Source organism: Exiguobacterium sp. SH0S2 (assembly GCF_004337185.1).
Classification (GTDB): domain Bacteria; phylum Bacillota; class Bacilli; order Exiguobacteriales; family Exiguobacteriaceae; genus Exiguobacterium; species Exiguobacterium aurantiacum_A.
Genome location: NZ_SJVB01000002.1, coordinates 57,672 through 519,044, shown reverse-complemented (window position 1 = coordinate 519,044; position 461,373 = coordinate 57,672). Strand labels below are relative to the sequence as shown.

The following is a 461,373-nucleotide window of genomic DNA, read 5'->3' as shown; positions in this document are numbered from 1 at the left end:
CGGTTCTTCATTCGACAAGTGTAAAGCAGCGATCGACGCTGGTTTCACGTCTGTTATGATCGACGGTTCACACCACCCGATCGAAGAAAACATCGAAATGACGAAACAAGTCGTTGAATACGCACACGCTAAAGGCGCTTCAGTTGAAGCGGAAGTTGGCACAGTCGGCGGCGAAGAAGACGGCGTCGTTGGCGGCGTACAATACGCTGACCTCGACGAGTGTGTCCGTGTTGTTAAAGAAGCGAAAGTTGACGCTCTTGCAGCGGCACTCGGTTCTGTACACGGAGAATACGCAGGCGAGCCAAACCTCGGCTTCAAAGAGATGGAAGAAATCGCAGCAGCGACGAAAACGCCACTCGTTCTTCACGGCGGTTCAGGAATCCCTGAGCACCAAATCAAAAAAGCAATCGAGCTCGGTCACAGCAAAATCAACGTCAACACAGAGTGCCAACAAGAATGGACTCGTGCGGTACGTGAGAAGCTTAACACTGACTCGAAAGTATATGACCCACGTAAAGTCATCGGACCTGGTATCGAAGCGATCTACAACGTCGTTTCTGGTAAAATGCGTGAGTTTGGTTCAAGCAACCAAGCGTAATCTTGTCACATCAGTCGGTTCTCCTCGTGAGAACTGGCTTTTTTGTTGAAAAAAATTATAGGAAGTCATGGGCCGTCGGGACGCTCGCCGGGATGATCTTGCTTGCCGCTTCGATGCTCGGCATCGCCGCGCTGACGTAAAGGGTATAGCAATTCCGTGTCGATTTCCTCATAATAAGAGAGTAAGCGATTACAATCCGATTCGAGGAGGACATGTACATGCGTTTTTTCATTGACACGGCAAATGTGGAAGACATCAAGAAAGCCCACCAAATGGGCGTCATCGGGGGCGTGACGACGAATCCGTCGCTCGTCGCGAAAGAAGGCGTCGATTTCCATACGCGGCTCCGTGAGATTTGTGAGGTCGTCGGGGACCTTTCAGTCAGTGCGGAAGTTATTGCACTCGACGCAGAGGGTATGGTCAAAGAAGGAAAGGAACTCGCGGCGATCGCGCCGAATATTACAGTTAAGGTGCCAATGACAGCAGCCGGTATGATCGCTGTCAATGAGCTTTCGAAGCTCGGCATTAAGACGAACGTGACGCTCATCTTTAACGCCAACCAAGCGCTCTTAGCAGCTCGGGCGGGTGCGTCATACGTCTCGCCGTTCATCGGACGCCTTGACGACATCGGTCACGATGGTCTCGACCTCGTCGAGACGATTGCGAATATCTTTGCCATCCATGGCATCGATACGGAAATCATCGCCGCGTCCGTTCGCCATCCGGTCCACGTGACGAAAGCAGCCCTGCTTGGTGCTAATATCGCCACGGTACCGTACAAAGTCATCGAACAGATGATGAATCATCCGCTCACTGACAAAGGGATTGAGCAGTTCTTAGCGGATTGGAATAACGCTCAATCCAAATAAGTTCGTCGTAGAAAGGTTTGATCATCGTGGAAATTCTCCATATCGTTGGACAGCAGAAACTTGAAGGAACAGTTGACATTAGTGGCGCCAAACAGAGTGCCTTGCCTTGTCTCGTCGCAGCACTTCTTACCGAAGAACCGGTGACAATCGAGAACGTCCCCGTCATCGAAGATGTTGAAGTGATGCTCAGCCTATTACAAGAACTCGGGGTGACAATCGAGCGGGACGGGGAGCGGATGACGCTTCATGCAAAAGATGCCGTCGCCATGCCGCTGCTCGGCTCAGAAACTCGGAAAGTCCGGGCCGCTGTCTACTTACTTGGTGTGTTCGCAGCTCGTTTTGGGAAAGGGGCCGTTGGATTACCAGGGGGATATGCGATTGGTCCACGACCGATCGATTTACATTTAAAAGCGCTAGAACGTCTCGGCATCAAAGTCGAGAACGAGTCGGGTCTCTATCACGTCAACGCCGACAAGTTGGCCGGCAATCGGATCTACCTCGACCTTCGCTCATTCGGGGCGACGGTGAGCGCGATGCTCGCCGCGGTCCTTGCCGAAGGGACGACCGTCATTGAAAATGCCGCGACTGATCCGGAAGTCGTCGACGTCGCGACGATGCTGACATCGATGGGTGCATACGTCATCGGTGCCGGGACCGATGAGATTCGAATTAAAGGGGTCGAACGCTTGCACGGCTGTACACATACGCTGATCCCAGACCGCCTTGAAGCCGGAACGTTTATGATTTACGGTGCGGTTGCAGGGGAAGTGACGGTTCGAAACGTTATTCCGACCCATTTAGAAGGGGTCATCCAAAAATTAGTTGATTACGGTGCTGAAGTCGAGGTCGGGGAAGAAGCGATCACGGTTCGGGCGAAAGCTTTTGAGCCGATTGATATTCGCGTCTTCCACTACTCGGGTTATCCGACCGATTTGCAACCGATCATGTCAGCCGCTTTGTTGAAAGCGAACGGGACGAGCGTCGTGACGGATAAGCTATACGTCCAACGTTTCCGTCATATCGCCGAAATGCGGCGGATGAACGCGCAAATCACGCTTGAAGATTCGTCGGCCGTCATTCGTGGCGGGACGACGCTTGCGAACGCTGAGATGGAGTCTGCCGATGCGCGGAGCGCCGCGGCACTCGTCTTGGCCGGTTTGCAGGCAACGGGAGAGTCGACGGTTCTCTATGCGGAACGTCTGAACGACTCGTACGTCGACTTCGTCGGCAAACTAAAACAACTCGGCGCCCTCGTCTGGGTCGATGAGATGTCCGAGTAACAAAGGGGAGAATTCGGGTGGAACGTAGTTTATCAATGGAATTGGTCCGGGTCACAGAAGCGGCAGCGCTGTCTTCGGCCCGCTGGATGGGGAAAGGCTTGAAAGAACAAGCGGACGACGCAGCCACAACAGCGATGCGCGAAGTGTTCGATACGATTCCGATGAAAGGGATCGTCGTCATCGGGGAAGGTGAGATGGACGAGGCACCGATGCTCTACATCGGCGAGAAAGTCGGGAACGGTTACGGCTCACGCCTCGACGTCGCCGTCGATCCGCTCGAAGGGACGAGCATCGTCGCGACGGGAACATGGGGCGCACTCGCGGTGCTCGCGGTCGCGGACGCAGGTGATCTCCTTCACGCGCCAGACATGTATATGGATAAGATTGCGGTCGGTCCAGAAGCGGCGGGACTGATCAGCCTCGACAACTCGATCGAAGAAAACATCGCGATCGTCGCCAAGGCGAAGGGCAAGAACGTCGAAGACGTCGTCGTCACGATTTTGCACCGTGACCGTCATGAAGAGATGATTCAACGAGTCCGGGCAACGGGAGCTCGTATCAAGTTGATTCCGGACGGCGATGTCGCGGCGGCCATCAACACGGCGTTCCCGAAAACCGGTGTCGATCTCTTGCTCGGCTCGGGCGGGGCGCCGGAAGGCGTCATCGCAGCCGTCGCCATGAAGTGCCTCGGTGGTGACTTCCAGGGACGGTTGTTGCCGGAAGACGCGGCCCAGGAAAAACGATGCCAAGATATGGGCATCGCTGACACGGGACGCATCCTGCTTCTTGACGATCTCGTCAAAGGCGAGGATTGTATCTTCGCGGCGACGGGTGTGACAGACGGTGAACTGCTCCGTGGTGTCCAATTCACGGGTCAGGGCGGTCAGACACACTCGGTCGTCATGCGCGCCAAATCGGGTACGGTCCGTTTCGTCGAAGGGATTCATTCATTGAAGAAAAAACCGAAAATGGTCATGAAACCTTAATTCTCTCGAGCTGCAGATTCTCTCTGCAGCTTTTTTGATGCGTTCTTTCATATTTAAAATATGAATAGAACGGGAATGAGTAAGGCAGGAGGTGGGGTCGATGATCGAAGTAGAGTCACTCGTCAAGACGTTCGGGGATGTTCCGGCCGTCGACGGAATATCGTTTTCAGTAAAACAAGGAGAAATCTTTGCGTTCCTTGGTCCGAACGGGGCCGGGAAATCGACGGCTATACAGATGTTGACGACACTCATTCGACCGACGAGCGGGTCGGCGCGCGTGAACGGGTTTGATGTCGTCAAGCGGGAGAAGGACGTCCGGTTATCCATCGGTGTCGCCCTCCAGGAGACGGGCATCGATAAAGTGTTGACCGGCCGGGAATTGCTCGTCCTTCAAGGACGGCTGTTCAAAATGACGAAACGTGAAGCAGAAGCACGGGCCGAGGAACTGCTGTCGGTCGTCTCACTCGCGGATGCGGCTGACCGAAAGAGTGGCACGTATTCCGGCGGGATGCGGCGTCGGCTTGATTTGGCGCTCACGCTCGTTCATCGTCCGATCGTACTGTTTTTAGATGAACCGACGACCGGGCTTGACCCGGCGAGTCGAATCGAGATTTGGAAAGAGGTACGGCGTCTCAATCAAGAGTTCGGGACGACCATCTTTTTGACGACCCAATATTTAGAGGAGGCGGACGAGCTGGCCGATCGCATCGCCATCATCCATCACGGTAAGATTGTCGTCGAAGGGACAGCAGAAGAATTGAAGCAGACCGTCGGAGGCGAGTCGATTTCTCTGGTGTTTCATACCGATTCAGAAGCACGAGCCGCCGCTGAACTGTTCGGACAAGCCGCGACCGGACCGAGCCTCGTCTTCGAACTTCGCGACTACACGTTGACCGACGTCGTCCGGAAACTCGATGAGCAGGCGTTACAGCCGGAGCGGCTCACGGTGAAACAGCCGTCACTTGACGACGTGTTCTTGAAAGTGACGGGCGAATCGTACGAAGGAGGTGTGCCGAGTGTGGACTGAAACGTGGTTGTTTACAAAGCGGAGTCTAATGACGACGATCCGCAACCCATTTTCATTTATCCCGAACTTGATGATTTCTGTCTTTTTCTTGCTCGTCTATACGAGCGGGCTGTCGAGTGTGGCCGCATTGCCGCAGTTCGGCGGCGGCGACTACTTGAATTTCATCTTGCCGGTATCGATCGTCTCAGGTGCTGTCGGCGGGGCTGGGGGTGCCGGCCAAGCGTTAGTGCGTGACATCGAGAGCGGCTATTTCGCCCGGTTGCTGCTCACACCTTCGACGCGGACTGCCATCGTGCTCGGACCGATGATTGCCGGGATGTTGCAACTGTTCGTTCAAACGTTGCTTATCTTTGCCGTCGCGTTCTTACTCGGATTGACGATTCCGGTCGGTGTGGTCGGCTTCTTGTTCACGGTTTTGCTCGCTCTCGGATTCGGACTCGCTTTTGCCGGATATTCGGTCGGGGTCGCCTTGAAGACACGGAACGCCCAAGCCGCACAGGCCGGGACACTTCTCTTCTTCCCGCTCATCTTCTTGTCGACGACGTTCGTCCCGAAAGAGTTGATCGAGGCGGAATGGCTCAAAGTGGCGGCGACGTTCAATCCGACGACGTATATCTTTGAAGGGATGCGAGCCGTGTTGACCCAACCGACGATTGACTGGGGCGCTTTGTCGGCCGGCCTTGCCGTGGCTGGAGGGATGAGTGTCATCATGGTCGTCTTCGCGGCGACAAACGCGCGGGGTGCCTTGAAACAAAAATGATGAACGACGAGTACGCTTTCGAAGTGATTGTTCAAAAACAGAAAAGGGGGGAGACGATGGATCAACTCAAAACGATGGTGCAAATCATCTTGACAGGGATCGGGGCTTACTTCTCGATCATTTTCATATTACGTGTATCAGGAAAACGGACGCTCTCGAAAATGAACGCATTCGATTTTATCGTGACCGTTGCGCTCGGTTCGATCTTAGCGACGACGCTCACGAGCCGACAGACACCGCTACTGAATGGGCTCGTCGCTTTTGCCACGCTCGTCGCGTTGCAATACGTCATGGCGAAGCTGGCCAATCGGTCAAAACGAGTGAACGAGCTGATCAAATCGACACCGACGATGCTATATTATCGGGGGAGTTACTTAGAAGCGGAGATGCGTAAAGAACGCGTGCTCGAGATCGAAGTGCTCCAAGCCATCCGCTCGAGTGGGACCGCTCACGATAAAGTCGAGGCGGTCGTCCTTGAGACAGACGGGACGTTCTCGGTGTTGACGAGCACGGAAGCCGTTTTGCAAAACGTGCGTAAATGAAAAACGACTCGGTTCTGTTGAACCGAGTCGTTTGAGGTTTTATTGAATTAGAGGTACGTTCCAGCACCGACGTAACGTGGTGCCCAGTAACCTGATGTGAAGCTCGCGTATTTAACGCCGCCTGTTTCTGAGTTGATCATTTGTGTCTTGCTGATTGCCATACCGACGTGTTGGATCGTGCCGCCGTTATGTGAGAAGAACACGAGGTCGCCTGCTTGAATCGCTGACTTCGACAATTTTTTCGAGCTTGAGTATTGTGAGCGTGAATCACGTGGGATCGACTTGTTGATCGCTTTCTTGTAAACATGTCCTGTGTAACCAGAGCAGTCAAATCCAGCTGTTGTCGTTCCGCCGTAACGGTATGGTGTGCCAAGGTATTTCTTCGACTCGGCGACAAGTTTCGTACGAGCGCTTGAAGAAGAAGTCGTTGTCACTTTAGTAGCCGTTGCTGTGTTTGCTTTCAAGTACGTGTAAGTCGATGACGCTGAGATGTAACGGTGAGTCCCTTTGTAGTTGATCTTGTAGAACGAGCCAACTTTACCGAGGTATGTATAGCGTTGACCTTTATTCATCTTCGTGACGACTGACGAGCTGAGTGATGCTGATGTCCGAACGTTCAAGCCGTTGACTTTCGAGTAAGCGAATGTTCCAGTAGCTGCTTCTGCTTGTTCACCTGTTGTGAATGCAAGACCCGAGAAAGCGATAGTGGCGGCGACGATGATAGATGCGAAACGCTTTAACATAGTATAATTCCCTCCGTTTTTTAAAATAAAACCCTGTGAGTGTATATGATCGATGTGTGTTTACGATAGTTGAGCAAAAGGCGAGTTTGTTACCCGGTTTCCTCTGCAAATAAACTATATCATGCGTAAGACCGATGGCATTTTTCAATCACAAGTCAAAAATAGTTTTCTTGTAACATATTTGAAACAATATGGAGGCATAGAGACCTTTTTGTTACATAAGGAAGAGTACCGGACGTTAACTTTTAAAAATCAAGGGAATAGACTGATATGTAGCCGTTTATATAAAGTGACGGCATGATTGAATTGTGATTAGATGAATAAGAACTTTACAATTACTTTTCAAATATAGAATCACAAGAAAGACAGGTGACGTTTATGACGCAAAGTACAGAACCAGCTAAAAACTATACGCTTCGTGAACTCGAGACGAAGACGTTGAAAGAATTGTATGAAATCGCAAAAGAAGTGAATGTGCCTCAATATCGGGAAGCACGGAAACGTGAACTCATGTTCCGAATCTTAAAATCGCAAGCCGAATCGAAGGACCTCTACTTCCTCGAAGGCGTCCTTGAGATCATCCCTCCGAACCCGCAGTCACAAAATGAAGGTGGCTTCGGTTTCCTCCGACCGATCAACTACTCCCAATCGTCCGAAGACATCTATATCGCCGCTTCACAGATCCGCCGCTTTAGTTTGCGGAACGGGGATCTCGTCACCGGGAAAGTCCGGAAACCGAAAGAAAATGAACGTTTCCAAGGGCTCTTGAGCGTCGAGGCGGTCAACGGGGAAACGACCGATTCGACCCGGAACCGCGACTATTTCCCTGCGCTCACGCCGATCTATCCGGAAAAGCAAATGGTGCTCGAGACGGAGCCGAACCATCTATCGGTCCGTGTCATGGATATGATCGCACCGGTCGGCTTCGGACAACGTGGTTTGATCGTCGCCCCACCGAAAGCCGGGAAGACGTCTCTATTGAAGGAAGTCGCTAATTCAATCACGACGAACCACCCGAACGTTGAACTGATCATCCTATTGATCGACGAACGTCCGGAAGAAGTGACGGACATCCAACGTTCGGTGCCGGGGGCAGACGTCGCCTATTCGACGTTTGACGAGACACCGGAAAATCACACTCGCATCTCGGAGCTCGTGCTAGAGCGGGCGATGCGCCTCGTCGAACATAAGAAAGACGTCGTCATCTTGCTCGACTCGATCACTCGGTTGACGCGTGCCTATAACCTGTCCGTCCCGCCGAGCGGGCGTACGCTCTCGGGCGGGATCGATCCGGCAGCGTTCCACAAACCGAAGAAATTCTTCGGGGCGGCCCGGAACATCGAGGACGGCGGCAGTTTGACGATTCTCGGGACGGCGCTCATCGATACCGGTTCGCGGATGGATGACGTCATCTATGAAGAGTTCAAAGGAACCGGCAACATGGAGCTCCATCTCGACCGGAAGCTCGCGGAACGCCGTATCTTCCCGGCCATCGATATCCGTCGTTCGGGTACGCGAAAAGAAGAACTCCTCCTCGGCAAGGACGAGCTCGACTCACTTTGGACGATTCGTCGCACGATGAACGAGTCGCCGGACTTCGTCGATCAGTTCTTGCGTCGTGTGCGTGAAACGCAAACAAATCTCGACTTTTTTGCGGCGCTCGAGGCCGATAAGAAAAAGAGTCGCCGCCCGGTGAAAAAAACGAAAACGGACTTGTAAATACGTGAACCGGGTGCTATTATATTCTAGTGAACTTTCTCTAGGTTGAAAGAATACTTAGGGCAGAAGGAGTTGAAAAGCAATGAAACAAGGAATCCACCCAGAATACCGTAAAGTCGTATTCATGGACTCAACGACTGAGTTTAAATTCATCAGTGGTTCGACTCGTTACTCTAACGAAACGATCACGATGGAAGATGGTAACGAATACCCACTCATCCGTGTCGATGTATCTTCTGATTCGCACCCGTTCTACACAGGTCGCCAGAAATTCGCATCTGCGGACGGTCGTATCGAGCGCTTCAACAAGAAGTACCAACGTTAATCGTCAAGTTGTATGCACACCGCCTAGGGATTGCCCTTGGCGGTTTTTTGTTGTCCAAGCGAGGGTAAAGAGACGGAAGACTGACATGAGGGGGCTTCCATGGAGTATATATTGATTAGCATCAGCTTGTTGGTTGGCGTCGGGATCGTCTCGCAATGGTTGGCGTGGCGCTACCAAATTCCGGCGATTATCATCATGACGGTTGCCGGCGTGTTGGCCGGTCCGATCTTTGGTTTGTTTGAACCGCGAGAGTTGCTCGGTAATTTGTACAGCCCGATCATCTCGTTTGCGGTCGCGATCATATTATTTGAAGGTAGTTTAGGGCTTCATTTCAGCGAGATCAACCAATTCCGGCGTTCGATCGTCCGCATCGTGACAGCGGGTGTGACGTTGTCGTTCGTTGGGGCTTCGCTGTTGATTCAATACGTCGGCGGTCTCCATTGGGTCGTCGCTTGGACGATGGGAGCGCTATTCGTCGTCACCGGCCCGACGGTCGTCATCCCGTTGCTCAGGCAAGCCCATCTGAAAGATCGGGTCGGTGCCATCTTAAAGTGGGAAGGGATCATTGTCGACCCGGTCGGTGCGTTGCTCGGCCTGTTCGTGATTCGAATCGGCTACATCGTCTATGAAGGCATGGACTTGTGGGTACAATTGCTCTTTGCGGGAGCTTGTCTCGTCGGTATCGGTCTCGGTTACGTGTTCGGTCACGTCTTGATGGGCTGGTTCGTAGGTGAGAAGATTCCGCGGTACTTACGCGCTTCGGTGACGCTTACGGCCGTCTTGATCTTATTCTCTTTGAGCGAGTTTATGATGCATGAAGTCGGTCTCCTTGCCGTGACGGCGATGGGGATGACGATGGCGAACACGAAACTTCGCGATGAACAGATCATCGAGGAACTGCAGTCGTTCAAGGAAGACATCTCGATTTTGCTGATCTCATCCGTATTCATCTTGCTGACGGCGTCGCTGTCGCGTGAAGAACTATTGAATATCTTCCAGTGGCCATTGCTGTTGACGATTGCCGGCATCTTGTTTCTCGTTCGACCACTGGCAATCTATGTATCGACGCTTGGTGTGGGGCTTCCGCTCAAGGAGCGTGGGTTCATCGGCTGGATCGCGCCACGCGGCATCGTCGCGATGACGGTCGCAGGTTTTTTCGCGGAGGAAGTGGCTGGTCTCGGGATTGAGGATGCGTCACAGATGCTACCGCTCACGATCGGACTCGTCTTTACCTCGGTGACGTTGCATGGGCTGACGATTCGACCGCTCGCGCGCAAATTGAACTTGATCGATTATAAAAAAGAAGAAGAAGCGGAAGAGTGAAGAGAAATCGGGACGGGATGATGCCGTTCCGATTTTTGTTAGAAGTCAACCCTTTTCCTATGACTGAAAGATGGTTATAATCGGAAAGCGATTAACGATGGAGAGGGCGAAGTAGAATGATGCATGTGACGAACCGTTACGGTTGGATAGAAGTGATTTGTGGCAGTATGTTTTCTGGGAAGTCGGAGGAATTGATCCGCCGTGTCCGTCGGGCGCACTACGGTAAGATCCCGGTCCAAGTGTTCAAGCCGGCCATCGATGACCGCTACCACGAAGAGAACGTCGTCTCCCATAGCGGCAACTCGGTCGTGGCCGTCCCGACTCGAACGAGTCAAGATGTATACGATGCGGTGCGCGAAGAGACGCAAGTCATCGCCATCGACGAGGTGCAGTTCTTTGACGAGGGGATCGTCGACGTCATCGAGCAGTTGGCGTCAGAAGACAAACGTGTCATCTGCGCCGGACTCGATATGGACTTCCGTGGCGAACCGTTCACGATGATGCCGGAGCTCTTGTCGCGTGCCGAGTTCGTCACGAAGCTGCAGGCGATCTGTCTGTCGTGCGGCGCCCCGGCGTCTCGGACGCAGCGCTTGATCAACGGAGAACCGGCTCGCTTTGAGGACCCGGTCATCTTAGTCGGTGCCGCTGAGTCGTACGAACCGCGTTGCCGCCATTGTCATGACGTCCCGAACAAACCACGCCCGATCCGTCATACAGTAGCGGATTGAGGATTTTGTCGGTTCGCTCTAAGTATTCAATTTGTCGACGAACCGAGCTAGCTCGGTTCGTTTTTTGGTATAATGAAGAGAACGATTTGGTGAACAGAAAGGACGGATCATGATGTTTGACCGTTTAAGCGTTTTAGAAGAACGATATATGCAATTGAATGAGATGCTCGCTGACCCGGAAGTGCTCAGCGACTCGAATAAACTGCGTCAATATTCAAAAGAACAGTCTCAACTCGAGGAGACGGTACAAGCGTATCGACGCTATAAAGAGACGAGTACGGCCTACAAAGAAGCAAAAGCGATGTTAGAAGACCGAACGCTCGAATCCGATATGCGCGAACTCGCGAAAGAAGAGATGGCGCTGCTCGAACCAGTTGTGAAAGCGCTCGAAGCGAAGCTGCGCGTCCTGCTCATCCCAAAAGACCCGAACGACGACAAGAACGTCATCGTCGAGATTCGCGGGGCGGCCGGTGGTGACGAGGCGGCACTGTTTGCGGTCGACTTGTATAAGATGTACACCCGATTCGCCGAGCGTCAAAACTGGAAAGCCGAGCTGATCGACGCCAACTATACGGAACTCGGCGGCTTTAAAGAAGTGACGTTTTTGATCAACGGTGCCGGTGCCTACTCGAAACTGAAATTCGAGAATGGGGCACACCGTGTGCAACGCGTCCCGTCGACGGAGTCGGGTGGACGGATACACACGTCGACAGCTACCGTCGCGGTCTTGCCGGAAGCCGAAGACGTCGAAGTGCACATCGACATGAAAGACGTCCGCGTCGACACGTTCACGTCGTCAGGGCCGGGTGGTCAATCGGTCAACACGACCCAGTCGGCCGTGCGGTTGACACACATCCCGTCAGGACTCGTCGTGTCATGCCAAGACGAGAAATCACAGCATAAAAATAAAGATCGGGCGATGAAAGTCTTGCGGGCCCGCCTGTACGACAAGATGCAGCGCGAACACCTCGAAGAACTGTCGGCGCAGCGGAAGTCGGCCGTCGGGACGGGCGACCGTTCGGAGCGGATCCGGACGTATAACTTCCCGCAAAGCCGCGTGACCGACCACCGTATCGGCCTCACGCTTCAAAAACTCGACCGGGTGCTCGCCGGGGAGCTTGAAGACATCATTGATGCGCTCGTCATGGAAGATCAGGCCGGCTTGATGGAGGGTATGGAGTGATGCGGATTGCCGCAAGGTTGAAACAAGCGGAACGCATGCTCGTTGACGCGGGTCGTGACCCGTCGACTGCCGAATGGTGGCTCATGCACGTGCTCGGCGTCGACCGGACGGGTCTGATCGTTCGGTTATCCGAAGAACTCTCGGACGACGAAACAACTGCGTTCGAGTCCGGGCTCGAGCGACTGCTTGCCGGTGAGCCGGTCCAACATTTGATTGGTCAGGCCCCGTTCTACGGTCGGTCATTCGCTGTGAACCGGGATGTACTTATCCCGCGACCGGAGACCGAAGAGTTGATCGAATGGGTCGTTGAGCACGTCGGACCGATTGAAGACGACGCGATCGTCGACGTCGGCACGGGCAGTGGCGCCATCGCCATCACGCTCAGTCTCGAGCTCGGTGTCCGCGTCCAAACGGTCGATATTTCCCGGGAAGCGATTGCGGTGGCAAAACGTAACGCGGAAGTGCTTCGTGCCGATGTGACGTTTCATGAAGGGGATTGCCTCGGTCCGGTCGCGGACGACTCGATTCGGGTGCTCGTCTCAAATCCGCCTTACATCGAAGCTGATGAACTGCTCGATGAGACGGTCGCAGGGTACGAACCGCATCTCGCATTATTCGGGGGGGCGGACGGTCTCGAGTTCTACCGGAAAATCATCGCGGACTCAACACGCGTGCTACGTGCCGATTGGCAATTGATTGCGTTTGAAATCGGGTATAATCAAGGACAAGTTGTGAAATCGTACCTGTCCGAACGTTATCCTGAAGCAGAAACGGGTATTTTAAAAGATATAAACGGTAAAGACCGAATTGTCTACGCCGTGAGGGAAGGGATTGCGCATGGAAACGAAATGGATCAAGCCAACAGAAGTTGAGGAAGGGGTTCGTCTCTTGAAGATGGGCGAGGTGATCGCGATTCCGACAGAGACGGTGTACGGCCTCGCCGGGGATGCGACGAACGATATCGCCATCCGTAAGATTTTCGAGGCGAAAGGAAGACCATCGGACAACCCGCTCATCGTCCACGTGGCTACGGTCGAACAGGCCGAACATTTCGCGCAAACCATCCCGCCGGTAGCCAAACGCTTGATGGAAGCGTTTTGGCCCGGTGCCTTGACGATCATCTTACCGTCGAACGGTCGAGCGTCGTCACTCGTGACGGCCGGGCTCGACTCGATCGGCCTCCGCATGCCGGACCATCCGGCCGCACTCGAACTCATCCGCACGTCCGGTCTCGGTCTCGCGGCGCCGAGTGCGAACCGTTCAGGACGACCGTCACCGACATCGGCACAGCACGTAGCCGATGATTTGACCGGTCGGATCGCGGGTATTATGGATGGGGGACCGACAGGCATCGGCGTCGAGTCGACTGTGATCGACTGTACGACGGAACCGGTGACGATTTTGCGTCCCGGTGGCGTGACGAAAGAAGCGATCGAGGCCGTCATCGGGCCAGTTGCGCTCGATGCGAATTTGAGCGATGAAGCGGCCGCGCCCAGATCACCAGGAATGAAGTACACCCACTATGCCCCGACTGCACCTTTGTATTTAGTCGATGGCGGACGCGATGATCTCGTCCGTGCCATCACGATGCGGCAGGCGGCGGGCAAACGGATCGGCGCGCTCGTATTTGATGAAGCAACGACCCCGGCTGACGTCACGCTTTCTCTCGGTGACACGATGGAGATAGCGGCCCAGCGACTTTACGAGGCGTTGCGCAAATTCGATGAGACAGATGTAGAAGAGATTTACGTGAATCGGATTGAACCGACGGGAGTCGCTCTTGCCGTATATAATCGCTTGTATAAAGCGGCAGGCGGGAAGATCATCCGTCTAGAGGAAGAGGCTTAAGGACATGAGGAGGATCACGCGATGTCAATGAAACGCGTATTATTCATATGTAGTGGGAACACATGCCGAAGCCCGATGGCGATGGCCCTGCTCCGCTCGAAAGTGACAGGCGACGAATTTGATATTCGTTCGGCTGGAGTTCGGACGATGCAAGGGTTTGATGCCTCAGAAAACGCTCTTCAAGTATTACGTGAACGAGGGATTGAACTCGAACACGTGACGCAGACGTTCGACGACGTACTCGGACGTTGGGCAGACATCATTTTGACGATGACGCGGGCACACCGCGAACAGATTCGGGATACGTATCCGGATTTGGCCGATCGTACGTTCACATTATATGAGTTCGTGACCGGGCTCGAACGTGACATTAACGACCCGTTCGGAGGCTCGATGAACGTCTATCGCCAAGTCCGAAACGAACTCGAACCACTCGTCAATCGACTTGTGCTAAAATTGACGAATGACGGGTCAAAGGTGACGAAACCACCGAGACGCCTACCAAAGAAGACGGGGGAATGAACACATGAAAATTGCAATCGGCGCCGACCACGGCGGATTCAACTTAAAAAAAGACATCATTGGATTACTAGAAGAGCTTGGCCACGAGTATAAAGATTTCGGGACACACTCGGCCGAGTCGATCGATTATCCAGACGTAGCCATCCCGGTCGCTGAGGCTGTCGCTGCCGGCGAGTTCGACCGCGGCATCTTGATTTGCGGCACAGGGATCGGTATCGGCATTGCGGCGAACAAAGTTAAAGGGATCCGCGCAGCACTCGTTCACGACTCGTTCAGCGCCAAGGCGACACGTCAACACAACGACTCGAACATCATGACGATGGGCGAGCGTGTCGTCGGACCGGGGCTCGCGATTGACTTGGTGGCGACGTGGCTCGATACAGATTTCGAGGGCGGACGTCACTCGAACCGTGTCGACAAAATGAGCGCTTACGAAACGAAGTGACCGTGATGAAAGCTGAACTTTCGAACCTGCTGTTGGAGCTGCACGAACGCTTTCCGCTCGATGAGGACAAGATCCTCATCATCGGCTGTTCGACGAGCGAAGTCATCGGCAAGACGATTGGGAAAGCCGGATCGATCGATGTGGCGTCGGAATTCATCGAAGCGTTTCTCGCGTTTCGTGACAAGACGGGCGTCCATCTGGCGTTTCAAGGGTGCGAGCACATTAACCGTGCCCTCACCGTCGAGCGTCGGACGCAGAAGCAGTTCGGTCTGACCGAAGTGACCGTCGTCCCGGTCCGCTCAGCGGGTGGGGCGATGGCGGAGAAAGCGTATGAGCGCCTCAACGCGCCGTGCGTCGTCGAATCGATTCAAGCGGACGCTGGGATCGACATCGGATCGACGTTGATCGGCATGCACTTGAAGCCGGTCGCGATCCCGGTCCGGTTATCGGCGAAACAGCTCGGCGAGGCGTACGTCACGTTCGCCGTCACAAGACCGAAACTAATCGGTGGCCCTCGGGCGCACTATCCAGCGAAATAACAAAGACAGCCGGTCATAGCGACCGGCTGTCTTTTGCGTTATACGTCTTCACTGAACAGATACGATACGACCATCGGGAAACGTTCGCGCCAGGCGAGTTCGTTGTGCACACCTTCTTCGATGACTTCGAAACGCAAGTGATCGACTTTGTCGCGTAGTAAGGCGTAGACGCGCTCGCTCGACTCGAGATACATCTCGTTCGTCGGCCCATCCTCTGACGGCTGTTCGACTTCTTTACGGCCGACGTCCATATATAGTCGCTCGATACCTTTCAAATCACTCGACTCGATCAACTGCTCGAGTTCGGTCTGGTTGAACCAGAACGCTGACGACAAGGAAGCGACGCGTTTGAAGATGTCCGGATAGACGGAGGCGGCATACACCGAGATGAGGCCGCCCATCGAACTGCCAATCATCCCGGTCTCGTCTGGTTTCGTCCGATACGCGTCGTCAATCATCGGCTTCAGCTCTTGGGCGATATATTCGATGTAGGCCGAGCCTTGGCCGCCTAGTGTCAATTCTCGACCATAGAGCGCTTCCCCGACGAACGGATTTTCCCAAGGGCCGTATTCGTCGAGGCGCATTTCACCCGGTGCGCTATCGATGGCGACGACGATCAAGTCGCGCTTTGAGGCGTCCAAATACTCTCCGACGCGCCAGCTCATATTGTAGCTCGCGTCCGCGTCGTCGAACGCGTTCTGTCCGTCGTGCATGTAGAGCACCGGGTAGCGCTTGTCCGTCAGCTCGTAGTCGTTAGGTGTATAAATCCGGACCGTCCGCTCGCGCTCGAACGGGGTAATCGTCACTTGTCTCGTCTCAATCATAATTATCCTCCTCTAATGTTCTTCTTCAATACCATACCCAACTTTGAGCCCGATTATGACGATACCCAAAAAAACGAGCATATGGTACGATGGGGTTGTTGATTTTTAGACATTCAGAGGGGGTTTCAACATGGTAAACACGACGAAGTTGAAAGTGCAGGATGCGGAATTGTTTGAAGCGATGCAACACGAGCTCGCCCGTCAACGGGAGAACATCGAACTAATCGCCTCGGAGAACTTTGTCTCAGAAGCGGTCATGGAAGCGCAAGGCGGGGTTCTCACGAACAAATACGCCGAAGGTTACCCAGGTCGCCGTTACTACGGTGGTTGTGAGTTCGTCGACGTGGCCGAAAACTTGGCACGCGACCGGGCGAAGGAACTGTTCGGTGCAGAACACGCCAACGTCCAGCCGCATTCGGGTGCGCAAGCGAACATGGCCGTCTACTTCACGGTGCTTGAAGCGGGCGACACGGTGCTCGGCATGAACTTGTCGCACGGTGGCCATTTGACGCACGGAAGTCCGGTCAACTTCTCGGGCGTCCAGTACAACTTCGTCGAGTACGGTGTGGACAAAGACACAGAACACATCGACTATGACGTCGTCGCAGCCCTCGCGAAAGAACATAAACCAAAACTGATCGTCGCCGGAGCGTCAGCATACCCGCGGACGATCGATTTCGCCAAGTTCCGTGAAATCGCCGACAGCGTCGACGCCTATCTCATGGTCGATATGGCCCACATCGCCGGACTCGTCGCGGCCGGACTCCATCCGAACCCAGTCGAGCACGCGCACTTCGTGACGACGACGACGCACAAGACGCTTCGCGGCCCGCGCGGCGGGATGATCCTTTGTAAAGAAGAGTTCGCCAAAGCAATCGATAAGTCAATTTTCCCTGGTATTCAAGGCGGCCCGCTCATGCACGTCATCGCCGCGAAAGCGGTGGCGTTCGGAGAGGCGCTCCAACCGGAGTTTAAAGACTATCAGGCGCAAGTCATCAAAAACGCACAAGTGCTCGCGCAAGGTTTAGAAGAAGAAGGGCTCCGCATCGTATCGGGCGGTACGGACAACCATCTCCTCCTCGTCGACCTCCGTGGCATCGATATTACCGGTAAAGCGGCCGAGCATGCGCTCGATGCAGCCGGTATCACGGTCAACAAGAACACGATCCCGTTCGACCCGGCATCACCGTTCGTCACGAGCGGGATCCGTCTCGGGACGGCAGCGATGACGACACGCGGTTTGAAAGAAGACGACATGCGTGAAGTCGCTCGTCTGATCGGTCGTGTCCTGACAAACCATGAAGATGAAGCAGTGCTCGCCGAGGCGCACGAAGACGTACGTGCCTTGACGGCGAAATTCTCGCTCTATCCTGAACGAGGCTGACGAATGGACGCACGGACACTAGCAGAACGGGAACTTGCAGAACTGCCGCTCATCGATATGACGGAATGGCTCATCCGAAAAGGAGAGCATGACCCGACGTTCCGTCTCGTCGCGAACGAGTTTGGCGTCGTGATGACGCTCCTTGACCACGGCTATTACGTCGAGGCGAGCGAACGGATTGTGCCGCTTCTCGGGATGAAAGTGCCGGCAGCGTTCCATCGGCTCGGACTCGCGCTCGAAATGAAAGCGAACGGAAAGAAGGCGGCCAAGCGCCGCTTTCGTTCGTTGTCGCCAGCCGTCATGCAGCATGCGGACCTCTCGCCATGGCGTGACGTCTTTAAATGGGACAAGAAGTGGCTCGGACTACCGGCTGTCGTCGCGTTGGCGCTTGTCGCCCTCGCATTTTGGCCTGAAGCGACTCCACCCGCCGTACCGGTGACTGAAGACGCGCCACGGGTCGAGACGGTGACCGAGGACGAGGCGCTCGCCAAACGGCTAGAAGAGCTCGAGCAAGAAGTCGCCCGTCTCGAGGAAGCGAACGAGGCGTTGCAGACGGAAGAAGCGCCGGTCGAAGAGGAAGCGTCGGCGACACAACAAGTCATTCCGCTTGCGGATGTCGAGACGCTCGTCCAAGACAAGCGCTATAAAGAGGCGGACGCCCTCCTCGAAGGCACGCCGAAAGCCGGGCAAGAACAGGCCGTCGGCTTCTATCGCCTCCTCGTCGACAACAAGCTCGGAGAAGCAGAAGTGTCGGACTATGCGGCGTACGTCGAAACGTACCCGGAATCGGGCTACAAGACAGACGTCCTGTGGATGAAGGGCATCGCTGAGAAGAAGGCCGGGGACGAAGCGTACCGGACGACGCTCGCCGAAGTCGCCGCGATGGAAGGCACATATTGGGCACCGATTGCGAAATCGGTACTAGAAGACGAATGAGGTTGCGGCCATGCCGCAACCTTTTTCTCATCAAATTCTAATCTGGTTCACCAACGTTTCTCAACCCGCTCCCGTACAGTAAAGAAAAAGAAGTAGGGGGAGAGGCACATGCAACGCAGTACAACAGGTAAAGTCGCCCGATTCATGAAAGGCGCAATCATCGGGGCGCTCGCACTCACATTGATGGCAGCCGGAGTGGCAGGATTTTTGATTTTCACCCTGACCGGAAATGCCTGGCTCGATCAAATCGTTCAATTCGGAACTGACGTGTCGTTCCAAGCGGAGGGAATCGAATCCTCGTTTGAACGCTTCAGCGACTCGATCGAGCTTCGCGTCGAACAAGCGATTCCAGAAGCGGTTCGTCCGTTTTTCGACTGATGAATCCGGGAACAGAATAAGGATGCGTCGGGCGGACTGCTCGGCGCTTTTTTTCAAGAAAGGATGAACTATATGCCGACAATCCTCGTCGTAGAAGACGATGCCAAAATTGCCAGACTGCTTGAACTTGAACTGATGCACGCCGGCTATCAAGTCGAGGTCACCCACGACGGACGCAGCGGGCTTGAACGAGCGCTCGCCGGGGGGATCGACTTGATGCTTTTAGACGTGATGCTTCCGCAAATGAGCGGGCTCGAGGTCGTCCGTCGGGTGAAGGAAGAACAACCGCTGCTCCCGGTCTTGATGGTGACGGCGCGGGGCGACCGGTACGATAAAGTGAGCGGGCTCGACCTTGGGGCGGATGATTACATCACAAAACCGTTCGAGATGGAGGAACTGCTTGCCCGGATCCGTGCATTTTTGCGGATGCGCCAGCACGTCCATGTCGATGCGACTGAACGTGTTTTGTCCTATGAGGGACTCACGGTCGACGTTAACCGGCATGAGGTGACGTGCGAGGGACAGAAAGTCGAGTTGACTCGTCGTGAATTCGATTTGATCGTCTATTTGCTCGAGCATCCGGAACGCGTGCTCACGCGCGACCAACTCGTCGAGCACGTCTGGGGTTTCGACTATTATGGGGACACGAACGTCGTCGACGTATACGTGCGTTACTTACGGAAGAAACTCGGAGGTTCTTGGATTCAGACGGTACGAGGCGTCGGCTATATGCTGAAGCGTGGTGAGTGAGTATGAAATTACGGACGAAAATCGCCCTCGGGATGGCCGGGTTCATGCTGTTTTTACTCATCACGTCGTTCGGGGTCGCCTGGATCGTCTCGCGCCAGCAAATCGTCGACGCCCGCTATGACGTGCTCCGTCAAGCGCTCAGTCTGCTCGAAGAGGATGAGCGGAACCGTCAGGCCGTGCTGTCGCTGCATGAGGACAGTGTCGTCCTCGAGCGACAGAGCAATGGCGATTGGGGCATCACCGGCGGGCAGGCGGCAGACGGTTTGAGTTTTCCCATCAATTTTGGGGAGCCGGCACTGATTGATGACTGGTTCGTCATCGCCACGTCGAACGGTCTCGGTTTCGCCTTTCAAGACGCGGCGGTAAGTGAGACGCTACAGACGCTCGCGACGATTTTCCTCGTCATTTTCTTGATTGCGGTGGCGATGACGTTCGTCGGAAGTTTATGGATTGTGCGCCAAGGACTCGATCCGCTCCGGCGGCTCGAGTCGACGATGGGCCGGATCACGGAATCAGGGACCCTCGAGACGATTGACGTCGGTCCGAATCAAGATGAGGTGTCGACGCTCGCGACAGGGTTCAATCAGATGATTGCCCGTGTCGAAGGGTCGATGGAGCAACAACGCCGTTTCGTCGCGGATGTTTCACATGAACTCAAAACCCCGCTCACCGTTATTGAAGGGTACGCCAAGTTGCTCAGACGTTGGGGTCAACATGACCCCGTCGTACGCGACGAGGCGATTGATCATATTTTGACCGAGTCGAGACAGATGCGGGAGGACTTGATTGAACCGATGCTTGAACTGAGTCGCTTCGCCGCTTTAGAGGACATCGAAGTCGAACAGATCGATTTGAGCGATCTCGCGCTCCAACTTGAAGAACGGTTCGAACGGTCGCACGGAAAACACGTCCCGATCGACGCGGCAGGGAGTTGGGCTGGACATCGTGACTCGTTGCAGCGATTGATTGTCATCTTCATCGATAACAGCTTGAAGTACGCGACCGACACGAGCGTAACGATGACATCAAATCGGATTGAGGTGCGTGACCATGGGACAACTCTGACCGAGGAGGCGCGTGCGCGGTTGTTCGACCGGTTCTATCGGCTTGATGAGGCGCGCGACCGGAGCGGCAGCGGTCTCGGGCTTGCCATCGCCAAAGAAGTCGCCGACTTGAACGGTTGGAAGGTTGGGAGTTACGCGAACGCGCCGGACGGGAGCATATTCTTCGTCACCAAATGAGGAAAGTTTCTCAGGCACTCATCATTTTCTAATGAAATCCTCGTGGTGCTCTAACGTCAACGTTCTATGATGAAGGTGTAGAGAAGGAACAGCACATGGAACGAGGAGGAAACATCATGAAATTACTTGGGTGGATTTTAGGGGTCGGCCTGGCCGTACTCGCTGTCGCAGGGATCGGATTGTATGTCGCGAACGACAAGACGGATACGGTCATCATCCCACGCGCCATCGATAGTGCCAATAGTGGAACCGACGACGCTGCGAAGGAAGCTGCCGCTACTTCCGAATCGAACGCATCTTCAAGTGACGTGCCCGTCCGTTCGGTCGACGATGACGACTATGAACTATACGGGACGCTCGTCAGCTTGTCAGATCAGGACGTGACGATCAGCTTTAGCGGAAAAGAATCGACGTACCCACTTGCGGCACGCCATGAGATCGATGACGACACCCCGAAAGCCGGTGACCGTGTCAAACTCGAGTTCAATCAAAACAATGAAGTGAAAGAAGTCGACCGGGAGAGCGACGACTTCGACATTTACGGTAGTTTCGTCAGCCTCTCGGATCGAGACGTCGTCATTGAGCGTGACGGGAAGCAAGTGACGTACCCACTCGCCGCTCGCTATGAAATCGATGATGAGATGCCAACAGCCGGTGATCGCGTCAAACTTGAATTGAACATGCAAGAGCAAGTCAAAGAGATCGAACGTGATGATGACCGTAGCAGCGCAGATGATCGCGATGACGCTAGCGATGATAGTGATGACGGTCGGGATGACAATCAAGATGATCAAGATGACGACCAAGATGATGACAATTGATGAACGAACGGGTGCCCGCTGGAGGCACCCGTTTTTGATTCGTAATATTTCTGCAAACATAATCGATTCGTATCTTATGATATGATGGAGAGGGAATTTATGCCAACATAACATAATACATATAACGACGATGTAGGGAGAGGGGAGACGAGTGATGAGACTGAGTTGGACTGCCCTGCTCGCCCTCTGTTGCCTCAGCGGTTGTGGTTCGAAAGAAGAGATTAACGCCCTCGCGTTACGCCCGCTCGAAGCGTACGTGACGAATCAGGATGAGCAGGAACACATTTTACCGGAAACAGAGAAGCGACTGCTCGCTTATTGTCGACAACAAACGACGGAACGGCTCCCGTCACGCCGGGGCGAGGTGGCTGAAGTGACGTTTCGCCATCCGCTGTATGCAGAGCTCGGCAGTCAGACGATTAAGTATTGGGTGAGCGGTGACGACCGTTATTTGTCTTGTGCGAACAGCCACGAACAAATTGAGCGGACGTTCCGGATTGACCCCGTCAACGAATTCGAGTCGCTCATCTCGAGTGAACTAGTCGAGACCGACGTCGGAGAGGCGGTCTCGTTTTATCCGGAACCCGATGTCGCAAAAATCGTCAACTTGTTCCGGGTGAATCAAGCGCATGAAACAATCGTCCCGGGATCGACATTCCGCTACCAGACGCCGGACAGCGGTTCGTTGTACGTGACGTATGAGGTGATGCGGAACGGCCGGACGCTCGACCGGACGATTGAACCGGGGCTGTTCGTATTCAAGAGCGGAAAGAATGACGGATACGCTTTCCTCACGAAGTTAGCGGATGGCAGGGTAGCGCTACAGATGGGTACGGAATCGTCGTGGGAACGCACCGTTCTTCCAAGCGCCTTCACCGGAAAGTATGTATATACCGATTCGACAACTGATGTGTTCACGCTCGATCATTCAAAACGCCAACTGTTGAAACGAGTCGTGCTTGCTGAACAGCCGATTGGAGACGTAAGCGACGCCACCTCGCTCACATTGTCTAAACAATATGATGCGGTCATCGAAGTTTGGGGCAGTGTCAGACGGCCGATGACCACGAAGCTGATGAGTTCGTCCGCTCGTTCGGTGAAGACGAAGCTCGCCACGTACGAGACGAAGGGGAAGACGTCATATCTAGATGGACCGAATACGCAAGAGCTGTTCGAACTCCTGACGCATGTGACAGGCGGAGACAAGTCAGAAGCAGCCGTCCAACACGGGATACTCTCCTTGTACGAACACTTACAAGAGCAACATTTCGAGGTTTGGGTCGAACCTGGGGATCAACGGGTCTACCTCATCGACCTGACGACGAAACAAACGTACGCAATCGACCTGATGCGGCTCGAGGAATTGTTGAATCGATCGATTCGATATAATAGCTGAACTAGATATATTACCCGCTTTATGACAAGACTATGTCATGAAGCGGTTTTTTTGTCGTTAAATTGACACTATATTTTGCTGGAAAACTATCCTATAATTTTTTTTGCGAAGGTTCAACATTACATACATGAATCCGATACAACTATAAAACACACAGCACTAACCTTCTCGTCATCAATTTATGAAGAAAAGGGGGAACGGAGAGACACATCTCAATTCAACCATCATTGTCCGTCACCAAGTTTTGTCAGTCATCAGGAGAGGAATAGGTATTGAAATTGAAAAAGATTATTATGTCTCTAACGGTAGTGTTGTTAATTGTTAGTCTGAACATGTCAAAAACGGGAGCGCAAACGATGAACCCACTCGACGGTGTGAAGAACTATCAAGTGTATTATGGTCATCCGACCGAAACGATCATCAAAGATATGCAAAACTATGATCTCGTCATCATCGAGCCGCTTCATTATACAAAAGCTCAAGTTGAACAGATCAAGTCACGCGGTACGAAAGTACTCGGTTATATTAGTGTCATGGAAGTCGCGACGTGGAACACCGGTCTCATGTCAAAACTTCAGTCAGGTGATTTCTTCACGCGTAACGGACAACGTGTCCACTACCCGGAATGGGATTCTTACTTGACGAACATCGCTTCACCGCACTTCCAAGGGCTCTTGCTCACGGAAATCCAAAACCAAGTCATCGCTAAAGGGATCGATGGCGTGTTCATGGATACGGTCGGCGATATCGACAACGAACATTTGAACAACCCGACCGTGCTCAAGCAGCAACGTGACGGTCTCGTCAACTTCTTGAAAGAAGCGCGTGCCCGTTACGGCAACATCGCTATGGTCCAAAACTGGGGCTTTGACACACTCGAAACGTCGACAGCACCTTACGTCGATGGCATCATGTGGGAGAGCTTCAACGCCGACACGATCAAAAGCGACGCCTGGTCACAAAACATGATCAAAAAACTTCAAGCAGTCGACACGAAACATTCGGTCAAAACGCTCACGATTTCGACGCGTCAAAGTGCGGAGAGCCACAAGCTTGCCGCTGACTCGAAGTTTATCCACTTCCACGAAGCAGACGCTTATGTGAACTGGAACGCAGGTCTTGTGACACGGACGAAAGATATGGCACCGACTCCGGCACCTGTCGTGGTAGCACCAACGACAGAGACGTCAACAGCAACAAAACCGGAAGCGACGAAGCCAGCGACGGAAACATCGACTGCACCAAAACCGGAAGCAACGAAGCCAGCGACGGAAACATCGACTGCACCAAAGCCGGAAGCGACGAAACCAGCGACGGAAACATCGACTGCACCAAAACCGGAAGCAACGAAGCCAGCGACGGAAACGTCAACAGCAACAAAGCCGGTAGCGACGAAACCGACGACGGAAACATCGACTGCGCCAAAACCGGTAGCAACAAAACCGGCGACAGAGACGTCGACTGCGTCAAAACCGACAACAGCGCCGACGAAGCCTACTGCATCGACGAGCACGACAACGAAGCCAGTCGAGCAAAAAGATTCGAAGCAAGCTGAGCCGAAGCAGAAAACAGAAAAAGAACTGAAAAAAGACAAAAAGAAAGCGAAGAAGCACGCGAAAAAACATGCTGCTAAGCATGCCAAGTTCGTGGAGCACGAAAAAGCCAAAGGCAACATGTGTGCAAAAGCCAAGCACAAGACAGCCGGCTTTTTAAACTTCTTCAAATTCTAATCTAGAAGGTAGATCAACCCCAAGGTGTCAAACTGGCCCTTGGGGTTTCGTCTGACCTCTTCAAAAACGGAAGTTGACCCTACCTTTCTACGAGAAGTTGGGGTACAATGCTCGAGAGAGATTTAGAGAGGAGTGAAGCAAAATGGGAAAAGTACACGTTTATGATCACCCATTGATTCAGCACAAGATGACGATTATGCGCAAAGTAGAGACGGGGACGAAGCAGTTCCGCGAACTCGTAGAAGAGGTTTCTTCACTCATGGCATATGAAATTACACGCGACCTTCCGCTTACTGATGTGGAGATTGAGACACCGGTCTCGGTATCGACACAAAAGATGATTGCCGGCAAGAAATTGGGAATCGTCCCAATTTTACGGGCAGGCCTCGGCATGGTGGATGGCTTCCTCAAAATGATGCCGAACGTCAAAGTCGGTCACATCGGTCTTTACCGTGACCCGGAGACGCTCGAGCCGCACGAATACTATCTCAAGTTGCCGACAGATATTACCGAGCGTGACTTCATCGTCGTCGACCCGATGCTTGCGACCGGCGGATCTGCAGCTGATGCGATCGCAGCCCTTAAAAAACACGGCGCGAAGTCGATCAAGCTTGCTTGTCTCTGCGCAGCGCCAGAAGGCGTCGAACGCGTTCAAGCCGAGCACCCAGACGTTGAAATCTATCTCGCCGCACTCGACGAGAAGTTGAACGAACATGGCTACATCGTGCCAGGACTCGGTGACGCAGGTGACCGTTTGTTCGGAACAAAATAAGCAAAACGAAAGGAGGCTCCAGTCGGATCCTCCTTTTTTGTGCACTCAATCTGTCAAAACCAATCCATAATAGTTGAGAAAACCGAAGCAACAACCGATAGTGAAGACAGAAGCGAATGTCATCTGTTGAAATGAGGAAGAGAACGACCATGAGGCCAAAACTGTCACTTTTGCAAGCCTATCTGTTGATTGCGTTATTAGCGCTGTTTTTGACGAGTCTATGGAGCTACAGCGCCTTCCAAAACATCGAACGGCAGAACGAGCGTATCGTCGAAGAGGCGATTCCGATCGCGAACGCGGCGTCTGAACTGTTCGCGCTCCTGCTCGATCAAGAGTTATCGGTCCGTGGCTATACATATAATCAAGATATGTTGTCGCTCCGACAATATAATGAGACGAAGTATGCTCTTGCTGAGACGATCCAAGTCATCCACGAGCTTGACCATCGTCATCCGATTATGCAGGAAATCATTCAAGGAGAGGCGCTTCCGCTCATCAATGAGATGGAGATGTTTTATGAGTCACAGCTTGCCCTCGTCGATGCGGGCAAAATTGTGGAAGCGAATGCGCGGCGCTATAGTGGGATTGATTACATCAATCAATTTCGAGACGTTGACGCCGACATCCGGGAGGACATCGACAAAATCATTCAAGAGGCGTCACAGCGAAGTGTCAGTGCCTCGAATTCGGCGACGTGGGTGATCGTCATCGTCGTCGCGATCGCCATCCTCTTGTTGCTCGCATTCGTGCACACGTTCCGGCTCGAGCGCAGCAAGCAGGCGCTGATCCATCGGTCGCTTCATGACGCTTTGACCGGCGTTTGGAATCGCCGTGCCTTCGATGAAAAGCTCGAGCGACTTTGGGATGAGACGGAAGAAACAAGTACGGATGTCGCGCTCCTCCTGCTCGACATCGATGCGTTCAAACTGTATAACGATACGTACGGTCATTTGGCGGGGGACGCCTGTCTCGAACGGGTCGCACACGCCGTTTATAAAGCGGTCGGGGAAGATGGCATGGTCGCCCGCTATGGCGGCGAGGAGTTCGCGGTGTTACTTCGGCCGCACCATGCCCGTCAGTCAAAAGAAGTCGCTGAACGGATTCGCCAAGCGGTTCTTAAGCTGAACATTTTGCATGAAGCGTATCAGCCGCTCCGCAAAGTGAGCGTCAGCATCGGTGTCGCAGAACACATCCCCGGACTAGACGTCGAGAAGTCTGATTTGATCGAAGCGGCTGACCGAGCGCTCTATCAGGCGAAGCAAAGCGGACGCAACCGCGTTTCGATGGGGAAAGCGATGTAGGTCGTTCGATTCGAGGCGCCGAAAACGACCAACGTGGTCAACAAACGGACAGACAAAATCCCGCCCTTTTCAAGGGGCGGGATTTCTGTCTTTATTCTTCGATCAAACCTTCAGAGACGAGGAAGTCGTGAGCCACTTTCTCGGGACGTTGTTTTTCGACGTCGGCGAGGTAGTTCAACTCTTGCATGATTTCGTCCGTGATTTTGCCGTTGAGCAAGTTCAACACGTCTGCGAGCTCAGGATGCTCGGTGAGCGTCTCTTCATTGACGATCGGGACGGCGTAGTAAGGCGGGAAGAACTGTTGATCGTCTTCGAGGACGACGAGTTCGAACCGCTTCAATAGGCCATCGGTTGAGAAACCATCGATTGCCTGGCTCTCGCCGTTCATGAGCGCCGTGTAACGAAGGCCGCCATCGACCGGTTTCACGTCTGCGAAGTTGAACGGATACACTTCTTTCAAGCCGAGATAGCCGTCTTCCCGGTTCGAGAATTCGATTGTCGGGCCGAAGACGAGCTCATCACTCACCGCGGCAAGGTCAGAGACGGTCTTCAAGTTATACTTGTCGGCGTCTTCTTGTTTGACGGCGATGGCGAACGTATTGTTAAATCCAATCGGATCGAGTGTCCGGATATCGAACCGCTCTTGCATTTGCGACCGGACTTGTTCGTAGACAGCGTCCGGGTCGTTATCGACTTCTTGCTTCAAGACGTCGACGAAGAGTGTGCCTGTGTACTCGACATAGGCATCGATTTCACCGGTCCGGAGTGCGCTGAACGCGACTTGCGTACCGCCGAGGTTAAGTTGACGCTTCACCTCGAGGTCGGTCTTGTCTTCGATCAAATCGGCAACCATGTTCCCGAGGATCGCTTGCTCCGTATAGTTTTTCGAACCGATGACGATCGTATCGTCTTCACGGGTAAAGGCGTAGATCGAACCGGCGAGGAGCAAGGCGAACGCTGTCGCGATCACGATGAGCGGTTTCGCCACTTTTCTAGCGGGACGGTGTTTTTTCTTCTTCATCCGTCCGTCAGCGAGGACGATCCCGTTCGGAGCGACTTTATACTCGATACGGCTGACGATGAAGTCGATCAAGAGTGCGAGTAGACCGGCCGGAATCGCACCTGCTAAAATCTGGTTGTTGTCGACTGTCTGGATACCGGCGAAGACGAGGTAACCGAGACCACCTGCTCCGACGAACGCTGAAATCGTCATGAGACCGACAGCTGTGACGGCTGATATGCGAATCCCGGCCATGATGATCGGCAAGGCGAGCGGCAATTGGATCTTGCTTAAAATTTGGCGATCGGTGAGGCCGATCCCTTTAGCGGATTCGAGCGTGTCACCTGGAATGCTCGACAGACCCGTGTACGTGTTCTTCACGATCGGAAGCAGTGAATACAGGACGACCATGATGATGGCCGGTGTCGAACCGATTCCGATGAACGGGATGAGGAAACCGAGCAAGGCAAGACTTGGCACAGCCTGAACGACGCTCGTCAGACCGAGGATCGGTTTGGCGAGGCGTGGCATCCGGAGAATCAAAATACCGAGCGGGACACCGATCAGTACTGCGAGCGAGACGGCGAAGACGGTCAGTTGCAAGTGTTCAAGCAAGAGCGTACCGATTTGGTCGGTGTTGCCCGCGACGTAATTGAAAAAAGATTGAATCGTATTCATATTGTTTCCTCCTCTTGCATGAATTGCTCACTGAGGACGGAAAGCAAACTGCTGCGTGTGATGAGTCCGTTAAGGATAGGTCCGGTCACGACCGGCAGATAGCCTTGGTCGCTCGTGTTCATGACGTCTAAAATATCGAGGAGCGAGTCCTCGCTCGAGACGAAAGCGTAGTTCACGTTCATGACTTCCTCGAGTCGTCTCGTCTTATCTTGGATCCCGTGGACGTCTTTCAATTTGATGAGTCCTTGAAGGACGCGATCGCGGTCCGTGATCAGGAGACTGTCGACTTTGCGTGAACGCATGATTTCAATCGCTTGCAACACCGTGCGTTTGCCGCTGATCGAGACAGGGTCCGTGATCATGATATCTTTCGCTTTAATGTATTCAGGGCTGTTCCAAATTCGATTTTTACCGATGAACGCTTCGACGTACTCGTCCTGCGGGTTACGGAGAATCTGTTCCGGTGTATCGAACTGAACGATTTCCCCGTCACGCATGATACAAATACGATCAGCCAGCTTGATCGCCTCATCCATATCGTGGGTGACGAATACAATCGTTTTCTTGACTTCCTCTTGCAGGTTGAACAGTTCTTCTTGGAGGTCGTTCCGTGTCACAGGATCAAGGGCGCTGAACGGCTCGTCCATCAAGATGACTTCCGGGTCGTTCATGAGGGCGCGGGCGAAGCCGATGCGCTGCTGTTGACCGCCGCTCAGTTCACTCGGATAGCGATCGATGAATTGATCCGGATCGAGGCCGACCATGCGGAGCAAGTGCTCGGTCCGGGCGTCCATATCCTGTTCGGCGTGTCCTTCGAGACCGGCGATCAATTGGATATTCTCGCGGATCGTCATATGAGGGAAGAGGCCGGTCTGTTGAATGACGTAACCCATTTGGCGTCTCAGTTCGATCGGGTCCATCTTGCGTGTGTCTTGACCGTTGACGATGATCGTCCCGGACGTCGGTTCGATCAAACGGTTGATCATTTTAAGCGACGTCGTCTTACCGCAGCCGGATGGGCCGATAAAGACGACGAGTTCGCCTTTGTTAATCGTCAAGTTCATTTCCTTCAGTACAGTCGTACTTTTGAAGGTCTTCTCTACATTTTTAAACTCAATCATTGACTCAACTCTTTTCAAAAATTATTTTCACATAACCTTATTTGCCCGTTGTCGAAGGATTGTAAACATTATTTTCGGAAAAAGTGTTTAACAGGTTGTAAAAGGGGGGATTATTACTTGCTGTTTAAACAGTGCGAAGAGCCGCTCATGGCAAGAGAGACGCGATTATCAGTTTTGAAGTCACAAAATAGACACAAATATAGATGACGCTTACATCTTAATTGCAGACTTCCGACAAAGGTTGGCATCGGTTCCGGCTTGATGGCGTTGGGTTTTCAGCCGATTCATGCTTAGAAATGATGATGTGAGATTCGTCACTACAAATTTGTCAGAATCGCTCGACACGGCAAAAAGATAATCGGTATACTGATACAGGATAATGAAAACGATTTCAATGCGAAATCAGCGTCCGTTTTAAAACCTTTTGTGAACGTGGGGAGGTTTACGTTGTATTTTCCAATACGCGGATGTATAACTGAACTATTCCTCATCTGATTCGGTTTGTGAAATATTATAAAGTCAACATTTTTATTTCACCGTTTCTTCACACTTCTTTAAAATTTAGTGATTTTAATTTAGTTTGTGAAGTGCGTAAAAGCCTTGATACGACTTGGTTTAAAGCGCTTTTATAATTGTGAAATCAATTGACTTCTTATGCTATTTCCATTACTCTGAACTTGTGTGACTTTTGATGGTCACGCGAGTGTGAATCGAAGAAGATGAAGTGCTGGCTGCCAGTTAGAAAGGGGGACTAGGATGACGAAAAAAGACAATCGTTACCTATCCTACGCCTCGCTCGCCTCACAAATCTCGACCGCGCTCGCCGGACCGATCGTCATCGGTTATCTCGTCGGCCAATATGGGGCGAGACGTGAATTTTGGGGCACGTTTGGTTGGAATGTGTCGGTGTTTCTCGGAATGTTTATCGGGATCACCGCGCTCGTACTCACCCTTCGAAGTTTAATGACAGGAGAGGACGAATGAAGCTAGAACAAACGGAACTACAACAAGTGCAAGCAGACAGAAAAGCACAACAAGAGTTGATGAAACGCTATACGAAGTGGTTTGTCGGATGGTTCGCCATTCTCCTCGTCGGAGCGCTCATCGTCCCTGTGTACAAACCGGTATTTCTCGGCTTGTTCCTGGGTGGGGTCGCCAGTCTGATCATTCTACATATGCAGAATCGCAGCGTCATTCGGATGTTTGACGTGATCGAACATGGGCGACGCCCGAAATCGCACGGGACTGTTTCAAGAATGGCAGTCGGTGCGTTAGCCGTGATAGTCGGTCTCTTCTATGAGGATCGAGTATCGCTGATTGCGGTGGTAACTGGTCTAATCGCCGGCCACATCATACAATTTGGCGAGTTCACACTTGCCCAGCTCAGCAGGAAAAGAGGTGAATACTAATGGGTCATGAGTTTCCCACATATTCTCTACAACTTGGAGACTATACGTTATATGGGAGCTGGACGAACGTCATTACGGTGCTAATCGCATCACTGCTCGTCTTTGCGTTCGCCGTTTGGGGAACACGACGCTTGGCCATGAAGCCGACAGGTAAGCAGAACTTGATGGAATTCTTCGCGGAATTCGTACGCGGGATCATCTCGAGTGCGATGGATTGGAAGACAGGAGGCCGCTTTATCGGGTTTGGGATGACGTTGATTTTGTTCATTCTGATTTCGAACTTGATGGGTCTGCCGTTCAACGTCATTTCCGGTCACTATCTATGGTTCAACTCACCGACGGCCGATCCTTACGTCACATTGGCGTTGTCGACACTCGTCGTTGCAATGTCACACTATTACGGCGTGAAGCTACACGGTTTCAAGCACTATTCGGCGGAATTCGTGAAGCCGGTCTGGTTCTTATTGCCGATCAAGCTTATCGAGGAGTTCGCGAACACCTTGACGCTCGGTCTGCGTCTTTACGGTAACATCTTTGCCGGTGAAATCATGATTACCATCATCTTGGGACTCGCAATTACCGCACAAGGGGCACTTAACCCGCTTGGTGCTGTGTTCGCAATCCTGCCGATGATTTTATGGCAAGGTTTCTCAATCTTTATCGGGGTTATCCAATCCTACATTTTCCTGACGCTTGCAATGGTGTACATCGGGCATAAAGCTTCAGCCGAGCATTGATTCGGATAAGCTGGCCTCGCCAAAGCGTTGAACAAAAAAACTATTTACTTACTTTTAGGAGGAACATACACAATGGAACAAATGAATCTTCTCGCAACAGCAATCGTTATCGGTCTCGGAGCACTCGCGGCTGGTATCGGTAACGGTCTCATCGTATACGGAACAGTACAAGGACAAGCACGTCAGCCAGAACTTAAAAACGAACTTCGTCAAACGATGTTCATCGGTATCGGTTTGGTTGAGGCCCTCCCGATCATCGGTGTGGCTGTCGGTTTCCTTCTCCTCAACTCTTGATTACGAGTTAACGAGAACAACAAACGAGGGAGCAAGCCTCCCTCACTTATTTAGTCAAGAGGAGGGTATGCATGGATACGATGATGATTGCAGCTGGTGCTGGTGGCGAAGGCCTCCGCATCCTGGATATGATCTTTACACTTTTCACATTCCTCGTACTCTTGGCCCTGTTGAAGAAATTTGCTTGGGGACCACTCCTTGGAATGATGAGACAGCGTGAAGAGTATGTAGCGAACGAAATCGAGCTTGCTGAAAAGAGCCGCAAAGACGCGGAGACATATGTCGTCGAACAACGTGACGCTTTAAGCGCCGCACGTACAGAATCAAAAGAGATGCTTGACTCAAGCCGTCGTCAAGCTGAAGCCGAACAAGCACGCTTGGTGGAGCAGGCGCGTTTGGAAGCCGAAAAAATCAAGATCGAGGCTGGAAAAGCGATCGAGCGTGAGCGCGAGCTCGCGAAACAGTCGCTTCAAACCGAAGTCGTCACACAGGCGCTCTCGGCAGCACGCCACGTCCTTCAGTCAGACCTTAAAGGCGACGAAGTGAAACAACGTGCCCTCGTCACAGACTTCCTGTCTAAAGCGAAAGGCGCTAACTGATGAACATATCGTTAGCAAAACGCTATGCCAAAGCGCTCTTCGACTTAGCGCGGGAGCAAGGCACGCTCGACCAAGTCGAAGCGGAAGTGCGTCTGCTCGATGAAGTGCTCCACGCGACGCCTGAACTGACGGATCTCTTAACGAATCCTGCAGTCAGCGACAGCGAGCTTGTACAGCTTTTAACACACAGCTTTGGTGATATGACAGATATCGTGCTTAACACACTTCTCGTCATGGTCGAGAACGACCGTGCGAGCGAAGTTCGCGGGCTGCCGCGTTATGTCTTAGATTACATCAACGACTTCCGCGGCATCGCTGAAGGGTTCGTCACAAGTGCTTACCCGTTGTCGGCAGCAGAGTTGAAAGAAGTCGAACTCGTCTTCGGTCAGAAGATGAACAAGACGCTTCAATTGAAGAACGTCGTCGATGAACAGGTTATCGGTGGACTTCGTGTCCAGATCGGTTACACGACGTATGATGACACAATCGAAACTAAACTAACACGCCTTGAGCGTGAATTGTTGAATGCGTAAGAAATAGGGGTGAATTCAATGACGATCAAAGCTGAAGAAATCAGCGCCCTGCTAAAAGAGCGAATCGCTTCGTACGGTTCTGAAATCGAAGTTAGTGAGACAGGTACAGTCATTCAAGTAGGTGACGGTATCGCTCGTGCATTCGGACTCGATAACGTTATGGCAGGAGAACTCGTAGAGTTCTCAAACGGCATAATGGGCTTGGCGCAAAACTTAGAAGAAGGCAACGTCGGGATTATCATCCTCGGCGACTACAAAGGTATCAAAGAAGGCGACTCGGTTAAACGTACGGGCCGCATCATGGAAGTACCAGTCGGTGATGCGCTCCTCGGACGCGTCGTCAACCCGCTCGGACAACCAATCGACGGTCTTGGACCGATCGTGACGGACACATACAACCCGATTGAACGTAAAGCTTACGGCGTTATGGCCCGTAAGTCAGTTCACGAACCGCTCCAAACTGGGATCAAGGCGATTGACGCCCTCGTACCAATCGGTCGCGGTCAGCGTGAGCTCATCATCGGTGACCGTCAAACTGGTAAGACATCGGTCGCAATCGATGCGATCATCAACCAAAAAGAAGAAAACATGGTTTGTATCTACGTCGCAATCGGTCAGAAAGAATCAACTGTCCGTGGCGTAGTTGAGACGCTCCGTAAAAATGGTGCCCTCGATTACACAATCATCGTTTCGGCTTCGGCTTCACAGCCTGCCCCGCTTCTTTACCTCGCGCCGTTTGCAGGGGTATCGATGGGTGAGTACTTCATGGACCGCGGACAACACGTCCTCGTCGTGTATGATGATCTCTCGAAACAAGCGGCAGCTTATCGTGAGCTCTCGCTTCTTCTCCGTCGTCCTCCAGGCCGCGAAGCCTACCCAGGTGACGTCTTCTACCTCCACTCACGCCTTCTTGAGCGTGCGGCGAAGTTGAACGACGAACTCGGTGGCGGCTCGCTGACAGCTCTTCCGTTCATCGAGACACAAGCGTCGGATATCTCGGCTTACATCCCGACGAACGTTATCTCGATCACAGACGGTCAAATCTTCCTTCAGTCAGACCTCTTCTTCTCAGGGGTACGTCCCGCGATCAACGCCGGTCTCTCGGTATCGCGTGTAGGTGGTGCGGCTCAAGTGAAAGCGATGAAGAAAGTTGCCGGTACGCTCCGTCTTGACCTCGCGTCATACCGTGAGCTCGAGGCGTTCGCCCAGTTCGGGTCAGACCTCGATAAAGCGACACAAGCGAAGTTGAACCGTGGACAACGGACGGTTGAAGTCTTGAAGCAAGAATTGAACGCACCGCTCTCGGTCGACAAGCAAGTGTTCATCATCTACGCTCTCACGAAAGGTCATCTCGATGACGTCCCAGTCGAAGACATCCGTCGTTTCGAAAAAGACATGAACGCATGGCTCGACCAAAACCGTGCGGACCTTTGCCGTGAAATCCGTCAAACAGGAAACCTTCCTGCTGACGAGGCGATGGTCGATGCAATTGCGGAATTCAAAAAGACATTCTCGCCATCGGTTTAATCCGGTGACGAGCGTCTATTAAGGTGGTGAATCGAAATGGCATCATTACGTGAGATCCAGATGCGGATCACCTCGACCCAAAGCACGAAGCAAATCACGAAAGCGATGAACATGGTGTCGGCCTCGAAGTTGAACCGCGCTCAAGGGAGCAACGCCAACTTCAAGCCGTACATGACCAAGTTGCAAGAAGTCATCTCGTCGATTGCCGGCGGTACTTCAGGCGCAACACACCCGATGCTTCAAGTCCGTCCCGTCAAACGGACCGGCTACATCGTCATCACGTCGGACCGCGGACTTGCTGGTGGATACAACGCCAGCGTCCTTCGCGACGTGTACCGCGAGTTGAAAGCCAAACACGATTCGACAGACGAGTACCGTCTGTACGTGATCGGGAAGGTCGGCGTTCAGTTCTTCAAGACACGTAACATTCCGGTGTACAGTGCGATGACAGGACTTAACGACCAGCCAACATTCGTTGAAGTCGCGGAGATCGTCAAACAGACGGTCGGCGCGTTCAGTGAAGGCGAGATCGATGAATTGAAGCTCTGCTTCAACTCGTTCATCTCTGTCATCAGCCAAGAAGTGAAGATGGATCGATTGCTTCCGCTTGGGAATATCGAACAGACCGCATCTAATGTGATGTATGAATACGAACCAGAAGAAGAAACGATCTTAGCAGCGCTCCTCCCGCGATACGCGGAAGGGCTCATCTATGGCGCGCTTCTCGATGCGAAAGTATCGGAGCACGCGGCTCGGATGACGGCGATGGCGAACGCGACAGACAATGCGGATGATCTCATCCGCGGACTCAAGCTCAAGTTCAACCGCGCGCGCCAAGCGGCGATCACACAAGAAATCACAGAGATTGTCGGAGGTGCGGCTGCGCTTGAATAAGCGCACGCCCTCTAGATTGTAGGAGGCTAACACGATGAACGAATACGGCATAAAAGGCCGCGTAGTCGCAGTCATGGGCCCAGTTATCGACGTTAAGTTCGAGAACCACTTACCGAACATCTATAACGCCCTCAAAGTCACGTACGTGGCAGAGACGGCGCAAGATGTCAGTGTCGACTTGACGCTCGAGGTGGCGATTCACCTTGGGGATGACACGGTCCGTACGATTGCGATGGACTCAACGGACGGCGTTCGCCGCGGCATGGAAGTACTTGACTTAGGTTCACCGATTTCAGTACCAGTCGGAGAAGAGACGCTCGGTCGTGTCTTCAACGTACTCGGTAACCCAATCGACGATAAAGAAGTTTCACCGACTGTACGTCGGGCACCGATTCACCGTCTCGCACCTACGTTTGATGAATTGTCGACAAATGTTGAGATCTTGGAAACAGGGATCAAAGTCGTCGACCTTCTCGCACCGTACATCAAAGGTGGTAAAATCGGCCTCTTCGGTGGTGCCGGTGTAGGTAAAACTGTTCTCATCCAGGAACTCATCAACAACATCGCGCAAGAGCACAGCGGGATTTCTGTATTCGCAGGAGTCGGCGAGCGTACGCGTGAAGGAAATGACTTGTTCCACGAGATGACGGAATCAGGCGTTATCAAGCAGACGGCGATGGTATTCGGTCAGATGAACGAGCCGCCGGGCGCGCGTCTACGCGTTGCCTTGACGGGTCTCACGATGGCAGAATACTTCCGCGATGATCAAGGACAAGACGTTCTTCTCTTCGTCGATAACATCTTCCGTTTCACACAGGCAGGTTCTGAAGTATCGGCCCTTCTCGGTCGGATGCCATCTGCCGTAGGTTACCAGCCGACACTCGCGACGGAAATGGGTATGCTTCAAGAGCGGATCACGTCGACAGCTAAAGGATCGGTCACATCGATCCAAGCGGTTTACGTACCAGCCGATGACTATACTGACCCGGCTCCAGCGACAACGTTCGCCCACCTTGATGCAACGACCAACCTTGAGCGTCGTCTCTCGGAGATGGGGATCTACCCAGCCGTTGACCCGCTCGCATCGACTTCACGTGCCCTCTCGCCTGACATCGTCGGACCTGAGCACTATGAAATCGCGCGTAACGTCCAGCAGACGCTTCAGCGTTACAAAGAGCTTCAAGATATCATCGCGATCCTCGGTATGGACGAGTTGTCTGAAGACGATAAGCTCACGGTTCACCGTGCCCGTCGGATTCAGTTCTTCTTGTCACAAAACTTCCACGTGGCTGAGCAGTTCACTGGCCAACAAGGTTCGTACGTACCAGTTAAAGAGACAGTCCGTGGCTTTAAAGAGATCCTCGATGGTAAACACGATGATCTCCCAGAAGACGCATTCCGTCTCGTTGGTCCAATCGAAGACGTCATCGAAAAAGCGAAGACGTTGGTCTAAGACCTACACGGAAGGGGGAAACTAGACGATGAATACTCTTCACGTCAACGTCGTCACCCCGGATGGTGCAGCTTACGAGGGCGAGGCACGAATGGTCGTCGCCAAATCGGTGACAGGTGAACTCGGTATCTTGCCGAAACACATCCCGATGGTGACGCCACTCGACGTCTCGGTCCTTAAACTGCGCCACGAAGATGGTGGACGCACGCTGATCGCACTCAGCGGCGGTTTCATGGAAGTTCGTCCCGATATGGTGACGATCTTAGCTGAAACGGCCGAAATGGCGGATAAGATCGACTACGACCGCGCCTCTGCGGCGAAATTCCGCGCCGAACGTCGCCTTCAAGATTCGAAGATTTCGGATACTGAATTCCGACGTGCGGAGTTAGCGCTCAAGAAAGCGGTCAACCGCTTGAGCATTCGCGATATTAAAGAATGATGAGCATCCTCTCTCACTTTTAGTGGGAGAGGATTTTTTGTTCCTCCATTTTGAATCAGACGTTTGAACCAGCTTCCTTCATTATATGTAGGTGGAAAGAACCATGTTTTTTTGTGTCCAAATAGTGGAATGCAGGAACGGGTCGTCCGATAGTATAGGTGGGAACTATCAAAAAGGAGATAGATGGATGAAAGTTTACGTTGCGCGTCAACCGATCTTTGACCAAAAACTACGTGTCTGCGGCTACGAACTGTTGTATCGCCGCAGCGAGAAAAATATGTTCGAACACGTCGACGATGCGCTTGCGACCGCCGACGTGATCCATAACGCCTACCTCGTCTTTAATTTTCGGGAATTGACCGAAGGGACGCGGGCGTTCATCAACTTTCCACAGAACTTGATCGAAGGGGAAGTGCCTTCATTATTGCCGCGGCAATCTCTCGTCATCGAAGTGCTTGAACACGTCGAACCGACCGAGAAAGTACTTGCCGCCCTGCGATCACTTCGGCGGAAAGGTTATACGATCGCCTTAGACGATTTCGTCTTCGAAGAGAAATACCGCCCGTTGATCGGGCTTGCGGATATTATTAAAATCGATTATCAGGCGACACCGGTCGATCAACAGAAACGCTTGATCGATGCGCTCGGACACCGGATCGAATTTCTTGCGGAAAAGATAGAGACGAAGCTTGAATATGATATCGCGAAAGAGCTTGGCTATAAAATGTTCCAAGGTTATTTCTTCAGTCGTCCGACAGTCATTCATGGGGCGGAAGTCCATCCGCTCCGTAATACGCTCGTCGAGGTGCTGAAAGAGCTTGATAAACCAGAACCGAACTTCCGCCGCATCGCCGGGCAAATTGAACGAAGTGTCGATCTGTCCTACAAGATGCTCCGGTCGGTGAACACGGTCTATCAAAAGGGCCGTACGACGATTCAATCGATCGAACAAGCCGTTGCCCGCATCGGACTTGACGAGATGCGGCGCTGGTCGTATTTGATGTTGCTTCGGGAGATGCAGACGTCTGAATCGAAAGAATTGATCAAGCAAAGCGTTATCCGTGGGAAGATGATGGAGTTGATTGCCGATGAGACAATTCCGGGGGTAGCTCCGTTTGATGCGTTCATCACCGGGATTTTCTCTTCACTCGACGTCATTTTGGACGAGACGATGCAAACGCTGATCGCCGAGCTCCCAGTCGAACCGGTTGTCAAAGAGGCACTTCTCGGTAAGCCGAACAAGTTGCATGAACTGCTCGAATCGGTGAAGGCATATGAGCAGTTAACTGTGCCAGTCGACGAGACGGCTCTAGATTGGTCTCGTTACTATATCGAAGCGATCCGCTGGGCGCTCGCACAGGACGAAAAAAAGGAATAATGTTTGAAAATTTGGTGGGACGTCAATTACTGTAGTAAAGGCTATGCGCCGATGACGTCCCTTTTATATGCGGTTTATTTAAAGAGAGTGAGCTGATAGGATGAGACGATTCGATTGATCATCATCATGCTAAGTCTTTTTTTCTCTGTCGCAACGTGCTATGATTAAAAATGGTACAAAATTTCGAAAAGAGGGGAATCGAGGATGTTAAACACCGTCTTATCGCTCGTCATCTATGTCGTAGCGATCTACGTCGCTTGGTGGGCACTCATGCCAGTTAAGTGGGAGAGCGTGCTCAACCAAGTGAGAAGTCCGCAAGCCGCTGTCTTGCGTGTCCTCGTGGCCGTCGTCTTCGGTTCTCTGATCGCCCAGTTCTTTTTGGAGTATATCCGATTGGCTCAGGCGCTCGTACCATTACAGTCGATTTTCCAAATCATTAACAAACTGTAATCCTGTTGTAACGACTCCTATATGTATATCATGTAGGATAAACTCGTCTGACATGACGACCAATCATCAGGACAGATTATGATTTTATTTTTATTTTTTTCTGATGAGGCGTCACGTTAAAAAAACATCATAGTAATCGACATAACCACATCCGGAAACGGATATCGACGCATAAAATAAAAAAACAACGAAGCTGGAGGACAAAGAGAGATATGAAGGATTTGATTGTAGTCCGTGGAGGACGTAAATTGTCAGGTATTGTGCGTGTTGAAGGAGCTAAAAACGCCGTACTGAAAACATTAGTTGCCACTCTTTTAGCAGGCGAAGGAAAATCGGTACTTCAAAACGTGCCACGTCTTGCTGATGTTTACACGATTAATAAAGTGCTTCGCCATCTCGGTGCAGAGGTCGCGTTCGATGAAGCAAACAACAAAGTCACTGTCGATGCCTCGGGCACAATCAAAGACGAGGCACCGCTTGAGTACGTTCGCAAAATGCGTGCCTCGATCCTTGTCATGGGTCCTCTCCTTGCTCGTCTTGGCCATGCGCGTGTCGCAATGCCAGGCGGATGTTCGATTGGATCACGTCCGATCGATCTCCATTTAAAAGGATTTGAAGCAATGGGCGCGAAGACAGTGATCGGCAACGGTTTCGTCGAAGCATCAGTTGAAGGTCGCTTGAAAGGTGCGAAGATCTATCTTGACTTCCCATCGGTCGGTGCGACAGAAAACATCATGATGGCGGCGGTTCTCGCTGAAGGAACGACTGTTATCGAGAACGTTGCGAAAGAACCGGAAATCGTCGACCTCGCGAACTTCTTGAACGGTATGGGCGCTCACGTCCGCGGTGCTGGAACGGAAACGATCCGCATCGAAGGCGTAGACAAGTTGCATGGTGCTGAGCATTCGATCATCCCGGACCGTATCGAAGCCGGCACGTTCCTCGTCGCTGCTGCGATCACAGCTAGCGATATTGAAGTCATCGGAGCTGAGCGCGAACATCTACGTCCACTTATCTCGAAGATGGAAGAGATGGGCGTCAAGTTCGAAGAGACGACGGAAGGTATGCGTGTCATTGGACCAGAAGTATTGAAACCAATCGACTTGAAGACGATGCCACACCCTGGCTTCCCGACAGATATGCAAGCGCAAATGATGGCCCTCGTTTTAAAAGCGGGTGGCACGTCAGTTATTACGGAGACTGTGTTTGAAAACCGCTTCATGCATGTCGAAGAATTCCGTCGCATGAACGCGGATATTAAGATTGAAGGTCGTTCAGCAATCATTAAAGGTGGCGTCCGCCTCCAAGGTGCCGAAGTCGTTTCGACAGACCTTCGTGCCGGGGCAGCGCTCGTCCTCGCAGGACTCATCGCCGACGAGGAGACTCGTGTCGGTGACTTATACCATATCGACCGCGGATACGTCGATTTCCACAAGAAACTTAAAGCACTCGGTGCCGACATCGAGCGAATTGAAGGAACTGTCGAAATCGCTGAAGAACTGGTCAACAACTAATTAATAGACTCATAGGAGCGAGGAGATTCTTCTCGCTCTTTTCAATGAAGTAACGAACGGAGGAACCTACACACCATGTTTTCAAAAGATATCGGGATTGATTTAGGAACAGCAAACGTCGTCATCCACGTGAAAGGCCGAGGCATCGTCCTCGACGAGCCTTCAGTCGTGGCCATCAAGCGTTCGACAGGGAAAGTACTCGCCGTTGGTTCGGAAGCGTATCAGATGGTCGGGCGTACGCCTGGCGACATCGTTGCCATCCGTCCACTCCGTGACGGGGTCATCGCCGACTTCGCGACGACAGAAGCGATGCTTCGCCACTTCGTCGAGAAGATTCAAGTCCGTGGCTTCTTCGGTGGCATCCGGATGCTGATCTGTACACCGGCCAACGTGACACCGGTCGAGGCGAAAGCCATTCGTGAGGCCGCTGAGAAAGCTGGCGCCAAAGAAGTCTTCCTCGCCGTGGAACCAAAAGCAGCGGCCGTCGGCTCGGGCATGGACATCTGGAAGCCAGCTGGACATATGATCGTCGATATCGGGGGCGGGACGACCGACGTCGCCATCCTCTCGATGGGCGACATCGTCTGCGGTGAAACGATCAAGATTGCCGGAGACCGGTTCGATACGGACATTCTCCGTGCCATCAAAGACAAGCACAAGCTCATCATCGGTGAGCGTACGGCCGAACAGATCAAAAAAGAGATCGCGACCGTATTCCCGGGTGGGCGCAACGAGACGATGGATATCCGAGGCCGAGACATGGTGCGTGGGCTTCCGCGTACAGTAACGATCACGTCAGAAGAACTCCGTGAAGCGATGGCTGAGTCGGCGAACGAGATCGTCGAAGCGACGAAGCGCGTCCTCGAGCAGACGCCGCCAGAACTCGCGGCCGACATCATCGACCGCGGCATCATCATGACAGGTGGTGGATCGCTCCTTCACGGCATCGACCAGCTCGTTGCTGAACGAGTCGGTTTGCCAGTCATGATCGCCGACGAGCCGACGCTTAGCGTCGCGCACGGTACAGGCATCATGCTTGAGAACTTAGATCGATTGAAATAAGAGGAAAACTCGGTACACGGCGTCTACGCTTCCTAGAGAAGACGGGACGCCTGGACCGAGTTTTTTTGTTCGTCCTTTTGTTGACTAGCCTTACACTAGTTTTTTGCTCCCCTAAACATCGGACGATAAAAAAACTTCTTCCCCGAGCGGGAAGAAGTTTTTTAGTGCCACTTGTAATCTTTGTCGACGAACAGGCGCGTGTTTGCTTCCGTCTGACCGGTATTCAACCAGTCGTGGTAGTCACACGAACAAACGTCGTCTAAGTGAAGCGAATAACCGTTGTTGATCGTTTGGACCGTGATGCTCAAGTCATGATCGGCGAGCGTCTTCTTTAAGCGATAGATGAGGTTGTAGACGTTATGGAGTGCCCGTTGCGGATCATCGATATCGGGATAGAGCGTCTCGGCGATGAGCCATTTATTGACGACCTTGTCACGATGATAGATCAAGTAGGCGAACAGCTCTTCGGTCTTTTGGGTCGGCCATTTGACGAGGTCGCCGTCTTGCGTCTTGACGGAGAAATTGTCGAAACATTGGATCGTACACGTCTGATGATGCTTGGACTGAAGCGATTCTGTATACCGTTTCGAGACGCGCGGGACGAGGTCGTGAATCATTTCTTCGGTAATCGGTTTGAGCAGATAGTGGGTCGCCTGTAACCCGAACGCCTCGACCGCATATTGGCTGTGTGCCGTTGTAAAAACGACTTGTGTCGTCTCAGGGAGGCGCTTAGCGAGGTCAAGTCCGTTCATCTTTGGCATTTCGACGTCAAGAAAGACGAGATCGACTTCTTGCGTCGTTAAAAATTCGAGTGCCTGGACGGGGTCGTGGAACGAGCCCATCCATTTCAAATTCGGCTCTGCTTGGATGAATCGTTCCATCATCCTCAAAATATGGGGCTCGTCTTCAATTAGGATTGTCCGCATGTGTTACTGTCATCCTCTCTCGTTTCGGAAGCCGAATGTGCACGTTCGTGCCGACCCCGTGTTCAGAATTCAATTTAAACGTGGCGTCAGGAAGGTAACCGATTCGGCTTTTGACGTTCGGGATACCGATACCGCTCACTTCGTGAAGCACTGCCTTCGGGTCAAAGCCGACCCCGTTATCCGAGATGCGAATATCAATCATATCGCCGGCGTCTTGGACGGATAACAGGAGCCGTTTGACGCCGTCTTGTTTCATCAACCCATGTTGGACCGCGTTCTCAACAAGCGGTTGGATCAAGAGTGGAGGGATGAGAGCGTCGAGAACGGTCTCGTCAATCTCTTTGATGATGGTGAAGGCGCCGTCGAACCGCGTCTGCTCGATCATCAAATAAGAATCGATCACCCCGAGTTCTTGGCGGAGTGAAATATCTGTCTCCGTGCGTCCGTTCTCGAAGATGAAGCGGACGTACGTGCTCAAATGGCTAAGAAGTCGTGCGGCTTCGTTCGGTGCGGTGTAGCAGAGTGCGATCACGTTCCCGAACGTATTGTACAAGAAATGCGGCTTGATTTGAGAGTTGAAGAATGAGATCTCGCTTTGTGTGGCGAACGTTTGCACTTCTCGCTTTTGCTTTTTGTCGGTCGATAAATGAACCGGCAGCAACATGAACATGAGTAAAAAGTAGATGAGCGACAGGACGTTCGAATACAACACTTGGTTCGGATGCGTGATGAACACGTAGATGAGTTGGCCGATATAGCCGATGACCAACGCGAGCGTAAAGATTAGAAATTCAAACGGATACCTATCGTCTTTTCGTTCGAATAGCCAATGGATATTGAGTCCTGTCCAAAACAAGGCGATTACGAGTACATAAACCCAGGCAACATAATCAAACGTCGCGTGTACACTGTACGGAATGATGAGTGCGATCAAGCTGAACGCGTAAAGTGGGTAAGATGCGATGGAGAGGAAACGGCTGAACGGGACTTGCTCGAGCCGGAGTGCGAATCCGATCAGCATGGTCAAGCTAAGGAGTCCTGTGATCATACTGAACTTATGGGCAACGACGTAGGTCATGGCCGGGATGAATTCGAATATGATCATTTGATCACGTGTCAACAGCGACAAGCCGATCAAGAAGAAGAAGGCGGCACCATATAGATAGAGTGACTCTTTCCGGTGGAACATAAAGACGATCGCATAGAATGAAAAAATTAAAAGTGAAATCAAAATAATAATAAAGTCGTAGGTGAAAAATTTATTTTGGAGGGCCATGATACTGCTCGTCGGACCGATGAGCAGACTGTCTTGGATGCCGGTTGTGCGTTCATCCGATCTGGTCACTTGCATCGTCAAGCGAAAATCGGGCGTGTGCGTATCGAGTAAGACGAGATAGGCATGCCGTGAATCGGGTGTCGACGAATAGACGGGAGATACCGCTTCACCATCGATTGCGAGACGGATATGCGGGTGGTTTCTCGGGACGCGTAACGCGTACTGGCCAGGCGGGAGAGAGACGTCCACTTCGTACGTCGCCACTTGATGTGGGGTCACGTACGGGACGTTGCGATACGTCTGACGGTCGACTTGGTCGAGCAGGCTCGATTGAAAACGCCAAGTCCCGTCAAGACGTACGATTGTGTCAGTCACTTCGGAAGCGCTCAAGTCGGCAGTTCCTTGGATGACGGTAGCTGTACTGTCAATCGATTGCCCGCGTGTGAACGTGAGCCCACCTGTCAATGCCAGGAGGAGAATCAACAGCGTCAGCCCGATATATTTAGGGGTCATCAGCATGTTCCCTTCGCTATTTGTGAGTTTCTTGTGAGAAGTCATTGCTATACTGTTACTAGGTCAGGAAAAAAACTACATTTTTTAGAATAATAGTGTCTAACATCTAATTATAATACACGAATCTAGCTTATGTGAATAGCGAACGTAAATAAATAAAATATAACTGATACGGAAAGAAGGCCATGTATGAAACACTGGATCGAACAACGGATTAGCCGGCAAGTCCTAACGGTGTTCTACGTTCTCATCGTTTTAATTTCCGTTCCCTCGCTCGGGACTTATTTTTATACGCAACAGGCGATCGATGAGACGATGGTTGAACTCGAGCGGATCAGTGAACAACGGGCGCGTGCGACCGACTTGTTCGAGACGTGGCAATCGATGCAGTATGAGATGCGCGGGCACGTCCTGCTCGGTGAGGCGTCACTGCTAGATGAAGTACGAGCGGCACAAGGCCGGATCGACGAACAGACGACGTGGTTCGAACAAAGCGCCGCGAGCGCAGAAGAAGTGACGTTCGCGACTGAAGCCCGTCTCCTTTTCACAATCTATACGTCCCGGGTCATGCCCGGACTCGAGCGTTACGTGATTGCCAAGGCGAACGGAGAAGTCGATGAGCCGTTCTTGCAGATGGCGACCATTGGCCAACTCATGCCGCAAAACGCGAGCTCGGACCAGACACGATTCAAATTGAAGCCGACTAACGCGGCCGATATGAGCGCGAGCATCGTCGACATGGAATCGATATTCACCGATTATCGGTCCGAACTTGACTTCCAAGAAACGGGACTGCGTGAGTCGTTATCTGAACAGCTCGCCAAAGCCCAATGGAGTTGGCTCATCATCTTACTCGGCGCCCTGTTTACGCTCTTTATCAGTCTGCAACCGTATATCGTCCGGTTGACGAACCAGCTCCAGGCACTCATCACGAACAGCGAACGGTTGGCGGTCGATCCGCACGCATTGCTCGTCCCGGTCGATCCGCTTCAAAATGAGGTGGGGCAGCTTTCAAGATCGTTCAATGCGATGTCGAGCTCGCTCATCCAACAGCATGATGAATTGGAGCGGGAACGAGAGAAGACGGCACGAATCGTTCATACGATGCGAGACGCGATCGTATTTGTTAAGACGGACACAGGGCAAAGGTATGCCAATGCGGCGTTGTTTGATCTGTACGAACAACCAATCCCATTTGATGATCGCCAAAGTCTCTATCCGATTGAAGAGTTTTACCGACCATTCATGGATCAAATCGACGATCAGGAAGGTCTCAACCGGTTCACAAATCGAGCGAAGCACGAAGGGATATTCGATGAGACGTTTACGTACTCTATGCAAGGGGGAACACGTATCATACGGATGTACGCCGAACCAATCGAACTGCAGGACGAACGTGTTGGTGTTATCTTTGTGTTGCGCGACGTCACGAAAGAGATTGAGGTCGATCGGTTGAAAACTGAATTGGTCGCGACCGTATCTCACGAACTGCGGACGCCTTTGACATCCATCCTCGGCTTCACGGAGCTCCTCGAGCACCGTCACGTCGATGAACTGAAACGCAAGCGTTACCTAGGGATGATCAGCAGCGAGACGAGACGGCTCGAACGGCTCGTCAGCGATCTGCTTGACGTTCAAAAGATGGAAGCGGGAAAAATCCAGCAAGCCTTTAAAGTCGAAAGTTTGTTCGATCTCCTATCGGACGTCCTTGAGGTTCATGCGGGGTCGACCGAGCTGCATGCGTTCCATTTCGAGTGTGACGAGGAAATACGCGTCTCAGGGGACCCAGCCCAACTACGCCAAGTGTTCTCGAACATCTTGAACAACGCCATCAAATATTCACCCGACGGCGGGAATATTGCCGTCAACGTATCGTGTGAAGGGGACGTCATCCGCGTCGCCATCGAAGACGAGGGCATCGGGGTGACGGCAGAAGACGCCGAGCGACTATTCGAAAAGTTTTATCGCGTACAGAATGAACAGAGCCGCAACATTGGAGGCACCGGCCTTGGGCTCGCCATCTGTAAAGAAATCATCGAATCACACGGCGGAACGATTTCAGTCCGTTCTAAACCAGAACAAGGGACGACGATCATCGTCGAATTGCCGATTGTTGAATGATTGCATAGACAAAGCCCACTTCAGTCAAACTGAAGTGGGCTTTGTCTCGTATTGACGACTAAGAAGTTTTTATGCATTTTTTCGAAAAAGGGTGAATGATTCCTTCCTTTGGTACGATATAAGAAGTAGAAACTTTAAGGATGAAGGGAAGACGAACATGTTACGTGGACTTTATACGGCGGCGGGTGCGATGAACGCGCTTCAGCGGCAACAAGAGATATTGAGCAACAACCTTGGAAACGTTCGGACTCCGGGCTTCAAGGCATCAAACGGTGTCGTCCGGTCGTTCCCTGAACTATTGCTCGCCGAGGTGAGCCATCCTGGTAACGACCGTTCGCGCGTCCAAGGCGAGGTCGGCACGCTCTCGACCGGCGTGTATTTGCAGGAAACGATGCCACGCTTCTCTGCTGGCAGCGTCACGGCGACGGATAGCCCGACCGACGTATATTTGAAAGTTCCGGCTGACTTTACAGGCGCTGCCATGTTCGCGGTCGAACAGAACGGGGAGGCGCTCTATACGACGAACGGCCGCTTCTCGGTCGACGATGAGCGGTTCCTCCGCTCGGCAGATGGTGGGTACATCTTGTCTGATACGGGTGAACGCATCCAGTTGCCGTCTAGTGACTTCGAATTGTCAGGCGACGGTCAAATCACGTCGCTCGGTCAGGACGTAGCGACGCTCGGGGCGGTTCAAATCGATGATTTAGCCACGCTCGAACAAGTCGGGAACGACTATCGCGTCAACGGGGGAGCAAATCCCGCTGCGAACGTCCAGTTCCAACAAGGCTATATCGAAGAAGCAAACGTTGACCTCGACCGGACGATGGCTGACCTCATGGTGACGTACCGTCAGTTCGAGGCAAACCAAAAAGTCGTCCAGGCGTATGACAAGAGTGCCGAGCGGGCCATCGAAATCGCTCGGATTCGATAAGGAGGAAACCCATGCAGTCCATTTATAACTCGGTCTCGTCACTAGCCCAGCTTCAACGTCAGCTCGATGTGACCGGCCACAACATCGCGAACGTCGACACGGTCGGCTTTAAACGCCAGCAAGGTCACTTCGCCTCGCTCCTTTCGCAAGCGTATGACAATCAGCCTCGGGCCGAACTTGAAGTCGGCCGCGATACACCGAACGGGATCCGCATCGGTGTCGGCGGTCATGTCGGTGACATCTCCCAACAGTTCAACATCGGCCAAATCAAGAAGACGGACCGAGGTCTTGATGTCTTCTTGCAGGCAAGCCGCCAGTTTTTCGTCGTCGAGACGGAAGACGGGATCGGTGTGACCCGGAGCGGCAACATGCAGCTCTCGGTCGGCAATGACGGGACGACACTTTCTGACGTGAACGGTAACGCACTTCTCGGTGCAGATGGCAATCGCATCGTCACACCGAACGAAGCGACGAATCATCGCGTCCGTCAAGACGGGGTCCTCGTCGCCAGCGTGAACGGCGTCGAAGAAGAGTTCGGGCGCCTCGACATCGTCGAGGTGCGCAACACGTCGGAACTTCGTCCGCTTGGGAACAACGTCTATTCGGCTGATCTTGACATCGAAGTCGACCGTCCAGTCGGGAATCTCTTATTAGAAGGAACGCTCGAATCATCGAACGTCGACTTGATGAAAGAGATGACCGATATGACGATCACACAGCGTGCCTACCAGATGAACTCCCGGGCGCTGTCGATGAGCGACCAGATGATGGGGCTCGTGACGTCACTTCGCCCATAACATTGACCGCTTCTCTTCGGAGGAGCGGTTTTTATTTTATAATGAGGTGAAGGAGGGAACGGTATGAGAATTGTTGTGGCGATGGATTCATTCAAAGGCTCGCTGACGAGTCAGGAAGCGAATCGGGCGGTGCGACGGGCGCTTGCGGAACATGACGTCGTAGAGATCCCCGTATCGGACGGGGGCGAAGGGTTTCTCGACGCCTGGCTGGCGACACATCCGGAAGCGAATGCGGTCGAACAGGAAGTGACTGCGCTCGACGGACGGGTCCGTCAGGCGCGCTACGGATGGCACGAAGCAACACGAGAAGCGGTCGTCGAAGTGGCGGAAGCGTCCGGATTGACGCTCGTCAATCGGTTCGACCCGTGGCGGTACAGTTCTTACGGGACGGGGATGCAACTCAGACAAGCGATCGAACGCGGAGCGGGGCGCATCACGATCGGTCTCGGCGGCAGTGCGACTGTTGATGGTGGCAAGGGCGTGCTCGAAGCGCTAGGCGTCCGTTTCCTCGATGAGTCCGGACGAGTGCTCGAACCGTTCCCGCACGGACTCGAGCGCGTGAAGCGCGTCGACTGGTCCGGTCTGATGCCGGAGGCGAAGCACGTCACGTGGCGAATCGCCTCGGACGTGACGAACCCGCTCCTCGGACATGCGGGCGCGGCGGCCGTGTTCGGTCCACAAAAAGGTCTGGCACCAAGTGACGTCGCCCGCTATGACGACTTGATGAGCGCTTACGCTGCTTGTTTCGATCGCGCCGATACGACGGTCGCCGGGGCGGGAGCAGCTGGTGGCATCGGTTTTGCGATGTACCAACTCGGGGCGACGTACGTGAATGGCATCGAGGAAGTGATGCGTTGGTCATCGTTTGACGCGCAGCTGCATGGGGCCGATTGGTTGATCACGGGGGAAGGTAAGTTCGATGAACAGACACTGCACGGGAAAGCGCCATACGGTCTGGCCCGCCTCGCACGAACACATCATGTACCGACAATCGTCTTCACCGGCCAGACCGACATGACGGCACTCCCGGAAGTCGGGATTGAAGCCATTTTCCCGATCATTTCCCGGGTCATGACGCTTGAGACGGCGATGATGGAAGCGGCACCGCTCTTGACGAACGCGGTCAGCCGGGTGTTTCGACTAATTGAAAAAACGTCTAAACCGTGACGGCTCAGACGAATGGCTCATAGCGGACGGTTTTTAAGTAGATCGCGAATCTCGGAGAGCAACTGTTCTTCGCGCGACAACTCTGGCTCTGGCGTCTCTTCGATCGCTTGCTCGCGCTTTAGGCGATTGATCCCTTTGACCATCATGAATAAGGCGAAGGCGATCAGGAAAAACTTGACGATCTCTTGCAAGAAGTTGCCGTATGTAACGCTTACGCCGAGCACGGTGACGGCGAGCGTCGAGAAATCGATGCCGCCAATGAGGATACCGAGGAACGGCATGAAAATATCGTTGACGAGCGACGTGACGATGGCCGTGAAGGCGGCCCCGAGGATGAAGGCGACAGCAAGATCGATCATATTGCCTTTGATCGCAAAGTCTTTGAATTCTTTCCACATGAAATGAATCCTCCTTTTACAATGAATACCCTCACGGTAGCATATTATTTAGGGCAAGCCGTATCTTTTTTCGCACGGACGCTCGACTGCTAGAGGACGGGGCGCTTGTTCGACATTTCTAGATACGTTACACTTATAAAGAACTTATGAAACGATTTTAATACCTGGTACTAATATGTTATAATCAGATCAGCTGAAAGGATGAATGGACGTGACGAACGAAGAACAGAAGGGCTCGGAAGAAAAAGAGCCTAAAGAGCGGACGGAGCGAAAGCGCTTGTCGAACAACCGCCGTTTCCCGATCTTGTTACGCATCATCGTTGTCTTGATCTTGGCCGCCGCGATGCTCGCGATCGGTGCCATTATCGGGTACAGCGTGATTGGCGGAGGCGAGTGGAGAGACGTGTTCAACATCGACACGTGGCGCCATATCACCGATTTCTGGCTAACATCATAAGGGTGGTGGAACCATGTACACGATTGAACAGATTAAAGAAGTGATCCCGCATCGGTACCCGTTCTTGCTCATCGACCGGATTCTCGAGGTCGAAGAAGGCGAACGGGCCGTCGGTTTAAAAAATGTGACGGCGAACGAAGAATTCTTCAACGGACATTTCCCAGACTATAACGTCATGCCGGGCGTTTTGATCGTCGAAGCACTGGCCCAAGTCGGTGCGTTCGCGATGCTCAAACAAGAGTCGAACCGAGGTAAGCTCGCGTTCTTCGCCGGCATCGACAACTGTCGCTTCAAACGTCAAGTCGTCCCGGGCGACCAGTTGCGCCTCGAGGTCGAGATCTTGAAGGTGCGTGGTCCGATCGGTAAAGGACGTGCCGTAGCGACGGTCGACGGAGAAGTGGCGTGTGTTGCAGAACTGACTTTCGCCCTGAAGTGAGGGGAAACGAGATGCGTGTATTAGTGATTGCCTTGATGCTTGGATTAGCGACAATCGTCGGATGCCAACAGATGCAGACGAAAGAAGCGACAGAAGAGAACGTCGTCTTCGAACAGACGGCGGGCGATTCGATGATCGACAAGCGGGCCGGACAGTCTGAGTCGATCGCCGTGTCGCTTGAGCGGACGAACAGCTCGACGATGCTGTTCACGATCCGAATGCTCGAAGATCGCCGGCTCGACCCGACGACGGTGATCAGCTACGAAGTCGATGGCACGCGCGTACCGATCCCGTTCGGTGAAATCGTCGCCGAGCGTGAAGGTGACGTGCGGACATACGTTTATCAAGCCGACATGAACCCAGAATTGTTCGTGCCGACGACACTCCCATTGTTCCACATCGGAGAAGAAGGTGAGGCGGAAGTCTCGATGCCGCTCGAAGCCGTTAATTCGACAAATAAATAAAAAAACGGATGATTTTGTCGAAAATCATCCGTTTTTTGTTTACTCTTTTTTAGTTTCCTCCGATATAACCAATAAGGAACTAGGAGGGGAATTTATGAAACAAAATAAACCACAGTCACTACAAAATCGGATTCTCGCGGCGATGCTCGCCTTTGTGACGCTACTCATCGTCATATTCGGGGTCACTCAATACGTGAGTACGAAACATACGGTGCTCAGTTCGATGCAGGCCGTCTTGCTAGAAGACGCCGCCCGAATCAGTGAGGCGATAGATGCGGACGCGTATGCGGCGTTTTTACAAAATCCGGAGAAGAATGAACAATTCGAGCAGTTTCGGGAACAACTCGATACGTACCGCACGCAAATCGGGGCGATGTACGTCTACACGCTTGCATTGGAGGGTGAGGAGCTACAAATTATTGTAGATGGAATGAGTGGGACAGACGCGTCCGAGATTGGGGAACCGGTGTCTGCAACTTCGCTCGAAGACGCACAGCCGGCGTTTGAAGGCGGGACCGGCACGACGCCGATTGTCGAAGACCCGGAGTTTGGGACCTATATGACGGTGCTCGTCCCAATCAAGCAAGGGGATGAAGTCATCGGTGTCATCGGCATCGACAAAAGCGCGGCCGATGTTGCGGCGGTCACGACTGACGTATTACGTGAAAGTCTGCCCCCGGTACTCATCGGACTCGTCATCTTGCTCGGTCTCGCCTCGGTCATCATCTGGCGTTACCTCGGTTGGAAATTACGTCCGCTTCGTGACCTCGAACGCGTCGCAACGCACATCGCCGGTGGCGACTTGGCGACGGCGTCGATTGAGATGGATAACATTCAATTGCGCGCCAACGATGAGATCAAGCGTCTCACCGCGTCGATGGACCAAATGACGAAGATGTTGAAAGGATTGATCTCAAACCTACAGACGTCAGCACAGACGGTCCGGGATGAGAGTGGCAACGTCGCGAGCATCTCAGAGGAAGTGAACGACGCATCGCGACAGATTGCGTTCACAATGGAAGAAATCGCTGGGGGGGTCGAGAATCAGAGTGTGCTCACGATGAAGCTGTACGGACATATGAACGAGTTTTCGGAACTTGTCGAACGAACGGCGACGGACGGGCACGGCGTGAGCACGCAAGCGGAAGTCGTCAGTCGGGCGACGACGGAAGGGTTGCAGCTCATGGAAGACGCAGTCGGGAAGATGACGAACATCCATGCGCAAGTAAATGAGTCGCAAGGCCAAGTGAAAGACTTTGAGCAACAGGCGGACGAAGTGACGGAGCTCGTCACGATCATCCGACAGATCTCGCAACAGACGAATTTGCTCGCCTTGAACGCGGCCATCGAGGCGGCCCGTGCCGGGGAGCACGGGAAAGGGTTCGCCGTCGTCGCTTCCGAGATTCGCGGTCTGTCGAACAGCGTCGCCCAATCGGTCAGTGAGATCTCAGAGATCGTCGGCAGCGTTAAACGGAACTCGATCGCGCTCGGCGAGACGTTCACTGACAGTATGCACGCCGCCGAAGACGGCAGACGGACGCTCGAGGCGACGAAGCAGGCGTTCAATGAGATCGAGGCGAGTGTCCGTGAGATGCAGCGGCTGACCGGGTCGATGCAAGGACAGCTCGGTCGCGTCAAGACAAACCAAGAAGACATCAAGCGCGGTCTTTCAGACATTGCCTCGATCTCAGAAGAGAGCACGGCCGGTAACGAAGAAGTGGCCGCCTCGACCGAACAGATGTCGGCGACGAGCGAGACGATGAACCGTCTTGTCAAAGACTTGTCGCTCACCGCGGAAGACATGCAACAGATGAGCCGTCAGTTCAAGCTATGAACAGCTTCAAGTCAGACATCCCTCCCGCACGTCCGCTATAATGGGCGCAAGGGAGGTTTTTTCATGCAACGTGTCTCAAGCGAACTTACACAATTCCGCGGCAGTCATTATGACTTTGGCCGCTTTCAAGGTGAATATATCAAGCGCAGCAAGCTGCTCGAGAACCGAACCGATCAGTGGAAGCTGCGCGTCCCCCGGTTTGAGATTGACGAGCGCGAGGCGAAACAAGCGTTCGACCGGTTCGCCCCGAGGATTTGGGAAGAACTGCTCGGCCTGCAGGATGAGCTCGAACTGACGCTCGGCGATACGCTCCTTCATTTCGGTCATTTCCGGGTCAATAACCCGATCAGCGGCTGCTCGATTTTGACAGGGGACAACTTCCTCGTCCGCAACTACGACTATCATCCGATGACGTATGACGGGCGCTACAACGTGTTCCAACCGGACGAGGGCTACGCCGTCATCGGACCCGTCTCGCGCGTCACCGGGCGGATGGACGGAATGAACGAGCGCGGACTCGCCATGGGCTATAACTTCATCAACCGCCGCCGTCCCGGGGACGGTTTCGTCTGCCAGATGATTGGACGGATGATCCTCGAGACGTGCGCGACGGTCGAAGAAGCGGTCGATTTGTTGAAAGAGATTCCGCACCGTGGCTCGTTCACGTATGTCGTCCATGACAAGTCGTCAAATACACGTGTCATCGAAGCGACCCCGCGCGACATCCGTGTCCGCGAATCGAACATTTGCACGAACCACTTCGAGCTGTTGCAGCACGAGAACCGTTACCATCTCGACGACTCGACGCGGCGGATGATGGAGATCAAGATGTATCAACATATCGTCCAAGACGCCGAGAGCGCGTTCCGGCTCATGAACGACTCGGATAAAGGTGTCTTTTCGGAGCTGTATAAAAGTTGGGCCGGGACGATCCATACGGCCGCCTATTTCCCGGAGACGCTCGAGACGTGGTTCGCCCTCGGCGGCGACCGCGACCCGGTCATCTTTGATTTTCAGACGTGGCTCGACGGGGAGGATTTCGACTTGCACGCCCTCGACGGTGAGATTGCGACCGATATCGAGTTCGCGAACACGGTCCAGCTTTGGCGCTGACTTCGGTCAGTGCTTTTTTGATGAAAACGGGGAATAGGAATACGAGGAGGGATTCAAATGAAACGAATCGGATTATTGGCCATCATGCTCGGGTTGGTTGTCGTCCTCGGCGGCTGCGTGCCGGGTGACGGCTCCTATACGACGGACCCGGCCGGCTTCTTTTGGGGTGTCTGGCACGGCTGGATCGCACCGGTGTCACTGATTTTAGGGTTGTTCAATGACACGTATCGCGTCTATGAAGTGAACAACACCGGTTGGTTTTATGATTTAGGATTCTATATCGCTATCATCAGCGGTTTCGGCGGGGTCGCTGTGACACGGAGGAGCCGGGGATAAGACAAACGGGTTGGCCATTTATGGTCAACCTTTTTGTCACGACATCGCCATAACAAAAACATAAAAAACCCGATGGAATATCTAAAAAAAGCATAAACCGTGCTACTCTTTTTTTATAGGTGGTGATAGGAAATGCTACACCGGATTCGGGTGATGCGAGAGACATTTCGAGGAAGACTTTTGTTTGATTTCATATTACTTATACTCGTTTCGGGCCTATTCTCACTTGTGATTTATTTGGCGGACACGGTCCAAAACGTGAAAGATGAATTTACTCAACAAGAAGTTGCGACGAAACAGATGCAATCGATTGTGTTCGATTATATTGAACAAAGCCGTCAAGTCATTCAAACGGCTGCGGTCAATATCCGTTTATCTCGTGCGACTGCTCGATCGGGAGAATGGGAGCAAGCGATGCTCGACAATATTAAACGACACAATCCACGCTTCGAAAATCTCTATATTGCTGATTCGGAAGGGGAGACGACCTCATTTTCGCCGATGAACAATGAGGACGGTGTCTCGAACATCGGATTGGATTTTAGCAGTCGCTTTTACTTTGAACGCATTCAATCGAGTAAAACGACTTACGTGTCACATGTGTTTCAAGGAAGAGGCGGAAGTCGAAAACCACTGATTGTGATTGCGACACCGATTTTCAATGAACGAGAGGACATGGAAGGTTATGTGCTAGGTGCACTCAATTTGGACGGGATTGGCGAAACGCTCATTGCTAACAATTTTAACGAACAGCAATACCCGGTCATCGTCGATGATCGTAATCAAGTCGTGTTTCATCCGGACGAATACCCATCGACTGAAGTGAAAACGATTTCAACGAACCCGAATGAGGCGGGTACATTACTGTGGGGAAATGTATGGCGTGTTTATGATGAAGAAAAGAAAGAATCACAGCTCGCTACTTATGCGGAAGTCCCGAAGTATGAGTGGACGGTTTGGATCGCGCGTCCGGTCGGCAGTATTTTAGCTGCAACAGTCAACACGTTACTACCAAATACGATTCTGTTTTTAATCGTCGCGGCAATCATGCTCGTGCTCGGATTGGTCCTATCCCGAAAACTGAATCAATCGCTCGCCGATTTTGTCAATCAGACCGAGTTGATGGTCGAGCGTGCCGAGGCACCGGATGTAGTCGCTCATTTAAAATCAATTCATGCCCCAAAAGAAATCATTGGATTGGCCAGACAGTTTGCTGTGATGGCGGATGATGTCCGGTCCGGACAAGAAAACTTGAGGCAGTTGAACGACGCGCTTGAAGAAAAAGTTAAGTTGCGGACGCATGAACTCGAACAAAACAATCTTGAGTTACAGGCACTCAATCAATTTATGACATCGTTTCGTCATGCGCCAGACACGATTGCGCTCGTGCAGAGTACGTTGCACGAGGTATCAGCAATCTTGCCTTATCCGTTATTTGTATCGTTACCGAACCAAGTCATATCAAAAGACGCGATTTTATCCCAAGAAAGCTTATATGAATTCATCGAAACGCAACAAGACGCCTATCGCTTCCAAGTCAATGCGCTCTACTATGGCGGGCAAGCCAGCGGGATGTTACTCGTTGGATTAACGATGAATCAGACGATTTCGAAACGGGAGGATATTTTTCTGCATACGCTAGCGGATGCTTTCTCCATGTTGTTGGACAATAAGCTCCTCGTGGATGAAACGACGAAACAAAATGCGTTGTGGCATGCGACGTTAAGCAGCATGTCAGAAGGTGTCATCGTATTGAATGAAGATGGTGAGATTGAATATGTGAATCGTTTTATGGAAGTCTATTTCGATCTCCACGCATCGAGCCGGGCTGAAGACTGGGAGAAGCTCATGGACGAGTACAGGATGGAGAGAGAACCCCTGCGATTATTAATGGACGAGCAGATTTTTCAAATTCAGCCGTTCTCTGTAGTCGATGCAGCTAACTCAATCGGACAAGGGTATATCGTCCGAAATGTGACGCGTGAAGTCGAGATTGACCAGTTAAAAGATAATCTGATCTCGCTCGCCTCACACGAGTTCAAAACACCGCTCACAAACATCCGTGGCAGTGTCGAGACACTGATGCGAAAAGACGTGACGTGGGAAGCGCCTTTCCGTCATGAATTGCTGCAAGGGATTCAAGAAGATTCTCAACGGATTCGTCAGCTGATTGATGATTGGCTCGACATCACGAAGCTTGAATCGGGCAACTTTCCGGTCGAGATTGAGGCGGTCCTCTTGAAGCCTTACGTGGAAAGAATCATTCATGAGCTACAAATTGATGCGCATACGACTTATGACTGGCAAGGTCCGCCCGTCGTCGAGGTCGATTTTCATCGATTCCGTCAAGTGCTCGTCAACTTGTTGACCAATTCGGTTCGTTATAGTGACGGCCCGCCAAACATTCACATCCAATCTTATGAATCAGATACGGATTGGACGCTCGTCATTGAAGATCAAGGGATTGGCATTCGCCATGATCATTTGGAACGGATTTTCGACCGGTTTTATCAAGTCGAAATGAAGTCGACACGGCGAAAAGGAGGAACCGGGCTCGGATTGGCGATATGCCAAGGCATCATTGAAGCCCATGGCGGAAAGATTTGGGCTGAGAGTGAACTCGGGCGGGGGACTCGATTCTTTCTTGAACTACCGAAAGGAGAAGATTGAAGCATGCAGACGATTGCGATTGTAGAGGATGAGAAGAAAATTGCACGATTCGTGGCGGCCAATTTATCGTCGCTCGGGTACTCGGTCTATGACTATCCAGACGGTTCCTCTTTTTTGGAGGATGTCGATCGCCGTCAAGTCGATTTAGTACTGCTCGATATTATGATGCCTAATATGGACGGATTTGAAGTGTTACGCCGTCTCCGGACAGTCTCGGACGTTCCGGTCATTTTGTTGACTGCTCGGAGTCAGGCAAAAGATAAGGTAGATGGACTAAATTTAGGAGCGGATGATTATTTAACAAAACCATTTGCGCTTGACGAGCTGTTCGCCCGGGTGAAAGCCGTATTGAGACGGACGAAGGTGAGTGAGGCGCTAGAGAATACGGTCGAGATAAAAGGCTTGGAAATCGATCGTCTGCGCAACCGAGTGTTTCATCAAGGGCAAGAAGTCAAATTGACCCAAAATGAGTTCTCGCTCCTGTCAGAACTCGTAAAGCATTTAGATCAAGTAGTCCAACATCGTGAGCTACTTCAAGCTGTTTGGGGACCGGAATATGGCGGGGAAGTCGAGTATTTGCGTGTCACGATTGGACGCATCCGAAAGAAATTTAAAGCAGCTGGGGCTCTAGAGGCTGCCGATCAACTAAAAACGTATCCCGGTATCGGATACGCGTTACTCTCTTAAGCGCCTTAGGGTGCTTTTTTTTATGGAATTGTTACAGCAATACCCGTTCTGTTTATGCGTTTCTTATGGGCTGACACGTAAAGTGGGGTTGTAAGCGATACCAAAATACAGAAAGGAAGTAACCCCATGAGTACATCCCCAGTGTCTCAACCTTCGTTTGAAGCGAAGAAGGAACGAATCCCGTATTGGTGGAAAGTCATCGCGGTATTTTTCTTAGGTTGGATGTTTATGTACGCCGACCGAACAATTTTAAACCCGGTCATGCCGAACCTGGCCCAAGAGTTCGGGTTGAACAACGCCCAGCTCGGATTGGTCAACAGTGTATTCTTCCTCACTTATGCCATCGCCCAAATTCCTTCGGGCTCACTTGGTGATAAGTTTGGACGCAAACGAATTTTAGTTCCTGGATTTATTTTGTTCGGACTATTCACCGGGATCACCGGACTGGCTTCGACATTTCTCTTATTCATGATCGCCCGAGCGATCACAGGACTCGGAGAAGGAACGTATTACGGTCCTCAATACGCGTTGTCGTCTGAGGCGATTCCGAAGCAGTTTCTAACGATCGGGACTGCCATCATCAACAGTGGTATGGCGCTCGGTATCTCACTCGGCTATATCTCATCGAGTTATTTGACACTCGAGCTCGGCATGAGTTGGCGAACGCCATTTTACTTCATGACGATCCCGACGATTTTAACAGGGATTTTGATTTGGTACGTCGTCAAAGAGAAGCGACCAGAACGTGTCGCGAACACGGTCGAAAAATCAGATTTCTCAATCATGAGCCTGTTCAAAAATCGTAACTTGCTCGCGACATTTGTCATGGTGTTCTGCTCACTTTATGGATTCTTCATGATTCTCACTTGGCTCCCGCAATACTTACAAGTAGAGCGTGGCTTCCAAGGCAGTGATGTCGGCTTCATCTCGTCACTCGTCCCATGGGCGTCTATTCCGGGGGCACTATTGATCGGTTATTTATCAGACAAGATGGGCAAGAAAAAACCACTCGTATTCGTTCTCGTCCCATTGTCCATCGCCTCCATCTTGGCGGTCGTCTTCGTTGAGAGCACGCCACTGCTCTTCGCGGCGCTCATCCTGTATGGATTGACTGGAAAGTTAGCGCTTGACCCGGTCCTGCTCTCATTCGTGGCGAACAACGCTCCGAAAAAAGTGTACGGAACCGTCTTCGGTGTCTATAACTTTGTCGGGATGACGTCGTCGATTCTGGCGCCTTATCTTACTGGATATTTAGTCGATCAATCGGGATCGATGCAAACCGGCTTTTACTTGGCAGCTGTCTTACTCGTCATCGGAATGATCGCCATGTTATTCGCAAAAGAAACCGTCAAACCGGCGGAAGCATAAGGAGAGAAACGTATGTTGACAACAATCATTCAAGCAAACACGTATCAAGACTCCGTCACGTTGATGGTGTTATCGAACCACGTCTCAAGTCTCGAAGGCATCAATAAAGTCTCGATCATGATGGGGACACCGGCCAACCTCGACATCTTTAAAAGTACAGGATTCTATACAGAAGAGTTAGAGGCGGCGACGCCACAAGACATGTGTATCGTCGTCGATGCGGAAACCGATCAGACCGAACCACTTTTGAAAGCAATCCATGACTTCCTGAACAACCAAACGAAACAAGCAGGTGCGGATAAGACAGAAGTCCGGTCGTGGAAAGCGGCGCTCGAAGAACTGCCGGGAGCGAACTTGGCGCTGTTGTCGATTCCTGGACAATACGTCGAATACGAGACACGAAAAGCACTGAACCAAGGCTTGAACGTTCATATCTTTAGTGACAATGTCCCTGTCGAAGTGGAACGTGAACTGAAACAGCTCGCCGATGACAAAGGACTGCTAGTCATGGGTCCTGACTGTGGTACCGCATCACTCGCAGGTATTCCGCTCGCCTTCACCAACGTGGTCCGGGAGGGACGTGTCGGAATCGTCGGAGCCTCAGGGACAGGAATTCAAGAAGTGGCAACGTTGATTGATCGTCTCGGTGGCGGGGTCTCCCATGCGATCGGAACGGGCGGACGTGACTTGTCGACCGAAATCGGCGGGATCTCGATGAAAGCTGGCATTCGGGCACTTGCGGAGGACGTGACAACGGACACGATCGTCGTCATCTCAAAACCACCTGCGAAAGAAGTGCGCGAAGAGATTGAGCAGTTGCTTCAACAAGTCAACAAACCGGTCGTAGCCTTCTTCGTCGGGGAGCACGGACTCGCGCCTGTCAACCACGTCGTCTATGCGGACACATCGGAAGAAGCGGCATTGCTTGCGCTTGGAAAGTCGACGCAGGAACGGCACCGGACCGATGTCACCTCGAATGGGGCGTCACGAATCATCGGCCTGTTCTCAGGCGGAACGTTGGCCGCGGAGACGGCTGACTTGATGGGCCTCTCGTTCGGCGTGGAGGCAGACCGTGAGCATCGGGACGGCTTCTCGTTTGACTATGACGGGAACGTCGTCATCGATTTAGGGGATGACGTCTACACGCAAGGGAAGCCGCACCCGATGATCGATCCGTCGACACGAATCGACTTCATCAATCGCTATTGTGACACAGATGATTCAATCGTGCTCCTGTTGGATAACGTCCTCGGATATGGTTCGCATGAGAACATGGCCGGTGCACTGCTCCCGACGTTAACTGAACTACAAGCAACTCGTCCGAACGTAGAGGTGATCGTCAACGTTTGTGGTACCGAACAGGATCCACAGCGTTACAGTGCCCAAAAGCAACTCTTTGAAGCAGCTGGTATCCTCGTCGCAGAGAGTAACGTGGCAGCTGTCGAATATGCACTTCGAATGATTGGGAAAGAAGTTCCACAGTTCAAACAGAAAACAGTTCCATCTGTAGAACCGAGCACACATAAAATTGAGTCGTCAGAAGCAATCCAGCAGTTGCTGCGCGCACCTAAAGTCGTCAACTTAGGACTTCGTTCGTTCGCAGACGCCGTAATTAGCGAAGGCGGTCACAGCGTTCAGTACAACTGGCAACCGACAGCCGGCGGAAAACCACATCTTCAGCGCTTGTTAGCGCTCATGTCTTGAGGAGGAAATAAAATGAGTATCGGAGCGATGATTCAAGAAGCAAATGACAAGGTGATTCAAACGATTATCGGAGGACAACCGTTTTTGACGGACGTCGTCCCAGCTCACACGGTCATTCCAGAATTGAAAGAAAAAGTACTTCTCCATGCTGGCCCACCGATCGCGTACGAAGACATGACGGGGCCGATGAAAGGAGCGGCCATAGGGGCGATCATCTTTGAGCAGTGGACCGACGATTATGAAGAGGCGGAAGCGATGCTCGAGCGCGGAGACGTGACGTTCATCCCGTGTCATCATGTGAAAGCGGTCGGACCGATGGGCGGGATCACGTCTGGACATATGCCGGTCCTCGTTGTCGAAAACCGAAACGGAAGTGCGAAAGCGTACTGCACGATGAACGAAGGAATCGGAAAAGTGATGCGGTTTGGTGCCAACGATGCAGAAGTCATCGCACGCCTCCACTGGATGAAAGACGTTCTGGGGCCGGTCCTCTCACAAACGTTGAAACAAGCAGGAGACGGGATCAACTTGAACGTCATCATCTCGAAAGCCATTACGATGGGGGATGAGTTCCACCAACGAAATATCGCGGCCTCGGTGTTGCTGCTAAAAGAATTGGCACCTTACCTTATGTTGGCGGACGTCGATGAAACGGAACGACGTGACGTCTTGCAGTTCTTGGCCGATACCGATCAGTTCTTTTTAAACGTCATGATGGCGACCGGAAAAGCAATCCTAGACGAGGCTCGACGGCACGAAGCGGGCACGATCGTGACGGCTATGACCCGAAACGGGAAAGATTTTGGAATTCGAATCAGCGGTATGGGGGACGAATGGTTCACGGCACCCGTCAACATGCCGGAAGGCTTGTTCTTCACAGGCTACAGCCAAGACGATGCGAACCCGGACATCGGTGACAGTGCGATTGCGGAAACGTATGGCGTCGGTGGGATGGCGATGGTCGCTGCGCCAGGTGTTACGCGGTTCCTCGGCCGGGCAGGATCGAGCGAAGCGCTCGCAATCAGTGAAGAGATGAACGAAATTTGCGATCGACATAACCCGAACTTGAGTATTCCATCATGGGATTTCCAAGGTGCCTGCGTCGGTATTGATATCCGGAAAGTCGTCGAGACCGGGATCACACCGATCATCAATACAGGAATCGCACACCGGGAGCCAGGTATCGGCCAAGTCGGTGCGGGAACGGTTCGTGCTCCACTGGCCTGCTTCGAGAAGGCGCTCGAAGCATACGCTGAAAAATTAGGACTGGTGCAACACGCATGAGACAAATCGGGGCGGCGTACAGTACGTATGCTGCCTCTCTCCTTCAAGAATTCCCCCAAGCGTTACAAGTCGAGGCCGTCTTTCGAAACGGTTATAACCTGCGAATGGGGGGACACTTGATTTACATCGGTACGACGAAGAACGGACATACGCCTTTTGGAATTCATGTGAAGACGGTCGATCGATTGGAGTGGAGAGTAGGAGATTGTCTATTGGCGGGCATCGGTGCGACGATTCACCACGTGCCGAGCGGGATAACGATCTATCCAGACCAGGTGTTGAAAATGAACATGGAACGTGTCGAGCCAAAGCGCTATGAACTGGCCTTAAACCTCAGGCAGATGGAGGCACGATTGCGCGAACTCGGTCACGACTGGAGTTACGCCTATGAAGAGAGACGAGAACCGCTGTATGAATATTTGACGAACATCGGTCAAGCAGAAGGGAAACGTCTGATCGGCTACGGCAAAGGACTGACGCCGAGCGGCGATGACGTCTTAATTGGCTATATGGCCGTATGTGAGGTATTGGGACGTCCGATGAAGTGGCAGAACGATTACGTGATGACAGCTAAATATCGAACGACACGAAGTTCTGTCGCTTTTTATGAGGCGGCACTGCGGGGAGAGTATACGAGCGAATTAAAAAGGCTGATTACAGTGCTGTTGACCGAATCGTTCTCAAATTGTGAGGTTGAATGGGAACGTCTCATCACGTTTGGGAGTTCATCAGGACAGGATACTGCGCTCGGAATATATTTGGCATTGAAACAAGAAATGGAGGAACTAGACAGATGAAAAAACGAATTGTCATTGCTCTCGGAGGGAATGCGATTTTAACGGACGATGGGACGGCAGAAGCACAACGACACGCCATCATGGAAACGGCGCGTCACATCGCCGACTTGGTCGAGGCAGGACATGAAGTCGTACTCAGTCATGGGAACGGCCCCCAAATCGGTGCGATTTTGATTCAGCAACAAATGGCGAATTCGGAGAAGACACCGGCGATGGATTTAGGGACGTGCGGAGCGATGTCGCAAGGCATGATCGGGTATTGGTTCCAACAGCTATTGAAGAACGAACTCGCCCGTCGAGGCATGGAGCGACAAGTCGTCGCGATGATCACGCAATCGGAAGTCGCCTTATCAGACCCTGCATTCGATCATCCGACAAAGCCGATTGGCCCGTTTTATACTGAGAAGGAAGCGGTCGAGATGCGTATGAAAGGCGATGTGATGGTCGAGGATGCGGGACGCGGATATCGAAAAGTCGTCGCCAGTCCGAAGCCGATCCGTATCGTTGAGGCACCGGTCATTCGAGACTTGCTAGATGCAGGCCATCTCGTCATCGCTGCAGGTGGGGGCGGCGTTCCTGTCGTCCGTGAGCAATACACGCTTCGAGGCGTGGAAGCTGTTATCGACAAGGACTTTGCCGCCGCGCAGCTGGCCCGGTCGATTGAAGCAACGCATTTGATGATCATCACGGGAGTATCTAACGTCTACATCCACTTCAATCAACCGAACCAAGAGAAATTGGAGACCGTCTCGACGTCTCGTCTTGAACAGTTGATTGAGGAGAATCATTTTATGGCCGGCAGTATGTTGCCTAAAGTAGAGGCGGCCCTCCAGTTTGTTGAAGCCGATTCGAATCGAGAAGCCGTAATCACAGACATCGCTTCGTTAAAAGGGGCGATTGCGGAAACAGAAGGGACGCGGATCCGGTACGACATCGCTTCTGCGGATGTTGTCTATTGACCGATTGTATCTATATACGAACAGCCCCTTTCTTTATAACGAATAAAGAAAGGGGCTGTTGTTGTGAGATGGGTTGCTCAATTAGGATTGCGTTTTGCGTCCACTCACCGCGACCGTATGATAATCGCGAGAATCAGGTCCGCGCTGATCAGAGACGTCTGTCATACCGAGCGTCTTGGCGGAAGGGAAGAACTGTTCCCGGACGAGCGTCGTGATCCCGTCCCAGGTCACGTCGCCTTTCCCGTCACAGTACGTGATGACGAACGACCCGCCTGGGGTTAAGACGCGTTCAATCTCGGCAAGCACCGCAGGCACGTTTTCCCAAAAGTAGAGTGTATGGATGCTGAAGACGTGATTGAAACTCCCTTCCGGAAACGGGAGTGTCCCGAGGTCGCCTTCGACGACCTCGGCTCGCCCTGCTCGTAAGGCCGCTCGATTTCGTTTTGAGGCCGAGCGGACGATGGTCGGGGAACGGTCGAGCCCGGTCACGTGCACCTCATCAAAGCTACGAAGCATTTGCGCGATCGCGTCACCGGCTCCACAACCGAGGTCGAGGATGCGGTCGCCCGGCTGAACCGCCAACTGTTCAATCGTCCAGTCGACTTCTACCCGGTGTTGGCGGACCATCTTCTCGCCGATATACGTCCCGACGATGCCGCGCGGGTTCTCGTATTGGCTGTCGATCCATGTTTGCAGACGCTTCGGGCGCATCGAACCATTCCTTTCTAAATGAAGCAGATGTAAATTTAGTGTAGCACAATCAAAAAATCAGAGAGGAGATGAATCCGTGCGCTCATTTTGGATCTTCGGCAATCAGTTATCACACGACCTTGAGATGCTCGACCACGTCAAAGCTGACGACGTCATCGTCATGATCGAGGCGACGTCACGGGCGATGTGGCGGAAGTATCATAAACAAAAACTCGTCCTCATCTTCTCGGCGATGCGACACTTCGCCGCTGAGTTACGCGATCGCGGCTTCACCGTCGACTACCACGAGGCCGACTCGTTCCAAGACGCGTGGAACGATCACTTCAGTAGATTCGACCCCGAGGCGATTCACTACACGGCCGTCACTGATGAGCCGATGGAGCGGAAGCTGAAGCAGTTCGGAGACCAGCACGAGCTCATCGAACATACGGACGTACCGCTCTTCTATTTAACGAAGCAAGAGGCCGTCGACACGCTCGGCAGCGAGCCGTGGCGGATGGACCGGTTTTACCGTCATATGCGCAAACGGTTTGACGTGTTGCTCGAAGACGGGAAAGCAAAAGGCGGCAAATGGTCGTTCGACGCGGACAATCGCCAGCCGCCAAGGTCCGGGCTCACGTTCCCACCGGCCATCCACTTCCGACCTGACGCCATCACGACAGACGTCATCCGAAAAGTCGAGACGACGTTTTCCGACCACCCCGGACAAATCGAACCGTTCGCTTGGCCGGTGACGCGGGACGAGGCAAGGCGAGCACTCAAGCGTTTCGTCGACGAGCGGCTCGAGACGTTCGGTCCGTATCAGGATGCGATGTTGACCGAAAACCCGGAGATGTCGCACAGTCTGTTGTCGGCGGCGATCAATGTCGGACTGCTGACCCCGCACGAAGTCATCGAGGCGTCATGCGCGACCGACGCGCCCCTTGCTTCAGTCGAAGGGTTCGTCCGCCAAATTCTCGGCTGGCGGGAATACATGCGCGCCGTCTATGTGGCGTTGATGCCCGACTATCGAGACGTGAACACGTTCAACCACGAGCGTGACTTACCTGGCTTGTTTTGGGACGCGGACACGGACCTGAACTGTATGCACGAGAGCTTGAAGCCGGTCGTCGAGCGAGCGCACAACCATCACATCCAGCGGCTGATGGTGCTCGGTAACTATGCGACGCTGTTCGAAATCTCGCCGCAACAGACGAGCGACTGGTTCAACGAGATGTATATCGACGCCTACGACTGGGTCGTGTTGCCGAACGTGCTCGGCATGGCGCTTCACGCGGACGGGGGACGTCTTGCGACGAAGCCGTACATCGCCTCGGGCAAATACATCGACCGGATGAGCGACTATTGCAAAGGCTGTAAGTATAACCCGAAACATACGACCGAGGCTGACGCCTGTCCGTTCAACGCCCTGTACTGGAACTTCATCGACAAGCACGAGGAACGCTTCTCGAACAACCAACGTATGAAGATGATGGTCCGCAACTGGCAAGGGCGTGACGACGACGTCAAAGCCGACATCTTGGCGAAGGCGCGACAAACATTGACCGATTCCCCGTGAATCGGTTTTTTTACGTTTCCTTAATGAAATTTTGCAGAGCGTTCACAGACACTTTACAATCGTTCGGTACGATATGACTTGTGAGACCCCTCAATCCAAAGTGAATAGCATTCGGTAGAACATTCGAGAGACCAACAGAAGCCCATACGTCCGTGACGTCATGTTTCTGTTGGTCCTTTTTTCTTAAGAGAGGATGATTCAAGTGAATCCAACAATTCGCACGATTGGACGAGAGAAGATGATCGCATCGATCAAGTCGCCAAAACAGCTCGAGAAGTTCCTGCAATCGGACGTCACGACGACGTTCCTCATGATGGGCACGCTCAGCACGCTCGACCGTTATGTAACCCATTTAAAGCGGGAAAACCGGACCGTGTTCCTGCACGCGGAACGAATCAACGGCATCAGCCTCGACCGTGACGGCATCGACTATTTGGCGAAACGGGTCGGCGCCGACGGCATCGTCACGACGAAAGCGTCCGTCATCCAACACGCCAAACGGGCTGGCCTGATGACAGTGCAACGTCTGTTCCTCGTCGATTCGGACGCCGTCACGTCCGGTATTAAACTGGCAAACGAGCAGCAACCGGACGCGCTCGAACTCATGCCCGGTCTCATCCCGAGCGTAATCGAACATGTCGCCGGTAGCGTCTCACTCCCAATCGTGACGGGTGGGATGATTCGTAAACCGATCGAAGTCCACCAAGCGTTGTCACATGGGGCGTTCGCCGTCTCGACAGGGGACGAGCGGCTATGGGCGTCACACGCGACGAAGGAGGGAATGGCATGAAGTCGATCCAACTGCAAGACCTCAAAAAATCATACGGGGACACCGAGGTCATCCGCGGCATCGACGTCACGATTGAGCCGGGCGAATTTTTCGCGCTCGTCGGACCGTCGGGTTGCGGCAAGAGCACGATGCTCCGGATGATTGCCGGTCTCGAGTCGATCACGAGCGGTACGCTCCGGATTGACGGCATCGCTGCGAACGAGCTGAAGCCAAGCGAGCGGCAACTGTCGATGGTATTCCAAAACTATGCGCTCTATCCGCATATGACGGTCGAGAAAAATATTACGTTCGGACTACATACGAAAGGGCTCACGAAGCTCGAGCAGCGCGAACGGTGCGATGCGGCGGCCGAGACACTCGGTCTGACCGACTATTTGAAGCGCAAGCCCCGCCAATTATCAGGTGGTCAGCGGCAACGGGTCGCACTGGCCCGGGCTATCGTCACCGAGGCGCCAATCTGCCTCATGGACGAGCCACTCTCAAACCTTGACGCCAAGCTCCGTGCCAAAATGCGCTCCGAGATCCGCCAGCTGCAACGCAAGCTGAACTTGACGATGATCTACGTGACGCACGACCAAGTCGAGGCGATGACGATGGCCGATCGGATGATGTTGTTGAACGACGGGGAAGTTCAACAAGTCGGCAAGCCGCTCGATCTGTACAACAAACCGGCCAATACGTTCGTCGCCTCGTTCATCGGCTCGCCTCCGATGAACTTGACCGAGGTGAAAAGGGCGGAGAAAGGCTGGATTGCCTCGGATGGACGTCTCTTCCATCCGAATACGGTGACGAAACACGATGTGGCAACGCTCGGTATTCGGCCGGAACAAGTCACACCGGCCGGGGAGACGGTGACGTTTTATGCCGAACTGAAGAACATCGAAGTGCTCGGTACCGAAACGATTCTTGCGTTCGATATGGGCGGGACCGAATGGCTCGCCAAATGGCCTGGACAGTGGCCGCTCTCGATCGGGGAGAAAATCGCTTGTTACGTCGATCCGAAACAAATGTCGCTGTTTGATACGGCCGGCGATCGCATCGAGCCACGGCAACCGAAACTGTTCGAGGCGCTGGAGGTGTTCCAATGACGGTCGCGTTGCCGAAACAGAGAGTCCGGGCACGCCTCTCGGACGCAGCGGCCGGGATCTTATATTTATCGCCCTCGATTGCGCTGTTTGGCATCTTCCTCGTCTATCCGTTGTTCCGGACGATCTACTTGAGCTTTTTTCGGACTGATACGCAGGGGACGCCGCTCAGCTTCGTCGGGGGTGAGCACTACGCGAAACTGTTCACGAGCGCCTCGTTTTGGCAAAGCATCCAAGCGACGGTCGGCTTCGTTCTGTTGACCGTTCCGCTCACAATCATCATCGCGCTAGGGTTAGCGCTGCTCGCTAATGAGAAACTACGCGGTATCGGTTTCTTCCGGACGGCGTTCTCGGCGACGATGGGGATGAGCGTCGCGGCATCATCGGTCATTTGGATGTTTATGTACAATCCGTCGATCGGCATCTTCAACCGTTTCTTAGAAGCGGTCGGGGCGAGTGGGGTACAGTGGCTACTTGACCCGCAGTATGCACTCCTGTCGGTATCGCTCGCGACCGTCTGGATGAACATCGGTTTCACATTTTTAATCATCCTCGGGGGACTGCAAAATATCGACCGGACGCTGTACGAGAGCGCGGACATCGCTGGGACGAGTTACGGGACGCAGCTTCGGTCAATCACGATTCCGATGCTGTCACCGACGCTCTTCTTCGTCGGTATCATTTCGCTCATCAACGCGTTCCAGACGTTCGGACAGATCGATCTACTGACGAAAGGCGGTCCGACGAATTCGACGAACGTCATCGTCTACGCCATCTACAAGGACGCGTTCATCAACTATAACGTCGGTGGGGCGAGCGCCCAGGCGGTGCTCTTGTTCGTCACGGTGCTGCTCTTGACGTGGCTCCAGTTCAAGCTCGTCGAAAGGAAGGTGCATTACCAATGACGCTTCGGAAAGTAGTCACGTATACGCTTCTCGTCTTGAGTACGCTCGTCATGCTGTTCCCGATCGCCTATGCGTTCTCGATCAGTTTGATGGACGGCGGCGAAGTATTGAACGGTCACTTGTTCCCACGTGAGGCGTCGTTCGCGAACTACGTCGCGGCGTTCGAGCGCCTGCCGCTGTTGACGTATTTGTGGAACAGTCTCGTCGTTGCGCTTTTCGTCATGGTCGGACAAGTCGCCTTGTCGAGTCTCGCTGCGTTCGCGTTCGTCTTCATCGAGTTCAAAGGGAAAGCGCTCATCTTCATGTTGTTTCTCGCGACGATGATGGTGCCGTGGGAAGCGACGATGGTGCCGAACTTCTTGACGATCCAGTCACTCGGGTGGTTGAACTCGGTATGGGGGCTGTCGGTCCCGTTCTTCGCGCTTGCGTTCGGGACGTTCCTGCTTCGGCAACAGTTCAAGACGATCCCGCACGAGATGTATGAGGCGTCACAAATCGCCGGGGTCAGCCGCTTCCGTTTCTTTTGGAATATCGTCTTACCGGTGTCGAAGACGCCGCTCGTCACGTTGTCGGTCTACAGTTTTTTGACGACATGGAACATGTACTTATGGCCGCTCCTCGTCACAAACACGGAGCAGGCTCGAACGGTTCAAATCGGGATTAAACAGATGCAGTCGAACGAGGTGGCATCGGACTGGGGTGTCGTCATGGCCGCGGTCATCTTGATCATCATCCCGACGCTGATGCTGTTATTCGCTGGACAAAAACAGTTGCAAGAAGGATTGACGCAAGGTGCGATCAAATAATAGGGGGAATGTACGATGAAGAAGAAAGCACTATTCGCAGGATTGACTAGTTCGCTATTATTACTCGGGGCATGCGGTAGCGAAGAGGCGGCGACGGAAGCATCGACGACAGAAGACGGGAAGACGGAAGTCGTGTTTTGGCACGCGATGAGCGGGGACCTAGAGACGGCGCTAAACAATCAGGTCGACGCCTTCAACGAGTCGCAGGAGGATTACGAAGTGAAACCGGTGTTCCAGGGGACGTATGAAGAGGCACTCACCAAATTTAACGCCGTCGCCGGTTCGACGGACGCGCCGGCCATCATGCAGACGTTCGAGGTCGGGACGAAGTATATGATCGACACGAACAAGATCACGCCGGTGCAAGAGTTCATCGACAAAGAAGACTTCGATACGAGCGTCTGGGAAGAGAACATCTTGAGCTATTACCAAGTCGACGGCAAGCAGTATTCGATGCCGTTCAACTCATCGACACCGGTGCTCATCTACAACAAGGACGCCTTCGAAAAAGCGGGACTCGATCCGGAGCAGGCACCACGAACGTATGACGAATTGAAGCAAGCGGCGAAGGCGCTCACGACCGATGACCAGACCGGTTTCACGATGCTCAACTACGGCTGGTTCTTCGAACAGCTCGTCGCCGCGCAAGGCGGTCTTTACGTCGACAACGACAACGGCCGCAGTGGGGCGCCGACAAAAGCGGTGTTCGACGGCGAAGAAGGTCAGAACGCCTTCAACTTGATCAAAGACATGTACGACGAGAAGACGTTCCTAAATGTCGGACAAAACTGGGACGACATGCGCGCCGCTTTCCAGTCTGGGAAAGTCGCGATGTATCTCGACTCATCGGCTGGAATTCGTACGGTCGCGGACAATGCGTCGTTTGAAGTCGGCGCCTCGTACTTGCCGGTACCAGACGAAGCAGACCGTGAAGGGGTCGTCATCGGTGGCGCCTCGCTCTGGATGGGGGACGGTATCGCCGATGAGACGAAGCAAGGCGCATGGGAGTTCATGAAGTATGCCGCCTCGAAAGAAGCACAGGCCAAGTGGCACGTCGAGACGGGGTACTTCGCCATCAACCCGGACGCTTACAACGAACCGATTGTCGAAGAGATGTGGGCCGAGTACCCACAGCTAAAAGTGACGGTCGATCAATTGAGCGAGACGAAGGCGTCCCCGGCGACACAAGGCGCGCTCATCTCGACGTTCCCACAGTCGCGTCAGAGCGTCGTCAATGCGATGGAGAGCTTATACCAAGGCGTGTCGGTCGAGGACGCGTTGAAGCGTGCGGCCGACGAGACGACTTCCACCTTGGGGCAGTGACGTGTTGATTTATGCCCATCGCGGCTATAGCGCCAAGTATCCGGAAAATACGTTGGCGGCGTTTCAAGCGGCGCTGCCTTACGCCGAAGGCATCGAGCTCGATGTCCAGCTCTCAAAAGACGGCCGCCTCGTCGTAATCCATGACGAGACGGTCGACCGGACGACAGACGGGAGCGGCTACGTGAAAGACATGACGCTCCGGCAGATCCGCTTGCTAAGCACTGAGAGCGGGGAACGAATCCCGACGCTCGAAGAAGTACTCTTATTGATTGAATCGTCCGATGTCACGCTCAATATCGAACTGAAGACGGACCGATTCGATTATGACGGGATTGAATATCTCACATGGCTCGCTGTCACCGAGTTCAAGCTCGAGCAACGTGTCGTCTTCTCGTCATTCAATCCGGATACGCTCATCCGGTTACGAGATATCGCCCGAGAAGCGAGGATCGCCGTTTTAACGGTGGACGGGCATCCAGGCTTGGTTGATTTCATCGAGCGGATTGGGGCCGAGGCCGTTCATGCCCAACCGGAGTTTATCGGGACGAGAGACTGGATGACGCTTCGAGAGCAGAATCGCTTGATTCGACTATATACGATCAACGACCCGAACGAGCTGCCGGACATGACTGGTGTCGATGCCATCATGACGGACGAGGTCGAGCGGTTTCAATCGAGGTCGCATCGCTGAAGTATATACCTCAGTCATTTTCTTATTGAAACTCTCTTAACAGATGTAAATTTAGTATCCTGTGTTCAAAGTGGTGAATTCATCTTCTCTCAAAGGTGAATCGCCTTTGGAGTTATGTCCGTAATAGGTGACGACATACTCATTGTCCGGATTGGTTTTGACGAAAAATTCATATTCGACTCTCTTTTCGTCTTCGAATTTCAAACGATACAAGTATCCAAATTGATTAATGCTGAACTCGACGTCATAAGCGTTCTTCTCGATCGAAAAATGGTCATGTAACGTTTCATTCAAAAAAGTTTCTCGCTGATATACCTCATGTAGAAGAAAAAGTACTCCTCCCAAAATCAGTAAAGCAAAAGCGATTTGAAACTTGGGTAATGTTTTTTTAGATGTCATCTACATCGGCCTTCCTTAATGAGATCGATCAACTGCTACCGCACGAGCCATGGATAAACATGACAAAGCTCGCTCAATGAGGCGGTCGGTGTCATGTTTTTTGTGGTGAATCGCTAAATGCAAAATACAGACCGACCCCGAGGGCAAGCCCGAGAAGATAGTTGTCGAGAGCAATCGCAAACGTGACGCCGACGCCGAGTGCAAGCGGAAAGGCATAGCTGCCCGTCGTCTGTTTGTTGGACATGGAGAACTCCTCCTTTGCCCAGTTTCTACGAGTGTCGCCTCAAAAAGTTTCACGCTTTCTTCTTCGTCCCTTGGAACGCGAAAAACATCGCGATGCCGATCCCGATACCGAGCCACCAGTTGTCGAACAACAGTCCGAAGATGAGAATAAAGGCGACGGCGACCGGTAGTGCTAAATATCCACGTTGTCGTTTCATTTGATTCATCCTTTCCCTACGTCTCTCTTTGACTGTTCCCGGAAGCTGAATGATTCATTCTAAAAGTAACCGTTTTCATAAAAATGGCTCAACAGCAACGTTTGTCTAAAAAATGAACATTGTTATTTTCATGTGAAATAGTGAGCAATTACATCTATCCATCCATAGGAAAGCCTGTTATATTTTAATTGTGATAAACTTCACAATAAGAAATCATACATGGGTCATATTATAGGAGGAAGAGAAGATGATTACATTTTTTATTGCACTAGGATTATTATTGGTCGGGTACCTCGTCTACGGCCGTTACGTCGAGAAGACGTTCGGCATCAAGGAGGAACGGACGACGCCCGCCTATGCGTCTCAGGATGGTGTCGACTATGTACCGATGGGAAAAAAACGTAACTCGATGATCCAACTGTTGAACATCGCCGGCGTCGGTCCGATCTTCGGTCCGATCATGGGAGCACTCTACGGTCCGGTCGCATTCCTTTGGATTGTCGTCGGGTCAATCTTTGCCGGGGCGGTACACGACTACTTGACCGGGATGATCTCGCTCCGGAACAACGGCGCACACTTGCCGCAGCTCGCCGAGAAGTTCCTCGGCCGCTCGCTCCGCCACGTCGTCAACGGGTTCGCGCTCTTGTTGCTACTGCTTGTCGGGACGGTGTTCGTTACGTCACCGGCCAACATGATCAACAACTTGTTCGACGGTAACGCGTCGACGCTCGCCTGGGTGCTCCTCGCCATCTTCGGCTACTACATTTTGGCGACGCTCTTACCTGTCGATAAGATCATCGGGCGCATCTACCCGTTCTTCGGGGCGCTCTTGTTGATCAGCGCCGTCGGCATCGCCGTCAGCCTGTTCGCCCAAGGCTATCAGGTCCCTGAGATGACGTTCACGAACATGCACCCGGACGGCTTGCCGATCTGGCCGCTCTTGTTCTTCACAATCTCGTGCGGCGCGCTTTCAGGATTCCACGCGACGCAGTCGCCGATCATCTCGCGGACGACGATGAAAGAAAGCAATGGTCGCAGCATCTTCTACGGCATGATGATCGTCGAGGCCGTCATCGCCATGATCTGGGCAGCGGCCGCGATGGCGATCTTCGAACCGGGTCAACTGCTCGCGATGATCAACGCCGGCACACCGGCGCTCGTCGTCCAAGAAGTGGCAACGCTCATGCTCGGCAGCATCGGCGGCACGCTCGCCATCCTCGGTGTCATCGTCTTGCCGATCACGTCAGGTGACACGGCGTTCCGTAGCGCCCGGATGATCATCGCCGACTACATGAAGATCGCGCAGAAGAAGTTCGCATCACGCCTTTGGATCGCACTCCCGTTGTTCGTCATCTCGTTCATCTTGACGAAAGTCGACTTCCGTCTCCTCTGGCAATATTTCAACTGGGCCAACCAGACGACGGCGGTTATCGCCTTGTTCGTCGGGGCGACGTACTTGTACATCAAAGGACGCAACTACTGGATCGCGCTCGTCCCGGGGACGTTCATGCTGTATGCGGTCTGGTTCTATATCTTGACGGCGCCGATCGGCTTCAAGATGGATGGGGTCATTCCGTACGTCATCGCGACGGTCGGGACGGTGACATTGTTCTTCTTGTTCTTCAAGCACGCCAAAGCGATGCGCGCCCAAAATCTCGAGTGCGACGCACCGGTTCGAAAAGCCGCATAACAAACAGGGGCCTGGCATACATTGCCGGGCCCCTTTGTTGATCAGTCATATAAGTAAATTGAGAACGTCGTCCCTTCTCCGTACACGGAGTCGGCGTGGATGCCCCAACCGTGCGCCTCGGCGATCCGTTTGCAGATGCGCAGGCCGAGCCCGGTCCCTTTGATCGGACGGTGGGAGTCGGAGTCGACCCGGTAGTACTCGTCAAAGATGTAAGGGATGGACTCAGGAGGGATACCGATGCCTGGGTCACGGACGGACAAGACGAGCGTCGTATCGTCCATCGAGCCCGTGATCCGGATCGTCCCGCCTTTCGGTGAATACTTGATGGCGTTGCCGATCAAGTTGTGAAGCAGCTGCAACAACTTCTCCTGGTCGGCCTCGATCGTCGCGTCGCAAGTGGACAAGACGACCTGGTGATTCGGGGATGTCGTCTCATAGTGGGCGACAATGCCTTCAAGAACCGGTTTGAGTGCGAACGTCGACAGCGTCAGCAATTCCGCGGAGTAGTTGACGCGTTGATAGTCGAGGAAGTTATCGACGAGCCGTTCGAGCCGCTCCGCTTCTCGCTTCACGAGCGTCAGCATGCCGTGCGTCTTCTCGTTATCGGTATGTTGGTACATGAGCAGTTCGGTGTAGCCGCTGATGGCGGTGAGCGGTGAGCGGAACTCATGCGACAGCTCGGCCAAAAATGAGTCTTTCTGCTCCTCGAACCGGCGCGCTTCGGTCTCGTCGCGCCAGAGGATGAACACGCCGCGCGGGGTGTGGGTGAAGTTCAAGATGAGTTGCAGCGTCCGGTCGCCAAGTTGGAAGTAGTGGGGTTCCATACTCGGACAGCAGCCGAAGCGATTGTCGAGCAATTCTTCCCAAAAAGACGTCACGGCGACCGGGTCGGCCCCGTTCCGTTCGAACACGTCATGGAGGAAGCGGCTCAAGGTCTCGAAATCGGTGAAGCGTCGCGTCGTCAGCGACGGACAAAAAGCACGGAGCGGTTGGTTCGTATACAGGTGGTTGCGGGTAAAATCGATATAACAGACGGCATCCTGCACTTCCTCGATGAGTGAAGCGATGGGAGAGTGCGGCAAGCGTCGTGTTGAATAGTTCGGGATGGCTCGTTTTGGACGTGTTCGGCCGTGCCTTGCGGATGAACGATAAAATCGGTTTCGGTCCATGCGTCGGCCTCCTCTCTACGATGTCGATTGATTTGTCTCTATTATACGACATTGTGCAGTATTTCCCTATATAGTCCATGGACCTACCTAAAAATGAGAGGAAATTGGGACGGTCGGCACAAATTGTTCAAACACAAACAGACGGGGCTATACGACAATGAGAAGAGGAGGGGATATGATGAAGCAAGCGATTTTAGTGACCGGTGCGACCGGGAACGTCGGACAATACGTTGTGAAGTATTTAGAGAATCGAGGGGAAGCTGTCGTCGCGGCCGGGAGCAGGGTGGACGAGCTGCAGCGGCGCTTCCCGACGGCGGCACGACACGTCGAACTCGATTTTGAAAACCCGGACACGTACGAAGCGGCGCTAGACGGGGTCGATCGCGTCTTTTTGATGCGTCCGCCACAGATCGGGGACGCGGACGTGTTCGTTCCGTTCATTGAGGCGATGGCCGAACGTTCGATTCGACTCGTCGCCTTTCTTTCACTCATGGGCGTCGAGACGAATCCGTTCCCGCCACACTATAAGATCGAGAAGTACATCGAGCAGTCAGGTGTTCCATCCGTTCATATTCGGCCGGGTTTCTTCATGCAGAACGTGACCGGCGTCCACGCCGAGGAGATCCGTCAAGACGACGAGATCTTCATCCCGGCCGGTAACAGTCAAGTCAGCTTCATCGACGCCGAGGATATCGGCAAGGCGATCGCGCACGTCTTGGCTGACCCGGAGTCACATCGCAATACGGCCTATACGCTCACCGGACCCGAGGCGCTCGATTATGTCGACATCGCCAACCAATTGACGATTCTGACCGGGCGGCGCATCACGTACGCCAAGCCGAGCATGCTGCGCTATCGCTCACACTATATTCAGGAACGTGGCCTGGATCCAGCGTATGTGAATGTGACGATGGCGCTCTACCTCATGACACGGCTCGGGACGGCGAAGGCGGTGACGGACGACTTTGAACGGTTGACCGGGGAGAAGCCGCGTTCGTTTGCTGCGTTCGCACGTGATCACGTAGATACGTTCCGGCGCTAAAAAATACACCTTCATCCTTTAGCGGATGAAGGTGTATTTTTTAGAATAACGTATACGGGTTGACGCTGTTGGCGGCTGTCGAGCCGCTATAGACGTACTTGTTTTTATGGATCTCGAAGTGGAGGTGGCTCCCGAACGAGTTGCCGGTATTCCCGATCGTCCCGATGTTCGCGCCTTTCGAAATCGATTGGCCTTTGACGACGTTCAACCGATCCATGTGGGCATAGACGCTCGTGTACGCTTGGCCGTTGATCGTATGCGAGATCATGACGTGGTTCCCGTAGGCGCCATAGTTACGGGCGACGATGACTTGACCGGAAGCGGCCGCTTGGATCGGTGTCCCTTTGGCAGCCGCGATGTCGATGCCGTTATGGAACGTGTAACCGTACTTTCCGCTCGCCGGGCCATACCCTTGCGACAACGTGCCTTTCGCCGGCATGATGAATTTAGCCGCCGTGGCCGCCTTCAATGCCGTACCGCTATATTTTTTGACATATGTACTCGCTACATATTTCGTGCTGCCGTTGTAATTGATTTTCGTCCATGAGCCGGTCGCCCCTAGATACGTGAACGATTGACCGAGCTTGGCGCTGCCGACTTTTTTGTAGGCGGTCGATGGACCCGTCCGCACGTTCAAGCTGTTCGTTGTGATTTTGACTTTATAAGAAGTGGCTGCCTCTACCGGTGTTGACGTTTGAAGCGTCAAACCGGAAACGAGAAGTGCGCCGAGAGTAATTGTCATTAATTGTTTTTTCATTTTTTGGTAAATCCTTTCGGTCAGTTAACAGGGCGACGGAACGATGTTTTTCTTAACCTTCTTTAGGAATTTTACCATCAAAAAATATAATTAAATATGTCATTTATATTTCAAAAAAATATATTGAAATTTATTCTTAAAGTTCGCAATTCTTTCACAAGCATCAAGTAACATAGTCGCCTTGTCTGACTATGTGCAAACAAAACGGCCACATCCTTTTTAAAAGGGTGTGGCCGTTTGCGCATATACATATTCTTCTTGCTTCATTGAGCGGACAGTTCGTCCTCTGTGACCCACTTATGATTGGTCACTTTCTCGCCAGACTCTAAAGTGAAGTCAATCATATAGACGGTCGTCTCTTCGACGGAATCGATAGTAGCAGTCGTACCGTCCATGCCTTCCATATGTTCGGCCTCGACGTCGACCTCATCACCGATCTTGTATGGGGAAGCTGTCGCATCTTCAATTTCTTCATGGATGATCCACTTATGATCATCGACGCGTTCGCCCCCTTGCATTGGGTCATAGGAGATACTGTAGACGAACGTGTCGTAAGCACCGACGATGGTGGCCTCGGCACCTTCCATTCCCGGCATATGTGCTTCTGTGATGATGGCTGTGTCACCGACAGCATGCTCAGGGTCCTCGGCCGCTGTTAAATCACCTGGCACGTCACCAGAGCCTGACATGTCCATTCCCGAGTGGTCGGTTCCGTCCATCGTCTCTTCCATCTGTTCACCCATGTCAGTCTCGTTCGACGTTGCTTCCTCATCGCCGCCGCATGCTGCGAGCAACCCGCTGAGCGAGAGTGCGATCGTCATCATTGCTAGTTTTTTATGCAAATTCATGATTTTCCCTCCGTACATGTTATTTGTTGACGCGCAATTGCCCCATCATTCCGTTCTCTTCATGCTCGAGAATATGACAGTGATACATGAACGTCCCTGTTTCTTTAAACGTCATCTCGATTTTTACTTTTTCACCTGGGGCGACGGCGACCGTGTCTTTCCAGCCTCGTTCATTGTCAGGGGGCGGGTTACCGTCCCGTTCGAGAATCCGGAACTGGACGCCGTGGACGTGGAACGGATGGGTCATTCCGCCCATCATGTCTTTTCGGTTGTAAATCTCCCACACCTCGGTCGTCCCTTGCTGCACGTCGATGTCGATCCGGCCCGGGTCAAACTGTTTGCCGTCAATCGTCACCATGTTGCCCATGCCGAACAATGTGAGGCGTCGATCGGCAACGCTTGAGTCGTTAGAGACAGACGCTCCTTCAAAGGCATCGATCCATTCGCCGTCTTGATCGATTCGGTCACGCACCGTGAACGTCGTGAACGGGATTCCATCCGCTTGAAGGGCGATGTCGTCCCCAAGTGACAGGTCTGAAAAATCGATTAAAATCTCGGCTCGTTCGCTAGGTGTGAGCGTCAACGTTTTGAGTGATACTGGTTTGTCGAGCAACCCGCCGTCGGTCGCGATTTGTGTGAACGGTTCTCCGTTCGATAGTGAGAAGTCGAGATTCCGTGCGTTGGAGCCGTTGACGAGACGGACGCGTAACGTGTTCGTCGTCACGTCGAACGTCGTATTAATCGACCCGTTCGCGAGGAGCGTATCGCCGACCGTGCCATCGATGTTCATCTGGCGGTCGTAGTCGAGGCGGCCGTCGTCTGTGAAGAGACGGTCCTGTACGATGAGCGGGATGTCATCGACGCCGTACTCGTTCGGGATGTCGGTTTCGGCACTTTCATCTGTCACGTACAAGAGTCCGGCCAACCCTCGATACACTTGCTCGGCCGTATCTCCCATCGGATGGGGATGAAACCAGAGCGTACCTGGTTCTTGGTCGATGTCGAGACGAACTTGGTGTTGTTCGCCCGGATTGATCAATTGGTGGGGCCCACCGTCTTCTTTTCCTGGAATGACGAGACCGTGCCAATGGAACGAGGTCGAATCATTCAATTGATTGATCGTGTTGATATACACGGTCTTTCCTTTTGGCAATTCGATCATCGGGCCGAGCAAATCCCCGTTATAGCCGAGCGTCTCGGTTTGAGCGCCCGCGCTCAAAAACTGACTGTCACCTATTTGCGCCCGAACGGTGTAATAGAGCTCGTCTTCCGTGACGCGATCTGGTCGCAGCCGTTCGGGGATCGGGAGCGGTTTGGTCGGCTCGCTCGAGGAGACGAGATTGATGGAGTTGCCACGTCCCATCCCGCCGTTGCCGTGCATCATGCCAACATCGTCCCGGTCTCCCATGAAGAATCCGTTTCCCATCATCCAGCGTCCGGGAGCGAACGTGAACAACAAGAGGAGCAGTCCAGTGACGATACTTAAGATACCCATCCCGATAACCCATTTCATTACGCGGTTCATAAGGCATCATCCTTTCCATTTAAAGCGAGTGCCCATTTAGTTATACCAACGAATTATGAAATATTTGTTAAATGATAAAAGTTGTTTCTGCATACCCAATGGGGGTATGTAGTGTATATAGGAGGTGGTCGATGTGGAACATGCACATCATGGACACGTGGAAGCACACGACTCGCATGCAACTGGACATGAAGGGATGATTGAAGCGTATAAGCGTCGATTTTTTGTCTCTCTAGGTTTGACGGTCCCAATCCTACTTCTCTCAGATATGATTCAACAGTGGGCCGGTTTTGAACTCGCGTTTCCTTATGACAAGGAGATGCTTTTCGTGTTGGCGACCATCGTCTATATCTACGGGGGATGGCCGTTCTTGAAAGGCAGCGTGGACGAATTGCGTCAAAAGAACCCGGGGATGATGATGCTCATCGGGCTGGCGATCAGTGTCGCTTACTTCTATAGTGTGGCCATCGTGTTCGGATATGGACACGGGCATGACTTCTTTTGGGAACTGGCGACGTTGATCGTCATCATGCTGCTCGGCCATTGGATTGAAATGCGCTCGATCATGGGAGCATCTAACGCGTTGCAACAACTCGTTCGCCTGCTACCGAGCGTCGCACATCGGCGGAACGGGGACGCGATTGAAGACGTCCCGGTGTCTGCCTTGAGCGTCGGGGATGTGATTCTCGTCAAACCAGGTGAGCAGATCCCGGTCGATGGTGAGTTGCTCACAGGACGGACGACGATTGACGAATCGATGCTGACCGGCGAGTCGATGCCTGTCGAGAAAGAGATGGGAGACACCGTGATCGCCGGGTCGATCAACCAAGAAGGCAGTATGACAATTTCGACGACGAGCACGGGAGAGAGCACGTACTTGTCAAAAGTCATCGAATTGGTCAAGGAGGCCCAACAATCCAAATCGAAAACGCAAAATCTCGCCAACCGGGCTGCCAAACTCTTGTTCTATGTCGCGGTCGGCGCGGGTGTGTTGACGTTCATCATTTGGCTTTTGCTCGGTTACCCGGTCAGTATGGCCGTCGAACGGATGGTCACGGTCATGGTCATCTCTTGTCCGCATGCGCTCGGACTTGCGTTGCCGCTCGTCGTGGCCGTCTCGACATCTCTTTCGGCCAAACGTGGGCTGTTGATCCGCAATCGGACACAGTTTGAAGAAGCGCGTCATCTCGATGCTGTCATTTTTGATAAGACGGGCACGTTGACACAAGGTGATTTTGGCGTGACGGATATCGAAGCGACATCTTCGTATACGGAAGACGAGGTGTTGCGTTTGGCGGCTGCGGTCGAGACGGCGTCGCAACATCCTCTGGCCCAAGGGATTCTTCGAGAAGCGGACTACCGGGGCTTAGCGTTACCCGACGTCGTCGATTTTGCCTCGATCACCGGTATCGGATTGGAGGGACGTGTCGACGGGGCAAAAGTCCAAGTCGTTAGTCCACGTTATATTCGTGAACAGGGTCTCTCGATCGACGAAGCGTCGTTCGAGGAACTGTCCGCCGCTGGAAAGACCGTCGTCTTCACGCTTCGAAACGGCGAGCTGGTCGGGATGATCGCCCTCGCCGATATGGTTCGGGACGAGGCGAAAGAGACGGTCCGCGCGTTGAAAGAGCGTGGCGTCCGTTCAATCATGTTGACCGGTGATAATCGGAAAGTGGCCAACTGGGTCGCGTCCCAACTGCAAATCGAGGAAGTCTACGCCGAGGTGTTGCCCGATGACAAATCACGACAGGTCCAGTCGGTGCAAGCGGACGGCAGCAAAGTGGCGATGGTCGGCGACGGCATCAATGACGCACCGGCCTTGGCGCAAGCAGATGTCGGCATCGCCATCGGAAGCGGGACCGACGTCGCTGTCGAGACGGCCGACATCGTCCTTGTCCGCAGCAACCCGAAAGACGTGTTGTCGATTCTTGATTTATCCCGCAACACGTACAACAAGATGATCCAAAACCTGTGGTGGGCCGCCGGGTACAACGTGATCGCCATCCCGCTCGCGGCCGGTGTCTTGGCCCCGATCGGGATCCTCTTATCACCGGCAGTCGGGGCGGTCTTGATGAGCCTCAGTACCGTCATCGTCGCGCTCAACGCCCGGACGCTCAAGCTTTAACAATTTTTTCATCTTTGGTCCCTATACTAAGAGGGATGCTAAAGATGGAGGGATTCAGAATGAAACGTAAACGACTCATGCCCATGTTATTGACGACGATGCTCCTTGCCTCGTGCGGGACAGGAACGCCGGTAAATGAAGCAACGCCGCCTGTCGCCGAGAAAACGGAGCAGGAGACCGAACAAAAGGTGGACCGGTGGAAACCGGCCGCGTCGGGGCTGGCGGTATCGCATATCCACGGTGCCGGATTTTGGCAAGACGGGCGCCCCGTCATCGCGACGCATGCGGGATTGATGGAATATCGACAGGATGGATGGTACGAGCTGACGTCGAATCGACATGACTATATGGGCTTCGAGCTCGTTGCCGACGGTTTTTACGCGAGCGGGCACCCGGAAGAAGATTCACCGTATGACAATCCGCTCGGCGTCGTCCGTGGGACCGACAAAGGCGAGACGCTCGAGATCCGTTCGTTGGAAGGTGAGGCCGATTTTCACTATATGAGCGTAGGCTATGCATCAGAAAGCATTTACGTGTATCTAGAACAAGCGACGACCGAGCTGACTCCAGGATTTTATCGCTCGTCCGATGGTGGAGTGTCATTTGAACCGATGGAGATGACTGGGATCGACGGTGCGGGCATCGCCGGCATCACGGCGGACGCGACCGAACCGAAGCGTGTCTTCGTGCATGGGCCGGACGGTGTGCTCATGTCAACTGACGGGGGCGACACGTTCGCGTCGTTCATCGATGGGACCGATGTCGTGACGATGGCATCGACAGACGAAAAGGTGGCTTATATCAAAAAAGGAGACGCCTCGTTTGAATTGATCGTCTATGATATGAACCAAGAAACGGAGACGTCTCTTGAGTTGCCTGCGTTTGCAGATGGGGATGTGCCGATCGAACTGGTCTTCGAACAAGGTCGCTTCTTACTTGCGACGTCTAGTAATAGTGTGTACGTATTTGAAAACGAGAAATGGATCGAGCTGTTGACAGCCGGAAAAGTGAACTGAAAAATAGCCATTGCCTCCCCGGGCAATGGCTATTTTAGTGGCGTGGCAACGTGACGAAAAACACGGTCCCGGCACTGTCCGATTCGACGGTCAACGTGCCGTCGTGAAGTCTGATGATTTGATGGGCGATGGCGAGTCCGAGCCCGCTCCCGCCTGTACGCCGGGAGCGCGATTTCTCAACGCGATAGAGGCGGTCAAAGATGTGCGGCAAGTCTTGATCGGGAATGCCTTTGCCGTCATCGTGAATCGTGAAGCAGAGTGATTCGGCAGTGAGCGTCATATCGAAAAAGACGTGCCGGGCCTCGCTATGCTCGATCGCGTTGTGGCCGATGGCGCGGAACACCTGTAAAATCCGGTTGCGGTCCAGGTGTAAGCCGACGCCTTCCATCGCACAGGCGGTGCGGCTCTCAAAGGTGATCGGCGTCACGCGAAACATCGTGCTGAGCACTCGGCGTAAATCTTCGCATAGCGCGCCGGCAGCGACTTCTTCCCGATGCAACGTGAACGTGTTCTCATCTAACTGGGCGAGTTGGAACGCATTCTCGACGAGTTCGGTGAGCGCCTGGCTCTCTTCGAGGATCGTTTGGATCGACTGTTCTTTTAGCGATGCCGGGGTTTGCGGTTTTGACGCGATCTCGGCATAGCCTTGCAAATAGGTGAGCGGCGTCTTGATCTCATGGGCGAGGTCCGACAAAAATTGATTGCGCTCTTTGCGGAGACGGGATAGTTCGAGCGACATCGCTTCGATGGAACGGGCCAACTCACCGATCTCGTCTTCTCGAGACGTCGGAAGCGTCAATTCATCCGGATTGGTCAAGACGTTTTCGGTCGCCCGCCGCAACAGCTGGATCGGGTTCGAGATCAACCGGCTAAGTAAGAGGAACGTCAAGATCGTGATGACGACGGCGACCCCGGTGATATAGAGGAAGCGAATTTGGAGCCGGTGACTGATGCCGTGGATGATCTCGGTCGGGAGAAACATGTACACGTAGCCGTCGCGCGTTTGCTCCATCGACTCAACCGGTGCCCGGACGGCGAGGTACGGCTCGTTCTCCCAATCGTCTTCGAGAACGGTCGTCGCATCCGCATTGCCTTCGTTTGCCTCGGTTCGTACGAGCGTCGCCAAAGCGGACGGGAACCGATTGGACGTCTGTAAAATCGAGTGATCGGGTGCCGTGATCGCGACTTTCGTGTCGGTCTCACTCTCCATCGTGGCCACGTGACCGATCGTCTCGTCGTCGAAACTCATCGCCAAGACGTTTGCATGGCTTTCGGCCCTCGATTCGAGTCGGTCAATCTCTTCGACGACGCGTTCCCCGAGCAGCGTGTGGTAAAGCAGTAAGAACAACACACCTTCGATCAACAGCGTCGTCAACAAAAAGATCAAGCTGATCCGGAACGGGAGACTGTTACGACGAAACTTCATGTCCCTGGACGCTCCTCGGTCCAACGGTAACCGCGTCCCCATACGGTCTTCAAATAGTCGTCGATCGGGAATCCGGCCTCCCCGAGCTTGTCGCGAATCATCCGGATATGGGCGTCGACCGTTCGCGGGTCGGACTCGGATGAATAAGGCCAGACCAGGTCGTACAAGTCCATCCGATTGTACAGTCGGTTCGGATGTTGCAAAAACAGTTTTAAAATGGCCGTCGCTTTCGGCGTCAATACGATCTCTTGCTCTTGATAGAGGATGCGACCGCTCGCTTCCTCATAGCGCAATTGACCGTAGCTGACGTTCGTCATCCGGCTGCGCCGCAATACGGCACGGATGCGAGCCAGTAAGACGTTTCCTTCGAACGGTTTCGTCACATAATCGTCCGCACCCGCGTCCAAACCGCGAATCGTCGTCTCGCTGTCCGATCGAGCCGTCAATAAGACGACGGGCAGTTCAGCGTCGAGCGCTTTGATTTGGCGACACAACGTAATGCCGTCGGTGCCGGGCATCATGATGTCTAACATGACGAGGTCCGGACGCTCCGAAATGAGCTCCATCGCTTCTTGTCCGTCCGCCGCCTCGATGCACGTGTAGCCGTCACCTTCAAGGAATAGACGAAGGAGGCGTCTCATCTTCACCTCGTCATCGACAATCAAGATTTTCATCGTTCATCCTCCTTCTCCATGCGCATATCTCGTTGTGTAACGGTTTCGGGATACGTGTCGCGTTTTCCTTTATCAATCGCTGTCATGAAAAAACTGACGGACGAGAGTGGGCTCGTCAAACGAGACGAACGTACCTTTGACGCGTTCGACGCGGTCGTGTCCTTTTCCGAAAATCACACCGCAATCGTAGTCGTTCATCCGTTCACAAAAGAAGCGGATCGCGTCTTCGCGATTATCGAAACTTGCTAGCTGATCGTGTCGTCTGCCGGCCAAGTCGTCAAGAATCTGTTGCGGGTCTTCATGACGCGGGTCATGGACCGTCAAGAGAAAGTCGGCCCCGGAAGCGGCGACGATGTCGGTCATAATCTCGCGTTTCGTCCGGTCCCGTTCACCGGCAGCACTGAGCAGGACGAGCACTCGTTCGTGACGGCTCGTCAATGCGGCGATGACTTTTGCGATCGCGTCCGGGGTATGGCCGTAATCGATATAGACGGGAGTCGTGATACCCGTCACGCGCTCGAGCCGGCCGCTCGGCAAGCGCAGAGACGTCAGATGGGGAAGCACCGCGTTGAGCGGTACACCAGTTTGCCGGACGATGCTGAGCGCACATAGGGCGTTGTCGAGGTTGTAGTCTTCTTGAAACGGAAGTGCCGACGAACTCGTCTGCCCGTCCGTCGTAAGGACGAAACGGTCACCCTCGGCGTGGCCGTACAGATCGGCGACAAGCGCATGTCGACTGAATGTGACATGCCTCACGGGTGCCGGTGCGACCGACTGCATGAGCACATGATTCGGGTCGTCACGATTGACGATGGCGCTCCCATCGTCCGTGATTTGGGCGAAGAGCTGGGCTTTCGTATACGCATACGTCTCCATCGTCCCGTGATAGTCCAAGTGATCGTGTGACAAATTGAGGAATGAGGCCGTATTGAACGACAAGCCCGCAATCCGTGTCTCAGCGATGGCTTGGGACGACACTTCAATGAGACAGTCCGTCACGCCCGAAGCGACCATTTGCGCGAGATAACGATTGATCGTCAAGGCGTCAGGAGTCGTATTCGACGTCTCGACCGTTCGTCCGGAATACGTGACGCCGAGCGTCCCGATCAAACCGGCCGACATGCCGAGGTGGTCGAACAATTGATGGGCGAGAGATGTCGTGGTCGTCTTACCGTTCGTCCCGGTGACGCCGTGGAGACGTAGTTTTGTGGATGGGTGATCATAAAACGTGCCGGCAAGTTCGGCCAAAGCGGCTTTCGTGTCCCGACAGTAGATGACGGGGACGTGGGCGTCGATCGGACGTTCGGCGATCACCGCGACTGCCCCGTTATGAATCGCCTCGTTCACGAAATCATGGCCATCATGACGATATCCCGAGATACAGACAAATATAAAATTTTGTTTAATTTCTTTTGAAGAGAACGAAATCCCTTCGATCACGGTCTCGTCAGGACGGTCTAAATATGTCCACGACATGATCTGTTTCAAGCCAGTCAACAAGTCTTGCAATGTTTTTGCCACGTCTTTGTTTCTCCTTTGTCGCGAAAGTCCATTTTGACAGTATAGCCCCTGTTTGTGAAAAAGAAGTGAAATGGAAGAAGTGTGGGCTCAGAGGGATGAATAACGGTGTTTCAATAAAAAAAGAACAGGAAAAGAAATACGTAGAAGCAAATTATAGAAAGGCGGGAGAGAACGATGAAAGCTTACATGAAATTTGGATTAATGATTTTAGTGTCGACGTTCCTTATGTACTGGCTCATGTTTTTGAACGTGTACCAACTCGACCACATCTTCTTCAGTCAGACGCGGCTCTATATGGCACTCATCATGGGATCGGTCATGGCGTTCGTCATGTTGCTCTTTATGTGGGGGATGTACAAAAACAAGAAACTGAATGCCATCATCTTAGGGGCAAGTGCGCTCGTGTTCGCGCTGTCGCTTTGGCTCGTCCGCAGCCAGACGACGGTCGATGACGTCAGTTGGATGAGAGCGATGATCCCGCACCACTCGATCGCCATCTTGACGAGCGAGCGGGCGGAGATTGAAGACCCGCGCGTGAAACAGTTGTCGGAAGACATCATCGAGGCACAAGAGCGCGAAATCGCCGAGATGAAGCGGTTGATCGAAGAGTTGGAGCGGGAAGAGGAAGAAGCAAAAGCAAAAGAAGAGGAATCGACAATGCAAGCGGCCGAATAACGCGGCCGCTTTTTTCGTGTATACGAAAGACGCGGACATGACAAAAGCCGAGGCGAGCGCCCCGGCTTAGCGTGATTGCGGTATATAGTTAGTACGATGTTTTGTTTGCTAGACTTATGATGGACCCAGATTTTAGACGAGATACACCTGTAGGCTGGATCAGGCTAGCAATCCTTCCTTTATATTACGTTCTCCGACGGAGTCGGTTTTGTTTTGTAAAAACTGTAGACGACACTGATCAAGATGACGAGCACGATCGCGCCGAGCGACATCCAGATCGGCATCTTGTAGACGTCACCGAAAATCATCTTCGTCCCGATGAAGACGAGCATGAAGCTGAGCCCGTGCTTCAAGTAGTAGAAGCGATCGATCAAGTTGGCGAGGACGAAGTAGAGACTACGAAGTCCAAGGATCGCCATGATGTTCGCGTAGAAGATGATATACGGGTCACGCGAGTAGGCGAAGCTTGCTGCGACCGAGTCGACGGCGAAGACGATGTCCGACAGCTCGATAAAAATCAAAGCGATGAAGAGCGGTGTGAAGAATAACTTGCCGTTGATCCGCTTCGTGAATTTCCCGGACGACATGTCTTGCGTGAGCGGCAAGTGGTTTTTCAACCAGTTGATCGTCTTGTTGTCCTCGAGCGACTCATCCTTGCCGATATTTTTGAACATCATCCAGCCCGTATAGACGAGGAAAGCGCCGAACACGTAATAGACCCAACCGAAGTTCTCGAGAAGCGACACACCGGCGACGATGAAGATGGCCCGGAAGAGAATCGCACCGAGGATGCCCCAGAACAACACTTTATGCTGATACTTGAGCGGGATCGCGAAATAGGCGAAGACGAGCGAGAAGACGAACACGTTATCGATGGCGAGTGCCTTTTCGATGAAGTAGACGCTCGCATATTCGGTCGCGACCGTGCTGCCTTGCGAGTAGAACAACCAACCGCCGAAAGCGATGGCAATCCCGATCCAGACGAATGTCCATGTCCATGCCTCACGGAGCGAGACTTCGTGTGCCTTGCGGTGGAACACCCCGAGGTCAAGCGCGAGCATGAAGATGATGAGAGCCAAAAAGGCGATGAGTAGGGTCAACAATTTTTCCTCCTTATAGGTTCAAGTGAACTTGATATCCTTATAATAAGTTCGTATGAACTTAAAGTAAAGAGAATTCGTATTTCGTAATAAAACAAAGAGAGGAGAAATCGGACCTATTGGAACTATGGAAAGGGCTGGAAAATGACAGAATCGCATTAAAAGGGCTTCTTAGCTGTTTTGCTAGGAAGCCCTTCGTCTTATTTTTTGCGCTTTTGAAATTGGTTGAAGGCGCCTTTGACTTTGTCCGTCAAAGAGTTAGAGTGTCCATCGCCGCTTCGTTGACCGGTAGTTTTATCATCGTTCATCTTTCCGGTGACTTCTTTCGCCTTGGCCGCAACTTGATCGATGATACGGTCATACTTACCGTTTTTTTTATGTTCAGACATGTGTCTAATTCCTCCTCGTTTGAAATCTATATAGATAATATAACCGAATTTGCACAATCTAAACTTTTGAGGTCATTAGAACTTGTTTTTATGGCTTCTAATCGTCATTGGCCACCACCTCCGGAACAATCATGTAAGCAGAATGGTTACACTCTCAGCTTAACAGGGAACAACCAAGTGACAAATACAGCAGGTGTAACTGACTCGACTACAAATTGAGAAGGAGGAAATGAATCATGAAATACTTAGTCACAGGTGCGACCGGAAAACTCGGTTCAAAAATCGTCGAGGTGTTGCTCGAGTCCATTCCGGCAAGCGAACTTGCGGTCAGTGTCCGTAACCCGGAGAAAGCGGAAGCGCTGAAAGCGAAAGGCGTCGATGTACGTCACGGGGACTTTGACAAACGAGAGACGCTCGATACGGCGTTCCGCGGCGTTGAAAGATTGCTGATTATCTCAGCGGACGGGGATAACGACACCCGTATCCGTCAACATGCGAACGCGGTCGAAGCAGCGAAGCGGGCCGGGGTCAAGTTCATCGCCTATACGAGCCTCGCCGATGCGACAGAGAGTCAAAATCTCATGGCACCGCCGCACGTCGAGACGGAAGGGGCGATCGAACGAACCGGGATCCCACACGCATTCCTGCGCAACAACTGGTACTTAGAGAACGAGCTCGGTGGCATTCAAGGCGTGCTCGCCGGTGCCCCTTGGGTGACAGCGGCCCGTGACGGGAAAGTCGGTTGGGCGCTGCAACAAGACTACGCCGAAGCGATTGCGAACGTCCTCATGGCAGATGATTTCGAACAAGATATCTTCGAACTATCGGGTCCGCTCCACACGCAAGCTGAACTCGTCGAAGCGCTCAGTGACGTACTCGGCCGTGAGGTCAAACTCCAAGAAGTTAGTGCTGAGGCGTACGCCGACGTCATGCGCGGTGCCGGTGTGCCGGAAGGTGCGATTCCGATTGTTGTCGGCATTCAAGATAGTATCCGCAACGGGTCACTCGAAGTCGAATCAAATGACTTTGAATTGGTGCTCGGTCGTCCGGTGACGCCGCTCAAAGAGGCGCTTCAAAAGCTCGTCACCGCGTTAGCATAACAACTACAGGACGGGATGCTTCGTCTTTCTGACCAGATTACAAATGACAACGTCACGTTCTCGATTTCGAAAACGTGACGTTTTTTGATGAATGCTAGTGATGGATCCTCACATATTTGTCCCTACGTCCGACATAGCATGTATACTAACAATTAATGGATAATCGAAAGCGTACATATGCAAGAACTGGTAAATATCATCTCGTTCATAGGGGGAGTGATTGTATGAAAAACATGATGTTTTTAATGGGAGTTGTCCTCGGATTGCTCTTACTTTTCGGATTAAGATATGAATTCAATGTGATTGGGGATATGGGCTTCAAAGTCACGGCCATCCTCATGTTTGTGACGATGCTCGTCATTCGATCGACTGCAAAAATCTCTTTCTTCAGCCGTTAACTAAAAAACAGACCGCGAATCCAAAATTCGCGGTCTGTTTTTTAGTTGGTCCGGGACTCAAGTTGACCGGTCGCGTCCTCTAACGTGCTCTAGTTCGAAGTGAGCCCGAGCCACCGTTTCACCGGCTCCCGGAAGTAATATGTGATGCCGATCAAACTCACGAAGACGAGGGCGGCGACGAAGACCGTCGTCACGCTCCCTGAAGCGAGGCTTGCCCCTAAAAAGCTATAGGCGAGTGTACCGGGGATCATCCCGAGCACGGTCGCGAGAATAAATGACCTGAAGCGAACCTTGGCAATCCCGCCCGCGTAGCTGAGAAGATCGAAGCTGACGAGCGGGATGAGCCGGAGTACGAACACGTATAAAAACCCGCGCTGCTCCATCTGCGTGAACAGCTTTTCCGACCACGGATAGTTCTCGACCTTGAGCACGGAGCGTCCGAACAAGCGCGCCATGACGTAGCCGGTCACGGCGGCAGCCGTCGCTCCGAACAGAATATACAGGACGCCCGGCCAGACACCGAACGCGAGGCCGGCTCCGAGCGATAAGATCGACGTCGGCAAGAACACGATCGGTCCGATCGCGTAGATGAGGAAGAAGATGACCGGTCCCCACCAACCGAACGACAAGACGACGTCGCGGATGTCGGACGGGCGGAGTTCGTAATGAAAATGCGTGATATAGAAGATACTCCCGAACACGGCGAGCAGGAGACTGATTTTGAGCGGGCGCGGCACGGGAATCATTCCTTTCGAATCGATTTTCTTTTGTTCATCGTATCGCATTTTTTATTGAAATGAAGGTGAGACAGCTTACAAACATGCGCTCAATGTGCTGATGAATCGTATAATCTGTCGAAAAATAGAAACTTAGGTCAACGCATGTGCGATCACACTTCACGTGAACCTTCTTTCCTACGATAAAGCAGATAGGAGGGATGGTCATGAAGAATTTGAAAATGTCTAAAAAGTTTGCGGTGCTCATCACCGCGTTCATCGCGACGCTTGTCATCATCGCGGCGCTCAGCCACGTCTTGATGGGACGGATGGCCGACGCGGGGGAAGAAATTTATGAGGAGCGGTTGTTGCCGATTCGGGCACTCGGTCAAGTTCGGACCGATAACCGAGCCCTGGAAAGCTATTTACTCGAGTTGATGTTAGCAACCGAAGAAAGTCGTAACGCGGAACTCCAAGAAAATATTACGGAGCGACGAGATAGCATGGTCGAGAATTTAAAGTTGTTTAATGAAAACTTCGCTTCGACAGATGTTGACATGCAACAACAGGTCACAGATTTGAATACGTTGATTACGACGTATTTGGAACGGATTGATATCGTCTTGCAACCGGCAATCAGAAACGAGAATACGGCAGCCTATCGTCAATATGTCAGCGAGCTACGCCCAATCCGCCTCGCGCTCGTCGAAACGGCGACGGTCGTCATGGACGGGATTAACGAAGAAGCCGAGACGGCAAGTGCGGCGATGCAAGAAAATCGTGCTCAGTCGGTGCTCTTGTTTTGGGTGCTCGTCGCCATCGGCGCACTCGTCTCGATCGGACTTGGCGTCTATATCACGCGTCTCATCGTGCGGCCGGTCCGTGAATTGAATGGACTTATGAGCCGTGCCGGAGCCGGTGACTTGACCGTCGACAGCACGTATACGTCTCGTGACGAGATCGGTTCGCTCGCGATGTCGTTCAATGAGATGAAAGAAAGCTTGCGTGACTTGATCGGTAGCGTCACGGTGACGGCTGGACGTGTCGCGACATCTTCGGACGACTTGAAATCGAACGTCGAGGAGACGACGAAAGCGACGGAAATGGTCGCCGTCACGATGGAAGAGATCGCATCAGGGTCGCTCCGCCAATTAACGCGGGTGAAAGAATCGAACGGCACACTGACGGAACTGACGAACGGGATCCACCACGTCTCGGGCAGCGCCCAGCAGATGACAGAGCTCTCGGAAGGCGCACTTCGAAAAGTCGGAGCCGGTAATGAACTAATTGAGACGCTCGAGACACAGCTCGAGGAGATGAATGAGAAAGTCAAATCACTCCAACACGTCATCGGTCAACTCGACGTCCGTTCCCAAGAGATCGGGACGATCACCGGAACGATTTCAGGCATCGCCGAGCAGACGAACTTGCTGGCGTTAAATGCGGCCATCGAAGCGGCCCGGGCCGGCGATCATGGACGCGGGTTCGCCGTCGTCGCCTCTGAAGTGAAGAAACTCGCCGAAGAGTCGGCCGTCGCGACGAAGTTGATCGCGTCGCTGATCACGGACACGCAGACGGAGACGAAACAAGCCGTCAAGACGATGCACGTTGTCGAAGACGATATGGCGCACAGCGTGACGAACGTCCAACAGGCAGGGACGGCGTTCGATGAGATTAAGCTCGCGATTGAAGAGGTGAGCCAGAAAGTCGAGGAAGTGTCTGGTGCTGTCGAAGAGATGGCGGCAGGTGCGACCGAAGTGTTGACATCGGTGCATGAGATTCAAGGTATCACCGAGACGACGGCGACCGAGACCGAGAACACATCGGCGGCGACGGAAGAACAGATGGCGTCAATGGAAGAAATCACGGCCTCGGCGCAAGAACTGTCGAACATGGCAGACGAGATGCGCCAAATGACGAAAAAATTCAATGTATGACGAACGAAAGACAGGTCGACATAAAAATCGACCTGTCTTTTTTAGCGTCCTGTGTAGGTGGCGACCCACTCGTCCGGTGTCATCTTCGCGACGAGCTCACCGATCAAGTCGTACGGGATATGCTTCACGTGTTTGAAGCGGATGCAGCTCTTGCCCATATCGAGCTTCGTCGGCACTCGTTCAGCGTACGCCTGCTCGAACCAACGCAACACGTCTTCGTCGGCGTAGACGCCCATATGATACAAGGCGACGTGATTCTTCTGGGCGATGACGCTCAAAAACGGCAACGGGATGCCCGGCGTCACGTGATAACCAGGCGGGTACATCGACAACGGCACGACGTAATGGACACCTTTCCCGTCGGTCGTCTTCTCGAACCCGTCCGGTAAGTTCGCATCAATCACGTCAATCAAGCGGATAAAGCTGTCGAGCCGTTTGTCATCGACGAGTGTCGTATAGTCCATTACTGTTCGCCCCCTCGCAAAATCTTCGCCATCGCCTTGCCCTTAGCCAGTTCATCGACGAGTTTGTCCAAGTAACGGATCTCGCGCATGAGCGGCTCCTCGACGTTCTCGACGCGGACGCCGCAGACGACGCCTTTGATGAGAGCGCGATCCTCGTTCATGTCAGGGGCCGATGCGAAAAACGTGTTGAAGTCGACTTCGGCTTCGAGTTGCCGCTCGAGCCCGGCTTCGTCATAGCCGGTCAGCCAGCGGATGATCGTATCGACTTCGTCTTTCGTCCGGCCTTTCCGTTCGGCTTTCGCGACGTAACTCGGATAGACGCTCGCGAAGCTCGTCGTGTAGATGCGGTGTGCCATAATATCTCCTCATTTCGTGGATGGTACCTTCATTTTCGCACACAACGGCAAAAGACGATCAATCCGTTTGTGGATTCCTCGCCTTGGTCGGTCACGGCATGATGTTGCCTTCGGCCGGGATCGGATGTTGTTTCAACATGTTCGCGAAATGATAGAGGTTATACGCCAAAACCCGTCCGTTCTTTTTCGTGAAGGCGTTGTTGCGGCCGGCGTCGAGGTAAGAGTCGCCTGGACCGGCTTCGCCGACCCAGTATGCGTCGACGTTCGGCGGGATAGTGAAGCCGATATGGGACAAACCGTACAGGATTGAGGCACAGGCGTGCTTCGCCCCGTCCTCGTTGCCCGTCACGACGACACCGCCGACTTTGTTGTAGTAAATGGCTTGACCGTGTTCATTTTTCAGCCCGCTCCCGCCGTATAGCCGTTCGATCACTTGAGTGGCGACGCTGCTCTTCTCCCCGAGCCAAAGCGGCGTCCCGATGATGAGGATGTCGGCGGCTTTCACTTTGGCGAAGAGTTGCGGCCACTCGTCGCCAGCCCCTTCGTCCTCGGTCACCCCGAAAGCGACGTCGTAGTCGATGACGCGGACGATCTCTGACTCGACGCCGAGTTTGTCAAAGTGGGGGATGATGTCCTTCATCAGACCTTCCGTATGTGATACCGTGTCTCCGCCTTTCAACGAACAGTTCAAAAATAGTGCCTTCATCACGATTCCTCCTTCTCAAAAGCAAGACGTTAGGAAGTTCTCCATTCCAAAATTTCGGTCAAATCATCGTAGACCGCGTCTGGACGCACATCCATCGTTTCGAAGGGCTTGCCGTCACGGTTGATCCACGCCGTCCGGAAGCCGAAGTTCTTGGCGCCGATGATGTCCCAGCCGTTCGAAGACATGAACAGCACCTCGTCCCGCTTCAAGTCGGTCGTCTTGAACCAGCTCATATAGGCGGCAGGTGACGGCTTGAACTGTTTGACGCCGTCGATGCTGACGAGTTCGTCGAACAGTTCGGTGAACGACGCGTTCGCGATCAATTGTTCAAGCATGTCAGCGGTCCCGTTCGACAAGACGACGGTCTGGGTGTCCCGCAGCTGCTTCAACACGTCCTCGACTTCCTCGTATGGCGAGAGCTCCGCATACGTGGCGATGAGCGCATCCTCGACGTCGCTAGAAGCGGTCACATCCGCCGCCGCTAAGGCGTAACGCAAGGCGTCACGCGTGACGACCGAGAAGTCTTCGTAGCGGCCCGAAATCTGACGGATGAAGAAATATTCAAGTTGCTTCGTGCGCCACGTCTGACTGATCTGGTCACCTTTCCCCGGGAACTGTTCGTCACACGCCGCCTTGACGGAATGGACATCGAACAGCGTCCCGTACACATCGAATACGAATGCTTGAATTGTCGGTTCCATCAAATTCCTCCTATAGTGTCAGTCGTCCTTTTTCCTATACCCGACAGACAGATTAGAAACACGTCCGATAAGTTGAAGTCTGCGGCTTCGTCGAGTAAGTTTGTGTTAGTTCTTAATGTGATGAGCCGCTTTGTTTATAAGCTAGCTAACAATGGAGGAGGAATTCGATGTACGTTCCAAAACTATATGCCGTCAACGACGCTGAAGAAGTCCACGCTTTCTTGAAAGCCCATCCGTTCGGCACCGTCGTCACACATGACGGGCAGAAGCCGCACGCGACACACGTGCCGCTCCGATTTCACGCAGAAGATGGCCACGTTTGGTTCACGACCCACGTCGCCAAAAACAACCCACAATGGCAGACAATCGAAGACCAGACCGTGCTCATTATCGTCCAAGGAGCGAACGCCTATATCTCGGCGTCCTTGTATGGCCACGAGGACGTGTCGACGTGGAACTATCAATCTGTGCATCTATATGGGAAATCGACCATCTTGAACGCGGAACAACTCGAGGAAGATCTGGCAGGGCTACTCCGTGACCATGAAGGGGAGAGAGAGAACGCCGTCGTCTGGGAGGAGTTATCGGAGCCGGTGCAACGACAAAAACATGGGGTCGTCGGTTTCCGTATCGATATCGATGAAATTCAGGCGGCCTTCAAGCTGAGCCAGAACCGGAACGATGAGGATTATACGCGCATTGTCTTTGAGCTCGAGCAGGCCGGGTGTCCGATGGCGGATGTGATGCGAGAATACAAAAAGTAAACATGGCTCCGTCTGCACAATCAAGATGCAGATGGAGTCATGTTTTGCTTCAAGGGACTAGATATCGATGTGTTGACTCGTGATGGTGCGGTCTAACTGGTGAAGGTACAATTTCGTCGTCAAAAACACGATGAATGAAAAGCCGAACAACAAATAGAGTGGTGACCGGTACGCGAGCATGCCGAGTGCCGTGAATAACAGAAGCGCGAGCACGATGATATATCCGTATCGCATGATACTGAATAGCGCCAATTTCAAAGCGTCCATCGTCTTCATCTCGTAATGCGTCAAAATCGGAAACAGGAACAAAGAAAGAGCGATGAAGACAAAGCCGATCACGAACAGACCTGTAAAGAGCATCGTTTGCCACGCATCGATTTGGCGAATGAGTAAAAAGTCGATCAACAAGATGAGCAGAAATAAGGTCCAGACGGCACCGAGCTTGTAATGGCGGCGCACTCCTTCGTTAAAAAAGCGAAAGTAGGCGCGGAACACGCTGTAATCTTGGTTGACCGCCCATTGCCGTGTGACGGCATTCAAGGCGTATAAGGCTGGGAACAGTGTGATGAGAGGCAAAATGCTCAGTAAGAAGACCACGTTCAGTTGGACCAGGCTGGTGACAAATTCGAGCACTTGGAATAATTTGTTGTGTTCATGCTTTAAGTTCATGATGACCTCCAAGAAGTTAGGGGTGAATCAGCCTAATTTAGATTCGAGACGATTATAGGGTGCGGTCGAGTTTCGGACAATCAATTCAGGTTCATACGTATGTGACGGTGGTGTCTCTGTTTTCTCGACAGCCGCAATGATCCACTCGGCTGCGGCACGGCCCAGCTCTTGTTTAGGATGGACGATAGAAGTCAATTTCACTTCCGTCGCGACTGCGAGTACGGAATCATCATATCCGACGAGTGAGACATCTTGCGGGACAGAGAGACGCAGACTTCTTAGTTGGTCCAGTACGTTGAGGGCGAGTTGGTCGTTGTAACAGACGATTGCACTAGGTCTCTCGTCCGCGTTTTGAAATACTTGATGAATCACGTCATAAAAAGAAGGCACAAGTTCTTCTGTCGTATACGTTATAATTAATTCTGGCTCTAAGGGAAGGTTGTATTCCCGGAACGCTCGAATGAAGCCACGCATTCGGTGGACTCCCTGGAGGTCGTCCGTTTTGAAAAGTCCCATGATGCGCTCGTGACCGAGTTTGATCAGGTGTTCAGCAGCCAAGAATCCGCCTTTTTCGTCATCCATGATCAAGTATGGAGGCGTTAGTTGCGAATAGTATTGGTTAATCATCAAATAAGGAGTATGCTGTTGTTCGAGTTCTAAATAATATTTGATATTCGGATTGTAGCTACTGCTCTTTGTCGGCTCGACAATCAGCCCGTCGATTTGACGATCTAACATCATTTCGAGACATTGCTTTTCTTTCTCGACATTGTTATCCGTACAAGACAGTGTCAACGTATATCCTTTCGAAGCCAAATGTGATTCAATCCCCCGGATAATAGACGGGAAGATATAATCGGACATATAGGTTGTGATGACCCCGATGTTTTTACCATTGCCCGAACGTTCGATCGTTTGGGGAGTAGAGGTCGGAAGGACAAGGGAGCAGTATGTGCCCGAGCCTTGTTCACGGTAAAGATAGCCTTCGTTCACTAATTCTCCAACAGCTTGTCGAATCGTGTGACGGCTCACTCCAAAGGATTGGACCAATTCATTTTCAGAAGGAATTTTTTCACCTGGTCGTACCGTTCCATCTTTTATCCATTCAAGAATATGATCTTTGACCATATTGTACTTTGTGCGTTGTGCCATCTGGCGTCCCTGCTTTCTTTCATGTACGTCAGGAAACTCATACGTACAAGATATAATCTTACTTACATACTAACAAACAAATGTACCATTTACTATGAATAAGCAAAAAAAGCATCTGAATTTTCTATGAATATGTACGTACGAAATACAAAAATACATAAAAATCGAATTGACATGTCCGAACGTGTGTAATAGACTCAAATTGTACAGAAAACGCTTTCATTACTAACTATATCGGTTTGTTGGTGAGTAAATGTATAGTGTTGTGTGGGCTTCATTATACAGTTTGCTTTTTTATTTAACTCAACATGTACGTACATCTTTATCATGCTTTGCACATGAATATAAAGTGATGGAGGAATTCACAATGAATCGTAAATCGAAAAAAATGTTTGCGTTAACGATGTCAGCACTGATGACAACTTCTTTGGCGCTCGCCGGCTGTTCGGGAGATGAGGCAGGCGCTGATGGAAAAGTTGAACTGACATTTATGTTCCGTGGAAATCCAGAAGAGTTAAAAGCCTATCAAGCGACGGTGAAACGTTTTGAAGAAGCCAACAAAGACGTGAAGGTGACGATGGTCCAGACGGCCCCTGATCAGTACGATACAAAACTCAAGTCGGCTATCGCGGGTCGGAAGATTCCGGACGTCTTCTTCTATAATCCTGCCCAAGTGAAAGCATACGTAAACTCGGGTGTGCTACTCGATATCACAGAGGCGGTTGAAAATTCAGAAGACGTCAAGTTGGACGATATTTGGGAGAAGGGTGTCGACAAGTATCGCTTCGATGGTGAGACGCTTGGAGAAGGCGCAATTTACGGACTGCCGAAAGATTTAGGACCGTTCGCACTCGGCTACAACAAGACGATGTTCGAAGACGCGGGCATTGCGCTTCCGGATAAAGACAAACCGTACACATGGGATGAGTTCGTGGACGTTGCCAAACAGTTGACGAAAGATACGAACGGTGACGGAAAAATGGATCAATACGGCACTGGCTTCAACGTGAACTGGGCCCTTCAGCCGTTCGTTTGGAGCAATGGAGCGGACTGGATCAACGAGGACGGCACGAAAGTGACGATCGATGATCCGAAATTCATCGAAGCGTTACAGTTCTTCGTCGACCAGCAGTTGAAACATGGTATCACACCGTCAATCGGGGAAACACAGACGCTCGACACGTACCAACGTTGGTTGAAAGGACAACTTGCCTTCTTCCCGGTCGGTCCTTGGGACATGGCGGCATTTAAAGAACAGCTGAAATTTGAGTATGATTTACTTCCGTGGCCAGCTGGTTCGACGGGTAAAGCATCAGGATGGGTCGGTTCGCTCGGGATCGGTGTCGGTTCAACGACGAAACATAAAGAAGAAGCAGCGGAACTGGCCATGTACTTGTCTGCCGACCAAGAAGGGCAACAGGCGCTCGTAGATGCGCAAGTCCAATTGCCGAACAGTATGGAAATTGCAGACAACTGGGCGGCTGACACGTCGATCAAACCAGAAAACAAACAAGAGTTCCTTGATTTGATCAATGACTATGGCCGCGGCTTCCCAGCTGAGAAAACATACACGGCAGAATGGTATGACGAGTTCTTCAAAAACATCCAGCCTGTCCTCGACGGCAAAACGTCGGTTGAAGACTATGTGAAGACGGCGCAGCCGAAGATGCAGAAATTGCTCGATGCGGCGATCGAACAAGAGAAACAGGCGAACTGATCAGAGAGTCGAAACGGGGTGGCGATGTTCGCCACCCGCGTCTCTGACGTTGAAAGGATGGAAGAACAATGAAGACAAAATCGATTTCTAAGTTATATCGAACAGAGCAGCGATACGCCTATCTGTTCGTTGCGGCACCGGTCATTGGGTTTTTCCTCTTCGCGTTCGTCCCGTTGATGTACTCTGTTTACGGCGCCTTCACGAATTGGAACGGTCTCGGTCAAATGAAATTTATCGGGTTTGAGAACTTTGTTAACTTGTTCCAAGATGAATATTTTTATAAATCGATGTACAACACGCTCTTTATGATGATTGGGATCCCGATTGGAATCGCCCTCGCGCTCATGCTCGCTCTTGCGTTGAATCGAGGGATTTTTGGGACGGATACCTTCCGCGTGATTTACTACATTCCCGTCATTTCGTCGATTGCCGCCGTATCGATTTTATGGCAATGGGCGTACAACGGAGACTACGGATTGGTGAACCAATTTTTGGCTTTGATCGGCATCGATGGGCCGAACTGGCTCCAAAATACCGATACCGTCAAGCCAGCGCTTATCCTCATGGCAATTTGGAAAGGGCTCGGCTATACGATGCTCCTTTATTTGGCGGCGCTCCAAAGTGTTCCGAAATCATTCTATGAAGCGGCAAAACTGGATGGAGCCAACGCTTGGCAAAGCTTTTGGCACATCACGCTTCCGATGGTCAAACCGGTCACGTTCTTCATCATCGTGACGAACATCATCGGTGGAGCGCAAATTTTCACGGAAATCAACGTCATGACACCAACCGGGGGTCCGGAGTACTCGTCTGCCTCTGCGGTCTTCTATATTTGGCAAAAATCGTTCGGGAACTTCCAACTCGGTTACGCTTCGGCGATGGCGCTCGTTCTTGGGCTCTTCATTTTCATCGTCACGTTGCTCCAATTCCGGATGAATGAAAAATCATCGTTCGATCTTGATTGAGCGATTCGCGTATAGGAAAGGAGAATAACTATGCAATTAGCTCTCTCACGGAAAAAAGAGAACGTGGAAACGATGTCGGTGAAGAAGAAGGATCGGATCACGGATTTCTTCATTTTTATCTTCCTATCCATCGGAGCGGTCGTCATGATCGCACCGCTGCTCTGGATGGTGTCGACGTCACTAAAATCAAAAGAAGATGTATTCGCGCTCCCGCCGGTATGGATCCCGACTGATATTTCGTTTAGTAAATACACGGAAATTTGGAGTATGGGTCCGCTGTTGTCAGGGATATCAAACAGCTTGATTGTCGCATTATCCGTCACGATTGTCGGGACGTTCACGTCAAGCTTGGCGGCGTTCGCCTTCGCGAAGTTGAACTTCAGAGGCAAGAATAAAATCTTCCTTCTCTTGTTCGCTTCTGTCATGATCCCATACCCGGTGCTCATGATTCCCCAGTTCATGATGTTCTCGAGCATCGGCTGGGTGGATACGCTGTTACCGTTAATTGTGCCTGGGTTATTCGGGAACATCTTTATGATTTTCTTCTTGCGCCAATTTTTGAACAGCATCCCGAACTCGATTATCGAAGCAGCGAAGATTGATGGGTGCTCGTACTTCCAAATCTTCTACAAGATTATTTTCCCATTGATCAAGCCGGCCGTGGCCGCGCAGTTGATTCTTTGGTTCATGGCAATTTGGAACGACTATCTTGGGCCGATTCTCTATTTGAACTCGCCGGAGAAACAGACGCTTCAACTTGTCATCGCGAACTTTAACGCATCTTATGCAATTCAAAGTGATTATCCGTTAATCATGGCCGCGTCTGTCGTGGCGTTACTCCCGATGTTGCTCGTCTTCATGATCTTCCAAAAACAGATCATCGAGTCGATTGCGATCTCTGGTGTGAAGGGCTGAGGTGTGACAGGACAGAAGCACCCGTCTTTTAAAAAGGCGGGTGCCTTTTTGATGGAGAAAGGGGATTTAACATGAGAAAAATGATGGTATGGCTAACGCTACTCGCCGTAGCAATCGGAGGAATCTTTTTCTGGCGGACGACGAGTGCGTCGATCAATGATTTAGCACTCCCGAAAGCACCGTTTGAAAAGAAAGTGGACGATGTGACGCCGGAGGTGCTCAACAAAGAGCGTGAGTGGGCGACGAACTTCACGCATGACGGGGCGATTCTGAAAGACGGAGACACCTATTACGTCTTTTCGACGGATTACATGGTAGGAAGTCCTCCGACGCCCGGCATTCAAATCCGTAAATCGACCGACCTGGTTCATTGGGAATTCGTCGGTCGTGTGTTTGATCAAGTGTCTGAGGAGGCGTTCGCTTGGGCCGGCGGGAACACATTTTGGGCCCCGGCGATCACGAAAATCGGAGATCGGTTCCACTTATACTATTCTGTCTCAGGGGTCGGGAGTCGAACGTCGTATATCGGGCTAGCGACTGCGACAACGATTGAAGGACCTTGGGAAGATGAGGGCGCCGTCATCGCATCGAAAGAAGGTGACGGGGGTGTCGCCAATACAATCGATCCTCACGTGACGCAAGATGCGGAAGGCAAATGGTGGATGACGTATGGTTCGTACTTTGGAGGAATCTTTTTGACGGAGATTGACCCAGACACAGGAAAACGAGTGGATGAGTCGTCAGAAGGCACACTGCTCGCCAAGAGGAAAGACATGTCGATGGGTATCGAAGGGCCGGAAATTTTATATAACGGCGAGACGGGCTATTACTATTTGATGGTGTCGTATGGATGGTTGGAGGATACGTACAACGTCCGGATCGGTCGCTCGAAATCGATTGCGGGACCGTACGTCGATTCGGTTGGCCGGGACTTACGAGACGAATCGGATGAGTCGTTTGATACGGGCATGAAAATCGTTGGGCCGTATCGTTTCGAAGGAGATGACGGATACGTCGGGACCGGTCACTCCGCATTCTTACAAGATGGGACCGATACGTTCGTGCTGCATCAGGCGCGGCCGAGTGAAGATATCTACTGGTCACAGCTGCACGTCCGGAAAGTGTATTGGACGAAAGACGGTTGGCCGGTCGTCTCGCCCGAACGCTATGCGGGGGAGAGCGATATCGAGGTCGACGAAACGCACCTGGTCGGGGATTGGGACGTCATCACGTTCCCACGGTTTGACGACGGACAGCAAGACTCGAGTGTATTGACGTTGAAACGAGGCGGAACGCTCGAAGACGGGGACGGGTCGTGGGAATTGAATGATTCGGTCCTCGAGGTCCAAGTCGGACAGGAGACGTATGAGGCGCAAGTCGGAGCGGCTTGGGACTGGGAGACTTGGGAACCGACAATCATCTTCACTGGCCTGAGCGAGGATGGCACCGCCGTATGGGGCAAAAAACGATAAGAGGAGAAGAGGGACCATGCAAAAATTGAACAGTCCAAACCGAGAAGAACGCTATGTGTTGGAACGATTGACGAATGAAACGATGTGGGGCACGCACAACGCCCACGACCCGGCCTCAATCAAAGTCGGGGACTGGTATTACGTGTTCTCGACGGACGCTGCCCATGGGCATCAGATAAACGGCGGGATTCAAGTGCGTCGCTCGCGGGACTTGATCCACTGGGAATATGTCGGCTTGGCGCTTGAAGAGCTTCCGCACGAGGCTGTGGAATGGACCGGGGCGCCGGGACTTTGGGCGCCGGAAGTCGTATTCATGGGTGGCCGCTACGTCATGTATTATGCAGCTTCACAGTTCGGGCAGACGCGTTCTTATATCGGTGTCGCCAGCGCGGAAACGATTGATGGGCCGTGGCGGGATCACGGGCTCGTGGTGAAAAGTGAGGCCAGGACGTCGGGGCCGAACGCGATTGACCCGAATATCACGTTCGATGCGCATGGGGATCCGTGGCTCGTCTACGGTAGTTTTTTCGGCGGGCTGTACGTGTTCCCGGTCGACCCGGAGACGGGGAAGAAACGTCCGGGGAGTGAAGAGACATTGATCGCGAAACGGCATCAACGTGTCGAAGGGGCGGTCGAGGGACCGTATATCGTCTACCGGGAGGAGGATCGCCATTACTACTTGTTCGTCTCGTACGACTCCTTGTTCAAGGACTATCACATCCGTGTGGCCCGATCGACTTCGATCACCGGACCGTACGTCGATTTTGATGGGAACGTCATGACCGACCTCGAGATCGACCCGCAACAAGTTGGCATGAAGATTTTAGGCGGTTATCGGTTCGGGGATAATGAGGGCTGGGTCGGGCCTGGGCATAACTCCGTCTTACAAGACGGGGACGATGATTATCTCGTCCATCACGTCAGAGGTGAGCAAGATCCGCATTGGCACGAGCTGCATATCCGGAAAATCATCTGGACGGAGTCGGGCTGGCCGCTCGTATCTCCGGAACGATATGCCGGGGAAGCGGAACGTCCTGTCGAGATGCAAGAACTCTTCGGAGAGTGGGAGTGGATTTACATGGACCGAACGTACCATGGCGTCCTACATTCGAGTAAGATTGAACTCCTGGCTGACGGGACGTTCGTGACGGAGCATGGCGAACGAGGACGGTTTGAAAAACTGGCGGATGCGAGCATCAAGCTCTACGGTCCCGAAGGAATCACTTGGTATGTGTTACCGGGCTGGGATTGGGAGAATTGGCGAGAGACGCTCGTATTTGCCGGATTGTCTGACCAAGGTCATGTCTTTATCGGCAAAAAGTTATAAATATCCGTACAACTTCTGTCGATTCATTTTAAGTGGCTTGTCACAAATTGCTCAGAAAAATTACAAAAATGTTCGAATGAAATGTTGAAAACAGTTGATTAATTTAAAATAGTTGATACAATCAAGGTGTAAGTTATACGTACAACTTGATTGTATCTTTTTGTTTTCTGTATGAATCAAGCACGTTATTTGAATAGTTGTACGGATGAAAGGGAGAGGAGTGCCCACACACTTTATTTTTTTCATCCTTTATGTAAGCGTATTCTTTTGGAGGTAGGGTGATGAATATGACCAATTATACAATCGGTGTCGACTATGGGACGCAATCAGGACGCGCGGTCCTCGTCGACGTAGCGACAGGTCGAGAAGTGGCGACAGCGGTCAAACCGTACACACACGGCGTGATGGATGAATATTTACCGGACGGGGCGACCCGTCTCGAGCATGATTGGGCGCTCCAACATCCACAAGACTATTTAGAAGTACTGGAAATCACCATCCCGGCCGTCGTGAAAGAGGCAGGGATCACGCCGGAGCAAGTCATAGGGCTCGGCATCGACTTTACCGCATGCACGATCTTACCGATAGACGAACATTTGAATCCACTTTGTTTCCGTGAGGAACATCAACAGAATCCACACAGCTACGTGAAGCTTTGGAAGCACCACGCCGCTCAGGACGAGGCGGATGAGTTGAACCGCATCGCGGCCGAGCGGGGCGAGGATTTCTTGAAACGATACGGCGGTAAAATCTCATCGGAATGGATGATCCCGAAAGTGTGGCAAATCTTGAACGAGGCCCCGGAGATTTATGAGGAAGCGGATCAGATTCTAGAGGCGACGGATTGGGTCGTCTCTCAGATGACGGGCCGTGTCGTTCGAAACAGTTGTACAGCTGGATATAAAGCCATGTGGCATAAACAAGACGGCTATCCGTCAAACGAGTTCTTCAAAGCGCTTGATCCTCGGTTGGAGAACGTCGTCGAAGAGAAACTATCGCGTGACATCGCGCCGATTGGAGCCAAAGCAGGCGAACTGACAGAAGCATTTGCCGCGCGCATCGGACTCCTTCCGGGCACGGCCGTCGCGGTTGCGAACGTCGACGCCCACGTGGCGGTGCCGGCCGTCGGGATTGCAGAACCTGGCAAGATGTTGATGGTCATGGGCACATCGACGTGCCACATCCTGCTCGGTGAAGATGAACAAGTCGTCCCAGGCATGTGCGGCGTCGTCGAAGACGGTGTCATTCCAGGCTTGATGGGCTATGAAGCTGGTCAATCATGTGTCGGGGACCATTTTGAATGGTTCACCGAGACATGTGTCCCGGGGCATTACGTGGAAGAGGCCGCCTTGAAAGGTATCGGCATCCATCAGCTGTTGACGGAGAAAGCAGCCCGTCAACGTGTCGGTGAGAGTGGACTCGTTGCTCTCGACTGGTGGAACGGAAACCGGTCAACGCTCGTCGATACGAATTTGACGGGTGTCCTTCTCGGAGCGACATTGCTCACGAAGCCGGAAGACATCTATCGGGCGTTAATCGAAGCGACAGCGTACGGGACGCGGACGATCGTGGAAGCGTTCCGCAACAGCGGCGTCCCCGTGCATGAAGTGTATGCCGCAGGTGGGATTGCCGAAAAGAACGCACTCATGATGCAAATTTATGCGGACGTCTTGAACATGGAGATCAAAATCTCAGCCTCTTCGCAAACACCAGCTCTAGGCTCCGCCATGTTCGGAGCAGTAGCTGCCGGCGCGGAGCGGGGCGGTTATGCCACGATCAAAGAAGCTGCAGCGAAGATGGGCCGCATCAAAGAAGAGACGTATAAGCCGATCTTGGAGAACGTCGAGACGTATGACGCTTTGTTCGCCGAATACACGAAACTATACGATTACTTTGGTCGCGGCGAAAACGACGTCATGAAACGTTTGAAAAAAATAAAAGCTGAAGCCTCACGTGTGAAGGAGGAGCCTGTATGGTAAGCCGTCGCTTGAAAGAAGAAGTGTTACAAGCAAACTTGGCTCTTCCGAAGCACGGTTTGGTCACGTTCACCTGGGGCAACGTCAGCGGCATCGACCGCAACGCCGGTTTGGTCGTCATCAAACCTAGCGGCGTCCCTTACGAACGATTGACCGTGGAGGATATGGTCGTCGTCGATCTCGAAGGTAACATCGTCGAAGGTGAACTGCGTCCCTCATCAGACACACCGACCCATCTCGCGCTCTACCGGTCTCTCCCTGAAATCGGTGGTGTCGTGCACACACATTCGCCATGGGCGACAAGTTGGGCACAGGCGAAGCGGGCCATCCCGGCGTTTGGAACGACACATGCTGATTACTTTTATGGCGAGATCCCATGCACCCGTGAATTGACAGACGAGGAAATCGAAACGGCGTATGAACTCGAGACGGGACATGTCATCTTGGAAACACTTGATGAGTTGATGCTCGAAGCAGTCGCCGTACCCGGTGTGCTCGTGGCGAACCACGCACCGTTTTGCTGGGGCAAAGACGCGGATGAAGCCGTCCATAACGCGGTCGTCCTCGAAGAAGTCGCGAAGATGGGCCTTCATGCCTTGAATTTAAATCCAGGCCTGACACCGATTAAACAGAGCGTATTAGATAAACATTATTTGCGAAAACACGGGGCGAATGCATACTACGGCCAAAAATGACCGTCACTCGCCTTGATATTAGGGGGACTTTGAATGTTGACAGCGAAAACATACGAATTTTGGTTCGTGACAGGAAGCCAAATGCTTTACGGCGAAGACGTGCTCCGACAAGTTGAACAAAACTCAAAAGACATGGTGGTCGGTCTCGATGCGGACGACGCATTCAAGGATCGAGTCGTATTTAAAGGCGTCGTTAAAAATTCAGAAGAAATTCGTCAGATGATGTTAAAAGCGAACGCGGACGACTCGTGTGCGGGTGTCATCACTTGGATGCACACGTTCTCGCCATCGAAAATGTGGATCAGTGGCATGCGTGTCCTGCAAAAACCGTTGCTCCATTTCGGGACACAGTTCAATCGCGATATCCCGTGGGATGCGATCGATATGGACTTCATGAACTTGAACCAATCGGCGCACGGCGACCGGGAGCACGGCTTTATCACGAGTCGCATGAACGTCAAACGCAAAGTGATCGTCGGCCATTGGCAAGATGAGGCGACACGTGGGAAGATGGCGAACTGGATGAAAGTGGCGCATGCGTTGTCGGAGAGTAAGGCGTTAAAAGTGGCGCGTTTTGGTGACAACATGCGTAACGTCGCTGTGACAGAAGGCGATAAAGTCGAAGCGCAGATTCGCCTCGGCTGGACGGTTGACGGGTATGGGGTCGGCGATCTCGTCACATATATGGACGCCGTGACAGACGCTGACCTCGATGCGTTAATGAATGAATACGCGTCTCGCTATGATATCGCGAATAAAGGGATGGCTGAAGATGAATTCCTCGCATCCGTCCGTTATCAAGGTCGCATCGAGCTTGGGATGAAAGCCTTCCTCGAGGCAGGTGGCTATACCGCCTTCACGACGACGTTTGAAGACTTGCATGGCATGGAGCAGTTGCCAGGTCTTGCCGTCCAACGCTTGATGGAGCAAGGGTATGGCTTTGCTGGAGAAGGCGACTGGAAAACGGCGGCGTTGGTCCGTCTCATGAAAATTATGGCGAACAACGAGCGGACGTCGTTCATGGAAGATTATACGTACCACTTTGAGCCGGGTAACGAAATGGTGCTCGGTGCCCACATGCTTGAGATTTGTCCGACGATTGCTGTCGATAAACCAAGAATCGAAGTCCATCCGCTCGGGATCGGTGACCGGGAAGCACCGGCACGTATCGTCTTTGAAGGACAGAGCGGCAAGGCGTTGAATGCGAGTATCATCGATCTCGGACATCGCTTCCGTCTTCTCGTTAATACAGTTGAAGGCATCCAGCCGGAAGAAGCGATGCCGAACTTACCGGTCGCCCGCGTTCTTTGGAAAACAGAACCTTCGATGGCGCAAGCGGTCGAAAACTGGATTCAAGCCGGCGGCGCGCACCATACATGTTACTCCTATGAAGTGACGACCGATCAATTGCGTGATTTTGCGGAACTGCTCGACGTTGAAATCGCAGTCATCGACGCCAAGACCGAGACGGTCCAGTTCAACAACGAGCTACGGTGGAACGAACTTTACTATCGACCATAATCTAAAGGGCCACTTTGATGGCCCTTCTTCATGGAGGAGAGACAATGAACAACCAACTCATTAAACCGATGCACAAGGCGACAGGAACGACGCAGATCATCGTCAATGCCGACTTATCGAAAGGGAAAATCAGCAAGCACATTTATGGGCACTTTGCTGAACATTTAGGTCGTTGTATTTATGAAGGCCTCTGGGTCGGTGCTGATTCCCCGATTCCAAACACCGACGGCATTCGAAATGACGTGCTCGCTGCCCTGAAGAAATTGAATATTCCCGTTCTCCGCTGGCCGGGTGGCTGTTTTGCCGACGAGTACCACTGGAAGGACGGAGTCGGTCCAAACGAGAATCGTAAACGGATGGTCAATACGCACTGGGGTGGGGTCGTCGAAAACAATCACTTCGGCACCCATGAATTCATGCGCCTCTGTGAACTGCTCGAGTGTGAGCCATACATCTGCGGGAATGTCGGAAGTGGGACGGTCCAAGAAATGTCGGAATGGGTGGAATACATGACGTTCGGCGGCGAGTCACCGATGTCGAACTGGCGTCAAGAGAACGGTCGGACTGAGCCGTGGGAACTCACCTACTTCGGCGTCGGGAATGAGAACTGGGGTTGCGGCGGAAACATGCGCCCGGAATACTATGCGGATCTGTATCGCCGCTACCAGACGTACGTCCGCAACTATGACGGCAACAAACTCTATAAAATTGCTGGCGGAGCGAATATCGATGACTATAAATGGACAGAGGTCCTCATGCGGGAAGCAGGGACGATGATGGATGGACTCAGTCTCCATTACTACACGATCCCCGGCGACTTCTGGTTGGGCAAAGGATCAGCCCTCGATTTCACGGAGGACGAATGGTTCATCACATTGAAGCGCGCTCTCCATATGGATGAGTTGATCACGAAGCATGGCCAAATCATGGACCAGTATGACCCGGAGAAACGCGTCGGGTTGATTGTAGACGAGTGGGGCACTTGGTTCGATGTCGAGCCAGGGACGAACCCAGGTTTCTTGTATCAACAAAACTCGATTCGGGATGCACTCGTGGCTGCAATCCATTTCAACATCTTCCATAACCATAACGACCGCGTCCATATGGCGAACATCGCCCAAATGGTCAACGTGTTGCAGGCGATGATTTTGACAGAAGGAGACCAGTTCGTCCTCACTCCGACGTATCATGTGTTCGAGATGTACAGTGTCCACCAAGACGCAGAGCGCGTCGAACTCGCCGCGCATACACGTAACTATGTGGCCAAAGATGAAGCAATTCCGGCGGTGAACGCCACTGCTTCGCGAAATGCGGACGGGGTGCTCCATATTAGCTTGTGCCAACTCGACCATGAGCAAGGCGATACGGTCGAAATCGATTTACGGGGCATCGGCGCCATCTCTGACGTGTCGGCCCGAATCTTGACGGCGGACCACTTGAACGCCCATAACACGTTCGAACAGCCGGATCTCGTCTCACCACGCAATCATGATGTGACTGTCACGGAAGACGGGAAGCTCGTTTTCGACGTCCCGGCGATGAGCGTCATCACGATCGCGGTCCGCTGAGATGACAGTGGTGGAGACGCGACGATGCCGGACATGTCTTCCTCAGGAAACGGATACGGACTGGCTGTTAACCATCGATGCGGAAGTCATGGACCAAGTCCCAGATGCCGAATATGAGGCACGACTCACGCATTGTGCGGCTTGTCCGTTCCACCAACAAGACACGTGTTTAAAATGTGGGTGCTATGTCTCATATCGGGCCAGACTCGCGACGAAGCACTGCCCATTGAACGTTTGGTAAAAAGGAGTAGATGTCATGAAGCAGCAAACAGAGTCAACAATCGTACTCGAAAATGACTCGTGTCGCTTGAACATATTGACTTACGGTGCGACGTTGCAAGAATTCTCGATTCAAGACGAGGGTTGGGAAAACATCATCTTGTCATACGACACGGTCGAGGAATACATGAAGGACACGTATTATTTAGGAGCGACAATCGGTCGAGTTGCCGGACGGATCGACAACAGCACGTTCGATCTTGACGGCACGACCTATCGCTTACCTGCGAATGATGGAATGCATCATCTGCACGGCGGGGATGGTTTACATCGTCGCGTCTGGGCGGTCGAGCAGGTGACGTCTGATCGCGTGTTGCTTCATTATGTCAGTCCGGACGGAGCGAACGGGTATGTTGGCACGCTCGATGTCCGCGCCATGTTCGAACTGATTGACCAAGGTGTCATCATCACGTACGAGGCAACGTGTGACAAAGACACAATATGCGATCTGACAAACCATACGTACTTCAACTTGAGTGGGGGCGAGCGGGACATCTTGAACCATGAGCTTACGTTGTCCGCCGACACGTTCGCTGAGCTGCGTGATGATTTGATTCCGACGGGACGCTTGCTTGAAGTGGACGGTATACCGTTCGACTTTCGGACAGGTCGCGCCTTGTCCGATGGTGTCGTCTCGACACATCCGCAAAATGAATTGGTCAACGGCTACGATCATCCGTTTATTTTCACTGATCGACGTGAAGCGAGATTGTATGACCGAGAGTCACAGCGTGAGTTGACGTTGTCGACGACCGCCCCCGCCATCGTCCTCTATTCGGGGAATCAGATGAACGAGACGACTTCATTGCGTGAAGGGATGTCGAGACGTTACTACGGCGTTTGTCTTGAACCGCAACACCTCCCTGATGCGGTGCACCATGAGACGTTCCCGTCGATTCGTTTGAAGGCGGGAGACACGTACCGCTGGCAAACGACGTACCGAGTCGAGACAGGAGTCAGCCGATGAACCTCGAACAGATCAACCAACGTGTGCAAGCCTGTGACTGCGGGAATCCTCATCACGCGATCACAATTGAACGGATGGTCGCGTCAGATCACGTCTGGGACGAATTGGCCGAATTTGTACAAGAAAAAGGATGGACAAGTGTCCTTGTCGTCGCCGACGCCAATACCGAGCGCGTCGGGTTTCTCCCGCTACGAGAAGCCTTGATGAAAATCGGAGTCGATGTGTCGCTCGTTTCGCTCCAAGCGGACGAGCAAGGTGACGTCTTGGCGAATGAACGCTCGGTCGTTCAAGTGTTGCTTGCCCAAGAGGCAACCGTCGACGCGCTCATTGCGCTAGGAGCAGGTACGATTCACGATGTCACCCGTTTCTGTGCGGCCAAAACGAAAGTGCCATTCATCTCGGTGCCGACCGCACCATCAGTGGATGGTTTTACGTCAAAAGGGGCGCCGCTCATTGTAAGAGGCAAAAAAATCACGTACCAACTCGTTTCTCCGATTGCGGTATTCGTCCCGAACCAGGTGATTCGTAAGGCACCCGATGCATTGATTGCAGCAGGGGTCGGCGATATGCTTGGGAAGTACACGTCCTTGTTGGACTGGCGATTTGGAGCGTTTGACGGTGGTGAACCGTTTTGTGCGGTCGCAGCATCGCTGACAGAACAGGCTTTACAATCGTGTGTGGACACCTTGCCTGCCATCTATGAACGAGACGCGGACGGGTTGGATCAACTGATGGAGTCCCTACTGTTGTCGGGGATCGCCATGTTGATTTTTGGCCATTCGCATCCAGCTTCCGGCGGTGAGCATCACTTGTCCCATTATTGGGAGATGGACTTTATCGCCAACCATCGTCCGGCGGTCCTTCATGGAACGAAAGTCGCCATCGCCACGATGGAGCTCATCGATACGTATAAAACGACGATGCTCGACTGGCCCAACACACCGGACTCGTTACGGACGTGGGCCGAGCAGATGCCGACACGGGAAGAGCTCGAACACATCTTCCGCGCGTTACAGGCGCCGCTTCGACCCGAAGAGATCGGAGTCTCCTCACTTCTGTTAGCGAGTAGTCGGAGAGAGGCATACCGCTTGAGAGAACGACATACGTTATTGAAACATATGAGCTTGAAGCGAACACAATCTGAGATAGGGGAGCGTTCTTTATGAGAGAGACGATCACGAATCCGTTAGTTGAACAACGGGCGGACCCATGGATCACACGCCATACAGATGGCTATTATTATTTCACGGCCTCATTGCCTGACTTCACTGGCATTCCGCTCCGTCGAGCGAAAACGCTCGCGGGCTTGACAGAGGCGGAAGAACGAGTCGTTTGGAACAAGCATGAGACAGGAATCATGAGCGCTAATATTTGGGCTCCGGAACTACATCACATCCATGGGAAATGGTACCTTTATTTCGCGGCCGCGCGGGAAGACGACATTTTCGATCATCGGATGTACGTGCTCGAGAATAGCTCATCGAATCCGTTAGAAGGCGAATGGGTCGAAAAAGGACAGGTCCGGACTTGGTGCGAATCGTTCGCGCTTGATGCGACGACGTTCGAGCACGAGGGGCGCCTCTATTATGTGTGGGCCCAAAAAGACCCGGCCATCGAAGGTAACTCGAACCTTTACATCTCGGAGATGGAGAATCCGTGGACGCTCACGGGGCCACAAACGATAATTGCGACGCCGGAGTATGACTGGGAGAAGGTCGGGTTCCTTGTAAACGAAGGTCCCGCCGTCTTGAAGCGGAATGGTCATATCTACATCACGTACTCTGCGAGTGCGACGAACCACAACTACTGCATGGGCCTTCTGCGCGCCGAGGAGACGAGTACTCTATTGGACGCTCGGAGTTGGACGAAACATCCCGAACCGGTCTTTGAAACCGATGAAACGGCAAGCCAATACGGACCGGGCCATAACAGTTTTACGACGCTAGATGACGGGACGGACATCCTCGTCTATCACGCCCGTAACTACAAAGAGATTGAAGGGGACCCGCTCTGGGACCCGAACCGACATACGCGTGTCCAACCGTTCATGTGGGATGAAGTCGGCCCAGTGTTCGGCCGACCGATTCGTGACGAGGAGGCTGTACGATGAAGCAAGTGGAAGATCGACATTTGATTTTAGAACAACGGGCCGACCCGTGGGTGTATATGCATACCGATGGCTATTACTACTTCACGGCGTCAGTGCCTGAATATGATTTGATTGAGCTACGTCGGGCTAAATCACTTCAAGCGCTTAAGACGGCCGAGCCGGTGACCGCATGGGTGAAGCATGAGACGGGCCCGATGAGCGACTTGATTTGGGCGCCTGAGCTACATCACATTCACGGTAAATGGTATATATACTTTGCTGCCGCGAAGTCACGTGACATCGTCAATGGTTTGTTCGACCACCGCATGTTCGTGTTAGAGAACGAATCGGCGAACCCGCTTGACGGGGAATGGGTCGAAAAAGGTCAAGTCCAGACCGAATGGGATTCGTTCGCCCTTGATGCGACTGTATTTGAGCATAAAGACGTACATTATCTCGTGTGGGCGCAAAAAGATCCCGCCATCGACGGGAACTCAAATTTATATATCGCCGAGCTGGAAAATCCATGGACCATCAAATTGCCGCAAGTCATGTTGACAAAGCCGGAGTTCGATTGGGAGACACGCGGTTTTCTCGTCAATGAGGGAGCAGCAGTATTGAAGCGGAACGGTCAAATTTTTATCACGTACTCTGCGAGTGCGACCGATGATAATTACTGTTTGGGCATGCTGTGTGCATCAAGCGAATCTGATGTGTTGAACCCGGCGTCATGGTCGAAAGCGTTTCGGCCGGTGTTCCAAACGAATGAAGCAGTCAATCAATTCGGTCCCGGACACAACAGCTTCACGGTGAACGAGAACGGTGAAGACGTCATCGTTTACCACGCTCGGACGTATACAGAGATCGAAGGTGATCCACTGTACGATCCGAATCGTCATGCGCGGGCCCAAATGTTTATATGGAATGAGGAAGGGCGCCCCGAGTTTGGGAAACCGCTCTAAAAGAACGACTTTGACTTGAGCCTGCCTTCTCTGTAGATGGAGATGGGCAGGTTTTTTAGTTTCTTCAATGGAACAACTTATGAATTCCTTAAACTTCACGTTGACAACGTTTCTCAATTCATTCTATACTCATAAATGATAATGATTATCAATGTCGTTATAAAGGCATTGTCATAAGAAAAGGGGATCAGAACGTGAAAAACTACAAACAGATGCTACATATGTTCATCATCATGTCTGCATTCGTGCTCGTGCTCGCAGGATGCGGCTCGAACAATGAAGATGCGGCCACGACAGATGAGTCTGCCGAAACGGCAGAAGGCTATCCGATCACGATTAAACATGCGTTAGGCGAGACGGTCATCGACAAGAAACCGGAACGCGTCGCAACAATTGCTTGGTCGAACCAAGACGTCGCCCTTGCGCTTGACGTCGTCCCAGTCGGTTTCTCGGCTGCGAACTACGGTGTCCAAGACGGCAGCGGCATGTTGCCATGGACGGCTGAGAAGCTAAAAGACCTTGGGGAAGAAAACCCGAACATTTACCAAGACACAGACGGTCTCGACTTCGAAGCGATAGCTGACTCACAGCCGGACGTCATCTTGGCTGCCTACTCAGGCATCACGCAAGAAGACTACGACACGTTGAGCGAAATCGCCCCGGTCGTTGCTTACCAAGAAACGCCTTGGGTCTCATCATGGCAGGACACGGTCCTCTACGACTCGATCGCCATGGGCATGGAAGCAGAAGGCAAACAGTTGATCGAAGACACAGAGAAACTCATCGCTGACAAAGCGGCTGAAGTACCGGACATGGCTGGCAAAAAAGCAGCCTTCATCGCGCTCAGCCCGGACGACCTTTCGAAGTTCTACATCTACACGACGGGTGACCCGCGTGGCGCCTTCATCGAAGAGCTCGGCATGGAGTACCCAAAAAACATCACGGACCAAATTAAAGACGAGAACAGCTTCTACCTCGAGCTCAGCTCGGAGAACGCCGACATCTTGAACGACGTCGACATCTTCGTCGCTTACGGCAACGAAGAGACGTTGAAAGCACTTCAAGCTGACCCGCTTTACAGCAAAGTACCGGCTATCGAGCGCGGATCGGTCGTCATGATCGAAGACAACACGCCACTTGCGGCTGCCGGGACACCGTCACCGCTCTCGATCGAATACACGATCGACGACTACTTGAAGCTCGTCTCAGAAGCACTCGGGAAAGTCGAGTAATCATATGAATACGCTGAAGAAGTTGCAAACGCCGAGACATTTCCCGCTCCTGCTCGTAGGGTCGATCGTCCTGCTCGTCGTCTGCATGCTCGCTTCACTTGCTTTCGGCTCACGGACAGTCGGATGGGATGAACTGCTTGACGGTTTATTCCGTCCGGCTGTTCAGTCGTATGAAGCGGACATTGTCCGGCAACGGGTCGTGCGGACGCTGTTCAGTCTCATGTGCGGCGCGGCGCTCGGTGTGTCGGGTGCTTTGATGCAGTCGGTGACACGTAATCCGATCGCTGACCCGAGTATTCTCGGGGTGAACACGGGCGCGGCGCTGTTCGTCGTCGTCGGGATCGCGTTCTTCAACATCTCGACTGCGGGCGACTACATCTGGTTCGCCCTCGTCGGTGCGCTCTTGACGGCCGCGTTCGTGTTCGGTATCGGCTCGCTCGGGCGGGGCGGCTCGACCCCGCTCAAGCTCGTCTTGGCCGGGGCGGCGACGAGTGCGGCCTTGTCCTCGCTCGTCATGGCAATCATGATCCCGCGCTCGAACGTCATGGACCAGTTCCGGTTCTGGCAAGTCGGCAGCGTCGGGGCGGGGACGATGGACTCGATCGTAACGTTTCTCCCGTTCTTCATCGCCGGCATTTTTATCGCCATTTTCGCGGCCCCGTCACTCAACATCATGGCGCTCGGCGAAGAGATGGCGACGGGACTCGGGGTCCGGATCGGTTCGTTGAAAGTCATCGCTTCGTTCGCCGGCGTCATCTTGTGTGGCGCAGCGACGGCATTGGCCGGTCCGATCGGCTTTATCGGTCTGTTGGCCCCGCACTTGATCCGTCTCGTGCTCGGCCCGGATGAACGGTACATCATTCCGATGTCGGCCTTATCGGGCGCCATCCTGTTGACGTTCGCCGACGTGGTCGGGCGTTTGCTCGGCAGTCCGGGAGAACTTGAAGTCGGCATCGTCACCGCGTTCGTCGGGGCGCCGATTTTGATCGCCTTGACGATGAAAGTGAAGGTGCGTGGCCTATGATGAAACAGTCAGTTCAACCTATCATTCACAATAGTCGCAAGCGCCGGCAGCGTACGGTGTTCGTGACGCTCGTGCTATTCGTGCTCGCGCTCGCCTTGAGCGCATTGATGCTCATGCTCGGCAATACGATCTATCCGGTCGCGGACGTCGTCCGTGTCTTGTTCGGGGAACAAGTACCGGGTGCCTCGTTCGCCGTCGGTACGATCCGTCTGCCACGCATGCTCGCCGGCGTCTTCTCAGGACTCGCGTTCGGTATCGCCGGGACAGTGTTCCAGACGATGCTCAGAAACCCGCTCGCCAACCCGAACGTCATCGGCATCACGACAGGATCGAGTGCGGCCGCCGTGTTCGGCATCGTCGTCTTGCAGGCGAGCAACACGTTCGTCTCGGTGATCTCGGTCATCGGGGGACTCGCGACGGTGATCGTGCTCTACGTCTTATCAAAAGGCGCCGCTTTCTCGATCGGACGTCTCGTCTTGGTCGGGATCGGCATCCAAGCGATGCTGACCGCGGTCATCAACTACTTATTGCTCATCAGTCGCCAAAACGATGTCGGGACGGCGATGCGTTGGCTGAGCGGCAGTTTGAACGGGGTCAAGATGGAGACGTTGCCGCCGCTCATGATCGCGGTCGCCCTCTGTCTCCCGGTCATCCTCCGCCTCAGCCGGCAGCTGCAGATTTTAGAGCTCGGGGAGATGACGGCGACGTCGCTCGGCATCAAGACGAACCAGACCCGGATCCTCTTGATCATCGCCTCGGTGCTCATGCTCGCGCTGGCGACAGCAACGACCGGACCGATCGCTTTCATCGCTTTCCTTGCCGGACCGATCGCGAAACGGCTCGTCGGGGATGGACGCTCGACGATCATTCCGGCCGGACTTGTCGGCGTCGTCCTCGTGCTCGCCGCCGATTTGATCGGTCAGTTCGCTTTCACCGTCCGCTATCCGGTCGGGGTCATCACCGGCATGGTCGGGGCACCGTATTTGATTTACCTCTTGATTCGGATGAACCGGAGAGGGGAATTGTAGACGACAGGAGCCGTGTCTGGTGGGACACGGCTCCTGTTTCGTCTAGGTGAAAGCGCCATCAAAAAGACGTTGACTTTGGTCGATGTGGGGTGTATGCTAAAAATCCTGCCCAAAAATCGAGGCACGGGAACTGGCATCAGTTCATTTTGAGTCAGAGAGGATACAATCCCATGAACCAACAACAATTAGTCGAGCGCGCCCGTCAATTGAAAGAGAACGCCTACTCACCGTATTCGAACTTCCGCGTCGGAGCGGCCCTTCTTATGAAGGACGGGACGGTCATCGACGGCGTCAACGTCGAGAACGTCTCGTTCGGAGCGACGAACTGTGCCGAGCGCACGGCTGTATTCACGGCCATCGCGCAAGGTTATAAAAAAGGTGACTTCGAAGCCGTTGCGGTGTCAGGTGACACGGTCGACTTCTTGCCGCCATGCAGCATCTGCCGCCAAGTGCTCGTCGAGTTCGGTGATCCGGACTTTAAAGTGTTGCTCACGAACGGCAACGCCGACGTCAAAGAAGTGACGCTCGAAGAACTCGTTCCGCTCGCGTTCACAGAGCTCGAGATGTAAACAGCAATGCCGAGTCCATGCGACTCGGCATTTTTTACTGTCTTGGCTTCCATTTATTGAAGAAGTTGTGCGGGGTTTTGATGCCTTGTAGCGTCCTGAATTCGTAGCCGCGTTTCTTCGAATGGCGGAGGATGTAGTCGAGTGCGGTCGGGGTGATTGAATGGTCGTGCGTCAGGATGATCGAGGCGATTCTCGCTCTGTAGTTCGCGTCGAGCCGGGCGAACACTTGATTTTGGACGCGGCGGTTGTCCGATTTATACCGGTAGTCAAGACTGTCGACGTTCCAGTCCCACATTTGGAAGCCGGCTTTCGCCATCGCTTGCCTGTGCGCTGATGTCATGTACGGATCGCTACCATACGGGGTGCGGACGATGTTCGATTTGACGCCTGTCACTTGGAAGACGAGCTTTTGGACCGTCTGCATCTCGCGCACGGCTGTCGTCGGCGTCCGGTAAAACTTATGCCGGTCGTGCGTCATCCCGTGCAGAGCGATGAGGTGTCCTTCGGCGACAATCCGCTTCAGCAATTTCTCATTGCCTTTTATATTGTTGCCGAGAATGAAAAACGTGGCCTTGACCTTATGCTTCTTCAAAACGTCGAGCAACGCGCCCGTCTGACGATGCGGCCCGTCATCGAACGTCAAATAGATAAGGCTGCGGTCGTTGTACGCTTTCGGCGTCGCCGCGCTTGCTGGCGACAAAGGACTAATTAATAAAAAGGCCAACACGAACAAAATCAAGCTCTTCTTCATCGTACAAACCCTCCTAACGTTAAGTCGACGGGGGTTGGACGGTGCCGGCGTGAAATATACGTTACTCTTTACCCGATTAGAAGGCGAAACAGCATATTTTTGTACAAGAAATTGATGATTCGCGTTGCTCGTTTATAGCCAAGACAAAGCCCATCAATCGGTTGATTGACGGGCTGATTTTTAGTTCGTGAACGCTGGTGTTTTGTAGTACCGGACGACCTTGATGAGTGTCGATGTGACGAGTCCGATCGCGAGTGGCAACGTGATGACGCCGATACCTTGCTCGGTGACAATCATATTTCCTTCCTCATAATAGCCCTTAAAATAGAAAACGCCTGAACCAATCGTCTCGTTCAACTCGAGCGTCGAGACGTTGAGGTATACCATGATGGCGCAGAGGGAGATGACACTGATGGAAAGGAATAACGTGGAGAACGATAGCTTGTTAGTCATAATAGCGCTCCTTTACATGTAGCAATATGAACTGATATTACCATATAAAGACAATTTTGACATGAGGCCAAAGCATCGATTTGCTCACCGATACAGGTCCCAAAGCCGTTCTGTTTGATCTCGCATCATCTCACGCAATTCGATCGGTGCCACGACCTCGACTTCCGCGCCGGCCGCGAGCAACTGCCGCGACAAGAACGGGAGCTCTGCTTCCGGCACATCCCACTCATTCTTTTCAGCGATATCGGGTAATACGTCTTCAAGCAGACGGCGGCCGAGCGGAGTGATATTGAGCCGGACGGTCACGCCGGTTCGTTCGTCAATTGCTTCGAGGAGCGTCGCCAAATCATCTGCTTCAAACGTCTTATCGAGCAGGCGTAGCGCTTCGACCCGGTCGATCCGATATTGACGCAACCCGTAATCCGAGAGACCGAACACGTACCATTTGAAGTTGAGGAGCGCCATCCCGACCGGCTCGATTGTGAACGTCCGTTGTCCTTTCGTCGTCGCGTACGTCATTTCGACTTTTCGTTTTCGTTCGACCGCCTCATAGACGTCTTTCGTGAACGGTGCCGGCGGGACAGTCTTGTTCCCGAGCCAAAGAATGTTCTTTTCAAGTCGGGCGATCTTCATCTCGAGGTCGTGCGGCAGCTCGTTCACGTACCAGTCGGACAGCGTGTCGCGCATATCGCCGAACGGTACGTCCGGGATCTGTTCCATCCATTTGAGCGTGAGGTAGAGCGCGACCGCTTCTTGCTCCCGGAGCTGGAGCGGCGGTAGCAAGCGGTTCGGCAACATCTCATAACCGCCGCCCGTGCCAGGGACGCTCCATATCGGATAGCCGAGTTCTTCAAGCGTGAACATGTCCCGTTGAATCGTCCGGACCGAGGCACCCGTCTCTGTCGCCAGTTCGTCCGCCGTGAAGCGTCGTCCCCGGTTGAGCAATCGGATCAACTGCAAATGTCGTTTTTTCAAATGAACCATTCCCGTCATGTTTTGTCGTGTTTGTCGATTAAGCTGAATGTATCACGAACCAAGGAGGAATACATCATGGCAAACGTCGTCGTATATATCGCGATGAGTTTAGATGGAAAGATCGCTCGGACGAACGATCAGCTCGATTGGCTATTTGAAATTATTGGGGATGGGGACAACGGCTACGCCGACTTCTTCAAGACGGTCGGTGCGGTCATCATGGGGCGGAAGACGTACGAGGAAGTGTTGAAGTTAGAGCCTGACCGCTATCCGTACCCGGACATCCCGAACTACATTCTGACGCGGAGCCCGGAGCGGGAAGCCGAGCACGTCACGTTTACGGACGAGCCGATCGAGCAGTTGATCGAGCGGTTGAAACGAGAAGTCGACAAAGACGTCTGGCTCATCGGCGGCGGGGAAATCATCAAGGCCGCGATGGAACACGATTTGATCGATCGTTATGAGATCGCCATCGCACCGGTCGTCCTAGGAGAAGGCATCCCGCTCTTCCCGGAAGGCACGAAGGAGACGAAGTTGAGACTGACGAGTCAGCGTGCGTCCGGACAGTTTATCATGGTGACGTACGAGTGAAATAAGTCGATTTTTCGAAGCCATCTATAGAAAAACAGAACTTCTACGTACTAGAAGTTCTGTTCGACTTGATTGTCTTTTCTTTTTTGAAAATGCCAACTAACAGCAGAGTGAGTCCGATTAAGAAAATAATGGGGAAGATAAGCCACATGATTAATCCGGCCCAACCATTTTCGACACTAATTGCATAAGAGAGCCCGATTGAAAATGCTAAAGCGGGCGAAATGGGAAGCATCAGAGCGATGCCCCATATTTTATATTTTTTCTTTCTCGATTCTCCCGTACTAAACCAATAAGCCACAAATGCACCTATACATGCAATGATATATCCGACAGCAATGGCCACTGAATCAATCCCTTCTCCTGATGATCATCCTTTTCATTCACTAAAACTTATAACCCTTCCAAGGGCAGTGTAGGCACCTTTAACCCTATCGTTATTTTCCAGATATGTAATTGAATATCCTTTCGTAATCCTGTCATTCATTCAAATGATCGTATTCCGATGACGGATGTACTTTAGCACCTGCGACCGCATCCGAATAATTGATTCCCTCAAAAAAACCGAGCCCTTGAAGGACTCGGCTTCTCTCACACATGTTTCCGCTGAAACGCAGCAATCGCTTCATACTCTTCCGCGAAATGACGCGATAAGCGAATATAGATCGGAAGTAGTTCCCGGTATACGCTCGTCGCCTCTACGTCCGGAATGTGCTCATGCGTCACTTGCGGCACCGCCGTGAAGTCGTCGATGTCACCGAACGCATACTCGCCGAGCATGACCGCACCTAAGCACGAACTCTCATGGCTCTCCGGCACGACGACCGGCGTGTCGAAGATGTCGGCCATCATCTGGCGCCATAGCTTCGACTGGGCGAAACCGCCCGTCGCATGGATCCGGTTCGGTGCGCCCGTCAGTTCGTCGAGTGCGAGCATGACCGTGTACAAGTTGAAGATGACGCCTTCTAAGACGGCACGGATGAAGTGCTCACGCTTATGGTGGATGCTCAGACCGAAGAATGAGCCGCGCGCGTTCGAGTCCCAGAGCGGGGCCCGTTCGCCCATCAAGTACGGGTGGAACAACAGTCCGTCAGAACCGGGTTTGACCGTCTCGGCGATGCGCGTCAACACGTCATAGGCGTCCATGCCGAGCCGTTTCGCCGTCTCGACCTCGCTCGCCGCGAACTCGTCCCGGAGCCAACGCAAGATGATGCCGCCGTTGTTTACCGGTCCACCGATGACCCAATGCTTGTCGGTCAAGGCGTAACAGAAGATCCGGCCTTTCGGGTCCTCGACCGGCTCACGGACGACCGTCCGGATGGCACCGCTCGTCCCGATCGTCACGGCGACGACGCCCGGTTCGAACGCCCCAACACCGAGGTTCGACAGCACGCCGTCGCTTGCCCCGATAACGAGCGGGAAGTCCCAGCCGAGCGTCTCACGCACGTCTTGCTTCAATTGAATGATCTCGGTCGTCGGCACGAGTTCAGACAGTTGGTCCGGTGTGACGCCGGCGATATGTAACGCCTCCGCGTCCCAGTCGCACGTCTTCAAATTGAACAGACCGGTCGCCGAGGCGATCGAATGGTCGACGACGAAGCGTCCGGTCAGGCGATAGAAGACATACTCTTTGATCGAGACGAACTTGGCGGCACGCTTGAACACGTCCGCATGTTCCGCTTTTAACCAACGCAGTTTCGACAGCGGCGCCATCGGATGGACCGGTGTGCCGGTGCGCATATGGAGCGCGCTCGCATCAAAGTCGCGTTTGATCTCCTGCGTGTACGGGTTGGCCCGGCTATCGGCCCAGGTGATACTGTTCGTGAGCGGACGCCCTGACACGTCGAGTGCGATCAAGCTGTGCATCGCTGAACTGAACGAGACGAAGCGGATCGGCCCGTCGGCTTGCGCCCGGACGGCACTGACTGCTTCAAGCACCGCCCCGTAGATGACGACCGGGTCTTGCTCGGCCGTCTCCGTATCCGGGGTGAGGAGCGGGTACAGCACGTTATGTACCGCGAGTTGTTGGTGATGTTGAAACAGGACGGCTTTCGTACTCGTCGTCCCGATATCGACGCCAATGGTGTACACACAATCACTTCCTTTGTTAAATGATGAATAGGCTGATCAAGAAGACGACCGCAAATCCGGTCAGTCCGATAATCGTCTCCATGACGGTCCAAGATTTGAGCGTGTCTTTCACGTCTAGACCGAAGTAGCGGTTGACGAGCCAGAAGCCCGAGTCGTTGACGTGTGAGAGGACAGTCGCACCGGAGGCGATGGCGATGACGATCAAGCCAAGCGCGGCCCCGGTGATGTTTTGAATTTCGAGAAGCGGCGTGATGAGTCCTGCCGCCGTGACCATTGATACGGTCGCTGAACCTTGGGCGACGCGGACGACGGTCGCAATCAAGAAGGCGAGCACGATCGCCGGAAGCGGTGACCCGGCCATCATCTCCCCAAGGACGTCACCGACACCTGAGTCGATCAAGATTTGTTTGAACACGCCGCCGGCACCGGTGACGAGGATGATGATCCCGGCCGGTTCGAGCGCTTTCGTCGCAATCTCTTGCACTTCGTCACGTGTGTAACCACGGCGCGTGCCGAGGAAGATGAACGTGAGGAGCGTCGCGATCGTCAAAGCGACGAACGGATGACCCATGAACGTCAAGAACGTACGAATCGTATTTCCTTCATCTAACAGTACCGCAGACAACGTGTTCGCAAGAATCAACACGAGCGGGATCGAGATGAGCGAGATGATCATTTTGAAACTTGGCAATTCTTTCGATGTGTCGATCTCTTCAAATTCCATATAGTCCGGGATGGTGACGTGAATCTTGTTCGCGATGTACTTCCCGAAAATTGGACCTGCGAGAATCGCTGCCGGAATCCCGGCGATCACTCCGAACAAGATGACCCAACCGAGCTCGGCACCGATGAGGTTTGCGACCGCAATCGGACCTGGTGTCGGCGGGATGAAGCTATGTGTGACGGCGAGGCCGGCGAGGAGCGGGATGCCGTAGTAGAGCAGCGAGCGACCCGTCCGCTTGGCGAGGCCATAAACGATCGGAACGAGAATGATGAAGCCGACGTCGAAGAAGACCGGGACGGCGACGATGAAACCGGTGATGGCGAGTGCCCATTGTGCCTTGTCCTCACCGAACTTGTTGACGAGTGTCTGGGCGAGACGTTCCGCGCCACCTGATACTTCTAACATTTTACCAAACATGGCACCGAGTCCGACGACGACGGCGACGAAACCTAGCGTCCCGCCCATCCCGTTCTGAATCGAGGTGATAACATCCCCGAGCGGCATTCCGGCCGCGATCCCAACGAGCAAGCTGACGAGCAAGAGCGAGACGAACGCATGAAGTTTCGTCCGCATGACCAAAAATAAGAGCAAGAAGATGCCGGCGACGGCGATCAAGATAAGTGTAGAGCCTGACATATGTAGTTCCCCCTTTACCGTATGTGTAACCGTTTACAAATTTTTACAAAGGAAAAGGCCACCCCTGACCTTCTCCCGAACATTATTTTTTGACGACCGCGTGGCCTCCGAACTCGTTGCGGAGTGCGGCGACGACTTTGCCGGAGAACGTATCGTCCTCGAGCGAGCGATAGCGCATCATGAGTGACATGGCGATGACCGGGGCCGCCGCCTGCAGTTCGAGCGCTGTCTCGACCGTCCATTTTCCTTCCCCTGAAGAATGCATGACGCCACGGATCTCATCGAGCTTGGCGTCTTTTTTGAACGCGTTCTCGGTCAGTTCCATCAGCCATGACCGGACGACCGAGCCGTGGTTCCAGACGCGGGCCACTTGTTCGTAGTCGTAGTCGAACGGGCTCTTCTCTAAAATATCAAACCCTTCGGCAATGGCTTGCATCATGCCGTATTCGATGCCGTTGTGGATCATCTTGAGGAAGTGGCCGCTGCCGGCCAGTCCCGTGTACAAGTAGCCGTTCTCGACCGAGAGGTCCTTGAAGATCGGCTCGATGGTTGGCCACGCCTTCGCGTCACCGCCGACCATCGTGCAGGCCCCGTTGCGTGCACCGTCCGTCCCGCCGCTTGTTCCGCAGTCGAAGAACGAGATGTTCTTCTCTGCGAATTGTTCGGCGCGTGCGACCGACAATTTATAGTTCGAGTTGCCGCCGTCAATGACGATGTCACCGGGTTCGAGTCGCTCGAAGAGTTCAGTGAGAACCGTCTCGGTGATGTCACCAGCCGGGACCATCGCCCAGACGACACGGGGCGCCTCAAGCTTGTCGACGACATCCTTAAGTGTCGGGACGATTTCAAACGCTGTCGTCGCCTCGACGCTCGACGCGTCCGTTCCGATGACCGTGTGATCGTGGTCGCTCAAATTGAGCGCCAAGTTGTAACCCATTTTACCTAATCCAATCAAACCGATTTTCATAACGTCACCTCAAAAAAAGAATTTTTTTCCGTCTATAGTCCATAATATCAAATAAAATTCGATTTTCAATAGAGATTGCGGAATTTTTTTCGGAAAGGTATCGTTAAGAGAGACGAAAGGGTGATAGATGATGGAATCGATGAATGGACTGGCCCGTATCCGCGGTGCCTATTCGACACTCAGCAAAAAGGAACAACGAATTGCCGACTATATGTTGAAACAACCGGAACTGATCATTCACCATACGATCAATCAAGTGGCCGACGACTTAGATGTCGCCGAGTCGACCGTGTTCCGTTTCTGTCAACGTGTCGGCTTCAAAGGGTATCAGGCGCTAAAGATCGCGCTCGCCTCGGATATCGTCGCACCGCTCCAAGATATCCATGAAGACATCACGCAAGACGATACACCACTTCAAATCGCTGAAAAAATTTTCGCGACGAACGTCAAGACGATCGAGTCGACCCGCCAAATCTTAGAGGAGGCGACGATGCAGCAGGCGGTCGACTTGTTGCTGTCGGCCCGCCGCATCGAGTTTTTCGGGAGTGGCGGTTCGGCTGTGATCGCACTTGACGCGTACCACAAATTCGTCCGTAGCGGCCTGCTCGTCACGGCGAATTTAGAATCACATATGCAGCTCATGTCGGCGTCACAGCTGACGACAGACGACGTCGCCGTCCTCATCTCGCATTCGGGTGCCTCGAAAGAGACGCTCGACGTCGCGCACGTCTGTCGGGATCGCGGTGTGCCGATTATCGCCATCACGAACTACGCCAAATCACCGCTCTCGAAACTCGCCGATGTCGCCTTGTATACCGTGTCGCAAGAGACCGAGTTCCGTTCCGAGGCGCTCGCTTCGCGTATCGCCGAGCTCAGTTTAATTGACGCTCTGTTCACGGTCGTCATGATGCAACGTGGAGAGACGGGACGGGATGCGCTCCGTCAGATGCGGGAAGCCATCTCACGCCGTCGTATGTGAAAACAGCTCCGACCCAGGACGTTATGGGTCGGAGCTGTTTCATCGTTCACCCGACGTGGTATCGGATAAGGACAACCGAACGCTACGGGAGGAGAGAGGACGATGTCGCTCAACACGACGATGTTGGTCGTACTGCTCATATTGATGGTGCTTTTGATTTCGATGCCGTTCATGCTGCTGTTCTACTTATGGATGAAAGACCGCAATCAGCGCGAGCACGCCGTCCTTCGCAACTTCCCGCTCCTCGGCAAGGTCCGCTACATCCTCGAGATGATCGGCCCCGAGCTGCGCCAATACTTATTTTTGAACGACAACGAGGCGACGCCGTTCTCACGGAACGAGTACGAATCGGCCGTCATTTCCGGGAAATATAAGTCGCGGCTCATCGGTTTCGGCTCGGAACGGGACTTCGACGCGAACGGCTTCTATGTCCAGAACGCCTTGTTCCCGACACAACGGGCCGACTTGAAGATCGCCCGAGACGAGATGGTGACGACGCATATGTATCATCTCGACGCCGACAATCTGTTCACGCGAAAAGAGCACATCGTCGAGCAAAAGGTGTCGCCGTATTTGTTGCCGCTTGCAGACGCACCGGTCATCGGCAAAGACACATGCCGGGAGCCGTTCCAAGTGCGCGGCCTCATCGGTCAGTCGGCAATGAGTTTCGGCTCGCTCGGCGAGAACGCCATCAGCGCGCTCTCGATCGGTCTCGGCCGGGCGAAAGGGACGTGGATGAACACCGGGGAAGGCGGCTTGTCCGACTATCACTTGAAAGGGGACGTCGACCTCGTCTATCAGATCGGACCGGCGCTGTTCGGTGTCCGGACCGAGGACGGGGCGTTCTCCTGGGAGGCGTTCCAGGAGAAGAGCGCCATCAAACAAGTGCGCGCCTTCGAGCTGAAGCTCGCCCAAGGTGCGAAGACGCGGGGCGGCCATATCGAAGGTACGAAAGTGACGCCGGAGATCGCCAAGATCCGCAACGTCAAAGTCGGCGTCAGCATCGACAGCCCGAACCGGTTCAACGAGTTCTATACGAACACGGAGATGCTCGCCTTTATCGAACGGTTGCGCGACGTCGGGGGCAAGCCGGTCGGCATCAAGCTCGTCGTCGGTCGGCTCGATGACCTCCATGACCTGATCGCCACCATGGCCACGTCCGATCGATATCCGGACTTCATCACCGTCGACGGCGGGGAAGGCGGGACCGGGGCGACGTACCAAGAGCTCGCGGACGCGGTCGGACTGCCGCTTCACGCCGCGTTGCCGTACGTCCATCGTCTCCTCGTCGAGCATGGACTGCGCGACAAGATCAAACTGTTCGCCTCCGGCAAGCTCGTGACGGCCGATAAAGTCGCCATCGCCTTAGGGCTCGGTGCGGACTTCGTCAACATCGCCCGCGGCCTCATGTTCAACGTCGGTTGCATCCAGGCACAAGTGTGTCATACGAACCGGTGCCCGGTCGGTGTGGCGACGACGGACCCGAAGCTGCAACGGGCGCTCGTCGTCGACGAGAAGAGCTTCCGGGTGACGAACTATATCATCTCGCTCCGCGAAGGGCTGTACAACTTGACGGCCGCGGCCGGGCTCACGATACCGACCGAGTTCTCAGCCGAGCACATCATCTACAAATACGATGATGGACGGGTGAAGCAGGGGACCGAACTGTTCGGGACGAGCGACGGCTGAAGGGCTGCCGCTTTTTTTGTCATCGCGAAATGTAAAGATTGCGGAATAGGCTGCGGAGAGGGTTACGTTTTGACAAAGCGTGGAAATGATACATATCTAGCGAAATACGGATAGAGAGGCTGAACACTATGAATAACATTGACTTCTTGTCGGCTGACCACTATCGCGTGTTCAAACAACTGGCACGTCAGTTAGAAGACCCAGGGGCGGCGGGGAAAGAATATTTCTCGGCGCTGTACGTGATCGCGGGGAACGAGCGGGTGCGTGACATTCTGCTGCCGTACATCAACCTCGAGACAGGGAGAATCAATACATCGACCATCATCGACGACAATACGTTCGAGAAGGGCGAAATCGTCCTCGTCAAACTCGTCATTCATCTGTACAATCATAAAGAATGGGTGCTACCGACGGAACTGATCAGCTTGCCGCAAGAGGACTATCAACTCGCGATGCAAGCGATCACGCTCTGTCGCGATGACCAGTTCGACGGAATCGTGATCCCGACAGCCGACGAGACAGAGACACGCGGGAAATGAACGAACGACCATCCCTTTAGAGCGGAGGAATGGTCGTTTTTATTGTGTCGTTTTTGTCGCTTTGAAGCTTCGCGTGAAGAACACTTCGAGATAAAAACATTTGAAGTTTTTCAGTGCCCTCGACTGATCACAAAGAGCTTTTCGGGACTTGCGTGTTTTGTTGAAACGTCATCATGACACGGTGCGATTCACTCGTATCGAGATAGCTCGCCTCGTATTCGAACAGACCGCTTTCGAGCTCGGTCACACGGACGAGTCGGACGAGGATATCTGTCTTGTCACCGACTTGTGGCAAGAGGATCTTTAATTCGATGGCCTCTGTGACCGGCAGGCGAACCCGGGCGTAAAAATGCAGGCTTTGCAGCCCGCTCTTCGTCACGAGAATCGGGGTCGAGCCGATCGACAGCTCCCGGTCGTGGAACTTGTGGATCGTCACGCTCGCCTCGAGCGAGAACGCCTGTCGCGTGGCGGCTGGACCGACCGTCTCCGTCGTTGCTAGGAAGCGGTGCTCGAGCGCCCGTTCGAACTGCTCGGCGCCGAGCGGACGGCTGAACAAGTAGCCTTGGACGATGCGGCAGTTGAGGCGTCGGACGACATCGAGTTGTTCGAGCGTCTCGACGCCTTCGATGACGACGTCCATCGCAAACTCCTCGGCCATGAACAGGATCGTCCGTACGATCGCCTGTGACTTCTTGTTCTCATGCAAGTCAGCGGCGAACTGTTGATCGATCTTGATCGTCTTTATCGGGTACTGCTGCAAATAAGATAACGACGAGTAGCCGGTCCCGAAGTCGTCGAGGGCGACACGGATATTGGCGGCGTCGAGCTGTTCGAGCGTGTCGTGAATCTTCCGATTATCGCTCAAGACATCGGTCTCTAGTATCTCGATCTCGAGCAGCGACGGCGTGAGCGTATAGCGGCGGAGCGCCCGCGTGACCGTCTCGGCATAGTGCCCATGCAACAGTCGTTTCGGTGACACGTTGATCGACACCGGGACGACGGGGAGGTCTTTGTCCTGCCAGTCGCGGAGATGGGCGCACGTATGATGGAGCACCCAATCGGCGAGTTGGATGTGGAGGTCGCTCTCTTCAGACAACGGGATGAAGTCGTTCGGCGGAATCCGTCCCCATTCGGGATGTTGCCAGCGGACGAGCGCCTCGGCCCCGACGATCCGGCCCGACCAAGCGTCGACTTTCGGTTGGAATTCAAGGAAGAGTTCGTCTTCTTCGATGGCGCGACGCAAATCGTTGCCGAGCTGATGTCGCCGATACGAGTCGATATTGAAGCTCGAGGCGTAAAAGACGAACCGGTCCATACCCGGCAAGTTCGTCCGGCCGAGTGCCGTGTTGGCGTACTGCAGCAGCTCTTCGGCGACGGTCGAGTCATGCGGATAGCGGCTGACCCCGATCGAGACGGGTGGTCGCCATTCGTACGGGCCGACTTGGATATGCTTCTCCCCGAGTTTGAGCAAAGACTGGCAGCTCATGATCAACGAGGGCTCATCCGTGACATCTGGCAAGAGCAACATGAATTCGTCACCCCCGAGATGACCGACGAAGCTGCCGTTCGGCAAACGATGGAGCAGGGCCGACGTGGCCGCGACGATCCAGTCATCTCCGACGGCGTAGCCGAAGTCGTGATTGATCCGGTGAATCGAGTTGAAGCTGATCGTCAGGACCGCGATATGCTCGTGCTGCTCCATCCGTTCGCCCAGCTCATAGAGAAACAGGCTCCGGTTCGGCAGACTGGTGAGCGAATCGTGCATGGCGAGCTGCCAGATCTGTTCTTCTTGCGTCTTCAGACGGGTGATATCGTGGGCGATACTGATGACGGCCATGACCGTGCCGTCGTCGTCAAACTTCGGGATGAGGCGTTCCTCGACCCATTTGACGCTGTCGGTAAAGCTTGTCCGGTAGAGGACGGTCGTTTCCTGCCCCGCTTCGACACTTGCATGGGCGGCCCGGACTTTGGCCAAGTCGTTCCGATGGATCGCGTGATGGCAAGATGTCGGGTCCTCACCCATCGCTTGCGGTGCCGTCTGGAACAACGTCTCAAATCCGGCGGTATAAAACTCGAGCTTACCGGTCCGTAAATCTTTTCGATAGATGGACGCCTCAACGTGCTTGTATAAGTCGCGAAGCCGTCCCACCTCGTCCTTTAAGCGGTCGTCTTGCGTGATGTCGCGGGCGATCCCGTACACACCGACGATCAAGTGGTTGTCATAGGCAGGGATGTTGGTGATTTGCAGCTTCAACATGCGGCCGTCCTTCTGTTTCGCCATGCATGTGTACGTCTCTTCAGTTCCTGACAGGGCGCTTGCGAAATACGTTTGGATCCGTTCGGCGTCCGCTTCGGTCGTGAAGCGGGCGAAGTGCGTGAACAGCTCACGCTTCGTGTAGCCGAGCAAGAGCGACAGTTTCTCGTTGGAATCGACGATGTTCCCGTGAATGTCGAGTAAGAAGACCGGGTCGAGGTGTCCTTCGATGAAGTGGCGGTCGTTCGTGACGTCAGCGAGTGCGATCGGTAAGTCAGTGGCAGCCAATCGAGATTTGAGCGGATTGATCCAGTTGAACCGAGTCATAGTTTCCTCCTTAATCTGAATATATCGAGTCAGGAACGGTAAAGCATTCCTAATTTTCATTTCCAATCATTACAAAAACAGCAGCGTTTACAAATATACGCATAATTTGAAGGGTAGTAAATATGTTTGAGTGAAGAGTCAATAAAACGGGAAAATAGACCTAAAACGTCGCGACATTAGAAGAATCGGGCGATCGTTTATATGTATGCACCAATATGAATGAAATCACATTATATATTTTTTGTGTATATTATTTCCATATAATGATAGCGGGGGGTGATCGTAGCGAGACTGTGATTCGAAGCGCTGAACGTGTCAGCCGACAGGCCAGCATACCCGTAATATGAAAACGAGCGAATCATGCGTCTCAAAGTATACACCTAATTCAAGGAACGGTCATAACATTCGTAAAAGCGATGTGCCGTCACATGATCGACGACCCGGCTCGCGCGGTGACATGCATGCCACGGACGAAACTTGAGGATAAATCGACCTTGTCCCTTGAGCTCGGGGTAACTTGTGCTCGCAGACGAGGGAGAGGCCGAGCTTCGCCCGTTGCTTGACCAGATGAAAGATATGGTGCCGGAAAGCACCATCCAAGAAGACAGGCGGTTCATTCTTAGACGGTTAGAAGGTGCAGTCTGGTGAACAAATCAATGATCAGCTATGTCGCTGCCTTATTTTCACTACTCTTGGTCGGAATTCTATTTGTCCAGTTGCTTAGACTCGACTATGGCCACCGGTTGATCCCGACCAAAGCCTATGAAGCGAGAGAGTTCAGGACGCTAGCGGGTGAGAGCAGAGAACTTGAAGGAGAGCCGATCAATATCTACATTCATCAAAATGAGGATGAATTGTCCGAGGCGATTTTGACGAACTTCAAATACGCGCTCGACTACGCCAAACTCCCATATACATCGATCACGGCTGCACAAATCGAGGGGCTCGCCCCGTCACCGCATAACATGCTCGTCTTGAGCGGGGAAAACACGGAGCAGTGGCCGTACGAGACGATCAAACAATACGTCGAACAAGGGGGGCGTCTCTATATCGCCGGACGTTTCATCGATGCGAAGTGGGCCGACCTCGTCGGTGTCAGCGATTTCGGGGACTTTCTGGATGGGGTCAACGGGCTTATCTTTGAACGAGAACTCTTCCCGGGCTATGTCGATCTGCCGCTAGACTCTGAATTGTTTATCCATTGGGTATAAATACCCAAAGGGGGTGAATATCATGTTGAAGCATAAGGCTTACAAATTCCGAATATATCCGACAAAGGAGCAGGAAATCCTGATTGCCAAGACAATCGGTTGTTCACGTTTCGTCTTCAACCACTTCTTAGCGAAGTGGGAAGAAACCTACAAGACGACAGGAAAAGGCTTGTCCTACGGTTCCTGTTCGAAAGAAATTCCTACCTTGAAGCAACAGTTTGACTGGCTAAAAGAAGTCGATAGCACATCTGTCCAGACCAGCGTCAAACATCTAGCCGAGGCGTATGACCGCTTCTTCAAGAAGCAGAACGAACGGCCACGGTTCAAATCGAAGCGGAACCCCGTCCAATCCTATAAGACGAACATCCAAGGCAAGTCTCAACTTCCTGAGGTGTCGATCGTCGGCAACAAGCTCAAACTTCCGAAGTTGAAGTGGGTCCGGTTCGCCAACTCGAAGCAGGTCGAGGGCCGCATCTTGAACGCCACGATCCGACGTAACGCCTCAGGTAAATACTTCGTCTCCCTCCTCGTCGAGCAGGAAATCAACGAACTGCCGAAGACCGGCTCAACCGTCGGCGTCGACGTCGGACTCAAGAACTTCGCTATCCTGTCCGACGGCACGGTGTACCAAAACGATCGCTATTTTCGCACGCTTGAGAAGAAACTGGCGCGTGAGCAACGCAAGCTATCGCGCCGACGGCTCATCGCACTGAACCGGAACATCAAGCTGTCCGAGGCGAAGAACTATCAAAAACAAAAGCGCAAGGTCGCCCGCAGCCATGAGAAGATCGCCAACAAGCGTACCGACTTCCTGCACAAGGTATCGACCGAGATCGTCAAAAACCACGACGTCATCGGCATCGAGACCTTGCAGGTGAAGAACATGCAGAAGAACCGCAAGTTGGGCAAGTCCATCTCCGAAGTCAGTTGGTCGGAGTTCTTCCGCATGCTCGCATACAAGGCGGACTGGTACGGGAAGACCGTCGTGAAGGTCGGCAAGACCTTTGCCTCGAGCCAGCTCTGTTCGAGTTGTGGCCATCAACACAAAGACGTGAAGCATCTTGGTCTGCGTGAGTGGACATGCCCGGGCTGCGGGATCCACCACGACCGCGATGTGAACGCAGGACTGAACTTGAAACGAGAGGCTGAACGAATCTTGGCCTCTTCAACCGTCGGGACGACGGGGCTAGCCTGATCAGGTTCCGGTCGTTAGACCGGATGACTCAGGAATCCTCCACCTCTAAGCGAAGCGTAGGTGGGGGTAGTTCAAGGATGGCGCCATATGGTGACGGTGAAGTCATGTTTTGGAACACGACTTCCTTGTCTGACAAAAACTCACGCGGCTTGATGGTGCAGGCGCTGACGATTATTTCCCGGCACCGGTGCCCGATAATTCAATTCCGGTTATCGAGGACGCGTACGGATTGTCGATCAAAGATTTCTTCTCAGACGTCTGGTGGCAGGACGTGCAACAGATTGCCCGCGACCATGATTTGGTCTACACCGGGTTCATGATCGGGAGCTATAAAGCGACGAGTGAAGAGGATGTCGACCAACTTGTTCAAAAGATTCGGGCATCGATGTTCGAGTACGGGCGTGGTCTCATGCAAGTGGACGGGGAGATCGGGCTGCACGGATTAAACCACCAGCCGTTAGTGACGAACGGGGAGACGATGGACCCGGAACTCGGGTACACGGCGTGGGCGAGTCGAGAGGAGATGCGGAGCGCCGTCGAACGGGTCGTCGACACGTTTAGCTATTATATACCGAAGGAAGAGATTCGGAGCTACGTTCCCCCATCAAACATTATCGGAGCGTCAGGCCTTTCCGTCTTGAACGAAGCATTCCCCAATGGACTCGTCATCGCTAGCCTGTACAGCGGGGACACCTCGAAAGGCAGTTACGTCCAAGAGTTCGGCCCCGATCCGATTTATGAACACTTATATAACTTTCCGCGCATTTCGAGCGGATATAATGAAACGATAGACGACCAGTTCGTTGTCGTCGACGCGATCGCGAACTTCGGACTCGTGTCGCACTTTATCCATCCGGACGACGTGCTGGATGAACGGCGCTCGAAAGGACAGGGCTGGGCGACGATGGAAGACTCGTTTGAAGACATGTTCAAGATGATTGACCGGACGTATCCGCACCTTGAGGCACTCACCCAGTATGACGCCTATCAAAAGTACGAACTGTATCAACAAGCAGACATCGAGGTCGCTTATACTGAGGACACGATTGAAATCAACAGTCAACAGATGCTGATTCCGTCGACGATGCTCATCCGTCTGCAGGCAGGAACATATTTGGAAACGGGTAAGTTCTCGTTCGGAAACGTTCGCCCGTTCGGGGACAGCGGGACGTTGTATCAACTTGAATTGAAGACGTCTTACGTCAGTCTGGAGATTAAGACTGACAGACAATGAGACACAAAAAAAGGCGAATCCCTCAAACGTGAAGGATTTGCCTTTTTGTCGTTCATTTCTTCTCGACCGCATGACCGCCGAACTCGTTCCGGAGCGCGGCGACGACCTTGCCGGAGAACGTGTCCTCCTCGAGCGAGCGTTGGCGCATCATGAGCGACATGGCGATGACGGGTGCCGGGACGCCGTATTCGAGCGCCGTCTCGACCGTCCACTTGCCTTCGCCCGACGCATGCATGACGCCTTTGATCTCGTCGAGCTTCGCGTCCTTGTGGAACGCGCTCTCGGTCAACTCCATCAACCAGGAGCGGACGACCGAACCGTGATTCCAGACACGGGCGACTTGTTCGTGGTCGTAATCGAATGGGCTCTTCTCGAGAATCTCGAACCCTTCGGCGATCGCCTGCATCATGCCGTACTCGATGCCGTTGTGGATCATCTTGAGGAAATGCCCGCTGCCACTCGGCCCGGCGTACAAGTAGCCGTTGTCCGTCGACACGTCTTGGAACAATTCCTCGATCTTGCCGAACGCCTCGATATCGCCGCCGATCATCGTGCAGGCGCCGTTGCGTGCGCCTTCCATGCCGCCACTCGTCCCGACGTCGAAGAAGTAGATCAGTTTGTCGTTGAAGTGCTCGGCCCGCCGCATCGACTCCTTATAGTTCGAGTTGCCGCCGTCGATGACGATATCCCCTGGAGACAACAGCGCATGCAAATCGTTCAACACACGCTCGGTCACGTCACCGGCCGGCACCATCACCCAGACGACGCGCGGCGCTTTCAATCCGTCCACGACCGCTTCGAGCGAATCGAGCGTCTCGAACTGGCTCGTCGACACGTTGCCCGGGTCGTAACCGAGCACGCGGTGGCCCCCATCCGTCAAATTGAGCGCCAGGTTGAGTCCCATCTTGCCAAGTCCAATCATTCCTAGTTCCATATTCGTTCCCCCAATCGATTGGTTTAGTCTTTATAAGGGTTACCCGAAATGGAGCGGATTCAAAAGAGAGGATTTATATCATCGATCCGATAGGCGAGGATCGACCCGATTCGGATCTTCTGTCCATCACTCGCCTCGATGAAGTCGTTGAGCGGATTGGCCAACTGGAGCGTCTGGTTAAATGTCCGTTCGGCCTGGTGCCTCGAACTTCCATAAATAATAAATGAAAACGGCTCTTTTTTCTCGATAAAACACGTGACGACGAAACGCATCCGTCTATCCCCTTCGCAAAATAATTGGATTTCAATTACATTTACATGATTTCTTATACAAATATTACAAAAAATAATGCGTTTGTACTATAAGGCTTTTTAGAAATAAGGAAACGGACCTAAAAAAACAATCGATTGAGGACGTCCCCGATCGGTTTCGTAAGAATTAGAACTGCGTGTTGCGACCTTGTGCCTATGGTGATCGGAATGGTAGCGGTTTCGGTTTTTGGAGCTCAGGGTAGGATTAAAAAAAGATATGCCAGAAAAGCTAAACCTTTTTTCAAAACCGGCCGATAAAAATAAGCGAGTGAATGATTCGACAACAATCGGCAACCATTTACCTCTTTTATAAAAAATAGGAATATTAAAATAAGGTGCATGCTAAAATAAAACCTATGTGAAATTGACTACAGGTTCGAGGAAAGGTGCAATGTCATGGAAGAGCAAAAGAAAAAGAGAGTCAAGAAACGTCGTAGGAAGAAAACGCCCGCAAAACGCATCGCGTTGATTGTGGGGATCGTCGTCGGACTGTTCCTGCTCATCGGAGTCGGGGTGGCAGCTTATTTGTATAACCAAGTGGACTCGACGGTCAGTCGTTTGAACGAGTCGGCCGGGCTCAGCCCGGAACGGATGAACAAGCAGACGATCAACGACAAGAAACCGGTATCGGTCCTGTTGCTTGGTGTCGACCGCCGTGCCGACGAGCAAGGCCGCAGCGATTCGATTATCGTCATGACACTCAACCCGAATACGGATGCGAGCGCGATGCTCAGCATCCCGCGCGACACGAAGACGGAGATCGTCGGCAAAGGCACGACCGATAAGATCAACCACGCCTACGCGTTCGGCGGTGCCGAAATGGCGCTCGCGACGGTCGAGAACTTACTCGACATCCCAATCGATTACGTCGCCGAAGTCGATATGAAAGGGTTCCAAGACACGGTCGACCTTCTCGGCGGCGTCGAAGTGACGAACAAGTTCGCCTTCACGTCAGGCGAGTATTCGTTCGAGCCAGGCACGATCAACTTGTCGGGCCCCGAGGCGCTTGCGTACACGCGGATGCGCTACGACGACCCGAGTGGTGACTTTGGTCGCCAAGAGCGTCAGCGTGATGTCATCACGGCGCTCGTCAACGAAGGCAAAGACGATTTCTCGATCTCGAAATTCAACAATATGCTCGACGTCTTAGGCAATAACGCGAAGACGAACATGACGTTCAAAGACATCCGGACACTATCGGCCGACTATATGGCCGCCTTCAAAAACCAGGACGTCCTTCGTCTCGAAGGCACTGGCGGCAAGGCTGAAGACGGCATCTATTACTGGAACCCGGATGCGGCCTCACTTGAAGACGTGAAGTCGTATCTCGGCGAATTGATGGAACAATGACAATGGCGCCTCATCCAAAGCGGATGGGGCGTTTTAATTTGTGCGATAATGAAAAGAAAAGGGGTGACCCGTGTGCTCGACCGACTGATTTGTCTCATCATCGACGTCCGCCATCGCTTCAAAGACCATCACATCAACGACTATAGCGCCACGCTCGCCTTCTTCTGGTTTCTCGCCATCTTCCCGACGTTCGTCCTGTTGTTCGCCGTCATGGCGTGGCTCGGAATCGACGACGCCCTGTTGATCGAGCAGATCGAAATCTTAATCCCGGGCGCGAGTGTGCGTGACATGCTGTCGGTCGTCTATGACGTCAGCGGCGACATCAACGCCGGACTCATCTCGGTCGGTGCCGTCATCGCCGTCTGGTCGGCCTCAAACGGGGCGGCCCGGCTCGTCAAGCTGACCGTGTTCGCGTACGGCGAGACCGAGGCGCGCAGCTACATCGTCCGTCGGCTCATCGGGCTGTTGACGCTCGTCGCCTTCAGCGTCGGCGCCGTCATCTTGATCGTGTTCCACATCTTCGGCCGTGAGTTCGTCGAGCTCATGTACGCGTGGTTCCCGATGCTCGAGGAGTTTGAACGGTTGGCGACGCTCGCCCGCTATACCGTCTCAACCGTCATCCTCATCTTCGCGTTCTCGCTGTTTTATAAGTTCGCCCCTCAGCAACACGTCACATTCACGGAGACGCTCCCAGGCGCCACTTTCGCCGTCATCTCGTGGCAGCTGTTGTCGACCGGCTACAGCATCTACGTCGACCAGTTCTCGATGTTCGGCGACACGTACGGGACGATTGGGATCGTCATCTTGTTTCAGATCTGGCTCTACTTGACGGCGGCGACGATGCTGCTCGGGGCGGAGATCAACGCGGCTTGGCCCGGTCATACGCGACGCCGGCCTCAGCGCACACATTTCCCATGAAAATCCGAAAGAAATCGTTAGCATTTTTTGGCAACGTGCTATAATACTACACGGTAAGCGGGAATTATTCATACTATAGATTTAATGAAAGCAGGTGGTCTGATGGCGAGACATCGCAAGAAATCATCATGGAAGAAATGGGTATTGCTCACAGTAGGCGTCATGACCGTCATCCTCATCGCCGGCGGACTGTTCGTCTGGTCGATGTACCGGGACGTCAATGAGACGGTGACACGGGTGAACGATAATTTAGAAATCTCTGAAGAACGCAAACAAGTGCAGACGATCGAAGAGAAACGGTCCGTGTCGGTCCTCCTTCTCGGCGTCGATCGCCGTGGCACCGAGCAAGGGCGGAGCGACTCGATCATCGTCATGACGCTCAACCCGGAGACGGACGAAGGGGCGATGCTCAGTATCCCGCGGGATACCAAGACGGAGATCGTCGGGCGCGGGATGCGTGACAAGATCAACCACGCCTACGCGTTCGGTGGGGCCGAGATGGCGATGGATACGGTCGAAGGACTCTTGGACATCCCGATCGACTACGTCGTCGAGACGGACATGGAGGCGTTCACCGAGGTCGTCGACGCGCTCGGCGGCATCACGGTGACGAACAACTTCGCGTTCGCATCGGACGGTTACTCGTATCCGGTCGGTGAAGTGGAGTTGACGGGTGAGTCGGCATTGTCGTATACGCGCATGCGTTACAACGACCCGAACGGAGACTTCGGCCGCCAAGAGCGGCAACGCGCTGTCGTCGCGGCCATCGTCGAGAAAGGGCGTTCCGACTTCTCGGTCGATAAAGTGACGAAATTGTTGGACGTCGCCGGCAACCGTGCCAAGACGAACATCGAGTTCAACGAGCTCGTCGGTCTGTCGACGGACTACATGCAGGCGTTCCGTAACGCCAGCACGCTCCGGATCGAAGGGGCGGGCGGGCTGGAGTCAGACGGTATTTATTACTGGAACCCCGATCCGAACTCGCTCGCAAGCGTCCAGACCGAACTGAAGCGTTTGATGGACTGAAGTCGCCCTTCTCGGGTGGCTTTTTTCGTGCGTTTGAAACGGGCACATCGGTGGGACTGTTAATAGAGACAGTACTAGGAGGGATCACATGATTTGGGACAAACTTGAACCGATAATCAACCGACTCGAAGACGATCATACAGCCGACGACTGGCGCCGTCTGTTCGACAAGTGGGCCGGCCACACGTGGCACGACCACGAGGCGCCGAGCGAGCTGACGAGCGTCCTCATCGTCGACGCGAACGCCGTCACGACAGATGGGACGCAAGACCTCGACGCGCTGCACACGCTGTTGAAAGACCATGTCCGATCGTCGATCAGCGACTTGTATCTCGTGTCGCTGTTCCCGCATCAAGTGAAGCCGACCGACACGGCCGTCAACCCGCGCATCCGTCTGTTCGAGGACCTCGGGCGCTTCCACGACGAGTTCGATCTCATGTATGAGATGACGCCGGACGTCTATAACGAGCTGCAAGTCGATTTGCTCGACGAGACCGACGCCTTCATCGAACGGCTCGCGCAAGGGGCGACGAAAGTACGCGTCCACGTCCAATCGTTCCGGGGCATGCCCGAGGAGCGGATCAAGCACGTGCTCGAACTATGGCAATTGATTCTCCACCATTATAAACCGCACGGGCAGCTCGTCCTCGCCTATGAAGGGGACGCCGACCGGACCGGTTCCTACTTCGAAGTCGCCGACGTCATCTGTCACTTCGACTTGGCGTCCCATACGCTGCTCGCTTTCGCCCAAGGCAACGCCAAAGGGTTGACGGACTGGGCCGACAACATCGAGGCACCCGAGGACGGCAAGACGTACTTCAACTTCTTGTCGAGCCCGGAGCGGGACCCGTTCGAGAAGAACTTGCTCGAGCCGTCGGTCGACATGTTGCTCGCCGCCCATAGCGTCCTGTTCTCGCTGCAAGGCATCCCGGCCGTCGATTACCGGACGCTGCTCGGGGTGACGACGCCGGTCGAGCGGGCCGCGCTCGTCCAAGAGTTGAAGACGGACCCGTACCGCCTGCAAGTGTTCTCCGGCATCTTGAGCCAGCTGAACGTCAAGCGGACGCACCCGGCCTTCTCGCCGTACGCCGAGCAGCGCATCGTCGCGACGGACAAACGCGTGTTCACGGTCGAGCGGAGCGGGGGAGGCGAGACACTTCTACTCTATACGAACGTGTCGGACGAACGGGTCGTCATCGCTGCGAGCGGGACGAACTTGTTCACGGGAGAATGGGTCGAGGCGGTCGTGCTCGAGGCGTACGACTTCATGTGGCTCAAACAATAATAGGGCTTTTGAACCAAAAAACATTTTTGGTTAATAGTCGTATTGACGCATTCGGTGTTTAGGTAGAAAATGGAATAGAAGGAAGTTCTATGACATACACGACCATACACCGAAGGAGCGGATTTCCATGAATCAACCTTTATTCGCGTATTTGTTCGGCTTGACGCTACAGTCGTTTCTCTATTGGATGTTTGCCACGCTGTTCATCGCCTTGGTCGGCTACGTCGCCCTCTACGTATGGGACCGTGACGTCGCCAATCAATACCGATCGCTTTGGCGCAAGGGCTATTACCTGACGTTCGGCGCCTTCGTCCTGTTCGGCTTCATCGTCGGCGAGTTCGCCATCGACGCCGCGTGGACGCTCGCCGGGATCGCCATCTTGATCGTCGTCCTCGACTACGGCGTGCTCGGGGCGCGGGAGCGACAAGACGCGATAGAAGAAGACCTGATAGAAGAAGACACGACAAAACCCCTTACGGAAGAACGATAACTCGTTCTCACGTAAGGGGTTTTTCTTATGCCCGGTAACCGTTCGGGTTGTTCGCTTGCCAGTTCCAGGCGTCGCGGCACATGGCGCGGACGTCGTGTTTCGCTTCCCAGCCGAGCGCGTCTTTCGACTTCGTCGGGTCGGCGTAGCAGCTGCCGATGTCGCCTGGGCGACGCGGCGTCACTTTATACGGGACAGTTTTTCCACTCTCCACCTCGAAAGCCTTGACGAGGTCGAGCACGCTGTAGCCCGTGCCGGTCCCGAGGTTGAACGCCTCGGCGCCGGTGTGGTCCATGACGTAGTCGAGCGCCTTCAAGTGGCCTTCTGCCAAGTCGACGACGTGGATGTAGTCGCGGACGCCGGTGCCGTCCGGTGTGTCGTAGTCGTCACCGAACACGCTCAGTTCGCTCAAGCGGCCGACGGCGACTTGCGTGATGTACGGCATCAAGTTGTTCGGTACGTCGAACGGATCTTCACCGATCTGGCCTGACTCATGGGCACCGATCGGGTTGAAATAGCGGAGGAGCGCGATGCTCCATGACGGGTCGGCGACGGCCAAGTCGCGCATGATGTCTTCGATCATCAGTTTCGTGCGGCCGTACGGGTTCGTCGCGCTGAGCGGGAACGATTCGTCGATCGGCGTCCGTTCCGGCATGCCGTATACGGTCGCAGAAGAAGAAAAGACGATCTGTTTCACGTCGAACGCGTTCATCACGTCGAGCAGGACGGTCGTCCCGACGACGTTGTTCTCGTAATAGCGGAGCGGCTCGTTCACCGACTCGCCGACGGCTTTCAGTCCGGCGAAATGGATGACGGCGTCGATCGTATGTTTCAAGAATATCTGTTCCAATAACTCTCGGTCGAGGATGTCGCCGAGATAAAACTCGGCCGTTTTGCCGGTCAGCGCCTCAACACGGTCGAGCGCCTCACGGCGGCTGTTCGACAAGTTGTCGAGGACGATGACATCGTAATCATTTTCAAGTAGTTGGAGGACGGTATGGGTGCCGATGTAACCGGCACCACCTGTAACTAAAATTGTAGTCATGGGGATTACTCCTTCCGAAAAAATCATTATTTTTCTGTCAAACGCACGCGGGTCTGTCCGTTCGTGCCGATAAATAAGCGGAGCGAGTACGTCTCGCTCTCATAGACGAGCGCGTCGTTCGTCTCGATGACGGGTTCACCGAGCGGGTCGAACGCCTCGCGCGCGAGTTGCGTGTTCGTCCAGTCGATGGCGTGGACTTGGTCGTCTTGGATGACGAAGAAGCCGCCGTTGTAGAACGCGTAGGCGTTCAAGGCGTCGGTCTCACGACCGTACGGTGCGCCGATCGTCTCGGTGAGTGCGGCCTCGTTCATCGCGAAGAAATCAGGGAGCGTTTCACCAAGCCAAGCGTTGTCTAGGTTTGTTTCGGCCCAGTCGAGCAGCGTACTGTCAGTCAGATCGCGTGACGGCCAGTCGGTCGTGACGGCGTCGAGTGCGACCCAAGCCGTTGTGCCGTCGAGGTCGACTTCGACATGATTGTCTTGTTCGTTCACAATCTCGTAGCGATCGCCGATATCTCCTATATAGGTGACTGTCGTGCCGTTCGGTTCGCTGACGAGGTTGACGTTTTTCGTCGCCAGCCAGACGTAGTTCGTCTCCGGTGCTTCGACGACAGGTTCCGGCTCAGGTGCCGGTGTCTCGACTTCCGTTGTCTCGCTCGGCTCAAACAGCGCCGCTACATATGGATACCCGATATAGCCGCCGCCTAATAAGATCGTGACGAGCAACAGGCCACCGAGCCATTTGCCTTTCTTCTTACGAGGGCGGGCCGGTTCAATTCGCTTGGCCCGTTCGGCGCGCGACGGGACCGAAGTCTCCGGTACGTAACGCGGCTTCTGAGTCTGTGCTGCTGGTTGTGGCGTTCTTTCCGATGCGGCGTCTTCCGTTGTCTCGTTGACGACTGTCTTGTCAACCGTGATCGGTTGCGGCACCGTCGCTTCTTTGTTCAGCACCCGATCATGCTTCTCGAGTAAAGACACATAATATGGAAGGAACGTGGCATCTTTCTTCCCGTCTTTGATCCAGGCCGTGAAGTCGGCCGCTGATTTTTCGTCGGTCGGGAGTGAGGCTTTCGTCGCACCGGTCAGTTCTTCAAAAGAAACGGTCAACGATTTGCCGTCCCCTAGATTTTGTTTGATTAAAGTTTGCAATTTTGTACGTGTCGACGCATCGACATCGGCATATAGCTGGAGTAGGCGCTCACTAACGTGCACTATTGTCTCCCCCTTTTGTAAAGTTATTCCTTTCAAAGTTTAGCAGATTTGCATGCCAAAAAACCCAATTTTTAAAAAATGGGTCATCACGGGAGAGAATTTTTGCTATAATGTTTTGGTATTGTCAGTAAAAATATTATTTGCGGAAATTTTCCAGTCGTGATTTTACAGAATAGAGGAGAGAGAACACGAATATGAATGAAGAAACGATTTCCCTTGGAGAACTGTTCTCCATCTTGAAGCGGAGCAAATGGCTCATCGCAAGTTTAGCACTCATCGCGGCACTTATCGCCTTCCTTGTCAGCTCGTACGTCATCCAACCGACGTATGAGGCGTCGACACAAGTGCTCGTCGCACCGAAAGAGACACAAAACAACATGATCGACACCGGCCAAGTCCAGTCGTCGGTCGCGCTCGTCAACACGTACCGCGTCATCATCCAGAGCCCGGCCATCTTAGAGCCGGTCCAAGAGAACGTCGTCGGTGCCCCGGAAGACATCAGTAACTTGATCACCGTCAACAGCGAACAAAACTCGCAAGTCATCAACATTGCGGTCCAACATACGAACCCGGTGCTCGCAACGGATATCGCCAACGAGATCAGCACCGTGTTCTCGAAAGAAGTGAAAGAACTAATGAGCGGCGTCGACAACGTCAAAGTGTTGTCGGATGCGTCCGTGCCGATGTTCCCGGTCAGTCCGAACATCTTGCTCAATACGGCGATCGCGACCGTGCTCGGCTTGATGATCGGAGTCGCCATCGCTTTCCTCAAAGTCATGCTCGACCGTCGCATCAAGACGGAGCAAGACGTCGAGACGATTTTAGAACTCCCGGTATTAGGGTCGATCCCGGTCATTGACCGTGTCGAGATGCAGCAACAACGCCAAGCGAAAGTGAAAGGTGAAGAAGTCCATGTTTAATTTCGGGAAAAAGAAACACAAACATATCAAATACGACAAGACCGGACGCGACTTGATCACGGTCCATAAGCCGAAGTCGCCGATCTCCGAGCAATACCGGACGATCCGGACGAACCTCGAGTTCACGGCCGTCGATGACGACTTACAGACGATGGTCATCACATCTGCCTCGTCTGGTGAAGGCAAGTCGACGACGTCGTCGAACCTCGCCGTCGTCTACGCCCAGCAAGGCAAGCGCGTCTTACTCGTCGACTGCGACATGCGCCGCCCGACTGCCCACTTCACGTTCCGTCTATCGAACGGGATCGGGCTGTCGACCGTCCTCGCTAAAAAGACGACGATCGAGAAAGCGACGCATTCGACACAAGTCGAGAACTTGGACTTGATGGCAGCGGGACCGATTCCGCCGAACCCGTCGGAGCTGTTGTCGTCGAAGACGATGGACCGCGTGCTCGAAGAGTTGAAAACGAATTACGACATCATCATTTTAGACGCCCCGCCGATGATGCAAGTCGCCGACACACGCGTCCTCGCCCGGAAAGTGGACGGCGTCGTCCTCGTCGTCGGTTGCGACAAGTCGGACCGCCAGATGGTCGTCAAAGCGAAAGAACAGTTGACGCTCGCCGAGGCCCATATCCTCGGTGTCGTCTTGAATAAGCGTGAGCCGCAAGGCAGCGATGATTATTATTACTACTACGCGTACGAGTAAAAAGGAGACAACGCCATGATCGATATCCATTGTCACTTGCTCCCGGCCGTCGATGACGGACCGGAGACGGTCGAACAAGCGGTAGAAATGGCGAAGCGCGCGGCAAGCGAAGGGGTGACCGCAATCGTGGTCACCCCCCACGCGTTTCACCCCCAGTTCGAGACGGACGAGTTGAACGTCCAAAACGCCGTCGCCAAGCTTCAAGACGTATTTCGCCATGAGGGCATCGCGCTTGACCTGTACGCTGGGCAAGAGATTCGCGTGTTCGGCGAGTTAGTCGAGGCGCTCGAGCAAGGCCAGGCGCTCTCGCTCGCCGGATCGCGTTACGTCCTCGTCGAGTTCCCGAGTGACTCTGTCCCGGCCTACGCCGAGCAATTGTTCTTCGGACTGCAGACAGAAGGGTACACACCGGTCATCGCCCACCCCGAGCGCAACAAAGAGTTCGCGACGAACCCGAAGCGCTTGATGGACTTTGTGTCGTCTGGTGCGTTGTCGCAAATCACGACGGGCAGCCTGACGGGTGAGTTCGGACAAAACGTGCAAGATCTCGCTTTCACATTTCTACGGAACGGACTGAGCCACTTGATCGCCTCGGATGCCCATAGCACCGGGCGCCGCACGTTCTACTGGGACGACGCCAAAGACGCGGTCACGAAAGAACTCGGGGCCGACAAATGGGACACGTACGTCGGTAACGCTGAGGCGGTCCTGAAAGATGAATTCGTCTTCATCGACCCCCCTATTCTTCCAATTAAAAATTGGAGAGGGAAATGGAAGAAATGATTTCCCTTTATTAACAATAAACGATTGACAACTAGGTTATCATTATGATTTTTGTCGACATCTGTCGAACGATTTTATGTTTTAATTTCCTTTCCTTGGTTTTTTAGGTGGTTCGAACGTGATACCCTTAATTTATAATTTTTTTAAAGGATGGTAGATACATCCTTTTTTCTATGGATTAGACATAATAGATAGAACCATCCAAGAGGAGTGGGATAGATGACAATTAAACGAGTGAAAAAAGCCGTCATTCCGGCAGCCGGTCTCGGAACGCGTTTCTTACCGGCGACAAAAGCAATGCCAAAAGAGATGTTGCCAATCGTCGATAAACCAACGATCCAATACATCATTGAAGAAGCGGTCGAGTCAGGCATCGAAGACATCTTGATCGTGACAGGCAAAGGCAAACGGGCCATCGAGGATCACTTCGACTCGGTACCTGAGCTCGAGCAGCAATTGATTGAGAAAGGGAAGTCTGAGTTTTTGAAGCTCGTCGAAGAGACGACGAACATCAACATCCACTTCATCCGTCAATCGAAGCCGAGAGGGCTCGGTCATGCCGTGCTCCAAGCGAAAGCGTTTATCGGCGACGAGCCATTTGTTGTCATGTTAGGTGATGATATCGTTCAAGCGGAGGTGCCTTGTACGCGTCAATTGATTGAGCAGTATGAAGTTACGAATAGCTCGATTATCGGGGTGCAGTCGGTTTCAGATGAAGAAACGCAGCGTTATGGAATTGTTGATCCGAGTTCAAGTGTGTCGGAGAAGTTACATAAGGTGAAATCATTTGTCGAAAAACCTGAACCTGGTACAGCTCCTTCAAACCTAGCAATTCTAGGTCGGTACTTGTTTACCCCGGAGATTTTTAAATATTTGGAGACGCAAGAACCAGGAGCGGGGAATGAAATTCAATTGACTGACGCCATTACGCGTCTAAATGAGATGCAACGTGTATTTGCATATGAGTTTGATGGGAAACGTTATGACGTTGGAGAAAAGCTTGGATTTATTCAAACTACTATAGAAATGGCTTTACAGAGAGAGGATTTAAAAGAAGAAGTAGCAAACATTATTAGAAATATTTACTTAGAACTTAAAGAGGAGGAGATGATTAAAAGTGTTAACTAACGAAAAAGAAAGTGCTACTACAAGTTTAGAGTTGGATTTTCCCAATCAAAAGCACAATTCCTTATATAATTTCATTAAAAGAAGTATTGATATAATGTTAGCCACATTCTTAATTTTATTATTATCTGGAGTAATGGTTTGTATATATGCATTATTGAAAATTAAAGAACCTAAAGCAAACCCTATTTTTTCTCAAGAAAGATTCGGGTTGAATTATAAACGGATTAAAGTTTATAAATTTAGGTCAATGGTATCTAATGCTAGTGAATTATTAGAAAAAGATAAAGAACTTTTCAAAAAATATGTTGCAAATGATTACAAATTAGACCCTGACGAAGATCCTAGGATGACAAGTCTTGGTAGATTTTTAAGGTCGACTAGTTTAGATGAACTCCCCCAATTATTTAACGTTCTAAATGGCAGTATGACCTTTGTTGGTCCGCGACCTATAGTGGATAAAGAATTATATACTGAATATACGGAATTAGAAATCCAATATTTGTTATCTGTTAAACCTGGAATAAGTGGATACTGGCAAGTGAACGGAAGAAGCAACGTAAAGTATCCAGAAAGAAAGAGAATGGAATTATATTATGTTCAGAATAAGTCTATAAAATTAGATTTTCAAATTATGTTTAAAACTATCTTTAGTGTTCTGAAAAAAGACGGAGCATATTAATTCTAATATCAGAGAACGAGAGGGAAAATTAGTGCTGGTGAAAAAAATCGGATTATTTATTCCAACATTAAATGCAGGTGACTTATTTCATGAGGTCTTAAAAGGAATCTCAGTGCAAAATCTTGATATTCCAATTCGTAAATTAATAATTGATTCTGGTTCTAAAGATGAAACTACGGCAATGGCTACAAGAAATGGCTTTGAAGTTGTAGAAATTAATAAAAGTGAGTTTAACCATGGGGGCACAAGGAACCTTGCTGTGGAAATACTAGACGATTGTGAAATTATTGTAATGATGACACAAGATGTGATTATAGAAAATGCCTCATCAATAAAAGAACTTCTTTCAGAGATTATGAGTAACGATAATGTTTTCATGGCTTACGGGCGCCAGATTGCAGATGATCAAAAGGGAAATTGGTTTGAAAAAAGAGCTCGTCTATTTAATTATCCACCAGAAAGTATGGTGAAGAGCATATCGGATGTAGAAAAATTAGGAGTGAAGACTGTTTTTGCTTCAAATGCATTTGCAGCATACAATGTTGAAAAGTTTAAAGCAATAGGAGGTTTCCCTTCCGATGTAAACTTTTCTGAAGATATGTTTATTGCAGCACGTGGAGTTCTTAGTGGCTATAGTATATCTTATGAATCGAAAGCAACAGTTTTGCATACTCATAGTTATTCTTTAAAAGAAGAGTATAGAAGGTATATGGAGATAGGAAAGTTTCATAAGAATCAAAAGTGGATTCAAGAGGCTTTTGGTAGAAATGAAGGTGAAGGAATAAAATCAGTAATTAATGAATTAGTTTCCTTAATTTCAGAAGGAAAGATATATTTGATTTTTCATTTGCTCCTTTTGAATTTAACGAAGTATGCAGGATATAAAAAAGGAGTTAACTATGGAGATTAATTTAAATCAATTGTCTGTAGTATATGTTATTTATAATGATTTTCATATTTTAAAAAAAACAATATCTTCGACAATAGAAGCCAACCCTTTGGAAATTATTATTGTGGACAATAGCCCTAAAGCAAGTAACATAGCGGAGATTAGCTCGTGTGAGAAGATTAAATATTTTCATACGGGAAAAAATCTAGGTTATGCTGGAGGCGCGAACTATGGGTTTAATTTAATTTCTCCTAATACCAATTGGGTAACCATAATGAACGCTGATGCTTTCTTTGACAGTGACTACTACGACTCTATCAACTCTGCTTTAAATAAAGTAGATGGGAAATATAAAATCGGATCTATTGGAAGTAAATTACTAAAATATGATTTTGAAAAAATGGTTAAAACTAAAATAATAGATTCGGCTGGCATAAAGATTTTCTCTAGCGGACGTGCAATTGATCGAGGGCAACATGAGAAGGATACAGGTCAGTATGATAAGGATGAAATTGTAGATGGTATTTGTGGAGCGTTAGTTTCTTATAATGTTGATATTATAAAGAAGATTAACAACGGAAGCTATATTTTCGATGAGAAATTTCATGCTTACAAAGAAGATATCGACATTGCAATTTCATTGAAGAAAAATGGTTACGATTCATTCTATGTTGGTAATGTAGTTGCCCATCATGGGCGAGGCCTGGGGAGGATAAAAAAATGGCCAGTTACCAGCTTTATTAAAAGTTTAAAAAAACAATCACCTTACCTAAAGACTTTATCTCGATCTAATCACTGGTACATGGTTTTCAAACATAGAAATTTCATTTTTAAAGACCATTTATCCTTATATAAGTTTTCTTTTAGAACAATGTTGGAAATCATTTTCCTATTATTTTTTGATTATAAAATATTGAAAAAGTCAATTTCTCGTTTTTGGAAATTATCGAATAGTAAGTGAGCAATTTGATATGACAAATTATATTTATTCCATCGTGAACGTTTTTAGCAAAGTAGCAAATACTTCACTACTGTTTTTCGTAATAATTAACGCTGTCGATAAGGAAATATTTGGGTTGTTTTCATATTATCAATCTCTTACCCTGATAATGTTGGTATTCATTGATTATGGATTTAACCTTTACATGGCCAAGGAATTGACATCGACTCCGAAAAAAAATCAAATAATTTTTAGTCAAATAATAGTAATAAAAGCGATTGCTTCAGTAACTCTTATTGCTTTTGTAGGTTTTGGAAGTGTACTAAAAGTGATTTATAGTCCAAGTTTACTAATTCTAGTTCTTATTATAGGGATTATTAATTCATTTATAGGTACTTATGGAGTACTTTTCAGAAATTACGGTAAATTTAGAAGCGAAGCTGTGATTTCTTTTGTTATGACCTTAGCATCTATTGGAGTTTTATTTATCTCAGGAAAAATCACTTCAAATTTATTGTTTTTATTATTTCCTTTTATAATATTTAAATTTCTTCATTTGCTAACTATGATTTGGTCACTAAGAAATTTTATGAACACTAGTCATTTTAATTTAAACTTATTCGAATATAAACAAGCAAGAATTCTGATTAAAGCAAATTTCTCGTATGCTCTTCATTTAACAATTGGAACTTTATACTTTCAAATTGATACATTTATTTTAAAACAATTCGATTCTTTAGATGCAGTTGCAGAATACACAGCAGCATTTAAATTAATTGGGATAATTTTAGTTGGAACAGAAGTAATCACTAATGTTCTTGTCCCGAAGTTTTCAAGGTTAAAACAGAATGAATCTTCTTCATATTTAAAAAAGTTAAATGAAACGAAGAAAAAGATTACCTATAGTTCTTTGATACTAATTTTGGTTTTCTTAGTATTTTCTACTCTTATAACAGATATTATTTTTCCAAAAGAATTTGAAAATACAAACTCTTTGCTAATAGTCCTAAGTGTAATGGTGTATTTTCGTTTTATTTCAACGATTCCAGGAATTATTATTACTATTGAAAATATGCAAAATTACAGAACTAATATTGCAATCTTGGGATTGTTCACAAACACATTATTAGCTACTATTTTAGTTCCTTTTTTATCTTATTACGGAGCTGCTATTTCTAGTCTGTTGTCGGCCGCACTTATTTGGGGCGCGTATGAAATTTTATTGAAAAGAAAGGGATTTTAAATTTGAATATAAACATACTTGGAGCATTTGATCGAAACAATTATGGTGACCTACTATTTCCTATTGTTTTAGAAAAGCATCTTTTAAAGAGAATAGACGACTTTAAAATTAATTTTAAATACTATGGGTTACGTGAGAGCGATTTAACTGAGTTCGGGGCTAAAATCACTCAGTCAATTTATGATTTAAGTCATATAAACAATGAAGTGATTATTTTGGCTGGTGGAGAAACTTTAGGAACGACTTGGTTTGGTATGGATGCTTGTTTTCCTACAGATGAAAAATTTAAGAGGATCGGATACAGGATTCTTCATAATAAATTAGGGAAAAGTTCTTGGGTTAATAAAAAAATAATGTCCCAGTATTCTGTAGAGAACATTCATCCATGGCTACCGCAAAAAAGTAAAATTAAATCAAATAATTTTATAGTAAATGCTGTAGGTGGAAGTGATTTATCAATCCTAACTTCTAATGAACTAGATGCGGTTAGAGATGCTATTTGGGGAAGCAAGTATTTTGCAGTTAGAGATGAACAAACTTTAAATTCTTTAAAAGATGTTTTCGGAGAAGAAATAACTAAAAAAGTTAAATTGGTTCCTGATACGGTTGTTGCGATGGATAGCGTATTTTCTAAACAATTATTGCAGGAACAACTCTCTGAAGAAGCAAGATTCCACTTTTCAAATAATAATAGCAAAGAATATTTTGTGTTTCAAATTAGTGAAAAAGTTGGTAATGCTTACTTTGAAAAAATTTATAATGGTTTATATAATTATTTGAAGAAAAATGGAGACATTGATATTATTCTTTTACCTATCGGAAGAGCAGAAGGACATTCTGATCATCGTGTACTTGAACGAATTAAAGAAAAATTAAAGAGAGAAATCGATTCAAAGAGAGTATTTCTCCCAAAATCAAACACTATTTTTGATACTGCCTATTATATAGCCAATAGTAATGGATACACAGGTACTTCATTACATGGAGCGATTACTGCTATTGCTTATGAAGTTCCACATGCTGCTTTTTCAGAAGAGATTCTAAAATTAGTTTCATTCTTAAAAACTTGGCAAACCACTCCTATTATTAATATTGAAGTTACAGACATTGAGAAAGGAATTAATAGTCTTTTAGGTTCAAATGTTAAGGTGGAAAATATAAATAAAATGAAAGAAATCATAAGTAATCATTTTGATGAGTTGGCACAAACAATTGGTGATTATAGTACTAAAGACAAAAAGGAGACTATACGATGAAAGGGATAATACTTGCAGGAGGTAGTGGTACTCGGCTGTATCCATTAACAATGGTTACAAGTAAACAACTATTACCAATTTATGACAAACCGATGATTTATTACCCACTTTCTACTTTAATGTTAGCAGGAATTAAAGAAATCTTAATAATTTCGACACCGGAGGATTTGCCTCGATTTGAAAGTCTTCTAGGAGATGGTCATCAATTCGGAATTAGTTTATCTTACAAAGTACAACCGTCTCCAGAAGGACTAGCACAGGCTTTTATTTTAGGAGAAGACTTTATTGGGAGTGACTCGGTGGCAATGGTATTAGGAGATAATATCTATTATGGTAGTGGGATGCGTAGCATCCTGCAAAGAGCAGCCCAAAAGGCTAAAGGGGCTACAGTTTTTGGATATCATGTTACAGATCCAGAGCGTTTTGGTGTGGTTGAATTTGACAATAATGGAACTGTAATTAGTGTTGAAGAGAAGCCTCAAAATCCAAAGTCGAATTACGCAATAACTGGACTTTATTTCTATGACAATCGTGTTGTAGAAATTGCAAAACAAGTAAAACCATCAGTGCGGGGGGAGCTTGAAATCACTTCGATTAACGAAGCATATTTAAATAATGGTGAATTGAGGGTAGAATTGTTGGGGCGTGGCTTTACGTGGCTTGACACGGGAACTCATCAAAGTTTAGTAGAGGCTACTAACTTTGTAAAAACTGTCGAAGATCATCAAGGTGTCAAAATCGCTGCTCTCGAAGAAATTGCTTTCCTTAACGGTTGGATTGATAAGGAAGCCTTACGATCTTCTGGAGAAGCGCTTCATAAAACGGGATATGGACAATATTTACTTGAAGTCGCTGCAGGGAAAATTCGTTATTGAAAGAGGGATACTATGAAAATTACAGATACGCTGTTAGATGGAGTGAAAGTTTTTGAGCCTCGAGTGTTTGGAGATCATCGGGGATGGTTCACTGAAACGTTCAATCAATCTGTGCTTAAAGAGAATGCTATCGACATCGAGTTTATTCAAGACAATCACTCTTATTCTGCAGAACAAGGCACTCTTCGTGGATTGCACTATCAGCTTAGTCCAAAAGCACAGACGAAACTGGTCCGCTGTACAAAAGGAGCTATTTATGACGTAGCTGTTGACATTCGTCAAGGCAGCCCTACATATGGTCAATGGTTTGGTGTAGAGTTATCTGCTGAAAATAAAAAACAACTCCTTGTACCTAAAGGGTTTGCTCATGGCTTTTTAACACTCACTTCAGATGTTGAGGTTCAGTATAAAGTGGACGAAATTTATTCTCCTAAGCACGATCGTAGCATCGAATGGAATGATTCCACTATTAGTATTGATTGGCCAATTGACTCTAATCCAATTTTATCAGACAAAGATTTAAACGCTCCTTCGTTCACGGACGCGGAAAATAATTTCGAATTGGAGCGCAGCTTATGAAAATTTTAGTAACAGGTTATAATGGTCAATTAGGATATGATGTCGTTCAAGAAGGACGAAAGCGAAATTTAGATATGATTGGTATCGGATTAGAGGATTTAGACATTACTAGAAAAGATGATGTCATCACTTTTATTAAAGAAGTAAAACCGGATGCTATTATTCATTGTGCGGCTTATACAGCGGTTGATAAGGCAGAAGAGCAGAAAGATCTTTCGTGGGATGTCAACGTCAATGGAACGCGTTATTTAGCAGAATTGGCAGCAGAAATCAGTTCGAAATTTATGTATATTAGTACGGATTATGTGTATGACGGAGAAGGAGACACCCCATTCAAAGAGACGTCTCCAGTTAACCCAAAGAGCTACTATGGTTTTACTAAACTTGAAGGAGAGCAAGTTTGTCAACAATTCTTAGACGATTTGTTCATTGTTCGTATTTCCTGGGTTTTTGGAACAAATGGCCATAACTTCATTAACACGATGTTGCGTCTCAGCGAGTCTAGAGATGAATTAAGTGTAGTAGATGATCAAATTGGGTCTCCTACTTATACGTATGACTTAGCAAGACTGTTAGTCGATATGATTACTACTGATAAATATGGAGTTTATCAGGCTACAAATGAGGGATACTGCAGTTGGGCAGATTTCGCCTTAGAGATTTTTGCACAAGCTAATCGAGATGTAAAAGTAAATAAAATCACATCAGAAGAATATCCAACTCCTGCTACGAGACCTAAAAACTCTCGTATGTCTAAGCATAAATTGATTGAGATGGGATTCGAGCCTCTTCCACATTGGAAAGAAGCGCTATCACACTATTTAAAAGAATTGGATCAAGAGGTGAATGTATAAATGTATAAAGAGAAAGTACTTGTAACAGGTGGAGCAGGATTTATTGGTGGTAATTTTGTACAACACATGGTTTCTAAATATTCCGAATATCAAATTTTTAATCTCGACTTGCTCACTTATGCGGGAGATTTGGTTAAACATAAGGAGATCGAGAACGCAGACAATTATACATTTGTGAAGATGGACATCGCTGACCGTGATGCTGTCATGAGTTTATTTGAAACAGAAAAATTTGATTACGTAGTTCATTTCGCGGCTGAAAGTCACGTGGATCGCTCGATTACCCATCCAGAAATTTTCGTAAAAACAAATGTTATGGGGACACAAGCATTGCTAGATGCAGCAAAAACCACTGGTATTAAAAAGTTCGTACATGTTTCGACTGATGAAGTTTATGGAGAACTTGATTTTGATCCAACTACATTCTTTACAGAGGATACGCCTCTTCAACCGAACAGTCCTTATAGTGCGAGTAAAGCATCTAGTGATTTCTTAGTTCGAGCTTATCACGAAACTTTTGGACTTCCAATCAACATTACACGTTGTTCAAATAACTATGGACCATATCACTTTCCAGAAAAATTAATCCCATTGACTATTTCGCGTGTACTAAATGAACAAAAAGTTCCGGTTTACGGTGACGGTAAAAATATTCGCGACTGGTTACACGTTAAAGATCATTGTTTAGCAATCGATTTGGTTATGCATGAAGGTGCCAATGGTGAGGTTTATAATGTTGGAGGACATAATGAAAAAACAAACTTGGAAGTAGTTCAAACTATTATTAAAGAGCTAGGTAAATCAGAAGAGCTTATTGAGTTTGTAACTGATCGGCTTGGTCATGACAAACGATATGCAATCAATCCAGCTAAACTTGAAGCCTTAGGTTGGAAGCCTACTTACAACTTTGATACTGGAATTGCTCAAACAATTCAATGGTATCTTGATAACAGAGAATGGTGGGAATCAATAATTTCGGGTGAGTATAAAGTATATTACTCAAATTATTATCAACATAAGTGAAGTATGAAAAATCGAAAGTTGGAATTGCTTGTTTCAGCTTTCGGTTTATTTATTTTTTATGAAAATGTAATTTGATTAAGTCGAGATAACACTTAATGGAGAAAAAAATGAATCTAATAAATGATAAACTATCGATTGTAAAGGTTGGTTATATTTTCATTTCACAAATTATGCTTATCTGTTTTCTATTATTGGCATACTCGCCTGTGTTTTCAAATTTATTTCCGCCTCTTTCAACTGAGATGTATGCATTTTTAATGTTATTGATTGTGATTAATGTGATATCTTTAATTTTCTACACTTTATTTCCAATTCGAATTAATTATGAGCTAATTAGAGGAGAAAAACTTAACTTGCAAAAAGAAAAGTTAATATTATTCTTTGTATTAACTGGATTTCTTATTACATTCGTTTATTCTAAAAGCATTCCAATAATCAGTATTGTTTTGTTAAATGATTCATCTTATGTATATAAAGAATTTGGTATTCCGTTTTTTCATGTAATATTGCTTACTTTTACACAATATTACACAATAAATATGTGGATCAGATATTTATTGAATGAAAATAAGCACTTGTTAAAATATATAATTATACTGAGTTCTTTACCTCTAGTGATTTATAATCGAGGTTCTTTTCTACTATTAATAGTTAGTATGTTAGTTTCATATATTTTAATTAAGAAAATTAAATTAAAGATTATTATCAAAGTTTTTGTCGGTGCTTTGATAGTAAGCTATTTATTCGGGGTATCAGGAAACGTTAGAACAAACAGTCTCTATAAAGTCGAAGAGAATCCTTTTAAATCTTCTGTAATTATGAATATAGGAAAACCAGATGCTAAGATCAGTAACAGTATCGATTATATCAAACCATTTTATTGGTCATATTTTTATATAGTCTCTCCACTGGGAAATTATCAATTAGCTTTAGACGGAACTATTGCACATAGACATTATTTCGAATTGATGGAAAAGGTTAATTTTAATTTATATATAATTCCTGACTTTATAAGTAAGAGAATAGTAGGTGATGAATTATACTATTCGTATATGAAAATCCCATTGATATCTCCAACGATAACTGCAGCTACGTCATTTTCATTAAGTTATTATGCAGATGGATGGTTTGGTGTTTGTATTACTGTGTTGGCAATGTACCTTTTATTCTTTTTGTCTAGCATGATTAAAGATCCTGTAAATAAATTAGTAGCTATTTCTCTAGTCAGTACAATAATTTTGTTTAGTTTCTTTAGTAATATGCTAATTTTTTCAGGTTTAAGTTTTCAGTTACTTTATTGTTTTCTTTTTGGTTCAAAATATCTAAAGAAATATATTTAAAAAGTATCAAGACAAATCATTTGAACTGAACTCGAATGACGGATGCTTGAAATAAGTGTTCGTCATTCAGGGTTCAGCTCATTTTTAGGATTTCGCCTTTTTATATGTAACTTTATACAGAGTTTACTTGTGTTTCTTTACATTTTTATTAAACTGTCTATTTATTTTGTTTAGCACTTCAATCGTCTCTTGATTTTGTTCTTTCGAGATGTTCAAATACAACTCGGTAGTCTCGGTCGAAGCGTGACCGAGCAAGCGACTGATTTTGGTGATGTTGACGCCTGCGTTATGGAGTTCAGTCACAAAGCTATACCGAAGGATGTGGCTCGTGATCCCAAATCCGAGCTGTTCGTTCGACACTCTCTGCAAATACTCGTTTACATAGTTCGGCCGGACTTTTGCCCCGCGCGGCATGATGAAAACGTACGGGGAATCCTTCTCCGTTTTCGGACGCTCACACTTCAGAAAACGCGCCAACGAATCACGCACTTGATCGCTCATCGAGACTTCGCGCATTTTATTGCCTTTCCCGTGTCGAATGACGAGTTCGTTTTTTTCGAAGATGACATCCTCTATTTTTAAGTTGACAGTCTCGCTGATGCGGAAACCGGCGTCACACCCAATCATAAAAATGTTATAGAGAGTCGCATTGTGGGCGTGATACAAAATCTGATGTAGCTGTTCACGGCTGAGAACGATGGATTGTCGTCTCGCCTCTGCACCTGTCACGTTGACGAGCGCGAACGGACTACGCTTGATTCACCCCTTCGCGACCGAATACGACATGAATGTTTTCAGGACACTCACATATTTCTTGATCGTGTTGAGCGCCAGTTCGTGTTCGACCAACTCATCGCGATACATGAACGCGTGGGCAGTTTCATCGACATCTTTTAATAGCAGCACATTGGACTCGTCCATCAATTTTTCGAATCGACGTAGGGTGTTGCGATACGTCTTGACTGAGTCTTCTGCTCTGTGCTGTCTGATTTCCATATCCTCTAAATAAATCGTAATCGCCTTTTTTTACGTAATGTGTTTCATTTCATTCACTCTTTCGAATAGAGGTTTTCTCTCAGTTCACGTTGAACATCCGCCTTGTACGCGCGCAATCGGCTCGCGGAGTACGCTAGCGTTTGTTCGGTTCCATCAATCAGGTGACAGAGAAGTTCGAAGTGGCGTGGCGACAGTTTCAGTCGTTGTTCATCGAGCCAGTCGAAGAGATGGCGCTCAGACGTCATGTATTGTTCCGTGATGCGTTCGGACGCGACTTCGTGTTCAAGTGTCGGGCGTTCTTTTGCTGATGATTCAAGATAGATCCACGGATTCGTTGGAAGCAATACGTTTTCGACAACGTGCAACCCCGATTCAGCGTTTACCATAAGGCGATGCGTACGATTTGGGCACAATCTTTTTGTTCGTTCGGATGGATATTTAAGTGGCGGACGACGTAATAAATCATTGGTTCCCACTCATGGATTTATTCATCAATGGTTTTCATCGGTCGATTCTTTTCCGAGCGCTCTATGTGATTCCTAGGTTAGACCGAGTATAAACGCTATTCTCCCCTTTTTAGTCATTGTTACGCCGTTGTCGTACAGCTCTGTCTCCCTTATCTGCATGTTATTTGCAATATCTCCGGGCTTACACTGCGAATTGATGACTCCTTAAACGATATCGATGAATTATAAAAAAGCAGATAGCTCTTTATAGAAGCTATCTGCCAATTATTCGATTTGCTTATTCATTTAACCCTTCAATCAATTTACGACTCCGCTCTTGAGACACATGCAGATAGCGTTCTGTTGTCTTGGTCGATGTATGGCCTAGCAGATCCGCGACTGCTAAAATATCGTGACTTTGATTATAGAGTGTCGTCGCAAAGCTATGACGCAACATATGACTCGTCAAGTGGAGACCGAGTTGCGCTTTCGCGATCTGTTTCAAATCCTCGTTCACAAAGTTCGCCTGAACGACGCGGCCGCTTGGCATGAGAAAGACATAGTTGGAGTCTCCGACGTTTGGTCGGTCCTTCTCGATGTACGTCTTCAGTTCTTGGGCGAGTCGAGGCGTCATCGGGATCAATCGCGTTTTTTTGCCTTTCCCTTTCCAGACGATTAGGATGCTGTTTTCGAAATCGAGATGGTTCAGCTCTAAATTTAAAATTTCACTGATTCGGAGACCGGCGTCACCCCCGACGAGATAAATCGTATAGAGCGTCGTGTTGCGCGCGTGATACAGGACTGTGTTCAGCTGGTCGCGACTGAGGATGGTCGGTTGTTTTTGGACGCTCTCGCGCGTGACGATCCGGCTGAAAGGGTTTTGTTTCACCCAGCGTCGTTCCATCGCGAACGTGAACAGACTTCGCACCGCCATGATGTAGGACCGGACCGTATTGTCAGCTTTGTCGTTGATGGATTGTTTGTAAGGGACGGCATGTTTCTTCTCGGTGACGTCTTGGATGTAGACGGCACCACGCTCTAGCGCGAACTGTTCAAAGCGTCGCAACGTGTTGCGATACGATTTCAATGTCGTCTCGGGTTTCTCACGTCGAGTCTCCAAGTCTTCCAAATAAGCGGTGATTGCGTCATGTAACAACATTTTCTTCATCGTGTTCACTCCTTCATCTGGATTGCCTCTCGAAGTTCGCGTTGGACGTCCGCCTTGTATGCCCGGAGCCGGCTCGGGGAGTAAGGCAACGTCTGTTCGGTCCCGTCGATCAAGTGGCAGAGGAGTTCGAAATGGCGTGGTGACAGCAACATCCGTTGTTCGTCGAGCCAGTCGTAGAAGCGGCGCTCGGACTCGATGCATTGTTCGGGCAGGCGTTCGGCCGCGACTTCATGTTTCAAGTGACGGGCGTTCTTCTGTTGATGGTTCAGGATTGCGCCGCGGATGCGTTGGAAGCAGTATGTCTTTGATAGCGTGCAGCCGCGATTCAGCGCCTCCCATAAAGCAATCCTTGCGATTTGGGCACAGTCCTCCTGTTCGTTCGGATGGATGTGCAAGTGGCGGATGACGTAACGAATCATCGGCTCCCACTCGTGAATTTGATCATCGATTGTGTTCATTGGTTTGCTCTTTCTCGAGCGCTCTGTCAATTTCCTAGGATGCTTCGAGTATAGTCATTGATATTCAATTTTCGGATGTTGCTACACGGTCGCCTTTCTACTCCATACCTTATCTTAGGGAGATATTTGATATAAGCTCTAGGCTTACGTGCGATAAGGCCGTTGGTGCATCGGGGATATCAATGAATATTCTCCGCTTGGTCAAAAATAGGGGATTCGATGAGGGATGCCATCCGAATTAACCGTAAGTTGGCTTCGTTTGATCAAGCAATTTAGAAGTTGGACGCTCCGTAAATGAGCGTTCTTTTTTATGCGTATCCAGTGACAATTACGGGAAGAATTGTAGAGAAAGTGGAAAGAGCGATTGAACCATACATAGGAGGCGATACCGTGAAGCGAGTGTTGATTACCGGGGAAACGAGTTTTGTCGGCGATTCATGCAAGCGTTGGATTGAGGAGCACTACAAGGAGCAGATTCACGTCGATACGGTCGGGATGCGTGATGGTGCATGGAGACAACGTTCGTTTGAAGGCTACGATGCAATCTTGCATGTGGCCGGGATCGCCCATGTGTCGACGGACAAAAGTATGGAAGACCTCTACTACAAGGTGAACACGGAGCTGACAGCGGAAGTCGCAGCCAAAGCGAAGCGGTCTGGCGTCAAACAGTTCATCTTCCTCAGCAGCATGATCGTCTACGGGGACGCGACGAATGCGAAATTGATCACGCGCGACACGGTGCCGAACCCGACCAATTTTTACGGTGACAGCAAACTCCAAGCCGAGAACAAGCTTGCGGAGTTGGCAGACGAGACGTTCGTGGTCGCGAACGTCCGGCCGCCGATGATTTACGGGAAGGGCTCGAAAGGCAATTATGTCAAACTCGCCGGGCTCGCACGGAAGATTCCGTTCTTCCCGAGCTATCAGAATAAACGCAGTATGATCCATATCGACAACTTGTCCGAGTTGTTAGCGCTCATCGTCTTGAATGGAGATAGCGGGACGTTTCATCCCCAGAACGCGGACTACGTATGCACGTCCGACCTCGTCTCGATGATTGGGGCCGTCCACGGCAACCGCGTCCGGCGCTTAGGTCTGTTCAACGGCGTCATCGGGAAACTCGTCGACCGAAACGTCACGATGAACAAGCTGTTCGGGGATTTCGCGTATGCGAAAGAACTGTCGGTGTATCCGCAGGACTATCACGTGCGCGACTTCTTTGACAGCGTCGTCGCCACCGAAAAGAATTGATTTGCCAGATTTTTTCAGTCAACCCATGACCGGTTTCCCTGACATGCTATACTAAGAAAAAAGCACAGAAATGGGTGGACTAGTTATGGGGAAGACGACACCACGGAACTCGAAATGGATGCGGACGTATAACCGCTCGCTCATCCTCCGGCTCATCCGGCTCCATCAGCCGGTGTCCCGGGTCGAGCTCGCCAAGGCGACGAATTTGACGAAGCCGACGATCTCGAACATCGTCAACGAATTAAAGGAAGAAGGGCTGGTCAACGAGCGTGAGCTCGGCGTCTCGAGTGGGGGACGACGGCCGATCATGCTCGAGCTCGCGGCGAGCGACCGGTTCGTCATCGGCATCGACGCGACGCAACGGCGTCTGCACGGCGTCGTGACGAACATTCATGGAGAATTACTTGACGAGGCATGGCACGACGAACGGTTCGATACGAACGAGGAGTTCATCGACGCCATCGTGACGCTATACATACAACTGGCCGGCAAGACTTCTGGGGACGTGATCGGACTTGGGGTGTCCGTCCACGGGATGGTCGAGGCCGGAGCGGGGATAGTCTTGTTCGCGCCGCGCTTCCACTTGCACGACATCCCGCTGAAGCGGGAGCTCGAGGCACGCCTGAAACAGCACGTCTTCGTCGAGAACGACGTCCGGACGCTCGCGCTCGGGGAGCTCTACTTCGGCGAGGCGATCGGGATCGACGAGTTCTTCTACGTTTACGCCGGCTATGGCATCGGTGGCGCCTATGTCCATGGTGGTGAGCTGATCGACGGCGAGCACCATATCGCCGGTGAGATCGGCCATATGCGCATCATGCTCGACGGGCCGATCTGCTCGTGCGGCAACCGCGGCTGCTTGGAGGCCGTCGCCGGCGAACGGGCCATCTTGAACGAGGTGCGAGAGCTCTATGACTTGACGCTCGACGGCATGCGCGACGCGGTCGGGACGAACCCGGACGTCCAAAAGCTGTACGATCGGGCCGGGGAGTACGTCGGCATCGCGACGCTCAATATGATTCATCTCTTGAACCCGAGCCGGATCTTGCTCGGGGGGCCGCTGTTCAACTACGCGCCACAAGTCGTCACGAACATCCAGGAACGCGTCGCCCAGACGGCGTTGACGATGGACGCGCGCCAGACCGACATCCGCGTCGTCCCGTGGAACGCCAACCACGGCGCGCTCGGTGCGGCCGCACTCATCACGAACCAGCTGTTCGGCGAAATCCAATGACGGCATCGCTCTCACACGAGGGCGATTTTTTTGTGTCAAAAAAAATTTTAAATGAAACCGTTTACAAATATAAAAACCATGTGTTATAGTCTGTTTGTAGTTAGATAATAAATTTAATTTACTAAGTAAGGGGTGACACTCTCAAACGGGAAAGTGGAGGGGTAGACATGGACATAGAGACACCATTGCTGAAAGACAAGTTTCACGATATATTCGGTCGCTACGGGGCGACGCGGCTATTCGCAAGGGACGGTTCGACGTTCGATGAATTGGAAGCGTTCACAAAAGCGGACGGCGTCGTCGTCACCCGCTCACGACGGGACGGCATCTTCCGGCTATATGACGAGGAGGCACGCGACATCCGCCTGTTCCGCGTCTCGGACTTGAACCAGGCTGAGCGGGCGAACAGCTTCGACGAACTGTTCGAGATGCTGCTCTGGCGCTTGAAGCAACAAGACGCGCTGCCGTTCGGGGCGGACCTGTATGTCGTCGGCTCGTACATAGACGACCATTGGCAGTTTGATTTGGAACTGATCGCGTACACGCTCACCCGGCTCGGGGATCAACCGATGCCAGACCACTTGATTCGGGAGCTTTGCCTTAAGTTGGTCGCATAACATTCAAAGGAGAATTGGACATGAAAAAATCGACAATCGCACTCGCATCATCGGTACTCGTCTTGTCATCATTGCTCGCAGCTTGCGGCGGGAAAGAAGAGGCGGCCGCGACGACGGAAGACGGCAAGCCGGTCATCAACTGGTGGGGCTGGGCGCCGCAACCGGAAGTCGGCGAGGCACTCGCCAAATCGTTCAACGAGTCGCAAGACGACTACGTCGTCAAGTTCAAGCGTCTCGAGGACTATGAGCAGCAACTCCAAGTCGCCATGCTCGGCGGCGACGGCCCGGACGTTATCGGCCTCAAGGAACCGATGATCCCGCAATACAAGGACCGTCTCGTCCCGGCGAAAGACTACATGGACAAAGCGGCCGGCGCGGGCTGGAAAGAAAAGTTGATCGAGCTCGGCGTCGAACAGACGACGGTCGACGGCGAACAGATGGCGGTGCCGGTCGGCTTCACAGGTCAGGCCTATCTCATGTACAACAAGACGATGCTCGACAAATACGGCGTGACGCCACCGAAGACGTATGACGAGACGGTCAAAGCGATCGAGACGATCAACGCCTCGGGCGACGCGGTCATCCCGATGCAGCTCGGCGCGAAAGACGCCTGGGTCGGCACGGACGTGTTCAACGTCTTGAGCCATCAGGTCGCACCAGGCTACATCCAAAAAGTACTCGAAGGCGAAGCGAAATGGACGGACAAAGAGATGGTCGAGACGGCCGAACTTTGGCAGCAACTGTTCGAAGACAAAGTCTTCCAAGAAGGAGCGCTCGGCCTCGCGACATACATGGACGGTATGAACAACTTCTTCGACAAGAAGGCGGCGATGTGGGTCATCGGCTCATGGGAAGCCCACTCGATGACGACGGTCGAGAAGCGTGACAAGTGGAACAACTTCGAAGACGAGATCGGCTTCGTCCCGCTCCCGAACCTCGCGGGTGGCACTGAGCAACCTGTCATCGCCTCGATCGACATGGCGCTCGGCGTCAACAAAGAGTCAGAGCAACAAGACGGTGCGGCCGCTTTCATCGCCTACATGACGCAAGGCGAGGGCCAAGCACTCTACATGGAGAAGTTCGAGATGGCGCCAGCCGTCAAGGACATCGAAGTCGCGTACGAGGACAAGTTCACGTCTGACGTCGAGCGCGAATCGTACGAGATCTTGAACGAGACGGTGAAGAACGCCGTCGCGGGCCGCGGCATCCGTGACCCGAAAGTGTACGACACGCTCGGCAAAGAACTCCAGAACATCGCGGGCGGACAAGATGCGAAAGAAGCACTCGCACGCATCCAAGCCATCGCCGATCAAGGTAAATAATCGACACGAGCGCCAGTGGCCAGCCTGACTGGTGCTCGATTTTTTTAGCGGAAAGTGAGGGAACACTATGCAACACGCAACCGACTTAACGGAACAGGAACCAAAGCTGTCCGCGGTGCCGCCGAAACGGCCGGACCCGGTGAAGAAGAAGGCGCAGTTGAAAAAGAACTTGATCGGCTGGGCGTTCGTCGCCCCGACCGTCCTGTTCGTCATCGCCTTCATCTATTACGGTATCTTCTATAACGCGTATCACTCGGTGTTCTCGTGGGACGGCATCTCGTTCGAGAAGACGTACATCGGGCTCGAGAACTTCGGCCGCATGTTCAGCGACCCTGAATTTTATAACGCGCTCAAGAACACGGGCATCTTCACCGTCCTGACCGTGACGATCCAAGCCGGGCTCGGGCTCGTTTTGGCGTACTTGCTCCACACGAAAGGAGTCGGCCGGACGTTCTTCAAATCGGTGTTCTTCTTCCCGGTCGTCCTGAGCCCGGTCGTCCTCGGCGCCGCGTTCTCACAGATCTTCGACTTCCAGTTCGGCTACATCAACGAATTCTTACGCATGGTCGGCTTAGGCGCGTTCGAGCAGAACTGGCTCGGCGACCAAGACGTCGCGCTCTACTCGATCATCTTGATCAACATCTTCCAATGGACGGGCTCGTCGATGATCATGTACTACATGGCGATGCTCGCGATCGAACGAGAAGTGTTCGAGGCGGCCAACATCGACGGCGCCGGCTTCTGGCGCACGCTGTGGAGCGTCGTGTTCCCGAACTTAAAAGGGACGACGTTCACGCTGACGATCCTCGGGGTCATCGGTGGACTGAAGACGTTCGACATCGTCTGGATCTCGACGCAAGGTGGACCGGGCAACTCGACCGAGGTCATCTCGACGTACTTGTTCCGCAAGTCGATGCTGCACCAAGAGGTCGGTTACGCCAGTGCCGTCGCCATCATCTTGTTGATCATCGCGCTCGGCATCACGTACTTCCAGACGCGTGTGCAGAAGAAAATGGACTGAGGAGGGGTACCCATGGAAATTCAAACGAAAAAAGGAAGATGGCTCACCAATGTCGGCCTGTCGCTCATGGCGGTCATATGGTTGTTCCCGATCTTCGTCATGTTCAAAGAGAGTTTACGGGTCAACGGCTTCAGTAACTATATCGCGACGTTACAGAACCCGAACTTTCCCCAGTTCGTCTTCAACAGCTTCATCGTCGCCTTCTTCATGATCATCATCTCGATCTCGTTTCTCGCCTTCGCGGCGTTCGGCTTCTCGAAGCTCGAGTTCGCCGGGAAACGCTTGCTGTTCAACCTCGTCTTGGCCGGGCTCATGCTGCCGGTCGCCTCGCTCATCATCCCGCTCTTCTTCACGCTACGGACGCTCGACGGGCTGAACAGTTATTGGGGGCTCATCGGCGCTGAGGTGGCGTTCTTCCTCCCGTTCGGACTCATGCTCATCAAGAGCTACTTCGACGAGCTGCCGAACGAATTGATGGAAGCGGCCCATATCGACGGGGCGTCGACGTTCCAAATCTTCTATAAGATCATGATGCCGCTCGCCAAACCGGCGCTCGCGACAGCGACGATCTACGCGTTCCTCAACTCGTGGAACGAGTACTTGATGGTGCTCACGTTCATGACGGACCCGGCCAAGCAGACGGTGACGCTCGCGCCGACGTTCTTCACGGAAGCGCTCGGCGGGGACCCGGGTAAACTATACGCCTCGCTCGTCTTGATCAGCTTGCCGACGATGGTGTTCTATATCTTCTTCCAACGCTTCTTACAAAAAGGGATGACTTCGGGAGCGGTCAAATAATCGATTGAGGTGACTAACATGTATGTAGGAGTAGACTATTACCCAGAACAGACGGACCGTGCCTTGTGGGACACGGACGTCCGCTTGATGAAAGAGTTAGGTGTCAACGTGATCCGGATGGCCGAGTTCGCGTGGACGATGATGGAACCGGCTGACGGCGAGTTCGACTTCGCGTTTTGGGACGAGGTCGTCGCCAAGTTCGGTCAGGACTTCGACATCATCCTCGGCACGCCGACGGCGACACCGCCCGCCTGGCTGATCGAGAAATATCCGGACATCTTGCCGGTGACGGCTGACGGGGTCCGCATCAGTTTCGGGGCCCGGCGCCACTACACGGTCAACAGCCCGGTGTACCGCGAGTACTGCGAGCGCATCACCCGCAAGATGGCCGAGCGCTACGGCAAGCATCCGCGCGTCATCGGCTGGCAGACCGACAACGAGTACGGCCACGAGAAATCGGACCGCTCGTACGGCGACGTCGACCAAATCGCGTTCCAAGCATGGCTACAAGACCGCTACGAGACGCTCGACGCGTTGAACGCGGCCTGGGGGACCGTCTTCTGGAGCCATACATACTCGGCATGGAGCCAGATTCCGGTCCCTCGCACCGTGTTCCAAGAGCACAACCCGTCGCTCCTCGTCGACTTCGACCGCTTCTGCTCGGACGCGTACCGCTCGTTCAACAAGCTCCAAGTCGACACGCTCCGTCCGCTCATCCATGACGATGCGTTCATCACGCACAACCTCGTCTATAGCGACATGGCGATCAACCAGCAACAGATGGCCCAAGACCTCGACTACGTCTCGTTTGACAACTATCCGGTCTGGGGCGGGCTACCGGAGCCGAACCGGTTCGAGAAGACGGCGCACGACCACGATCTGTGCCGCTCGTCGAAACAAGGCAAAGGCTTCTGGGTGATGGAGCAGCTGAGTGGCGCCCAAGGCTGGAGCCGGATCGGCTACTTGCCACGACCGGGCCACATCCGTCTCTGGACGCACCAAGCCGTCGCCCGCGGCGCCGAGGCGATCGTCTACTTCCGTTTCCGGGCCGCGCACTTCGGTACCGAGGAGTTCTGCCACGGCATCATCGACCACGACGGCAAGCCGAAACGTAAATTCGATGAAGTGCAAGGCGTCATGAAAGAACTTTCGACGCACGGCGACATGATCAACGCAGCCGAATATAAGGCCGACGTCGCCGTCTATTACGACCAAGAGAACTTATGGGCGTGGGCGCACCAGCCTCATTCGGATGCGTTCAACTTCAAGCAAGAGTTCGTTCGCTTCTACGGCGCGGCCGTGCGCCAAGGCGCCAACACGGACATCGTCTTCCCGGGTGACGCGCTCGACAAGTATAAACTCGTCGTCGTGCCGCTTTATTTCTTCGGCAATGACACGTTCGACAAATCGCTCATCGACTACATCGAGAACGGCGGCCACGTCATCTTCACGTACCGGACCGGCGTCAAAGACCCAATCAACCGCTGTCACGCAGACACGCTCCCGGGCAAGTTCGCGACATACGCCGGCATCGAGATCGACGAGTATGAGAGCCTGCAGGCCGTCCAGTCGAACCAGGTTCGCCTAGGCGACTATGTGTCTGAGGCGAACATTTGGTGTGACTTGATCACGCCAAAAGGTGCCGACGTGCTCGCGACGTATGAGCAGGCGTTCTACAAAGGGACGGCCGCCGTCACGCGCCACACGTATAAAGGCGACGTGACGTACATCGGCTCATCGGTCGACGATACGATGCTTGATGTGATCTACAATGAGGCGCTCACGCGAGCCGGCATCGACGCAACGCGTCTTCCGGACGACGTCGAAAAAGTCGATCGTCACGGCGACGGTCACGTCATCCGCTTCTATATGAACCATTCGACGGACGTCACGTCGACGGTCGAGATCGGTGACGAGTGGCAGACGCTCGACGGGGACGCGGTCTCTGGGACACTCGAGCTCAAACCGCTCGACGTCATTATGTTGAAACGGGAGGTGGGGGCATGATCTATCGCTTCGACAACCGGTTTGTCATCGAAGGGAAGCAGATTGCCTACGTGTTCGACGTCGACGCCCGGGGCCGGCTCGTCCATCAATACCTCGGCGATCGGCTCCTTGAAACGGATTACATTGAACTACCGGATCGTCGGGTATTGCACTCGTCGTTCGAGACACCAGAAGGCGTCGCCGCGTACGAGTTCGTCTCGTTCGGCGACCTCGTCTACACGGAGCCGACGCTCAAAAGCCATACGGCGACTGAACGGTTGCACGCCTTCACGTTCCAAGACGCAAGGATCGGTCACGACACGCTCGAGCTCGACTTGGTCGACTCGATCCAACAGTTGACGGTCACGCTCCACTTCACCGTGTATCCGGCGTACGACATCATTGAACGGAAGATGACGGTTCAAGCCGGGACGGACGTCACGCTCGAGAGCGCGCAGTCGTTCAGCCTCGGGTTGACCGAGCGCCCGTTGCGCTTCAGTCATTTTTCAGGGGCATGGACCGGCGAGTTCCAATTACAACAAGGTGAGTTACTCCCAGGTAAGAAGACGATCGAGAGCCGGCGCGGACTGACGAGCCATCAAAGCAACCCGTGGTTCGCACTTGACGATGCGGCGACGGAACAGCACGGTGAGGTCATCTACGGCTTCCTCGGCCATTCCGGCAACTGGGCCATCCATTTCGAACGCGACCAGTTCGGCTTCACGCAAGTGACGGGCGGGCTCAACACGTTCGACTTCGCGAAACGGCTGGCTTCAGGTGACGTGTTCACGACGCCAGCGGCCTATATCGGCTACACACAACTTGGTTTCGGGGCGATGAGCCGGAACGCGCACGACTTCGAGCGCGACGTCATCATGCCGGAACGGACGCGCGAGACGCTGCGTCCCGTTCTCTACAATTCATGGGAAGCGACGTATTTCGACGTCAGCGAGGACGGGCAGAAACGGCTCGTCGATGAGGCCGCTGCGATCGGTTGCGAGCTGTTCGTCGTCGACGACGGCTGGTTCGGCGAACGGAACTCGGACGCGGCCGGTCTCGGCGACTGGCACGTCAACAAGACGAAGTTCCCGAACGGGTTAGAGCCGCTCATCCGCTACGTCGAGGACAAAGGCCTCCAGTTCGGCCTCTGGGTCGAGCCGGAGATGGTCAACCCGGATTCAGGGCTCTATCGGTCGCATCCCGACTGGATCTACCACACGAATGGACGCCCGTCGACGACGTCGCGTAACCAGTTCGTGTTGAACTTGACGCTGCCGGAAGTCGAGGCGCACGTGACGCATCTGTTGGACGATCTGCTCGAGAACCATGCGATCCGCTACATCAAATGGGATATGAACCGTGCCTTCTCCGAACCGGACAGCCCGCATTTAGGTGACGCGAAAGAACTATGGCTCCGTCATACGGAAGCGGTCTACCGCATTCTCGACACGCTCCGTGACAGACACCCGGACGTCGCCTTCGAGTCTTGTGCCGGCGGCGGCGGCCGGATCGACCTCGGCGTGCTCTCGCGCGTCGAACAGGTCTGGACGAGCGACAACACCGACGCGCTCGACCGGCTCGAGATCCAGGAAGGGTTCTCCTACGCCTATAACGCCAAGATGATGAGCTGTTGGGTGACGGACGCGCCGAACTGGCTGAACGCCCGGTCGCTTCCGCTCAACTATCGCTTCGTCAGCGCGATGCAGGGCACGCTCGGCATCGGCGGCAACTTGCTCGAATGGAGCAAGGAAGACCTAGCCGCGTCGAAGCGTTGGATCGAGACGTACAAGTCGATCCGCCCGCTCGTGCAGCACGGGACGAGCTATCGTCTCGCTTCACTCAAGAAAGAAGGATTTCACGCGATGGGCTATACGGACGGGGAGGACTATGTCGCCCTCGTCAACGCAGACCGCCGTCATTACGGTAACAACAAGTTGCGCCTCAAACTCGCCGGGCTCGACCCGGACCGCGTCTACTTATATGAAGGAAGACGTTTGAGCGGCCGCTACTTGATGCAACAAGGGATCACATTGACACAACAAATCGATTATGACGCTTACTGCCTGGTCATCCACCCGGCGTGAGCGATGGAAGGGATGGAGTCGTATGCTTGCATTTGATTTAGCACACCTGAACGAACAGTTCGAGACCGTGTTTTTGGCGGGGCCTGAGCGGATCTTTTTCGCACCGGGCCGCATCAACTTGATCGGCGAACACACGGATTACAACGGAGGTCACGTCTTCCCCTGTGCCATCACGTTCGGCACGTACGGGCTCGTCCGGAAGCGCGAGGACGGAATCATTCGCGTCTACTCGCTCAACTTCGAGGACGTCGGTGTCGTCACGTTCCCGGTGACGGACGGGACGTATGACGCCGGTCACGACTGGGCCAACTACGTCAAAGGGGTCGTCGCGCTCCTGCGACAAGACGGACACGACGTCGGAGGATTCGACTTCTTCCTCGCCGGCAACATCCCGAACGGCGCCGGACTGTCGTCGTCGGCCTCACTCGAACTCGTGACGGCGCTCATGATCAATGACGTGTACGGCCTCGGGCTCGAGCGAATCGACCTCGTCCATCTCGGACAACGTGTCGAGAACGATTTCATCGGCGTCAACTCAGGCATCATGGACCAGTTCGCGATCGGGATGGGCAAGGCCGACCACGCCATCCTGCTCGATTGCGACACGCTCCATCACGACTACGCGCCGATCAAGCTCGACGGCTACGACATTTTGATCATGAACACGAACAAGCGCCGTGAACTGGCTGACTCGAAATACAACGAGCGCCGGACCGAGTGCGACACGGCACTCGGCCTGCTAAAAGAGCGGTTCGATGTCGCCTCGCTCGGGCAGCTGTCGGTCGCGACGTTTGAGACGGTCGCATCGGAACTCCCGGAGACGCTCCGGAAACGGGCCCGCCACGCCATCTCGGAGAACGAGCGGACGAAGCTCGCCTTCACCGCTCTTCAAGACGAAAAGCTCGACGTGTTCGGGCAACTTCTGAACGACTCGCACTCGTCGCTTCGTGACGATTACGAAGTGACCGGCGTCGAGCTCGACACGCTCGTCCAGGCGGCGCAAGATTGCGATGGCGTCATCGGCGCCCGCATGACCGGTGCCGGTTTCGGTGGCTGCGCCATCGCCATCGTCGACAAGACGTCGACAGAAACCGTCATCCAGACCGTGTCGATCGTATACGAAACAACGATCGGCTACGCGCCGACATTTTATATCGCGTCCGTCGGGGACGGCGCGCGTGAACTCGTAGAGGAGGAAGTCAAATGAGTGTACTCGTCGTCGGCGGGGCCGGTTATATCGGCTCCCATGCAGTCCGCGCCTTGCTCGCACGCGGGGAAGACGTGATCGTGATCGACAACCTTCAGACCGGGCATATCGAGTCGGTCCCGAAACAAGTCCGCTTCTATGAAGGCGACATCCGTGACCGTACGTTCATGGACGAGACGTTCGCGAACGAAGACGTCACGGAAGTGCTTCATTTCGCCGCCAACTCGCTCGTCGGCGAATCGATGGAGGAACCGCTCGCGTATTACGACAACAACGTCTTCGGGACACAAGTGTTGCTCGAGACGATGCGCAAACACGGTGTCGCGCGGATCGTCTTCTCCTCGACGGCCGCGACATACGGCGACCAGGACGAGATGCCGATCCGGGAGACGGCTGAAACGAACCCGACGAACACGTACGGGGCGACGAAGCTCGCCATGGAGACGATGATGAAGTGGTGTGACCGCGCCTTCGGCATCCGTTTCGTCGCACTCCGCTACTTCAACGTCGCCGGGGCCGATCCGTCGGGTGAAATCGGCGAAGACCATACTCCGGAGACACACCTGATTCCACTCGTCCTCGAAGTGGCGAACGGGCAGCGTGAGGCGATCACCGTGTTCGGCGACGATTATCCAACGCCTGACGGCACATGTATCCGCGACTACATCCACGTCCAAGACCTCGTCGATGCCCACGTGCGCGCGCTCGACTACTTGAAACGAGGCGGAGACAGCGACGTGTTCAATCTCGGTACGGAGACGGGACTGTCGGTGCTCGAAATCATCGAGGCGGCCCGCCGTGTGACGGGACACCCGATTCCGGTCAAGACGGGGACACGCCGTGCCGGAGACCCGGCGATGCTGATCGCGTCACCGGACAAGGCGAAACGCGTGCTCGGTTGGACACCAGAGCGCTCGACGGTCGATATGATTCTCACAGACGCCTGGAACTGGCACGAGTCACATCCGGAAGGCTACAAACACGTAGAGGGGGCGAGACGATGATCGATGCAACGATTGAAGCGCTCGTCGAGGCGGGGATCCGCGAGGAACTGATCACGGAGCAAGACCGCATCTACTCGCGGAACCGTGTGCTCGCGCGATTGAACAAGCTCGACTTTGACAAGCCGACGTTCGTGCCGCGCGACTCGATCCCGAACTTGCTCGAGACGTTGACCGAATACGCGGTCGAGTCTGGGCTCGTCGAGAATTTATTAGAGGAGAAGGACCGATTCATGGCCGAGGTCATGGACGTGTTCGTCTCGAAACCGTCCGAGGTGACGCGCACGTTCAACGCGCTCCGGGCAGTTGACGTCGAGGCCGCGACGAGTTTCTTCTATAAGATGAGCCAGGCGTCGAACTATATCCAGACGCAGCGGATCGCAAACAACATCACGTACAAGGCACCGACCCGCTACGGCACGCTCGACATCACGATCAACTTGTCGAAGCCGGAGAAAGACCCGCGCGAGATCGCGCGGGCCCGACTGCAACCGGCGCCAGAGACGAACTATCCGACGGGGTTGCTCGCGATCGAGAACGAAGGTTACGGCGGACACTTGAAACATCCGGCCCGGGCCAACCACCGCATCATCCCGCTCACGCTCGGCGGGGAAGAGTGGTCGTTCCAATATTCACCGTACTTGTACTACAACGAGCACTCAATTTTACTGTCGAACGAAGTGCGCGACATGGTCATCGACCGATCGGCGTTCGAGCGTCTGCTCGACTTCGTCGGTCAGTTCCCGCATTACTTCGCCGGGTCGAACGCGGACCTGCCGATCGTCGGCGGCTCGATCTTGACGCACGACCATTACCAAGCCGGCCGCTACCGGTTTGCGATGGACGATGCCGACGTCGTCGCGACGTATCGCTCGGACCGTTACGACCAAGTCGACATCGAGACGCTCGAATGGCCACTCTCGGTCGTCCGGCTCCGTTCGACGCAGCGTGAGCAGCTCGCTATGTTGGCGAACCAACTGCTCGGCCACTGGCAAAACTACGAGGACGGTGACATCGTACCGTATACGGGCGACGTCCGCCACAATACGGTGACGCCGATCGCCCGGCGCCGCGATGGCCGCTACGAGCTCGACCTCGTCCTCCGCAACAACCGGACGAGCGAGGCGCATCCGGACGGCATCTTCCATCCGCACGCCGACGTCCATCATATCAAGCGCGAGAACATCGGCTTGATCGAAGTGATGGGGCTTGCCGTGTTGCCAGCCCGACTCAAGACCGAGCTCGAACAAGTCGTCCGTTTCATCGAAGGCGAGGACGTCGAGGTCGCGGACATGCACAAGGCGTGGGCCGAGGAGTTGAAGACGAAGTCAGGTGACGCTCGTGTGCTCGTCGATCAGGCCGTCGTCGACAAGTTCGTCAAAGGGTTAGAGGACGCGGGTGTGTTCAAACAGACGGTCGAGGGGCAGGAGCGCTTCACGGCGTTCATGAGCTCATTTTTGAGTCACGTCGATAAAGTGGAGTACGGCGCGTCGACTACGGGAAGTAACAGGTAAACTAGTCGAAGTAGGTGAGCCAATGAGAGAAGTAACGATTGAAAACAAGAACGGGATGCGGCTGTCGGCGATCGAGTATGGCTGTGCCATGACCGAGCTGACGGCACCGGACCGTGACGGTAACATGGACTCTGTCATTTTGAAATATGGCGACTTGGATCAATACCTCGAGAACCCGGTCTATTTGGGCTCGGTCGTCGGCCGCATCGCCGGAAGAATCCGTAACGCCGAGATTGATGGCGTGGCCTTGACCCCAAGCGAGGACCCGCATCATATCCACGGAGGGACGGACGGTATCACGTCCCGGTATTGGGACATGGACGTCGACGGACAGGCGATTCAATTCATATACTTAAGTCCGGACGGGGAAGAAGGCTACCCGGGGAACGTCCGCTTCAAAGTCATCTATGAACTGACGGACGACAATGAACTCGTCGTCACGATGACGGCTGATACGGATAAACTGACGTGGGTCAACTTGAACCATCACAACTATTTCAACCTCGGTGGCCGGCCGACGATCCACGATCACGTGCTGACGCTACCGGCCGACCACGTCGCGCGGCTCGATGATGAGTCGTTGCCGACGGGAGAATTGTTGAAGGTGAATGAGACACCGTTCGACTTCCGCGACGGGAAACGAGTCGGCGAGGCGATCACGTCAGACGATGAAGCCATCGCAAAAGCCGGCGGGCTCGATCATCCGTTCATCTTGAAGGATGGGGTGGCGCGGTTGCACGACCCGGTGAGCGGACGCGTGCTCGACGTCGAGACGAACCAACCGGTCATGGTCGTCTATACGGCGAACTTCCTCAGTGAAGAGACACCGGTCACGCTCGAGGAACGGCAGAAGCATAGCGCCATCTGTTTAGAAGCCCAGGCGCTTCCAGACGCGCCGCATTATCCCGACATCGCCACATCGATCGAACTGAAACCGGGTGAGTTGTATCATTCGAGGACGGTTTATCGGTTTGGGGTGGAGTAAATAAAAATAGAGCAGCTTAACGTATGGCAACAACGCCACTCGATAAGTTGCTCTATTTTTTTGCATCTAAAGATAGTCGTTTAAGTTTCGTTCAACGCTGATTTGGTATAGGTGGCGGCTAATTGGTAATGCGATGTCGATTGAATGGTGTCTCCTAAGCAATCATAAACGTCTCCTAAAGTTTGATGTGTTCTTTGTAGACTGTTGTTCAAATAAATATAGTCCGGTGTATACTCTAACATTTGTTCGTAAAGGTGGAGTGATTGGTGTAAGTGAGACAGTGCAGATTCATATTTATGCTGCTTCATCAACCCTCTACTAAAATGTGTATAAAGCGAAGCGTGGCGATTTCTTGAGCTGGCACGATAAGGTGACAGTTGCTCGATTGTTTCAAACACGTTTACAGCTTGGGTGAATAGCGTTTCAGCCATCTCGAAGTCAGCATAGTCGATTTTATGAATCATATAATCGACGAGGGCATGACCTTTTTTCTCTAAACATTCTACGAACGTACTTGATTTTTTCAGTACTTGATCATACATCTGAATTGCTTTTATAAAATGAGCATCTTTGAGCTCAGGGTCCTGATAGTATTCAGCTAGTCGTTTATGTACCATGCCATAATTGACGATTGTCCAATAGTCGTTCTCATCCGTTATATGTTGCATCGACTGTTCATACGCTTTAAGTGAATGAAGATAAGCATTGAACCGAGCTAATGACTTCTCAGAGCCATAAGCCTCACCCAACTTTTCATAAGCCAATCCCATATTTGCATAGAGGGTGGTCGAACCTGGATATAATTTTATTCCGTTCTCACAATGGACTAGCGCGAGTTTATAAAGGTGGATAGCTTGGTTGTCTTTTTCATAACGAAGCTTTAACTTTCCAAGTCGAATGTATGAAAGCGATATGGAAGTGAAATAGGTTTTGTCGACGGAATCTTGAGGTTCGGATGAAATGATTTCCTCTAACAAACTAGACGCCTTATCGTAATGGGACATTTGAATATAAATCTCAGCCATGTTCGACTTGGTTTCTAGAATCGCTGACGTGTTTGTCGACAGTTTAAAATAATGATGAAGCGCTGAATTGTAAGATTCTAATGAAGTGAGGTAGTTTCCTTGATAAAACAAAATGTCACCTTCTAAACGATGAAGCGGTCCTAATTGCTCTGAATCAGACATACTGTTGAGAGCGGCTGTGATTGCTTGGCCAATACTGATTAAATCCCTAGTAGATTTATAACGATTAACATACTCAATCATCCAAGCTATATACGCATTGAGGTCTTCCGAGCGAGAGCCGTGAAAAGAGGCTTCTTTAAAGAAGTCGTCGATGTGGTGTGGATGAGTCATATTTTCAAGTTTTTCAAGGTAATATTTCCACATGAACGAGTTAATGCGACGATTGAAATAACCGTTGCTTGATTGTTTTAATTCTTCGATAAGGCATTTCCTCATGAGCGGATGGATTTGCCAAACCCCGCTTTCCTCTTCGATGATAAATGATGATTTTATTAAATGATCACACGCAGTAATCGGGAACCCCGTATTAAATTCTTTCATCAATTTAAAGTAAATATCGAGTGACCAAAAATTAGGTATGGCTAAAACTTTTAACGTTTCTCGTTCGTTCAAATCTAGGCAATACAGAAATTTTCTAGAAATCTCGAGCGGTGAGTTAGAAAGAGGATCGACAACAAATTTGCTTTGGCTGGACTTCTGATACATATCAACCATTAAATCTAAATAATATGGTACTCCGTAACTTGTTCTAGCAATATTACGTAGCGAGTCTTCACAATCAATCCCGCATGCTTGCAGAAATCTTAATCGATCATCATTTGGCAATTCTCTTAAATGATACGAGCTTAGCGAAGGGGATAAATCGCTCCAGCTAATTTTATCTCGACTTCCAATGACCCAAATGATACTCGGAAGTGTTTTTACTAAATGTTGAACCCAGTCAAGTGAGGAAGATGATCGTCCACGATTTCTTTGTGATGATTGAGAAAATAACTCATACGAATCAAGGAAAATCACAAATGGATAGCTAGGCTCCGTTGTATGGATATGACGTGAAATGTCCTCGGTGAAGTAATAAAGCAATAAGTCTTCTGTTTCAAGAATGGATTTTTCCTCTAACGTTTTAAGTATTTCTTTCGATTCTTTGGACCATGAAGGATGACTTGTAAATGCCTCTTCGATTTTTTTCAATAGCGGTGGAACAATTGAGAAATATGGAACCACATCAAGTTCGGAAATTACTTTCTCAAGCAAGCTGCCTTCATCTAGAAAGGGAATAGAACTTTCTTTAGCATTTGGAATAAAACCAGGGTTTAGTTTCTTCCAAAAAACAGAATACGCCAATTCAAAGCTTCGAAACGGGATTTTGTAACGTTGATGAAGGTCCTTTTTCATCTGAAGTAATGCATTTGAAAGTCGATGGTGATCTGTATTTTCAAAATTGATGTGGGTGTAGATTGCATGATTATTTAAATGAACCAATTCTTCCGTCAGTTTCCGCAATAATGCTGTTTTCCCTATCCCTCCAAGACCGAAATAGTTCAAAACGATTGGATTTTCTCGCTGAGAATCGTATGTAAATAGTGCCTCGTGAAATGCAGTCGCATGTTCTTCACGGTCCGTAAAAATTCGATTTGCAACAGTTAGATGGGGACGGAAATTAAATGAAGGCATCTCGTTAATCCTTTCTCATGTCCGAATTTAATATACTCCATTTAATAGTACCATCCTAAAAAATAAATATATCCACCATTAACAAAAAAAGTAAAGCATATGTCTTTTTAATTCCTTATAATAACAAAGGGAAAGAAAGGGGATAAAAGATCGCTTGCAATAAGTAAAGAACAGATTAAACAAACAATTGACGATTGGTCGGCTCGCTAAGCAAATGATCCGTTCATTTCGAATGACATCAAACATATTCAAGAACACTCTAAAATTAAAAGGCATTGATAAAAGTGCACAGACGCATATTTTTTCATTTTGTCCTATCAACGAGGTTATTGCTAGGACAAGATATAGGTATTTAACATGCTTGGTAACCTGTATGAATGTATGGAAAACCCTATCAATAAAGATTTTTTTACTGTCTCGAATCTGTTGTCCAAAATATCGGAGATTACAAAATAGAGCGATGAACTCAAATGAAAATTATTTAAGCATGTAGTGGAACAAAAAGAGAGAGGTGGTCTGATATGTTCAATTATGACGCACTAACTAAGTCTTATCGAGACTGGCATATAAGAGGGTTGAACGATCGTCATAAAAAGAAATACATATGTGGTTTACAACTTATTGTAAATCAATTGGAGGAAAGCGAAAAACAACTAGAGACATTTTATGGGGAATTATTAAATGTGAAGGCTGATGAAGAAACACATGACCTTCGAGACATAATGATTTATTTAGAAAAGTTTCGACTTAAGTGGAAAGGCACTAAATCATACTGTTACTGTCTCGCTGATGAGTTGGTGTTACATATCTTATCTATGTTTCCAAACAAAAAAGAAGAATTACGTTCTATTCTGCAATCAACCGAGATAGATCGTGAACGAATTGATTTTTTACTAAGTGATTCGACTCATAGTGAAACCATAGTAAAGCAAACATTCAAACAATCTTGTTATAAAAAAACACTCGCTTTTTGGTTAGCACCTAACGAAAAAAAGGCGCGGCAACTGGGTACCACTTTAATTCTTGGAACGATGAGTGCTGGTAAATCAACAATTTTGAACAATCTATTAGGTGAGAATTGGGCCAAGACGCAAAATCAGGTCTCTACGAACTTCTCTCTTCGATATAGGCATTGTCCGACTTTGGACCAAGTTTTTTTATCAGACACAAAGCATCGGATTTTTTCTTCTTCACACTCCACATCAAGTTGGATTGAACAACTTAACGATTCAAATCCTCATGATTCAGACCAGTTAACATTTTGGAGCGGACAATCGACAAATGCACTTGCTGAGTATAGGTATACTGTTGTGGATACACCAGGAATGAACAGTTCCTGGAGGACAAATCATTTTCATATTACACAGCAAACATTACTTGAGCACTCCTACGATAAAGTCATTGTTGTTTTAAACGCGATGCAGTTAGGAACGGATGACGAAAAGGAATTATTACACCTTGTCAAAACATACTCTAATAGTTCTTGTACCCTATTCGTATTAAATAAGATTGACGAACTCGATTCGGAATTGGGAGAAACTTTGGAACATTATACACAAGTTGCAAAATCCTTCGTTGAGGAGAATGGATTTAATAATCCAGATGTCATTGCGACATCGGCGATTGCCACGCGGCTTTTGAGTCAAGATGTTACTTTGCTGACAAAACGAGAACAGCGATTGAAGAATTATTTCCAATCCTATTTCAAGGTAGATGGTCAGACCGCACCATCTGATATCAATGAACGTACAGGATTTTCAAATATTTTAAATTTCATGAAAAGTGAGTGATTTCCTTAATGAAGAACGTAGAGATGATTTATAACCCGTATTTGATGGAAACAGAGATTCATTTTGATGGTGAAGAATACTTAGATAACAAAAATAGTTCGCTTCATGATTGCAAGAAATTGCGTCTTCAACTTTGGATGGAGCGACTTTGTGGAGCGCTGGAAAAAGACGTAAACGAAGAAGGAATTTTAATTAATTTCTCTGGGACAGCACCGGACTTCCAAGATTTATTCGTGTCTTGCGAACAGCATAATCAAAAAAATACAGGTACTCAATTCATTTGTCAGCATGTTCATGTAATGGATCCAAGCGATAAAATTCATCAGTTAAAAGAACTAATGGCTGAAATTCAAGAGGGGCCTTTTGAGGAGTTAAAAACGGACCGCGTTCAAAAAAACTTCGAAAAATCGATGAATGATGAATTCGAGATTGCAATTATTGCTACGATGAGTTCCGGAAAATCAACATTAATCAATGCATTTTTAGGTCAGGAACTCATCCCTTCAAAAAATGAGGCATGCACGGCAAAAATCACGCGTATTTACAATCGTGAGGAGCAAGAAACGTTTTCGGCAGAGACTTATGATGCGGACGATCAAGCCATTCAATCCATCCGCGAAATTACCCCTGCGGATTTAGTAGATTTCAACGAGAATCATCAAGTTCAAACGATTCACTTGAAAGGTTCAATTCCACATATCTCCTCTAAAGGAATGAACCTTGTCATGATTGATACTCCAGGTCCTAACAATTCACGAGATATGGAGCATCGGATTCAAACCTTCCGAATCATTCAAAACGAAGATCAACCAATCGTCATGTATGTTCTGAACGGGTCTCAGCTTGGTATCTCTGACGACAACCGACTGCTTGCAGACGTATCTGAAGCCATGAAGGTGTCTGGAAAACAATCGAAAGATCGCTTTATTTTTGTCCTCAATCAAGCAGATAAATATGATGTCGAAGCAGGAGAATCACTTCAACTGGCGCTTGATAATGCAAAGAAATACCTTGAAGGGCATGGTATCGAACATCCAAATATTTATCCGATTTCTGCACAGCTTGCCAAGTTATTGCGAATGCAACAGTCGGGCGAAACATTGACGGCAAAACAAAAGAGAGATGCCTATGACTATGAGCGTTTCCTCGAACAACCGGAAATGCAAATGCATCGTTATCCGACGTTGACTCCTTCCGTGCAAAAGGCAATCCAAAATCGTATAGAATGTGCCACGAATGAAAAAGAAGAGGCGATTATTTACTCCGGTGTCCCTGTTATTGAGGAAGTCATTAATGAATATTTAGAAAAATACGCAGTAACTTCAAAAATAAAAAACGGAGTGGAGTCGTTCCGTAAAGTAATTGAACAGGAAAACATGTTATTAAAAATTGAAGAGGAACTTGAACAAAATGAGACGAAACGTAAAGAACTCGCTCGAGAAATCAATCAAGTCAACGCACTGTTGGAAAATGGAGACCATGGTAGAACTTTAATACATGATATTCAGTCTTTAAGTGACGAAACGTCAAAAGAACATTTGTTGAAAACAAGAAAGACATTCGGCAAAAAATTATTAGAGGTCTCTGAACCGTTACGTCAAGAAATTCAAGTCAAGCAGCGTGAAGCAGACTTGATGATTAAACAATTTCAAAAAGAAGTTGAGATGTTGTGTTCGAGCATGTTGATTGATCTTGAAAAAGGAATTGATAAAGGTTTACGTCACCAGGCCAATACATACGCCACGGAATATAAAAAATCGATTGAAAATCTTTTGAATACATCTATTGAATTAAACATCGCGACAAGCCTTACGGAAAGTGTCTTAACTGTCAATCTACCGGATGCGGATTCATTGATTGCTATGTATACGGAAGAACGCGAAGTCTTTGTTGGTACGGTGACACGAAGCAATACAAGTAAGAAGTGGTATAAGCCGTGGACATGGGGAGAATCTTCGACGTATGAAAAAGATGTCTATGAAACACATGATTTCGTTGATATGGAAAAAGTAATCAGCGACTGCCTTAACCCAGTTGATGATTATATGGAAAATTTGTTACAGGCGGCAGAAGTACAGGCACAGGAACAAACTGACACGTTCAAAAAAATGTTCCTTGCCCAATTGGATTTGTTGGAGGCAGCAATCCGGAAGAACCTTGATCGTGTTCAACGTTTGACTACGGATCAGGAAATGGTGATAGAGGAAGTGGAGCGCCGGAAAGCCAATAAAGAATGGTTACGAGGAATTATTGAGAAATTGGATGTCTTGTTGACGAATTGATAAAGGGGAGTGAAACGATATGGATTTATTCGAAGCAATCAAAGAAAAAGATATCTTGTTGATTCGTCGTCGCTTATCAACATATATTATGGCAAATCCGAATGATAAAAACGCCGTGATTTCACGTGCGTTGACAATGATTGAACAAGAAAATATCCCACTTTGGGACAAAGACGACACTTTTGAACGAAAAGACAAAAAGTATTGGAATCAAGAGTATTTGACGGAAGCATATGCTTCCTTGAAAACAGAATATTACTCTCGCGCTTTGTTTCTTCATATTGTTGAATTAGGAAGACACTTGTCACCTGTAAAAGAAACGAATCAGTCATCTAATCGTCAAACGCATCGTGTGAGAAATGGTTCAATTGAGAGTCATTTACATCAACTTCATCAGGAACTAAATAATCTTGATAACATTCGTCGACGCAAAGGGTTCAATAAACAAGAAAAGAAACGGTTTGATGAAATTCGCCAGGAACTAAATCAAATTCAATCAAATCATCGTAGTACCGAATCTTCAAAACGTTCACCTCTCGTAGAGTTGATAGCAGAACTATATAAAATAGTAAGACAAATTTTGAATGCTTCGAAAGGAAGATGAGTAGCATGAATACTTTAGTGAAGACCGAAACTCATCTTCAGGCACTTGATGAAGCCATTCTATTGGCAAATGATATTGTTGATCGCAATTATTTGATGAGATTACCGGAACAAGAAATTCAACCGTTTGATAGTATGGAAGACATTTTTACAGTTCAGAAAAATATCCGAATCATGAAAATCCTGACACTCGTCTACGAGCAGGAAGAAGATATCACAGATAAGCTGACTACACTTTTCAATGGGATTAGTCACATGAATGGTTCACTTTCCTTACTGATCAATAGCGATGGTCAACAAGTAGATTTATACATGGCCGTTCGAACGAATCAGGCACAACAGGAAGTTTATCCACTACATGATTTGTTTCAAAAAAGTTTTGAAAGCCAATTCCAAGGTAGTGTGTTAAAGGTAGTTTCGAACACAAAAACACATGAATTATTTGATGCTATTCTACATCGGAACAGCGACTTGCCATCTATTGTCTCGGTCTGTGGTATTCCTTCTAAAAAATCACTTCAACAAGCACAAGGGATTGATCGCTTAATTGAATCCATGCAAGGTGAGCGTTTCAGTGCGGTTATTATTGGTACCGCACTGTCATCATCAGAAATTGCACTACTGCGGCAGAATTATGCTTCACTTTACACTGAGTTGTCTCCTTTACGCCAATCGACCCGAACTTATGGAACTGCTGAAAGTCAAGCGGTTACAGAAGGAATGACGAAAGGTGTCACAGAAAGCGCCACCTCTACAATCAGTCATTCTACGAGTCAGAGCACATCTGCTTCAATTACAACTACTGAAGGTGTCACACATACAGGTTCGGTTAGTGCGAATCTTGGGTTCAGAATAAAGGATAATGTACATGTAGGTGTGGGAGGAGGTTATTCGAAAAGTAGTTCTTCAAGCGAAAGTAAAGGGATGAGTGAATCAAAGACGTCTGGAATGTCTAGTTCGACAGGCAAATCGACAGGACAATCAATGAGTCGCTCTGTGTCGATTGCTGCTACAGCTTCTTCCAGTGAAACAATGCAACTCACATTTGAGAATAAGACTGTAAGCGAAATGTTGAAGAAATTAGACGCTCAACTAGAACGAGTCAGTGATGCAGAAGACTATGGTATGTGGGAGTTTTCAGCGTACTTCATTGCCGAAAATCCAAAAGTGGCACAAATTGCAGGACAAACATATCGGTCGGTCATTCGGGGTGAAAACTCTTCGATTGAACAAGGAGCATTATTGCAATGGAATGAAGAACAAATCCCGGAGATGACACGCTATTTATCGAGTCTTTGTCACCCAATGTTTCACTTTGAAGCAACGAATCAACAACAACTTCTCGTAAAACCAACTTCATTGATTCATGGAGAGGAAATTACGTTAGCACTTCACCTTCCTCAAAAATCATTAAATACGGTACCGGTCTTACGTATGGCAGAATTCGGGAGAAGTGTTCAATACATTTTTGGGGATGGTACAGGAAGAAAAATCGAATTAGGTAAGTTGCAACATTTCGGAAAAGTAGAGTCGCAAGAAGTGCATTTAAACGTAGATCAATTAGTAAGTCATACCTTCATTAGTGGTTCTACAGGGTCTGGAAAATCAAATACAATGTATCAAATCATGAATGGATTACGTCAACATCATATCAAGACTCTTGTCATAGAACCGGCAAAAGGGGAGTATCGGCACGTCTATGGACACCTTCCGGACGTTAGGGTCTTTGGTACGAATCAAACACAGGGACAACTATTACAAATCAATCCTTTTATATTTCCTGCAGGAATTCATATTCAAGAACATATAGATCGCTTAGTTGAAATCATGAGCGCTTGTTGGCCTCTCTATGCAGCGATGCCGAACATCTTAAAACAGTCCGTCAGTGAGACTTATGAAAGAATCGGTTGGATTTTAAGTACATCGACATTTATCGGAAGTACACCTAGCTACCCTACGTTTCGGGACTTGTTACATACCTTACCTTCTGTTATTGCGAGCTATGGGTTCTCAAAAGAAGTAGAGGATAATTATAAAGGTTCTTTGGTGGCGCGAGTTGAATCGATGACAAATGGGATTGTAGGTCCATTATTCAATCATACCCCAATTCAAGATGAAGACTTGTTCGACCACAATGCAATTATTGATTTAAGCCGTATCGGTTCCCTTGAGACGAAATCATTAATTATGGGAATCGTTTTCTTGAAGTTACATGAGTATCGTATGGTACAAGCGGACGAGATGAACACCCCTCTACGACATGTCACAATTTTAGAGGAAGCACATCATTTGCTTAAAAATGTTTCAAACACAGGAGAAAGTACGATTCAGCAGAAATCCGTTGAAATGATGACGAATGCCATTGCTGAAATGCGCTCGTATGGACAAGGCTTCATTATCGTCGATCAATCACCAAGCGCCGTCGATCCAGCAGCAATCAAAAATACGAACACGAAAATCATTATGCGACTTCCGGATGTAGAGGATCGACAACGTCTCGGGAAATCGATTGGATTGAACGAAGAACAGATTCATGAAATCTCCAAGTTGCGACCCGGAAGTGCCATTGTTCATCAAAGTACATGGTTGAATCCTGTAGTGGTCAAAGTCAATCATCATGTATCTGACGGACGACAGATATTGATAAATCAGGTCGAAGAATCAAGTCCGCATGATGTTCTGTGTCATCTAATCATCGACCAACCAAAAAAAATACCATCGATGGAGGCATATCGACTGCTCGAGTATATTCAACAAATTTCGCTAGAAGAAGAGGACCGGGCCTACTTACGTAAGATGGTAGAGCAACTATACGAAGGTCGGACACCAAACTTATTTTCGAGATTTTTCGTAGGGATACGGGCTCGAATCGTATTCCATCTTATTGATGGTGCTTTGATCATGAAATATTGTGCTTTCAGCAAGAATTCAAATGATTATCAGAAACGCTTTAATCAAGCTTTAAAGCATTTCGCAGGAAATCACATCGAAAACGTAGAGGAACTCAAACGATTGATCCTCCACCATTGGAAAGGGATGAGACGATGAGCGAACAAAGTATGGTACGAAATGAAGGCTTCTCGATGCCCGGTCAAAATACATTCGAACGATTGAATATGCCAGATACGATTGAAGTAGATAACAAAAAAGTTTTTCAAATGCTTGAAGGGAAGGTATTCACGACGGTTTTACAAGAATTTGAAATTGCTTCACCTGAGGAAATTGAAATCTACGAAAACTCGAATGTTGAATTAAGTGAAATCAATGGTCGAGAAGTACTTATACGAACGGATATCGATTATGATGAAAAAGATATTTTCGGTAGAACCAATCTAGAAAGAATGGAACAAGGGCTAGCTCCCCTTTGCGAAGGAAAACCAATTGAGTTACATCATATTGGTCAACGAATGGATTCTCCTTTGGCAGAATTAAAAGTAGAGGAACATAGAGGTGCAGGAAATGATAGCATCTTGCACGATAAGTCCATAAAATCTGTGATAGACCGTGTAGAGTTTAACTCGGAGAAGATTGAACACTGGAAAACAAGAGCGGAGGAAATCAAATATGAACAAACAATGGATTGATCAGGCGATTGCCGACAAGACAGCTTTTGTGCTAGGCGGTGTTGGAAAAGAAACGATTCGAAGCATGGAAGAACGACTAGAATTTATTTTCCCAAAGAGTTATGTCGCGTTCTTAAATCTTTATGGTGCATTATCGGTGAATAATCATGAAATTTTCGGTCATGCTCCTTCTTCACATATCGATGTTGTTGAAAATACCCTTCAAGAAAGAGAGCGAACGAAAGAGTTGGAACAATATGTTGTTATCGAGAATCCAGGATTTGATGGTATCTTGATTGCAATGGATAAGTTGGGCCAAATTTGGGAATACAGCTCTAGCGAGTTAGAGCTACTTTATTCATCCTTTGATGAATTTCTCGATATTATCATAAAGTGAAATGCACGATTCACTTTATGATAATAAACAAAAATTAAGTTATTTAGGTCGAATTTCATTACTTGTTTTGTTTATTTAAAAAGGTGCAGTTCAGTGTCAGGGTGACTGCGAAGGTGTCGCTAACTGGGTATCAAGAATTGAAGAAGAAGGCAAAAATAGTGAAGTAATTAAGTAGTATCTTGTTTGTATAAAGTAACAACAAAACACCTGAAGGTTCGGCTGTTCTTTTAGTCAAATCTTCAGGTGCTTTTTGATTACCACAAAAAAATAAAGTAGGGAGAGCATATATTTAGTTAGGTGCAAAAAAATTGGCTGAATAGGGGAAGTGTCTCTAGAAAAAAATCGAATTTTAAAAACTCATTTACGAACCGTTTGAAAAATGGCTCTTGTAATATTTTTCCTAATTTATAATGGAACAGGTAGATTATTAGTATGGGAGTCGTGATGAATGAAACGAATGATGATGTGGTTGATGATCATGTTGATGGTAGGATCGGTGTTGCAACCGGTTGGAGTGAAAGCTGAATCAATGTTTACTGTAGTTGAGCTTTTTGCAGGAGATGCTAGAATCGTTGTCAACGCTGACCGTTACGAGCAACTGATTGTGAAAGATGTAGATGGCACGATTTTAACCCAACGAAGTATATGGGAAGGCAATCAGGCATTAGAGTTAAATCGAGTGTTGAAGGAAGATGAGCTGATCTCGTTTTATTTGAATGGTCAGCTTATTCATGAGCAGTCTGCAGTAAATCGAAAAGTGACGATTTCAGCTCCAACCATAAATTCGATAGACGAAGATAGTCACGAAATAACAGGGGTTGGAATAATAGGAACTGTAGTGGAAATCTTAAAAAATGATTTATATCTCGATAGTCAATCTCATCAGTTTCAAAGAACGTTCTCTGTTCGTTTAAAAAATGCCTTGAAGACAGGGGACAAAGTGGGAATTAGATTAAAAAATGAACGCGGGGAAGTGAGCCCGACTATTGAGACAATCGTACAGCTCGGTGACGAGACGATGGGGTTAAGTATTGACGCTTACTTCGCGGACATGGGAGCGATTAAAGGTAAAGTGACCAAAGGAAATAAAGTTTATTTTGCGTTAGAAGACGGTACGATGCTGGGGCAAATTGATTCTAATCATAGAGAAGATATTGGCTTGGAGGTGCCGAAGCGTCTAGCAGAAGGAGAGAAAATCATAGCTACACCATATAGTACGTGGGGACGTGAGGGGAAAAGCCAAGCGATTGTTGTACAAAAAGCTAGAACCACGTTACCTCCGCTATGGGGAGATCTCTATCCTGGAATGAGAGATATCTCGTTGAGAAATTCAGAAAACACGGTGGATTTTAATAGGATGGAAGTGTTGGACAGTTCAGGAAATGTGATTGGTAGCAACGACATGAATTCGACAGGACTAAAGCGCGACTTAATGGCGGGAGAGGAAATCACCATCAAGCTCATCGATCATTGGGATGAATCAATCGGGGAATATACGGTGAACGTCAGGAAAGATGAGACAAATCCACCTGTCATATTCGATCCGGATACAGTCGAGTTTGTTCCTATGATTTCAAATCAGCAACGTGACATTCTATTTTGTCCAAATTACGATTTTACTCATCTTAAAGTAGAGGTGTTCACGACAAGTGGAGAACGAATAATGCCTCGTCTTGAATACAATAATGAATGCTATCAGCGCTTCGATCATTTTTTTGAAGCAGGACAAACGCTCATTTTAAAACTGATTGATGACGACTCAGGTGAGGTTGTTCGCGAAGAGATGGTATCTGTAGTTGAAGCTCCTACGTTAACAAAACCGATAATCAAGCCGCTGACAGACCGTCACGCTTGGATTGAAGGTACGGTCGATCAAAAAATAAGTATTAACGCTCAACAATTCGATGATCAAGCTGTTTTTGTCATGGATGAGCAACAAAATAAGTTGTGCGAAGCGCATATCAACTACGACGGCACCTTCAGTTGCCAACTAAAAGGCCTGCTTCCGGCAGGCACGACGGTTTACGTCACGCAAACAGCGGACGGTTACTATCCGAGCGAGGCGACAGCCGTCACGGTCGTCCGGACGTTCGCTGAGCCGGCGCCACCGATTATCATCGTGCCTCCTTCTGACGTGAAGCCCGGGACACCGATTCTTCACCCGGTGACGAGTGACGCACTTAGTCTCACGGGCGCGGGGACGCCAGGTCTCGTCGTCAAAGCTTGGAACGAGTTCGGTTTCCGACTCGGCGAAGCGACGGTGAGCCCGGATGGCTCGTTCCGCGTCCCGCTCGAACGCGAGTTGCCGCAAGACATCGGCATCCGTGTCGTTCAACTCCAAGACGGAAAGATGAGTGACGGTGCACAGACGTATGTGCGTGCAGGCGAAAACGTTAAGTTGAAAATGCTGGACACGGTGACCGATACGTCGACACGCTTGAGCGGGCATCTTGAGCGGATGTCGTTCACGCCAATCCGTGTGGAACTCCGACAAGGGAAGACGATTCTTGCTACAGACGAAACGACGTTCTTCTTCCGGCTCGACTTCAAGCCGCAAACCGAGCCGCTCACGCTCGCTTTGATTTACGCGAACGGTCACGAGACGGCTCAAACGATTCATCCGATCGATACGACGGCTCCGAAGCTCGCGACCGTCTCGACATTGACGAATCGTTCGACCCGTGTGTTCGGACGAGCCGAGGCAGGTTCAACGATCATCGTTCATCACAACAAGAAACGATTGACGACGACCGTCTCTTCAGCCGGCATCTATTCACTCAACTTACCGCAGTTGACACGCGGTGATGTCGTGTCGGTCCAAGCGATAGACGCAACCGGGAACACGTCAAGCACGATCAAACGGACCGTGCTCGGTGTCCAAACAAAGCTCACGACGACCGCCACACCTCGTCTCGTTACTGGGAAAGGTGAACCGGGTGCGCTCGTCCGCGTGTTCGTTGGCACAAAGATGATCGGCAAGACGGTCAAAGTTGATGTCAAAGGAACGTATCGCGTCACCATCCCAGCGCAAGTGAAAGGGAAGTCGCTATTTGTGACGCAAAAAAAGACAGGATATGTGAAACAGACACAGTCGGTCATCGTCAAATAACCGTGCCGGATGAAGCCAATGCTTCATCCGGTTTTTGAAACCAATCGAACGAACGCCCGTATACAGAGTAACGACTTAAAAAGGAGCGCTGACTTATGAAACGCGAACAACATATCCGCCGCCTCGTCGACTACGCACGGCAAGGCAAAGCAAAAGCGATTATGATCGGAGCCGGTTCCATCTTCCTGACGAGCACGTTCCTGCGAACGGACGACCTCTCGCAACCGCTCCTCATCGGACTCGGTTTCCTCGGCGTCGTCCCGCTGCTCGTGCGTGAATGGAAACTCGGGACAATCCGGAGTACGTTCAACGATGACGCGACGTATCAACGGCTCATCCGCTTCCCGTTTTGGCTGACGCTGTTTGGCCTCCTTGTCTTGTATGCGTTGCTTGGGTGGTTTGAAATCGGCTCGCCGGGGACGTCGTTCTTTCTAGCGCTCGGTGTCCTGTTGCTTGGCATGTTCGCCCTGCAACGCACCTTCGACCGCATCATCTTAAAAATCGAACCCGACTATATCACCGACCGCGAACTGCATCGCGAACTGAACTGACCGACCGTCTCCTCGCGAGGCGGTCTTTTTTTTTAGGTCCAAGTTCCTAAAAAGACAAAGAACGAAACGGAACGGCAACATGACATGATGTTGCGAAAAAATGATAAATGATTCCCTCCGATTGTCAAGATGAACAGGGAAAGAACGTATTACGGTAGGCTCATGCCTTATTTCTGTCGTCCATTCTGTCTGTAGGGAGGGAAACATTTATGAATCAGCAAACGACGATCGTCGGTGATCTCGTCGAGGTACTTAAGAAAAGCAAGTGGCTACTCGTACCGTTCATCCTGCTCGGCGGGCTCGCTGCTTATTATGTGAGCACGGCGTTCATCCAACCGACGTACGAGGCCTCGACGCAAGTGCTCTTAGTGACCGAACAAGAAGGCGACCGCGTCGACAGCTCGGAAGTGCTCTCGTCGCTCTCGCTCGTCAATACGTACCGGGTCATCATGAAGAGCCCGGCCATCTTGAACGAAGTGACAGAGCGCGTCCCGAACGCGCCAGACCCGATCAGTGACGTGCTCACGGTCGAGAGTGAGGAAGAGTCACAAGTCATCAGCGTCGTCATCACCCATACGGACGCGGCGGTGGCGGCCGAGACGGCGAACGTCATCAGCGAAGTGTTCGCGGACGAGATCCCGGACTTGATGAACATCGACAACGTCCGCATCTTGTCGCCGGCTGAAGTGCCGCTCACCCCGATCTCACCGAACATCCTCGTCAATACAATAATCGGTATGTTCGTCGGCTTGTTCTTCGGCGGGCTGATCGGTCTCTTACGCTACGTGTTCGACAAACGGATCCAAAACGAACAAGAGGCGGAACGGCTGTTAGACCTTCCCGTCATCGGGTCGGTGCCGGTCATCGAACGGCGTGACATGAAACCGAAAAAAATAAAAACGAACACCCCAAAAGGGAAAGGAGAGGTCCCTCATGTTTCTGAGAAAAAAGAACGACAATCTTCCTGATTACGGGCAGCGTGATTTGATCACGCTCGCCAATCCGAAGTCGCCGATCTCGGAGCAGTATCGGACGATCCGGACGAACCTCGAGTTCACGTCGATCGGTCAGAAGCTACAGATGATCAACGTCACATCGGCCTCGACCGGGGAAGGGAAGTCGACGACCGCGGCGAACCTTGCCGTCGTCTATGCGCAGCTCGGAAAGCGCGTCCTCCTCATCGACTGTGACCTTCGTAAACCGACGGCGCAGTTCACGTTCAACCTCTCGTCCCAAGCCGGGCTATCGACGATTCTCGTCGGACGGATCTTGCTCGAGCGGGCCATTCAAAAGACGGGCGTCGAGCGATTGTCGCTCCTAACCGCCGGACCGATTCCGCCGAATCCGACCGAGCTCATCGCTTCTGACCAGATGGTCGAACTGCTCGACGAGGTGCGCCGGCAATACGATATCGTCATCCTCGACGCGCCGCCGATGATGCAAGTGGCGGACGCCCGTCTGCTCGCAAAAATCGCCGACGGCACGATCCTTGTCATCGGCTGCGAGAATTCGGAGCGCCAACTCGTCGTGAAAGCGAAAGAACAGCTCGAGCGGACCGGGACGCATATGCTCGGCCTCGTCTTGAACAAGCGGAAGAGCGGACGGCATAAGTATTACGCGTACGAGTGAGGTGGCGACGATGAAAATTCTCCATATTAACGCGATCAACGACGTGAAGAGCACTGGACGAATCTGTAAAGAACTCGCATCTGTCCATCACGACTGCGGACACGAGACACGTGTCGCCCATTCGACGGGACCGGTCACCGAGGCGAGTTACGTCATCGGCGATCCCGTAGACGTGAAGCTGCACGCGCTGCACGCCCGGCTCACCGGACGGCAAGGCTACGCCTCACGATTTGCGACGGAGAATTTGGTCCGTGACATCGAACGCTTCGCTCCGGACGTCGTCCATCTCCATAACTTGCATGCCAACTACGTTCATCTCAGGACGTTGTTCGAATACTTGGCCACACGCGACATCCCGACCGTTTTGACGCTCCATGACTGCTGGTTCTTCACCGGCAAATGCACGCATTACACGACGGCCGGGTGCAACAAGTGGCAACACGGTTGCGGCGATTGCCCGCAACTTCGGGACGATATCCCGAGCTGGCTGTTCGACCGGACGAGTGAGATGCTCGACGACAAACGTCGCTGGTTGACGGCGATTCCACGCCTCGCCGTCGTCGGGGTATCCGACTGGATCACGACCGAGGCGCGCTTTTCGTTCCTCCGACACGCTGCCGTATTGCGCCGGATTCATAACTGGGTCGACCTCGACGTGTTTCGTCCGGTCGACGCGACCGAGCTCCGGGTGCGGCTTCAGTTGGCCGACAAGATGGTGCTGCTCGGTGTCGCGAGCACGTGGAGTGAGGCGAAAGGGCTCGGTGCCTTCCTCGACCTCGCGGCGGCACGTCCGAACGACGCATTTCTCTTGATCGGCCGGCTTGACGACACAGAGCTCCCGGACAACGTCATCCACGTCAACGAGACGAACGACGCCCGTGAGCTCGCCCGCTACTACGCGCTCGCCGACGTGTTCCTCAACTTATCGGAACAGGAGTCGTTCGGCAACGTCACGGTCGAGGCGATGGCGTGCGGGACGCCGGTGCTCGTCTTGGACGCGACCGCGAGCCCGGAACTCGTCACCGATCAAACGGGTGTCGTCGTCGCGACACGGGGACTCACCGATTTGAATTACGGGATCGAGCGCATCTTTGCCCGTGGCAAACGGTCGTACAAAGACGCGTGCGTCACCCATGCCCGGACGAATTTTGCGCTCCGTGACCGCGCCATCGACTACTTGGACGTCTATGCGGCGCTCCGACACGAGAAAGTGAGGAATATTCTATGAAACCACTCGTCTCGATCATTATCCCGGTGTACAACGGGAGCAACTATTTGGCCGAATGTATCGACAGCGCCCTGGCCCAGACGTATACGCACATCGAAATCATCGTCGTCAACGACGGCTCGACCGACGGAGGGAAGACGGCCGCCGTCGCCAAAACCTACGGCGACCGGATCCGTTACATCGAGCAAGTGAACGGCGGCGTCTCGAGCGCGCTCAACCGTGGAATCGACGAGATGCGCGGTGACTTCTTCTCTTGGCTCAGCCACGACGACTTGTACGCCCCGCGGAAGATCGAGGCACAGCTCGAGACGCTCGAGCGGGAAAGACTCGACCCGTCGCGGACGATCCTCGTCACCGGCACCCGCTTCATCGACGAACACGGGGCCCCGATCCGACGTTACCAGCGCAAGTTCACCGGGTTGTATGAAGCGGGTGATATGTTCCGTCACTTGATGCTGACGTCGAGCCTGAACGGTTGTGCGCTCCTCATCCCACGCGAGGCGTTCGCAGCGCGTCGCTTCTCCGAGGAGGACCGGTTCATCCAAGATTGGATATGTTGGATCGGGCTCGCGCTTGAAGGGTTTGACTACTATTTGACGGATGAGCCGCTCGTTCTGTCCCGGATTCACGGGGCCCAACAGACGAAAAAGATTGCCCACCGCGCCGAAATCGAGTCGGACCGCTATCTCAGCCAGTTACTCCTTGACGTCGAGCGCCGTCCGGACGCGGGTACGCTCATCCCGATCATCTTGCGCCATACGTTCAAAGAAGACGCGGCGGCGGTGCGTGAAGCGTATCTCGCGACCCGGGACGTGCGTGACTATTTCAGTCCGTTCGAACATGGGCGTCTGCGGTTCAACGGACTCTTGATCTCGAACTTGCTGTCGCTCTATCGGGGCGTCACGAACCTCATCTATCGTTAGAAAAGAGGCGACCTCATGACCATCTATCTCGTCAACATCGCACTGCTCGTCCTCTGGGCGATGCTGCTCATGCGTTCTGACACGACTTACAGGCGCGGTTGGTTCGTGACGTTCGCGACCGTCCAGTGGGTCGTCTTGTCGGGATTTCGTCACATCTCGGTCGGGGACGACACGGCGCAATACGGAGCGCTGTTCCTTGCGACGAAACCGTTGCCGCTCGAAGCGCTGACGCAGGACTTCTTTACCATCGTCTTCACAGAGAGCGAGGACCCGGGCTATTATTTGTTCCAACGGCTCACCCAGTTCGTCATCTCGGACTATCAACTGTATCTCGTCTTGATCGCCGTCATCTTCATGGTGCCGCTCGGTTACTTCATCTATAAATATTCGAGCGAGCCGCTCATCAGCTTTTTACTGTTCTCGGTCCTGTTTTATGAATTTTTCGCCGTGACGGGGTTACGCCAGACGGTGGCGACGGCGCTCGTCGTCCTCATCGGTTATCACTTCGTCAGGGCCCGCAAGCTCCTGATGTTTCTCGTCCTCGTGTTCGTCGCCATGACGATCCATAAGTCGGCGCTCGTGTTCTTGCCGTTTTATTTCTTGGCGAACCGGCAACTGACGAAAGCGTACATTCTCGGCATGCTCGGCTTCATCGCCGCCTTGTTCGTGTTTCGAGGCCCGTTCTTTGAGATGTTGGTGACGTTATCTGGCTACGACACGTATGACTACATGGCCGGTGCGGGTGCGATCAACTTCAGCGTCATGCTCCTGTTCGTCCTGTTCGTCGCCTTATGGCGGCGCGACGAGATCTTGGCGAACAACCCGTCGGCGACGCATTACTTTAACGCGTTGTTCCTCGCGGCATGTTTCTTGCCGCTCACGTTCATCAACCCGTCGATGATGCGGCTTGTCCAGTACTTCACGCTGTTCTTGATTCTGATGATCCCGGAGATCCTCAAGACGTTCGAGCGGCGCGAACGATTGCTCGTCTATTACGCGGCGGTGACGCTTTTAGTCTTGTTGTTCCTGCAGGACGCACCGGTGTATACGTTCTTCTGGCAGTAAGGAAGAGAGGTGGAAACACATGTCGACACGCGTCGAGCCCGATGAGGCCGCGAGCACGCGCAAAATCAAATACGGGGCAGCGATGTCGTATACGCAAATCTTTTTCGGCATCTTGTCCGGATTGATCTATACGCCGTGGATGATCCAGGAGATCGGTCAGGCGAACTACGGGCTCTACATGCTCACCATCTCGCTGATCAGCATGTTCGCGATGGACTTCGGGCTCGACGCGGCCGTATCCCGGTTCATGAGCAAATACATGGCCGAAGGGGACGAGGATAAGGCGGCACGCTTCCTCGGCGTCGCCTATAAACTGTTCACCGTCATCGGCTTCGTCTTGTTCGTCATCCTCGCGGTCGTCTATTTCTTCCTCGACTCGGTATACGCGGGACTGACCGCGGCCGAGCTCGACAAGTTGAAAGTCCTGTACGTCGTCGCCGGTCTGTTCATCGTCATGTCATTCCCGGCGAAACCGTTCACGGGCATCCTTGTCTCACATGAGTACTTCTTGTTCTCGAGCGCGCTCCAGTTGACAGAAAAGATCGCGACCGTCGTCCTCATGGTGACGGCGCTCCTTCTCGGCTACGGGCTGTATGCGCTCGTCCTCGTCACCGCGTTCGTCGGCACGCTCGTGCTCATCATCGAATACATCTTTATCCATCGGAAGACGACGGTCCGCGCGAACTTCCGTGAACGCGACAAAGGAATTTATAAAGACATCTTCGGCTTCATGACATGGAGCACGGTCACGCTCGTCGCCCAGCGCTTCATCCTCAACATCACGCCGAGCCTGCTCGGGATGCTCGCCGGCAGTGCCTCGATCGCCTTGTTCTCGGTCGGGATGGTCATCGAAGGGTACGTCTGGACGATCGCGTCGGCGCTCGGTTTCTTGTTCTTGCCGAAAGTGAGCCGGATGCTCACGCGTGACGACAGGGGAGGAATCGCCGTCTTGTTCGTCCGGATCGGCCGCATCCAGCTCTACATCGTCGGATTGATCGTCCTGTCATTCTTCGTCCTCGGGCAAGAGTTCATGCGGCTCTGGGTCGGCGAGGCGTTTCACGATTCGTATTACGTCGCGCTCCTCCTCATCGCCCCGAGCCTCATCACATTGACACAAGACATCGGCAACACGACGCTCATCGCCGAGAACAAAGTGAAGTATCGGGCGTATGGCGCACTCATCGTCGCCTGTATCAGCATCACGTTATCTCCGCTCCTCATCCCGATTTACGGGCCGATCGGGGCGGCTGTCGCCATCTGTATCGGCAATGTCGTCGGGCTCGTCTTCTACATGAACTTCGTCTACAGCCGCATCCTCAAACTCGACATCGTCCTGTTTTTCCGGTCATGCCACGTGAGGATTCTTCCGGCGCTCGCGCTCTATACGGTCATCGGCTGGGGCATCCAACAGCTGTTCCCGGCGTCGAACCTGTTCACCTTCGCCTTGAAAGGGGGCGTGCTCGTCGTCCTCTATGGCATCATCATGTGGTTCCTCGCGTTTGATGACAGCGAGAAAGCACTCGTCCATCAAGTGTTTGCCCAAGTGAAGATCCGCATCCTATCCATCCACCATACTTCTTAGGAGGGAACGTTATGAATCGACTCAAAGTGATGACCATCGTCGGCACGCGCCCGGAAATCATCCGTCTCTCGGCCGTCATCGCCAAGCTCGAGGCGTCGGAGGCAATCGAACACATCCTCGTCCACACCGGACAAAACTACGACTACGAGTTGAATGAGATCTTTTTCGAAGACTTCGGTCTGCGCACACCCGACTACATCCTCGACGCCTCCGCGGACGGGCCGATGGCGACGATCGGCAACATCTTGATCGCGGTCGATCCGGTGCTCAAGGCGGAACGACCGGACGCCGTGCTCATTCTCGGCGATACGAACAGCTGCCTCGCCGCCATCGCCGTCAAACGCCATAAAATCCCGATCTTCCACATGGAGGCAGGGAACCGCTGCTTTGACGAACGGGTGCCGGAAGAGACGAACCGCCGCATCGTCGACCATATCGCCGATGTCAATTTGACGTACAGCGACATCGCCCGCGAGTATCTTCTGAAAGAAGGGCTCCCGTCCGACCGCGTCATCAAGACGGGCAGTCCGATGTTCGAGGTGCTCACGCGCCAGCGAGACAAAATCGACCGCTCGGACGTGCTTGACCGGATCGGTCTGACGGCAGGCGGCTACTTCGTCGTCTCCGCGCATCGAGACGAGAATATTAGCGCGGACGAGAACTTCTTCGACCTCATCGACACATTGAACGCGATCGCCGAGACGTACGACCTCCCGCTCATCATCAGCACGCACCCGCGCACCGCCAACCGGATTCGCGAGACCGGGGTGACGCTGCACCCGAATATCCGCACGCTCAAGCCGCTCGGGTTCAGCGACTACGTTCACTTGCAACTTCATGCGAAAGCGGTACTCAGTGACAGCGGGACGATCAGCGAGGAGAGCTCGATCCTCGGGCTGAACGGCTTAAACATCCGCCAAGCGCACGAACGGCCCGAGGCGATGGAAGAAGGGGCGGCGATGATGGTCGGCTTGAAACGCGACCGCGTCCTCCAGGCGCTCCGCGTGTTAGAGGAGACGGATACGCCGATGCGACTCGTTTCCGACTACGCGATGCCGAACGTGTCCGATAAAGTGCTCCGCATCTTGTTGTCGTACACGGATTATGTGATGCGCGAAGTGTGGAAACAGACTCCGGGGAGTCCGCTCAAGAAGGAGGTGTGAGGGATGCGCTATTTGAATCAAAAGCGGAAACTCGACATCGTCTTGAGTTCGCTCGCACTATTTTTGCTCGCACCGTTGCTCGTGTTGATCGCGATTTTGATCAAACTCGACTCGAAAGGACCGGTCCTGTTCAAACAGCAGCGCGTCGGTCAGGACGAGACGTTGTTTTGGATCTATAAGTTCCGGACGATGCGGGACGACACGCCGAAAGACGTGCCGACCCACCTGTTCGCCGACCCGACGAAACACATCACGCCGATCGGTAGCGTCCTCAGGAAGACGAGCCTCGACGAACTCCCGCAACTCGTCAACATTTTAAAAGGCGACATGGCGCTCGTTGGTCCGCGGCCGGCGCTGTGGAATCAGACCGATTTGATCGAGGCGAGACGCGCAGAAGGCGTCGCCCCGGTCAAACCAGGCCTGACCGGGTGGGCGCAAGTGAAAGGACGCGATGAGCTCCCGATCGAGGTGAAGGCGAAGTTTGACGGGGATTACGTCCGGCACATGGGTCACCGTCTCGACCTCGTCTGTATCTTGTTGACGGTCCGAAACGTCCTCCTGCGCAAAGGCATCATCGAAGGGCAGGTCGAACCGCCGACCGTCCCGTTGAAAGAAAAAGAGATGACACATGTTGCGAAAAAATGATAGAGGTTTCCCTTCTATTACCAATTCATTTCAAATTTGGCGGGTAAAAGACTTCATACACAACCTCCTGACCTCTTAGACAATGCAGATTAGAAAGGAGACTCGATCATGTTTTCGAATAAGACTTTGCTCATCACCGGCGGGACCGGCTCGTTCGGCAACGCCGTCATGGAACGGTTCCTCCATACGGACATTAAAGAGATCCGTATCTTCTCGCGCGACGAGAAAAAACAAGAAGACATCCGCAAGCGCTACAACGATGACAAACTGAAATTTTACATCGGTGACGTGCGCGATTCGAATAGCGTCAAGAACGCGATGTACGGTGTCGATTACGTGTTCCACGCCGCGGCGCTCAAACAAGTCCCCTCGTGCGAGTTTTTCCCGATCGAAGCCGTCAAGACGAACATCCTCGGCACCGAGAACGTCTTGAACGCTGCCGTCGACGCCGGTGTCGCGAAAGTCATCTGCCTGTCGACGGACAAGGCGGCCTATCCGATCAACGCGATGGGCATCTCGAAAGCGATGATGGAAAAAGTATTCGTCGCCAAGGCACGCGCCGTCGGACCGGACAAGACGCTCATCTGTGGCACCCGTTACGGAAACGTCATGGCGTCACGCGGCTCGGTCATCCCGCTCTTCGTCGAACAGATCAAAAACGGGGAACCGCTCACCGTGACCGACCCGCTCATGACCCGGTTCTTGATGAGTCTCAGTGACGCGGTCGAGCTCGTCGTGTTCGCCTTCAATTATGCGCACGCGGGCGACATCATGGTCCAAAAATCACCGGCTTCGACGATTGGTGACCTCGCCGAGGCGCTCAAACAATTGTTCCAAGTCGACAATCCGGTCAAAGTCATCGGCACCCGGCACGGCGAGAAGACGTTCGAGACGCTCATGACACGTGAAGAACATGTCCTCGCCGAAGATATGGGCGGTTTCTTCCGTGTCCCGGCTGACAACCGTGACCTCAACTACGACAAATATTTCAGTGAAGGCAGCAGGGAGCTGACGGTCCAAGGCGAGTACAACTCGAACAACACCGAACAGCTCGGCGTCGAAGACGTGAAACGGCTGCTGTTGACGCTGCCCTACATTCAAGCAGAACTCGCAGCTTGGCACGTGCCGAGCTCGACGAAGCGGATCGGGTGAGGTGAATCTGATGAAACAACGACTCGTCTTCATCACGAACATCGCCGCCCCGTATCAAGTCAAATTCTGCTACGCGCTCCAAGAACATTTCGATACCGAGTTTTGGTTTTATGATCAATTGACCGCCCGACGTCCCGACTGGTGGAAAGTCCCGCTCGGCGACCGTTGTAAAGTGCTCAAAAGCAACTACTTCGCCGGACCATTGAACTATGTGTCACTCCAAGTGTTCCAAGAACTTGCCCGCTTCAAACCGGACATCATTCTCGTCGCCGGCTTCACACCGCTGCACTCGCTCATCTTGAAGCTCGCGAAACGGAAAGGCAGCAAAGTCGTCGTCTTGAGCGAGCCGATCCGCGACGTGTCGGGTGAGGATAACGCCTCGGACAAGCTGCTCGAACAAGCGAACGCGAAGTGGAAGACGCGGATCATCCACACGATGTTCCGTGACGCCGACCTGATCTTCGGAATGGGGCAGGTCGCCCGCGACCAATTCGTCCGCGAGTTCGGATTCTTGGAAGAACAAGTCGTCAACGCCCCGTACCCGATCGATATCGACGCCTATTTCGACCATCCGCTCCGCGTGAAGCGCCGAGGTGACCCGGTCCGGATCTTGTTCGCGAACCGGCTCATCGACCGCTACCAACCGCTCGTCGCCCTAGAAGCGTACCGGGCCTTGAAACGAGACTATCCGAACCTGTCGCTCGCGTTGAACCGGGACGGCCACTTGTACGAGGCGTGCTGTGACTACATCAAGGAGCATGACCTCGAAGGTGTGACGTTCTTGGATGAAATCGACGCCTGGGACAATATGCATCTCGTCTATCGTGACTCGGACATCTTAGTCTTGCCCGCGACCTATTCGAACGGCAACTTGACGATCATCGAGGCGTGCGCGTCCGGGATGGGCGTCGTCGTCAGCCGTCAAGTCGACAACGTCTCGGGGCATTTGACGGAAGGGGAGAACTGTTTCAAATGTGAGCCGACCGCTGCGTCGCTCGAGGCGTCGCTCCGGAACTACCTGGAAGCACCGGAACGGCTCGCGCCGCATGGCGCCCTTTCAAAACAAAGGGTCGAGAATCGTCGCAACCGTGCGACCGCGGCGACGTATCGCCAACTGTTCACGCAAGCACACATCATTTGACGCCAAAGGAGACCAACGACATGGTGAAGCTCATGCTGTTAGGAGGAGCGATGCATCAAACGCCCGTCATTTTAAAGGCGAAAGAGAAAGGGATCTTCACGATTCTGTGCGATTTCTTGCCGGACAATCCGGGGCGAAACGTCGCTGACCGCTATTATTGCGTCAGTACGCTCGACCGCGAACGCGTGCTCGAAGTGGCACGCGAGGAACAGATTGACGGGATCATCGCTTACGCGTCAGACCCGGCCGCTCGCACTGCGGCTTATGTCGGCGAAGCGCTCGGACTCGTCACGAACCCGTTCCAGACGGTCGAGACGTTGACGAATAAGGTCAAGTTCCGCGCCTTCTTGAAAGCGAACGGCTTCCCGACACCTGAAGCGTACGCCTTCACCGAATTCGAAACGGCCGTTTCGGCACTGTCGACGCTGCGTGGGACGTACGTCGTCAAACCAGCCGACTCGTCGGGCAGCAAAGGGATCAGCCGCATCACCTCATCGGATACGCCCAGGAGGATTCGCGAAAAGCTAGCCGCCGCCTTCGAGGTGTCACCGGGCGGAGAGATCGTCGTCGAACAGTTCGTCAAACGTGACGGCTATCAAGTCGCCGGAGACGGGTTCGTCGTCGACGGAAAACTCGTCTTTCGTTGTTTCGGCAACAGCCATTTCAACGTGAAAGGCGTCAACCCGTTCGCGCCCATCGGTGCGAGCTTCCCGAGCGTCCAACCGGACCGCGTCCAAGCGAAAGTCCACGCCACGCTTCAACGCATGATCACGAAAGTCGGGCTGAAGAACGGTCCGCTCAACTTCGACATTTTCGTCAGTAAAGGTGACGTCTACTTGATGGACATCGGCCCCCGTAACGGCGGCAACTATATCCCGCAGATCATCGAACAGGCGACCGGTGTCGACATGGTGAGCGCGACGATCGACCTCGCGCTCGGACGACCGGTCGAACTGGAAATGAAACATGTCACGACGCCGTCGAGTTACTTCATTCTCGGCAGCCAGATCCCGGGGCGTTTTATCGGACTCACGTTCGCATCCCAAGGGTACACGATCGTAAAATCGAATTTGGCCTACGCGATCGGTGCGGATATCCCGTGCTTCGAAGGGGCGAACAAATCGCTCGGCAGTCTCATCCTTCGGTTTGAAGACGTGCCGACGATGCTCCGTTTGCTCGATCATCCGGACAAATGGGTGACGCTTCACGTCACGCCGGCTACTCAACGGAAGGAGGAATCATCATGGACATCGTCGTCACCGGAGCAAACGGCTTTTTAGGAAAACACCTCACGCACGCACTTGAACAGGACGGACACAACGTCCTTAAAGTCACGCGGGAGACACACTTCGCTGAACGGAGCCGGATGCTCCGAGCGGCCGACTTCGTCTTCCATCTCGCCGGCATCAACCGGCCGGAAGACCCGCACGAATTCATCACCGGGAATGTCGATTTGACCGAGGTCATCGCGACGGAGCTGTTGTCATACAACCCGGTCCCGATCGTGTTCGCCTCGTCGATTCAGGCGACGCAAGACAACGATTACGGCCGCAGCAAGCGTGACGCGGAAAACGTGCTCGTCGTCTACAGTGAACGCTCGGAGACGCGGGTCCACTTGTTCCGCTTGCCGAACGTGTTCGGGAAGTGGGGGCGCCCGTTTTATAACAGCGCCGTCACGACGTTCTGTCATCAGATCGCGCGCGGCGAGACGGTCACGGTGAACGACCCGGACCGATTGCTCACACTCGCCCACGTCGATGATGTCGTCGCCTCGTTTCTTGACACGTTGACGACGGACGTCTCGCTCTATCCGACCGTCCCGGCGCATGAGATCTCCCTGCTCGACGTCGTCCGTACGCTCGAGGCGTTCGAGACGATGCGGGCGGCGCACAGCGTACCGGACTTGTCGGACGCGTTCACGAAACAGCTGTATAGCACGTACACGAGTTACTTGCCGAGAGAGCGGATGGTGACTCCGCTCCTGATGCACCGCGACGCGCGCGGCTCGTTCACCGAGTTCTTGAAGACGCCGGACCGGGGGCAAGTGTCCGTCAACGTCGCCAAGCCCGGCATCAAAAAAGGGGAACATTGGCACGACACGAAGCATGAGCAATTCCTCGTCGTCAGCGGAGAAGGCGTCATCCGGCTCCGGTTGGTCGACGACACGGAAGTCATGACGTTCCATGTGAGCGGGGAAACGCTCGAAGTCGTCGAGATCCCACCTGGATACGTCCACAATATCGAGAACGTCGGCACGACCGACCTCGTCACCATCATGTGGGTGAACGAACCGTTCGACCCGGGCCAGCCCGACACGTACGCCGATACCGTCGCCCGAGCTGAAACCGAAGTGCTGTGAGGAGGAAACGCGATGATCATGGTCAGTATCAACTGCATCACCTATAACCATGAGGCGTATATCGGTCAGACGATCGAAGGATTCCTCATGCAGGAGACGGATTTCGACTTCGAGATCCTGATCCATGAGGATGCGTCGACGGACCGGACAGCCGAGATCGTCCGGAGTTACGAACGCATTCATCCCGACAAGATCCGGGTCATTTATCAGACGGAAAACCAGTACTCAAAAGGCGTGTTCGTCAACTTGTTGAACGAAGAGCGGGCCCGCGGCAAATACGTCGCCCTCTGTGACGGTGACGACTACTGGATCGACCCGCACAAGCTGCAAAAGCAAGTCGACTACATGGAAGCAAATCCCGACTGCACGCTTTGCTTCCACGACGCCTACGTTGAGACGGACGACACGTTGCATACGGATTGGCGCGTCATTCCATGGATGCCTGAGAACCGAAAGTATGCGTCGTTTGAAGCGCGGACGTACAACGCCGGTGAGCTGCAACTGCTCGGGTTCATCCCGACGATGTCGATGTTGTACCGAAACGGACTGATCATGGACGGGCCGGACTGGTTGAGCGATGCGCCGGCAAAAGACGGGGCGATGAAACTGTACGTCGCGAGTCATGGCTACGCCTACTATATGCCCGAGGTGATGAGCGTCTATCGATATGGCGTCGCAGGGTCGGCGACGACGATCTGGAACGAAGGGGACCTCGAGCGGGATATCGCGCGTCACGAGGCGTTCATCCGCTTCATCGATACGTTCGATGCGTATTCAAACGGACAGTATCATCAGGAGATGGAACTTTCCCGCATCTCGTTCGAGGTCGGGCTGCACCGGCTGAGACGAGACTATGCCGCTTTAAAGTCACCACGATACGACCGTTACCTTGACCGTTTCGTCGGGAAAGAGCGGATTCGTCCTTACTTGATGGTGCGGCATCCGATCGTCACCGAACTGTTGATTCGGCTTCGGTCGCGGCAGCTGATATAAGGGGGTCGTAAACTTGAAACTGGCAATCATGCAACCTTACTATTTTCCATACCTCGGCTACTTCCAACTCATGGCCGCGGTCGACACGTTCGTCATCCTTGACGATGTCCAGTTCATTAAAGGGGGCTGGATCCATCGCAACACGATCCTGCTCGAGGGTAAAACGAAACCGATTCTCATGCCGGTCGAGCACATGTCCCAACTGCGTTTGATCAATGAGCATGACCGTGTGCTTGATTCGAAGCAGCGGCACTCCCAGTTACGTCTCATCCGTCACGCCTATCAGCGTGCGCCTCACTTTGACGACGTCATGCCGATGGTCGAGCGGATCATGAAAGACGAGGAGCGGAACGTCGCCGCTTACTTAGGGAGTCTCTTGAGTGAGGTGCGTGACTACGTCGGACTCGACACATCAATCGTCTATTCGTCGGAGCTCACGAACGACAAAAATACGAAGTGTGAGCATCTCGTTTTATCCATCTGTGAACATTTAGATGCGGACCATTACATCAACGCGATCGGGGGCACGGCCTTATACGATAAAGCGATGTTCGCCGAAGCCGGGGTCGAGCTCGACTTCATTAAGATGGACCCGGTCACATACCGGCAATTCAATGAACCGTTCACACCGAACTTGTCGATCATCGATGTGCTCATGTTCAACTCGAAACCGAAAGTCCGCGAGCTGTTGAACGCCTACACGCTAACTTGACTTAATAGAAGGAGAGGGACTAGATGAACTTACCGAAACACGATCTGTCGCCGCCGATCCCCGTGACACGTCCGGCGATGCCTGAGTTCGAGGCGTACGTCGAGATGATCCGGCCGCTCTGGGACAGCCGCTGGCTCAGCAATCGCGGCGAACACGTCCGCGCACTCGAAGAAGAATTGACGGAATTGCTCGGTACAGAGCACGTCTCGCTCCTGACGAACGGACATTTGGCGCTCGAGACGGCGATCGACGTCCTCGGCCTCTCGGGCGAGGTCATCACGACACCGTTCACGTTCGCCTCGACGACGCATGCGCTCGTCCGAAAAGGACTGACACCGGTCTTTTGTGACATCAATCCGCTCGACTATACGCTAGACGTCTCGCAGCTCGAGTCGCTCATCACCGACAAGACGTCGGCCATCCTTCCGGTGCACGTGTACGGCAACGTTTGCCACGTCGACGAGATCGATCGCATTGCCAAACGGCACGGGTTGAAAGTACTGTACGATGCGGCCCATGCGTTCGGGGTCACGCATCAAGGACGAAGCATCGCCACATATGGAGACATGAGCATGTTCAGTTTCCATGCGACGAAAGTATTCCATACGATCGAGGGCGGTGCGCTCGCCTACGATGAGACGAGTTACCGAGACGCCATCGAACAGGCCGTCAACTTCGGCATCACCGGACCTGAAGCGGTCGAATCGGTCGGGGGCAACGCCAAGATGAACGAGTTCCAGGCGGCGATGGGGCGCTGTAACTTGCCGCGGTTCGAGCACGACGTCATGAAACGGCGCGCCATCGTCGAACGCTATGACGAACGGCTCAGGGGAATCCCGACGATTCGCTTGAACCGCCGAGGCGACGACACCGTCTCGAACTACGCCTACTATCCGGTGCTGTTCAAAGGCGACCGGCGCCGCCGCGACGAGATGATGGCTTGGCTCGCCGAGCACGGCATCTTCGCCCGGAAGTACTTTTATCCGCTCGTCACCGATTTTGGTTGTTATACGTTCGACGCCCGCGTGCCGAACGCGAAATATGTATCCGACCGCATCTTGACGCTGCCGCTCTATCCGGACATGACGCTCGAGATGGTCGACCGGATTTGCGACTTGATTATTGAAGGAGGGAACCGGACATGAAAGGAATCATTTTAGCAGGCGGTAATGGGACACGGCTCTATCCGATGACGAAAGCAGTCTCGAAACAGTTGCTCCCGATTTACGACAAGCCGCTCATCTACTATCCGATGTCGGTCTTGATGCTCGCTGGGATCCAAGACATTCTGCTCATCTCGACACCGAAAGACATCAATGGCTATGAGCGGTTGTTCGGGGATGGACATCAGCTCGGGTTGTCGATCACGTATAAAGTGCAAGACAAACCGGTCGGTCTCGCCGACGCCTTCATCCTCGGTGCGGACTTTATCGGTGACGACTCGGTCTGCCTCATCCTCGGCGATAACGTCTTTTATGGACAGGATTTGACGCAGTTCTTACGTGACGCGAAACAACGCGAGACGGGGGCTACCGTGTTCGGTTATCCGGTCAAGGACCCACGCGCGTTCGGTGTCGTCGAGTTCGACGATAATCGCCGCGTCATCTCGATCGAAGAGAAACCGGCGCAGCCGAAGTCGAACTATGCCGTGCCCGGTCTCTACTTCTATGACAACCGTGTCGTCGAGTACGCCAAACAAGTCCAGCCATCCCCGCGCGGCGAGCTCGAAATCACCTCGATCAACCAGATGTACCTCGAGGCCGGTGATTTGAACGTCGTCTTGTTCCGACGCGGGATGGCGTGGCTCGATACGGGGACGCCGGAAGGGATGATCAAGGCGTCGGTGTTCGTCCAGACGGTGCAGGAACGACAAGGTTACTATATCGCCTGTCTCGAGGAGATCGCCTGGCGCCGCGGGTTCATCACGTCGACCGAGCTCCGCGATATCGGCCAAACGTTAAAGATGACGGATTACGGGCAGTATATCCTATCACTTCTTGAAGAGGAGCGTGTCGAAGATGAAGACTTTACTCGTAACTGGCGGAGCCGGGTTCATCGGATCAAACTTCATAAAGATGCTTCTGGAAAACGAGCAGTGGCGTATCGTCAACCTTGACGCGCTCACGTACGCCGGTAACCTCGAGACGCTGCAAGACATCGACGACCCGCGTTACGTGTTCGTCAAAGGTGACATCCGGGACCGCGAGACGGTCGAACGCGTGTTTGCGACGTATGACGTGACGCGCGTCATCCACTTCGCGGCCGAGTCGCACGTCGACCGGAGCATCGTCGAACCGGACGTGTTCTTGACGACGAACGTGCTCGGGACACAAGTGCTGTTGGACGCGGCGAAGCGGCACTGGAATTTACGTCCTGATGATAAACACTCACGTGACTATTCGGAAGGCGTCAAATTCGTCCACGTCTCGACCGACGAGGTGTACGGGACGCTCGGGCCAGACGGGCTCTTCACCGAGACGACCCCGCTCGCCCCGAACAGTCCGTACTCGGCCTCGAAAGCGAGCTCCGACCTTATCGTCCGAGCCTATCACGAGACGTACGGCCTCCCGGTCAATATTACGCGTTGCAGCAACAATTACGGACCATACCAATTCCCCGAGAAGCTGATCCCGCTCATGATCCAACGCGCCGAGCGCGGGGAGACGCTCCCGGTGTACGGTGACGGTCAACAGATCCGTGACTGGCTCCACGTCAAAGACCATTGCGTGGCGATTTGGACGGTCGCTGAGCGGGGACGCGACGGCGACGTGTATAACATCGGTGGCAACAATGAACAAGCGAACGTGACGATCGTCCGCTTAATTTTAGAACTGCTCGGTAAAGATGACTCCCAGATCACATTCGTCACCGACCGTCCCGGGCACGACCGCCGCTACGCGATCGACAACACGAAGATCACGACCGAGCTCGGATGGCGTCCGGCCTACACGTTCGACCAAGGCTTGCGGGAGACGGTCGACTGGTACGTCACGCATCCTGACTGGGTCGACCACATCGTTTCCGGGGATTATGCACACTACTACGACAAGATGTACGCGAAAGGGTGACGGGGAATGGCTGAGACGACGAAGACGACGAAGACGACGAAGACGACGTACGAATGGACGAACCGGCGCTTGCTGTTCAGTCCGGAACGAGATACCGACATCGATTGGATGGATGCATTCGCGCAGGCGCCGTCCGTACTCGAGCGCGATACGTATTTGCGCATCTATTTCAGTTGCCGGCCGAAACCAATCGATGGCCGCTACGTCAGCTATAGCGCTTACGTCGACGTCGATAAACGAGACTTCTCGATTTTACGCGTGAGTGAAGAGCCAGTGCTTTCACTCGGGGAGCGGGGCACGTTCGACGAGTTCGGCATCTATCCGTTCTCGGCAATCGACGCCGGGGACGAGGTACATGCCTACTATGGCGGCTGGACACGTTGTACGTCGGTCCCGTTCAACGTCGCTATCGGCAAAGCAGTGAGTCAGGACGGTGGCAAGACGTTCGAGCGGATCGGACCGGGACCGGTTTTGTCGTATACGCTCGATGAACCGTTCGTCTTGAGCGGGCCGAAAATCCGGCGCTTTGGAGACATGTGGTACTTGTTTTACATCGCGGGCCGGGAGTGGCTCATGCACGAAGGTAAACCGGAACCGGTGTACAAGATCCGTCTCGCCACGTCAGCCGACGGCGTGAACTGGGTGAAACAAGAGCGCGACTTGATCGAGAGCATCGTCCCGGACGAGGCACAGGCGAGCCCAGACGTGTTTTATGAGAACGGGTCGTACCATATGTTCTTCTGTTATCGCGACGCGACCGATTACCGGAAGAATCCCGAACGGACGTATCGGCTCGGCTATGCGTCGTCGCCGGACTTGTTGAACTGGACGCGCGACGATGACGTCATGCGCTTCATCCGCTCAGACGTCGGGTTTGACGACGAGATGGTCGCCTATCCACACACGTTCGTCGTCGGCGGAAAGCGTTATCTGCTCTATCTCGGCAACGAGGTCGGACGGGCCGGTTTCGGCATCGCCGAGCGGAAGGAGGAAACGACATGAAGTGGCGGAAACTCGGGCATATTTTCGATCCCAAGCCGCACGGCTTTTTCGGGGACTATTCTGCGTTCGCTCAATCACCGCAAGCACTCGTCTTCGACGACTTCGTCCGCATCTACTTCTCGACCCGGGAGCCGGATGCGGACGGGACGTTCAAGAGCCATATCCGTTACGTCGATATGACACCGTCGTTCGAAGTGATCGCCGTATCGCACGACCCGGTCATCCCGCTCGGAAAACTGGGCACGTTCGATGAGCACGGCATCTTCCCGTTCCACGTCACGCGGACGGACGCGGGCCTGTACGGATATACGAGCGGCTGGAGCCGACGCGAGTCGGTGTCGGTCGAGACGGGGATCGGCCTGTCGATCAGTCATGACGACGGGCATACGTTCGAGCGGATCGGTGATGGGCCGGTGCTATCGGCGAGTGTCGATGAGCCGTTCCTCGTCGGGGACCCGTTCGTCTTCACGAAAGACAAGCAGTATATGTACTACATTTACGGTACGACGTGGAAGACGGGACCGGACGGCGTCGCCGAACGGACGTACAAGATCGCGCTCGCGACGTCCGAGGACGGGCGCACGTTCACCCGGTACGGCCGCATCGTCGATGATGTGATTCCAGACGAGAGCCAGGCACTCCCGACCGTGTTCGAGGCGGGTGGCCGCTATCACATGGTGTTCTGTTTCCGTGACACGTTCGGCTTCCGGGACGACCCGACGCGCGGCTACCGGCTCGGTTACGCTTATTCCGACGACCTCATGCAGTGGACGCGCGACGACGCCTCGCTCGGTTTCGAGCGGAGCGACTCGGGGTGGGATTCAGCAATGGAATGTTACCCGCACGTGTTCGAGATGAACGGGCGGCAGTATTTGTTGTATAACGGCAACGCCTTCGGACGTGACGGCTTCGGTGTCGCCGTCTTGGAGGACGTATGATCACGCTCGGCCGCGGGTCGGTCGCCGACTACGAGGCCCACCTCGAGGCGTGTGATGCCTTGTTCCCGACGGCACTGTCGGAACGGATCGACTTGCACGAATATGCGCGCAAGCTGCATGACCGGGCGACATCGTTCGAACTGTGGGACGACGACCGGTTGCTCGGCCTCCTCGCGGCCTACTTCGATACGGACGTCGCCTTTATCAGCCATATCTGTGTCTTGCCGGAGGCGCCGAAAGGGAGCGGGCATGACTTGTTGGTCAGACTGTTCGATGAGGCGGCGCAGCATCATAAGCAGTTGATCCGGCTACACGTCGAGAAGACGAATGAGCACGCCATTTCATTTTATAGAAAGCATGGCTTCGTCGGGACGGGACAAGCGGGGAACGATGTGATTATGGAGCGCGAAGCGTGAAGGTTCTGAATAGAATCGAAGCGCTTCTTTTTGTTTGGCCCGGGGAGTGTCAACAGAACGTCACTCGAATTTTCATAGGAGGCATGGTATAACAGATTTATGTGAATAAATGAACAAACGGAGGATGAGCATGAAACGTTTACTATTGATTTTACTCGGTGTGATGATGTTGGCGGCTTGCGGGACAAGCGAGGCGGATGAACGGGGAGAGCAGTTTACATATACGAGGTATGAGCTCCCGCTCGAAGATAAGATCGCGCTCGGCGATGGTTCGCACGAGATCGTCTTCGTCTTTGACTACAGTTGCCCATGGTGCAAAAAATGGATGGAGAGCGTCTTGCCGGAGATCGAGTCGCGGTGGATCGAGACGGGAGAGGCGACGTTCAAAGGACAGCCGCTCGTCTTGTTGAATGAGCAGTCGCAACTGCTCGCTAGTGTCGATGCGAATGCGGAACAAGTGATGCCGGAACGGTACTATGCGTTGCAACGCCACATCGGGCTCGACGCCGAGACGGTCTCGGATTTTGGTACGGAGGCGTACGTCCGACGGCTTGCGGAAACGTTCGATGTGGACGCGGAAGCTCTGCTCGCGCCGCAAGTCGACGCGGGGATTCAAAACGCACGGCTCTATACGCGTGACTTCGGCGTCGAATACGTGCCGACCGTGTACGTGAACGGGATTAAGTTGCTCGATGCGTTCAGCTTAGAGGAGATGGAGCGGGTCATGTCTGGCGAGATTGAGGCGGGGGACCAAGTCGAGATGCCGAAAGAATGAACAAGCGACACCCTCATTTCTACTGGGTGTCGCTCTGTCCGCAGGCGATGCCGTCAAGATCGGTGTCGAACGACAGCAAATAGGCGTCGTGCTCGAGTGGGACACCGTCCGGGTAGACCGCGTTCAAATCGAGGCAGGAACTGTACACCTCGAAGAACGCATCCGTCTCGTCGGCCGCGGCGATTGCGTCGTCTTGGAGGGCGGCTAGTTCACTTTCGAGTTGCTCGTTCAAGGCGTGCGCTTCCCGCAATTCGTCTTCGAGCGCGTACATCTCGGTCCGTTGCGTCTTAACGACTTCTTCTAGATCGAACACTTTTTGAAACAAGTTGTCTTTCATCGTGTCTTCGCGGACGGCAAGGCGTGCCTCGAGTTTCTCGGTCACGTCCCGCTCGATTTGAATCGCTTGCCAAGCGAGGGCGTCGGCATGTTGTTCCTCGAGGGCGAGCAGAGATTCGTCGTAGCTCGCCTCGACCTCAGCTAAGTCGGCGCTGACGTGCAGCTTGTCTTGTTCCAAGTTGTAGTAGTAGACGCTCGAGCCGACGAACAGTAAATATAAGACGGTCGCGAAGACTTGTAGTTTGATCGGCTCGACCGGATGTTCGGCGAACCAGATGAACACGAGGCTGAGCGTGCTCGCCACGCATGCAGCCGTGATGAACGTCATGATCGTCATAGACACCCCTCTTTTCCTAGACTCTCTTTGACTATTCCTGTTTCGACTCGAAAACGAAGCGACAACGCGAGCATACTTTCAAGAAATCGAATCGACAGCTAGATGTTGAACAACATTTATCACAGCGAATGTTCACGTGTCATACATATCGAAAAAGCAGGAGTTTCGGCAGATTCGTGGAATACTGCAAAAAGAAAAAAGCGTTCGACTGTCGTCAAACGCTCTTCTTGTCTTCAAGCTGTTGATTTTTACGCCATTTCCAAATCACGAGACCGAGGACGAGGAAAATCGGAGCGGCCACCCAAGGACGGGCTTCGAGAATCGCGACAATTTCAAAGATGGACAACCATCCGCTGATCATGACGAGGATGAGCAACAAGGTTCGCAGTCCCCCCCGGACCGGAAACCAGTAATAGATGAATAACGTGATCAAAAAGAAAGCGAGCAAGCCCATGCGGTTAGTCCTTTCTAGCATCATTTTGACCAATTATAGCAGACAACATTGCGAGAGTGTTAGAGGGTTCCCTTTAAGACGACTTTTCGCTACAGTTGAAGATAGATTATCTAAGGAGGAACTAGCGTGAAATTTGGAATCATCGGCTTAGGATATGTCGGATTAGCCACCCTGTGTGGCCTTGCAAAAGCGGGACATGAAGTCATCGGTGTCGAGAAAGACCAACCGAGACTGCGCCGCCTCATGAGCGGCCACGCACCGTTTCACGAGCCGGGTATGGCGGAAGTGCTCCAAGACTATGCAGACTCGATCACACTTACGGATAACACCGCCGACACAAATGATGTCGATTACTTGTTCTTAGCTGTCGGTACGCCGAGCAAGGAAGACGGCAGCTGCGACATGACGTTCGTCGATGCCGCTTTGTCTGAGATCAACACGAAACAAAAAATCGTCATCCGCAGCACTGTGCCACCGGGGACGACCGACTTACTTAGCATCATGTATCCATCCCACACGTTCGCAATCGTGCCGGAATTCTTACAAGAAGGGCGTGCGCTCGCCGACGTCCTTAAACCGCAACGCGTCGTCATCGGCAGCGGGAATCTTGAAATCAGCGAAGAACTCGCCGGTATTTATGGCCGTCTCGGTGTGCCGATTGTTTGCACGACACCGATCAACGCCGAATTGATCAAATACGCCTCGAACGCATTTTTAGCCACAAAGATCAGTTTCATGAACGACTTGTCACGCCTCGCGGATAAAGCAGGCGCCGACATCGCGACGATTGCCGACGGGATGGGGCTTGACCCGCGCATCGGACGTTCTTACTTAAACGCTGGTCTCGGTTACGGCGGCTCGTGTTTCCCGAAAGATATGAACGCGCTCTTGAACGTCGCGGCCGAGAACGAACTCGACTTGCCGGTCATCCGTGCGGCGATTCAAGCGAACGATGAACAGATTGCCTATGTCGCATCGAAGATCGAACACCGTCCGAACCTGCGTGTCGCTTTCCTCGGTCTCGCCTTTAAACCAGGGACGGACGATATGCGTGACGCACCGTCGATCACACTCGCCAATCACTTACGGTTACGTGAAGTCGAAGTCGTCGGCTACGATCCGCTCGCGAAGTGGGAGTACCGTCAAGCGTTGACACCAGAAGAAGCGCTTAAAGGAGCCGACGTGGCGATTCTTGTCACGGAATGGGACGAACTCGTCAACTTGAAGCCGGAAGCGTTCGCCGGGATGCGGACGAAACGGTTGATTGACGCACGCAACGCATGGAAGTATGCGCGCGACCCAGAAGACGTCGAGTACGAAGGCGTCGGCCGCATGCAGGGCAAGACGAACACACCGTCATCGAAATGAGCAAAGACGAGACCTTTCAACAGGTCTCGTCTTTTTGGTTGCGGTCCATAACATAAGTGCTGAGTGCGACGGCGGTTAGCGATTCGTCTGTTCTTTTGTCGGGCCCATGACACCGGGAACGTGTTGTCCGGCCTGGCGTAAAAGTACCGTCATCTGACCACGGTGATGCGTCTGATGGTCGATCATCATGCGGAGGACGGCACCGCGCGGCGTCATCTTCCCGTGGACGTCGACTTCTTCTAGCAAATAGTCATCTGTAAAACCGTCAGCGGCGCTTGAGATTTCTTGCGCGTATCGTTCGTACTGGTCGGCGATCACGCTCGCTTGATCGGGCTGGGTCAGGCTCTTCAAAGCTGAGAGACGGAAACCGAGCAAGTTCGTGAAGTAGCCGAGCGCGGTCGTGACGTGCCAACCGATCCAACCGAGCGAGTTATGGTCGGGGACGATTTTTTGGCCGAGCGTGTCATCGGTCATGGCACGGAGCACGTCGAGCGTGCCGGTCGATGATTTTGTCCAATCTTGTTTGAAGTCGTTAGCGGTACGATACATAAGACTACCTCCTCTTGCGTATTCTACCGCTAGTATACGCATGTGCCTTTCGTTCGCGCACGTCTGATGATCCGATGAAACATTTCGGTCGGTTTTTCCGTAGAATGAAGGAGATAGGAGGGACTCGTTCATGTGGATTCTTGTATTTGCAGCACTACTCATGTTTGTCCTCGGTTTTGCCGTCCACAAGTTAGGGTGGCATTTTCTCATCTCGGGCTATAACACGATGAACGAAGCAGACAAGGCACGCGTCGACATCAAACCGGTCGCGCGGTTGATCGGTATCATGTGTTACGGCATCGGCTTCATCTTTCTCATCGTCGGCCTCATTGATTGGTTCGGGCTCGTCGTCCCAATCGAGCCGCTCTTTATCGTGCTCATCCTGTTCATCGTCGTCATCCTTTGGCGCGCCCAAAAGTATGACGGGAATATTTTTGACGACACGGGACGGCTTCGTCCGGGCGGGAAGAAGAAACTCATCCCGATCGTCCTCGTCTCTGTGCTCTTGCTCACGGTCGTGCCGGGGCTCCTGCTTTGGTTCTCTCAACCGACCGAGGTGACACTGACCGATACGGCACTCGTCATCGAAGGCAGTTACGGGCAAACCGTGCCGTATGACGAGATTGTTGATGTCATATTGACCAACGTCCCGGACGTCGAGCGTCGAACGAACGGGGCCGCTACAAGCTCACAACTGACAGGACACTTTCGAACGACTTATAAGGAAGACGTGCTTCTCTTCATCAACCGTGACGCCACAGCCGCCATCCGCATCGACTGGAGCGGAAAACCGATCTATCTAAATCTTGAAACGAACGAAGCAACGGAACAATTATATGAGGAGGTGATCACTCGATGAGTCCATGGTACGCGCGCAACATGCCGTTCTTTTTCCTGACGTTCTTTTTTCCGCCGCTCGCGCTGCTCTTGCTCGTCTGGCAGTGGGACAAATTCACGACGGACCGGGGCATCAAACTGTTTTTCGCGGTCGGGATGACGGTGTTCATCGTGTTCGGTCTATTGCCGCGCGGCACGCTTCCGGTCATTCTGCCGATCATTTTCGGCTTGATCGCCTTAAAGCTCGTGCTGAACGTGATCAGACGAAAAAAAGGCTGACGCGCTAGACGTCAGCCGATCGGGACGCTCAGTCAGGGCGTCCTTTTTTTTCGTTCACCCAAGCCTCGAACGCGTCAGGTTTGAGCGCCGGGGCGTAGTAATAGCCTTGCCCGAGCTCGACCCCTTCGGCAATCATCCGTTCAAGGTCTTCCTTCGTCTCGATGCCTTCGGCGAGTGATGTGAGCGCCTGCTCGCTCGCGAAGCGTGAGACGGCACGGAGGAAGGATGTGCTGTCTTTCGCTTTCCCGCTGACGTACATCCGGTCAATCTTCACTTCTTGAATCGGTAAGTGCCAAATCGCTTCGAACGAGGCGTAGCCGGTGCCGAAGTCATCGATCGACAAGCAGTAGCCGAGGTCGGCGATGTCCTCGAGCCGCTCGAGCTCGTTCGCATGTGACATGATGTCGGCCGACTCGGTCAATTCGATTTTCAAGCGGTCCGGCAGCCACGGGTACGTCTCGATCAAATCACGCAGCTTCGTGACGATCGACGGGTCGACCGAGTGGGCAGACAAGTTGTACGACAACGAGACGCCGGAGAATGACGTATCGCGCCAAGCGACGAGCTGGTTGATGACTTGGTCGAGGATCGAGTGAGATAACCATAAAATCTGGTCTGACCGTTCGGCGATCCGGATGAACTCGTTCGGCGGGACGTGACCGATATCCGGATGCTGCCAACGGGCGAGCGCCTCGGCCCCGACGACGCGTCCAGTTGTCAACTCGACTTGTGGCTGGTAGGCGACGGTGATGTGTCCTTGCTCGATCGCCTCGGGGAGCGCCTGTTCGATCAAGGCGGCCCACTGCAGCTGGGCGAGGATGCTCGCGTCATACCAGACGAACGGCGTCCGCGTCTCTTTGGCGTGTTGGAGTGCTCGTGTCGCCTCGAACAAACAATCGGTATAGTTCGGCGTCGTGTGTGCCGCCCCGATTTGAACGTGGACGGTCTGCCGTTTTTGATTGATCAACAGTTCGGTCGGGAACAGCTCCATCAGTTCATGTTCGTCGAGCGTGCTGAACCCTTTGACGTACAACATGAGCGTGTCGTCACGATAGCGGCCGAACAAATGATGCGCATACTTCTCGAGCCGGTCCTCGACGTGACGGGCGAACTCGGTCATGAGCAGGTCAGCATAAATCGTATCGTACCAGTCAACGAGATGGTGGAAATCGTTCAACTTGATCAAGAGGAACGTCCCATCGATGTCTTGTTTTTCCCACGCTCGGATAAAACCGTATTCGTTATACAGTTCGGTCGCGAGGTCGAATCGGACGAGGCGATCGACTTTCCGTTCGCGCTCGACGCGCTCGGTCTCATCTTCGAGGATCAAGTAGTACGTGAGTGTTCCCCCGCGCTTGAGCGGGATGATTTTCGCGTTCAAGAAACGGGCATGTTCTCCTTTTAAATGCAAAATGAATTGTGCGCTCGTCCCGTGCTCGGTCACACCTTCAAGCGCTTCCTGGAACAGGCGACGACCTGTGTTAGTGAATAGCTGGTTGATCTCGTACAAGTTCCGGGCGCCGAAGAACTGATCGAACACATCGTTCCGTTCGATGAAGTTATAGGCATCATCGATCAACGCGATGGCGAGACCGGTCTCTGAGAACAGGGACGACCAACGCTCGTGATAGCGGAGCAGGTCGTTCGATTGCGTCTCGAGCGTGTTGACGGTCGAATGGACGCTCACCGCAATCTCGCGGAGCTCGTCCTCGATGCCACGGAAGTCATGACTGGCCGGGAATGACGCCTCGACCGGTTCGGTGCTTGGGTCGATGGCGAGCGCACGGGCTTTCAAATGACTTAAATCATGGGCATACATTTTACGTGTATAGCAAAGCGCGACCAAGAGTCCGGTCGAAAGCACGAGCGTCGCGAGCAGGACGAGGACGGCGAGCGTCCCATATCGGTTTCGTTCCTCTAGGAGCAATGACTCGGTCGACGAGCGGATAGTCTGGAGAACTTCATGCGAGTCTTCGTAAAACTTGGTCCCGTTGACGTAACGCGCCTCGAGCGTCGAGCCGGTCGAAGTCAGTCGTCCCAACGCTAGGGCGCTCTCCGTTAAATCAGCGGTCGATTTCGTTTGGAGAGTAGGATTCGTCGCGATAATCTCTTCAAGTAAACGCGCTTCAGTGGCGATGGAGGCGAGTTCGGCTTCTAATTTTTCTCGGTCCGGCGTCTCCGCCAGCAAGTTCGTCACGTTTTGGATGAACGTCATCTGCATCCGCATGACGGCATCGGTCAACTCGTAGGCCGTGTTCGCTTGGGCGGTCCGCTCTAAGCCTTGGTAGAGCCAACGCCGATCAATCGATTCGATGACGTCAAACGGGACGTTGTCGAATTCGCTCAACTCGCCGTCGAGCGTCTCTTCTAGTCGTTCAGAAAAAGCGAGGAGGGCATCCCGTTCGCGTTCGTGGACCCCGGTCTCGAAATCATCGAGCAGCTGGGTGTTATACTGGAGCGCGCGTTCGCGATAAGGCGAGGACAACAACGCCGTCGGCTGGCCCGAGTTCAGTTCGTACAGTTTCGCGGCCTGGTGGAGGACAAGGTAAGACTCGACGCCGGCAAGGTCGGATGCATGGTTCAAGTTCGTCACGGACTGATCGACGCTGACGTGTTTCTCTTTCCAGTAATAGCTTAATCCGAGACCGAATAACAGCACACCGACGAGGCAGGCGACAGCAAGTACCATCGTATAGATCCGGTACGGAATTTTGGCGAATCGGTTGCTTCCCATCGTACACTCCCTTTCTACCTTTCCTATCTTATATCGCATTTCGAGTCTTTCAAGTGAAATCCTGCTAACTGAAAAAAAACCCGACAAAGGTCGGGTTTTCAAATGCGTCAAAGGTCACGGTCGCTTGTAGCCGATGAGGCGTGATTTCCAATACGGCTCTTTGCTGATTTGGTTGTAGCCGAGACCAAACGTCCCGGCGTGGATGAACGTATCGGCGTCGATCATGATGCCCATATGGGACGGACCGGCCGTATACGTGTTCTCGAAGAAGACGAGGTCGCCGGCCTGAGGCACGAACGATTTGTCGAGCTGCGGACCGAAGTAAGACCCGGCCCAATAGTTGGCGACGTTCGTCCGCGGGATCGAGACACCTGCTTGGTTGAACGCGTAATAGATGATGCCTGAGCAGTCAAAGCCGCCGTTGACCGGACTAGACGACGCCCAGATGTACGGCGTCCCAACGTATTTCTTAGCGACGGCGATCGTCGCGAGCCGGGTTGCTTGGGCGGTCTGTCCGTTGACTTGGGTGACGAACGCTTTGGCGACGAAACCTTGCGTCCCGTTCTCGTTGACACGGTAGTGTGTCGCCGTCTCGCCGACGACGTTCAACAGTCCGCCGCGGAGCGTCGACCCGACGACCTGGCTCGAATCGTTCGCTTGGGCGCGGATGGCGGCCGGACTTGCCGTATAGAACGTATGTGAGTCGAACGACCCGCTGACCCATGTCGGTGCCGTCGTTGAGCCTTTCGGTACTTCCTTGACGAACGAGGCTGCGACGAAGCCGGTCGTGTTACCGATATAAATCTGGTGCCAGCCGTTTGCCGTCTGGACGACGCGGAGCGTCTGACCGGCTTTGACGCTACCGACGATGGCGGAACTCGTCGACGCAGCAGCACGGACGTTCAAGGACGGGGTGTTGACGACGTAATCGACCGAAGTGTTCCCAGCCCCGGCGTCACCTAAGTTCGGTGCGACCGGTGCACTCGGTGCGGTCGTCGTCTGTTTCAAGTAGCCGGCACTGACGTAACCGCTCTTTCCGTTATACGTGACGTAGTACCAAGTGCCGCTCTGTTTCGTTGCTTGCACGGTCGCGCCGTTCGGGATTGTCGTGACGAGCGCGAAACCGATGCCTGCTCCTTTTCGCACGTTCAAGTTCGCCGTCGTGACGAACGATTGATTGACGCTCTCTTCTTTCGGCGCTGCCGGTGTCGCCGGCTGACTCGGTGAAGGTGTGGCAGGTTGACTTGGTGAAGGCGTCGCGGCGGCTTTCTTTAAGTATGTAGTGGCGACGAAGCCTGTCGTCGAACCGTACTTGATGTGCGACCACGAACCTTCGACTTTTAGGATCGTGACCGTTTTTCCTTTCGGGATCGTGACGAGTACGTTCGCCTTTGTCGATTTCGAAGCCCGGAGGTTCAAGTTGACGGTCGTCTGTGACGTCGATTGGGCGGTCGGGCTGACGGTGCTCGTTGATGCCGTCGGCTTAGTCGTTGCTGCCTTGGCTGTACCGAGATAGTCGTTATGTACCCAGCCGGTCTTCCCGTTAAAGGTGACTTGCGACCACTTACCGCTCGTCTTGAGCGGTTTGAGCGTTTGACCTTTTGGGATGGTGAGCAAGACATTATGGCTCGTACCGGCACCGGCGCGAAGGTTTAATGCAGCGGTCGTGACTCGATTTTTGCTTACTGCCGTACTCGTTGTCGTGAGTACGGTCGGTGATCCGGCCAAGTTAAGTGTTTGTCCGATGGCGATTCGGTCGGTCGTCAAGTTGTTCATCGACTTGAGTGTCGCGAGCGGGATTTGATGCTGTTGGCTGATCGACCAAAGCGTGTCACCGGCTCGGACGATATGGGTGCTAGCGGCGGACGCTTCGTCGGCCTGGGCGAGGACGCTTACGGCGGCGATTGCGGCGAATGAGTACATGAGGCCGGACTTGTGATTCATGGAGTCACTTCCTTTAATATAATAGAGTCATTCATGACGGGTAACGATACACATTTATTGTACGGTGCCGAGAAACCGGGAAGCAATGGTGGAAAGGACTCATTCGAGCGAGATTCCTTGAAAAGCAGGTCAATATTTTTTGATAGGTCTGTCAGATAGATGTCTCCTAAAAAGAGGGAAATTAGAAATTGACTTTATGTTGAATTTTGGAAGGTTTCGTATTTGTGCTTCATGCTATCATTAAGGCAAAACTGTTTGAACGAGGGTAGGGGACTATGATCGAGGGGAACTTTTCAACACAAACATACCGTAAACATCAAGAGAAACTGTTCGAGCTCGTACGGATGCCGGACGTGTCCGACGCGACAGTCGAGCAGGCGATCAGCTATATGTGCGAAGTCGTCGCGGATATGCTCGAAGTCGACACCGTATCGATCTGGCACTTCGATGAGACGCAACACTCGATCAGTTGTCAAGTCGCATATTCAAAAGATAAAGGCATCAGCAAGCCGGCATTAACGGTCTATCGTCAGGATGCGCCGGTCTATTTTGATGCGCTCTGCACGAACCGTGTCCTCCTGTTTGAGAATGTCCGGACGCACGAATGGGTGAAAAATTTATATCAACAATACTTCGTCGAAGGACAACGGGTTTACTCGATGCTTGACGCACCGATCTTTGCGGACGGACAAGCCCGCGGTGTCATCTGCTGCGAGACGTACGAGCTTCGGAAGTGGACGTATGTCGAAGAGCTGATCGTGAGTACGCTCGCTGATTTTGTCGCTATTTTATATAGCCGGCTCGAACGTCAGTCGGTCGAACAACACATCGCCCGGCTCGCCTATACGGATGAATTGACAGGACTGATGAATAAGAACGCGTTCATCGAACGAGTCGACCGGATGCGGGACGAACTCGATCATCGCCTCGGGTCACTCATTTACGTGAGAATCGATGAGTTCCGCTCTGTCGAGGACGCGCTCGGCAGCGAGAAGGCCAATCAATTAATCCAGGAAATCGCGAATCGGCTCCAACTCGTCGTCGATCCGGCGATGCTCGCCCGGAGTTCTCAATCCGGTTTCGTCGTATGGACACCGTACGGCGACCGGATCAAAGCGTACGGGATTGCCGACATGCTTTGCGAGACGGTGATGAGCGAGCCGTTTACCGTCGATGAACTGGATGTCGTCCTGACGATGAGTGCCTTTATCTCGATTGAGGATAAGACGCGCTCGACGCTCGAGATGATTCACACGACACGAATCGCCGCTAGTTATCATCATGTCCAACGCGGTGGCATCATCTTCTATGAAGAGAAGATGGGTGAGAAGGCGACGGCCCGATTGACGCTTGAGATGAATTTGCGCAAAGGGCTCGCCTTGAACGAGTTTGCGCTCTACTATCAGCCGAAGATTGACGGGTCGACCGGACAGCTTAACGGTTTTGAAGGGCTCATGCGTTGGATCCATCCGGAAAAGGGGCTGATCCCGCCGCTCGACTTTATCCCGCTCGCCGAGTCGACCGGTGTCATCATCGCCCTCGAGGAGTGGGCGCTTGAGGAGGCATGCCGCCAATTGAACGCGTGGCACGCCTCTGGTCGGACATATCACTTGGCGCTCAATTTGTCGGCCCGTCACTTCCTATCAGAAGGCGTTGTCGAGAAGTTCGCCCGTGTCGTCGAAAGCATGGGTGTCTGCCCGAACTATTTGACGTTTGAGATCACGGAGAGCGTCGGAATGGAGAATCAGCAGCACGTCATCGAACGGTTCATCGCCTTCCGCAAGCAAGGATTCTCGATCTCGATCGATGACTTCGGGACAGGTTTCTCGGCGTTCGTCTATTTAAAGCATTATCCGATTCATGAGATCAAAATCGACCGTCAGTTCATCCAAGCGACGGAGAACGACCCGACCGGAAACGTCATCGTCCAATCGATCATTGAGCTCGCCCGCGGCCTCGGTTTAAAGACCGTCTGCGAAGGCATCGAGACGACCGAGCAGCACGACGCACTCCGTTTGCTCGGCTGTGATGAGATGCAAGGGTATTACTTCTCGCGTCCGCTCGCGATTGATGAGCTTGAGTTATGGATTGAAGCTTATAACAATGAAAACAAGGATTCGCTCCGTTGAGCGAATCCTTGTTTTCATTACGGCAGGTCAATCTGAATCGTCGTCCCGACACCGAGGTCACTCGTCACGGTGACCGTGCCCCCGTGTGCCTTGACGATGTCCCGGGAGATCGCCATCCCGAGCCCACTGCCGAGCGCGTCGGTCGTATTCGTCCCTCGGTAATAACGTTCGAAAATATACGGCAGGTCGGCTTCATCAATGCCGTTCCCATCGTCTTGTACGATAATCGTCCCGCCTAGGACCGTGACATGTACCGTCACTGACTCGTCGTTATGGAGGAGGGCGTTATAGATGAAGTTGAGCAACGCCCGCTTCATGAAATGACGGTCGACGTCGCGTGACGCCGCGTCTGTGCTTGAGAACGTGATGTTGCGCGTCGCAAACCGCGGGTCGTTCAAGACGTCGATGACGAGCTCGCGGACGAACGGCTCGAGCCCGGTCGTCTCGCGGTTGAGCGGGAAATCACCGTGCTGCAGCCGCATCGTCAAGTTGAAGTCGTCGAGCAGTTCTTTCATGTAGAGCGCTTGGCGTTCGATGACTTCAGCGTACTGGCGCCGTTCCGTTTCGTCGACGTCTGTATCCTCGAGCAGTTCGGCGTAGCCTTGGATCGAGGCGAGCGGTGTCTTCAAGTCATGGGAGACGTTGCTCATCCACTCTTTGCGGCGGCGCTCGAGTTGTTCCCGTTCTGACTCATATGTCGTCAGTGTCTGTGACACATCGTTCAAGTTTGCGAACACGGGTCGGTACATGCCGGGCCGTTTCGGTTCGACGGTCGAGAAGTCGCGTGCTTTCAGCTGGGCGATCCGCTCGGTCAAACGATAGACAGGGCGTGTCAAAATCGAACTGAAGGCGAGCCCGATCAGTGCGGCGACGGCGAGATCGACGATGAGTAAGATGACTGTCGCTCGCGACACGTAAGCGAAGATCGCCTCGGGATCAAGCATGAACAGGGCACGGTCCTCTTTGGCGTCTGGTACGCCGATCAAGTAGCTATACGTTTCAAATTCACCGACGAAGTAGAGGACGAGGTCGTCGTCTTTATACTTATAAATCTGAATCAGTTCGATTGGGGAGTAGGAATCGGGTGCGTCAACGGGCGCATCGACGTCGCTGACCACGTCACCTGAAGCATCGAGGATTTGGATGAACGCCCCGAACTCCTCAAGGGCGGTTATCCCGTCTTCGTTGACGACCGGTGCGCCGTCCTCGAGTGACATGTACTGGTTGAACGTGCGGGTGAACGTCTCTCCGGAGTTGCTCTCGACGTCATCAATCCCGGTCCGGTCGTTGACGAGCAACGTGACGAGAATGACGACGTTCAAGATGACGACGATGGCAACGATGGCGAGAATCGACACCAAGTAACGTCCGGTCAATTTCCATTTCAATTCAAACGCCCCCTATGCCTCAAACTTATAGCCGAGCCCTTTGACCGTCTTAATATAGATCGGTTGTGACGGGTTCGGTTCGATTTTTTCGCGGAGCCGGCGCATGTGCACCATGACCGTATTGTCAGAGCCGTAAAAGTCCTCGCCCCAGACGCGGGTGAACAACGTTTCTTTACTGAGAATCCGGTTCGGATTACGCATGAAGCAGGCGAGCAGGCCGACCTCTTTCGCCGTCAGTTCGAGCCGGACGCCGTCTTTGTATGCTTCTGTCTCGTCTATATTCAACCGGAACGGCCCGACGATTGTATCGACGGGTGCTGGTGCGTCGTACATCGAGACACGGCGAAGCTGCGCCTTGATGCGGAAGGCGACTTCTTTCGGACTGAACGGCTTCGTGATGTAATCGTCGCCGCCGATGGCGAGGCCGAGGATCTTGTCGATTTCGTCTGACTTCGCGGATAAGAACAAAATTGGAATGTTCGACGTGTCGCGGATTTGGCGGCACAGGTCATAGCCTTCACCATCCGGCAACATGACGTCGAGAATGGCGATGTGCGGGGCGAACGTGTGGAACGTCTCCAAGCCGCTTTTGACGGTGTGGGCGGTCGCGATTTGTGTGAATCCTTCTCGTTCAAGCGCTTTTTGAATGAGTATACATAAATCTTTTTCGTCGTCGACGATTAAAATACGTGGTTGGTCCAATGAAATCACCTCTCCTTGTAGCATATCATTTAAGGATTTCGTAAGGTACGCGTGATTTTCAGTTAAGGTGGCGCGTGTATCGTAGTGTTTAGAAAGAGGTGCTATTCATGGAATCATTATTACAAGTTAACGCAATCGAAAAAACATATGGGAAAGGCGACACAACGTTCAAGGCGCTCGACGATGTATCATTCACGATCGAGCACGGTGAATTTGTCGGCATCATGGGACCATCTGGCGCCGGGAAATCGACACTGTTGAACGTGCTCGCGACGATCGATACGCCGACCGCGGGGGATATCCTCATCGAAGGGGAAAACATCGCCAAGCTCGACGAGGAATCACTGTCGGACTTCCGACGCGACCACCTCGGTTTCATCTTCCAAGACTACAACTTGCTCGACTCGCTCACGGTCCGGGAGAACATCTTGTTGCCGCTCGCCGTCGCCAAGACACCGGTCCACGAGACGCGGGATAAAGTCGATGCGCTCGCCAAGCGGTTCGGGATCGCGTCGATCCTTGATCAATATCCGTACGAGATCTCAGGCGGGCAAAAACAACGGACGGCTGTGTGCCGGGCGCTCGTTGCCGATCCAAAACTCATCTTCGCCGATGAGCCGACCGGTGCGCTCGATTCGAAGTCGGCGACCGACCTGTTACAGACACTCGCCGGGCTGAACGAGGCTGAGACGACGATCATGATGGTGACACACGATGCCTATGCCGCGAGCTTTTGCCGCCGTGTCCTCTATATTCAAGACGGAAAGCTGTCGCACGAGTTGATTCGAGGCAGCAAGTCGCGCGACGTGTTTTATCAAGCGATTTTGGACGAGCTCGCAAAAGGCGGTGCGACCGATGACGTTATTTGATTTGGCGAAGAAGAACGTCGCTCGCAATCTATCGCGGTACGCGCTCTACGTCGGGACGACGATCTTTTCGATCATCATCTACATGACGTTCGCGACGCTCAAACATAGCGGGGAAATTAGTGCCCTCGCCGAGACGTCCGGACAGATCAGCGGTCTCATGAACGCTTCGACGTTCATTCTGCTCATCTTCGTCGCGCTGTTTATCGCTTACTCGAACGCCTTCTTCTTGAAAGGACGTAAACGGGAAGTCGGACTGTATTCTCTTCTCGGGGTACGGAAAAAGCAGATTGGTCTCATCCTGTTGTTTGAGAACCTCGTCATCGGTGCGGTATCGCTCGTGATCGGGATCGGGCTCGGTTTGATTGGGTCGAACGTTTTGTTGCGGCTGCTGCTCAACTTGATGAACAGCGACTTGTCGATCGGGTTCACGGTCTCGACCTCGGCGCTCGTCGAGACGACGCTCGTCTTCCTCGCCATCTTTTTATTCACATCGTTCCAAGGTTACCGGGTCATCTATCGCTTCAAATTAATCGAACTGTTCCATGCCGACAAAAAAGGCGAGGACGTGCCGAAAGCGAGCCCGCTCATGGCGCTACTCGGTATCCTCACCCTCGGTACGGCTTACACGCTCGCGCTGCAAGACCTCGCCACGTCTCCGCTTTGGGGTTATCTTGCGGCGGCAATGCCGCTTCTCATCATCGGTCTTACCGTCATCGGTTCCGGTCTCTTGTTCCATAGCGTCCTCATCTTTATCCTCGGCCGCCTAAAAGCGAACGAGCGTTGGGCGTGGCGCCGGCTCAACTTATTGACGACGTCACAGTTGTTATACCGGATTCGAGGCAACGCGAAGACGTTGACGCTCATCAGTATCATCAGTGCGACGGCGATCACGGCTGGCGGGGCCATCTTTAGCGTCTACTACTACGCGGAACAACAAGTCACTTCGTACGCTCCCTATACGTTTGCTTGGCAAGGCGACAAACAAGACATCGACGCCGATGTGTTGGCTGAGACGAGCGTCATGCAAAAGACGGTTCGTGTCGCCTTAGAGACGGGAGAGCGGGAATATGGCGTCATCGATGAGACGACGTTCCGAAAACTTGCCGCCGACCTAGGCTGGAGTGAACCGGAACCGCTGCAAGAGCAAGGCGTCTTCTTGATTGATCCGTTCTATGACGAACGGTTCTCGGAAGACGTGAACGATGTGACGCTAGACGAGACGACGTATTCGGTCGCGTCCCGCTATGACAAGACACCGCTCAACGTCATGACGTTCGGCGGACTGTTCCTAGTCACACCGGATGACGTCTTCAAGACATTGCCGGGAGAAGGGACGATGTATCAAGCCGTGTCCGTCGCTGACTATAAAGAGCAGACCGTCTTGTCGGATCGCTTGTCGACAGCAGATAACTTCTCGAGTGCGACAGCGTTATACGCTGAGACGATGGCCATGCACGGAGCACTCTTGTTCGTCGGTAGTTTTCTCGGACTCGTCTTCCTCGTCGCAACGGGCAGCATCATCTACTTCAAGACGATGACCGAGGCCGAGGAAGACCGCTCGAAGTACGCGGTGTTACGAAAAGTCGGGATCTCGAAGCGGGATATTAAACGCACGATCCGTCAACAAATCGCGGTCGTGTTCCTCGCCCCATTCTCGTTAGGGATTTTGCACGCCTCGGTCGCGCTCTTCGCGTTCTCGCGCTTGCTCGTCATGGACTTCACGGTACCGGTGCTCGTCTGGATGGCGGTCTATTCTGCCATTTATACGCTGTATTACGTGTTGACGGTTCGACGGTTTACGAAATACGTTATCTGAAGGAGAGAATATTATGAAGAAACTAGTAATTGCGGCTTTCGCCCTCGTCATCGTGGCGCTCGGGCTTGTCAACATCGACTGGAACCGGCTTGGGAAAGAGGCGTTATATGTACAAATCGGGGAAGCGACAAACGTTGAGGAGACGACGCTCGAGTCGGGTGACGTCGTCCGCCGCTACGAGTATACGATGCCGGCGTTGACGAAAGACGGGGATTCGCAACCGGTCACGTTCACGGCGGCGAAGGAGCTTCGAAGCGGGGCATACTTGAAGCTATATGTGAAAGATCAAGACGTCGTCACGTCTTACGATGAAGTAACGGTCGCAGATATTCCGAAGGCGGCTCGAGAGCAACTATAGGGGTAGACTCAAATCAACCTCAACCCAAAAAGCCTTTCCCGACGATCAACGTGTCGTCGGGAAAGGCTTTTTGTGTGCTCATGCGAGTGAACTTTCTCGCTCGGCTAATTCGTATTGGAGTATGTACGTCAATTCTACATGTACTTGATCTGAAAAGTTAGTCTTTCTGACGTGCGTACGTGGTCGTAATCCACATTCCAAAGCAATATCGATGATTGTCCGAATCTGATTTTCCGTATAAAAACGTTTGCGTCCCATCGTGAACGGGGTCGGCGGTAAGACGCCGTCCGTCTCCCATTTGATCAACTGTTGCTGGCTGCGTGGGATGCCGGCAACGGTGAAGGCGCGACTCAATTCTTTAAGCGGATAGACAATTAAATGGCGTCCGTTATATTGAAATGGTTTACCTAGTTCGGGACGATATGCATCCCATTCGGTCGCAAAGAACGTTAAATCGATCGTGTCAACTTCAAATTGAGCGGAAGGAATTGGAGTGGCGAGTGCGATGTCTAAGTTGTTCATCTAGTGTTAGCTCCTTCTTCAAGTCTGCCGGGTGGTAGTACCCTCCCTCGTATAGTACCCTATTTTCAAAAAATTAACTGTTCATTTTTTGAAAGCGTGGAAATGAATTTATGGGACTTTCGATGCGGTTGTCAAATTTACACAACGTCTATAAAAATACCCTAAATGGTATGGCGATGCAAGTCATAGGAATGATTTGAGGCAGATGTAACGATTGCTTGATGATGTGGTTCAAAAGTCACGGTTGGAACATTTACGACTTTTGAGCAAAACGGTTTCCTCGTCGGTTAATAAGGGCGAAGGAGGTGAGACATATGGCAGTGTATCGAGAATACGCAAGCGTTTTTTATCTCGACACGAAACGGCTCGTTTACGGCAAGGAAAAACGTCAGCTCGTCCGCTTCGGTCCGCTCGGTGCGCGGATGGAGACCGAGGAGATCAAACAGTTTGGCGACTTGTTGATCCCGTTACTCGCGGTCGAGTCCGCTGCGTACGTCGTGTCGCGTGAGTTCCACGTGACGGTCTAAATTGGAGGCTCCCACTTATGCTAATACCCCCTCGTCCCGCCGCTCACAATCGGCACGATGAGCAGGTGGTCACATGAGCTGGCCCGAACTCATCTCAAACCTAGGATTCCCGATCGTCGTCTCGCTCTATCTGCTCCACCGGATCGAGACACGTCTTGAGCGGATGATTCAGCTGCTCGAACGTCTGGACTCCACCTATCCGTCTGAATTGTAACCACTCCCCGAAAGGAGCCATCCCCTATGGCACAGCTGACAGAAAAGAAAGCCACGCTCGTCCTGACGACGCATCATGACCTCGAAAGTTTGAAACCGACGAAGAAGACGCAACGGTTCGGTCCGATTCGCGCTGCGCTCACGGCAGATCAAGCCGATTCATACGGTCAGCTCATGCTCGATCTTCTCGAACATGAAGATTTCACCGTGTCGGTCGTCCGCGAATACGACTTAGCCTAATCCACTCACATTCTAAGGAGGAAATGAACCATGACTGAGACAAAACTAGAGATCGCCTTTTTGGACACGTTTAACAAAGTTGCCCGCTTCCGTTTGAACAACGTCAAACAACCGGTCGACCCAGTGAAAGTGCAAGCGCTCGCCGACTTCATGGTCGCGAACGACCCACTCGGCAAAAACGTCGTCAAGTGGACCGAGATCAAGATGATCGAAGGCACCGAGACGGTGTTGAACATCCAATAATCGAACCCGGAAGGTGACTGAGTTTTCAGTCACCTTTTTTTATTTTGGTCAATCCACTTTAAACTTCTCGACTTCAAGACGATAAAGAATGAAACGTTGTACTTGAGAGGGGAATACATACATGGCATGGAAAGAAAAATGGTCAGCGGCTGTACGTCGATTGAACCTGCGTCGCATCGATGTCCGCCGCTTTACATGGAAACCGAAACAACGGAAACGACAAAAAGTAGAGACATCCGCGCCTTCAAGTAAAGGCCTGACGATTCGTCAAAAGTTATGGGGACTCGTCATCCTCGCACTCGTCATGGTCGCCGGTGTCGGCGGCTACTCGCTATTGTCACTCGCCGACGCGAACCGTCAAGGCGACGATATCGTCAACAACTGGAATAAAGGGCTCGATTACGCCCACGAACTAAACACGCTCGCCGCGAACTATCGTGCGCTCGAACTCGAGCATATCGTGACCGAGGACGCGGCCGGAAAAGAAGAATTGATGGCGAGACTGAAAGAGATTCGGACCCAAATCAATGAACTCGCGCCGAAATATGAGGCGACAGCGTCAGGCGAAACCGATAAAGAACTGTTCGCCAACTTCGCCCGCCAATGGGAGATGTATCAACGCGTGTCAGACAACATGCTCATCTTTAGTACATCGGGCAACAACGGCATGGCCCGCTCGTACTACGATGCCCAGTCCCAGTCTACATATGAGAACTTTACGCAACGCCTGACCGAACTCGTCGATTACAACTCAGAAGGCTCGCGGCAAGTCGGGGCGGACATGGAGCGTGAGTTCCAACAAGCGCTCATCGCCTTGCTGGCCGTGACGGTTGGGGCGATCGTGATCCTCTTGTTCCTCGGGATGAGTCTACTTCGTTCGATCATCAAGCCGATGCGGATGCTCCAGACGAAATTCGATGAACTGGCGTCACAAGGCGGGGATTTGACAATGTCGATCCCGGTCACGTCGAACGATGAGATCGCGCAAGTGAGCCGTTCGTTCAACGCCTTCCTCGCCTCGCTTCGTGAGATTATGATTGATGTCGACGAGACGGCGAAAGTCGTGCTCACATCGTCGCAAGAAGTCGCCGCGGAAGTGACCCAACTGAGCCGTTATATGGAAGAGACGTCAGGTACGGTCGAAGAACTGACGGCCGGGATGGAAGAGACGGCTGCTTCGTCGCAAGAGATGAGTGCCTCGACGACCGAGATGGGCAGCTCGATCGATACGATCGTCGAACTCTCGAACGATAGTGCCCAAACAGCTGGACATGTCGAACAGCGTGCCCACGCGATGCGTACGCAAGCCATCGCCTCGAAGACGGAAGCGAACGCCATCATCCAGAAAAAACGCGTCGAGCTCGATGAGGCGATTAAAGGTGCCAAGTCGGTCGAAGAGATCCGCGTCTTGACGAGTGCGATCCTCACGATTGCCGACCAGACGAACCTGCTCGCCTTGAACGCATCGATCGAGGCGGCACGAGCCGGTGACGCCGGACGAGGATTTGCCGTCGTCGCGTCAGAAATCCGTAAGCTCGCCGAGAACTCGCGTCAAACCGTGAACGAGATTCAAGCGGTATCGAATACGGTCATCGATTCGGTCGAACGGCTCAATACGAGCTCGGCGGATATGCTCACGTTCTTGAACACGAACGTGCTCGCCGACTACGACCGGCTCGAGGAATCGGCAACGCAGTACGAAGAGGACGCGACCGTATTCGGCAAGACGGCGAACACGTTCGAGACGAACGCGCTGCAGCTCCGCCATATGACCGATAGCATTTTGCACGTCATCCAAGAAGTCGCGACGACCGTGACGGAAGGAGCGGACGGGACGCAGTCGATCTCAGAGAAAGTCCAACTGTCCGTCGAACGGTTCAACGATGTCCAACAGCGGATGAACGAGACGGAACAGCGGGCGACCGAACTATCGAATCGCGTGTCACAGTTCAAGTTATGAAACCGGACCACAGTCAAACGACTGTGGTCTTTAATTGTGACAAAAATTGGAACATAAAACTGATAAAGGTAGTCAATAAGAAGTCAGACTTCTTTTATTTGGTACATATTAGGTTTCGTCATCCGATATAAGAATGGCAATACAAAATTAGAGAGAAGTAGAGGTGGGAGAGGACGTGTTCCTCAAAAGAGATGAAACGATTGAAAACACTGTCATTAACGCAAAAATTATTTAGTGGTATCGGACTTATTTTATTGTTCGTTGCGTTCGGCATGGGCTATAACTTATGGACGCTTCAAAATATGACGAATCAGTATGAAGATATGATTAGCCATGATGTGATGAAGATGAAGGCGGCCGACGACCTGTCGCTCGGCATGACGCGTCAGGCATATGGACTTCGGGGTTACATACTCGAGCAAGATGACTCGCGTCTCGACGCAGAGAAACGTGGGTCAGAAGACAAGAAACAGGCGATTCAGACACTCATCGAACTTGCCGAGACAGAAGAAGAGCGGACAGAACTCGAGAATCTTTTATCCTATGCAACCGGCTATGATGAGTTAGCCGCCCAATTGATTGCAGCAATCGATGAAGGGGACGAAGAGTCGATCGACCGACTCGCGCTTCGACTCATGCCGGATGTGACAGCTTCAATCACGGAGACGGGCGAGCGGTTACAAGCCGAGTCAGAGGCGGAGATGTTTGAGCAGCAACGAAGACTTGAAAAGTTAGGTGAGAAGGCAGTCTTGTACTCCGCGGGAATCGCGATTCTCATCTTGCTCCTGACAATTGGTGCCGGTTACGCCTTGAAACAAATGGTGACCGTCCCACTCCGGATGTTGTCAGACGAAGTCGCCGTCGTCGCGAATGGCGATTTGACACGCGCCGACTTGGACGCGCTGACGCGTGACGAGATCGGGCAGCTCATGGTCGGCTTCAACCAAATGAAAGGCAACTTGCGTGAGTTGATCAATGAAGTGAACCGTAACGCCCAAGAGATCACGGCGCAATCGGAAGAGCTTTACGCCAGCACGGAAGAGATGTCGTCGCAAACTGAAGAAACGACGCGGATGATCGAGGCGGTCGTCGAAGAGACGATTCAACAAGCGAAAGAAGCGACGGGCAGTGCCAAAGCGGTCGCTGCGGCCGATGAAGGCGTCGAACAGATCGCCCGTTCAATCGGGACGATCAGCGAAGACGTCGCGATGAGTCTAAAGCTCGCCGAACAAGGGGACGAGACGATTCAACAAGCGAAACAAGAAGTGCTCGCCCTTGCAACCGAGACACGAATGACCGGGGAATCGATCGCGGCGTTGAAACATCAGTCGGACGAGATCGCCTTGATCACGGAAGTCATCCAATCAATCACGGACCAGACGAACTTGCTCGCCTTGAACGCGGCCATCGAAGCCGCCCGGGCCGGTGAACAAGGCAAAGGGTTTGCCGTCGTCGCCGAAGAAGTCCGGAAACTCGCCGAACAGTCGAAACAGTCGGCGACACGGATCGCCGGGTTGATCGAATCGATCCAAGTCCAATCAAACGCCGTGCTCGCAAGGCACGAACTCAGTGCGAAGCGGGTCGAGGCGAATACGAAACTGTTGGAGAAAGCGACAAACGCGTTCCAACAAATCGTCGTCCAACTCGAGACGTCGGTTGAGAACACGAAACATATTCGTGTCGCCTCAAACGAGATCGCTTTGACGACAAAACAAGTCGCCACGGCCGCCCTCGGGATTGCGACCGAGAGCGAACAGATGGCGCAGACGATGCGTTCGGTCGGCGAGACAGCCGATTCACAGCTCGCGATGATCCAAGAGTTGAACGGCGTCGCCGAGTCACTCGGGAACATGACGGGCGATCTGCAGACGTTGATCGGAAAATTCAATACGTGACTTTAGCCGTCCTCGGACGGCTTTTGTACGTTCAAAGGATTGACGATGCTACGTTTCGGGAATGACGGGATAGAACGCATTTTAGATGGAAAAGGGGAATTTGAATGAAATATACGGTCATCACAGGGGCAAGTTCAGGCATCGGCTACGAGGCGGCGAAGCAGCTTGCCAAGCAAGGGAAATGGCTCGTGCTCGTCGCGCGTCGTACGGACGAGCTTCAAAAATTGCGTGACGAGATCAAGTCGATCTCACCAGACAGCGACGTCATCCTCAAAACGAATGACTTGTCATATAGTGAAAACGTCTATGCACTCTATGAGTCGCTCGCCAACCTCGATATCGAGACGTGGATCAATAACGCTGGGTTCGGGGACTCGAATCTTGTGAAAGACGCCGAAGTCGGGAAAATGGAAAACATGATTCGTCTAAACGTCGAGGCGCTGACCGTCTTGTCGAACTTGTACGTTCGGGACTACCATAAGGTCGAAGGGGCGACACTCCTAAACATCGCCTCGGTCGTCGGCTACCGCATCGCGGCGAAAGGGGTCACGTACAGCGCGACGAAGTTCTTCGTCAGCGCCTACACGGAAGGACTCGCCCAAGAACTTATCCAAAACGGCGACAAGTTGCGGGCGAAAGTGCTCGCACCGGCTGCGACCGAGACCGGATTCGCGAGCCGGGCCCGCGAGGAAGAGAACTTCGATTACAGTGAGAACGTCGCGAAGTACCATACGGCCGAAGAGATGGCCGAGTTTTTAGTTCAATTGCTTGAGAGCGATGAAACGGTCGGCATCGTCAATCACGAGGACTACTCATTTGAACTGCGCGGACCGATTCATCCGTATATGGGGTGAGTTAGACAGCATTCAATACCATAAGCAGACGACAGCCCGAACTCTTTTTGAGTTCGGGCTGTCGTTTAGGATTGTCGCATCGTATCCGCATAGCCCCCGGTCAGGCGGTGGGTCAGGCGATGATACCAGTAGCGCAGACGCAGGCGATATACATACGTTCGGGACGTGTTCGGTAAGACGACGTTATCGATATAGTCGGCGAACATGGCGCGGAACATTTTGTCCTCACTATCGTCGTACGTCGCGCTCCACATGCCGTGCTCTTCGACTTCGAGCAGCGTCGCGATCGTCTCGTCGTCGAGTTGACCGTCTTCCGGCAAACGTTTGACGAGCATCTCGACCCGGTGGCTGCAAATCGAGGCATAGAGCGAATGGGCCCGCGGGTTTCGCGGATTCGCGTTCAAATAGCCGATTGCGGCTTTGAGCAGCTCGTCGTTCATCTCGAGCGGGATCTCATCGAACGCTTGGAAGAATTCGAGCAACATCGGCACGGTCTCTTCGCTGAAACCGGCGAGACGGACGTAGTGCATGATGTGTAAACCCGCTTCGCCGTAGAATTTACGATTGAAGTAATGGACGGCAAGGGCGCGCCGTGTCATCGGTACGTCCGGATAGCGCTCGACGGCGCGGCAGTAATGTTGCTCGGCCTCAAACGTAAACCCGGCGTCTTCGCTGAGGGCGCCGTGCAGGCAATGGATGAGGTAATGGTCGCCCATCGTACTCGCGGTTTCGAGCACTTGTCTGGCTGTCTTGAAATCGCCTTCGCGAATGAGCGGATAAGCGCGCATCGCCGGGAAGAACGGGTCGTTCGGGAAAGCCGTCTCGCCGCGGACGATGAGCGTCTCGATGGCCTCGGCGTTATAGTCTTCGATCAACTCTTCAAGGAGCATCATCTCAAGGAAGGTGCGCTGAAAGTCTGGGGTGTGTAAGTCGATGGTGTGTTTCAAATGAGGTCCCTCCCAGCTTTTGTGATTGTCGCTTTATTATACAAGTCAATCGCTTCACGAAGTAGCATTATTTGAAAAAATGGGAAAAGAAAAGAGGGGGAGCGCATTTGGGGGAAGGAGGGATCAACGTGGTCACGTTCACGGGCTATATCGTCGAACTCGAGGCAGCGCGAATTCGGGTCGCACCGAAGTTGGAGGCTGAACCGTTCGACGGCATCGTGTTTCATCTAGACGAGCAGATTGGGGACATATCAACGCTCACGGTCGGCCAATTCGTGCGGGTCGAGCATAGTGAGATGATGACGAAATCATTGCCGCCCCAGGCGGCGGCGCACCGGATTGATGTGCTATGATGGATGCGAGGTGAGTCATATGGGACAGTGGAATTTTCTTTGGCTCGGCGGCGTCATCGCGCTGAGCGCATTTCTCGTCTGGCTCTTGCAAGACGCGATCCCGTTTTGGATGCTATCGATTTTGCTGCTGTTACTCGGGGCCGCGGTCGGTAACGTGCAACGCAAATTGAATAAGGGCGAGTAAAAAGCACGTCTTCCGATTTAGTCGGAAGGCGTGCTTTCTTCGTCTCGCTCTGTGGCAGCCGGTTTAGCTTTTTCTTCTTTAGCAGGCTTTTCTTGTTTAGCAGGCTTTTCTTGTTTGGCAGGTTGTTCTTTTTTAGTAGGCTGTTCTTTTTTAACAGGCTTTTCTTGTTTAACGGGCTGTTCTTTTTTAGCAGGCTGTTCTTTTTTAGCAGGCTGTTCTTTTTTAGCAGGCTGTTCTTTTTTAACAGGCTTTTCTTGTTTAACGGGCTGTTCTTTTTCAACATGCTTTTCTTGTTTAGCGGGTTGGTCTTTTTTAACCGGTTTTTCTTCTGTGACTGGTTTCTCTTTTGGCTGATCTTTCGGTTTGCTTTCTTGCTTTTTGACTGGTTTCTCTGCTTCAGCCGCTGGTTTTTCAGGCGCCACCGGTTCTGCCGGTTCTGTCACAGGAGGTTCCGGCGTGACCGGTTCTTCTGTGACGGGAGGCGGCGTCGGTTCTTCAGCTGGCACTTCCGGTTCAACGACTTCAGGCTCTGGCGTTTCCTCTGGCGTTGCCGGTGCGTCTTCAACCGGCTCTTCGGCAGGCGCGACCGGTTCTGGTGCAGCTTCCGGGGCCTCGGCTTCTGGTTGCGGCGCTGGCGCTGGTTCCGTCACGGGTTGCTCATTTCGAGGTGGCGTGATTGGTGCGACCGGTGCTAGTTTAGCTAACGGTGGCGCTGGTGTGTCCGATTCAAGAAACGCGAGCACGTCTTGTTCGAACAGGGCGACCGGGAGTGCTTTTGACTTGAGGTGCATGGCGAGTACCCGTCCATCTGAAGCAACAATCGGACTGCCGATTGCCCGTCTCGGGATATCGAACTCGCGCTCATACCCGGTTTCATTGAACGTCATCTGGCCTTCGATCCGTTTAGACGGCATGAGCGTGATGAGCGTTTCGTCCGCCGCAGCAATCGCGTGACTGAACATGAACGGCGTCTCTTTCATTTGATTGATCCGGATGACGGCGATGTCGACGGTACGTCCGACGACGGTCCCTTTAATTTTCTTCCCATCGTGGTCGATTGTCATCGTCGTCAAACCTTCAACATTATGGGCAGCCGTCAAAATATCTTGCGGGCTGATTAAAAACCCTGTCCCGGCACCGACAGAAAACAGACTTTTCTCGAGCGTCGCCAAATCAATCATCGAAGTGTTATCGGCTGAGACGGTGTCTTCGGCGATGTTCAAGTTGACTTTGTCAGCGAGTGAATCCGTCGAACGAGGAGCTTCTTTCAAATAGGCGACTGTTAAAATAGAGATGAATGCGATAAGTGCAATCACGGTCGGAATGGCAATCCATTTCAAGCGACGGGGGCGATGGCCACACGTCGGACAAGCAGTTGTTTTTGAGCGGGTCTTCGTTCCGCAGCGTGGACAAGTCACGAGGGTGACACCTTCCTTCATATGCATAGATGATTAGCTATACCTTAAATGGAACAGGGATAAACAATATTTTGATGGGGTAAGCAGATGGGGTTGGAATGAACTTCCGGAAATCGGGAAAGAGATAGATATATTTCAAGAAAGGGGAAACGCCCATGCAGCCCTTTTGGACAACGCGTGCGTTCCGTAACGGCATCTGGGTACTGCTCATTTTGACGATCATCTTCATGGCGAAACAAGTCGAGTTTTTGTTCTATCCAATCGGTATCTTTTTCGCGACCGTACTGACACCGTTCTTGTTCGCCGGCATCTTGTTTTATTTGACAGTCGGTCTCGTCGATTTCCTTGAGATCAAATGGAAGCGACGGTCACTTGCGATTTTGAGCGTGCTCCTGTTGCTCCTCACCCTCGTCGTGTTGTTCGTCGTCACGCTCGGACCGCTCATCACAAGGCAACTGCTCGCGCTGCTTGACGCGTTCCCACGTTTTGCCGAAGGGAGCTATCGCCAGTTTTTGCTACTGTACGGACGGCTCGAGGAATACGCGTGGTTTCGGGACTATGCGGAGCAGAACGCGGCATCGATTGAGACGTGGATTCGTCAGTTGACCGACGCGCTCGGTTCACTCATCGGTACTGTCGCCGGTTCGCTCGGACGCGTGCTCGCGCTGATCGTGTCTGGACTGTTCACGTTGTTCATCGCGCTATTTTTGTACGTGTTCATGCTCATTGACGGGGGCAAGCTCGCGACGGCAATCGTGCGGTGGATCCCTGAGGCGTACGAACAAAACGCCCGCCATATCTTGCATGACATGCACGAGACGATCAAACGTTACGTCCGGGCCCAGCTCATCGTCTGTACGTTCGTCGGCTTCTTCGCGACAATCGCTCTTTGGCTACTCGACGTCCCGTTCTTCCTGCCGCTCGGTCTGTTCATTTTCGCGACGAACATCATCCCTTACTTCGGTCCGTTTCTCGGGGCCGCACCCGCCGTTTTGATAGCGTTCATCGACGAACCGGTCAAAGCGCTCTACGTCATCATCGCCATCACCATCGTCCAACAGCTTGACGCCAACGTCATCTCACCGCTCGTCCAAGGCAAGTCACTCCGTGTCCATCCCATCACCATCACTCTTGTCCTGCTCGTCGCGGGACGCCTCGCCGGTATCGTCGGCATGTTGCTCGCCGTCCCGTTCTATGCCGTCTTGAAAGTCACGTTCCTCAACTTGCAAAAACTATACGCGTTACGCAAACAGTCGAAGCTTCCGATCGAAAGGAGCGACTAATATGTCCTCGCGCATCACCCACACGTTCATGGAACTCGTACAAATTGATTCAGAGTCTTATGCCGAAGGTCCATTTTTAGAGTATTTAAAAGAACGATTCGATGGACTTGGTCTTGAAATTGACGAGGATGACTCGACAGCAGAGACCGGTCTCGGTTCGAACAATTTGATCGCCCGTCTAGCCGGCGACGCCTCGATCGCACCGTTATTCCTGTCGGCTCATATCGATACGGTGTCACCTGGTAAAGGCATCGTTCCGGTCATTCGGGATGATGTTGTCTATTCAGAAGGAGAGACGATTTTAGCGGCCGACGACAAGGCCGGAATCGCCATCATGATTGAAGTGGTGGAACGGTTGCGTGAAGGACGAACCCGGCACGGGCCGATCGAACTCGTACTCACACCAGGAGAAGAAGTCGGTTTGCTCGGAGCGAAAGCACTCGATATGTCAACACTGAAAGCGAAGCACGGGCTCATCCTCGACAACGGCGGACCGGTCGGCGGCATCATCTTAAGTTCACCGAGTATGTTCAGCCTGAATATCGATATCCACGGGAAGGCGGCCCACGCTGGACTCGAACCGGAGAAAGGTATCTCGGCACTCGTCATCGCGGCCGAGGCGATTCATCAGATGAAACTCGGGCGCATCACTGAACAAACGACCGCGAACATCGGCAAGATTTCGGGCGGGACCGGCAGTAACGTCGTCATGGAACATGCGACGCTCGTAGGGGAGGCCCGGTCGCTCGATCACGACGCCTGCGTCGAACAAGTCGCACACATGATCGAGACGTTCGAACGAGCGGCACAAAACCATGGCGGCACGGTCGACATCAAGCAACAACAGATGATCCGGAGCTATCGGTTCGAGGAAGACGAACCGTTCGTCCGCCACGTCTCGGCAGCGCTCGCGCATACTTCGTTCCCGGTACGCTATGAGCATAGCGGCGGTGGGAGTGATGCCAACGTGTTCAACGAGTTCGGAAAAGTCGCACTCAACGTCTCCATCGGGTACGACGCGATTCATACGGTCGATGAGTCGATCCCGATCAAAGAGCTCGAGGACAGTGTGACGTTCGTACTCCGGTTGATTGAGACGATGCAGTCGTTCCAAGCATGAGGGAAGGGGATGGGTTGTCGTGCGAAAACGAATCATTGACGTCGGCATCATCCTCGCCTCGATCATCGTCCTCGGGTTGGCGATCAACTTGTTTTTAGGTCCTCACGAGATTGCGGCTGGTGGCGTGACCGGGATCGGAATTTTGTTAGAAGAAGTGCTCGGCATCGACCGCTCAATCGTCGTCTTCGTCTTGAACGGTGTCATGCTCGTCTTGACGTTCGTCTTTCTCGGGAAGAAAGTGTTTTACAATACGCTGCTCGGCAGCCTGTTCTTGCCGCTCGTTCTCGCCGTCGTCCCGAAATATATGGTCACGACAGACCGGTTCTTCTCGGTCGTGTTCGGCAGTATCTTGTTCGCTGCGGCGGTCGCCATGCTGTACCGAATCGGTGCCTCGAGCGGAGGGACGACGATCCCGCCGCTCATCTTGAACAAATACACCGGGTTGAACACGGCGATTGGCTTCTTTTTGACCGATGCGCTCATCGTCGTCTCAAGCTTGTTCGTCTTCGGGATCGAATCGTTCCTGTTCGCAATCGCCTCGATCATTTTGACGTCGGCGGTCATGGCGTATATCGAGCTCGGCCTTGACCGGAAAAAAGCCATCTTCATCATGAGCGAGTCGCACCTAGACGACATCAAGCAGGCGCTCTATCGGGACGTCGACCGGGGAATCACCGTCTTTGACGTGAGAGGAGGGTTTCAAGGAGAAAATCGGGAGATGTTGATGATTGTGTTGACACGTGGCGAATATCAGACGGCACTCAGAACGATCGACGCAATCGATAAACGTTCGTTCATGATCGTCTACAACGTCGCCGATGTGCATGGATTAGGATTCAGCTACCAACCGCGCGTCTAACTTTGGAAAGGGGAGCCCTTCATGAACTCCTTACTCGCCTTCACGATCGTCATGCTCATTTGGACGATCAGTGATTTCGTCGCCAAGAAAACGAAAGCGTTGCTGTCCTCGCTATTTGTCGCCTCTGTCATCTTTCTCGTCGGCTTCAAATCCGGATTGTTCCCGGAAGATTTGTTACCGTCATCATCTTTACTAGCCCTCGGTCAGACGGTCGTCGGACTCGTTATCGTCCATCTCGGGACGCTCATCAGTCTCGACGAGTTCAAGCGGCAATGGAAGACGTTCGTCATCGGTGTCTCCGCCGTGCTCGGCATCGGGATTTTTCTATACGTGATCGGGCAATTTTTCCTCGATACGAATTATATTTTAAGTGCCATCGCAGCTATCAGCGGCGGAACGATCTCGATCATTCTCGTCCAAGACGCCGCCGTCAACGCGGGACTCGTCTCGGTCGCTGTATTCCCGGTCTTGATCGCGGCGACGCAAGGGCTGATTGGTTTTCCGCTCACGTCGATCATCTTACGGAAAGAGGCACTCCGCATCCGGACGGCACATCGGGACGGGACGCTCGTCACGCCTGAACAACATGCCGTCGTCCATGACGAGACAGATGACTCGATTTTGCCGGCGCCGTTCCATACGACGGCCGGGACGTTGTTCGTCATGGGGGTCGTCGTCTTGATTTCGACCGTCATCAGCGGATGGACGAACGGTTACCTGAACACGTTCGTCATCGCCTTGATCCTCGGTATCGTGTTGCGCCGCTTCAAGGTTTTGAAAGCGAACGCGTTGAACGGGATCGATGCGTACGGTCTCATCATGATCGCCATCCTGCTCATCATCTTCGGACCACTCGCGACGCTGTCACCGAGTGCGTTGTTCGATTTGATCGTGCCGATCACGATTTCATTCGTTCTCGGCGTGTCCGGACTTTTGTTGTTTGCGCTCCTCGTCGGCCGCTTCCTCGGCTACTCGAAAGAGATGTCGATGGCGATCGGGTTGACGTCGTTATATGGTTTTCCAGGAACACTCATCTTGAGCGAAGAGGCGGCGAAGAATATCGGGGAGACGGAAGAGGAGGTGCATGTGATCGAGGATGAAATATTACCGAAAATGATTGTCGCCGGATTCTCGACGGTCACGATCACATCTGTGTTCATCACAGGGATACTCGCTGCGTTCATTTACTGAGGAGGGAACAAGATGGCATTATCAACAGAACTCGGAAAGATCAAGCAACTGCATAACACGGAGGCGGGCGTACTGAGTCTCTACTTAAGTACGAAGCCGAGCGAGCGCGATAAATGGGAGATTCATTTGAAGAACGAGCTGCGCCGGCTCGAGCAAGAAATCAAGAACGGGGACGAGGCGAAGTTGAAAGCGTTCAAAGGCGTCCGGGAACGGGCCGAGCGTGAGATTATGGGCAACGAGCATAAGCTGTTGCGCAGCATCGTCTTGTTTGCGGAAGGAAATGATGGCTTATTCGAGCTCCACTTCCTGCAGCTTGACGTTGAGAACGACTTCCATTACGGTGACAAACCTAACTTGGACCAAATCGAGAGACTCGACGCCGAATTCCCGAACACGGGCATCTTGCTCGCCCAGCTCGACAGCATCACCGCCTACGATACGCGGCTCGGTGAAGTTGAGGACGTCGTCGTGTTCGATCTTGATTTAGACACCGATCAATGGAGACGGTACCAAGGTCGCGGTAAGGGTGGCGAGGCAGCGTCAAGCAGCCAAATCGACCAATTCGACAGCCGGAAAGAAAAACAAGTCCGACGGTTTTACCGGGATATCGCCGGTGAGATTCGTTCCTTACACAAGAAACATAAATGGAACGAGGTCGTCATCATCGGGCAAGATCGGAGTGCGAACTTATTGAAAGATGAACTCGACATCGACATCGAGCGCGTCGTGAACCGGAACTTAGGAAACGCCGAGGAAGAAGAGATTCTGCGCCGGGCGTTTGAGCAATAAAAAGTAGCGAGTGACGTTATGTCGCTCGCTATTATTCTGCCCAGCGATTGTCTTGTGTGAACGAGATCGTCAGCCATTTCTCATACGGCAAGAAGGCGAGCGCGTCCTCGATCTTTTGACGGATCCGGTCCTGCTCGGCGATTTTGTCATACGGGTAGTCTTTCGCCACGACGAGGTCGATCTCGATGAAGAGAAGATTACCGGACTTCGTCGTCCGGACGTATGTTTTCGAGACTTCGTATTGATGGGCGACTTGGAGGATGGTGAGTGTGATCTGTTTACTGTACGGGGTCTCGGTGTTCATCCCGATCAATTCTTTGATGGCGACCCACATCTCGATGAGCGGCGTCTTGACGAGCCAAAGGGTGATCAGCATGAGCATGACCGGGTCGACGTACGGGGAGATGGCGTCAAACGATAGCCAGACGAGCACTTGGGCGATCAAATAGCCGATGAGGGCACCACCGGTCAAGATGAAGCTGAGTCGCCATTGGACGATCTCGGCACTGACGAGACCGGAGCTCGCTTTCATCTGGAACGTCCGTAAGTAGCGGAAGATCCCGTACGTCAATGCGCCGCTGATTGTGAGATAGACGAGCGCCCAACCGAGGACGAGGTCGTTGCCGCCGGCGCGGATATCATCGATCGCACCGAGGAAGGCGTTGACGATGACGAATAAGAGGACACCATATTGGAACAAGATGATGAACGGCTCGATCGTGCTCTTGCCGAACGGGAAGCGCTTGTCCGACGTCAGCATGAACACGCCGGCCCGGAGCGAGATCCAGCTCATGATGACGCTCAAGAACGAATAGACGCCATCGAACAGGATGAAAGCGGACGATAACGCGTAACCGACGATGATCCCGGCGATGGCGAAGAACAAGGAGCCAAATACAGAGACACGTAGGACGAAGCGTTCGAGTTTGGGGTCTTTTGGCATGGGAATGTCCTCCTTAGAAGCTGAGCAGCCGTTGGTACGTGTTTTCCCGCTTTTCAGTGTTCCTATTCGAGGACTCGAGCCGTATGGTATGCTAGAAAAAAATGGATAAAGGACGGGGAAGGAATGAAGCTTGTCATACTGATCGGTCCACAAGCCGTCGGCAAGATGACGGTCGGCCAGGAGCTAGCGAAACAGACAGGATTGAAGTTACTACATAACCATATGACGATCGATCTCGTCAGCCCGTTCTTTGATTACGGGACGAACGAGGGGCGCCGGCTCGTCCAACTGTTTCGGCACGAGTTATTCGAAGCGGTCGCGAAAAGCGATCAGCCCGGCTTGATCTTCACATTCGTCTGGGCGTTTGATATGGAAGAAGACCGGATCTATATCGAAGGAGTGGCGGAACTGTTCGAGTCGCACGGGGCGGACGTCTACTACGTCGAGCTCGAAGCGGAAATCGAGGAGCGGCTCGCCCGGAACACGACCGAGAACCGGCTGGCACATAAGCCGACGAAACGGGATATCGCTTGGTCCGAGGCTGAATTGAAGCAGACGGCGACGCTGTACCGCTTGAACTCGCGTGATGGAGAGATCGATGTCGACAACTATTTGCGGATCAACAATACGGACCTTGATGCCGAAACGGTCGCGCGACAGATCCAACGCCAGTTCAACCTTTAGAAGTTTGAAGAGCGACGGCTGATTTGCCAATCGGTACTAAAAGAGATAATCTAGCACTAGATGGTAATCATTACACTCTGTCTAGTCTATCCTTTGAAATTGGAGGTGAACAAGATGATAGAATTCAAGTATGATACACAACTGTTGATCGAAGGGGAGCAACTATCCGAAGATGCGATATTTGAGTACATCAACACAAGCTTCGCAGGAGATTGTTTGTTGGCAGTCGGGGACGAAAATCTAATCAAGATTCATTTTCACACGAACGAACCGTGGGATCTCGTTAAATATTGTGCGTCGCTAGGTGAGATCTATGACATAGTGATTGAAGACATGAGTAGACAAGAAAGAGGTCTACCTGGTTAATCTACGAACAGAAAAGAGAGTTGTTCGCCGGTAAACGGTGAACAACTCTCTTTTTCTACACCCACCAATCAGGGCGCTCATAGTTGATCAATAGCTGCTTTTCCAGTAAGCGTTGCACGAGGTAAGACGTGACGCTTGGTAAAATCTCATCGATGTCGGCCGGGTGGACCATGACTTCGATCGAGTCGCCTGGTTGAATTGCGTCGAGCGTTGCCCGGGACACGCCATCGCCGTAGAACTGGTCACTGAACCGCTCGGTCACCCACAAGTCCCGTCGTGCATCGAGTGTCGTTAAGGCCCGAAACGTCGTGTCGTATTCTTCGGCGAGACGGACGATGACGTCTTGGATCGCCGGCCAGCCGTGGACGTGATGATGGCTGTCGAGGTGATGGAGCGACAGTCCCGTCGCGCGGAACGCCTCGATTTGCGCTTTCCACTCGAGGTAGACGAGCTCAGGGTCGGGTGCCGTTTCCGTCAGAAACCGGTTCGTGTAGCGGAACGTCCCGTCTTCTTTCGTGAGCGGTGTGCTCGTTTTTGCGAGCGGCCGTCCCCACGTCAAGGCGAGATGCACGCCGACGTGTAAGGCGGGATGAAGTTTTGCCATCGTGACGGCCTCCTCGACGGCATAGCCGTTCATCATCATCGTCGCCGAATTGACGATACCGTGGACGTGACTGTCGAGGATTCCGGTATTCACACCAGATGTCAGTCCAAAGTCATCGGCGTTGATCAAGACGTGCGTTTTATGCATTTTGCACGAGACCGAGCGCTTGGTCGAGCACTTGGTCGCCTTTCATGAGCCCGTAAGCCATATTGTCGATGACAGCGACCGGTACCGTGACGGATGCTTTGATCTTGCCTTCGAGGTAGCGGACTTGTGGTCCGATCAAGATGACGTCGACGTTCGTTTGTTCTTTCAAGCGTGATTCCGGGATGGCTTCGATTGTCGCGTCCAAGCCACGTGAGGCAGCCTCGGTGCGCATTTTTTCAACAAGGATCGATGTCGACATACCGGCCGAGCAGACGAGTAAGATGTTCATTTCAATTCCTCCAATTGGTTGAGTCGAGTGATCATATCGACCATCTCGATCGCAAGTTCTTTGACGGTCATTGCCGTCATCAAGTGATCTTGGGCGTGGACGAGCAGGACGCTCATGTCGCTCGTCGCACCGCGTGCCTCTTCTTGCAACAGCTCGGTTTGAAGCTTGTGTGCTTCTAAAAACGCCTCATCCGCTTCTTTCATTTTCGCTTCGGCGAGTTCACCTTCGCCGCGTTTGGCGGCGGCGATCGCCTCGAACGCCGATGAGCGGGCGTTTCCGGCGTGTAAGATGATCATGAACGATAATTGTTGGATGCTTTCTGTCTTCAACTGATTTTCTCTCCTTCGTTGACTTCTGCTTTATTTTTATTGATTTCGGCCGTCATCGCTTTCGCTCCTGCCATGACGAACGGGATATACATCGCCGTCGCGATCGTCAAGTTGACGATTTGGAGCAAGACGCCGCGGACGCTACCGCCGGTGACGAGGTAACCGCTGATGATCGGTGGCGTCGTCCATGGCACGATGGCGACCGTCTTCGGTACCATGCCCGTCGAGAGGGCGACGTACGACACGATCGTGAGCGTGACCGGTACCAAGATGAACGGGATCAACATGACCGGGTTCAACACGATCGGGAGACCGAAGATGACCGGTTCGTTAATGTTGAACAGTCCAGCCGGCGCCGACAGTTTCGCGACTTGGTGATACGGGTGGTTGCGCTGCTTGCGGACGACGATGAAGATGGCGAGAAGCAGGGCGAACGTCGTACCTGATCCGCCCATGAAGACGAACGAGTCGAGGAACGGTTTTGTCACCGTGTACGGGACGTCATACGCCGAGACGCCTGCTTGGAACGCGGCCAAGTTTTGCTCGATGAGCGGGAGATAGATCGGCTCGATGACCGAACCGATGATGTTCGTGCCGTGAAGTCCGAAGAACCAAAGGATATGGTTTAAGAAAGCGATGACGAGACCGGCCGCGAGCGAGTCACCGAACCCTTGAAGCGGTTGCTGGATGACTTTAAAGATGACTTCAAAAATGCTGAGCTCGACTTGGAGTGTCATGAACAGTTGAACTCCGGCGACGAGCGTCAAGATGAGCATCGACGGGATGAGTGCTTGGAACGAACGGGTGACCCCACCCGGTACGCCTTCCGGCATCTTGATTGTCAATTTCGTGTTGATGAGGTAACGGAACAGTTCGGTGACTGCGATCGAGACGATGATGGCAACGAATAATCCTTGGGCACCGAGCCAAGCGAAGTTAAGTCCCCAGTCTTCTGTGACCGGCACGAGCATGATGTATGACGCGACCGATAAAATCCCGGCGGCGAGCCCATCGACTCCATATGACCGGGCCAAGTTATACCCGATCGAGAAAGCGACCAAAAGGCCTAATATGGCGAACGAGGCTGTCCAAATGTTGCCGCCGAGTCCTTGCCAGTTCCCTTCGCCGAACGCATTGTTCATCATGCCGACGAAGTCGAGCGAGAGGCCACCTAAATTGATGGCCGGGAAGTTGTTAATGAGGACAGCGAGCGAACCGACGATGATGAGCGGCATGACCGAGACGAATCCATCACGGATGGCGACTAAGTGTCGCTGGGAACCGATGCGCCCAGCGATTTCGATAAACTTGTTCATGAGTAAACCTCCTTCTTAAATTGTGGTAAGTACGCTTCATGCGCGTCGAATAGCTCACGGAGCAGCGGATCGATTTTCTTCTCATCTTGGATGAGCGGGTTCATCAGGCAGGCGAGATAGGCATCGTTGTATGAGCCGGACATCGCTGCGCGGATGGCGAGCTGTTCAAACGTCTTCAAATTAGTGATGAGTCCTTTGATCGGGAGCGGGAGCGAACCGATTGCGATTGGTCGCGGTCCTGCTTTCGTGATGACGGCGTTCACTTCGATGACGGCGTCGTCCGGTAAATCGCGAATCGCGCCGCGGTTTAACGTGTTCACCGTCTGGATATCACCGCGGTCGTTGTAGATCGAGTCCATCAAGTTGCAGGCGGCGTCGGAATAGTAGGCGCCGCCGCGCTGTTCGAGCTCAACAGGCTTCACGTCGAGTTCGACGTCTTTGTATTTCTCGAACAGTTGCGCCTCGACTTGCTGGACGACCTCGGCGCGCGTGCCGTTCTGTTCATACGCCGCTAGATCTTTCGCGAGTACGTCCGCCGTTTGGAAATAGTATTGATGGTACGGGTTCGGCAACATGCGGAGCGATTTCAAGAACGACTCGCTCCAACCGAGCCCGACGATGTTCGCCGGCGAGTAGTCGGTGCCGGCGTTCAGTGACGCGAGTACGTCGTCCGTGCGATCGACGCCGTCGACCCAGACGTGGCGGCCGAACACGAAATGGTTGAGTCCGATGAATTCGATGGCGACACGTTCGACCGGCGTGTCTAAAATCTCCGCGACCGAGTTGCGCATGTTGAACGGGATGTTGCAGACGCCGATGACGTTTTTGTGGGCCGAGTGCTGCAAGACGGCCTCGGTGACGATACCGGCCGGGTTCGTGAAGTTGACGAGCCACGCGTCCGGGCAAATCTCCGCCACCTCATTAGCGAGCTCGACGAGGACCGGGATCGTCCGGAACGCTTTGAACAAGCCGCCAGCACCGTTCGTCTCTTGACCGATGAAGCCGTGCTTGAGCGGGATGCGTTCATCAAAGGCGCGGGCTTTCAGGCCACCGACGCGGATCTGCGTCGAGACGAAGTCGGCGCCAACAAGTGCTGCTTTCCGGTCGAGCGTCCAACTGAGTCTGATGTCAGCGCCTGCCTTTTGAATCATCCGTTCGGCGAGACGGCCGACGATGTCTAATTTGTCTCTCCCTTCCTCGATGTCGACAAGAACGATCTCCCGAACCGGAAACGTCGCTTGCCGCTGGATCAAACCTTCAATGATTTCGGGGGTATAACTCGAACCTCCACCGATGATGACGACCTTGACTGCCATAGTGCCAACTCCTCCTTGTGAAAGCGATTTCTTTTTGTTGTAACAAATATAACAAATAGTACAACTTGTCGCAATATAAAAAGTACAAATAATACAAATTGTTTTTTGTATTTGCATTTGTATGTTTGCTGTATCAGAATAAAGGAAAGAAGGATGACACAAAGGGGTGACAGAATGTCGCAGTCGACGCTTCAAACAGCCATCAAAGAAGAGTTATTGTCCCGTATCAAGAGCGGACATTATACAGAAGGCGAGAAATTCCCGACCGAGTACGCGTTATGCGAAGAGTTCGACGTCAGCCGGACGACGGTCCGCGGCGCGCTCAACCAGTTGACGACGGAAGGCTATCTCGTCCGCCAGCAAGGGCGCGGCACGTTCGTCGCCGGGAAGAAAGTCCGGCAGACGTTATCGCATACGCCGAACAATTACGCGGCCCAGCTCGCCGTCCAAGGCAAGCGCGGCCAAGTGTCGCTCATCGACTTGTCGGTCGTCTCGGCGAACGCCCAGCTCGCCGACGTATTCACGGTCGACGAACAAGCACCGATCCAAAAGATCGAACGGATCCGTCACGCCGACGGGGAGCCGACGCAATACGAGGTCTCGTTCATCCCGTGGCAGATCGCGCCGGGTATCACGAAAGACCAGGCCGAGCATTCGCTGTTCCAAACGCTAGCGGAAGTCCACGACGTCCACGTCGCCAAGACGACCGAGGCGCTCGAGATCGCGCTCGCCGACGAACGGATAAGCGATCTTCTCGACTGTCCGCTCGGGACGCCGTGCTTCTATATCGAGACGGTGACCGAGGACGCGTCAGGAAAAACGATCGAGTACTCACGTTCATATTTCCGAGGGGACAAGACAAGTTTCGTCATCGAACGGAGCTACGCTTGAAAACACGCCGAAACCTGGCGTGTTTTTTTGTAGTCATATTAAACAAAAATGAACGGGTTAAGGATTTGTCAGCCTTGAAGATATCGCATTCATTGAAAATAGGAGACGAGTTGCGTACAGTTAGAATAATAGGAAGGCGGGATATCATGTTATTCAAGAAAAAAGTAGCAGAAGTGGCCGGGATGAAACGTTTCAAAGTCAAATTGACGGAGCAACTGCCAGAACTTGGCCAAATCACAATCCTTGTCGACACCGCGACCGGCGTCAACTACATCCAGACGTGGGTCGGGACGAGTGGCGGGATCACACCGTTACTTGATTCAAACGGGGAAGTCGTCACCGATCCGGTGGAAGGAAACCGTTTGTGATCACGCTAAAGACTGAGCGGCTAACGTTGCGACAGGTGATGCCGAACGATGCAACTAGCCTGTTATCGTATTTGTCGAAGCCTGAAGTCGTCGCCCATATGGGACTCGAACCGTTCACATCATTAGATGACGCGTTAGAAGAGATTGCCTGGTACGACACGATTGTTCGTGACGGGACCGGGATGCGTTGGGGGATCACGTTGACCGGACAAGATGAAGTCATCGGCAGCTGCGGATTTTTAAACGTATCATCGAAACATCATCGGACCGAAATTGGGTTTGAACTCAGTCCAGCTTACTGGGGACAAGGCATCGCCGGCGAAGCACTCGACGCTGTGATTCGTCACGGGTTCGTGCAACTCGGGTTCCACCGGATTGAGGCGCTGATCGAACCGGAAAACAAGGCATCTCAGCGTCTGGTCGAGCGTCACTTGTTCACACGCGAAGGGTTACTTCGAGGGTATGAGTTCACGCGTGGCAACTATGACGACTTGTATATGTATTCGCTATTAAAACATGAAATGTGTACGTGAACGAGGGAGATACTTATGAACATCATTGAATTCATTGGGGTCAGTCATCACGACATCCTACATAACATCACCGGCTACTTCCGCGAAGGCCGAATCACGACGTTCGTCGGACCGAGCGGCGCCGGCAAGACGACGTGCCTGAAGCATATTAACGGGCTACTATCGCCGGACGCGGGCGACATTTATTTCAAAGGCGAGAACATCCGCGATATCGATGTCATCGCGCTCCGGAAACAGATCGGCATGGCGTTCCAAAGCGCCCCGATGATTGACGGGACGGTGTACGACAACTTGAATTTACCGAAAGCGATTTTCAGGGAGACGCTCGACCGGGCTAAAGCGACAGAGCTGCTCGGAAAAGTCGACTTGGATGGCATCTCGCTCGACCAACCGATCAAGACGTTGTCGGGCGGGGAGCGGAGCCGGGTCGCCATCGCCCGGACGCTCGTCAATAAACCGGACGTCTTGCTGTTAGATGAGATCACGTCGAGCCTCGACTACCGGACGGTGAAAGAGATCGAGCATTTGATCGTGCGACTTCAAAAAGATTTCGGGGTCACCGTCATTTGGATCACCCACGACCTCGATCAAGCGAGACGGGTCAGTGACGACATGTGGTTTTTACGGAACGGGGAATTGATTGAGTTCGGAGACGCGTCGTTCATCGACGAGTCGGACAATCCGATGATCGGGCGTTTCGTCAGGGGGGAAGAGCTATGACTTTCATCGAACTGATGACTTCCTTGATTTTCGTGGCGATTCCGCTCGGGTTGGCGTTATTTTTGAAGCTCGGTCTCGAGCGTGACATCGTCATCGCGACGGTACGCTCGATCATTCAACTGTTGTTGATCGGCTACATTTTGACGTTCGTCTTCGAGAGCGATAACCCGGTGTTCATGCTGCTCATGATCCTCCTCATGATTGGCGCGGCGACGCAAAACATCATCAAAAAAGGGGACGGCATCCCTGGCATCACCTGGATGATCGTCCTCACGCTCGTCACGGTCGAGTCGCTGACGATGGGGCTCATGCTCGGGCTCGGCATCATCCCGTTCGAGCCGGAGAAAATCATTCCAATCAGCGGTATGGTCATCGGCAACTGTATGGTGTTGTCACTCCTGTTTTTGAACAAGTTCAAAGACGAGGTCGAACGGAGCGATGAGGTCATCGAGCTCATCCTGTCGATGGGCGGGGCACCGAAAATCGCAATCGAGCGGAGCTTGAAGAACGCCATCCGGACGAGTATGATCCCGACCGTCGAGGCGCAAAAGACGATGGGGCTCGTCCAGCTCCCGGGCATGATGAGCGGTCTCATCATCGGCGGCGCCGACCCGATGGAGGCGGTGTTGTACCAACTGCTCATCTTGTTCCTCATCTTGACGACGGCGACGATCTCAGCCGTCATGGTCGGCTATATGTCGTATCCACGCTTGTTCAACCAAAAACTGCAGTTTATCGGATTGACGTATCGGAAGGGGAAAACGACATGATCACAGGCATCCATCACGTCCAAATCACGATCCCAAAAGGTGAAGAAGCGACAGCACGCGCGTTTTATTGCGATGTGCTCGGCTTGAATGAAATCGACAAACCGGAGTCGCTTCAAGGACGAGGCGGGTTTTGGCTTCAAGTCGGCGACCAAAGCGTCCATGTCGGTACCGAGGACGGGGTCGATCGGCTGACGACGAAAGCACATGTCGCCTATGTGGTGACCGATTTAGCGGAGTGGGGACGGAAACTCGAAGCAGAAGGAATCGAGCGGCTCGAAGGGATTCCAATCCCTGGCTTTGACCGGTTCGAGTTCCGCGACCCGTTCGGCAATCGGGTCGAGATGATTCAGGCGATATGAGAAAAGGGAGCGCCCAAGTGGGTGCTCCCTTTGTCGGTTCACGAGATGCCGAACAGTTCCGTGACGGCTTTCCAGCTCGATGGGTAGGCGTTGCTGCCGGAATGCTGATGGATAAGTTTCCCGTGACGTTTCACAACGAGGCTCCACTGCGTCCCATCGGTGGTGTAATATCCTTTTTCTTCAAACACTTCAGGCCAACGATGTGAGGAGAGGGCGACGAATCGTTCGTGGACGCGTATCGCATCCTCCTTTTCGTACCAACCTGAGCTTGGGATTGCTACGCTCAAGTCGTAATCTTCGCGCCAAATCACTTCTCGTTTGACCGACCCGTCTTCAAAGAACGTCAACGTGGACTCGTTGTGGACACCGAAGCCACCGACGGAGAACGTGACGGTGATGGACGGTTTCTTTTTACGGATGGCATCGAGCGGGATCGTCGGCTCGAACATCAATTTCTTTCGGCGTGACTCCATAAGCGCTAACTTCTCTTCTAACGTGGCTCTCGGTCGTCGCATGACCGGTTCAAGGTGGTTGCGTGTGCTATATGTATTCAATTTTGTCGACCCTCTCTTTTGGTGTCATTCATACGTGAATTATAGGACATCCGGACAAGGCGGGTGAGCAAAAAAAATGGCAGGGTGAATAGAAAAAAAGGGGGCGCTTAAATCGGCGCGCCCTACCTATTGTTATTGTGCAGGTGTCCCTTGATGGAATCGCATTTTCCATACGCCGTCAATCCTGACCCAAATCGAGCTGCGGAGAGCGGTCTTCTCAGTCGCGTGATTCTCGGTTCGATACGTAGCGAGCACGACATCGTCGCGGATGACTTCGAGGTTGAAGTCGGACAGTGTGATGTCAATCTCTCCAAGGTCCATCGTATTCGTGTCGTCTTCTTTGTATAAGACGCGACCGGAGCTCCCGATTTCAAAAAAATCTTCGGTCAACAGTTCACGCAATCGCTCGGGCGACGTCCGAACTTCCGTCGTCAATAAAAGGCGTTCTTTCTCTTCGATCAATGGTGCGAGCATTCGCGTCACTCCTTTCTAAAAACGTTAGCCGTGTACCGTATTCGTTTTCCCGAAATTCATGACGATGACACCGAGCACGATGACGATGAGCCCGATGCTATTCAGTGTCGAGAGCACTTCACCGTAGGCGAATACCCCGATCAATCCGGTCGCGACCGTGCCAAGACCTGCCCAGACGCTATAGGCAATGCTGAGCGGGATCGTCTTCAAGACGAAGCCCATGAGCGTGAACGAGACGGCGAAACTCGCAAGCAGGATCACGCTCGGCAACAAATTTGTGAAGCCGTCTGACAGCTTCAGCATCGATGTGCCGAGCACCTCGAACGAAATCGAGACCAGTAATAATAGATACCCTTTCACACGTGTCCCTCCTTCATATTTTCATCAAGACGAGCCCGACGATGACGAGTCCGATGCCGATGACGGTCTGTTTTCGAACTTGTTCCTTGAATACGAGAAAGCCGATCAATGCCGTCGCGGCAGTCCCGACACCGCTCCAAAACGCGTAGGCGAAACTGAGCGGGATGGACAAGAGCGCGAGCGACAACAGATAAAACGCGGTCACGTATCCGAGCGCGACACCGAGGATTGGCAGTCGGTTCGTCGACGTTGCGTTCAGTTTTAACATACTTGATCCGAACACTTCCGCGATAATCGCAGCAACTAGATAAGCAAAACCCATATAACCGTGACCTCCAACAATGTCATTACTTCATGTACGTTGCTGTGAATGTAGCAAAATCTATAAGGGTTGTCGATAGAATAAGTGAATGGGATAATTAGGAAAAAGGAGGTGGTTGGATGACGAAACGTCATTATGCACCGCTTTACACGACGCTCGTGCTTTTTTTGGTAACACTGCTTACGCTGTTCACATTGAACGGCCGTGTCTTTCCTAATTTAAATTTGATGACGGCCATCTGGGTGTATCTCGCCTTGGATATCGCGTTGCTTGCCACACTCATCTGGGGACTTTTCTCGAAGGAGAAGATGGTTAGATTATTCAGCCTCTTCGCGAACATCGGATTGATTGTACCGTTATCGATTTGGATTTTCCTGTTGTTACTCGCGAACGGAATTTCGGAAGCATGAATCATCAGAAACAAGACGTACCATTTCTGATGCGGCCTGTCCCGTTCTTCATCTTATTTGCGCTATGCGGGCCGCTCGCGTTGGCACTCGTCGTGATCTACTGGCGCGATCTGCCGGAAGATATCCGGGGTCCTCATCTGATTATTGCCATCATCTTTTCGCTGTTTTTCATCGTGAAACTGCTTCCGGACGGCCTCCTGAAAATCATTCTCTTCTCGTTCACGTACACGTTCGTATTATTTCTCACTTACAGCATTCTCGGGAGAAAGCGGGATAAGAAAAACTGAACGCTAACCCTCCAGAAAGTGGTCTCGTACCACTTTCTTTTTATTTTGCATTATATGGTAGGAAAAATATTTCCAATCTCTTTTTGAAATTTTGGCATTGCGCATCCTTTTTTTGTTTGCTATGCTTCTCAATGAAAACGACAATGATAATCATTATCAACGATAAAGCATTCCTGTTGCCTACATAGACAAGATCAACAACAGGGATGCCGTTCGATTGAGAAGGTTGTCGGCGTAATCAATACATATAGGGAGATGGAAAAAGTGGGGAAATTAAAAGCATCAATCATGGCGACATCGCTCGTCTTGTTGCTCGCGGCATGCGGGAACGAGAATGAAGCAAAAGATACGGGTAACGCGGAAGCGGAAGCGAAACCGAAGACGGTGGAAATCACGGACGCACATGGCACGATCGAAGTACCGGTCAACCCGGAGAAGGTCGTCGCGCTCGACAACCGGACGTTCGAGACGCTCTCGGATTGGGACATCGACTTGGTCGCGGCACCAATCGGATTGATTCCAGCGGACTTGCCTTATAAAAATGATAAAGACATCGTTGACGTCGGGATGCACAATGAACCGAACTTAGAAGCAATCGCCGGTGTCGATCCGGATGTCGTCATCGTCGGTCAACGATTCGCCGACTACTACGACGACATTAAAAAATTAGTTCCGGAAGCAGCCGTCATCGATTTGAATATTGAGCTCCCAGAAGATGCGGGCACGCCAGGTGAAATCTTGGTAGAAGGCTTTGAGACGACGACGCGTTCACTCGGCCAAATCTTTGAAAAAGAAACGGAAGCAGATGAACTCATCAAAAGCTTCGAAGCATCGATCGACAGTGTAAAAGCTTCATACAACGGTGAAGACAAAGTGATGTCAGTCATCGTCTCAGGCGGCGATATCGGATTCTCGGCACCGAATACAGGTCGTGTCTTCGGACCGATGTATGACATCTTTGACTGGACACCTGCCCTCGAGGTAGAGAAAACGACAGGTGACCACCAAGGGGATGAGGTATCGGTTGAAGCGATTGCTGAGAGTGACCCGGACTGGTTGTTCGTCCTCGACCGTGACGCGGCGATTTCGAGCATGGAAGACGCTATACCTGCAGCAGACGTGATCGATAACGCACCGGCACTTCAAAAAACAAAAGCCGTGACAGATGCAAAAATCGTTTATGCACCGAACGACACGTACATCAACGAGTCGATTCAAACATACTCTGAACTATTCAACGATATCGCAGCCGCGCTTTCGAAGTAAGGGAGTCATGTTGTGCAAAAACCAATGACAGCAAGGGTTGAGACATTGTCTCAGCCCTCCTTTTCTAACATATGGACAAAGTCCTTTGTCGTAGCAGTTCTCGTTGTCTTCATGTTGGCATGCCTCTCGCTCGTGACCGGTGTCTATGACATTCGTCAGGAGGGCGGAGCGGATATGTTTTGGATTACCCGCGTCCCGCGCACGATTGCCATCATGTTGACCGGTGCCGCCATGGCGATGTCGGGGCTCGTCATGCAACTGATTACGCAAAACCGTCTCGTCGAACCGACGACGACCGGGACGCTCGAATGGGCGGGGCTCGGTCTGCTCACTGTGTATCTGCTCGTTCCGGCGCCGACGCTCATGATGCGCATGACGGGGGCCATCGTCTTCTCGTTCATCGGAACGATGGTCTTCTTCTGGTTCCTGCGCTCGGTCAAACTTCGCTCATCGTTGATCGTCCCGATTATCGGGCTCATGCTCGGGGCGGTCGTATCGGCCGTGTCGACGTTTCTCGGCTTGTTCTTCCAAGCGAGTCAGACTATTGAAGGCTGGTTCGTCGGGTCGTTCGCATCGGTGCAGGTCGGACGTTATGAATACTTGTGGCTTATCATTCTCGTCACGTTCTTCATCTTCATCCTCGCGAACCGGTTAACGCTCGCCGGACTCGGCGAAGATATCGCGACGAGCCTTGGCGTCAACTATAGCCGTCTCATCTTGATTGCGACGGGGCTGATCGCACTTGCGGTCGGGGTCGTCGCGACGGTCATCGGCAATCTGCCGTTCCTCGGACTGATCGTCCCGAACATCGTCTCGATGTTTCGTGGAGACGATCTCCGCAGCAACTTGCCGTGGGTATGCGTCATCGGTATGGGCACGGTTCTCGTCAGCGACTTGATTTCGCGGACGATCATCATGCCGTTTGAATTACCGGTATCGCTCATTCTCGGGACGGTCGGGTCGGTCGTGTTTATCGCGATTCTCTTGAGACAACGGAAGACGGGAGGGGTACGATGAGCACACTCATCGAAAACAAGACGAAGCAACGGGAAGCGTATGACGTCGATGGTCGATCCGTGCATACGGAAGAGCGGTGTGCGACGGCGTTCCGTTCGAAACGAGAACAGCGCCGTTATTGGCTGTTCCTTGCATTCTTCATCGTGGGCGGACTGCTCTGTGCGTTCGGGTTACTCGTCTACAACAATCCGGTCCCGTTCGATTCGCCGTCGTTCATCCCGGTCGTCGAGCGTCGGGTCGTCGCCGTCGTTACGATGGCGATCGCCGCGCTCTGTCAAAGCTTGGCGACGGTCGCGTTTCATTCGGTGACGAACAACCGCATCATCACGCCATCCTTGCTCGGGTTCGATGCGCTTTATTCGACGATTCAGACGAGCATGATCTTCTTCTTCGGTGCGGGTGCGTTAATCGGTTTTTCGGGAACCGGTGCCTTTTTGACCCAGGTCGGCCTCATGGTGCTCATGAGCCTGCTCTTGTATGGCTGGCTCTTGTCCGGGAAATACGGGAATCTGCAACTCATGCTTCTCGTCGGGATCATCATCGGGACCGGTTTGAATTCGGTGTCCTCGTTCATGCGCCGTATGCTCGCGCCGTCGGACTTTGATATCCTTCAGGCCCGTCTGTTCGGATCGGTCATGCATGCTGATGCCGCGTACTTCCCAATCGTCATTCCGATTGTGATTGTCGTCGGAATCATGTTGTATAGCTTCTCAAATCGCTTGAACGTCGTCGCACTCGGGAAAGATGTAGCGACATCGTTCGGGGTGAACCATCGGGGGAGCGTCATCTTTACGCTCATTCTCATCTCGCTATTGATGTCGGTATCGACAGCGCTCATCGGACCGCTGACGTTCTTTGGATTCTTGGTGGCGACGCTCAGCTATCAGGTTGCTTCGACGTATGACCATAAGTATATGTTCCCGATGGCGTTCGCGCTCGGTTTCTTCGTGTTGACGAGCGCGTATTTCTTTATGTATCACATTCTCAATACACCGAGTGTCGTGTCCGTCATTATCGAATTGTTCGGCGGAATCGTTTTCTTGGCAATCATCTTAAGGAGAAAATCGCTATGATTCAACTTGAACAAGTACAAAAATCGTATACGGATGACGTCCGAATCGGACCGATCAATCTCGACATCCCGAAAGCCGGGTTCACGTCGTTGATTGGGCCGAACGGGGCCGGCAAGTCGACGACGCTCATGATGATTGGCCGCCTGCTCGATTTAGACGCGGGTCAAATTCAAGTCGCGGGGATGGACGTGTCGAGCACGAAATCGAAAGACTTGGCGAAAATCATCACGATTTTACGGCAAGAAAACCATTTCGTGACGCGTCTCACCGTCCGTCAGCTCGCCGGGTTCGGTCGCTTCCCATATTCGAAAGGACGGTTGACGCAAGAGGATGAACGCATCATCTCGAAGTATATCGACTTCCTTGATTTGACGGAGCTCGAGCATCGTTATCTCGATGAACTGTCGGGCGGGCAGCGCCAGCGGGCGTACGTCGCGATGGTGCTCTGCCAGGAGACGGAATACGTGTTGCTCGATGAGCCGCTCAATAACTTGGACATCGCTCGCTCGGTCCAGATGATGGAATACTTGCGCCACGTCGCCGACGAGTTCGGCCGGACGATCGTCACCGTGCTCCACGACATCAACTTCGCGGCCAAGTACTCGGACCGGATTTGTGCGATGAAAGACGGCAAGATCGCCGCCTTCGGTACGGTTGATGAGATCATGGTCGCCGAGACGCTATCCGACATCTTTGAGACGAAGCTTGAAATCATTCAAGGACCATACGGACCGATTGCGGTCTATTAATAGAAGGAAGGAGTGACGACGATGCAGATTTACTGGACACCGATTCAACGAGTTGTACAGGAAGCGCCAGATACATACACGTTCCAACTCGAGCTCCCGGACGGCTTCACGTGGGACGAGGGGGCGCATACCCACTTCGCGTTAGAAGGGTTCAACAAAGAAGACAAACCGAACCGGAGCTTGATTCGCCACATGTCGATCTCGACGCTGCCGCGTGAAGGCGCGATCGGTATCACGACACGGATCAAGCGAGAGTGCTCCGAGTTCAAGTCAATCTTGCGTGATATGAAGATTGGCGAACAAGTCGCCATCTTCAAGACACATTCGAACGTCCCATTGAAGCGTGAGGGGAAGAATGTGTACTTGTTGTCGGCTGGCGTCGGGCTCGCGACGTTCCGTCCGATCGTACTTGACTATTTGGCGAACGGGGAAGGTATCCCACATCTCCATTCCTTGAACGTCGACTCGTCGACAGATTACTTGTTCCGTGATGTGTTCGCATCAAGAGACGGTTTCACGGCCGAGTTCGTCGCCAATCGTTCAGATTATTACGCGGCGGTCGAGACGCTCGCACAGGATATGGAAGGTTTGTATTACATCGTCGGCAGCGACGACTTCTTGCGGGAGACGATCGCGATGCTACGTGAGCGGGGCATCAACCGCGAACAAATCGTGCTCGACAAGCATGACTTCCAGTTGGATGAGTTTTTAGCGGAAAGAAGCCATCACGCAATCTCTTCTTCAGACAAAGGATAACGATTGAGCAATCTACATCAAAAAAGGTATCTGATTCATTCAAAACAGAATGAATCAGATACCTTTTTCAGTTGCTACGGACGTCAGACGTACCTCAGAATGTGAACTCGATTCCTTTAGAAGTGAGCCAAGCGATTAACACACCGTATCCAAATATGCTGATTGCTGAATAGGTGAGAAGTGTGGAACGTCTCATCCCAATCGAATGACCAATCACGCCAACGACCCATGACCCTAGTAGGGGCGTGACGAGGATGATTGACCAACTGCCATGTTCGCGCATCAAATGACTAAATCGATGTTTCTCTAAGTGATCGAGCCAACCGCTGAGACGTTTGAATCGATGCAACCAATCGTAAAAATAAGCGAGCAGAGGAACCGGCAAGAAGTTGCCGAGTCCGGCCCAGAAGACGGCAGAGACGCCGTCGAGACCAAGTAACATCGTACTCGGGATAGCCAAATAGATTTCGAACATAGGGAAGAAGCCCATAAACCATGCGGTTGCAGATAGACTGATATATTCCAATAAATTCATGTTGGTTCTCCTCTGAGGTTTAGGATTCTCGTGTTCCATAGAACAAGTCGTGAATTATTGCTTAATCCATTTTGCACTCCGGCCGAGTCCAGACGGAGCGATTTCCCCTTCATCCCGTAATTCCCGAAGGACACGGTTGATGGTCGCCTCGCTGATGTCGGGACAGGCATTCCGAACATCCGACTTGGTAAACGGTACGATTCTCCCTTCTACGAATCGTCTAATCCGGCTACTCTTACTTTGACTTCCTGACGTGACAAGTCCTACGCGATCTTCTAACTCTTTATATGCGGCAAGGATCACGCTCAACAGATAGTTGATCCATGGGAGCGGGTCTTGTCGGTTCTCATGCCAATGAATCGATGATAACCGCAGGGATTCATAGTAATCCTCTTTTCGCTCCTCGACAATCTTCTCGAGACTAATATAGCGACCGACCTCAAAGCCGAATTGATAAAGCATCAACAAGGTCAAAAGACGGGCGATTCGTCCGTTCCCGTCATTGAACGGATGGATGGATAAAAAGTCGAGGACGAACATACTGGTTAAAATGAGCGAATCGACGTCTTCGTTTTGGCGACGCTCTTTTACACTGTCACATAAGGTCTGGACAGCCGCTGGGGTCTCAAAGGCTGGGACTGGTACGAAACGCGTCCGGCGCGTGCCATCAGGGAAGGGCACACTAATCTCGTTATCGACATTCTTCCATCTCCCGCCCTCAATCGGAACAAACTTGTAAAGCTCTTTATGGAGCTGAAGCAAGATGTTCGGGTTGATTGGGATGTCCTGGGCTGAGGCATGAATCAAGTTCAAGACATCCCGGTATCCGGCAATTTCAGCTTCCGAGCGGTCGGCCGGGTCAGAGGTCTTCGACATGATGGTGCGTAGGCGGCTCTCGGTCACGACGATTCCCTCGATTGCATTGGAAGCCTTGGTCGATTGGATGACAGCCACGTCACGTAATGTGTTCAAGATTTGAGGTGCCTGTTGTTTATACAAATCCTGTTTCCCTTTATATTCATTGATGCGGCCGATCAATCGTACCGTTTCCATCGGTAAGGCCAATTCGGTCAGGGACTGATAGTTATAATTGCGCATAAGAAAACCCTCATTTATCGGTGAACTACTCACCACTTATTTGCTTCGCAACTTGAAGTGGGAGCTTCTTGGGAAGACCGTGTTCTTACCAGCCACGGTTGTGGACCAAGCTCGTCGGGCAGTCCCTGCCCTGGAGTGTTTCAGTCGGCGAGGCCCAACAGGTTGAGGCTCGCGTTGACGTCGCGGTCATGGTGCGCCCCGCATGCGGCGCATGTCCACTCGCGGACGTGCAGGTCCTTCTTGCCGCCGTTCTCGCCGCAGGCCGAACAGACCTGGGTCGAGGCGAACCAGGGGTCGGCCTGGATCAGCGTGCGGCCGTGGAACCTGCATTTGTAGGCGAGCTGGCGGACGAACTCGCCCCACCCGGCGTCCCCGATCGACTTTGCCAGGCGGCGGTCCTGCATCATCTCCCTCGGTTTCAGCGTCTCGACGACGACGACTTGGTTCTCGTCGACGATGCGTCGTGACAGCTTGTGGAGGAAGTCGTGCCGTCGGTTCTTGACCTGCTCGTGTTTCTTCGCGAGGACGAGCCGGGCCTTCTCGCGGTTCCGGCTGCCGGGCTTCTTGCGGGAGAGCGCACGCTGCGTGCGTTTGAGCCGCGCCTCGGCCTTTCGTAGGTTGCGCGGGTTCGCGATCTTCTCCGTGACGAGCGCGTCGTTCGTCATGACGGCGAAGTGCCCGAGGCCGAGGTCGATCCCGATCTTGTGCTCGGCCGGGACCCACGGCTCGTCGTCCTGCTCGACGAGGAGCGACACGAAGAACTTGCCCGTCTTCGTCATCGACACGGTCGCAGAGCGGATGGCCCCGTCGAAGATTCGGTGCTGTGTGAAGCGGATGAACCCGACCTTCGGGAGCCGGACCCGGTTTCCCTCGATGCGGATCGTGCCGTGCTGGTTGTTCGTCGTGTAGGACGCGCGCGCTTTCCGTCTCGACTTGAACACCGGGAAGCCGGCCGTCCCGGCGAAGAACTTCGCGAACGCCGCGTCGAGGTGCAGCTTCGCGTTGGCGAGCGCGAGGCTGTCCGCCTCAGCGAGGAACGGGAACAGGGGCTTGTAGGAGGCCGGTGTCGGCGGTTTGCGTTTCGGGCCGGTCCCAGCCTTCGCCTCCTCGTGGATGGTGATGCGGTCCTCGAGCAGCTTGTTGTAGACGAAGCGGGCGCAGCCGATCGTCCTGACGAGGAACTCGGCCTGTGCCGCCGTCGGGTGGAGCCTGTATTTGTAGCCCTTCAGCATGTCTGCCCCTCCCTTCCACCAGATAGTAGGATGATTCTCTTCTCATTCCGATACCCGCGACGGGGGATGGGGAATCTGACGGAATCACGAACTTCCGTTCGTCATATCTGTCACAGGGGTGGCCAAAAGGTTTATGTACGGGCGATTCATCTCCCACCTACGCTGGGCTTCGCCCCAGACGCTTAGAGGTGGGAGAATTCTCGCTTAATTATGTTAAACATACTCATTTATATAACCGATGACTATGTTTAGAGATATATGAACTATTTTCCGGATTGAGAGTGGAAGATTGTACGAAATCAGTTACGAAGATGCGCTTGATTCATATGACTCACCGTATGTGTACCACTATGCTTTCTCCTCACGGTATGTGAAGTTCGATAATTAGACTGGGGACACGTTCCTCGGTCTTTTTGTGTGACAAATCGCGACGAACCGTTCGAACAGGTCCCGTCCGTCCGGTGTCCCGATCGACTCGGGGTGGAACTGGACGCCGTACGTCGGATGTGTCGGATGTTCGAGCGCCATGATGACGCCGTCCGCAGTCGTTGCCGTCACGTTGAGTTCCGTCGCTTGGACGACGAGCGAGTGGTACCGCATGACGTCCATCGGCTCTCCGTCGAACAAGGCACCGGTCGTCGTCTCGATCACAGACGTCTTGCCGTGCATGACCTGTTTGGCCCGGCCGACCGTGCCGCCGAACGCTTCGGCGATGACTTGATGACCGAGACAGACACCGAGGATTGGGATTTGTCCCGACAGCTGTCGGACGACGTCGAGAGAGACACCGGCGTCACCTGGACCACCTGGACCAGGTGAAATGATGATACCGGACGGGTTAAGGGCGCGAATTTCATCGACCGTCAGCTCGTCGTTACGGACGACCAAGACATCGCTGAACCGGGCGACGTCTTGATAGACGTTATATGTGAACGAGTCGTAGTTATCAATCAGTAAAATCATACGAACACCTCCAACAGGGATTTGGCTTTATGCAGCGTCTCTTCATATTCCGATACCGGATCCGAGTCAAAGACAATGCCGGCCCCGGCTTGGACGTACGCCGTATCATTTTGGACGACCATCGTCCGAATGGCGAGGGCGAAGTCGAAGCCGCCCCGGACGTCGAGATAGCCGACGGCCCCGGCGTATACTTCACGTTTCACCGTCTCGAGCTCATCGATCAACTGCATCGCCCGAATCTTCGGTGCCCCGGAGACGGTGCCGGCCGGGAGACAGGCCCGTAGCGCGTCGATCGGGTTCAAGTCGTCACGTAGTTCGCCTTCGACTTCGGAGACGAGATGCATGACGTTTTTGAAACGCTCGACTTCCATCTGTTTCGGAATCGTGACCGTTCCGACTTTGGCGACGCGGCCGATGTCGTTCCGGCCAAGGTCAAGTAGCATCCGATGTTCGGCCAGCTCTTTCTCGTCTTCAATCAAGTCGGCAGCGTGGCGCATGTCTTCTTCGACGGTCTTGCCGCGCGGGCGCGTACCGGCGATCGGGTTCGTCGAGACGCAGTTCCCTTCGACACGGACGAGACTCTCAGGCGACGCCCCGAGGACGATCGCTTCGCCGAGGTCGATGTAGAATAAGTACGGGCTCGGATTAAGTTTTCGCAGCGTCCGGTAGAAGTGGAACGGGTCACCGGTGAACGTCGCGTCAATCCGTTGCGACAACACGAGCTGGAACACCTCTCCGGCAAGGATCGCTTCTTTCGCTTTCAAGACACGCTCGATAAATGTGTCCTTGTCGGTCAAGATCCGTTCGCTCGTCCGGACGACCGGCGCGAGTTCATGCGTCTTCGCCGTCTCGAGCTCGGCTTTCAACTGTTCGAGCCGGGCCGCTCCGTCGCCGTCGCTGTCGCCGGTGTCGATCAAGATGACGCGCTCCTCGAGATGGTCGTATAAGACGACCGTCTCATAGCGTTGGAACAACGCGTCCGGCAAGTCGCGTGTCTCGGTCGGCGTGTTCGGGATCGGCTCATACGTCCGCAGCAGGTCGTAGCCGATATACCCGACGGCGCCGCCGATGAACGGGTAGGGCGCGTCTTCCGTGTCACGTGCGATCAATGTGGATAAGACGGCGAGCGGGTCGTCCGTTTGGGTCGTACCCGTTGCATCGGTCACGGTGTTGCCGTCGACACGGATCGTCTCGACCGGGTTCGCCGCGATGATCGAGTAACGTCCGTGTTTGCCTTCAGCCCGGCTCTCGAGCAATACTTTTCGCTCTCCTTGTAACCGGTGGAAGATTGCCACTGGGGTCAGTTCGTCGCCGTTGATGATTAGTTGTTTCATAGGATTGACCTCCTTATAATATAGACAGAAAGGGGAGAAGCACGTGCAGATTCTAAGACCAGACCAGTTTTCCGATGACCCGTTGACGGTTCATCTCGAGCTTGAAGAAACAATGTCACCTTACATCGAGTCGGACGTGTACAATCCGGCCTATTTTCAGGCGGTCTTACAGAAGGCGCACGACCTGTTTGACGCCTTGTTCGATGAAGGGGATGCCATCCTTCTCGTGTATCACGTGTATGGGACCGCATTTACGCCCACGCACCTCTTTCGCTTCATTCGTGACCGAAACGCCCGATTTAAGACGACGTTAACGCGTTCCGTCCTACATGAAGAAACGATTCGAACCTACACGGTAGCGATTTCAGGCAGGTCACAGCTTCGACTCCATGCCTTGTTAGAAGCAATTTGTCATCAAGACTTCCACTTCTCGCCAAGGCTCTGCCGTCACCGTTGGACGTGTCCTTCCATTCAGTTCATTCATCAAACGAAAAACCATGTGCTGTTTATTTATGATGACCGTGGTGCTTATATCCGCGGGACATCACCCGAACACCTTGAAGCCTTAAAACAAAAAATCTCCCCGCCCTTCATGCCCAATCGGACATGAAGGACGAGGAGATTTCCCCGTGTTGCCACCTTCGTTGAGAAACTTCGTGTCTCTCCACTCATCGCGAACGATCATTCGCTGTCCTCGGTAACGGGAGGACCCGTCAGAGCCTACGTATCGGTCTGAACGCTCAAAAGCCCATTCACGCAAGACACGTCACCGGTTCGCATCGACCACCGGCTTTCTGGAGACGTCCCTTCACGCTACTCTTCTTTCTCATCGCGAGTTCGTATGATGTTATCGTTACTTTAACGGGATGACGTGATGATGTCAATCTTTGACGTGTTTCATTGTCGAAATATTTTTGTAACACGATTGAAACATTTTCTAACAAATCTCGTATACTATATCCAAGGTGATTCACCTAATACTTGGAAAAGAGGAAAACAAATGAAACGATTGGTGCAACGGACTGTTGCGACATTGCTCGCGGTCCTACTTATCGTCTCGCTCGTCCCGCCGCGCATCCACGCTGATGCCGGGGCCGGAATGAAGCAAGCGACACTACTGGAAGCCGGGGAGGCTGTCACGTTCACGACGGGCGTCGACCCGGTCAATACATACTGGTTCAAGATGGAGCGAGGAGCTCCGAGCCAGATGACCCATATGGAAATCGTCATGGAGGCGACGAAACTCGCCAACGTCTCGGTCTATCCGAGCGCCGATATGGCCGGGAAAGACGATACGTTCTATCCTTACCGTGCGAGCGCCTCGAAAGAGGACGGCAAAGCGACAATCCATCTCCCATATGCATGGGAAGGACCATACTACGTCAAAGTCGAGTACATGCCGATGGAGACGCCGGACATGTATCCACCGGAAGAGGAGATCTTCTCACTTGAAGAAGGAGAAGAGCCGAGTGAGGACGGAACAGAACCGAGTGAGGACGGAACAGAACCGCCAAGCGAACCGGACCCGTCGGAGTTCGCTTCAGAGATCAACCTCGTCTACAACCCGGTCAAATTGCCGGTGAAATATGAACAGGCAAGCGGCGATATGTGTGCCGTCGAATCGATTTTAATGCCGGCAAGTGATCAAAAGACGATGCTCGAGCTGATTCGACGTGTCCAGACGGACGTGCTCAACCAATCAGAAGAAGGGCGGGAACTCGCGGCACTCTACTACCGTGCCTCGCCTTACATCATCAAGGCGATCACGTTCGACAAGACGAAGCGTCAGGTGGCGTATAACGACCTGGTGACACTCAAACCGCTTTTGACAGCTCTCGTCGAGCGAAAACAGCATACAGTGTCGTCGAAAGAGTCAGCGGCCATCAACCGGATGCACGCCCTCGTCAGTCAAAGCGTGCCGGAAGGATTGAAGGCGGACATCGCGTCTGTCGCAGGTCTTGCCGGGATGGATGAACTTGCGGGAACACCGCTCACGGACGTGTTCGACCGCATCGGCGTCACCGTCAACGTGACGGACGCCCCGCGTTATATCGTCAAATACAAGTCGTCACCGAACCAATCGATTGGCAAGATGAACGCGATGCGTGATGTCTCGGCCGAACGTCTCGCCATCGGTTCACCGGGTGACCATTTCGCGCTCGTCGATGTCGAAACGGCGTCAGCGAAGACGAAAGCGTCGGCACAAGCGGTGCTCGAGTCAGACCCGAACGTCGACTATATCGAGCCGATCGAGACGTACTCTGCATTTATGGCGGACCCGAGCTATAGCTATCAATGGTCGGTCAACAGCCGCTCTGTGTTGAAACCGTTCGGGGACGCGGGCATCAGCCTTGATAAGTACGAGGCGCTCAACTTGAAAGCCCGTACCGTCAAAGTTGCCGTTCTCGATACCGGTGTCGACCACCGCCTTCTCGATTTGAAAGGAAAAGTTGATGTCCGAAATGGGAAGAACTTCGTCGACCCGAACGGGGAAGGCGACGCAATCGATGACCACGGTCACGGGACGCACGTCGCCGGTGTCATCGCGGCCGCTCAAAACAACGGCACGTCGATGCGGGGGATTGTCCCGAACGTGTCCATCTTACCGGTGAAAGTACTTGATGCCGGCGGATATGGGGAGACGGATCAAATCGCACTCGGTATCAAGTATGCCGTCGACGCCGGAGCGAAAGTCATCAATATGAGCCTCGGCGGAACGGAAAGCCGCACGATCGGTTATATGTTGAAGTATGCGCATGACCGCGGTGTCATTATCGTTGCAGCAACGGGGAACGACGGACAGTCGCGCGTCTCGTATCCGGCGTCTTCGAAGTACACGATTTCGGTCGGCGCGACGAACACGTTCGGTCTCGTCACGGACTACTCGAACTACGGAATTAACGTCGACGTTGTCGCACCGGGTTCAAAAGTCGCGAGTCTTGTACCAGACGGTAACGTCGTCTATATGGACGGGACGAGCATGGCGACGCCACACGTCGCATCCGCTGTGGCACTTCTCGTCTCGCAACACCCGCGTGTGACAGTCGAAGGCGTCCGGACGATCTTACGCCGTTCGTCGGAGCCGCTCGCCTTCACGGGTGGAGACGCACCGAAAGACCCGCGTGAATATGATGGTATGCAAGACGTGTTAGATGGTTTGAATACTCCGCTCCTCCCGTATTATGACGTCGTGAGCGGTTACGGGAAAGTGAACGTCTACCGGGCCGAGTCGATGCTTCAACTCGCGCCGAAGCCGGAGCGCATATTTGATAACGCGCCGGTCTTCAACGTTTCCGCAAAATCGGGAACGGTCGTCAACGTGTATAATAAAACGAAACGGATCGGCTGGGGAACGGTCAAAAACGGCAAGTTGACGATGTCGCTCGCCCCACAAAAAGCGGGAACGGTACTTCGTGTCACGTATACGAACGGGCCACTCTTCACGGGAGAACGTGTCGTCGTCGCCAAAGGGCTTCGACCGAGTGCCCCGAGCGTCACAGCACCTCGTGCAAACGCGAAACAAGTGACCGGGAAAGCGCAAGCCGGGATGACCGTCGTCGTGCGTGATCAGAACAAACGTGTCATCGGCAAGTCGAAAATAGCATTGAACGGCACATACGTGGCGAAGACGCGAGCCTTGAAAAAAGGTGAGCGCTTGTCTGTCCACGTTGAAGACGTGACGAAGAAAGTCAGTAAAATCACGACCGTCACCGTCAAATGAACGAACGAAAACCGGCTCTCTATAGAGGGCCGGTTTTCGTATGCGTCAAAAGATTTCGGTATTCAAATAATTGACGGACACTTTCAAATTGCCGTTCATTTTGCGGAGCTCATCGATCACTTGCTTGTCTTTGACACCGTCCTTGTTTTGGACGATGTAGACGAGCTGGATCATCGTGCCGAGGTTCGTCGTCTCGACCGAGCGAAGCGCGTAGTATTTATAGTGGGCCGACAAGACACCGTCGAACGCCGTCTCGTCGTGCAAGTTTTCAGGCACCGTGATCGACAGTCGCTTCTTGTCCGAGCCGCCGCGACCGAAGTCGAACATGTACAACACGATGATGATGACCGACAAGCTGACGGTGAACAGGATTGCGAGTATGTAGAAGCCGAGCCCGCATGAGATACCGGCCGCCATACCGAAAAAGATGAAGGCGATGTCTTTCGGGTCGCTCATCGCGCTACGGAAGCGGATAATCGAGAACGCACCGACGAGACCGAAGGCGACAGCAACGTTGTTGCCGATGACGATCATGACGACCGACACGGTGACGCCCATAATGATGATCGTCTGGACGAACGATTGCGAGTAACGGGCACCTGTATGCGTCTTTTTATATAGGTAGGCGATACAGAGCGTTAAGATGAAGCTGAGGAAAATGGCGGCCGCCGCCTCGAGCACGGTTAGTCGGGACGTAACGTCGGCGAGCTGGCGGACTTCGTTAAAAATATCGGTCATGACAGAATCCTACCTTCACTTGAATTTTCTTTGTCTAGCAGTTCGACACTCGTACAGAACTTCGAGACGCTTTGCTTGTTACACTCGAGGTCGGAGAGAAGCCGTGCGAGCCAGAACGGCACGACCTCGGACACTTTCACTTCGAGGACGACGAGACCGGGATCGATGAAATGGTACCCTTCCGGCCCGTGCTCGATGCGAAGATCGTCGTTTCGGCACATGAGGTTATAGTCGAACGTGACACGCAAGTCATGCTCGAACGTGCCCGAGAACGCTTGGCGGTCGTAACTGACGACCGTGTGCGGCAATAAATTATATGAGTGCTGAAAATGGAGTGCCTCTTTTAAGATTTGCGGGTTCGACGCCGCGACCGCCTCAATCGGTTTGTTCGGGTCACGCAAAATATCGTACGCTTCGTGGAGCGGCAAAATCGTCCGGCGCTTGTTGACGACGTTTTTGAATTTCTGTTTTACCTCGATGAACGACATACTGCCGAGGTCGGCCTGATCATAGACACGGAGCCGCAGCTTTTGGCGGAACGGGAGCTTGTTGCGCGTCTCGTAATAGATCGCCTTGTCGCTTGAGTCGAAATAGAGACTGACGATATTGTATTTACCTTCCGGGTTGCCGTACGTGTCGTAATGCATGTATGGCATGATGAGCTCACGCAGCTCGAGGTATTTGGCGAAAGTGATTAAATATTTGATTTCGTATCGCTTGAAGATCTCTTGGGCCACGGTGTCACTCCTTTATGGGGATTGTTAATTATTTGTTAAGGTCTGTGTTAGAATTCAAGTATACTGTTACAACACACGAGACGCAAACGAAGTTATAGATCAGGAGGCCTGTATTATATGAAGGGTTTAAAAGTTGGGATTTTGGCCGTGCTCCTCGCCGGGACATGGGGTGGGATGTATTATCTTGCCGAGGAGCAAGCGACCGCGGGCGCAGCGTTCGAGCAAGCGCTCGCCGAACAATTGAATATCCCGGTCGGCTCGTTCAACCAAAACAAAGTGCGTGGCGTCACCGAGCTCGACTTGTCAGGATACGGCCTGACCGACTTGACCGGCCTCGAGCATTTTCAGTCGCTCGAGACGCTCAACTTGTCGGGGAACCAATTGACCGACGTCACAGTGCTTGAGAACCTCCGTTACTTAAAGACGCTCGACCTCAGTTTTAACCAGCTCAAACAAATACCTGAGTTGCCGGAAACGCTCGAGTCACTCGACCTCGAAGGGAACGACGTCAGCGATTTAGCGTTCTTGCCGGAGTCAGACACGCTGACGACGTTGAACGTACGGGATAACGACATCGATGCGCTCGACGTATTACCGGAGCGGACGCCGAACGTGACTTATCTCAATATCCGCGGGAATGCTGTCGCCTCGGTCGAGCCACTCCGCGACATGGCTGCGCTCATCGACGTCAACTTACGCGACAATCGCATCACTGACATGTCACCGCTTGAAGCATTAGCCATCACGGAACGGCTTTATGTGACGGGCAACGCGACGCATGACTATGCCGCGCTCGATTCGATTGCGGAACAAATCGTCGACCGTGACTTCGAGATGTTGCCGGATCGTCCGGTGTTCTCTGTTGACAGCGGCGTAATTTCTCCTGGCACCGAGCTCATACTCGAGGCAACATCCGGGAGTACGATCTATTATACGATCGACGGAAGCGACCCGACACCGGAGTCGATTCGATACAACGGACCAATTACACTCGATCAAGTGCTGACGCGTGACGTCGCCGTGCTGTCGAACAACCGGACGGCTACGAACCGTGTGCCGCCGACACTTGGGCGCGGGGCTTCCGAGCGAGCGCTCACCATCCGTGCCATCAGCGTAAAAGATGGGGCACAGAGTGCACGTGCGACAAAGACGTATCTACTCGACTTTGATTTGTTCACGTCGAACTTGCCTGTCGTCTCGCTCACGACTGACGCGACGAATTTGTTCGATTCGGCAATCGGTATTTATACGCCAGGTGACGCGCCGGACGGACCGCTCGAGTTTGGTCGCGGTAACTTTTTCGAAACGGGACAAGAATGGGAGCGACCAGCCCACGTCGACTATTTCGAGGGCGGGGAGCACGTTTTCGGACAAGACATCGGTATCCGAATTCACGGTGGCTTCTCGCGTGGACTCGCCCAAAAGAGCCTCCGACTTTACGCGCGGAGCGAGTACGGACAGAGCCGCTTCTATCACTCGTTCTTCCCGGGTAACGACGAGGTCGAATTCAATCGTCTTCTGCTCCGAAATGGGGGGAATGACTGGCAAGGGGCGATGCTCAGGGACGCCTTCATGCAGGAATTGCTCAATGAGCGTTCGCTCGACTTCCAAGACTACCAACCGGTTGTCGTGCTCGTGAACGGTGAATATTGGGGACTGCACAATTTACGGGAGCTATATTCCTCAGACTACTTTGAAATCAAATACGATATCGACGAGACGGAACTCGTCATTCTCGAGGCCGATCGGGATATGCCAGAAGGTTTTGTTATCGAGGCGGGACGAGACGCCGACCTCATCCACTACCGGGAGATGGTCCGCTTCGCCGAGACGAACGATTTGAATGATCGCACGACATTTGAGGAGCTCGAGCGGCGAATGGACGTTGATAATTTCCTCGAGTACGTCGCCTATCAGGCGTTTTATGGCAACCTTGACAGCATGTTCAACAACTACGTCGTCTGGAGGAAGGCGACCGAGTTCGCGGATGAGACACCGCTCGGACATGATGGGCGCTGGCGCTGGGTCGTCTTCGACCTCGACCAAGGGTTCGCACAGCGACTTCCGCTCGACGAGAGCGTGAACTACGACATGTTCACGTATTTGACAGGGCCAGAGCCTGAGCATGCACTGTTCCAATCGCTCATGAGGAGTACGGAAGGTCAGGAGCGCTTCGTCCGGCTCTTCGAGGAATTGCTCAACGGACCGTTTACTTCCGAAAACATGGTGGTGAAGCTTGACGAAATGTCGGGTGTAATCGCCCCCGAGATGCCGAGACAAATCGCGAGATGGGGAAATATCCCATCTGTTACAGCGTGGGAAGCCGAAATCGCAGAGATGCGTCAGTTCGCCGAGATGCGGCCGGACATCGTGCGACAACAGCTGCAAGCTAGATTTGGAGAAGGGGTAGCGGAATGATGAAGAGGTATTCGTTCGGGGCGTTCTGAGCTTGATCTATGATATGATGGACGCGGAAAGGAAGGTACAGCTATGGAAACACTCAACATGAAACAACTTTCTGACGACCGGGCCTCGCTTCAAACCGCGGGCGACCTTGACGCGATGCGGGGCATCATGCACGATGAATTCCGCTACGTCGACTCGAGCGGGCGTCAGTTCGATAAAGAGACGTTTTTAGACCAGTTCGTCGACCCGGCCGCCGTCCAATGGATCGCCCAAGAGACGGTGACGTTCGACGAGACGATCAAAGGTGAGCTCGCTGTCGTGCAACTGTTGCTCGAGGAGCGGTTCATCCTTGGGACGAACGCTTACGAGGGCCGATTCTGGGCACTGCACTTGTACGTGAAAGACCAGGACACGTGGCTCTGGCAAGGCGGACAAGCGACGATGATTCACGAGACGTGATCAGGCATCTCCAGCGATGGAGATGTTTTTTTGTGCATCGAAAAAAATGTGCACCTAAAATAGAAAATTATGTACCTATTTTTAAAAAAATCCATTAAAATAAAGTTGTTGTCTAATTCGATACATTATTTAGGAGGAATTCATAAAATGAAACAACCGAAATACTTAGCGCTTTTCCTCGCCGGGACACTCGTCGTCGGTGGCTTTACACCGACGTTCGTCGCGGCTGAAGGAGACACGACGACTGTCGCCGACGTGACGGCACCTGCTGCGCCGGTCGTGGCGGCACCGTTCCATACGTCGACGTCACTCACGATTCAAGGGGAGATCGGTGCAAAAGCTGAAATCCTTGTCGCTGGGAAAACATACGAGCGCGTCATCCGTACGAACGGTGAAGCCGTGTTCACGATGTCCCCACAACCAGTCGGCCGCGTCATCGATGTCCGTTTAGTCGATGCGAGCGGGAACGCAAGCGCTGTGACACGCGTCATCGTCGCGGAAGACCCGGCGGCACGTCCGGCGGCACCGGTCATCAACCCAGTCGATAACTCGGCTCGTGCGATCGAAGTGAAAGGTACACCAGGACTCGCCGTCACTGTGACGGTCGGGGGCAGCACGTTCAACGGCTCGTTCGACGCGAACGGGAACTACCGCCGTGTCATCGCGCTTCAAAAAGTCGGTACCGTCTTGACGGCGCAGGCGAAGACGGCGAACGGTGCGATCAGCGAACTCGTCAAGTCGACGGTCGTAGCGGATAAGGTCGCACCGAGCAAGGCGCGCCTCACGCAAGCGGTCACGACGCTTTCGAACGGGATTGCCGGAACGGCAGAGCCGCTCGCGACGGTCATCGTGACGATCGACGGGAAAGCGTACACGGCCCCGGTCATGTCGACAGGGAAGTTCGTTCTCCCGATCCCGAAACAACCGCTCGGCAAGAAGATGTCGCTCGTCGTCCGTGACGGTGCCGGCAACCGTAGCGCATCAGAGACGCTCACGGTCCAACACGCGCTCTTCAACAACTTCCACCGTGTCAGTGACGAAGAGGGAAATCGTATCGTCGTTCATAAGGAAGTGTTCGCGGCTGATGGGTCGACTCGTTACAACGAGACGTTCGCACCGTTCTTCTTCGAACGTCCGACGAAAGCGAGCATGGGCTTCCTCTTGCAATACTATGCGGAAGACGGTGAGCCGCTCGAATTCGAGAAGCTCCGGATCCGTGTCGGTTCGGCATCGTACGTCCATACGATCGATCCGTTCGATGTCGACTATATAGAGTACGACGATGGAACGGTCGACGAGACGTATTGGTTCATTCCGGATGCGAAGATGATCGCGTTCATCAAGCAGCACGTCCGTCCAGAGAACCGGATCGTCATCACCATCGAAGGCTACGAGTATGAATTCGAATGGGCGCTCCTCGGGGGCGAGAAACGAGCCTTCGTTCAATCGCTCCAATACGCGGGTTACTAATATAGAAGAAAGACGTTTTTCATAAGCTACGGACCAAACCGGTTCGTAGCTTTTTTTGTGTATAATTTGCAATCGGACTAGTCAAAATGTATTCCCCAAATTTCAAACTAGTCTTATTGAATCAGTTTTAAAAGTTTGGTCAATGTAAAAATAAGGGTTAAATTATTCCTTATTTTGATACAATCTAAAATTAGACATGGTAATTATATGAGAAGGTAATAAAAGTAAAATTAAATACATTTAAAGGATTAATCATATCGAAAAATGTCGAAATGGCGTTATATCGGCGTTTTTCGACGGTTTTCGACATTTCGAAAAGTGGGTAATGTGATATTAAATTATCTCACAAACTCCAAAATTCAAAATCATTCCCATTTTTGCGAAAAAAAACGCTTGTGCTGATTGGAAGCGTTATGTATATTATGGATGTAAGGTTTTCCAAGTTCATACTTGGTAAATTGTTCAAGATTCACATCTTGAAAAATACCTATCAGTTTAAGTGAAACTCAAGACCTAAAGGATCAGGTTGCATAAGTCGTTCGAACGAATGGCGTATACATATGGAATCGTTTAGTGGGGGGAGCGTAGCTTGCAAGCTGGTAGCGCAAAATCGCAACATACCAAAGGGAGGATTTACACAAGATGGCAAAGAAATCATTCAAGCTAGTCAAAGCGTCAGCAGCACTTGCTGTGACGGCAGCAGCTCTTACTCCGGTAATGGCAGCAGAAGCTTCAACTTCAACAGTAGAACTTAAAGCAGAGGTCGTACTCGGTGGCAAGTTCAAAGAAGCGCTCGCGCTTAACACGCCTAAAGGTGTAGAAATCAAATGGGGCAAATACCTCGTAACAGCAATCAACAAGTGGCAAACAGTTAAAGGCCAAGGTTCTGATGGCAAGACTTACATCAAGAAACTTTACGCTCGTAACTACCCACTTTACATCTTCGATCAAGACCTTGGAGAAGTAAAAGCTGGTTCTGAACTTACGAAACCATCGATTCGCGTCATGTACCGCGACGGTAAAGTTTACACACAAGCTCCTGAGCGTTTCACAATGAGCTCAACTTACAACACGAAAGATGCAGGCGCACAAAAAGTCCTCATCTCTTACAACCACAACGGGAACCGCATCACTTCGTTCTTGACTTACACAGTTGTCGCAAGCGAAGTTGCATTCTCAAACGTTGCTTCTTCAGTCGATCAAGCGAAAGAAGTTCTTTCTGTAACTGCTGACGTTGAAAACGCTAAAGAAGATACGAAGGCAGATGTTCTCATCTACCCATTCAAAGACGCTTCTAAAGCAATCCCAGTGGCTGCAACAATCAAGGATGGTAAGTTGACTGCTAAGACTCCAGCTCTTCCTGCAGGAACTCACTCATTCGTCATCAAGTCTGGTGAAGTAATGACTGCAGAAACTGCTTTCACAGTTGAAGCTACTGAATTCTCAGTGAAGCCAGTTAAAGTTGACCAACTTGAAGTGAAACTCAACAAAGAAGTTTCAGGCGTTGAAGCTTCTGACTTCAAACTCAACAACGGCCGTTACGTTACTAAAGTAGAAGTTGACGCTGATGACAAGACTAAATTGCTTCTCACACTCAACGCAGACTTGGTTGACCGTGGCGAGTACACGCTCTCAGTTAACAACTTCTCAGTTCCATCTGGTGAAGTGACGACTGCGATCGAAAAAGACTTCGAGTTTGAAGTTGCTGCTGCTGCTTCAGTAACACTCACAAAAACAAACTTCCTTGATGGCGATGACATCTTCAAATCTCTCGTTGTCAAAGACAAAAACGGCGTTCTCTTGTCAAACAAAGATCTTACGCTTTCAGCTACTTCGCCAGTGTTGAACACAACTACAGGGAAGTTCACATTCTCTGACAATGCTGCTCAAAACACATTCTTCGTTGAAGTTAAAGCAATGGACGGTTCGAAAGTCTTGGCAACTACAGGCGCTGTCAAAGTAACTGTATCTAGTGCTCGAGAAATTGCAGCATTCGATGGCGTTCACATTTCTAATTCTGGTAGCCTGACAGAAGCTCAAGCAGTAACGGCATACGAGACAGCCAAGAAAGCAGGCAAACTTGACACGACAATCAAACTCTCTGAGAAGGACCAATTCTTGGATGTGTTCGTGAAAGATGTATCTGGAAATATCCACATCCTCACGAAAGCTAACTCAACGTACACGAACTTGACACCAGCAATCGCGACAGTATCTAAAGACGGTGTCATCACTGCTTATGCAACTGGAACAGCTAAAGTTAAAATTGTGAGCGGCGACTTCGAGCGTATCGTAGAATTCTCAGTTGTAGCTGACTCTAAGATTGCTGACGCTAAACTTACTACTACTTCACTCAGCTTTGATTCTGGCAAAGTAGTAGCTGGTGATTCACCGAAAACAGTTGGAATTGACTTCATTGACCAGTACAAAGAAGCATTCGACGCAGTCATCGAAGCTGGTGGAGACGTTAAAGTTGGTACTTCTAAAGTTGGTACACTTGAAGTAAAATCAAGCAACACAAACGTAGCGACAGTATCACTCGACGCTAACGGTGCTGTTGTAGCTGAGGGCGAGCGTAACGGTACTGCTACTGTAACGATCACGTTCAAAGACAACGCTGGTAAAGTTGTATTCACGAAGTCGGTTGCTGTTAAAGTATCTGAGTTCGACGCAACAGTCGCTGCTTACGACCTCGTTCTCACATCGGCGAACACGTCACTTGATGCTGACGTAGATGTCGCACCAGCTGCGAATGATAATTTCGTGTCATTCGAAGTCCGTGGACTTGACAAGTATGGCAACGTCATCACAACTGTCGACAACGCTAAAGTTGACTATGTTGTAACTTACTCTTCAGCTGAAGATTTAAAATCTTTCAATGAACTTGATGGGGTACTTGAATTCAAAGGCGACGCTGCTGTGAAGTTCGCTTCTTCAGGTAAAGCAACGATCAAAGCACTCGTGAATGGTGTTCAAGTTGACACGATCTCAGTGGACTACACAAACACTGACTCTGTAGCGACGAAAGCACAAGTCAACACAGCGATGCGCACAATCGACGCTTCTGACTTTGGTAAATTGACAGTCGATAACCTTCTCTTCGGTCAAATCAAAGACAACAAGTTCACATTCGCTCCTGCTGTAACGGTCGTAGACCAGTTCGGTAAGACAATTGATTACAAAGGATTTACACAACTTTCAAACGGAGTTTTCGTTGACATCTCACCAGTTGTCACAAACTTGGTTGGTCTTGAGTACAACAAAGAAACTGGCGAACTTACACTTGCAAAAGATCGCCTCTCGGGTACAGCTACAATCGTCGTACCACAAATCACAACTGCTGCAAACGGAGATCTCCTTTCTTCGCCAGTATCGTTCGACGTAAAAGTCGTTCAGTAATCGTTGACCCTCCCTTAGGGTTAAATAGAGCAAAGTCTTCGGACGGAGCCATCTTGTAAACCGGTAGTGCCTCGGCACTGCCGGTTTTTTCTATACCTTACACAAAAAACTATTTCCCTTTTCTAAAAAAGAGATTATACTTTTTTTGTAATAAAAAATATCATTTCCCATAATTTTAAGAAAAGAGGAAAACATACGTGAAACGAATTATTTTTTTGTTGGCGCTCTTCTTGGTTGCCTCCGGCTTCGCTTTGCCAAGTGCGAACGCCGAGACGACCAATGAGCCGATCCCAGGGCACCACCGGATCTCAAACAGCCCTTACGTCTTACTAAACGACTGGACGGCGCTATATGAGCCTGCGACCGGTGAGCGCATTCCGCTCGAGGAGACGCTAGACATTATGCGTCATCATGACGTCAATAGCTTCGCAAGTATTGATGGTGACCACGTCGTCATCTTGAGAAGTTGCTCGGGTTGTTCCACGACGAGTTACCTCATCGGTTTTGATGGCAGCGTCACCGCTTTCTGGTTCGATGAAGACGACAAATTGCTCGGGGCGGATGTTGAAAATGATCGTTTGCTCTGGTACAAAGACGGCAAGACCGTCATGACAACACTCAACCGAGACGTGATTTGGGAGAAAGACCTTGGTACACGTTACGTGTCGTTGTCGACAGATCGAAAAACGGTGCTCGCCGCGTCGAGCCACCTCGAGACGGTCGACCACGTGTCGGTCGAGACGGGCGCGACGCTCTTTACTCGGACGTTGCCTCGCCAACTGAACCCGATCAACAAAGTGCTCACGTTCGAAAAGACGACCGTCTATGTGACAGGTTATTCGAACGAGGCCCACTACATTTACAATGAAACGACCGGTGCGGTCACCTTGACGACACGAAATCACTCACGGACCGAATATGCGATGTCGAACGGGGCGCTGCACTGGACCGGACAAAAAGCTTACTCGGTGCACGATGTGACGACCGGCGAAACCGAGACGTACCAAACGGACACCGTGCCGCGCGTCTATAACGGCGTCCTCGGCTTCACAGATCAGACGATGCCGATGGCCGATTATAAAAAGCTTCCGACGAAACTCGAACTCGTCGTCGACAAGCGCCAAAATCGCGAAGGGGACACGACGATTTATACGAAGCGTGACTACCCGGTCTATTTGAGCGCGACTTACCTGGACGGGACGACCGAGTCGATCTCGATTGAACGAGCGAAGAAAAATGGCCGTTATGAGCTGTTGACGTCGCCGTTCAATCGGAGCTATGCGACGACCGTCTATTACGATTTTGTTTATCTGGGGAAAGTATTTAGCGGTAGTTTGAATACGACAGATGAAGGGACGGTCAGTTTAAATCGATTTGGTCTTGCTGGTGAAATTGTCGGACAGACGTCGCCGCGGGCAAGTGTCACCGTCCGTGTGTTGAAGTCAGAGACTGACGTGTTGACATACACGGCAAGTGCTGACGCGACGGGTGTCTTCCGTATGCAGACGGAGCGCCTGCTCCCGGGGACACCGCTCACGGTGACGTCGAATTCGAGCGGGACATACGTTTATCGGAAACCGTTCGTCGTGCCGACGCCGAATCCGGAAGCGAACACGATCACGGTCGTGAGCGATTCAGCGGAGGCAGGTGTTGTCTTCAAGACGGTGCCGAATGGGAAAATCGATTTGTACGTCATCGAGTATGCGCACCGCTACTATGACACGATACAAGCGGACGCGAACGGTATCGCCCGTGTGACCGATACGGTCGACCCGATCGCCAAGGGTGTCGAGATCCAGTACGCGCCGGCCGGGACGGAAGGAGCCGAGAAGAAGCTCGTCGTCTATGAACGGGCCGAACCGGTATTCAGTCTAGCCGGCACGCCGAACGAAGGAGATACGACACTCACGATATCTTCGACGGCAAAATTGACGACGTTCACACATTATATCAACGGAAAACACGTCGGGAATGGGAAGACGGTCTCGTTGACGACGCCATTAAAAGACGGGGACGTCATCAAAGTCGTCGCCAAAGCCGGTGACCGGGAGAAGACGCTCGAACATCGTGTCGCCGCAGTTGGTCCGACCATCCTCCAAGTGACGGACGTCGCGATGACGGCGACGCATACGGTCGTCAGTGTTCGCCGTGACACGCGCGCTGTGCTCCAATTCTTCATCAACGGGAAGTTGACGACGGCGACACCGGTCTCATCGACACGCTTCACGGTGCCGGCAAAACCGGGCGACATCGTCCTCGTCCGCTTGACACGAGGCGGGCAAAAGCTCGACACACGCCTCGCCCTTCCGCAAGTGACGTTCAGCAACATTCGTCTCCACGATGAACAGAAGACGTGGGTCGGCATGGTGCTCCCGAACAGTCGCGTCACGTTGCAGAACGGGACGAAACAAATCACGAGCGGCAAGAGCTCATCGACGGGCCGTGTCGTCATGAGCTTGGCACCGCAACCGCTCAAGGCGAAGATCACGCTCGTCAGCACACGCGGTGTCTATCGCTTCGTCCAGACGGTGAACGTGAAGGCGGGTCTTACCCCGGTCATGAAGGTCGCCGCCCCGACGAGTACGATGCGCACGCTTACGGTGAACTCGAACGTCGACTACGGCACGATCACGGTCCGTCGCGGAACGACGCTGATCGCGACGAAGACGGTGACATCGAAATCGACACCGGTCGCGATTGCGGCACAAAAGTCAGGCACACGCCTGACCATCAAATTCACGACGCCGAAAGGGCGTACGCAGACGGTGTATGTGACCGTCCGCTAAACCGAAAAACGCCTGTCCGAATTGAAATCGGGCAGGCGTTTTCTTGTGAAGAAAAACGAGGCGCGTGAAGCACCTCGTTTGAAAAATTAATTGATGACCATGACAGACAGGCAAGACGTCGCGGCTTTGAGGCAGTCGCGCTGCGTATCGTATTTGGCTTTGACGTTCGGGAACCATTTCCAAAGCGCTGCCGAGTCGAGTGAATCGATTTGTTGGAATGGCTCGGCCAGCTTCGCTTGCTCACTGACGCGCAGCGTGAACGAGAATTCGGATGTGGCTGACTGGTGCAAATCGATCTCCGCGAGCCGTTGTAAATTTCGTTTATATGTGAATCGCTCGGAACAAGGGAGAAAAGTTGTCATGACCGCACCTCTTTCTATCAGTTTCTTCCACATCAGTATACATTTATATCCATAATTTGTCGCTTCTTTTTTTGTTTTTTTAGGTTGTGATTTTGGATTAATTGACGTTTACTCTTTTATGAATTCCAAATACAAGGAATTGAATAGTTTTACGAAATTACGTTTCAAAAACATAGATATTAAGGGATTCTGACGAGTACATCCTTGTAGCCATACGCTTGAATCCGAATCGATTTTCCTTTGCTCAATCCGTAACTGCCGGCCGCGAGGTATGTCCCTTTGTTCCAATCGCCGGCATCCGACACGTTGCCCACCGCGAGTTGGGTCGGTTCATCATAAGTCCCGCCTGTCTTGAACTGTTGAGCGTGTTGTAGCCATGCCTGGTCCGACGAGCGGATGAAGATGTACCCGCTGCTCAGTTTGACTTCGACTTTTGGTGCGGGCTTTTGAAAAGCATGCAACGGTTGTCCGTTCACTTTGACGATGCCGAGACGTCCGTCGACATCGGCGACTTCGACAGAGACGATGTGCCGCTTTCCGTTTTGGATGGACACGTGACGGTACAGACCGGGTGCCTCGTATGGTTCAAGAATCATTTGACTGTCAAGGGTGCCGAACTGATGCAATTTCGGATTGGAATGCGTCCGCTTGAAGGCAATCTGTTCGAACTGACCCGTTGGACCGATGAGCCCGATCAACTCGTATTGATAAAGATCCGTTCGGTCGGTCTTCAAATCACGAAGCGGGCGATCGTGACGGACGAGGATGTCGTTGTCGTTCGCCAAGACGAACGGGTGATCATACGTCGTTGTGCCGAGTGAGGCGTTCACGTCGAGGATGAGCCGCTGCCAAGACTCAAGCGTCCCCATCTCGATGCGTGTGTTGGTCGCTTTCGCGTTCGTCTCGAATGCGAGTCGGTATGAGGGGAGGGCGTCGTCCGTGACGTGTTTTAAACCGAGCTGCGTGAACCATTGACGTAGCGTCTTGTCATCGATGGTTCGATTCGCCATCATCTCGGTCCAAGAACTGATTCGCCGCTCAGGGTCATTCATCCACCGTCCGCGAACGAGCGTCGCTTGCGGTCTTGTCCCGCGGATGAGGCCGAATTGACCGTCGAGCAGCTGATTGGCGTCCACACCTTTAAGGTTACGGACGACGGTCGTTTTTCCGAGTGTGACTTGGGCGTCCCGGTAGAGGCTCTCTAGGTGCGTGATCGTCCCATTGATTTGGACGTCGGCCGTGTAGCTGTGGGCGGACGGATATAGGTCGCCCATCCGCAGGACGAGGCGGTCGATCGTCGCTTTACCGGTGAGGGTGGCGCGACCTGTCAAGTCGACTTGCCGGAACGTTCCGTTCAAGCGCAAATCGCTTTCCCCGTAAAACCCTTTTTCATACGGTCTAGCGCCATACGTCGCGAGCTGGCGAACCGGGGCGGCCGCCGTGATCGTGACGGGCAGGTTCGGGAAGGCGTCAATCGGGACGACGAACGTGTGGATGCGGCTCGCCGCCGTGGCATCGATCTGAATCTGGGCAGCTTTAGGGCCGCGCAAATCAAATTTCAGCTCTTTATAGCCGGTCACGGTATTTCCGGATATGATCGGCAGTCCGAAGATTGTCTGCAGGGTGGCCACGTTTTTTTTGAAGAACGGCAGCAGCGGCGGGTCGATTTTATAGCTTTTCCCATAAATGCTGATCACCGAACCGCCTTTGTAAGAGGCGAACTGTGTATACGCATAACTTGGTGCCGGCAACGTGCCCGCCGCAGGTTTCGGCGCGGCGGTCTGCTTCTTGATGTCGCGCTTGGCGACGTAGCCTTTCTGCTTGCCGTATTGGACGTTCGACCAGCTGCCTTTATCGGACAAGTGGGTGACGACCTTGCCTTTCGGTATGGTGACGAGCGTTTTCGCTTTCGTCGACGCCGATTGCTTGAGGGCGACTTGCTTCACGGTCACATATGTTGCCTTCGCCGAGACGGCCGGCGGGAATACGCCGATGAGGAGTGTGGCGATCAAGGTGAAGATGATAAATCGTTTCATGGGACTGGACTCCTTTACGCATTTTCTTTCAGTATAGCAACGACCGGATATGCAAACAGACCCTTTTGTCAGAAGATGGAAATGAGTTATTTGGAAACGGAAATAAAAAATGGTTCCCTTCATTTTGAAAAAGTTTCCTTATGTACGTGTTATGATGGTAAAAAAAGATAAATGGGGTATTCGATGAACACATTAATGAAAGGGACGCTTCTCACGACGGCGCTCGTCATGGCGGCGACGTCTGTCGGGGCCGAAGCCGGCGCGCGTCCCTTCTTCACAGAAGTCGCGAAAGACACGACCGTCTATCGGCTCATGCCGGATAAGTCGATGAAGCCGATCGCATTGCTCGCGCCGAACAAGCGCTATGACGTCGTTGGCGTCTCGGGCGGGTACTATCAAGTCGAGGTCAATGGACGCCGTACATACGGATTGAAACGGGACATCCCGCTCAAGACGGCACTCCTCACGCAGGCGGTCGTCGCTGACAGTCAGTACGACCGTCTGCTCCACAACTATACGGCGCGCTCGGTGAAGCGCGAAGTGCCATATTATTATGGTTTCTTGACCGAGGCGCAGGCGGTATCGCAAGCGGACTCGGCGCTCAAAGGCAGTTGGCGTCTCGGTGCGGCACCGGGTCGACAAGCCGTCCCGGACATCGCGACGTTCGATTGGGAGCGGGACATTCGAGTCGGCGACTCGACGTCGTTCATGTTCCAGGCCCAGTACTGGATGGTCTTGAACCAAGTGACGATGGCGTACCATTACACGAAAGATGCCAAGTATTTGGCATACGGTAAACAGCTCGTCGAAGGGTGGGTCAAACAGTATCCGACAGCGCAGTATAAGCGTTATCCGAACGCCTATCATCAGCAAGGGACGGCCATCCGGACGTTCCACTTGATCAACTTTTGGAATCAATTTAAAAAGTCGCGTCTGAACAACGACCCGGCGTTCAGCGCGCTCGTGTTGCGCACGGTCGAAGGTCACGGTGACATCCTATCGACGCCGTCATTTTATCGTCCGCGCCATAATCACGGCATCTTCCAAGACATGGCGCTTACCGATATCGCCGAGACGTTCCCGGAACTCGAACGGTCATCGGAGTGGCGCGACCTCGCCGCGTTGCGTCTGACCGAGCAGCTCGACCACTCGTTGAGTCCGGACAACGTCCATCTCGAGCATTCGCCGGGCTATCAAGTGTACACGTATGAGATGCTGTACCGCTTCAATCGCTGGATCGAGGCGAACGCCTTCACGACGTCACCACGGCTCGAAGCCGTCCGACAGATGCCGGAGACGCTGACTCATCTCGTCAAGCCGAACCGGACGCTGCCGCTGTTTGGGGACACGACAGGCGAGCCGCGGACGATGTCGATGATATCGACGCTGCGCAATTATCCGCATCTCATGTATGCGGTCAGTGGCGGGAAGGAAGGGGAACGCCCGCTCGAACGGACGAAACAGCTCCATACCCAATACGCGATTCTACGTGAACATTGGGGTGAGAAGGAGCCGTTCGCTGATGCCATCTCCCTCATGATGACGGCCGGCTTCCATAATACGGCGCACAAGCATCAAGACGATTTGAGCATCGACTTGTACGGCTACGGCCGTGACTTCATCGTCGAGACGGGACGCTTCGGGTACACGACGCTTCCGCAGAGAAATGCAGCGGTGCACGTCAACGCCCATAACACGGTGAACACTGGCACCCGGCAATTGACGCTTCATCCGAGTACGATCGGTAAGAGCGGGATCGTCTCGGTCGAGGAGACGGAAGGGTTACAACGAGCACTTGGGTACAGCGAGTTGATTGGGCAGGATATGCACCATACGCGCAGTATCGCCCATGATCAAGCGGGCACGGTTATTGTCGCCGATACGATTCGGTCGGACTCGCGTGCCTCGTTCACCCAACGTTTCCACCTCGGTGTCGGGTTAGAACCGGTCGCGGAACAAACTGGTGAGATGACGTTCCGCGACAAAGAGGGACGCACTCTCCAAGTCGTTCAGCTTCCGGTCGCGTCGTCTGATGCCATGAAACGAGAGTCGAGCTTTATCGCCTACCGTGACTTCGAGTGGGTGCCGCGTCACCAAGTCGTCTCGACGAAAACGGGTGCAGGGACATCGTTCGTCACGTTGTTCCACATGTCGAAGTCGGGGACGAACGTTACGTTCTCGAACGTGGTTGAGAATGATGCGAGTTATGTTGTCACGTATTCTCTTTCGGACGGACGCTCGCGGACGATTGAGATGCCGAAGGGTGAAGGACCGGTGTTGGAGCTTGAGGAAGGTGAAATATCAGAATGAGTGAGAGGATGCCAATAGGTGTCCTTTTTTTCAAAATTCAAAAGAAATAACGAAATATTTACAGAAAAGTAATTGTGTTATTCTATGAGATTGCGTATCTTTAAAAGTGAAGTCTGTACGTGTTTTGTAATCGCTTCCATTGGCTTGAGGTCAGACATCTGGCAGTGGCGACGAAATGGCGGTTATGACTTCGGTTCGGTCGACTTATACATAATAGAGGAGGAACAGTGCATGTTGAATTCGAAGACACGCAAGTTTTATCAAGGGATGCTCGCGGCGACGCTCACGGCATCGGTGATCGCCCCAGCGGTCGTGACAGAGGCAGCCCCGGCCAAAAAAACAATCAAGTTGAAGGCGGCTTTCGTTGAAAACGGGGATCTTGACGCAGCGCTCGACAAGACATACCAAGGCAACAAGATCTATTGGTACAAATCGACAGTCAACATGGACAAGCTCGGTACATATCAAACGGTAAAAGGCTACATCAAGTGGAAGAACCAACACTTCGAGAAGAAAGTGCGCGTCATCAACTATCCGAAAGCGATCATCGCACCGAAGGGTGAGTGGACGTTCAAGCACGGCGAGAAGTTGACTGGGCAATTGAACACACTCCAAATCCAATTCGTCGACCGCGTTCTACGCCAACCGGTGAAGTGGACGAACTTATCGACTGACAAGATCGGGAAGTTCACGGCGACGGCATCGTACACGCACAAAGGCCGCACGGTGACGCTCGACGTTCCTTACGAAGTAAAAGGTTTCGAACTCTCGTTCATGCATACGAACGACACGCATGCGTCGCTCGACTTTGCGGCGAACCGTGCTTCGGCAGTCAAAGAACTCCGTGCCGCTAACCCGAACCGCCTCTTAGTTGACGCGGGTGACGTCTTCTCAGGCTCGCTCTACTTCAACGAATTCAAAGGACAAGTCGATCTTAAGCTCATGAACTATATGAAGTACGACATGATGGTACCGGGTAACCACGAGTTCGACCTCGGCACAGAGCAAGGCCATAAAGAGTTGGCACAATTCGTCCGTTACGCGAACTTCCCGTTCGTCAGCTCGAACGTCGACTACTCGAACGATCAATACGTGAAGTCGCTCTTCCGTGATGAGATCGCGACGAAGCCTTACAACGGTCGCTTGTATGAAGGGATCATCCAAGAAGTCGACGGTAAGAAAGTCGGATTCTTCGGTTTGACGACGGAAGACACGGCGAACATCGCGAGCCCAGGACCGATTCAATTCCAAAACTATATCGACGAAGCGAAAAAAGCCGTCAAAGCGTTCGAAGACATGGGCGTCGACCAAATCGTCGCTGTCTCGCACCTCGGTTACGACGACAACCCGGCAATCGACAACGACCTCGAACTCGTGAAAAACGTCGACGGCATCGATGTCATCATCGGCGGTCACTCACACTCACGTCTTGACGCACCAGTCGTCATCACAGAAGGTGGTAACTCGACCGTCGTCGTCCAAGCGTATCAATACGGTGACTTCCTCGGTACGCTCGACCTCGTCTTCGATAAAGACGGAAAAGTCGTCTCACAAGCCGGTAAGCTCATCGATGTGAAGACGTATGCACCAGACCCAGGCGCAGCCCGACTCCTCGCACCGTTCGCGGCTGAAATCGACGGCATCAAGAACGCTGAAATCGGCGCGACAGCGACTGCCGAGTTTGAAAACTTGCGCGACGCAGGTGACGTGACGAAGCCGAGCGTTCGTAAAAATGAGACGGCTCTTGGTAACTTGATCACGGACGGCATGCTCGAACGTGCGAAACAAGCCGACCCACAAGTCGTCGCGGCGATTCAAAACGCGGGCGGTATTCGTGCTAAAATCGATGCAGGCCCAATCACGACAGGCGAAGTGCTCACGACGCTTCCATTCGGAAACACACTCGCGGTCATGACGCTTCAAGGCAGTGAGTTGCTCGCGGCACTTGAACGTAGTGTCAGCGTCTATCCGATCGAGAGCGGCGGCTTCCTCCACATGTCTGGCATGAAGCTTGAGTTCGATAGCTCGAAACCGGCGAACAGCCGTGTCGTCAAGGCGCAAGTGCTCCAAGGCGAGACGTATGTCGACATCGACCCGGCAGCAACTTACAAGATTGCCACAAACTTCTTCGCAGCGAAGGGTGGCGACAACTACCTCGAGTTCAAGAAGGCTTATGAAGAAGGACGCGTCAACGACCTTGGTCTCATCGACTGGGAGATCATGCGTGACTATCTCGTGAAGCAAGGCGAAGTCACACCAACTGTTGAAGACCGTATCAAAGACGTCAAATAATGATTTTCGAAAGGACATCCACTGGGTGTCCTTTTTTTGTCTCCGTTTTGTCAAACAGATGATTTTGCCTTTTGAATTGAGCGTTTGCTATAATCAATGGGTGTCGAAACGAGATGTTTCAAATAACAGGGCATCGGTTAAAGAGAAAACGATGCCATTATGAATTTGGAGGAACCCCCCATGAGTTGGAAACGAAAAGTGAAGCGTGGTGTCTATTTAGGCATGCAACGCGGCAAACGAATCGGCCGTCGGTTGATGAAAGGAACGAAGACGCAAGTGCAGACGAGACAGTTCGTCGAAGTCGTCCCGTCTTGGCACGCTCGGACGTCTGCGAACTATGAAGTTGACGGTGCGGCGCTCGTTTCTACGATGGCTGAAAAACAATTTTTATCATACGGTGAGCGCGCCTCGTCGTTTCGGACGGTACCTGGTGCGAACTCATTTCAACTCAACCCGTCAATCCGCGAGTTTGACGCGAGTTTAAACGTTGAGAAGAGCGGTGACATCGAAGTCACGTTGCTCGTCATGATTTATAGCGACGAAGAACGCAAACGTGTCGTTCGCGTCGGAGACGGTGTCCGTACGACGGTCTCGCTTGTAGACGGTGAGACGAAGACACGCTTTGTGATTCAAACGCAAGGAAAAGGTCGGGTCTTGATTCAATCGCTCCTGATTGACGGACAATCGCTTTGGAACGTCGAAGGAATGAGCAGTGCGGTGGCAGACGCCGACTTTGACGCGATGATTCCTTTAGATGTGGATTCGCTCGAACTCATCTCGCCGCTTAGCCGAATCGTTGAGATCGATGGCGGGCTCATTCGTGTCAGCGGGCAAGGGAACCAATACGAGCACTACGGTGTGCTCGAGACGGCGCTCCCTCACGTCGACACCGAACGCGGTATCGATTTTTCGCTCGCTGATATGGACGATTACGTCTATCGTTTCTATTTAAAAGGAGAAGCCGAAGAGCTGGCGAAAGCGACGTTGTTCGTCGCGACGTATGCCCACGGTGAGCGCGACCAGCTCATCGAGGTCCCGCTCGGCTTCAGTAACGTCTTGAGCCTTACACCGAGCCATGATTCGGTTCGCTATTTCATCCGTTTCCACGGCAACGGTACACTCTCAGACTTGAAGATCGGCGTCATCCGTGAGAACAGTGTACGCCGTACCGAGACGTTCGACCTTGACCCGACGTTCTGGACGATCCCGACACCGGAATCAATCAAGTTAAAACAAGATCCGTCTGGTCTCCGTCTCGTCCTCGATGTCGAGCCGGACGTGCGCCGCTACGTGTCGTATATGGAAACGAACAACCGCTTCACGGTCCTCCCGAAAGAGAAACCGTATACGGTCCGACCGAACCATCGTTACCGTGTGACGGTCGACGGTGAACTCGATGCGAACACCGGTGTCGTCCTCTACATCATCTCGTATTCGTTGACTGAGCGGTTGTCGATGCAGCAAGTACAACTCGGCAGCGAGAAGATTTTCGAGTTCGGGAAAGACGTGCGCTACCTGCGCTTCGCACTCCGCGTCGACGGGACTGGCGAAACGCTCGTCACGAACATCCGCGTCACCGAAGAGATCATCACGGACCGGACGCAAGTGCCAGAGTGGATCGACCCACGCGAGGCCCGTCTGTTTGAAGCGAAACCACGCGAGCTTCACGAGATGAAAGTCGCAGCCATCTTTGATGAGTTCACGACCGCCTCGTATCGCCCTGAATGTGAACTGATCACATTCTCGCCGGACGATTGGCCGGCTGTTCTCGCCGACCGTCAACCGGACTTCCTCATGGTCGAATCGGCCTGGAAAGGGAACGACAAGACGTGGGAGAAGAAAATCGTCAAATATGGCACGAACACGTGGGAAGAGCTCGATGCGCTCCTCGACTGGTGCCGCGTCAACAACGTGCCGACCGTGTTTTGGAATAAAGAAGACCCGATTCACTATGACCGCTTCATCGAGACGGCGAAACGGTTCGACTTTGTCTACACGACGGATGCGAACATTCTCGATAACTATAAAGAAGACTGCGGACATGACCGGGTCGGCGCTTTGCCGTTCGCGGCGCAGCCGAAAGAGCATAATCCGATCCGCCTGCCGGGCACACGTGAACCGTACGCCTCGTTCGCCGGTTCGTATTACGCAAACCGTCACGAATCGCGCCGTATCGATATGGATCGCTTGTTCGCGGCGGCTGATAAGTATGGCCTTGTCATCTATGACCGGAACTATGAAATGAACCAACGCGGTGAGACGGATCAACTCCAATTCCCGGAGCAGTTCCGTAAATCCATCCGCGGCAGCTTGAAGTACAACCAAATCGCTAAAGCGTATAAAGGCTTCAAAGTCATGCTGAACGTCAACTCGGTGAACGATTCACCGACGATGTTCTCACGCCGCGTGTTCGAAGGGCTCGCTTGTGCGACGCCGGTCGTCAGTACGCGCTCTGTCGGCGTCAAGCAGATGCTCGGGGATTACGTCTTCCTAGACGAAGGCGACGAGATGCTCGAAGAGACGTTCCGCAAACTGCTCACGGACGACAGCTTCTATGAAGACGTCGCCATGGGCGGCATGCGACACGTGCTCAAGTACCACACGTACACACAACGTCTCGCCCAAGTCGTCGGCAACATCGGTCTGCCGTATCGTGTCGATCACCCGGAAGTCGCGCTCGTCGCGTTCGTCCGCTCAGCCGACGAGATGGACCGCGCCGTCGAGACGTTCCGCGCGCAAGACTACGAGCATAAACACCTCGTCGTCTTCCTCGACAAGTTCGAGGGGCATCTTGACTTGTATGAAGCTTACAACACCGAGGACATCTCGACGTTCATGCTCAGTTACTTGACGCAATATAACGCCTTGTCTGAGATTCTTGAAGGCTTCGACTGGATGGCGTTCATCCGTCCGAGTGACTATTACGGACCGGCGTACGTGTCTGACTACATGCTCGCGACGCGTTACGCGGACTCGAACATCTTGACGAAAGAAGATTACTTCGTCTGGAAAGACGGACTCGAGAAAATTGACTCGGACGGCACGTACCGCTACGTCTTCGACGCGACCCCGTCGCGCTCGATCATGAAGCCAGATGTGCTCCGCTTCTATAGCGTCCTTGAAGCGCTCGATGTCTTAAAACAAGACGAGACGCTCAAAGAGCTCGCTCAGTCCGGAGAACGGATCTTCAGTACAGACCCGTATCAATACGTGAAAGCAGGGAGCGATATGCCAAAAGCGGTCGCTCAGGAGGTACAATTATGACGACACCACTTCGCGTCCTCGTCTATGGGGATGTCAATTTAAATTTGATCGACGGGTCGGCCATTTGGCTGACGTCCGTCGTCTCGATGTTGAACCAAGACCCATCGATTCAAGTCGACGTGCTGCTGAAGCGCTCGATCACAAAACCGGAAGTGACGGCCGGCATCCGTGAGTTGCCGAACGTCCGCTTCATCGATGTGTTCGCCAAAGATTCAGGCAGACAAGACGCGCCGTACTACGAGCGCGGTGTACTCCAAGCCGACGAAGCGGCCGGGCTGATTGACGAGTTGATGACGACAGGCGGCTACGACATGTCATTCATCCGTGGCTTCCAGCTTGCCTACGACTTGTCACAGTATGAACGGACGATGGCGAAGACGTGGACATATATCACCGACTTCACACACGACCATACGCAGGCGTCGGCAGAAGAACTCGCCCGCTTGCAGCAGATCGCGTCGCGTTCGGCGCGCATGCTCTGTCAGACCGAGGCGATGAAGACGTATTTCGAATCGTTCCTGCCGACGGACCGGCCGTTCCTCATCTTGAACCCGATGATCCCGAACGTGAAAGACGAGACGCCGACGTTCACGAAACCGAACGATCGCCTCGTCTATACGGGCAAGTTCGCCCCGCTATGGTATTCGACGGAGATTCTCGACGCGTTCGCGAAGCTTCGGGCCGACTACCCGGCCGAACTCCACGTCGCCGGCGACAAGTTCAATCAAGACCCGAACAACCCGAACTTTAAACGAGACGTACTCGCCCGCTTGAAGGCGGATGACGGCGTCCATTGGTTGAAAGGGATTCCACGCGCCGATGTCGAGACGTTGATCGACTCGAGTGCGATCGGTGTGTCGTGGCGTCATCCGGAGCTCGACGCGAGTCTTGAACTGTCGACGAAACTGCTCGAGTACGGATCGCTCGGAAAACCGGTGCTGTTGAACCGTAACCCGATGCACGAACTCATCCTCGGTGCGGACTATCCGCTATTCGTCAATTCGGAAGACGAGTTCATCGAGAAGGCGAAGCTCGCGCTCACAGATGAACGTGTCTATCGTGATGCGGCGAGTCGCCTCTATGAGATGGCGCAGTATTATACGTTCACGAACACGTATAAACGTCTCCACGATGAACTGTGGGGGATGAAGAAGATCAACTTGCTCTTCGCCGGACACGATTTCAAATTCCTGCGTCTGTTCATGGACTACTTCGAGCGCCATCCGCGCTTCAACGTCTTGATTGACGAGTGGGAAGGTCACAAAATCCATGACGTGAATCACAGTAAGGCGTGCTTGGACCAGGCCGATATCATCTTCTGTGAGTGGGGTCTCGGTAACGCCGTCTGGTATTCGCACCATAAAAAGCCACACCAGACGATGATCGTGCGCATCCACCGTCAAGAGAAAGAGACACCGTTCCCGCGGGAGTACAACCTTCACAACATCGACCGGATCATCCTCGTGTCGCCGTATATGCTCGAAGAGATGTACCGCTTGTTCCGGATCCCGCGCCATAAGATGACGATGATTTACAACGCGGTCGACGGGACGCGTCTCATCCAACCGAAACAGCTGGACGAGTTGACGTTCCACCTCGGTATGATCGGGGTCAATCCGAAGTTGAAACGACTTGATCTCGCGCTCGACATGCTCGAGACGCTCCGCAAGGAAGACACGCGCTACAAGTTGTTCATCAAAGGGCATCATCCGAACGAGATTTACTGGATCAACAAACGGGAAGACGAGCGCGCCTATTACGATCGTCTGCTCGAACGACTTGAGGAACCGACGTTCAAGGACAGTGTCGTCTTCGACGGTCACGGTGATGATGTTCCGGAATGGCTGACGAAAATCGGCTTCATCTTATCGACGAGTGACCTCGAGAGCTTCCATCTTGCGCCAGCAGAGGCGATGACGTCGGGAACGTTCCCGATCATCCGCCATTGGACGGGGAGTGAGACGATTTATCCGGACGACGTGCTGATGGAAAACGTGCTAGACGGCGTCGACATCATCCGATCGTTCCGCGATGATTCAGCCAAGCTACTCGCAGCGACACAAGACTATATGGCTTACGCACATCATCATTTCGCCATCGAGACGCTCGCACCGAAGCTTGAACAGCTCCTTTTGATAGAATTGAATCGGAAACACTAAAAGCAAGCCCGGTCATTCCGGGTTTGCTTGTTTTGAAATTATTTTGAGGAGATACGCTATGAGCCATTTTATATATGAATCGACTGGTCAGACGCTTGATTTCGAGCGCCGCGACGGTCTGACACACATCGTCTCGGAGACGCCGCTCGACGTTCGTCTCGGTATGTACGATCAGTCACGAGACGAACCGAACGGGATGAACATCTCGTTCACGTTAGACGAACAGTTCAGCGTCGCCGTCCCGTTCAATAACTTGATCCCGGTCTACTATTCAGAAAGTCCGGTCGTCGTCGGGACGTCACTTGAAGAAGTGGCACAGCTAGCCGGGAAAACGGCCGTTCGCGCAGAGGCCGTCTCTCAGATGCGCCTCATTGGGCATGTGTTTGGGGATGGGACTCGCTTCGAAGGGGTCAAACGTCTCGGTGCGGGCGAACGATTGACGGTGCGTGACGGAGCGATATTGCTCGACACGTGGGACGAACTTCCGCAAAGTACGCCACAACTCCGCGACGATTTTGTCGACTCGTGGATGACGGCGCTTCGAAACGCGGTCAACGTACCGATGCAAGCCGTCAATATCCCGTTCGCCGGGTCAGCGCTCGACGTGTTACTCACAAAACTTTATCTCGAAGCCGGAAAAAACGTGACGCTGCACGTACCTGACATGGGAGGGAACGAGGCGCGTGTCGCACGCGACTTGTTCGACGACATCGAGCTCGCCGAGACGGCTGCCCCCGAGGCGACACTCGCGTTGTCGCTCTCTAAACGGATCGCCGCTTCCTACGAGGCGACAGACGGCAACTTGACTGCCTATGAGAGCATCCCGACCGGTAGAGCCGTCGACCTTGACTATGTCGAGGTTGGGAAACACGGTACGGATTGGTTGTACGGGAAACACGTGTTTTTGAAAGACAACATGGATGAGCACGAAGCGAAGCAACAATTATCACGTAAAGCGATTCGTGCATTCGAAGGATTTGGTGAAGCGGAACGCGAACAAGTTGAAGGTATGCTCGACCGCCTATTCGACGCAGAACCGGAACGCGATTGGAACGGCCGGCTCGAAGCGGTCTGGTTCCATTTGAAAATCGAACATTTCCATGCTTACGCACGGCGTGGGTTCATGGGTGAGATGACGCTGTTGCAACCGCTCTTCGATCGCGACGTCTTGCGTCACATCCTCGAAGCGCCATACGAACTGCGCCGCCAAGGTCATCTCGTCAAAGTTGCGCTCGAGGAGCTATTTGGTACGAAGCCGCTCCACTTCGTCAAGGAGACGTTCGCTTGGAGTGATGCACCGCTGCTGCCGACGGTCGTACAGACGCCGCTCAACTGGCGGCTCATGCTTGAGGCGACCGCATCCACTCAAGTGAAGCGAATGAATGAATTGCTCGGTGTCGAATCGGGCGTGACTGAGGCTTTCCAACCGAGCGAGACGCCAGACCATGGTTACGTCTCACTTTGGAACGACTGGACGGCTAAAAACTGGTCGGCCCGCCTGTCTGGTTCGGAAATCGAACCGGAGACGGTCGAGTTGATGATTCCGGAGGCACACAAGCCGCGCAGTGTCACGATCAAGCCGTTCATCTATCACTACTTCATCCCGTTCAACGCCGAACTGTTCAACATGCGTGAAGAAGGATTTGCCACCCATATCGAAGTCAAACCGCTCGGCGGGGAGAACGGCTACGTACAATTGTTCAACCAGAGCTTCAGTGCGCCGCCATCGACAGAGTTCCAAAAAGATGCGACACTCGGTAGCGCCCCTTATATAAACATCGAAGGAACGATCGAACTCGTGTCTGACGAGACGACACCGATCGAACTATACGTCATGCAATACGATGCGAAAAAGAATTTGAAGAAGACGGCGTTCAGCCATGAACTCCGTCCCGGCGCGAACACGCTCCGCCACCGTTTGCCGAAAGAAGTCGAGGCCAAGTTCGTCAAGTTAGCGATTAAATTCCAAAACAATCAACACACCGTCCAAGTGAGGATGGGGTCGTGGGTCATAGAAAGCTGAGGAAATCGTCATGGACCGTCAACAAGTTGAATATGTAGAACGTGAGAACGCATTTTTGCGGGAACAGTTACATGCACTGACAGACCAAATCGAAACGGTGAAGCAAGACGTGCTTGAAGAAGGCGCGAAGCATATTCGCGGCAAAGAGAACACCGTCCAAAAAATGAAAGAGCTTGAACGAGAAATCCGCCAAGCGAAAGCGAATACGGACAAGTGGAAACAAGAAGCGATGAAGGAGAAGCAGCGAGTCGAAGAGTTGACTAGTCAAGTTGAGCGTTTGCAAGGTGTGGTCAATCGGGCGAAATCAATCCCGTTCGCGGGTAAACTCGTCACGAAACTCGAGCAGGAATGTAAGCCATCATGAGTCACTACGATGAGCTGTTAGCTGAAATCGTAGCCGAGAAGAAAGCGTGGAACCGATTCGTCGAGCAAACGTTCAAACCGGTTAAACTCCCGCCATGGTTTGACGATCCGGTCGAACGGGGAATCAGTGTCATCGTGGCCTCTCATGACTCGGAAGAGTTGCTCGCGACATGTCTCGCCTCGCTCGAGGCCCAGACGCTTGACGCCTCGCTCATCGAATGGGTGCTCGTCTTCAATGGAGACAAGAACGAAACGTTGCTTGAGGCGAGTCGGCAGTTTGGCCGTGACGTGACCGTGCATCGTCTGCTTGAAGACGAAGCGAACGTGAGCATCGCCCGAAATCGAGGACTCGAGACGGTGACGCGTCAATACGTGACGTTCTTGGACGAGGACGACACGTTCAGCCCGACCTACTTGGAACGACTATTAAACGAGGCGTTGCCGGACCGGGTCGTCATCGCCGATATTCAAGACTTCGATCCCGAGGGCAACGTACTCGTCTCGCCGCTCCATCGTGAGTTCGAGCGACTCGCCGGAGGTGACTGGTCGTACGAACAAATGGCACAGCTGTTGACGCTGAACGCCTGCAAGCTCATCCCAGCGGTGTATGCGAAACAAGTCCGTTACGAGCCGTCGCTTCGCAGCGGGGAAGACGTCGTGTATTTCTCGACGCTCTTCTCGACCTATCAACCGGCCGTCACGCTGTTGCCGAGCGGCACGGACGCCGTCTATTTCCGCCAAGTGAGAGACAATTCAGTATCTCGGCAGGCAGTGAGCCGCGAGTTCTCGATTCGACAACGCCTCGCCGTCATCAAGTCGCTTAGCGATTTGCTTATGAACGCGAATGACGCGTCGCGCCGTTTCATCGAGCGCAAGATTGATGCCCAAACATCGATGATGAGCCTGTACTTCAAAGATCATCCTGAGGAGCGCGGGGCCATTCATCAACTTGTCGTCGAGAGCGATCTGCCGTACTTTTCATACAGCATCTTGAACCAACACGCGGCAACGGTTGGACTAGTACTCGGGGAAAAGCTCGAGAACGTCGAACGACTCGTCTCGGAATATCCGAAAGACACGATTCTCCGTGTTTACTTGCTTAGTCCGTTCACTCGAGGTAAGCTTGCCGAAGCTGTCAGTCCGGAAGTATTCCGTCGTCTGACGTTCGCTAACATGGCTTCGGTGTCGAATTGGTCATTGTTGCCTGAAGTTTGTTATAGTTTAGGGGATGTGCGGGCGGCTTCCTTGAGCACAGAATATGTGCTTAGTACGACCGTGCGAGCGGTTGCGCCGTCGTAATCCCGTTTTGTCATTAAAATGTAATTGCTTCTCAATTCACATCAGGAGTATAATGGGTTTGATTTTTGATGAATTCTTAAATAAAGTGAAATGTTAAGCAATATTCAGTGACCAGTGTCACTAACATCTATGGAGGTAAGCTCAACTATGAAAGTATGTACAATCGGATTAGGATATATTGGACTCCCAACGTCTGCAGTCTTCGCACAATACGGTGTCGATGTACTCGGCGTAGACATCCATCAGTCAGTCGTCGATAAATTGAACCGTGGTGAAATCCACATCGAAGAACCGGGCCTCGGAGACGTCGTCAAAGAAGTCGTCGCCAAAGGCAAGTTCCGTGCCTCGCTCGAGCCAGAGAAAGCGGATGCATTCATCATCGCCGTTCCAACACCGAACAACGATGACGAGCATAAGTCTTGTGACCTCACATACGTGTTGGATGCAACACGTAAAGTATTGCCATATGTTGAAAAAGGCAACGTCATCATCGTCGAGTCGACAATCGCGCCGCGTACGATGGATGATTTCGTGAAACCAATTGTCGAAGAAGCAGGCTTCATCGTAGGTGAAGACATCTTCCTCGTGCACTGCCCAGAACGTGTCCTCCCAGGACAAATTCTGCATGAACTCGTTTACAACAACCGTATCGTCGGCGGCATCACGCCAGAATGCGCTGAAGCCGGTGCTAAAGTATATGGTACGTTCGTAAAAGGTGAAATCATCAAGACGGACGCGAAGACGGCTGAAATGTCGAAACTCATGGAAAACACGTTCCGTGACGTCAACATCGCACTCGCGAACGAACTTGCGAAAGTGTGTAACGCCCTCGACATCAACGTCCTCGACGTGATCGAAATGGCGAACAAACACCCGCGTGTCAATCTTCACAGCCCAGGACCAGGTGTCGGTGGACACTGTCTCGCGGTCGACCCGTACTTCATCGTCGCGAAACAACCAGAGCTCGCGAAAATCATCAAGTTGTCACGTGACACGAACGTCTCGATGCCGGCATACGTCGTCGAAAACGTTCAAAAACTTGTGTCAGGTCAAACAGACGCAAAAATCGCTGCGTTCGGCGTAACGTATAAAGGGAACGTTGATGACATGCGTGAAAGCCCAGCTGTTGAGATCATCGAATTGATGCTCGAGCAAGGAATGAACGTCGCCGTCCACGATCCACACGTTGAAGTCTCATCGTCGAAACACTTCGATCTCGTCTCGAAAGAAGAAGCGATCAAAGATGCGGACATCGTCCTCGTCCTCGTTGACCATAACGAGTTCAAAGCGCTCGACTTCAACGAGTTGAACGCAGCGATGCGTCGCCCGATGATCTTTGATACACGTAATATCGTGAAGGCTGATGACAGCGACCTCGCGGTTGTAAACTACGGAAACTTGTACGAATACGTCAACGGAAAAGTAACGTTGGCTTAACCTGTGTGCCGACTATGATCAAAGCCTCGAAGCAAGTATTCATCGAACTATGGGAGAGTCTCTATTTAATTGTGAGACTCTCTCTATATGAAACGAAAAGTCGCTATTCGATGCAGTACTTCGGATACTTGTGGGAAATCTTGACGCCAATCATTCAAATCAGCATCTATTGGCTCGTCTTCGGGTTCGGTCTTCGTGCGGGTCGAGACGTTGGTGATGTCCCGTTCCTTCCATGGCTCGTCTCCGGAATTGTGCCATGGTTCTTCTTTGGACCGGCCATCGTCAGTGGTTCTCGATCCGTTTTTTCGAAGATTGCACTCGTCTCAAAGATGAGCTTCCCGATCAGCACAATCCCGGCGTACGTCATCTTGTCGGAACTATACCGACACGTAGCGATGGTCGTGATCGCGTTCATCTTGATGATGGCGTTTGGCATCAGTGAAGGCTGGAACATCCTGTTCTTGCCGTACCTGCTTCTCAGTGCGCTCGCGTTCCTTTATGCGTTCTCACTTTTGACGTCGGCACTGGCCACGATTATCCGCGACTTTCAAAATTTGCTGTCACAAATTATTCGGATGATGCTTTATTTACTACCTATCTTTTGGCAACCGACCGGAACGCTTGAAACGATTCTCATGATCAACCCGCTCTACTACTTGGTGGAAGGGTACCGATCGATGTTCCTCGGAACGGATTGGCTCATGCAAAATCTTAGCTACGGCCTCTACTTCTGGGGCTTCACGCTCGTGACGTTCTTAATCGGTTCGGCGATCCACGTTCGTTTCCGTCGCTACTTCATTGACTATATTTAAGGAGCGGTGACGTATGAGCTACCAAGTAAAGTTTGAAAACGTATCAAAACGGTACACGTTGTACCGGAAACAAAGTGATAAGCTGAAAGAAGTGTTGTTCAACCGGGCGAACGGTAAGCAGTTTTATGCGCTCCGTAACGTCACGTTCGAAGTCCCGCCTGGGGAAGTCGTCGGGATTCTCGGGATTAACGGTTCGGGGAAATCGACGATGTCGAACCTTCTGTCGGACGTCATCCCGCCGACGCACGGCAAGATCGAGCTGCGCGGAAAACCGTCGCTCATCGCCATCTCGTCTGGGCTGAACGGAAACTTGACCGGGATGGAGAACATCGAACTGAAATGCCTCATGCTCGGCATGGACAAGCATCAAATCAGAGCGATCACCCCGGAAATTATCGAGTTTGCCGATATTGGCGACTTTATCGATCAACCGGTCAAGACGTACTCGAGCGGAATGAAGGCACGACTCGGCTTCGCCATCTCGATCAATATCAATCCTGACATCCTCGTCATCGATGAGGCGCTCTCGGTCGGAGACCAAACGTTCACCGACCGCTGTCTCGTCAAGATGAACGAGTTCAAAGACGAAGGAAAGACCATCTTCTTCATCAGTCACTCGGTGTCACAAGTTCGGCAGTTTTGTACGCAGGCGATCTGGCTTGAATACGGTGAGATCCGTGAGTACGGACTCGTCGACGATGTGGCCGACGAGTACATGAAGTTTTTGAAATGGTTCCGTACGCTTGATTCGAAGCGTCAATCGGAGTTCAAACAGCAAAAAATGGAGCAACGCACAACGATCGTCGACCAGCACGATATCGGTGAGACGATCATTTTGCCGCGTCACCCCCGAAAAGGAGAATCACTATGATTAAAGTTATGACCGTGTTCGGCACGCGTCCCGAAGCCATCAAAATGGCTCCACTCGTTTTGGAGCTCAAAAACCGTGAAGGGATCGAACCGATCGTCGTCGTCACAGCCCAACATCGGGAGATGCTCGACCAAGTCTTGCAATTGTTCAAAATCACACCAGACTATGACCTAGACGTCATGAAGAAGAATCAAACGCTCTTCGACGTTACGACACGCGTCCTTCACGGACTCGATGAAGTCATGAAGGAAGCGAAACCGGACATCGTCCTCGTCCATGGGGACACGACGACGACGTTCGCGGCGTCACTCGCGGCGTTCTACAACCAGATTGCCATCGGTCATGTCGAGGCAGGGCTACGCACGTACAACAAGTACTCGCCGTATCCGGAAGAGATGAACCGTCAATTGACTGGCGTCATGGCTGATCTACACTTCGCACCGACTGAGACGTCAGCTGAGAACTTGCTTCGTGAGAACAAGACAGAAGCAGACATCTTCGTCACAGGCAACACGGCAATCGATGCGTTGAAGACGACCGTTCAAGACGGGTACGACAATGAACTGTTGAACTCAATCACGTCACAAGGCAAGCGCCTCGTCTTGTTGACGGCACATCGTCGGGAGAACCTCGGTGAACCGATGCGCAATATGTTCCGTGCTGTCCGTCGCTTGATTGAAAAATATGACGATATCGAAGTCGTCTATCCGGTCCATATGAACCCGATCGTTCGGGAACTGGCCGGTGAGATTTTAAACGATCTCGACCGCGTCCACTTGATCGAGCCGCTCGACGTGTTCGATTTCCATAACTTCGCATCACGCTCACACTTGATCTTGACAGATTCAGGTGGCGTACAAGAAGAAGCACCATCACTCGGCGTACCGGTCCTTGTCCTTCGTGACACGACGGAACGTCCAGAAGGTGTCGCAGCCGGAACGCTCAAACTCGCAGGCGTTGAAGAAGAAGTCATCTTCGGCCTCGCTGACGAGCTCTTGTCTGACGCGGCGGCGCACCAAAGCATGGCGAAAGCGTCTAACCCATACGGGGACGGGGAGGCGTCACGCCGCATCGTCGACGCAATCGTCGAACGCTTCACGCGTTGATGGGTTTAGGCTGTCCCTCGGGGCAGCCTTTTATTTTTTATGAGAAAGGAGGGAACTCATGCTCTTCAGTTCGACGATTTTTTTATTCTGGTTTTTACCGATTGTTCTTATTCTCTATTATGTCGCACCGCGTTTTTTGAAGAACACGGTGCTCCTGATTGCCAGTCTATTGTTCTATGCGTGGGGAGAACCGATCTATACGACGGTCATGCTCGCATCGATCGTCATGAACTATGCGTTCGGTCTGCTCGTCGACAACAACCGTGACGACAAGAAGAAGGCGAAATGGCTCGTCGGGGCGATGGTCGCTGGAAACGTGTTGCTGTTATCCGTCTTCAAATATACGAGTTTCATTATCGAGAACGTGAACGCCATCACGGGTCTCGAGCTGACCGATCCCAAAATCCCTCTACCGATCGGGGTGTCGTTCTTTACGTTCCAAGCGATGAGTTACGTCATCGATGTGTATCGAAAAGATGGGAAAGTCCAGCGCAACCCGCTCGACCTCGCGCTCTACATCTCGCTCTTCCCACAACTGATTGCCGGGCCGATCGTTCGCTATCAGACGGTTGCTGACGAGATCAATGATCGCCGTGAGACGATGGACGACTTTGCGAGCGGGGTGCAACGGTTTGTCATCGGTCTCGCTAAGAAAATGCTCCTCGCCAACAACGCCGGCTACGTGGCCGACCAAATTTTCTCGCAAGATGCCGGGGAGATGTCGATGGGCCTCGCTTGGATCGGGATTATCGCGTACTCGCTTCAGATTTATTTTGATTTCTCTGGATATTCCGACATGGCGATCGGGCTAGGACGGATGTTTGGTTTCCATTTCCTTGAGAACTTCAATTATCCGTACATTTCAAAGTCGGTGTCTGAATTTTGGCGCCGCTGGCACATCTCGCTCGGTAGTTGGTTCCGTGACTATGTCTATATCCCGCTTGGTGGGAACCGTGGCAGTGCGTGGAAGCTCTATCGTAACCTCGCCGTCGTCTGGATTCTGACCGGGGTTTGGCACGGTGCGAGTTGGACATTTATCGCCTGGGGTGCCTACTATGGAATCTTTATCATGCTTGAGCGGGCGTTCCTCGGGGCGTGGCTCAAAGCACTCCCGGCACCGCTCGCCCATGCGTTCACGTTGTTCGTCGTCATCATCGGTTGGGTGTTCTTCCGAGCGGATGACTTTCCGTACGCCATCTCGTACTTGGCGGCCATGTTCAACTTGAATGGAGCGGCGGTATGGGATAGTGAGGCGATGTTCTACTTCGTCCAATACGGGGTCATCTTACTGATTGCGATGATTGCGGCGACACCGCTCCCGAAAGTGTTTGGGGAAAAAGTGCTCCGTCTCGAACAGGAGAGCAAGAAACTATGGGTCAACTACATGGCCGGTTTCATGCGCCTCGGATTTATGGCGACAATCTTCATCTTCGCCGTGTCGTATATTATCGCGAGCAGTTTCAACCCGTTTATCTACTTCCGGTTTTAATTCCTGTTTGTTCTAAGCAACGGCTAGGAAGAGCGCACAACAAAGAGAGACGAATCATCCTATTCGGGATGATTCGTCTCTCTTTTGTTTACTCATTCAACTTGTCGTGATAGAGCGGGATGAACTCACCGAGGTTGACGTTGTGGATGAACAAGACGACGTCGATGTCGTTATCCTTCACATACGTTTCAATCGATGACTCATCGAAATGGCGGATATCGATGACCGACAGATGACCAAAATGTTCCGGCAACAGCGTTAGCATCGGATTTGCGTACGAATCTTTCAAGATGAGTGTCCGTGTATCATTCTTCGGCGCCTCTTGGTCCATTGTGATGATCGGCCAGTTACGGTGTAAGAAGAGCGAGTACATCTCCGTGTACGTCTCTTCTGATTTGAGCGGTTTTTTGTTGATCAAATTACCGTTACACGGTTCGGCCCGGTTGTAACAAATCGAACTTGGCGTGAATCCGGCCTTTGGTTCCATCCATTCGAACGTATCACCGTTTTTGACGTATTGGAGCGTTGTGCTACGGGCGTAAGAGCCGTAGTATGGGCGGTCGTGCGCCTTCGTCCGGAGTTCGCCTGGCTTGAGCGGATCACTGACTTCGGGATGTTTGGCAGCAATCTGCTTCACCGTTTGGACGTAAGCCAGATAAGCGCCGTTTATATTCCAGTGGTAGTCGGTCTTATAAAAGACGTCACTCAATTTGTCTGCCGTGTTCAGTGGCTTCCGGTAATCCATGACCGTCATTCCCTCGACCGTAGCCAAGCTGTCACGCGTTTCTTTAAAGATTGTTGGTGCCTCGTTGCCCATGTAGTCAGGCATGTTCGGTTCGACTTCGACCATCGAAGCTTTGTTCGGGGCAAGACCGAAGTAGACGTCGACGCCAGACGACTGCATCGACGTCGTGAACGCCGACAGATCATCGAGGAGCATGTTCGTATCGATCGTCTCTTTCATGGGAGACTCCATCGTCCCGTCAGCCGAAACATAAATCCCATTCTTCACGGTCTGCCGGAACAAGTCTTTCGATAAAAACGCATGTAAGCTGATCCAGCTGTCACGGTTAAAGACGTGATCGGTGACATACGTCTCGACGCTCTTCATATAGGCGCCGGACATGACGTTCTCGAACGTGAGGTCGGCGGTCGCTTTGGCGAGTTGGCGATTCTCCATGGAAGAGACTTCGCGTTTCTCCGAAGAGAGCGTCACATAGGCGCCGCCTATAAGAAAGGCTAAAAAGCCTATGATTAGCAAACTATGGAATACTCGTTTTGTAACGATATGTCGCGTCTCGTGCCGCTGTCGTGTGCTCCGAGGCGTAGGATTCAAGTTTTGCATTGTTGCGACTCCTTCAAATTCAAATTAATCCGATACTCATTCTACCATATATTTGCTTTACCTACTGTAACAAAAACGTATCAGTCAATCGAAGAAGCCGTTGATGCTATACTTGAAATCAAGGCAGGTGACCCCTATGCGACGACATCAAGCGGACGGTACGTACCGGTACGTCCTCATCTTAGGGGCGAAAGTGAACGGGACGGCACCGTCACGGGCGCTCCGAAACCGAATCGACGTGGCGGCTACATATGCGCACCAATATCCGCACGTCAAACTAATCGCCTCCGGCGGGCAAGGTCCGGACGAAGGGATGGCCGAGGGGCGCGTCATTGCCCGGGAATTGATCGACCGTGGCGTCGACCCGGGGCGCATTCACATCGAAGCTGACTCGACGTCGACGTACGAGAACTTTTTATTCAGCCGCGACGTGTGGGCAGGCGAGACGGGACTGACGGTCGTGACGAACGACTTCCATGTGCGCCGGGCCCGGCTCGTCGGGAGGCTCTACTTTGGGCTCAAGACGGACGCGCTCTATGCCCCGACGCCGGCTGCGGCGAAAGCGAAGTATGTCATCCGTGAACAGCTCGCCTATATCAAGCTGTTGATCAACTATATGCGCTGGAAGTGGCGCCCATGAAAACAAGGACTTAGCGGTTGCTAAGTCCTTGTTCGTCGTGACAGCCAATCTCTTCAGACAACAACTTTCCGAACGCCTCGGCGCCATCGATGTTCAAATGGACGCCGTCACTCTCAAAGTAGTCGGCTTTATCGGCGGACGCTTCATGCCAGTCGATGAGCGTGACGAAATCGTGCCGCTCGCTCGCGCGCTTGAGCTTTTCGTTCACTTCGCGTTCCCACGGGCGCGGGACATGCGTATTGATGACGTACACGTGATCGGCTGATTCAAACATACCGATCAACGTGTCGAGCTGTTCCATCTTGAAAGCTCCGTTCGTCCCGAGATGGAGGAAGACGACATGGCCGGGGGCATCAAATTCACGATAGCCCGCGGCGACGTCTTGCGCGTCACGGACTTGGCGGCCGACTTCGGCGTCGATCGTCATGTTCGGGAACGTGGTACCGAGATACTCGTTCAAGCCGAGCAAGACCGAGTCGCCGATGGCAAGGGCGGGCGGGCATGACTCGACCGGCCGTTCGGTCGTCGTTTCTTTTGGCTTCGGCTTCGGTGCTTTGACGACCGGGAGCTCGTGTTGCCGGTCCGAGTTATCCGTGAACGCGAGGATCGTCAAATTCCCGACGAGGACGAATGACAAGACCGTCGCGGTTGTGATCGCGAACAGTCGAGCCGGTTTGATGTTGCGAGTCGGGATCAGGTTGCGGATGACATGGCGGAACCCGTCGCGGCGAATCGGTGTCTCGACGTAGCGGTAAGACGCTTCAGCGATGAGCAGCGTGAGCATGGCTTGACCGAGTGCGAGAAGGGGATTGAACGAACCGATCCGCTCAAGCGGGGTCGTCAAGATGATGACCGGATAGTGCCATAAGTAGATGCCATACGTCCGTGTCCCGATCAACCGAAGCCAAGCGCTTCCAAACAGACGGGACCAGAGCGTCGACGGATGGGCCGTCGCGGCAATCAACACACCTGACGCCACGGCGACGAGCAAGAAACCTCCATAATAGAGGAACGCATCATAAGCGTTCGCTGTCATCATGACCGTGACGAGCGTTATGAGCGCTCCGGCGCCACCGACGTTCAAAATACGAAGACCGAGCGCTGGCATCTCGCGCTTGAACGCATCCGGACGCCAACCGAACGCGAGCAACGCCCCGATGAGGAGCGCGAACAGACGCGTGTCGGTACCGTAATAAACACGGCTCGGGTCGGTCCCGGGTGTGAAGCTGATTGCCATCCAAACGGTTGAAGCGAGTAAGACGATGCCGGTGAGCTGGAGGAAGCGTTTCTTCACGGTCAGCCCAAAGATCAACAGCAGCGGCCAGACCAAGTAGAACTGCTCCTCGATCGAGAGCGACCACAGGTTTTGGAGCGGTGACGGCTTGCCGAAACTCTCGAAGTACGAGACGTCGTGGAAGATATACCACCAGTTGTTCACGTAGGCGAGCGCGGCGAGCGTATCTTGGCGCACCGTATCGAGCAGTCCGCGCTCGAACAACGTGACGTACGCCATGACGACCGAGAGCATGAAGACGAGCGCCGGCAACAGGCGCCGGAACCGGGCGACATAGAATCGTTTTAAATTGATCCGTCCGTGTATTGCTTGCTCACGAAGTAAGATGCCGGTGATTAAATAACCGGACAGGACGAAGAATAAGTCGACGCCAAGGAAGCCGCCGGGTATGTATGGTGCGTTCAAATGAAAGAGTATGACTGCGAAAACGGCGAACGTGCGCAGGCCGTCGAGACCTGGCATATACGTTGTTTTATGATGTAAGGGCTGCATGACCCCACTTCCTTTCTCAAGTCCGAGCGGAACGTTTCCCTCTTTTGTAAAGGGATCCATACTCCAGTATAGCGAGCGCCAGACTTGAAAAAGTTTCAAATGATTAACATTTTAGCTTGCGAAGTGGAGAATAACAGGGAACAAAAAAAGGGACACGAAGTCCCTAGTCACGTTACAACATTCCGATAATCGTCCCGCCGATGACGCCAGCGATGACGAGTGCCCAAGGCGGGAGTTTCCAGTAGGCGATTATGACGAACAAGAGGGCGGCGAAGACGAAGTCGACGGCGCCGTTCACCGTGCTCGTGAAGATCGGCTGATAGAACGCGGCGATCAAAATCCCGACGACGGCCGCATTGACACCGATCAACGCACCTGCCACTTTCGGGTTGCGCCGGAGTGCGTCCCAAAACGGCAACGCCCCGAGGATGAGCAGGAACGCCGGCAAGAAGATGGCGAACGTCGCGAGCAGTCCGCCCGGGACACCGTTGATGACGGTCCCGAGGTACGATGCGAACGTGAACAGCGGACCCGGGACGGCTTGGGCCGCCCCGTAGCCGGCGAGGAACGCCTCTTCGCTCAAGAATCCGGCCGGGACGAGCTCGCGCTCGAGGAGTGGCAAGACGACGTGACCACCACCGAAGACGAGGGCACCGGCCCGGTAAAAGCTGTCGAACATGGCGAGCGACTGGCTTTCTATCGTCTCGCGCAAGAGCGGCAAGATGACGAGTAACGCTCCGAACAGACCGAGCAGCGTCGCCCCGAGCCGTTTCGAGAGCGGGAACGAGGCCGACTTGACGTTGAGGTTTTGCGGCTTGAACAGCAAGAATCCGGCGAGCGCGGCGAAGAGGATGACGAGCACTTGGCTATACGTCGTCTGCCAGAGGAGCACACCGGCGAGCGCGAAGAAGGCGATCGTCCGCGTCTTTGCGTCCGGTGTCAGTTTGCCGGCCATACCGAGAATGGCGTGGGCGACGATGGCGACGGCGACGACTTTCAAGCCATACAGCCAGCCCGCGTCCGAGACGTCGAGTCCTGAGACTAAAAGGGCGAACAAGATGAGGGCGATGACGGATGGTGCCGTGAAGCCGATGAACGAGGTGATACCGCCGAGGATACCGCCACGGACGATGCCGATGCCGATCCCGACTTGACTGCTCGCAGGGCCAGGTAAGAACTGACAGAGGGCGACGAGGTCGGCATACGTTCGCTCGTCCATCCATTTCCGACGCCTTACGTATTCCTCATGGAAGTAGCCGAGGTGGGCGACCGGTCCGCCGAACGATGTCAAGCCGAGCCGGGTTGATACGAATAAAATCTCCAGTAACGTCTTGAACGTCACACGTTGATTGGCCATTGGTTTCACTCCTTGATCTCTTTGAATAGTTCGTGCGCTTTTTGACGGGCTTCGGCCAAGACGACGAGCCCTTTTTCGGTCGTCGTATAGTTCTTGCGGATATGACCGTCGACCAACTCGTTCGTCCGAGTGAGCAGGCCGTCTTGTTCCATGCCGTGCAGGATCGGATAGAGCGTCCCGGCACTGATCGCGTAACCGTGCTCGCGCAGCTCTTCGACCATCCACGCCCCATAAACCGGGTGTTCGGACGCATGGTGCAAGATGTGGATATGAATAAAACCAAGAAACAGCTTACGAAGGACGCGGTCTTCCACTTGCTTCATCTCCTTGAAATCGATTTTCGATATCGGGTTTCGTAATCATACTAACAACGGGGAGCGAACCGTGCAACCTGTGAGGTGGGATTTACAAAAACTTAATGTGTGCACATTGGGAGGAATTGATTCGGAAAATATAGGGAATTCATCGAAAATGAGGTAAACTAAAATGTAGAAAAACAGCGTAGGAGGAAATGACGTGACAGAACGAGACAGCACCCATTACAGATCTTTGTTGCGCCATATGCCCCAAGGCTACGTCGAATTCAAAGTCATCTTCGACGGTGCCGGGGAGCCGGTCGATTATGAGTTTGTCGAAGTGAACGAAGCGTTCGAAAAGATGATGAAGGCGAAGCGCAAGCAGTTTCTCGGCGGACGCATCACCAAGCAGTTGAAAGACTTTGAATACAGCGAACGCGAATGGATCGTTCAAGTCGCGCGAGCGGTGAACAACGGCGAGACGATCAAGTTCGAACACTTCTCGCGCCGGAACAAAGCGTGGTATGAACTGTCCGTCTTCAGCGAACGACCAGGTTACGTCTCGACCTTGTTCCATGACATCACCCCGCACGTCCAAGAGAACAACGCCTTGAAACAACTCGTCAACGTGTCGCATCGCTTCGTCGCCACGGGCCGGGAACTGTTGATGAACCAACATTTCCTTGACCAGATCCGGGACTTCACCGGTGCGAAAGCGGTGACGCTCAACTTGGTGAATGACGATGGACAAACGTACTCGACGGTCGCGATCTCTGGAATCGACGAGCTGCTCGAACGCAGCTTGGATGTCCTCGGCTTCCACCCGGTCGGCAAGAAATGGCCGATGAGCCGGAAACGCATCGAGCTGTTGGAGTTGCCTAGTCCGATCATCTTGGACGAGATCGAACCACTCATGGACGGGGTGTTGCCGAAACGGCTCGTCAAAAACATTTTACGCATCTTCGACCTCGGGCAAGTCATCTTGTTCAAGATTGAAAAAGACGGCGTCTTTTACGGTGATTTGACGATTGTCATGCAAGGGAAGAAGCGGGCCGACCGTCTCGGTCTCGTCGAGCTGTACATCGTCCATATCCTCGAACAGATGACGAAAGTCGACCGTCAAGTCGGTGAGGCGAAAGAATCGATGTTTGAAGGGTTCGCCACCGTTGACCTCGAGTGCATCATGTCATTGACGACGCGAGACGTACTGCATTTGAATAAGGCGTGGGAGCGTGTGCTCGGCTTCCCAATCGAGTCACTCGAGAACATGGACTTCATCGGGCTCGTCCATCCTGACGATCAGGTGAAGACCGAAGCGGCCTTTAGTGAGCTCGATACGGCGCGTGAACTGTTCCGGTTCGTCAACCGCTTCCGGACGATCGATGGGGATTACCGCTCGATCGAATGGCATTGCAAAGTCCAAGGCAACTACATCTACGCCGTCGCCAAGGACGTGACCGAACGCGTCCAGCTCGAAGAGGAACTCGCTGAGCGCGACCGTCTGCTGACAAAGTTGTCCGACCAGGTCCCTGGCGCCATCTACCAGTTCGAGCTCCGGCCGGACGGGTCGTTCTACTTCCCGTTCTTCAGCCGTGGCTTTGAAGTGTTGACCGGGGTCACGGCGGACGAGGTGAAACGGGATGCGAATCTCGTCTTCTCAAAAATCCATCCGGACGATTATCCGCAAGTGATGGCGAGCATCCAAGAGTCATATCGTAGCTTGACGATTTGGGACGCCGAGTTCCGGGTGTATACGCCGGACGGGCGGACGAAGTGGATCCTCGGGTCATCCCGTCCCGAGAAGCTCGCCGAGGGGCACGTGCTCTGGCACGGATACATCGGGGATGTGACCGAGAAGAAGACGTACGAGATGGAAATCGAGTATTTGAGCTATCACGACCAGTTGACCGGGGTGAAAAACCGCCGCTACTTCGACGAGGCGCTCGTCACGTTCGACGAGCCGGGCTATTACCCGCTCGCCCTCATCGTCGTCGACATCAACGGCCTGAAACTGACGAATGACGCGTTCGGCCACCTGGTCGGAGACCGTCTCTTGATCGAAGCGACGAATATTTTGAAGCGTGAAATCAGCGGTGTCGATACGGTCGCCCGGATCGGCGGTGACGAATTCGTGATCATCTTGCCGAATACGTCGTTATCTGATGCGCAGCAGTTGTCCAATCGATTGAGCCGTTTATTCCTTGAAAAATCGATTGAAGGGTTGCCGATCTCGGCATCGTTTGGAGAAGCGGTCAAAACCGACGGCGCACTGTCGATCATGGACGTGTTCAATTTGGCTGAAGACCAGATGTACCATCATAAAGTGTCCGAGAAGCAGAGCCGCCGCCATTCTTCGATTCAATTGATTATGCGGACGCTGTATGAGAAAATCCCGCGCGAAGAGGCGCACTCGCAGCGTGTCGCCGAGCTATCAGGTCAGCTTGGCGAGGCGATGAACTTGACGAGCAGTGACGTGAACGAGTTGAAGACGGCCGCCATCTTGCACGATATCGGCAAGGTCGCGATCAGTAATGAGATTCTCGACAAAACGGGTGCTTTGACCGAAGCTGAGTGGCGCGAGATCAAACGTCATCCCGAGGTGAGTTACAATATTTTGAGCACTGTCCCTGAGTACGGGACGCTGTCAGAGATTGTGCTGTCGCACCATGAGCGTTGGGACGGGAACGGTTATCCAAACGGCATAAGCGGATTTGATATTCCGCTCGCCTCCCGGATCATCGCGCTCGCCGACACGTTCGACGTCATGATGACGGGCCGACCGTACCGCCAAGCGAAGACGCTCGCCGAGGCGCTCGCCGTCATCGAACAAGAGGCAGGTCGTCAGTTCGACCCTGTGCTCGTCGAGGTGTTCTTCCAAAAGATTGTTCCGACGTTACAACGCTAAAAGGCGAGACGCTCTGATGAGTGTCTCGCCGTTTTTGTGTCATGTGAGCGGTCGTTTTTTCAACGCGAAGACGGTCGCCGCGAACACGATGAGCGCCATACCGACCATGACGAGGACAGAGAGCGTCGGGAACCGATCGTCATACATGTCGGCGACCCCGCTATTGAACCAATAGGTTGGCAAGAAGCGTCCGACGAGCTGGAGCGACTCCGGGAGCCACGTCAAGCTGATAAAGGCGCCCCCGGTGATGGCGGCGGCCATCGTGACCGACGTCTGCCAAATGTTTGCCTTGTCCCGATTCGTCGCGAGGACCGCGATGAGTGAACCGATTGCGAGACAGACGAACAAATAGACGGTGAACAACAACGTGAGCACGGGGAGGTGAGCGATGATGTCTTGCCGATAGAGGACGGCGCTAAAGACGAGCAGCATGAGCACGTAGATGAGCCCGACGGCGCAAAATGATAAAAACAGCGACCCGACGTAGCGGCGCGGCGTGACCGGTGCCGCGAACAAGCGCGAGTAAATCAATTCATCCCGGTCGTCGGCGACAAAAAGCGGAATGAACTGGAGGAACGCCGACATCATGACGAACGACAACAGCCCGAGGAACGCCTGTGTCCGCGCGGTCGTGCCGACACTTTCTTGGAACGGCTCGCTCGAGAGCGTGTAACCGTTCATTGTCTCCGCTTCCGCCAACTCGAGGAATCGCCCTTCGTCAAACTCACTCGCCGCGAGCAGTTGCCGCTCGCGGGAAAGGTGGGAGTTGAGCGCCTGTTCGATCAAGGCGGCGTCACTCCCTTCGGTCGCGCTGAACGAGAGCCGCGGAATGTCGCCGGCGAACAAGTCTTCCGTAAAACCGTCCGGGATAGTTAAGACGATATCTTGTCCTTCGAGCAGCGCCTCGTCGGCCTCGTCCGTCTCAAGCGGTGTCACCGAACCGAACCGGCCCGCCTCTTCGATGACCCGGCCCGACAACGAGCCGCCGTCACGGTCGAGAATACCGATCGAGACGTTCAAAGCAGACGTCGAGTTGAGGAACGACAGGACGAGGGCGAATCCGAACACGGATACGAACGTGAACACCCATAACCCTTTTCTTCGGAGCATCCGTTTAGCGACATGCCTAAACAAGACCACGGCGGCTCACTCCTTTCCATAACAGCAGGCTGATTACGGTGAAGACGGCGACGTGCAGGGCGAGCCAACCGAGACCTTGCCAAAACAAGGTGACGTCCCCGCCCCGGAGCAGCACTTGGAGGATGCCGTCGCGCATAAAGATCGGCATGAACACGTACTTCGCCCACGGTGCGACGCTCAGCGTCACTTGGTCGAATCCGGGGACGTAGCCCCCGGAGAGGATCATGATGATGGCGACGCTACCGTTGACGATCGCGTCTTTCGTACTTCGCGTGACGCGAGGCAGACTGGCGATTATAAATCCGAACGCGGTGCCGTAAAGGGCAAGTGCGACCCAGGCGAGAAACAACAGTCCGAAGTGGACGTAGTCGAGCGAGAAGCTTCGGTAGACGAAATGGCTGAACCAAAAGACGAGCACGAGCTGCAGGAAGATGAGCACGTAACGGCTGAACGTGCGAGCGAGCCGGTAGTCGATTGTCTTGACCGGAGCGGCCTGGATCCGGAGATAGCTGCCTTTCATCGGCTGTTCCTCACTGAGCATGCCCGTGATATAGAAGGCGCCGAATAAGGCGGTCATGATCGAAATCGTGACCGTGAAGTATTCGAGCGAGGTCGGGGTGCGGCCCGACAAGTCGACGCTCTCGCTGTCGATGAACGTCTCCGGCTCGAACGGGACGGCGACGCCTGACTCGGCGAGCATGATCTGTTGATTGGCGACGTCGGTATATTGCCGGATGACCGCCTCGAGCACATCGAACTCGATCGTCGTCGGTTCTTCATACAAGAGACGCACGTTCGACCCGTCGAGGTGCAAGATGACGTCGGCATCGCCGTCGTTGACGCCACGTTCGGCAGCGGCGACGCTGTCGTACGGGACGAGGTTGACGAACGCCTTGATGTCATCGTCGGCGAGGAACGTCTCGAGCGGGACGCGATAGTCGTCGGTCGACTGCTCGACATAAGCGACGTCTGTGACCGGGAGTGAGAAGTCGTTACTGAAAATGGCAGACAGCATCGTGCCGAGCCCGAAGATGAGGATGATCGGGAACAGCAACATCCAAAACAAGGTCGAGCGGTCGCGCAGTTGTTGTTTGACATCGTATTTGATGAACGTCCACGTCTTCATGACCGTCACTCCCTTAGCGTCTTGCCGGTCAAGGCCAGGAAGACGGTATTCAAGGACGGGCGGTCGACAGTGATCGACGTGAACCGGACCTTCGCGTCGTGGAGCACGTCGAGGAGCGGGGCGAGCGGCGTGTCTTTCTCGAGCGACACCTCGATGTACGGCTCATGATACTCGACTTTCTTTACTTGACTGAGTGCGCCGAGCCGTTCGATGAGCCCTGGCGTCAAGGCATCAACTTTGATGCGGGCCGTCTCGAGCGTCATGACTTGGTCTTTCAACTCGTCTTGCGTCCCTTCGGCGATGATCTTCCCTTCGTCGACGATGGCGACGCGGTCGCACAGCATCTCGACTTCCTCCATGTAGTGGGACGTATAGATGATCGTCGCCCCGCGCCGGTTCAACTCACGGATGTTCTCGAGGATCGTGTTCCGCGACTGCGGGTCGATGGCGACGGTCGGTTCGTCCATAAAGATGAGCTCCGGTTCATGGACGATGCCGCAGGCGATATTTAAACGACGCAGCAGCCCTCCGGACAGTTCCGGCGGACGTTTCTTTTGGTGAGCGGTCAGCTCGACGAAGTCGAGGGCGGCCTCGGTCTTTTGTTTCGCCTCGGCCGGCTTGAAGCCATAAAGTTCGGCGAAAAATTGGATGTTCTCGAACACGGTCAGCTGGTCATAGACGGAAACGTGCTGCGGGACGATGCCGACGCGTTGCTTGATCGCCTGTTCGTCTTTCGGCATGACGCGGTCAAAGATACGGATCGTACCACTGTCGGCAGGATATAGGTTGAGCATGACGGAGATGGCGGTCGTCTTGCCGGCCCCGTTCGGACCGAGCAGACCGAACAGTTCGCCTGCTTCGACGTGGAGCGAGAAGTCGTTCAAGGCGATTGTCTCCCCGAAACGCTTCGTGACATGGTCGAGTGCGATGATGGACACGTGGACGCAACCCCTTTCAGATGGACGGACAGAAAAAGAGCATACAGAGATTTGTTCCCGTTTGCAGGGATTTTGAACGTGTTGGCGAATCAATTTGTTATAGTCCGATTATTCAGACAATTATAAAAAGAGGGAAGTAGGGATTGAGTATGAAAGGGTGGCAGTTCAACAAAGGAGAAGCGGGTGAAAAATTTCCTGACGAGATGGCGTGGGCGTTATTTTGCACGGTCGAGCCGAAGCGGATGGATGCGACGCTCCCGTTTTATTATGACGAGTCGGTGTTCCGCTTCACGAACGGGAAAGAGTCGTTCTATTTTAAAGTCTCCCCGAGCTACCACGAGTTCGAGGTGAACGTCAAAGGCGAGACGGGCGAACTGCTCTACTATCAACTGCTCCGCACCGTCAGCAAAGTCGAAGTGCTCGAAGACCGGCGCGACCATGGGGAGCTTTTAATCGTCATGACCGAGGACCGGACTCGGACCGTGACGACGATCGAGCTGACCGTCCGGCCGCGGTTTCGTGTGCTCGTCAAAGAGCACTATGTTTGAGTTTTCTTCAGAGTGGTACATTGTTTAGACACGATACCACGAGGAGGAGATTCATATGAAAGACGGACTAAACAAAAAAGTCGACGGATTCATCGATAAAGCGGCCGGAAAAGCGAAAGAAGCAGTCGGCAAATCGTCGGACAACCAGTCGCTCAAACGTGAAGGTCAAAAGGATCAAGTCAAAGGTACGGCAAAAGAGAAGACGGGCCAAGCCCAACAAAATCTCGAAAGCTTGAAAGACGAGCGCCGCTAATCAAAATGGAGGACCGCCATGGGGCGATCCTCCATTTTTCATTTCGTCAAAAACACTTGGACATGAATCGTCGAGCCTTGTGCGTTTTTCGCTGTGCCGACCCCGAGATGCGTGAAGCGGCCGTTCAAGATGTTGGCGCGGTGCCCGCTCGAGTTCATCCAAGCGTCGACCGCTTGGCCAGGGTCACTCGACCCCATATAAATATTCTCGCCCCAGCCACGATAGCTGACGTTGTAGGCGTCGAGCGTGTCACCCGGGCTGCCGTTCTCACGGAGTTGGTGCGAGAATTGACCGGTCCGTGCCATCTCATCGGCCCGGACTTGGGCGACGCGGTTCGCTTCGCTCGAGGCGGCGAGCGTTGTCAGGCCAGCCGCTTGGCGCTCTTTGTTCGTCTCGCTCAAGACGCCGCTCGCGGGAGCGGTGAACGTGACGTGTTTCGCCATGATGTAACCGGTCTTCGTACCACTCGTCGCCTTATACCAACGTGTCGAGCCGGTATAACGGTACGAGCTCGTCTCGAGCTTTACACCTTGGCGGAGGAAAGCGACGTTCGAAGACGTCGTGAGCGGTCGTGATTTCAAATAGACGCTCGACGGGGCGACGTAAGCCGTTTTCTTGAACGCGACTTCCGCCGTCGATAGTTTGACGTAAGCGGCCGGGACGTAGGCGACGCCAGCCCCCCATTTAATCTTGTACCACTTTGATCCGCCGACGGTGAACGACGTCCGGATGGTCATCGTGCCGTAACGCTTGATTGAGCCGAGTCGTGCTGCTGAAAGCGACGGCGTTTTGCGGACCGGGAGCTGGCTGATGCCCGTGACCGAACCTTTCGTGTTGATTGCTGTTTCTGTATACGCCGCTTGGACGGTGGCCTGTTCGAGCGGGAGCGAAGCCGTCGACGGGGTGAACGTGAGCGCCGCGGCGAGTGCGCTTGATACGAGGATGGTAGTTGGTTTTTTCAAGAGGGAAGTCTCCTTTTCCGATAATATAACCATATAATATATTGAATAGGGCAATAGTGGGTATTACCATTGGATTACAAATAAGGGCAGACTCAAAAGAGCCTGCCTTCGTTTCATTTATACAGAAGATAATCTTTACGAATCGGTAAGAACGCGTCGCGCTCGGCGTCGACTTTATCCATGATCGCCTCAAGCGACTCTCCGTCGAGGATCATGTCCTTCAAGTAGGCGTTTCCGGTCAGCTTCGTAATGAAGTCGTTCGCGAGGAACTCGAAGTCGTCCGGGTACAAGTCGTGCGCCACTTTCAACATGGCGATGCCGGTCTTGACCGCTTCGAACTTCGTCGGTTCGGTGACGTACACTTCGACGCCATGCGATAGCTTGCCCGCATTCTTCGAGAACGTCGGTGTGAACGAGGCGGCGCGGAACGTGACACCTGAAAGGTCGAGCGCGTTCAGCCTCTTGGCGTACTCGTGCGCGTTGATGTACGGGGCGCCGATCAATTCAAACGGTTTCGTCGTGCCGCGCCCTTCGGACAGGTTCGTTCCTTCGAACAGTCCGGTCGCCGGATAGACGTTGACCGTGTCGGTCGTCGGCATGTTCGGTGACGGCATGACGAACGGGAGGCCTGTATCTTCGTACAGCATCGAGCGTTTCCAGCCTTTCATCTTGACGACTTCGAGGTCAGCTTGAAGTTGGTATTCACGGTTGAACAGGCGAGCGAGTTCGCCGACGGTCATGCCGTGTTTGAGCGGGATCGGGTACAAACCGATGAAGCTTGAATAAGCCGGATCGAGCACCGGTCCTTCGACGCGGAGGCCGCCTTGCGGGTTCGGCCGGTCGAGGACGACGAACGGGATGTCGTTCTCGGCCGCAGCTTCCATCGCGTACGCCATCGTGTAGATGTACGTGTAGTAACGGGTGCCGACGTCTTGAATATCGAAGACGAGCACGTCGACGTCTTTGAGCATCTCAGGCGTCGGTTTTTTCGTTGCCCCGTACAGGCTATACACCGGAAGACCGGTCACGTCGTCGATATACGAGCTGATCGTCGAGCCGGCCTGGGCATCACCACGGACACCGTGCTCCGGTCCGTACAGTGCCGTGAGTTCAAAGTCGTCGGAGTTGTGGAACAAGTCGACGATGCTCGTCATGTTGGCATCGACACCGGTCGGGTTCGTGATCAGCCCGACGCGTTTACCGGCGAGCAGTTCCGGGTCGTCCCTCAACCGGTCGACCCCGAGCTCGACTTTCGGTTTCTTCGGTTTAGACTTGGCATCGGCGTCGAGCAAGACGACAGACGATGTGACGAGCGTCAGGGCAGCGAGGCCACCAATCCATTTCTTCATAAGAGTTCCTCCTTTAGAAAATGTAAGCGCTTTAACTATTATCCAGAGTGTAGCACTTTGTATTTTTAATTCAATAATATTAGTTATAAATAGGAAATTCGATTTCTTAATTTGATTCGTTATACCTAAAAAAAGCCACCGATTTCTCGGTGGCTCATGAATCAACGGACAGCGAGTGCTTTCCATCCGGTCGCACCCATGACAGAGCTGACTTGGGTTTTCGGGATAGTGAGGCGACCGCGGTACGGGTCGTTAATGTACAGGTTGTTTTTGTCATAGCCCGTCGCGAGCATGACGTGGTAGTTGGTGAATCCGGTGAATTTTTGGTTCGAGGCGGTATACCAATTGAAGTAGCCGTACGGTTGTTTAAAGTCGACGCTTGCCCAGACGATGACCGGGTTGCCGAGCGACAGTTCGCGCTCGATCGAGGCGAGGCCTTGGCCCGAAAGATCCTTGACCGGACGGTACTTACTCGAGAAGTTGATCATGCCTTTCGGGTAAATGCCATAGTTACGATATTTACTGAGCGTGCCTTTCGGGTCACCGGTGAACATGACGTTCGGGTCGACCCAGCGATAGAGCCGGTTCTCGTAGCGGGCGTTCCACATGCTTTTCGGCATCTCGCGATAGAGCGTCTCGGCGCTGACGACGCGGCCCTTCTTCTCGAGCGCCATCTTGAGCGAGAAGAACTCGCATCCGGACGGATACCCCATCGGGAACTGGCGGTAGAGCGGCACGCTCATCTTGTAGACGGAGAGGGGATTGCTGTAGGCGCCTCTCGCGTCGAACGAAGCGTTGCCGACTTTTTTGTTTTTGTACATGACACCGGATGCATCGAAGTAATACCATTTGCCGCTGATCGCTTGCCAATCGGTTTTCTTCGTCAACGTCGGTGCATAATACTCGTACTGTGTCGTATACTTCCAACCGGTCTCGCGGACACCGGTCGAGTGGAAGTGGTAATAGTATGAACCGATCTTGTGCTTTCCTTGGAGACGATAGCCATAGACGGGATGGAATCCGTAAACTTTACCTTGAATCGTCTGAAGTCCGTAGCGGCGTTTCCCGTCCGTACCGAAGTAATAATAGCGGGCGGCGACTTTTTGCACGCCTTGAAGCCGGTAGCCGTATGTCTCATGGAACCCGTATACAGTCGTGCCGACTTTCTGCAAGCCATGCCTTCTGGCGCCGTCCGAGCCGAAGTAGTAATGGCGTGTCCCGACTTGTTGCCAGCCGGTCGCCATCTTTCCATCTTTCAGCAATAAATATTTTTTCCCGGAAATCGTATATGTACCGGTTCGGATTGTTCCGTCTGTGAAGATGTAATGCTTGGCACCATTGATGGTTTGCCAACCGCTCAAACGCTGTCCGTTAGGCGAAAAGTAATAGTGTTTCCCGTCAATCGTCATGAAACCGAGCGCCATCGTCCCATCTGACTTGAAGTAATGAACGTTGTTTTCGAGCTGTTGCCAGCCGGTCAAACGCTTCCCGTCAGCAGCGAACAAATATGTAGCGCCATCAAGTGGATAAAGTCCTGTGACTCGGACACCGTTCGCTTCGAAATAATAGATCGAGTCGTCAATCGTCTGCCAGCCCGTCACCATGACACCGAACGCATCAAAGTAGTACGTCTTGCCTTCGATTTCTTGCCAACCGGTCAACGTCGTCCCATCGGCCGTCGTATAGACCGTTCCGTTTGCTGTCATCTGAAACCCGGCTTCGGCGTGCCCGATACTCGGTAGGGCAAACAAACTGACGGCAAGTACCGTTCCTGTAAACCAATAGCTCGATTTCATTCAATTTCCCCCGTATTCAATATACAAAATTGTCTGAATTTGTAACTCTATTATACGTTGAAAATTAAAGACACACGCATCGACGAAAGACCTATTTTACAAAATTGAATAATCAGGACGTTCGACTCAAAAATAATAAGCGCTTGGACGCGACGAACAACACTAGTCCGATCAAGACAATGCTAGTGACGAGCGGCCAAGCGAAATTGACGCTTTGGATGAGCGCCTCGCCCGACAATCCGCCAAGGTTCCAAGGCATCCAGTCCCAATCGATCCAACTGAGCAGGAGCGATAAGACGAAGTGGACACCGAGTGTGATGACGAGGGCGACGAGTCCGCTCTCGAGCAGCGCGGCGAATAAGAAGAAGATCGACAGCTGCACGACGAAATGGACGATCAATAGACCCGTGGAAATGAGAAAGTCCGTCACATCGAACGAGTCGAACAAGATGACCGTATAATAGGCGGCTGTGCCTTGGGCGAGCAAGATGGAAACAGCGGAAAGTAACGTGTAGTGTGCCCATTTACTCATGACGATGCGAGAAGCTGGAATGTTGAGCGACTTGAGCCAAGCGAGCGTACCGAGTGTACGTTCTTGGCTGAACGTATGCATCGCCGACAGCAGGACGACGAGCAGGCCGATCTGTCGCAGCTGCTCACTGACTGATAAGAGTACTTCGGCCGGTGTCGGCGTCGGGATCTCGATGACGGTCCCGTCCGGCAAGTTACCGCCTGACGCTAAAATGTCTGGTAAGAAGTAGAGCGTGAGCGGCTGCATCGCCGCGAGCAACATCAGAGCGACCGGCACCCAAACGAGCCGTTTATTGCGCCACGATTCTTTCCATTCTTGTTTAAAAATGGCCGTCCTCATTAAGCGTTCACCTCCAAAAACAGTGATTCGAGCGACGGATGACCGACGTGGAACGATTGGATCATCAGTCCTTGGGCGAGGACGCGTTGCAGAATCGCCCGCTCGGACATCGTTTTATCGGACGTCTCGAACGTCCATGTCGTCCCCGTCCGCGAGACACGGACGACACCCGCAAGCGCGCTCCAATCGCCTTCCGTCGTCATGTCATCGAACAGGCGAAGTTGGATGGACGATTTGGCCCCGAGCAAATCGGTGACGGTGCCTTCCATGAGCAGGCGTCCTTGCCGAAGCAGGAGCACCCAGTCGCTCGCCTCCTCGGCGTCAGGGAGCACGTGCGTCGAATAGAGAATCATCCGCTCGCGCTTCAAGTCGCTCAAGAGATCGAGCACTTCCCGGCGGCCGCGCGGGTCGAGCGCCGACACCGGTTCATCGAGCAACAATAGTTCCGGGTCATGGACGAGCGCTTGGGCGATGCCGAGCCGTTGCCGCATCCCGCCTGACAAGTGCGCCGCCGGGCGGTCGACCGGTTCTAAGCCGACGCGTTTTAAGAGGTTCAAGGCGTCGACGCCGGTCGTGCCCGTCAAGTCGGCCGCATATTTAATCGTCTCGACCGGTGTGAGGGAAGGGTAAAGCGCCGGCCGTTGCGGTAAATAACCGACCCGGATTGTGTCGTGACCCTCGATCTGTCCGGACGTCGGCGTCGTCACACGGGCGATCATGTTGAGGAGCGTCGTCTTGCCGGCCCCGTTCTCGCCGAGGAGCGACGTGCAGCCCGGGCGCAGCGAGAAGCTGACGTCATCGAGCGCGGTGAACGTGCCGAATCGTTTGGTGAGATGGCTCGCATTCATTGTTTTGTCCGTCCCCAGAGGAAATAGACGATCGGACCGAGGATGTTGATAAAGACGATGACGAGGAGCCACACCCATTTCGGTCCGTTCGTTTCAGGCCGCTTGAATAAATCGATCATGGCGACGACGAGGAGGATCAGTTGCAGTAACAATAAAGGCAGTAAAATTAAAAGTAACGTGCTCGGGTCGTTGACAATCTCCATGAAAGCTTGCCTCCTTAGTTAGTTGTACATACACTATTTGATTCCACACATAGGACGTTGTTCCTGTATAAGACACAAAAAATCCCTTTCTCGAGTCGAGAAAGGGGATGGCTTATTTGACGATGATGACGGGTGCTTGCGCCCGTTTGGCGAGTTTGTGGCTGACGCTGCCGAGGACGAACTCTTGGAACGTATTGAGGCCGCGCGAGCCGACGACGACGTATTCGAACGGATCGCGATTGGCGTATTTGACGAGCTCGACGTCCGGTTCGCCGCGGAGTTCGACGTATTCATAGGCGATGCCTTCCGCTTCGATCGTATCGAACAACGGTTGCATCATGCGTTTTCGTTTCGTCTCGAGATCGATCTTGCCGGTCGAGTTGAGCGCGGCCTCTTTCGATTCTTTCGCACTGACGACGTGAACGATATCAATCGATGCGTCTGATGCTTTGGCGAGTTGAATTGCCTTTGTTAAAGCTCGTCTCGAGTGATCCGAGCCATCTGCCGCTAAAAAGATTTTACCCATTCTTTCAACGCCTCCTCTTGTACGCTTGCTACTACAAGTATATGCGATTTTTTATGAAAGCGCATTCGCAATTGTGTCGATTCGAGATACAGAAAAAGGAAGTGAACGCTGAGGTTCACTTCCTGTCTGATTATCGGACGATGACGACCGGCGCGAGCGCGCGTTTGGCGAGCTTATGGCTGACGCTGCCGAGCACGAACTCTTGGAACGTGTTCAAGCCGCGCGAGCCGACGACGACGTATTCGAACGGTTCATGGTTCGCATACTTGACGAGCTCGACGTCCGGTTCACCACGGAGCTCGATATATTCGTACTCGAGTCCGGCTGCTTCGATCGCTGAGAAGAAACGTTGCATCCGCTGCATCCGTTTCGCCTCCAGGTCGATTTTGCCTGTTGATTGCAGGGCACTTTCTTTTGACTCTTTCGAGCTGACGACGTGAACGACATCGATTTTGGCGTTCGAGACTTTCGCGAGCTCGATCGCTTTCGCGGTCGCGCGCATCGAATGGTCCGATCCGTCAACGGCTAAGAAGATTTTTGTCATGTGAATCCCTCCCGAATTAATGTCCGATGCCGGCATCTTGTTGTTTCAAGTGAAGCGCGAGCGTATTGAGCAGCTTCTCTGAATCTTTGTTCAAGTTCAACAGTTCTGGCTCGATTCCATTCGCACGGTATTTGAAGACGACTTTGTCGATGGCGCCGATGGCCGAATCGTCCCAAAGGTGTGTGTTCGAGAAGTTGATTGTCACATGTTTGATGCCTGCCTCGACATCTTCTTCGACGTCGAATTGGTTGACGAACTCAGACGTTGATGCGAAGAACAATTGACCGTTCACGACGTAGTGGGCGTGGTCGGCTTCGACGTTGCGGTCGAGTTCGACTTTCGAGATTTTCGCGGCGAACAAAATCGCAGCTGTTAAAATCCCGGCGAACACACCGATTGACAAGTCGTGCGTGAGCACAGTGACGAGCACGGTGACGAGCATGACGACCGTATCCGACTTTTGTGCCGTCCGGAGCGCTTTAAGTGAGCCCCAGTCAAACGTCGCATACGACACGAAGAACATGACACCGACGAGGGCGCCGACTGGAATCAACATAAGAACGTCACTGATTGTCATGATCATGATGAACAACGCGAGTCCGGCGACGAACGTCGATAGACGGCCACGTGCTCCAGACGAGACGTTGATGACCGATTGGCCGATCATCGCACAACCTGGCATCGCGCCGAAGAAACCGGCGATGATGTTGGCGATCCCTTGACCTTTTGACTCACGATTCTTGTTCGAATCCGTTCCTGTCATGTCATCGACGATTTGAGCTGTGAGCAACGACTCGATCAAGCCGACGAAGGCGAGTGAGAAGGCATACGGCAAGATGATCATGAGCGTCTCGAGCGTGAACGGAACGTCAGGGAATAAGAATTCCGGCAACGTTGCTGAAATCGTCCCCATGTCGCCGATGTTTTTCGTATCGAGCCCCATAAAGACAGCAAGTAGCGTCATCGCGACGATGGCGACGAGCGGTGCCGGGATTGCGCCCGTGATACGTGGGAACAAGAAGATGATGACGAGTGATGCGGCGACGATCGCCCACATGATCCAGCTCTCGCCTTCAAAGTTTGGTAATTGAGCTTGGAAGATCAAAATAGCGAGGGCGTTAACGAAGCCGACCATGACCGCACGCGGGATGAACTTCATAAGACGCGCTATACCAAAGAACCCGAGCACGATTTGAATGATACCGGCTAAAATACCGGCTGCTAATAAATATTGGAGACCGTAATCTCGAACTAAATCGACAACGAGGAGCACCATGGCCCCGGTTGCAGCTGAAATCATCGCTGGTCGACCGCCCGTGATCGAAATGACCATGGCGATAATGAATGAAGCGTATAGACCGACCATCGGGTTCAGTCCAGCGATGAGTGAGAATGCGATCGCCTCAGGGATGAGGGCGAGCGCGACGACGATCCCCGCAAGGACGTCAGCCCGGACGTTACCGAGCCATTCTTGTTTGACAGTATTCAATTTTTCCAAAAAGAACACACCTCTCTTTATAGTTTTGACTTTGACCTCCGAGTCTCACGAAGATCAAATGCGTCATTATATGAAGGAAGCGGTTAAACCGACACATGTTTTCACAACGTGTTTTATCATAACGAACTTTTTCAGAAAAGACAATTGCTTATCATTAAAAACTATGGTAATTTCATAACGTAAAGGTTATATAACGGTTTTGTTATACACGGAGTAAAGGAGAATGACGATGCATACCGCAGAAGAACTGAGTAAAGTGCTCAAAGTGCTCGCTGACCCGACGCGGTTGACGATGTTAAAGCAGATGCAGGATGGGGAACAGTGTGCCTGCAGCTTCGTTGACTGCTTCGACATCTCGCAGCCGGCGATCAGCCGGCATTTGAAGATGATGCGGCAAGCGGGACTGCTGCTCGAGCGCCGAGACAAGCAATGGATCCATTACCGGTTGAACGAGGCGAGCCCGTTCTATTCGATCGTCGTCGATCTGCTCGGACAAGTCGAGATGATCGATGCGAGCTGTGACTGTGACGCCGAGTGTGCCATTTAAGGAGGAATAAACGATGAAACTTGAAGTATTCGAACCGGCCATGTGCTGTCCGACCGGACTATGTGGCCCATCGATCGACCCGGAACTGACGCGGATCGCGACGATCCATTACGTGTTGAAACAACGCGGTTTCGACGTCGAGCGTTATAACCTCGCCTCGGAGCCGAACCGTTTCGTTGAAAACGCAAACGTGCAAGCCGAGATCACGAAAGGGCTCGACACGCTCCCGCTCACCGTCATCGACGGTGAGATCGTCAAACGCGGCGCCTACATGACGAACGAAGAGATCGCTGAACTGACCGGTCTCCCGGTCGCGGCGTTCGCGAAACAAGACGGCGAGAAACCGAAAGTCCGCATCACGCTTAAAAAATAAGGAGGCGCGTCATGATGAATCGCTTTGATTTTAATACGATTGAGCCGACCCGTTACATGTTTTTGACCGGGAAAGGCGGCGTCGGGAAGACGTCGACCGCCTCGAGCCTCGCCTTGACGCTCGCTGACCGTGGCAAGCGCGTCTTGCTCGTCTCGACCGACCCGGCAAGTAATTTGCAGGACGTGTTCGAGATGGAACTTGACGAGACACCGCGAGCAGTCCCGGGGACGGAGCTATTGATTGCGAACTTCGACCCGGAAGAAGCGGCAAAAGCGTATATGGAACGCATGGTCGGCCCGTATCGCGGCGTGCTCCCGGACGTCGCCATCCAGTCGATGGAAGAGCAACTGTCCGGTGCCTGTACGGTCGAGATCGCGGCGTTCGATCAGTTCACCGAGCTGTTGACGTCAGAGACGGCCCGTGACACGTACGACCATGTCATCTTCGACACGGCACCGACCGGGCATACGCTCCGGTTGCTCACGCTCCCGAGCGCGTGGGACGAATTTTTAGAGACGAACACGACCGGCGTCTCATGCCTCGGTCCGCTCGCTGGTCTATCAGACAAGCAACACCAATATAAACTGGCGGTCGAGACACTCTCGAACGGGGACGAGACGACACTGTTGCTCGTCGCCCGTCCTGAGACGTCGACGCTCGTCGAGGCGAGTCGTGCCGCAACGGAGCTCCACGCCATCGGGATCGAGCGGATGCAACTCGTCATCAACGGTGTCGTCGACCCGGCGGAAGGTACGGACCGTTATACGAGACGGTTCATCGAGCGCCAACAAGACGCGCTCGACAACTTGCCACAAGGCGTCGACACGCTCGAGACGTTCACGCTCCCATACGCCTACGAGAACTTGGTCGGCGTCCCGGCACTGCGCCGCTGGGTGAACGGGGAGACGGTCGACGTACCGGATATGACATATGATGCGAGCCGTTACGGTTCGATCGATACGCTCGTCGATGAAATCGAAGCGGACGGTCCGAGCGTCATCATGACGATGGGCAAAGGTGGGGTCGGCAAGACGACACTCGCCTCACTCCTCGCCGTCGCTTTGAGCGAACGCGGCCACGCCGTCCATTTGACGACGACCGACCCGGCGGCACACGTCGCTTTCACAATCGGTGAGGACGTGCCCGCCACGTTCACCGTCGACGCGATCGACCCGAAAGTCGAGATCGAGAACTATCGGGCCGACGTGTTCCATGAAGCGGGGGACATGACCGACGAACAGCACGCGATGCTTGAAGAAGATTTACGTTCGCCGTGTACGGAAGAAATTGCGGTGTTCCGTGCCTTCGCCGGTCAAGTCGCCAAAGCGAAAGACCGGTTCGTCGTCATCGACACGGCACCGACCGGACATACACTGCTCTTGCTCGACGCGACCGAGAGCTATCACCGTGAGCTCGAACGCTCGACCGGTGTCGTCCCGGAAGCGGTCCGCGAACTGTTGCCGAAGCTCCGTGACCCGAAACAGACGCACGTCGTCATCACGACGCTCCCTGAAGCGACACCAGTGTATGAAGCCGAGCGGCTCGTCACCGACTTGGAACGGGCCGGCATCCGTCCGTTCGCCTGGGTCGTCAACCAATCATTCACACCGCTCGACGTCGAAAGCAAACTGCTCACGGCGAAAGTCGCGAGTGAGGCGATTTGGCTCGAACGGGTGAACACGTATCCGCGTCCGACGTTACTGTCGTGGCAAGAACACTTGCCGGTCGGCTATCCGGCGTTATCTCAACTATTGAAGGAGGAAATCAAATGAACATCACGAATGAAGCGATCGATTTTATGAAAACAGCACTCGAGGATGAAGAAGTGAAATCAGTCCGGATCTGTACGGAAGCAGGATGCTGCGGCCCGACGCTCGGTCTTCACATCGCCGCTCCGGAAGCGACGGACGACGTGAAAGATTATGACGGCCTCACGTTCGCTGTCTCGAAAGACGCAGAAGCGATGGCGGAGAACGTCACACTCGACGTCGAATCGACAGAAGACAGTGCGAGCCTCGTGCTCCGTGGTCTTCAAGAAACGTGCTAACAAAAATAGAGATTATTGGAGGAACTCATTGTGCAGTGGATTGCTAGTATCATCTTTTTAGTGACGCTCTTCCTCATCATCAAGCAACCGAAAGGCCTCGGCATCGGTTACTCGGCGATGGGGATGGCGGCCATTGCCCTCATCACTGGGGTCGTCAATTTTGATGACGTCGGTACCGTATGGGGCATCATTTGGAACGCGACGTTTACGTTTATCGCCATCATTCTCATCTCGCTCATTTTGGACGAGATCGGATTCTTTGAATGGGCCGCTTTACATATGGCTCGGATCGCCGGGGGGGGCGGTGTCAAACTGTTCGTCTACATCACGCTTCTCGGTGCGCTCGTCGCCGCATTATTCGCGAACGACGGGGCGGCGCTCATCTTGACGCCGATCGTGCTCGCGATGGTACGGGCGCTTAAACTACCGGACGCCGTCGTCTTGGCGTACGTCATCGCCTCGGGTTTCATCGCCGATACGGCAAGTTTGCCGTTCGTCGTCTCGAACCTCGTCAACATCGTCTCGGCCGACTTCTTCGAGATCGGTTTTGCCGAGTATGCGGCGCGGATGGTGTTCGTCAACGTGTTCGCCGTCGCCGGCAGTTTGCTCGTCTTGTACTTGTACTTTAAAAAAGACATCCCGAAGCAGTACGACTTGTCAAAACTCGTCGAGCCGAGCACGGTCATTAAAGACCATAAGATGTTCCGCTTGTCGTGGGTCGTCCTCGCTCTGCTCGTCATCGGCTACTTCACGAGCGACATCATCGGCATCCCGGTCTCGCTCGTCGCCGGTGTCATCGCCTTGTTCTTCCTGATCATGGCGAACCGTTCGCCTGCTGTGAAGACGGAGCAAGTCGTCAAAGGCGCGCCGTGGGCGATCGTCTTCTTCTCGCTCGGGATGTACATCGTCGTCTACGGCCTACAAAACGCGGGGCTGACGCAAGTGCTCGCCAACTTTATCGACTGGTTCTCAGGTAGCGTGTTAACGGCCACGTTCGGGATGGGCTTCTTGGCCGCGATCTTATCGTCGGTCATGAACAACATGCCGACCGTCATGATCGACGCGCTCGCCATCGATTTGACGAATACATCGGGTCAGATTCGCGAAGCGCTCATCTATGCGAACGTCATCGGTTCCGACCTGGGACCGAAGATCACACCGATCGGGTCGCTCGCGACGCTCTTGTGGCTTCACGTGCTCCGGACGAAAGGACTTAAGATCGGTTGGGGACAATACTTTAAAGTTGGAATCATCTTGACGATCCCAACGCTTGCCATCACGTTGCTCGGCCTGTATATCAGCTTACTACTATATTGAGGAGTGGATTTTTTATGAAGTTAGTCATCATCGGTTCAGTCGCTGCCGGTACATCGGTCGCGGCGAAAGCACGTCGTAACAACGAAGACGCACAAATTACGATTTACGACCGTGATTACGATATCTCCTACTCGGGTTGCGGGATCCCATATTACGTCGGAGGCGAAGTCGAGTCACGCGATGACTTGACGCCACGCGACGCCGCTTTCTTCAAAAAGCGTTACAACATCGATGTCATGACGCGTCATAACGTGACGGCGATCGATGCGGACGCGAAGACGGTCACGGTCGAAAACCTGGAGACGGGTGAGACGTTCACGGACAGCTATGACGTCCTCGTCCTCGCGACCGGTGCCTCGAGCATCGTCCCGCCGATTCCGGGCGTGAAGTCAGATAACGTCTTCCCGATCCGCAACATCCAGAACGCGGAAGCGACACGCAACTTCGTCGACGCGACGAACCCGAAACATGCGACGGTCATCGGGGCCGGCTTCATCGGTCTTGAGATGGCCGAGCAGCTCAAACTTCGTGGCATCGACGTCACGATCATCGAGCGCATCCCGCAAGTGATGCCGCCGCTCGACAAAGACATGGCGTGCCGCGTCGAGGACCACCTCGAGAAGAACGGCATCGAGCTGTTGCTCGGTGAGACCGTGACAGAGCTCGTCGGCGACGGTCACGTCGAACGCGTTGTCACCGCGAGCGGGAAGACGGTCGAGACCGACCTCGTCATCCTATCGGTCGGTGTCCGTCCGAACACGGAACTCGCCAAGTCGATCGGTGTCACAATCGGTGAGACGGGTGCAATCGCCATCAACGAACGGATGGAGACGAACGTGGACAGCGTCTATGCTGCCGGCGACGTCGCTGAAAGCGTCTCGCTCGTCACGGGTAAACCGATTTGGCGCCCACTCGGCTCGACGGCGAACAAGATGGGACGTTCACTAGGTGACCTGCTCACGGGCGGGGAACTCGAACACCGCGGCATCCTCGGGACGGGCATCTTCAAAGTGTTCGGCCTCGCGGTCGCGCAGACGGGCCTCTCGGAGCGTGAAGCGCGTGACCTTGGCTACGACGTCGAAGTGCTCCACAACACGAAACCGGACAAGCCGGCCTATATGGGCGGGAAAGACATGACGATCAAAGCGATCGGCGACCGGGCGACACGTCAACTGCTCGGCGTCCAAATCGTCGGCTTCGAAGGCGTCGACAAGCGTATCGACGTGTTCGTCACGGCGATCACGTTCAAAGCGAAAGTTGATGATTTGTTCCATCTCGACCTCGCGTACGCACCGCCGTTTTCGACGACGAAAGACCCGGTCATGTACACGGGGATGGCACTGGCGAACAGCATGAACAAGTCGGCCCGTCTCATTACGCCGGCTGAGCTACAGCAGCGGATCGACGCGGACGAGTACATCCAGGTCATCGATACACGGAAAGCGGCGCAGTTTGAGAAGGCGTGCGTCGACTGTGCGGTCAACATCCCGCTCGGCAAGCTTCGCGAGGCGTCAAAAGACCTCGAGAAAGACAAGCCGACGGTCGTCTACTGCAACGGCGGCGTCACCGGGAACGCAGCGCAAAACGTGCTCCGTAACCTCGGCTTCACCGACGTCTACAACTTGTCAGGCGGCAACAAGAACTATCAACTATTCAAAAAACACGGGAATTAACAAACAGGGCGTCCGAATCATTTTTTCGGACGCTCTGTTTTGATATGCTTATCAGTGAGGTGAATATCATGAACTACCGGATGTTGCATGAAAAGTTCGAACGTCGAAAGCAATGGCTCATTTTTGAAAAAGAAGAAGTCGTCCGGCGTGTGATGGTCCGCTACAAGGCACGCATCATTCCGAAAACGGATATTATGGACCTCGTGAATGATGATCAGCTGTCGTATGAGCATATCTTCTGCTGTTTGACGATTGATGACCCGCGTATGATCGATAAAATTTTTACGGCGAAGGAAAAAAAGGACCACAAATGGGAACGTGAGGATAACGCACGGCGTGGGATGGTATACAAACATAAGGACGAGGAACATCGTCGTTACAATCAACTGATCATTGATGAAATGGAAGGTCGCCGGCTCGATATCGTGCTCGAGAGTAAGGACGGGAAGTTTGTGACCGGTTTTTTGACGCGCGATATGTGTGAACAGGTTGTCTCTTATGTTTACGCGCATACAGGCGGGGCGAAGTTCACAGGACTCATCCCGAGAGCGATGTGGCCGCCAGATGTGACGGACGAGGAGTTTAAACTGAGTTATCGCCGGTATTTGGAATCGTTAGACGAATTCAACAAATTGTGAACTAACCCCCGATGCGCTGACATCGGGGGTTAGTTCGCTTGTTGCTGATTCCATTTACTGACCCGGTTGCGACCGCTACGTTTGGCGACATACAGACCGAGGTCGGATTTTTTGGTGAGTTGTTCGGACGTGACGATCTTTGGTTCGGACGTACTCGCGACACCGATCGAGACGGTGATGTCGAGCTGTTTGCCGTCCGGGAGCAAAAATGGACTTTCCGCGATTTGACGCAAGTAGCGGTTGGCGATGACGAACCCTTGCGACAAGTTGCAGTCCGACAACAGCACCGAGAACTCTTCGCCGCCATGGCGACACACCATGTCATCGGTACGGGCCGTCTCTGTGAGCCGTTTGCCAAGCTCGATCAAGATGGCGTCGCCGGCATCATGGCCATACGTATCGTTCACCGATTTAAAATGATCGATATCGAGTAAGAGCAGCGTGATGTCGTAAGGACTCGAGAACACTTCCTCGTCGACGCGCTTCATCTCTTCCTCGAAGCGACGACGGTTGCCAAGACCCGTCAAGGCGTCGGTGTAGGCGGCTTCTCGATATTTTGTGATCTGCCGTTCCGTGCGCTGCATCTTGCGGATGCCCCCATAGACGATATGAAGGACGAACCCGGTTGAATATCCAATCGTGACGAAAGCAATCAACGTATAGACGTACATTTTTGGAGCGGTATAGGTACTAAAGTTTAAGAGCGAGAACAAGGCGATAAATCCGAGGCTGATGGCGTTGACGATGCGGATGTCCCGCGTCGGTTTGATTCGCTCCCGGAGTTTCATATAGACGACTGCGGTTGTGGCCGCGACCGTATAGTCGAGAAAAACGATTAACAGCAACGTATCCGATATGATGAACGGAAGCAGCAGTATGCTCGAGACGTACGTGATCCGGACGCCTTGGAGGCCAAAGTAAAGGCCGGCAATGATGATGGGGACAAACCCGTACTGAAAGTCGGCTTGGGCGTTCCAGAGCACACCATGCAACGTAATGACGATCGTCAGGCCGGCGAGGAGTAGTGAAATCGTGATTTGCCGTCTTAACGGGAGCTTGCTCGTGAACCCGAGCTTCGTGAGGCGCGAGATCATATAAAGGCCGATCAGCAGTAAGCTGGCGTTGGCAATCAAGTTATTGATTAAATTGGTCATCGACATTTTAAAAATTCCTCCCCTATTTTCTATATTCGGCAGATGAGGATAAAAAAGCAATCATTTTGTGATGGGAAAATGAGTTCGAACCAACAAGTGGCTTGATATGGGAAACGTTAGTTGTTTATTTAGAAAAGAATTGAAATTAAGGAAGCAAACGTTTACAATTTTTGTGTAAGCGTTTTCCTAAATTCATGCTACAAGGAGGGACCCACATGGTCAACAAACAATGGAAACCAGTATGGGCAGTTGTGCTAACGTTTGCACTGATTCTGTCGATGTTTCCGATGTCAGCGTCTGCCCTTGATAAAGGCAAGTCGACACTAGTCGTCGTCCACTATCAAGAGGCGCCAGACAATCAAATGGATTGGAACTTATGGCTTTGGGCGAATGGCCCAGATTACTTCCCGAACAAAGGCTTCGCCTTTAACGGCGAGGACGATTACGGCAAGGTGGCGGCCTACGAATTCCCGGTCGACTCACCTGAACAGATCGGTCTCATCGTCCGAACGGACAATTGGGACAAGGATAAAGGGTCGGAAAACGACCGCCTGATCACGAAAGACATGATCAAGGACGGTGTCGCCGAAGTGTGGATCAAGTCGGGCGACTCGAAAATCTACACGTCGAACCCGGACGGGGAGACGGCGAAGACGGAAGTCGACATGAAAGTCCACTACTTCCGCTATGACAATACATACACCGACTGGGGTGTTTGGACGTGGCCGGACGGTGGCGACGGTCAAAGCATCAACTTTGATGAGACGGACGCCTACGGCGGTGTCGCGAACGTGAAGTTTGCGAATCCGGATGCGAAACAACTCATCGGTCTGATCACGAAAAAAGGCGAATGGTCCGACAAGGACGGCGAAGACCGCTTCGCGCTCAGCACGGCGAAAGAGATTTGGCTCGTCGAAGGTGATTCGACGATTTACTATTCAGAGCCAGAAATCGACCGCTCACCAAAAATCGTCTCGTTCGAGGCAAACACGTTCCGTCAGGCGGAACTAACGCTCAACCGCGCGATCGATGAGCAGTTCCTTAGTGAATTGAAGGTCGATGGCGCGGCAGTCGAGTCGGTCGAGAAGACTGGCGACAAATCGGTCACGGTAAACTTCAGTGCTGACCTCGACTTGGCGCAAGTCATCACGGCGTCGCACCCGACGTTCGGTGACAAAGTGCTGCAAGCGGGCGACGTGCTCCGGTCACCGGAATTCGATGCGAAGTATGCGTATAACGGCAAGCTCGGCGTCACATACAAGCAGTCGAAGACGAACTTCGTGCTTTGGGCACCGACGGCTCAAGACGTTTCACTCGAACTGTGGAACATGCCGAAAGAGCGTCCAGCGAACGACAAGGATATCAAGAAAACGATTGCGATGAAGCGTGGCGAACGCGGCACGTGGACTGCTGAAGTCCGCGGTGACCTCGACGGCATCGGCTACACGTACAACGTCAAGCATGCGTCAGGCAGCGTCCGTGCGGTCGATCCGTATGCGACGGCGGTCGGCGTCAACGGGGACCAAGGGGTCATCGTCGACTTGAACGAGACGAAACCGAAACGTTGGAACTCGATGAAACCGAAGCTTCAAAACGCGACGGACGCAATCATCTACGAGACACACGTCCGTGACTTCTCAATCTTTGACGTCACATCGAACACGTACGATTCAGGAATTCGCTATAAAGGTAAATACCTCGGTGTCGTTCAACCGGGTACTCGCTTGATTGAAAACGGGAAGAAGACGGCGACGAAGACAGGCCTTGACCACGTCAAAGACCTCGGCGTGACGCACGTCCAGTTCATCCCGGTGTATGACTACAACACGGCCTCGGTCGACGAGACGAAACCGAACGCGACATATAACTGGGGCTATGACCCGAAAAACTATAACGCGCCGGAAGGCTCATACTCGACGAACCCTTATGACGCAAAAGTTCGAATCATGCAGATGAAAGAAATGATTCAAGGTCTCCACGACCACAACTTGCGTGCTGTCATGGACGTCGTCTACAATCACATGTTCGATGCGCAAGCCTCGAACCTTCATAAGATCGTACCAGGCTACTACTACCGTTACACGGCAGGCGGCGACTTCGCGAACGGGACGGGCGTCGGCAACGACACCGCGTCTGAGCGTAAGATGATGCAAAAACTCATCGTCGATTCAGTCGTCTACTGGGCGCAAGAATATCATTGGGACGGGTTCCGCTTCGACCTCATGGGCATCCACGACGTCGAGACGATGAACCAAGTCCGTCAAGCGCTCGACAAAGTCGATAAATCGATCCTCGTCTTCGGCGAGGGTTGGGACCTCAGCACACCGCTCGACCCGGCACTGAAAGCGAACCAAAAGAACGCCTACAAGATGCCCCGCGTCGCGCACTTTAACGACAACATCCGTGACGGCTTGAAAGGCAGCGTCTTTATCGACACGGACAACGGCTTCATCAACGGCAAAGACGGTCTTGAGAACCGCATCAAGACGGGAATCGTCGGTGAGATCGACTACAATGCCGAGATCAAAGGCTTCACGAAAGAGCCGACGCAAGCGATCACGTACGTCGAAGCGCACGACAACCACACGCTTTGGGACAAGCTCGAACTCACGAATAAAGAGACGGCGGAAGCTGACCGGACGAAGATGCATCGTCTCGCGTCAAGCATCCTCTTGACGAGCCAGGGGACGACATTCCTCCACGCCGGTCAAGAGTTCATGCGGACGAAAGAAGGCGATCACAACTCGTACAAATCACCGGACCGCATCAACCAAATGGATTGGAAACGCGCCGCTGAACGTAAGGCGGACGTCCAGTACATGAAAGGCTTGATCGAGATGCGTAAACAAAACCCAGGGCTTCGCATGACGAAAGCGACTGACGTCAAGAAGAACGTCAAGTTCTATCGTTCTGCGCCAAACGTCATCACGTATTTGATCGATGACAAAGCGCCTGGCCAGAAGAAAGACTTGTTCATCACACATAACGCCAACGCAGAAACAGTCAAAGTGAAACTTCCGACAGGACAGTGGAACGTGATTGTCGACGGCAGTCAGGCAGGAACGAAGACGATCAAACGCGTCTCGGGCTATGTCGACGTGCCATCGTATGCGACGGTCGTCGTAAAACAACCATAATGCGCGAGACCACGGAGCACATATCCGTGGTCTTTTTTGCGTCATCATCGTGTGGAGGAGTAGGTTGACAGCACATTAAGACATGACATTTTTTTGAATATATGTATGTAATACGGTTCATTTCCCTTATTTGCAAAATGCAGAAGCTCTTTCAACTAGTCAATCTTGTATAATCAAGTTAACACGTATCGAAACGTGACATTTGTCACACGAAGGAGTGATACACATGGGCTTCTTCCGTAATTGGAAGCATGTATTAGAATCAAACGTTGAGCAGGCCGAGCATGAGGGGAGAATCAATATCGATCCGTTATTGCTCGATCAATATCCTGACGCGGTGTACGTCCTTGATCGAGATTTGAACTTCGTCGACTCGAACGAAAAGTTGTCGCTTCTCTTTAGCGGGGAAGAGGAGCGTTTCGTCGATCCTGACTCCTGGCTTCCAAAACTAGAAAGCGAACGTGTTCACGCCTTTCATCAGCGGGCGCTCCATGGGGAGACGGTCCATTATGAACTGAAAGCGTTGAATGCGGACAAGCGACGCATTCATCTGTCGGTCACGAATACGCCGCTCTATACCGGCCGGGTCATCACCGGTCTGTACGGCGTCGTCAAAGACTTGACGACCCAGATGGAACTGCGCGAACGATACAATCGGATGAAAGTGGGACGGACGCTGTTCGAGCGCATCCCGGGTCTCATCCTGATCGAACTTGACCTCGAGTCCGGCGAGTTTTACCATTCACCGCAGACGGGTGAACTGCTCGGGTTATCTAAGCGGCAACTGGGAGATATGAAACGCGAACATTTCCGTAACATGATCCATGAGGATTACCGTCCAGAATTTGCGGCAGCCATCGAGACGCTCATCCACGATGCTGACGTGCAAGAGTATGAGACCCAAATCAAGGCGTTCAATCCGAAGCAACAAAAATATTTGGATTTGATCGTCAAAGTCGGAATGTCAAAAGATCGAAAATCGGTGACGTGGGCAATGTTTGACGTCACCAATTTGGTCAAAGTCGAAGAAGCGCTCACGATGGAGCAGTCCAAAGTGAAGCAGTTGTGCGAAATCGTCGACTCGGTCATTTTTGAACGTTATTTCGAGACGAAACAGTTTAAGTTTTTGACGCCGGGCTTCTCGCACATCTTTGGCTATACGGAAGACCAGTTCAACACACACCCTGACTATTGGCAGCGTGTCGTCGTTCCTGACGACGTGCCGAAAGTGAACCAAGCCCGAGAAGTGACGCTCAGCGGTAAACCGACAACGTTCTCGTATCGTATCTATGCGAAAGGCAATGTCAAATGGATCGAAGAGAACCGGGAACCGATTTTCTCTGAAGACGGAATCGTCATCGGGTTTCGGACGCTCGTCAAAGACATCACCCAATTGAAAGAACAGCAACAAGAGATTTGGCGCCTCGCCTCGCTCGACCCGATCACAAACATGCCAAACCGTGAGTCAATCACAGGATCGGTCTATCAACTCACGCGCAAACGCGACCCGTTCACATTGTTCTCGCTTTCGTTCAACCGGATTGCCGAGATCAACAATACGTTCGGCTACGAGCTCGGTGACGAGTGGCGTGTCGCGACGGTGAACCAATTGATTCGTCTGTTGCCACAAGACGCCTTGCTCGGTCATCTCGATGCGGATAACGTCTTGATCGTGTTGCCGCGCCGGATGGAAGACCCGGAAGTGCTTGCGCTCGGGAAAGAGTTAGGAACGCTGTCGAAGCACCGGTTCCATATTGACGCGTATGACTTGTTCGCGCGAATCTCGATCGGCGTGAGCCGCTATCCTGAAGACGGGGCACAGGCGAGCGAATTGATCAAGCACGCATGCGTCGCCATGAACCGGGCCGATAAAAAGTTCGGGACGCAACTCGAACTGTATTCGTCGCAAATGGACATCGAGTCACTCAAACGCTACGAGCTGTTGCGCGATATGCGAGGTGCGCTTAAAAACAACGAATTCTATTTGATGTATCAACCGAAAGTGAACGCCTGGACCGGTCAAATCGTCGGAGCCGAGGCGCTCATGCGTTGGACGCACCCGACGTGGGGCTCGATCTCGCCAGCCGAATTTATTCCGCTCGCCGAGGAGAGCAGCCTCCATCTCGATTTGACGAACTGGTTGATCGAAGAGGTGTGCCGCTATATCACGTCGCTCAAACATCGAGTCCCGATCTCGATCAATGTCTCAGCCAAATACTTGTATCAAGAACGGTTTGAACGCGTGTTCGAAGATATGTTAGACCGCTTCCACGTCCCGGCGTCGTATCTCGAAGTCGAGATCTCGGAGACGTCACTGTTAGACGACGCCCAGCAGATCACACAAGCGTTCGAACGGTTGAACAACCTCGGTATCCCGATCGCGTTTGACGACTTCGGTAAAGGGTATTCGTCGCTTGCTTACTTACAGGCGTACAGTGCCCAGACAATCAAGATTGACCGTATCTTCGCCCATAACGTCAACCAAAGCCGAAAAGCCCAAGGCATCATCCGGAGTCTGCTCCTCATCGCCGAAGAGTTCGGGATGAACGTCGTCGTCGAGGGTGTCGAGATGATGGATGACTTACTTCGACTCCGTGAGTTCGGTTGTCACGTCATTCAAGGTTTCATTTTCAGCCGACCGTTGCGAGAATCCGATTTTGAACAAGCGCTCGAGACGGGAACGCTCATTCCGATCGAGGAGTACGTCGAGACGATCCAACCGTCGAACCGGTTGATCCACGCCGGCATCACGATCACGCGCCTGCGCAATCAAGCCGTCGCGGTTGGGACATCGCCGATCGTCATCATGAAGCGTGGATTTAAAGCGGTCGCCTTCTATGGCTCGATCCGGTTACCGGTCGATAGTGACATCAATCTCGTCATCTTGCTTGATGACGGGCAGCCGTCGCTGCCGATTCAAGTGACTCGATTGACCGAGCTTGCGAACGGATTGTATCAATATGAAGCGACGTACGAACAGACCGTCGAACTCGAGAAACGGTTGACCGCGCTCGAAAGTGACAAACCGCGCGGCTTCACGATTCAACAAGCGAAAGATTTAATCGAAAGATGAGACAAAGCGAGCCGGATTTGCCGGCTCGCTTTTTGTGCGCTCTAAAACTAGAAACGGGACGCAGTTTTCTCTAAGATGGAAGGGACAGATCAGAAGAGGAGACAGAAACGATGGATCGACTACAGGCAGCCCGCCACTTTTTCTCACAACTTGAAGGGGAGCATACCGAACGGTTACGGGAGATCGAAGCCGAAATCGAGCGGACCGGGACGTACACGCTCACGACGGACGAATTGGCGTCCGGGGCAAAACTCGCATGGCGCAACTCGAACCGCTGCATCGGCCGCTTGTTTTGGCAGACGCTCACCGTCCACGACGCGCGTGACGCGGAAACGTTTGATGATGTGTTTGAAGCAATCGTCGCCCATCTTCGCTACGCGACGAACGGCGGAAAGATTCGCTCGACGATGACCGTCCTCCCGAACCATTTTCGGATTTTGAACACACAACTCATCCGTTACGCGGCGTACGAGACGACAGACGGCATCGTCGGTGACCCGCTATCGCTGTCGATGACGAGACAGGCGATGCGTCTCGGGTGGGTCGGGGCTGGGACGGCTTTCGATCTGTTACCGCTCTTGCTTACAGACGGGAACGAGATCCGCATGTATGAACTGCCGGCCGATGCCGTGCTCGAGGTCGATATTCGCCATGACGACGTCGATTTGTTCGGGGGACGTGACGTCAAGTGGCACGCCGTCCCGGCCATCGCTGACATGGAGCTTGAAATCGGTGGACACCGCTTCACATCGGTCCCGTTCAACGGGTGGTACATGGAGACAGAGATCGGGGCGCGCAACCTCGCCGACGTCGAGCGCTACAACCTGCTCCCGCTTGTCGGGGCATCACTCGGTCTCGATACGACAAAAGAGCGGACGCTCTGGCGTGACCGCGCCCTCGTCGAGCTGAACGTCGCCGTCTTGCAATCGTTCGAGCGCGCCGGCGTGACGATTGTCGACCATCATACAGCGGCGAAACAATTTAAACGGTTCGAGAAAAATGAGACGGACGCCGGTCGTGACGTGACCGGACAGTGGAGTTGGCTCATCCCGCCGCTGTCACCGGCCTCGACCCACGTCTTTCATCGGCACTATGATGACAAGATTGTGACGCCGAACTTGTTCGCGCGGTCAGGTTGTCCGTTTTCAGCGTTTCAAGCCAAGCCAAAAGAGGAATCTAAAGGCTAGGAAACGAAACGAAAGGATGATGAACGTGGCAGTCCCAATCTGGAAACGCGCTGTAGCTAGTCGAATCGATAAAATCCTATTAGAAGCACCCGCGAAACTCGTCGAGAAGACGATCCGTAAAAAAATCTGGCCGGATAAAGAAGTGAAGCATTATTACTTACCGACAATCGTCTCCATCGCAGGAGAAGCCTATTTCTTGCTCAACCGGGACGGGCAGACGATCGGCGACAAAATCGTCGGGATTAAAGTCGTGAGCCAAGACGGCCGGCCGCTAACGCTCGAACAAGTCATGAAACGGACGCTCTACAAGGACGTCGTCTATCCGGCGACGCTCGGTCTACCACTTCTTCGTGCACTTCAACAGATGAAGTCGAATAAAGACCTCGAACTGCCGCACGATGAGTTCGCCCACACGAAACTGATTTCGACAAAATGAACGGGAGCAGGACGATTCCGCAATCGTTCTGCTTTTTTCTTCGGGGAAGTGGCGGGGAAAATGGGTTATAATGAAAGAGGAAAAAATTGAACGACTACTGGAGGACTATTTGTTATGACAAAAATTGCATGGATCACCGATAGTATGGCCAACTTCTCGAAAGAGGAGGCCGCCCAGCTCGGCGTCGAGATCGTCCCGATCCAATTGATCGTCGACGGGAGCGGCTACAGTGAAGTCGACCTCTCGATTGAGGAATTGCACCGCTACATGATCGACCAAAAGAAAGAAGCGAAGACGTCGCAACCGATTTTTGGTGACTTCATCTCGCGTTACGAGCGCTTAAAAGAAGAAGGGTACGATTGCGCCATCGCCGTCCACTGTTCAAACGGATTGAGCAGCACCGTCAAAAACTCGAGTGCAGCGGCTGAGGCGGCTGGATTTAAAGTTTACACGGTCGACTCGCACGCAGCGCTCGAGGCGCAGCAAGAGCTCGTCCGTCTCGGTCTCGCTGCCGAGAAGGAAGGCAAGTCGGTCGAGGAAATCGTCGCTCTTCTCGAAGCGTGGCGTGACAAGAAAAACTTCTTCATGATCATCGGGAACATGGAGACGATGCGCCGGGGCGGACGTGTGTCATCAGGTGAGATGTTCCTCGCGAACATCTTGAACATCAAACCGATCATCACGCTCGACGAATCTGGGAAAGTCATCCCGTTCAAGAAAGTGCGTTCGATCAAAAAAGCGTACGCTGAGATGGTCACAGAACTCGAACGTCTTCATGCGGCGAACGGAATCCATAACAACCGTGTCTTCGTCCAGACGGCGCTCGCTCCAGAGATGCAAGACAACCTCGTCGCCCTCATCCAAGCGAAATTGCCGGAAGTTGACGTCGTGAAGACACGTTTCTGTCCGTCGATTGCGGTCCATGCCGGCTTTGAGACGGTCGGTGTGCTTTGGCTCGACGCTTAAGTTGAAAGGGGGAGACAGCATGGAGGCTGTGAACACACTTTCGATGTTGAATGAACGGGTTGCTGAGGCCGAGCAGTTGCTCGTCTATGTCTCGCACCCGGGATGCAGCGTCTGTCACTCGCTCAAGCCGCAAGTCGAGGAGATGCTCGTTGATTTTCCCGACATCGAGGCGGTCGCGGTCGATTCGGACGAAGTGCCGGATATCGCCGGCGCCTATTCGATTTTCACCGTACCGGTCGTCTTGTTCTTCATCGACGGCAAAGAGATGCTCCGCCGGGCCCGGTTCGTGCCGATCGGTGAGTTGACCCACCAGCTCGAACGGCTCCAAGAGATGAGAAAGTAAATCCACAGACATGTGTCTGTGGATTTTTTTGATTGTCGTGATGATTTAACGGGAATTAATGAAGTGGTTCTGTCACTTTTGCAACGAAGGAACGGAGGAATCTGTGATGGAGATGATACGCCACTCGGAATGGGCTGAGACAAAGCTCACGCTCCATTTGCTGTCGCAAATCTTGGGGAAAATCAAGTTGGCTTTGGCTCCGCAAGAGCCACAATGGACACACGTCACGTTGCCCGTTGCGCTGAGCGGCTTTTCGACTGGCCCGCTCGTGCAAGGGGAGACGTGGCTACAACTCGACGTCGATGTCTTTCAATCTCATATCAGAGTCCAAGTCGGTGCCGACACGTCGGTATTCCCGCTCGAAGCAGGCAAGTCGATCAGTACGTACTATGAAGAAATCATGGGTGCCCTGCGCGCAAACGGCGTCTCGGTCGCCCTCAATCCGAGAACGCAAGAGATGCGGGAGTTACGTTATCTGGACCGGGACGAGACACCGCTCGCCTATGACGCTATGGCGGCGCAACGAGGCATCCGTCTGTTTCAATACGCCGCGCGGGAGCAAACGGCATTTCTCGCACCGCTCCGCTGTCGGAAAGTGAAGCCAGGCCTGTTTTGGGGAACGTTTGACGTGTCGTCGCTCATCGTCTATGGACGGCCTGAGCCGTTCCCGCAAGATAAAGTCATCGAGAAGGCGGCGTTTGACGAGCACATGGTCGAGTTCGGGTTTTGGCTCGGTGATGAAGCGGTCGATATTCCGACGTTCTTCATCTTGCCTTACCCGTTCCAGTACACGGAGATCGGGACGGAGCGGCTCAAACCGCAAGACGCCTATTATGATGCCGGCAAGAGCGAGTTCTTTTTATCTCTTGAGAACGTAGGGGAAACGAGAGACGTGCAGGCATTCTTCCGGACGTCGTTCGATATTTTGAGCGAACAGCTCGAATGGGAAGGGTGCGACCATTACTTTATGCCGCTCGACATGCCGAAACAACAAGAGCTCACAGACGAATGATCTGTGAGCTCTTGTTTACTTTAGGGGCTGGTAGCGAGTAGATGGCCCATTTCCGACACGGATGATTTTCCGTTCGGCTATTAGCTGTTCGATTAGTTTTCGAACAGTACCTTTTTGTTGCTCGTCCGATGGCGCCCCGACTCCTGCAGGAAAGCAATCCGACGGAGACCCAGCAGCGACGCGAGTCGCGATGCGGCTCCGGGATTGCCTGCGGAAAGCGTGGGCGCCGGAAGGACGAGCGATATCAAAAAATCGATCAATTTGGATGTGGGTCCAAATTAATCGATTGACATGTTATTCTGCAATTTGTGGTACGAGGTAGATCAAGCCGAACGGGTTATGGAGCAAGTTGTCGATTGACGTGCGCTCGTCTTCGCCCATCTCGACCGTGAACGTCTTGCCGTCCTCGAACGTGAAGCTGTCGCCGTCACCGAACATTGATCCGCCTGCGATCAAATGGAAGTTAAACGAATGGATGACGTGGATCGCGTCTTCGATCTCGAGCGTTTCTGGTACGGCGACGTCGGCATGGCCGAACGCTTTCATGCCCCACGACACGTACGCCGTCTCTTCTTCCGTGATGGCGGTGAGGAGCGAGTAGTCGAGGGCGAGGTCTTCTTCTTTCGACGCTTGCCATTCGTCTTTCGAATAAGCGACGCCTGCCGTCTCGACCATGACACCGAGTCCGCCGGCGTTCAACAGGGCGTTCGCCCCGCGACGGGCCGCGGCGATGTCTGTCACATCATTGACGTCGCCGATCAAATAGACGATATGTGTGTGACGCGTAAGTCCTTTGGCGATTTTCGGTGTGAAGCCGCTCGTGCTGGCGTGAATCATCGCCTCGGCGAGCGCTGGGTCGCGTTCGACGACTTCGACGGTGAACGCTTTTCCGGTCTCGTCTTCTAACAGCAACAGGCCGGCCATTGTGTAGCCTTCGCTATGTATACTAATCTTTTCGCTCACTGCCTCGGCCGATGGCCAGTTTCCTGGGATAGCGAGCAACACTTGTGTACGGTTCATTAGAATCATCCTCTTCTGCAAATAGTTAGGCCCCTCAAGCGAGAGGCCTAGTCTCTTCTCTTATTATGCCCTATTTCGAGCAAAATTATTCTTGATACGTCTTCAACACTTCTTGGAGCGGGATTTGATCGATCTTGCGCCGGCTGACGAACGTGCTGACGAAGAACAAGAGCGTGACGGCCCCGACCGTATAGAGCACGTAGATCCATTCAAACTCGAGCGGCAAGACGAGCCCGTAGTCCTCGGCGAAGACGACGATGATGATCCGGAGGACGACGAGGGCGATCGGGATGCTGAGGAGTGCTGAGATGAGCGCGTAGACGAAATAGCTGTCGAGGATCATCGAGCGGACCTCACGTCGATTATACCCCATCACTTTGAGGAGCGAGATGACGTAATAGTTTTTCTCGACCGTGAGCGCGGTCAAGACGAACAAGATGCTGAAGGCGATCAAGGCGGAGCCGCCGATCATGACGTTCATCATCAAATTCATATACTCGTTGATCGACTCGGACTGTTCGATCAAGCCGTCGCGCGACAGAATCGTCGGATACACCGACTCGTCCGGCCGTTCACTGGCGTAGACGCCGTTGAACAAATCGCTCGAGGCGCCGTCTGTCAGCTCGTTGCTGAGCATTTCAATCGGTAAATAGACGACGTCACCCGTGAAGTCATCGGCGATGCCGAGGATCGGGTACGATAACGTCTCCCCGTCGAGCTCGAGGTCGATCGTGTCGCCGACGTCAAAGCTCTGTTTTAAGGCGAGCGGTTCGGTGACGATGACGCCATCGGTTGCAGGGGTCAATTCGTTCCCGTCCCGGTCTCGCAACCGGTAGAGCGTGTTGTCGTCGCTCAAGCCTTTAAGGGTGACGAGTTGATCCTCGACGAACGCGAACGGATAGGCGAGGAACGGTTCCTGACCGTCGGCGAGCATTGGCGGCGATTCCGTGTTCGCGTACGCCTCATACGCATAGTCGACGTCGTTCAATCCGCCGACCGTCATCCGGTCGACGGCCCCGTTCATCATGAGTGCGAACACGATCAACAATGTCGAGAACAAGATACCGAGGAAGAAGATGATGAAGCTGCCCGTGCTTTTGACGGCGTATAAATATTTGAACTTCGTTTTCCCGCTGGCCCGGCTTAGCATTCGGCTGACGAGCCGGCTGAGCCGGTTGAGCGATATGTTGTCGCGCGGTGATAACAGTGCGAGCGCGCTCTCACCCATAAGCTTGTAGATGACGGCACCGGCGACGATGCCGAAGAAGACAAGCGGGGCGAAGACGGCGGTCATGAAGACGAGTGGGTTTTGAGCGATCGTGATCGATGGCAACAGATAGAAGTCGAGATACAGGTTTTTGAGCGGGTCGGCGAAGTAGAGGCCGAGGAAGTACCCGATGACGAGCATGAGCGTCGCGAACACCAAGATCAGCACCAAGTAGGGGATTGAAATCTGGCGCCGGTTGTAGCCGATCGCTTTCAACAGCCCGATCTGACCGCGTTCGGCCTCGAGCATGTTCGAGATGAGAATGGCGACGATGATGACGGCGATCGAGACGATGAATAGGCTAAGTCCGAGCGCCATCGCTTTCCCGGACGAGATCTCACTATAGATGGCCCCGCTGCGCATAATATTCTCCGTCTCCATGACCGAGACGACGAATGGGAGCTCGACGGTGTCGATCGCGCCGTCCGTGACGCCTGAGAGCCGGAACGACTCCGTGCCGACGATCGCTTCATACGCCTCGTCCGTCATGAGCAGGAGTGTCTGCGTCCCGGCGTCGAGATTGAAGAAGTTCTCATCGAACAGCGGGAGCGTATAATCCGGAAACAAGACGAAGCCGCTCACCGTGAACGGCGTGCCGAGGTCGATCGTGTCACCGACCTCGATCCCGTTCTTCTCGGCGTATTTGGCGTTGAGCGCGACCTCGTCGTCGGTCGTCGGACGCGATCCTGCTTCGAGGTAAGATTGATTGATCGTCATTGTTTCTTTTAAGACGAGCCCCCGATGTTCACTGCCCGCGAATGGATAAGTGATCAGTTTGGATTCGCGAAGTTCGAGTGTCGCCTCGGGCATGACGGACTCGACCGCGTCGATCCGGGCGCCGATCAAGTCGTCGAAGCGTTCCGGGTCGACCTGTTTCAAGTCGGCGAGCGTATACGTGCCCGAGGCGACGAGGGAGGCGATTTCGGGATCGTTCGCTTCGTCTGCGGTGACGCGGTTGAGCATCTCGACGGCGAAGTCCTCTTGGTTCGACGACGCCAAGTAGTCCTCGGTCGGGACCTCGATCCCGCTGATGCCGTAGAACATCATCGTATAGGTGAGCGAGCTCATGACGATGATGACGGCGATGGCGACGAGCTGCATCCATTTGCCGACGAGCGTCTTCAAAACGTTTTTATACAGCATGGTCGAAACCTCCTAACCCCAAGCGATATCGCGCGCGGCTTGTCGGACCGGGTTGTGCGTCAGTTCGACGATGCGTCCCGAGTTCATCTTGATGACGTCGTCGGCCATGGCGCTGATGCCGGTGTTGTGGGTGATGACGACGACGGTCTTGCCGTACGTCGTGTTCAATCGTTCGAGCAGCTCGAGCACTTTCTTCGAGTTGTCCTCGTCGAGCGAGCCGGTCGGTTCATCGCAAAAGATGATCGACGGGTTTTTGGCGAGACTCCGGGCGACCGAGACGCGCTGCTGCTCACCGCCGGACAGTTGGTACGGGTACTTGTCGCGCGCAGGCGACAGCCCGACCTGCTCTAACAGCTCGTCGATACCGAGCGGTTGCGTCGACAGGTCGGCCCCGATCTGGATATTTTCGTAGACGGTCAAGTTTTGGAGCAAATTGTATTGTTGGAAGATGAAGCCGAGATGGTCGCGCCGAAACGCCGTCATCTGTTCCGGGGACAGGTCGGTCAAGACGGTGTCATCGAACGTGATGTTCCCGGACGTGACCGTATCAAGCCCGCTGATGACGTTCAAGAGTGTACTCTTGCCGCTGCCGCTCGGTCCGAGGATGACGACGAACGCCCCGTCGTTGATCGTCAAGTCGACGTCTTTCAAGGCGGCCGTCTCGATGTCACCGGTCTTGTAAATCTTATTGACGTTCTCGATTCGAATCATAAAAAAACGCCTCCTTTGTCCATGTTATCTTTTACCCGTTTCGGGCGGGTTGTGGACCTTAGAGGTTTGAACGTTTGACGAAGACGGGTACATTTTTTGAAAAATTAGTGAAACCGTTTCACCTGTGATAAAATCATACTACCAGGTACTAATCACGATTTTAAAGGAGAGGCTCACATGAAAATTGCCTACATCACGGACAGCACGGTCGTCTTGCCAGATTCGATCAAACACCACCCAGACATCCATATCGTCCCGCTTTACGTCGTCAAGGGCGATCAACCTTATAAAGACGGCATCGAAGTCGACGCCGAGACGGTGTACGACTGGATCGATGCCGGCGAGCGCGTCTCGACGAGCCAACCGGCAATCGGGGATTTCGCCACGCTGTATGAAGAGTTGAAGCCGAAGTATGACATGGGCATCGCCGTCCACCTGTCGTCTGACTTGAGCGGCACGTACTCTGCGTCGATCCAAGGGGCCGAGATCGCCGAGTTCAAGCTGCTCGCCATCGATTCACGGTCGGGTATTTATACGATGGGTCTGTTGCTCGAAGAACTGATCGAGCGCGTCGAGCGCGGAGACGCCCTTGATGACGTCGAGGCGTACATGAAACAGCGCGTCGAGGACGTCCGGATCGAACTGACGATTCAAAATTTGACGCAAATGCAAAAAGGTGGACGCATCTCGAAATCAAAAGCGCTCATCGGCAACATGCTGCAGCTGAAGCCGGTGCTCCGCTTCGAGGACGGGCTCATCGTCCCGTATCAGACCGTACGGACGTATAAAAAGGCGCAAGCCCACTTGTTCGAGGTCATCCGGGCGGCGATCGAGTCAGGCGAATGCACGGACGTCTCGATCTTCCACGGGAACGTGCCAGAGCTTGCGGAGTCGTGGAAACGGGAACTCGGCGACAAGGTGCCGATCCGCGTCGACACGCTCGCGCCGCTGCTCGGGGCCCACACCGGGTCCGGCTCGATCGGCATTTCTTATTTGAAAGCGAAATAACGGACAGACCGTGGCGCACGCCACGGTTTTTTCATTGTCACAACTTTCAAACAACGACTGGAATGTTTCTCCAAAACCCTTCATACTATTAAAGAATGTTACAAGAAAAGGGGGAAGACGATGCGGTTTCGGAAGTATCTCATAAGGAGCTGGCTCTCGTGGTCGCTCGTCTTCATCGGGATCGTCTATTACACGTGGACCGATCTGGAAACGTTCGATTGGGCGTTCTTCTGGTTCATCTACACGCTCGGTGCCTTGTTCGTCATGAACCCGTTGAAGCGGCGGCACCTGCACTTCACATTCCACGAGCTGTTCGTCTTCATGACGTTCTTCTTGTACGGGCTCGTCCCGGCACTTTTAATGGGGCAATTGCTGTTGTTGACGTTCCAGGCACGGGCGTTCAACAGGAAAGTCGGCCGCCGGCGCTTCTTACACTTTTATCCGCTCAACACGTTGATCGAGGCGATGATTCTCGTCATCCCGGGTCTCGTCTACTTTTCGCTCGGCGGTGAGATCGGGTCGACCGTCCACTTGCTCGAGCAAGGAGTGGCACTGATCGGTTTCTTCGGAGTGCTTTATCTCGTCCTCGGCTTCAGCTTCGTCATGTCCCGGTTCTTGATCGGGGAGCGGATCCCGCTGCCGATCATGTGGCGGTTGTTACGGTTCGATTGGCTCGTCATCTCGCTCGAGCTGTTGTTCACGATGGTCGCGCTCGAGGCGTTCCAACTGTTCGGGTATGTCGGGTTGATGGCGACGTTCCTGCTCTTGTCGATCTTGAAGATGGGGTTGTCGAAAGCGACACAGACAGAAGAGACGCAATCGAAGATCGACCAAGTCGAGCGGTTGAAAGAACAGCTCTATCGCGTCGACAGCGAAGCGTTGTTAATTGAAAAGTTTTGGAACGGCTTACGGGAAGTCGTCGAGGTCGAGCGCGGCTGGCTTCAAATCAATCGAGACGGGGACCAGACGTTTTATGATGTGCGGGGGCGGAAAGCGGAAGCGGTCACTGATGCGTATACGCTCGAACGGCACCGTGACGCGAGTGAGCCATACTTTCTGTACGATTCGCTCCACGAGTGGCACCCGGAGCTTCAGGTGAACCAAAGCGAACTGCATCATTCCGCGCTCGTCATTCAACCGGTGACGAGCACGACGAACGCGGTCAGCTGTATGATTTCGACGACGGCGAACGGTGCCTATGATGAGGCGCTCGCGGTCGAGATTCACCGCTTGCTCAAGACCCTGTCGTGGTCACTCGAGCGGATCGATGAACGGGATCGGCTCCAGCACGAGAGTCTGACCGATCCGTTGACCGGGTTGCCGAACCAACGGGCGTTGAAACGTTGGACGAAAGAGCGATTGAACGACGTCGCGTCGTATCCGTTGTCGGTCTTTTTGATCGACCTCGACCATTTTAAATCGATTAACGATACGTACGGCCATGCGTTCGGTGACGAAGTGTTGATTGAAGCGGGGGTCCTGTTCAACCGGCTCGTCCGGAGCAGTGACCTCGTCACGCGTTACGGCGGCGAAGAGTTCGTCTTCGTGTTCCCGAGGACGAACGAGGCGGCGGGGATTGTGACCGGTGAGAAGATTCGGCAAGCGCTCCGGTCACACCCGTTCGGGACAGAAGGGATCCGGGTCCAAGTGACGGCGAGCATCGGCATCGAGACGATTCATGAGTACGAAGAGCTCGATACGGTGTTGCGACATGCCGACCGGGCGATGTACGTCGGGGCGAAGTTTAACGGTCGCGACCGTGTCGCCCATTACCGGGACACGTCGACCGAACGAATTCAATGAAAAAAAGGAGGACCGTTAAACGGTTCTCCTTTTTGAATGAATGATTATGATTTCTGGCTGAACATGTCGGACTCGACCGCATGGATGGCAGCGGACCAAGACCCGTAACGATGCAAGATCGCTTTCGTAGATGGCTTGTTGTTGCGTTTCGCCCATTCTCGGTACGCCTCGAATGAAAGAGAGAAGCCCATCTCATGAATCGCTTCTCGAAGAGCGTTCGACAACTCTGACTTCGAGTAAGTCACGCTCGCCTCAAGCCCGGCTTCGGCGCAGGCGTCATGCCACGAACCGAACGTCTTGACGATGTGGTAATGGCTCGGTGCTTTCGGATGTAGTTTCCGCCATTCTTGATATTTCTTCAGCGTGATGATCGAACCCATGTCCCGTGAATAGAGGGCAAGCGTCTCGACGATATCATCGCGTGTATATTTTGGCATTTTATCGGGTAAATCAACGGCGATTTCCCCATGCCATTCATAGCCGGCGATGGCGAGTGCCTCGGCCCATGATCCGAACTGTCGAATGATCGATTCGGGAGACGGCCAGTTTTGCTCCATCGCGAAACGACGATAGACAGAGCGACGAGGACGTTCCTTTAATAAATCCCCGAGCAAACGAATACAGTGAATCATGCGTTGCTGTTCGGTTGATAAGTGATGAGTATTAGTGGATAGCGTTTGACTCAATGATGGTTCCTCCTTCCATGGACTCATATCTGAACCGACAATGATGACGAAAGTGCTTCTACAATCATACTATCGGATAGTTTTTACGATTTATAAGCGCTTTTGTAAGTTTTTTATGTTAAAAATGGGACGTGATAGGTCTAAAGTCGGATGAAAGATTGAAAAAAAAGGTAACAGGTATATTACAAATTTAATATTATATGGGTTCATTTGTAAACAAAAAGTTTTATTTTTGGTAATTTATATGAATTCCATACAAAAATGTACCCAGCTGGACAATGGGGTCATCACCGTTGTCCAGTTGAGTACACCTCTATAATAAATTTAATTTTCAGACTAATCAATAAAAGTTTTCAAAATATACGAATTTTTTTTTAAGGGTGGTCAATGAAACTGTGATTCTGCTAAAATAGCCGCATTGAGCGAATTTGAGAAAAGAGGATATTATGATATGACAATATGGTTATTTTACTTGCTGCTTGGTCTCGTCCAAGGGTTCACGGAGCCGATCCCGATTTCGTCGAGCGGTCATTTGGTCATCTTCCAAGAGCTATTCAATATCGAATTACCTGGGCTGTCGTTCGAGATTTTCGTCAACTTTGCGTCGCTCCTCGCCGTCTTGACGATTTATCGCCAAGATGTCGTCCGCCTCGTCGTCAGTCTGTGGACGTTCTTATTTAAGAAAGACCGCAGCGAGGATACGATGATCGACGTCAAGTTCATCGGTCTCTTGCTCGTCGCGACCGTACCGGCCGGCGTGCTCGGCGTGTTATTCGGAGATTGGATCGGTGAGACGCTCAGCGGCGTCGCGACGGTCGGCTACACATTGATTTTGACCGGGGTCGCACTTTGGTTCATCCGCAACATGCGCGGGAATAAAGGTGACGGCGGTATCACGTTACGTGACGCCATCTTGATCGGTCTCGCCCAAGCGGTCGCGCTTATCCCCGGGATCAGCCGCTCGGGTGCCACGATCGTCATGGCGATGTTGCTCGGCATTAAACAAGAGTCGGCGCTCCGGTTCTCGTTCTTCTTGTTCATCCCGGTCAGTCTCGGGACGATGATTTTGGACGGCCCGGCACTCTTCACCGACCCAGCGACGCGTGATCTGTTCGGTCCGCTCGTCTTGGCGTTCATCGCCTCGTACGCGCTGACGGCCATCTCGCTCAAATGGTTCCAGCACATCATGGCGAAGGGTGAGCTCAAGTACTTCTCGTTCTATTGCTGGATCGTCGGTTTGCTCGTCGTCTTGTTCTTGGCTTGATTGGAAGCGCTGCTCATCGGAGTGGCGCTTTTTTGCACTTTTATTTTTGCCTTCGATTCTTTTTTGCGATAAAGTAAATGCGTACAAACAAATATTCCTTCGGGGTCGGGTGCAATTCCCAACCGGCGGTGATGGGCGCGAGCCCTAAGTCCGTGACCCGGGCGCACGTGTGCGAACGGTGGATCTAGTGTGACTCTAGAGCCGACAGTATAGTCTGGATGGGAGAAGGAAAAAAGACAGGTCCTCGTGACCTGTGCTTCGTCGTACGTTTTTCTGTAAAGAAAACGCTTATTTGGCCTGCCAAATGACGACTGAGACCTCCCGCCGAGACCCTAAGGACATCCTTAGGGTCTTTTTGTTTGTACGAAACAAGGAGGGAGAACGATGCAACAGTACATGCAACAAGCAATCCAATTGGCCAAGTCCGCTGCCGGACAGACCGGTGTGAATCCGCTCGTCGGGGCCGTCGTCGTCAAAGACGGTCGCGTCGTCGGATTCGGTGCCCATTTGAAGGCCGGTGAACCGCACGCCGAAGTACACGCCATTCGCATGGCCGGTGCGTCCGCATACGGTGCGACGATTTACGTCACGCTCGAGCCGTGCTCGCACTACGGGAAAACGCCGCCATGTGCCGACTTGATCGTCGAGTCGGGCATCAAGTGCGCCGTCATCGCGATGAAAGATCCGAACCCGCTCGTCGCAGGGAAAGGTGTCGCCCGTTTGAAGGCGGCGGGGATCGACGTCGAAGTCGGTCTGCTCGAAGACGAGGCCCGTGCGCTCAATCCGGCGTTCCTACGTTCGCTTGAGACGAAACGGCCGTACGTCGTATTGAAGACGGCGACGAGCCTAGACGGGAAAGTCGCGCTCGACACGGGTGAGAGCCAGTGGGTGACCGGGACTGAAGCGAGACGTGACGTCCACGAACTACGGGCGACGGTCGATGCCGTCTTGACTGGAATCGGGACCGTGCTCGCCGACGACCCTGCCTTGACCGTCCGGCTCGACACGCCGACACGTCAGCCGCTTCGGGTCATCCTCGACCGCGAGCTCCGCTTACCGCTCTCGAGTCAGCTCGTCCGGAGCGCGAAAGATGTGCCGGTGCTCGTCTATACGCTGTCCGATGATGAAGTGAAACGGACCGAGCTCGCGCGAAACGGTGTCGAGCTTGCCGACTATTCGACACTCGACAACGTCCTTCGTGACTTGCATAGTCGCGGCGTCGGCCGTTTGCTCATCGAGGCGGGACCGACGCTCGTGACGTCACTCTTTGACGGACGATACGTCGACGAATGGGTCATGTATCAGTCACCGCGCGTGTTCGGTGGGAACCGAGGCGTCTATCGCTCGAGCCAAGCCGGGCCGTTAGATGCGATCGAGCGCTTCGCGATCGGCTCGGTCGAAACTGTCGGTACCGATATCAAGCTCGTCATGAGAAAGGGGGAGTCCGATGTTCACGGGAATCGTTGAAGAAATCGGCAGTGTGAAAGCAGTGAAGCGGAACGGGCCGTCGCTACGGCTCACGCTCGCGGGCAAGATCGTGTTAGAAGACGTGAAGCTCGGCGACAGCATCTCGGTGAACGGGATTTGCCTGACCGTGACGGCGTTTGATCAAACGAGTTTTGCCGTCGACGTCATGCCGGAGACGCTCAAAGCGTCAAGTCTAGACGGGGTCCGCCCTGGAACGGACGTCAACCTCGAGCGGGCGATGCCGGCGAACGGTCGCTTTGGCGGTCACTTCGTCTCGGGACACGTCGACGGGGTCGGTCGCATCGTCAAGAAGCGTCCGCTCGCGAACGCGGTCTACATCGATATTAGTTGCGAGCCGTCGCTACTCCGTTTCATCGTCCCTAAAGGTTCGATTTCGGTCGACGGGACGAGCTTGACGGTGTATGAGGTCACTGAACGCGGCTTCACGCTGTCGCTCATCCCGCACACGTACAGTGAGACGGTGCTCGGGATGAAGCAGGCAGGGGATAAGGTCAATTTGGAATGCGATATGTTGGCTAAATATATGGAAAAGCTAGTGAATCAAAAGGACATGACGCTCGAATCACTTGCGTCGATGGGATACGGAAAGGCGGGATGGTGATGTTTCACACAATCGAACAAGCAATCGAAGATTTGAAGATGGGGCGTCCGATCATCGTCGTCGATGACGAGGACCGGGAGAACGAAGGTGATTTCGTCGTCCTCGCCGATAAGATGACGGCCGAGACGATGAACTTCCTCATCACGGAAGGGAAAGGGCTCGTCTGTGCCGCCCTGGCGGAAGAAGTCGCCGTCCGGCTCGACTTGTCGCCGATGGTCGACAACAGCACCGATCCGCACGGGACGGCGTTCACCGTCAGTGTCGATCATGTCGACACGACGACGGGCATCTCGGCGAGCGAACGGGCCCACACGGTCCGCGAGCTGGCCAATGCAAACGCGCGTCCGGCCGATTTTCAACGGCCGGGACACATCTTCCCGCTCATCGCGAAAAAAGGTGGCGTCTCGGTGCGGCGCGGCCACACCGAAGCGTCGGTCGATTTGGCCCGACTGTCAGGGAGTGAGCCGGTCGCCGTCATTTGCGAAATCATCCGTGAAGACGGCGAGATGGCTCGAGTACCGCACCTGGTCCACGTCGCGGAACGGCACGATTTGAAATTTATCACGATCGAGGAGCTCGTCCGCTATATGGAGACGGACCTCGTCGAACGAGAGGCGGACGTCAATCTCCCCTCGGCTAAGGGTGAGTTTCGCCTGATCGGTTATCGAAACGTCCTTGACCGCGAAGAGCACGTCGCGCTCATCAAAGGCGAACTTGAACATGCACCGCTCGTCCGCATCCATTCGGAATGTCTGACCGGTGACGTGTTCGGCTCTTACCGCTGCGATTGCGGTCCGCAACTTGATGCGTCACTCGCTAAAATTGAAGAAGAGGGCGGCGTCGTGCTCTACATGCGTCAAGAAGGGCGCGGCATCGGTTTACTGAATAAATTGAAGGCGTATGAACTGCAGGAGCAAGGGCTCGACACGGTCGAGGCGAACGTCGCGCTCGGGTTGCATACCGACTTGCGTGACTACCGGGTGAGCGCGGGCATGTTGCGTGACCTCGGCGTCACGAACGTGCGGCTCATGACGAACAACCCAGAGAAAGTCGATGCCTTGGAGGCGTGCGGCATCACCGTCGTCGAACGCGTCCCGATCATCGTCGGGGAGCACGCTGAGAATGAACGCTATCGCTTGACGAAACAACAAAAAATGAATCATTTTGGAGGAGAAGAATAATGTTGCATACATTTGAAGGTAACTTGGTTGGTAAAGGCTTGAAAATCGGGATCGTCGTCGGGCGGTTCAACGATTTGATTACGATGCGCTTGCTCGACGGGGCGAAGGATGCGTTGAAGCGCCACGGCATCGAGCAAGACGACGTCGAGATCGCGTTCGTCCCGGGCGCGTTCGAACTCCCACTCGTCGCCAAAAAGATGGCGATGAGCAAGAAGTATGACGCTGTCATCACGCTCGGTGCGGTCATCCGCGGGGCGACGCCGCACTTCGACTACGTCTGCAGCGAAGCGGCGAAAGGTGTCGCTCAAGCGAGCTACCAGTCGGAAGTGCCGGTCATCTTCGGCGTCTTGACGACCGAGACGATTGAACAAGCGATCGAGCGGGCCGGGACGAAAGCCGGGAACAAAGGCTGGGAAGCAGCGACAGCGGCCATCGAGATGGCGAACTTGATGCGTACATTTTAAGTAAGGCTATAACGGAGGAGAGCGACGTCGCTCTCCTCTTTTTTGATTGTTCAAATCGGGATTAGCGACACAGGGACGACGGGAAAAGAGTAGGGTGCGCATACAAAGCTTAAGGGGAGGCGATGGCGATGTGGGACGGGGTGGCTCAACTGAGCCCGGCCGTGCAAGCCTTGCTCGGGACGTTGTTCACATGGGGCATGACGGCGCTCGGGGCGGCTGTCGTGTTCACGACGAAATCGATCAATCAACGGCTGATGGACGGGATGCTCGGATTTGCCGGCGGGGTGATGATTGCCGCCAGTTTTTGGTCGCTGCTCGCGCCGGCGATCGAGATGGCAGGACAGGACGCTTGGCCGGCCTGGTTCCCGGCCACGATCGGCTTTTTATTGGGGGGATTCTTTTTATGGGGCATCGATCAACTGATTCCGCACTTGCATCCGACTTCCCCGCTCAGTGAGGCGGAAGGAATCGGCCCGTTCAAACGAAAGCGCAGCACGTTGCTCGTCTTAGCGATCACGTTGCACAACATACCGGAAGGGCTAGCGATCGGGGTCGCGTTCGGGGCGGTCGCGGCTGACTTTCCATCGGCCTCGTTGACGGGTGCCATCGCCCTCGCGATCGGGATCGGGATTCAAAACTTTCCAGAAGGCGTGGCGGTGGCGCTGCCGTTAAGGCGGGACGGGATGTCACGACGAAAGAGTTTTTTCTACGGACAGTTGTCGGCCGTCGTCGAGCCGGTCGCCGCCTTATTCGGTGTTTGGGCGGTGTTTGTCATGGAGCCGCTACTGCCGTTCGCATTGAGCTTTGCCGCAGGGGCCATGATTTTTGTCGTCGTCGAAGAAGTCATCCCCGGGTCGCAAGAGAATGGCCATAAGGACTTGGCATCGATCGCCTTGATGCTTGGATTTACCGTCATGATGATTTTAGACGTGGCGTTAGGGTGAGGCCGACACAGAAAAAAGGCACGACGGGCTGTCCCGTCGTGCCTTCCTGGATTAAAACGTCTCTGACGTCGTTTTCGCTTGCATGTGGAGCTGGATATAATCCGGCCCGCCTGCTTTTGAATCGGTCCCTGACATGTTGAAGCCGCCGAACGGCTGATAGCCGACGATCGCGCCTGTGCAACCACGGTTGAAGTACAAGTTGCCAACGTGGAAGTTTTGGCGTGCGTATTCTTGGTTCGAGCGGTCACGCGTCAGCACCGCGCCCGTCAAGCCGTACTCGGTGTTGTTGGCGATGTCGATCGCTTCTTTGAAGTCTTTCGCTTTCGTGAAGGCGACGATCGGCCCGAAGATCTCTTCTTGCATGAGACGTGCTTTCGGTGCGACGTCGGCGACGACCGTCGGCTCGACGAAGTAGCCGGTCGAGTCGTCCGCTTTACCGCCCGTGACGATGCGTCCTTCTTCTTTCGCGACGTCGAAGTACGACGTGACCTTCTTGAACGCGGCCGCATCGATGACCGGTCCCATGAAGTGTTCGTTCTGCTCGGTGTTTCCGACTGACAGTTCGTTCGTCAATTCGACGACGCGGTCGAGTACCGTGTCATACACGCTGTCGACGATGATGGCGCGTGAACAAGCTGAACATTTTTGTCCGGAGAAACCGAACGACGATTTGACGATCGACTGGGCCGCGAGTTCGAGGTCCGCTGATTCGTCGACGACGATCGTGTCTTTTCCGCCCATCTCGGCGATGACGCGTTTGAGCCAGATTTGGCCATCGTTCAACTTCGAGGCACGCTCGTTGATGCGGAGACCCACGTCGCGTGAACCAGTGAAGCTGATGAAGCGCGTCTTCGGATGGTCGACGAGGTAGTCGCCGACTTCAGCGCCCGGTCCCGGGATGAAGTTGAGGACGCCTTTCGGGAGACCCGCTTCTTCCATGACCTCAACGAATTTCGCCGCGACGATCGGTGTCGTCGAAGCTGGCTTCAAGAGGATCGTGTTACCGGCGACGATGGCCGCGACGGCCGTTCCTGCCATGATCGCGAACGGGAAGTTCCATGGGCTGATGACGATCCCGACCCCGAGTGGGATGTAGTCATAGCGGTTGTACTCGCCCGGGCGACTCTCGACTTTCTTACCGGGTTTAAGTTCGAGCATTTGACGCGCATAGTACTCCATGAAGTCGATCGCTTCCGCCGTGTCCGCGTCCGCTTCGTTCCAAGGCTTGCCCGCTTCTTTGACGAGGTAGGCCGAGAACTCGTGCTTCCGTTTACGGACGATGTTCGCCGCTTTGAACAAGACGTCGGCACGGACTGACGGGTCGACGTGACGCCACGTGTCGAACGCTTTGAGCGCTTCTTGCATCGCACGTTCCGCGAGTTCTTGGTTCGCTTTCGAGACGTGTCCGATGACTTCGTCTTTATTGGCCGGGTTGTAAGACGTGATCTTACCTTCCGTCGTCACTTTTTCCCCACCGATCACGAGCGGATAGTCCTGACCAAGCTCCCCGTTCACTTTCTCGATCGCCGCTTGAATCAAGGCAGCGTTCTCTTTGTTTGTAAAGTCTGTGAATGGTTCATGTTTGTATGGAATCATTCTCGTTCCCCCTTAAAGTGATTATGCAGTTAAGCGCTTACGTCTGTATTGTATCGGAATTCTTCATGAAATCCTAGTGAAACAATTTTCCGAAAAAGCGTGTCGTTTCCGCTCTAAATTCAGTCGTGGTAGGATGGTGAAAAGAGATCGATCGAGGAAGGAATGATTGGATGAGAAAATGGATGTTGCCGCTGGCGCTCACACTCATGCTCGGCGCTTGCGGGAATGAAGAGGCAGCACCGGTCGAAGAGACGAAGCGACCGCTCCCGGACGAGGTCGAGACGGTGTATGAATCGTATCGACAAGCGCTCCGTGACGGGGACGCCGAGGCGCTCGCAGAGATCGACTATGCTGCTGCCCGGACCGACATCCCGGCGACTGGTGCCGTGACGCGTGACTTGACGCCGGGTGACATCGTCGAGAGCTGGGTGAACGAGGATGAGGACGTCGCCTATATCGTCCATGAGATGGAGGATGGTGACGGGAACGAACTGCCGAACCGACTCGCCAAAGTCGCGATCAAGGAAGGCGACGATTGGTCGCTCGTCGTCACACCGGCCTTAGTCCCGGCTGACGTGATCGGTGAGGTCGGGGAGTTGTTGACGGGGATCGAAGCGAGCGAGTACGGGGTGAACGCTGAAGCGAACGCCCGTCTCGCCGACGTGCCGGAAGATGAGGCCGGACCGATTTACGACCGGGTCAACGCCCAGACGGACTATGTCGCGCTCGAGGCGGACAATAACGTCTTCCTGCTCATGTCAGAGACGCTCACCGTCCCGGAAAACCAAACGATCATGACCGATTATTTTAAAGCGTATCAGACGTGGTATATCGACAATGAGGCCGCGCTTCGCGACGCGGCCGCGACGGAAGACCCGGTCGACTACCTCGAAGTGCTCGACCCGCTCAAACAAAAACTAGAACAAGCGATCGACGGATATGACGAACAGCTCGTCGACCCGTCGTTCGGATAAGGAGGAAATCAGATGTTAGCACCAACATTTACACTACCGAACCAAAATGGGGACATGGTCGCACTCGAAGATTATCGTGGCCAGAAAGTCGTCCTCTATTTCTACCCGAGAGACGCGACGCCGGGCTGTACGACCGAGGCGTGCGATTTCCGTGATGCCGCACCGAAGATGAGCGGGGCCGTCGTCATCGGCATCTCGGCCGACAGCCAGAAGAAGCATCAAAACTTTATCGAGAAGAACGATTTGCCGTTCGACTTGCTCGTCGACGACACGCATGAAGTGTCAGAACTATACGGCGTCTGGCAGTTGAAGAAGAATTATGGCAAGGAATATTACGGCATCGTCCGCTCGACGTTCCTCATCAACGAGGACGGCTATATCGAAGAGGAGTGGCGCGGCGTCAAAGTGAACGGTCACGTCGACGAGGTCGTCGCGGCGCTCGCCAAATAAGTTGGACCCAACCGATTTCCCAATAGGGGAGGTCGGTTTTTTTGATGAAGTGAATCGTTACATTTTTATTTCAAATACTAAAGTCGGAAACAGGATAAAACCGAGCGTTGAACAGATATATTACAAAAACATTACGCGGAATCGGTATGATTTCACCCCGCGTCAACTTGACGAAGTTGTGAATGTTCTGAAAAATATAAACCAGCAGTCAAGCGAATACATACATAGGGGGAACATCACGTGAAGCAGTTTGAAAGTTGGGTGACGAGTCTATCGAACTTCGTCTGGGGACCACACTTGCTCATATTATTGATCGGGACGGGCATCTTCTTGACGTTCCGGCTCGGATTCATCCAAGTGACACGGCTCGGGTTCGGCTTGAAAGAAGCGTTCATCCCGAAGCAAAAGACAGGCGTGGAAGCCGAAAAACGAAAACGGCAACGTGGGGACATCTCGCACTTCCAAGCGCTCATGACGGCGCTCGCGGCGACGGTCGGTACCGGCAACATGGTCGGGGTCGCGACCGCGATCGTCCTCGGAGGACCGGGTGCGATCGTCTGGATGTGGCTGAGTGGCTTCATCGGCATGGCGACAAAATACGCCGAGGCGATCCTTGCCGTCAAGTATCGTACCGTCGATGAACGGGGCGAGGTTGCCGGCGGCCCGATGTACTATTTAGAACACGGGCTTAAAAAACGTTGGCTCGGCATGACGTTCGCCTTGTTCGCCTCGATCGCCGCGTTCGGTATCGGCAATGGCGTCCAGACGAACTCGATCAGTTTAGCGCTGAACACGTCGTTCGGTGTCCCGATGGTTGCGACCGGTATCATCATGATGGTCCTGACGGGGTTCGTCATCCTCGGTGGCGTCAAATCGATCGGGAAAGTCGTCGGGATTTTCGTCCCGGTCATGATTTTCGCTTACGTCGGGGCCGGGCTCGTCATTTTAGTCACAAACTTCGACTTGATCCCGTCCGCGTTCGCGACGATCTTCTCGAGTACGTTCAGTGCCGAAGCAATCGGCGGCGGAGCGCTCGGTGCCGCGATCCGTTACGGGGTCGCGCGCGGCGTGTTCTCGAACGAGGCTGGGCTAGGGTCGGCACCGATCGCGGCCGCGGCCGCGAAGACGGATTTCCCGGGACGGCAAGCGCTTGTCTCGATGACACAAGTGTTGATCGACACGCTCATCGTCTGTTCGATCACCGGGTTGACGATCGTCATGGGTGGTCAGTATACGGAAGGGCTGCAAGGCATCGAGCTGACGCAAGCGTCGTTCGCTTACTTCCTCGGCCCGATCGGCGAACTCATCGTCACGATCTCGCTCGTCTTCTTCGCCTTCTCAACCGTGATCGGCTGGTGTTATTACGGGGAACGCTCGGTCCATTACCTGCTCGGGGAGCGGGCGATCGTCCCGTACCGGATGGTGTACATTGTCGTCGCCGGACTCGGTGCGATGACGACGAACTTGAACTTGATTTGGGCCGTCTCGGACGTCTTCAACGGTCTGATGGCGATTCCGAACTTGATCGGGCTCTTGTTCTTGTCAGGTGTCGTCGTCGCCGAGACGAAGCGGTTCGAACTTGAGATACGGAAAGAGCGGCAACAGTCGGCCGCATGACAAAGGACGCATTCCCGAGGGAGTGCGTCCTTTTGTTTACACTTTGAACTGGCCGATCAACTCGCTCAACTCGTCCATCTTCCGTTGCGACGCTTCGGTGACACGGTTCAACTCACTGAACCGGTCGACCGACAGCGTCACTTTCTCGGCGATGTCTTGCGTACCGAGCGCCCCGTTATTGACCGTCACGGCGACGTCTTGAATGACGCCGATCATCGCGGCCGTCAATTGTTCGAGTTCGGTGGCCGCTTCGGCGAATTCAGAGGCGGTCGCCTCAAAGCGCCCGGCGTCTTCGCTGTAGCGTTCGGCCGCTTCTTCGAGCTGGTCGTAATCTTTCAATACGTTCGTATCGAGGAAACCGAGCATCTCGCTCGACGTCTCATTTAAATGATCGACCGAATGGAGCACGGTCGTCGAGATCGCTTGGATTCGTTCGACGGTCGTCCGGCTCGTCTCGGCCAGTTTACGGATCTCGTCGGCGACGACGGCGAACCCGCGTCCCGCCTCACCGGCCCGTGCCGCTTCGATCGAGGCGTTGAGCGATAACAGGTTCGTCTGAGCCGCGATGTCTAAAATATCGTTCGTGAGCGTCGCGATCTCGCGGACGGCCTTGGCGTCATGCATGGCCCGTTCGAGATTGTGCCGTGTCGAGGACAAGACGTCGATCGCTGACGCCTTCGCTTCGACGGCGTGGCTGCGGAGCGCCATGGCCCGGGCATCGACTTGTTCCGCCTCAGTTTTTCGTTCGGCCGCCATCGTCACGATGTTGTGAAGCGTTCGTTCCATATCCGACGCGGAGGCGTTCATTTCCTGGGCACTCGCCGCGGTCTGTTGCATGCCGGCCGTCAAGTCCTCGGTCGTTGCGGCGGTCGTCGTCATATACGAATCAAGCGCTTTCAATTCGTCGTACATGCGAGTGGATTGCTCGGTCACCCCGCGTGAGACGCCGTTCACTTGCAAAATGAGCTGGCGCAGGTTGGCGATGAATTGGTTGAAGTCGCGCGCGAGCCCAGAGAACTCATCACGTCGCTTCACCGGGATCGACGTCGTCAAATCGCCTTGGCTCGTCGCCAGTTCGCGCATTTTCACTTTGAACTCGTTCAACGGTTCGAAAATCGAGCGGAAGATGAACACCATCATGAGTACGGTGAAGACGATGGCGGCGATCATGATGACGATGAGCGTGAGTTGGACTTGTGCAAACAACGCTTCACCAGCCTCGGTGTCAGAACGAATCCCATCACGGTTCAAGTTGATGAGGAGACCGAGCGTATTCGACAGGGCGTCTGCGCTCGGCGTGGCCGTGTCTCGGATGTAGGCGTCGGCCGCGGCTTGTCCTTCTTCATTCGAGATGCGAATCAATTCCTCAATGTTTGACTGGAACGTCGTCCATTGTGCCGTCGCTTGATCGAACAGTTCACGGTCGGTCTTGTTGATGATCGTCGACTCATAGCCGGTCATCTGTTGTTTTAAAATCGTGATACCGGTCTCAATGCTGATTTCGACATTTTGCTTTGTGACCTCGTCCTCGACTAGTGCGTGACGCATCATATGCTGGCGAATCTCGAGCAACTGCTTGTCGATTTGATGAATTTGGTCCATGCCGGGCACCCAAGAGACGTTCATGTCTTGTTGGGCTGCCTTCGAGGCATTCAACGCATAGAATGAATAGCCGCTCACACCGAGTAATAAGACTAACAGGACGGTGAAGGCGACGATCAATTTGTTACGGATTGACATAGTGATCCTCCTCGGGAAATGTTTGCTACTCTCTTAGCATAATGAGATTTGTCGGTGTACCGTATAGCTGTTTTTTGAAACGAGTCAATATTCTAGCGCGATTCCCTAACTTTCAAAAAATGATCATCTTTGACCGGATTGGATTTTCTTTTTTGTCTTATGGAAAAGTGGTATGATAATGAACGATGTATTGAAAACTGTTGGAGGTGGAACCTTTGGCTCGAATCACTGAAGCTGAAGTTCGGCACGTCGCCGGACTCGCCCGACTTGCGATCACGGAAGATGAAGTGACGCACTTCACGGAGCAATTGACAAAAATCCTCGAGTTCGCCGAGCAACTCGATGAACTCGATACAACGGGCGTCATCCCGACGACCCATGCCCTAGATTTGAAAAACGTAATGCGCAAAGACGAGGTCCGCCCGTCACTTCCTCGCGAGGAAGTCGAACGGATGGCGCCTGATTGGGAGAACGGCCAAGTCCGCGTCCCAGCCGTCTTTGAGTAAGGAGGCCCTTCATGACACTATTCGATCACGGTGTAGCCAAGCTACATACCTTATTAAAAGAAGGTGAGGTCACGGTAACGGACCTCGTCAAAGAATCATTTGACCGCATCGAAGCGACCGATGACAAAATCGGTGCTTTTCTCACGTTGAACGAGGACGCGTTCGAGCAAGCAAAACGGATGGACGACCTCGCCAAGACAGCGGACAACCCGCTCTTCGGGTTGCCGATCGGTGTCAAAGACAACATCGTCACGAAAGGGACACGCACGACGTGTGCCTCGAAGTTCCTTGAGAACTTCGTCCCGGCCCATGACGCGACAGTCGTCGAGCGTCTTCACGACGCCGGTGCCGTCACGATCGGGAAGTTGAACATGGACGAGTTCGCGATGGGTTCATCAAACGAGAACTCAGCGTTCAAAGTCGTCCGCAACCCGTGGGATACGACGCGCGTGCCAGGCGGCTCGTCAGGCGGTTCGGCCGCGACGGTCGCAGCCGGACAAGTGCTGTTTAGCCTCGGTTCGGATACGGGTGGCTCGATTCGCCAACCGGCAGCCTACTGTGGCGTCGTCGGCATGAAACCGACGTACGGTCTCGTGTCACGTTACGGTCTCGTCGCGTTCGCCTCGTCACTTGACCAGATCGGTCCGCTCACGCGCTCGGTCGAAGACAACGCCTATTTGTTGAACGTCATCTCAGGTCATTGCGACATGGACTCGACGTCGGCGACAGTCGACCTTCCGGACTATACGACGTCACTTCATGGCGACATTAAAGGTATGAAGTTCGCCCTGCCGCAAGAGTTCATGGCAGAAGGCGTGTCAGCCGGTGTCCGCAAACAAATCGAACAAGCGGTCGAGACGCTCAAGTCGCTCGGTGCGACCGTTGAGACGGTATCGCTCCCGACCGTGAAATACGCGCTCCCGACGTACTACTTACTCGCTTCATCTGAGGCGTCTTCGAACCTCGCTCGCTTTGACGGCATCCGTTACGGACGTCGCGCCGAGGCCGATGCGCTCGAAGAAGTGTTCACGTATTCACGCGAGCAAGGGTTCGGCGAAGAAGTGAAACGCCGCATCATGCTCGGGACGTACGCGTTAAGCTCAGGTTATTACGATGCGTTCTACAAGAAGTCGCAACAGGTGCGCACACTTATGAAGCAAGACTTCGCGCGCGTGTTCGAGAACTATGACGCGATCATCGGGCCGACTGCGCCGACGACGGCGTTCAAGCTCGGCGAACAACTCGAAGATCCGCTCACAATGTACGCCAACGACATTATGACAATCCCGGTCAACTTGGCTGGTGTACCAGCCATCTCGGTGCCGGCCGGTCTCTCAGACGGCCTCCCGGTCGGTCTACAGATCATCGGGAACCACTTCAGCGAACCAACACTCTACCGCGTGGCCCATGCTTTTGAACAAGCAAACGGCGGTTTTAAGATGCCACAGCTTTAAGGAGGACAACGATGAACTTTGAAACGATCATCGGGATCGAGGTGCACGCCGAGCTGAGCACGAAGTCGAAGATTTGGTGTGGCTGCTCGCGCACGTACGGTGCCGAAACGAATACGCAAACGTGTCCGATCTGTCTCGGACACCCGGGCGTTCTGCCTAAATTGAACGAAGAGGCGGTCAACCTCGCCATCAAGGCCGCGATGGCACTCAACTGTGAAATCGCGACCGATACGAAGTTCGACCGCAAGAACTATTTCTATCCGGATACGCCGAAAGCGTACCAGATCTCGCAGTTCGACCAACCGATCGGCTTTAACGGCCACGTCGATGTCGAAGTCGATGGCGAGATGAAACGGTTCCGCATCGAGCGGGTCCATCTCGAGGAAGATGCTGGGAAGATGAACCATACGGGCGAGAAACATTCGGTCGTCGACTTCAACCGGACCGGCTCACCACTCATCGAGATCGTCAGTGAGGCCGACATGCGGTCACCGAAAGACGCGGTCGCTTACCTCGAACGCTTGAAAGAAGTGCTCTCGTTCGCGGGCGTCTCGGACGTCAAGATGGAAGAAGGGTCGCTCCGTTGCGACTGTAACATCTCGGTCCGTCCGTTCGGTCAAGAGCCGTTCGGGACGAAGACGGAGCTCAAAAACTTGAACTCGTTCTCGAACGTCTTGAAGGCACTCGATTATGAGGAAGAGCGTCATCGTAAACTCCTCATCACGGGCGGCGTCATGCGTCAAGAGACGCTCCGTTTCGATGAGGCGGCGAAGAAGACGATCCTCATGCGCGTCAAGGAAGGGGCGGCCGATTACCGCTACTTCCCAGAGCCGGACCTCGTCCGTCTCGAGATCGACGAAGAGTGGAAAGAGCGCATTCGCAAAACGCTCCCAGAACTTCCGGTCGAACGCCGCGAGCGTTACATGAACAACTATGGCTTGTCGGCTTATGACGCCAAGGCGCTCACGTCGACGCGCGAGTTCTCGGACTTCTTTGAAGCGACGACAGCGGCCGGTGCCGAACCGAAAGCTGCCGCGAACTGGCTCATGGGCGAAGTGCTCGGCCACTTGAACAAGTCGAACGAGACGGTCGAGACGATGAAATTGACGCCGAGCTCGCTCGCGGAGTTGATTCGTTTGATCGGAGAAGGTACAATTTCTTCGAAGATCGCGAAACGCGTGTTCACGGCCATGATTGAAGAAGGCGCCGAACCGAAGGCGTACGTCGAAGCGAACGGTCTCGCCCAAATCTCGGACGAGAACTTGTTGCGCGGCTACATCCTCGACTTGTTCGAAGCGCATCCGCAGATGATCGAAGACTTTAAGAACGGGAAAGACCGTGCCAAAGGCTTCATCATCGGGCAGATCATGAAGCAGACGAAAGGGATGGCGAACCCGGCGCTCCTCGATGGCTTGTTCCACGAAGAGATCGCGAAACGTTAAGCAGCAGCGAGGCACTTGTGTCTCGCTTTTCGCTCGAAATGAGCATAGGGGAGAGAAACGATATGCAACGAAAACGCGCACGGGTCATCTATAACCCGACATCTGGAAAAGAAGTGATCAAACGGGAGCTCCCGTATATCTTGAACCGCCTCGAGGATGCGGGTTATGAGACGTCGACGTACGCGACGAAAGCGATCGGTGACGCGACGCTCGAAGCCGAGCGGGCCGCGGCGGCCGAGTTCGACTTGATCGTCGCGGCCGGCGGGGACGGGACGTTGAACGAGGTCATCTCGGGACTCGCTCCGCTCGATGAACGTCCGACGATCGGGCTCATCCCGGTCGGAACGACGAACGATTTCGCCCGGGCGATGCGGATTCCTTTGAGCGTCGTCGGCGCTCTCGACGTCATCTGTGACGGTTTTGAGATGCCGGTCGACCTCGGGGAGATCGAAGGCGAGGCGGGTGACATCCATTACTTCATCAATATCGCCGGCGGCGGCATCATGACCGAGCTGTCGTACGAAGTGCCGTCGAAGTTGAAGACGGCGCTCGGCCAGCTCGCCTATTACGTCAAAGGGATGGAGAAGCTGCCGCTCATCAAACCGACGTATATCGAGCTCGAGCATGACGAAGGGACGTTCAGCGGGGAAGTGATGATCTTCCTCACGTCGAACTCGAACTCGGTCGGCGGCTTTGAGAAGATCTCACCGCACGCGTCACTCAATGACGGCTTGTTCGACTTGTTCATCTTACGGAAATGTAACTTGTTCGAGTTCATCCACGTCGTCCGCTTGTTGCTCCGGGGTGAGCACTTGTCGAGCCCGCTCGTCGAGCACGTCAAGACGGGCCACGTCAAGATGAAGACGACGACGGAGCGGATGAGCCTCAACATCGACGGCGAGTATGGCGGCGAATGCACGGGTGAGATGCGGAACTTGTTCCGTCACTTGACGGTGCTCGCACCGAACGCGCGCATCCGCGAGATGGAAGAGTTGAACGCTCAGTACGAACGCGAACAGATGATCAAGCAATTGTTCAACGTGTCGAATGAGAAAGCAGAATAAGTCGGCTCGGCGTGGCGCTCACGCCGAGCTTTTCGTTGGCCTCTGAACGGGTAATGAACCAATACGTACTTCTCGAATCGGGAAAGGAGAGACTCATGTTACCAGTAACTAAAAACGACCGTCTCGACGTCCACATCCATGACCTCACACACGAAGGGGCTGGCGTGGCACGCGTCGACGGCTATACGTTGTTCGTGCCGAACGCGCTCCCGGGTGAGACGGTCGAGATCGTCGTGACGAAGACGAACAAACAGTACGGCTTCGCCCGGCTGATCGAAGTGAAACAAGCGAGCACGGACCGGGTCGAACCGCCGTGCCCGATCTTTTATCAATGCGGGGGCTGTCAGCTCCAACACTTCAGCTATGACGGCCAGCTCCGTCAAAAACGGGACCGCGTCGTCGAGGCGCTCCAGCGGCTCGGCCAGTTCGACGTCCCGGTCCACGAGACGATCGGGATGCCGGAACCGTGGCGTTACCGCAACAAGGCGCAAGTGCCGTTCAAGCAAGAAGGAGATCGTCTCGTCGCCGGGTTCTACCGCCCACGTTCGCACGACATCGTCGAGATGAAGGAATGTCTCATCCAAGACGAGCGGAACGATGAGGCCGTCCAAGTCGTCCGCGACGTGCTCGCGGCGCACGGTGTGCCGGCGTATGACGAGAAGACAGGACGCGGCGTCATCCGCCACGTCATGGCCCGCTACGGGTACCATTCCGGTGAACTGATGATCGTCCTCATCACGAAGACGACGAAAATCAAAGGCGTGAATGAGATCGTCGCCGACATCTTGAAACGTCTTCCTGACGTGACGTCGATCATGCAAAACGTCAACCCGGACAAGACGAACGTCATCTTAGGGGCGACGAATAAGCTGCTCTATGGCCACGAGACGATTGAGGATAAGATCGGTGGACTAACGTTCACGATCTCGCCGCACTCGTTCTTCCAAGTCAACCCGGTCCAGACGGAGAAGCTGTACGGCAAGGCGCTCGAATATGCGCAACTTACCGGTACGGAACAAGTCGTCGACGCCTACTGCGGTATCGGTACGATCAGTCTGTTCCTCGCCCGGAAAGCAGCGCACGTGTACGGCGTCGAGGTCGTGCCGGAAGCGATCGAGGACGCGAAACAGAACGCGCTCGTCAACGAGATCGATAACGTGACGTACGCCTGTGGAGCGGCCGAAGATGTCCTTCCGAAGTGGAAGCAAGACGGCATCGATCCGGACGTCATCGTCGTCGACCCGCCGCGCAAAGGCTGTGCCGAGTCGTTCCTCGAGACGATGGTCGAGATGGCACCGAAGCGGATCGTCTACGTGTCGTGTAACGTCGCGACGCAGGCGCGCGATATGCGCTATCTTGCTGACCGCGGCTACGAATTAGTCGAAGTGACACCAGTCGACATGTTCCCGCATACGGCGCATGTCGAGACGGTGGCGTGGCTTGAAAAAATAGAATAAACTGAAAAAAATGACCTTCGATTTGTTAAAATCGGAGGTTTTTTAGTATCACGTTGGGGAGGAAAGTGCGAATGGAAATTCAGCGTTATATGGAATTAGACATTGACGAGAAATTGAACAATGAGTTAAGTGATTTGTTAGTGGCATCATTTGAACCCCTCTATCCAAAACGCCGATATTTCAAGCAATTACCTCATCTTCGTCTCCTTGTTTTTGGAGACCGAGGTCAGGTTGTGGGTCATGTCGGGTTAGACTATCGGGTGATGAATTTGAACGGGCAACCGATTCAAGTTCTTGGTGTGATTGATTTATGTGTACAGGAAGATGTGCGTGGTAACGGGATTGGTGAAGCGTTATTGAACGAGGTTATTAGTATAGGAGAGACGAAACAGATCGATTTTCTCTTATTGTTTGCGGACCGACCCGATCTTTATTTACGAGCGGGATTCAGCCATGTTGACAACGCTTGTTCGTGGCTCCAAATAGACGATGAGCGGCAGATGATACGCGGGATTGGAGAAGAATCGTTTGATGAATTGATGATTCGCCCTGTAGGTACGAAGGCGTGGACGGATGGTCGATTGGATCTGTTGGGTTATTTGTACTGAGTGCTCGCAGCCATCATAGGATGGTGAAGGGTTAGAGATTTTCTCATGAAATGGAGCGAAGATGATGCGAACCGTGACAAAAGTGATCCTAGGTATAGTAGGAGTAGCCGTACTTTTGATTGGTTGGTGGCTCATTTCTCCGCTGTTCTTGGAAGAGACGGTTGATGAAGGACTTCCACCGACTTCACTTGATACAACTGTAGAAGAAGGAGAAGCTGAGGAGGCGACGGAACCTCCGGCTTCTGAGGATGATGGAGCCGCTACGGAGTTTACCGACTTGGCAGGGGTGTTCATGGATGGTGAAAAAAATTATGAGACGTCAGGCAACATTCAAACGATTCGTGCAGAAGATGGCGTGTACCTGCGTTTCGAAGATTTCCAAACGACAAATGGTCCCGACTTGTTCGTCTATTTGATTCAGCCGGGGATGGAGACGACAGAAGGGATCAGCCTAGGTTCGTTAAAGGGCAATACTGGGAACCAAAATTATTTGGTTCCTGAAGATGTCGAGCTCACGCAATATTCAACAGTCGTGATCTGGTGCCGGGCGTTCGATGCAACTTTTGGTACGGGAGAGTTGAATCCCCAATAATGATCATGCATTCAAAATTTAGGTCGTCGTTTAATTATATTTGAAAATAAACAACCTTAGAGAGGCCGGTGAGCGGTTTCTCTAAGGTTGTCTGTTTTTTGAATTATGATTCATGATGGTCTGTAGAGAATGGCTTTTCTTCATAACTAGAAACGTTATACGAACCAATTGTGCGATATTTTTCAGAAGAAGCGTCACTATCTGACAAGCTAGTAGAGACGTCGATAGATAAAGCATCATTTATGATTTTGTGTAAATAGGTCGGATCTGGCGCATCATTGATAGCGGCCATGACGAGTGCATTTCTAAGGTAACCGGCGTTATTAGAAAGCAGTTCTGCATTAAAAGGCAAATTATGATGTTGAGCGAAAAGTTTCATGAAAACAGAAACGGTACGGGTATTTCCTTCACGAAAAGGATGAACCCGCCACAAATCTGTCATTAGCTTAGCGAAATAGACGGGCAGTCGTATATTTTTATGGGTCCATGTGATTTCTTGTTTCCAATCAAAGATAGATGCTAAGTTCGTTTGAATCTGCAAAGAATCACTGTAAACCACAGATAAGCCACCCAAAATTCGCTCATTTTTATAGATATTGATTGAGCGAAATTCGCCGGCCCATTCATATAGTTCGTTGAATAGATGTCGATGGATTTGTTGCAGAGAATGATAACTATCGAAATCCACTTCCGAAATGAGTGACTCGATCTCTAATATGTTTGCAATGATGAGTTGTGCTTCAACATTAATCAGTTGTTGTTCGTCAGTTATCCCAAGTTTATTAATGAGTACATTTATATGTGGGTAAACATAAGAATCCATTAGGATTGATGTGCTTTCGTATACTGCTCCATAATGGCTTGCTTAAATTGGGCTGAAGTGATCTCACCGTTTTCATATCGATTCAGCAATTTCTGTGTGAAGGGACTTGGTTTTCCCCCGTCGATTGCAGCCATACCAACTGCAAATTTCACTTGCCTTTGACGTTCGATATATGAGTTCTTATCCACTTTTATCACCCTTTTCACTTTGATCAACTTATTTACAATTATATCATACACGTAAAATTTTTTTTTAAAGAGCAACTTATTTTGAGCTGCTCTCAGAGCTATCTAAATTTACGTAGCAAAAGACGGGCCTCGTAGCCCGTCTTTTGCTTACAACGCTTTACCGATCGCGGTTTCCCGTTCAGGAACTGCATCTTCACGCAACGCGTTGATTTCTTTGTATTCGTTCGTATCTTTCCACAACTCGTCTTTCAACGGGTTGAGTTTGTATTTGACGATGCGCGTCACTTGCCAGACGGCGAGGACGACGTTCAGCGCAAGGCTGAACAGCGCGATCGTCCAGTTCGCTGCCGGATTATACGACACGCTCACGTTGAACGTGCTGCCGACGGCGAAGAAGTAAGGGAACGTCATGACCCACATCATCCAAAACGTGAGTGTCTGGGCACGGTTTTGCATCCACGTCCCTTTCGCCCAGAGCAGGACAGGAACCGTCGCGGCGATGTTCAAGGCGAACCCTGAATAGAACGCGTTACCCGGTGCACATGAATAGACGTAGGCGATATTCCAGATGCCGTAAGCAACAATCCAAAGCTTCGTCTGGTCTGGCCAGAGCATGTCTTTTTTCTTGCCAGATGTCGCGAAGATGCCGACCCAGCCGCAGATGAGTAGCAAGTTCAGGATCCCGGCAACGGCGTTCACGTAGTTCCAACCACCCGAGATGTAATTCATCCCGTCGACCATGCCTTCAAATCCCAGAATGCCGACTTGGAATTCTCGAACGACGGCCTCGGCGATATTGAGGGCCAAGATACCCGGCACGAGTATCAAGTACCATGGATGTTTTTTGTGATAATCGGTGAAGCGGATGACCATGTAAATCAAGCTTCCGGCGAGAGCGGAATACACTTTCACCCAGTGAAACCATGATGTGATCTCAGGGTCGGCGGTGAAGAACCAAATCGGGGTCAACACGATCGGAACCGCCATGAACATGAGAATGCTGGCTTTTTTGCTGGACCGGACGATTTCATTTAATCCGATCAACAAGCCGAATACGACGAACCACATGGCGACATTGTACCAAGGAATGGATTCAAAGAAGAACATAAATAACGCCCCTTTCATTTCTAAAGTATTGGTGACGAAACAACAATGAAAAATATGATGTCAATAAACATACCGAACGTTCGTTATGTTTATGTGAAAAGTGTAACAAACTATTGGAAGCGTTGTCAATGATGTTCGGGACGTCACAGGGACATGTCATAGAACCGTCAAATCATTATGATATAATTAGCCATTATTAAGTGAGGAGCGTCGAAGCACATGATGAACGAAGGGAAACAAAAGATATTAGAGGCGGCGCGAGCGACGATCATCGAGAACGGGATCCAAGGCACGACGCTTCGTGGCATCGCGAAGAAGGCGGGGCTTAGCACGGGCGCCATCTATCACTATTACAGTTCCAAAGAGGCCATTCTTTATGATGTGATGGACGAGGGCTTGGGCGAGATTCGCCGAATCGCGACCGTATCGATCGAAGACAAGAAAGAAGCCCATGCCATTATTCAAGAGATTTTCGACGGGATGCAAGACCGCTTGAAAAAAGATGCGGAGAGTCGACTACAGTTTTACTTGGCCCATGAGGCGATGCTCGGGAACAAGGAACTGCAACAAAAGTTCAAAGAGAAGTATGAGGAGTGGATCGACCGGGTGGAAGCCATCTTCGTACGAGCGTACGGTGTCGAGCGAGGTCCTTCGACACGAGCGGTCGCCGCGTGGACGATGGCAGCGATCGATGGGATGGTGCTCCAAACGTTGCTGCAGACAAATGTTGTCGAGCCTGAACATATGAATCGTGTATTGGAGTACTTGTTGCAAGACGGGTTCACGCACTTCTTCAAGATTATTGGGAATGAGGAGCGTTAAAAATTTCGAAAGTATTGTCAGTTGATACATTCCCCCGTCCATAATAGAATGGATAAAGTGATTTTATTGGATTGATTACGAAAGGGAATGATTCTATATGAACGAAAACTTCTGGCGCGACCTACCGCGTCCATTCTTTGTACTTGCCCCGATGGAAGACGTGACTGACGTCGTCTTCCGCCACGTCGTCGCCCACGCCGGCCGACCGGACGTGTTTTTCACCGAGTTCGCCAACTCGGACAGCTACTGCCATCCGGAAGGGAAAGGCAGCCTGCGTGGACGCTTGACGTTCACGGAGGACGAACAGCCGATGGTCGCCCATATTTGGGGTGACAACCCGGACTACTTCCGCGAGATGAGCATCGGCATGGCCGAGATGGGTTACAAAGGTATCGACATCAATATGGGTTGCCCGGTCCCGAACGTCGCCAAACGCGGGAAAGGGAGCGGCCTCATCCTCCGTCCTGACGTCGCGGCCGAACTCATTCAAGCGGCGAAAGCCGGTGGTATCCCGGTCAGCGTCAAGACACGACTCGGCTTCGCAAAACTCGACGAGTGGCGCGATTGGTTGACGCATCTCTTGAAGCAAGACATCGCCAATCTGTCGATTCACTTACGCACACGCAACGAGATGAGTAAAGTCGACGCACACTGGGAGATGATCCCGGATATCATGAAATTGCGTGATGAGATTGCACCGGATACGCTCATCACAATCAACGGCGATATCCTCGACCGTCAAATGGGTCTCGAGCTCGTCGACAAATATGGCGTCGACGGCGTCATGATTGGTCGCGGGATTTTCAAGAACCCGTTCGCGTTCGAGAAAGAGCCGCGTGAGCACTCGATGGAAGAGCACCTCGATCTTCTTCGTCTCCAGCTCGACCTGCAAGACAAATTCCAAGAAGACGTGCCGCGTTCGATCTCGAACTTGCACCGGTTCTTCAAGATTTACGTGAAAGGGTTCCCCGGGGCGAGCGACCTCCGTGTGAAACTGATGGATACGAAATCGACAGATGAAGTGCGGGCCCTGCTCGCCGAATTTGAAGGAAATAAACGAATAGAACAGCTGATTGAAAGCTAATTTTGGAGCGCATAGTCGCTCCTTTTCTATATTTATTAACAGGAGGACGAACAGATGATTCCAACTCGACAGACTGAGCGGCTGGTATTGAGGTCACTCACTCAAGAGGATTTAACAACATACGCCGCCATACTCGGTCAACGGGAGGTGAGCCGTTATTTAGGGGACGGGAAACAGAAGACTCGAGAAGATGCCGCGCACTTGCTGACTCGTTTCCAGGAGCAGTGGATGGAATATGGCTACGGGGTCTGGGGTGTGGTTGAACGGTCGACGAACCAACTGATCGGTCATTGCGGTTTCTCACGGTTACCGACTGGCGATGTCGAGTTATTGTATGCTTTCGATCCGACCACATGGGGGAAAGGGTACGCGGTCGAGTCAGCTCAAGAGGCACTCGAGTTTCTCGATTTGCTGGCGGGAATAGGACCAATCATCGCGCTCAGCTATCCTGAAAACGAGCGTTCGCAACGGGTCTTGGTACGTCTCGGTTTTACGTATATGAAAGAAGATGATTATGCAGGCGTCAATTTGTTGGTGTATCAGCGCCACACGACAGGATGAGCAACCTATGGGAACATAGGTTTTTTTTGTAGACAATTATTGAAGATGAGCGTACACTCATTATATCGGGAGACGATATAACGGTAGACGAAGTAAAGGAGATAAACTATGACACAATCAGCAGGAACCGTCGCGTTGACGGAAGCGGTGTATTACATTTTATTGTCGCTACAAGTTCCGCGTCACGGGTATGGAATCATGCAATTCGTACAAGAATTGAGCGATGACCGTGTCCAGTTGGCGGCGGGAACATTATACGGCGCGTTAAGCAACTTAGTTGAAAAAGGATGGATTGAAGCAGTGGAGAAAGCGAGCGGACGAAAGAAAGAGTATGTCGTCACACCTCTAGGACAAGCAGTGCTTGAGGCCGAACTCGTCCGGCTCGAAGAACTCGTCACGAATGGAAAACAGTGGATTGGGGGAAACAAATCATGAAAACCAAAACGGTATATCGCTTTTACGCGGATTACGAAAAGGAAGAGGCTTGGTTGAACGATATGGCGGGTACAGGGTGGTTTCTTGAACGTTTTAGACTTGGGCGTTACACGTTTGTGCAAGGGGAGCCGAACAAATATACTTATCGAATCGAATTGATTGAAGAGGCACCAAGTCATCCGAAATCGGTCGCTTACTTTGAATTTTTGGAGGAAATGGGCATTGAGGTCGTCGCGACGACATTTCGTTGGGTCTTTCTCCGAAAACTAACAACTGACGGACCGTTTCGACTCTACTCAGACATTGACTCGAAGATTCGCCATGAACGACGGATTTTTCATCTGTATAGTTTTGTGTTGTATCTCAATTTATTTGTAGCATTCCTCAACCTGTCGAACGGTATCGAATCTTTCCTCTGGGTTCCTAATTTGTTAGTCAGTATACTATTTATCACATTCGTGCTGAAACAATATCGGAAACTTTCAAAGTTGAGGGAGGCGCGTCAACTGGTCGAACGGGATCAGTGATGGAGGAGAATCTGTTGGAACGTCTTCAAGGCGGGGACTTGCGTTCCATCGGACGGGTCGATGAGGTCGTCCAATTCGTTGGCGACGATTCAGAACGATTCGCGGAACTGATGGTCGGGTTGACCGATGACCGTCCTGTCGTCCGAATGCGAAGCGCGGATGCGGTCGAGAAGATCACGCGACGCTATCCTGAACTGTTGAAGGCGCATCAGGCGCCGCTCCTCGAACTTTTGCCAGCGTTCACCCAACAAGAAGTCCGTTGGCACGTCGCCCAACTGATGCCGCGGTTGCCGCTCAGCGATGACGAAGCGGGGCAGGTCGTCCGTGTTCTAAAAGCATGGATTGCTTCCGAGACGAGTAAAATCGTCATCGTCAATTCGCTCCAAGCGCTATTCGACTTGAGCGTCCGCTATTCGCGCTTCCATGATGAACTGATTGATTTGCTCCATAAACAACTCGAGACAGGAAGTCCGGCTGTCCGCAGCCGTTGTAACACATTGTTGGCTAAATGGCGAGAGAGTGAGTGAAAAATGAAACATTTTATTGGGTTAATTCGTATGTAGTGAGCGGAAGGAAGGTGGTGGTGGAAATGAACGAATGGCGCGAATCAGCGGTCGGGCTTGGTCTTATTTTCGGAACGGCTGCCGGGATGATCATCTCTCTACTATTCGATTTTACGGTTGCATACGGGATTGTCATCGGCTCGATAATCGGCTATTTGATTGGACTCATCATTTCCATTCGCGCGATGAAACAATGACTATGATGATATAAGAGTGGGAGGCAAATAACATGAGTGAATTTCAATTTATGACGAGCGATAGACCGCTAAAAGAAGTCGAAAATCCATATATCGAATTCTTATCCATCAACGAGGCCATCAAAAAAGGTGTCGTGTTGCCTGAAATGCTCACAGACGACGAAGACCTCGATCGCGACGAAAAGATTTTGATGCACGTCGAGGCAGAAGAGCAACTCGACGAGATTGAGGTCAAACGAGAACTTTATTATGCAGAGGAAAACGTCGAAGCGTACTCGAAAAAACCGCACGTCGCTGAATTGCGTTGGCGCTACACCGAAACGAGAGCCCAGCAACTCGTTGACTACATCACCGACCACCTGAAGACGGCGGATGAAGTCGAGATTTGGAAAGTGTGGGTCGATGAACAGACCGAACCGAGCGTTCGTTCGATCACGCTCGACGAGTTGACGATTGATGAGTTGCGGTTTTTAGGGGATGTCGGGTTTGAGCGGCCAGAGTGTCTCCATGTCGTAAAATCGTGACATTTTCGTAAAATGCTTGTAGATTTTCCGGACGTGGTATCATGTTCGGTTTTTTGTCTCCTCTTGAAAAAAACTGCTACATAACAAGAGAATAGTTGAAGCGGGAGTGGGGACACGATTATTCGGTTGCTCACTCTTTTCATTTCTTGTACGAACTGACCGACGTCAAGTGGGCGGCTAGTGTGATGCCATCGTGAAGGAGGTTTCGAAGTCGCTGGCGAATTGTAGCAACATCACGTATTGGCAGGGACTGGATGCTGTTCAGTGAAAGCTTTATAGAGGAGGGTGGCACAGTGATCTCATTTCGACCGTATTCACATGAGCCTTATGTGTCGGAGGATGCTGTAAAAGTAAGAGACTTTCTCATCAGAATCAACTTAACGGAGCTGCAGGCACCACGTCTTTTATGGGGGGCGTGGGACTGGGCGGTGAACCATGCGCTTCGTGATCAAGAACATGTGCATCGGATTGGCATGTGGGAAGATGAGGGGCGCCTTGTCGCCCTGGCGACGTATGAGCTCAATTTAGGGGAAGCGATTTTGGTCGTGGAGGAAGGGTACGACGCATTGAAGCCTGAACTCGTTGCCTATGCGGTCGAGCGGTTGCATAGGCATGGTGATTTGCGACTATTGTTACCGGATGAGGATGAGTGTCTGCAACTTGCCGCCTTAGAGACCGGATTTCGACCGACGAGACAAATCGAGCGGTTCGCGAAAATCCATGTTTCTCGGATAAATCAGGAGTCGTTGCCGCACGGGTTCTCCTACGTGTCTCTCGCGGATGAATGGGATTGGCGACAATACAACCAAGTGATGTGGCGTGGCTTTGACCACGACGGGAATGCGCCGGATGATGCCGCGACCATCGCCGGACGGAAAAAAATGTTGTCGAGTCCAGTGATTCTCCCTGAACTGATCGTTGCCATTGCCTCACCTGAGGGGAAGTACGTTGCACATTGTGGTGTCTGGTATCGCCCGGGTGATCGCTATAGTTACGTCGAACCGGTCGTGACGGACCCGACGTACCGGGGGAAAGGCTTCGGAAAGTCGGTCGTCTATGAGGCGATCATACGGAGCGGGAAACTAGGGGCGGAACAGGCGATTGTCGCTTCAGACCAGATGTTTTATTACAGCATCGGCTTCGTTCCGTTTCGGACGATGACGCAATGGCAATTGCACAATTAAGCGACTTAGGATAGAGAGAAAGGGGAGAATGAAACATGGAACGCACCATCACAGTCAAAGGAACGGGAAAAGTATCGGCCAAGCCAGACTTGATTGTCGTGAAAATGGAGTTGACCTCGAAGGCCGTGCGTTACGAGGAGACGATGAACGAGGCGGCGACGGCCGTGGCGCGTCTGCAAAAGGCGCTTGGACAGGCCGGCTTCGATAAGACCGCTCTAAAGACGACGGACTTCTCGATCGATACAGACTATGAAAGTTACCGTGACGAGGACGGAAATTATAAATCTCGTTTCCGTGGCTATGTGTGTGAGCAACGAACAAAACTTGAGTTTGACCTCGACACGAAACGCTTGTCTGACGTCATCCAAAGCGTCACGAATTCAATGGCAGATCCAAAACTGTCCATCAAGTTCACGATCAAAGATTCAGATGTGGTTAGCGATGCACTCCTCGCCAGCGCGGCGGAGAGTGCGTTGCATCGGGCTGAACTGTTGACGAAAGCGGCCGGTGCGAAGCTTGGGGAATTGAAACGGATTGACTATACGTGGGCCGAGCTCCATCTTTACTCGCCAACTAATTTGGTATTCCATGAAGAGGTGTTCCATTCACAGGCGTCGATGCCAGAGCTTCAGCCGGACGATATCGATTTGAGCGATACGGCGACGTTCGTCTGGGCAATCGAATGAAACGAGTCGTTTGGATGTTGGTGTTGCTGCTTTCTGTCTCACTGTCGGTCCACGCCTTGTCCTGGGCGTACGCGTTCGTCGTCTTGGACGGACGGGTGTATGAAGTGACGGACATTATGGTCTTGGAGGCTGATCTTGGTGACGTCGTCGGTGAGGTCGAGACGTTGGCTGACGATATGACCGGCGACTATTATGGGGACGCCTCGAACATGTATCCGATCGGAACAGAATATCGTCAAGTGGAAGGGGAGTCGGTCGAAGACGTGCTCGCGGTCGAGGACGGTACTGAGTGGAAGCGGGCCGAATTCGTCCATGAAGCACCGTTTGACAGCCGAAATCATCTAGACGTAATCGCCTATGCCGCCATCGGCTTGGGAATCGCGGTATTTTTGGGCACTAGGCTGAGGAAACGTCGATGAACTTATATAATTTTGAGGAACAGATTTCGAATCGGATTATAGAGAAAAGAATGGATACATGATGAGCGGTCCATCATTAAGGGAATAGTCCCATGTAGACATAAGAAAGTTTTCGCTTAATGGAGGGATACGTCATGAAAATCCTCATCACTTTTGACTCGATGTACGGATGCACAGAAAAAGTCGCCCACGCCATCAAAGACGGATTCGGCGAGCTTCACCAAGTCGAGGCGGTTCACATCAGTCATATCGGCTACGGGGATCTCGCCAACCTCGATTTACTCGTCGTCGGATCACCGACACACGGCGGACGCGAGACCGAGGACGTGAAGACGTTTCTCGACGGACTGTCGGATCATGCGCTCCGCGGAGTGCGGGCCGCAGCGTTCGATACGAGCATGGCCGAAGAAGACCAAGGCTTTTTCGTCGGAAAGATCGTCAAGTGGTTCGGCCACGCCGCGACCCGGATTGAACGGGCGCTTACGGAAAAAGGAGCAGAGCCGGTGCTTCAAGAATCATTCCTCGTCCTCGACAAAGAAGGACCGCTCAAAGAGGGAGAGCTCGAGCGGGCCCGTGACTGGGCGAGCCATCTGTTCGATAAGTGAACGAAGACGCGTTCCTGATGGGATGCGTTTTTTGTTGTGTCGTATGACCGAACAGTACGAGAAACGGGTAAATACAAGTGTAGCTCTTTTTCTAAAGAATGGAGGGATAAGGATGAAAAAATGGGAACGAGATGTCCTTGTCGGGTGGATTGTCGTCTTGCTTGTGTTGATCGCCCATTACGCGATCACCGTGTCGCTCGGCAACACTTATTTTGCCGAATCGACGTTGAATCGGATGCTCTGGTTCAGTAGCTTCCCGGCTTTTTTGATCGCGTTTATCGCAGCACTCTTCCAAAAAACGAACACGATCACCCTTGCCGTCCGACGCGCCGTCATTTGGACAGCCGAGCTCGTCGTCGGGTTTTCACTTGTCGCCTTGTTCTTCCGCGCGTTCGAACCGTTGTTCGCAAGCCCTGGTGCGTATTGGCTGTTCGGTGCCGTCTTGCTCGCCCCGCTCGTCTACTTGTTTGCGTTCCGCCGCCAAGACCGCGGCACGAAAGCCGGAGTCCATTAATCGAAACGCCTTCCTCGGGAGGCGTTTTTAGCTTGCCTCGAAATGGGAAAGGGGTACAGAAGACATGAATGGAGGGAATCATATGAGTACTTATTTTTCATCATCTTACGACGAGTCGCGCGAGAGGTTTCTCGATTTGCTCGACACCGTCAAACAATACTACCCGAGCGCGCGGACGATGTCGCATTCGATCGGGGAAGATACGATCGACGTGATCATCGGCGAACCGGCCGGGTCACGTGAGGCGATGCTGCTCATGACGATCGGCGAGCATGGGATCGAAGGCTACGCCGGTGCGGCCGTTACGCAGCAATTCATCGAGACACAGCTCGGCAACGTCCGCCATGACGTGACAGGCGTCTGCTTCATCCATGCGGTCAACCCATGGGGGATGAAACATTTCCGGCGCGTCAACGAACATAACGTCGATTTGAACCGAAACTACGTCGTCGACCGGGAGTCGCTGCCGCGAAACGTCAATAAAGAGTATGAGGTGATGCGCCACTTGTTCGTCCCGGACGGTGTCATCGACGACTATCACGAGGCGCGCGAACACATTTATTCGTTCCTCGGCTCTGGCATCAAGCTCGACGGGTTCGACGCGATGACCGAGGCGAAAGGGATGGGCCAGTACCAATTCCCGAAAGGCGTCTATTATGGCGGAGACGCCGACGAACCGTCCGCTGTCTTCATGAAAGAGATCCAGCACGATCTTCTCGACCGTTACGACCGGGTCGTTCATATGGACTGGCACACCGCGCTCGGGCCGACGAACGAAGTGACGATGCTCGTCAGCGAGCGGGACGGACGCAGCGCCGAGCAGTTAAAACAGACATACGGGTTGAAGAACATCAAGACGTACAATCCGGATGACGTGCTCGGCGACTCGACGAACCATTTCTATTACGTCCGCGACACGCAGCATCCGGACAAGCAGCTCGTCTCGGCCTTGTTCGAATTCGGGACGTTCGGCACGTCGACGAAAGCGCTGATCCGTGAATTTTTGACGATCATTTTAGAGAATCGTCTCTATTTCGAAGGCACGAAAGACCCGGAGGCACGGAACGGCATCAAAAAAGAATTCATGGCCATGTTCTACCCGGAAGACGAGACGTGGAAGACGTCCGTGTTACGAGAAGGCGCGCAAGCGGTCGAGCATATCTTGAAGGCCGAATCGCTCTGGCGCGACGGTTGACAGGTTTTCAGTTCGCTCAAACGGGAACAGATGGGTTGTGGGCAAACGTACGGCGCACAACGCTCAACAATACGATTGGGGGTTTTGAATGATGGGGAATTACATTACAGCACATGACGGGACGTCTATTTTTGTCGAGGACGTCGGAACGGGCGACGCGGTCGTCTTCTTGCACGGATGGCCGGCGAACAACAACATGTTCGAGTATCAGAAGAACGCGCTGTTGGATGCGGGCTACCGCTACGTCGGTATCGATTACCGGGGTTACGGGAAGTCGGACGCACCGGCTACGGGCTATGACTACGAGACGATGGCGTCTGACGTGAACATGGTCGTCAACGGCCTCGGTGTCAAAGACTTCACACTCGTCGGCTTCTCGATGGGTGGGGCGATCGCGATCCGCTATGCGGTCGATTATCCGGACGGTGGTTTGAAAAAACTCATCCTCGCCGGCGCGGCGGCACCGGTATTCACGCAACGCCCGGACTATCCGTACGGCATGACAAAAGAAGAAGTCGACGCCTTGATCGAAGATACGAAACGCGACCGTGCCTCGATGTTGACCGGGTTCGGCGAGATCTTCTTTGAGAAGAAGCATCCAGAACCGCTTCAAAACTGGTTCCACAGCTTGTCACTCATCGCCTCGAGCCACGGGACGATCGCCTCGGCGAAAGCGCTCCGCGACGAGGACCTTCGTGAAGACTTGCCGAAAGTCGGCGTCGAGACGCTGATCATCCATGGCGTCCACGACAAAGTCTGTCCGTTCGAGTTTGCCCTAGAGATGGAAAAAGGCATCCCGAACGCGCGCATCGAGCGTTTCGAGGAGAGCGGTCACGGTACCGTGCTCGACGAGATGGAGAAGTTCAATCAAACGATGTTACATTTTATCTGATTAGACGAGACGCCTTGATCGAAAGGCGTCTTTTTTTTATGGACTCGGATGGGTAGAATCGATGCGTACAGGGTATAAATAATTGGAGTTACTTTCCAGTTTTCTGTTGATGACGTGTCACGCCGGTCCTGTTCTTGTAAAGGACTTTTTTCTGTGACAGCAACTAATGAAGGGAGGGTGAAACAATTGTGGGGTGCGGTCAATTATTGCGGTCAACCCTACGATTCATGGTACAATAGCGTGGTGGATTAACAGATTGAGGAGAGATTATATATGAACATCGCTTTCTTTTTATATCCGAAAGAAGACGTCAAATATTTAGACCCGGAGTCGACGGTGCGGCAAGCGCTCGAGAAGATGAAGCATCATCGCTTCACCTCGGTGCCGCTCGTATCCGAGAACGGCTTTTACGCCGGAACGATGACGGAAGGAGACTTACTGTGGGCACTCGCTGAACAACTTCGCGGGGAAGAAGATTATGAGAAAGTGCTCCGGACTCGCCTGAAAGACATCAAACAACGCATACGCTATAAACCGGTATCGATCACGGCGCAAATCGAGGAGCTCGTCGATGCGATCACCGATCAAAACTTCGTGCCGGTCGTCGATGACGGCAAGTATTTCATCGGCATCATCCGACGCCGTGACATTATCGAGTACTACTCGACGAAGTTGAAACAGCTCGAGAGCGAAGTACGCTAACTCAGTGGCTCGGCCCTTATTAAAGGGTCGGGTCATTTTTTGTGTCGATTATATCCCGTGTAAGTCGGGTACAGTGTCAGAGACAAGGAGGCGATCACATGGACATGTCCACATATCGGTTTAAAGATGACGGCTCGATCCCGAACAACCCGTATTTCCCGGTGCTCTTATACCGACGCGTGTTCGATGAGGCGGACGGCATCCAGGCGACGTTCGAGCATAACGGTTGGGGCAACAGTTGGGTGAACGGTGTGTTCGACTATCACCACTATCACAGCAACACGCACGAGGTCCTCGGGGTGAGGTCAGGCCGTGCGACCGTTCAACTCGGCGGCGCGACCGGCGATCTCGTCTCGTTGAATGCGGGTGACGTGTTGATCCTGCCGGCAGGGACGGGACACCGTCGACTCGAGGCGAGCGATGACTTCGAAATCGTTGGGGCGTATCCGGAAGGACGCGACTATGACACGTTGACGGGTAAGCCTGAAGAACGCCCGGACAACGTCCATCGAATCGAACGCGTCGACAAACCGGCGACCGATCCCGTCTTCGGGACGACAGGGCCGTTACACGATCAATGGATCAAGGAGGAAACAACATGAACCGAATTCCACACACACTGATTTTGGCGGCATTGAAACAACACGTGGTCAAATTGCCGGACGAGCGCGAGATGCGCGCCCTCGGTCAAGGCACGTGGCGCATGGGCGATGACGCATCGAAACATGACGCGGAGATCGAGGCGTTACAGACAGGTCTCGACTGCGGATTACACGTCATCGACACGGCCGAGATGTACGGGGAAGGAAAGTCAGAATCACTCGTCGGGGAAGCGATCCAAGACCGGCGCGAGGACGTCTTTCTCGTCTCGAAAGTGTATCCACATAACGCCGGGGGCGACAAGCTCGTACAGGCGTGCGACACGACGCTCGAGCGGCTCGGCACCGACTATCTCGACCTTTACTTGTTGCATTGGCGCGGCAACATCCCGCTCAAGGAGACGGTCGACGGGCTCGAACAGCTGAAAGCAGACGGGAAGATCCGGGCGTGGGGCGTCTCAAACTTTGACGTCGACGACATGAAAGAACTGCTCGCCTTGCCGAACGGGAAGCATTGCGCGGTCAACCAAGTGCTGTATCATCTCGGCAGCCGCGGCATCGAGCACGACTTGTTGCCGTTCCTAGAAGAGCAGCGCATCCCGGTGATGGCCTATTCGCCGCTCGCCGAAGGCAGCGACGTGAAAGAGAAGATCTTTAACGATGAGACGGTGAAACAAATCGCCGAGGCGTATCATGCGTCGGTGGCCCAAATCCTGCTCGCGTGGACGGTCCGGAGCGGCAACGTCATCGCCATCCCGAAAGCAGGGCAGAAAGCGCACGTCGAAGAGAACGGGGCGGCGCTGCTCCTCAATCTGACTGAAGAAGATTTCAAAGCGCTCGACGAGGCGTTCCCGCCGCCGAGCGGGAAAGAACCGTTAGATGTCATCTAAAAAAAGGTGAGTCCACAACGTGGGCTCACCTTTCGTATGTCTTTAGTTCGCTAACGGGTGCTTCAATAGATAGTCTTCAATCTGTCCGAGCGTGTCTTTTAACACGCCGTCTTCGAACGGTGACTTCAGTCCGGCCAGTTCGACGAGCTCGAGGAACGAGCGGCTACCGCCGGCCTGACAGAGTGTGAGGTAATCGCTCCACGCCGACTCACGGTCCTCATGCATGCGCACCCAGAACTGGAAGGCACAAACTTGGGCGAGCGTGTAGTCGATATAATAGAACGGGCTCTGGAAGATGTGACCTTGTTGGTGCCACCATGCGCCCGACTCGAGGTAGTCGTTCGTCTCGTAGTCGCGGTGCGGCAAGTATACCTTCTCAAGGTCACGCCACGCCTGACGACGTTCTTCTGCCGTCATGTCCGGCTTCCGGTAGACGATGTGCTGGAACTCGTCGACGAGGACGCCGTACGGGAGGAACGTGACGCTTCCGGCCAAGTGGTTGAACTTGTACTTGTCGACCTGGTCGCCGAAGAACAGCTCCATCCACGGCCAGCAGAAGAACTCCATCGACATCGAGTGGATCTCACACGCCTCGTACGTCGGGAACGCGTATTCCGGTGTCGTCAAATGGCGGCTCTCATATACTTGGAAGGCGTGACCGACCTCGTGCGTGAGCACGTCGATGTCGCCGGCCGTGCCGTTGAAGTTCGAGAAGATGAACGGGAGACCTTCAGACGGTAAGTACGTGCAGTAACCGCCGCCGGCTTTGCCGGGCTTCGCCGTAAGATCGAGGGCGCCGCGCTCTTGCATGTACTGGAAGAATTCGTCCGTCTCGCCCGAGAGCTCACGGTACATCTTGTTGCCGCCCTCGATGATGAACGACTCGTCGCCTTGCGGTGTCGCGTTGCCGTCCGGGAAGACGAACGATTCGTCATAGTAGCGGAGCGTATCGACAGCGATGCGTTTCGCCTGCTTGTCTTTTAACGTCGTCGCGAGCGGGACGATGACGTCGCGCACTTGTTTACGGAAGTTGTCGACCATCGACTCATCATAGCCGACGCGTTGCATCCGGGCGTAGCCGAGTTCGACGAACGACGGGAAGTCGAGCGCGTGCGCGATCTCGGTCCGGACGCGGACGAGTTCGCCATAGATGCGGTCGAGCTCGTCACCGTTGTCGGCGAGGTATGTATAACGCGCCTCGGACGCCGCTTTTCGTACCGACCGGTCGGGTGACTGTAAGTATGGGCCGAACTGTGACAAGTTGAGCGTCTTGCCATCGAACTCGATCTGTGCGGCCGACATCACTTTTTGATAGCTCGTCGCGAGTCGGTTCTCTTCTTGCAGTTTCGGGATGAGCGATTCGTCGAACGTTTTGAGTGCCCGTTCCGCGAGTTCGAACAATTGGCTGCCCCATTCCGCTTCGAGCTGGCTGCGGAGGTCGTGCTCCGTCAAGACGCGATAGTACGCCTGGACTTCTTTCTCGTAGACCGGCAACGCGTCGTCAAAGAACGTCTGCTCGGCTTCGTAGAACGCATCGCGCGTATCAATCGAGTGGCGGATCGCGACGAGCTGACTTTGCGTCTCGAACGCGTTCCGTTCCTGGTTGATTTGGCGAATCAATTCGTTCGCCTCTTCGAGTGTGCTCGCTTGCTGCAATTCGACTGAATAGTCCGACAATCGGCTGTTTAAAGCGTCCACGTCGGGCCGTTCGTATGACAATTTTGTGAAAGTCGTCATTGTAAGCGCCTCCATCATGTGAAATTTTTATAAAGTGTAAAAAGGGCTTGCAAAAGCGATTGCACACTCGTATTCTTACGATGTGTAAACGAATTCGCACTACCTTAATACAACTATACCGTGAATAGGGTAGGGATTGAAGTAATAGCTTTTCGGGTATAAAAGCTAAGACTTTGATTAACAGAACATGTTGGAGGGATTAAGCTATGGGATTCTTTAAAAAACTTTTTGGTGGTAAAGACGAGCAACTGAACGCGGTGTCACCACTTACAGGGAAAGTCATCGATATTACGAACGTGCCTGACCAAGTGTTCTCACAAAAAATGATGGGTGATGGCATCGCCATCGAACCGACAGACGGAAAAGTCGTGTCACCGGTCAACGGGACAATCGCGACGGTCTTCCCGACGAAACACGCGATCGGTATCAACGCGGACAACGGTGCGGAGTACTTGATCCACATCGGTCTCGACACGGTCAACCTTAAAGGTGAAGGCTTCGAGACGCACGTCACGGAAGGCCAAGCCGTCAAAGCGGGCGACCCGCTCGTCACGTTCGACCTTGACTTCATCAAAGCGAACGCACCGTCGACGATCACACCGATCATCATCACGAACCATGACAGCTTCGCTGTGAACAAACTTGTTGCCGAAGGCGACAACGTTACAGCCGGTTCATCTGAAGTCGTCGAGTTGACGAAAAAATAATTAATTCGACCACTTACTCGGAAGCATGCGCTTCCGAGTATTTTTTTGTGGATTCGGGAACTATAATGGAAAAGAGGGGGTAGAATTCAATGGATGGTAAAAATGCACCGTACCGGGGTTATGGGGACCGGATCCGAATCTTGCGTGAGCGGACGGGTATCTCGATCGAGGCACTCGCCGAACAGATCGGTGTCGCTCCGTACTTTATTCGCCGGACCGAGCTCAGTGAAGTGTACCCGACGATGCCTTACATAGAGGCGCTCGCCGAGGCGCTGAAGATTGACGCGAACTACTTGGCACGGCACATTTGGACGGGGGAATCCTTGAAGGTGCTCATGAAAGGCAAAGCCCCTGAACTCGAACAGATGAAGCTCGCCTATGAAGAAGCGATGCACGGAAAGTCGACGGAAGATATGCAGCATCAGCTCGAGACGCGCATGCGCATCTTCGACTTGATGCACGAAGAGGAACTGCGCCGCATCTTTGAAGAGGACGAGGAACCGACGTCGCACCACGCGTTAGAAGCGTTGGTCGATGCCGTGCTCGACCTCGGACGGACGCATGAGGCGACACATCGCATCGTCCCATTCGCCCGCTACGTCGACCAGCTCGTCCCGGAGCAGTTCGTCGATAACTCGTTCCAATATACGGAGTTTGGCATCGTCGATAAGTCGTATAAGTTACAGTGAGCACAAAAAAGCAGCCGTTCTGAGCAGAACGGCTGCTTTTGATTTAACGCATTGGTCTTGCTTCATAACGCACTTTCGGTTTCGTCCCGGCAAGCAGGAAGCCGAGCACGATGTTGAGAATCGTGAGCACCCAGCCGATGTAACCGAACGTATAGGCGAGGCTCGCGAGCATCGTCTGCCAGTCGAGTAAGGAAGCGGCATCACCGCGAACGGTGAAGCGGATGATCGTGAATCCGACGAGTGTCGTCAGCGTGATCAAAATCCCGATCCACGCGCCGCCGAACCTTGACGTCTCAGAACGTCGACTGACCGGATACCAAAACGCGAGCGTTCCGAGGAACGTGCTGCCCGCGTATGCGAGCAAGATTTGCCACAACGCGTCGGCCTCTAAGAAGACGGTATAACAGATGAACGTCGTGAGCGTCGTCATGAATGTAAAGATCAAGGCTGCGAGTAATCGTGATCGCATAGTTCGTTTCCTCCTCATTTTGCACATTCTTTAGAGTATACGAAAACGAAAATGCTGTAAACGTTATTGACGATTTTGTAATATTTGACGCCATTGTTTAATCGCGTTGTTCCCGTAGAACAGGACGCCGCCGCGATAGAACTTCGAACCGATCCAGAGAATGACACCGATCGAGCCGAGCATGATGCCGATCGACAAGGCGACTTCCCAGACTGGTACGTCGACGAGCATGACGCGGAGGAACATGAGCATCGGCGTGAAGAACGGAACGAACGACAAAATCGTGACGATCTGCGCTTCCGGATTGTTCAACCCGAACATCGCGGCGAGGAAACCGGCGACCAGGAGCATGATGACCGGCATCGTCATCTGCTGCGACTCTTCGACACGGCTGACGAGCGAGCCGAGGACGGCGAACATGGCCGCATAGAGCAGATAGCCGAGCGTGAAGAACGTCAATAAGTAGATGACGGCCCGGGCGTTGCCGGCGTTGTCGATGACCGATTGGGCCATCTCATTGCTGCGGGCGCTGAAGTAACCGAACCCGAGGAAGATGCCGATCTGTAACAGGGCGAGCGTACCAATCGCCGAGATCTTGGCGAGCATGTGCGTCACCGGATGTGTCGTCGAGATGATCAGTTCCATGACGCGCGACGACTTCTCGGTCGTCACTTCGGTCGAGATCATCGAACCGTACGTGATGATTGATACGTAAAGCAGCATGAGCATGATGTAGACGAACGCGAATGATGAGAACAGCTCCTCTGAGTTCTCGCCGCCACGGCCGAGGTAAGACTCCTCGATCGGGACCGGCTCGTTCAAAGCGGCGAGGACGGTCGGGTCGATGTTCGACGTCTCGATCAGCTCGGCGTTGCGGACTTCGCGTAGCGCCGTCTGCAGGAGTGTCGTGAAATCGGGCTCCGGACGGTCGGACAAGACGCGGGCCGAAGCGCCGTCGATGAAGGCGACGATCTCGTAATCCCCATTTTCGAGTCCCGCGCGCGCCTCGGTCTCGGTGATGTCGGCCGATTCGACCCCTTCGTAACCGAGCGACTGCATGATTTCAGTCAGTTCGGCGTTTTGCGTGACGAGGAGCGCCTGGCCTTGATCGGTGTCCTCGAAGTTCGCGAGCAGGCGGTCGATGTTCGTGAAGCCGAGGATGAACACGATCGTCAAGATCGTCGAGATGAGGAACGCCTTCGACCGCAGTTTCGAGCGTAGCGTGAACGCGTACAATGGTTTGAAGTTATGAAACATGGCTGCCTACCTCCTTGATGAAAATGTCGTTGAGCGAGACGGGTTGGCGCATGAACGTCTTGACGGAAGCACCTGCTTGCACGAGGGCGCCGAGCACCGCGTCGCTGCCTTCGAACGAGTCGAGCCGGATGAGGTGACCGTCGCGATGAGGTTCGACCGCTTTGACGATCGGGAGTGCCGTGAGGACATCGACGCGATCGGTCTCGATGAAGAGCACCGGCTCGGCGTAACGCGACTTGATCGTCGGGACGTCGCCGCTGACGACGGCGCGGCCACCTTTCAAGATGCCGATATGTTGGCACAGCTCTTCGACGTGCTCCATCCGGTGACTCGAGAAGACGATCGTCGTCCCTTCGTCGCGCAGGGCGAGCACTTCACGCTTCAAAATCTCGACGTTGACAGGATCGAGACCGCTGAACGGCTCATCCAAAATGAGCAGTTCCGGGTTGTGGAGCAGCGCCGCAATCAACTGAATCTTTTGCTGATTTCCTTTTGACAGCTGTTCAACACGCATCGTCTCGTACTGCGGGATCTCGAGCCGTTCGAGCCACGACTTGACGGCACGTTTCGCCTCAGCCGACTTCATTCCTTTCAGGCTGGCGAGAAAGACGAGCTGGTCGCGGACGGGCGACTTCGGATACAGGCCGCGCTCTTCCGGCAAATAGCCGACGATGCGGTGGTCGACGTTGCGTCCGTCCCAGAGAATCGTGCCGTCAGTCGGCTTTAAAATGTCTAAGATCATCCGGAACGTCGTCGTCTTGCCGGCACCGTTCGCCCCGAGCAGGCCGTACATCTCGCCACTGGGGACGTGAAAGCTCAAGTCGTCGACGGCCGTGAACTCCCCGAACTGCTTCGAGACACGGTCAATTTGTAAAGTCATATGTAAGTCCTCCTTATTAGGTGTCTACTCTTAGCGTACGGCATTGTGAGCAAAAAGTTTCACTTTTCATCAGAAATGATTTATCTTGAAATCAAGATAATAAAAAAGGGGGACACGTCATGACGACGCACTCAGCAGGTATCCATCACATCTCGGCGATGGTGAAAGACCCGCAACGCACATTAGATTTTTACGGCAACGTCCTCGGTATCCGCTTCATCAAGCAGACGGTCAACTTCGATGACCCGGGTACGTACCATTTATACTTTGGCGATGAAACCGGGACGCCGGGGACGGTCATCACGTTCTTCCCGATCCCGGGTATCGGGAAAGGCAGCGTCGGCAGCGGGCAGGTCGGTGTCACCGCGTATCTCGTACCAGTTGGCAGTCTCTTGTTTTGGGAAGCGCGTCTCCGCGAACACGGTGTCGCGACGGTCGCGACCGAACGGTTCGGCGAGCCGTCGTTGTTGTTCGAAGACCCGGACGGACTCGTCGTCGAGCTCGTCGCGCGGGCGAGCGCGAAACAGACGGACTGGCTCGTTCCAGGTATCACGAAACAAGAAGCGATCACCGGGTTCGCCGGGGCGACGCTTTTGTCGAAAGACCCGGAGGCGACGGTGCGGCTATTGACCGAACTGTTTGGCTTCACGAAGACGGGGGAAGACTCGGAATGGGTCCGACTTGAGGGCGAGGCCGATTACGGCAACGTCATCGACGTCAAAAAGGCCGTCCTCCCGAACGGCGTGCCCGGTGCGGGGACGGTCCACCATATCGCCTGGCGTATCGCGGACGGTGACGAGTATACGACGTGGCAAGACGCAATCTTTGACCGCGGCCTCCGTCCGACCGAGGTGAGAGAGCGGCACTACTTCCGCTCGGTCTACTTCCATGACGAAGGACGCATCTTGCACGAGCTCGCGACCGACGCACCCGGGTTCCTCGTTGATGAAACGATCGACGAACTCGGTAGCGCGCTGAAGCTGCCGGACTGGCTCGAAGTCGACCGCGACAAGATCACACGAACGCTACCAACCATCACAATCCCGAGAGGAGACAGAATATGATTCATCAATTCATTAAAGGCACGACCGAGACGACGCTCGTCTTGTTGCACGGTACAGGCGGGACGGAGCAGGACTTGATCCCGCTCGCCCGTGAACTCTCAACTGAAGTGAACATTCTCACGCTCCGGGGCGACGTCCTCGAGAACGGCATGTCCCGTTTCTTCCGCCGTCATGCGGAAGGCGTGTTAGACCTTGAAGATTTGAAGAAACAGACGGAACGCTTCCTCACGTTTCTTGACGAGGCGGCAGCTAAATACGGCGTTGCCCGCGACAAGATGATCCCGCTCGGCTACTCGAACGGTGCCAACTTGATCGGATCGGCCTTATACCGGGACAACGCGTTCAAGGCGTCGCTCTTGTTCCATCCGATGGTACCGGACCGCTCGCTCACGCTCCCTGACTTGACGGGTGCGACCGTGTTCATCTCGGCCGGCGAGCGTGACCCGATTTGTCCGAAACAAGAAACAGAAGAGCTGACGTCGACGCTACGGGAAGCCGGAGCGGACGTCGAGCTCTTCTATCACGGAGGCGGGCACGAGCTGCGAATGGAGGAAGTCGAAGCAGCTCGAGCATGGGTTGTGCCGTTAATCGATTGAAACGGTCAGGCCATTTTCTTCGGTTTGGACGATCTCGAGTAGACGACGAGGACGCCACGATCAATCAAATAGGCAGCGAACATGCGTTTCGCTTCTTCAGCACGAACGGTTCGGTCGATTTGGATGTACAATCGGCCGAGCTTTTTTTGTGAGGTGCGGGTCAACAACCAGATCGAGTCGAGCGTGTATTGCCAGCTCCGGAGTGTGTCCGCCCCGACATACATGTACCGGTTCGACGTGCGCTCGAGCAGGTAGTTGAGCCACCAGACGTCACGGGCGAGCTTCATGACGACACCGGCCACGAACGAGATGCCAATCAGGAACAAGACTGAAGCGACCGGATGTAAGGCGCTGAACCGTTCACGGAGCGGTTCGAAAGCGATGATGAATAAACCGATCGAGAGCGCGCCGATACTCCACCAAAATCCAAAGTTAGAGAACGAACGTTTCGGGTCATGGACCACGTGATGACGGTTACGGATGACAGAAGCCATTCTCCACACCTCCTTTATTAGAATATTCTGATTATTTAGTAAAACCACTATACTATACTCTACCCACTCTCGTCCATTTGAATACGCGCAAAACCTGCTCGCGCATGAAGATTTGTTAACGATTCGGCTTGCAAGCGGCAGATACAGGGAATGATGACAATGACGTCATCATTTTTTTGTTGAATCGTAATTTCACCGGGTCAAAAAATCGGCTATGATGGGAAAGGAAAAAAATGAAGCGGGTGGTCAGATGAAGAAGTTAAAAGTCGGTGAACTGCGTGCTGAGTTGAAGCGCTTCACTCAAGAAGAGTTGATTGAGCTCGTCGTCGGCTTGTATAAACAGCACAACGATGTGAAGACGACGTTGAACCGATACTTCAACGAAGGGTTCGAACAAGAAGAGGTCCATCGACTCGTTGGTGCCATGGACGGCTGAAATCCGGGTTGTCGCTCAGAAGCGATACGCCAACAACAAAGAGGAAAAGCAACAGGAGAACTAGAGGGGACGCTATGCGAAATCATTGGTACGACAATATTAAAGGCGTGCTCGTCTTGCTCGTCGTCTTCGGTCACTTGCTGACCGATGTGCGCGGTGCCTACGACGACTTACTGCCGAAGTGGGTTTATTTGTTCTTATATACGTTTCATATGCCGTTATTCATTATGCTGAGCGGTTACTTCTTTCGGGAGAACCGTTATTTGCGTGTCATCCAGCTGTTCGTCGTCTACGTGATCTGGCAAGTCATTCTCGGCTCATGGTTCGCCTTCACGGAAGGGGTCCCGCTCTTGTCGCTCGAGAACCCGGGACTGAACGTGCTCAAGCCGTACTGGGCGCTCTGGTATTTGATGGCCATCGTCATCTGGTACGTCATCACGCCGTACGTGACCCAGTTGAAAGGGTATGTGCTCTATGCGCTGTTGTTCGCCCTGTTGTTCGGCTTCCAAGAAGAATCGACCGGATTCTTCGCGCTCCGGAAAGTCATCATGTTCTATCCGTTCTTCTTGATCGGCAACTGGATGAGTGAGCGCAACACGATGAACTTCTTCGAGTTGCCGAAGCGGGCCGAGCAACGGAACCGTTACCGGGTCGGTGGGGCGGTCGTCTTCATCGCACTCACGCTCGGACTGCTCGCCTCGATGAGCTTCCAAAAAGAAGGCACGTTCTATCACGTCGGCAACTTGTTCAAATTCCGGTTCGCCTACGAGACGGCGGTGCCGGAGGCGATTTGGAGCGGTCCGTTCGCTTTCTTGATCGTCTATACGGTGTCGACGCTCATGGCCGTCAGCTTCGCGCTCATCGTGCCGGGGCGTGAGTTGCCCGTGTTCACGCGGGCAGGGAAGTATAGTCTATACGTCTACTTGGTCCATGTGTTTTTAATCGTCGCCTGGAAGGCGTTCGTGCCGGTCGGATTCATGCCGACGTCATGGCAACAGTTGCTCGTCTTGTTCGGTGTCGCCTGCCTCATCGTCCTGCTCATCATCAGCCCGCCGGCCGTCCGGATGTTGAGGCCGCTCGTCGAGATTGACGTCCGCCGCGCGCAGGACGTGAAAGACCCAAAATCGTAAACCCTTTTCTAAACGGCGGTTTTCCGCTACACTTTAGATGGGAACCGAAACTAGAGCTAAGGAAGTGACAGCATGCCATATGAAAATGGAATGAACAGTACAGAAGGAGACGTCAACGTCTCACGCCACGTCGTCGAGATGATCGCCGCGGTCGTCGTCAAAGAAACGAAACACGTGTCGTTCACACAAGAAGACACGAAACTCTCAGAGCGTGCGCTCATGAAGCACGTCAAAGTCGATGAGTCGTCGGAAGGCGTCATCATCAACTTGTCGCTCTACATCGCTTACGGTCAATCGATCGTCAAGACGGTGACGGCCGTCCAAGAGCGCATCACCCAAGACATGGACACGATGCTCGCGATGACACCGCTAGCGGTGAACGTGAAAGTCGTCGGCATTCAATTGTAAAATGGTAGGAGGAGCGAAGCGCTCTTCCTATTTTTTATTTTTTCTGCGAAAGCGGTTGCATAGATGAGGCGTTATCCGATATAATAGAAATCGAACAAGTGCAACCGTTTGCATCATTGACCAATCGTGCAACGGGTACTTGTCAAGTTCCCTAAATGTAGTCTGAGGACACAAACATTTGAAGGAAAGGCGGAAAGCATGTATGTCGACGATTGAAGCAGTCATTTTTGATTTGGACGGTGTCATCACTGACACCGCGGAGTACCATTACCTCGCTTGGAAACAACTCGGAGAAGAGCTCGACATTCCATTTGACCGCGAGTTCAATGAGACGCTCAAAGGGGTGAGCCGGACTGACTCGCTCGAACGCATCCTTGCGCTCGGCGGAAGACAGGACGATTTCACACCGGATGAAAAGGCGGAACTCGCCCAGAAGAAGAACGAGCACTACGTTGAACTCATTCAGCACATCTCTTCGGCCGATTTGCTTCCTGGCATCGTTTCATTTCTCGATGAAATTAAAGAGGCCGGTCTCAAAATCGGAATGGCATCTGCTTCAAAGAACGCATTCGCGGTCGTTGACGCACTTGGTGTCCGCCATTACTTCGATCACATTGTCGATGCAGCAACTGTCGCCGACTCAAAACCACATCCCGAAGTGTTTTTGAAGGCTGCCTCTGCCCTTGGCGTGAAACCCGAACATGCCATCGGCGTTGAAGACGCAGCCGCAGGCGTGACTGCAATCAAAGCGGCAAACATGTTTGCTGTCGCCGTCGGGGAAGAGTCGATGCTTGGTCATGCAGACCTCATCGTCGCTTCGACCGATGAACTCTCGCTCCGACGCATCCTCGAACGCGTCGGCGCGTAACAGACTACGTTCATCTTCCGTGAGATGACGACTGCCCCGAACAGTCGTCATCTTTTTTTTGGTCCAAAAGTCCTAAAAAGTCCAAAACGCCCAAAAACAGATGACAAACACATTACACCTCCGTTACACTTTTAGAAGATAACAAGTAATAATTAGAAAATCTTGATTTAAAATAGGTAATCGAGAAGTTCAATTGGATGTAGAAGGGGAATTGTGTATGGAATCTACGAACATCAACGAACATATCTATCGCGAACTGATGGAGATCGAGGAGTCGTATCGTCAATTACAGCGCCGGGCCGAATACTTAATTTCTGAACTGAGCCGGGACAAACGGGAAGAAGAGCTGTCGACAGATCCATCAAAGCGGTTGCGTCCGCGTCGCGTCAATCAACGTTATCCGCTCGAGGTTTACGTCCATCAGGTCACAGACCTTTTGAAAGAACGGCAGACGATGAGTGTGCGTGACATCCAGATGGAGCTCGAGCTTCGCTACCGTCACCATATTAGCAACATCTACCAATTAATGGTCAAGATCGAATCGGTCAATCCGGAAATCAAGAAAGTCGGGCGCGGACTATATACATATGCATCAGCTGAAGAAGTCACGACTGAACCAGCACACGCTTGACCGACGAGAACGTTCGTCGGTTTTTTGCTGTAACATTTCTGATACGATTTTGGTGACGGGAAATATGCTATAATTCGCCAGAGTCTATTTTTTTGAGAGAGGAACGTTGGCCATGTTATGGATTGCCATGTTGGTCAGTTTTGTGATGGCCATCTTGATCACGCCGCTCGTTCGCCGGTTCGCTTTTCTGATCGGAGCGGTCGATCACCCGAACGCCCGAAAAGTACATTTACGGACGATGCCGCGAATCGGCGGCCTCGCCATCTTCATCGCCTTCCTGATCGGCTACGCCTTGTTGTTGCCGACGAGTCGTTATAACGAGGCCATCTTGATCGGAGCGGTCATCATCATCTTGACCGGCCTGATCGACGACCGGTTCCAGTTGAACGCCCGCATCAAGTTGATGGGGCAGATGATCGCGACGGTCGTCGTCTTGAACGCCGGGATGCGGATCGAACTCATCAACTTGCCGTTCGACCAACAGCTCTATCTCGGCGCTTGGAGCATCCCGGTGACGGTGCTTTGGTTGATCGGGATCACGAACGCGATCAACTTGATCGACGGCCTCGACGGTCTCGCCGCCGGGGTCTCGAGCATCGCGCTCGGGACGATCGCGCTCCTAGCCATCATTCAAGGGAACGTCTATTTGACGATGATGGCGCTCTTGCTGCTCGCGAGCACGCTCGGGTTCCTCGTCCACAACTTCTACCCGGCGAAGATATTCATGGGGGACACGGGTGCGCTCTTCCTCGGCTACATGCTCGCCGTTTTCTCGCTGATCGGCTTCAAGAACGTGACACTGTTCTCGCTCGTCGTGCCGGTCCTCTTGCTCGGACTGCCGATTTCGGACACGATCTTCGCGATCGTCCGCCGGCTCGTCCAAGGGCGCCCGCCGATGTCGCCTGACAAGTCACACATGCACCACCAGTTGATCGATATGGGGTTCACGACGCGCCAAGCGGTGCTTCTTATGTACGGGATGACGTTCTTCTTCGGGATCGCCTCGATTCTGTTCGCGAAGACGACGATGGTCGGTGCCGTCATCACGTTCGTCATCGTCTTGATCGTCATTGAACTGATCGTCGAGTCGACGGAGTTGATCCACCCGAACTACAAACCGATCATCCAGACGTCACGCCGCCTGCTCGGCCGGGCGAAGACGTGACTTGGATATACACATAGAAACGACCAAGGACGCCATGTCCTTGGTCGTTTTTTTAGGTCAGTACGTCGTCGTCTCGCTAAAACCGTCGCCTGGGTCAGGTTCACTGTCTTCGGCCGTGACCGGAAGACCGAGCTCTGTTTTCAACAGTGCCCGCTTATCGTTCAAATCCGCCTGGTCCAACTCATAATAGTAGACGCCGCCGATCGTCAAGTCGCCGCCTTCTAGCGTCTCTTGGTTGAATGAGCGGAGCGATTTCGTATACGGCTGGAGCTGGGACGCCTCGGAGAGCGACATGTTCGTTCGGATATTATTGCCGACCGCAGTCATGATCCGGTTGAGCTTCGTGAACGAATTGATCGTCGTCGCCTCGTTGATGATGGCCTCGAGCACTTGTTGTTGGCGCTTGGCCCGGCCGATGTCGCCTTCAGGGTCGTCTTTCCGCATGCGGGCATAGGCGAGTGCTTCCTTGCCGTCTAGCATCTGGACGCCCGGTTCGAGCTCGACGTTGCCGGTGGCGCGTCCTGAGATCGGGATCAACACGTCGACTTCGACGCCGCCGACCGCGTCGACGAGGTCTTCGATGCCGTCAAAGTTGATCGTCGCGTAATAATCGATCGGGATGTCAAACAGCGTCTCGACCGTGGCGATCGTCGTGTCGATGCCGCCGTACGCATACGCATGGTTGATCTTGTCCTTGAACTCGCCGTCCTCCGTGACGATATCGACGTACGCGTCGCGGGGGATACTGACGAGCGTCACTTGGCGAGATTCCTTGTTGAACGTCGCCACCATCAGTGAGTCGGTCCGTCCCTCTTCGAGCGAGGCACCGCCATCGACGCCGGCGAGCAGGACGGAGAAGTGATTTTTCGTCAAATCGATCGTGTCGTCGCGACGTTCCGATTTGTCGCCACGCGTCAGTTCGCTGTTCGTGGTCTCTGCCGTCTCGTTCGCCTTGAAAACGAAGTAGCCGAAGGCCGAACCGCCGATCAGCAGGACGAGGCCAAGCACGAGCAGACCGATTTTCCACACGGAGCGTTTCTTGCGGGAGTCTTGTTCCATGTCGTCTCCTCATTTCAGTCATTTCTTTTAGTATACGGGACCTAGCGCACAAAATCACGTTCGATGATACGGACGTCCTGGGTCTCGAGTCGGCCTTGACCGTTCGTCAAATCGACGAGCCAAGCGAGCGCTTCCTCGGTCGCTTCGACCGGTACCGAGATGTGGAACGTGACGGTGTCGGCATAGACAATCTCGTCAAGCAAATAAGCGGACTGGCGGAGCTCGTTCTCGACTTTCCCGATCCATCCGTAGTCGACCGTGAGCGTGAGACGTTGCATCGGCAACCGTTCGACAATCCCGACCGCATCGAGCCCTTCGCTCACCGTCCCGCCGTAGGCGCGGATGAGTCCGCCGCCGCCGAGCTTGATGCCGCCGAAGTAGCGGGTGACGACGACGACCGTGTCTTTCAGATTGCGTTTACGGAGCACTTCGAGCATCGGCAGGCCGGCCGTCCCGCTCGGCTCGCCGTCATCGTTCGCTTTTTGGAATTCGTTCCGGGCTCCGATGATGTAGGCTGAACAATTATGATTGGCGCTCCAATGCGCTTTTTTGATCGTTTGGATGAACGTCTGGGCTTCCGCTTCGGTCGTGACGCGTTTAAAGTGAGCGATAAATTTTGATTTTTGTATGACGACCTCGTATTCTCCGTCTTGTTTTATAGTATAATTTTGTTCAGTAGACATTTCTGAAAATTCTCCTTTCTATTTTCATGTATTTTTTTTGAAATCGAGTAGGCGTCTGTAGATTAAGTGGCGAATTGTGAAGATAGCCTCTGATTCTTACTGGAAACGAACGCTTATGCAGTCGATAATAGAAACAAATGAGGACTTACTACCGAACTATTAGGGGATGGCATCGTGAATCATATTACCGATCGTACAGCATTAGAGCATATCATAACAAATATGATTGATACGGTGACGGAGAGTAAAGAGGAGATCGTCCGTATAACTGAAAATTCAGCTAATGAGTATTCGTCGATCCAAACGGAGCTAAAAGAGTTGACGCAAAAGATCGAGTTTCACATTAAAGAGTCCGAGCGCCTCGATCTATTAGTGAAAGCGGCGAAGAATAAACTCGTTCAAGTGAGTAAGAAGTTCCATATACATAGTGAGCAAGAGATCCGCGAGGCGTATGAACTCGCCAACCAGATGCAGCTCGAGCGGTTCCTCATTCAAAAAGAGGAGATGGTGAGCCAGCAGCGCCGAAACGACCTCGAGCGGCGGTTGCTCGTCCTTCAGGATACGATGGAGCGGGCGGACCGGTTAGTCAGCCGCGTCTCGGTCGTCCTCAACTTTTTACGCGACGACCTGCAGCAAGAGTATTCGGACATGATGAAGAAGCAAGAGATGGCAATCAGCGTCTTCGAGGCGGCTGAGCGTGAGCGGCGCCACCTGGCCCGGGAAATGCATGACGGCCCCGCGCAATCGCTTGCCCATATTTTGATTCGGGCCGACTTGATCGAGAAGACGTTCGACCGAAGAGGCAAGGACGAGGCGTTCGCCGAACTGCACGAGCTGAAACGGCTGATTCGCGGGGCGCTCGTCGACGTACGACGCTTGATTTACGACCTGCGGCCGATGTCGCTTGACGACCTTGGCTTCTTGCCGACGCTCGAGCGTTATTTACATCAGACGGAAGAGTACACGGCGATCAAGACGCGGCTCAACTACCGCGGCAACCGGACACGTCTCTCGGAAAAACTCGAGATCAACGTCTTCCGGCTCGTCCAAGAGGCGGTCCAAAATGCGATCAAGCATTCGAAGACGACGGAAATCATCGTCAACGTCGAGCAAGCGCTAGACGTGATTCACATTCACGTGCGCGATCACGGGGTCGGCTTCGTGCCGAGTATGATCGGGCAAGAGTCGTTCGGTATCGTTGGTATGCGCGAACGGATCGAGCTTGTGAACGGCAGTATCAACATTGATTCGGAAATCGGCAAAGGGACGGTCGTCCGCATGTCGATCCCGATTTTGTAATACAGATAAAGGGGAGTGTACGATGGAAATGACAAATACAATCCGCATCGCAATCGTCGATGACCATGAGCTGTTTCGAGAGGGCTTGAAGCGGATCTTTGATTTAGAAGACGAGTTCACCGTCATCGCTGAAGGGCGGACGGGTGCTGATGCGATTCGCATCGCCAAAGAGGAGAAACCGGAGATCATGATCCTCGACATCAACATGCCCGACTTGAACGGGATCGAGGCGACGAAACAGTTGACCGCGGCATCGTCGGACACGCGCGTCCTCATCCTGTCGATCCATGATGACGAATCTTACATAACACATGCGCTTGAAGCGGGAGCATCAGGTTTCTTGTTGAAAGAAGTTGCTTCAAGCGAACTCATCTCGGCCGTTCGTTCGGTCGCGAAAGACGGGGCGTACTTGCATCCGAAAGTGACGACGAACGTGTTGAAGGATTACCGGCGCCTGCTCCAGTTCAAAGGAGAACAAGCCGAACGGAACGTCGTGAACCGGACGGACGATCCCGTCTATCGGTTGCTGTCGCGCCGTGAGGTCGAGGTGCTCCACTTGCTCGCCGATGGCCGCTCGAACCGCGATATTAGCGACATGCTGTTCATCAGTGAGAAGACGGTCAAGAACCACGTCTCGTCGGTTCTGCGCAAAATGGAAGTAAACGACCGGACGCAAGCCGTCGTCGATGCGATCCGCCGCGGGTGGGTCGAGATTTGACCTAGACCGATGCAATACATCGCTTTTGTGCTACAATATGGAATGGAATCTTAATTCAATTGGAAAAACGAAACGATGTAAAGTGAGGATATAGTATGGGAAACATAGCGATTTTGACCGACAGTACCGCCTATTTGCCGGCCGAATTTTGTGAGCGACACGACGTCCACGTCGCACCGCTAAGCGTGATTTTTGGCAGAGAATCGTTCCGTGAGGCCGTCGATATCACGACGGAGGCGTTCTATGAACGGATCGAGGCGGGGAATTTGCCGACGACATCGCAACCGATCATCGGGGAGACGGTCGAACTGATCGACAGCCTTCCGGCTGAAGTGACCGACGTCATCGCTATCACGCTCTCGAGCGGGATCAGCGGGACGTATCAATCGATGATCGCCTTGAACAACATGGTCGATGTCAACGTGCACGCGTTCGACTCTGAAATCTCGTGCATGCCTCAGGCATTTCTCGTCGAAGAGGCCGTCCATATGCGTGACAATGGTGCCTCGGCCGAGGAGATCATGCAGCATCTCGAGAAGACGCGTGAACGGATCCGTGCCTATTTCGTCGTCGATGACCTCGACCACCTCCAACGGGGCGGACGGCTCAGCGCGGCGCAAGCGCTCGTCGGCTCGTTCCTGCAGATCAAGCCGGTCCTTCATTTTCAGGATAGACAGATCGTCCCGTTCGAGAAGATCCGGACGTACAAGAAGGCGGTCCGTCGCATCGAAGAGATGATGGACCAATCGATCGTCGGTGACGGCGCGGGATATTGCATCGGCATTATCCACGCCAACTGCCCGGAACGTCAGGCCGAAGAGATCGCCTCGATGAAACAGAAGTTTCCGCAAGCGCAAGTCACGGGCGGTCATTTCGGACCAGTCATCGGGACACACCTTGGACCTGGCGCGATCGGCATCACGTGGTATCACCGCGAACGATAAACAGAAGACGGCCGCATGGTCGTCTTTTTCGATGAAGAAAGGAGTGGGCTTGTGGCCAAGTATCGTCAAATCTATGAACGGCTCGCCGAGCGGATGAAAACGGGTGAATACGAGGCGGAGTCGAAACTGCCGTCGGAGACAGAACTCATGCATGAATACGAGGCGAGCCGGGGCACGGTCCGGAAAGCGCTCGACTTGCTCCAAGAGCACGGCTATGTCCGCAAACATCATGGCAAAGGCGTGTTCGTGCTGCGCCGCGACCAGATCGAGTTCCAGTTCAACGGCATCGTCAGCTTCTCGGAAATATACGCCAGTATGCTCGGCCGTTCGATCGAGACGAGCGTCGCCTCGTTCGAGGAGATAGAGGCACCGAGTTGGCTCGCCGAGCGGATGGGTCTTGAGCCCGCCACGCTCGTCTACCGGATCGAACGGGTCCGCAACTTCGACGGGGAGAACGTCATTTTAGACGTGAACTATTTCGTCAAAGACCTCGTCCCCGGTCTGACGAAACAGATTGCCGAGCACTCGATCTATCAATACGTCGAGCGCGAGCTCGGGCAACAGATCAGCTACGCGAAGCGGAAAATCGCGGCCGAGGACGTGACCGAGCTTGACCGGTCACGCCTCGATCTTCACGATTACGAATACGTCATCGTCATCACGAACGACACGTTTTTGTATGAGGGAAGACAGTTCGAATATACCGAGTCCCGTCACCGGCTCGACAAGTTTCAGTTCAGCGATGTGGCGCGTCGATAAGGCTTCTTCTTTAAGAAGGGGTCTTTTTTGTCGTTTTGAATCGGGAGGAGAGGGAACAAAATTAGTGAACGCTTGTCACACATTCGTCACGATAAACTTATATAGATAAGTTGTTGACAGAACTCATCTATATAAGTTAAACTTTGTTTGTAATCATATGTAACCGTTCTCAAAAAACGCTTTCACACAAAGGAGGCCTATCTTATGAAGGCAGATTATCGTCAAATCGCCGCGGATATCCTAGAAGCCATCGGGGGCAAGGATAACGTCGATAAAGCGGCGCACTGTGTCACGCGACTCCGTCTTTCACTGAAAGACCAGTCGCTCGTCAATGAGGCAAAAGTAAAAGAAGCCGATCTCGTCAAAGGGGCGTTCGAGAACTCGGGCGTGTACCAAGTCGTCATCGGTGCCGGGGACGTCGAGCGCGTCTACGCCGAGTTCATCAAACTCGCCGGGCTCGAGGCGGCAACGGTCGCTGAAGTCAAATCGTCAGGCGGCAAGAAGATGAACCCGCTCCAAAAACTCGTCAAAGTGTTCTCGGACGTGTTCATGCCGATCATCCCGGCCATCATCGTCGCCGGTCTCTTGATGGGGATCAACAACTTGCTCGCGTCGGAAGGACTGTTCGTCGACGACGCGACGCTCATCGAGGCGTATCCGAACTTGCAAGGCTTATGGGATCTCATCAACATGATGGCGAACACGGCGTTCGTCTTCCTGCCAGCCCTCGTCGGTTGGTCGGCAACGAAGCGTTTTGGTGGCAGCGAAGTGCTCGGTATCGTCATGGGTCTACTGCTCGTCCACCCGGACTTGTTGAACGCATGGGGTTACGGGCAAGCGGCGCTTGAAGGCGATATCCCGACGTTCGACATCCTCGGGCTGTTCGAAATCGAGAAAGTCGGCTATCAAGGTCAAATCTTGCCGATTTTGGCCGCGGCCTTCATTTTGAGCCATATCGAGATCTTCTTGAAAAAACATGTTCCAAATGCGATCCAACTGCTCGTCGTGCCGATCACGACAATCGTCGTCACAGGTTTCCTCGCCCTTGCGATCGTCGGACCGGTCACACGCGGAATCGGGAACGTCATCGCGACGAGTCTCGTCAACGTGTTCGAAGCGGTACCGGTCGTCGGTGCGCTATTGTTCGGTTTGTTCTATGCACCGCTTGTCGTCACGGGGATGCACCACTTGTTCATCGCGATCGATCTTCAGCTGATTGCGGAGACAGGCGGCACGTTCATCTGGCCGATGCTCGCTCTGTCGAACATCGCTCAAGGTTCGGCGGCGCTCGCGATGTTCTTCGTCTATAAACACAACGCCAAACAAAAGAGTATGGCATCGACGTCAGCAATCTCGGCTTACTTTGGGATCACCGAGCCAGCCATGTTCGGGGTGAACTTGCCGAACAAATTCCCGTTCTACTCAGCGATGATCGGGTCGGCGATTGCCGCCGTCTTCATCACGCTGAACGACGTCCAGGCCATCGGCATCGGCGTCGGGGGACTCCCTGGCTTCCTGTCGATCTTCACAGATAAAATCTTGCTCTTCATGGTCGGGATGGTCATTGCGATCGTCGTCCCGTTCGTGCTCACGTTCGCCTTGTCAAAACGCTACATGAAAAAAGGCGAGCTGAAAGTAGACAAAGTCGCATAATATGGGGATTCATCAAGGGGAGGGACGGAGGTTCTTCCCCTTTTCCTATCAAAATGAAAACTCTTACAAAAGGAGCTGTCGTTCATGACACAAACAAACTGGCGCAAATCAGTCGTCTATCAAATCTATCCAAAAAGCTTTTACAGCCCGGAAGGTAACGCTACCGGCTCGATTAAAGGAGTGACGTCGAAACTCGATTATCTGGCCGATCTCGGCATCGAATATATTTGGATGACACCGGTGTACAAGTCGCCGCAAAACGATAACGGGTACGACGTGAGCGACTATTACGCGATCGACCCATCGTACGGGACGATGGAAGACCTTGACGAGCTCGTCCGCGAGGCCGAGGCGCGTGGGATCGGACTGATGATGGACATCGTCGTCAACCACTCGTCGACCGAGCATGAGTGGTTCCAAAAATCGCTCGCCGGTGACGAACGGTACCGGGACTATTACATTTGGCGCGACGAACCGACGAACTGGGAGTCGAAGTTCGGGGGCAACGCCTGGAAGTATGACGACAAGAGCGGCCAGTACTTCCTCCACTTGTTCGACGAGACGCAAGCCGACTTGAACTGGGAGAACGAACAGATGCGTGAGGACGTCTACGAGATGATGCGTTTCTGGCGCGAGAAAGGCATCAAAGGGTTCCGCCTCGACGTCATCAACTTGATCTCGAAGCAACAGGACTTCCCGGAGGACGAATCGGACGGCCGCAAGTTCTATACGGACGGGCCGCGCATCCATGAGTTCTTGAAAGAGATGAACCGCGAAGTGTTCGAGGGGCATGACGTCATCACGGTCGGCGAAATGTCGTCGACGACGCTCGACCATTGCGTCCGCTACTCGAGCCCGGACGAACGTGAACTCAGCATGACGTTCAGCTTCCACCACTTGAAAGTCGATTACCCGAACGGCGAGAAGTTCGTCGCCGCACCGTTCGATTTCGTGCAGCTGAAAGACATCATGTCGACGTGGCAGGAAGGGATGCACGGCAAGGGCTGGAACGCCATCTTCTGGTGCAACCACGACCAGCCGCGCGTCGTCAGCCGCTTCGGCAACGATACCGACCACCGCGTCGAGAGCGCCAAGATGCTCGCGACCGTGCTCCACGGCCTACAAGGGACACCGTACATCTATCAAGGCGAAGAGATTGGCATGACGAACCCAGGGTTTGACTCGCTCGACGAGTACCGCGACATCGAGACGCTCAACATCTACAAGCTGAAGCGCGACGAGGGCGTGTCGCACGAGGACATGATGGCCGCCATCAAACAGAAGTCACGCGACAACTCACGGACACCGATGCAGTGGGACGCGACGCCGCACGCCGGCTTCACGAGCGGGACGCCATGGATCAACGTGGCGCCGAACTATACGGAGGTCAACGTCGAGACGACGCTCGACGACCCGGATTCGGTGTTCTACCACTACAAGAACTTGATCTCGCTCCGCAAAGAGCTCGACGTGTTGACGGACGGGGACTATACGCTGTTGACGAAACAGGACCTAGACGTCTGGGCGTACACGCGGAAGACGGACGACGAAGAAGTACTCGTCGTCGCCAACTTCTATGGACCCGAGACGACGTATGAGATCCCGGAACGGTTCACATGCGCCGACGTCGTCAGCCATAACTACGACGTGCCGCAGCTCGACGGAACGACGTTGTCGCTCCGGGCGTACGAGGCGATCATGTTCTATAAACGTAACGCATAAAGCGTAATCAGAAAAACTCGCCAGACGAATTCGTCTGGCGAGTTTTTCTGATTACATGGTAAGGCATCACGTCGGTCCAATGAAAGGGAAACGTCCGACGAGACGCTCGCAGCATCTCCGAAATTGTCGTCCACGACTTCCCCCGCTCGAGTGACGCGCACCCACAATTCAGTGTCGACATGGGACGGGGACGCGTACAACACGTAATATTTCGCATCGTACAGAGATAAGTATGTCACACCAATCACGTTAAGTTCCAGCTCGGGATACGTCATATCGACATAGGTTTCGGCTGCTCGGACGGCTCGTTGTTCGGCCGCGTCGCTACCGTTCAACACATACCAAATCCACCAACCGAGGCAAAACACAGCAATCATTCCTAAGCCGGTTAGTACGTTATGGATAGGTCGTTTAAACACGAAATCCTCCTCATTTCCAATTAATGGTCTACTCGTAGTATAGTCGGTAACTTTATTTTTCACCTCCGTCTGTCGCATGATATGACTTGATGTATTAGCATTAACCGTTCCTGTTCCATCAACGAGCATGACATGTGGACTTAACGGTTATATGCTAATGTCAGTGAAAAAGGACTGATTTTATTGGGACACCTCGTCGTTAGTCCGAACGGGAAACCGGCCATCCGCTTCGGCGTCTGTCAGCGCTGTCTGAGCACCGATATCCGCGCGTTCACCTGTCATCACGGCGCATGTCAGTATTGCCGCAATTGCTTGCACCTCGGGCGGGTATGCCGCTGTGACTTTTTAGCAGAGATCGACGTCACGACGCCGGTCGAACCGACTGAACTCGTTATGCCGTTCGAGCTGGCAGACGCGCAACAACGTGTCAGCGAGCAATTACTCACGTGGTGGGAGAAACGACAGACCGGTCTCGTCCACGCCGTCTGCGGTGCCGGCAAGACCGAGATGGCGTTCCCGGTCATTGCCCGCATCGTCAACGAAGGGAAGCGCGTTCTCGTCGTCTCGCCACGACGTGACGTCGCCATCGAGTGGGCCGACCGGCTCGAGGCAAGCTTCACCGTCCCAATCACAAGGCGCTACGGAGGCGGGGACAAGGAATCGATTGGGATGATCACCGTCGCGACGGCCCCGCTTCTTGTGAATTTGCGCGACGTGTTCGATTATGTTCTCGTCGACGAGTCAGACGCGTTCCCGTTCGCTTTCGACTTATCGCTCTGGTGGACACTCTATCGTGCCGGTAAAGGTGTCTTCTTGTTCGTCACGGCGACACCGACGCTGTGGCAACGTCAGTTTCCAACCACCCACTTGTCGCGCCGCTACCACGGCCACGATTTGCCGATGCCGCGGCTCGTCAAACAGGCCGAGTCAGCCATTCTCGACTTTTGCCGGAGCCATGTGGCGCCGCGCCTATTGTTCGTCCCGACGAAACCGGACCTTGTCCGTTATGGAAAGCTACTTGAGGCGGCCGGGCTCGACTACCGGGCCGTCTCGGCCGACACCGATGCGCGGACGGATACGCTTGTCTGGCTAGAAGAAACGAACGGCATCGTGCTCGCGACGTCGATTTGGGAGCGCGGCATGACCGTCCGCGGCGTCCAGGTCGCCATTCTCGATAGTGACCATCGTCTGTTCTCGACGCGCGCCCTCATCCAGATGGCGGGCCGGGCCGGACGTAAGCCTGACGCGCCGACCGGGGACGTCGTCTTGTTCTATACCGAGCGGACGTTCCGGCAAGACCAGACCATCCGCGCGATCGAGGAGGCGAACCGGCGATGAACTGCCTCGTCTGCCGCCAACCGATGACGGTGCCGTGGAGTCCGTCGACACTTTTAAAACGTGACTGGGTCTGTCCGGACTGTGAAGCGATGTTGACCCCGCTCGAGCCGGGCTGTCCCCGCTGCGGTCATCCGAGCCCAGACGGGAAGACGTGCCCGGACTGCGTCCGCTGGCTCGCGCTCGGTCTCGATTTGACGGTCCGTTGCCTCTACGCCTACGACGAGGCCGGTGCGACGTGGCTCCATCGCTTCAAGTTCGGCGGGGATGTCGCGCTCGTCGATCATGTTCGGGACACGTTACGAAACGCGCGTGAACCGGGCGTGATTTACGTGCCCATCCCGCTCGGGGAGGAGCGGCTTTTGACGCGTCGCTTCAACCAGGCGGACGTGCTCGCCCGATCAATCGGACCGACGCAGCAACTCCTTCAAAAAGAAGAGGTTTCAAGTCAGCGTGAATTTGGGAAAGGAGAAAGGCGGCACCGTCCAAACCCGTTTGCTGTACAAGCTGCGACTACATATGGGAAAATCGTGCTCGTCGACGACGTCTATACGACCGGTACGACGCTCCACCAAGCAGCGTACACACTGAAGAAAGCCGGCTATGCAGAAGTTTCTGCGGTTTGCCTGTTCCGGGCGCTAAACAAATCAAAAATGCGTCCGATATAAAGGGCAGAGGTGAATGACATTGGAAGCAGCAACTTGTCAGATGTGTGGGCGTTTGTTTATGAAACAAAGCCGCTCACCGTACTGTCCGTCATGTAGTGAAGTCGATTTCCAAAACTTCTTGAAAGTTCGGGACTTCATTCGGGAACCAGCCAACAAACAGACAACGATCGGGGCCTTAGTCGAAGCGACAGGTGTCTCCGAACTTGATATCACGCGATATATCCATGAAGGACGCTTGATCATCAAGGACAACCCAGCAATGAGCATCGCTTGTGTGCGCTGCGGCAAGGCGACGAACGCAGGAAAAGTTTGTTCGACTTGTCAGGCAGAGATGCAGCAAGAACTACAAGGTTTACAAGCAAGTGTAACCAAGACGAGCGCTCGCGCTTATCGTTTGGACTAACAACTTAGAAGAGGGGGGACACGCATGCGCATCGATTCTGCAAAGTGGGTACATTTACCGAACACTTACGAGAAGAAAACGCTAGCCGAGACGAAGCCCGAGCTAACACGCCAAACGGACCGAATATCGATATCGGCTGAAGCCCGCGCCCGGTTTGAAGAACCGGTGAAAAATCCGGACCGTCTTGAGAAGATCAGCGCCTTGAAGGCGGAGATCAACGCAGGGACGTATACACGGGACGCGCGCGACATCGCCAAACGCTTTCTACAAGGATGAATGGAAGCGAGGTCCGCTTGAGGCCTTCGCACTTATAACACGGCACGGAAGCTGACTAGACAAGGGAACCCCTTTTTAGTCGGCTCTTTTTTTGGAAAAAGGAGACTATTATGCTCACATTACATACACGTTTACTCGAACTCGCTTACGCAAAAGAACAACTGCTCATCAAAGGCGATATGCCCGCTTTCAGCGCGCTCGTCAAAGAAGAAGCGACGATTGTCCGACAAATCGGACAAAAAGAGACGGAACGACTTCAAGGTTTGCTCGTTTTGGACGATGAAGAGAAGGAAGCGCTACGACCGGTGCTGTTCGAACTGAAGCGACAGAATGAACTGAACGCGACGTTGCTCGAACAGTCGCTCCGGTATATCAATTGGCATTTGGACATGCTCATGCCAGAAGCAGACGATTTCACATACGGGCAACAGGCGTTCGAGACACGCTCGTTCAGCCGTGACGTATAAGGAGGAACATTTATGGGTTCAACATTTATGGGATTAGAGACGGCGCGACGCAGTTTGACGACGCACCAGTGGGCGCTGCAGGCGACGGGGAACAACGTCGCCAACGCCTCGAACCCGGGCTACTCGCGTCAACGACTGTCAATTGGCATGACCGAACAGCTGAGTGTCAACTTCGGCGGAACGAAGGCCGGACAGTTCGGGACGGGCGTACGCGGGGAGACGCTCGCCCGCATCCGCGACTTGATGATCGACCAACAATACCGTGACGAGACGGTCAAAAACTCGTTTTACGCGACGAAAGAAGCGGCGTTCGGCCGGATGGAAGATATCATCAACGAACCTTCTGAGAACGGTCTCGCCAAATCGCTCGACTTGTTCTGGGGATCGCTCCAAGACTTGTCGGTCAACCCGGATGACACCGGCGCCCGCAGCGTCGTTCGTCAACGGGCGATGACGCTCGCCGAGACGTTCAACTATATGTCGTCCTCGCTCACGAAAGTCCAAGACGATTTGAAGTCAGAAGCCGACGTCGTCATCAAGAAAGTGAACGACCTGTTGACGAAGATCAGCGACGTCAACCGTCAAATCGGGGACGCGGAACCGCTCGGCGCGCTCCCAAACGAACTGTATGACGCACGTGACCGCTACATGGACGAGCTCGCGCAATACGTCGAGTTCGAGCGCAAACCGGTCGACTACTTGAACGGCGAGACGCGCGGTAACTCGCAGCGGATGGCCGAGGGGCGGATCGATATTGTCGTCAACCTCGGAACGAAAGCCGCACCGAACAACGTGACACTCGTTGACGCCATCGGAGGAGGGATCGGGAAATTTGACGGCCTCGAATTGACGGATGCGGCAGGCGCAGTCACGCCGCTCACCCACGCCGAGATTCCGAACGGGAAGTTGAAAGCACTCGTCGAAATGTATGGCGAGGGTGCGAACGAAGGGATTGACGGGGCCTTCACCGTCATGCTGAAAGATTTGGATGAGATGGCCAATCAATTCGCGACTGCCTTCAACACCGCGCATAGTGGCAATATCGATGCGACAGGCGTCGCCGGCACGGATCAATTTTTCGTAAACGTGACGAGTGCGGCGGATATAACCGTCGGCGATGACATTATGAAGAACCTCGATTTGATCGCCGCTTCAAAAGACGGCAACATCGGTGACGGCAGTGGGGCGTTGGCGCTTGCCGACTTGAAAAACCAAGCGTTGGCGTTTACGGGCGGCTCGGTCACGACCAATTCGTCGATCGGGAAGTATTATCAAAACGTCATCGGCAACATGGCCGTCTCGGCGAGCCAGAGCGGAAGTCTCGCCAAGAGCACGTTCGCGCTCATGGCGAGTTCGGACCAGCGCCGCCAATCGGTGAGCGCGGTCTCGCTCGACGAAGAGATGACGATGATGATCCAGTACCAGCACGCCTATAACGCGGCGGCACGGAACATCACGGCGGTCGACGAGATGCTCGACAAAATCATTAACGGCATGGGTGTCGTAGGGAGGTAATGAGTAATGCGTGTCACACAGACGATGCTCACACAGACGAACTTGAAACATTTATCGAGCAGCTATAACACGCTCGCCCGCGTCCAAGAACAACTGATCAGCGGGAAACGGATCCAAAAAGCGTCCGAGGACCCGGTCGTCGCGATGCAAGGCATCCGTTACCGGACCGAAGTGCGCGAAGTCGACCAGTTCCGTCGTAACGTCAGCGAAGCGACGAGCTGGATGGACTTGACCGACTCGACGTTGAACGAAGTGACGGAAGCCGTCAAACGGATCCGTGAACTGACGACGCAAGCGGCGAACGACACGTACGAGTCGTCACAACGCGAGATCATCAAGAGTGAGATCGACCAACTCGTCGAACATATCGGTTCGCTCGCGAACTCGAAAGCCGGCGAGAAGTATATTTATAACGGGACAAAGACGGATCAGCCGCTTATCGATATGGACAAGTTAAAGGGCTATTTAAAGAACGATCCTTTAAATCCGGTCACGATTGCTGAAATTTATACAGCAAACGAAATACCCGGTGATCCTGACCCGAGCGGCAAAATCGAGTTCGAAGTCTCGAAAGGGATCAAGATGCAAGTGAATATGCAACCGGAGACAGTCTTTGGACAAAAGCTGTTTGAGGGACTTCAAAAATTAAGTGGCTTGCTTGGGGCAGCGACGACAGGCGGGGCCGATCTATCAGCCGAACTGGCGACGCTCGACACGCTCGGTCAAAGCTTGATCACGGAGCGGGCCGAACTCGGTGCTCGCGCCAACCGGCTCGAACTCGTCGATAATCGTCTGCAAGACCACGAGATCATCGCCAAGACGATCATGTCGAACAATGAAGATATCGATATCGAGAAAGTCATCATGGAGCTCAAGTCACATGAGACGGTACACCGGGCCGCACTCTCAGCCGGGGCCCGCATCATCCAGCCGACGCTCCTCGACTTCCTCCGGTAAGCGCGGATGAACCTGGCGAGACTTGAGATGCGGCAGACGCAGGCCGCGATCCAGATGACGTCGAACCGCCCCGTGCTCGAGATGAGACAAGGGCGGGCCGATGTGTCGATGACGCAAGGCAAGGTCGAGATGACGCAACAGACGAGACAAGGCACGCTCGAAGTCGACTCTTCGGTCGCACGCAGTGAGAGCAACTTGAAAAGCGCGCTCGAACTCGGCCGCTACTTCGGCCAGCTCGGCGAACAAGGTGTGCGCGAGGCGACGAGCCAGACGGCCCGGGAAGGCGATCAACTGATGCGGATCGAGAACGGTAACCCGATCCCGAGCATCGCTGCGAGCAAAGTGAACGACCCGTACCCAATCGTCGACATGGGCTATATGCCGAAGTCGATCGACCGCGTCAAGTTGACGTATACGCCGGCGGATGTCAAAATCGAATGGAACCTGACGCCGGCACAAATAGATGTATCGCTTACCCCGGCCGAGATTTCGTTCACACCATGGACGACGGACATCTCGCTTCGCCAAGAGGCGTCGCTCGAGATGTGGCCAATCGGTGGCATGTATGATGAGACGCGTTGAAAGTGAGGACAAACCATGTTCATTGAGACAGATTATTTTGGCAAGATTGAAGTGAATGATGAAGAGACGATTTCGTTCGTCAGCGAGGTGCCCGGTTTTCCGGACTCGAAGACGTTCGTTCTCATCCCGTACGGGGACGACCTCCCGTTCTGGTCGTTGCAGTCGATCGAAGATTCGGCTTGTGCGTTCGTCGTGACGAACCCGTTTTGGCATAAGGCGGATTATGCGTTCGAACTGACGGACGGTGCCAAGGAGCAGCTCGCGATCGGTGAGGCCGAGCACGTCTCGGTATACGCCATCGTCACGCTTCGCGAACCGTTCGACGCCTCGACGCTCAACTTGAAGGCACCGATCGTCATCGAGACGAAAGAGCGCCGTGGCAAGCAAGTCATCTTAGACGATGCCTACTCGGCCCGCTACCCGCTCGGCGGCCAGAAAGCAGAGGTGCGCTGATGCTCGTATTGAAACGAAAACAAGGTGAGGCGATCCATATCGGCGACGATGTGACGCTCACCGTGCTCGCCATCGAAGGCGACCAAGTCAAGCTCGGCATCGACGCCCCGCGTCACATCGACATCCATCGCCACGAGGTGTATGTCCAGATGCAAACCGAGAATGAATCGGCCCGCGATAGTGCCAATTTGATGAAACAAATGCTTAAAAACAAGTCGGAAGCATGAGCTTTCGACTTTTTGGCTGGCTGAATTTTTAGATAGGCTGACACGTGTCACACGGGTACGATAGGATAGATAGGAAGAATTGGGAAAGGATTGGGTCGATTGGGTCAGGTTGTAAACATTTTTTTCATTAATATCAGCATCATCTATTTGCTCATTTCGTTGACGTTTTATGTGATGCGTGACGTTTTGCCGATTCAAGTGTCATCACCCATCTCGATCCGCATCGGGTTCGGGCTGTCGAACGGACTGATCGCTGTGTTGCTGACGATCAACTCAATCGTCGTCGACGGGGCCAAAATCGACCTGCGGATCATCCCGTTCGCACTCGCGGCGGCATTCGCCGGTCCGGTCGGGGTGACCGTCGCCATCCTCACATCTGTCGCGGCCAGGTTGATGACAGAGGGATTCAGTGCGGTCATCATGAACGCCTTCGTCATGATCGGCATTTTTTGGGTGATTGCCGTCGGGCTCGGTCGTCAATCTGTGCGCCGAGGTCATTCGTTCGCGGTGTACATCGCGATCGGCATGGCGCTCGTCCTCGTCCGCGTCGTCGGCAACGTCTCGCTCGATACGTTTATTGACGTGTTCATCCCGTATTTCCTGATGACATCGCTCGGGGCTTGGATGTGCTACTGGGGTGCCAAGAAGTTGGAGACCCATCTTTGGATGTTCCGTCTGCATACCCATCGGGCGACGGTCGACGAGTTGACGGGACTGCCGAACCGCTACATGACGCTCGAACGGTTGAGCGAGGTGGAACTGTCTGGTCGGCCATGGGCACTCTTCGTCATCGATGTCGACCATTTCAAGCAATTGAACGATACATATGGCCATCGTGCCGGCGACGAGGCGTTGCGTCAAATCGGTGAGACGTTACGCCTGAACTGCCCGGACGGGGGATTTGTCGGTCGGTACGGCGGCGAAGAATTTTTGATGGTCGTCGAAGGTGCAGGGGAGGCCGTCGTGGCGCTTGCCGACGCGGTCGTCGATGTCGTCCGTGAGACACCGTTCACGTTTGAGGGGGAAACGATCCCGATGACGATCTCGATCGGGGCGTCGGTCGCCGACGCCGAACCGAGCATGCTTGTGTTCGAGCGGGCCGATGCGGCGCTCTATGCGGCGAAGATGAGCGGACGCGATCAGGCACGTTTAGGATAACGCAAAAGGTCGGCCCTGGGGCCGACCTTTTTAGTGGATATTTTTCTTTTTGAACTGTCCGCCCCGGACGTCGTGGATGTTACCGATGGCGAGGAACGCCTTCTCGTCATAGTCGTCGAGGATGTCTTTCAATTTCGTCTCCTCTAGACGGCTGATGACGGTGAAGACGACTTTTTTGCCGTCACCCGTGTACGCCCCTTCGCCGTGAAGGTACGTCACACCGCGGCCGAGTCGGTCCATGATGGCTTGACCGACGTCGTCCGGCGACGTCGTGATGATCCACGCCGCTTTCGATTGGTCGATCCCTTCTAATACGATATCGATCGTCTTGAAGGCGACGAAATAGGTGATAAGCGAGTACATGGCCCGGTCCCAGCTGAAGACGAAGCCGGCCGTGCCGAGGATGAAGATGTTGAAGAACATGACGATCTCGCCGACCGAGAACGGGAGCCGGTCCGTGAACGACACGGCCAAAATCTCGGTCCCGTCGAGCGAACCGCCGGCCCGGATGACGAGCCCGATTCCGGCGCCGAGCAAGAAGCCGCCGAACACGGTCGAAAGAAGCAGATCGTCCGTGAACGGTTCGATCGAGTGCAATAGGATTGTGAAGCCCGACATGAGTAAGATGGCGACGAGGGTGACGACGGCGAACGTCTTCCCGATCTGGCGGTAGCCGAAGTAAATGAACGGCAAATTGAACAGGACGAGCCAGATGGCGATTTTTGTTTCTGTCAGATAAGAGACGATGATCGAGACGCCGACGATGCCGCCGTCGATGATCTGGTTCGGGACGAGGAACGCCTCGAGTCCGATGGCGAAAATGAAGGCGCCGATCAAGAGGAGCAGCGCTTTCGCGAAGAGCTCGGTCGGTTTGATTGGATTATGTTCCCGCTTTAAGCGGAGCACTTCCTCCGGGGTCGGGGAAGGCATCGGTGGACGCTGCATCGCGTATCGCCCCTTTCCTTTTTGTTTTAGTATAGCAAACCTCACAACGGATTTTACGGTCGAGGCAGGAAATCTGACACAAATTATGGAACAAGTCGAGAATCAGGAAGGAGAGATCTCATGCGTCCATATGGATTGTTCGGCAAGTTGACCGCTATTCCGGGTGAGCACGACACGTTGCTCGCGATCTTGCTCGAGGCGGCCGAGGCGATGAAACAGGAGTCGACGTGCGCTATGTACCGGGTGAACGTCTCACTCGATGACGATTCGATTCTCGTCTACGAAGTGTGGGAAAGTGTAGACGCCCATCAACAGTCGCTCTCGCTTGAGACGACGAAAACGCTGATCGAGCGGGCGCGACCGGTCTTGGCCAAAGTCGAGCGCTTGGCCGTGTTCGAGCCTAGAGGCGGGCATTGAAAAACATCCACGTCCGCGGACGTGGATGTTTTATCAAGATTTCGTCAAACTGCCTTTGACCTGCTCATAAAACTCGTCCATCATGCCGGTACGGCTGCCGAGCTGACAGATGAGTTCGAGCGTTTCTTTATAGAACTTTTTGACGAGTCCTTTGTTTTTGACTTCCATCGACGCGAGCGTCTTGTCGAGGTTTTGGAGGATCTCCTCGATCTGGTTATCCGAGTCCGGTTTGACGACCGTCATGTTATCCGGGATCTTGACGACTTTTTCTTGTTCCTGGTGACGGAACGAAGCGCCGAAGCCAAGGTTCTCGATGAACAAGTGCGGCATCGCCTTCTGACCGAAGAATTGTTGGTGCCACTCGCTCGCTTTCATCGTGTCCATGTCTTGCTTGAACGTGGACGCCGTCGAGACGTATTTTTTAAACAGATCCGTCATGAATTTTTCGATGACCGGGATTTGCAGGGCGAAGACGTTTTTCAAGAGCGCGTCGAGCTGTGCGCGCGACAATTGGGATTCGTTTGACATGTCAGTTCCTCTTTTCTGTAATACGATATCTTTATCGTATGGGATTGGCGGACGGGCGTCAACGCATCCTAAAAAGTTTTTTCAGAATATTTAATGATTTGACGTCAATTTGTGCGATAATCGTCTCATGGCAGTCATCAAAGAGGAGTGAGTTCAACATGAATAAAACAGTAAAATGGGCCGTCGCGCTTGGCGTGACCGGTGCCCTCGTCGCAACGGTCGGTGTCGTCTCGTCACGCGGACGGACCGATGATACGTCACAGACGATCCGTGACCGCGACCTCGGCTACGAGATCATTCTCCCGTCGAAGATCGCCGAGGCGATCGAGCGCGGTGACGTCTATATCGAGAAAGCACAAGATGTCGTCGATGTCGGCGATAAAAATAGCTACGGCACGTTCGACCTCTACTATAATGTCGAGGACGGGGACGACCAACTGTTGTTCCACCTTGACTTGATCGACCGTGAACTCTCGGAAGAGGCGTTCGCGACCGAAATCGGTTACGGCAACTATCTCGGCGCGAGCGACAAGACGTTCTTCTGGGTCGAACCGACCGAGGCCGTCCCAGGCGCTGAGGCGCATACGGATGAGATTGCAGAGCTGCTCGAGACGCTCCCAGAGCTCGAGTTCCGCACGTTATGAGTCAGCCCGCTTCGGCGGGCTTTTTCGATTATGCTACAATACAGTTGAGGTGATTCGTATGAATTGGACAGTAGAAGAAGCAAGACAGGCAGAACATGTAACAGCGCTCGAAGGAGCGGTCAACGCGCATGACGCGATCGACGTGAAAATCGGTCACGTCGCGGTCGGACAGAACGACTACGCCGTCTATGACGGTGAACAGTTGATCGGTTATTTGATGTTGTTCCCGTATCTCCCGAACGAGTATGAGGTCAACGCGCTCGTCCATCCGGACTACCGCAAGCAAGGCCTCTTCACGGCGCTCCTCGCGGCAGCGAAACGTGACGCCAAAGAGAACGGTTGCGAGGCGTTCACGTTCGTCATCGACCGCAAGTCGAAGTCGGGCAAGGCGGTCGTCGACCACATTCAAGCGGCGTATCAGTTCTCGGAGTACAACCTCGTCTTGAAGAAAGCCGAGCTGTTTTTGAAACCGAACGAAGTGTCGCTCCGTGAGGCGACGGACGCCGACCGTCCCGTCATCATCGAGACGCTCAGTGAGGCGTTCGGTGACCCGGTCGATGTGACCGAGAACATCTACAGCCAAATCGACACGCCGGACCGGGTGACGTACATCGGTGAAGTTGAAGGGCGTCCCGTCGGTGTCATCCGCGCGCTATTGTCAGGTGACGATGCCGCGAGCATCCACGCGTTCGGTGTGCGGGCGAGCGAACAAGGCCAAGGCTACGGCACGAAGATGTTGAAGCAGATGGTCCAACAACTGTTCCGTATGGGCCGTACGAAGCTCGAGCTCGACGTTGAGACGGAAAACAAGGCCGCGCTCGAGATCTACAAGCGGGCCGGATTCGCTGAGAACGGCGGCTATGAGTTTTACTTACTAGAACTGTGAGGTGGAGACGATGGTTCGTAATTTGAAATGGTTAGGTGCCGCGTTCGAGGCATTGCTCGGCATCCCGGTGCTCGGTGGACTGTTCATCATCAGTATGGGTTATTCACCGCTCGGATTCATGCTCGTGTTTCACATCGTCGTCCTGATTCTGTCGGTATCGCGGCTAAACAAAGTCTCGTTCGGCCCGATCGTCGGGATTACGGCGTCGGTGCTCGGCTTCATCCCGTTCGTTGGCATGATGTTGCACTGGGTGGCGGCGATCGCCCTTGCAATCGATGCGCTCACGACGACCCGTGAACGGACACGTGTGATAAAAGAAGACGACCGGTTTTAACGGACGCTCTCGAAGTCGAGGGCGTTTTTTTCATTGACCAAAACTTCAAGTGAAAACGCTATACAAAAGCTTCCAAGTGGACGATATAGTAGGTGATGAATTACACAGAGGAGGAACTCATAGTGAAAGTATTTAAAAACTTTACGACTCAACTGCTCGCCTGGATCTTGGTCACATCCTTCATTACAGGCGGGGCGGTCGGGTTCATCACGCTTCAATTAACTGAGCTCGAACTAGCTAAGGGTCAGGTCATGCTCGTCGGGACGGCCGTGGCCTTGCTCATTTCAGTACTAGGTGGGGGCGTCATTTACTTGATCGCCCGTCGCCCGCTTAAAGCGATCGAGTTAGCGTCAGACAAGGCGGTTGAGGTCGGCAACGGCGACTTGACGGTCGTGTTCGCAAGTGAGACGACGAGCGACCGCTCGGAGATGGGGCGTCTGCTTCTGTCGATGGACAACATGGTCGAACACTTGCGGGAACAAGGGACGAACATGCGCTATACAGCGGACCAATTGACGGGTTCCGCGCAAGAGATCGCGGCAGCGGTCCAAGAAGGCAACACGGCCGGCGAAAGCATCCGCTCGGCGATGAACGCCTTGAACAAGATGCTTGAAGACAACGTCAACGCGACATACAGCTCGATGGACCTGCTCGGTGCCGTCGCCCGGACGATGGAGAATATCCGTAAAGAGATGGGCTCGGCGCTCGAATCGGCGAGCGAGATGCAACAAGAAGCCGAGAGCGGGAAAGGTCTTGCTTCGACGTCAGTCGACGCGATGCATGCGATCGCTGGGAAAGTCGAACAGTCGTCGACACTCAATAGTCAATTGACGGAGAAGACAGGTGAGATCTCACGCATCACGGACGTCATCAGTGACATCTCGGCGCAGACGAACTTGCTAGCACTTAACGCGTCGATCGAAGCGGCGCGGGCCGGTGAGCACGGACGCGGTTTCGCAGTCGTCGCGGCAGAAGTCAAAAAGCTCGCCGAACAGACGGCGAACTCGACGCAAGAAATCACAGATTTGATCGTCGACGTCAAACGTTTGGTCGGCGACACGTCGTCATCGATGGCGAACGTGAAAGCGGAAGTTGAGACGGGTGTCGGGCTCGTCGAGAAAGCGGGCGGTGCGTTCGCGACGATCCACAGTTCGGCGAACGAAGTGTACAGCCACGTCCATTCGGTCGATGCGTTGCTTGATGAGTCACGTGGACAGATCGATTCGGTCGTCACAAACTCGGCCGGTATCGTTGGTATGGTCGAAGAAGCGTCACGCTACGCGACGGAAGTCACGTCGGCGGCGAGCCAACAGGCGGCGAGCCTCGGCGAAGTGAACGGTGCGATGACGGAGCTCGTCCGTGTCGCGGAGAGTTTGCAGAACGAGACGGAGCAAATGAAGACGGAAGTGTAATTCTTAAAGCGTATGCGAAATGCATGCGCTTTTTTGCTACACTACAGGTGGAGGGATGTCTCGTGAAAATTGATGTGGAAGCAGTCCTGTCACTCCCGGCGTATGCTGGGGCGACCGTCATCGCCGGTCGAAACGGGATGAACCGGGGCGTGAACAACGTCTCATTCATGGAAGTGCCTGATATTTTGCCATACGTCTCAAAAGGGAATTTATTGCTGACTACGTTTTATCCGATTGCGGGTAACGAAGTGGCGATGCAACAACTAGTTCCGCGATTGGCTGAAAAAGGACTGGCTGGTCTTGCGGTGAAAGTTGGCCGATACGTCACGGAAATCCCGGAAGTCATGATTGAGGCGGCCGACCGGAACGACTTTCCGCTCATCGTGCTGACGGAAGATGCGAATTTGTCTGAATTGAGCAACGCCGTCCTCGAAGTCTTGTTAGAAAAACAGAACTCGATTCTGAAGTTTCGGGATGAGATTCATCAACAGCTGATGCGATTACTACTGAACGGGGCCCATATCAATACGTTTGTCACCGTATTGTCCGGTATGATTCAAATGCCTGTTTTTTTATTTTCGGGATATGGGGAACTGCTCGCCCAGTCGGTTTCAGATGAGCCGTTCGAACGGGATGAGACCACGATGACGTTAGGGAACCGGACATTCGGTCTCGACGAAGTCATCCGGCAACCGATTCGGGTCGGTGAGGAACAGCTCGGGGAATTGATTGCTTTAGATGTCGCAGAAAAGCGAAATTCGAATATTCACGTCGCGATGGAGCAGGCGTCGATTTTACTCGCACTCGATTTTCAACGAGAACGTGCCATCGTTCAGCAAGAACGTAATTATTTAGATGCTTTTTTACGAGATATTTTAAACGGAAGGTTCCGGAGCGAAGAGGAAGTCATCCGACGCGCCAATACATTCAATTGGGAATTGACGTTGCCTCTCGGTATGATTGCCGTCGAGCGAAAAGCTTCGCTCGCATTCTCGGAAAATGAAACGATTGAGCGGTTCGAACGCTGGTTATCAGGACGGTTTGTCGAGCGAGATTTCGTACATAAAGTGATTTATTATGAGGACAGCTTGATTTGTTTCTTAAACAAACCGGAGAAAAAATCGCTTGCAGAAATCGGGAACTACATTTACGACCAAGCTGAACGAGCAGGGTACGATGTGATTATCACCTATTCGCGGATGGTCGACCATTTACGAGACGTAGCAAACGAGTATGAACGATTGCGTCAAGCGTTACGAATTATGCGTTCGATCGATACCGAGCCTGTGCAATCCTATGATGCGCTCGGCGTCTACTCGATTCTGTTCGAGCTCCAGGATGAGACGTCGCTTCAAGAATTTGTGGAGAGTCGGATCGGTCCGATTTTAGGTGAAGAAGAGTTGTTGCGGACGTTGCTTATGCTGATTCGATGCCAAATGAACGTTCAAAAAGCATCCCAACACTTATTCATACACTACAATACGTTGCGTTACCGTATCGAGCGGTTGAAAGATTTAGGGTTGGAATTAAACGACGGGGAAAAAATGAGCGAGTATTATGTGGCCTATCAAGCCCATCACTTGCTGAAAAGCCGTCTTTGAGACGAATGGTTGGCCATTTCATGGCGACGATTCGTCTTTTTGTTTGTACAATGTGTGACAGCAATCAAGTGGTAAGTAGGTAAACAAGCATGGTTGAGCCATTTCAAAGGCTATTATCAATAGTTGATAAAATGAAAGCGTTTCATTCGTGTTTTGTTGACAATGATTGATAAAAGCGTCGGTGTTACTTTAAGGGTGTACCAATAATTCGCGAATTTGCAGTCATCATTAAGAAATGAGGTCATGCCTATGGACTCACCATTTCGTATCAAATATTGGACAAGGGGAGATGTGGACGGATACTTCGGCCTATTCACCAACAATTTAACAAATCTACTCGTGATGGCGGGGTTGCTTCATCTTGCCATCGGTCTGCCGGTCGCCCTCGTATACGGTAAAATATTGCCCGCTGTCGGATTGTCCATTTTTGTCAGCAGTCTATTTTATACGTATATGGCCGTTCGTCTGGCCAAGGCGGAACAGCGGACGGATGTCACAGCGCTACCGACCGGCGTCAGCGTCCCGCACATGTTCTTGATCGTCTTTTTGATCATGGGTCCCGTGTACTGGAAGACACAAGACCCGTACCTCGCCTGGACGACCGGTCTCGTCTGGTGCTTCGTTAACGGCCTGATCGCAATGAGTGGTTCGCTGATTGGCCCGAAGATTCGGGAATGGCTACCTCGTCCTGCGATGCTCGGGACACTGACCGGGGTGTCGCTCACCTTTATCGCGATGGCACCCGCGATGGATACGTGGGATGTACCGTATATCGGACTCGTGTCACTTAGCATCATCCTGCTCGGTTGGTTCGGGAAAGTGAAGATGCCGTTCCGCCTTCCGGTCGGACTCGTCGCCATCGTTGTCGGTACGTTGATTGGTTGGGTGAGCGGGGTGATGGATGTGCGCGAGGTGAGCGAGTCGCTCGCAGCGGTCAATTTGTCGGCACCGACCTTTTCACTCACGCGTCTTCTCGATGGATGGTCGGTCGCCCTTCCGTTTCTCGCCTCGGCTGTGCCGCTTGGTATCTATAACTTCATGGAAACGATCGATAATCTTGAGAGCGCGGAAGTCGCTGGTGACAAATACCCGACGCGGCAAGCACTCGTGTTCGACGCCACGTCGACACTCGTTGCGAGCTCGTTTGGAAGCCCGTTTCCGATTGCGGTTTATATCGGCCACGCCGGATGGAAAGAAGCGGGGGCACGGCTTGGCTATTCGTGGATGACTGGTGTGACGATGCTCGTCTTGACCTGGTTTGGCATCGTTTCCGTGTTATACGCCATCATCCCAGTCGTCGCGATTTTACCGATCCTAATCTATATCGGTCTTATCATCGGTGCCCAGGCGTTCCAGGAGACGAGCCCACGCTACGCCCCGGCCATCATTTTGGCCATCATTCCTTGGGTGGCGAACTGGGGGCACAACATCGTCAATACGTCGTTGAATGCGGCCGGAACAGATGCGTCGACCGTCGGTTACGCTTCGATTCTCGCGGCTGGTCTCAACTATGAAGGAATGGCGGCACTCGGTGCGGGTGCGATTCTTGTCAGCGTGCTGTGGGCAAGTATCCTCGTCTTTATCATCGACCGAGATTTCGCGAAGGCTGCATTCACGAGCCTCATCGCGGCAATCCTTGCCTTCTTCGGGATCATCCATGAGGAAACGGTCGGCTTCGCTGTCAACAACGGAATGGCCCTCAGTTATGTCATCATCGGAGTGCTGTTTTACATCGTCGGAAAAAATAAATCAACCCATCAACTAGGAGGACTTAACAATGAATACGACAACCGAAATGATCATGCAAGCTAAACCCTATGAATTTACGTTCCGCTCTGAGTCGACGGCACTCGTCTTGATTGATATGCAACGCGATTTTTGTGCACCGGGTGGATTCGGTGAAAAACTCGGGAACGATATCACCCTCACCCAATCGATCATTCCACAGACGCAGCGTATCCTCGAGGCGGCACGTGCCGCCGGCATGACCGTCATCCATACGCGTGAAGGACATGTGCCGGACTTGTCGGACTGCCCGCCAAGCAAATTGAATCGCGGGAAAAAGCAAGGCGCTGGCATCGGTGATGAAGGTCCGATGGGACGTATCCTCGTCCGCGGCGAATACGGGCATGACATCGTCGATGAGTTGAAACCACTGGATGGAGAGACGATCATCGACAAACCCGGAAAAGGTGCTTTCTACAATACAGAACTTGACGACGTGTTGAAGCAAAAGGGGATCACCCATCTCCTCGTCGGCGGTGTGACGACACACGTGTGTGTGCAGACGACCATCCGGGAAGCGAACGACCGTGGTTACGAGTGTCTGTTGCTTGAAGACTGTTCGGCAGCGTTTGACCCGAAAGACCACGAGGACTCGATTCGGATGATTCACCAACAAGGGGGCATCTTCGGCTGGACGGCACCGTCTAGTGAATTCTTGAACGCGATTGGAGGAGGAGACCATGAATGACCGACACGTCACCCCATGGTTCGTGAAAGGGGATTTGAACGGCTTCTTCGGTTTATTCAGTAACGTGCTCACGAACTTGTTGGCGGCGATCGGGTTACTCGTGTTCGCCATCAACATGCCGGGCGATATCGTCTACGGAAAAATCGTACCGGCGACGGCTGTCGCGGTCGGGCTCGGCGGGATCATTCTCGCTATCCAGGCTCGTCGCCTATCGCAACGGGAAGGCCGTGACAACGTCACGGCGATGCCATACGGGATTAGTGTCCCGCACTATTTTGTCGTCGCCTTCGCCGTCATGTTGCCGGTCTACGTTCAAACGAATGACTGGATGATCGCCTGGGCGGTCGGGGTCGCCTGGAATATCGTCCAAGGACTCATCATGACACTCGGCGCGTTCATCGGGCCGTTCATTCAAAAGTATATTCCGCGCTCGGCGATGCTTGCGTCGCTCGCGGGGATCGCGCTCACCTACATCGCTATGAACCCGCTCGGCCAAGTGTACACGACACCTTACATCGGTCTGTTGACACTCGTCATCGTCCTCGCCGGATGGCTCGCCCACAAGCGGCTCCCGGGAAATATGCCGGCCGGTCTCATGGCGATCGCGGTCGGGATGGTGCTCGCTTGGGCGACCGGATACATGGACTTCAATGAGGTCCGCACAGCCGCAGCCGGGTTCTCGGTCGCATTCCCGTCCATTTTCGGATTTGATTTGCTCGCAGAAGGATTCGCCTTGCTCGCACCGTTCTTGCCGGCTGCGATCCCGCTCGCGATTTATGACTTCCTAGAGAGCCTAGACAATATCGAAAGTGCCTCGGCGGACGGGGACCATTATCCGACGACCGTAACGATGCTCGTTCCAGGTTTGCTCACACTTGTCGGCGCCGTACTCGGAAGCGTCTACCCGATGATCATCTACATCGGACATCCAGGTTGGAAGAAAGCCGGGGCGCGCGTCGGTTATTCGCTAGCGACCGGGGTCGGGGTCATGTTCCTCGCCTTCCTCGGGTTGCTTCCGCTCGTCTTGTCCGTCATTCCGCTCGTCGCATTGCTGCCGATTCTCGTCTACATCGCGATGGTCATCGGGGCACAAGCGTTCGGGGAGACGGAGAAACGGCATATCCCGGCGCTCATTATCGCACTCATGCCGTTCGTCGCCAGCTATATCATCACCCAAATCAACAATACGCTCGGCGCCATCGGGACATCGGCTCAAGAAGTCGGCTATGCGACACTCGCCGCGAACGGCATCCCTTATCTCGGATGGCGGACGCTCGGCTCGGCAGACATTTTGGTATCGATGCTCCTCGCGACGATCGTCATCTATATTATCGATAAGAAGTTCCGCCTCGCCGCGGTCTACGCAGGGATTGCCGCACTCCTTTCCTTCTTCGGCATCATCCATAGTGCTGAAATTGGGATTGGCGTCGGGATGGATGTGACCATCGGCTACCTCGTCGCAGCAGCGGGTCTCGTCGGACTCAGTTACTATCGGGCGAGTGAGGACCAAGTTGTAGAGCAAGAGAAGGTGTCATAATGTTGCGGCTCGAGGGGGGGCGTCGAGATGAAGCGCTTGATATCGTTCGGTTGAACGGTCAAGTCGGCTATGTACACAGTGTCTTTCAAAACGTGTTGAACATCGAGTTGTTCGAGGGCGATCGCTTGATTGCCATCTCTACGCCACGGCGTCCACTCGCGCCAGACATGATTCAACTGAATCAGATGATTGATTTTCGAACGGTCGCACCTGATATCGGCAACCGGGTCACCTTTGGAGAAGTACTCGCCTTTGAGAACGGAATACAGGTGTCGCTTGAGGCGACACCTGTCAACCTTCTCGTCAAGACTTGCGAGTTCGACGATGCCTCAATCGATAGCCTCTACACGTTTCTCGTGACGTATGGGAAAGCAGGCGGAATGCTCCGTCCTTATCAGAAAATGATGGAGGGTACGGCGACCGGCCACTGGAACGCGGAAGAACGATTCATCGATCAGGTTATGCAGGAAGGACGTCTCGAACGATTGATCGGGCTCGGCCCTGGCCTCACGCCCGCAGGTGACGATTTCGTGAGCGGTAAAATACTCGGAGACCAGATACTCGGGAGAGTACCTGAACTCGGATGGGGCGCGCTGCTTGAGAGTCGGGATAAGACGACGCGTGTCAGTTACCACATGTTGCGTCACGCCTATCATGGACGGACGAACGAAGCAGTGCTCGCTTTTTTTGAACAATTGACAGATACAGCCATGCAGGAAGCGGCAAAACGTGTACTTGAAATCGGCTCCACGTCAGGTACCGATTTTTTAACGGGCGTCCACGCCGCACTCATCGAACAAAGGAGTGGAAAACTTGGATCATCAAACAATCATAAAGAAGAGAACATATCATGATTCGGTGACGCTTATGTCACTCGCAGGTAAATTGAAGAAGCGGAACGGGGTCGAGGAAGTCATCGTTTCGATGGCGACTCCGATGAACAAAGAATTGCTTGAAAACGTTGGACTCATGACAGAAGAGGCGAGCACGGCAACGGACGCCGACTTGATTATCGCGTGCCGGGCTGAGGCGGACGTTCTGCCATCGATCCTCGCAGAAGTCGATGAGGCGCTTGGTGCTAAAAAGACAGCGGCGAAACGAAATGGGAAAACGAGTGTGACGACTTTCGGCGCGGCGCTCGACATGAGTCCGGACGCGAACCTCGCGGTCATCTCGGTACCCGGTGAGTTCGCAGCACGTGAAACGCGACGGGCGCTCGAACAAGGGCTCCACGTCATGTTGTTCAGTGACAACGTCTCGGTCGAAGATGAGCGCGACTTGAAGACATACGCCGCGGGAAAAGGACTGTTCGTCATGGGACCGGACTGTGGCACGGCGATGATCAACGGGACCGGCCTCTGTTTCGCCAACGACGTGAAGCGAGGTGGCATCGGGATGGTCGCTGCCTCTGGCACGGGACTCCAAGAAGTGATGGTCCAAGTCGACCGTCTCGGCTACGGTGTGTCGCAAGCGATCGGTACAGGGGGACGTGACTTGTCGAGTCACATCGGTGGCATCATGATGCGGCAAGGCATCGACGCATTGTTCGCGGACGAGTCGACGGACGTGCTCGTCGTCATTTCGAAACCACCTGCGCCAGAAGTCGAACAGATGATTCTTGAGCGGGTCGCTCGTGCGACGAAACCGGTCGTGCTCTGTCTCCTCGACGGGAAAGCGCCCGCTGATCTGCCAAAACATGTGACGTTCACGACGACGTTGTTCGAGGCGGCGCTCGCCGCAGCCCGGACGTATGACTCGAATCTTGAAGTGGAGCTCGTCTCAGACGAGGCATTGACATGGAGTCGTGTCGTACACCGGACACAAGGGACGGAGCGATTCATTCGTGGTCTGTTCTGTGGAGGGACGCTCACGGCCGAGGCACTGTCGATTTTACGGGACCGGGTCAGCCCGCTCACGAGTAACGTCGCGAAACGGACAGAAGAAAAAATGCCAGACGTCTTCACGAGCACGGGCCATACGCTCGTCGACCTCGGGGATGACGCGTTCACGGTCGGTAAGCCTCACCCGATGATTGAACCGGTGCTCCGGAACGATCGTATCTTACAAGAAGCGGCTGATCCGACGTGCGGGGTACTCTTGCTCGATTTCGAGCTCGGGTATGGGTCACACGACGATCCGGTCGGCGAGACGCTTGAAACGTTGAAAGCAGCACAGAACATCGCAAAGCGTGACGGGCGCATTTTACCGATTGTGACGTACATTTGCGGCACGGAGACAGATAAACAAGGATATGCCGATCAGAAGCGCCGTCTTGAACAGGTTGGTGCGTACGTCGCCCGAAGTAACGCGGAGGCGGTCGAAATCGCTTGTACCATTGTCAAAAAAGGAGTGGAGATCCATGGCTAACTTGTTTGATTCAACGTTACACGCAATTAATATCGGTGCGTCTACGTTCTCAAAAGACATCGATCGTCAAGGGACGGATGTCGTTCAATATGACTGGTCACCGCCTGCCGGCGGTGACATTTCGCTGCTTGCCGTCCTCGATCAACTGAACACGAGCGAGACAGACGAAAAGAATGCCGAGGCCGTCGCGAAGATCAAAGCGGCGCATCCGATGCTCGTCGGCATCAATCATGCCCGCTATGAGATTCCAGGGATGCACGCGCATCTCATCTTGCACGCCGGGCCGCCCGTCGAATGGCGTGATATGTGCGGACCGATGCAAGGTGCGGTCATCGGGGCCCTCTTATATGAAGGTCTAGCGACGACAGAAGCCGAGGCACGCGAACTCGCGGCGTCTGGTGACATCGAATTCGCGCCGTGTCACGAGCATGACGCCGTTGGACCGATGGCCGGGGTTATCTCGCCGTCGATGCCGGTTCACATCATTGAAAATGTTACCGATGGCAACCGGGCCTATTGCACGGTCAACGAAGGACTTGGTAAAGTGCTCCGCTTCGGGGCATTCTCGGATGATGTGCTCGAGCGATTACGGTGGATCGAGAAAGTGTATATGCCGGCGTTGCAAAAAGCGCTCGATGTCTCGGGAGCTGTCGACCTTCGTGCCTTGATCGCCCAAGCGCTCCATATGGGAGACGAGTGCCACAACCGCAACAAGGCGGCGACGAGTTTGTTCTTGCGGGACATGTTACCGGCATTCCTTGCGGCGGACATGACGGACGACGTCCGGAAACAAGCGCTCGCGTTCATTCAAAAGAACGAGCATTATTTCCTCAACTTGTCGATGCCGGCAGCCAAGGCGTCGCTTGAGGCCGGGCACGGCATCAAAGGATCGACGATTGTCACGGCGATGGCCCGGAACGGCGTTGATTTCGGCATTCGTGTGAGCGGGCTTGACGGTTGGTTCACGGCAAAGGCGAACTATGTCGAAGGACTGCTGTTCCCAGGTTATACAGTCGAAGATGCGGCACCGGACCTTGGCGACAGTGCAATCACCGAGACGCTCGGGATTGGCGGGTTTGCCATGGGCGGGGCACCGGCCATCGTCCAGTTCGTCGGCGGGGCCGTCGAGGACGCACTCGATTATTCGCGGTCGATGTATACGATCACAGAGGACGAGAACAACACGTACTCGATCCCGACACTCGACTTCCGTGGTACGCCGCTCGGGATTGACGTTCGAAAAGTCATCGAGACGGGTGTGCTTCCGGTCATCAATACCGGGATGGCACACCGTGAGGCTGGAATCGGTCAAGTCGGGGCCGGCATCGTCCATCCGCCGCTCGATTGTTTCACAAAAGCGTTGAAAGCTTATTCAGAGGAGGTCAGCCATGTCTAACGTACTGATTGCATTAGGTGGGAACGCGCTCGGTAACAACCCGGCCGAGCAGCTTGAACTGGTCCGGGAAGCGGCGCGCTCGATCGTCGATTTGATTGAAGCGGGGCATGGGGTCGTCGTCGCGCACGGGAACGGTCCTCAAGTCGGAATGATCCATCAGGCGTTCGACGAAACCGACCAGCTTCCGGACGTCCCGATGGCGGAAGCCGTGGCGATGAGCCAAGGGTACATTGGGTATCATTTGCAGCAAGCGCTTCGCGAAGAGTTGCGTCAGCGAAATATCGACAAAGCGGTCGCTTCGATTGTGACGCAGACCGTCGTCGCTGCAGAAGATCCCGCTTTCTCCAATCCAACGAAGCCGATCGGGCAGTTTTATTCGAAAGATGAAGCAGGTCGGTTTGAGAAACGAGGAATGGTCTTTGGCGAGGACGCTGGACGTGGTTACCGACGCGTCATCCCATCGCCTGAACCGATAGAAGTTGTTGAAATCGAAGTGATTCGGACGCTCGTTGCGGCTGGTCATATCGTCATCGCTGGCGGTGGAGGGGGCATTCCGGTCATTGAACAAGAGGGACGACTCGTCGGAGTCGATGCGGTCATCGATAAAGACCGGGTGAGCGAGCTGCTCGCACGCGAGCTCGACGTCGACATCTTATTCATCCTGACGGCCGTCGATCAAGTTGCAGTCGACTTTGGGAAGCCGACGCAGCGTGGGTTGGACCGGATATCGGTGGCGGAAGCCCAAATGTATATCGAGGACGGACAGTTCCCAGAGGGCAGCATGTTACCGAAAGTGGAAGCGGCACTCGCTTTCGTGACATCTCGTTTCGGACGCGAAGCGATCATCACGTCGCTCGAGCGAGCGGGTGAGGCGATTCATGGGAAGACGGGGACGAAGTTTGTGGATGAAGCTAGAACAGCTGTGAAGTGAGGAGGAGCGGTCCAGTGATGGGCCGTTTTTCTATTCAATTTGAAAAGAAGTAGTCAAAATGTGTAACTTTTTTTGAAAAAGACTAAACAGATTGGGGATGACTCCGATATAGAGTATGGAAACGCAAAAACGTTACCAACTAATACAAGGTGAGGGGCCGGCCTAAACCTTGTATGCTCGGACAAATGGATTTGGAAGAGCGGAAAAAACTTTAAACCTATGGAGGGAAATTACAATGATTATTAACAACAACATGAATGCAATGAACGCACACCGTAACATGTCTTTCAACACAACACAGACTGGTAAATCGATGGAGAAACTTTCTTCAGGTCTTCGCATCAACCGTGCTGGCGACGATGCAGCTGGTCTTGCGATTTCTGAGAAAATGCGTGGGCAAATTCGCGGTCTTGATCAAGCGACACGTAACTCACAAGACTCAATTTCATTGATTCAAACTGCTGAAGGTGCTTTGAATGAAACACATTCAATCCTTCAACGTATGCGTGAATTAGCTGTTCAATCAGGAAACGATACGAACACAGTGGATGATAGAAATGAAATCCAAAAAGAAATTTCGCAATTAACTTCTGAAGTTGATCGCATTTCGGCAACAACAGAATTTAACACTAAAAAGCTATTGAATGGCGAGTCTGGTAGTAAAGCCAATTTTGGTGCTAACGCAAACGTTTTAATGGCTTCGGCTAGTGAGCAAGCAGCTGCTGGAACATATGCAGTAACAACGACTGTCGAAGCAGAGCAAGCAGCTACAGGCGGAACAGCGTTCGGTAATGCAGCTATCTCTGCTGGACTAGGCGGTCCACAATCTATTCGTATTAATAATCAAGATATCTCGTTTAATGCTGTTACTGGAGACGCAGCAGCTACTGCAGCAAACTTTATCAATGCAGTAAATAGTGCAAACGTTGGATTAACAGCCGGTGGAGATGAAGGTGGTATTGATTTGAACAGTCTTAAGTTCGGATCTGACCAGTCTATCACAATTGAAGCAAGTGCTATAACTGCTGCAATGGGCTTAACTACTTCTGCTGTTGCGAATACTACTGCAATAGGTGTGGATGTAGCAGGTACAATCGGCGGAGTTGCAGCAAGCGGGAAAGGAACTACTCTTTCAGGAACAGGTACTGCTACGGGTGTTTCGGTTACTTTGACTAACACATCTGCTGCTGATACTGCAGGAGCTCGTGGAGATGTAGTAGTAACTCAAAATGCATTGACTGCTCAAATTGGTGCAAATGCTGATCAAAACATCTCTATCAGTATCTCAAGCATGTCTTCATCAGACTTGGGAATTGCTGGTTTAGATTTGACATCACAGTCAGGTGCTAACTCTGCTATTACTCTTGTTGACAATGCAATCAAGTCAGTTTCTGGAGAACGTTCAAAACTTGGTTCTGTGCAAAACCGTCTCGAGCACACAATTAACAACTTGAGTGTTGGAGCTGAAAACCTCCAAGCTGCTGAATCACGTGTACGTGACGTGGATATGGCGAAAGAGATGATGAGCTTTACGAAGAATAACATCCTCAACCAAGCTGCACAAGCAATGATGGCTCAATCTAAATCTCAACCAGAAGCAGTTCTACAACTTCTTCGGTAAGATTTACGGGCGTCTTATCTGGTAACGGATAAGAGTACAACTGGGTGAATTGCTGGGACTCCTTAGAGCCCTCCTTACGACAACGTGACTGGAAACGGTGAGCGTGAACGTTTTGAAAAAAGGAAGGGATTGGACAATCAGCAGCCAAGCATCTGTCAGGAAACTGTGATGAAGGTTCAACGACTAGGATGAACGACCTACCGACTATGGTCCATGGTTATGAGATCCGTACCTCGTAAACGGCGAGGGAAGTGCCCAGCCCCTACTTTACAATAATGTATGCTTTTATACCGATATTGTAAAAGGGTGAAGATATAGTCTGGACCATATTGAAAGATATGGGCATCTGCAAGCAAATCAACAGCCGCAGGCTGTACTTCAATTGCTCCGTTAATATAGCAATTGACTATTTAAAAGTTATACTAAAAACCGTGGAGCTTATGCTTCACGGTTTTTCACGTCTTGCCATTTATAAACGACTGACCAATATGTTCGATTTAAGCGTCGGGCAATCTCATGGTTTGTGACTTCTTGATGTTTCCATTCAATCACCGAAGCGATTTCTTCACTTGAATACGGACGGGCGGGGATTGATACCCGTACCGTATAATCGCGATGTGAGGTTTTGTATTGAGCGATTTCTGAAGCAAGTCGCGTCTCCCAATCCAATTTATACGAAAAGTCTGGCAACTCAGTCAAATAAGGTTTCAACACATCAAGAATGTGAAATGTATCGGTGACTTTAGTTGTTTTAAGATAATAACCTGTCCCACTTGGCGTACCTGACGTTCGGACATTGATGTTAAAGCGTTCAAATAAGAAAACTGCCAATCGCTCTAACTGTTCTTTGGAGAACGCTTGTAAGTACAAGGCGATGTGTGGTGTGAATTGAATTTCTTTTTTGTTGTGGTTGAACCGTTTGCTGAGTAGAAGGGAACCATCATCCAGATATAGCGTGAGCAGAAATGAAGGGTGACAAATGTCTTCGAGCAATTCGAACGGAATCAGTTTTTTATTGTTTGGATAGAATAATGGAAACAGTCTCGTCATGAGTGGAATCGAGCGAGACACCAGGTTGTTGCCGCGTAAATACAATAAATCTGAAAGTTTTCGTTGCTTCCACTCCCGATAACTTAGTTGACCCATACTAAAATGTTCGCGGTAGCTGTTATTCACGCGTCGATCATACACGTAGCATTTCGTAATTTCTCCATCCCCTAAAACACTTGCGACTAATATGGCGACTTGCTCCTCTGACAGTCCTTCCCAGTCCATCGCTTTTCTCTCCTTTACGAAATAGTAGCTTCAGTTTATTTATTCCCGTTTTGAACAGCGGACCGGTTTCAATAATGGACTAGCTCGAATCAACTTTTTGATTGACAAGTCGATATATACATTGAGAGCAGGTGTACGGATGATTAACGAATTACAGATACAACTACATGCAATTCAGACTGAACAAAAACGATTGACGGAAGTTGAGGACGTCTTACGGACGATGCGTTCAATCGCAATTGAGGCAACACAGTGTGCGGATAAGAGACGACTACAATTGAATGAGCAATTTCAGGAACTACAAGCGCACCTAGCCTATTTAGAACGTGAAAAGCAGGAACCATTTCAGCAAAATACTGCAAACTGATGGCGAATGAACCGATAAAGTTTATGAGAACAATTATAAGAGGAGCAGAAGCTTATGAACCCGACCATCTCTGAAGTCCGGCTTCACCTACCTTCTTCTGTACTGCCGTATGAACAAACGAAAAACGTGTTCGTCGAAGCGAACCATGCTCGTCTCGCCGATGAAGGCATCGTCATTCTTCCGACGCCTCAACACGTAACTAAGTTAGAGGCGGCCGTCGAGAAGGCGAATCTTGTATTAGATCAACAACGTACCGGATTAAAATTTATGAAACACGAGAAATTGAACGATTACTATATTCAAATCGTGGATACGAACAACGAAGTTATCCGCGAGATTCCAAGCAAGAAGTCACTCGACTTCTTCGCGGCGTTCATGGAGTTTAATCATTTATTCGATGAGCGCGTTTAAAGGAGGAAGACTATGACAACACCCATCCGATTTGGCGGACTCGCCAGTGGAATTGATACCGATACAATTATTAAGCAATTGATGCAAGTTGAACGGGTACCGGTCGACAAGCTTGAGCAAAAGAAACAAACGACCGAATGGAAACGTGATGCGTATCGCGAAATCAACCGTTCGCTGATGACACTACGTAACAGTGCGGTTGACCTTACGTTCAGTCGTAACTTCTATGCGAAGACGTCAAGTTCTTCAGATGTATCGAAAATCAGTGTGACTGCAGGACCTTCTAGCGGGAACAGTGCGCTTCGCATAGACTCGGTGACGCAACTCGCAACGTCAGCGACGACGATTTTAAGCGCAACTGACAAAAATGGTGCCACATTGACAAGTACGACAAAGCTCTCAGATATGAACGGATTTGTCGCCGGCCAAAAACGCGTCATTCAAGAGACGGCTGGAACGGAATTGTCTCTTCCGAAAGATATGGACTTGGCGGCAATGACATTTAGAGATGCTACAGGAACTGCATTGAATAAAGCTGATTTTAATTATGATGCGACAACTGGTAAATTAACGGCTACGAATACGACAATGTATCCAGGTGGGGTTATCCCCAAAGGAGTTGCTGCTGAATATATCTCTGGTACCGGTTTTGAGGTGCAATACAAATCATCGATGACCGGTACCTACAAGAAGATTGAGTTGAGCGCGAATGCAACGGTACAAGAATTGATGAGTAAATTGAATGAGAGAGATACGGGATTATCGGCATTCTTCGAATCGTCGACCGGTAAAATTTCACTTTCAACGAAAGAAACTGGTGCGAATGCCACGATTGACTTTGATTCAAGTTTTAAAACAGCTTTCTCGGTAGGGACGACGAACCCGATTGGTCAGAACGCTCAGTTCAAAGTGAACGGAATTGATGTAGAACGAGCTTCAAACACCGCCACCATCGATAATATGACGCTCACATTGAAATCGACTTTTGCGTCAACGGATGGTGCCGTCACACTCTCTGCTGCAACCGACACACAAAAAATCTTCGACAACATTAAAGGGTTCGTCGATAAATATAATGAAACAATCGACTTGATGAACAAGAAGGTTCGTGAAGATAAGTTTCGCTCGTTTGCGCCGCTGACAAAAGCGCAACGCGATGAACTGTCTGAAGACGAAATCAAGAAATGGGAAGAAAAAGCGATGAGTGGGATGCTACGTGGCGATACGATTGTTCGTGGTGCGATGGACACAATGCGGAGTAAATGGTCTAGTACGTCGTCTTCATCGAATGATGATGCGATGAAGCAACTGTTTCAAATCGGTCTCTCGACCGGTGCCGACTTCACGAACGGCGGGAAGATTGAGCTGAACGAAGAGAAACTCAAAGCCGCGATCGAGAAAGACCCGGAGCAAGTCTACCAACTATTCACAAACGAAACGAACGGACTACTTCCACAAATTCGTGACGCTGCTGTGAATTCACGAGCGATCATCACTCGTATTGCTGGAGTCGATGGTGCCGGAGCCCCAACATACTCAATGGGCCGAGAGATGACAGCCATCGATACACGCATCGAACGATTGAACGACTTACTCATTAGTAAAGAAAACGCCTACTATCGTCGCTTCGCAGCGATGGAGACAGCGATGAACCAAGCAAATTCGCAAGCGGCATCGTTGCAACAGTTTCTAGGCGGAGGCATGTAAGAGGAGGAATTTAAATGGTAGCCAACCCATACGCAGCATATCAAAACAACGCGGTCACGACCGCGAACCCACAGGAACTCACGCTCATGCTGTATGACGGGGCGCTCAAGTTCACGCGTCTCGCCAAACTCGCGCTCGAGCAAGGCAATCCTGACTTGAAGAACACGAACATCCAAAAGACGCAAGCCATCTTCCAAGAGTTGCGTCTGACGCTCAACAAAGACATCGCCATCTCGGCGAACTTGGACTCGCTCTACGAATACTTGTGGCGCCGTCTAGTCGACGCGAACGTCAAGAACGACACGACGATCCTAGACGAGGTGCTCGACTTCACGACCGAACTCCGCGACACGTGGAAGGAAGCGATGAAACTCGCGAAACAAGGATGAGACCGATCGATGAGATCATTCTCAAAACGCAACGGCTGAAAGATCTGCTCGCGCAAGTGCCAGAAGAGCCGACGTACGACACATGGATGGACCAGATCCATGAACTGCTCGACGACCGCGAACAATTGCTGTCGGCGCACGGACCCGACTTAGAAGCGGCCGATCAGACGGTCATCCGTCAGCTCGTCGACGACAGTCACAAGATCGCCCGCTTGATCGAGGCCGAGCATCAACGGCTCGGGATGACGCTCGGGACGACACGCCAAGAACGGAAGACGGTCAAGTCGTACGTCGACCCGTACGAGGACGTCGACTCGAACTTCTCCGGCTTATTTGACCAACAGACATGAAAAGCTCGAGGCCTTCGCCCTCGAGCTTTTCTGCGTTCACGATGTTTTAACTTGTCGCCGCCGCATCAGTTTAAACAACAAAAACGTCACGGTAAAAAGAATCAACCCGCTCTTGTTGAATTGAATGTAGGCGTGAACCCATGAGTCGGTCCGGAGCAAGACGAGTGGGAGAATCGTCACATGCATGACACTCCAATGGATGAAAATCTGTTTCGGGAACGACCAACGCCTCACTTCGTAAATGACGCTCGTCAGGCCGAGAAAGAATGCCATCCCGGCAGCAATAAGCGTGTCGTATGCGGTATTCGGTTGACCGTTCCACCCTTGATAGAGGGCGAATAGACCAAAAACGGCAAAGAGAACGATCCCGCGTAGCCATCCTATTCTTATTAAACTCATATGTATCGTCCTTTCATCTATCGTTTTTCTTTTTATACGGAAGGACGTGTGGAAAAGTTTCACCTTGTAGATGAAGATGCAAACACGTCTGTTTTGTTGTAATATCGGGTAAATACCACTATACCCGTTGCTTCTGTTCTGGAAAGAGGAGGGAAACGAGATGAGTGAGAAAAAGGTAAAGCCTAAGTCATCGAAAGATCGTCGTTACTTCGTCTACGGTCCAGAAGGGGCGTACGATGAATACGTGGAACGGGACCCGAAACTCGAGGCGTACGTCGAGGACGATGCCCCGATCGAGGAGAATCCTGACCCGTATGAAGAGGAAGACTTAAAAGCTCGAGGATAAATGTCAAGACCGAACAAGGCTCAATTGCGAGCCTTGTTTTTTATTGTGATAGGGTATGGACCTGTCACTTTTTATTGCTAAGGTCAGGTGAATGAATCCGTTATGCTCGTTGTATCAACCATAACTCGTCAATTTAAAAAGGAGAGATTTTGAATGAACATGAAACGATACGGATTCCTATTTGCCTTACCACTCGCGTTACTCGTCGGCTGCGGGGAGGCGGACGAATTGAAAACGACGGCAACCGAAACAGAAGAAGTCGCGGTAGCAGAAGAAGCGACAGAATCCGCTACACAAGAAGAAGTGAAAACGAAAGAAGATGCTGAAGTGCAAGACAGTGAGCTTGGGACGAACACGATCTACATGAAGAACAAAGCGCTCGACATTCAAGAGACGATCGCTTCACTGACGTTTACCATCGATAAAGTGCAGACGTCACGGCTCCAAGTCGCAGAAGCGTATCGTGATTCGTTCGACGGCCAAGACGAGGTGACGGTCGTCGCCGTCAACGCCATCGTTGAAAACACGGTCGACGATACAGTCAGTTTCCATCCGAACCAAGCGACGCTCGTCACGAACACAGGGGAGCAAGTGACGGCCGACATGTGGTTCTCGGATGACGTCGGTGGCGAGTTCCTCGGCAAAGTGAAGAAAGAAGGGAACGTGCTCTTCTTCGTCAAGGCGTTGCCAGAAGAGTTGACCGAATTGAAACTTGTCGTCGATGGACCGTTCGATGCCGATTATAATTCAATCGGAGAAGAACGTTACGAATATATGATCAACGTTGAGAAATGAGGAATGGTCGCGCCAGAAGACTGGTGCGACCATTGTCAGCGATGAAGGAGCATCTCCATCACGAGTAATAGATTTGAATCGTAAGAAGAAGCCGCCTTCGACTCTTCTCGTTGATCGTCATAAACAGGAATATGTACGGAAGCGAGGTCGCCCAACCGATTCTTCGTCGCGCGCGTGAAGGCGATGACGGGGATGTCGTGTTGTTTGGCGATCTGTGCCTTCTCGAGCACCGATTCGGTTTCGCCACTACGTGAGAAGGCGATGAACAGATCTTGGTGTTCAATATGGGCGAGAAACAGGCTGCGGCTGTCTCCGGCCGAACTAACCCATGCTTGCTTCTTTAGTAAATGTAACTTCTTCGCCATGTACTCGGCAAAAAAAGTCGAGAATCCAGCTCCATATAAGAAAATCGATTGACTTTCGTCCAGCAAACGATGGAAGGCGAGGGTCTGCTCGGAGATCAACGTATTCGTCCGCTCGAAATTGGTCAAAAACATTTTAAATTGGTCGTCCCACGCTTCAAAGTGAGTCGTTTGCGTTTGATGCAATGTTGGCTGCTGTCCTTTCAAGAAAAACAGGAATTCGCTGTAACCTTTAAATCCCAGCTTTTTGCAAAGGCGGATAATCGTCGCAGGTGATGTGTAGCAACGTGCCGCCAGTTCACGAATGTTCATTTCGCGCACGAGGGAGACGTTTTCGGCAGCGAACAGCAAGACGCTATACTCCATCTCCGTCAAACGGTTTTTCCCTTTTAACAAATCCCATACGGATGGTTCCATCGTCCATCTCTCCTTTCACACTATCTCATCATAAGCGAGTGGAACGAAAAAAAGAAGCAGTCCCCGTGAAGGACCGCTTCTTTCGTCAATTGCGGACGAGAGGTTGTTTGGGCTCAAGAACTGGCCAAAAACCTGAATTCGCCTCGATCATCTCATCTAAAATCTCTTTGGCGTGACGGGCCGACGGGACCGTCTTGTTCAACGTGAACGCCTGTAGCGTTTTTTCGTAAGACCTCTCGATCGTCGCTTCGACGAGCAGCTTCTCGCTGGCGAGTTGTTGCTCCATCAAACCTTTATAGAAGAGCGGGATGTGGCCGACACGAATCGGCTCTGGACCGTGTGACGTGATGTAAGCCGGAACTTCGACCATCGCATCGTCCGGGATGTTGGCGATGGCGCCATTGTTCTCGACGATGACGAGGTGACGTTCGCGGCGGTCGAACGCGAGCGAGATGGCGACATCGACGATGAAAATTCCATGGACGCCGACGTGGAACGCTTCAGGCATCTCGCCTGTCTCGTCGAACGTGCGGATAGCCTCGAATAGTGTCTTCTCTCGACCCGCCATCACCTCGTTGGCACGGGTGTGCTCAGGATTCGACCCTTCGACGATATCCGTGCTCATCAAGTAGTACTGCATGTATGGATTCGGGATATATTCCGGGAAGTAATCCATGAGCGGTTTGATGTTCTTATACGTCTTCACCCATGAAGGATCTGAATGTTGTACGTCGATCACCGAGATGTCTTCGGTCAATAAACCGAACTTAGCGATATGTTCCCGTAGCTCAGGCAACTTGTCTTCCCCGTCGACGAACACTTCCGTGAACCAGCCGAAGTGGTTGAGGCCGAAATAGTTGACCGTCAAATCTTCACGTTCGACCCCGAGCACGGCGGCCATGTTGCGCATCACGCCGACCGGCATGTCACAGATGTTGAGCACTTTCGCAGTTGGGCGTAAGCGACGAATGCCTTCGGCGACGATTGCGGCTGGGTTTGAGTAGTTAATGATCCATGCGTCGTTCGCGTAAGCCTCGACGAAGTCGATCAACTCTATCATTGGTTCGATCGTGCGAAGACCGTAGGCGAGTCCGCCTGGCCCACACGTCTCCTGACCGACGACTTGATGACGGAGTGGGATTTTTTCATCATGCTCCCGCATCTTGTATTTGCCGACCCGCATTTGGGCAAACACGTAATCCGCATCTGTGAACGCTTCCTTCGGGTCTGTCGTCACGGTGAGTTTCACTTGGTCGGTATGTTGATTGATGACATATTGAACGACTTTCGAGACGGCGAGTTGGCGATCGGCATCGATGTCGTACAGGCGAATTTCCTTGAGCGGGAATTCTTCGAGCCGTACCATCAGGCTTTTCACGATACCCGGTGTATAGGTGCTACCGCCACCGACGATTGTTAAGATGAAAGGTGATTGTTGTTTCATGTTCAAGTTCCTCCTTGTTATAATGCTTCTTCGACAGCATCCCGCATTTTCTTCACATGCAGACCGTATACGACTTGGATGTTGTCTCCTGATGTGATGACTCCTTTGGCCCCGGTCGAGAGCAGCGTCGGCTCATCGATCTTGCTCGTGTCTTTGACGATGACGCGTAAGCGTGTGTAACAATTGTCCACCGTGTCGATGTTGTCACGGCCGCCAAGACCATCGATGATGACGTGACCGACACCGAGGTCCGTCGCCGCTGCTTCGCCTGTCTGTTTGGCTTGGTAATCTTTTTTGTCGTAAAGTTTGATGTCTTCTGCTTCATCCCCACGGCCCGGTGTCTTCAAGTCGAGTTTCAGGATCAGCGTCCGGAAGACGATGAAATATACAGCTGACATGATGAGACCGACCAGGATATACATGTGCCAGTTCGATTTTTCAAGACCGAGCGGCAAATTGTACAGGACGAAATCGATGGCGCCATTGGCCCCGATTGCGTGGACGTCGAGAAGGTAATAGAGTGTCATCCCGAAACCGGTCAACACAGCATGGACGACGAAGAGCAACGGTGCCGTGAACAAGAACGCGAATTCGAGCGGTTCTGTTACTCCGAGTAAGAATGACGTCAAGGCGGCAGGGAAGAGGATGGCTTTCGCTGCATTCTTCTTAGCTGGTGACGCCGTGACGTACATGGCGAGAGCGGCAGCCGTCAAACCGAACATCTTGGCGATGCCTCGCGCATCCCAGACGGCAGTCGTGCTCAATTGAGTCACGTCCTGACAGGCCATCTCCGCGAAGTAGATGTTGCGGGCGCCATTATACACTTGTCCGCAAACTTCGGCCGTTCCGCCGAGCTCCGTATACAGGAACGGGGTGTAGACGAGGTGGTGTAGGCCGGTCGGGATTAAGACCCGCTCCAAGAATCCATACAAGAAGACCCCAAACGCACCAGCGCTCTTGATGAAGTAGGCCGAACTCGTGATCACGCTTTGCGCATAAGGCCAAACGAACGTCATGGCGAACCCGAGGACGATTGCGGTCGGAATCGCTAGAATGACGACGAATCGATGGCCAGAGTAAATGGCCATGACGCCTTCGAATTGAACACCGGAATACTTATTGTGCAGATAACCGACAAGTCCACCGATCAGGATTCCGGCGAAGACGCCCATCTCGAGAACTTGCACACCGAGAACCATCCCTTGGCCTGCAGCACGCATCGATTCCGCATCGGCCAAGTTCCCGGTCAGGCTGAGCGTTAAGTTCATCGCGTTCATGAAAATGATGAACGTGACAAGACCGGTCAACGCGGCGTAGCCTTTATCTTTTTTAGCGAGACCAATCGGAATACCGACCGCGAACACGAGTGCGAGGTTGACTAGGATTGCCACGGCACTGCCGGATAATAGTTGTCCGAATCCTTGGATATATGGATTGCTCAAAAATGGGACATAAGTCGCTAGGTTCCCGTTACCGAACATGTTCCCAAAGGCGATGAAAAGCCCGACGATTGGCAAAATGAGAACCGGAGCGAACAATGATTTTCCGAAGTCTTGCAATATGTTGACTGCTCGCTTCATAAACATCCATCCTTTGACATATCATTTTTGTAAGCGCTTTACAAATTGAATACTACCACGGGGAAAATGGGAATCGAATAGGTAACACGCACAAAAAAACACGTTTCAACGAATGAAACATGTTTCGCGTTTGTGAAGTAACATGCAAGGAAGGAAAAGGCTTGTCATAGGGATGATGCGCTTATGTCGGTACCCTATAAAAACAACGGGCTGGCGTCCGAACACCTGGTGACAGCGGACGCGCGTGGTGAACGCGACGAGTGCCGCCATGTCAGCGCTGATGCGGCAACGGAATCGTCAACACGCTCCAACTCTCTCCGGCGAATACCTTCGCCAAGTAGACAATCTGGCCGACGTGATAGCTGTAGTGCGACACTTGCTTCTCGATCGCCCAGATGACGCTTTTCTCCTCGCCACGGATGAACACGGTCTTACCGATGTCGTCCGGTGTCAGGCTCGCCAAGACGTCGTCAAGCAGTTGCCAACGCTCGTCCCACGTCGCCATGAGCTCGGTGCGGGACAACTGTTGGTCCTCGAACTCGGCGTCGCGGTTCCGGTCCGGTTTCTCCCCGTCCGTCGCCAAGAAGTCGGTCCAACGGGATAACATGTTGTTCGAGATGTGTTGCACGATGACGGCGAGCGAGAGCGTGTCCGGTGCGAGCACGCGATGCAGGTCGTCATCACTTACTTGATTGAGCGCTCTTTCTGCGAGCTGTTTCTGTTCTTGGAAGATGCTGCGTACTTCGGTTAGGTAACGTTGTTCAAACATGTGACGTCCTCCTTTTCATTCATATAAACAATACCCCGAAAAATCTTCGGTGAAAACAATAGTAAAATAACGAAATGCGATTTATAATGGAGTGGAACCGTGCAAGACGCCACCGCGTGATCGGTTCTTGGGTGCCCTGTTTAGGTTTTGTCGCGAATCAAATCGCGCATATCTCCTTTCGGTTTGGGGGTTCATCCGTTAAGAGGGTCGATCGCGTTTGTCCGTGAGTGGATGAGCGCGGTTTTTTTGTATGCGAAAAGGGAAAGCCGCGGCTTTCCCTTTTAGGCGTGCTCAGCCCGGAAGTCTTCCCAATGATCCTTCGCTTGCGTCCGGATCCGTTCTGATACTTCCTTGCTGCCGAGCAAGATCCCGTACCAGCGCCGGGCGTCCTCGTACAATCCGAGGGCGGCCGACAAGTCGGCGATCCGCAACATGAGCTGATCGTACGGCAGGCCGGTCCGAATCTGGTCGGTATACACTTCCTGCACCTCGTTATACTTATCGAGCGTCCGTTGCATCCATTCCTTCTCGGCCGCCCCGTTCCCGATCAAGCGGTTCATCCAGACGAGACGCATCCCGAGCATGGCGACGACCGACGGCTTCTGTCCGCTCAGCTGCGCCGTCATGACGGCGAACTTGTACAGTTGGATGACGTGTTCAGGCGTGCGGTCACCTTCGAGCGTCTCCGGGTTGACCCGGGACAAATAGTTCGTCTCGAGCGCCTCGCGGTTGTTTTTGCGGACTTTATCGAATGAGTCGTGGAAGACGAGGTGGCAATGGCTGCAGACGACCGGCTCATACAAGTACGGGTTTTCGCCGTCGTATGTCGTATAGCCGTCCTTCGCGACTTCTTGCGGCCGGATATGGCGCGATAAGATGCGTGGTGTCACACTTTCCTTCAAACAGTACGGGCATTTCACTTTCTTCGAAAACAAATGTTCAGCCATACGTCACCTCATACGTACACGTTGACGAGAAGTCCGCGGATCTCACCGACTTGGTCGAGGAGCGACAGGCGTGACGCTTCTCCTGAGATGACCTGGTCCGTCAGTGCGAGCAGTTTCTGGTCGACCTGCTCGACGATCTTATAGATCTTGGCTCGGCCCCGGCGGTTGAACCCGCGTTTGTCTTCGAGGCTGAGCGCCGCGTCAACGGCGTCTTTCATAAAGTCTTTGATCAATCGTTTATATTCGGTGAGCGACTCGACCGTCTGGCTCTCGGCGAGGAGCTCACCTTGATCGTGAATGGCCGCGATCTGGCGCTGGAAGCGCTCGTATTCGCGGTCTTCCCGTTTTTGTCCAATCACGTTCTGGAACGAGACGCCGGGTTCCGCGTCAGGACGCTTGGCTTTGCCCGCGCCGTGAAGCGACTGGGTCTCCATAATTCGACGAATGTCCATCAGGCCTCGTCCTTTCTGTAAGTTAGTTCAACAATTGTAACACGCCTTGCGGCAAAGCGTTCGACTGGGCGATCATCGCCATGCCGGACTGGTTCAAGATGTTGAGGCGGGCGAAGTCCATCATCTCGCGGGCCATGTCGGCGTCGCGGATGCGTGACTCAGACGCGGTCAAGTTCTCTGAACCGATCGTGACGACACCGATGTTCGCTTCTAAACGGTTTTGGATGGCACCGAGCTTCGAGCGTTCGAGGGAGACGTCGTTGATGGCTTTATCGAACTTGGCGATGGCGTCGTTTGCGCCGCCTGGTGTCGTGACGTCGAGCCCGTCGATGCCGAGCGCTTCCGCGCGCATATCGGCGACGTTCAAGACGACGCCTTCACCGCTGCCGGCCCCGAGTTGGAAGAAGAGTGTCTCGTTCCCGGCGATATAGTCGCCGTTCATGATCTTCTTCGAGTTGAACTCGGTCGTCTCGGCGATACGGCTCACTTCTTCTGTGAGCGCGTTGATCTCTTCTTGGATCGCTTTCGTATCGTCTGGGCTCAACGTCCCGTTCGCCGCTTGGACCGACAGTTCGCGCATGCGCTGCAGGAGCGAGTGCGTCTCGTTCATGCCGCCTTCAAGCGTCTGGGTGAGCGAGATGCCGTCGAGCGTGTTGCGCTCGGCCATCGACAACGAGTCGAGGCGCATCCGCATCTTCTCGGAGATGGCGAGGCCGGCCGCGTCGTCCGACGCCTTGTTGATGCGGACGCCGCTCGAGAGCCGGTCCATCGTCTTCTTCATCGTCGTCTGGTTGAGCGACAGCGACGTATAGGCTTTCAACGCTTGAATGTTATTGGTAATTTTCATAACGGTTTCCTCCTACGTGTGCGGGTTGAAGCTGAGCGTTCAAAATCGCCTCGTCCCACGTCGTCTCTAAGTTGGTCGCGAGCGAGTGGAGCTCCTCGATTTTACATAAGTCTTGTTCGATCAGCGCCTCGAGGCTGCCTTTCGCCATATACAAATACAATTCCTCGAGCTGGGCCGAGATGATGCCGCCGCCGTCATGAAGTCCTTGGTACAGTTTGGCGAGCAGTTCGCGCGCTTGGCGCAGATGACGGTTGCGCTCGGCGATCGTCGCGGTCAGCGCGGTCTCGTAGTGATAGGTGAGCGCGTGGAGCATCGCTTGCGTCAGCTCCTCCGGGCTCATTTCATATAATCGGTTCGAATTCATGATTGTTCTCCTTTGATCGAGTCAAGTTCTTCTATTAAAAGTAGCACTTCGGCCATGACGTCATATAGTTCCGGCGGGATGGCATCCCCGAGGTCAAGGTCGAGCAGGTGGCCGAGGAGCGAATGGTCGTGCTCGATGGCCACACCGCGCGAGCGTGCCTCTTCCAAAATCTTGTCGGCGACGGCACCTGTGCCGCGGGCAACGATAACCGGCGCCCGGTCGGTCGTCTCGTCATAACGGACGACGGCGGCCGTCTTACGTTTCGTCAAATCCATGCGTTGATACATAAGGGCCTCCTAAATTCTAAAGTCATAGCCGGTCGTCTGCGTGCGCTCTGGTTCGACTTCGACTTTCTCGGCTTTCGTCAGCGGGCGGAACTGGGTCGTCACGCTCCGGTAGCCGATCGCTTCGAGCGTCGTCTCGATCTTGCCGAGTAGCGGTCGCGCGATCCGTTCGACCGTCGGGTCATCATGCTCGAGTGTGAGCCGGAGGTTGCGGTCGAGTGCTTCGACTTTCACGCCGATTTCGCCTAAGCGAGGTGTCTCGAGCCGGATGTAGAGGACACTGTTCTCCCAATCGACGACGTCGCCGGCTTCCCGGTTTTGGATGTGGACGTGGATGCCGGTGTCGATCTCCTGGACTTTCGCCGGCAGGGCGAGCAGGAGCTGATGGAGCTGCCCGCCGTCGAGCCGGTTGATCGTCTGTTGGACTTGGAAGAACGAGGCGAGGCGCGCTGCTTCCGGTGATGCTGCTTCGGAACGAACCGACAAGGCTGACGCCTGAACGGCTTGCGACGTCTGGGCCTGTGCTTGTTGCGACGCGGTCTGGACGCGCTGCGCCGTCTCTTGGACGTGGCGGCCTGACAGGTTAGCGTCAAGCCGGAGCGGTGTCACTTGGACCTCGCCGGCACGAGTGGCGCCATGCGGGATGTATTCGACGCGGACCTGGTTCGGCACGTAGCGGAACTCGTTCAACGCTGTGCGCACGTCTTTGATGAGGGCGGCACTCTCGGCGGGCTTCGTCGCCAACAGTGACAAGGCGACGTCGAGCTTCGCCGTCATCGCGACGAGCGCTTTCTCTTGCCTAGCGTCGGTATGTAACAGCGCGTCCGTCTTTTGGATGAGGTGCGTCAGACGTGTCCCAACCGTCTCTAAGGCAGGGCGGGCCAAATGCGGTTTGGTCTCGACGAGGGCCGCGACTTGTCCGAGCTGTTTCGTCACGGTCGCTTGTTCTGAGCGGAACGTGTTCGTCACGGCAGCGAGATGCGTCGTCACTTCCTTGACCATGACTTGACGTCCGCCTACGGGCGGCAAGGCTTCCCTCGGTTCGGGACGGGCGGGTGGTGCGGCCGGGAGTTCTTTGATCAGCCGGTCGACCGTCTCCGGTGTCGGTGTGACCCGTTCTGCGGCCGGGCGCGACAAGTTGACGAGTTCGACGTAACGCTCTTTTTGCGGGTACGGCGCGTCCGGTGCCGGTACCTTCAGTTGACGTTTCGCTTCATCTAATGAAGCGACCGCGATGTCACGGGAAACGTCCGGTTTGACGACGGGTGCGTCCATCGTGCGCAAGAACAAGACGGCGTCGCGCATGTCGCCTTTGAAGACGGTCTCGAGCAAGCGGACCGTGTCCTCGTTCATAGGCAGGCGTCCCGATTGGATCAAGCGGCTGACGGCGCTCCGCACTTCGGGCGGGAGCGATGCGAGCAGCGCTTGGATTTTCGTATCGACTTTCGTCTCGGGTTTTGTCCCTTGAACAGGTGCGTCCGCCGTCTCCGTTTCCGGTTTGACGACGACGGTCCCGAGCAACACCCCGTCCTCTTCGACGAGCGTTAGTTGGAACGGGTTCGTCTTCGGCAGCCCGTCTTTGAACGTGACCTCGACTTGTTCGCCGCCGACCTTGACGATGGCCGTGTCAGGACCGGTCTGTTTGACGATTTCAGCTTTATAGACGCGGTTCATCTGGACACCCGCGTTCGCGGCTACGGTTGTAGCGAGTTGCGCTTGGATTTGCATTGTTGTCACCTCGACCAATATATCGACCTCTTTTTCAAAAAGTGAAGCAAAAAGGCCATAAAAAAACCTCCCGTCAAACGACGGAAGGCAGGTCAAGATTCGAGCGCAGGGCTCATGTTCAGTTGTTGGAACCGGGCGACCAATTCACCGGTCGCTTTGATCTGGTTTTTTAAGACGTACGCGGTCGCGTTCGTCTGGATGCGGTGACCGTCTTTCGTGACGATCACGCCGTGCGGGGCACCCTCGACAGTCGCGATGTCCCGAATGTGGGACCAGGCGTACCATTCGCAATCTTCACGTTTCGGCGATTTCGTCGGGAAGAAGACGAGTCCCGTCGTCGGTTCGATGACGACCGGCACTTTGCCTTTGACCCCAGCGACGCGTTTAGCGACGAAGATCCGTTCCTCGATCGAGCTGTTGTACTGGCGGCAAGAGAGCTGCAGCAACTGGTACGGCCGGAGCGGGGTCGAGATCTCGCTGCCGTCCTCGAGAATGATTCGCGATTGCTTCATCATGTCAAAGCAAGGCAGGATCGCCACGGTTCGCTTCGTGATGCGATATTTTTCCTCGGAATAGTAGGGGCGCATACGCTGCACCATCCTCCTCGTATTAGATTTTCAGGATCGGCCGATATTCAAAAAAGCACAAACCTAAATCATCCCTTTCATGATATATCACAAAAAATGTAAATTCAATAAGCCAATATGAAAAGTAGGGAAATATAATTCCAATGTAAGCCAAAAGACGATTCATTTACAAAAAAGCAGAAAATGTTTGTGTCGAGGACGATAAGGTGGTAATATAGCTATTAGAGGGAAAGCCTCTGTATTCTTCAATGGTGAAAGGAATGGATTTGCACATGGTAGGTAAAGTAAAATGGTTTAACTCAGAAAAAGGTTTTGGTTTCATCGAGGTAGAAGGCGGCAAGGACGTTTTCGTACACTTCTCAGCAATCCAAACTGACGGCTACAAAGCTCTTGACGAAGGTCAAGAAGTTGAGTTTGAAATCGTAGATGGCGAACGCGGCCCACAAGCGGCTAACGTTGTAAAATTATAATTTCAAACCGTGAACCGGCTTCCTCGTGAAGTCGGTTTTTTGTTTTGTCTACATAGTATTTTTCTCTTAAGAAAACGAGTTTAAAAACGGTGATAACGGGTAACTTCTTTTTATACAACCGATTCGATTGCAGGCGTGAGCATCGGAACAAAATTGTCATTATTTTCTGATGATAACGTTTTCAAACAAACTGAATTCGGGGTATACTATATATGAGCCACCCGCTTCCGCTTTCTTTTTAAGATCTTTTTAAGCGATGAGGCAGGAGATTCGGTCCAAAATGACGAATCATTGGTTCAAGCGGTTATTTTAAGGAGGAGTTAAGATGATTTATAACATTCGCGGCGAAAACATTGAAGTCACACCAGCCATCAAAGACTATGTCGAGAAAAAGCTGGAGAAGTTGACTCGGTATTTCACAACTCCTACGGATGCACAGACGGCTTACGTCAACTTGAAAGTGTACAACGAAAAGCAAAAAGTAGAAGTGACGATCCCGATGACGAACTTATTGCTTCGTGCTGAGGAAACCAACCTCGATATGTACGCGGCAATCGACCTCGTCGTCGACAAATTGGAACGTCAAATCCGTAAACACAAAACAAAGCTCAACCGTAAAGGACGCGCCAAAGAAGGCGGGATCGGCGAGTATTTCAAATCACTCGAAGGTTCTGAAGACATTCCTGCGTACGATGAGGACGAGGCAGAACTCGAACTCGTGCGGACGAAGCGATTCACGCTCAAGCCGATGGACACGGAAGAAGCGATCCTTCAAATGGACATGCTCGGTCACAGTTTCTTCGTCTTCTCAGACGCGGAGACCGGGAACACGAACGTCGTCTATCGTCGGAAAGACGGTAAATACGGCTTGATCGAACCTGAATAATCTAACTTTGAATTCACACGGCCCTCCGACTTGGAGGGCCGTTTCGTTTTGCCTTTCCTTGAAAGCGTGGGTCACTTCGGTTAAACTGTACATTAGGGAAAAAACATGCATTTTTGACTGAGTGCAGAGGAGATAAAACGTATGGCGAACTTTTTGAAAGATTTATTTGCTCCACAGAAACGAGTATTGAAAAAAGCAGAAAAAGCGGCCGACTTAGTCGAGTCATTCGCTGAGCCGACGAAGGCGTTGTCTGACGAAGCACTTCAGGCGAAGTCTGTCGAATTCCGTGAGCGTCTGGATAAAGGGGAAACGCTTGACGATATCCTTCCGGAAGCGTTCGCGGTCTGTCGCGAGGCGTCAGAACGCGTGCTCGGCATGCGTCACTACCGCGTCCAGCTCATCGGGGGCTACGTGCTCCATAACGGCGACATCGCCGAGATGAAGACCGGTGAAGGGAAGACGCTCGTCGCGACGCTCCCGGTTTATTTGAACGCCCTGACTGGCCGTGGCGTACACGTCGTGACGGTCAACGAATATTTGGCGAAACGTGACAAAGAACTCATGGAACCGCTCTACTTCGCGCTCGGCCTCTCGGTCGGACTGAACGTCTCGAACATGGACCGCGTCGAGAAGCAGGCGGCGTACAACTGTGACATCACGTACTCGACGAACAATGAACTCGGGTTCGACTACTTGCGTGACAACATGGTCCTTTATAAGGAAGACCGTGTTCAGCGTGAGCTCTACTACACGATCGTCGATGAAGTCGACTCGATCCTCGTCGATGAGGCGCGGACCCCGCTCATCATCTCAGGGTCGGCCCAAAAATCGACCGAGTTGTACACACGTGCCGATGCGTTCGTCCGGACGCTCAAGCTCGAAGACGACTACACGGTCGACGTGAAGACGAAATCGGTGTTACTCACGGACAAAGGGGTCGACCTCGCCGAGAAGTTCTTCGGCATCGACAACTTGTTCGCGATCGAGCACGTCTCGGTCAACCACCACGTCGGGCTCGCATTGCGTGCGAACGCCGTCATGCATCATGACGTCGACTATATGATCCGCGACGGCCAAGTCATGATCATCGACCAGTTCACAGGTCGGGTCATGGACGGACGCCGCTACTCGGAAGGCTTGCACCAGGCGATCGAGGCGAAAGAAGGCGTCGAGATTCAGCGGGAATCGATGACGCTCGCGACGATCACGTACCAAAACTACTTCCGGATGTATGAGAAGCTGGCCGGGATGACCGGTACGGCGAAGACGGAGGAAGAAGAGTTCCGTAACATCTACAACATGCAAGTCGTCACGATCCCGACGAACAAGCCGATCGTCCGTGAAGACGGTTCTGACCTCATCTTCAAGTCGATGGAAGGCAAGTTCAAAGCCGTCGTCGAAGAGATCGCTTCGGCGCACGCGACCGGACAACCGGTCCTCGTCGGTACGGTCGCGGTCGAGACGTCTGAGTATTTGAGCAAGCTTCTCACGAAGAAGAAGATCAAACACGAAGTCTTGAACGCGAAAAACCACGCCCGTGAAGCCGAAATCGTCGAGAACGCTGGACAAAAAGGTTCGGTCACGATCGCGACGAACATGGCTGGACGCGGAACCGACATCAAGCTCGGCGAAGGTGTCATCGGGCTCGGCGGTCTTTACATCGTCGGTACCGAGCGCCACGAGTCGCGCCGGATCGACAACCAGCTCCGCGGTCGGGCCGGTCGTCAAGGCGACCCGGGTAAATCGCAGTTCTACTTGTCACTCGAAGATGAACTCATGCGCCGCTTCGGGACCGACAGCCTCCAGAGCATGATGGAGCGCCTCGGCATGGACGACACGCAACCGATCGAGAGCCGCATGGTCTCGAAAGCGGTCGAGTCGGCTCAAAAACGTGTCGAAGGCAATAACTATGATGCCCGTAAACAGTTGCTCGGTTACGACAACGTCATGGCCGACCAACGGAAAGTCATGTATAAAGACCGGGCCAGCATCCTCGAGAACGAATCGGTCACCGATATCGTCCGCTCGATGATCCGTGAGACGGTCGAGATGGGCGTCGCGCAATACACGCCGCTCGAACTCGTGCCGGAAGAATGGAACATCGACGAGCTGGCGCACTGGGCCAACCAGACGCTCGCCCTCGAGAATACGGTCGCCGGGAAAGACTTCTACGGCAAAGAACGCGAGGAAATCACTGAGCTGTTGCTTGAACGGACGAACGCCCAATATGAGGCGAAACGTCAACTCGCACCGCCGGAACGGTTCAACGAGTTCGAGAAGATCATCGTGCTCCGTGCCGTCGATTCGCACTGGATGGCGCACATCGACCATATGGACCAGCTGCGTCAAGGTATCCACTTGCGTGCTTACGGACAGAACGACCCGCTCCGTGAGTATCAGGCGGAAGGCGTCAGCATGTTTGACGCGATGAACGCGGCCATCTCGGAAGAAGTGACCGGCTTCGTGCTCCGTGCCGAGGTCGGCGACAACCTCCGACGCGAGAAAGTCGTCGAGGAGGAAGTGGCGGTGTCTGGCAAGGACGACGCGCCGGTGAAGAAAAAACCGGTCCGCCGTTCAGAAGACCAACGCCTCGGGCGCAACGACCCGTGCTGGTGTGGTTCAGGCAAGAAGTTTAAAAACTGTCACGGCAAACAACAAGCTTAATTTTTGAAGAGGCGAGCCTGCTCGCCTCTTTCCTACGGAAAGGTGAATCTCACTATGGAAATTTCAGATATTCGGAACGAACTCGAAGGCATGGCAAAACGCCTCGAAAATTACAGACAATCGCTCAACTTAACGGAGAAACAGGCGCGCATCGCCGAGCTCGAGAACGAGATGACGTACCCAGACTTCTGGGACAGCCAAGAGAAGGCACAAAAAGTCATCGACGAGTCGAACGTGCTCAAAGCGATGGTCGACAAGTATCAAGAGCTCGCGGATGGTCACGAGGACGGCGAAGTCACGCTCGAACTCATCAAGGAAGAACCGGACGTCGAGATGCAAGGTGATCTCTCAGAGATGGTCATGGCGCTCAAGGCCGACTTCGACGCGTTCGAACTCGAGATCCTCTTGAACGGACCGTATGACGCGAACAACGCCATCCTCGAGCTGCACCCGGGTGCGGGCGGTACTGAGTCGCAAGACTGGGCCTCGATGCTTCTCCGCATGTATCAGCGCTTCGCGGACAAACAAGGTTGGAAAGTCGAGACGGTCGACTACCTCGCGGGCGAGGAGGCCGGCGTCAAGTCGGTTACGCTCCGCATCGTCGGGCATAACGCCTACGGCTACTTGAAAGCGGAGAAAGGGATCCACCGCTTGGTCCGGATCTCGCCGTTCGACTCGTCAGGCCGCCGTCATACGTCGTTCGTCTCGTGCGACGTCATGCCGGAATTCGATGACGATATCGAGATCGACGTCAGAACCGAAGACCTCCGCATCGACACGTACCGCGCGTCAGGCGCCGGCGGTCAGCACATCAACACGACCGACTCGGCCGTCCGGATCACGCACGTGCCGACGGGTGTCGTCGTCTCATGTCAGGCCGAGCGTTCGCAGATCAAGAACCGTGAAGCGGCGATGAAGATGCTCAAGGCGAAACTGTACCAGCGCGAACTCGATGAGCAGCAACGCAAGCTCGACGAGATCCGCGGTGAGAAGACAGACATCGGCTGGGGCAGTCAGATCCGTTCATACGTCTTCCACCCGTATGCGATGGTCAAAGACCACCGCACGAGTTATGAAGTCGGGAACACGAGCGGCGTCATGGATGGAGACATCATGGGCTTCATCGACGCTTACCTCCGTAAGACAAATATGTGATGCATGTGGCTCAAAGACGTCCGTCTTTGGGCCACGTTGTATGTAGAGGAGAATTTCTTTAATGAAGCAAATCGTCAAAGACTATATTTACTTATTGACCGGTTCCGTGTTCGTCGCCTCGGCGTTCAGTCTGTTCCTGTTCCCGAACAACATCGCCTCGGGCGGCGTCAGCGGGATCTCGATCATCACGTACGAGCTGTTCGGCATCTCGCCGGGGGCGTTCCAGCTCGTCTCGAACGTGTTGCTCCTCCTCGTCGGCTGGATGATCCTCGGACTCGGCTTCGGCGTCAAATCGCTCGTCGGCTCGATCTTCTTACCAGGTGTGATCTTGTTTTATGAAGCGATCGGTGCGGGCGCGGCGGTCGAGGACACGCTGCTCGCGGCCGTGTTCGGCGGTGTCGGTGTCGGGATCGGCCTCGGACTCATCTTCCGCGGCCGGGCCTCGACCGGCGGGATGGACTTACTCGCCCAGATCCTACATAAGTTCACCCACATCCCGCTCTATCTCTGTATCGCCATCCTCGACGGTACCGTCGTGATCGTCGCAGCCGTCACGTTCTCGTTCACGACGGGACTGTACGCGCTGATCGCCTTGTACATCACGATCAAGATGATCGACTTCGTGCAGCTCGGCTTCACTCAAGACAAGATGGCGTATGTCATCTCGGACAAGCGTGACGTCATCACGCGCGCCGTCTTCGACGAGCTCGACCGGGGCGCGACCGAGATCCAGGCGATCGGCGCCTATTCACGTCTCGACCGGCCGATGTTGCTCGTCGTCGTCCGTCAGAACGAGGTGAGCCGGTTGAGAGACCTGATCCGCCGCATCGACCCCGACGCGTTCCTCATCTTCAGCGAGGCGCATGAGGTAATGGGCCAAGGTTTCACCTCAGATAAACGGTATAGCAACGTCCCGTGACATGTGGAATCTTTGTGTACTTTTCGTGAGATTAGGTTAAAGGCCTTGTCAAAACGGTTATAATGGATAATGTAGGCAATTTCTACAACTTAGGAGGGGAACCCTATATGAAGAAGTGGATGATGGCCATCGGCCTCGGCGCCATGCTCACGCTCGGTGCGTGCGGCGGCGGCGATGAAGAAGAAACGACAAGCAATGGGGATACGGGCTCGACGACCGCTTCAGTCGACGCGGAAGCGGTATACGCACAAAACTGTGCGGCCTGCCACGGCGCGAACTTGGAAGGCATGAGCGGTCCGGCATTGACGGACGTCGGTGCACGCCTCTCGGCTGAAGACATCGAGAACATTATTCGAAACGGACAAGGCGCGATGCCAGCGAACGTGATTGAGAAGGACGAAGAAATCACAGCGGTCGCAGCTTGGCTCGCCGAGAAGAAGTGATCATCAGGACCACGGGATAACCGTGGTTTTTTTGCATTTCCTGTTTTGGATTGATCGGATTTTGGTAAGGAACGATAAAGACAGTGAAACGGAGTGGATATGATGTGAAGACAAAACTGATTGATTGGCCGACGTTCATCGGTGCGTTCGTCCTGTTGCTGACGGTGACGTTGCCGCTCGTCTTTTTCCCGGAGACGGGGAAGGCATGGGTCGGCGCCGCCAACACGTTCATGACGACGAACTTTGGCATGTTGTATTTAGCGATGGGGCTCGGCGCGTTCGGATTTTTGATCTTCGTCGCTTTCAGTGAAAATGGGCACGTCAAGTTAGGCGCTGAAGATGAGGAACCCGAGTTCAGCACGTTCTCTTGGGCGGCGATGTTGTTCGCCGCCGGGATCGGCTCGAGTATTTTGTATTGGTCGGTCATCGAATGGGTGTACTACTATCAAGGACCGCCGTTCGGTGTCACACCGGAGTCGACCGAGGCGATCCAATGGGCGACCGCCTACGGCATGTTCCACTGGGGGCCGATCGCTTGGGCGATCTATACGCTGCCGGCGTTGCCGATCGCTTACTTCTATTATGTACGCCGCAAATCGGTGTTGAAAGTGAGCGAGGCGGTCCGGCCCGTCATCGGCAAATGGGCGGACGGACCGGTCGGTAAAGTCATCGACATCTTGTTCATCTTCGGTCTTCTCGGCGGGGCCGGCACGACGCTCGCCCTCGGGACACCGATGATCGCTGAAGGGGTGAACGAGATCACCGGCATCCCGGTCACGCTCGGCATGCAGGCGGTCATCATGCTCATCTGTACCGTCATCTTCGCCATCAGCTCGTACGTCGGCTTGAAGCGGGGCATCAAAGTGCTGAGTGACTTGAACATTTGGCTCGCCATCATTATCCTGACGTTCGTCTTCGCCTTCGGTCCGACCCGGTTCATCTTAGAGACGACGTTCAACGGGGTCGGCACGATGCTCGACAACTTCTTCTTGATGGCGACGTGGATGGAGCCGTTCGGCAACCTCGGCGGCTTCGAAGAGACAGGTTTCCCGGAATCGTGGACGGTGTTCTACTGGGCGTGGTGGCTCGTTTACGCACCGTTCGTCGGCCTGTTCGTCGCCCGGATCTCGCGGGGGCGCACGATCCGCGGGATGGTCATCGGGACGATGGTGTACGGGACGTTCGGCTGTATCCTGTTCTTTGGGATACTTGGCAATTACGGGCTCTACCTCCACTTGACCGGTGCGTTCGACGTCATCTCGTATATGGACATGTACGGACCGCCGGCAACGATCATCGCCATTATCGGCCAGCTGCCGTTCGGTAAAGTCGTCGTCGCCGTGTTCACGCTCCTCGCGATCATCTTCCTCGCGACGACGTTCGACTCGTCTTCCTATATCTTGGCATCGGTCACGCAAAAGCATGTCGAAGAGGAGCCGCTCGTCTGGAACCGCCTGTTCTGGGCGTTTGCTCTCTGTATCATGCCGCTGACGCTCATGTTCCTAGGTGGGCTTGACACGTTGCAGACGGCGAGCATCGTCGGCGGATTCCCGCTCATCTTCATCATGGTGCTCCTCGCCTGGTCGTTCATGCGCGTCTCAAGCAAAGACATCCGGGCGTCGGAAGAGTATGAGTCACCGACGATCCACATCAAATACCGGAAACGGAAACGTTCACCGTTCGACGCGTTGAAAAAGCGTCCGACCGATAAACGGAACGATTGAAAACAGGCACTCGCCCCGGCGAGTGCCTGTTTGAATGTGAGTTTCACCAAATGTGACCGCAACGTGAAACGGACGTTCAGTCCGACAATTTCCCACCGAACTCAATCGAACTGAAACAATCCTGTAATGGTTATTTAAAATTCTGGTTGTTATAATTGTAGGCGCTCCTACTACTGAACCGGATAAACCTTGGCCCGTTCCGAAACTTGGACGGTGCCTTGACAGAATCACTAGTTATCGTGTAGAACTGAGGCTAGGCGAAAATATTCACTTACTAAACAATCACACACTCGTCATAGATGCATGAAAAATTTATAAAAAGGGTAGGGAATACGTTATGATCTCGATGCAAAAAGTTAGTAAAGTATATCCAAACGGTGTCGTCGCAGTCGACGACCTCGATTTGAAGATCGAAGACGGCGAATTTTTATACGTCGTCGGACCATCCGGCGCCGGGAAATCGACGTTCATGAAAATGATTTATCGGGAGGAGAAGCCGTCGAACGGTCAACTGTTGATCGACGGGATCGACGTCGGGAAATTAAAAAACCGCCACGTCCCGAAACTACGCCGCCAGCTCGGCGTCATCTTCCAAGATTATAAGCTGCTCCCTTCATTAACAGTGTATGAGAACGTCGCGTTCGCACTTGAAGTCGTTCAGGCCGACACGAATACGATGCGTAAGCAAGTCATGGACGTCTTGAACCTCGTCGGATTGAAACATAAGGCACGTAACTATCCGGACGAACTGTCAGGTGGCGAACAGCAACGTGTCTCGATCGCCCGCGCCATCGTCAACAAGCCGAAGCTCATCATCGCCGACGAGCCGACCGGTAACTTAGACCCGGATACGGCATGGGGCATCATGGAAGTATTCCAAGAGATCCATCGCCGCGGGGCGACGATCGTCATGGCGACACATAACCGTGACATCGTCGATAAGATCCGTCATCGCGTCATCGCGATCGAAAACGGCAAAGTCGTCCGCGATGAAGAGAAAGGAGCATATGGCTATGATATTTAAAAGTGGGCTACGCCATTTACGCGAAGGGTTCAAAGGGACGCTTCGCAACGGTTGGATGTCGTTTGCGGCCATCAGTGCCGTCACCATCACCTTGTTACTCGTCGGCGTCTTCGCCCTCGTCATGTTCAACGTCAACGAGATCTCAGAGAATGTCGAGAACGACGTCGAGATCCAAGTGTTCGTCACACGGACGGCGGAGGAAGCGAACGTCGAGAAACTAGGGGAAAACTTAGAACAAATCCCGGGCGTCGCCTCGGTGACGTTCAGCTCGAAAGAGGATGAACTCGAAAACTTCCGCAACCAGCTCGGGGAAGACGCCAACGCGTACGGTACGGTCGAGAAAGACAATCCACTCCATGACCGCTATATCGTCAAAGCGGCAGACCCGCTCAACACGGAGACGGTCGCCGACGCGGTCCAGTCACTTGAAAACGTCGATAAGGTCACGTACGGTCAGGACTATATCGATAAGATGTTCGCCTTCTTCAACGGGATCCGCATCGGTGGACTCGTGTTGATCGTCGGACTCACGCTCATGGCGATGTTCCTCATCTCGAACACGATCAAGATGACGATCTTCTCACGCCGTCGCGAAATCGAGATCATGCGTCTCGTCGGAGCGAAAAACAGCTTTATCCGCTGGCCGTTCTTCATCGAGGGGCTTCTACTCGGTGTGCTCGGCGCGCTCATCCCGATCGCAGTCATTTATTTCGGGTATGACGTCGCATATGGTGCTTTACAACCATCGCTAGATCAACTGAATAGTGATATATTTAAATTGATCGATCCATCGGTACTCACGACGCAAGTCTCGCTCGTCTTGCTTGCGCTCGGTGCGTTCATCGGGATCTGGGGATCGACGACATCGCTCGGTCGATTCTTAAAAGTTTAATTTAAATATGAGGAGGAATTGGCGGATGAAACGTTCGCTTGCGCTTGGATTAAGTTTGACGCTACTCGCCGCGCCGGTCATGGCGACGGAGAAAGAGACGTTGAAAGAACGACAAGATCGTCTATCCAATCAATTGGAGCAGTCTAAAAAAGCGCAAGTCGAGACGGACGCCGAGCTCGAAGTCACCGAGGCACAGCGCGACGCGGTCTCAACCGAGATCCGCGCCGTCAATGAACGTCTCGAGGGCTTAAGTGAACAGATCGCCGTCCAGCAAGTCGAAGCGGACGCGGCACGCTCAGAGCTCGAGGCGACCCGCCAACAACTCGCTGCCCAAGGGCAGTATCTTGAAGGCCAGAAGGCGCTCCTTAGTGAGCGTCTTCGTGTGCTTCAAATCCATGAGGACCGGTCTTATCTCCAAGTCGTATTCGAATCCCGCTCGTTCGGGGATTTCGTGACGCGGCTCATGACCGCACAGACGATCGCGGAGCAAGACCGGGACCTCATACATAGTTATATGCATGAAGTCGAGCGCCTCGAGACGCTTGAGACGACGCAACGGACACAGTTGTCGTTCGTCAAACAAAAAGAGCGCGAGCTCGTCGTCACGAAACAAGCGCTCGACCAAGCGGCCACAGAGAAGCATGCGCTCCTCTCGGAACTGAACGAGCAGGTCGAACTGCTCGAGCTCGAACAGATGACCCGTGACGAAGAACAGGCGCTCATGAACGAACAGCGCCGCATCATCGCCAGTCAGCTCGACGCGATCGCGGCGGCTGAACGGGAACAAGCGGAAGCCGAGGCGCGCGCGAAACAAGAGGCCGAGGCAAAAGCCGCCGCAGAAGCGCGAGCACGGGCCGAAGCAGCGGCACGAGCCGAAGCCACCGAACGAGCCGAAGCGAATCAAGAAACCGTGACACCACAGGCACCGCCAGCAGCGGAACCGGAAGCTGTCACGGCTCCGGTCAGTACGTTCTTGCGCCCGGTATCGGGTTACGTGTCGAGCCGGTTCGGACCGCGTGAGAACCCGCTCACCGGGGCACCGGAATCACACCGCGGCATCGATATCGTCAACGCGACCGGCACACCGATCGTCTCGGCCGCCCCAGGCATCGTCATCAAGGCGGCTGAAGCGACCGGTTACGGCAACGTCGTCTTCGTCTCGCACGTCGTGAGCGGGCAGGTCTGGACGACCGTCTACGGTCATTTAGATTCGATCACGGTAACGGCCGGGCAGACGATCGGGGCGGGCCAAACGGTCGGTACGCTCGGCAACACGGGCTGGTCGACGGGACCTCATCTCCACTTCGAGCTCCACCGTGGGGAATGGGCACCCGGGCAACCAAATGCGGTCGACCCGGGCCCTTATATCGGCTACTGACAGACGGACGCGTCCCAAATATGTGGAACGCGTCCGTTTTTCTGAAGTTTTTGCTATACTGGATGAAAGACCGACAAAAAGAAATGAGGGACTTACCCGTGAAAAACACAACCGCAGGACTACTCGCCGGCGCGACGTTCGTGGCAGGGGCCGGTGCAGGCCTGGCGACGATGGCGTTCACCGATACGAGGTTACCGATCCAACCGAAAGCAGAAGGTTGGGACAAGGTCGAACAAGTCCGCAGCTTGATCGAGACGCACTCGCTAAAGGACATCTCGGAAGAAGACTTGTTGACCGGCGCCCTTGACGGCATGACGGCAGCGCTCGATGACCCGTACTCTGACTTCCTCGACGCGGAAGAAACGTCACAGTTCACCGACTCGATCGAGTCGAGCTTTGAAGGAATCGGCGCGACTTTGGAGAAGAAAGGAGAAGACATCTTGATCGTCGCTCCGATCAAAGGTGCACCAGCTGAAGCGGCAGGCCTTCGTCCAGGGGATATCATCACCGCGGTCGACGGCGAATCAATCGAAGGGATGGCCGTCGAAGAGGCGGTCCAGCTCATCCGTGGTGAAAAAGGAACTGTTGTCACGCTGACGATTCGTCGCGGCGGGCAAGAGGCCGACTATGAGATCACGCGGGATACGATCCCGATTGAGACGGTCTACTCGGAAGTGAAAGAGCAGGACGGCAAAAAGATCGGCTATCTGGAAGTGACTCAGTTCTCAGAGCCGACGGCCGATGAGTTTTTAGAGCAGCTCGAGACGCTCGAGAGCCAAAATATCGATAGCTTGATCATCGACGTCCGGGGCAACCCGGGTGGTCTCTTGCCGGCCGTCATCGCGATGACCGAAGGGTTCGTCCCGACGGATAAGCCGGTCGTTCAAATCGAGAACGCCGACGGGGAACGTGAGGCCCAAAACGGACGCGCCCGTGAGGCGAAGCCGTACAAGCTGTTCGTCTTGACGAACGAAGGCTCGGCCTCGGCGTCCGAGATTTTGGCCGGTGCGCTCAAGGAAGGCGCCGGTGCGACAGTTGTCGGCAACACGACGTTCGGGAAAGGTGTCGTCCAGACGGCGTTCGACTTGGAAGACGGTAGCAACTTGAAGCTGACGACGAGCAAATGGCTCACACCGGACGGCAATTGGATCAACGAGACGGGTATCGAGCCTGACGTTGAGGTCGATCAACCGGATTACTTTGGGGTCAACCGTATCCTCGCGGAAGAGGATTCGCTCAAAGTCGGGGACTACGGCGAGACGGTGTCGAACCTGCATACGGTGTTGACCGGGATCGGTTATGAGCCGGGCGGTCAGGCGGGTTACTTCGGTGACACGATGGCACAGGCGGTCTCAGACTTCCAAGCCGACAACAACTTAACGGAGGACGGGGTCGTCAATGAAGCGACGGCGTCCGCGCTCGAGTCACGGTTGCTTGAAGTCATCCAAGACGAGGCGAACGATGCCCAGTTGAACCGGGCACTTGAAGAAGCCGCAAAATAAGGATTAGGGAAAGGATTGGACAAGTGTGGACGTTCTACGAATGAGTTTTACCGCTTTGTTGACCTTGTTAGGTAGTCCGCTGCTCTGGGCGACGTTCGTCGCCCTCGCTTACATATCCATGACGCGCATTAAACGGGAGCGAAGCATGTTCCGGTCGCGCCGACGCTCGCCGAAGTCAGATTGGCGCCACTTTGTGTGGCCGAGTCTGTTGCTCGCGGTCCTCGGAACTGTAGCGACCGTCTTGCTCGAGACGACGGTCAACTTCGAGTGGGTCGTCACGTTCACCGTCCTCTACGCCCTGATCGTCTTGACGATGCATCCGCGCTTCATGAGTCCGGCGTTTCCGTTCCTGATCATGCTCGTGGTCATCGGTCTGCGCGACGTTGTCCCGCTAGCCGGGCTCACGAATTGGATCGACCGGCTCGCCGACGTCGAGTGGCCGGTGTATGCGCTCGTGTTCGGCATCGTCACGCTCGCCGAAGCGATCCTCCTTCGTTGGAACGGGATCAAAGAGACGTCACCGACGCTCATCTTGTCGAAGCGCGGCCAGTTCATCGGCGGACACGTCGTCAAGCGGGTTTGGTTCTTTCCGCTCATCGTCTTTTTACCGCCATCGTTCGGGCTCGACTTCTCGGTACCGGTCATCTTGCCGATCCCGATCGGGGTCAGCCTGCTGTCGACCGGGGCACTGCCGGGAACGCTGCTCGGCCGGTTGAGCCTGTATCGCGGTTTGCTCGCGGTGGTCGCGCTCGGCTTGTTCGCCGGGTCGTACGTCCTAGACGTTCCGTACGTCGCTTATGTGTTGATCGGTCTGTTCGTCTTGTACGAGCTCGCCTTGCAGCTCATCAAACGGGAGAACCGCGGCACGACACCGGTCTTCTTGAACGGGAACCGCGGGGCGGTCATCATCGATACGCTTCCGGGTTCTCCGGGGGAGACGATGCAGCTCATACCAGGTGAGTCGATCTACAAAGTGAACGGTACGGTCATCACCGGAGGGAGCAGCTTTTATGAGGCGCTTCAACTCCATAAGCCGTACATCAAGCTCGAAGTGCTCAACTTGAACGGGGATATCCGCTTCGTGCAACGGGCGATGTATGAGGCCGACCCGCACGAGCTCGGCATCTTGTTCGTCGGGGATCCGATGAGCCCGCGCTTGCGTTTACGGAAATTATAAAAAGGAGCATCCGTCGCGGATGCTCCTTTTCGTATGCTTATACTTCAAGTTTTGATGGTTTGAAGCCCATCGTCGCTTCGACGGCGTGTTGCCAGCCTTTGTAGAGCGCTTCACGATGCGCTTCGTCCATGTTCGGTTCGAACTGATGATCGAGTTTCCATTGCTGCTTGATCTCGTTCTGGTCTTTCCAGAACCCGACGGCGAGTCCGGCGAGATAGGCGGCGCCGAGCGCCGTCGTCTCACTCACTTCCGGACGTTCGACCGGTACGTTCAAGATGTCCGCTTGGAACTGCATGAGGAAGTCGTTGTTGACTGCACCACCGTCGACGCGGAGCGTCTTCAATGCGATGCCGGAATCTTGCTCCATCGCCGTCAAGACGTCGCGTGTCTGATAGGCGAGTGACTCGAGCGTCGCCCGGACGAAGTGTTCTTTTTCCGTACCGCGGGTGATCCCGAAGATGGCGCCGCGGACGTCCGAGTCCCAATACGGGGCACCGAGTCCGACGAAGGCCGGGACGACGTAGACCCCGTCGGTCGTGTCGACACGGTTCGCATACTGTTCCGTATCTTTCGCCGACTTGAGCATACGCAGTCCGTCACGGAGCCACTGGATGGCTGATCCGGCGACAAAGATCGATCCTTCGAGCGCGTACTCGACTTTGCCGTTGTAGCCCCAGGCGATCGTCGTCAACAGACCGTGGTCCGACTTGACGGCTTCTTCTCCCGTGTTCATAAGCATGAAGCAACCCGTACCGTATGTGTTCTTCCCTTCGCCTGACTCGAAGCAGGCTTGGCCGAACAAGGCGGCTTGTTGGTCACCGGCCGCGCCGGCAATCGGGACTTCGAATCCGAAGAAGTGGTACGGAATCGTGTGAGCGTATACTTCACTCGATGGCTTGACTTCAGGCAGCATCGACTTTGGTACGGTGAGGATGTCGAGCAACTCATCGTCCCACTTCTGCTCGTAGATGTTGTACATGAGCGTCCGTGACGCGTTCGAGTAGTCGGTGACGTGCGCGAGACCGCCCGAGAGTTTCCAGATGAGCCACGTGTCGATCGTTCCGAACAACAATTCCCCGGCTTCCGCTTTCTCACGGGCGCCTTCGACGTTGTCGAGGATCCATTTCACTTTCGTCCCCGAGAAGTAAGCGTCGATCAATAATCCGGTCTTGTCGCGGAACAAGTCGGCGTGACCGGCCGCATTCAATTCGTCACAGATGCCGGCAGTCTGACGCGATTGCCAGACGACGGCGTTGTAGACAGGTCTGCCGGTCGACTTCTCCCAGACGACCGTCGTCTCCCGTTGGTTCGTGATGCCGATGGCCGCGATCTCTTTCGGGTCGATGTCGGCCGAACCGAACGCCTCGGCCATGACGGCGAGGACCGAACCCCAGATCTCGTTGGCGTTATGCTCGACCCAGCCTGGTTTCGGGAAGTACTGCTTGAACTCGCGCTGAGCGGTCGTGACGATCTTGCCGTCGTGGTCGAAGATGATGACCCGTGAACTGGTCGTACCTTGGTCGATTGCTAAAATATACCGTTTTTCTTTGTCCATATGAATGTGCCTCCTTAGAAGTTAGGGTGATTATGGGACGAGGATACCATAGAGCAACGCGGCGATGACAGCGCCGATGATCGGTCCGACGACTGGAATCCATGAATAGCCCCAGTCGGACGTCCCTTTGCCTTTGATTGGGAGTATCGCATGCGCGATCCGCGGTCCAAGGTCACGGGCCGGGTTGATCGCATAACCGGTCGTTCCACCGAGCGAGAGACCGATCGAGACGATCAAGAAACCGACGATGAGCGGGTTTAATCCATCTGTGAACGTGTTGGCCCCGAACGATAGTAAAGCGAAGACGAGGACGAATGTTCCGATGATCTCCGAGATCAAGTTGAACGGAGTGTTCCGAATACCAGGAGCGGTCGAGAACGTCGCGAGCTTCGCACCCGGGTCGTCGGTCGCGTCATAGTGCGGTTTGTAGTGTACGTAGACGAGTACGGCCCCGATGAACGCCCCGATGAACTGGGCAAGGATGTACAGTGGCACATCTTCCCATGGGAATGCCCCGCTCGTGGCGAGGCCGATTGTGACGGCCGGGTTGATGTGCGCGCCTCCGTAAATACCTGCGGCGTACACCCCGACCATAACGGCGAGACCCCAACCGAACGTGATGACGATCCAGCCGCCGTTCTCGGCTTTCGAGTGGCGGAGGACGACGCCGGCGACGACACCGTTACCGAGCAAGATGAGTAGCATTGTACCGATAATTTCGCTGACAAATGCTGACATGTGATACTCCCTTCCTTCCATATTGGATTTGGCTTACCACTTTTCTATATCCCCCGTTTGAAAGCGCTTTAAAACCAAGATATTGAAAAAAACCACTTTTTAATGAGGAAAGTGGTTCGGACTGGTAAAATGTTTGGAAAAATCAAGGGTGATCCCGACGAGAAAGATGAAGAGAACCCCTAAGCTCACGAAAGACAACGGTGCCCACCATGTCGCCCCGAGGTCGAGCACAATCGAGGCGATGACAGCCAAGTAGAGCCAAGCGAGCCGTCTTGAAATCTCATGGTCCCGATAACGATTCGTGAGCGCTGCGCCGAATGGGGCACCGATGAAAGCACCTGTCACCAAGGCGAGCGGGGCAACGTAATCGAGCGACAGCGACGGCAAGTAACCGATGAGCCCGCCGAGCGAGATGAACAGGACGGCGGAGAGACTCGTCCCGACGGCGCGGTGCGTCGAAAACCCGAGCCAGCTCACGAGCAACGGGACGATGATAAAACCGCCGCCGATGCCAAGGAGCGCCGACAAGAGCCCGGCGATCGCCCCGATGAAGAAACTTGCGGCCAATCCGGATTTTTTCCGTTTCGGCGGCTTCGATGTTTTCTTTAGAAGCGTAACGGCAAAATAAGAAAGGATAAGCAAATAGAACACATTCAGCAACCAGTCATACGTCCCGGAGATCGACAGCACGAGCCGGCTCGACAGCTGCGCAGTGACGGCGCCGGCCAGACCGACCGTGAGGCCGGTCGACCAAGCCACGTTGCCGAGCGACGAGTGCTTCTTCGCCCCGGCCAGGCTCGTCCCGACGACGAACAAAAGTGACGTCGCGACCGCCTCGGCCGCCGAATATCCGTTGAACAAGAGCA

At 53.0% G+C, this 461,373-nt stretch carries 453 protein-coding genes, 1 riboswitch and 1 other annotated feature (2 of these 455 running past the window's edge); of the genes, 328 read left to right on the top strand and 125 right to left on the bottom strand.

What is annotated here, in order from left to right; genetic code table 11:
- From fba to EVJ21_RS07295, 7 genes are all read left to right on the top strand, one after another.
- Positions 1 to 598, top strand: partial view of a class II fructose-1,6-bisphosphate aldolase gene (gene fba / locus EVJ21_RS07325; RefSeq protein WP_131464610.1) — the 3' portion only. 257 nt of this gene lie to the left of the window's left edge; only the last 598 of its 855 coding nucleotides appear in the window; the start codon falls outside the window, past its left edge; the stop codon is at positions 596 to 598.
- 218 nt (positions 599 to 816) lie between these two features.
- On the top strand, positions 817 to 1,467 hold the full coding sequence (gene fsa, locus EVJ21_RS07320; RefSeq protein ID WP_070328208.1) for a fructose-6-phosphate aldolase: 651 nt from the start codon (positions 817 to 819) through the stop codon (positions 1,465 to 1,467).
- A gap of 26 nt (positions 1,468 to 1,493) precedes the next feature.
- Positions 1,494 to 2,747: a UDP-N-acetylglucosamine 1-carboxyvinyltransferase gene (murA, locus tag EVJ21_RS07315; RefSeq protein WP_070328207.1), complete on the top strand. Its 1,254-nt coding sequence runs from the start codon at positions 1,494 to 1,496 to the stop codon at positions 2,745 to 2,747.
- A gap of 17 nt (positions 2,748 to 2,764) precedes the next feature.
- A complete protein-coding gene (gene glpX / locus EVJ21_RS07310; RefSeq protein WP_070328206.1) occupies positions 2,765 to 3,733 on the top strand; it encodes a class II fructose-bisphosphatase in 969 nt (322 codons plus the stop codon).
- Between the two features lie 100 nt (positions 3,734 to 3,833).
- The gene (locus tag EVJ21_RS07305; protein WP_131490243.1) at positions 3,834 to 4,760 is read left to right on the top strand and encodes an ATP-binding cassette domain-containing protein; all 927 of its coding nucleotides are present in this window, start codon (positions 3,834 to 3,836) and stop codon (positions 4,758 to 4,760) included.
- Entirely contained in the window at positions 4,750 to 5,520 is a 771-nt protein-coding gene (locus tag EVJ21_RS07300) for an ABC transporter permease (protein ID WP_131490242.1), read from the top strand. Before EVJ21_RS07305 ends, EVJ21_RS07300 begins: the two co-directional genes overlap by 11 nt.
- A gap of 56 nt (positions 5,521 to 5,576) precedes the next feature.
- Positions 5,577 to 6,062 carry a DUF421 domain-containing protein gene (locus EVJ21_RS07295; protein WP_070328203.1) on the top strand — a complete coding sequence of 162 codons (486 nt, stop codon included), beginning with the start codon at positions 5,577 to 5,579 and terminating at the stop codon, positions 6,060 to 6,062.
- A 47-nt stretch (positions 6,063 to 6,109) separates the two neighbouring features.
- Here the strand turns inward: EVJ21_RS07295 and EVJ21_RS07290 are convergent, their stop codons facing one another.
- Positions 6,110 to 6,805, bottom strand: coding sequence for a C40 family peptidase (locus EVJ21_RS07290; protein ID WP_131490241.1), 696 nt, complete (start codon positions 6,803 to 6,805; stop codon positions 6,110 to 6,112).
- Between the two features lie 378 nt (positions 6,806 to 7,183).
- Here EVJ21_RS07290 and rho point away from each other — a divergent pair, with 378 nt between their 5' ends.
- From rho to EVJ21_RS07240, 10 genes are all read left to right on the top strand, one after another.
- Positions 7,184 to 8,524 carry a transcription termination factor Rho gene (rho, locus tag EVJ21_RS07285; RefSeq protein WP_070328201.1) on the top strand — a complete coding sequence of 447 codons (1,341 nt, stop codon included), beginning with the start codon at positions 7,184 to 7,186 and terminating at the stop codon, positions 8,522 to 8,524.
- An 82-nt stretch (positions 8,525 to 8,606) separates the two neighbouring features.
- A complete protein-coding gene (locus EVJ21_RS07280) occupies positions 8,607 to 8,849 on the top strand; it encodes a type B 50S ribosomal protein L31 (protein ID WP_021066109.1) in 243 nt (80 codons plus the stop codon).
- A 99-nt stretch (positions 8,850 to 8,948) separates the two neighbouring features.
- Positions 8,949 to 10,172, top strand: a complete 1,224-nt coding sequence (locus EVJ21_RS07275) for a cation:proton antiporter (RefSeq protein ID WP_070328200.1) — start codon at positions 8,949 to 8,951, stop codon at positions 10,170 to 10,172.
- A gap of 116 nt (positions 10,173 to 10,288) precedes the next feature.
- Positions 10,289 to 10,900 (top strand): thymidine kinase, encoded by a 612-nt coding sequence (locus EVJ21_RS07270; RefSeq protein ID WP_070328199.1) that lies wholly within the window; start codon positions 10,289 to 10,291, stop codon positions 10,898 to 10,900.
- A gap of 112 nt (positions 10,901 to 11,012) precedes the next feature.
- Positions 11,013 to 12,083 (top strand): peptide chain release factor 1, encoded by a 1,071-nt coding sequence (prfA, locus tag EVJ21_RS07265; protein ID WP_070328198.1) that lies wholly within the window; start codon positions 11,013 to 11,015, stop codon positions 12,081 to 12,083.
- The gene (gene prmC / locus EVJ21_RS07260) at positions 12,083 to 12,955 is read left to right on the top strand and encodes a peptide chain release factor N(5)-glutamine methyltransferase (RefSeq protein WP_131464953.1); all 873 of its coding nucleotides are present in this window, start codon (positions 12,083 to 12,085) and stop codon (positions 12,953 to 12,955) included. Before prfA ends, prmC begins: the two co-directional genes overlap by 1 nt.
- Entirely contained in the window at positions 12,921 to 13,931 is a 1,011-nt protein-coding gene (locus EVJ21_RS07255; RefSeq protein WP_131464606.1) for an L-threonylcarbamoyladenylate synthase, read from the top strand. Before prmC ends, EVJ21_RS07255 begins: the two co-directional genes overlap by 35 nt.
- 21 nt (positions 13,932 to 13,952) lie before the next feature.
- Positions 13,953 to 14,453, top strand: coding sequence for a low molecular weight protein arginine phosphatase (locus EVJ21_RS07250; RefSeq protein ID WP_083274052.1), 501 nt, complete (start codon positions 13,953 to 13,955; stop codon positions 14,451 to 14,453).
- Between the two features lie 4 nt (positions 14,454 to 14,457).
- A complete protein-coding gene (rpiB, locus tag EVJ21_RS07245) occupies positions 14,458 to 14,898 on the top strand; it encodes a ribose 5-phosphate isomerase B (protein ID WP_070328195.1) in 441 nt (146 codons plus the stop codon).
- The gene (locus EVJ21_RS07240) at positions 14,895 to 15,437 is read left to right on the top strand and encodes a TIGR01440 family protein (RefSeq protein ID WP_370252014.1); all 543 of its coding nucleotides are present in this window, start codon (positions 14,895 to 14,897) and stop codon (positions 15,435 to 15,437) included. The genes rpiB and EVJ21_RS07240 overlap by 4 nt, the downstream gene beginning before the upstream one ends.
- Positions 15,438 to 15,475: 38 nt before the next feature.
- Here the strand turns inward: EVJ21_RS07240 and EVJ21_RS07235 are convergent, their stop codons facing one another.
- A complete protein-coding gene (locus EVJ21_RS07235) occupies positions 15,476 to 16,261 on the bottom strand; it encodes an alpha/beta hydrolase (RefSeq protein ID WP_131464604.1) in 786 nt (261 codons plus the stop codon).
- A gap of 130 nt (positions 16,262 to 16,391) precedes the next feature.
- On the opposite strand from EVJ21_RS07235, the gene glyA reads away from it, so the two are divergent.
- The 10 genes from glyA to EVJ21_RS07185 all read left to right on the top strand — a co-directional run bounded on the left by glyA (position 16,392) and on the right by EVJ21_RS07185 (position 26,970).
- Positions 16,392 to 17,645 carry a serine hydroxymethyltransferase gene (gene glyA / locus EVJ21_RS07230; protein ID WP_070328192.1) on the top strand — a complete coding sequence of 418 codons (1,254 nt, stop codon included), beginning with the start codon at positions 16,392 to 16,394 and terminating at the stop codon, positions 17,643 to 17,645.
- Between the two features lie 3 nt (positions 17,646 to 17,648).
- Positions 17,649 to 18,581: a hypothetical protein gene (locus tag EVJ21_RS07225; RefSeq protein WP_131490240.1), complete on the top strand. Its 933-nt coding sequence runs from the start codon at positions 17,649 to 17,651 to the stop codon at positions 18,579 to 18,581.
- A gap of 108 nt (positions 18,582 to 18,689) precedes the next feature.
- Positions 18,690 to 18,959: a hypothetical protein gene (locus tag EVJ21_RS07220; protein ID WP_131464600.1), complete on the top strand. Its 270-nt coding sequence runs from the start codon at positions 18,690 to 18,692 to the stop codon at positions 18,957 to 18,959.
- Between the two features lie 72 nt (positions 18,960 to 19,031).
- Entirely contained in the window at positions 19,032 to 19,709 is a 678-nt protein-coding gene (locus tag EVJ21_RS07215; protein ID WP_070328189.1) for a response regulator transcription factor, read from the top strand.
- Between the two features lie 2 nt (positions 19,710 to 19,711).
- Positions 19,712 to 20,950 (top strand): sensor histidine kinase, encoded by a 1,239-nt coding sequence (locus EVJ21_RS07210; protein WP_131490350.1) that lies wholly within the window; start codon positions 19,712 to 19,714, stop codon positions 20,948 to 20,950.
- A 116-nt stretch (positions 20,951 to 21,066) separates the two neighbouring features.
- On the top strand, positions 21,067 to 21,771 hold the full coding sequence (locus tag EVJ21_RS07205; RefSeq protein WP_236636573.1) for a hypothetical protein: 705 nt from the start codon (positions 21,067 to 21,069) through the stop codon (positions 21,769 to 21,771).
- 154 nt (positions 21,772 to 21,925) lie between these two features.
- A complete protein-coding gene (locus EVJ21_RS07200) occupies positions 21,926 to 23,167 on the top strand; it encodes a hypothetical protein (protein ID WP_131490238.1) in 1,242 nt (413 codons plus the stop codon).
- A gap of 356 nt (positions 23,168 to 23,523) precedes the next feature.
- The gene (locus EVJ21_RS07195) at positions 23,524 to 24,897 is read left to right on the top strand and encodes a glycoside hydrolase family 191 protein (protein ID WP_161568954.1); all 1,374 of its coding nucleotides are present in this window, start codon (positions 23,524 to 23,526) and stop codon (positions 24,895 to 24,897) included.
- Positions 24,898 to 25,039: 142 nt separating this feature from the next.
- Entirely contained in the window at positions 25,040 to 25,669 is a 630-nt protein-coding gene (gene upp / locus EVJ21_RS07190) for a uracil phosphoribosyltransferase (protein WP_035386536.1), read from the top strand.
- A 149-nt stretch (positions 25,670 to 25,818) separates the two neighbouring features.
- A complete protein-coding gene (locus tag EVJ21_RS07185) occupies positions 25,819 to 26,970 on the top strand; it encodes a diguanylate cyclase domain-containing protein (protein ID WP_236636572.1) in 1,152 nt (383 codons plus the stop codon).
- Positions 26,971 to 27,061: 91 nt separating this feature from the next.
- Here EVJ21_RS07185 and EVJ21_RS07180 read toward each other — a convergent pair whose 3' ends face one another.
- A complete protein-coding gene (locus EVJ21_RS07180; RefSeq protein WP_131464590.1) occupies positions 27,062 to 28,648 on the bottom strand; it encodes an ABC transporter permease/substrate-binding protein in 1,587 nt (528 codons plus the stop codon).
- On the bottom strand, positions 28,645 to 29,769 hold the full coding sequence (locus tag EVJ21_RS07175) for an ABC transporter ATP-binding protein (RefSeq protein ID WP_070328182.1): 1,125 nt from the start codon (positions 29,767 to 29,769) through the stop codon (positions 28,645 to 28,647). The genes EVJ21_RS07180 and EVJ21_RS07175 overlap by 4 nt, the downstream gene beginning before the upstream one ends.
- 756 nt (positions 29,770 to 30,525) lie before the next feature.
- Here EVJ21_RS07175 and EVJ21_RS07170 point away from each other — a divergent pair.
- From EVJ21_RS07170 to mreB, 14 genes are all read left to right on the top strand, one after another.
- On the top strand, positions 30,526 to 30,753 hold the full coding sequence (locus tag EVJ21_RS07170; protein WP_071398354.1) for a hypothetical protein: 228 nt from the start codon (positions 30,526 to 30,528) through the stop codon (positions 30,751 to 30,753).
- A complete protein-coding gene (locus tag EVJ21_RS07165) occupies positions 30,750 to 31,178 on the top strand; it encodes an ATP synthase subunit I (protein WP_070328179.1) in 429 nt (142 codons plus the stop codon). The genes EVJ21_RS07170 and EVJ21_RS07165 overlap by 4 nt, the downstream gene beginning before the upstream one ends.
- Positions 31,178 to 31,915: a F0F1 ATP synthase subunit A gene (atpB, locus tag EVJ21_RS07160; RefSeq protein WP_016510243.1), complete on the top strand. Its 738-nt coding sequence runs from the start codon at positions 31,178 to 31,180 to the stop codon at positions 31,913 to 31,915. Before EVJ21_RS07165 ends, atpB begins: the two co-directional genes overlap by 1 nt.
- Positions 31,916 to 31,996: 81 nt before the next feature.
- Complete coding sequence (atpE, locus tag EVJ21_RS07155) at positions 31,997 to 32,209, top strand: F0F1 ATP synthase subunit C (RefSeq protein WP_035386543.1); 213 nt, start codon at positions 31,997 to 31,999, stop codon at positions 32,207 to 32,209.
- Between the two features lie 71 nt (positions 32,210 to 32,280).
- Entirely contained in the window at positions 32,281 to 32,808 is a 528-nt protein-coding gene (gene atpF / locus EVJ21_RS07150) for a F0F1 ATP synthase subunit B (RefSeq protein WP_016510248.1), read from the top strand.
- Positions 32,808 to 33,341: a F0F1 ATP synthase subunit delta gene (locus EVJ21_RS07145; RefSeq protein WP_131490236.1), complete on the top strand. Its 534-nt coding sequence runs from the start codon at positions 32,808 to 32,810 to the stop codon at positions 33,339 to 33,341. The genes atpF and EVJ21_RS07145 overlap by 1 nt, the downstream gene beginning before the upstream one ends.
- Before the next feature lie 18 nt (positions 33,342 to 33,359).
- A complete protein-coding gene (gene atpA, locus EVJ21_RS07140) occupies positions 33,360 to 34,868 on the top strand; it encodes a F0F1 ATP synthase subunit alpha (protein WP_016510234.1) in 1,509 nt (502 codons plus the stop codon).
- A gap of 36 nt (positions 34,869 to 34,904) precedes the next feature.
- Positions 34,905 to 35,762 carry an ATP synthase F1 subunit gamma gene (gene atpG, locus EVJ21_RS07135; protein WP_071398353.1) on the top strand — a complete coding sequence of 286 codons (858 nt, stop codon included), beginning with the start codon at positions 34,905 to 34,907 and terminating at the stop codon, positions 35,760 to 35,762.
- A 34-nt stretch (positions 35,763 to 35,796) separates the two neighbouring features.
- Positions 35,797 to 37,215, top strand: coding sequence for a F0F1 ATP synthase subunit beta (gene atpD / locus EVJ21_RS07130; protein WP_131490235.1), 1,419 nt, complete (start codon positions 35,797 to 35,799; stop codon positions 37,213 to 37,215).
- A 28-nt stretch (positions 37,216 to 37,243) separates the two neighbouring features.
- A complete protein-coding gene (locus EVJ21_RS07125; protein WP_016510237.1) occupies positions 37,244 to 37,654 on the top strand; it encodes a F0F1 ATP synthase subunit epsilon in 411 nt (136 codons plus the stop codon).
- A gap of 187 nt (positions 37,655 to 37,841) precedes the next feature.
- Positions 37,842 to 39,032, top strand: coding sequence for an EAL and HDOD domain-containing protein (locus EVJ21_RS07120; RefSeq protein ID WP_070328174.1), 1,191 nt, complete (start codon positions 37,842 to 37,844; stop codon positions 39,030 to 39,032).
- A gap of 204 nt (positions 39,033 to 39,236) precedes the next feature.
- A complete protein-coding gene (locus EVJ21_RS07115; protein WP_131459001.1) occupies positions 39,237 to 39,482 on the top strand; it encodes a DUF1146 family protein in 246 nt (81 codons plus the stop codon).
- 212 nt (positions 39,483 to 39,694) lie between these two features.
- Positions 39,695 to 40,996, top strand: coding sequence for a UDP-N-acetylglucosamine 1-carboxyvinyltransferase (murA, locus tag EVJ21_RS07110; protein ID WP_131490234.1), 1,302 nt, complete (start codon positions 39,695 to 39,697; stop codon positions 40,994 to 40,996).
- 75 nt (positions 40,997 to 41,071) lie between these two features.
- The gene (gene mreB / locus EVJ21_RS07105) at positions 41,072 to 42,058 is read left to right on the top strand and encodes a rod shape-determining protein MreB (protein WP_131464582.1); all 987 of its coding nucleotides are present in this window, start codon (positions 41,072 to 41,074) and stop codon (positions 42,056 to 42,058) included.
- Between the two features lie 161 nt (positions 42,059 to 42,219).
- Here mreB and EVJ21_RS07100 read toward each other — a convergent pair whose 3' ends face one another.
- On the bottom strand, positions 42,220 to 42,984 hold the full coding sequence (locus EVJ21_RS07100; protein ID WP_131464579.1) for a response regulator: 765 nt from the start codon (positions 42,982 to 42,984) through the stop codon (positions 42,220 to 42,222).
- Positions 42,965 to 44,773, bottom strand: coding sequence for a sensor histidine kinase (locus EVJ21_RS07095; protein WP_131464576.1), 1,809 nt, complete (start codon positions 44,771 to 44,773; stop codon positions 42,965 to 42,967). Before EVJ21_RS07095 ends, EVJ21_RS07100 begins: the two co-directional genes overlap by 20 nt.
- Positions 44,774 to 44,962: 189 nt before the next feature.
- Here EVJ21_RS07095 and EVJ21_RS07090 point away from each other — a divergent pair, with 189 nt between their 5' ends.
- The 4 genes from EVJ21_RS07090 (at position 44,963) to EVJ21_RS07075 (ending at position 49,789) form a co-directional block, all read left to right on the top strand.
- Complete coding sequence (locus EVJ21_RS07090; RefSeq protein WP_131490233.1) at positions 44,963 to 46,894, top strand: sensor histidine kinase; 1,932 nt, start codon at positions 44,963 to 44,965, stop codon at positions 46,892 to 46,894.
- A 157-nt stretch (positions 46,895 to 47,051) separates the two neighbouring features.
- Complete coding sequence (locus EVJ21_RS07085; protein WP_070328167.1) at positions 47,052 to 47,825, top strand: flagellar hook-basal body protein; 774 nt, start codon at positions 47,052 to 47,054, stop codon at positions 47,823 to 47,825.
- Between the two features lie 11 nt (positions 47,826 to 47,836).
- Entirely contained in the window at positions 47,837 to 48,622 is a 786-nt protein-coding gene (locus tag EVJ21_RS07080; protein ID WP_070328166.1) for a flagellar hook-basal body protein, read from the top strand.
- Between the two features lie 63 nt (positions 48,623 to 48,685).
- On the top strand, positions 48,686 to 49,789 hold the full coding sequence (locus tag EVJ21_RS07075) for a glycerate kinase (protein WP_236636322.1): 1,104 nt from the start codon (positions 48,686 to 48,688) through the stop codon (positions 49,787 to 49,789).
- A gap of 17 nt (positions 49,790 to 49,806) precedes the next feature.
- Here EVJ21_RS07075 and mscL read toward each other — a convergent pair whose 3' ends face one another.
- A complete protein-coding gene (gene mscL / locus EVJ21_RS07070) occupies positions 49,807 to 50,187 on the bottom strand; it encodes a large-conductance mechanosensitive channel protein MscL (RefSeq protein ID WP_131490232.1) in 381 nt (126 codons plus the stop codon).
- 205 nt (positions 50,188 to 50,392) lie between these two features.
- On the opposite strand from mscL, the gene EVJ21_RS07065 reads away from it, so the two are divergent.
- From EVJ21_RS07065 to arcC (EVJ21_RS07010), 13 genes are all read left to right on the top strand, one after another.
- Positions 50,393 to 50,644 carry a DNA-directed RNA polymerase subunit beta gene (locus EVJ21_RS07065; RefSeq protein WP_070328163.1) on the top strand — a complete coding sequence of 84 codons (252 nt, stop codon included), beginning with the start codon at positions 50,393 to 50,395 and terminating at the stop codon, positions 50,642 to 50,644.
- A gap of 13 nt (positions 50,645 to 50,657) precedes the next feature.
- Complete coding sequence (fabZ, locus tag EVJ21_RS07060; protein WP_070328162.1) at positions 50,658 to 51,080, top strand: 3-hydroxyacyl-ACP dehydratase FabZ; 423 nt, start codon at positions 50,658 to 50,660, stop codon at positions 51,078 to 51,080.
- A gap of 11 nt (positions 51,081 to 51,091) precedes the next feature.
- Positions 51,092 to 51,544 carry a hypothetical protein gene (locus EVJ21_RS07055; protein WP_131490231.1) on the top strand — a complete coding sequence of 151 codons (453 nt, stop codon included), beginning with the start codon at positions 51,092 to 51,094 and terminating at the stop codon, positions 51,542 to 51,544.
- 94 nt (positions 51,545 to 51,638) lie between these two features.
- Entirely contained in the window at positions 51,639 to 53,378 is a 1,740-nt protein-coding gene (locus EVJ21_RS07050; RefSeq protein WP_201739986.1) for a methyl-accepting chemotaxis protein, read from the top strand.
- A gap of 63 nt (positions 53,379 to 53,441) precedes the next feature.
- Positions 53,442 to 54,491 carry a C45 family autoproteolytic acyltransferase/hydrolase gene (locus tag EVJ21_RS07045; protein ID WP_131490230.1) on the top strand — a complete coding sequence of 350 codons (1,050 nt, stop codon included), beginning with the start codon at positions 53,442 to 53,444 and terminating at the stop codon, positions 54,489 to 54,491.
- Between the two features lie 57 nt (positions 54,492 to 54,548).
- The gene (locus EVJ21_RS07040) at positions 54,549 to 54,827 is read left to right on the top strand and encodes a membrane protein (RefSeq protein WP_016507806.1); all 279 of its coding nucleotides are present in this window, start codon (positions 54,549 to 54,551) and stop codon (positions 54,825 to 54,827) included.
- A gap of 180 nt (positions 54,828 to 55,007) precedes the next feature.
- A complete protein-coding gene (locus EVJ21_RS07035; protein WP_161568953.1) occupies positions 55,008 to 57,497 on the top strand; it encodes a sensor histidine kinase in 2,490 nt (829 codons plus the stop codon).
- 3 nt (positions 57,498 to 57,500) lie between these two features.
- On the top strand, positions 57,501 to 58,184 hold the full coding sequence (locus EVJ21_RS07030; protein ID WP_071398332.1) for a response regulator transcription factor: 684 nt from the start codon (positions 57,501 to 57,503) through the stop codon (positions 58,182 to 58,184).
- 126 nt (positions 58,185 to 58,310) lie between these two features.
- Positions 58,311 to 59,552, top strand: a complete 1,242-nt coding sequence (locus tag EVJ21_RS07025; protein WP_131490228.1) for an MFS transporter — start codon at positions 58,311 to 58,313, stop codon at positions 59,550 to 59,552.
- A 12-nt stretch (positions 59,553 to 59,564) separates the two neighbouring features.
- Positions 59,565 to 61,256 (top strand): acyl-CoA synthetase FdrA, encoded by a 1,692-nt coding sequence (fdrA, locus tag EVJ21_RS15435; protein ID WP_201739985.1) that lies wholly within the window; start codon positions 59,565 to 59,567, stop codon positions 61,254 to 61,256.
- A 12-nt stretch (positions 61,257 to 61,268) separates the two neighbouring features.
- Positions 61,269 to 62,540 (top strand): YlbE family protein, encoded by a 1,272-nt coding sequence (locus tag EVJ21_RS15430; protein ID WP_236633435.1) that lies wholly within the window; start codon positions 61,269 to 61,271, stop codon positions 62,538 to 62,540.
- The gene (locus EVJ21_RS07015) at positions 62,537 to 63,337 is read left to right on the top strand and encodes an oxamate carbamoyltransferase subunit AllH family protein (RefSeq protein ID WP_131443561.1); all 801 of its coding nucleotides are present in this window, start codon (positions 62,537 to 62,539) and stop codon (positions 63,335 to 63,337) included. The genes EVJ21_RS15430 and EVJ21_RS07015 overlap by 4 nt, the downstream gene beginning before the upstream one ends.
- Positions 63,334 to 64,296, top strand: coding sequence for a carbamate kinase (gene arcC / locus EVJ21_RS07010; protein ID WP_131490227.1), 963 nt, complete (start codon positions 63,334 to 63,336; stop codon positions 64,294 to 64,296). Before EVJ21_RS07015 ends, arcC (EVJ21_RS07010) begins: the two co-directional genes overlap by 4 nt.
- 81 nt (positions 64,297 to 64,377) lie before the next feature.
- On the opposite strand, the gene EVJ21_RS07005 is transcribed toward arcC (EVJ21_RS07010), so the two are convergent.
- Positions 64,378 to 65,007, bottom strand: coding sequence for a class I SAM-dependent methyltransferase (locus EVJ21_RS07005; RefSeq protein ID WP_131490226.1), 630 nt, complete (start codon positions 65,005 to 65,007; stop codon positions 64,378 to 64,380).
- 76 nt (positions 65,008 to 65,083) lie between these two features.
- Here EVJ21_RS07005 and EVJ21_RS07000 point away from each other — a divergent pair, with 76 nt between their 5' ends.
- The 7 genes from EVJ21_RS07000 to EVJ21_RS06970 all read left to right on the top strand — a co-directional run bounded on the left by EVJ21_RS07000 (position 65,084) and on the right by EVJ21_RS06970 (position 72,165).
- Positions 65,084 to 66,565, top strand: a complete 1,482-nt coding sequence (locus tag EVJ21_RS07000; protein ID WP_131490225.1) for a cryptochrome/photolyase family protein — start codon at positions 65,084 to 65,086, stop codon at positions 66,563 to 66,565.
- 202 nt (positions 66,566 to 66,767) lie between these two features.
- Positions 66,768 to 67,355 (top strand): glycerol-3-phosphate responsive antiterminator, encoded by a 588-nt coding sequence (locus EVJ21_RS06995; RefSeq protein ID WP_236636571.1) that lies wholly within the window; start codon positions 66,768 to 66,770, stop codon positions 67,353 to 67,355.
- Positions 67,352 to 68,443 carry an ABC transporter ATP-binding protein gene (locus EVJ21_RS06990; RefSeq protein ID WP_131490223.1) on the top strand — a complete coding sequence of 364 codons (1,092 nt, stop codon included), beginning with the start codon at positions 67,352 to 67,354 and terminating at the stop codon, positions 68,441 to 68,443. The genes EVJ21_RS06995 and EVJ21_RS06990 overlap by 4 nt, the downstream gene beginning before the upstream one ends.
- The gene (locus EVJ21_RS06985; protein WP_070328148.1) at positions 68,440 to 69,345 is read left to right on the top strand and encodes a carbohydrate ABC transporter permease; all 906 of its coding nucleotides are present in this window, start codon (positions 68,440 to 68,442) and stop codon (positions 69,343 to 69,345) included. Before EVJ21_RS06990 ends, EVJ21_RS06985 begins: the two co-directional genes overlap by 4 nt.
- Positions 69,342 to 70,151, top strand: coding sequence for a carbohydrate ABC transporter permease (locus EVJ21_RS06980; protein ID WP_131490222.1), 810 nt, complete (start codon positions 69,342 to 69,344; stop codon positions 70,149 to 70,151). The genes EVJ21_RS06985 and EVJ21_RS06980 overlap by 4 nt, the downstream gene beginning before the upstream one ends.
- A 15-nt stretch (positions 70,152 to 70,166) precedes the next feature.
- A complete protein-coding gene (locus EVJ21_RS06975) occupies positions 70,167 to 71,474 on the top strand; it encodes an ABC transporter substrate-binding protein (protein ID WP_131490221.1) in 1,308 nt (435 codons plus the stop codon).
- On the top strand, positions 71,437 to 72,165 hold the full coding sequence (locus EVJ21_RS06970; protein ID WP_131490220.1) for a glycerophosphodiester phosphodiesterase: 729 nt from the start codon (positions 71,437 to 71,439) through the stop codon (positions 72,163 to 72,165). The genes EVJ21_RS06975 and EVJ21_RS06970 overlap by 38 nt, the downstream gene beginning before the upstream one ends.
- Before the next feature lie 490 nt (positions 72,166 to 72,655).
- On the opposite strand, the gene EVJ21_RS15360 is transcribed toward EVJ21_RS06970, so the two are convergent.
- A complete protein-coding gene (locus EVJ21_RS15360; protein ID WP_161568952.1) occupies positions 72,656 to 72,808 on the bottom strand; it encodes a hypothetical protein in 153 nt (50 codons plus the stop codon).
- 49 nt (positions 72,809 to 72,857) lie between these two features.
- Positions 72,858 to 73,004 (bottom strand): hypothetical protein, encoded by a 147-nt coding sequence (locus EVJ21_RS15425; protein WP_167615672.1) that lies wholly within the window; start codon positions 73,002 to 73,004, stop codon positions 72,858 to 72,860.
- A gap of 247 nt (positions 73,005 to 73,251) precedes the next feature.
- Here EVJ21_RS15425 and EVJ21_RS06965 point away from each other — a divergent pair, with 247 nt between their 5' ends.
- Positions 73,252 to 74,694, top strand: a complete 1,443-nt coding sequence (locus tag EVJ21_RS06965; RefSeq protein ID WP_070328143.1) for a carbon starvation CstA family protein — start codon at positions 73,252 to 73,254, stop codon at positions 74,692 to 74,694.
- Between the two features lie 41 nt (positions 74,695 to 74,735).
- Here EVJ21_RS06965 and EVJ21_RS06960 read toward each other — a convergent pair whose 3' ends face one another.
- A complete protein-coding gene (locus tag EVJ21_RS06960; protein WP_236636570.1) occupies positions 74,736 to 75,863 on the bottom strand; it encodes a sensor histidine kinase in 1,128 nt (375 codons plus the stop codon).
- A gap of 178 nt (positions 75,864 to 76,041) precedes the next feature.
- On the opposite strand from EVJ21_RS06960, the gene EVJ21_RS06955 reads away from it, so the two are divergent.
- Positions 76,042 to 76,905: an SDR family oxidoreductase gene (locus EVJ21_RS06955; protein WP_236636569.1), complete on the top strand. Its 864-nt coding sequence runs from the start codon at positions 76,042 to 76,044 to the stop codon at positions 76,903 to 76,905.
- Between the two features lie 40 nt (positions 76,906 to 76,945).
- On the opposite strand, the gene EVJ21_RS06950 is transcribed toward EVJ21_RS06955, so the two are convergent.
- The 3 genes from EVJ21_RS06950 to EVJ21_RS06940 all read right to left on the bottom strand — a co-directional run bounded on the left by EVJ21_RS06950 (position 76,946) and on the right by EVJ21_RS06940 (position 80,035).
- Complete coding sequence (locus EVJ21_RS06950) at positions 76,946 to 77,662, bottom strand: peptidoglycan DD-metalloendopeptidase family protein (protein WP_131490218.1); 717 nt, start codon at positions 77,660 to 77,662, stop codon at positions 76,946 to 76,948.
- A gap of 263 nt (positions 77,663 to 77,925) precedes the next feature.
- A complete protein-coding gene (locus EVJ21_RS06945) occupies positions 77,926 to 78,510 on the bottom strand; it encodes a YdhK family protein (protein WP_131490217.1) in 585 nt (194 codons plus the stop codon).
- Positions 78,511 to 78,529: 19 nt separating this feature from the next.
- Positions 78,530 to 80,035, bottom strand: coding sequence for a multicopper oxidase family protein (locus tag EVJ21_RS06940; RefSeq protein WP_131490216.1), 1,506 nt, complete (start codon positions 80,033 to 80,035; stop codon positions 78,530 to 78,532).
- A 196-nt stretch (positions 80,036 to 80,231) separates the two neighbouring features.
- Between EVJ21_RS06940 and EVJ21_RS06935 the strand changes: the two genes are divergently transcribed.
- Complete coding sequence (locus EVJ21_RS06935; protein ID WP_131490345.1) at positions 80,232 to 82,160, top strand: heavy metal translocating P-type ATPase; 1,929 nt, start codon at positions 80,232 to 80,234, stop codon at positions 82,158 to 82,160.
- Positions 82,161 to 82,219: 59 nt separating this feature from the next.
- Entirely contained in the window at positions 82,220 to 83,176 is a 957-nt protein-coding gene (locus EVJ21_RS06930; protein WP_131490215.1) for a F510_1955 family glycosylhydrolase, read from the top strand.
- Positions 83,177 to 83,210: 34 nt separating this feature from the next.
- Here the strand turns inward: EVJ21_RS06930 and EVJ21_RS06925 are convergent, their stop codons facing one another.
- From EVJ21_RS06925 to EVJ21_RS06915, 3 genes are all read right to left on the bottom strand, one after another.
- A complete protein-coding gene (locus tag EVJ21_RS06925) occupies positions 83,211 to 84,602 on the bottom strand; it encodes a sensor histidine kinase (RefSeq protein ID WP_161568951.1) in 1,392 nt (463 codons plus the stop codon).
- Positions 84,599 to 85,276, bottom strand: coding sequence for a response regulator transcription factor (locus tag EVJ21_RS06920; protein WP_131490213.1), 678 nt, complete (start codon positions 85,274 to 85,276; stop codon positions 84,599 to 84,601). Before EVJ21_RS06920 ends, EVJ21_RS06925 begins: the two co-directional genes overlap by 4 nt.
- Positions 85,277 to 85,348: 72 nt before the next feature.
- On the bottom strand, positions 85,349 to 86,797 hold the full coding sequence (locus tag EVJ21_RS06915) for a UDP-N-acetylmuramoyl-L-alanyl-D-glutamate--2,6-diaminopimelate ligase (RefSeq protein ID WP_131490212.1): 1,449 nt from the start codon (positions 86,795 to 86,797) through the stop codon (positions 85,349 to 85,351).
- Between the two features lie 174 nt (positions 86,798 to 86,971).
- Between EVJ21_RS06915 and EVJ21_RS06910 the strand changes: the two genes are divergently transcribed.
- Positions 86,972 to 87,472, top strand: a complete 501-nt coding sequence (locus EVJ21_RS06910) for a DUF305 domain-containing protein (protein ID WP_131490211.1) — start codon at positions 86,972 to 86,974, stop codon at positions 87,470 to 87,472.
- A gap of 179 nt (positions 87,473 to 87,651) precedes the next feature.
- On the opposite strand, the gene EVJ21_RS06905 is transcribed toward EVJ21_RS06910, so the two are convergent.
- The gene (locus EVJ21_RS06905) at positions 87,652 to 88,572 is read right to left on the bottom strand and encodes a TerC family protein (RefSeq protein WP_131490210.1); all 921 of its coding nucleotides are present in this window, start codon (positions 88,570 to 88,572) and stop codon (positions 87,652 to 87,654) included.
- A 200-nt stretch (positions 88,573 to 88,772) separates the two neighbouring features.
- Positions 88,773 to 88,961 carry a CsbD family protein gene (locus EVJ21_RS06900; RefSeq protein ID WP_131490209.1) on the bottom strand — a complete coding sequence of 63 codons (189 nt, stop codon included), beginning with the start codon at positions 88,959 to 88,961 and terminating at the stop codon, positions 88,773 to 88,775.
- A gap of 236 nt (positions 88,962 to 89,197) precedes the next feature.
- Here EVJ21_RS06900 and EVJ21_RS06895 point away from each other — a divergent pair, with 236 nt between their 5' ends.
- Positions 89,198 to 90,061, top strand: a complete 864-nt coding sequence (locus EVJ21_RS06895; RefSeq protein WP_131490208.1) for an SDR family oxidoreductase — start codon at positions 89,198 to 89,200, stop codon at positions 90,059 to 90,061.
- A 224-nt stretch (positions 90,062 to 90,285) separates the two neighbouring features.
- Entirely contained in the window at positions 90,286 to 90,459 is a 174-nt protein-coding gene (locus EVJ21_RS15355) for a hypothetical protein (RefSeq protein ID WP_161568103.1), read from the top strand.
- A gap of 89 nt (positions 90,460 to 90,548) precedes the next feature.
- Here the strand turns inward: EVJ21_RS15355 and EVJ21_RS06890 are convergent, their stop codons facing one another.
- Complete coding sequence (locus EVJ21_RS06890) at positions 90,549 to 91,196, bottom strand: TVP38/TMEM64 family protein (RefSeq protein ID WP_131490344.1); 648 nt, start codon at positions 91,194 to 91,196, stop codon at positions 90,549 to 90,551.
- Between the two features lie 206 nt (positions 91,197 to 91,402).
- Between EVJ21_RS06890 and EVJ21_RS06885 the strand changes: the two genes are divergently transcribed.
- Complete coding sequence (locus EVJ21_RS06885; RefSeq protein WP_131490207.1) at positions 91,403 to 93,112, top strand: methyl-accepting chemotaxis protein; 1,710 nt, start codon at positions 91,403 to 91,405, stop codon at positions 93,110 to 93,112.
- A gap of 41 nt (positions 93,113 to 93,153) precedes the next feature.
- Here the strand turns inward: EVJ21_RS06885 and EVJ21_RS06880 are convergent, their stop codons facing one another.
- The 4 genes from EVJ21_RS06880 to EVJ21_RS06865 form a co-directional block, all read right to left on the bottom strand.
- Positions 93,154 to 93,576, bottom strand: a complete 423-nt coding sequence (locus EVJ21_RS06880) for a DUF1801 domain-containing protein (RefSeq protein WP_131490206.1) — start codon at positions 93,574 to 93,576, stop codon at positions 93,154 to 93,156.
- Positions 93,576 to 93,935: a DUF2200 domain-containing protein gene (locus EVJ21_RS06875; protein WP_131490205.1), complete on the bottom strand. Its 360-nt coding sequence runs from the start codon at positions 93,933 to 93,935 to the stop codon at positions 93,576 to 93,578. Before EVJ21_RS06875 ends, EVJ21_RS06880 begins: the two co-directional genes overlap by 1 nt.
- Before the next feature lie 88 nt (positions 93,936 to 94,023).
- Positions 94,024 to 94,638 carry a flavodoxin family protein gene (locus EVJ21_RS06870; protein WP_131490204.1) on the bottom strand — a complete coding sequence of 205 codons (615 nt, stop codon included), beginning with the start codon at positions 94,636 to 94,638 and terminating at the stop codon, positions 94,024 to 94,026.
- 29 nt (positions 94,639 to 94,667) lie between these two features.
- Entirely contained in the window at positions 94,668 to 95,339 is a 672-nt protein-coding gene (locus tag EVJ21_RS06865; protein WP_131490203.1) for a haloacid dehalogenase type II, read from the bottom strand.
- 167 nt (positions 95,340 to 95,506) lie between these two features.
- Between EVJ21_RS06865 and EVJ21_RS06860 the strand changes: the two genes are divergently transcribed.
- Positions 95,507 to 96,103, top strand: coding sequence for an FMN-binding negative transcriptional regulator (locus EVJ21_RS06860; protein ID WP_131490202.1), 597 nt, complete (start codon positions 95,507 to 95,509; stop codon positions 96,101 to 96,103).
- A 57-nt stretch (positions 96,104 to 96,160) separates the two neighbouring features.
- Here the strand turns inward: EVJ21_RS06860 and EVJ21_RS06855 are convergent, their stop codons facing one another.
- Both EVJ21_RS06855 and EVJ21_RS06850 read right to left on the bottom strand, forming a co-directional pair.
- Positions 96,161 to 96,772, bottom strand: a complete 612-nt coding sequence (locus EVJ21_RS06855) for a DUF624 domain-containing protein (RefSeq protein ID WP_131490201.1) — start codon at positions 96,770 to 96,772, stop codon at positions 96,161 to 96,163.
- Between the two features lie 27 nt (positions 96,773 to 96,799).
- Positions 96,800 to 97,924, bottom strand: coding sequence for a GntR family transcriptional regulator (locus EVJ21_RS06850; RefSeq protein ID WP_071398300.1), 1,125 nt, complete (start codon positions 97,922 to 97,924; stop codon positions 96,800 to 96,802).
- 367 nt (positions 97,925 to 98,291) lie between these two features.
- On the opposite strand from EVJ21_RS06850, the gene EVJ21_RS06845 reads away from it, so the two are divergent.
- From EVJ21_RS06845 to EVJ21_RS06760, 18 genes are all read left to right on the top strand, one after another.
- Positions 98,292 to 99,641, top strand: coding sequence for an ABC transporter substrate-binding protein (locus tag EVJ21_RS06845; RefSeq protein ID WP_131439070.1), 1,350 nt, complete (start codon positions 98,292 to 98,294; stop codon positions 99,639 to 99,641).
- A gap of 68 nt (positions 99,642 to 99,709) precedes the next feature.
- Positions 99,710 to 100,606 carry a carbohydrate ABC transporter permease gene (locus tag EVJ21_RS06840; protein ID WP_071398295.1) on the top strand — a complete coding sequence of 299 codons (897 nt, stop codon included), beginning with the start codon at positions 99,710 to 99,712 and terminating at the stop codon, positions 100,604 to 100,606.
- A 72-nt stretch (positions 100,607 to 100,678) separates the two neighbouring features.
- Positions 100,679 to 101,521, top strand: a complete 843-nt coding sequence (locus EVJ21_RS06835; RefSeq protein WP_084812969.1) for a carbohydrate ABC transporter permease — start codon at positions 100,679 to 100,681, stop codon at positions 101,519 to 101,521.
- A gap of 71 nt (positions 101,522 to 101,592) precedes the next feature.
- The gene (locus EVJ21_RS06830) at positions 101,593 to 102,993 is read left to right on the top strand and encodes an arabinan endo-1,5-alpha-L-arabinosidase (RefSeq protein ID WP_131490200.1); all 1,401 of its coding nucleotides are present in this window, start codon (positions 101,593 to 101,595) and stop codon (positions 102,991 to 102,993) included.
- A gap of 16 nt (positions 102,994 to 103,009) precedes the next feature.
- On the top strand, positions 103,010 to 104,320 hold the full coding sequence (locus tag EVJ21_RS06825) for an arabinan endo-1,5-alpha-L-arabinosidase (protein WP_131490199.1): 1,311 nt from the start codon (positions 103,010 to 103,012) through the stop codon (positions 104,318 to 104,320).
- A gap of 281 nt (positions 104,321 to 104,601) precedes the next feature.
- The gene (gene araB, locus EVJ21_RS06820; RefSeq protein WP_131490198.1) at positions 104,602 to 106,299 is read left to right on the top strand and encodes a ribulokinase; all 1,698 of its coding nucleotides are present in this window, start codon (positions 104,602 to 104,604) and stop codon (positions 106,297 to 106,299) included.
- Entirely contained in the window at positions 106,293 to 106,991 is a 699-nt protein-coding gene (gene araD / locus EVJ21_RS06815; RefSeq protein ID WP_071398291.1) for an L-ribulose-5-phosphate 4-epimerase, read from the top strand. The genes araB and araD overlap by 7 nt, the downstream gene beginning before the upstream one ends.
- Before the next feature lie 33 nt (positions 106,992 to 107,024).
- On the top strand, positions 107,025 to 108,512 hold the full coding sequence (araA, locus tag EVJ21_RS06810) for an L-arabinose isomerase (protein ID WP_131490197.1): 1,488 nt from the start codon (positions 107,025 to 107,027) through the stop codon (positions 108,510 to 108,512).
- Between the two features lie 68 nt (positions 108,513 to 108,580).
- Positions 108,581 to 110,080, top strand: a complete 1,500-nt coding sequence (locus tag EVJ21_RS06805) for an alpha-N-arabinofuranosidase (protein ID WP_131490343.1) — start codon at positions 108,581 to 108,583, stop codon at positions 110,078 to 110,080.
- Positions 110,081 to 110,090: 10 nt separating this feature from the next.
- Entirely contained in the window at positions 110,091 to 110,321 is a 231-nt protein-coding gene (locus EVJ21_RS06800) for a DUF6171 family protein (protein ID WP_131504895.1), read from the top strand.
- 15 nt (positions 110,322 to 110,336) lie between these two features.
- Positions 110,337 to 111,326, top strand: coding sequence for an aldose epimerase family protein (locus EVJ21_RS06795; protein ID WP_131490195.1), 990 nt, complete (start codon positions 110,337 to 110,339; stop codon positions 111,324 to 111,326).
- Positions 111,323 to 112,492, top strand: a complete 1,170-nt coding sequence (locus EVJ21_RS06790; protein WP_131490194.1) for a sn-glycerol-1-phosphate dehydrogenase — start codon at positions 111,323 to 111,325, stop codon at positions 112,490 to 112,492. Before EVJ21_RS06795 ends, EVJ21_RS06790 begins: the two co-directional genes overlap by 4 nt.
- On the top strand, positions 112,489 to 113,436 hold the full coding sequence (locus EVJ21_RS06785; RefSeq protein WP_131490193.1) for a glycoside hydrolase family 43 protein: 948 nt from the start codon (positions 112,489 to 112,491) through the stop codon (positions 113,434 to 113,436). Before EVJ21_RS06790 ends, EVJ21_RS06785 begins: the two co-directional genes overlap by 4 nt.
- The gene (locus tag EVJ21_RS06780) at positions 113,433 to 114,377 is read left to right on the top strand and encodes a glycoside hydrolase family 43 protein (protein WP_131490192.1); all 945 of its coding nucleotides are present in this window, start codon (positions 113,433 to 113,435) and stop codon (positions 114,375 to 114,377) included. Before EVJ21_RS06785 ends, EVJ21_RS06780 begins: the two co-directional genes overlap by 4 nt.
- Positions 114,378 to 114,589: 212 nt before the next feature.
- Entirely contained in the window at positions 114,590 to 115,609 is a 1,020-nt protein-coding gene (locus tag EVJ21_RS06775; RefSeq protein ID WP_201739989.1) for an iron-siderophore ABC transporter substrate-binding protein, read from the top strand.
- Positions 115,610 to 115,613: 4 nt separating this feature from the next.
- Complete coding sequence (locus EVJ21_RS06770) at positions 115,614 to 116,633, top strand: FecCD family ABC transporter permease (RefSeq protein ID WP_070328124.1); 1,020 nt, start codon at positions 115,614 to 115,616, stop codon at positions 116,631 to 116,633.
- Positions 116,630 to 117,661, top strand: a complete 1,032-nt coding sequence (locus EVJ21_RS06765) for a FecCD family ABC transporter permease (RefSeq protein ID WP_131490190.1) — start codon at positions 116,630 to 116,632, stop codon at positions 117,659 to 117,661. The genes EVJ21_RS06770 and EVJ21_RS06765 overlap by 4 nt, the downstream gene beginning before the upstream one ends.
- Positions 117,662 to 117,831: 170 nt before the next feature.
- The gene (locus tag EVJ21_RS06760) at positions 117,832 to 118,230 is read left to right on the top strand and encodes a cytidine deaminase (RefSeq protein ID WP_016507888.1); all 399 of its coding nucleotides are present in this window, start codon (positions 117,832 to 117,834) and stop codon (positions 118,228 to 118,230) included.
- A gap of 34 nt (positions 118,231 to 118,264) precedes the next feature.
- Here the strand turns inward: EVJ21_RS06760 and EVJ21_RS06755 are convergent, their stop codons facing one another.
- The 3 genes from EVJ21_RS06755 to EVJ21_RS06745 form a co-directional block, all read right to left on the bottom strand.
- Positions 118,265 to 118,981, bottom strand: coding sequence for a polysaccharide deacetylase family protein (locus tag EVJ21_RS06755; protein WP_131490189.1), 717 nt, complete (start codon positions 118,979 to 118,981; stop codon positions 118,265 to 118,267).
- A 180-nt stretch (positions 118,982 to 119,161) separates the two neighbouring features.
- On the bottom strand, positions 119,162 to 119,434 hold the full coding sequence (locus tag EVJ21_RS06750; protein ID WP_131490188.1) for a hypothetical protein: 273 nt from the start codon (positions 119,432 to 119,434) through the stop codon (positions 119,162 to 119,164).
- Positions 119,435 to 119,518: 84 nt separating this feature from the next.
- On the bottom strand, positions 119,519 to 120,418 hold the full coding sequence (locus tag EVJ21_RS06745; protein WP_131458514.1) for a helix-turn-helix transcriptional regulator: 900 nt from the start codon (positions 120,416 to 120,418) through the stop codon (positions 119,519 to 119,521).
- 66 nt (positions 120,419 to 120,484) lie between these two features.
- Here EVJ21_RS06745 and EVJ21_RS06740 point away from each other — a divergent pair, with 66 nt between their 5' ends.
- Positions 120,485 to 121,000 (top strand): dihydrofolate reductase family protein, encoded by a 516-nt coding sequence (locus EVJ21_RS06740; protein ID WP_131490187.1) that lies wholly within the window; start codon positions 120,485 to 120,487, stop codon positions 120,998 to 121,000.
- A gap of 43 nt (positions 121,001 to 121,043) precedes the next feature.
- Here EVJ21_RS06740 and EVJ21_RS06735 read toward each other — a convergent pair whose 3' ends face one another.
- From EVJ21_RS06735 to gnd (EVJ21_RS06720), 4 genes are all read right to left on the bottom strand, one after another.
- Complete coding sequence (locus EVJ21_RS06735; protein ID WP_131490186.1) at positions 121,044 to 121,346, bottom strand: hypothetical protein; 303 nt, start codon at positions 121,344 to 121,346, stop codon at positions 121,044 to 121,046.
- Positions 121,347 to 121,591: 245 nt separating this feature from the next.
- Entirely contained in the window at positions 121,592 to 123,091 is a 1,500-nt protein-coding gene (gene gntK, locus EVJ21_RS06730; protein WP_131490185.1) for a gluconokinase, read from the bottom strand.
- Between the two features lie 16 nt (positions 123,092 to 123,107).
- On the bottom strand, positions 123,108 to 124,451 hold the full coding sequence (locus EVJ21_RS06725) for a GntT/GntP/DsdX family permease (protein WP_016507825.1): 1,344 nt from the start codon (positions 124,449 to 124,451) through the stop codon (positions 123,108 to 123,110).
- Between the two features lie 82 nt (positions 124,452 to 124,533).
- On the bottom strand, positions 124,534 to 125,418 hold the full coding sequence (gnd, locus tag EVJ21_RS06720; RefSeq protein ID WP_131490184.1) for a phosphogluconate dehydrogenase (NAD(+)-dependent, decarboxylating): 885 nt from the start codon (positions 125,416 to 125,418) through the stop codon (positions 124,534 to 124,536).
- A 130-nt stretch (positions 125,419 to 125,548) separates the two neighbouring features.
- Between gnd (EVJ21_RS06720) and EVJ21_RS06715 the strand changes: the two genes are divergently transcribed.
- From EVJ21_RS06715 to EVJ21_RS06705, 3 genes are all read left to right on the top strand, one after another.
- On the top strand, positions 125,549 to 126,397 hold the full coding sequence (locus EVJ21_RS06715; RefSeq protein ID WP_070328385.1) for a MurR/RpiR family transcriptional regulator: 849 nt from the start codon (positions 125,549 to 125,551) through the stop codon (positions 126,395 to 126,397).
- A 102-nt stretch (positions 126,398 to 126,499) separates the two neighbouring features.
- Positions 126,500 to 128,086: an FMN-binding glutamate synthase family protein gene (locus tag EVJ21_RS06710; RefSeq protein ID WP_131490183.1), complete on the top strand. Its 1,587-nt coding sequence runs from the start codon at positions 126,500 to 126,502 to the stop codon at positions 128,084 to 128,086.
- A gap of 128 nt (positions 128,087 to 128,214) precedes the next feature.
- Positions 128,215 to 128,625 carry a hypothetical protein gene (locus tag EVJ21_RS06705; RefSeq protein WP_131490182.1) on the top strand — a complete coding sequence of 137 codons (411 nt, stop codon included), beginning with the start codon at positions 128,215 to 128,217 and terminating at the stop codon, positions 128,623 to 128,625.
- 127 nt (positions 128,626 to 128,752) lie between these two features.
- On the opposite strand, the gene EVJ21_RS06700 is transcribed toward EVJ21_RS06705, so the two are convergent.
- Complete coding sequence (locus EVJ21_RS06700; protein ID WP_161568950.1) at positions 128,753 to 131,206, bottom strand: sensor domain-containing protein; 2,454 nt, start codon at positions 131,204 to 131,206, stop codon at positions 128,753 to 128,755.
- A 519-nt stretch (positions 131,207 to 131,725) separates the two neighbouring features.
- Between EVJ21_RS06700 and EVJ21_RS15545 the strand changes: the two genes are divergently transcribed.
- From EVJ21_RS15545 to EVJ21_RS06685, 4 genes are all read left to right on the top strand, one after another.
- On the top strand, positions 131,726 to 131,854 hold the full coding sequence (locus EVJ21_RS15545; RefSeq protein ID WP_255570010.1) for a hypothetical protein: 129 nt from the start codon (positions 131,726 to 131,728) through the stop codon (positions 131,852 to 131,854).
- Complete coding sequence (locus EVJ21_RS06695) at positions 131,851 to 132,417, top strand: hypothetical protein (protein ID WP_201739984.1); 567 nt, start codon at positions 131,851 to 131,853, stop codon at positions 132,415 to 132,417. The genes EVJ21_RS15545 and EVJ21_RS06695 overlap by 4 nt, the downstream gene beginning before the upstream one ends.
- Positions 132,418 to 132,439: 22 nt before the next feature.
- Positions 132,440 to 133,612, top strand: a complete 1,173-nt coding sequence (gene tnpB, locus EVJ21_RS06690) for an IS200/IS605 family element RNA-guided endonuclease TnpB (protein ID WP_131490180.1) — start codon at positions 132,440 to 132,442, stop codon at positions 133,610 to 133,612.
- Positions 133,613 to 133,841: 229 nt separating this feature from the next.
- The gene (locus EVJ21_RS06685; protein ID WP_236636568.1) at positions 133,842 to 134,846 is read left to right on the top strand and encodes a DUF2194 domain-containing protein; all 1,005 of its coding nucleotides are present in this window, start codon (positions 133,842 to 133,844) and stop codon (positions 134,844 to 134,846) included.
- Between the two features lie 52 nt (positions 134,847 to 134,898).
- Here EVJ21_RS06685 and gnd (EVJ21_RS06680) read toward each other — a convergent pair whose 3' ends face one another.
- Both gnd (EVJ21_RS06680) and EVJ21_RS06675 read right to left on the bottom strand, forming a co-directional pair.
- Entirely contained in the window at positions 134,899 to 135,780 is an 882-nt protein-coding gene (gene gnd / locus EVJ21_RS06680) for a phosphogluconate dehydrogenase (NAD(+)-dependent, decarboxylating) (protein WP_070328394.1), read from the bottom strand.
- 59 nt (positions 135,781 to 135,839) lie between these two features.
- A complete protein-coding gene (locus EVJ21_RS06675; RefSeq protein ID WP_070328395.1) occupies positions 135,840 to 136,052 on the bottom strand; it encodes a hypothetical protein in 213 nt (70 codons plus the stop codon).
- 510 nt (positions 136,053 to 136,562) lie between these two features.
- Between EVJ21_RS06675 and EVJ21_RS06670 the strand changes: the two genes are divergently transcribed.
- The 5 genes from EVJ21_RS06670 (at position 136,563) to EVJ21_RS06650 (ending at position 141,160) form a co-directional block, all read left to right on the top strand.
- The gene (locus EVJ21_RS06670; RefSeq protein WP_236636576.1) at positions 136,563 to 137,441 is read left to right on the top strand and encodes an LCP family glycopolymer transferase; all 879 of its coding nucleotides are present in this window, start codon (positions 136,563 to 136,565) and stop codon (positions 137,439 to 137,441) included.
- Between the two features lie 72 nt (positions 137,442 to 137,513).
- Entirely contained in the window at positions 137,514 to 138,359 is an 846-nt protein-coding gene (locus tag EVJ21_RS06665; protein WP_236636567.1) for a YihY/virulence factor BrkB family protein, read from the top strand.
- A gap of 102 nt (positions 138,360 to 138,461) precedes the next feature.
- A complete protein-coding gene (locus EVJ21_RS06660) occupies positions 138,462 to 139,385 on the top strand; it encodes an LCP family glycopolymer transferase (protein ID WP_131490177.1) in 924 nt (307 codons plus the stop codon).
- A gap of 88 nt (positions 139,386 to 139,473) precedes the next feature.
- Entirely contained in the window at positions 139,474 to 140,670 is a 1,197-nt protein-coding gene (locus EVJ21_RS06655) for an alpha-amylase family protein (RefSeq protein WP_131490176.1), read from the top strand.
- Between the two features lie 127 nt (positions 140,671 to 140,797).
- Complete coding sequence (locus EVJ21_RS06650; protein WP_131490175.1) at positions 140,798 to 141,160, top strand: hypothetical protein; 363 nt, start codon at positions 140,798 to 140,800, stop codon at positions 141,158 to 141,160.
- Between the two features lie 25 nt (positions 141,161 to 141,185).
- On the opposite strand, the gene galE (EVJ21_RS06645) is transcribed toward EVJ21_RS06650, so the two are convergent.
- Together galE (EVJ21_RS06645) and EVJ21_RS06640 are read right to left on the bottom strand one after the other, a co-directional pair.
- Positions 141,186 to 142,202, bottom strand: coding sequence for a UDP-glucose 4-epimerase GalE (gene galE / locus EVJ21_RS06645; RefSeq protein ID WP_131490174.1), 1,017 nt, complete (start codon positions 142,200 to 142,202; stop codon positions 141,186 to 141,188).
- A gap of 26 nt (positions 142,203 to 142,228) precedes the next feature.
- Entirely contained in the window at positions 142,229 to 143,413 is a 1,185-nt protein-coding gene (locus EVJ21_RS06640; RefSeq protein WP_131490173.1) for a flagellar basal body-associated FliL family protein, read from the bottom strand.
- Between the two features lie 194 nt (positions 143,414 to 143,607).
- On the opposite strand from EVJ21_RS06640, the gene EVJ21_RS06635 reads away from it, so the two are divergent.
- The 14 genes from EVJ21_RS06635 to EVJ21_RS06570 all read left to right on the top strand — a co-directional run bounded on the left by EVJ21_RS06635 (position 143,608) and on the right by EVJ21_RS06570 (position 156,631).
- Positions 143,608 to 144,333 carry a YveK family protein gene (locus EVJ21_RS06635; RefSeq protein WP_131490172.1) on the top strand — a complete coding sequence of 242 codons (726 nt, stop codon included), beginning with the start codon at positions 143,608 to 143,610 and terminating at the stop codon, positions 144,331 to 144,333.
- Positions 144,326 to 145,042, top strand: coding sequence for a CpsD/CapB family tyrosine-protein kinase (locus tag EVJ21_RS06630; protein WP_070328404.1), 717 nt, complete (start codon positions 144,326 to 144,328; stop codon positions 145,040 to 145,042). Before EVJ21_RS06635 ends, EVJ21_RS06630 begins: the two co-directional genes overlap by 8 nt.
- Before the next feature lie 15 nt (positions 145,043 to 145,057).
- Positions 145,058 to 145,825 (top strand): tyrosine-protein phosphatase, encoded by a 768-nt coding sequence (locus tag EVJ21_RS06625; protein ID WP_131490171.1) that lies wholly within the window; start codon positions 145,058 to 145,060, stop codon positions 145,823 to 145,825.
- Positions 145,826 to 146,044: 219 nt separating this feature from the next.
- Positions 146,045 to 146,953 carry a UTP--glucose-1-phosphate uridylyltransferase GalU gene (galU, locus tag EVJ21_RS06620; RefSeq protein ID WP_236636566.1) on the top strand — a complete coding sequence of 303 codons (909 nt, stop codon included), beginning with the start codon at positions 146,045 to 146,047 and terminating at the stop codon, positions 146,951 to 146,953.
- Positions 146,943 to 147,632: a sugar transferase gene (locus EVJ21_RS06615; RefSeq protein ID WP_236636565.1), complete on the top strand. Its 690-nt coding sequence runs from the start codon at positions 146,943 to 146,945 to the stop codon at positions 147,630 to 147,632. The genes galU and EVJ21_RS06615 overlap by 11 nt, the downstream gene beginning before the upstream one ends.
- Positions 147,633 to 147,663: 31 nt before the next feature.
- Positions 147,664 to 148,542 (top strand): glycosyltransferase family 2 protein, encoded by an 879-nt coding sequence (locus EVJ21_RS06610; RefSeq protein ID WP_161568949.1) that lies wholly within the window; start codon positions 147,664 to 147,666, stop codon positions 148,540 to 148,542.
- Positions 148,532 to 149,482, top strand: coding sequence for a glycosyltransferase family 2 protein (locus EVJ21_RS06605; RefSeq protein ID WP_161568948.1), 951 nt, complete (start codon positions 148,532 to 148,534; stop codon positions 149,480 to 149,482). The genes EVJ21_RS06610 and EVJ21_RS06605 overlap by 11 nt, the downstream gene beginning before the upstream one ends.
- A 10-nt stretch (positions 149,483 to 149,492) precedes the next feature.
- On the top strand, positions 149,493 to 150,704 hold the full coding sequence (locus EVJ21_RS06600) for an oligosaccharide flippase family protein (RefSeq protein ID WP_131490168.1): 1,212 nt from the start codon (positions 149,493 to 149,495) through the stop codon (positions 150,702 to 150,704).
- A gap of 2 nt (positions 150,705 to 150,706) precedes the next feature.
- Positions 150,707 to 151,960 (top strand): polysaccharide pyruvyl transferase family protein, encoded by a 1,254-nt coding sequence (locus tag EVJ21_RS06595; protein WP_161568947.1) that lies wholly within the window; start codon positions 150,707 to 150,709, stop codon positions 151,958 to 151,960.
- Positions 151,957 to 152,835 carry a glucose-1-phosphate thymidylyltransferase RfbA gene (gene rfbA / locus EVJ21_RS06590; RefSeq protein WP_131490166.1) on the top strand — a complete coding sequence of 293 codons (879 nt, stop codon included), beginning with the start codon at positions 151,957 to 151,959 and terminating at the stop codon, positions 152,833 to 152,835. The genes EVJ21_RS06595 and rfbA (EVJ21_RS06590) overlap by 4 nt, the downstream gene beginning before the upstream one ends.
- A gap of 12 nt (positions 152,836 to 152,847) precedes the next feature.
- A complete protein-coding gene (gene rfbC / locus EVJ21_RS06585; protein ID WP_131490165.1) occupies positions 152,848 to 153,414 on the top strand; it encodes a dTDP-4-dehydrorhamnose 3,5-epimerase in 567 nt (188 codons plus the stop codon).
- Positions 153,411 to 154,268, top strand: coding sequence for a dTDP-4-dehydrorhamnose reductase (rfbD, locus tag EVJ21_RS06580; RefSeq protein ID WP_131490164.1), 858 nt, complete (start codon positions 153,411 to 153,413; stop codon positions 154,266 to 154,268). The genes rfbC and rfbD overlap by 4 nt, the downstream gene beginning before the upstream one ends.
- Positions 154,269 to 155,291, top strand: coding sequence for a dTDP-glucose 4,6-dehydratase (gene rfbB / locus EVJ21_RS06575; RefSeq protein ID WP_131490163.1), 1,023 nt, complete (start codon positions 154,269 to 154,271; stop codon positions 155,289 to 155,291). It begins immediately after the preceding gene.
- A 95-nt stretch (positions 155,292 to 155,386) separates the two neighbouring features.
- The gene (locus EVJ21_RS06570) at positions 155,387 to 156,631 is read left to right on the top strand and encodes a hypothetical protein (protein ID WP_131490162.1); all 1,245 of its coding nucleotides are present in this window, start codon (positions 155,387 to 155,389) and stop codon (positions 156,629 to 156,631) included.
- Between the two features lie 123 nt (positions 156,632 to 156,754).
- On the opposite strand, the gene EVJ21_RS06565 is transcribed toward EVJ21_RS06570, so the two are convergent.
- From EVJ21_RS06565 to EVJ21_RS06545, 5 genes are all read right to left on the bottom strand, one after another.
- Positions 156,755 to 157,360, bottom strand: a complete 606-nt coding sequence (locus EVJ21_RS06565) for a tyrosine-type recombinase/integrase (protein ID WP_161568946.1) — start codon at positions 157,358 to 157,360, stop codon at positions 156,755 to 156,757.
- A 30-nt stretch (positions 157,361 to 157,390) separates the two neighbouring features.
- Positions 157,391 to 157,642 (bottom strand): site-specific integrase, encoded by a 252-nt coding sequence (locus tag EVJ21_RS06560; RefSeq protein WP_255570023.1) that lies wholly within the window; start codon positions 157,640 to 157,642, stop codon positions 157,391 to 157,393.
- 38 nt (positions 157,643 to 157,680) lie between these two features.
- Positions 157,681 to 157,992, bottom strand: a complete 312-nt coding sequence (locus EVJ21_RS06555) for a hypothetical protein (RefSeq protein WP_236636564.1) — start codon at positions 157,990 to 157,992, stop codon at positions 157,681 to 157,683.
- A 379-nt stretch (positions 157,993 to 158,371) separates the two neighbouring features.
- A complete protein-coding gene (locus EVJ21_RS06550; protein WP_131490159.1) occupies positions 158,372 to 159,241 on the bottom strand; it encodes a tyrosine-type recombinase/integrase in 870 nt (289 codons plus the stop codon).
- A 5-nt stretch (positions 159,242 to 159,246) separates the two neighbouring features.
- A complete protein-coding gene (locus EVJ21_RS06545) occupies positions 159,247 to 159,699 on the bottom strand; it encodes a sigma factor (RefSeq protein WP_131490158.1) in 453 nt (150 codons plus the stop codon).
- Between the two features lie 390 nt (positions 159,700 to 160,089).
- Here EVJ21_RS06545 and EVJ21_RS06540 point away from each other — a divergent pair, with 390 nt between their 5' ends.
- From EVJ21_RS06540 to EVJ21_RS06485, 12 genes are all read left to right on the top strand, one after another.
- Positions 160,090 to 160,950 (top strand): NAD-dependent epimerase/dehydratase family protein, encoded by an 861-nt coding sequence (locus tag EVJ21_RS06540; RefSeq protein WP_131490157.1) that lies wholly within the window; start codon positions 160,090 to 160,092, stop codon positions 160,948 to 160,950.
- 85 nt (positions 160,951 to 161,035) lie between these two features.
- Positions 161,036 to 162,184 (top strand): ROK family transcriptional regulator, encoded by a 1,149-nt coding sequence (locus tag EVJ21_RS06535; RefSeq protein WP_131490156.1) that lies wholly within the window; start codon positions 161,036 to 161,038, stop codon positions 162,182 to 162,184.
- A gap of 167 nt (positions 162,185 to 162,351) precedes the next feature.
- Positions 162,352 to 162,801 (top strand): hypothetical protein, encoded by a 450-nt coding sequence (locus EVJ21_RS06530; RefSeq protein ID WP_131490155.1) that lies wholly within the window; start codon positions 162,352 to 162,354, stop codon positions 162,799 to 162,801.
- A 20-nt stretch (positions 162,802 to 162,821) separates the two neighbouring features.
- Positions 162,822 to 164,123 (top strand): ABC transporter substrate-binding protein, encoded by a 1,302-nt coding sequence (locus EVJ21_RS06525; RefSeq protein WP_201739983.1) that lies wholly within the window; start codon positions 162,822 to 162,824, stop codon positions 164,121 to 164,123.
- A 67-nt stretch (positions 164,124 to 164,190) separates the two neighbouring features.
- Positions 164,191 to 165,144: a carbohydrate ABC transporter permease gene (locus EVJ21_RS06520; protein ID WP_131458927.1), complete on the top strand. Its 954-nt coding sequence runs from the start codon at positions 164,191 to 164,193 to the stop codon at positions 165,142 to 165,144.
- Between the two features lie 12 nt (positions 165,145 to 165,156).
- Complete coding sequence (locus EVJ21_RS06515) at positions 165,157 to 165,942, top strand: carbohydrate ABC transporter permease (protein ID WP_131490153.1); 786 nt, start codon at positions 165,157 to 165,159, stop codon at positions 165,940 to 165,942.
- An 18-nt stretch (positions 165,943 to 165,960) separates the two neighbouring features.
- The gene (locus EVJ21_RS06510) at positions 165,961 to 167,949 is read left to right on the top strand and encodes a beta-galactosidase (protein ID WP_131490152.1); all 1,989 of its coding nucleotides are present in this window, start codon (positions 165,961 to 165,963) and stop codon (positions 167,947 to 167,949) included.
- Positions 167,946 to 170,012 carry an alpha-galactosidase gene (locus EVJ21_RS06505; RefSeq protein ID WP_131490151.1) on the top strand — a complete coding sequence of 689 codons (2,067 nt, stop codon included), beginning with the start codon at positions 167,946 to 167,948 and terminating at the stop codon, positions 170,010 to 170,012. Before EVJ21_RS06510 ends, EVJ21_RS06505 begins: the two co-directional genes overlap by 4 nt.
- Before the next feature lie 22 nt (positions 170,013 to 170,034).
- Complete coding sequence (locus EVJ21_RS06500; protein WP_131490150.1) at positions 170,035 to 171,219, top strand: galactokinase; 1,185 nt, start codon at positions 170,035 to 170,037, stop codon at positions 171,217 to 171,219.
- Positions 171,216 to 172,223: a UDP-glucose 4-epimerase GalE gene (gene galE / locus EVJ21_RS06495; RefSeq protein WP_131490149.1), complete on the top strand. Its 1,008-nt coding sequence runs from the start codon at positions 171,216 to 171,218 to the stop codon at positions 172,221 to 172,223. The genes EVJ21_RS06500 and galE (EVJ21_RS06495) overlap by 4 nt, the downstream gene beginning before the upstream one ends.
- Entirely contained in the window at positions 172,220 to 173,734 is a 1,515-nt protein-coding gene (locus tag EVJ21_RS06490; protein ID WP_131490148.1) for a UDP-glucose--hexose-1-phosphate uridylyltransferase, read from the top strand. Before galE (EVJ21_RS06495) ends, EVJ21_RS06490 begins: the two co-directional genes overlap by 4 nt.
- A 22-nt stretch (positions 173,735 to 173,756) precedes the next feature.
- Positions 173,757 to 174,719, top strand: coding sequence for an aldose epimerase family protein (locus EVJ21_RS06485; protein ID WP_131490147.1), 963 nt, complete (start codon positions 173,757 to 173,759; stop codon positions 174,717 to 174,719).
- Between the two features lie 80 nt (positions 174,720 to 174,799).
- Here EVJ21_RS06485 and EVJ21_RS06480 read toward each other — a convergent pair whose 3' ends face one another.
- Positions 174,800 to 177,421 carry a hypothetical protein gene (locus EVJ21_RS06480; RefSeq protein WP_131490146.1) on the bottom strand — a complete coding sequence of 874 codons (2,622 nt, stop codon included), beginning with the start codon at positions 177,419 to 177,421 and terminating at the stop codon, positions 174,800 to 174,802.
- A gap of 521 nt (positions 177,422 to 177,942) precedes the next feature.
- On the opposite strand from EVJ21_RS06480, the gene EVJ21_RS06475 reads away from it, so the two are divergent.
- The 29 genes from EVJ21_RS06475 to EVJ21_RS06335 all read left to right on the top strand — a co-directional run bounded on the left by EVJ21_RS06475 (position 177,943) and on the right by EVJ21_RS06335 (position 210,507).
- The gene (locus EVJ21_RS06475) at positions 177,943 to 179,211 is read left to right on the top strand and encodes a dynamin family protein (protein WP_131490145.1); all 1,269 of its coding nucleotides are present in this window, start codon (positions 177,943 to 177,945) and stop codon (positions 179,209 to 179,211) included.
- Between the two features lie 8 nt (positions 179,212 to 179,219).
- Positions 179,220 to 181,493: a dynamin family protein gene (locus EVJ21_RS06470; RefSeq protein ID WP_131490144.1), complete on the top strand. Its 2,274-nt coding sequence runs from the start codon at positions 179,220 to 179,222 to the stop codon at positions 181,491 to 181,493.
- Between the two features lie 19 nt (positions 181,494 to 181,512).
- Entirely contained in the window at positions 181,513 to 182,097 is a 585-nt protein-coding gene (locus EVJ21_RS06465) for a hypothetical protein (protein ID WP_131490143.1), read from the top strand.
- Between the two features lie 5 nt (positions 182,098 to 182,102).
- Entirely contained in the window at positions 182,103 to 185,144 is a 3,042-nt protein-coding gene (locus EVJ21_RS06460; protein ID WP_161568945.1) for an ATP-binding protein, read from the top strand.
- Positions 185,141 to 185,680 carry an HNH/ENDO VII family nuclease gene (locus EVJ21_RS06455; protein ID WP_131490141.1) on the top strand — a complete coding sequence of 180 codons (540 nt, stop codon included), beginning with the start codon at positions 185,141 to 185,143 and terminating at the stop codon, positions 185,678 to 185,680. Before EVJ21_RS06460 ends, EVJ21_RS06455 begins: the two co-directional genes overlap by 4 nt.
- Entirely contained in the window at positions 185,661 to 186,056 is a 396-nt protein-coding gene (locus EVJ21_RS06450) for an SMI1/KNR4 family protein (protein WP_131490140.1), read from the top strand. Before EVJ21_RS06455 ends, EVJ21_RS06450 begins: the two co-directional genes overlap by 20 nt.
- Positions 186,057 to 187,719: 1,663 nt before the next feature.
- The gene (locus EVJ21_RS15350; RefSeq protein WP_161568944.1) at positions 187,720 to 189,165 is read left to right on the top strand and encodes an Ig-like domain-containing protein; all 1,446 of its coding nucleotides are present in this window, start codon (positions 187,720 to 187,722) and stop codon (positions 189,163 to 189,165) included.
- 95 nt (positions 189,166 to 189,260) lie between these two features.
- A complete protein-coding gene (locus tag EVJ21_RS06440; protein WP_131490138.1) occupies positions 189,261 to 189,716 on the top strand; it encodes a hypothetical protein in 456 nt (151 codons plus the stop codon).
- A gap of 209 nt (positions 189,717 to 189,925) precedes the next feature.
- On the top strand, positions 189,926 to 190,684 hold the full coding sequence (locus tag EVJ21_RS06435) for a YveK family protein (RefSeq protein ID WP_131470129.1): 759 nt from the start codon (positions 189,926 to 189,928) through the stop codon (positions 190,682 to 190,684).
- The gene (locus EVJ21_RS06430; RefSeq protein WP_131470128.1) at positions 190,650 to 191,345 is read left to right on the top strand and encodes a CpsD/CapB family tyrosine-protein kinase; all 696 of its coding nucleotides are present in this window, start codon (positions 190,650 to 190,652) and stop codon (positions 191,343 to 191,345) included. The genes EVJ21_RS06435 and EVJ21_RS06430 overlap by 35 nt, the downstream gene beginning before the upstream one ends.
- A gap of 10 nt (positions 191,346 to 191,355) precedes the next feature.
- Positions 191,356 to 192,573, top strand: coding sequence for a glycosyltransferase (locus EVJ21_RS06425; RefSeq protein WP_201739982.1), 1,218 nt, complete (start codon positions 191,356 to 191,358; stop codon positions 192,571 to 192,573).
- Entirely contained in the window at positions 192,570 to 193,496 is a 927-nt protein-coding gene (locus EVJ21_RS06420; RefSeq protein WP_131490136.1) for a glycosyltransferase family 2 protein, read from the top strand. The genes EVJ21_RS06425 and EVJ21_RS06420 overlap by 4 nt, the downstream gene beginning before the upstream one ends.
- A 15-nt stretch (positions 193,497 to 193,511) precedes the next feature.
- Positions 193,512 to 194,561: an EpsG family protein gene (locus tag EVJ21_RS06415; RefSeq protein ID WP_131490135.1), complete on the top strand. Its 1,050-nt coding sequence runs from the start codon at positions 193,512 to 193,514 to the stop codon at positions 194,559 to 194,561.
- Between the two features lie 19 nt (positions 194,562 to 194,580).
- A complete protein-coding gene (locus EVJ21_RS06410; protein WP_131464316.1) occupies positions 194,581 to 196,143 on the top strand; it encodes an oligosaccharide flippase family protein in 1,563 nt (520 codons plus the stop codon).
- Positions 196,144 to 196,154: 11 nt separating this feature from the next.
- On the top strand, positions 196,155 to 197,306 hold the full coding sequence (gene wecB, locus EVJ21_RS06405) for a non-hydrolyzing UDP-N-acetylglucosamine 2-epimerase (RefSeq protein WP_131490134.1): 1,152 nt from the start codon (positions 196,155 to 196,157) through the stop codon (positions 197,304 to 197,306).
- Between the two features lie 3 nt (positions 197,307 to 197,309).
- On the top strand, positions 197,310 to 197,951 hold the full coding sequence (locus tag EVJ21_RS06400; RefSeq protein ID WP_131464312.1) for a sugar transferase: 642 nt from the start codon (positions 197,310 to 197,312) through the stop codon (positions 197,949 to 197,951).
- 108 nt (positions 197,952 to 198,059) lie between these two features.
- Complete coding sequence (locus tag EVJ21_RS06395; RefSeq protein WP_131438962.1) at positions 198,060 to 199,103, top strand: polysaccharide biosynthesis protein; 1,044 nt, start codon at positions 198,060 to 198,062, stop codon at positions 199,101 to 199,103.
- 10 nt (positions 199,104 to 199,113) lie between these two features.
- Positions 199,114 to 200,244, top strand: a complete 1,131-nt coding sequence (locus EVJ21_RS06390) for a glycosyltransferase family 4 protein (RefSeq protein WP_131490133.1) — start codon at positions 199,114 to 199,116, stop codon at positions 200,242 to 200,244.
- A gap of 20 nt (positions 200,245 to 200,264) precedes the next feature.
- Positions 200,265 to 201,524, top strand: a complete 1,260-nt coding sequence (locus tag EVJ21_RS06385; protein ID WP_131490132.1) for an ATP-grasp domain-containing protein — start codon at positions 200,265 to 200,267, stop codon at positions 201,522 to 201,524.
- The gene (locus tag EVJ21_RS06380; protein ID WP_131490131.1) at positions 201,488 to 202,603 is read left to right on the top strand and encodes a polysaccharide biosynthesis C-terminal domain-containing protein; all 1,116 of its coding nucleotides are present in this window, start codon (positions 201,488 to 201,490) and stop codon (positions 202,601 to 202,603) included. Before EVJ21_RS06385 ends, EVJ21_RS06380 begins: the two co-directional genes overlap by 37 nt.
- A 12-nt stretch (positions 202,604 to 202,615) precedes the next feature.
- Entirely contained in the window at positions 202,616 to 203,596 is a 981-nt protein-coding gene (locus EVJ21_RS06375; protein ID WP_131490130.1) for a glycosyltransferase family 2 protein, read from the top strand.
- A 13-nt stretch (positions 203,597 to 203,609) separates the two neighbouring features.
- Positions 203,610 to 204,308: a WbqC family protein gene (locus tag EVJ21_RS06370; protein ID WP_236636563.1), complete on the top strand. Its 699-nt coding sequence runs from the start codon at positions 203,610 to 203,612 to the stop codon at positions 204,306 to 204,308.
- A gap of 23 nt (positions 204,309 to 204,331) precedes the next feature.
- Positions 204,332 to 205,453 (top strand): DegT/DnrJ/EryC1/StrS family aminotransferase, encoded by a 1,122-nt coding sequence (locus tag EVJ21_RS06365; protein WP_131490129.1) that lies wholly within the window; start codon positions 204,332 to 204,334, stop codon positions 205,451 to 205,453.
- Complete coding sequence (rfbA, locus tag EVJ21_RS06360) at positions 205,450 to 206,424, top strand: glucose-1-phosphate thymidylyltransferase RfbA (RefSeq protein WP_131464301.1); 975 nt, start codon at positions 205,450 to 205,452, stop codon at positions 206,422 to 206,424. Before EVJ21_RS06365 ends, rfbA (EVJ21_RS06360) begins: the two co-directional genes overlap by 4 nt.
- Positions 206,327 to 207,376 (top strand): dTDP-glucose 4,6-dehydratase, encoded by a 1,050-nt coding sequence (gene rfbB, locus EVJ21_RS06355; protein WP_131490128.1) that lies wholly within the window; start codon positions 206,327 to 206,329, stop codon positions 207,374 to 207,376. The genes rfbA (EVJ21_RS06360) and rfbB (EVJ21_RS06355) overlap by 98 nt, the downstream gene beginning before the upstream one ends.
- A 6-nt stretch (positions 207,377 to 207,382) precedes the next feature.
- Positions 207,383 to 208,378 (top strand): glycoside hydrolase family protein, encoded by a 996-nt coding sequence (locus EVJ21_RS06350; protein ID WP_201739981.1) that lies wholly within the window; start codon positions 207,383 to 207,385, stop codon positions 208,376 to 208,378.
- Positions 208,375 to 209,316 carry a glycoside hydrolase family protein gene (locus tag EVJ21_RS06345; RefSeq protein ID WP_131490127.1) on the top strand — a complete coding sequence of 314 codons (942 nt, stop codon included), beginning with the start codon at positions 208,375 to 208,377 and terminating at the stop codon, positions 209,314 to 209,316. The genes EVJ21_RS06350 and EVJ21_RS06345 overlap by 4 nt, the downstream gene beginning before the upstream one ends.
- Positions 209,313 to 209,732: a GNAT family N-acetyltransferase gene (locus EVJ21_RS06340; protein ID WP_131464293.1), complete on the top strand. Its 420-nt coding sequence runs from the start codon at positions 209,313 to 209,315 to the stop codon at positions 209,730 to 209,732. Before EVJ21_RS06345 ends, EVJ21_RS06340 begins: the two co-directional genes overlap by 4 nt.
- A 130-nt stretch (positions 209,733 to 209,862) precedes the next feature.
- Positions 209,863 to 210,507, top strand: coding sequence for a thioredoxin domain-containing protein (locus tag EVJ21_RS06335; protein WP_161568943.1), 645 nt, complete (start codon positions 209,863 to 209,865; stop codon positions 210,505 to 210,507).
- Between the two features lie 19 nt (positions 210,508 to 210,526).
- On the opposite strand, the gene EVJ21_RS06330 is transcribed toward EVJ21_RS06335, so the two are convergent.
- Positions 210,527 to 211,180 carry an excalibur calcium-binding domain-containing protein gene (locus EVJ21_RS06330; RefSeq protein ID WP_131490125.1) on the bottom strand — a complete coding sequence of 218 codons (654 nt, stop codon included), beginning with the start codon at positions 211,178 to 211,180 and terminating at the stop codon, positions 210,527 to 210,529.
- 214 nt (positions 211,181 to 211,394) lie between these two features.
- A complete protein-coding gene (locus tag EVJ21_RS06325) occupies positions 211,395 to 211,634 on the bottom strand; it encodes a hypothetical protein (protein ID WP_070328462.1) in 240 nt (79 codons plus the stop codon).
- A 126-nt stretch (positions 211,635 to 211,760) separates the two neighbouring features.
- On the opposite strand from EVJ21_RS06325, the gene EVJ21_RS06320 reads away from it, so the two are divergent.
- Entirely contained in the window at positions 211,761 to 213,002 is a 1,242-nt protein-coding gene (locus EVJ21_RS06320) for a UDP-glucose dehydrogenase family protein (protein WP_070328463.1), read from the top strand.
- A 75-nt stretch (positions 213,003 to 213,077) separates the two neighbouring features.
- Here EVJ21_RS06320 and EVJ21_RS06315 read toward each other — a convergent pair whose 3' ends face one another.
- Positions 213,078 to 213,551, bottom strand: a complete 474-nt coding sequence (locus EVJ21_RS06315) for a DinB family protein (protein ID WP_131464283.1) — start codon at positions 213,549 to 213,551, stop codon at positions 213,078 to 213,080.
- Between the two features lie 130 nt (positions 213,552 to 213,681).
- Between EVJ21_RS06315 and EVJ21_RS06310 the strand changes: the two genes are divergently transcribed.
- The gene (locus EVJ21_RS06310) at positions 213,682 to 214,410 is read left to right on the top strand and encodes a DUF3784 domain-containing protein (RefSeq protein ID WP_131490124.1); all 729 of its coding nucleotides are present in this window, start codon (positions 213,682 to 213,684) and stop codon (positions 214,408 to 214,410) included.
- The gene (locus tag EVJ21_RS06305) at positions 214,407 to 214,667 is read left to right on the top strand and encodes a hypothetical protein (protein ID WP_070328468.1); all 261 of its coding nucleotides are present in this window, start codon (positions 214,407 to 214,409) and stop codon (positions 214,665 to 214,667) included. The genes EVJ21_RS06310 and EVJ21_RS06305 overlap by 4 nt, the downstream gene beginning before the upstream one ends.
- Before the next feature lie 28 nt (positions 214,668 to 214,695).
- Here EVJ21_RS06305 and EVJ21_RS06300 read toward each other — a convergent pair whose 3' ends face one another.
- Positions 214,696 to 217,401 (bottom strand): EAL domain-containing protein, encoded by a 2,706-nt coding sequence (locus EVJ21_RS06300; protein WP_131490123.1) that lies wholly within the window; start codon positions 217,399 to 217,401, stop codon positions 214,696 to 214,698.
- Positions 217,402 to 217,515: 114 nt separating this feature from the next.
- A complete protein-coding gene (locus EVJ21_RS06295) occupies positions 217,516 to 219,345 on the bottom strand; it encodes a C40 family peptidase (protein ID WP_236633331.1) in 1,830 nt (609 codons plus the stop codon).
- A 275-nt stretch (positions 219,346 to 219,620) separates the two neighbouring features.
- Here EVJ21_RS06295 and EVJ21_RS06290 point away from each other — a divergent pair, with 275 nt between their 5' ends.
- Positions 219,621 to 221,474: a sensor domain-containing phosphodiesterase gene (locus EVJ21_RS06290; protein ID WP_131490122.1), complete on the top strand. Its 1,854-nt coding sequence runs from the start codon at positions 219,621 to 219,623 to the stop codon at positions 221,472 to 221,474.
- 17 nt (positions 221,475 to 221,491) lie between these two features.
- Here the strand turns inward: EVJ21_RS06290 and EVJ21_RS06285 are convergent, their stop codons facing one another.
- Both EVJ21_RS06285 and EVJ21_RS06280 read right to left on the bottom strand, forming a co-directional pair.
- Positions 221,492 to 222,862 (bottom strand): sensor histidine kinase, encoded by a 1,371-nt coding sequence (locus tag EVJ21_RS06285; RefSeq protein ID WP_131464277.1) that lies wholly within the window; start codon positions 222,860 to 222,862, stop codon positions 221,492 to 221,494.
- Between the two features lie 12 nt (positions 222,863 to 222,874).
- The gene (locus EVJ21_RS06280) at positions 222,875 to 223,564 is read right to left on the bottom strand and encodes a response regulator transcription factor (protein WP_131490121.1); all 690 of its coding nucleotides are present in this window, start codon (positions 223,562 to 223,564) and stop codon (positions 222,875 to 222,877) included.
- A 107-nt stretch (positions 223,565 to 223,671) separates the two neighbouring features.
- On the opposite strand from EVJ21_RS06280, the gene EVJ21_RS06275 reads away from it, so the two are divergent.
- From EVJ21_RS06275 to EVJ21_RS06265, 3 genes are read left to right on the top strand one after another with little or no spacing between them, the layout of a single operon-like run.
- Positions 223,672 to 224,433, top strand: a complete 762-nt coding sequence (locus EVJ21_RS06275; protein WP_131490120.1) for an ABC transporter ATP-binding protein — start codon at positions 223,672 to 223,674, stop codon at positions 224,431 to 224,433.
- Positions 224,420 to 226,249: an FtsX-like permease family protein gene (locus EVJ21_RS06270; RefSeq protein ID WP_131464273.1), complete on the top strand. Its 1,830-nt coding sequence runs from the start codon at positions 224,420 to 224,422 to the stop codon at positions 226,247 to 226,249. Before EVJ21_RS06275 ends, EVJ21_RS06270 begins: the two co-directional genes overlap by 14 nt.
- 13 nt (positions 226,250 to 226,262) lie before the next feature.
- On the top strand, positions 226,263 to 226,607 hold the full coding sequence (locus tag EVJ21_RS06265) for a YxeA family protein (RefSeq protein ID WP_070328476.1): 345 nt from the start codon (positions 226,263 to 226,265) through the stop codon (positions 226,605 to 226,607).
- A 78-nt stretch (positions 226,608 to 226,685) separates the two neighbouring features.
- Here EVJ21_RS06265 and EVJ21_RS06260 read toward each other — a convergent pair whose 3' ends face one another.
- The gene (locus EVJ21_RS06260) at positions 226,686 to 227,129 is read right to left on the bottom strand and encodes a MerR family transcriptional regulator (RefSeq protein WP_071398191.1); all 444 of its coding nucleotides are present in this window, start codon (positions 227,127 to 227,129) and stop codon (positions 226,686 to 226,688) included.
- Between the two features lie 314 nt (positions 227,130 to 227,443).
- On the opposite strand from EVJ21_RS06260, the gene EVJ21_RS06255 reads away from it, so the two are divergent.
- The 7 genes from EVJ21_RS06255 to EVJ21_RS06225 all read left to right on the top strand — a co-directional run bounded on the left by EVJ21_RS06255 (position 227,444) and on the right by EVJ21_RS06225 (position 233,061).
- Positions 227,444 to 227,656, top strand: a complete 213-nt coding sequence (locus EVJ21_RS06255) for a hypothetical protein (RefSeq protein WP_070328478.1) — start codon at positions 227,444 to 227,446, stop codon at positions 227,654 to 227,656.
- Between the two features lie 73 nt (positions 227,657 to 227,729).
- Positions 227,730 to 227,870: a YvrJ family protein gene (locus EVJ21_RS06250; protein ID WP_021066374.1), complete on the top strand. Its 141-nt coding sequence runs from the start codon at positions 227,730 to 227,732 to the stop codon at positions 227,868 to 227,870.
- 26 nt (positions 227,871 to 227,896) lie between these two features.
- Positions 227,897 to 228,109 (top strand): hypothetical protein, encoded by a 213-nt coding sequence (locus EVJ21_RS06245; protein WP_070328479.1) that lies wholly within the window; start codon positions 227,897 to 227,899, stop codon positions 228,107 to 228,109.
- 30 nt (positions 228,110 to 228,139) lie between these two features.
- Complete coding sequence (locus tag EVJ21_RS06240; RefSeq protein WP_070328480.1) at positions 228,140 to 228,352, top strand: DUF2922 domain-containing protein; 213 nt, start codon at positions 228,140 to 228,142, stop codon at positions 228,350 to 228,352.
- Between the two features lie 121 nt (positions 228,353 to 228,473).
- Positions 228,474 to 230,312, top strand: a complete 1,839-nt coding sequence (locus tag EVJ21_RS06235) for a methyl-accepting chemotaxis protein (protein WP_070328481.1) — start codon at positions 228,474 to 228,476, stop codon at positions 230,310 to 230,312.
- 200 nt (positions 230,313 to 230,512) lie between these two features.
- Positions 230,513 to 232,207 (top strand): methyl-accepting chemotaxis protein, encoded by a 1,695-nt coding sequence (locus EVJ21_RS06230; protein WP_236636562.1) that lies wholly within the window; start codon positions 230,513 to 230,515, stop codon positions 232,205 to 232,207.
- Positions 232,208 to 232,311: 104 nt separating this feature from the next.
- On the top strand, positions 232,312 to 233,061 hold the full coding sequence (locus tag EVJ21_RS06225) for an SDR family NAD(P)-dependent oxidoreductase (protein ID WP_131490118.1): 750 nt from the start codon (positions 232,312 to 232,314) through the stop codon (positions 233,059 to 233,061).
- Between the two features lie 65 nt (positions 233,062 to 233,126).
- Here the strand turns inward: EVJ21_RS06225 and EVJ21_RS06220 are convergent, their stop codons facing one another.
- Complete coding sequence (locus EVJ21_RS06220; RefSeq protein WP_236633332.1) at positions 233,127 to 234,008, bottom strand: tetratricopeptide repeat protein; 882 nt, start codon at positions 234,006 to 234,008, stop codon at positions 233,127 to 233,129.
- A 128-nt stretch (positions 234,009 to 234,136) separates the two neighbouring features.
- On the opposite strand from EVJ21_RS06220, the gene EVJ21_RS06215 reads away from it, so the two are divergent.
- Positions 234,137 to 234,361 (top strand): DUF3221 domain-containing protein, encoded by a 225-nt coding sequence (locus EVJ21_RS06215; protein ID WP_131468883.1) that lies wholly within the window; start codon positions 234,137 to 234,139, stop codon positions 234,359 to 234,361.
- Between the two features lie 19 nt (positions 234,362 to 234,380).
- Positions 234,381 to 234,545 (top strand): hypothetical protein, encoded by a 165-nt coding sequence (locus tag EVJ21_RS15420; RefSeq protein ID WP_167615699.1) that lies wholly within the window; start codon positions 234,381 to 234,383, stop codon positions 234,543 to 234,545.
- Between the two features lie 17 nt (positions 234,546 to 234,562).
- Here EVJ21_RS15420 and EVJ21_RS06210 read toward each other — a convergent pair whose 3' ends face one another.
- Complete coding sequence (locus EVJ21_RS06210; protein WP_131490117.1) at positions 234,563 to 235,963, bottom strand: S1 family peptidase; 1,401 nt, start codon at positions 235,961 to 235,963, stop codon at positions 234,563 to 234,565.
- 155 nt (positions 235,964 to 236,118) lie between these two features.
- On the opposite strand from EVJ21_RS06210, the gene EVJ21_RS06205 reads away from it, so the two are divergent.
- The 5 genes from EVJ21_RS06205 to EVJ21_RS06185 are packed head-to-tail and all read left to right on the top strand — an operon-like array spanning position 236,119 to position 241,205.
- Entirely contained in the window at positions 236,119 to 237,246 is a 1,128-nt protein-coding gene (locus EVJ21_RS06205; RefSeq protein WP_131438926.1) for an AI-2E family transporter, read from the top strand.
- Between the two features lies 1 nt (position 237,247).
- Positions 237,248 to 238,366 (top strand): M20/M25/M40 family metallo-hydrolase, encoded by a 1,119-nt coding sequence (locus EVJ21_RS06200; protein WP_131490116.1) that lies wholly within the window; start codon positions 237,248 to 237,250, stop codon positions 238,364 to 238,366.
- Positions 238,367 to 238,385: 19 nt separating this feature from the next.
- The gene (locus EVJ21_RS06195; protein WP_131490115.1) at positions 238,386 to 239,225 is read left to right on the top strand and encodes a YitT family protein; all 840 of its coding nucleotides are present in this window, start codon (positions 238,386 to 238,388) and stop codon (positions 239,223 to 239,225) included.
- Positions 239,226 to 239,246: 21 nt separating this feature from the next.
- Entirely contained in the window at positions 239,247 to 240,416 is a 1,170-nt protein-coding gene (locus EVJ21_RS06190; protein WP_070328488.1) for a hypothetical protein, read from the top strand.
- Positions 240,417 to 240,428: 12 nt separating this feature from the next.
- A complete protein-coding gene (locus EVJ21_RS06185) occupies positions 240,429 to 241,205 on the top strand; it encodes a VLRF1 family aeRF1-type release factor (protein WP_070328489.1) in 777 nt (258 codons plus the stop codon).
- A gap of 31 nt (positions 241,206 to 241,236) precedes the next feature.
- On the opposite strand, the gene EVJ21_RS06180 is transcribed toward EVJ21_RS06185, so the two are convergent.
- Positions 241,237 to 242,148, bottom strand: coding sequence for a cation diffusion facilitator family transporter (locus EVJ21_RS06180; protein WP_071398179.1), 912 nt, complete (start codon positions 242,146 to 242,148; stop codon positions 241,237 to 241,239).
- Between the two features lie 123 nt (positions 242,149 to 242,271).
- Between EVJ21_RS06180 and EVJ21_RS06175 the strand changes: the two genes are divergently transcribed.
- Positions 242,272 to 242,832, top strand: a complete 561-nt coding sequence (locus EVJ21_RS06175) for an AAA family ATPase (RefSeq protein ID WP_131490114.1) — start codon at positions 242,272 to 242,274, stop codon at positions 242,830 to 242,832.
- A gap of 60 nt (positions 242,833 to 242,892) precedes the next feature.
- Entirely contained in the window at positions 242,893 to 243,198 is a 306-nt protein-coding gene (locus tag EVJ21_RS15575) for a kinase to dihydroxyacetone kinase (protein WP_370259157.1), read from the top strand.
- A 55-nt stretch (positions 243,199 to 243,253) separates the two neighbouring features.
- Here EVJ21_RS15575 and EVJ21_RS06165 read toward each other — a convergent pair whose 3' ends face one another.
- The 5 genes from EVJ21_RS06165 to EVJ21_RS06145 are packed head-to-tail and all read right to left on the bottom strand — an operon-like array spanning position 243,254 to position 247,199.
- A complete protein-coding gene (locus tag EVJ21_RS06165; RefSeq protein ID WP_131490113.1) occupies positions 243,254 to 243,949 on the bottom strand; it encodes a ChbG/HpnK family deacetylase in 696 nt (231 codons plus the stop codon).
- On the bottom strand, positions 243,942 to 244,238 hold the full coding sequence (locus EVJ21_RS06160) for a PTS sugar transporter subunit IIB (protein WP_071398177.1): 297 nt from the start codon (positions 244,236 to 244,238) through the stop codon (positions 243,942 to 243,944). Before EVJ21_RS06160 ends, EVJ21_RS06165 begins: the two co-directional genes overlap by 8 nt.
- On the bottom strand, positions 244,235 to 244,534 hold the full coding sequence (locus EVJ21_RS06155) for a PTS sugar transporter subunit IIA (protein ID WP_035386318.1): 300 nt from the start codon (positions 244,532 to 244,534) through the stop codon (positions 244,235 to 244,237). The genes EVJ21_RS06160 and EVJ21_RS06155 overlap by 4 nt, the downstream gene beginning before the upstream one ends.
- Positions 244,535 to 244,563: 29 nt before the next feature.
- A complete protein-coding gene (gene celB / locus EVJ21_RS06150; protein ID WP_071398176.1) occupies positions 244,564 to 245,883 on the bottom strand; it encodes a PTS cellobiose transporter subunit IIC in 1,320 nt (439 codons plus the stop codon).
- Positions 245,880 to 247,199 (bottom strand): 6-phospho-beta-glucosidase, encoded by a 1,320-nt coding sequence (locus tag EVJ21_RS06145; RefSeq protein WP_131490112.1) that lies wholly within the window; start codon positions 247,197 to 247,199, stop codon positions 245,880 to 245,882. The genes celB and EVJ21_RS06145 overlap by 4 nt, the downstream gene beginning before the upstream one ends.
- Positions 247,200 to 247,373: 174 nt before the next feature.
- Here EVJ21_RS06145 and EVJ21_RS06140 point away from each other — a divergent pair, with 174 nt between their 5' ends.
- The 6 genes from EVJ21_RS06140 to EVJ21_RS06115 all read left to right on the top strand — a co-directional run bounded on the left by EVJ21_RS06140 (position 247,374) and on the right by EVJ21_RS06115 (position 250,840).
- Positions 247,374 to 248,090, top strand: coding sequence for a GntR family transcriptional regulator (locus EVJ21_RS06140; protein WP_131456437.1), 717 nt, complete (start codon positions 247,374 to 247,376; stop codon positions 248,088 to 248,090).
- 146 nt (positions 248,091 to 248,236) lie between these two features.
- Positions 248,237 to 248,458, top strand: coding sequence for a DUF6440 family protein (locus EVJ21_RS06135; protein WP_131490111.1), 222 nt, complete (start codon positions 248,237 to 248,239; stop codon positions 248,456 to 248,458).
- Positions 248,455 to 248,991 carry a GNAT family N-acetyltransferase gene (locus EVJ21_RS06130; RefSeq protein ID WP_255570004.1) on the top strand — a complete coding sequence of 179 codons (537 nt, stop codon included), beginning with the start codon at positions 248,455 to 248,457 and terminating at the stop codon, positions 248,989 to 248,991. Before EVJ21_RS06135 ends, EVJ21_RS06130 begins: the two co-directional genes overlap by 4 nt.
- 15 nt (positions 248,992 to 249,006) lie before the next feature.
- Positions 249,007 to 249,711 carry an ABC transporter ATP-binding protein gene (locus EVJ21_RS06125; protein ID WP_131490110.1) on the top strand — a complete coding sequence of 235 codons (705 nt, stop codon included), beginning with the start codon at positions 249,007 to 249,009 and terminating at the stop codon, positions 249,709 to 249,711.
- Positions 249,708 to 250,481, top strand: a complete 774-nt coding sequence (locus EVJ21_RS06120; protein ID WP_131464246.1) for an ABC transporter permease — start codon at positions 249,708 to 249,710, stop codon at positions 250,479 to 250,481. The genes EVJ21_RS06125 and EVJ21_RS06120 overlap by 4 nt, the downstream gene beginning before the upstream one ends.
- Positions 250,478 to 250,840, top strand: a complete 363-nt coding sequence (locus EVJ21_RS06115; RefSeq protein ID WP_131464244.1) for a VOC family protein — start codon at positions 250,478 to 250,480, stop codon at positions 250,838 to 250,840. Before EVJ21_RS06120 ends, EVJ21_RS06115 begins: the two co-directional genes overlap by 4 nt.
- A gap of 38 nt (positions 250,841 to 250,878) precedes the next feature.
- On the opposite strand, the gene EVJ21_RS06110 is transcribed toward EVJ21_RS06115, so the two are convergent.
- From EVJ21_RS06110 to EVJ21_RS06095, 4 genes are all read right to left on the bottom strand, one after another.
- Positions 250,879 to 251,394: a hypothetical protein gene (locus EVJ21_RS06110; protein ID WP_131470805.1), complete on the bottom strand. Its 516-nt coding sequence runs from the start codon at positions 251,392 to 251,394 to the stop codon at positions 250,879 to 250,881.
- Positions 251,395 to 251,526: 132 nt separating this feature from the next.
- A complete protein-coding gene (locus tag EVJ21_RS06105) occupies positions 251,527 to 251,868 on the bottom strand; it encodes a nuclear transport factor 2 family protein (protein ID WP_070328502.1) in 342 nt (113 codons plus the stop codon).
- Between the two features lie 24 nt (positions 251,869 to 251,892).
- Positions 251,893 to 252,228: a DMT family transporter gene (locus EVJ21_RS06100; protein WP_131490109.1), complete on the bottom strand. Its 336-nt coding sequence runs from the start codon at positions 252,226 to 252,228 to the stop codon at positions 251,893 to 251,895.
- Between the two features lie 13 nt (positions 252,229 to 252,241).
- Entirely contained in the window at positions 252,242 to 252,550 is a 309-nt protein-coding gene (locus EVJ21_RS06095; protein WP_070328504.1) for a DMT family transporter, read from the bottom strand.
- A 119-nt stretch (positions 252,551 to 252,669) separates the two neighbouring features.
- Here EVJ21_RS06095 and EVJ21_RS06090 point away from each other — a divergent pair, with 119 nt between their 5' ends.
- The 7 genes from EVJ21_RS06090 to EVJ21_RS06060 all read left to right on the top strand — a co-directional run bounded on the left by EVJ21_RS06090 (position 252,670) and on the right by EVJ21_RS06060 (position 258,108).
- Entirely contained in the window at positions 252,670 to 252,960 is a 291-nt protein-coding gene (locus EVJ21_RS06090; RefSeq protein ID WP_131464238.1) for a hypothetical protein, read from the top strand.
- Complete coding sequence (locus tag EVJ21_RS06085) at positions 252,957 to 253,247, top strand: hypothetical protein (protein WP_131464236.1); 291 nt, start codon at positions 252,957 to 252,959, stop codon at positions 253,245 to 253,247. Before EVJ21_RS06090 ends, EVJ21_RS06085 begins: the two co-directional genes overlap by 4 nt.
- A 264-nt stretch (positions 253,248 to 253,511) precedes the next feature.
- Positions 253,512 to 254,513, top strand: a complete 1,002-nt coding sequence (locus EVJ21_RS06080) for a siderophore ABC transporter substrate-binding protein (protein WP_483297296.1) — start codon at positions 253,512 to 253,514, stop codon at positions 254,511 to 254,513.
- A gap of 24 nt (positions 254,514 to 254,537) precedes the next feature.
- On the top strand, positions 254,538 to 255,530 hold the full coding sequence (locus tag EVJ21_RS06075) for an ABC transporter permease (protein ID WP_370259176.1): 993 nt from the start codon (positions 254,538 to 254,540) through the stop codon (positions 255,528 to 255,530).
- Positions 255,527 to 256,603: an iron chelate uptake ABC transporter family permease subunit gene (locus EVJ21_RS06070; protein ID WP_131464230.1), complete on the top strand. Its 1,077-nt coding sequence runs from the start codon at positions 255,527 to 255,529 to the stop codon at positions 256,601 to 256,603. Before EVJ21_RS06075 ends, EVJ21_RS06070 begins: the two co-directional genes overlap by 4 nt.
- Positions 256,600 to 257,352, top strand: a complete 753-nt coding sequence (locus tag EVJ21_RS06065; RefSeq protein WP_070328510.1) for an iron ABC transporter ATP-binding protein — start codon at positions 256,600 to 256,602, stop codon at positions 257,350 to 257,352. Before EVJ21_RS06070 ends, EVJ21_RS06065 begins: the two co-directional genes overlap by 4 nt.
- Before the next feature lie 21 nt (positions 257,353 to 257,373).
- A complete protein-coding gene (locus tag EVJ21_RS06060; RefSeq protein ID WP_131490107.1) occupies positions 257,374 to 258,108 on the top strand; it encodes a ferredoxin--NADP reductase in 735 nt (244 codons plus the stop codon).
- A 94-nt stretch (positions 258,109 to 258,202) separates the two neighbouring features.
- Here EVJ21_RS06060 and EVJ21_RS06055 read toward each other — a convergent pair whose 3' ends face one another.
- The 5 genes from EVJ21_RS06055 to trpE all read right to left on the bottom strand — a co-directional run bounded on the left by EVJ21_RS06055 (position 258,203) and on the right by trpE (position 263,270).
- A complete protein-coding gene (locus EVJ21_RS06055) occupies positions 258,203 to 258,643 on the bottom strand; it encodes a small multi-drug export protein (RefSeq protein WP_131490106.1) in 441 nt (146 codons plus the stop codon).
- Between the two features lie 54 nt (positions 258,644 to 258,697).
- A complete protein-coding gene (locus EVJ21_RS06050; RefSeq protein WP_236636561.1) occupies positions 258,698 to 259,741 on the bottom strand; it encodes a Fic family protein in 1,044 nt (347 codons plus the stop codon).
- Positions 259,742 to 259,881: 140 nt separating this feature from the next.
- A complete protein-coding gene (locus tag EVJ21_RS06045; RefSeq protein ID WP_131490105.1) occupies positions 259,882 to 260,973 on the bottom strand; it encodes an RNA-guided endonuclease TnpB family protein in 1,092 nt (363 codons plus the stop codon).
- 384 nt (positions 260,974 to 261,357) lie between these two features.
- Positions 261,358 to 261,936 carry an anthranilate synthase component II gene (locus tag EVJ21_RS06040; RefSeq protein ID WP_131490104.1) on the bottom strand — a complete coding sequence of 193 codons (579 nt, stop codon included), beginning with the start codon at positions 261,934 to 261,936 and terminating at the stop codon, positions 261,358 to 261,360.
- Positions 261,933 to 263,270 carry an anthranilate synthase component I gene (gene trpE / locus EVJ21_RS06035; protein ID WP_131490103.1) on the bottom strand — a complete coding sequence of 446 codons (1,338 nt, stop codon included), beginning with the start codon at positions 263,268 to 263,270 and terminating at the stop codon, positions 261,933 to 261,935. Before trpE ends, EVJ21_RS06040 begins: the two co-directional genes overlap by 4 nt.
- A gap of 43 nt (positions 263,271 to 263,313) precedes the next feature.
- Between trpE and EVJ21_RS06030 the strand changes: the two genes are divergently transcribed.
- Both EVJ21_RS06030 and EVJ21_RS06025 read left to right on the top strand, forming a co-directional pair.
- Positions 263,314 to 263,880: a DUF3885 domain-containing protein gene (locus EVJ21_RS06030; RefSeq protein ID WP_131490102.1), complete on the top strand. Its 567-nt coding sequence runs from the start codon at positions 263,314 to 263,316 to the stop codon at positions 263,878 to 263,880.
- Positions 263,877 to 264,109 (bottom strand) — a binding site (T-box leader). It overlaps the preceding gene by 4 nt.
- Before the next feature lie 161 nt (positions 264,110 to 264,270).
- Positions 264,271 to 266,991, top strand: coding sequence for a S8 family peptidase (locus EVJ21_RS06025; protein WP_131490101.1), 2,721 nt, complete (start codon positions 264,271 to 264,273; stop codon positions 266,989 to 266,991).
- Positions 266,992 to 267,036: 45 nt separating this feature from the next.
- Here EVJ21_RS06025 and EVJ21_RS06020 read toward each other — a convergent pair whose 3' ends face one another.
- Positions 267,037 to 267,729, bottom strand: a complete 693-nt coding sequence (locus EVJ21_RS06020; RefSeq protein ID WP_070328518.1) for a DUF4956 domain-containing protein — start codon at positions 267,727 to 267,729, stop codon at positions 267,037 to 267,039.
- Positions 267,726 to 268,466 (bottom strand): polyphosphate polymerase domain-containing protein, encoded by a 741-nt coding sequence (locus EVJ21_RS06015; RefSeq protein ID WP_131490100.1) that lies wholly within the window; start codon positions 268,464 to 268,466, stop codon positions 267,726 to 267,728. Before EVJ21_RS06015 ends, EVJ21_RS06020 begins: the two co-directional genes overlap by 4 nt.
- A gap of 117 nt (positions 268,467 to 268,583) precedes the next feature.
- Between EVJ21_RS06015 and EVJ21_RS06010 the strand changes: the two genes are divergently transcribed.
- The 5 genes from EVJ21_RS06010 to EVJ21_RS05990 all read left to right on the top strand — a co-directional run bounded on the left by EVJ21_RS06010 (position 268,584) and on the right by EVJ21_RS05990 (position 278,986).
- Positions 268,584 to 270,884: a CotH kinase family protein gene (locus EVJ21_RS06010; RefSeq protein WP_131490099.1), complete on the top strand. Its 2,301-nt coding sequence runs from the start codon at positions 268,584 to 268,586 to the stop codon at positions 270,882 to 270,884.
- Positions 270,885 to 270,956: 72 nt separating this feature from the next.
- On the top strand, positions 270,957 to 271,331 hold the full coding sequence (locus EVJ21_RS06005) for a nuclear transport factor 2 family protein (protein ID WP_070328521.1): 375 nt from the start codon (positions 270,957 to 270,959) through the stop codon (positions 271,329 to 271,331).
- Positions 271,332 to 271,478: 147 nt separating this feature from the next.
- Positions 271,479 to 272,801, top strand: coding sequence for an Ig-like domain-containing protein (locus EVJ21_RS06000; protein WP_131490098.1), 1,323 nt, complete (start codon positions 271,479 to 271,481; stop codon positions 272,799 to 272,801).
- A gap of 642 nt (positions 272,802 to 273,443) precedes the next feature.
- Positions 273,444 to 276,200: a hypothetical protein gene (locus EVJ21_RS05995; RefSeq protein WP_131490097.1), complete on the top strand. Its 2,757-nt coding sequence runs from the start codon at positions 273,444 to 273,446 to the stop codon at positions 276,198 to 276,200.
- Between the two features lie 197 nt (positions 276,201 to 276,397).
- Complete coding sequence (locus EVJ21_RS05990) at positions 276,398 to 278,986, top strand: hypothetical protein (RefSeq protein ID WP_131490096.1); 2,589 nt, start codon at positions 276,398 to 276,400, stop codon at positions 278,984 to 278,986.
- Between the two features lie 86 nt (positions 278,987 to 279,072).
- On the opposite strand, the gene EVJ21_RS05985 is transcribed toward EVJ21_RS05990, so the two are convergent.
- A complete protein-coding gene (locus tag EVJ21_RS05985; protein WP_131464210.1) occupies positions 279,073 to 279,348 on the bottom strand; it encodes a hypothetical protein in 276 nt (91 codons plus the stop codon).
- Between the two features lie 179 nt (positions 279,349 to 279,527).
- Complete coding sequence (locus EVJ21_RS05980) at positions 279,528 to 281,384, bottom strand: SH3 domain-containing protein (protein WP_131490095.1); 1,857 nt, start codon at positions 281,382 to 281,384, stop codon at positions 279,528 to 279,530.
- A gap of 183 nt (positions 281,385 to 281,567) precedes the next feature.
- Here EVJ21_RS05980 and EVJ21_RS05975 point away from each other — a divergent pair, with 183 nt between their 5' ends.
- From EVJ21_RS05975 to EVJ21_RS05920, 12 genes are all read left to right on the top strand, one after another.
- Complete coding sequence (locus EVJ21_RS05975) at positions 281,568 to 283,694, top strand: heparinase II/III family protein (RefSeq protein WP_161568942.1); 2,127 nt, start codon at positions 281,568 to 281,570, stop codon at positions 283,692 to 283,694.
- A gap of 231 nt (positions 283,695 to 283,925) precedes the next feature.
- Positions 283,926 to 285,986, top strand: coding sequence for a bifunctional metallophosphatase/5'-nucleotidase (locus EVJ21_RS05970; protein ID WP_236633334.1), 2,061 nt, complete (start codon positions 283,926 to 283,928; stop codon positions 285,984 to 285,986).
- A 180-nt stretch (positions 285,987 to 286,166) separates the two neighbouring features.
- Positions 286,167 to 289,250 (top strand): CgeB family protein, encoded by a 3,084-nt coding sequence (locus EVJ21_RS05965; RefSeq protein WP_131490093.1) that lies wholly within the window; start codon positions 286,167 to 286,169, stop codon positions 289,248 to 289,250.
- Positions 289,247 to 291,409: a glycosyltransferase gene (locus EVJ21_RS05960; protein ID WP_070328529.1), complete on the top strand. Its 2,163-nt coding sequence runs from the start codon at positions 289,247 to 289,249 to the stop codon at positions 291,407 to 291,409. The genes EVJ21_RS05965 and EVJ21_RS05960 overlap by 4 nt, the downstream gene beginning before the upstream one ends.
- 58 nt (positions 291,410 to 291,467) lie before the next feature.
- Positions 291,468 to 293,432: a hypothetical protein gene (locus tag EVJ21_RS05955; protein ID WP_131490092.1), complete on the top strand. Its 1,965-nt coding sequence runs from the start codon at positions 291,468 to 291,470 to the stop codon at positions 293,430 to 293,432.
- Between the two features lie 10 nt (positions 293,433 to 293,442).
- Positions 293,443 to 293,796, top strand: a complete 354-nt coding sequence (locus EVJ21_RS05950; RefSeq protein ID WP_131490091.1) for a hypothetical protein — start codon at positions 293,443 to 293,445, stop codon at positions 293,794 to 293,796.
- On the top strand, positions 293,793 to 295,094 hold the full coding sequence (locus EVJ21_RS05945; protein WP_131490090.1) for a glycosyltransferase: 1,302 nt from the start codon (positions 293,793 to 293,795) through the stop codon (positions 295,092 to 295,094). Before EVJ21_RS05950 ends, EVJ21_RS05945 begins: the two co-directional genes overlap by 4 nt.
- A 147-nt stretch (positions 295,095 to 295,241) precedes the next feature.
- A complete protein-coding gene (locus EVJ21_RS05940) occupies positions 295,242 to 296,531 on the top strand; it encodes a nucleotide sugar dehydrogenase (RefSeq protein WP_131438861.1) in 1,290 nt (429 codons plus the stop codon).
- A gap of 14 nt (positions 296,532 to 296,545) precedes the next feature.
- Complete coding sequence (locus tag EVJ21_RS05935) at positions 296,546 to 297,343, top strand: ABC transporter permease (RefSeq protein ID WP_070328534.1); 798 nt, start codon at positions 296,546 to 296,548, stop codon at positions 297,341 to 297,343.
- Positions 297,344 to 297,356: 13 nt separating this feature from the next.
- Positions 297,357 to 298,214: a teichoic acids export ABC transporter ATP-binding subunit TagH gene (tagH, locus tag EVJ21_RS05930; RefSeq protein ID WP_131438859.1), complete on the top strand. Its 858-nt coding sequence runs from the start codon at positions 297,357 to 297,359 to the stop codon at positions 298,212 to 298,214.
- A complete protein-coding gene (gene wecB / locus EVJ21_RS05925) occupies positions 298,211 to 299,320 on the top strand; it encodes a non-hydrolyzing UDP-N-acetylglucosamine 2-epimerase (protein ID WP_070328536.1) in 1,110 nt (369 codons plus the stop codon). Before tagH ends, wecB (EVJ21_RS05925) begins: the two co-directional genes overlap by 4 nt.
- A 58-nt stretch (positions 299,321 to 299,378) precedes the next feature.
- Complete coding sequence (locus EVJ21_RS05920; protein WP_070328537.1) at positions 299,379 to 300,809, top strand: MBOAT family O-acyltransferase; 1,431 nt, start codon at positions 299,379 to 299,381, stop codon at positions 300,807 to 300,809.
- Between the two features lie 88 nt (positions 300,810 to 300,897).
- Here EVJ21_RS05920 and EVJ21_RS05915 read toward each other — a convergent pair whose 3' ends face one another.
- Positions 300,898 to 301,989 carry an alginate O-acetyltransferase AlgX-related protein gene (locus EVJ21_RS05915; RefSeq protein WP_161567004.1) on the bottom strand — a complete coding sequence of 364 codons (1,092 nt, stop codon included), beginning with the start codon at positions 301,987 to 301,989 and terminating at the stop codon, positions 300,898 to 300,900.
- Positions 301,990 to 302,290: 301 nt separating this feature from the next.
- On the opposite strand from EVJ21_RS05915, the gene EVJ21_RS05910 reads away from it, so the two are divergent.
- Complete coding sequence (locus tag EVJ21_RS05910; RefSeq protein ID WP_131464196.1) at positions 302,291 to 302,794, top strand: YdcF family protein; 504 nt, start codon at positions 302,291 to 302,293, stop codon at positions 302,792 to 302,794.
- Positions 302,795 to 302,804: 10 nt separating this feature from the next.
- On the opposite strand, the gene EVJ21_RS05905 is transcribed toward EVJ21_RS05910, so the two are convergent.
- From EVJ21_RS05905 to EVJ21_RS05895, 3 genes are all read right to left on the bottom strand, one after another.
- A complete protein-coding gene (locus tag EVJ21_RS05905) occupies positions 302,805 to 304,580 on the bottom strand; it encodes an acyltransferase family protein (protein WP_131490088.1) in 1,776 nt (591 codons plus the stop codon).
- Positions 304,581 to 304,752: 172 nt separating this feature from the next.
- On the bottom strand, positions 304,753 to 305,937 hold the full coding sequence (gene chrA / locus EVJ21_RS05900; RefSeq protein WP_131490087.1) for a chromate efflux transporter: 1,185 nt from the start codon (positions 305,935 to 305,937) through the stop codon (positions 304,753 to 304,755).
- Between the two features lie 5 nt (positions 305,938 to 305,942).
- Positions 305,943 to 306,251, bottom strand: coding sequence for a PadR family transcriptional regulator (locus tag EVJ21_RS05895; protein ID WP_131490335.1), 309 nt, complete (start codon positions 306,249 to 306,251; stop codon positions 305,943 to 305,945).
- Positions 306,252 to 306,453: 202 nt separating this feature from the next.
- On the opposite strand from EVJ21_RS05895, the gene EVJ21_RS05890 reads away from it, so the two are divergent.
- Positions 306,454 to 309,138, top strand: a complete 2,685-nt coding sequence (locus tag EVJ21_RS05890) for an HD domain-containing phosphohydrolase (RefSeq protein ID WP_236633336.1) — start codon at positions 306,454 to 306,456, stop codon at positions 309,136 to 309,138.
- Between the two features lie 39 nt (positions 309,139 to 309,177).
- On the opposite strand, the gene EVJ21_RS05885 is transcribed toward EVJ21_RS05890, so the two are convergent.
- From EVJ21_RS05885 to EVJ21_RS05875, 3 genes are read right to left on the bottom strand one after another with little or no spacing between them, the layout of a single operon-like run.
- Positions 309,178 to 310,278: an ABC transporter permease gene (locus EVJ21_RS05885; protein ID WP_070328543.1), complete on the bottom strand. Its 1,101-nt coding sequence runs from the start codon at positions 310,276 to 310,278 to the stop codon at positions 309,178 to 309,180.
- Positions 310,265 to 311,404 carry an ABC transporter permease gene (locus EVJ21_RS05880; RefSeq protein WP_236633337.1) on the bottom strand — a complete coding sequence of 380 codons (1,140 nt, stop codon included), beginning with the start codon at positions 311,402 to 311,404 and terminating at the stop codon, positions 310,265 to 310,267. Before EVJ21_RS05880 ends, EVJ21_RS05885 begins: the two co-directional genes overlap by 14 nt.
- A 5-nt stretch (positions 311,405 to 311,409) precedes the next feature.
- The gene (locus EVJ21_RS05875; RefSeq protein WP_070328545.1) at positions 311,410 to 312,342 is read right to left on the bottom strand and encodes an ABC transporter ATP-binding protein; all 933 of its coding nucleotides are present in this window, start codon (positions 312,340 to 312,342) and stop codon (positions 311,410 to 311,412) included.
- A gap of 149 nt (positions 312,343 to 312,491) precedes the next feature.
- On the opposite strand from EVJ21_RS05875, the gene EVJ21_RS05870 reads away from it, so the two are divergent.
- Together EVJ21_RS05870 and EVJ21_RS05865 are read left to right on the top strand one after the other, a co-directional pair.
- Entirely contained in the window at positions 312,492 to 312,890 is a 399-nt protein-coding gene (locus EVJ21_RS05870; RefSeq protein WP_070328546.1) for a hypothetical protein, read from the top strand.
- Between the two features lie 55 nt (positions 312,891 to 312,945).
- On the top strand, positions 312,946 to 313,143 hold the full coding sequence (locus tag EVJ21_RS05865) for a CsbD family protein (protein WP_071398105.1): 198 nt from the start codon (positions 312,946 to 312,948) through the stop codon (positions 313,141 to 313,143).
- 38 nt (positions 313,144 to 313,181) lie between these two features.
- Here EVJ21_RS05865 and EVJ21_RS05860 read toward each other — a convergent pair whose 3' ends face one another.
- The 9 genes from EVJ21_RS05860 to EVJ21_RS05820 all read right to left on the bottom strand — a co-directional run bounded on the left by EVJ21_RS05860 (position 313,182) and on the right by EVJ21_RS05820 (position 321,740).
- Complete coding sequence (locus tag EVJ21_RS05860) at positions 313,182 to 314,105, bottom strand: CAP domain-containing protein (RefSeq protein WP_131490085.1); 924 nt, start codon at positions 314,103 to 314,105, stop codon at positions 313,182 to 313,184.
- 113 nt (positions 314,106 to 314,218) lie between these two features.
- Positions 314,219 to 315,454: an exo-beta-N-acetylmuramidase NamZ family protein gene (locus tag EVJ21_RS05855; RefSeq protein ID WP_131490084.1), complete on the bottom strand. Its 1,236-nt coding sequence runs from the start codon at positions 315,452 to 315,454 to the stop codon at positions 314,219 to 314,221.
- Between the two features lie 161 nt (positions 315,455 to 315,615).
- Positions 315,616 to 317,250: a C39 family peptidase gene (locus EVJ21_RS05850; protein WP_131490083.1), complete on the bottom strand. Its 1,635-nt coding sequence runs from the start codon at positions 317,248 to 317,250 to the stop codon at positions 315,616 to 315,618.
- A gap of 112 nt (positions 317,251 to 317,362) precedes the next feature.
- Positions 317,363 to 318,121, bottom strand: a complete 759-nt coding sequence (locus EVJ21_RS05845; protein ID WP_131490082.1) for an ABC transporter permease — start codon at positions 318,119 to 318,121, stop codon at positions 317,363 to 317,365.
- Positions 318,121 to 318,969, bottom strand: a complete 849-nt coding sequence (locus EVJ21_RS05840; protein WP_131490081.1) for an ABC transporter ATP-binding protein — start codon at positions 318,967 to 318,969, stop codon at positions 318,121 to 318,123. Before EVJ21_RS05840 ends, EVJ21_RS05845 begins: the two co-directional genes overlap by 1 nt.
- Positions 318,966 to 319,172, bottom strand: a complete 207-nt coding sequence (locus EVJ21_RS05835; RefSeq protein ID WP_131438833.1) for a PLD nuclease N-terminal domain-containing protein — start codon at positions 319,170 to 319,172, stop codon at positions 318,966 to 318,968. The genes EVJ21_RS05840 and EVJ21_RS05835 overlap by 4 nt, the downstream gene beginning before the upstream one ends.
- 112 nt (positions 319,173 to 319,284) lie before the next feature.
- The gene (locus EVJ21_RS05830; protein ID WP_131438831.1) at positions 319,285 to 319,698 is read right to left on the bottom strand and encodes a universal stress protein; all 414 of its coding nucleotides are present in this window, start codon (positions 319,696 to 319,698) and stop codon (positions 319,285 to 319,287) included.
- A 130-nt stretch (positions 319,699 to 319,828) separates the two neighbouring features.
- Positions 319,829 to 320,242 carry a universal stress protein gene (locus EVJ21_RS05825; protein ID WP_131464178.1) on the bottom strand — a complete coding sequence of 138 codons (414 nt, stop codon included), beginning with the start codon at positions 320,240 to 320,242 and terminating at the stop codon, positions 319,829 to 319,831.
- Between the two features lie 16 nt (positions 320,243 to 320,258).
- On the bottom strand, positions 320,259 to 321,740 hold the full coding sequence (locus tag EVJ21_RS05820) for a SulP family inorganic anion transporter (protein WP_131464176.1): 1,482 nt from the start codon (positions 321,738 to 321,740) through the stop codon (positions 320,259 to 320,261).
- A gap of 229 nt (positions 321,741 to 321,969) precedes the next feature.
- On the opposite strand from EVJ21_RS05820, the gene EVJ21_RS05815 reads away from it, so the two are divergent.
- The 7 genes from EVJ21_RS05815 (at position 321,970) to EVJ21_RS05785 (ending at position 328,335) form a co-directional block, all read left to right on the top strand.
- Positions 321,970 to 322,287 (top strand): ArsR/SmtB family transcription factor, encoded by a 318-nt coding sequence (locus tag EVJ21_RS05815; RefSeq protein ID WP_070328555.1) that lies wholly within the window; start codon positions 321,970 to 321,972, stop codon positions 322,285 to 322,287.
- 13 nt (positions 322,288 to 322,300) lie between these two features.
- Entirely contained in the window at positions 322,301 to 322,660 is a 360-nt protein-coding gene (gene arsD, locus EVJ21_RS05810) for an arsenite efflux transporter metallochaperone ArsD (RefSeq protein ID WP_131456514.1), read from the top strand.
- A gap of 11 nt (positions 322,661 to 322,671) precedes the next feature.
- Positions 322,672 to 324,432, top strand: a complete 1,761-nt coding sequence (gene arsA, locus EVJ21_RS05805; protein WP_131490080.1) for an arsenical pump-driving ATPase — start codon at positions 322,672 to 322,674, stop codon at positions 324,430 to 324,432.
- Positions 324,429 to 324,707 carry a Fe-S cluster assembly protein HesB gene (locus tag EVJ21_RS05800; protein ID WP_131490079.1) on the top strand — a complete coding sequence of 93 codons (279 nt, stop codon included), beginning with the start codon at positions 324,429 to 324,431 and terminating at the stop codon, positions 324,705 to 324,707. The genes arsA and EVJ21_RS05800 overlap by 4 nt, the downstream gene beginning before the upstream one ends.
- A 30-nt stretch (positions 324,708 to 324,737) precedes the next feature.
- On the top strand, positions 324,738 to 326,024 hold the full coding sequence (locus EVJ21_RS05795) for an arsenic transporter (RefSeq protein ID WP_131490078.1): 1,287 nt from the start codon (positions 324,738 to 324,740) through the stop codon (positions 326,022 to 326,024).
- 14 nt (positions 326,025 to 326,038) lie between these two features.
- A complete protein-coding gene (locus tag EVJ21_RS05790) occupies positions 326,039 to 327,697 on the top strand; it encodes an FAD-dependent oxidoreductase (RefSeq protein WP_131490077.1) in 1,659 nt (552 codons plus the stop codon).
- Between the two features lie 68 nt (positions 327,698 to 327,765).
- The gene (locus EVJ21_RS05785; protein WP_131490076.1) at positions 327,766 to 328,335 is read left to right on the top strand and encodes a hypothetical protein; all 570 of its coding nucleotides are present in this window, start codon (positions 327,766 to 327,768) and stop codon (positions 328,333 to 328,335) included.
- 29 nt (positions 328,336 to 328,364) lie between these two features.
- Here the strand turns inward: EVJ21_RS05785 and EVJ21_RS05780 are convergent, their stop codons facing one another.
- Positions 328,365 to 329,495, bottom strand: coding sequence for a GGDEF domain-containing protein (locus EVJ21_RS05780; protein ID WP_131464164.1), 1,131 nt, complete (start codon positions 329,493 to 329,495; stop codon positions 328,365 to 328,367).
- Between the two features lie 209 nt (positions 329,496 to 329,704).
- Here EVJ21_RS05780 and pulA point away from each other — a divergent pair, with 209 nt between their 5' ends.
- From pulA to EVJ21_RS05745, 7 genes are all read left to right on the top strand, one after another.
- Positions 329,705 to 332,626 (top strand): type I pullulanase, encoded by a 2,922-nt coding sequence (pulA, locus tag EVJ21_RS05775; RefSeq protein ID WP_236633339.1) that lies wholly within the window; start codon positions 329,705 to 329,707, stop codon positions 332,624 to 332,626.
- Positions 332,627 to 332,852: 226 nt separating this feature from the next.
- Positions 332,853 to 335,699, top strand: a complete 2,847-nt coding sequence (locus tag EVJ21_RS05770) for a sensor domain-containing protein (protein WP_131490075.1) — start codon at positions 332,853 to 332,855, stop codon at positions 335,697 to 335,699.
- Positions 335,700 to 335,809: 110 nt separating this feature from the next.
- Entirely contained in the window at positions 335,810 to 336,886 is a 1,077-nt protein-coding gene (locus EVJ21_RS05765; protein WP_131490074.1) for a nitric oxide synthase oxygenase, read from the top strand.
- 19 nt (positions 336,887 to 336,905) lie between these two features.
- Positions 336,906 to 337,322 (top strand): RDD family protein, encoded by a 417-nt coding sequence (locus EVJ21_RS05760; protein ID WP_236633340.1) that lies wholly within the window; start codon positions 336,906 to 336,908, stop codon positions 337,320 to 337,322.
- Between the two features lie 114 nt (positions 337,323 to 337,436).
- Positions 337,437 to 338,288, top strand: coding sequence for a DegV family protein (locus EVJ21_RS05755; protein WP_131490073.1), 852 nt, complete (start codon positions 337,437 to 337,439; stop codon positions 338,286 to 338,288).
- A 19-nt stretch (positions 338,289 to 338,307) separates the two neighbouring features.
- On the top strand, positions 338,308 to 338,631 hold the full coding sequence (locus EVJ21_RS05750) for a thioredoxin family protein (protein ID WP_131438813.1): 324 nt from the start codon (positions 338,308 to 338,310) through the stop codon (positions 338,629 to 338,631).
- A 106-nt stretch (positions 338,632 to 338,737) separates the two neighbouring features.
- Positions 338,738 to 339,643: a DUF5996 family protein gene (locus EVJ21_RS05745; RefSeq protein ID WP_131490072.1), complete on the top strand. Its 906-nt coding sequence runs from the start codon at positions 338,738 to 338,740 to the stop codon at positions 339,641 to 339,643.
- Between the two features lie 294 nt (positions 339,644 to 339,937).
- Here the strand turns inward: EVJ21_RS05745 and EVJ21_RS05740 are convergent, their stop codons facing one another.
- From EVJ21_RS05740 to EVJ21_RS05730, 3 genes are all read right to left on the bottom strand, one after another.
- Positions 339,938 to 340,663 carry a DUF4261 domain-containing protein gene (locus EVJ21_RS05740; RefSeq protein ID WP_236633341.1) on the bottom strand — a complete coding sequence of 242 codons (726 nt, stop codon included), beginning with the start codon at positions 340,661 to 340,663 and terminating at the stop codon, positions 339,938 to 339,940.
- Positions 340,664 to 340,748: 85 nt separating this feature from the next.
- Positions 340,749 to 343,073, bottom strand: a complete 2,325-nt coding sequence (locus tag EVJ21_RS05735) for an ABC transporter permease (RefSeq protein ID WP_131490071.1) — start codon at positions 343,071 to 343,073, stop codon at positions 340,749 to 340,751.
- 12 nt (positions 343,074 to 343,085) lie between these two features.
- A complete protein-coding gene (locus EVJ21_RS05730; protein WP_070328582.1) occupies positions 343,086 to 343,784 on the bottom strand; it encodes an ABC transporter ATP-binding protein in 699 nt (232 codons plus the stop codon).
- A gap of 177 nt (positions 343,785 to 343,961) precedes the next feature.
- Between EVJ21_RS05730 and EVJ21_RS05725 the strand changes: the two genes are divergently transcribed.
- The gene (locus EVJ21_RS05725) at positions 343,962 to 344,792 is read left to right on the top strand and encodes a DegV family protein (protein WP_070328583.1); all 831 of its coding nucleotides are present in this window, start codon (positions 343,962 to 343,964) and stop codon (positions 344,790 to 344,792) included.
- Positions 344,793 to 344,912: 120 nt separating this feature from the next.
- Positions 344,913 to 346,595: a GGDEF domain-containing protein gene (locus EVJ21_RS05720; protein WP_131490070.1), complete on the top strand. Its 1,683-nt coding sequence runs from the start codon at positions 344,913 to 344,915 to the stop codon at positions 346,593 to 346,595.
- A gap of 44 nt (positions 346,596 to 346,639) precedes the next feature.
- Here EVJ21_RS05720 and EVJ21_RS05715 read toward each other — a convergent pair whose 3' ends face one another.
- A complete protein-coding gene (locus tag EVJ21_RS05715; RefSeq protein ID WP_070328585.1) occupies positions 346,640 to 347,281 on the bottom strand; it encodes a homing endonuclease associated repeat-containing protein in 642 nt (213 codons plus the stop codon).
- Between the two features lie 451 nt (positions 347,282 to 347,732).
- On the opposite strand from EVJ21_RS05715, the gene EVJ21_RS05710 reads away from it, so the two are divergent.
- The 6 genes from EVJ21_RS05710 to EVJ21_RS05685 all read left to right on the top strand — a co-directional run bounded on the left by EVJ21_RS05710 (position 347,733) and on the right by EVJ21_RS05685 (position 353,223).
- On the top strand, positions 347,733 to 348,545 hold the full coding sequence (locus EVJ21_RS05710; protein ID WP_071398079.1) for an undecaprenyl-diphosphate phosphatase: 813 nt from the start codon (positions 347,733 to 347,735) through the stop codon (positions 348,543 to 348,545).
- Positions 348,546 to 348,636: 91 nt separating this feature from the next.
- Positions 348,637 to 348,779, top strand: a riboswitch (FMN riboswitch).
- 150 nt (positions 348,780 to 348,929) lie between these two features.
- Positions 348,930 to 350,012 (top strand): bifunctional diaminohydroxyphosphoribosylaminopyrimidine deaminase/5-amino-6-(5-phosphoribosylamino)uracil reductase RibD, encoded by a 1,083-nt coding sequence (gene ribD, locus EVJ21_RS05705; RefSeq protein ID WP_131464146.1) that lies wholly within the window; start codon positions 348,930 to 348,932, stop codon positions 350,010 to 350,012.
- Entirely contained in the window at positions 349,993 to 350,634 is a 642-nt protein-coding gene (gene ribE, locus EVJ21_RS05700) for a riboflavin synthase (protein WP_070328588.1), read from the top strand. Before ribD ends, ribE begins: the two co-directional genes overlap by 20 nt.
- Positions 350,634 to 351,815 (top strand): bifunctional 3,4-dihydroxy-2-butanone-4-phosphate synthase/GTP cyclohydrolase II, encoded by a 1,182-nt coding sequence (locus EVJ21_RS05695; RefSeq protein ID WP_131490069.1) that lies wholly within the window; start codon positions 350,634 to 350,636, stop codon positions 351,813 to 351,815. The genes ribE and EVJ21_RS05695 overlap by 1 nt, the downstream gene beginning before the upstream one ends.
- Positions 351,815 to 352,279: a 6,7-dimethyl-8-ribityllumazine synthase gene (gene ribH / locus EVJ21_RS05690; RefSeq protein ID WP_070328590.1), complete on the top strand. Its 465-nt coding sequence runs from the start codon at positions 351,815 to 351,817 to the stop codon at positions 352,277 to 352,279. The genes EVJ21_RS05695 and ribH overlap by 1 nt, the downstream gene beginning before the upstream one ends.
- Positions 352,280 to 352,407: 128 nt before the next feature.
- Entirely contained in the window at positions 352,408 to 353,223 is an 816-nt protein-coding gene (locus EVJ21_RS05685) for a ZIP family metal transporter (protein ID WP_131464142.1), read from the top strand.
- A 51-nt stretch (positions 353,224 to 353,274) separates the two neighbouring features.
- Here the strand turns inward: EVJ21_RS05685 and pruA are convergent, their stop codons facing one another.
- Complete coding sequence (pruA, locus tag EVJ21_RS05680) at positions 353,275 to 354,819, bottom strand: L-glutamate gamma-semialdehyde dehydrogenase (protein ID WP_070328591.1); 1,545 nt, start codon at positions 354,817 to 354,819, stop codon at positions 353,275 to 353,277.
- Positions 354,820 to 354,989: 170 nt separating this feature from the next.
- On the opposite strand from pruA, the gene EVJ21_RS05675 reads away from it, so the two are divergent.
- From EVJ21_RS05675 to EVJ21_RS05665, 3 genes are all read left to right on the top strand, one after another.
- The gene (locus EVJ21_RS05675; RefSeq protein ID WP_131490068.1) at positions 354,990 to 355,793 is read left to right on the top strand and encodes a hypothetical protein; all 804 of its coding nucleotides are present in this window, start codon (positions 354,990 to 354,992) and stop codon (positions 355,791 to 355,793) included.
- A 12-nt stretch (positions 355,794 to 355,805) separates the two neighbouring features.
- Positions 355,806 to 356,243 carry a thioredoxin-dependent thiol peroxidase gene (bcp, locus tag EVJ21_RS05670; RefSeq protein ID WP_070328593.1) on the top strand — a complete coding sequence of 146 codons (438 nt, stop codon included), beginning with the start codon at positions 355,806 to 355,808 and terminating at the stop codon, positions 356,241 to 356,243.
- Between the two features lie 240 nt (positions 356,244 to 356,483).
- Entirely contained in the window at positions 356,484 to 357,860 is a 1,377-nt protein-coding gene (locus tag EVJ21_RS05665) for an alanine/glycine:cation symporter family protein (RefSeq protein WP_131490067.1), read from the top strand.
- Positions 357,861 to 357,896: 36 nt separating this feature from the next.
- Here the strand turns inward: EVJ21_RS05665 and EVJ21_RS05660 are convergent, their stop codons facing one another.
- Positions 357,897 to 359,600: a methyl-accepting chemotaxis protein gene (locus EVJ21_RS05660; RefSeq protein ID WP_131490066.1), complete on the bottom strand. Its 1,704-nt coding sequence runs from the start codon at positions 359,598 to 359,600 to the stop codon at positions 357,897 to 357,899.
- Positions 359,601 to 359,815: 215 nt separating this feature from the next.
- On the opposite strand from EVJ21_RS05660, the gene gatC reads away from it, so the two are divergent.
- From gatC to EVJ21_RS05625, 7 genes are all read left to right on the top strand, one after another.
- Positions 359,816 to 360,106, top strand: coding sequence for an Asp-tRNA(Asn)/Glu-tRNA(Gln) amidotransferase subunit GatC (gene gatC, locus EVJ21_RS05655; protein ID WP_016509877.1), 291 nt, complete (start codon positions 359,816 to 359,818; stop codon positions 360,104 to 360,106).
- An 11-nt stretch (positions 360,107 to 360,117) separates the two neighbouring features.
- Complete coding sequence (gene gatA / locus EVJ21_RS05650; RefSeq protein ID WP_131464134.1) at positions 360,118 to 361,560, top strand: Asp-tRNA(Asn)/Glu-tRNA(Gln) amidotransferase subunit GatA; 1,443 nt, start codon at positions 360,118 to 360,120, stop codon at positions 361,558 to 361,560.
- Between the two features lie 11 nt (positions 361,561 to 361,571).
- The gene (gatB, locus tag EVJ21_RS05645; protein WP_070328598.1) at positions 361,572 to 363,002 is read left to right on the top strand and encodes an Asp-tRNA(Asn)/Glu-tRNA(Gln) amidotransferase subunit GatB; all 1,431 of its coding nucleotides are present in this window, start codon (positions 361,572 to 361,574) and stop codon (positions 363,000 to 363,002) included.
- 62 nt (positions 363,003 to 363,064) lie between these two features.
- Positions 363,065 to 364,066, top strand: a complete 1,002-nt coding sequence (locus EVJ21_RS05640) for a diacylglycerol kinase (protein WP_070328599.1) — start codon at positions 363,065 to 363,067, stop codon at positions 364,064 to 364,066.
- A gap of 95 nt (positions 364,067 to 364,161) precedes the next feature.
- Positions 364,162 to 365,523 (top strand): 23S rRNA (uracil(1939)-C(5))-methyltransferase RlmD, encoded by a 1,362-nt coding sequence (gene rlmD, locus EVJ21_RS05635; protein ID WP_131490065.1) that lies wholly within the window; start codon positions 364,162 to 364,164, stop codon positions 365,521 to 365,523.
- 71 nt (positions 365,524 to 365,594) lie between these two features.
- Positions 365,595 to 366,131, top strand: a complete 537-nt coding sequence (locus EVJ21_RS05630; protein ID WP_131490064.1) for a GNAT family N-acetyltransferase — start codon at positions 365,595 to 365,597, stop codon at positions 366,129 to 366,131.
- Positions 366,132 to 366,246: 115 nt separating this feature from the next.
- On the top strand, positions 366,247 to 366,723 hold the full coding sequence (locus tag EVJ21_RS05625; protein WP_236633696.1) for a DM13 domain-containing protein: 477 nt from the start codon (positions 366,247 to 366,249) through the stop codon (positions 366,721 to 366,723).
- Positions 366,724 to 366,826: 103 nt separating this feature from the next.
- Here the strand turns inward: EVJ21_RS05625 and EVJ21_RS05620 are convergent, their stop codons facing one another.
- The 3 genes from EVJ21_RS05620 to EVJ21_RS05610 form a co-directional block, all read right to left on the bottom strand.
- On the bottom strand, positions 366,827 to 367,546 hold the full coding sequence (locus EVJ21_RS05620; RefSeq protein ID WP_131490063.1) for a Fic/DOC family protein: 720 nt from the start codon (positions 367,544 to 367,546) through the stop codon (positions 366,827 to 366,829).
- Positions 367,546 to 367,698, bottom strand: a complete 153-nt coding sequence (locus EVJ21_RS05615; RefSeq protein ID WP_255570022.1) for an antitoxin VbhA family protein — start codon at positions 367,696 to 367,698, stop codon at positions 367,546 to 367,548. Before EVJ21_RS05615 ends, EVJ21_RS05620 begins: the two co-directional genes overlap by 1 nt.
- 183 nt (positions 367,699 to 367,881) lie before the next feature.
- On the bottom strand, positions 367,882 to 368,841 hold the full coding sequence (locus tag EVJ21_RS05610) for a DUF5692 family protein (RefSeq protein WP_131464126.1): 960 nt from the start codon (positions 368,839 to 368,841) through the stop codon (positions 367,882 to 367,884).
- A 219-nt stretch (positions 368,842 to 369,060) separates the two neighbouring features.
- On the opposite strand from EVJ21_RS05610, the gene EVJ21_RS05605 reads away from it, so the two are divergent.
- The 18 genes from EVJ21_RS05605 to EVJ21_RS05525 all read left to right on the top strand — a co-directional run bounded on the left by EVJ21_RS05605 (position 369,061) and on the right by EVJ21_RS05525 (position 381,240).
- Positions 369,061 to 369,663 carry a TetR/AcrR family transcriptional regulator gene (locus EVJ21_RS05605; protein ID WP_131464124.1) on the top strand — a complete coding sequence of 201 codons (603 nt, stop codon included), beginning with the start codon at positions 369,061 to 369,063 and terminating at the stop codon, positions 369,661 to 369,663.
- 97 nt (positions 369,664 to 369,760) lie between these two features.
- Positions 369,761 to 370,747, top strand: coding sequence for a tRNA dihydrouridine synthase (locus tag EVJ21_RS05600; protein WP_131490062.1), 987 nt, complete (start codon positions 369,761 to 369,763; stop codon positions 370,745 to 370,747).
- A 54-nt stretch (positions 370,748 to 370,801) separates the two neighbouring features.
- Positions 370,802 to 371,308, top strand: coding sequence for a GNAT family N-acetyltransferase (locus tag EVJ21_RS05595; RefSeq protein ID WP_131438787.1), 507 nt, complete (start codon positions 370,802 to 370,804; stop codon positions 371,306 to 371,308).
- A 108-nt stretch (positions 371,309 to 371,416) separates the two neighbouring features.
- On the top strand, positions 371,417 to 371,743 hold the full coding sequence (locus tag EVJ21_RS05590; RefSeq protein ID WP_071398061.1) for a PadR family transcriptional regulator: 327 nt from the start codon (positions 371,417 to 371,419) through the stop codon (positions 371,741 to 371,743).
- Complete coding sequence (locus EVJ21_RS05585) at positions 371,719 to 372,270, top strand: DUF2812 domain-containing protein (protein WP_161568941.1); 552 nt, start codon at positions 371,719 to 371,721, stop codon at positions 372,268 to 372,270. Before EVJ21_RS05590 ends, EVJ21_RS05585 begins: the two co-directional genes overlap by 25 nt.
- 14 nt (positions 372,271 to 372,284) lie before the next feature.
- Positions 372,285 to 372,797 carry a hypothetical protein gene (locus EVJ21_RS05580; RefSeq protein WP_131438785.1) on the top strand — a complete coding sequence of 171 codons (513 nt, stop codon included), beginning with the start codon at positions 372,285 to 372,287 and terminating at the stop codon, positions 372,795 to 372,797.
- Between the two features lie 62 nt (positions 372,798 to 372,859).
- Positions 372,860 to 373,030, top strand: a complete 171-nt coding sequence (locus EVJ21_RS15345; RefSeq protein ID WP_161567002.1) for a hypothetical protein — start codon at positions 372,860 to 372,862, stop codon at positions 373,028 to 373,030.
- Between the two features lie 32 nt (positions 373,031 to 373,062).
- The gene (locus tag EVJ21_RS05575; protein ID WP_131490061.1) at positions 373,063 to 373,554 is read left to right on the top strand and encodes a hypothetical protein; all 492 of its coding nucleotides are present in this window, start codon (positions 373,063 to 373,065) and stop codon (positions 373,552 to 373,554) included.
- 293 nt (positions 373,555 to 373,847) lie between these two features.
- Positions 373,848 to 374,738: a GNAT family N-acetyltransferase gene (locus EVJ21_RS05570; RefSeq protein ID WP_161567321.1), complete on the top strand. Its 891-nt coding sequence runs from the start codon at positions 373,848 to 373,850 to the stop codon at positions 374,736 to 374,738.
- A 35-nt stretch (positions 374,739 to 374,773) separates the two neighbouring features.
- Positions 374,774 to 375,424 carry an SIMPL domain-containing protein gene (locus EVJ21_RS05565; RefSeq protein ID WP_131464116.1) on the top strand — a complete coding sequence of 217 codons (651 nt, stop codon included), beginning with the start codon at positions 374,774 to 374,776 and terminating at the stop codon, positions 375,422 to 375,424.
- 14 nt (positions 375,425 to 375,438) lie between these two features.
- A complete protein-coding gene (locus EVJ21_RS05560) occupies positions 375,439 to 375,843 on the top strand; it encodes a hypothetical protein (protein ID WP_236633695.1) in 405 nt (134 codons plus the stop codon).
- Positions 375,844 to 375,977: 134 nt separating this feature from the next.
- Entirely contained in the window at positions 375,978 to 376,448 is a 471-nt protein-coding gene (locus EVJ21_RS05555; protein WP_070328611.1) for a flavodoxin family protein, read from the top strand.
- A gap of 112 nt (positions 376,449 to 376,560) precedes the next feature.
- Positions 376,561 to 376,962, top strand: a complete 402-nt coding sequence (locus EVJ21_RS05550; protein WP_131490059.1) for a hypothetical protein — start codon at positions 376,561 to 376,563, stop codon at positions 376,960 to 376,962.
- 82 nt (positions 376,963 to 377,044) lie between these two features.
- On the top strand, positions 377,045 to 378,157 hold the full coding sequence (locus tag EVJ21_RS05545) for a M14 family metallopeptidase (protein ID WP_131464112.1): 1,113 nt from the start codon (positions 377,045 to 377,047) through the stop codon (positions 378,155 to 378,157).
- Between the two features lie 91 nt (positions 378,158 to 378,248).
- Complete coding sequence (locus tag EVJ21_RS05540) at positions 378,249 to 379,049, top strand: alpha/beta fold hydrolase (RefSeq protein WP_070328615.1); 801 nt, start codon at positions 378,249 to 378,251, stop codon at positions 379,047 to 379,049.
- A gap of 273 nt (positions 379,050 to 379,322) precedes the next feature.
- Entirely contained in the window at positions 379,323 to 379,751 is a 429-nt protein-coding gene (locus EVJ21_RS05535; RefSeq protein WP_016510664.1) for a CBS domain-containing protein, read from the top strand.
- Between the two features lie 98 nt (positions 379,752 to 379,849).
- Positions 379,850 to 380,353 (top strand): cupin domain-containing protein, encoded by a 504-nt coding sequence (locus EVJ21_RS05530; RefSeq protein WP_070328616.1) that lies wholly within the window; start codon positions 379,850 to 379,852, stop codon positions 380,351 to 380,353.
- On the top strand, positions 380,350 to 381,240 hold the full coding sequence (locus EVJ21_RS05525) for an aldo/keto reductase (protein WP_131490058.1): 891 nt from the start codon (positions 380,350 to 380,352) through the stop codon (positions 381,238 to 381,240). The genes EVJ21_RS05530 and EVJ21_RS05525 overlap by 4 nt, the downstream gene beginning before the upstream one ends.
- 42 nt (positions 381,241 to 381,282) lie before the next feature.
- On the opposite strand, the gene EVJ21_RS05520 is transcribed toward EVJ21_RS05525, so the two are convergent.
- Entirely contained in the window at positions 381,283 to 382,977 is a 1,695-nt protein-coding gene (locus EVJ21_RS05520) for a M3 family oligoendopeptidase (protein WP_070328618.1), read from the bottom strand.
- A gap of 206 nt (positions 382,978 to 383,183) precedes the next feature.
- Here EVJ21_RS05520 and EVJ21_RS05515 point away from each other — a divergent pair, with 206 nt between their 5' ends.
- Positions 383,184 to 383,684, top strand: coding sequence for a PTS sugar transporter subunit IIA (locus EVJ21_RS05515; protein ID WP_070328619.1), 501 nt, complete (start codon positions 383,184 to 383,186; stop codon positions 383,682 to 383,684).
- Positions 383,685 to 383,773: 89 nt separating this feature from the next.
- Positions 383,774 to 384,373, top strand: a complete 600-nt coding sequence (locus EVJ21_RS05510) for a helix-turn-helix domain-containing protein (protein ID WP_016509316.1) — start codon at positions 383,774 to 383,776, stop codon at positions 384,371 to 384,373.
- Positions 384,374 to 384,416: 43 nt separating this feature from the next.
- On the opposite strand, the gene EVJ21_RS05505 is transcribed toward EVJ21_RS05510, so the two are convergent.
- The 3 genes from EVJ21_RS05505 to EVJ21_RS05495 form a co-directional block, all read right to left on the bottom strand.
- Complete coding sequence (locus tag EVJ21_RS05505; RefSeq protein WP_070328620.1) at positions 384,417 to 384,842, bottom strand: hypothetical protein; 426 nt, start codon at positions 384,840 to 384,842, stop codon at positions 384,417 to 384,419.
- 63 nt (positions 384,843 to 384,905) lie between these two features.
- On the bottom strand, positions 384,906 to 386,099 hold the full coding sequence (locus EVJ21_RS05500; RefSeq protein ID WP_070328621.1) for an ABC transporter permease: 1,194 nt from the start codon (positions 386,097 to 386,099) through the stop codon (positions 384,906 to 384,908).
- Positions 386,089 to 386,979 (bottom strand): ABC transporter ATP-binding protein, encoded by an 891-nt coding sequence (locus tag EVJ21_RS05495; RefSeq protein ID WP_070328622.1) that lies wholly within the window; start codon positions 386,977 to 386,979, stop codon positions 386,089 to 386,091. Before EVJ21_RS05495 ends, EVJ21_RS05500 begins: the two co-directional genes overlap by 11 nt.
- A gap of 119 nt (positions 386,980 to 387,098) precedes the next feature.
- Between EVJ21_RS05495 and EVJ21_RS05490 the strand changes: the two genes are divergently transcribed.
- Both EVJ21_RS05490 and EVJ21_RS05485 read left to right on the top strand, forming a co-directional pair.
- Positions 387,099 to 388,043 (top strand): VOC family protein, encoded by a 945-nt coding sequence (locus tag EVJ21_RS05490; RefSeq protein ID WP_070328623.1) that lies wholly within the window; start codon positions 387,099 to 387,101, stop codon positions 388,041 to 388,043.
- Positions 388,040 to 388,639 carry an alpha/beta hydrolase gene (locus EVJ21_RS05485; RefSeq protein WP_070328624.1) on the top strand — a complete coding sequence of 200 codons (600 nt, stop codon included), beginning with the start codon at positions 388,040 to 388,042 and terminating at the stop codon, positions 388,637 to 388,639. Before EVJ21_RS05490 ends, EVJ21_RS05485 begins: the two co-directional genes overlap by 4 nt.
- A 5-nt stretch (positions 388,640 to 388,644) precedes the next feature.
- Here the strand turns inward: EVJ21_RS05485 and EVJ21_RS05480 are convergent, their stop codons facing one another.
- The gene (locus tag EVJ21_RS05480) at positions 388,645 to 389,133 is read right to left on the bottom strand and encodes a restriction endonuclease subunit S domain-containing protein (RefSeq protein WP_131464104.1); all 489 of its coding nucleotides are present in this window, start codon (positions 389,131 to 389,133) and stop codon (positions 388,645 to 388,647) included.
- Between the two features lie 250 nt (positions 389,134 to 389,383).
- On the opposite strand from EVJ21_RS05480, the gene EVJ21_RS05475 reads away from it, so the two are divergent.
- The 6 genes from EVJ21_RS05475 (at position 389,384) to EVJ21_RS05450 (ending at position 393,771) form a co-directional block, all read left to right on the top strand.
- The gene (locus tag EVJ21_RS05475; RefSeq protein WP_070328626.1) at positions 389,384 to 389,569 is read left to right on the top strand and encodes a hypothetical protein; all 186 of its coding nucleotides are present in this window, start codon (positions 389,384 to 389,386) and stop codon (positions 389,567 to 389,569) included.
- Between the two features lie 74 nt (positions 389,570 to 389,643).
- Positions 389,644 to 390,699, top strand: a complete 1,056-nt coding sequence (locus tag EVJ21_RS05470; protein WP_070328627.1) for an acyltransferase family protein — start codon at positions 389,644 to 389,646, stop codon at positions 390,697 to 390,699.
- A 72-nt stretch (positions 390,700 to 390,771) separates the two neighbouring features.
- Positions 390,772 to 391,107 carry an Asp23/Gls24 family envelope stress response protein gene (locus EVJ21_RS05465; protein ID WP_131438761.1) on the top strand — a complete coding sequence of 112 codons (336 nt, stop codon included), beginning with the start codon at positions 390,772 to 390,774 and terminating at the stop codon, positions 391,105 to 391,107.
- A gap of 202 nt (positions 391,108 to 391,309) precedes the next feature.
- Positions 391,310 to 391,975 (top strand): beta-phosphoglucomutase, encoded by a 666-nt coding sequence (pgmB, locus tag EVJ21_RS05460; RefSeq protein WP_016509311.1) that lies wholly within the window; start codon positions 391,310 to 391,312, stop codon positions 391,973 to 391,975.
- Positions 391,976 to 392,192: 217 nt separating this feature from the next.
- The gene (locus tag EVJ21_RS05455; protein ID WP_016509287.1) at positions 392,193 to 392,606 is read left to right on the top strand and encodes a Rok-like winged helix domain-containing protein; all 414 of its coding nucleotides are present in this window, start codon (positions 392,193 to 392,195) and stop codon (positions 392,604 to 392,606) included.
- Positions 392,607 to 392,718: 112 nt separating this feature from the next.
- On the top strand, positions 392,719 to 393,771 hold the full coding sequence (locus EVJ21_RS05450; RefSeq protein WP_070328629.1) for a glycosyltransferase family 4 protein: 1,053 nt from the start codon (positions 392,719 to 392,721) through the stop codon (positions 393,769 to 393,771).
- A gap of 57 nt (positions 393,772 to 393,828) precedes the next feature.
- Here EVJ21_RS05450 and EVJ21_RS05445 read toward each other — a convergent pair whose 3' ends face one another.
- Both EVJ21_RS05445 and EVJ21_RS05440 read right to left on the bottom strand, forming a co-directional pair.
- Complete coding sequence (locus EVJ21_RS05445; RefSeq protein WP_070328630.1) at positions 393,829 to 394,830, bottom strand: LCP family protein; 1,002 nt, start codon at positions 394,828 to 394,830, stop codon at positions 393,829 to 393,831.
- Positions 394,831 to 394,871: 41 nt separating this feature from the next.
- On the bottom strand, positions 394,872 to 395,513 hold the full coding sequence (locus EVJ21_RS05440) for a YigZ family protein (RefSeq protein WP_131464100.1): 642 nt from the start codon (positions 395,511 to 395,513) through the stop codon (positions 394,872 to 394,874).
- Between the two features lie 174 nt (positions 395,514 to 395,687).
- Here EVJ21_RS05440 and EVJ21_RS05435 point away from each other — a divergent pair, with 174 nt between their 5' ends.
- From EVJ21_RS05435 to treC, 6 genes are all read left to right on the top strand, one after another.
- On the top strand, positions 395,688 to 396,812 hold the full coding sequence (locus tag EVJ21_RS05435; protein WP_174545515.1) for a sensor histidine kinase: 1,125 nt from the start codon (positions 395,688 to 395,690) through the stop codon (positions 396,810 to 396,812).
- A gap of 22 nt (positions 396,813 to 396,834) precedes the next feature.
- On the top strand, positions 396,835 to 397,530 hold the full coding sequence (locus EVJ21_RS05430) for a response regulator transcription factor (RefSeq protein WP_131438756.1): 696 nt from the start codon (positions 396,835 to 396,837) through the stop codon (positions 397,528 to 397,530).
- Between the two features lie 95 nt (positions 397,531 to 397,625).
- Positions 397,626 to 398,474: a DegV family protein gene (locus tag EVJ21_RS05425; protein WP_131464098.1), complete on the top strand. Its 849-nt coding sequence runs from the start codon at positions 397,626 to 397,628 to the stop codon at positions 398,472 to 398,474.
- Positions 398,475 to 398,489: 15 nt separating this feature from the next.
- Positions 398,490 to 399,233 carry a trehalose operon repressor gene (gene treR, locus EVJ21_RS05420; RefSeq protein WP_131464096.1) on the top strand — a complete coding sequence of 248 codons (744 nt, stop codon included), beginning with the start codon at positions 398,490 to 398,492 and terminating at the stop codon, positions 399,231 to 399,233.
- 204 nt (positions 399,234 to 399,437) lie between these two features.
- Positions 399,438 to 400,886 (top strand): PTS system trehalose-specific EIIBC component, encoded by a 1,449-nt coding sequence (gene treP / locus EVJ21_RS05415; RefSeq protein ID WP_131464094.1) that lies wholly within the window; start codon positions 399,438 to 399,440, stop codon positions 400,884 to 400,886.
- An 84-nt stretch (positions 400,887 to 400,970) separates the two neighbouring features.
- Positions 400,971 to 402,608 carry an alpha,alpha-phosphotrehalase gene (gene treC / locus EVJ21_RS05410; protein ID WP_131490057.1) on the top strand — a complete coding sequence of 546 codons (1,638 nt, stop codon included), beginning with the start codon at positions 400,971 to 400,973 and terminating at the stop codon, positions 402,606 to 402,608.
- Here treC and EVJ21_RS05405 read toward each other — a convergent pair.
- Positions 402,590 to 403,027 carry a hypothetical protein gene (locus EVJ21_RS05405; protein WP_131490056.1) on the bottom strand — a complete coding sequence of 146 codons (438 nt, stop codon included), beginning with the start codon at positions 403,025 to 403,027 and terminating at the stop codon, positions 402,590 to 402,592. The genes treC and EVJ21_RS05405 overlap by 19 nt on opposite strands.
- Positions 403,028 to 403,210: 183 nt before the next feature.
- Between EVJ21_RS05405 and EVJ21_RS05400 the strand changes: the two genes are divergently transcribed.
- The 11 genes from EVJ21_RS05400 (at position 403,211) to EVJ21_RS05350 (ending at position 411,068) form a co-directional block, all read left to right on the top strand.
- Positions 403,211 to 404,365: a DEAD/DEAH box helicase family protein gene (locus EVJ21_RS05400; protein ID WP_131490055.1), complete on the top strand. Its 1,155-nt coding sequence runs from the start codon at positions 403,211 to 403,213 to the stop codon at positions 404,363 to 404,365.
- A complete protein-coding gene (locus EVJ21_RS05395) occupies positions 404,362 to 405,030 on the top strand; it encodes a ComFC family protein (protein ID WP_131464086.1) in 669 nt (222 codons plus the stop codon). The genes EVJ21_RS05400 and EVJ21_RS05395 overlap by 4 nt, the downstream gene beginning before the upstream one ends.
- A gap of 58 nt (positions 405,031 to 405,088) precedes the next feature.
- Complete coding sequence (locus EVJ21_RS05390; RefSeq protein ID WP_131490054.1) at positions 405,089 to 405,433, top strand: flagellar protein; 345 nt, start codon at positions 405,089 to 405,091, stop codon at positions 405,431 to 405,433.
- Between the two features lie 24 nt (positions 405,434 to 405,457).
- A complete protein-coding gene (locus EVJ21_RS05385; protein WP_016509310.1) occupies positions 405,458 to 405,709 on the top strand; it encodes a flagellar biosynthesis anti-sigma factor FlgM in 252 nt (83 codons plus the stop codon).
- A gap of 110 nt (positions 405,710 to 405,819) precedes the next feature.
- Positions 405,820 to 406,176, top strand: coding sequence for a flagellar export chaperone FlgN (gene flgN, locus EVJ21_RS05380; RefSeq protein ID WP_070328643.1), 357 nt, complete (start codon positions 405,820 to 405,822; stop codon positions 406,174 to 406,176).
- Positions 406,177 to 406,188: 12 nt separating this feature from the next.
- Complete coding sequence (gene flgK / locus EVJ21_RS05375; RefSeq protein WP_201738969.1) at positions 406,189 to 407,691, top strand: flagellar hook-associated protein FlgK; 1,503 nt, start codon at positions 406,189 to 406,191, stop codon at positions 407,689 to 407,691.
- Positions 407,692 to 407,697: 6 nt separating this feature from the next.
- Positions 407,698 to 408,648: a flagellar hook-associated protein FlgL gene (flgL, locus tag EVJ21_RS05370; protein ID WP_131456630.1), complete on the top strand. Its 951-nt coding sequence runs from the start codon at positions 407,698 to 407,700 to the stop codon at positions 408,646 to 408,648.
- 27 nt (positions 408,649 to 408,675) lie between these two features.
- Entirely contained in the window at positions 408,676 to 409,230 is a 555-nt protein-coding gene (locus EVJ21_RS05365) for a DUF6470 family protein (RefSeq protein ID WP_236633694.1), read from the top strand.
- 15 nt (positions 409,231 to 409,245) lie between these two features.
- Positions 409,246 to 409,683 carry a flagellar assembly protein FliW gene (gene fliW / locus EVJ21_RS05360; RefSeq protein ID WP_131438743.1) on the top strand — a complete coding sequence of 146 codons (438 nt, stop codon included), beginning with the start codon at positions 409,246 to 409,248 and terminating at the stop codon, positions 409,681 to 409,683.
- A complete protein-coding gene (gene csrA, locus EVJ21_RS05355; protein ID WP_016509303.1) occupies positions 409,683 to 409,910 on the top strand; it encodes a carbon storage regulator CsrA in 228 nt (75 codons plus the stop codon). Before fliW ends, csrA begins: the two co-directional genes overlap by 1 nt.
- A 99-nt stretch (positions 409,911 to 410,009) precedes the next feature.
- A complete protein-coding gene (locus EVJ21_RS05350) occupies positions 410,010 to 411,068 on the top strand; it encodes a GGDEF domain-containing protein (protein ID WP_236633344.1) in 1,059 nt (352 codons plus the stop codon).
- Positions 411,069 to 411,098: 30 nt separating this feature from the next.
- Here EVJ21_RS05350 and EVJ21_RS05345 read toward each other — a convergent pair whose 3' ends face one another.
- Positions 411,099 to 412,013, bottom strand: coding sequence for a YitT family protein (locus tag EVJ21_RS05345; RefSeq protein ID WP_236633345.1), 915 nt, complete (start codon positions 412,011 to 412,013; stop codon positions 411,099 to 411,101).
- Between the two features lie 120 nt (positions 412,014 to 412,133).
- Here EVJ21_RS05345 and EVJ21_RS05340 point away from each other — a divergent pair, with 120 nt between their 5' ends.
- Positions 412,134 to 412,430, top strand: a complete 297-nt coding sequence (locus tag EVJ21_RS05340) for a putative quinol monooxygenase (RefSeq protein ID WP_131490052.1) — start codon at positions 412,134 to 412,136, stop codon at positions 412,428 to 412,430.
- A gap of 33 nt (positions 412,431 to 412,463) precedes the next feature.
- Here EVJ21_RS05340 and EVJ21_RS05335 read toward each other — a convergent pair whose 3' ends face one another.
- A complete protein-coding gene (locus EVJ21_RS05335) occupies positions 412,464 to 412,958 on the bottom strand; it encodes a hypothetical protein (RefSeq protein ID WP_016509305.1) in 495 nt (164 codons plus the stop codon).
- A gap of 158 nt (positions 412,959 to 413,116) precedes the next feature.
- Here EVJ21_RS05335 and EVJ21_RS05330 point away from each other — a divergent pair, with 158 nt between their 5' ends.
- The 13 genes from EVJ21_RS05330 to EVJ21_RS05270 all read left to right on the top strand — a co-directional run bounded on the left by EVJ21_RS05330 (position 413,117) and on the right by EVJ21_RS05270 (position 428,160).
- Positions 413,117 to 413,602: a hypothetical protein gene (locus tag EVJ21_RS05330; protein ID WP_035386206.1), complete on the top strand. Its 486-nt coding sequence runs from the start codon at positions 413,117 to 413,119 to the stop codon at positions 413,600 to 413,602.
- A 58-nt stretch (positions 413,603 to 413,660) separates the two neighbouring features.
- Positions 413,661 to 414,488 (top strand): GNAT family N-acetyltransferase, encoded by an 828-nt coding sequence (locus EVJ21_RS05325; protein WP_131490050.1) that lies wholly within the window; start codon positions 413,661 to 413,663, stop codon positions 414,486 to 414,488.
- Between the two features lie 10 nt (positions 414,489 to 414,498).
- The gene (locus EVJ21_RS05320) at positions 414,499 to 414,822 is read left to right on the top strand and encodes a hypothetical protein (RefSeq protein ID WP_236633692.1); all 324 of its coding nucleotides are present in this window, start codon (positions 414,499 to 414,501) and stop codon (positions 414,820 to 414,822) included.
- Between the two features lie 122 nt (positions 414,823 to 414,944).
- Complete coding sequence (locus EVJ21_RS05315) at positions 414,945 to 416,234, top strand: methyl-accepting chemotaxis protein (protein ID WP_131490049.1); 1,290 nt, start codon at positions 414,945 to 414,947, stop codon at positions 416,232 to 416,234.
- A 62-nt stretch (positions 416,235 to 416,296) separates the two neighbouring features.
- Positions 416,297 to 417,835 carry a PucR family transcriptional regulator gene (locus EVJ21_RS05310; RefSeq protein WP_161568940.1) on the top strand — a complete coding sequence of 513 codons (1,539 nt, stop codon included), beginning with the start codon at positions 416,297 to 416,299 and terminating at the stop codon, positions 417,833 to 417,835.
- A 249-nt stretch (positions 417,836 to 418,084) separates the two neighbouring features.
- Entirely contained in the window at positions 418,085 to 419,647 is a 1,563-nt protein-coding gene (locus tag EVJ21_RS05305; RefSeq protein ID WP_201739980.1) for a xanthine permease, read from the top strand.
- Positions 419,613 to 420,308 (top strand): cysteine hydrolase family protein, encoded by a 696-nt coding sequence (locus EVJ21_RS05300; RefSeq protein WP_131490047.1) that lies wholly within the window; start codon positions 419,613 to 419,615, stop codon positions 420,306 to 420,308. The genes EVJ21_RS05305 and EVJ21_RS05300 overlap by 35 nt, the downstream gene beginning before the upstream one ends.
- Positions 420,301 to 421,845 carry a xanthine permease gene (locus tag EVJ21_RS05295; RefSeq protein WP_131455761.1) on the top strand — a complete coding sequence of 515 codons (1,545 nt, stop codon included), beginning with the start codon at positions 420,301 to 420,303 and terminating at the stop codon, positions 421,843 to 421,845. Before EVJ21_RS05300 ends, EVJ21_RS05295 begins: the two co-directional genes overlap by 8 nt.
- Positions 421,845 to 422,699 carry an oxamate carbamoyltransferase subunit AllH family protein gene (locus EVJ21_RS05290; protein WP_131490046.1) on the top strand — a complete coding sequence of 285 codons (855 nt, stop codon included), beginning with the start codon at positions 421,845 to 421,847 and terminating at the stop codon, positions 422,697 to 422,699. Before EVJ21_RS05295 ends, EVJ21_RS05290 begins: the two co-directional genes overlap by 1 nt.
- A complete protein-coding gene (fdrA, locus tag EVJ21_RS05285) occupies positions 422,659 to 424,212 on the top strand; it encodes an acyl-CoA synthetase FdrA (protein WP_131490045.1) in 1,554 nt (517 codons plus the stop codon). The genes EVJ21_RS05290 and fdrA (EVJ21_RS05285) overlap by 41 nt, the downstream gene beginning before the upstream one ends.
- Entirely contained in the window at positions 424,205 to 425,608 is a 1,404-nt protein-coding gene (locus tag EVJ21_RS05280) for a YlbE family protein (RefSeq protein WP_131490044.1), read from the top strand. The genes fdrA (EVJ21_RS05285) and EVJ21_RS05280 overlap by 8 nt, the downstream gene beginning before the upstream one ends.
- Positions 425,601 to 426,539, top strand: a complete 939-nt coding sequence (gene arcC / locus EVJ21_RS05275; RefSeq protein WP_131490043.1) for a carbamate kinase — start codon at positions 425,601 to 425,603, stop codon at positions 426,537 to 426,539. The genes EVJ21_RS05280 and arcC (EVJ21_RS05275) overlap by 8 nt, the downstream gene beginning before the upstream one ends.
- 235 nt (positions 426,540 to 426,774) lie before the next feature.
- The gene (locus tag EVJ21_RS05270; RefSeq protein WP_131490042.1) at positions 426,775 to 428,160 is read left to right on the top strand and encodes a flagellin N-terminal helical domain-containing protein; all 1,386 of its coding nucleotides are present in this window, start codon (positions 426,775 to 426,777) and stop codon (positions 428,158 to 428,160) included.
- 438 nt (positions 428,161 to 428,598) lie between these two features.
- Here the strand turns inward: EVJ21_RS05270 and EVJ21_RS05265 are convergent, their stop codons facing one another.
- Positions 428,599 to 429,435: an endonuclease gene (locus EVJ21_RS05265; protein ID WP_131490041.1), complete on the bottom strand. Its 837-nt coding sequence runs from the start codon at positions 429,433 to 429,435 to the stop codon at positions 428,599 to 428,601.
- Positions 429,436 to 429,856: 421 nt separating this feature from the next.
- Here EVJ21_RS05265 and EVJ21_RS05260 point away from each other — a divergent pair, with 421 nt between their 5' ends.
- The 4 genes from EVJ21_RS05260 to fliT are packed head-to-tail and all read left to right on the top strand — an operon-like array spanning position 429,857 to position 432,659.
- A complete protein-coding gene (locus EVJ21_RS05260) occupies positions 429,857 to 430,213 on the top strand; it encodes a flagellar protein FlaG (RefSeq protein ID WP_131490040.1) in 357 nt (118 codons plus the stop codon).
- A 12-nt stretch (positions 430,214 to 430,225) separates the two neighbouring features.
- Positions 430,226 to 431,920, top strand: coding sequence for a flagellar filament capping protein FliD (gene fliD, locus EVJ21_RS05255; protein ID WP_131490039.1), 1,695 nt, complete (start codon positions 430,226 to 430,228; stop codon positions 431,918 to 431,920).
- A 14-nt stretch (positions 431,921 to 431,934) separates the two neighbouring features.
- On the top strand, positions 431,935 to 432,309 hold the full coding sequence (gene fliS, locus EVJ21_RS05250; protein ID WP_114165847.1) for a flagellar export chaperone FliS: 375 nt from the start codon (positions 431,935 to 431,937) through the stop codon (positions 432,307 to 432,309).
- Positions 432,306 to 432,659 carry a flagellar protein FliT gene (fliT, locus tag EVJ21_RS05245; protein ID WP_131490038.1) on the top strand — a complete coding sequence of 118 codons (354 nt, stop codon included), beginning with the start codon at positions 432,306 to 432,308 and terminating at the stop codon, positions 432,657 to 432,659. The genes fliS and fliT overlap by 4 nt, the downstream gene beginning before the upstream one ends.
- A 36-nt stretch (positions 432,660 to 432,695) precedes the next feature.
- On the opposite strand, the gene EVJ21_RS05240 is transcribed toward fliT, so the two are convergent.
- Positions 432,696 to 433,058: a DUF3021 family protein gene (locus tag EVJ21_RS05240; protein WP_131490037.1), complete on the bottom strand. Its 363-nt coding sequence runs from the start codon at positions 433,056 to 433,058 to the stop codon at positions 432,696 to 432,698.
- 160 nt (positions 433,059 to 433,218) lie between these two features.
- Between EVJ21_RS05240 and EVJ21_RS05235 the strand changes: the two genes are divergently transcribed.
- Both EVJ21_RS05235 and EVJ21_RS05230 read left to right on the top strand, forming a co-directional pair.
- Positions 433,219 to 433,404 (top strand): hypothetical protein, encoded by a 186-nt coding sequence (locus tag EVJ21_RS05235; protein ID WP_016508670.1) that lies wholly within the window; start codon positions 433,219 to 433,221, stop codon positions 433,402 to 433,404.
- Positions 433,405 to 433,557: 153 nt separating this feature from the next.
- Positions 433,558 to 434,199 (top strand): DUF4352 domain-containing protein, encoded by a 642-nt coding sequence (locus EVJ21_RS05230; RefSeq protein ID WP_131490036.1) that lies wholly within the window; start codon positions 433,558 to 433,560, stop codon positions 434,197 to 434,199.
- Positions 434,200 to 434,234: 35 nt separating this feature from the next.
- Here EVJ21_RS05230 and EVJ21_RS05225 read toward each other — a convergent pair whose 3' ends face one another.
- The 11 genes from EVJ21_RS05225 to EVJ21_RS05175 form a co-directional block, all read right to left on the bottom strand.
- Positions 434,235 to 434,978 carry a MurR/RpiR family transcriptional regulator gene (locus EVJ21_RS05225; protein WP_131490035.1) on the bottom strand — a complete coding sequence of 248 codons (744 nt, stop codon included), beginning with the start codon at positions 434,976 to 434,978 and terminating at the stop codon, positions 434,235 to 434,237.
- A gap of 85 nt (positions 434,979 to 435,063) precedes the next feature.
- The gene (locus EVJ21_RS05220; RefSeq protein WP_131464033.1) at positions 435,064 to 436,422 is read right to left on the bottom strand and encodes a 6-phospho-alpha-glucosidase; all 1,359 of its coding nucleotides are present in this window, start codon (positions 436,420 to 436,422) and stop codon (positions 435,064 to 435,066) included.
- Between the two features lie 17 nt (positions 436,423 to 436,439).
- A complete protein-coding gene (locus tag EVJ21_RS05215) occupies positions 436,440 to 437,942 on the bottom strand; it encodes a PTS transporter subunit EIIC (RefSeq protein ID WP_370252124.1) in 1,503 nt (500 codons plus the stop codon).
- A gap of 331 nt (positions 437,943 to 438,273) precedes the next feature.
- Entirely contained in the window at positions 438,274 to 438,771 is a 498-nt protein-coding gene (locus EVJ21_RS05210; RefSeq protein WP_131490034.1) for a DUF1572 family protein, read from the bottom strand.
- A gap of 281 nt (positions 438,772 to 439,052) precedes the next feature.
- Positions 439,053 to 439,718, bottom strand: coding sequence for a DUF2225 domain-containing protein (locus EVJ21_RS05205; RefSeq protein ID WP_131464029.1), 666 nt, complete (start codon positions 439,716 to 439,718; stop codon positions 439,053 to 439,055).
- Between the two features lie 8 nt (positions 439,719 to 439,726).
- Positions 439,727 to 440,170 carry a YaaR family protein gene (locus tag EVJ21_RS05200; RefSeq protein ID WP_016508634.1) on the bottom strand — a complete coding sequence of 148 codons (444 nt, stop codon included), beginning with the start codon at positions 440,168 to 440,170 and terminating at the stop codon, positions 439,727 to 439,729.
- Between the two features lie 22 nt (positions 440,171 to 440,192).
- Complete coding sequence (locus tag EVJ21_RS05195; RefSeq protein WP_131464027.1) at positions 440,193 to 441,017, bottom strand: flagellin N-terminal helical domain-containing protein; 825 nt, start codon at positions 441,015 to 441,017, stop codon at positions 440,193 to 440,195.
- On the bottom strand, positions 441,001 to 441,381 hold the full coding sequence (locus EVJ21_RS05190) for a flagellar protein FliS (RefSeq protein ID WP_131464025.1): 381 nt from the start codon (positions 441,379 to 441,381) through the stop codon (positions 441,001 to 441,003). The genes EVJ21_RS05195 and EVJ21_RS05190 overlap by 17 nt, the downstream gene beginning before the upstream one ends.
- Positions 441,378 to 441,668 carry an EscU/YscU/HrcU family type III secretion system export apparatus switch protein gene (locus EVJ21_RS05185; protein WP_035386013.1) on the bottom strand — a complete coding sequence of 97 codons (291 nt, stop codon included), beginning with the start codon at positions 441,666 to 441,668 and terminating at the stop codon, positions 441,378 to 441,380. Before EVJ21_RS05185 ends, EVJ21_RS05190 begins: the two co-directional genes overlap by 4 nt.
- Positions 441,669 to 441,677: 9 nt before the next feature.
- Positions 441,678 to 443,393, bottom strand: a complete 1,716-nt coding sequence (locus tag EVJ21_RS05180; RefSeq protein WP_236636559.1) for a hypothetical protein — start codon at positions 443,391 to 443,393, stop codon at positions 441,678 to 441,680.
- Positions 443,394 to 443,485: 92 nt separating this feature from the next.
- Complete coding sequence (locus tag EVJ21_RS05175; RefSeq protein ID WP_071397986.1) at positions 443,486 to 443,980, bottom strand: competence protein ComK; 495 nt, start codon at positions 443,978 to 443,980, stop codon at positions 443,486 to 443,488.
- Positions 443,981 to 444,252: 272 nt separating this feature from the next.
- On the opposite strand from EVJ21_RS05175, the gene cspD reads away from it, so the two are divergent.
- From cspD to EVJ21_RS05115, 12 genes are all read left to right on the top strand, one after another.
- Positions 444,253 to 444,450 (top strand): cold-shock protein CspD, encoded by a 198-nt coding sequence (gene cspD, locus EVJ21_RS05170; RefSeq protein ID WP_035386012.1) that lies wholly within the window; start codon positions 444,253 to 444,255, stop codon positions 444,448 to 444,450.
- A gap of 325 nt (positions 444,451 to 444,775) precedes the next feature.
- Positions 444,776 to 445,336 carry a ribosome hibernation-promoting factor, HPF/YfiA family gene (gene hpf / locus EVJ21_RS05165; protein ID WP_016508657.1) on the top strand — a complete coding sequence of 187 codons (561 nt, stop codon included), beginning with the start codon at positions 444,776 to 444,778 and terminating at the stop codon, positions 445,334 to 445,336.
- 141 nt (positions 445,337 to 445,477) lie between these two features.
- Positions 445,478 to 448,000: a preprotein translocase subunit SecA gene (gene secA / locus EVJ21_RS05160; RefSeq protein ID WP_131490032.1), complete on the top strand. Its 2,523-nt coding sequence runs from the start codon at positions 445,478 to 445,480 to the stop codon at positions 447,998 to 448,000.
- A gap of 54 nt (positions 448,001 to 448,054) precedes the next feature.
- Positions 448,055 to 449,155: a peptide chain release factor 2 gene (gene prfB, locus EVJ21_RS05155; RefSeq protein WP_016508664.1), complete on the top strand. Its 1,101-nt coding sequence runs from the start codon at positions 448,055 to 448,057 to the stop codon at positions 449,153 to 449,155.
- A 61-nt stretch (positions 449,156 to 449,216) separates the two neighbouring features.
- Positions 449,217 to 450,074, top strand: a complete 858-nt coding sequence (locus EVJ21_RS05150) for a YitT family protein (RefSeq protein WP_131490031.1) — start codon at positions 449,217 to 449,219, stop codon at positions 450,072 to 450,074.
- 107 nt (positions 450,075 to 450,181) lie between these two features.
- Positions 450,182 to 450,517: a cytochrome c551 gene (cccB, locus tag EVJ21_RS05145; RefSeq protein ID WP_131490030.1), complete on the top strand. Its 336-nt coding sequence runs from the start codon at positions 450,182 to 450,184 to the stop codon at positions 450,515 to 450,517.
- 104 nt (positions 450,518 to 450,621) lie between these two features.
- Positions 450,622 to 452,241 (top strand): BCCT family transporter, encoded by a 1,620-nt coding sequence (locus EVJ21_RS05140; RefSeq protein ID WP_070328675.1) that lies wholly within the window; start codon positions 450,622 to 450,624, stop codon positions 452,239 to 452,241.
- A 337-nt stretch (positions 452,242 to 452,578) separates the two neighbouring features.
- Positions 452,579 to 453,265, top strand: coding sequence for a cell division ATP-binding protein FtsE (ftsE, locus tag EVJ21_RS05135; RefSeq protein WP_071397982.1), 687 nt, complete (start codon positions 452,579 to 452,581; stop codon positions 453,263 to 453,265).
- A complete protein-coding gene (gene ftsX / locus EVJ21_RS05130) occupies positions 453,255 to 454,157 on the top strand; it encodes a permease-like cell division protein FtsX (protein ID WP_131464015.1) in 903 nt (300 codons plus the stop codon). The genes ftsE and ftsX overlap by 11 nt, the downstream gene beginning before the upstream one ends.
- Before the next feature lie 25 nt (positions 454,158 to 454,182).
- Positions 454,183 to 455,535, top strand: coding sequence for a murein hydrolase activator EnvC family protein (locus EVJ21_RS05125; protein WP_131490029.1), 1,353 nt, complete (start codon positions 454,183 to 454,185; stop codon positions 455,533 to 455,535).
- A 98-nt stretch (positions 455,536 to 455,633) separates the two neighbouring features.
- Complete coding sequence (locus EVJ21_RS05120; RefSeq protein ID WP_070328679.1) at positions 455,634 to 457,037, top strand: S41 family peptidase; 1,404 nt, start codon at positions 455,634 to 455,636, stop codon at positions 457,035 to 457,037.
- 40 nt (positions 457,038 to 457,077) lie between these two features.
- On the top strand, positions 457,078 to 458,214 hold the full coding sequence (locus EVJ21_RS05115; protein WP_131490028.1) for a PDZ domain-containing protein: 1,137 nt from the start codon (positions 457,078 to 457,080) through the stop codon (positions 458,212 to 458,214).
- Between the two features lie 37 nt (positions 458,215 to 458,251).
- Here the strand turns inward: EVJ21_RS05115 and glpK are convergent, their stop codons facing one another.
- The 3 genes from glpK to EVJ21_RS05100 form a co-directional block, all read right to left on the bottom strand.
- Complete coding sequence (gene glpK, locus EVJ21_RS05110; RefSeq protein WP_131490027.1) at positions 458,252 to 459,769, bottom strand: glycerol kinase GlpK; 1,518 nt, start codon at positions 459,767 to 459,769, stop codon at positions 458,252 to 458,254.
- 30 nt (positions 459,770 to 459,799) lie between these two features.
- Positions 459,800 to 460,507, bottom strand: coding sequence for an MIP/aquaporin family protein (locus EVJ21_RS05105; RefSeq protein WP_131464007.1), 708 nt, complete (start codon positions 460,505 to 460,507; stop codon positions 459,800 to 459,802).
- A 99-nt stretch (positions 460,508 to 460,606) separates the two neighbouring features.
- On the bottom strand, positions 460,607 to 461,373 hold the 3' portion of the coding sequence (locus tag EVJ21_RS05100; protein ID WP_131490026.1) for a sulfite exporter TauE/SafE family protein. The gene runs 91 nt beyond the window's last position; only the last 767 of its 858 coding nucleotides appear in the window; the start codon falls outside the window, past its right edge — the gene reads right to left on this strand; it ends in the stop codon at positions 460,607 to 460,609.

Excerpts from the sequence above, each read along its gene's own strand:
- EVJ21_RS06840 (WP_071398295.1), top strand. The coding sequence starts at position 99,710 with ATGAAGACAAAATCGATTTCTAAGTTATATCGAACAGAGCAGCGATAC.
- EVJ21_RS06145 (WP_131490112.1), bottom strand. The coding sequence starts at position 247,199 with ATGGCAGTCAAGGTCGTCATCATCGGTGGAGGTTCGAGTTATACCCCC.
- EVJ21_RS06010 (WP_131490099.1), top strand. The coding sequence starts at position 268,584 with ATGAAGGGTTTAAAAGTTGGGATTTTGGCCGTGCTCCTCGCCGGGACA.
- EVJ21_RS15430 (WP_236633435.1), top strand. The coding sequence starts at position 61,269 with ATGAGTATCGGAGCGATGATTCAAGAAGCAAATGACAAGGTGATTCAA.
- csrA (WP_016509303.1), top strand. The coding sequence starts at position 409,683 with ATGCTCGTATTGAAACGAAAACAAGGTGAGGCGATCCATATCGGCGAC.
- EVJ21_RS07180 (WP_131464590.1), bottom strand. The coding sequence starts at position 28,648 with ATGAATACGATTCAATCTTTTTTCAATTACGTCGCGGGCAACACCGAC.
- EVJ21_RS06140 (WP_131456437.1), top strand. The coding sequence starts at position 247,374 with ATGTCGCAGTCGACGCTTCAAACAGCCATCAAAGAAGAGTTATTGTCC.
- EVJ21_RS06045 (WP_131490105.1), bottom strand. The coding sequence starts at position 260,973 with ATGCTGAAGGGCTACAAATACAGGCTCCACCCGACGGCGGCACAGGCC.
- EVJ21_RS07145 (WP_131490236.1), top strand. The coding sequence starts at position 32,808 with ATGAACATATCGTTAGCAAAACGCTATGCCAAAGCGCTCTTCGACTTA.
- EVJ21_RS06450 (WP_131490140.1), top strand. The coding sequence starts at position 185,661 with ATGAACAAACAATGGATTGATCAGGCGATTGCCGACAAGACAGCTTTT.
- EVJ21_RS06545 (WP_131490158.1), bottom strand. The coding sequence starts at position 159,699 with ATGAACACAATCGATGATCAAATTCACGAGTGGGAGCCGATGATTCGT.
- glyA (WP_070328192.1), top strand. The coding sequence starts at position 16,392 with ATGGTAAACACGACGAAGTTGAAAGTGCAGGATGCGGAATTGTTTGAA.
- EVJ21_RS07100 (WP_131464579.1), bottom strand. The coding sequence starts at position 42,984 with ATGCGGACAATCCTAATTGAAGACGAGCCCCATATTTTGAGGATGATG.
- EVJ21_RS07040 (WP_016507806.1), top strand. The coding sequence starts at position 54,549 with ATGAAACGAATCGGATTATTGGCCATCATGCTCGGGTTGGTTGTCGTC.
- EVJ21_RS07080 (WP_070328166.1), top strand. The coding sequence starts at position 47,837 with ATGCAGTCCATTTATAACTCGGTCTCGTCACTAGCCCAGCTTCAACGT.
- EVJ21_RS07120 (WP_070328174.1), top strand. The coding sequence starts at position 37,842 with ATGAAAGTTTACGTTGCGCGTCAACCGATCTTTGACCAAAAACTACGT.
- EVJ21_RS05910 (WP_131464196.1), top strand. The coding sequence starts at position 302,291 with ATGCGACGACATCAAGCGGACGGTACGTACCGGTACGTCCTCATCTTA.
- EVJ21_RS05560 (WP_236633695.1), top strand. The coding sequence starts at position 375,439 with ATGTTGGTGTTGCTGCTTTCTGTCTCACTGTCGGTCCACGCCTTGTCC.
- EVJ21_RS06085 (WP_131464236.1), top strand. The coding sequence starts at position 252,957 with ATGAATCATCAGAAACAAGACGTACCATTTCTGATGCGGCCTGTCCCG.
- EVJ21_RS05850 (WP_131490083.1), bottom strand. The coding sequence starts at position 317,250 with ATGAAATCGAGCTATTGGTTTACAGGAACGGTACTTGCCGTCAGTTTG.
- EVJ21_RS05230 (WP_131490036.1), top strand. The coding sequence starts at position 433,558 with ATGAACATGAAACGATACGGATTCCTATTTGCCTTACCACTCGCGTTA.
- tnpB (WP_131490180.1), top strand. The coding sequence starts at position 132,440 with ATGTTGAAGCATAAGGCTTACAAATTCCGAATATATCCGACAAAGGAG.
- ribE (WP_070328588.1), top strand. The coding sequence starts at position 349,993 with ATGTTCACGGGAATCGTTGAAGAAATCGGCAGTGTGAAAGCAGTGAAG.
- EVJ21_RS06460 (WP_161568945.1), top strand. The coding sequence starts at position 182,103 with ATGAATACTTTAGTGAAGACCGAAACTCATCTTCAGGCACTTGATGAA.
- atpD (WP_131490235.1), top strand. The coding sequence starts at position 35,797 with ATGAACGAATACGGCATAAAAGGCCGCGTAGTCGCAGTCATGGGCCCA.
- EVJ21_RS06835 (WP_084812969.1), top strand. The coding sequence starts at position 100,679 with ATGTCGGTGAAGAAGAAGGATCGGATCACGGATTTCTTCATTTTTATC.
- EVJ21_RS05960 (WP_070328529.1), top strand. The coding sequence starts at position 289,247 with ATGACGACACCACTTCGCGTCCTCGTCTATGGGGATGTCAATTTAAAT.
- rfbA (WP_131490166.1), top strand. The coding sequence starts at position 151,957 with ATGAAAGGGATAATACTTGCAGGAGGTAGTGGTACTCGGCTGTATCCA.
- mreB (WP_131464582.1), top strand. The coding sequence starts at position 41,072 with ATGTTTTCAAAAGATATCGGGATTGATTTAGGAACAGCAAACGTCGTC.
- cccB (WP_131490030.1), top strand. The coding sequence starts at position 450,182 with ATGAAGAAGTGGATGATGGCCATCGGCCTCGGCGCCATGCTCACGCTC.
- wecB (WP_131490134.1), top strand. The coding sequence starts at position 196,155 with ATGAATCGACTCAAAGTGATGACCATCGTCGGCACGCGCCCGGAAATC.
- EVJ21_RS06505 (WP_131490151.1), top strand. The coding sequence starts at position 167,946 with ATGATCTATCGCTTCGACAACCGGTTTGTCATCGAAGGGAAGCAGATT.
- EVJ21_RS06260 (WP_071398191.1), bottom strand. The coding sequence starts at position 227,129 with ATGAACAACTTAGACATCGCACTCGCCACTCCAATTCCTTCCGCTCAA.
- EVJ21_RS07065 (WP_070328163.1), top strand. The coding sequence starts at position 50,393 with ATGGACGTGACGAACGAAGAACAGAAGGGCTCGGAAGAAAAAGAGCCT.
- arsA (WP_131490080.1), top strand. The coding sequence starts at position 322,672 with ATGATGAATCGCTTTGATTTTAATACGATTGAGCCGACCCGTTACATG.
- EVJ21_RS07200 (WP_131490238.1), top strand. The coding sequence starts at position 21,926 with ATGAGACTGAGTTGGACTGCCCTGCTCGCCCTCTGTTGCCTCAGCGGT.
- flgL (WP_131456630.1), top strand. The coding sequence starts at position 407,698 with ATGCGTGTCACACAGACGATGCTCACACAGACGAACTTGAAACATTTA.
- EVJ21_RS05605 (WP_131464124.1), top strand. The coding sequence starts at position 369,061 with ATGATGAACGAAGGGAAACAAAAGATATTAGAGGCGGCGCGAGCGACG.
- EVJ21_RS05545 (WP_131464112.1), top strand. The coding sequence starts at position 377,045 with ATGAGTACTTATTTTTCATCATCTTACGACGAGTCGCGCGAGAGGTTT.
- EVJ21_RS06295 (WP_236633331.1), bottom strand. The coding sequence starts at position 219,345 with ATGAATCACAAGTCCGGCCTCATGTACTCATTCGCCGCAATCGCCGCC.
- EVJ21_RS06795 (WP_131490195.1), top strand. The coding sequence starts at position 110,337 with ATGAAGCAGCAAACAGAGTCAACAATCGTACTCGAAAATGACTCGTGT.
- EVJ21_RS05595 (WP_131438787.1), top strand. The coding sequence starts at position 370,802 with ATGATTCCAACTCGACAGACTGAGCGGCTGGTATTGAGGTCACTCACT.
- EVJ21_RS06420 (WP_131490136.1), top strand. The coding sequence starts at position 192,570 with ATGAAACCACTCGTCTCGATCATTATCCCGGTGTACAACGGGAGCAAC.
- EVJ21_RS07055 (WP_131490231.1), top strand. The coding sequence starts at position 51,092 with ATGCGTGTATTAGTGATTGCCTTGATGCTTGGATTAGCGACAATCGTC.
- EVJ21_RS05390 (WP_131490054.1), top strand. The coding sequence starts at position 405,089 with ATGAAACAAAGCCGCTCACCGTACTGTCCGTCATGTAGTGAAGTCGAT.
- EVJ21_RS05190 (WP_131464025.1), bottom strand. The coding sequence starts at position 441,381 with ATGAATTCGAACCGATTATATGAAATGAGCCCGGAGGAGCTGACGCAA.
- EVJ21_RS05440 (WP_131464100.1), bottom strand. The coding sequence starts at position 395,513 with ATGTCTACTGAACAAAATTATACTATAAAACAAGACGGAGAATACGAG.
- EVJ21_RS06675 (WP_070328395.1), bottom strand. The coding sequence starts at position 136,052 with ATGCGTTTCGTCGTCACGTGTTTTATCGAGAAAAAAGAGCCGTTTTCA.
- EVJ21_RS06425 (WP_201739982.1), top strand. The coding sequence starts at position 191,356 with ATGAAAATTCTCCATATTAACGCGATCAACGACGTGAAGAGCACTGGA.
- EVJ21_RS07125 (WP_016510237.1), top strand. The coding sequence starts at position 37,244 with ATGAATACTCTTCACGTCAACGTCGTCACCCCGGATGGTGCAGCTTAC.
- EVJ21_RS07115 (WP_131459001.1), top strand. The coding sequence starts at position 39,237 with ATGTTAAACACCGTCTTATCGCTCGTCATCTATGTCGTAGCGATCTAC.
- EVJ21_RS06455 (WP_131490141.1), top strand. The coding sequence starts at position 185,141 with ATGAGCGAACAAAGTATGGTACGAAATGAAGGCTTCTCGATGCCCGGT.
- EVJ21_RS07045 (WP_131490230.1), top strand. The coding sequence starts at position 53,442 with ATGCAACGTGTCTCAAGCGAACTTACACAATTCCGCGGCAGTCATTAT.
- EVJ21_RS05660 (WP_131490066.1), bottom strand. The coding sequence starts at position 359,600 with ATGTCAATCCGTAACAAATTGATCGTCGCCTTCACCGTCCTGTTAGTC.
- EVJ21_RS05210 (WP_131490034.1), bottom strand. The coding sequence starts at position 438,771 with ATGTTTGAACAACGTTACCTAACCGAAGTACGCAGCATCTTCCAAGAA.
- EVJ21_RS15350 (WP_161568944.1), top strand. The coding sequence starts at position 187,720 with ATGCCTCGTCTTGAATACAATAATGAATGCTATCAGCGCTTCGATCAT.
- EVJ21_RS06600 (WP_131490168.1), top strand. The coding sequence starts at position 149,493 with ATGACAAATTATATTTATTCCATCGTGAACGTTTTTAGCAAAGTAGCA.
- galU (WP_236636566.1), top strand. The coding sequence starts at position 146,045 with ATGACAATTAAACGAGTGAAAAAAGCCGTCATTCCGGCAGCCGGTCTC.
- EVJ21_RS06605 (WP_161568948.1), top strand. The coding sequence starts at position 148,532 with ATGGAGATTAATTTAAATCAATTGTCTGTAGTATATGTTATTTATAAT.
- araB (WP_131490198.1), top strand. The coding sequence starts at position 104,602 with ATGAATATGACCAATTATACAATCGGTGTCGACTATGGGACGCAATCA.
- EVJ21_RS07295 (WP_070328203.1), top strand. The coding sequence starts at position 5,577 with ATGGATCAACTCAAAACGATGGTGCAAATCATCTTGACAGGGATCGGG.
- EVJ21_RS05115 (WP_131490028.1), top strand. The coding sequence starts at position 457,078 with ATGAGTTTTACCGCTTTGTTGACCTTGTTAGGTAGTCCGCTGCTCTGG.
- EVJ21_RS05520 (WP_070328618.1), bottom strand. The coding sequence starts at position 382,977 with ATGACGACTTTCACAAAATTGTCATACGAACGGCCCGACGTGGACGCT.
- EVJ21_RS06700 (WP_161568950.1), bottom strand. The coding sequence starts at position 131,206 with ATGACTCGGTTCAACTGGATCAATCCGCTCAAATCTCGATTGGCTGCC.
- EVJ21_RS07165 (WP_070328179.1), top strand. The coding sequence starts at position 30,750 with ATGAAGCTAGAACAAACGGAACTACAACAAGTGCAAGCAGACAGAAAA.
- trpE (WP_131490103.1), bottom strand. The coding sequence starts at position 263,270 with ATGAAACAACTAATCATCAACGGCGACGAACTGACCCCAGTGGCAATC.
- EVJ21_RS06885 (WP_131490207.1), top strand. The coding sequence starts at position 91,403 with ATGAAGAATTTGAAAATGTCTAAAAAGTTTGCGGTGCTCATCACCGCG.
- EVJ21_RS05485 (WP_070328624.1), top strand. The coding sequence starts at position 388,040 with ATGATTCATCAATTCATTAAAGGCACGACCGAGACGACGCTCGTCTTG.
- EVJ21_RS06485 (WP_131490147.1), top strand. The coding sequence starts at position 173,757 with ATGAGAGAAGTAACGATTGAAAACAAGAACGGGATGCGGCTGTCGGCG.
- EVJ21_RS06845 (WP_131439070.1), top strand. The coding sequence starts at position 98,292 with ATGAATCGTAAATCGAAAAAAATGTTTGCGTTAACGATGTCAGCACTG.
- EVJ21_RS06755 (WP_131490189.1), bottom strand. The coding sequence starts at position 118,981 with ATGAAGAAGAGCTTGATTTTGTTCGTGTTGGCCTTTTTATTAATTAGT.
- EVJ21_RS06135 (WP_131490111.1), top strand. The coding sequence starts at position 248,237 with ATGTTATTCAAGAAAAAAGTAGCAGAAGTGGCCGGGATGAAACGTTTC.
- EVJ21_RS06465 (WP_131490143.1), top strand. The coding sequence starts at position 181,513 with ATGGATTTATTCGAAGCAATCAAAGAAAAAGATATCTTGTTGATTCGT.
- EVJ21_RS06025 (WP_131490101.1), top strand. The coding sequence starts at position 264,271 with ATGAAACGATTGGTGCAACGGACTGTTGCGACATTGCTCGCGGTCCTA.
- EVJ21_RS07095 (WP_131464576.1), bottom strand. The coding sequence starts at position 44,773 with ATGACCCCTAAATATATCGGGCTGACGCTGTTGATTCTCCTCCTGGCA.
- EVJ21_RS05630 (WP_131490064.1), top strand. The coding sequence starts at position 365,595 with ATGGAAATTCAGCGTTATATGGAATTAGACATTGACGAGAAATTGAAC.
- EVJ21_RS05740 (WP_236633341.1), bottom strand. The coding sequence starts at position 340,663 with ATGAACCGTACACAAGTGTTGCTCGCTATCCCAGGAAACTGGCCATCG.
- EVJ21_RS05295 (WP_131455761.1), top strand. The coding sequence starts at position 420,301 with ATGAATGACCGACACGTCACCCCATGGTTCGTGAAAGGGGATTTGAAC.
- rho (WP_070328201.1), top strand. The coding sequence starts at position 7,184 with ATGACGCAAAGTACAGAACCAGCTAAAAACTATACGCTTCGTGAACTC.
- EVJ21_RS06125 (WP_131490110.1), top strand. The coding sequence starts at position 249,007 with ATGAACATCATTGAATTCATTGGGGTCAGTCATCACGACATCCTACAT.
- EVJ21_RS07290 (WP_131490241.1), bottom strand. The coding sequence starts at position 6,805 with ATGTTAAAGCGTTTCGCATCTATCATCGTCGCCGCCACTATCGCTTTC.
- EVJ21_RS06860 (WP_131490202.1), top strand. The coding sequence starts at position 95,507 with ATGTACGTTCCAAAACTATATGCCGTCAACGACGCTGAAGAAGTCCAC.
- EVJ21_RS06400 (WP_131464312.1), top strand. The coding sequence starts at position 197,310 with ATGCGCTATTTGAATCAAAAGCGGAAACTCGACATCGTCTTGAGTTCG.
- EVJ21_RS05495 (WP_070328622.1), bottom strand. The coding sequence starts at position 386,979 with ATGACTTTACAAATTGACCGTGTCTCGAAGCAGTTCGGGGAGTTCACG.
- EVJ21_RS06300 (WP_131490123.1), bottom strand. The coding sequence starts at position 217,401 with ATGGGAAGCAACCGATTCGCCAAAATTCCGTACCGGATCTATACGATG.
- EVJ21_RS06060 (WP_131490107.1), top strand. The coding sequence starts at position 257,374 with ATGCAGATTTACTGGACACCGATTCAACGAGTTGTACAGGAAGCGCCA.
- glpK (WP_131490027.1), bottom strand. The coding sequence starts at position 459,769 with ATGGACAAAGAAAAACGGTATATTTTAGCAATCGACCAAGGTACGACC.
- EVJ21_RS07225 (WP_131490240.1), top strand. The coding sequence starts at position 17,649 with ATGGACGCACGGACACTAGCAGAACGGGAACTTGCAGAACTGCCGCTC.
- EVJ21_RS06530 (WP_131490155.1), top strand. The coding sequence starts at position 162,352 with ATGGACATAGAGACACCATTGCTGAAAGACAAGTTTCACGATATATTC.
- EVJ21_RS05945 (WP_131490090.1), top strand. The coding sequence starts at position 293,793 with ATGAGTCACTACGATGAGCTGTTAGCTGAAATCGTAGCCGAGAAGAAA.
- EVJ21_RS06265 (WP_070328476.1), top strand. The coding sequence starts at position 226,263 with ATGAAGAAACTAGTAATTGCGGCTTTCGCCCTCGTCATCGTGGCGCTC.
- EVJ21_RS15360 (WP_161568952.1), bottom strand. The coding sequence starts at position 72,808 with ATGTCCAACAAACAGACGACGGGCAGCTATGCCTTTCCGCTTGCACTC.
- EVJ21_RS06525 (WP_201739983.1), top strand. The coding sequence starts at position 162,822 with ATGAAAAAATCGACAATCGCACTCGCATCATCGGTACTCGTCTTGTCA.
- EVJ21_RS06120 (WP_131464246.1), top strand. The coding sequence starts at position 249,708 with ATGACTTTCATCGAACTGATGACTTCCTTGATTTTCGTGGCGATTCCG.
- EVJ21_RS06650 (WP_131490175.1), top strand. The coding sequence starts at position 140,798 with ATGAATCAACCTTTATTCGCGTATTTGTTCGGCTTGACGCTACAGTCG.
- EVJ21_RS05780 (WP_131464164.1), bottom strand. The coding sequence starts at position 329,495 with ATGTCGATGACCAATTTAATCAATAACTTGATTGCCAACGCCAGCTTA.
- EVJ21_RS06490 (WP_131490148.1), top strand. The coding sequence starts at position 172,220 with ATGATCGATGCAACGATTGAAGCGCTCGTCGAGGCGGGGATCCGCGAG.
- EVJ21_RS06480 (WP_131490146.1), bottom strand. The coding sequence starts at position 177,421 with ATGCCTTCATTTAATTTCCGTCCCCATCTAACTGTTGCAAATCGAATT.
- EVJ21_RS06335 (WP_161568943.1), top strand. The coding sequence starts at position 209,863 with ATGAAACGTTTACTATTGATTTTACTCGGTGTGATGATGTTGGCGGCT.
- EVJ21_RS05720 (WP_131490070.1), top strand. The coding sequence starts at position 344,913 with ATGCGGTTTCGGAAGTATCTCATAAGGAGCTGGCTCTCGTGGTCGCTC.
- EVJ21_RS06270 (WP_131464273.1), top strand. The coding sequence starts at position 224,420 with ATGACGTTATTTGATTTGGCGAAGAAGAACGTCGCTCGCAATCTATCG.
- EVJ21_RS05790 (WP_131490077.1), top strand. The coding sequence starts at position 326,039 with ATGAAGTTAGTCATCATCGGTTCAGTCGCTGCCGGTACATCGGTCGCG.
- mscL (WP_131490232.1), bottom strand. The coding sequence starts at position 50,187 with ATGTGGAAAGAATTCAAAGACTTTGCGATCAAAGGCAATATGATCGAT.
- EVJ21_RS06625 (WP_131490171.1), top strand. The coding sequence starts at position 145,058 with ATGATCGATATCCATTGTCACTTGCTCCCGGCCGTCGATGACGGACCG.
- EVJ21_RS05935 (WP_070328534.1), top strand. The coding sequence starts at position 296,546 with ATGATCAAAGCCTCGAAGCAAGTATTCATCGAACTATGGGAGAGTCTC.
- EVJ21_RS06880 (WP_131490206.1), bottom strand. The coding sequence starts at position 93,576 with ATGGACTATACGACACTCGTCGATGACAAACGGCTCGACAGCTTTATC.
- EVJ21_RS06935 (WP_131490345.1), top strand. The coding sequence starts at position 80,232 with ATGATTGAAGCGTATAAGCGTCGATTTTTTGTCTCTCTAGGTTTGACG.
- EVJ21_RS06965 (WP_070328143.1), top strand. The coding sequence starts at position 73,252 with ATGATTACATTTTTTATTGCACTAGGATTATTATTGGTCGGGTACCTC.
- murA (WP_131490234.1), top strand. The coding sequence starts at position 39,695 with ATGAAGGATTTGATTGTAGTCCGTGGAGGACGTAAATTGTCAGGTATT.
- EVJ21_RS05200 (WP_016508634.1), bottom strand. The coding sequence starts at position 440,170 with ATGGACATTCGTCGAATTATGGAGACCCAGTCGCTTCACGGCGCGGGC.
- EVJ21_RS07305 (WP_131490243.1), top strand. The coding sequence starts at position 3,834 with ATGATCGAAGTAGAGTCACTCGTCAAGACGTTCGGGGATGTTCCGGCC.
- EVJ21_RS06745 (WP_131458514.1), bottom strand. The coding sequence starts at position 120,418 with ATGGTTCATTTGAAAAAACGACATTTGCAGTTGATCCGATTGCTCAAC.
- EVJ21_RS06910 (WP_131490211.1), top strand. The coding sequence starts at position 86,972 with ATGAAAGCTTACATGAAATTTGGATTAATGATTTTAGTGTCGACGTTC.
- EVJ21_RS06350 (WP_201739981.1), top strand. The coding sequence starts at position 207,383 with ATGGCTGAGACGACGAAGACGACGAAGACGACGAAGACGACGTACGAA.
- EVJ21_RS06945 (WP_131490217.1), bottom strand. The coding sequence starts at position 78,510 with ATGAATTTGCATAAAAAACTAGCAATGATGACGATCGCACTCTCGCTC.
- upp (WP_035386536.1), top strand. The coding sequence starts at position 25,040 with ATGGGAAAAGTACACGTTTATGATCACCCATTGATTCAGCACAAGATG.
- EVJ21_RS05735 (WP_131490071.1), bottom strand. The coding sequence starts at position 343,073 with ATGCTGTATAAAAACGTTTTGAAGACGCTCGTCGGCAAATGGATGCAG.
- EVJ21_RS05515 (WP_070328619.1), top strand. The coding sequence starts at position 383,184 with ATGGGATTCTTTAAAAAACTTTTTGGTGGTAAAGACGAGCAACTGAAC.
- EVJ21_RS05710 (WP_071398079.1), top strand. The coding sequence starts at position 347,733 with ATGACAATATGGTTATTTTACTTGCTGCTTGGTCTCGTCCAAGGGTTC.
- EVJ21_RS05575 (WP_131490061.1), top strand. The coding sequence starts at position 373,063 with ATGAGTGAATTTCAATTTATGACGAGCGATAGACCGCTAAAAGAAGTC.
- treP (WP_131464094.1), top strand. The coding sequence starts at position 399,438 with ATGAAGGCAGATTATCGTCAAATCGCCGCGGATATCCTAGAAGCCATC.
- EVJ21_RS05620 (WP_131490063.1), bottom strand. The coding sequence starts at position 367,546 with ATGGATTCTTATGTTTACCCACATATAAATGTACTCATTAATAAACTT.
- EVJ21_RS05220 (WP_131464033.1), bottom strand. The coding sequence starts at position 436,422 with ATGAAACAACAATCACCTTTCATCTTAACAATCGTCGGTGGCGGTAGC.
- EVJ21_RS06190 (WP_070328488.1), top strand. The coding sequence starts at position 239,247 with ATGAACTCCTTACTCGCCTTCACGATCGTCATGCTCATTTGGACGATC.
- ribH (WP_070328590.1), top strand. The coding sequence starts at position 351,815 with ATGTTGCATACATTTGAAGGTAACTTGGTTGGTAAAGGCTTGAAAATC.
- EVJ21_RS05695 (WP_131490069.1), top strand. The coding sequence starts at position 350,634 with ATGTTTCACACAATCGAACAAGCAATCGAAGATTTGAAGATGGGGCGT.
- EVJ21_RS06515 (WP_131490153.1), top strand. The coding sequence starts at position 165,157 with ATGGAAATTCAAACGAAAAAAGGAAGATGGCTCACCAATGTCGGCCTG.
- EVJ21_RS06940 (WP_131490216.1), bottom strand. The coding sequence starts at position 80,035 with ATGAACCGCGTAATGAAATGGGTTATCGGGATGGGTATCTTAAGTATC.
- EVJ21_RS05195 (WP_131464027.1), bottom strand. The coding sequence starts at position 441,017 with ATGAAAATTACCAATAACATTCAAGCGTTGAAAGCCTATACGTCGCTG.
- EVJ21_RS06975 (WP_131490221.1), top strand. The coding sequence starts at position 70,167 with ATGAAGAAGAAAGCACTATTCGCAGGATTGACTAGTTCGCTATTATTA.
- pgmB (WP_016509311.1), top strand. The coding sequence starts at position 391,310 with ATGTCGACGATTGAAGCAGTCATTTTTGATTTGGACGGTGTCATCACT.
- fsa (WP_070328208.1), top strand. The coding sequence starts at position 817 with ATGCGTTTTTTCATTGACACGGCAAATGTGGAAGACATCAAGAAAGCC.
- EVJ21_RS05455 (WP_016509287.1), top strand. The coding sequence starts at position 392,193 with ATGGAATCTACGAACATCAACGAACATATCTATCGCGAACTGATGGAG.
- EVJ21_RS05340 (WP_131490052.1), top strand. The coding sequence starts at position 412,134 with ATGCGTCCATATGGATTGTTCGGCAAGTTGACCGCTATTCCGGGTGAG.
- EVJ21_RS06395 (WP_131438962.1), top strand. The coding sequence starts at position 198,060 with ATGTTTTCGAATAAGACTTTGCTCATCACCGGCGGGACCGGCTCGTTC.
- EVJ21_RS05305 (WP_201739980.1), top strand. The coding sequence starts at position 418,085 with ATGGACTCACCATTTCGTATCAAATATTGGACAAGGGGAGATGTGGAC.
- EVJ21_RS07005 (WP_131490226.1), bottom strand. The coding sequence starts at position 65,007 with ATGCGCCCGAAGCGTCTGCAAACATGGATCGACAGCCAATACGAGAAC.
- EVJ21_RS06325 (WP_070328462.1), bottom strand. The coding sequence starts at position 211,634 with ATGGGCTTGCTCGCTTTCTTTTTGATCACGTTATTCATCTATTACTGG.
- EVJ21_RS05290 (WP_131490046.1), top strand. The coding sequence starts at position 421,845 with ATGTTGCGGCTCGAGGGGGGGCGTCGAGATGAAGCGCTTGATATCGTT.
- EVJ21_RS07280 (WP_021066109.1), top strand. The coding sequence starts at position 8,607 with ATGAAACAAGGAATCCACCCAGAATACCGTAAAGTCGTATTCATGGAC.
- EVJ21_RS05920 (WP_070328537.1), top strand. The coding sequence starts at position 299,379 with ATGCTCTTCAGTTCGACGATTTTTTTATTCTGGTTTTTACCGATTGTT.
- EVJ21_RS06055 (WP_131490106.1), bottom strand. The coding sequence starts at position 258,643 with ATGAATTTATTGGAATATATCAGTCTATCTGCAACCGCATGGTTTATG.
- prmC (WP_131464953.1), top strand. The coding sequence starts at position 12,083 with ATGCGGATTGCCGCAAGGTTGAAACAAGCGGAACGCATGCTCGTTGAC.
- gatB (WP_070328598.1), top strand. The coding sequence starts at position 361,572 with ATGAACTTTGAAACGATCATCGGGATCGAGGTGCACGCCGAGCTGAGC.
- EVJ21_RS06925 (WP_161568951.1), bottom strand. The coding sequence starts at position 84,602 with ATGAAGTTTCGTCGTAACAGTCTCCCGTTCCGGATCAGCTTGATCTTT.
- EVJ21_RS05385 (WP_016509310.1), top strand. The coding sequence starts at position 405,458 with ATGCGCATCGATTCTGCAAAGTGGGTACATTTACCGAACACTTACGAG.
- EVJ21_RS05465 (WP_131438761.1), top strand. The coding sequence starts at position 390,772 with ATGCCATATGAAAATGGAATGAACAGTACAGAAGGAGACGTCAACGTC.
- EVJ21_RS05470 (WP_070328627.1), top strand. The coding sequence starts at position 389,644 with ATGCGAAATCATTGGTACGACAATATTAAAGGCGTGCTCGTCTTGCTC.
- EVJ21_RS05590 (WP_071398061.1), top strand. The coding sequence starts at position 371,417 with ATGACACAATCAGCAGGAACCGTCGCGTTGACGGAAGCGGTGTATTAC.
- EVJ21_RS06070 (WP_131464230.1), top strand. The coding sequence starts at position 255,527 with ATGAGCACACTCATCGAAAACAAGACGAAGCAACGGGAAGCGTATGAC.
- rfbD (WP_131490164.1), top strand. The coding sequence starts at position 153,411 with ATGAAAATTTTAGTAACAGGTTATAATGGTCAATTAGGATATGATGTC.
- pruA (WP_070328591.1), bottom strand. The coding sequence starts at position 354,819 with ATGATTCCATACAAACATGAACCATTCACAGACTTTACAAACAAAGAG.
- EVJ21_RS06375 (WP_131490130.1), top strand. The coding sequence starts at position 202,616 with ATGATCATGGTCAGTATCAACTGCATCACCTATAACCATGAGGCGTAT.
- bcp (WP_070328593.1), top strand. The coding sequence starts at position 355,806 with ATGTTAGCACCAACATTTACACTACCGAACCAAAATGGGGACATGGTC.
- EVJ21_RS05555 (WP_070328611.1), top strand. The coding sequence starts at position 375,978 with ATGAAAATCCTCATCACTTTTGACTCGATGTACGGATGCACAGAAAAA.
- EVJ21_RS06765 (WP_131490190.1), top strand. The coding sequence starts at position 116,630 with ATGATGAAACAGTCAGTTCAACCTATCATTCACAATAGTCGCAAGCGC.
- EVJ21_RS05240 (WP_131490037.1), bottom strand. The coding sequence starts at position 433,058 with ATGAGTTTAATAAGAATAGGATGGCTACGCGGGATCGTTCTCTTTGCC.
- EVJ21_RS05105 (WP_131464007.1), bottom strand. The coding sequence starts at position 460,507 with ATGTCAGCATTTGTCAGCGAAATTATCGGTACAATGCTACTCATCTTG.
- EVJ21_RS06725 (WP_016507825.1), bottom strand. The coding sequence starts at position 124,451 with ATGTCAGGCTCTACACTTATCTTGATCGCCGTCGCCGGCATCTTCTTG.
- EVJ21_RS05345 (WP_236633345.1), bottom strand. The coding sequence starts at position 412,013 with ATGCAGCGTCCACCGATGCCTTCCCCGACCCCGGAGGAAGTGCTCCGC.
- EVJ21_RS07085 (WP_070328167.1), top strand. The coding sequence starts at position 47,052 with ATGTTACGTGGACTTTATACGGCGGCGGGTGCGATGAACGCGCTTCAG.
- secA (WP_131490032.1), top strand. The coding sequence starts at position 445,478 with ATGGCGAACTTTTTGAAAGATTTATTTGCTCCACAGAAACGAGTATTG.
- EVJ21_RS05955 (WP_131490092.1), top strand. The coding sequence starts at position 291,468 with ATGAGCCATTTTATATATGAATCGACTGGTCAGACGCTTGATTTCGAG.
- EVJ21_RS05510 (WP_016509316.1), top strand. The coding sequence starts at position 383,774 with ATGGATGGTAAAAATGCACCGTACCGGGGTTATGGGGACCGGATCCGA.
- EVJ21_RS15420 (WP_167615699.1), top strand. The coding sequence starts at position 234,381 with ATGGGACAGTGGAATTTTCTTTGGCTCGGCGGCGTCATCGCGCTGAGC.
- flgK (WP_201738969.1), top strand. The coding sequence starts at position 406,189 with ATGGGTTCAACATTTATGGGATTAGAGACGGCGCGACGCAGTTTGACG.
- EVJ21_RS05950 (WP_131490091.1), top strand. The coding sequence starts at position 293,443 with ATGGACCGTCAACAAGTTGAATATGTAGAACGTGAGAACGCATTTTTG.
- EVJ21_RS06850 (WP_071398300.1), bottom strand. The coding sequence starts at position 97,924 with ATGGCACAACGCACAAAGTACAATATGGTCAAAGATCATATTCTTGAA.
- EVJ21_RS05550 (WP_131490059.1), top strand. The coding sequence starts at position 376,561 with ATGAAAAAATGGGAACGAGATGTCCTTGTCGGGTGGATTGTCGTCTTG.
- fdrA (WP_201739985.1), top strand. The coding sequence starts at position 59,565 with ATGTTGACAACAATCATTCAAGCAAACACGTATCAAGACTCCGTCACG.
- rfbC (WP_131490165.1), top strand. The coding sequence starts at position 152,848 with ATGAAAATTACAGATACGCTGTTAGATGGAGTGAAAGTTTTTGAGCCT.
- EVJ21_RS06245 (WP_070328479.1), top strand. The coding sequence starts at position 227,897 with ATGGCACAGCTGACAGAAAAGAAAGCCACGCTCGTCCTGACGACGCAT.
- atpB (WP_016510243.1), top strand. The coding sequence starts at position 31,178 with ATGGGTCATGAGTTTCCCACATATTCTCTACAACTTGGAGACTATACG.
- EVJ21_RS06655 (WP_131490176.1), top strand. The coding sequence starts at position 139,474 with ATGATTTGGGACAAACTTGAACCGATAATCAACCGACTCGAAGACGAT.
- EVJ21_RS06635 (WP_131490172.1), top strand. The coding sequence starts at position 143,608 with ATGAATGAAGAAACGATTTCCCTTGGAGAACTGTTCTCCATCTTGAAG.
- EVJ21_RS05205 (WP_131464029.1), bottom strand. The coding sequence starts at position 439,718 with ATGGCTGAACATTTGTTTTCGAAGAAAGTGAAATGCCCGTACTGTTTG.
- EVJ21_RS06955 (WP_236636569.1), top strand. The coding sequence starts at position 76,042 with ATGAAGCAAGCGATTTTAGTGACCGGTGCGACCGGGAACGTCGGACAA.
- EVJ21_RS06470 (WP_131490144.1), top strand. The coding sequence starts at position 179,220 with ATGAAGAACGTAGAGATGATTTATAACCCGTATTTGATGGAAACAGAG.
- atpG (WP_071398353.1), top strand. The coding sequence starts at position 34,905 with ATGGCATCATTACGTGAGATCCAGATGCGGATCACCTCGACCCAAAGC.
- EVJ21_RS06805 (WP_131490343.1), top strand. The coding sequence starts at position 108,581 with ATGCACAAGGCGACAGGAACGACGCAGATCATCGTCAATGCCGACTTA.
- rfbA (WP_131464301.1), top strand. The coding sequence starts at position 205,450 with ATGAAAGGAATCATTTTAGCAGGCGGTAATGGGACACGGCTCTATCCG.
- EVJ21_RS05980 (WP_131490095.1), bottom strand. The coding sequence starts at position 281,384 with ATGAAACGATTTATCATCTTCACCTTGATCGCCACACTCCTCATCGGC.
- EVJ21_RS05500 (WP_070328621.1), bottom strand. The coding sequence starts at position 386,099 with ATGTTTCATAACTTCAAACCATTGTACGCGTTCACGCTACGCTCGAAA.
- atpA (WP_016510234.1), top strand. The coding sequence starts at position 33,360 with ATGACGATCAAAGCTGAAGAAATCAGCGCCCTGCTAAAAGAGCGAATC.
- EVJ21_RS06750 (WP_131490188.1), bottom strand. The coding sequence starts at position 119,434 with ATGACTAACAAGCTATCGTTCTCCACGTTATTCCTTTCCATCAGTGTC.
- EVJ21_RS05870 (WP_070328546.1), top strand. The coding sequence starts at position 312,492 with ATGAAAGGGTGGCAGTTCAACAAAGGAGAAGCGGGTGAAAAATTTCCT.
- EVJ21_RS05685 (WP_131464142.1), top strand. The coding sequence starts at position 352,408 with ATGTGGGACGGGGTGGCTCAACTGAGCCCGGCCGTGCAAGCCTTGCTC.
- EVJ21_RS06570 (WP_131490162.1), top strand. The coding sequence starts at position 155,387 with ATGGAGAAAAAAATGAATCTAATAAATGATAAACTATCGATTGTAAAG.
- EVJ21_RS05325 (WP_131490050.1), top strand. The coding sequence starts at position 413,661 with ATGAATTGGACAGTAGAAGAAGCAAGACAGGCAGAACATGTAACAGCG.
- EVJ21_RS06330 (WP_131490125.1), bottom strand. The coding sequence starts at position 211,180 with ATGACGATCATGACGTTCATCACGGCTGCATGCGTGGCGAGCACGCTC.
- fliT (WP_131490038.1), top strand. The coding sequence starts at position 432,306 with ATGAGACCGATCGATGAGATCATTCTCAAAACGCAACGGCTGAAAGAT.
- EVJ21_RS05180 (WP_236636559.1), bottom strand. The coding sequence starts at position 443,393 with ATGCAAATCCAAGCGCAACTCGCTACAACCGTAGCCGCGAACGCGGGT.
- EVJ21_RS05395 (WP_131464086.1), top strand. The coding sequence starts at position 404,362 with ATGAACTGCCTCGTCTGCCGCCAACCGATGACGGTGCCGTGGAGTCCG.
- EVJ21_RS06345 (WP_131490127.1), top strand. The coding sequence starts at position 208,375 with ATGAAGTGGCGGAAACTCGGGCATATTTTCGATCCCAAGCCGCACGGC.
- EVJ21_RS06740 (WP_131490187.1), top strand. The coding sequence starts at position 120,485 with ATGGCAAACGTCGTCGTATATATCGCGATGAGTTTAGATGGAAAGATC.
- EVJ21_RS06340 (WP_131464293.1), top strand. The coding sequence starts at position 209,313 with ATGATCACGCTCGGCCGCGGGTCGGTCGCCGACTACGAGGCCCACCTC.
- EVJ21_RS06950 (WP_131490218.1), bottom strand. The coding sequence starts at position 77,662 with ATGAAAAAACAATTAATGACAATTACTCTCGGCGCACTTCTCGTTTCC.
- EVJ21_RS06705 (WP_131490182.1), top strand. The coding sequence starts at position 128,215 with ATGAATAACATTGACTTCTTGTCGGCTGACCACTATCGCGTGTTCAAA.
- EVJ21_RS05540 (WP_070328615.1), top strand. The coding sequence starts at position 378,249 with ATGGGGAATTACATTACAGCACATGACGGGACGTCTATTTTTGTCGAG.
- EVJ21_RS05640 (WP_070328599.1), top strand. The coding sequence starts at position 363,065 with ATGCAACGAAAACGCGCACGGGTCATCTATAACCCGACATCTGGAAAA.
- EVJ21_RS05730 (WP_070328582.1), bottom strand. The coding sequence starts at position 343,784 with ATGATTCGAATCGAGAACGTCAATAAGATTTACAAGACCGGTGACATC.
- EVJ21_RS05505 (WP_070328620.1), bottom strand. The coding sequence starts at position 384,842 with ATGCGATCACGATTACTCGCAGCCTTGATCTTTACATTCATGACGACG.
- EVJ21_RS06290 (WP_131490122.1), top strand. The coding sequence starts at position 219,621 with ATGATCGAGGGGAACTTTTCAACACAAACATACCGTAAACATCAAGAG.
- EVJ21_RS06180 (WP_071398179.1), bottom strand. The coding sequence starts at position 242,148 with ATGCCAAAAGACCCCAAACTCGAACGCTTCGTCCTACGTGTCTCTGTA.
- pulA (WP_236633339.1), top strand. The coding sequence starts at position 329,705 with ATGGTCAACAAACAATGGAAACCAGTATGGGCAGTTGTGCTAACGTTT.
- EVJ21_RS06960 (WP_236636570.1), bottom strand. The coding sequence starts at position 75,863 with ATGGACCGAAACCGATTTTATCGTTCATCCGCAAGGCACGGCCGAACA.
- EVJ21_RS05150 (WP_131490031.1), top strand. The coding sequence starts at position 449,217 with ATGAAGCAAATCGTCAAAGACTATATTTACTTATTGACCGGTTCCGTG.
- EVJ21_RS06200 (WP_131490116.1), top strand. The coding sequence starts at position 237,248 with ATGTCCTCGCGCATCACCCACACGTTCATGGAACTCGTACAAATTGAT.
- EVJ21_RS07215 (WP_070328189.1), top strand. The coding sequence starts at position 19,032 with ATGCCGACAATCCTCGTCGTAGAAGACGATGCCAAAATTGCCAGACTG.
- EVJ21_RS07185 (WP_236636572.1), top strand. The coding sequence starts at position 25,819 with ATGAGGCCAAAACTGTCACTTTTGCAAGCCTATCTGTTGATTGCGTTA.
- EVJ21_RS05185 (WP_035386013.1), bottom strand. The coding sequence starts at position 441,668 with ATGTATCAACGCATGGATTTGACGAAACGTAAGACGGCCGCCGTCGTC.
- EVJ21_RS06900 (WP_131490209.1), bottom strand. The coding sequence starts at position 88,961 with ATGTCTGAACATAAAAAAAACGGTAAGTATGACCGTATCATCGATCAA.
- gatA (WP_131464134.1), top strand. The coding sequence starts at position 360,118 with ATGACACTATTCGATCACGGTGTAGCCAAGCTACATACCTTATTAAAA.
- EVJ21_RS05525 (WP_131490058.1), top strand. The coding sequence starts at position 380,350 with ATGAACCGAATTCCACACACACTGATTTTGGCGGCATTGAAACAACAC.
- EVJ21_RS06105 (WP_070328502.1), bottom strand. The coding sequence starts at position 251,868 with ATGCTCGCACCATTGATCGAAGAGAAAGAACGCCTTTTATTGACGACG.
- flgN (WP_070328643.1), top strand. The coding sequence starts at position 405,820 with ATGCTCACATTACATACACGTTTACTCGAACTCGCTTACGCAAAAGAA.
- EVJ21_RS07205 (WP_236636573.1), top strand. The coding sequence starts at position 21,067 with ATGAAATTACTTGGGTGGATTTTAGGGGTCGGCCTGGCCGTACTCGCT.
- tagH (WP_131438859.1), top strand. The coding sequence starts at position 297,357 with ATGAGCTACCAAGTAAAGTTTGAAAACGTATCAAAACGGTACACGTTG.
- EVJ21_RS05725 (WP_070328583.1), top strand. The coding sequence starts at position 343,962 with ATGAAAATTGCCTACATCACGGACAGCACGGTCGTCTTGCCAGATTCG.
- arcC (WP_131490227.1), top strand. The coding sequence starts at position 63,334 with ATGAAAAAACGAATTGTCATTGCTCTCGGAGGGAATGCGATTTTAACG.
- EVJ21_RS06050 (WP_236636561.1), bottom strand. The coding sequence starts at position 259,741 with ATGCGCAATTATAACTATCAGTCCCTGACCGAATTGGCCTTACCGATG.
- EVJ21_RS06895 (WP_131490208.1), top strand. The coding sequence starts at position 89,198 with ATGAAATACTTAGTCACAGGTGCGACCGGAAAACTCGGTTCAAAAATC.
- EVJ21_RS05675 (WP_131490068.1), top strand. The coding sequence starts at position 354,990 with ATGAGAAAATGGATGTTGCCGCTGGCGCTCACACTCATGCTCGGCGCT.
- ftsE (WP_071397982.1), top strand. The coding sequence starts at position 452,579 with ATGATCTCGATGCAAAAAGTTAGTAAAGTATATCCAAACGGTGTCGTC.
- EVJ21_RS05785 (WP_131490076.1), top strand. The coding sequence starts at position 327,766 with ATGAACTACCGGATGTTGCATGAAAAGTTCGAACGTCGAAAGCAATGG.
- EVJ21_RS05320 (WP_236633692.1), top strand. The coding sequence starts at position 414,499 with ATGGTTCGTAATTTGAAATGGTTAGGTGCCGCGTTCGAGGCATTGCTC.
- EVJ21_RS06155 (WP_035386318.1), bottom strand. The coding sequence starts at position 244,534 with ATGATCATCTTACACGCCGGAAACGCCCGCTCATCGGCGTTCGAGGCG.
- EVJ21_RS06630 (WP_070328404.1), top strand. The coding sequence starts at position 144,326 with ATGTTTAATTTCGGGAAAAAGAAACACAAACATATCAAATACGACAAG.
- EVJ21_RS07090 (WP_131490233.1), top strand. The coding sequence starts at position 44,963 with ATGAAACACTGGATCGAACAACGGATTAGCCGGCAAGTCCTAACGGTG.
- EVJ21_RS05755 (WP_131490073.1), top strand. The coding sequence starts at position 337,437 with ATGACAAAAATTGCATGGATCACCGATAGTATGGCCAACTTCTCGAAA.
- EVJ21_RS05335 (WP_016509305.1), bottom strand. The coding sequence starts at position 412,958 with ATGTCAAACGAATCCCAATTGTCGCGCGCACAGCTCGACGCGCTCTTG.
- rlmD (WP_131490065.1), top strand. The coding sequence starts at position 364,162 with ATGTTACCAGTAACTAAAAACGACCGTCTCGACGTCCACATCCATGAC.
- EVJ21_RS07270 (WP_070328199.1), top strand. The coding sequence starts at position 10,289 with ATGATGCATGTGACGAACCGTTACGGTTGGATAGAAGTGATTTGTGGC.
- EVJ21_RS06385 (WP_131490132.1), top strand. The coding sequence starts at position 200,265 with ATGGTGAAGCTCATGCTGTTAGGAGGAGCGATGCATCAAACGCCCGTC.
- EVJ21_RS05530 (WP_070328616.1), top strand. The coding sequence starts at position 379,850 with ATGGACATGTCCACATATCGGTTTAAAGATGACGGCTCGATCCCGAAC.
- EVJ21_RS06310 (WP_131490124.1), top strand. The coding sequence starts at position 213,682 with ATGTGGATTCTTGTATTTGCAGCACTACTCATGTTTGTCCTCGGTTTT.
- arsD (WP_131456514.1), top strand. The coding sequence starts at position 322,301 with ATGAAACTTGAAGTATTCGAACCGGCCATGTGCTGTCCGACCGGACTA.
- EVJ21_RS05235 (WP_016508670.1), top strand. The coding sequence starts at position 433,219 with ATGAGTGAGAAAAAGGTAAAGCCTAAGTCATCGAAAGATCGTCGTTAC.
- EVJ21_RS06185 (WP_070328489.1), top strand. The coding sequence starts at position 240,429 with ATGGCATTATCAACAGAACTCGGAAAGATCAAGCAACTGCATAACACG.
- EVJ21_RS05225 (WP_131490035.1), bottom strand. The coding sequence starts at position 434,978 with ATGGAACCATCCGTATGGGATTTGTTAAAAGGGAAAAACCGTTTGACG.
- EVJ21_RS05760 (WP_236633340.1), top strand. The coding sequence starts at position 336,906 with ATGAACGTGGCAGTCCCAATCTGGAAACGCGCTGTAGCTAGTCGAATC.
- EVJ21_RS06520 (WP_131458927.1), top strand. The coding sequence starts at position 164,191 with ATGCAACACGCAACCGACTTAACGGAACAGGAACCAAAGCTGTCCGCG.
- EVJ21_RS07220 (WP_131464600.1), top strand. The coding sequence starts at position 18,690 with ATGCAACGCAGTACAACAGGTAAAGTCGCCCGATTCATGAAAGGCGCA.
- EVJ21_RS07015 (WP_131443561.1), top strand. The coding sequence starts at position 62,537 with ATGAGACAAATCGGGGCGGCGTACAGTACGTATGCTGCCTCTCTCCTT.
- EVJ21_RS05280 (WP_131490044.1), top strand. The coding sequence starts at position 424,205 with ATGGCTAACTTGTTTGATTCAACGTTACACGCAATTAATATCGGTGCG.
- EVJ21_RS07075 (WP_236636322.1), top strand. The coding sequence starts at position 48,686 with ATGAGAATTGTTGTGGCGATGGATTCATTCAAAGGCTCGCTGACGAGT.
- EVJ21_RS06175 (WP_131490114.1), top strand. The coding sequence starts at position 242,272 with ATGAAGCTTGTCATACTGATCGGTCCACAAGCCGTCGGCAAGATGACG.
- EVJ21_RS07030 (WP_071398332.1), top strand. The coding sequence starts at position 57,501 with ATGCAGACGATTGCGATTGTAGAGGATGAGAAGAAAATTGCACGATTC.
- EVJ21_RS05845 (WP_131490082.1), bottom strand. The coding sequence starts at position 318,121 with ATGAGGACGGCCATTTTTAAACAAGAATGGAAAGAATCGTGGCGCAAT.
- EVJ21_RS05610 (WP_131464126.1), bottom strand. The coding sequence starts at position 368,841 with ATGTTCTTCTTTGAATCCATTCCTTGGTACAATGTCGCCATGTGGTTC.
- EVJ21_RS06785 (WP_131490193.1), top strand. The coding sequence starts at position 112,489 with ATGAGAGAGACGATCACGAATCCGTTAGTTGAACAACGGGCGGACCCA.
- EVJ21_RS06855 (WP_131490201.1), bottom strand. The coding sequence starts at position 96,772 with ATGAACTTAAAGCATGAACACAACAAATTATTCCAAGTGCTCGAATTT.
- EVJ21_RS05125 (WP_131490029.1), top strand. The coding sequence starts at position 454,183 with ATGAAACGTTCGCTTGCGCTTGGATTAAGTTTGACGCTACTCGCCGCG.
- prfA (WP_070328198.1), top strand. The coding sequence starts at position 11,013 with ATGTTTGACCGTTTAAGCGTTTTAGAAGAACGATATATGCAATTGAAT.
- cspD (WP_035386012.1), top strand. The coding sequence starts at position 444,253 with ATGGTAGGTAAAGTAAAATGGTTTAACTCAGAAAAAGGTTTTGGTTTC.
- treR (WP_131464096.1), top strand. The coding sequence starts at position 398,490 with ATGGTCGTCTTTTTCGATGAAGAAAGGAGTGGGCTTGTGGCCAAGTAT.
- EVJ21_RS05880 (WP_236633337.1), bottom strand. The coding sequence starts at position 311,404 with ATGAAGACGTGGACGTTCATCAAATACGATGTCAAACAACAACTGCGC.
- EVJ21_RS05445 (WP_070328630.1), bottom strand. The coding sequence starts at position 394,830 with ATGGAACAAGACTCCCGCAAGAAACGCTCCGTGTGGAAAATCGGTCTG.
- wecB (WP_070328536.1), top strand. The coding sequence starts at position 298,211 with ATGATTAAAGTTATGACCGTGTTCGGCACGCGTCCCGAAGCCATCAAA.
- EVJ21_RS06865 (WP_131490203.1), bottom strand. The coding sequence starts at position 95,339 with ATGGAACCGACAATTCAAGCATTCGTATTCGATGTGTACGGGACGCTG.
- EVJ21_RS06415 (WP_131490135.1), top strand. The coding sequence starts at position 193,512 with ATGACCATCTATCTCGTCAACATCGCACTGCTCGTCCTCTGGGCGATG.
- EVJ21_RS05855 (WP_131490084.1), bottom strand. The coding sequence starts at position 315,454 with ATGAAGAAATGGATTGGTGGCCTCGCTGCCCTGACGCTCGTCACATCG.
- EVJ21_RS05965 (WP_131490093.1), top strand. The coding sequence starts at position 286,167 with ATGAGTTGGAAACGAAAAGTGAAGCGTGGTGTCTATTTAGGCATGCAA.
- treC (WP_131490057.1), top strand. The coding sequence starts at position 400,971 with ATGACACAAACAAACTGGCGCAAATCAGTCGTCTATCAAATCTATCCA.
- EVJ21_RS05800 (WP_131490079.1), top strand. The coding sequence starts at position 324,429 with ATGAACATCACGAATGAAGCGATCGATTTTATGAAAACAGCACTCGAG.
- EVJ21_RS05840 (WP_131490081.1), bottom strand. The coding sequence starts at position 318,969 with ATGAATGCGAGCCATCTCACCAAACGATTCGGCACGTTCACCGCGCTC.
- EVJ21_RS06710 (WP_131490183.1), top strand. The coding sequence starts at position 126,500 with ATGTCGCTCAACACGACGATGTTGGTCGTACTGCTCATATTGATGGTG.
- gnd (WP_131490184.1), bottom strand. The coding sequence starts at position 125,418 with ATGAAAATCGGTTTGATTGGATTAGGTAAAATGGGTTACAACTTGGCG.
- EVJ21_RS07255 (WP_131464606.1), top strand. The coding sequence starts at position 12,921 with ATGGAAACGAAATGGATCAAGCCAACAGAAGTTGAGGAAGGGGTTCGT.
- EVJ21_RS06500 (WP_131490150.1), top strand. The coding sequence starts at position 170,035 with ATGCTTGCATTTGATTTAGCACACCTGAACGAACAGTTCGAGACCGTG.
- EVJ21_RS05430 (WP_131438756.1), top strand. The coding sequence starts at position 396,835 with ATGGAAATGACAAATACAATCCGCATCGCAATCGTCGATGACCATGAG.
- EVJ21_RS06825 (WP_131490199.1), top strand. The coding sequence starts at position 103,010 with ATGCAAAAATTGAACAGTCCAAACCGAGAAGAACGCTATGTGTTGGAA.
- EVJ21_RS06225 (WP_131490118.1), top strand. The coding sequence starts at position 232,312 with ATGAAATATACGGTCATCACAGGGGCAAGTTCAGGCATCGGCTACGAG.
- EVJ21_RS05475 (WP_070328626.1), top strand. The coding sequence starts at position 389,384 with ATGAAGAAGTTAAAAGTCGGTGAACTGCGTGCTGAGTTGAAGCGCTTC.
- EVJ21_RS05330 (WP_035386206.1), top strand. The coding sequence starts at position 413,117 with ATGAATAAAACAGTAAAATGGGCCGTCGCGCTTGGCGTGACCGGTGCC.
- atpF (WP_016510248.1), top strand. The coding sequence starts at position 32,281 with ATGGATACGATGATGATTGCAGCTGGTGCTGGTGGCGAAGGCCTCCGC.
- EVJ21_RS06760 (WP_016507888.1), top strand. The coding sequence starts at position 117,832 with ATGAACCAACAACAATTAGTCGAGCGCGCCCGTCAATTGAAAGAGAAC.
- araD (WP_071398291.1), top strand. The coding sequence starts at position 106,293 with ATGGTAAGCCGTCGCTTGAAAGAAGAAGTGTTACAAGCAAACTTGGCT.
- EVJ21_RS05970 (WP_236633334.1), top strand. The coding sequence starts at position 283,926 with ATGTTGAATTCGAAGACACGCAAGTTTTATCAAGGGATGCTCGCGGCG.
- EVJ21_RS06065 (WP_070328510.1), top strand. The coding sequence starts at position 256,600 with ATGATTCAACTTGAACAAGTACAAAAATCGTATACGGATGACGTCCGA.
- chrA (WP_131490087.1), bottom strand. The coding sequence starts at position 305,937 with ATGGCCAATCAACGTGTGACGTTCAAGACGTTACTGGAGATTTTATTC.
- arcC (WP_131490043.1), top strand. The coding sequence starts at position 425,601 with ATGTCTAACGTACTGATTGCATTAGGTGGGAACGCGCTCGGTAACAAC.
- EVJ21_RS05915 (WP_161567004.1), bottom strand. The coding sequence starts at position 301,989 with ATGGAGAATCGCCAACTCGCCAAAGCGACCGCCGACCTCACGTTCGAG.
- EVJ21_RS06240 (WP_070328480.1), top strand. The coding sequence starts at position 228,140 with ATGACTGAGACAAAACTAGAGATCGCCTTTTTGGACACGTTTAACAAA.
- EVJ21_RS05565 (WP_131464116.1), top strand. The coding sequence starts at position 374,774 with ATGGAACGCACCATCACAGTCAAAGGAACGGGAAAAGTATCGGCCAAG.
- EVJ21_RS05975 (WP_161568942.1), top strand. The coding sequence starts at position 281,568 with ATGAACACATTAATGAAAGGGACGCTTCTCACGACGGCGCTCGTCATG.
- EVJ21_RS06930 (WP_131490215.1), top strand. The coding sequence starts at position 82,220 with ATGAAACGTAAACGACTCATGCCCATGTTATTGACGACGATGCTCCTT.
- EVJ21_RS05940 (WP_131438861.1), top strand. The coding sequence starts at position 295,242 with ATGAAAGTATGTACAATCGGATTAGGATATATTGGACTCCCAACGTCT.
- EVJ21_RS07195 (WP_161568954.1), top strand. The coding sequence starts at position 23,524 with ATGAACCCACTCGACGGTGTGAAGAACTATCAAGTGTATTATGGTCAT.
- EVJ21_RS05835 (WP_131438833.1), bottom strand. The coding sequence starts at position 319,172 with ATGGAGATTGTCAACGACCCGAGCACGTTACTTTTAATTTTACTGCCT.
- EVJ21_RS06390 (WP_131490133.1), top strand. The coding sequence starts at position 199,114 with ATGAAACAACGACTCGTCTTCATCACGAACATCGCCGCCCCGTATCAA.
- celB (WP_071398176.1), bottom strand. The coding sequence starts at position 245,883 with ATGAACAAGTTTATCGAAATCGCTGGGCGCATCGGTTCCCAGCGACAC.
- EVJ21_RS05995 (WP_131490097.1), top strand. The coding sequence starts at position 273,444 with ATGGCAAAGAAATCATTCAAGCTAGTCAAAGCGTCAGCAGCACTTGCT.
- EVJ21_RS06235 (WP_070328481.1), top strand. The coding sequence starts at position 228,474 with ATGGCATGGAAAGAAAAATGGTCAGCGGCTGTACGTCGATTGAACCTG.
- EVJ21_RS05985 (WP_131464210.1), bottom strand. The coding sequence starts at position 279,348 with ATGACAACTTTTCTCCCTTGTTCCGAGCGATTCACATATAAACGAAAT.
- EVJ21_RS05905 (WP_131490088.1), bottom strand. The coding sequence starts at position 304,580 with ATGCAGCCCTTACATCATAAAACAACGTATATGCCAGGTCTCGACGGC.
- EVJ21_RS05535 (WP_016510664.1), top strand. The coding sequence starts at position 379,323 with ATGAACATCGCTTTCTTTTTATATCCGAAAGAAGACGTCAAATATTTA.
- EVJ21_RS05480 (WP_131464104.1), bottom strand. The coding sequence starts at position 389,133 with ATGGCTTCTGTCATCCGTAACCGTCATCACGTGGTCCATGACCCGAAA.
- EVJ21_RS06510 (WP_131490152.1), top strand. The coding sequence starts at position 165,961 with ATGTATGTAGGAGTAGACTATTACCCAGAACAGACGGACCGTGCCTTG.
- EVJ21_RS05865 (WP_071398105.1), top strand. The coding sequence starts at position 312,946 with ATGAAAGACGGACTAAACAAAAAAGTCGACGGATTCATCGATAAAGCG.
- EVJ21_RS06275 (WP_131490120.1), top strand. The coding sequence starts at position 223,672 with ATGGAATCATTATTACAAGTTAACGCAATCGAAAAAACATATGGGAAA.
- EVJ21_RS05750 (WP_131438813.1), top strand. The coding sequence starts at position 338,308 with ATGGAGGCTGTGAACACACTTTCGATGTTGAATGAACGGGTTGCTGAG.
- rfbB (WP_131490163.1), top strand. The coding sequence starts at position 154,269 with ATGTATAAAGAGAAAGTACTTGTAACAGGTGGAGCAGGATTTATTGGT.
- EVJ21_RS05825 (WP_131464178.1), bottom strand. The coding sequence starts at position 320,242 with ATGACAAAAATCTTCTTAGCCGTTGACGGATCGGACCATTCGATGCGC.
- EVJ21_RS05765 (WP_131490074.1), top strand. The coding sequence starts at position 335,810 with ATGGATCGACTACAGGCAGCCCGCCACTTTTTCTCACAACTTGAAGGG.
- EVJ21_RS15355 (WP_161568103.1), top strand. The coding sequence starts at position 90,286 with ATGAAAAACATGATGTTTTTAATGGGAGTTGTCCTCGGATTGCTCTTA.
- EVJ21_RS06550 (WP_131490159.1), bottom strand. The coding sequence starts at position 159,241 with ATGAAGAAAATGTTGTTACATGACGCAATCACCGCTTATTTGGAAGAC.
- EVJ21_RS06090 (WP_131464238.1), top strand. The coding sequence starts at position 252,670 with ATGACGAAACGTCATTATGCACCGCTTTACACGACGCTCGTGCTTTTT.
- EVJ21_RS05450 (WP_070328629.1), top strand. The coding sequence starts at position 392,719 with ATGTTATGGATTGCCATGTTGGTCAGTTTTGTGATGGCCATCTTGATC.
- EVJ21_RS06790 (WP_131490194.1), top strand. The coding sequence starts at position 111,323 with ATGAACCTCGAACAGATCAACCAACGTGTGCAAGCCTGTGACTGCGGG.
- EVJ21_RS06040 (WP_131490104.1), bottom strand. The coding sequence starts at position 261,936 with ATGATTTTACTGATTGATAACTACGACTCGTTCACATATAACGTCTAT.
- EVJ21_RS06305 (WP_070328468.1), top strand. The coding sequence starts at position 214,407 with ATGAGTCCATGGTACGCGCGCAACATGCCGTTCTTTTTCCTGACGTTC.
- EVJ21_RS06250 (WP_021066374.1), top strand. The coding sequence starts at position 227,730 with ATGAGCTGGCCCGAACTCATCTCAAACCTAGGATTCCCGATCGTCGTC.
- EVJ21_RS05265 (WP_131490041.1), bottom strand. The coding sequence starts at position 429,435 with ATGGACTGGGAAGGACTGTCAGAGGAGCAAGTCGCCATATTAGTCGCA.
- EVJ21_RS07250 (WP_083274052.1), top strand. The coding sequence starts at position 13,953 with ATGTCAATGAAACGCGTATTATTCATATGTAGTGGGAACACATGCCGA.
- ribD (WP_131464146.1), top strand. The coding sequence starts at position 348,930 with ATGCAACAGTACATGCAACAAGCAATCCAATTGGCCAAGTCCGCTGCC.
- EVJ21_RS06005 (WP_070328521.1), top strand. The coding sequence starts at position 270,957 with ATGGAAACACTCAACATGAAACAACTTTCTGACGACCGGGCCTCGCTT.
- EVJ21_RS06535 (WP_131490156.1), top strand. The coding sequence starts at position 161,036 with ATGGGGAAGACGACACCACGGAACTCGAAATGGATGCGGACGTATAAC.
- fabZ (WP_070328162.1), top strand. The coding sequence starts at position 50,658 with ATGTACACGATTGAACAGATTAAAGAAGTGATCCCGCATCGGTACCCG.
- EVJ21_RS07170 (WP_071398354.1), top strand. The coding sequence starts at position 30,526 with ATGACGAAAAAAGACAATCGTTACCTATCCTACGCCTCGCTCGCCTCA.
- atpE (WP_035386543.1), top strand. The coding sequence starts at position 31,997 with ATGAATCTTCTCGCAACAGCAATCGTTATCGGTCTCGGAGCACTCGCG.
- EVJ21_RS06205 (WP_131438926.1), top strand. The coding sequence starts at position 236,119 with ATGCAGCCCTTTTGGACAACGCGTGCGTTCCGTAACGGCATCTGGGTA.
- EVJ21_RS15425 (WP_167615672.1), bottom strand. The coding sequence starts at position 73,004 with ATGAAACGACAACGTGGATATTTAGCACTACCGGTCGCCGTCGCCTTT.
- EVJ21_RS15345 (WP_161567002.1), top strand. The coding sequence starts at position 372,860 with ATGAACGAATGGCGCGAATCAGCGGTCGGGCTTGGTCTTATTTTCGGA.
- EVJ21_RS05745 (WP_131490072.1), top strand. The coding sequence starts at position 338,738 with ATGGAGATGATACGCCACTCGGAATGGGCTGAGACAAAGCTCACGCTC.
- EVJ21_RS06440 (WP_131490138.1), top strand. The coding sequence starts at position 189,261 with ATGAAACGCGAACAACATATCCGCCGCCTCGTCGACTACGCACGGCAA.
- EVJ21_RS06870 (WP_131490204.1), bottom strand. The coding sequence starts at position 94,638 with ATGAAGGCACTATTTTTGAACTGTTCGTTGAAAGGCGGAGACACGGTA.
- fliD (WP_131490039.1), top strand. The coding sequence starts at position 430,226 with ATGACAACACCCATCCGATTTGGCGGACTCGCCAGTGGAATTGATACC.
- EVJ21_RS06315 (WP_131464283.1), bottom strand. The coding sequence starts at position 213,551 with ATGTATCGTACCGCTAACGACTTCAAACAAGATTGGACAAAATCATCG.
- EVJ21_RS06715 (WP_070328385.1), top strand. The coding sequence starts at position 125,549 with ATGGAATCGATGAATGGACTGGCCCGTATCCGCGGTGCCTATTCGACA.
- EVJ21_RS05830 (WP_131438831.1), bottom strand. The coding sequence starts at position 319,698 with ATGGGTAAAATCTTTTTAGCGGCAGATGGCTCGGATCACTCGAGACGA.
- EVJ21_RS06830 (WP_131490200.1), top strand. The coding sequence starts at position 101,593 with ATGAGAAAAATGATGGTATGGCTAACGCTACTCGCCGTAGCAATCGGA.
- EVJ21_RS05270 (WP_131490042.1), top strand. The coding sequence starts at position 426,775 with ATGATTATTAACAACAACATGAATGCAATGAACGCACACCGTAACATG.
- EVJ21_RS06775 (WP_201739989.1), top strand. The coding sequence starts at position 114,590 with ATGCTACATATGTTCATCATCATGTCTGCATTCGTGCTCGTGCTCGCA.
- galE (WP_131490174.1), bottom strand. The coding sequence starts at position 142,202 with ATGACTACAATTTTAGTTACAGGTGGTGCCGGTTACATCGGCACCCAT.
- EVJ21_RS06000 (WP_131490098.1), top strand. The coding sequence starts at position 271,479 with ATGAAACAACCGAAATACTTAGCGCTTTTCCTCGCCGGGACACTCGTC.
- EVJ21_RS06380 (WP_131490131.1), top strand. The coding sequence starts at position 201,488 with ATGGACATCGTCGTCACCGGAGCAAACGGCTTTTTAGGAAAACACCTC.
- EVJ21_RS06780 (WP_131490192.1), top strand. The coding sequence starts at position 113,433 with ATGAAGCAAGTGGAAGATCGACATTTGATTTTAGAACAACGGGCCGAC.
- EVJ21_RS06980 (WP_131490222.1), top strand. The coding sequence starts at position 69,342 with ATGACGCTTCGGAAAGTAGTCACGTATACGCTTCTCGTCTTGAGTACG.
- EVJ21_RS06475 (WP_131490145.1), top strand. The coding sequence starts at position 177,943 with ATGTTCAATTATGACGCACTAACTAAGTCTTATCGAGACTGGCATATA.
- EVJ21_RS06430 (WP_131470128.1), top strand. The coding sequence starts at position 190,650 with ATGTTTCTGAGAAAAAAGAACGACAATCTTCCTGATTACGGGCAGCGT.
- EVJ21_RS07235 (WP_131464604.1), bottom strand. The coding sequence starts at position 16,261 with ATGATTGAGACGAGACAAGTGACGATTACCCCGTTCGAGCGCGAGCGG.
- EVJ21_RS07210 (WP_131490350.1), top strand. The coding sequence starts at position 19,712 with ATGAAATTACGGACGAAAATCGCCCTCGGGATGGCCGGGTTCATGCTG.
- EVJ21_RS06920 (WP_131490213.1), bottom strand. The coding sequence starts at position 85,276 with ATGAAAATCTTGATTGTCGATGACGAGGTGAAGATGAGACGCCTCCTT.
- fliW (WP_131438743.1), top strand. The coding sequence starts at position 409,246 with ATGTTCATTGAGACAGATTATTTTGGCAAGATTGAAGTGAATGATGAA.
- rpiB (WP_070328195.1), top strand. The coding sequence starts at position 14,458 with ATGAAAATTGCAATCGGCGCCGACCACGGCGGATTCAACTTAAAAAAA.
- EVJ21_RS06660 (WP_131490177.1), top strand. The coding sequence starts at position 138,462 with ATGGCGAGACATCGCAAGAAATCATCATGGAAGAAATGGGTATTGCTC.
- EVJ21_RS06990 (WP_131490223.1), top strand. The coding sequence starts at position 67,352 with ATGAAGTCGATCCAACTGCAAGACCTCAAAAAATCATACGGGGACACC.
- EVJ21_RS06075 (WP_370259176.1), top strand. The coding sequence starts at position 254,538 with ATGACAGCAAGGGTTGAGACATTGTCTCAGCCCTCCTTTTCTAACATA.
- rfbB (WP_131490128.1), top strand. The coding sequence starts at position 206,327 with ATGAAGACTTTACTCGTAACTGGCGGAGCCGGGTTCATCGGATCAAAC.
- EVJ21_RS05175 (WP_071397986.1), bottom strand. The coding sequence starts at position 443,980 with ATGCGCCCCTACTATTCCGAGGAAAAATATCGCATCACGAAGCGAACC.
- EVJ21_RS05815 (WP_070328555.1), top strand. The coding sequence starts at position 321,970 with ATGCATACCGCAGAAGAACTGAGTAAAGTGCTCAAAGTGCTCGCTGAC.
- EVJ21_RS06985 (WP_070328148.1), top strand. The coding sequence starts at position 68,440 with ATGACGGTCGCGTTGCCGAAACAGAGAGTCCGGGCACGCCTCTCGGAC.
- araA (WP_131490197.1), top strand. The coding sequence starts at position 107,025 with ATGTTGACAGCGAAAACATACGAATTTTGGTTCGTGACAGGAAGCCAA.
- EVJ21_RS06770 (WP_070328124.1), top strand. The coding sequence starts at position 115,614 with ATGAATACGCTGAAGAAGTTGCAAACGCCGAGACATTTCCCGCTCCTG.
- EVJ21_RS06255 (WP_070328478.1), top strand. The coding sequence starts at position 227,444 with ATGGCAGTGTATCGAGAATACGCAAGCGTTTTTTATCTCGACACGAAA.
- EVJ21_RS07050 (WP_201739986.1), top strand. The coding sequence starts at position 51,639 with ATGAAACAAAATAAACCACAGTCACTACAAAATCGGATTCTCGCGGCG.
- EVJ21_RS05260 (WP_131490040.1), top strand. The coding sequence starts at position 429,857 with ATGAACCCGACCATCTCTGAAGTCCGGCTTCACCTACCTTCTTCTGTA.
- EVJ21_RS06160 (WP_071398177.1), bottom strand. The coding sequence starts at position 244,238 with ATGAACATCTTACTCGTCTGCTCGGCCGGTATGTCGACATCGATCCTT.
- EVJ21_RS06095 (WP_070328504.1), bottom strand. The coding sequence starts at position 252,550 with ATGGGTTTTGCTTATCTAGTTGCTGCGATTATCGCGGAAGTGTTCGGA.
- EVJ21_RS05300 (WP_131490047.1), top strand. The coding sequence starts at position 419,613 with ATGAATACGACAACCGAAATGATCATGCAAGCTAAACCCTATGAATTT.
- hpf (WP_016508657.1), top strand. The coding sequence starts at position 444,776 with ATGATTTATAACATTCGCGGCGAAAACATTGAAGTCACACCAGCCATC.
- EVJ21_RS07175 (WP_070328182.1), bottom strand. The coding sequence starts at position 29,769 with ATGATTGAGTTTAAAAATGTAGAGAAGACCTTCAAAAGTACGACTGTA.
- galE (WP_131490149.1), top strand. The coding sequence starts at position 171,216 with ATGAGTGTACTCGTCGTCGGCGGGGCCGGTTATATCGGCTCCCATGCA.
- EVJ21_RS15575 (WP_370259157.1), top strand. The coding sequence starts at position 242,893 with ATGGTAATCATTACACTCTGTCTAGTCTATCCTTTGAAATTGGAGGTG.
- EVJ21_RS07275 (WP_070328200.1), top strand. The coding sequence starts at position 8,949 with ATGGAGTATATATTGATTAGCATCAGCTTGTTGGTTGGCGTCGGGATC.
- EVJ21_RS07025 (WP_131490228.1), top strand. The coding sequence starts at position 58,311 with ATGAGTACATCCCCAGTGTCTCAACCTTCGTTTGAAGCGAAGAAGGAA.
- EVJ21_RS06365 (WP_131490129.1), top strand. The coding sequence starts at position 204,332 with ATGAACTTACCGAAACACGATCTGTCGCCGCCGATCCCCGTGACACGT.
- EVJ21_RS06020 (WP_070328518.1), bottom strand. The coding sequence starts at position 267,729 with ATGACCGATATTTTTAACGAAGTCCGCCAGCTCGCCGACGTTACGTCC.
- fliS (WP_114165847.1), top strand. The coding sequence starts at position 431,935 with ATGGTAGCCAACCCATACGCAGCATATCAAAACAACGCGGTCACGACC.
- EVJ21_RS05425 (WP_131464098.1), top strand. The coding sequence starts at position 397,626 with ATGGGAAACATAGCGATTTTGACCGACAGTACCGCCTATTTGCCGGCC.
- gnd (WP_070328394.1), bottom strand. The coding sequence starts at position 135,780 with ATGGAACTAGGAATGATTGGACTTGGCAAGATGGGACTCAACCTGGCG.
- prfB (WP_016508664.1), top strand. The coding sequence starts at position 448,055 with ATGGAAATTTCAGATATTCGGAACGAACTCGAAGGCATGGCAAAACGC.
- EVJ21_RS06165 (WP_131490113.1), bottom strand. The coding sequence starts at position 243,949 with ATGCATAAAACGCACGTCTTGATCAACGCCGATGACTTTGGACTGACA.
- EVJ21_RS06410 (WP_131464316.1), top strand. The coding sequence starts at position 194,581 with ATGTCGACACGCGTCGAGCCCGATGAGGCCGCGAGCACGCGCAAAATC.
- EVJ21_RS05365 (WP_236633694.1), top strand. The coding sequence starts at position 408,676 with ATGCGGCAGACGCAGGCCGCGATCCAGATGACGTCGAACCGCCCCGTG.
- EVJ21_RS06435 (WP_131470129.1), top strand. The coding sequence starts at position 189,926 with ATGAATCAGCAAACGACGATCGTCGGTGATCTCGTCGAGGTACTTAAG.
- EVJ21_RS05770 (WP_131490075.1), top strand. The coding sequence starts at position 332,853 with ATGGGCTTCTTCCGTAATTGGAAGCATGTATTAGAATCAAACGTTGAG.
- EVJ21_RS05600 (WP_131490062.1), top strand. The coding sequence starts at position 369,761 with ATGAACGAAAACTTCTGGCGCGACCTACCGCGTCCATTCTTTGTACTT.
- EVJ21_RS06115 (WP_131464244.1), top strand. The coding sequence starts at position 250,478 with ATGATCACAGGCATCCATCACGTCCAAATCACGATCCCAAAAGGTGAA.
- EVJ21_RS05490 (WP_070328623.1), top strand. The coding sequence starts at position 387,099 with ATGACGACGCACTCAGCAGGTATCCATCACATCTCGGCGATGGTGAAA.
- ftsX (WP_131464015.1), top strand. The coding sequence starts at position 453,255 with ATGATATTTAAAAGTGGGCTACGCCATTTACGCGAAGGGTTCAAAGGG.